Source organism: Micromonospora sp. NBC_00898, from assembly GCF_045207895.1.
GTDB lineage: Bacteria > Actinomycetota > Actinomycetes > Mycobacteriales > Micromonosporaceae > Micromonospora.
Genome location: NZ_CP108775.1, coordinates 6,600,164 through 7,053,649, shown reverse-complemented (window position 1 = coordinate 7,053,649; position 453,486 = coordinate 6,600,164). Strand labels below are relative to the sequence as shown.

At 72.8% G+C, this 453,486-nt stretch carries 424 protein-coding genes, 6 tRNA genes, 17 pseudogenes and 1 riboswitch (2 of these 448 only partly in view); of the genes and pseudogenes, 176 read left to right on the top strand and 271 right to left on the bottom strand.

The window, feature by feature from the left end; genetic code table 11:
• The 3 genes from OG799_RS34330 to OG799_RS34320 all read left to right on the top strand — a co-directional run.
• Positions 1-664, top strand: partial view of a glutamate--cysteine ligase gene (locus tag OG799_RS34330; RefSeq protein WP_406041312.1) — the 3' portion only. It extends 476 nt beyond the left edge of the window; only the last 664 of its 1,140 coding nucleotides appear in the window; the start codon falls outside the window, past its left edge; it ends in the stop codon at positions 662-664.
• Between the two features lie 69 nt (positions 665-733).
• On the top strand, positions 734-2,113 hold the full coding sequence (locus OG799_RS34325; RefSeq protein ID WP_406041310.1) for an FAD-dependent oxidoreductase: 1,380 nt from the start codon (positions 734-736) through the stop codon (positions 2,111-2,113).
• Positions 2,114-2,204: 91 nt separating this feature from the next.
• Positions 2,205-3,077 carry an aminoglycoside phosphotransferase family protein gene (locus tag OG799_RS34320; protein ID WP_406046488.1) on the top strand — a complete coding sequence of 291 codons (873 nt, stop codon included), beginning with the start codon at positions 2,205-2,207 and terminating at the stop codon, positions 3,075-3,077.
• A gap of 25 nt (positions 3,078-3,102) precedes the next feature.
• Here the strand turns inward: OG799_RS34320 and OG799_RS34315 are convergent, their stop codons facing one another.
• Positions 3,103-3,912, bottom strand: a complete 810-nt coding sequence (locus OG799_RS34315; protein ID WP_406041308.1) for an Fpg/Nei family DNA glycosylase — start codon at positions 3,910-3,912, stop codon at positions 3,103-3,105.
• Positions 3,913-4,078: 166 nt separating this feature from the next.
• Between OG799_RS34315 and OG799_RS34310 the strand changes: the two genes are divergently transcribed.
• The 3 genes from OG799_RS34310 (at position 4,079) to rocD (ending at position 7,207) form a co-directional block, all read left to right on the top strand.
• Entirely contained in the window at positions 4,079-4,843 is a 765-nt protein-coding gene (locus OG799_RS34310; protein WP_406041306.1) for a thrombospondin, read from the top strand.
• A 337-nt stretch (positions 4,844-5,180) separates the two neighbouring features.
• Positions 5,181-5,996, top strand: coding sequence for a dimethylargininase (gene ddaH, locus OG799_RS34305; RefSeq protein WP_406041304.1), 816 nt, complete (start codon positions 5,181-5,183; stop codon positions 5,994-5,996).
• The gene (rocD, locus tag OG799_RS34300; RefSeq protein ID WP_406041302.1) at positions 5,993-7,207 is read left to right on the top strand and encodes an ornithine--oxo-acid transaminase; all 1,215 of its coding nucleotides are present in this window, start codon (positions 5,993-5,995) and stop codon (positions 7,205-7,207) included. Before ddaH ends, rocD begins: the two co-directional genes overlap by 4 nt.
• Positions 7,208-7,264: 57 nt before the next feature.
• Here the strand turns inward: rocD and OG799_RS34295 are convergent, their stop codons facing one another.
• The 17 genes from OG799_RS34295 to OG799_RS34215 all read right to left on the bottom strand — a co-directional run bounded on the left by OG799_RS34295 (position 7,265) and on the right by OG799_RS34215 (position 25,345).
• Positions 7,265-8,413, bottom strand: a complete 1,149-nt coding sequence (locus OG799_RS34295) for an FHA domain-containing protein (protein WP_406041300.1) — start codon at positions 8,411-8,413, stop codon at positions 7,265-7,267.
• Complete coding sequence (locus OG799_RS34290) at positions 8,410-8,703, bottom strand: 4a-hydroxytetrahydrobiopterin dehydratase (RefSeq protein ID WP_406041298.1); 294 nt, start codon at positions 8,701-8,703, stop codon at positions 8,410-8,412. The genes OG799_RS34295 and OG799_RS34290 overlap by 4 nt, the downstream gene beginning before the upstream one ends.
• A gap of 73 nt (positions 8,704-8,776) precedes the next feature.
• A complete protein-coding gene (locus OG799_RS34285; RefSeq protein WP_406041296.1) occupies positions 8,777-9,829 on the bottom strand; it encodes a fatty acid desaturase family protein in 1,053 nt (350 codons plus the stop codon).
• Positions 9,830-9,953: 124 nt separating this feature from the next.
• Positions 9,954-12,620: an SCO7613 C-terminal domain-containing membrane protein gene (locus OG799_RS34280; protein WP_406041294.1), complete on the bottom strand. Its 2,667-nt coding sequence runs from the start codon at positions 12,618-12,620 to the stop codon at positions 9,954-9,956.
• Positions 12,621-12,691: 71 nt separating this feature from the next.
• Positions 12,692-13,570, bottom strand: coding sequence for a hypothetical protein (locus OG799_RS34275; protein ID WP_406041292.1), 879 nt, complete (start codon positions 13,568-13,570; stop codon positions 12,692-12,694).
• A gap of 60 nt (positions 13,571-13,630) precedes the next feature.
• On the bottom strand, positions 13,631-13,951 hold the full coding sequence (cutA, locus tag OG799_RS34270; RefSeq protein WP_406041290.1) for a divalent-cation tolerance protein CutA: 321 nt from the start codon (positions 13,949-13,951) through the stop codon (positions 13,631-13,633).
• A 49-nt stretch (positions 13,952-14,000) separates the two neighbouring features.
• Positions 14,001-15,020 carry a 1-acyl-sn-glycerol-3-phosphate acyltransferase gene (locus tag OG799_RS34265; RefSeq protein WP_406041288.1) on the bottom strand — a complete coding sequence of 340 codons (1,020 nt, stop codon included), beginning with the start codon at positions 15,018-15,020 and terminating at the stop codon, positions 14,001-14,003.
• Positions 15,020-15,853, bottom strand: a complete 834-nt coding sequence (locus OG799_RS34260) for a patatin-like phospholipase family protein (protein WP_406041286.1) — start codon at positions 15,851-15,853, stop codon at positions 15,020-15,022. The genes OG799_RS34265 and OG799_RS34260 overlap by 1 nt, the downstream gene beginning before the upstream one ends.
• 203 nt (positions 15,854-16,056) lie before the next feature.
• A complete protein-coding gene (locus tag OG799_RS34255; RefSeq protein WP_406046487.1) occupies positions 16,057-17,118 on the bottom strand; it encodes a glycosyltransferase family 4 protein in 1,062 nt (353 codons plus the stop codon).
• 199 nt (positions 17,119-17,317) lie between these two features.
• Positions 17,318-17,989, bottom strand: a complete 672-nt coding sequence (locus OG799_RS34250) for a BON domain-containing protein (RefSeq protein ID WP_406041284.1) — start codon at positions 17,987-17,989, stop codon at positions 17,318-17,320.
• 163 nt (positions 17,990-18,152) lie between these two features.
• On the bottom strand, positions 18,153-19,721 hold the full coding sequence (locus OG799_RS34245) for a trypsin-like peptidase domain-containing protein (RefSeq protein ID WP_406041282.1): 1,569 nt from the start codon (positions 19,719-19,721) through the stop codon (positions 18,153-18,155).
• A gap of 62 nt (positions 19,722-19,783) precedes the next feature.
• Positions 19,784-21,340 carry an ATP-binding protein gene (locus OG799_RS34240; protein ID WP_406041280.1) on the bottom strand — a complete coding sequence of 519 codons (1,557 nt, stop codon included), beginning with the start codon at positions 21,338-21,340 and terminating at the stop codon, positions 19,784-19,786.
• A complete protein-coding gene (locus OG799_RS34235) occupies positions 21,337-22,038 on the bottom strand; it encodes a response regulator transcription factor (RefSeq protein ID WP_406041278.1) in 702 nt (233 codons plus the stop codon). Before OG799_RS34235 ends, OG799_RS34240 begins: the two co-directional genes overlap by 4 nt.
• Positions 22,039-22,133: 95 nt before the next feature.
• Complete coding sequence (locus OG799_RS34230; RefSeq protein ID WP_406041276.1) at positions 22,134-22,757, bottom strand: PadR family transcriptional regulator; 624 nt, start codon at positions 22,755-22,757, stop codon at positions 22,134-22,136.
• Positions 22,754-23,596 carry a DUF4097 family beta strand repeat-containing protein gene (locus OG799_RS34225; RefSeq protein WP_406041274.1) on the bottom strand — a complete coding sequence of 281 codons (843 nt, stop codon included), beginning with the start codon at positions 23,594-23,596 and terminating at the stop codon, positions 22,754-22,756. The genes OG799_RS34230 and OG799_RS34225 overlap by 4 nt, the downstream gene beginning before the upstream one ends.
• Positions 23,597-23,702: 106 nt before the next feature.
• Positions 23,703-24,569: a lysophospholipid acyltransferase family protein gene (locus OG799_RS34220; protein WP_406041272.1), complete on the bottom strand. Its 867-nt coding sequence runs from the start codon at positions 24,567-24,569 to the stop codon at positions 23,703-23,705.
• Complete coding sequence (locus OG799_RS34215) at positions 24,566-25,345, bottom strand: GNAT family N-acetyltransferase (RefSeq protein WP_406041270.1); 780 nt, start codon at positions 25,343-25,345, stop codon at positions 24,566-24,568. The genes OG799_RS34220 and OG799_RS34215 overlap by 4 nt, the downstream gene beginning before the upstream one ends.
• A gap of 226 nt (positions 25,346-25,571) precedes the next feature.
• On the opposite strand from OG799_RS34215, the gene OG799_RS34210 reads away from it, so the two are divergent.
• From OG799_RS34210 to OG799_RS34185, 6 genes are all read left to right on the top strand, one after another.
• The gene (locus OG799_RS34210) at positions 25,572-26,228 is read left to right on the top strand and encodes a hypothetical protein (RefSeq protein WP_406041268.1); all 657 of its coding nucleotides are present in this window, start codon (positions 25,572-25,574) and stop codon (positions 26,226-26,228) included.
• A 160-nt stretch (positions 26,229-26,388) separates the two neighbouring features.
• Positions 26,389-27,327, top strand: coding sequence for an ABC transporter ATP-binding protein (locus tag OG799_RS34205; RefSeq protein ID WP_406041266.1), 939 nt, complete (start codon positions 26,389-26,391; stop codon positions 27,325-27,327).
• Positions 27,324-28,157, top strand: coding sequence for an ABC transporter permease subunit (locus OG799_RS34200; RefSeq protein ID WP_406041264.1), 834 nt, complete (start codon positions 27,324-27,326; stop codon positions 28,155-28,157). Before OG799_RS34205 ends, OG799_RS34200 begins: the two co-directional genes overlap by 4 nt.
• A gap of 258 nt (positions 28,158-28,415) precedes the next feature.
• A complete protein-coding gene (locus OG799_RS34195) occupies positions 28,416-32,153 on the top strand; it encodes a multifunctional oxoglutarate decarboxylase/oxoglutarate dehydrogenase thiamine pyrophosphate-binding subunit/dihydrolipoyllysine-residue succinyltransferase subunit (RefSeq protein ID WP_406041262.1) in 3,738 nt (1,245 codons plus the stop codon).
• Positions 32,154-32,241: 88 nt separating this feature from the next.
• Positions 32,242-32,421, top strand: coding sequence for a DUF6104 family protein (locus OG799_RS34190; protein ID WP_406041260.1), 180 nt, complete (start codon positions 32,242-32,244; stop codon positions 32,419-32,421).
• Between the two features lie 113 nt (positions 32,422-32,534).
• Positions 32,535-33,236 carry a DUF998 domain-containing protein gene (locus OG799_RS34185; protein ID WP_406041258.1) on the top strand — a complete coding sequence of 234 codons (702 nt, stop codon included), beginning with the start codon at positions 32,535-32,537 and terminating at the stop codon, positions 33,234-33,236.
• Position 33,237: 1 nt separating this feature from the next.
• Here the strand turns inward: OG799_RS34185 and OG799_RS34180 are convergent, their stop codons facing one another.
• Positions 33,238-34,533, bottom strand: coding sequence for an RNA-guided endonuclease InsQ/TnpB family protein (locus OG799_RS34180; RefSeq protein WP_406041256.1), 1,296 nt, complete (start codon positions 34,531-34,533; stop codon positions 33,238-33,240).
• A 23-nt stretch (positions 34,534-34,556) separates the two neighbouring features.
• Between OG799_RS34180 and tnpA the strand changes: the two genes are divergently transcribed.
• The 3 genes from tnpA to OG799_RS34165 all read left to right on the top strand — a co-directional run bounded on the left by tnpA (position 34,557) and on the right by OG799_RS34165 (position 38,245).
• Positions 34,557-34,973 (top strand): IS200/IS605 family transposase, encoded by a 417-nt coding sequence (tnpA, locus tag OG799_RS34175; protein ID WP_406041254.1) that lies wholly within the window; start codon positions 34,557-34,559, stop codon positions 34,971-34,973.
• An 84-nt stretch (positions 34,974-35,057) separates the two neighbouring features.
• Positions 35,058-37,130 carry a phosphate acetyltransferase gene (gene pta, locus OG799_RS34170; RefSeq protein WP_406041252.1) on the top strand — a complete coding sequence of 691 codons (2,073 nt, stop codon included), beginning with the start codon at positions 35,058-35,060 and terminating at the stop codon, positions 37,128-37,130.
• Positions 37,127-38,245, top strand: coding sequence for an acetate/propionate family kinase (locus OG799_RS34165; protein ID WP_406041250.1), 1,119 nt, complete (start codon positions 37,127-37,129; stop codon positions 38,243-38,245). The genes pta and OG799_RS34165 overlap by 4 nt, the downstream gene beginning before the upstream one ends.
• 12 nt (positions 38,246-38,257) lie before the next feature.
• On the opposite strand, the gene OG799_RS34160 is transcribed toward OG799_RS34165, so the two are convergent.
• Positions 38,258-38,428, bottom strand: coding sequence for a hypothetical protein (locus OG799_RS34160; RefSeq protein ID WP_406041248.1), 171 nt, complete (start codon positions 38,426-38,428; stop codon positions 38,258-38,260).
• Positions 38,429-38,585: 157 nt separating this feature from the next.
• Between OG799_RS34160 and OG799_RS34155 the strand changes: the two genes are divergently transcribed.
• A complete protein-coding gene (locus tag OG799_RS34155; RefSeq protein ID WP_406041246.1) occupies positions 38,586-39,494 on the top strand; it encodes an alpha/beta hydrolase family protein in 909 nt (302 codons plus the stop codon).
• Between the two features lie 240 nt (positions 39,495-39,734).
• A complete protein-coding gene (locus OG799_RS34150; protein ID WP_406041244.1) occupies positions 39,735-40,700 on the top strand; it encodes an alpha/beta hydrolase family protein in 966 nt (321 codons plus the stop codon).
• 52 nt (positions 40,701-40,752) lie between these two features.
• On the opposite strand, the gene OG799_RS34145 is transcribed toward OG799_RS34150, so the two are convergent.
• The 3 genes from OG799_RS34145 to OG799_RS34135 all read right to left on the bottom strand — a co-directional run bounded on the left by OG799_RS34145 (position 40,753) and on the right by OG799_RS34135 (position 43,452).
• On the bottom strand, positions 40,753-41,715 hold the full coding sequence (locus OG799_RS34145; RefSeq protein ID WP_406041242.1) for a zinc-binding dehydrogenase: 963 nt from the start codon (positions 41,713-41,715) through the stop codon (positions 40,753-40,755).
• Between the two features lie 70 nt (positions 41,716-41,785).
• Positions 41,786-42,961 (bottom strand): NADP-dependent malic enzyme, encoded by a 1,176-nt coding sequence (locus tag OG799_RS34140; RefSeq protein WP_406041240.1) that lies wholly within the window; start codon positions 42,959-42,961, stop codon positions 41,786-41,788.
• A gap of 140 nt (positions 42,962-43,101) precedes the next feature.
• Positions 43,102-43,452: a S26 family signal peptidase gene (locus OG799_RS34135; RefSeq protein ID WP_406041238.1), complete on the bottom strand. Its 351-nt coding sequence runs from the start codon at positions 43,450-43,452 to the stop codon at positions 43,102-43,104.
• Between the two features lie 84 nt (positions 43,453-43,536).
• Between OG799_RS34135 and sodN the strand changes: the two genes are divergently transcribed.
• The 3 genes from sodN (at position 43,537) to OG799_RS34120 (ending at position 44,899) form a co-directional block, all read left to right on the top strand.
• On the top strand, positions 43,537-43,941 hold the full coding sequence (gene sodN / locus OG799_RS34130) for a superoxide dismutase, Ni (protein ID WP_406041236.1): 405 nt from the start codon (positions 43,537-43,539) through the stop codon (positions 43,939-43,941).
• 65 nt (positions 43,942-44,006) lie between these two features.
• Positions 44,007-44,459: a GNAT family N-acetyltransferase gene (locus tag OG799_RS34125; protein ID WP_406046486.1), complete on the top strand. Its 453-nt coding sequence runs from the start codon at positions 44,007-44,009 to the stop codon at positions 44,457-44,459.
• A 32-nt stretch (positions 44,460-44,491) separates the two neighbouring features.
• Entirely contained in the window at positions 44,492-44,899 is a 408-nt protein-coding gene (locus OG799_RS34120) for an ATP-binding protein (RefSeq protein ID WP_406041234.1), read from the top strand.
• A gap of 32 nt (positions 44,900-44,931) precedes the next feature.
• Here the strand turns inward: OG799_RS34120 and OG799_RS34115 are convergent, their stop codons facing one another.
• Positions 44,932-45,321, bottom strand: a complete 390-nt coding sequence (locus tag OG799_RS34115) for a hypothetical protein (protein WP_406041232.1) — start codon at positions 45,319-45,321, stop codon at positions 44,932-44,934.
• Positions 45,322-45,364: 43 nt separating this feature from the next.
• On the opposite strand from OG799_RS34115, the gene OG799_RS34110 reads away from it, so the two are divergent.
• On the top strand, positions 45,365-46,315 hold the full coding sequence (locus OG799_RS34110) for a diacylglycerol/lipid kinase family protein (RefSeq protein ID WP_406041230.1): 951 nt from the start codon (positions 45,365-45,367) through the stop codon (positions 46,313-46,315).
• Between the two features lie 446 nt (positions 46,316-46,761).
• Positions 46,762-47,019: a WhiB family transcriptional regulator gene (locus OG799_RS34105; protein WP_334490087.1), complete on the top strand. Its 258-nt coding sequence runs from the start codon at positions 46,762-46,764 to the stop codon at positions 47,017-47,019.
• 122 nt (positions 47,020-47,141) lie between these two features.
• Here OG799_RS34105 and OG799_RS34100 read toward each other — a convergent pair whose 3' ends face one another.
• Genes OG799_RS34100 through OG799_RS34085 form a run of 4 tightly spaced genes read right to left on the bottom strand, consistent with a single transcriptional unit; the run spans position 47,142 to position 50,534 of the window.
• On the bottom strand, positions 47,142-47,927 hold the full coding sequence (locus OG799_RS34100) for a sirohydrochlorin chelatase (protein ID WP_406041228.1): 786 nt from the start codon (positions 47,925-47,927) through the stop codon (positions 47,142-47,144).
• The gene (locus OG799_RS34095) at positions 47,909-48,670 is read right to left on the bottom strand and encodes a phosphoadenylyl-sulfate reductase (RefSeq protein ID WP_406041226.1); all 762 of its coding nucleotides are present in this window, start codon (positions 48,668-48,670) and stop codon (positions 47,909-47,911) included. Before OG799_RS34095 ends, OG799_RS34100 begins: the two co-directional genes overlap by 19 nt.
• Complete coding sequence (locus OG799_RS34090; protein ID WP_172875817.1) at positions 48,667-48,825, bottom strand: IS1 family transposase; 159 nt, start codon at positions 48,823-48,825, stop codon at positions 48,667-48,669. Before OG799_RS34090 ends, OG799_RS34095 begins: the two co-directional genes overlap by 4 nt.
• On the bottom strand, positions 48,822-50,534 hold the full coding sequence (locus tag OG799_RS34085) for a nitrite/sulfite reductase (protein ID WP_406041223.1): 1,713 nt from the start codon (positions 50,532-50,534) through the stop codon (positions 48,822-48,824). The genes OG799_RS34090 and OG799_RS34085 overlap by 4 nt, the downstream gene beginning before the upstream one ends.
• A 487-nt stretch (positions 50,535-51,021) precedes the next feature.
• On the opposite strand from OG799_RS34085, the gene OG799_RS34080 reads away from it, so the two are divergent.
• Positions 51,022-52,548, top strand: coding sequence for a glycosyltransferase family 39 protein (locus OG799_RS34080; RefSeq protein ID WP_406041221.1), 1,527 nt, complete (start codon positions 51,022-51,024; stop codon positions 52,546-52,548).
• Positions 52,549-52,600: 52 nt separating this feature from the next.
• Here OG799_RS34080 and OG799_RS34075 read toward each other — a convergent pair whose 3' ends face one another.
• On the bottom strand, positions 52,601-54,148 hold the full coding sequence (locus OG799_RS34075; RefSeq protein ID WP_406041219.1) for a histidine kinase N-terminal domain-containing protein: 1,548 nt from the start codon (positions 54,146-54,148) through the stop codon (positions 52,601-52,603).
• Between the two features lie 25 nt (positions 54,149-54,173).
• The gene (locus tag OG799_RS34070) at positions 54,174-55,205 is read right to left on the bottom strand and encodes an SIS domain-containing protein (protein WP_406046485.1); all 1,032 of its coding nucleotides are present in this window, start codon (positions 55,203-55,205) and stop codon (positions 54,174-54,176) included.
• Between the two features lie 185 nt (positions 55,206-55,390).
• On the opposite strand from OG799_RS34070, the gene OG799_RS34065 reads away from it, so the two are divergent.
• Positions 55,391-57,223, top strand: coding sequence for a tetratricopeptide repeat protein (locus tag OG799_RS34065; RefSeq protein ID WP_406041217.1), 1,833 nt, complete (start codon positions 55,391-55,393; stop codon positions 57,221-57,223).
• Between the two features lie 239 nt (positions 57,224-57,462).
• Here the strand turns inward: OG799_RS34065 and OG799_RS34060 are convergent, their stop codons facing one another.
• Positions 57,463-59,052 (bottom strand): MDR family MFS transporter, encoded by a 1,590-nt coding sequence (locus tag OG799_RS34060; RefSeq protein ID WP_406041215.1) that lies wholly within the window; start codon positions 59,050-59,052, stop codon positions 57,463-57,465.
• Positions 59,053-59,164: 112 nt separating this feature from the next.
• Between OG799_RS34060 and OG799_RS34055 the strand changes: the two genes are divergently transcribed.
• Entirely contained in the window at positions 59,165-59,734 is a 570-nt protein-coding gene (locus tag OG799_RS34055) for a TetR/AcrR family transcriptional regulator (RefSeq protein WP_406041213.1), read from the top strand.
• 57 nt (positions 59,735-59,791) lie between these two features.
• Here OG799_RS34055 and OG799_RS34050 read toward each other — a convergent pair whose 3' ends face one another.
• Both OG799_RS34050 and OG799_RS34045 read right to left on the bottom strand, forming a co-directional pair.
• Entirely contained in the window at positions 59,792-60,304 is a 513-nt protein-coding gene (locus OG799_RS34050; protein ID WP_406041211.1) for a GNAT family N-acetyltransferase, read from the bottom strand.
• Positions 60,301-60,516 carry a biotin/lipoyl-binding carrier protein gene (locus OG799_RS34045; protein WP_130339681.1) on the bottom strand — a complete coding sequence of 72 codons (216 nt, stop codon included), beginning with the start codon at positions 60,514-60,516 and terminating at the stop codon, positions 60,301-60,303. The genes OG799_RS34050 and OG799_RS34045 overlap by 4 nt, the downstream gene beginning before the upstream one ends.
• A 227-nt stretch (positions 60,517-60,743) precedes the next feature.
• Between OG799_RS34045 and OG799_RS34040 the strand changes: the two genes are divergently transcribed.
• Positions 60,744-60,818, top strand: coding sequence for a 50S ribosomal protein bL37 (locus OG799_RS34040; protein ID WP_369700219.1), 75 nt, complete (start codon positions 60,744-60,746; stop codon positions 60,816-60,818).
• A 122-nt stretch (positions 60,819-60,940) separates the two neighbouring features.
• On the opposite strand, the gene rsrA is transcribed toward OG799_RS34040, so the two are convergent.
• The 5 genes from rsrA to OG799_RS34015 form a co-directional block, all read right to left on the bottom strand.
• A complete protein-coding gene (gene rsrA / locus OG799_RS34035) occupies positions 60,941-61,228 on the bottom strand; it encodes a mycothiol system anti-sigma-R factor (protein ID WP_406041208.1) in 288 nt (95 codons plus the stop codon).
• A gap of 2 nt (positions 61,229-61,230) precedes the next feature.
• Complete coding sequence (locus OG799_RS34030) at positions 61,231-62,043, bottom strand: sigma-70 family RNA polymerase sigma factor (RefSeq protein ID WP_406041206.1); 813 nt, start codon at positions 62,041-62,043, stop codon at positions 61,231-61,233.
• 232 nt (positions 62,044-62,275) lie between these two features.
• Positions 62,276-62,890, bottom strand: a complete 615-nt coding sequence (locus OG799_RS34025) for an alpha/beta family hydrolase (RefSeq protein WP_406041204.1) — start codon at positions 62,888-62,890, stop codon at positions 62,276-62,278.
• 205 nt (positions 62,891-63,095) lie between these two features.
• Positions 63,096-63,488 carry a WhiB family transcriptional regulator gene (locus OG799_RS34020; RefSeq protein ID WP_406041202.1) on the bottom strand — a complete coding sequence of 131 codons (393 nt, stop codon included), beginning with the start codon at positions 63,486-63,488 and terminating at the stop codon, positions 63,096-63,098.
• 210 nt (positions 63,489-63,698) lie between these two features.
• Positions 63,699-64,409 (bottom strand): SOS response-associated peptidase, encoded by a 711-nt coding sequence (locus OG799_RS34015; protein WP_406041200.1) that lies wholly within the window; start codon positions 64,407-64,409, stop codon positions 63,699-63,701.
• 102 nt (positions 64,410-64,511) lie between these two features.
• Between OG799_RS34015 and aroA the strand changes: the two genes are divergently transcribed.
• The 4 genes from aroA (at position 64,512) to OG799_RS33995 (ending at position 68,709) form a co-directional block, all read left to right on the top strand.
• Positions 64,512-65,813 carry a 3-phosphoshikimate 1-carboxyvinyltransferase gene (gene aroA / locus OG799_RS34010; RefSeq protein WP_406041198.1) on the top strand — a complete coding sequence of 434 codons (1,302 nt, stop codon included), beginning with the start codon at positions 64,512-64,514 and terminating at the stop codon, positions 65,811-65,813.
• Positions 65,814-65,945: 132 nt separating this feature from the next.
• Complete coding sequence (gene rsgA, locus OG799_RS34005; protein WP_406041196.1) at positions 65,946-66,944, top strand: ribosome small subunit-dependent GTPase A; 999 nt, start codon at positions 65,946-65,948, stop codon at positions 66,942-66,944.
• A 28-nt stretch (positions 66,945-66,972) separates the two neighbouring features.
• Positions 66,973-67,782, top strand: coding sequence for a histidinol-phosphatase (gene hisN / locus OG799_RS34000; protein ID WP_406041194.1), 810 nt, complete (start codon positions 66,973-66,975; stop codon positions 67,780-67,782).
• Positions 67,783-67,809: 27 nt separating this feature from the next.
• Positions 67,810-68,709 carry a hypothetical protein gene (locus tag OG799_RS33995; protein WP_406041192.1) on the top strand — a complete coding sequence of 300 codons (900 nt, stop codon included), beginning with the start codon at positions 67,810-67,812 and terminating at the stop codon, positions 68,707-68,709.
• Positions 68,710-68,728: 19 nt separating this feature from the next.
• Here OG799_RS33995 and OG799_RS33990 read toward each other — a convergent pair whose 3' ends face one another.
• Complete coding sequence (locus tag OG799_RS33990) at positions 68,729-69,967, bottom strand: glycosyltransferase (RefSeq protein ID WP_406041190.1); 1,239 nt, start codon at positions 69,965-69,967, stop codon at positions 68,729-68,731.
• Between the two features lie 248 nt (positions 69,968-70,215).
• On the opposite strand from OG799_RS33990, the gene OG799_RS33985 reads away from it, so the two are divergent.
• The 3 genes from OG799_RS33985 to OG799_RS33975 all read left to right on the top strand — a co-directional run bounded on the left by OG799_RS33985 (position 70,216) and on the right by OG799_RS33975 (position 72,680).
• Positions 70,216-71,214, top strand: coding sequence for an SDR family oxidoreductase (locus OG799_RS33985; RefSeq protein ID WP_406041188.1), 999 nt, complete (start codon positions 70,216-70,218; stop codon positions 71,212-71,214).
• Positions 71,215-71,273: 59 nt separating this feature from the next.
• A complete protein-coding gene (locus OG799_RS33980) occupies positions 71,274-72,005 on the top strand; it encodes an ATP-binding protein (protein ID WP_406041186.1) in 732 nt (243 codons plus the stop codon).
• Positions 72,006-72,107: 102 nt separating this feature from the next.
• Positions 72,108-72,680, top strand: coding sequence for a DUF5709 domain-containing protein (locus OG799_RS33975; protein ID WP_406041184.1), 573 nt, complete (start codon positions 72,108-72,110; stop codon positions 72,678-72,680).
• On the opposite strand, the gene OG799_RS33970 is transcribed toward OG799_RS33975, so the two are convergent.
• Together OG799_RS33970 and macS are read right to left on the bottom strand one after the other, a co-directional pair.
• On the bottom strand, positions 72,677-73,336 hold the full coding sequence (locus OG799_RS33970; protein WP_406041182.1) for a response regulator: 660 nt from the start codon (positions 73,334-73,336) through the stop codon (positions 72,677-72,679). The genes OG799_RS33975 and OG799_RS33970 overlap by 4 nt on opposite strands.
• Positions 73,333-74,457: a MacS family sensor histidine kinase gene (macS, locus tag OG799_RS33965; RefSeq protein WP_406041180.1), complete on the bottom strand. Its 1,125-nt coding sequence runs from the start codon at positions 74,455-74,457 to the stop codon at positions 73,333-73,335. Before macS ends, OG799_RS33970 begins: the two co-directional genes overlap by 4 nt.
• A gap of 121 nt (positions 74,458-74,578) precedes the next feature.
• Here macS and OG799_RS33960 point away from each other — a divergent pair, with 121 nt between their 5' ends.
• Positions 74,579-75,046: an ATP-binding protein gene (locus OG799_RS33960; protein WP_406041178.1), complete on the top strand. Its 468-nt coding sequence runs from the start codon at positions 74,579-74,581 to the stop codon at positions 75,044-75,046.
• A gap of 20 nt (positions 75,047-75,066) precedes the next feature.
• Here OG799_RS33960 and OG799_RS33955 read toward each other — a convergent pair whose 3' ends face one another.
• Positions 75,067-76,005: a ribose-phosphate diphosphokinase gene (locus OG799_RS33955; RefSeq protein WP_406041176.1), complete on the bottom strand. Its 939-nt coding sequence runs from the start codon at positions 76,003-76,005 to the stop codon at positions 75,067-75,069.
• A gap of 64 nt (positions 76,006-76,069) precedes the next feature.
• Between OG799_RS33955 and glpK the strand changes: the two genes are divergently transcribed.
• Positions 76,070-77,554 (top strand): glycerol kinase GlpK, encoded by a 1,485-nt coding sequence (gene glpK, locus OG799_RS33950; RefSeq protein WP_406041174.1) that lies wholly within the window; start codon positions 76,070-76,072, stop codon positions 77,552-77,554.
• Here the strand turns inward: glpK and OG799_RS33945 are convergent, their stop codons facing one another.
• A complete protein-coding gene (locus OG799_RS33945; RefSeq protein ID WP_406041172.1) occupies positions 77,555-78,388 on the bottom strand; it encodes a phosphoribosylaminoimidazolesuccinocarboxamide synthase in 834 nt (277 codons plus the stop codon).
• 183 nt (positions 78,389-78,571) lie between these two features.
• Between OG799_RS33945 and OG799_RS33940 the strand changes: the two genes are divergently transcribed.
• Positions 78,572-79,897, top strand: a complete 1,326-nt coding sequence (locus OG799_RS33940) for an ABC transporter substrate-binding protein (protein ID WP_406041170.1) — start codon at positions 78,572-78,574, stop codon at positions 79,895-79,897.
• Positions 79,898-79,980: 83 nt separating this feature from the next.
• Here the strand turns inward: OG799_RS33940 and OG799_RS33935 are convergent, their stop codons facing one another.
• From OG799_RS33935 to OG799_RS33895, 9 genes are all read right to left on the bottom strand, one after another.
• Positions 79,981-80,229, bottom strand: coding sequence for a hypothetical protein (locus tag OG799_RS33935; protein WP_406041168.1), 249 nt, complete (start codon positions 80,227-80,229; stop codon positions 79,981-79,983).
• Positions 80,230-80,326: 97 nt separating this feature from the next.
• Positions 80,327-81,634: an MFS transporter gene (locus OG799_RS33930; RefSeq protein ID WP_406041166.1), complete on the bottom strand. Its 1,308-nt coding sequence runs from the start codon at positions 81,632-81,634 to the stop codon at positions 80,327-80,329.
• Positions 81,631-82,233, bottom strand: a complete 603-nt coding sequence (locus OG799_RS33925) for an ArsR/SmtB family transcription factor (RefSeq protein ID WP_406041164.1) — start codon at positions 82,231-82,233, stop codon at positions 81,631-81,633. The genes OG799_RS33930 and OG799_RS33925 overlap by 4 nt, the downstream gene beginning before the upstream one ends.
• 148 nt (positions 82,234-82,381) lie before the next feature.
• A tRNA-Met gene (locus OG799_RS33920) sits at positions 82,382-82,455 on the bottom strand.
• Between the two features lie 137 nt (positions 82,456-82,592).
• Positions 82,593-82,666, bottom strand: a tRNA-Met gene (locus OG799_RS33915).
• Positions 82,667-82,721: 55 nt separating this feature from the next.
• Positions 82,722-83,639, bottom strand: a complete 918-nt coding sequence (locus OG799_RS33910) for a hypothetical protein (RefSeq protein ID WP_406041162.1) — start codon at positions 83,637-83,639, stop codon at positions 82,722-82,724.
• Positions 83,629-84,138, bottom strand: coding sequence for a SigE family RNA polymerase sigma factor (locus tag OG799_RS33905; protein ID WP_406041160.1), 510 nt, complete (start codon positions 84,136-84,138; stop codon positions 83,629-83,631). Before OG799_RS33905 ends, OG799_RS33910 begins: the two co-directional genes overlap by 11 nt.
• A gap of 151 nt (positions 84,139-84,289) precedes the next feature.
• The gene (locus OG799_RS33900; RefSeq protein WP_406041158.1) at positions 84,290-87,271 is read right to left on the bottom strand and encodes a UPF0182 family protein; all 2,982 of its coding nucleotides are present in this window, start codon (positions 87,269-87,271) and stop codon (positions 84,290-84,292) included.
• A 124-nt stretch (positions 87,272-87,395) separates the two neighbouring features.
• Entirely contained in the window at positions 87,396-88,409 is a 1,014-nt protein-coding gene (locus OG799_RS33895) for a PDZ domain-containing protein (RefSeq protein ID WP_406041156.1), read from the bottom strand.
• Positions 88,410-88,593: 184 nt separating this feature from the next.
• On the opposite strand from OG799_RS33895, the gene OG799_RS33890 reads away from it, so the two are divergent.
• On the top strand, positions 88,594-89,826 hold the full coding sequence (locus tag OG799_RS33890; RefSeq protein ID WP_406041154.1) for a zinc-dependent metalloprotease: 1,233 nt from the start codon (positions 88,594-88,596) through the stop codon (positions 89,824-89,826).
• A gap of 108 nt (positions 89,827-89,934) precedes the next feature.
• Here OG799_RS33890 and OG799_RS33885 read toward each other — a convergent pair whose 3' ends face one another.
• Both OG799_RS33885 and OG799_RS33880 read right to left on the bottom strand, forming a co-directional pair.
• On the bottom strand, positions 89,935-90,561 hold the full coding sequence (locus OG799_RS33885; RefSeq protein ID WP_406041152.1) for a hypothetical protein: 627 nt from the start codon (positions 90,559-90,561) through the stop codon (positions 89,935-89,937).
• Positions 90,562-90,783: 222 nt separating this feature from the next.
• Positions 90,784-91,314 (bottom strand): M48 family metallopeptidase, encoded by a 531-nt coding sequence (locus OG799_RS33880; RefSeq protein WP_406041150.1) that lies wholly within the window; start codon positions 91,312-91,314, stop codon positions 90,784-90,786.
• A gap of 521 nt (positions 91,315-91,835) precedes the next feature.
• Here OG799_RS33880 and OG799_RS33875 point away from each other — a divergent pair.
• The 3 genes from OG799_RS33875 to OG799_RS33865 all read left to right on the top strand — a co-directional run bounded on the left by OG799_RS33875 (position 91,836) and on the right by OG799_RS33865 (position 94,679).
• Positions 91,836-92,003: a DUF5679 domain-containing protein gene (locus OG799_RS33875; RefSeq protein WP_007464795.1), complete on the top strand. Its 168-nt coding sequence runs from the start codon at positions 91,836-91,838 to the stop codon at positions 92,001-92,003.
• A 205-nt stretch (positions 92,004-92,208) separates the two neighbouring features.
• On the top strand, positions 92,209-93,336 hold the full coding sequence (locus OG799_RS33870) for a TOMM precursor leader peptide-binding protein (RefSeq protein WP_406041148.1): 1,128 nt from the start codon (positions 92,209-92,211) through the stop codon (positions 93,334-93,336).
• The gene (locus OG799_RS33865; protein WP_406041146.1) at positions 93,333-94,679 is read left to right on the top strand and encodes an ABC1 kinase family protein; all 1,347 of its coding nucleotides are present in this window, start codon (positions 93,333-93,335) and stop codon (positions 94,677-94,679) included. The genes OG799_RS33870 and OG799_RS33865 overlap by 4 nt, the downstream gene beginning before the upstream one ends.
• Before the next feature lie 303 nt (positions 94,680-94,982).
• On the opposite strand, the gene OG799_RS33860 is transcribed toward OG799_RS33865, so the two are convergent.
• The 3 genes from OG799_RS33860 to OG799_RS33850 all read right to left on the bottom strand — a co-directional run bounded on the left by OG799_RS33860 (position 94,983) and on the right by OG799_RS33850 (position 98,034).
• The gene (locus OG799_RS33860) at positions 94,983-95,348 is read right to left on the bottom strand and encodes a WhiB family transcriptional regulator (RefSeq protein WP_406041144.1); all 366 of its coding nucleotides are present in this window, start codon (positions 95,346-95,348) and stop codon (positions 94,983-94,985) included.
• A gap of 131 nt (positions 95,349-95,479) precedes the next feature.
• Entirely contained in the window at positions 95,480-95,785 is a 306-nt protein-coding gene (locus tag OG799_RS33855; protein ID WP_406041142.1) for a hypothetical protein, read from the bottom strand.
• An 89-nt stretch (positions 95,786-95,874) separates the two neighbouring features.
• Positions 95,875-98,034 carry an ATP-dependent DNA helicase UvrD2 gene (locus OG799_RS33850; RefSeq protein ID WP_406041140.1) on the bottom strand — a complete coding sequence of 720 codons (2,160 nt, stop codon included), beginning with the start codon at positions 98,032-98,034 and terminating at the stop codon, positions 95,875-95,877.
• A gap of 91 nt (positions 98,035-98,125) precedes the next feature.
• On the opposite strand from OG799_RS33850, the gene OG799_RS33845 reads away from it, so the two are divergent.
• The 4 genes from OG799_RS33845 to OG799_RS33830 all read left to right on the top strand — a co-directional run bounded on the left by OG799_RS33845 (position 98,126) and on the right by OG799_RS33830 (position 100,551).
• A complete protein-coding gene (locus OG799_RS33845; RefSeq protein ID WP_406041138.1) occupies positions 98,126-98,368 on the top strand; it encodes a mycoredoxin in 243 nt (80 codons plus the stop codon).
• A 397-nt stretch (positions 98,369-98,765) separates the two neighbouring features.
• Positions 98,766-99,749: a helix-turn-helix domain-containing protein gene (locus OG799_RS33840; protein ID WP_406041136.1), complete on the top strand. Its 984-nt coding sequence runs from the start codon at positions 98,766-98,768 to the stop codon at positions 99,747-99,749.
• Between the two features lie 75 nt (positions 99,750-99,824).
• Complete coding sequence (locus OG799_RS33835; RefSeq protein ID WP_406041134.1) at positions 99,825-100,064, top strand: DUF397 domain-containing protein; 240 nt, start codon at positions 99,825-99,827, stop codon at positions 100,062-100,064.
• Positions 100,065-100,281: 217 nt separating this feature from the next.
• Positions 100,282-100,551, top strand: a complete 270-nt coding sequence (locus OG799_RS33830) for a hypothetical protein (protein WP_406041132.1) — start codon at positions 100,282-100,284, stop codon at positions 100,549-100,551.
• 141 nt (positions 100,552-100,692) lie between these two features.
• On the opposite strand, the gene nudC is transcribed toward OG799_RS33830, so the two are convergent.
• Genes nudC through OG799_RS33815 form a run of 3 tightly spaced genes read right to left on the bottom strand, consistent with a single transcriptional unit; the run spans position 100,693 to position 104,341 of the window.
• Entirely contained in the window at positions 100,693-101,640 is a 948-nt protein-coding gene (gene nudC / locus OG799_RS33825; protein ID WP_406041130.1) for an NAD(+) diphosphatase, read from the bottom strand.
• Positions 101,637-102,974, bottom strand: a complete 1,338-nt coding sequence (locus tag OG799_RS33820) for a M16 family metallopeptidase (protein WP_406041128.1) — start codon at positions 102,972-102,974, stop codon at positions 101,637-101,639. Before OG799_RS33820 ends, nudC begins: the two co-directional genes overlap by 4 nt.
• A gap of 56 nt (positions 102,975-103,030) precedes the next feature.
• Complete coding sequence (locus tag OG799_RS33815) at positions 103,031-104,341, bottom strand: M16 family metallopeptidase (protein ID WP_406041126.1); 1,311 nt, start codon at positions 104,339-104,341, stop codon at positions 103,031-103,033.
• A 241-nt stretch (positions 104,342-104,582) separates the two neighbouring features.
• On the opposite strand from OG799_RS33815, the gene OG799_RS33810 reads away from it, so the two are divergent.
• The 4 genes from OG799_RS33810 to OG799_RS33795 are packed head-to-tail and all read left to right on the top strand — an operon-like array spanning position 104,583 to position 107,733.
• Positions 104,583-105,638, top strand: a complete 1,056-nt coding sequence (locus OG799_RS33810; protein ID WP_406041124.1) for an ABC transporter substrate-binding protein — start codon at positions 104,583-104,585, stop codon at positions 105,636-105,638.
• Positions 105,635-106,411 (top strand): ABC transporter ATP-binding protein, encoded by a 777-nt coding sequence (locus tag OG799_RS33805; RefSeq protein ID WP_406041122.1) that lies wholly within the window; start codon positions 105,635-105,637, stop codon positions 106,409-106,411. The genes OG799_RS33810 and OG799_RS33805 overlap by 4 nt, the downstream gene beginning before the upstream one ends.
• Complete coding sequence (locus OG799_RS33800) at positions 106,401-107,285, top strand: ABC transporter permease (RefSeq protein ID WP_406041120.1); 885 nt, start codon at positions 106,401-106,403, stop codon at positions 107,283-107,285. Before OG799_RS33805 ends, OG799_RS33800 begins: the two co-directional genes overlap by 11 nt.
• A 4-nt stretch (positions 107,286-107,289) precedes the next feature.
• On the top strand, positions 107,290-107,733 hold the full coding sequence (locus OG799_RS33795; protein WP_406041118.1) for an RrF2 family transcriptional regulator: 444 nt from the start codon (positions 107,290-107,292) through the stop codon (positions 107,731-107,733).
• A 34-nt stretch (positions 107,734-107,767) separates the two neighbouring features.
• Here the strand turns inward: OG799_RS33795 and OG799_RS33790 are convergent, their stop codons facing one another.
• From OG799_RS33790 to OG799_RS33760, 7 genes are all read right to left on the bottom strand, one after another.
• Positions 107,768-107,959, bottom strand: coding sequence for a hypothetical protein (locus tag OG799_RS33790; protein ID WP_406041116.1), 192 nt, complete (start codon positions 107,957-107,959; stop codon positions 107,768-107,770).
• A gap of 187 nt (positions 107,960-108,146) precedes the next feature.
• Complete coding sequence (locus OG799_RS33785; protein ID WP_406041114.1) at positions 108,147-109,562, bottom strand: DEAD/DEAH box helicase; 1,416 nt, start codon at positions 109,560-109,562, stop codon at positions 108,147-108,149.
• A gap of 222 nt (positions 109,563-109,784) precedes the next feature.
• Entirely contained in the window at positions 109,785-109,988 is a 204-nt protein-coding gene (locus OG799_RS33780; RefSeq protein ID WP_007464836.1) for a cold-shock protein, read from the bottom strand.
• A gap of 234 nt (positions 109,989-110,222) precedes the next feature.
• A complete protein-coding gene (locus OG799_RS33775; RefSeq protein WP_406041112.1) occupies positions 110,223-113,660 on the bottom strand; it encodes an ATP-dependent helicase in 3,438 nt (1,145 codons plus the stop codon).
• Positions 113,657-117,388 carry an ATP-dependent helicase gene (locus OG799_RS33770; protein WP_406041110.1) on the bottom strand — a complete coding sequence of 1,244 codons (3,732 nt, stop codon included), beginning with the start codon at positions 117,386-117,388 and terminating at the stop codon, positions 113,657-113,659. Before OG799_RS33770 ends, OG799_RS33775 begins: the two co-directional genes overlap by 4 nt.
• A 151-nt stretch (positions 117,389-117,539) precedes the next feature.
• On the bottom strand, positions 117,540-118,085 hold the full coding sequence (locus tag OG799_RS33765) for a TIGR00730 family Rossman fold protein (RefSeq protein ID WP_406041108.1): 546 nt from the start codon (positions 118,083-118,085) through the stop codon (positions 117,540-117,542).
• A 4-nt stretch (positions 118,086-118,089) separates the two neighbouring features.
• Positions 118,090-118,944: a TIGR00730 family Rossman fold protein gene (locus OG799_RS33760; protein ID WP_406041106.1), complete on the bottom strand. Its 855-nt coding sequence runs from the start codon at positions 118,942-118,944 to the stop codon at positions 118,090-118,092.
• 155 nt (positions 118,945-119,099) lie between these two features.
• Between OG799_RS33760 and OG799_RS33755 the strand changes: the two genes are divergently transcribed.
• Entirely contained in the window at positions 119,100-119,261 is a 162-nt protein-coding gene (locus OG799_RS33755; protein WP_406041104.1) for a hypothetical protein, read from the top strand.
• Between the two features lie 66 nt (positions 119,262-119,327).
• On the opposite strand, the gene dapE is transcribed toward OG799_RS33755, so the two are convergent.
• Positions 119,328-120,401, bottom strand: coding sequence for a succinyl-diaminopimelate desuccinylase (gene dapE / locus OG799_RS33750; protein ID WP_406041102.1), 1,074 nt, complete (start codon positions 120,399-120,401; stop codon positions 119,328-119,330).
• A 24-nt stretch (positions 120,402-120,425) separates the two neighbouring features.
• Here dapE and dapD point away from each other — a divergent pair, with 24 nt between their 5' ends.
• A complete protein-coding gene (gene dapD, locus OG799_RS33745) occupies positions 120,426-121,385 on the top strand; it encodes a 2,3,4,5-tetrahydropyridine-2,6-dicarboxylate N-succinyltransferase (protein ID WP_406041100.1) in 960 nt (319 codons plus the stop codon).
• 76 nt (positions 121,386-121,461) lie between these two features.
• On the top strand, positions 121,462-122,019 hold the full coding sequence (locus tag OG799_RS33740) for a sugar O-acetyltransferase (RefSeq protein ID WP_406041098.1): 558 nt from the start codon (positions 121,462-121,464) through the stop codon (positions 122,017-122,019).
• Between the two features lie 41 nt (positions 122,020-122,060).
• Here the strand turns inward: OG799_RS33740 and OG799_RS33735 are convergent, their stop codons facing one another.
• Genes OG799_RS33735 through fdxA form a run of 5 tightly spaced genes read right to left on the bottom strand, consistent with a single transcriptional unit; the run spans position 122,061 to position 125,894 of the window.
• A complete protein-coding gene (locus OG799_RS33735) occupies positions 122,061-122,708 on the bottom strand; it encodes a nucleoside/nucleotide kinase family protein (protein ID WP_406041096.1) in 648 nt (215 codons plus the stop codon).
• Positions 122,708-123,358 (bottom strand): SIMPL domain-containing protein, encoded by a 651-nt coding sequence (locus OG799_RS33730; protein WP_406041094.1) that lies wholly within the window; start codon positions 123,356-123,358, stop codon positions 122,708-122,710. The genes OG799_RS33735 and OG799_RS33730 overlap by 1 nt, the downstream gene beginning before the upstream one ends.
• A 53-nt stretch (positions 123,359-123,411) precedes the next feature.
• Positions 123,412-124,446 (bottom strand): prephenate dehydrogenase, encoded by a 1,035-nt coding sequence (locus OG799_RS33725; RefSeq protein ID WP_406041092.1) that lies wholly within the window; start codon positions 124,444-124,446, stop codon positions 123,412-123,414.
• Positions 124,447-124,464: 18 nt separating this feature from the next.
• The gene (gene dapC / locus OG799_RS33720; RefSeq protein ID WP_406046484.1) at positions 124,465-125,571 is read right to left on the bottom strand and encodes a succinyldiaminopimelate transaminase; all 1,107 of its coding nucleotides are present in this window, start codon (positions 125,569-125,571) and stop codon (positions 124,465-124,467) included.
• Positions 125,568-125,894: a ferredoxin gene (fdxA, locus tag OG799_RS33715; RefSeq protein WP_091608359.1), complete on the bottom strand. Its 327-nt coding sequence runs from the start codon at positions 125,892-125,894 to the stop codon at positions 125,568-125,570. The genes dapC and fdxA overlap by 4 nt, the downstream gene beginning before the upstream one ends.
• 206 nt (positions 125,895-126,100) lie before the next feature.
• Between fdxA and OG799_RS33710 the strand changes: the two are divergent.
• Positions 126,101-126,700 (top strand): annotated as a pseudogene (locus tag OG799_RS33710) (RNA-guided endonuclease InsQ/TnpB family protein); the annotation flags it as partial.
• Positions 126,701-126,715: 15 nt separating this feature from the next.
• Positions 126,716-127,675 (top strand): GNAT family N-acetyltransferase, encoded by a 960-nt coding sequence (locus OG799_RS33705; protein WP_406041089.1) that lies wholly within the window; start codon positions 126,716-126,718, stop codon positions 127,673-127,675.
• 73 nt (positions 127,676-127,748) lie between these two features.
• Here OG799_RS33705 and OG799_RS33700 read toward each other — a convergent pair whose 3' ends face one another.
• The 3 genes from OG799_RS33700 to mshB all read right to left on the bottom strand — a co-directional run bounded on the left by OG799_RS33700 (position 127,749) and on the right by mshB (position 129,670).
• On the bottom strand, positions 127,749-128,213 hold the full coding sequence (locus OG799_RS33700) for a hypothetical protein (RefSeq protein WP_406041087.1): 465 nt from the start codon (positions 128,211-128,213) through the stop codon (positions 127,749-127,751).
• An 81-nt stretch (positions 128,214-128,294) separates the two neighbouring features.
• On the bottom strand, positions 128,295-128,729 hold the full coding sequence (locus OG799_RS33695; RefSeq protein ID WP_406046483.1) for a hypothetical protein: 435 nt from the start codon (positions 128,727-128,729) through the stop codon (positions 128,295-128,297).
• A 17-nt stretch (positions 128,730-128,746) separates the two neighbouring features.
• Complete coding sequence (mshB, locus tag OG799_RS33690) at positions 128,747-129,670, bottom strand: N-acetyl-1-D-myo-inositol-2-amino-2-deoxy-alpha-D-glucopyranoside deacetylase (protein ID WP_406041085.1); 924 nt, start codon at positions 129,668-129,670, stop codon at positions 128,747-128,749.
• 86 nt (positions 129,671-129,756) lie between these two features.
• Here mshB and OG799_RS33685 point away from each other — a divergent pair, with 86 nt between their 5' ends.
• Positions 129,757-131,901 carry a prolyl oligopeptidase family serine peptidase gene (locus tag OG799_RS33685; protein WP_406041083.1) on the top strand — a complete coding sequence of 715 codons (2,145 nt, stop codon included), beginning with the start codon at positions 129,757-129,759 and terminating at the stop codon, positions 131,899-131,901.
• A gap of 54 nt (positions 131,902-131,955) precedes the next feature.
• Here the strand turns inward: OG799_RS33685 and OG799_RS33680 are convergent, their stop codons facing one another.
• The 5 genes from OG799_RS33680 to OG799_RS33660 form a co-directional block, all read right to left on the bottom strand.
• The gene (locus OG799_RS33680) at positions 131,956-133,692 is read right to left on the bottom strand and encodes an ABC transporter substrate-binding protein (RefSeq protein ID WP_406041081.1); all 1,737 of its coding nucleotides are present in this window, start codon (positions 133,690-133,692) and stop codon (positions 131,956-131,958) included.
• 108 nt (positions 133,693-133,800) lie between these two features.
• Positions 133,801-134,787, bottom strand: a complete 987-nt coding sequence (locus OG799_RS33675) for an ABC transporter permease (RefSeq protein ID WP_406041079.1) — start codon at positions 134,785-134,787, stop codon at positions 133,801-133,803.
• Between the two features lie 9 nt (positions 134,788-134,796).
• Positions 134,797-135,804, bottom strand: a complete 1,008-nt coding sequence (locus OG799_RS33670; protein ID WP_406041076.1) for an ABC transporter permease — start codon at positions 135,802-135,804, stop codon at positions 134,797-134,799.
• The gene (locus tag OG799_RS33665) at positions 135,801-136,856 is read right to left on the bottom strand and encodes an ABC transporter ATP-binding protein (protein ID WP_406041074.1); all 1,056 of its coding nucleotides are present in this window, start codon (positions 136,854-136,856) and stop codon (positions 135,801-135,803) included. The genes OG799_RS33670 and OG799_RS33665 overlap by 4 nt, the downstream gene beginning before the upstream one ends.
• Complete coding sequence (locus OG799_RS33660; protein ID WP_406041072.1) at positions 136,853-137,956, bottom strand: ABC transporter ATP-binding protein; 1,104 nt, start codon at positions 137,954-137,956, stop codon at positions 136,853-136,855. The genes OG799_RS33665 and OG799_RS33660 overlap by 4 nt, the downstream gene beginning before the upstream one ends.
• Before the next feature lie 237 nt (positions 137,957-138,193).
• Here OG799_RS33660 and OG799_RS33655 point away from each other — a divergent pair, with 237 nt between their 5' ends.
• The 6 genes from OG799_RS33655 (at position 138,194) to OG799_RS33630 (ending at position 145,700) form a co-directional block, all read left to right on the top strand.
• Positions 138,194-138,742, top strand: a complete 549-nt coding sequence (locus OG799_RS33655) for a Uma2 family endonuclease (protein ID WP_406041070.1) — start codon at positions 138,194-138,196, stop codon at positions 138,740-138,742.
• 33 nt (positions 138,743-138,775) lie between these two features.
• Positions 138,776-140,212: a TldD/PmbA family protein gene (locus OG799_RS33650; protein WP_406041068.1), complete on the top strand. Its 1,437-nt coding sequence runs from the start codon at positions 138,776-138,778 to the stop codon at positions 140,210-140,212.
• Between the two features lie 32 nt (positions 140,213-140,244).
• Positions 140,245-141,636, top strand: a complete 1,392-nt coding sequence (locus OG799_RS33645; protein ID WP_406041066.1) for a TldD/PmbA family protein — start codon at positions 140,245-140,247, stop codon at positions 141,634-141,636.
• A gap of 262 nt (positions 141,637-141,898) precedes the next feature.
• Complete coding sequence (locus tag OG799_RS33640; protein WP_406041064.1) at positions 141,899-142,705, top strand: hypothetical protein; 807 nt, start codon at positions 141,899-141,901, stop codon at positions 142,703-142,705.
• A gap of 11 nt (positions 142,706-142,716) precedes the next feature.
• Positions 142,717-144,630 (top strand): fumarate reductase/succinate dehydrogenase flavoprotein subunit, encoded by a 1,914-nt coding sequence (locus OG799_RS33635; protein ID WP_406041062.1) that lies wholly within the window; start codon positions 142,717-142,719, stop codon positions 144,628-144,630.
• Positions 144,630-145,700, top strand: a complete 1,071-nt coding sequence (locus OG799_RS33630; protein ID WP_406041060.1) for a succinate dehydrogenase/fumarate reductase iron-sulfur subunit — start codon at positions 144,630-144,632, stop codon at positions 145,698-145,700. The genes OG799_RS33635 and OG799_RS33630 overlap by 1 nt, the downstream gene beginning before the upstream one ends.
• 85 nt (positions 145,701-145,785) lie before the next feature.
• Here OG799_RS33630 and OG799_RS33625 read toward each other — a convergent pair whose 3' ends face one another.
• Positions 145,786-146,226, bottom strand: a complete 441-nt coding sequence (locus OG799_RS33625; protein WP_406041058.1) for a (deoxy)nucleoside triphosphate pyrophosphohydrolase — start codon at positions 146,224-146,226, stop codon at positions 145,786-145,788.
• Between the two features lie 184 nt (positions 146,227-146,410).
• Here OG799_RS33625 and OG799_RS33620 point away from each other — a divergent pair, with 184 nt between their 5' ends.
• From OG799_RS33620 to OG799_RS33610, 3 genes and pseudogenes are all read left to right on the top strand, one after another.
• Entirely contained in the window at positions 146,411-146,719 is a 309-nt protein-coding gene (locus tag OG799_RS33620; protein ID WP_406041056.1) for a 4a-hydroxytetrahydrobiopterin dehydratase, read from the top strand.
• 301 nt (positions 146,720-147,020) lie between these two features.
• On the top strand, positions 147,021-147,746 hold the full coding sequence (locus tag OG799_RS33615) for a class I SAM-dependent methyltransferase (RefSeq protein WP_406046482.1): 726 nt from the start codon (positions 147,021-147,023) through the stop codon (positions 147,744-147,746).
• 97 nt (positions 147,747-147,843) lie between these two features.
• Positions 147,844-148,152, top strand: a pseudogene (locus OG799_RS33610) (DUF6928 family protein); the annotation flags it as partial.
• Between the two features lie 36 nt (positions 148,153-148,188).
• Here the strand turns inward: OG799_RS33610 and OG799_RS33605 are convergent.
• Together OG799_RS33605 and OG799_RS33600 are read right to left on the bottom strand one after the other, a co-directional pair.
• Positions 148,189-148,677: an SRPBCC domain-containing protein gene (locus OG799_RS33605; RefSeq protein ID WP_406041054.1), complete on the bottom strand. Its 489-nt coding sequence runs from the start codon at positions 148,675-148,677 to the stop codon at positions 148,189-148,191.
• Positions 148,677-148,994: an ArsR/SmtB family transcription factor gene (locus OG799_RS33600; protein WP_406041052.1), complete on the bottom strand. Its 318-nt coding sequence runs from the start codon at positions 148,992-148,994 to the stop codon at positions 148,677-148,679. Before OG799_RS33600 ends, OG799_RS33605 begins: the two co-directional genes overlap by 1 nt.
• 105 nt (positions 148,995-149,099) lie before the next feature.
• Between OG799_RS33600 and OG799_RS33595 the strand changes: the two genes are divergently transcribed.
• Positions 149,100-149,816, top strand: a complete 717-nt coding sequence (locus OG799_RS33595) for a vancomycin high temperature exclusion protein (RefSeq protein WP_406041050.1) — start codon at positions 149,100-149,102, stop codon at positions 149,814-149,816.
• 32 nt (positions 149,817-149,848) lie between these two features.
• Here OG799_RS33595 and OG799_RS33590 read toward each other — a convergent pair whose 3' ends face one another.
• Positions 149,849-150,121 carry a hypothetical protein gene (locus tag OG799_RS33590; protein ID WP_406041048.1) on the bottom strand — a complete coding sequence of 91 codons (273 nt, stop codon included), beginning with the start codon at positions 150,119-150,121 and terminating at the stop codon, positions 149,849-149,851.
• Between the two features lie 67 nt (positions 150,122-150,188).
• Between OG799_RS33590 and OG799_RS33585 the strand changes: the two genes are divergently transcribed.
• The 5 genes from OG799_RS33585 to OG799_RS33565 all read left to right on the top strand — a co-directional run bounded on the left by OG799_RS33585 (position 150,189) and on the right by OG799_RS33565 (position 153,225).
• The gene (locus OG799_RS33585; RefSeq protein ID WP_406041046.1) at positions 150,189-150,317 is read left to right on the top strand and encodes a hypothetical protein; all 129 of its coding nucleotides are present in this window, start codon (positions 150,189-150,191) and stop codon (positions 150,315-150,317) included.
• Positions 150,314-150,514 (top strand): hypothetical protein, encoded by a 201-nt coding sequence (locus OG799_RS33580; RefSeq protein WP_406041044.1) that lies wholly within the window; start codon positions 150,314-150,316, stop codon positions 150,512-150,514. The genes OG799_RS33585 and OG799_RS33580 overlap by 4 nt, the downstream gene beginning before the upstream one ends.
• Before the next feature lie 30 nt (positions 150,515-150,544).
• Positions 150,545-151,285, top strand: coding sequence for a DUF6234 family protein (locus tag OG799_RS33575; protein ID WP_406041042.1), 741 nt, complete (start codon positions 150,545-150,547; stop codon positions 151,283-151,285).
• 200 nt (positions 151,286-151,485) lie between these two features.
• Positions 151,486-152,283 carry a hypothetical protein gene (locus OG799_RS33570; protein ID WP_406041040.1) on the top strand — a complete coding sequence of 266 codons (798 nt, stop codon included), beginning with the start codon at positions 151,486-151,488 and terminating at the stop codon, positions 152,281-152,283.
• 498 nt (positions 152,284-152,781) lie between these two features.
• Positions 152,782-153,225 (top strand): barstar family protein, encoded by a 444-nt coding sequence (locus OG799_RS33565; RefSeq protein WP_406041038.1) that lies wholly within the window; start codon positions 152,782-152,784, stop codon positions 153,223-153,225.
• 41 nt (positions 153,226-153,266) lie between these two features.
• Here OG799_RS33565 and OG799_RS33560 read toward each other — a convergent pair whose 3' ends face one another.
• Complete coding sequence (locus tag OG799_RS33560; protein WP_406046481.1) at positions 153,267-153,755, bottom strand: GNAT family N-acetyltransferase; 489 nt, start codon at positions 153,753-153,755, stop codon at positions 153,267-153,269.
• Positions 153,756-153,843: 88 nt separating this feature from the next.
• On the opposite strand from OG799_RS33560, the gene OG799_RS33555 reads away from it, so the two are divergent.
• The 3 genes and pseudogenes from OG799_RS33555 to OG799_RS33545 form a co-directional block, all read left to right on the top strand.
• Positions 153,844-154,584, top strand: a complete 741-nt coding sequence (locus OG799_RS33555) for a class I SAM-dependent DNA methyltransferase (protein WP_406041036.1) — start codon at positions 153,844-153,846, stop codon at positions 154,582-154,584.
• 118 nt (positions 154,585-154,702) lie between these two features.
• Positions 154,703-155,326, top strand: coding sequence for a GNAT family N-acetyltransferase (locus tag OG799_RS33550; protein WP_406041034.1), 624 nt, complete (start codon positions 154,703-154,705; stop codon positions 155,324-155,326).
• Between the two features lie 359 nt (positions 155,327-155,685).
• Positions 155,686-155,826, top strand: a pseudogene (locus OG799_RS33545) (VOC family protein); the annotation flags it as partial.
• A gap of 25 nt (positions 155,827-155,851) precedes the next feature.
• On the opposite strand, the gene OG799_RS33540 reads toward OG799_RS33545, so the two are convergent.
• A complete protein-coding gene (locus OG799_RS33540; protein ID WP_406041032.1) occupies positions 155,852-157,072 on the bottom strand; it encodes an MFS transporter in 1,221 nt (406 codons plus the stop codon).
• A gap of 99 nt (positions 157,073-157,171) precedes the next feature.
• Between OG799_RS33540 and OG799_RS33535 the strand changes: the two genes are divergently transcribed.
• The 3 genes from OG799_RS33535 (at position 157,172) to OG799_RS33525 (ending at position 159,856) form a co-directional block, all read left to right on the top strand.
• Entirely contained in the window at positions 157,172-158,230 is a 1,059-nt protein-coding gene (locus tag OG799_RS33535; protein ID WP_406041029.1) for a DUF5937 family protein, read from the top strand.
• 263 nt (positions 158,231-158,493) lie between these two features.
• On the top strand, positions 158,494-158,904 hold the full coding sequence (locus OG799_RS33530) for a MerR family transcriptional regulator (RefSeq protein WP_406041027.1): 411 nt from the start codon (positions 158,494-158,496) through the stop codon (positions 158,902-158,904).
• Positions 158,882-159,856, top strand: coding sequence for an aldo/keto reductase (locus OG799_RS33525; protein ID WP_406041025.1), 975 nt, complete (start codon positions 158,882-158,884; stop codon positions 159,854-159,856). The genes OG799_RS33530 and OG799_RS33525 overlap by 23 nt, the downstream gene beginning before the upstream one ends.
• A 180-nt stretch (positions 159,857-160,036) precedes the next feature.
• On the opposite strand, the gene tnpC is transcribed toward OG799_RS33525, so the two are convergent.
• Complete coding sequence (tnpC, locus tag OG799_RS33520; protein ID WP_406037485.1) at positions 160,037-161,440, bottom strand: IS66 family transposase; 1,404 nt, start codon at positions 161,438-161,440, stop codon at positions 160,037-160,039.
• Between the two features lie 111 nt (positions 161,441-161,551).
• On the opposite strand from tnpC, the gene OG799_RS33515 reads away from it, so the two are divergent.
• On the top strand, positions 161,552-161,782 hold the full coding sequence (locus OG799_RS33515) for a VOC family protein (protein ID WP_406041023.1): 231 nt from the start codon (positions 161,552-161,554) through the stop codon (positions 161,780-161,782).
• Positions 161,783-162,036: 254 nt separating this feature from the next.
• Positions 162,037-162,465: a hypothetical protein gene (locus OG799_RS33510; RefSeq protein WP_406041021.1), complete on the top strand. Its 429-nt coding sequence runs from the start codon at positions 162,037-162,039 to the stop codon at positions 162,463-162,465.
• Positions 162,466-162,664: 199 nt separating this feature from the next.
• Here OG799_RS33510 and OG799_RS33505 read toward each other — a convergent pair whose 3' ends face one another.
• Entirely contained in the window at positions 162,665-163,651 is a 987-nt protein-coding gene (locus tag OG799_RS33505) for a helix-turn-helix transcriptional regulator (protein WP_406041019.1), read from the bottom strand.
• A 63-nt stretch (positions 163,652-163,714) separates the two neighbouring features.
• Here OG799_RS33505 and OG799_RS33500 point away from each other — a divergent pair, with 63 nt between their 5' ends.
• A complete protein-coding gene (locus tag OG799_RS33500) occupies positions 163,715-164,878 on the top strand; it encodes an epoxide hydrolase family protein (protein WP_406041017.1) in 1,164 nt (387 codons plus the stop codon).
• Between the two features lie 735 nt (positions 164,879-165,613).
• Here the strand turns inward: OG799_RS33500 and ychF are convergent.
• A complete protein-coding gene (gene ychF, locus OG799_RS33495) occupies positions 165,614-166,699 on the bottom strand; it encodes a redox-regulated ATPase YchF (RefSeq protein ID WP_406041015.1) in 1,086 nt (361 codons plus the stop codon).
• A gap of 164 nt (positions 166,700-166,863) precedes the next feature.
• On the opposite strand from ychF, the gene OG799_RS33490 reads away from it, so the two are divergent.
• Positions 166,864-167,226: a hypothetical protein gene (locus tag OG799_RS33490; RefSeq protein ID WP_406041013.1), complete on the top strand. Its 363-nt coding sequence runs from the start codon at positions 166,864-166,866 to the stop codon at positions 167,224-167,226.
• Here OG799_RS33490 and OG799_RS33485 read toward each other — a convergent pair.
• Positions 167,223-167,956: pseudogene (locus OG799_RS33485) on the bottom strand (Type 1 glutamine amidotransferase-like domain-containing protein). The gene OG799_RS33490 and the pseudogene OG799_RS33485 overlap by 4 nt on opposite strands.
• A 99-nt stretch (positions 167,957-168,055) precedes the next feature.
• Positions 168,056-168,556: a MarR family winged helix-turn-helix transcriptional regulator gene (locus OG799_RS33480; RefSeq protein ID WP_406041011.1), complete on the bottom strand. Its 501-nt coding sequence runs from the start codon at positions 168,554-168,556 to the stop codon at positions 168,056-168,058.
• Positions 168,557-168,619: 63 nt separating this feature from the next.
• Between OG799_RS33480 and OG799_RS33475 the strand changes: the two are divergent.
• Positions 168,620-169,420, top strand: a pseudogene (locus OG799_RS33475) (EamA family transporter); the annotation flags it as partial.
• A 77-nt stretch (positions 169,421-169,497) separates the two neighbouring features.
• On the opposite strand, the gene OG799_RS33470 reads toward OG799_RS33475, so the two are convergent.
• Positions 169,498-169,962 carry a hypothetical protein gene (locus tag OG799_RS33470; RefSeq protein WP_406041009.1) on the bottom strand — a complete coding sequence of 155 codons (465 nt, stop codon included), beginning with the start codon at positions 169,960-169,962 and terminating at the stop codon, positions 169,498-169,500.
• Positions 169,963-170,135: 173 nt separating this feature from the next.
• Between OG799_RS33470 and OG799_RS33465 the strand changes: the two genes are divergently transcribed.
• The 7 genes from OG799_RS33465 to valS all read left to right on the top strand — a co-directional run bounded on the left by OG799_RS33465 (position 170,136) and on the right by valS (position 179,708).
• Positions 170,136-170,645 (top strand): SigE family RNA polymerase sigma factor, encoded by a 510-nt coding sequence (locus OG799_RS33465; protein ID WP_406041007.1) that lies wholly within the window; start codon positions 170,136-170,138, stop codon positions 170,643-170,645.
• The gene (locus OG799_RS33460; RefSeq protein WP_406041005.1) at positions 170,642-171,151 is read left to right on the top strand and encodes a hypothetical protein; all 510 of its coding nucleotides are present in this window, start codon (positions 170,642-170,644) and stop codon (positions 171,149-171,151) included. The genes OG799_RS33465 and OG799_RS33460 overlap by 4 nt, the downstream gene beginning before the upstream one ends.
• 136 nt (positions 171,152-171,287) lie before the next feature.
• Positions 171,288-172,808 (top strand): DNA-3-methyladenine glycosylase 2 family protein, encoded by a 1,521-nt coding sequence (locus OG799_RS33455; RefSeq protein WP_406041003.1) that lies wholly within the window; start codon positions 171,288-171,290, stop codon positions 172,806-172,808.
• Positions 172,805-173,317, top strand: a complete 513-nt coding sequence (locus OG799_RS33450; protein ID WP_406041001.1) for a methylated-DNA--[protein]-cysteine S-methyltransferase — start codon at positions 172,805-172,807, stop codon at positions 173,315-173,317. The genes OG799_RS33455 and OG799_RS33450 overlap by 4 nt, the downstream gene beginning before the upstream one ends.
• A gap of 37 nt (positions 173,318-173,354) precedes the next feature.
• A complete protein-coding gene (locus OG799_RS33445; RefSeq protein WP_406040999.1) occupies positions 173,355-175,169 on the top strand; it encodes an ABC transporter ATP-binding protein in 1,815 nt (604 codons plus the stop codon).
• Positions 175,166-177,067: an ABC transporter ATP-binding protein gene (locus tag OG799_RS33440; protein ID WP_406040997.1), complete on the top strand. Its 1,902-nt coding sequence runs from the start codon at positions 175,166-175,168 to the stop codon at positions 177,065-177,067. The genes OG799_RS33445 and OG799_RS33440 overlap by 4 nt, the downstream gene beginning before the upstream one ends.
• A gap of 76 nt (positions 177,068-177,143) precedes the next feature.
• On the top strand, positions 177,144-179,708 hold the full coding sequence (gene valS / locus OG799_RS33435; protein WP_406040995.1) for a valine--tRNA ligase: 2,565 nt from the start codon (positions 177,144-177,146) through the stop codon (positions 179,706-179,708).
• A 45-nt stretch (positions 179,709-179,753) separates the two neighbouring features.
• Here the strand turns inward: valS and OG799_RS33430 are convergent, their stop codons facing one another.
• From OG799_RS33430 to OG799_RS33415, 4 genes are read right to left on the bottom strand one after another with little or no spacing between them, the layout of a single operon-like run.
• Positions 179,754-180,464: an ABC transporter permease gene (locus OG799_RS33430; RefSeq protein WP_109800677.1), complete on the bottom strand. Its 711-nt coding sequence runs from the start codon at positions 180,462-180,464 to the stop codon at positions 179,754-179,756.
• A complete protein-coding gene (locus OG799_RS33425) occupies positions 180,464-181,414 on the bottom strand; it encodes an ABC transporter ATP-binding protein (RefSeq protein WP_406040993.1) in 951 nt (316 codons plus the stop codon). The genes OG799_RS33430 and OG799_RS33425 overlap by 1 nt, the downstream gene beginning before the upstream one ends.
• Positions 181,411-182,295 (bottom strand): ABC transporter permease, encoded by an 885-nt coding sequence (locus OG799_RS33420; RefSeq protein ID WP_406040991.1) that lies wholly within the window; start codon positions 182,293-182,295, stop codon positions 181,411-181,413. The genes OG799_RS33425 and OG799_RS33420 overlap by 4 nt, the downstream gene beginning before the upstream one ends.
• On the bottom strand, positions 182,288-183,202 hold the full coding sequence (locus OG799_RS33415) for an ABC transporter ATP-binding protein (protein WP_406040989.1): 915 nt from the start codon (positions 183,200-183,202) through the stop codon (positions 182,288-182,290). The genes OG799_RS33420 and OG799_RS33415 overlap by 8 nt, the downstream gene beginning before the upstream one ends.
• A 700-nt stretch (positions 183,203-183,902) precedes the next feature.
• Here OG799_RS33415 and OG799_RS33410 point away from each other — a divergent pair.
• From OG799_RS33410 to galT, 5 genes and pseudogenes are all read left to right on the top strand, one after another.
• Positions 183,903-184,541: a hypothetical protein gene (locus OG799_RS33410; RefSeq protein WP_406040987.1), complete on the top strand. Its 639-nt coding sequence runs from the start codon at positions 183,903-183,905 to the stop codon at positions 184,539-184,541.
• Between the two features lie 502 nt (positions 184,542-185,043).
• Positions 185,044-185,276: pseudogene (locus tag OG799_RS33405) on the top strand (DM13 domain-containing protein); the annotation flags it as partial.
• Between the two features lie 119 nt (positions 185,277-185,395).
• Positions 185,396-186,925: an adenylyl-sulfate kinase gene (gene cysC, locus OG799_RS33400; RefSeq protein ID WP_406040985.1), complete on the top strand. Its 1,530-nt coding sequence runs from the start codon at positions 185,396-185,398 to the stop codon at positions 186,923-186,925.
• Between the two features lie 191 nt (positions 186,926-187,116).
• Complete coding sequence (locus OG799_RS33395) at positions 187,117-187,920, top strand: DeoR/GlpR family DNA-binding transcription regulator (protein WP_406040983.1); 804 nt, start codon at positions 187,117-187,119, stop codon at positions 187,918-187,920.
• Positions 187,917-188,990, top strand: coding sequence for a galactose-1-phosphate uridylyltransferase (gene galT / locus OG799_RS33390; protein ID WP_406040981.1), 1,074 nt, complete (start codon positions 187,917-187,919; stop codon positions 188,988-188,990). The genes OG799_RS33395 and galT overlap by 4 nt, the downstream gene beginning before the upstream one ends.
• 307 nt (positions 188,991-189,297) lie before the next feature.
• Here the strand turns inward: galT and OG799_RS33385 are convergent, their stop codons facing one another.
• A complete protein-coding gene (locus OG799_RS33385) occupies positions 189,298-190,515 on the bottom strand; it encodes an NADP-dependent isocitrate dehydrogenase (RefSeq protein ID WP_406040979.1) in 1,218 nt (405 codons plus the stop codon).
• A gap of 135 nt (positions 190,516-190,650) precedes the next feature.
• Between OG799_RS33385 and OG799_RS33380 the strand changes: the two genes are divergently transcribed.
• Entirely contained in the window at positions 190,651-191,460 is an 810-nt protein-coding gene (locus tag OG799_RS33380; RefSeq protein WP_406040977.1) for an MBL fold metallo-hydrolase, read from the top strand.
• An 88-nt stretch (positions 191,461-191,548) separates the two neighbouring features.
• Here the strand turns inward: OG799_RS33380 and mdh are convergent, their stop codons facing one another.
• Together mdh and OG799_RS33370 are read right to left on the bottom strand one after the other, a co-directional pair.
• A complete protein-coding gene (gene mdh / locus OG799_RS33375) occupies positions 191,549-192,499 on the bottom strand; it encodes a malate dehydrogenase (protein ID WP_406040975.1) in 951 nt (316 codons plus the stop codon).
• Between the two features lie 183 nt (positions 192,500-192,682).
• Positions 192,683-193,543 carry a bifunctional methylenetetrahydrofolate dehydrogenase/methenyltetrahydrofolate cyclohydrolase gene (locus tag OG799_RS33370; protein ID WP_406040973.1) on the bottom strand — a complete coding sequence of 287 codons (861 nt, stop codon included), beginning with the start codon at positions 193,541-193,543 and terminating at the stop codon, positions 192,683-192,685.
• Positions 193,544-193,956: 413 nt separating this feature from the next.
• Here OG799_RS33370 and OG799_RS33365 point away from each other — a divergent pair, with 413 nt between their 5' ends.
• From OG799_RS33365 to OG799_RS33340, 6 genes are all read left to right on the top strand, one after another.
• On the top strand, positions 193,957-195,561 hold the full coding sequence (locus OG799_RS33365) for an ABC transporter substrate-binding protein (RefSeq protein ID WP_406040971.1): 1,605 nt from the start codon (positions 193,957-193,959) through the stop codon (positions 195,559-195,561).
• Between the two features lie 197 nt (positions 195,562-195,758).
• Positions 195,759-196,697: an ABC transporter permease gene (locus tag OG799_RS33360; protein ID WP_406040968.1), complete on the top strand. Its 939-nt coding sequence runs from the start codon at positions 195,759-195,761 to the stop codon at positions 196,695-196,697.
• Positions 196,690-197,646 (top strand): ABC transporter permease, encoded by a 957-nt coding sequence (locus OG799_RS33355; RefSeq protein ID WP_406040966.1) that lies wholly within the window; start codon positions 196,690-196,692, stop codon positions 197,644-197,646. Before OG799_RS33360 ends, OG799_RS33355 begins: the two co-directional genes overlap by 8 nt.
• 4 nt (positions 197,647-197,650) lie before the next feature.
• Complete coding sequence (locus tag OG799_RS33350) at positions 197,651-198,688, top strand: ABC transporter ATP-binding protein (protein ID WP_406040964.1); 1,038 nt, start codon at positions 197,651-197,653, stop codon at positions 198,686-198,688.
• Positions 198,672-199,703 carry an ABC transporter ATP-binding protein gene (locus tag OG799_RS33345; protein WP_406040962.1) on the top strand — a complete coding sequence of 344 codons (1,032 nt, stop codon included), beginning with the start codon at positions 198,672-198,674 and terminating at the stop codon, positions 199,701-199,703. The genes OG799_RS33350 and OG799_RS33345 overlap by 17 nt, the downstream gene beginning before the upstream one ends.
• Before the next feature lie 134 nt (positions 199,704-199,837).
• Positions 199,838-200,341: a hypothetical protein gene (locus tag OG799_RS33340; RefSeq protein ID WP_406040960.1), complete on the top strand. Its 504-nt coding sequence runs from the start codon at positions 199,838-199,840 to the stop codon at positions 200,339-200,341.
• A gap of 141 nt (positions 200,342-200,482) precedes the next feature.
• On the opposite strand, the gene OG799_RS33335 is transcribed toward OG799_RS33340, so the two are convergent.
• From OG799_RS33335 to purN, 4 genes are all read right to left on the bottom strand, one after another.
• Positions 200,483-203,116, bottom strand: a complete 2,634-nt coding sequence (locus OG799_RS33335) for a glycosyl hydrolase (RefSeq protein WP_406040958.1) — start codon at positions 203,114-203,116, stop codon at positions 200,483-200,485.
• 195 nt (positions 203,117-203,311) lie between these two features.
• Positions 203,312-203,791: a hypothetical protein gene (locus OG799_RS33330; protein ID WP_406040956.1), complete on the bottom strand. Its 480-nt coding sequence runs from the start codon at positions 203,789-203,791 to the stop codon at positions 203,312-203,314.
• Positions 203,792-204,048: 257 nt separating this feature from the next.
• Positions 204,049-205,620, bottom strand: a complete 1,572-nt coding sequence (gene purH / locus OG799_RS33325; protein WP_406040954.1) for a bifunctional phosphoribosylaminoimidazolecarboxamide formyltransferase/IMP cyclohydrolase — start codon at positions 205,618-205,620, stop codon at positions 204,049-204,051.
• Positions 205,617-206,237: a phosphoribosylglycinamide formyltransferase gene (gene purN / locus OG799_RS33320; RefSeq protein ID WP_406040952.1), complete on the bottom strand. Its 621-nt coding sequence runs from the start codon at positions 206,235-206,237 to the stop codon at positions 205,617-205,619. The genes purH and purN overlap by 4 nt, the downstream gene beginning before the upstream one ends.
• A 181-nt stretch (positions 206,238-206,418) precedes the next feature.
• Between purN and OG799_RS33315 the strand changes: the two genes are divergently transcribed.
• Together OG799_RS33315 and OG799_RS33310 are read left to right on the top strand one after the other, a co-directional pair.
• Positions 206,419-206,712, top strand: coding sequence for a CD225/dispanin family protein (locus OG799_RS33315; RefSeq protein WP_406040950.1), 294 nt, complete (start codon positions 206,419-206,421; stop codon positions 206,710-206,712).
• A 36-nt stretch (positions 206,713-206,748) separates the two neighbouring features.
• Positions 206,749-207,366, top strand: coding sequence for a DUF4190 domain-containing protein (locus OG799_RS33310; protein WP_406040948.1), 618 nt, complete (start codon positions 206,749-206,751; stop codon positions 207,364-207,366).
• A 118-nt stretch (positions 207,367-207,484) separates the two neighbouring features.
• Here OG799_RS33310 and OG799_RS33305 read toward each other — a convergent pair whose 3' ends face one another.
• On the bottom strand, positions 207,485-208,822 hold the full coding sequence (locus OG799_RS33305) for a DUF6350 family protein (RefSeq protein WP_406040946.1): 1,338 nt from the start codon (positions 208,820-208,822) through the stop codon (positions 207,485-207,487).
• Positions 208,823-208,981: 159 nt separating this feature from the next.
• Here OG799_RS33305 and OG799_RS33300 point away from each other — a divergent pair, with 159 nt between their 5' ends.
• Complete coding sequence (locus tag OG799_RS33300) at positions 208,982-209,245, top strand: DUF4190 domain-containing protein (RefSeq protein ID WP_406040944.1); 264 nt, start codon at positions 208,982-208,984, stop codon at positions 209,243-209,245.
• A gap of 46 nt (positions 209,246-209,291) precedes the next feature.
• On the opposite strand, the gene sucD is transcribed toward OG799_RS33300, so the two are convergent.
• From sucD to OG799_RS33280, 4 genes are all read right to left on the bottom strand, one after another.
• Entirely contained in the window at positions 209,292-210,179 is an 888-nt protein-coding gene (sucD, locus tag OG799_RS33295; RefSeq protein ID WP_406040942.1) for a succinate--CoA ligase subunit alpha, read from the bottom strand.
• 2 nt (positions 210,180-210,181) lie between these two features.
• A complete protein-coding gene (gene sucC / locus OG799_RS33290) occupies positions 210,182-211,360 on the bottom strand; it encodes an ADP-forming succinate--CoA ligase subunit beta (RefSeq protein ID WP_406040940.1) in 1,179 nt (392 codons plus the stop codon).
• Between the two features lie 180 nt (positions 211,361-211,540).
• Positions 211,541-212,536 carry a hypothetical protein gene (locus OG799_RS33285; RefSeq protein ID WP_406040938.1) on the bottom strand — a complete coding sequence of 332 codons (996 nt, stop codon included), beginning with the start codon at positions 212,534-212,536 and terminating at the stop codon, positions 211,541-211,543.
• A gap of 433 nt (positions 212,537-212,969) precedes the next feature.
• Positions 212,970-213,374 (bottom strand): cobalamin B12-binding domain-containing protein, encoded by a 405-nt coding sequence (locus OG799_RS33280; RefSeq protein WP_406040936.1) that lies wholly within the window; start codon positions 213,372-213,374, stop codon positions 212,970-212,972.
• A gap of 387 nt (positions 213,375-213,761) precedes the next feature.
• Between OG799_RS33280 and OG799_RS33275 the strand changes: the two genes are divergently transcribed.
• Entirely contained in the window at positions 213,762-214,472 is a 711-nt protein-coding gene (locus OG799_RS33275) for a M23 family metallopeptidase (protein ID WP_406040934.1), read from the top strand.
• Positions 214,473-214,733: 261 nt separating this feature from the next.
• Positions 214,734-215,501, top strand: a complete 768-nt coding sequence (locus tag OG799_RS33270; RefSeq protein WP_406040932.1) for a M23 family metallopeptidase — start codon at positions 214,734-214,736, stop codon at positions 215,499-215,501.
• Positions 215,502-215,625: 124 nt separating this feature from the next.
• Here OG799_RS33270 and OG799_RS33265 read toward each other — a convergent pair whose 3' ends face one another.
• Together OG799_RS33265 and OG799_RS33260 are read right to left on the bottom strand one after the other, a co-directional pair.
• Positions 215,626-216,249 carry a hypothetical protein gene (locus tag OG799_RS33265; protein WP_406040931.1) on the bottom strand — a complete coding sequence of 208 codons (624 nt, stop codon included), beginning with the start codon at positions 216,247-216,249 and terminating at the stop codon, positions 215,626-215,628.
• A 522-nt stretch (positions 216,250-216,771) separates the two neighbouring features.
• On the bottom strand, positions 216,772-217,506 hold the full coding sequence (locus tag OG799_RS33260; RefSeq protein WP_406040929.1) for a FadR/GntR family transcriptional regulator: 735 nt from the start codon (positions 217,504-217,506) through the stop codon (positions 216,772-216,774).
• Between the two features lie 194 nt (positions 217,507-217,700).
• Between OG799_RS33260 and OG799_RS33255 the strand changes: the two genes are divergently transcribed.
• From OG799_RS33255 to OG799_RS33230, 6 genes and pseudogenes are all read left to right on the top strand, one after another.
• The gene (locus OG799_RS33255) at positions 217,701-219,395 is read left to right on the top strand and encodes an L-lactate permease (protein WP_406040927.1); all 1,695 of its coding nucleotides are present in this window, start codon (positions 217,701-217,703) and stop codon (positions 219,393-219,395) included.
• 210 nt (positions 219,396-219,605) lie between these two features.
• Entirely contained in the window at positions 219,606-220,172 is a 567-nt protein-coding gene (locus OG799_RS33250) for a DivIVA domain-containing protein (RefSeq protein WP_406040925.1), read from the top strand.
• A 32-nt stretch (positions 220,173-220,204) separates the two neighbouring features.
• Positions 220,205-220,909 carry a (Fe-S)-binding protein gene (locus OG799_RS33245; protein WP_406040923.1) on the top strand — a complete coding sequence of 235 codons (705 nt, stop codon included), beginning with the start codon at positions 220,205-220,207 and terminating at the stop codon, positions 220,907-220,909.
• Complete coding sequence (locus OG799_RS33240) at positions 220,906-222,348, top strand: LutB/LldF family L-lactate oxidation iron-sulfur protein (protein WP_406040921.1); 1,443 nt, start codon at positions 220,906-220,908, stop codon at positions 222,346-222,348. Before OG799_RS33245 ends, OG799_RS33240 begins: the two co-directional genes overlap by 4 nt.
• Positions 222,348-222,962 carry a lactate utilization protein C gene (locus OG799_RS33235; RefSeq protein ID WP_406040919.1) on the top strand — a complete coding sequence of 205 codons (615 nt, stop codon included), beginning with the start codon at positions 222,348-222,350 and terminating at the stop codon, positions 222,960-222,962. The genes OG799_RS33240 and OG799_RS33235 overlap by 1 nt, the downstream gene beginning before the upstream one ends.
• Positions 222,963-223,304: 342 nt before the next feature.
• A pseudogene (locus OG799_RS33230) lies at positions 223,305-223,547 on the top strand (hypothetical protein); the annotation flags it as partial.
• A gap of 118 nt (positions 223,548-223,665) precedes the next feature.
• On the opposite strand, the pseudogene OG799_RS33225 reads toward OG799_RS33230, so the two are convergent.
• Both OG799_RS33225 and pcrA read right to left on the bottom strand, forming a co-directional pair.
• A pseudogene (locus OG799_RS33225) lies at positions 223,666-224,149 on the bottom strand (transposase); the annotation flags it as partial.
• Between the two features lie 321 nt (positions 224,150-224,470).
• A complete protein-coding gene (gene pcrA, locus OG799_RS33220; RefSeq protein WP_406040917.1) occupies positions 224,471-226,969 on the bottom strand; it encodes a DNA helicase PcrA in 2,499 nt (832 codons plus the stop codon).
• A gap of 310 nt (positions 226,970-227,279) precedes the next feature.
• Between pcrA and OG799_RS33215 the strand changes: the two genes are divergently transcribed.
• On the top strand, positions 227,280-227,633 hold the full coding sequence (locus tag OG799_RS33215; RefSeq protein WP_406040915.1) for a chorismate mutase: 354 nt from the start codon (positions 227,280-227,282) through the stop codon (positions 227,631-227,633).
• A gap of 76 nt (positions 227,634-227,709) precedes the next feature.
• On the opposite strand, the gene OG799_RS33210 is transcribed toward OG799_RS33215, so the two are convergent.
• From OG799_RS33210 to OG799_RS33190, 5 genes are all read right to left on the bottom strand, one after another.
• Positions 227,710-228,723 (bottom strand): ABC transporter ATP-binding protein, encoded by a 1,014-nt coding sequence (locus tag OG799_RS33210; protein ID WP_406040913.1) that lies wholly within the window; start codon positions 228,721-228,723, stop codon positions 227,710-227,712.
• Positions 228,716-229,744 carry an ABC transporter ATP-binding protein gene (locus OG799_RS33205; RefSeq protein WP_406046480.1) on the bottom strand — a complete coding sequence of 343 codons (1,029 nt, stop codon included), beginning with the start codon at positions 229,742-229,744 and terminating at the stop codon, positions 228,716-228,718. The genes OG799_RS33210 and OG799_RS33205 overlap by 8 nt, the downstream gene beginning before the upstream one ends.
• Positions 229,745-229,770: 26 nt before the next feature.
• Positions 229,771-230,757 (bottom strand): ABC transporter permease, encoded by a 987-nt coding sequence (locus OG799_RS33200; protein WP_406040911.1) that lies wholly within the window; start codon positions 230,755-230,757, stop codon positions 229,771-229,773.
• On the bottom strand, positions 230,750-231,676 hold the full coding sequence (locus tag OG799_RS33195; RefSeq protein ID WP_406040909.1) for an ABC transporter permease: 927 nt from the start codon (positions 231,674-231,676) through the stop codon (positions 230,750-230,752). Before OG799_RS33195 ends, OG799_RS33200 begins: the two co-directional genes overlap by 8 nt.
• Before the next feature lie 146 nt (positions 231,677-231,822).
• Positions 231,823-233,466 carry an ABC transporter substrate-binding protein gene (locus tag OG799_RS33190; protein ID WP_406040907.1) on the bottom strand — a complete coding sequence of 548 codons (1,644 nt, stop codon included), beginning with the start codon at positions 233,464-233,466 and terminating at the stop codon, positions 231,823-231,825.
• A 430-nt stretch (positions 233,467-233,896) separates the two neighbouring features.
• On the opposite strand from OG799_RS33190, the gene OG799_RS33185 reads away from it, so the two are divergent.
• Entirely contained in the window at positions 233,897-234,631 is a 735-nt protein-coding gene (locus OG799_RS33185) for a PIG-L deacetylase family protein (protein WP_406040905.1), read from the top strand.
• Positions 234,632-234,668: 37 nt separating this feature from the next.
• On the opposite strand, the gene OG799_RS33180 is transcribed toward OG799_RS33185, so the two are convergent.
• A complete protein-coding gene (locus tag OG799_RS33180; protein ID WP_406040903.1) occupies positions 234,669-235,349 on the bottom strand; it encodes a response regulator in 681 nt (226 codons plus the stop codon).
• Between the two features lie 2 nt (positions 235,350-235,351).
• Entirely contained in the window at positions 235,352-236,590 is a 1,239-nt protein-coding gene (locus tag OG799_RS33175) for a PspC domain-containing protein (RefSeq protein WP_406040901.1), read from the bottom strand.
• 196 nt (positions 236,591-236,786) lie between these two features.
• On the opposite strand from OG799_RS33175, the pseudogene OG799_RS33170 reads away from it, so the two are divergent.
• From OG799_RS33170 to OG799_RS33160, 3 genes and pseudogenes are all read left to right on the top strand, one after another.
• Positions 236,787-238,591, top strand: a pseudogene (locus OG799_RS33170) (PspC domain-containing protein).
• A pseudogene (locus OG799_RS33165) lies at positions 238,588-238,824 on the top strand (hypothetical protein); the annotation flags it as partial. The pseudogenes OG799_RS33170 and OG799_RS33165, both read left to right, overlap by 4 nt.
• A gap of 654 nt (positions 238,825-239,478) precedes the next feature.
• A complete protein-coding gene (locus OG799_RS33160; protein ID WP_406040899.1) occupies positions 239,479-240,726 on the top strand; it encodes a phosphatidylserine decarboxylase in 1,248 nt (415 codons plus the stop codon).
• A 57-nt stretch (positions 240,727-240,783) separates the two neighbouring features.
• Here the strand turns inward: OG799_RS33160 and OG799_RS33155 are convergent, their stop codons facing one another.
• From OG799_RS33155 to OG799_RS33145, 3 genes are all read right to left on the bottom strand, one after another.
• Complete coding sequence (locus OG799_RS33155) at positions 240,784-241,698, bottom strand: CDP-alcohol phosphatidyltransferase family protein (RefSeq protein WP_406040897.1); 915 nt, start codon at positions 241,696-241,698, stop codon at positions 240,784-240,786.
• A 347-nt stretch (positions 241,699-242,045) separates the two neighbouring features.
• Complete coding sequence (locus OG799_RS33150; protein WP_406040895.1) at positions 242,046-242,945, bottom strand: NUDIX hydrolase; 900 nt, start codon at positions 242,943-242,945, stop codon at positions 242,046-242,048.
• A gap of 142 nt (positions 242,946-243,087) precedes the next feature.
• Entirely contained in the window at positions 243,088-244,035 is a 948-nt protein-coding gene (locus OG799_RS33145; protein WP_406040893.1) for an NUDIX hydrolase, read from the bottom strand.
• A 144-nt stretch (positions 244,036-244,179) separates the two neighbouring features.
• On the opposite strand from OG799_RS33145, the pseudogene OG799_RS33140 reads away from it, so the two are divergent.
• A pseudogene (locus tag OG799_RS33140) lies at positions 244,180-244,488 on the top strand (PspC domain-containing protein); the annotation flags it as partial.
• 136 nt (positions 244,489-244,624) lie between these two features.
• Here the strand turns inward: OG799_RS33140 and guaA are convergent.
• On the bottom strand, positions 244,625-246,181 hold the full coding sequence (guaA, locus tag OG799_RS33135) for a glutamine-hydrolyzing GMP synthase (RefSeq protein WP_406040891.1): 1,557 nt from the start codon (positions 246,179-246,181) through the stop codon (positions 244,625-244,627).
• Positions 246,182-246,267: 86 nt separating this feature from the next.
• Positions 246,268-247,965, bottom strand: coding sequence for an FAD-dependent oxidoreductase (locus OG799_RS33130; RefSeq protein ID WP_406040889.1), 1,698 nt, complete (start codon positions 247,963-247,965; stop codon positions 246,268-246,270).
• A gap of 140 nt (positions 247,966-248,105) precedes the next feature.
• On the opposite strand from OG799_RS33130, the gene OG799_RS33125 reads away from it, so the two are divergent.
• Positions 248,106-249,233, top strand: a complete 1,128-nt coding sequence (locus OG799_RS33125) for an LCP family protein (protein WP_406040887.1) — start codon at positions 248,106-248,108, stop codon at positions 249,231-249,233.
• Between the two features lies 1 nt (position 249,234).
• On the opposite strand, the gene OG799_RS33120 is transcribed toward OG799_RS33125, so the two are convergent.
• The 4 genes from OG799_RS33120 to guaB all read right to left on the bottom strand — a co-directional run bounded on the left by OG799_RS33120 (position 249,235) and on the right by guaB (position 254,982).
• Positions 249,235-250,692 carry a M1 family metallopeptidase gene (locus tag OG799_RS33120; protein WP_406040885.1) on the bottom strand — a complete coding sequence of 486 codons (1,458 nt, stop codon included), beginning with the start codon at positions 250,690-250,692 and terminating at the stop codon, positions 249,235-249,237.
• A gap of 88 nt (positions 250,693-250,780) precedes the next feature.
• Positions 250,781-252,172 carry a M1 family metallopeptidase gene (locus OG799_RS33115; RefSeq protein ID WP_406040883.1) on the bottom strand — a complete coding sequence of 464 codons (1,392 nt, stop codon included), beginning with the start codon at positions 252,170-252,172 and terminating at the stop codon, positions 250,781-250,783.
• Positions 252,173-252,245: 73 nt separating this feature from the next.
• A complete protein-coding gene (locus OG799_RS33110; RefSeq protein WP_406040881.1) occupies positions 252,246-253,364 on the bottom strand; it encodes a GuaB3 family IMP dehydrogenase-related protein in 1,119 nt (372 codons plus the stop codon).
• A 28-nt stretch (positions 253,365-253,392) separates the two neighbouring features.
• Complete coding sequence (gene guaB, locus OG799_RS33105) at positions 253,393-254,982, bottom strand: IMP dehydrogenase (protein WP_406040879.1); 1,590 nt, start codon at positions 254,980-254,982, stop codon at positions 253,393-253,395.
• 198 nt (positions 254,983-255,180) lie between these two features.
• On the opposite strand from guaB, the gene OG799_RS33100 reads away from it, so the two are divergent.
• Positions 255,181-255,591, top strand: coding sequence for a DUF5319 domain-containing protein (locus OG799_RS33100; protein WP_406040877.1), 411 nt, complete (start codon positions 255,181-255,183; stop codon positions 255,589-255,591).
• Positions 255,592-255,640: 49 nt separating this feature from the next.
• Here OG799_RS33100 and OG799_RS33095 read toward each other — a convergent pair whose 3' ends face one another.
• The gene (locus tag OG799_RS33095; protein WP_406040875.1) at positions 255,641-256,444 is read right to left on the bottom strand and encodes a response regulator transcription factor; all 804 of its coding nucleotides are present in this window, start codon (positions 256,442-256,444) and stop codon (positions 255,641-255,643) included.
• 254 nt (positions 256,445-256,698) lie between these two features.
• Between OG799_RS33095 and OG799_RS33090 the strand changes: the two genes are divergently transcribed.
• The 3 genes from OG799_RS33090 to OG799_RS33080 all read left to right on the top strand — a co-directional run bounded on the left by OG799_RS33090 (position 256,699) and on the right by OG799_RS33080 (position 259,064).
• Positions 256,699-257,082, top strand: coding sequence for a WhiB family transcriptional regulator (locus OG799_RS33090; RefSeq protein ID WP_089015921.1), 384 nt, complete (start codon positions 256,699-256,701; stop codon positions 257,080-257,082).
• Between the two features lie 181 nt (positions 257,083-257,263).
• Positions 257,264-258,205: a LysR substrate-binding domain-containing protein gene (locus OG799_RS33085; RefSeq protein ID WP_406040872.1), complete on the top strand. Its 942-nt coding sequence runs from the start codon at positions 257,264-257,266 to the stop codon at positions 258,203-258,205.
• 112 nt (positions 258,206-258,317) lie between these two features.
• The gene (locus OG799_RS33080; protein ID WP_406040870.1) at positions 258,318-259,064 is read left to right on the top strand and encodes an SDR family NAD(P)-dependent oxidoreductase; all 747 of its coding nucleotides are present in this window, start codon (positions 258,318-258,320) and stop codon (positions 259,062-259,064) included.
• Positions 259,065-259,189: 125 nt separating this feature from the next.
• On the opposite strand, the gene OG799_RS33075 is transcribed toward OG799_RS33080, so the two are convergent.
• From OG799_RS33075 to groES, 4 genes are all read right to left on the bottom strand, one after another.
• Positions 259,190-260,362: a low temperature requirement protein A gene (locus OG799_RS33075; protein WP_406040868.1), complete on the bottom strand. Its 1,173-nt coding sequence runs from the start codon at positions 260,360-260,362 to the stop codon at positions 259,190-259,192.
• An 87-nt stretch (positions 260,363-260,449) separates the two neighbouring features.
• Entirely contained in the window at positions 260,450-262,084 is a 1,635-nt protein-coding gene (locus tag OG799_RS33070; protein WP_406040866.1) for a molybdopterin-dependent oxidoreductase, read from the bottom strand.
• A 123-nt stretch (positions 262,085-262,207) separates the two neighbouring features.
• The gene (groL, locus tag OG799_RS33065) at positions 262,208-263,848 is read right to left on the bottom strand and encodes a chaperonin GroEL (RefSeq protein ID WP_406040864.1); all 1,641 of its coding nucleotides are present in this window, start codon (positions 263,846-263,848) and stop codon (positions 262,208-262,210) included.
• Positions 263,849-263,918: 70 nt separating this feature from the next.
• Complete coding sequence (gene groES / locus OG799_RS33060) at positions 263,919-264,233, bottom strand: co-chaperone GroES (protein WP_109802944.1); 315 nt, start codon at positions 264,231-264,233, stop codon at positions 263,919-263,921.
• Between the two features lie 331 nt (positions 264,234-264,564).
• On the opposite strand from groES, the gene OG799_RS33055 reads away from it, so the two are divergent.
• Both OG799_RS33055 and ybaK read left to right on the top strand, forming a co-directional pair.
• Positions 264,565-265,752, top strand: a complete 1,188-nt coding sequence (locus tag OG799_RS33055) for a THUMP-like domain-containing protein (protein WP_406040861.1) — start codon at positions 264,565-264,567, stop codon at positions 265,750-265,752.
• A 44-nt stretch (positions 265,753-265,796) separates the two neighbouring features.
• On the top strand, positions 265,797-266,276 hold the full coding sequence (gene ybaK / locus OG799_RS33050; RefSeq protein ID WP_406040859.1) for a Cys-tRNA(Pro) deacylase: 480 nt from the start codon (positions 265,797-265,799) through the stop codon (positions 266,274-266,276).
• Between the two features lie 141 nt (positions 266,277-266,417).
• Here ybaK and OG799_RS33045 read toward each other — a convergent pair whose 3' ends face one another.
• Positions 266,418-266,600, bottom strand: a complete 183-nt coding sequence (locus OG799_RS33045; RefSeq protein ID WP_406040857.1) for a hypothetical protein — start codon at positions 266,598-266,600, stop codon at positions 266,418-266,420.
• Between the two features lie 63 nt (positions 266,601-266,663).
• Here OG799_RS33045 and OG799_RS33040 point away from each other — a divergent pair, with 63 nt between their 5' ends.
• From OG799_RS33040 to OG799_RS33020, 5 genes are all read left to right on the top strand, one after another.
• Complete coding sequence (locus OG799_RS33040) at positions 266,664-267,752, top strand: sugar ABC transporter substrate-binding protein (RefSeq protein WP_406040855.1); 1,089 nt, start codon at positions 266,664-266,666, stop codon at positions 267,750-267,752.
• A gap of 122 nt (positions 267,753-267,874) precedes the next feature.
• The gene (locus OG799_RS33035; protein WP_406040853.1) at positions 267,875-268,681 is read left to right on the top strand and encodes an ATP-binding cassette domain-containing protein; all 807 of its coding nucleotides are present in this window, start codon (positions 267,875-267,877) and stop codon (positions 268,679-268,681) included.
• Positions 268,678-269,940 carry a sugar ABC transporter permease gene (locus OG799_RS33030; protein WP_406040851.1) on the top strand — a complete coding sequence of 421 codons (1,263 nt, stop codon included), beginning with the start codon at positions 268,678-268,680 and terminating at the stop codon, positions 269,938-269,940. Before OG799_RS33035 ends, OG799_RS33030 begins: the two co-directional genes overlap by 4 nt.
• 8 nt (positions 269,941-269,948) lie before the next feature.
• Positions 269,949-271,127, top strand: coding sequence for an ROK family protein (locus OG799_RS33025; protein WP_406040849.1), 1,179 nt, complete (start codon positions 269,949-269,951; stop codon positions 271,125-271,127).
• Between the two features lie 145 nt (positions 271,128-271,272).
• Positions 271,273-272,013, top strand: coding sequence for a DUF4142 domain-containing protein (locus OG799_RS33020; protein WP_406040847.1), 741 nt, complete (start codon positions 271,273-271,275; stop codon positions 272,011-272,013).
• Positions 272,014-272,061: 48 nt separating this feature from the next.
• On the opposite strand, the gene OG799_RS33015 is transcribed toward OG799_RS33020, so the two are convergent.
• Positions 272,062-273,810 (bottom strand): ABC transporter ATP-binding protein, encoded by a 1,749-nt coding sequence (locus OG799_RS33015; RefSeq protein WP_406040845.1) that lies wholly within the window; start codon positions 273,808-273,810, stop codon positions 272,062-272,064.
• On the bottom strand, positions 273,807-275,513 hold the full coding sequence (locus tag OG799_RS33010) for an ABC transporter transmembrane domain-containing protein (protein ID WP_406040843.1): 1,707 nt from the start codon (positions 275,511-275,513) through the stop codon (positions 273,807-273,809). Before OG799_RS33010 ends, OG799_RS33015 begins: the two co-directional genes overlap by 4 nt.
• Positions 275,514-275,707: 194 nt before the next feature.
• On the opposite strand from OG799_RS33010, the gene OG799_RS33005 reads away from it, so the two are divergent.
• From OG799_RS33005 to OG799_RS32985, 5 genes are all read left to right on the top strand, one after another.
• Positions 275,708-277,126 carry an RNA-guided endonuclease InsQ/TnpB family protein gene (locus OG799_RS33005; protein WP_406040841.1) on the top strand — a complete coding sequence of 473 codons (1,419 nt, stop codon included), beginning with the start codon at positions 275,708-275,710 and terminating at the stop codon, positions 277,124-277,126.
• A gap of 78 nt (positions 277,127-277,204) precedes the next feature.
• Complete coding sequence (locus tag OG799_RS33000; RefSeq protein WP_406040839.1) at positions 277,205-277,591, top strand: YbaB/EbfC family nucleoid-associated protein; 387 nt, start codon at positions 277,205-277,207, stop codon at positions 277,589-277,591.
• The gene (locus tag OG799_RS32995; RefSeq protein WP_406040837.1) at positions 277,588-277,914 is read left to right on the top strand and encodes a hypothetical protein; all 327 of its coding nucleotides are present in this window, start codon (positions 277,588-277,590) and stop codon (positions 277,912-277,914) included. The genes OG799_RS33000 and OG799_RS32995 overlap by 4 nt, the downstream gene beginning before the upstream one ends.
• Before the next feature lie 3 nt (positions 277,915-277,917).
• Positions 277,918-278,967 (top strand): toxin glutamine deamidase domain-containing protein, encoded by a 1,050-nt coding sequence (locus tag OG799_RS32990; protein ID WP_406040835.1) that lies wholly within the window; start codon positions 277,918-277,920, stop codon positions 278,965-278,967.
• A gap of 11 nt (positions 278,968-278,978) precedes the next feature.
• A complete protein-coding gene (locus OG799_RS32985; protein ID WP_406040833.1) occupies positions 278,979-279,275 on the top strand; it encodes a hypothetical protein in 297 nt (98 codons plus the stop codon).
• Positions 279,276-279,301: 26 nt separating this feature from the next.
• On the opposite strand, the gene OG799_RS32980 is transcribed toward OG799_RS32985, so the two are convergent.
• Genes OG799_RS32980 through tsaB form a run of 4 tightly spaced genes read right to left on the bottom strand, consistent with a single transcriptional unit; the run spans position 279,302 to position 281,766 of the window.
• The gene (locus OG799_RS32980) at positions 279,302-279,556 is read right to left on the bottom strand and encodes a hypothetical protein (protein WP_406040831.1); all 255 of its coding nucleotides are present in this window, start codon (positions 279,554-279,556) and stop codon (positions 279,302-279,304) included.
• Positions 279,557-279,587: 31 nt separating this feature from the next.
• Positions 279,588-280,634 carry a tRNA (adenosine(37)-N6)-threonylcarbamoyltransferase complex transferase subunit TsaD gene (gene tsaD / locus OG799_RS32975; RefSeq protein ID WP_406040829.1) on the bottom strand — a complete coding sequence of 349 codons (1,047 nt, stop codon included), beginning with the start codon at positions 280,632-280,634 and terminating at the stop codon, positions 279,588-279,590.
• Between the two features lie 2 nt (positions 280,635-280,636).
• Entirely contained in the window at positions 280,637-281,092 is a 456-nt protein-coding gene (gene rimI / locus OG799_RS32970; RefSeq protein WP_406040827.1) for a ribosomal protein S18-alanine N-acetyltransferase, read from the bottom strand.
• On the bottom strand, positions 281,089-281,766 hold the full coding sequence (gene tsaB / locus OG799_RS32965) for a tRNA (adenosine(37)-N6)-threonylcarbamoyltransferase complex dimerization subunit type 1 TsaB (RefSeq protein WP_406040825.1): 678 nt from the start codon (positions 281,764-281,766) through the stop codon (positions 281,089-281,091). The genes rimI and tsaB overlap by 4 nt, the downstream gene beginning before the upstream one ends.
• A gap of 272 nt (positions 281,767-282,038) precedes the next feature.
• On the opposite strand from tsaB, the gene OG799_RS32960 reads away from it, so the two are divergent.
• On the top strand, positions 282,039-282,803 hold the full coding sequence (locus tag OG799_RS32960; RefSeq protein WP_406040823.1) for a helix-turn-helix domain-containing protein: 765 nt from the start codon (positions 282,039-282,041) through the stop codon (positions 282,801-282,803).
• Here the strand turns inward: OG799_RS32960 and ung are convergent.
• The 6 genes from ung to OG799_RS32930 all read right to left on the bottom strand — a co-directional run bounded on the left by ung (position 282,792) and on the right by OG799_RS32930 (position 288,198).
• A complete protein-coding gene (ung, locus tag OG799_RS32955) occupies positions 282,792-283,493 on the bottom strand; it encodes a uracil-DNA glycosylase (RefSeq protein ID WP_406040821.1) in 702 nt (233 codons plus the stop codon). The two genes, OG799_RS32960 and ung, sit on opposite strands and share 12 nt — an antisense overlap.
• Positions 283,494-283,548: 55 nt before the next feature.
• Positions 283,549-284,031, bottom strand: coding sequence for a tRNA (adenosine(37)-N6)-threonylcarbamoyltransferase complex ATPase subunit type 1 TsaE (gene tsaE, locus OG799_RS32950; RefSeq protein WP_406040819.1), 483 nt, complete (start codon positions 284,029-284,031; stop codon positions 283,549-283,551).
• Positions 284,028-285,119, bottom strand: a complete 1,092-nt coding sequence (locus OG799_RS32945; protein WP_406040817.1) for an alpha/beta fold hydrolase — start codon at positions 285,117-285,119, stop codon at positions 284,028-284,030. The genes tsaE and OG799_RS32945 overlap by 4 nt, the downstream gene beginning before the upstream one ends.
• A complete protein-coding gene (alr, locus tag OG799_RS32940; RefSeq protein WP_406040815.1) occupies positions 285,116-286,234 on the bottom strand; it encodes an alanine racemase in 1,119 nt (372 codons plus the stop codon). The genes OG799_RS32945 and alr overlap by 4 nt, the downstream gene beginning before the upstream one ends.
• A gap of 83 nt (positions 286,235-286,317) precedes the next feature.
• The gene (locus OG799_RS32935; RefSeq protein WP_406040813.1) at positions 286,318-287,787 is read right to left on the bottom strand and encodes an NAD(P)H-hydrate dehydratase; all 1,470 of its coding nucleotides are present in this window, start codon (positions 287,785-287,787) and stop codon (positions 286,318-286,320) included.
• Between the two features lie 42 nt (positions 287,788-287,829).
• Positions 287,830-288,198, bottom strand: a complete 369-nt coding sequence (locus OG799_RS32930; protein ID WP_200206348.1) for a holo-ACP synthase — start codon at positions 288,196-288,198, stop codon at positions 287,830-287,832.
• A gap of 237 nt (positions 288,199-288,435) precedes the next feature.
• Here OG799_RS32930 and OG799_RS32925 point away from each other — a divergent pair, with 237 nt between their 5' ends.
• The gene (locus OG799_RS32925; RefSeq protein WP_406040811.1) at positions 288,436-288,732 is read left to right on the top strand and encodes a type VII secretion target; all 297 of its coding nucleotides are present in this window, start codon (positions 288,436-288,438) and stop codon (positions 288,730-288,732) included.
• Between the two features lie 333 nt (positions 288,733-289,065).
• Entirely contained in the window at positions 289,066-290,394 is a 1,329-nt protein-coding gene (locus OG799_RS32920) for an alpha/beta hydrolase (RefSeq protein WP_406040809.1), read from the top strand.
• Positions 290,395-290,564: 170 nt separating this feature from the next.
• Here OG799_RS32920 and glmS read toward each other — a convergent pair whose 3' ends face one another.
• A complete protein-coding gene (gene glmS, locus OG799_RS32915; RefSeq protein ID WP_406040807.1) occupies positions 290,565-292,478 on the bottom strand; it encodes a glutamine--fructose-6-phosphate transaminase (isomerizing) in 1,914 nt (637 codons plus the stop codon).
• Between the two features lie 241 nt (positions 292,479-292,719).
• Between glmS and OG799_RS32910 the strand changes: the two genes are divergently transcribed.
• Genes OG799_RS32910 through OG799_RS32900 form a run of 3 tightly spaced genes read left to right on the top strand, consistent with a single transcriptional unit; the run spans position 292,720 to position 295,827 of the window.
• Positions 292,720-293,481 carry an MmpS family transport accessory protein gene (locus OG799_RS32910; protein ID WP_406040805.1) on the top strand — a complete coding sequence of 254 codons (762 nt, stop codon included), beginning with the start codon at positions 292,720-292,722 and terminating at the stop codon, positions 293,479-293,481.
• Between the two features lie 43 nt (positions 293,482-293,524).
• The gene (locus OG799_RS32905; RefSeq protein ID WP_406040803.1) at positions 293,525-294,721 is read left to right on the top strand and encodes a pyridoxal phosphate-dependent aminotransferase; all 1,197 of its coding nucleotides are present in this window, start codon (positions 293,525-293,527) and stop codon (positions 294,719-294,721) included.
• Complete coding sequence (locus OG799_RS32900) at positions 294,718-295,827, top strand: threonine aldolase family protein (protein WP_406040801.1); 1,110 nt, start codon at positions 294,718-294,720, stop codon at positions 295,825-295,827. Before OG799_RS32905 ends, OG799_RS32900 begins: the two co-directional genes overlap by 4 nt.
• Positions 295,828-295,839: 12 nt before the next feature.
• Here the strand turns inward: OG799_RS32900 and OG799_RS32895 are convergent, their stop codons facing one another.
• Entirely contained in the window at positions 295,840-296,442 is a 603-nt protein-coding gene (locus OG799_RS32895; protein ID WP_406040799.1) for a helix-turn-helix transcriptional regulator, read from the bottom strand.
• 98 nt (positions 296,443-296,540) lie between these two features.
• Here OG799_RS32895 and OG799_RS32890 point away from each other — a divergent pair, with 98 nt between their 5' ends.
• Both OG799_RS32890 and OG799_RS32885 read left to right on the top strand, forming a co-directional pair.
• Entirely contained in the window at positions 296,541-299,375 is a 2,835-nt protein-coding gene (locus OG799_RS32890) for an FtsX-like permease family protein (protein WP_406040797.1), read from the top strand.
• A gap of 2 nt (positions 299,376-299,377) precedes the next feature.
• A complete protein-coding gene (locus tag OG799_RS32885; protein ID WP_406040795.1) occupies positions 299,378-300,124 on the top strand; it encodes an ABC transporter ATP-binding protein in 747 nt (248 codons plus the stop codon).
• 10 nt (positions 300,125-300,134) lie between these two features.
• Here the strand turns inward: OG799_RS32885 and glmM are convergent, their stop codons facing one another.
• From glmM to OG799_RS32845, 8 genes are all read right to left on the bottom strand, one after another.
• Positions 300,135-301,490 (bottom strand): phosphoglucosamine mutase, encoded by a 1,356-nt coding sequence (gene glmM, locus OG799_RS32880; protein WP_406040793.1) that lies wholly within the window; start codon positions 301,488-301,490, stop codon positions 300,135-300,137.
• 112 nt (positions 301,491-301,602) lie between these two features.
• On the bottom strand, positions 301,603-302,070 hold the full coding sequence (rpsI, locus tag OG799_RS32875) for a 30S ribosomal protein S9 (protein ID WP_406040791.1): 468 nt from the start codon (positions 302,068-302,070) through the stop codon (positions 301,603-301,605).
• Positions 302,071-302,090: 20 nt separating this feature from the next.
• Positions 302,091-302,534, bottom strand: a complete 444-nt coding sequence (gene rplM / locus OG799_RS32870; RefSeq protein WP_242794454.1) for a 50S ribosomal protein L13 — start codon at positions 302,532-302,534, stop codon at positions 302,091-302,093.
• A gap of 192 nt (positions 302,535-302,726) precedes the next feature.
• Positions 302,727-304,100, bottom strand: coding sequence for a nitrate/nitrite transporter (locus tag OG799_RS32865; RefSeq protein WP_406040789.1), 1,374 nt, complete (start codon positions 304,098-304,100; stop codon positions 302,727-302,729).
• Positions 304,101-304,224: 124 nt separating this feature from the next.
• Entirely contained in the window at positions 304,225-304,518 is a 294-nt protein-coding gene (locus OG799_RS32860) for a hypothetical protein (protein ID WP_406040787.1), read from the bottom strand.
• Entirely contained in the window at positions 304,508-304,765 is a 258-nt protein-coding gene (locus OG799_RS32855) for a DUF6364 family protein (protein ID WP_406040785.1), read from the bottom strand. Before OG799_RS32855 ends, OG799_RS32860 begins: the two co-directional genes overlap by 11 nt.
• Before the next feature lie 120 nt (positions 304,766-304,885).
• Positions 304,886-305,650: an SDR family NAD(P)-dependent oxidoreductase gene (locus tag OG799_RS32850; RefSeq protein ID WP_406040783.1), complete on the bottom strand. Its 765-nt coding sequence runs from the start codon at positions 305,648-305,650 to the stop codon at positions 304,886-304,888.
• A gap of 168 nt (positions 305,651-305,818) precedes the next feature.
• Positions 305,819-306,514: a class I SAM-dependent methyltransferase gene (locus tag OG799_RS32845; RefSeq protein WP_406040781.1), complete on the bottom strand. Its 696-nt coding sequence runs from the start codon at positions 306,512-306,514 to the stop codon at positions 305,819-305,821.
• Positions 306,515-306,660: 146 nt separating this feature from the next.
• Here OG799_RS32845 and OG799_RS32840 point away from each other — a divergent pair, with 146 nt between their 5' ends.
• The 5 genes from OG799_RS32840 to OG799_RS32820 all read left to right on the top strand — a co-directional run bounded on the left by OG799_RS32840 (position 306,661) and on the right by OG799_RS32820 (position 314,384).
• Positions 306,661-308,775 carry a molybdopterin oxidoreductase family protein gene (locus OG799_RS32840; protein WP_406040779.1) on the top strand — a complete coding sequence of 705 codons (2,115 nt, stop codon included), beginning with the start codon at positions 306,661-306,663 and terminating at the stop codon, positions 308,773-308,775.
• On the top strand, positions 308,772-310,211 hold the full coding sequence (locus OG799_RS32835) for an FAD-dependent oxidoreductase (RefSeq protein WP_406040777.1): 1,440 nt from the start codon (positions 308,772-308,774) through the stop codon (positions 310,209-310,211). The genes OG799_RS32840 and OG799_RS32835 overlap by 4 nt, the downstream gene beginning before the upstream one ends.
• 138 nt (positions 310,212-310,349) lie before the next feature.
• Positions 310,350-312,881 carry a nitrite reductase large subunit NirB gene (nirB, locus tag OG799_RS32830; protein WP_406040775.1) on the top strand — a complete coding sequence of 844 codons (2,532 nt, stop codon included), beginning with the start codon at positions 310,350-310,352 and terminating at the stop codon, positions 312,879-312,881.
• A gap of 67 nt (positions 312,882-312,948) precedes the next feature.
• Positions 312,949-313,296, top strand: a complete 348-nt coding sequence (gene nirD / locus OG799_RS32825; RefSeq protein WP_406040773.1) for a nitrite reductase small subunit NirD — start codon at positions 312,949-312,951, stop codon at positions 313,294-313,296.
• Entirely contained in the window at positions 313,296-314,384 is a 1,089-nt protein-coding gene (locus tag OG799_RS32820) for a uroporphyrinogen-III synthase (protein WP_406040771.1), read from the top strand. The genes nirD and OG799_RS32820 overlap by 1 nt, the downstream gene beginning before the upstream one ends.
• A gap of 113 nt (positions 314,385-314,497) precedes the next feature.
• Here the strand turns inward: OG799_RS32820 and OG799_RS32815 are convergent, their stop codons facing one another.
• From OG799_RS32815 to OG799_RS32800, 4 genes are all read right to left on the bottom strand, one after another.
• Positions 314,498-315,121: a GTP-binding protein gene (locus OG799_RS32815; RefSeq protein WP_406040769.1), complete on the bottom strand. Its 624-nt coding sequence runs from the start codon at positions 315,119-315,121 to the stop codon at positions 314,498-314,500.
• The gene (locus OG799_RS32810) at positions 315,102-315,464 is read right to left on the bottom strand and encodes a DUF742 domain-containing protein (RefSeq protein ID WP_406040767.1); all 363 of its coding nucleotides are present in this window, start codon (positions 315,462-315,464) and stop codon (positions 315,102-315,104) included. Before OG799_RS32810 ends, OG799_RS32815 begins: the two co-directional genes overlap by 20 nt.
• Before the next feature lie 66 nt (positions 315,465-315,530).
• Positions 315,531-315,938 (bottom strand): roadblock/LC7 domain-containing protein, encoded by a 408-nt coding sequence (locus OG799_RS32805; RefSeq protein WP_406040765.1) that lies wholly within the window; start codon positions 315,936-315,938, stop codon positions 315,531-315,533.
• Complete coding sequence (locus OG799_RS32800; protein WP_406040763.1) at positions 315,935-318,997, bottom strand: nitrate- and nitrite sensing domain-containing protein; 3,063 nt, start codon at positions 318,995-318,997, stop codon at positions 315,935-315,937. Before OG799_RS32800 ends, OG799_RS32805 begins: the two co-directional genes overlap by 4 nt.
• A gap of 447 nt (positions 318,998-319,444) precedes the next feature.
• On the opposite strand from OG799_RS32800, the gene OG799_RS32795 reads away from it, so the two are divergent.
• A complete protein-coding gene (locus OG799_RS32795; RefSeq protein WP_406040761.1) occupies positions 319,445-320,626 on the top strand; it encodes an ABC transporter substrate-binding protein in 1,182 nt (393 codons plus the stop codon).
• A gap of 165 nt (positions 320,627-320,791) precedes the next feature.
• Here OG799_RS32795 and OG799_RS32790 read toward each other — a convergent pair whose 3' ends face one another.
• On the bottom strand, positions 320,792-321,604 hold the full coding sequence (locus OG799_RS32790; RefSeq protein WP_406046479.1) for an ABC transporter permease: 813 nt from the start codon (positions 321,602-321,604) through the stop codon (positions 320,792-320,794).
• A 137-nt stretch (positions 321,605-321,741) separates the two neighbouring features.
• Entirely contained in the window at positions 321,742-322,773 is a 1,032-nt protein-coding gene (locus OG799_RS32785; RefSeq protein WP_406040759.1) for an ABC transporter substrate-binding protein, read from the bottom strand.
• A gap of 286 nt (positions 322,774-323,059) precedes the next feature.
• Here OG799_RS32785 and OG799_RS32780 point away from each other — a divergent pair, with 286 nt between their 5' ends.
• From OG799_RS32780 to OG799_RS32765, 4 genes are all read left to right on the top strand, one after another.
• Entirely contained in the window at positions 323,060-323,899 is an 840-nt protein-coding gene (locus OG799_RS32780) for an ABC transporter ATP-binding protein (protein ID WP_406040757.1), read from the top strand.
• Between the two features lie 2 nt (positions 323,900-323,901).
• The gene (locus OG799_RS32775; protein ID WP_406040755.1) at positions 323,902-324,852 is read left to right on the top strand and encodes an LLM class F420-dependent oxidoreductase; all 951 of its coding nucleotides are present in this window, start codon (positions 323,902-323,904) and stop codon (positions 324,850-324,852) included.
• Complete coding sequence (locus tag OG799_RS32770; protein WP_406040753.1) at positions 324,849-325,157, top strand: cupin; 309 nt, start codon at positions 324,849-324,851, stop codon at positions 325,155-325,157. Before OG799_RS32775 ends, OG799_RS32770 begins: the two co-directional genes overlap by 4 nt.
• Before the next feature lie 77 nt (positions 325,158-325,234).
• Complete coding sequence (locus OG799_RS32765) at positions 325,235-328,483, top strand: hypothetical protein (RefSeq protein ID WP_406040751.1); 3,249 nt, start codon at positions 325,235-325,237, stop codon at positions 328,481-328,483.
• 51 nt (positions 328,484-328,534) lie between these two features.
• Here the strand turns inward: OG799_RS32765 and thiC are convergent, their stop codons facing one another.
• From thiC to OG799_RS32715, 10 genes are all read right to left on the bottom strand, one after another.
• On the bottom strand, positions 328,535-330,127 hold the full coding sequence (gene thiC / locus OG799_RS32760; RefSeq protein WP_406040749.1) for a phosphomethylpyrimidine synthase ThiC: 1,593 nt from the start codon (positions 330,125-330,127) through the stop codon (positions 328,535-328,537).
• 17 nt (positions 330,128-330,144) lie between these two features.
• Positions 330,145-330,933, bottom strand: a complete 789-nt coding sequence (gene thiD, locus OG799_RS32755; protein WP_406040747.1) for a bifunctional hydroxymethylpyrimidine kinase/phosphomethylpyrimidine kinase — start codon at positions 330,931-330,933, stop codon at positions 330,145-330,147.
• The gene (locus OG799_RS32750; protein ID WP_406046478.1) at positions 330,930-331,589 is read right to left on the bottom strand and encodes a thiamine phosphate synthase; all 660 of its coding nucleotides are present in this window, start codon (positions 331,587-331,589) and stop codon (positions 330,930-330,932) included. Before OG799_RS32750 ends, thiD begins: the two co-directional genes overlap by 4 nt.
• A gap of 68 nt (positions 331,590-331,657) precedes the next feature.
• Entirely contained in the window at positions 331,658-332,428 is a 771-nt protein-coding gene (locus OG799_RS32745; protein ID WP_406040745.1) for a thiazole synthase, read from the bottom strand.
• A 5-nt stretch (positions 332,429-332,433) separates the two neighbouring features.
• Positions 332,434-332,634 (bottom strand): sulfur carrier protein ThiS, encoded by a 201-nt coding sequence (thiS, locus tag OG799_RS32740; RefSeq protein ID WP_406040743.1) that lies wholly within the window; start codon positions 332,632-332,634, stop codon positions 332,434-332,436.
• Positions 332,625-333,749 carry a glycine oxidase ThiO gene (thiO, locus tag OG799_RS32735; RefSeq protein ID WP_406040741.1) on the bottom strand — a complete coding sequence of 375 codons (1,125 nt, stop codon included), beginning with the start codon at positions 333,747-333,749 and terminating at the stop codon, positions 332,625-332,627. The genes thiS and thiO overlap by 10 nt, the downstream gene beginning before the upstream one ends.
• Positions 333,743-334,369 (bottom strand): thiamine phosphate synthase, encoded by a 627-nt coding sequence (gene thiE, locus OG799_RS32730; RefSeq protein WP_406040739.1) that lies wholly within the window; start codon positions 334,367-334,369, stop codon positions 333,743-333,745. The genes thiO and thiE overlap by 7 nt, the downstream gene beginning before the upstream one ends.
• A riboswitch (TPP riboswitch) is annotated at positions 334,363-334,470 on the bottom strand. (Overlaps the previous gene by 7 nt.)
• A 382-nt stretch (positions 334,471-334,852) precedes the next feature.
• Positions 334,853-335,815 carry an aldo/keto reductase gene (locus tag OG799_RS32725; RefSeq protein ID WP_406040737.1) on the bottom strand — a complete coding sequence of 321 codons (963 nt, stop codon included), beginning with the start codon at positions 335,813-335,815 and terminating at the stop codon, positions 334,853-334,855.
• 37 nt (positions 335,816-335,852) lie between these two features.
• On the bottom strand, positions 335,853-337,532 hold the full coding sequence (locus tag OG799_RS32720; RefSeq protein WP_406040735.1) for an ABC-F family ATP-binding cassette domain-containing protein: 1,680 nt from the start codon (positions 337,530-337,532) through the stop codon (positions 335,853-335,855).
• Between the two features lie 41 nt (positions 337,533-337,573).
• The gene (locus OG799_RS32715) at positions 337,574-338,182 is read right to left on the bottom strand and encodes a class I SAM-dependent methyltransferase (protein WP_406046477.1); all 609 of its coding nucleotides are present in this window, start codon (positions 338,180-338,182) and stop codon (positions 337,574-337,576) included.
• Between the two features lie 126 nt (positions 338,183-338,308).
• On the opposite strand from OG799_RS32715, the gene OG799_RS32710 reads away from it, so the two are divergent.
• The gene (locus OG799_RS32710) at positions 338,309-339,547 is read left to right on the top strand and encodes a hypothetical protein (protein ID WP_406040733.1); all 1,239 of its coding nucleotides are present in this window, start codon (positions 338,309-338,311) and stop codon (positions 339,545-339,547) included.
• Between the two features lie 168 nt (positions 339,548-339,715).
• Here the strand turns inward: OG799_RS32710 and truA are convergent, their stop codons facing one another.
• From truA to OG799_RS32410, 60 genes are all read right to left on the bottom strand, one after another.
• Positions 339,716-340,549: a tRNA pseudouridine(38-40) synthase TruA gene (gene truA / locus OG799_RS32705; RefSeq protein ID WP_406046476.1), complete on the bottom strand. Its 834-nt coding sequence runs from the start codon at positions 340,547-340,549 to the stop codon at positions 339,716-339,718.
• 74 nt (positions 340,550-340,623) lie between these two features.
• Positions 340,624-341,181, bottom strand: a complete 558-nt coding sequence (gene rplQ, locus OG799_RS32700) for a 50S ribosomal protein L17 (protein WP_406040731.1) — start codon at positions 341,179-341,181, stop codon at positions 340,624-340,626.
• Positions 341,182-341,215: 34 nt separating this feature from the next.
• A complete protein-coding gene (locus OG799_RS32695; RefSeq protein ID WP_007073009.1) occupies positions 341,216-342,238 on the bottom strand; it encodes a DNA-directed RNA polymerase subunit alpha in 1,023 nt (340 codons plus the stop codon).
• A 96-nt stretch (positions 342,239-342,334) separates the two neighbouring features.
• Complete coding sequence (gene rpsD, locus OG799_RS32690) at positions 342,335-342,961, bottom strand: 30S ribosomal protein S4 (protein WP_089018952.1); 627 nt, start codon at positions 342,959-342,961, stop codon at positions 342,335-342,337.
• Positions 342,962-342,974: 13 nt separating this feature from the next.
• Entirely contained in the window at positions 342,975-343,382 is a 408-nt protein-coding gene (rpsK, locus tag OG799_RS32685; protein ID WP_007073011.1) for a 30S ribosomal protein S11, read from the bottom strand.
• A gap of 18 nt (positions 343,383-343,400) precedes the next feature.
• The gene (gene rpsM / locus OG799_RS32680; RefSeq protein ID WP_130340099.1) at positions 343,401-343,781 is read right to left on the bottom strand and encodes a 30S ribosomal protein S13; all 381 of its coding nucleotides are present in this window, start codon (positions 343,779-343,781) and stop codon (positions 343,401-343,403) included.
• Positions 343,782-344,041: 260 nt separating this feature from the next.
• Entirely contained in the window at positions 344,042-344,158 is a 117-nt protein-coding gene (gene rpmJ / locus OG799_RS32675) for a 50S ribosomal protein L36 (RefSeq protein WP_109801286.1), read from the bottom strand.
• Positions 344,159-344,251: 93 nt separating this feature from the next.
• On the bottom strand, positions 344,252-344,473 hold the full coding sequence (gene infA / locus OG799_RS32670) for a translation initiation factor IF-1 (RefSeq protein ID WP_007073013.1): 222 nt from the start codon (positions 344,471-344,473) through the stop codon (positions 344,252-344,254).
• A 259-nt stretch (positions 344,474-344,732) separates the two neighbouring features.
• Positions 344,733-345,293 (bottom strand): DUF1707 domain-containing protein, encoded by a 561-nt coding sequence (locus tag OG799_RS32665; RefSeq protein ID WP_406040725.1) that lies wholly within the window; start codon positions 345,291-345,293, stop codon positions 344,733-344,735.
• 279 nt (positions 345,294-345,572) lie between these two features.
• Positions 345,573-346,424: a type I methionyl aminopeptidase gene (gene map / locus OG799_RS32660; protein ID WP_406040723.1), complete on the bottom strand. Its 852-nt coding sequence runs from the start codon at positions 346,422-346,424 to the stop codon at positions 345,573-345,575.
• Positions 346,425-346,515: 91 nt separating this feature from the next.
• Entirely contained in the window at positions 346,516-347,169 is a 654-nt protein-coding gene (locus tag OG799_RS32655; RefSeq protein ID WP_406040721.1) for an adenylate kinase, read from the bottom strand.
• The gene (gene secY / locus OG799_RS32650) at positions 347,170-348,498 is read right to left on the bottom strand and encodes a preprotein translocase subunit SecY (protein ID WP_406040719.1); all 1,329 of its coding nucleotides are present in this window, start codon (positions 348,496-348,498) and stop codon (positions 347,170-347,172) included. It lies immediately after the preceding gene.
• A 235-nt stretch (positions 348,499-348,733) separates the two neighbouring features.
• On the bottom strand, positions 348,734-349,177 hold the full coding sequence (gene rplO / locus OG799_RS32645) for a 50S ribosomal protein L15 (RefSeq protein WP_406040717.1): 444 nt from the start codon (positions 349,175-349,177) through the stop codon (positions 348,734-348,736).
• A complete protein-coding gene (rpmD, locus tag OG799_RS32640; RefSeq protein WP_406040715.1) occupies positions 349,177-349,359 on the bottom strand; it encodes a 50S ribosomal protein L30 in 183 nt (60 codons plus the stop codon). The genes rplO and rpmD overlap by 1 nt, the downstream gene beginning before the upstream one ends.
• Positions 349,359-349,973 carry a 30S ribosomal protein S5 gene (gene rpsE, locus OG799_RS32635; RefSeq protein WP_091290339.1) on the bottom strand — a complete coding sequence of 205 codons (615 nt, stop codon included), beginning with the start codon at positions 349,971-349,973 and terminating at the stop codon, positions 349,359-349,361. Before rpsE ends, rpmD begins: the two co-directional genes overlap by 1 nt.
• Positions 349,974-350,006: 33 nt before the next feature.
• On the bottom strand, positions 350,007-350,396 hold the full coding sequence (gene rplR / locus OG799_RS32630; RefSeq protein ID WP_406040713.1) for a 50S ribosomal protein L18: 390 nt from the start codon (positions 350,394-350,396) through the stop codon (positions 350,007-350,009).
• On the bottom strand, positions 350,393-350,935 hold the full coding sequence (gene rplF, locus OG799_RS32625) for a 50S ribosomal protein L6 (RefSeq protein ID WP_406040711.1): 543 nt from the start codon (positions 350,933-350,935) through the stop codon (positions 350,393-350,395). The genes rplR and rplF overlap by 4 nt, the downstream gene beginning before the upstream one ends.
• A 16-nt stretch (positions 350,936-350,951) precedes the next feature.
• Positions 350,952-351,359 carry a 30S ribosomal protein S8 gene (rpsH, locus tag OG799_RS32620; RefSeq protein WP_067301438.1) on the bottom strand — a complete coding sequence of 136 codons (408 nt, stop codon included), beginning with the start codon at positions 351,357-351,359 and terminating at the stop codon, positions 350,952-350,954.
• 96 nt (positions 351,360-351,455) lie between these two features.
• A complete protein-coding gene (locus OG799_RS32615; RefSeq protein ID WP_007465272.1) occupies positions 351,456-351,641 on the bottom strand; it encodes a type Z 30S ribosomal protein S14 in 186 nt (61 codons plus the stop codon).
• A gap of 1 nt (position 351,642) precedes the next feature.
• Positions 351,643-352,212 (bottom strand): 50S ribosomal protein L5, encoded by a 570-nt coding sequence (gene rplE, locus OG799_RS32610; protein ID WP_200206266.1) that lies wholly within the window; start codon positions 352,210-352,212, stop codon positions 351,643-351,645.
• Entirely contained in the window at positions 352,212-352,532 is a 321-nt protein-coding gene (gene rplX / locus OG799_RS32605; RefSeq protein ID WP_200206264.1) for a 50S ribosomal protein L24, read from the bottom strand. The genes rplE and rplX overlap by 1 nt, the downstream gene beginning before the upstream one ends.
• A complete protein-coding gene (gene rplN, locus OG799_RS32600) occupies positions 352,529-352,897 on the bottom strand; it encodes a 50S ribosomal protein L14 (RefSeq protein WP_007465279.1) in 369 nt (122 codons plus the stop codon). Before rplN ends, rplX begins: the two co-directional genes overlap by 4 nt.
• A 97-nt stretch (positions 352,898-352,994) precedes the next feature.
• Positions 352,995-353,270 carry a 30S ribosomal protein S17 gene (rpsQ, locus tag OG799_RS32595; protein WP_091262798.1) on the bottom strand — a complete coding sequence of 92 codons (276 nt, stop codon included), beginning with the start codon at positions 353,268-353,270 and terminating at the stop codon, positions 352,995-352,997.
• Positions 353,267-353,503, bottom strand: coding sequence for a 50S ribosomal protein L29 (gene rpmC, locus OG799_RS32590; RefSeq protein ID WP_013288628.1), 237 nt, complete (start codon positions 353,501-353,503; stop codon positions 353,267-353,269). The genes rpsQ and rpmC overlap by 4 nt, the downstream gene beginning before the upstream one ends.
• Positions 353,503-353,928, bottom strand: a complete 426-nt coding sequence (rplP, locus tag OG799_RS32585) for a 50S ribosomal protein L16 (protein ID WP_073834927.1) — start codon at positions 353,926-353,928, stop codon at positions 353,503-353,505. Before rplP ends, rpmC begins: the two co-directional genes overlap by 1 nt.
• Positions 353,929-353,931: 3 nt before the next feature.
• Positions 353,932-354,801 (bottom strand): 30S ribosomal protein S3, encoded by an 870-nt coding sequence (gene rpsC / locus OG799_RS32580; RefSeq protein ID WP_406040705.1) that lies wholly within the window; start codon positions 354,799-354,801, stop codon positions 353,932-353,934.
• The gene (gene rplV / locus OG799_RS32575) at positions 354,801-355,259 is read right to left on the bottom strand and encodes a 50S ribosomal protein L22 (RefSeq protein WP_406040703.1); all 459 of its coding nucleotides are present in this window, start codon (positions 355,257-355,259) and stop codon (positions 354,801-354,803) included. Before rplV ends, rpsC begins: the two co-directional genes overlap by 1 nt.
• A gap of 40 nt (positions 355,260-355,299) precedes the next feature.
• Positions 355,300-355,581: a 30S ribosomal protein S19 gene (gene rpsS / locus OG799_RS32570; protein WP_007073032.1), complete on the bottom strand. Its 282-nt coding sequence runs from the start codon at positions 355,579-355,581 to the stop codon at positions 355,300-355,302.
• A gap of 12 nt (positions 355,582-355,593) precedes the next feature.
• On the bottom strand, positions 355,594-356,433 hold the full coding sequence (gene rplB, locus OG799_RS32565) for a 50S ribosomal protein L2 (protein ID WP_046567215.1): 840 nt from the start codon (positions 356,431-356,433) through the stop codon (positions 355,594-355,596).
• A gap of 12 nt (positions 356,434-356,445) precedes the next feature.
• Positions 356,446-356,748: a 50S ribosomal protein L23 gene (rplW, locus tag OG799_RS32560; RefSeq protein ID WP_091317975.1), complete on the bottom strand. Its 303-nt coding sequence runs from the start codon at positions 356,746-356,748 to the stop codon at positions 356,446-356,448.
• Complete coding sequence (gene rplD, locus OG799_RS32555; RefSeq protein ID WP_406040699.1) at positions 356,745-357,395, bottom strand: 50S ribosomal protein L4; 651 nt, start codon at positions 357,393-357,395, stop codon at positions 356,745-356,747. The genes rplW and rplD overlap by 4 nt, the downstream gene beginning before the upstream one ends.
• Positions 357,392-358,057 (bottom strand): 50S ribosomal protein L3, encoded by a 666-nt coding sequence (gene rplC / locus OG799_RS32550; protein ID WP_406040697.1) that lies wholly within the window; start codon positions 358,055-358,057, stop codon positions 357,392-357,394. The genes rplD and rplC overlap by 4 nt, the downstream gene beginning before the upstream one ends.
• Before the next feature lie 11 nt (positions 358,058-358,068).
• Positions 358,069-358,377, bottom strand: a complete 309-nt coding sequence (gene rpsJ / locus OG799_RS32545) for a 30S ribosomal protein S10 (protein WP_007073037.1) — start codon at positions 358,375-358,377, stop codon at positions 358,069-358,071.
• Positions 358,378-358,731: 354 nt separating this feature from the next.
• A complete protein-coding gene (gene tuf, locus OG799_RS32540; protein ID WP_406040695.1) occupies positions 358,732-359,925 on the bottom strand; it encodes an elongation factor Tu in 1,194 nt (397 codons plus the stop codon).
• A gap of 219 nt (positions 359,926-360,144) precedes the next feature.
• Positions 360,145-362,241: an elongation factor G gene (gene fusA, locus OG799_RS32535; protein ID WP_406040693.1), complete on the bottom strand. Its 2,097-nt coding sequence runs from the start codon at positions 362,239-362,241 to the stop codon at positions 360,145-360,147.
• Between the two features lie 75 nt (positions 362,242-362,316).
• Positions 362,317-362,787 (bottom strand): 30S ribosomal protein S7, encoded by a 471-nt coding sequence (rpsG, locus tag OG799_RS32530; RefSeq protein ID WP_088647009.1) that lies wholly within the window; start codon positions 362,785-362,787, stop codon positions 362,317-362,319.
• Position 362,788: 1 nt separating this feature from the next.
• Entirely contained in the window at positions 362,789-363,163 is a 375-nt protein-coding gene (rpsL, locus tag OG799_RS32525; RefSeq protein ID WP_007465318.1) for a 30S ribosomal protein S12, read from the bottom strand.
• 536 nt (positions 363,164-363,699) lie between these two features.
• A complete protein-coding gene (locus OG799_RS32520; RefSeq protein WP_406046475.1) occupies positions 363,700-364,155 on the bottom strand; it encodes a hypothetical protein in 456 nt (151 codons plus the stop codon).
• A gap of 528 nt (positions 364,156-364,683) precedes the next feature.
• On the bottom strand, positions 364,684-365,052 hold the full coding sequence (locus tag OG799_RS32515) for a hypothetical protein (RefSeq protein WP_406040690.1): 369 nt from the start codon (positions 365,050-365,052) through the stop codon (positions 364,684-364,686).
• Positions 364,988-366,331 (bottom strand): MFS transporter, encoded by a 1,344-nt coding sequence (locus tag OG799_RS32510; RefSeq protein WP_406040688.1) that lies wholly within the window; start codon positions 366,329-366,331, stop codon positions 364,988-364,990. Before OG799_RS32510 ends, OG799_RS32515 begins: the two co-directional genes overlap by 65 nt.
• Positions 366,306-366,920, bottom strand: a complete 615-nt coding sequence (locus OG799_RS32505) for a helix-turn-helix domain-containing protein (RefSeq protein ID WP_406040686.1) — start codon at positions 366,918-366,920, stop codon at positions 366,306-366,308. The genes OG799_RS32510 and OG799_RS32505 overlap by 26 nt, the downstream gene beginning before the upstream one ends.
• A gap of 116 nt (positions 366,921-367,036) precedes the next feature.
• A complete protein-coding gene (locus OG799_RS32500) occupies positions 367,037-370,924 on the bottom strand; it encodes a DNA-directed RNA polymerase subunit beta' (RefSeq protein ID WP_406040684.1) in 3,888 nt (1,295 codons plus the stop codon).
• 84 nt (positions 370,925-371,008) lie between these two features.
• Positions 371,009-374,440, bottom strand: coding sequence for a DNA-directed RNA polymerase subunit beta (locus OG799_RS32495; protein ID WP_406040682.1), 3,432 nt, complete (start codon positions 374,438-374,440; stop codon positions 371,009-371,011).
• Between the two features lie 575 nt (positions 374,441-375,015).
• Complete coding sequence (rplL, locus tag OG799_RS32490) at positions 375,016-375,399, bottom strand: 50S ribosomal protein L7/L12 (protein ID WP_406040680.1); 384 nt, start codon at positions 375,397-375,399, stop codon at positions 375,016-375,018.
• Between the two features lie 54 nt (positions 375,400-375,453).
• Entirely contained in the window at positions 375,454-375,999 is a 546-nt protein-coding gene (gene rplJ, locus OG799_RS32485; RefSeq protein ID WP_132270151.1) for a 50S ribosomal protein L10, read from the bottom strand.
• 423 nt (positions 376,000-376,422) lie between these two features.
• The gene (locus tag OG799_RS32480) at positions 376,423-377,124 is read right to left on the bottom strand and encodes a hypothetical protein (RefSeq protein WP_406040677.1); all 702 of its coding nucleotides are present in this window, start codon (positions 377,122-377,124) and stop codon (positions 376,423-376,425) included.
• Positions 377,125-377,273: 149 nt separating this feature from the next.
• A complete protein-coding gene (rplA, locus tag OG799_RS32475) occupies positions 377,274-377,990 on the bottom strand; it encodes a 50S ribosomal protein L1 (RefSeq protein ID WP_406040675.1) in 717 nt (238 codons plus the stop codon).
• 81 nt (positions 377,991-378,071) lie between these two features.
• Positions 378,072-378,503: a 50S ribosomal protein L11 gene (rplK, locus tag OG799_RS32470; protein ID WP_406040673.1), complete on the bottom strand. Its 432-nt coding sequence runs from the start codon at positions 378,501-378,503 to the stop codon at positions 378,072-378,074.
• A 183-nt stretch (positions 378,504-378,686) separates the two neighbouring features.
• Complete coding sequence (gene nusG / locus OG799_RS32465) at positions 378,687-379,409, bottom strand: transcription termination/antitermination protein NusG (RefSeq protein WP_406040671.1); 723 nt, start codon at positions 379,407-379,409, stop codon at positions 378,687-378,689.
• A 38-nt stretch (positions 379,410-379,447) separates the two neighbouring features.
• Positions 379,448-379,840 (bottom strand): preprotein translocase subunit SecE, encoded by a 393-nt coding sequence (gene secE, locus OG799_RS32460; protein WP_406040669.1) that lies wholly within the window; start codon positions 379,838-379,840, stop codon positions 379,448-379,450.
• A gap of 214 nt (positions 379,841-380,054) precedes the next feature.
• Positions 380,055-380,127: transfer RNA gene (locus OG799_RS32455), tRNA-Trp, on the bottom strand.
• Between the two features lie 128 nt (positions 380,128-380,255).
• Positions 380,256-380,648, bottom strand: a complete 393-nt coding sequence (locus OG799_RS32450) for a MaoC family dehydratase (protein WP_406040667.1) — start codon at positions 380,646-380,648, stop codon at positions 380,256-380,258.
• A gap of 1 nt (position 380,649) precedes the next feature.
• On the bottom strand, positions 380,650-381,096 hold the full coding sequence (locus OG799_RS32445; protein WP_089012483.1) for a MaoC family dehydratase N-terminal domain-containing protein: 447 nt from the start codon (positions 381,094-381,096) through the stop codon (positions 380,650-380,652).
• A gap of 122 nt (positions 381,097-381,218) precedes the next feature.
• On the bottom strand, positions 381,219-381,386 hold the full coding sequence (gene rpmG, locus OG799_RS32440) for a 50S ribosomal protein L33 (protein ID WP_067301359.1): 168 nt from the start codon (positions 381,384-381,386) through the stop codon (positions 381,219-381,221).
• A 127-nt stretch (positions 381,387-381,513) separates the two neighbouring features.
• Positions 381,514-381,586 (bottom strand) — tRNA-Met (locus OG799_RS32435).
• Positions 381,587-381,611: 25 nt separating this feature from the next.
• Positions 381,612-381,684, bottom strand: a tRNA-Thr gene (locus OG799_RS32430).
• A 108-nt stretch (positions 381,685-381,792) separates the two neighbouring features.
• Complete coding sequence (locus OG799_RS32425; RefSeq protein ID WP_406040664.1) at positions 381,793-384,336, bottom strand: putative bifunctional diguanylate cyclase/phosphodiesterase; 2,544 nt, start codon at positions 384,334-384,336, stop codon at positions 381,793-381,795.
• Between the two features lie 57 nt (positions 384,337-384,393).
• Entirely contained in the window at positions 384,394-384,552 is a 159-nt protein-coding gene (locus OG799_RS32420) for a hypothetical protein (RefSeq protein ID WP_406040662.1), read from the bottom strand.
• A gap of 607 nt (positions 384,553-385,159) precedes the next feature.
• Positions 385,160-386,383 (bottom strand): FUSC family protein, encoded by a 1,224-nt coding sequence (locus tag OG799_RS32415; RefSeq protein WP_406040660.1) that lies wholly within the window; start codon positions 386,381-386,383, stop codon positions 385,160-385,162.
• Positions 386,384-386,629: 246 nt separating this feature from the next.
• Positions 386,630-386,713 (bottom strand) — tRNA-Tyr (locus tag OG799_RS32410).
• A gap of 147 nt (positions 386,714-386,860) precedes the next feature.
• On the opposite strand from OG799_RS32410, the gene OG799_RS32405 reads away from it, so the two are divergent.
• From OG799_RS32405 to OG799_RS32395, 3 genes are all read left to right on the top strand, one after another.
• The gene (locus OG799_RS32405; RefSeq protein WP_179801899.1) at positions 386,861-387,355 is read left to right on the top strand and encodes a YajQ family cyclic di-GMP-binding protein; all 495 of its coding nucleotides are present in this window, start codon (positions 386,861-386,863) and stop codon (positions 387,353-387,355) included.
• A 290-nt stretch (positions 387,356-387,645) separates the two neighbouring features.
• Positions 387,646-387,825 (top strand): hypothetical protein, encoded by a 180-nt coding sequence (locus OG799_RS32400; RefSeq protein ID WP_406040658.1) that lies wholly within the window; start codon positions 387,646-387,648, stop codon positions 387,823-387,825.
• A gap of 256 nt (positions 387,826-388,081) precedes the next feature.
• Positions 388,082-388,735, top strand: coding sequence for a class I SAM-dependent methyltransferase (locus OG799_RS32395; RefSeq protein WP_406040656.1), 654 nt, complete (start codon positions 388,082-388,084; stop codon positions 388,733-388,735).
• 323 nt (positions 388,736-389,058) lie between these two features.
• Here the strand turns inward: OG799_RS32395 and OG799_RS32390 are convergent, their stop codons facing one another.
• Positions 389,059-390,681 (bottom strand): IS4 family transposase, encoded by a 1,623-nt coding sequence (locus OG799_RS32390; RefSeq protein ID WP_406046474.1) that lies wholly within the window; start codon positions 390,679-390,681, stop codon positions 389,059-389,061.
• A gap of 893 nt (positions 390,682-391,574) precedes the next feature.
• Between OG799_RS32390 and OG799_RS32385 the strand changes: the two genes are divergently transcribed.
• Genes OG799_RS32385 through OG799_RS32375 form a run of 3 tightly spaced genes read left to right on the top strand, consistent with a single transcriptional unit; the run spans position 391,575 to position 393,086 of the window.
• Positions 391,575-391,946 (top strand): YciI family protein, encoded by a 372-nt coding sequence (locus tag OG799_RS32385; protein ID WP_406040654.1) that lies wholly within the window; start codon positions 391,575-391,577, stop codon positions 391,944-391,946.
• Positions 391,947-391,989: 43 nt separating this feature from the next.
• Positions 391,990-392,559 (top strand): sigma factor, encoded by a 570-nt coding sequence (locus tag OG799_RS32380; protein WP_406040652.1) that lies wholly within the window; start codon positions 391,990-391,992, stop codon positions 392,557-392,559.
• A gap of 32 nt (positions 392,560-392,591) precedes the next feature.
• The gene (locus tag OG799_RS32375) at positions 392,592-393,086 is read left to right on the top strand and encodes a transposase (protein ID WP_406046473.1); all 495 of its coding nucleotides are present in this window, start codon (positions 392,592-392,594) and stop codon (positions 393,084-393,086) included.
• A 296-nt stretch (positions 393,087-393,382) separates the two neighbouring features.
• Here the strand turns inward: OG799_RS32375 and OG799_RS32370 are convergent, their stop codons facing one another.
• Positions 393,383-393,949 carry a dihydrofolate reductase family protein gene (locus tag OG799_RS32370; protein ID WP_406040650.1) on the bottom strand — a complete coding sequence of 189 codons (567 nt, stop codon included), beginning with the start codon at positions 393,947-393,949 and terminating at the stop codon, positions 393,383-393,385.
• A 707-nt stretch (positions 393,950-394,656) separates the two neighbouring features.
• The gene (locus tag OG799_RS32365) at positions 394,657-395,901 is read right to left on the bottom strand and encodes an MFS transporter (RefSeq protein ID WP_406040648.1); all 1,245 of its coding nucleotides are present in this window, start codon (positions 395,899-395,901) and stop codon (positions 394,657-394,659) included.
• Positions 395,902-395,997: 96 nt separating this feature from the next.
• On the opposite strand from OG799_RS32365, the gene OG799_RS32360 reads away from it, so the two are divergent.
• Complete coding sequence (locus OG799_RS32360) at positions 395,998-396,816, top strand: LysR family transcriptional regulator (RefSeq protein ID WP_406040646.1); 819 nt, start codon at positions 395,998-396,000, stop codon at positions 396,814-396,816.
• A 539-nt stretch (positions 396,817-397,355) separates the two neighbouring features.
• On the opposite strand, the gene OG799_RS32355 is transcribed toward OG799_RS32360, so the two are convergent.
• The 3 genes and pseudogenes from OG799_RS32355 to map (OG799_RS32345) form a co-directional block, all read right to left on the bottom strand.
• The gene (locus OG799_RS32355; RefSeq protein ID WP_406040644.1) at positions 397,356-398,081 is read right to left on the bottom strand and encodes an ABC transporter permease subunit; all 726 of its coding nucleotides are present in this window, start codon (positions 398,079-398,081) and stop codon (positions 397,356-397,358) included.
• Positions 398,078-399,052, bottom strand: a pseudogene (locus tag OG799_RS32350) (ABC transporter ATP-binding protein). The gene OG799_RS32355 and the pseudogene OG799_RS32350 overlap by 4 nt, the downstream one beginning before the upstream one ends.
• A gap of 1,021 nt (positions 399,053-400,073) precedes the next feature.
• Complete coding sequence (map, locus tag OG799_RS32345) at positions 400,074-400,892, bottom strand: type I methionyl aminopeptidase (RefSeq protein WP_406040642.1); 819 nt, start codon at positions 400,890-400,892, stop codon at positions 400,074-400,076.
• Between the two features lie 74 nt (positions 400,893-400,966).
• Between map (OG799_RS32345) and OG799_RS32340 the strand changes: the two genes are divergently transcribed.
• Positions 400,967-401,260: a helix-turn-helix domain-containing protein gene (locus tag OG799_RS32340; protein ID WP_406040640.1), complete on the top strand. Its 294-nt coding sequence runs from the start codon at positions 400,967-400,969 to the stop codon at positions 401,258-401,260.
• A gap of 10 nt (positions 401,261-401,270) precedes the next feature.
• Here the strand turns inward: OG799_RS32340 and OG799_RS32335 are convergent.
• Positions 401,271-402,503, bottom strand: a pseudogene (locus OG799_RS32335) (IS701 family transposase).
• Positions 402,504-402,793: 290 nt separating this feature from the next.
• On the opposite strand from OG799_RS32335, the gene OG799_RS32330 reads away from it, so the two are divergent.
• Positions 402,794-403,363: a YcxB family protein gene (locus OG799_RS32330; protein WP_406040638.1), complete on the top strand. Its 570-nt coding sequence runs from the start codon at positions 402,794-402,796 to the stop codon at positions 403,361-403,363.
• A 396-nt stretch (positions 403,364-403,759) separates the two neighbouring features.
• Here the strand turns inward: OG799_RS32330 and OG799_RS32325 are convergent, their stop codons facing one another.
• From OG799_RS32325 to OG799_RS32280, 10 genes and pseudogenes are all read right to left on the bottom strand, one after another.
• Positions 403,760-403,921, bottom strand: coding sequence for a hypothetical protein (locus OG799_RS32325; protein ID WP_406040636.1), 162 nt, complete (start codon positions 403,919-403,921; stop codon positions 403,760-403,762).
• Between the two features lie 45 nt (positions 403,922-403,966).
• Complete coding sequence (locus tag OG799_RS32320; protein ID WP_406040634.1) at positions 403,967-405,226, bottom strand: MFS transporter; 1,260 nt, start codon at positions 405,224-405,226, stop codon at positions 403,967-403,969.
• Between the two features lie 138 nt (positions 405,227-405,364).
• Positions 405,365-406,243: a zinc metalloprotease HtpX gene (gene htpX / locus OG799_RS32315; RefSeq protein ID WP_406040632.1), complete on the bottom strand. Its 879-nt coding sequence runs from the start codon at positions 406,241-406,243 to the stop codon at positions 405,365-405,367.
• Positions 406,244-406,386: 143 nt separating this feature from the next.
• The gene (locus tag OG799_RS32310; protein ID WP_406040630.1) at positions 406,387-407,880 is read right to left on the bottom strand and encodes an NADH-quinone oxidoreductase subunit N; all 1,494 of its coding nucleotides are present in this window, start codon (positions 407,878-407,880) and stop codon (positions 406,387-406,389) included.
• A gap of 211 nt (positions 407,881-408,091) precedes the next feature.
• On the bottom strand, positions 408,092-409,594 hold the full coding sequence (locus OG799_RS32305) for a NuoM family protein (RefSeq protein WP_406040628.1): 1,503 nt from the start codon (positions 409,592-409,594) through the stop codon (positions 408,092-408,094).
• Complete coding sequence (locus tag OG799_RS32300; protein WP_406046472.1) at positions 409,591-411,531, bottom strand: NADH-quinone oxidoreductase subunit L; 1,941 nt, start codon at positions 411,529-411,531, stop codon at positions 409,591-409,593. Before OG799_RS32300 ends, OG799_RS32305 begins: the two co-directional genes overlap by 4 nt.
• A gap of 8 nt (positions 411,532-411,539) precedes the next feature.
• Entirely contained in the window at positions 411,540-411,983 is a 444-nt protein-coding gene (nuoK, locus tag OG799_RS32295) for an NADH-quinone oxidoreductase subunit NuoK (protein ID WP_406040626.1), read from the bottom strand.
• Between the two features lie 158 nt (positions 411,984-412,141).
• Positions 412,142-412,717, bottom strand: a pseudogene (locus OG799_RS32290) (NADH-quinone oxidoreductase subunit J); the annotation flags it as partial.
• Positions 412,714-413,292 carry a NuoI/complex I 23 kDa subunit family protein gene (locus OG799_RS32285; RefSeq protein WP_406040624.1) on the bottom strand — a complete coding sequence of 193 codons (579 nt, stop codon included), beginning with the start codon at positions 413,290-413,292 and terminating at the stop codon, positions 412,714-412,716. The gene OG799_RS32285 and the pseudogene OG799_RS32290, both read right to left, overlap by 4 nt.
• 65 nt (positions 413,293-413,357) lie before the next feature.
• Positions 413,358-413,780: an ester cyclase gene (locus OG799_RS32280; protein WP_406040622.1), complete on the bottom strand. Its 423-nt coding sequence runs from the start codon at positions 413,778-413,780 to the stop codon at positions 413,358-413,360.
• A gap of 94 nt (positions 413,781-413,874) precedes the next feature.
• Between OG799_RS32280 and OG799_RS32275 the strand changes: the two genes are divergently transcribed.
• Positions 413,875-414,921 carry a glutathione S-transferase family protein gene (locus tag OG799_RS32275; protein ID WP_406040621.1) on the top strand — a complete coding sequence of 349 codons (1,047 nt, stop codon included), beginning with the start codon at positions 413,875-413,877 and terminating at the stop codon, positions 414,919-414,921.
• 71 nt (positions 414,922-414,992) lie between these two features.
• On the opposite strand, the gene nuoH is transcribed toward OG799_RS32275, so the two are convergent.
• On the bottom strand, positions 414,993-415,955 hold the full coding sequence (gene nuoH / locus OG799_RS32270; protein ID WP_406040619.1) for an NADH-quinone oxidoreductase subunit NuoH: 963 nt from the start codon (positions 415,953-415,955) through the stop codon (positions 414,993-414,995).
• Between the two features lie 167 nt (positions 415,956-416,122).
• A pseudogene (locus OG799_RS32265) lies at positions 416,123-416,719 on the bottom strand (NADH-quinone oxidoreductase subunit C); the annotation flags it as partial.
• Between the two features lie 115 nt (positions 416,720-416,834).
• On the opposite strand from OG799_RS32265, the gene OG799_RS32260 reads away from it, so the two are divergent.
• Positions 416,835-417,881: a glucose 1-dehydrogenase gene (locus OG799_RS32260; protein ID WP_406040617.1), complete on the top strand. Its 1,047-nt coding sequence runs from the start codon at positions 416,835-416,837 to the stop codon at positions 417,879-417,881.
• 18 nt (positions 417,882-417,899) lie between these two features.
• Here the strand turns inward: OG799_RS32260 and OG799_RS32255 are convergent, their stop codons facing one another.
• Positions 417,900-419,216, bottom strand: a complete 1,317-nt coding sequence (locus OG799_RS32255) for a DUF2252 domain-containing protein (RefSeq protein ID WP_406040615.1) — start codon at positions 419,214-419,216, stop codon at positions 417,900-417,902.
• 35 nt (positions 419,217-419,251) lie between these two features.
• Complete coding sequence (locus OG799_RS32250) at positions 419,252-419,827, bottom strand: NADH-quinone oxidoreductase subunit B (RefSeq protein WP_406040613.1); 576 nt, start codon at positions 419,825-419,827, stop codon at positions 419,252-419,254.
• Positions 419,828-419,963: 136 nt separating this feature from the next.
• On the opposite strand from OG799_RS32250, the gene OG799_RS32245 reads away from it, so the two are divergent.
• From OG799_RS32245 to OG799_RS32230, 4 genes are all read left to right on the top strand, one after another.
• Positions 419,964-420,530, top strand: a complete 567-nt coding sequence (locus OG799_RS32245; protein WP_406046471.1) for a SigE family RNA polymerase sigma factor — start codon at positions 419,964-419,966, stop codon at positions 420,528-420,530.
• Complete coding sequence (locus OG799_RS32240) at positions 420,523-421,731, top strand: hypothetical protein (protein ID WP_406040611.1); 1,209 nt, start codon at positions 420,523-420,525, stop codon at positions 421,729-421,731. Before OG799_RS32245 ends, OG799_RS32240 begins: the two co-directional genes overlap by 8 nt.
• A 147-nt stretch (positions 421,732-421,878) precedes the next feature.
• The gene (locus OG799_RS32235; RefSeq protein WP_406040609.1) at positions 421,879-422,817 is read left to right on the top strand and encodes a hypothetical protein; all 939 of its coding nucleotides are present in this window, start codon (positions 421,879-421,881) and stop codon (positions 422,815-422,817) included.
• Positions 422,818-422,952: 135 nt separating this feature from the next.
• Positions 422,953-423,900 carry a hypothetical protein gene (locus OG799_RS32230; protein WP_406040607.1) on the top strand — a complete coding sequence of 316 codons (948 nt, stop codon included), beginning with the start codon at positions 422,953-422,955 and terminating at the stop codon, positions 423,898-423,900.
• Between the two features lie 118 nt (positions 423,901-424,018).
• On the opposite strand, the pseudogene OG799_RS32225 reads toward OG799_RS32230, so the two are convergent.
• The 3 genes and pseudogenes from OG799_RS32225 to OG799_RS32215 all read right to left on the bottom strand — a co-directional run bounded on the left by OG799_RS32225 (position 424,019) and on the right by OG799_RS32215 (position 427,412).
• A pseudogene (locus OG799_RS32225) lies at positions 424,019-425,495 on the bottom strand (pyridoxal phosphate-dependent decarboxylase family protein).
• Between the two features lie 85 nt (positions 425,496-425,580).
• Positions 425,581-427,065, bottom strand: coding sequence for an MFS transporter (locus tag OG799_RS32220; protein WP_406040605.1), 1,485 nt, complete (start codon positions 427,063-427,065; stop codon positions 425,581-425,583).
• A 32-nt stretch (positions 427,066-427,097) separates the two neighbouring features.
• Positions 427,098-427,412 (bottom strand): MGMT family protein, encoded by a 315-nt coding sequence (locus tag OG799_RS32215; protein ID WP_406040603.1) that lies wholly within the window; start codon positions 427,410-427,412, stop codon positions 427,098-427,100.
• A 61-nt stretch (positions 427,413-427,473) separates the two neighbouring features.
• Here OG799_RS32215 and proB point away from each other — a divergent pair, with 61 nt between their 5' ends.
• Together proB and OG799_RS32205 are read left to right on the top strand one after the other, a co-directional pair.
• The gene (gene proB, locus OG799_RS32210) at positions 427,474-428,583 is read left to right on the top strand and encodes a glutamate 5-kinase (RefSeq protein ID WP_406040601.1); all 1,110 of its coding nucleotides are present in this window, start codon (positions 427,474-427,476) and stop codon (positions 428,581-428,583) included.
• A 52-nt stretch (positions 428,584-428,635) separates the two neighbouring features.
• Complete coding sequence (locus OG799_RS32205; RefSeq protein WP_406040599.1) at positions 428,636-429,877, top strand: glutamate-5-semialdehyde dehydrogenase; 1,242 nt, start codon at positions 428,636-428,638, stop codon at positions 429,875-429,877.
• A gap of 137 nt (positions 429,878-430,014) precedes the next feature.
• Here OG799_RS32205 and OG799_RS32200 read toward each other — a convergent pair.
• The 6 genes and pseudogenes from OG799_RS32200 to OG799_RS32175 form a co-directional block, all read right to left on the bottom strand.
• Positions 430,015-430,842 (bottom strand): annotated as a pseudogene (locus tag OG799_RS32200) (hypothetical protein); the annotation flags it as partial.
• Positions 430,843-430,955: 113 nt separating this feature from the next.
• Positions 430,956-432,176 (bottom strand): adenylyltransferase/sulfurtransferase MoeZ, encoded by a 1,221-nt coding sequence (moeZ, locus tag OG799_RS32195; RefSeq protein WP_406040597.1) that lies wholly within the window; start codon positions 432,174-432,176, stop codon positions 430,956-430,958.
• Between the two features lie 70 nt (positions 432,177-432,246).
• Entirely contained in the window at positions 432,247-433,149 is a 903-nt protein-coding gene (locus OG799_RS32190; RefSeq protein WP_406040595.1) for a DUF3152 domain-containing protein, read from the bottom strand.
• Between the two features lie 85 nt (positions 433,150-433,234).
• On the bottom strand, positions 433,235-434,137 hold the full coding sequence (locus OG799_RS32185) for a DUF3152 domain-containing protein (RefSeq protein ID WP_406040593.1): 903 nt from the start codon (positions 434,135-434,137) through the stop codon (positions 433,235-433,237).
• Between the two features lie 6 nt (positions 434,138-434,143).
• Positions 434,144-435,118, bottom strand: a complete 975-nt coding sequence (locus OG799_RS32180) for an alpha/beta fold hydrolase (RefSeq protein WP_406040591.1) — start codon at positions 435,116-435,118, stop codon at positions 434,144-434,146.
• A 47-nt stretch (positions 435,119-435,165) separates the two neighbouring features.
• Entirely contained in the window at positions 435,166-436,977 is a 1,812-nt protein-coding gene (locus OG799_RS32175) for a hypothetical protein (protein ID WP_406040589.1), read from the bottom strand.
• Positions 436,978-437,226: 249 nt separating this feature from the next.
• Here OG799_RS32175 and OG799_RS32170 point away from each other — a divergent pair, with 249 nt between their 5' ends.
• The 3 genes from OG799_RS32170 to OG799_RS32160 all read left to right on the top strand — a co-directional run bounded on the left by OG799_RS32170 (position 437,227) and on the right by OG799_RS32160 (position 439,080).
• The gene (locus OG799_RS32170) at positions 437,227-437,940 is read left to right on the top strand and encodes a hypothetical protein (RefSeq protein WP_406040587.1); all 714 of its coding nucleotides are present in this window, start codon (positions 437,227-437,229) and stop codon (positions 437,938-437,940) included.
• A gap of 208 nt (positions 437,941-438,148) precedes the next feature.
• Positions 438,149-438,787 (top strand): TetR/AcrR family transcriptional regulator, encoded by a 639-nt coding sequence (locus OG799_RS32165; protein ID WP_074472473.1) that lies wholly within the window; start codon positions 438,149-438,151, stop codon positions 438,785-438,787.
• A 65-nt stretch (positions 438,788-438,852) separates the two neighbouring features.
• Positions 438,853-439,080, top strand: coding sequence for a DUF3107 domain-containing protein (locus OG799_RS32160; protein WP_406040584.1), 228 nt, complete (start codon positions 438,853-438,855; stop codon positions 439,078-439,080).
• 62 nt (positions 439,081-439,142) lie between these two features.
• On the opposite strand, the gene OG799_RS32155 is transcribed toward OG799_RS32160, so the two are convergent.
• Complete coding sequence (locus OG799_RS32155; protein WP_406040582.1) at positions 439,143-439,793, bottom strand: ferritin-like fold-containing protein; 651 nt, start codon at positions 439,791-439,793, stop codon at positions 439,143-439,145.
• A gap of 303 nt (positions 439,794-440,096) precedes the next feature.
• On the opposite strand from OG799_RS32155, the gene OG799_RS32150 reads away from it, so the two are divergent.
• The 3 genes from OG799_RS32150 (at position 440,097) to OG799_RS32140 (ending at position 443,880) form a co-directional block, all read left to right on the top strand.
• Positions 440,097-441,770, top strand: coding sequence for a DEAD/DEAH box helicase (locus tag OG799_RS32150; protein WP_406040580.1), 1,674 nt, complete (start codon positions 440,097-440,099; stop codon positions 441,768-441,770).
• 333 nt (positions 441,771-442,103) lie between these two features.
• Positions 442,104-443,285: a class I SAM-dependent methyltransferase gene (locus OG799_RS32145; RefSeq protein WP_406040578.1), complete on the top strand. Its 1,182-nt coding sequence runs from the start codon at positions 442,104-442,106 to the stop codon at positions 443,283-443,285.
• A gap of 178 nt (positions 443,286-443,463) precedes the next feature.
• Positions 443,464-443,880: a helix-turn-helix domain-containing protein gene (locus OG799_RS32140; protein ID WP_406040577.1), complete on the top strand. Its 417-nt coding sequence runs from the start codon at positions 443,464-443,466 to the stop codon at positions 443,878-443,880.
• A gap of 58 nt (positions 443,881-443,938) precedes the next feature.
• Here OG799_RS32140 and OG799_RS32135 read toward each other — a convergent pair whose 3' ends face one another.
• From OG799_RS32135 to OG799_RS32125, 3 genes are all read right to left on the bottom strand, one after another.
• Entirely contained in the window at positions 443,939-444,883 is a 945-nt protein-coding gene (locus OG799_RS32135; RefSeq protein WP_406040575.1) for a hypothetical protein, read from the bottom strand.
• A gap of 135 nt (positions 444,884-445,018) precedes the next feature.
• Positions 445,019-447,142 carry a DEAD/DEAH box helicase gene (locus OG799_RS32130; protein ID WP_406040573.1) on the bottom strand — a complete coding sequence of 708 codons (2,124 nt, stop codon included), beginning with the start codon at positions 447,140-447,142 and terminating at the stop codon, positions 445,019-445,021.
• Positions 447,143-447,179: 37 nt separating this feature from the next.
• Complete coding sequence (locus OG799_RS32125) at positions 447,180-449,072, bottom strand: BTAD domain-containing putative transcriptional regulator (RefSeq protein WP_406040571.1); 1,893 nt, start codon at positions 449,070-449,072, stop codon at positions 447,180-447,182.
• Positions 449,073-449,204: 132 nt separating this feature from the next.
• On the opposite strand from OG799_RS32125, the gene OG799_RS32120 reads away from it, so the two are divergent.
• A complete protein-coding gene (locus tag OG799_RS32120; RefSeq protein WP_406040569.1) occupies positions 449,205-450,026 on the top strand; it encodes a hypothetical protein in 822 nt (273 codons plus the stop codon).
• A gap of 143 nt (positions 450,027-450,169) precedes the next feature.
• Here OG799_RS32120 and OG799_RS32115 read toward each other — a convergent pair whose 3' ends face one another.
• The 4 genes from OG799_RS32115 to OG799_RS32100 form a co-directional block, all read right to left on the bottom strand.
• Positions 450,170-450,916 (bottom strand): SDR family NAD(P)-dependent oxidoreductase, encoded by a 747-nt coding sequence (locus OG799_RS32115; protein WP_406040567.1) that lies wholly within the window; start codon positions 450,914-450,916, stop codon positions 450,170-450,172.
• 121 nt (positions 450,917-451,037) lie between these two features.
• Positions 451,038-452,156 carry a branched-chain amino acid ABC transporter permease gene (locus OG799_RS32110; protein WP_406040565.1) on the bottom strand — a complete coding sequence of 373 codons (1,119 nt, stop codon included), beginning with the start codon at positions 452,154-452,156 and terminating at the stop codon, positions 451,038-451,040.
• Positions 452,153-453,043 carry a branched-chain amino acid ABC transporter permease gene (locus OG799_RS32105; RefSeq protein WP_406040563.1) on the bottom strand — a complete coding sequence of 297 codons (891 nt, stop codon included), beginning with the start codon at positions 453,041-453,043 and terminating at the stop codon, positions 452,153-452,155. Before OG799_RS32105 ends, OG799_RS32110 begins: the two co-directional genes overlap by 4 nt.
• Positions 453,040-453,486 carry the 3' portion of an ABC transporter ATP-binding protein gene (locus OG799_RS32100; RefSeq protein WP_406040561.1) on the bottom strand. 285 nt of this gene lie beyond the right edge of the window, so only the last 447 of its 732 coding nucleotides appear in the window; its start codon lies beyond the right edge, outside the window; the stop codon is at positions 453,040-453,042. The genes OG799_RS32105 and OG799_RS32100 overlap by 4 nt, the downstream gene beginning before the upstream one ends.

The following is a 453,486-nucleotide window of genomic DNA, read 5'->3' as shown; positions in this document are numbered from 1 at the left end:
CGTCCGCCCCTGGCTGCCGATCCTGCACGCGGTGACCGCCAACTCCCCGTTCGCCAAGGGCGAGGACACCGGCTACGCGAGCTGGCGGTCGGTGGAGTGGGAACGCTGGCCGTCGGTGGCGCCCACTCCCTTCCTCGAGTCCCACGAGCACTACCAGCGGCTGATCCGGCAGCTCATCGCCAGCGGGGTGATGCTCGACGAGGGGATGCTCTACTGGTACGCCCGGCTGTCGGCGAAGTATCCGACGGTGGAGATCCGGATCGGCGACGTCTGCCCCTCGGTGGACGACACGGTGCTGGTCGCCGCGCTGGTCCGGGCCCTGGTGGCGACCGCCATGACGGACATCGCCGCCGGCCGCCCGCCGATCCGCACCGACCACCACCTGCTCGTCGCCGCGCACTGGCGGGCCGCCCACGACGGCCTGGAGGGCGAGGGCGTGGACCTGACCGACGGCGAGCTGCGGCCGACCTGGGAGCTGCTGGAGGAGCTGGTCGACCGGGTGCGTCCCGAACTGGACCGGCACGGCGACCTCGACCAGGTGACCGACCTGCTGGGCGGGCTGCGCCGGCACGGCAGCGGAGCCGCCCGGCAGCGCGCTGTCTTCGCCCGTACCGGCCGACTGGTCGACGTGGTCGAGGACGTGGCCCGGCAGACCCGTGGCTGACCGGCGCGGCCCGGGCCAGGGCGTGCGGGGCGGCCCCACGGGCGATCGCCACGTGACAGGATGGTTCTCGTGGCGGAACGGCTGATCGTCGTCGGCGGGGACGCGGCCGGGATGGCCGCCGCATCCCAGGCCCGGCGGCGCCGCGACCGCGACGACCTGTCCATCGTCGCCTTCGAGCAGGGGCACTTCACCTCCTACTCCGCCTGTGGCATCCCCTACTGGATCAGCGGGGTGGTGCCCGACCGGGACCAGCTCATCGCCCGCGACCCGGGCACCTTCCGGGAGTCCTTCGACATCGACGTCCGGCTTTGCCACGAGGTTACCGGCATCGACCTGGACCGGCGCGAGGTGGTCGCCCGGGACCTGGCGGGCGGCGGGGAGGTCCGCGAGGGCTTCGACACCCTGATGTACGCCACCGGCGCGGTCCCGGTGAAGCCCGCGTGGGCGCGCACCGACGCCGCCGGGGTGTTCGGCGTGCAGACCCTCGACGACGGGGCGGCGCTGCTCGACTGGCTGGAACAAGAGCCCCGGCCCCGGCGGGCGGTGGTGATCGGCGGCGGCTACATCGGCGTCGAGATGGCCGAGGCGCTGATCCAGCGGGGGCTCACCGTCGACCTGGTCGAGCAGAGCGACCAGCCGATGTCCACCGTGGACGGCGACATGGGCGAGCTGGTCGCCGACTCGATGCGCGAGGTCGGCATCCACATCCGTACCGGGCTGACGGTGACCGGGCTGGAGGAGCGGGACGGCCGGGTCACCGCCGTGGTCACCGCCGAGGGGCCGATGCCGGCCGACGTCGTGGTGCTCGGCCTGGGCGTACGCCCCAACACCGCGCTCGCGGAGGCCGCCGGCCTGCCGGTCGGGCCGAGCGGCGGGGTCCGCACGGACCGGCGGATGCGGGTGCCGGGGGTGCCCGGCGTCTGGGCCGCCGGGGACTGCGTGGAGACCCTGCACCGGGTCAGCGGGCTGCCGGTGCACATCCCGCTCGGCACCCACGCCAACAAGCAGGGCCGGGTGGCCGGCATCAACATCGGCGGCGGGTACGCCACCTTCCCCGGGGTGATCGGCACGGCGGTGACCAAGGTCTGCGACCTTGAGGTGGGACGCACCGGCCTGCGGGAGCGGGACGCCGTCGCGGCGGGCTTCGAGTTCGTCTCGGTGGTGGCCGAGTCGACGAACCGGGCCGGCTACTACCCGGGCGCCCGGAAGATGACCGTCAAGCTGATCGCCGAGCGGCCCAGCGGCCGGCTCCTCGGGGCGCAGATCGTCGGCTGGTCCGAGGCGGCCAAACGGATCGACACCCTGGCCGTGGCGCTCTGGAACGGCATGACGGTGGACGACATGACGGCGTTGGACCTGGGGTACGCCCCGCCGTACGCACCGGTCTGGGACCCGGTGCTGATCGCGGCCCGCAAGGCCGTCGACGCCCTCGCCGGCGCCGGCCGCTAGAGCGCCGTCTTCCTTCGGGCGCGGCTGTCCCGCTCCGGGTGAAACCGGTTGTGCGCGGCGGCCCGGTGACGTCCAGGATGGTCGAATGGCCGTGGAACTCGAGATCCCCGAGGGGTTGCGCTGGACCGAGCGGGTGCCGGCCGGCCGGGAGTGGCTGGCGACGCTGCCGGACCGGCTGGCCGGGTGCGTCGAGCGCTGGGAGCTGCGGGTCGGGCCGCCCTTCCCGTACGCCTTCGCCTCGCTGGCGATGCCGGCGGAACTGCCGGACGGCACCCCCGCGGTGCTGAAGTTGCAGTACCCGGACGACGACAGCGTGCACGAGGCGACCGCGCTGGCGCACTGGGCCGGTCGGGGCGTGATCCGGCTGCTGGCCCATGACGCGGAGCGTCGGGCGCTGCTGGTCGAGCAGTGCGTGCCCGGCACCCCGCTGCACCAGCTCCCGCCCGACCGGGCGCTCGACGCGGTGGTGGAGCTGCTGCCCCGGCTCCAGGTGCCGGCCGGCCCGCCGTTCACCCCGCTCGCCGAGGAGGCCGCCGGCTGGGCCGAACGGATGCCGGTCAACTGGGAGCGGGCCAACCGGCCGTACGAGCGGCGGCTGCTCGACGCCGCGCTCGGGCTGCTCGCCGACCTGGTGCCGAGCCAGGGCGAGCAGGTGCTGGTCAACCAGGACCTGCACGCCGGCAACGTGCTGCGGGCCAGCCGGGAGCCGTGGCTGGTGATCGACCCGAAGCCGTTGGTCGGCGAGCGGGAGTTCGCGCCGATGCCGATGGTGCGCGGCGCAGAGCTGGGCCGCTCCCCGACTGCGGTGCGCCACCGGCTGGACCGGCTCAGCGCCGAGCTGGGGCTCGACCGGGAGCGGGTCCGCGGCTGGGCAATCGTGCACACCCTGGCCTGGAGCATCGGCGAGGGCGAGGTCTTCCCCAACCAGGTCGAGGTGGTCCGCTGGCTGCTCGGCGACGAGTGAGCGCCGCGGCCGGACCGGGCGTGGGTCAGCGGGCCTGGCAGGTGGCGCACCAGTAGAGGTTGCGGCCGGCCAGCCCGCCCCGGCTGACCTCGGTGCCGCAGACGTGGCAGGGTGCGCCGGGGCGGCGGTAGACGTACACCTCGCCGCCGTGCCGGTCGACGCGGGCGGCACGGCCCATCGCCTCGGGCAGGTGGGCGTCGCGCACGGTGTCGATCCGGCCCCGCTCGACGGCGAGGGTCATCAGCGCGACCAGGTCGGCCCAGAGTTCCCGCCAGCCGGCCGGGGTCAGCTCCCGGCCGGGCAGGGTCGGCGGCAGCCCGGCCCGGAACAGCGCCTCGGTCACGAAGATCAGCCCGGTGCCGGCCACCACCGACTGGTCGAGCAGCAGCGCCGCGAGGGGCGTCGGGCTGCGGGAGATCCGGGCGTACGCCCGGTCCGGGTCGGCGTCGGTGCGCAGCGGGTCCGGGCCGAGCCGGTCGCGCAGCGCCGCCACCTCGGGCGGAGTGAGCAGCTCGCAGGCGGTCGGGCCGCGCAGGTCGAGCCAGTGCCGGTCGCTGGTCAGCCGCAGCCGCACCTGGCCGACCGGGGGCGGCGGCTCGCCGGAGCCGTCGGCGAACTTGCCGTACAGCCCGAGGTGGACGTGCAGGGTCAGCTCCCCGGCGTAGTGGTGCAGCAGGTGCTTGCCGTACGCCTCGGTGCCGTCCAGGACGGTGCCGGTGAGCCGGGTGGCGCCCTCGGCGAAGCGGCCCTGCGGGCTGATGAGATGCACCTTGTCGCTGGCGAAGAGCTCGGCGTGCCGGGCCGCCAGGCGGTGGATGGTGTGTCCCTCTGGCACGACGGCAACGGTAGCCCGGCCCCGGCCCGCCCGCCGAGGGCCGGCCGGCGGGCCCCGCGATCGGTCGATGGGTGTCGGCGGCTCGGCGACTGGGTACCTCCTGTTCGTCACGCGTGGCTGCCACTGCGCTTCCGCGGCCTCCACGCCCTTGACCAGGAGGTGTGAAGTGAAGATCTTGTCGCGCCGGAACGGACCGGCGCAGAGCGGGGACGTGAACGGCGACGGGCGCGTCGACGAGCGGGACCGGACCGCGACGACGGACCCGGTGGACGGCACGGCGGCGCGCCCGGTGGTCACCGACCGGGACGACGACGGGGCGACGTACCGGAGCAGCAGTACCGCCGCCGACGGCGACCGCACGTCCGACGCGGAGCGCCGGGCGGCGGACCGGGCCGGGACCGCGCGCGCCGCCACCGCCGCGCCAGCGGCGCGGGACACCCTGCACGGCACCGACCCGGACCCGACCCTGGAGCGCACGGTCGACCTGGACCGGAACCGCACCGCGGAACGGCCGGTCGACCCGGACCGCACGGTGGTGCGGCCGGTGCCGACCGACCGGGAGCGCGCGGACCTCGACGCCCCTACCGCGCCGGTGGCCGTGGGCCCGAGGCCGCGGGCGAGCCTGCTGGCCACGCTCGGCCTGATCGTCTCCGTGGTGGGCGCGCTCTTCGTGCTGACCGGCACCCTGGCCGGGTACGGCGTCGGGCTCGGCGCGGTCGGCGCGGTCCTCGCGGTGCTGGGCCTGATCGCCACCCGCCGCCGGCACGTCGCCGGCAAGCTGGACGCGCTGATCGGCATCACCGTCGGCCTGGCCGCCGTGGTGCTCGGCGTCGTGGCGCTGACCGGCCGGTTCGACTGGCCGACCACCGACGGCGACTGGGTCGGCCGGTTCCGGGAGTGGCTTGACTCACAGTTTGCCGGCCTGTTCTGACGGGCACCTTCCGGCTCGCCGGCGGCGCGCCGGCACGCCCGACCAGCTCTGGTGGTTCACCAGCCGGGCACATCCTCTTTCGGGGGCGGCGATTCGCCGCCCCCGAAGTGTTTCCCCAATCGGTCAGGCATCCCGGTGCTGGTCCTCGCCTAGGCGGGCTGAGCGCACGGACGCAACGATCCGCCGCCGGGAGTCGCCCAGGCGCAACGTTTCGACGTCCAACGCAACTTCCGGCGGTGGATGTCGTGGGCCCGGGCCGCATACCGTTGACCAACGGCGCCAGCCCGTGGGCCACGGTGGCCGGGCGCGCCCGACCGCTGGGAGCAGGACAATGACGATGGACGCCACCAGGCAGCGTTTTCTGATGTGCCGGCCGACGTACTTCGCCGTCGACTACGCGATCAATCCGTGGATGGACCCGACCGCCCCGGTCGACGCCGACCTGGCGATCCGCCAGTGGGAGCGGCTCCGGCAGACGTACCTGGACCTGGGCCACTCCGTCGAGCTGGTCGATCCGGTCGCCGGCCTGCCGGACATGGTCTTCGCCGCCAACGGCGGCACGGTGATCGACGGCAAGGCGATGGCGGTGCAGTTCCGCGACCCGCAGCGCGCCGACGAGGCACCCGCCTACCGCGCCTGGTTCGAGGCCGCCGGCTTCGAGATGTACGACCCGAAGCACGTCAACGAGGGTGAGGGCGACGTCCTGCTGGTCGGCGACCACCTGCTCGCCGGCACCGGCTTCCGCACCGCGCACGCCTCGCACGCGCAGTTGCAGGAGGTCTTCGGCTACCCGGTGGTCACCATGCAGCTGGTGGACCCGCGCTTCTACCACCTGGACACCGCGCTGACCGTGCTGGACGAGCGGACCGTGGCGTACCTGCCGGAAGCGTTCTCGCCCGGCAGCCAGGCGGTGCTGCGCCGGCTCTTCCCCGACGCGATCCACGCCACCATGGCCGACGCCGAGGTGCTGGGGCTGAATGCGGTCAGCGACGGGAAGCACGTGGTGCTGCCCGCGCAGGCCACCGACCTGGCCGCGAAGCTGCGCGACCGGGGCTACGAGACCATCGGGATCGACCTGTCCGAGCTGCGCAAGGCCGGCGGCGGACCGAAGTGCTGCACGCTGCGACTCCGTCAGGGAAAGGCAAGCAAGTGATCGAGGACATGCTGCGGACGCCGGGGGCGGTCCGCGACGCGGAGCGCTGGACGGCGCACAACTACCACCCGCTGCCGGTCGTGGTCTCCTCCGCCGAGGGGGCCTGGCTGACCGACGTGGACGGCCGGCGTTACCTGGACTGCCTCGCCGGCTACTCCGCGCTGAACTTCGGCCACCGGCACCCGAAGCTGATCGAGGCGGCGCACGCGCAGCTCGACCGGCTCACCCTGACCAGCCGGGCGTTCATCCACGACCAGTTCGCCGACTTCTGCAAGGAGCTGGCCGAGCTGTGCGGCAAGGACCTGGTCCTGCCGATGAACACCGGCGCCGAGGCGGTGGAGACCGGCATCAAGGTCGCCCGCAAGTGGGGCTACCAGGTCAAGGGGGTCACCCCGGGCCAGGCGAACATCGTGGTGGCCGAGGGCAACTTCCACGGCCGGACGACCACCATCGTCAGCTTCTCCACCGACGAGGACGCCCGCGCCGACTTCGGGCCGTACACGCCGGGCTTCACCGTCGTCCCCTACGGCGACCTGGACGCGCTGGCCGCCGCGATCGACGAGAACACCGTCGCCGTGCTGCTCGAGCCGATCCAGGGCGAGCAGGGCGTCGTGGTGCCGCCGGAGGGCTACCTGCCGGGCGTGCGCCAGGTCTGCACCGAGCAGAACGTGCTCTTCATCGCCGACGAGATCCAGTCCGGCCTGGGCCGGACCGGCGCCACCTTCGCCTGCGAGCACGAGGGCGTCGTGCCGGACATGTACCTGCTGGGCAAGGCGCTCGGCGGCGGCATCGTGCCGGTCTCCGCGGTGGCCGCGAACGCCGACGTGCTCGGGGTGCTGAAGCCGGGCCAGCACGGCTCGACCTTCGGCGGCAACCCGCTGGCCTGCGCGGTCGCCACCGAGGTGGTCCGGCTGCTGGCCACCGGCGAGTTCCAGCGGCGCTCGGCCGAGCTGGGCGAGCGGCTGCAGGCCGGCCTGCGGGCGCTGGTCGGCAAGGGCCTGGTCGCCGTCCGGGGCCGCGGCCTCTGGGCCGGCCTGGACATCGATCCGGCGCTGATGACCGGCCGGCAGGCCTGCGAGCGGCTGATGGAGCGGGGCGTCCTGGCCAAGGACACCCATGGCTCGACCATCCGGCTCGCCCCGCCGCTGGTGATCACCGAAGCGGAGATCGACCACGCGGTGGCGCAGCTCGCCGCCGTCCTCGCCGGCTGACCTCGCGTACGCGAAAGGGCGCCGGGACCAGCACGGTCCCGGCGCCCTTCGTCGTCGTCAGGGACGCGGCAGCCGCATCGTCATGGTGGGCGCCTCGGCCATGACCGAGGTGGGGGTGAACGGGGCACCGGTCGGCAGCTCCTCGGCGCGACCGATCTGCACCCCGGGGTAGAGCTCGACGATGTCGCCCTCGCCCAGCACCCGGGACTGCTGCGGGGCGAGCGGCAGCCGGTCCGGCTCGGCCATCGACCCCTTCGGGCGGATGCCCGAACCGTTGGTGCTGGTGTCGGTCACGATCACCTCGCCGACCCGCAACTCGAAGCGGACGTGGTTGCGGCTGATCCAGCGCCGGGACTCGTCGTTGAGCCACTGGCCCAGCGTGATCCCCTCGGACTGGTCCGGCGCCCGCCCGACCAGCACCGGCTGGGTCTCGGTGAGCACGAACCGGCGGCGGACCAGCCCGCCGATCCGGACGGCCAGCACCTCGGTACGCGGCCGCGGCCCGGCGTCGCCGAGTCGGGCACCGTGCCGGGGGCAGGTCGGCACGCCGCCCCGCAGCGTGGGTGGCGGCTGCCCGGCCGGGGCGCGGTCCACCCGGGCCAGGTCGGCGAAGGCGCCGCCGCCCCCGCCACCGCCGAAGAGCGCGCAGCCCGGCTCGGGGCAGCGCCACTGCCGGGTGAGCAGCTTCGCGCCCGCCGGCGACCGGGTGCCGGTGGCCGGGCTCTGCCCGCCGCCGACGTGCGCGATGAAGACCGGCCCGCCCGCGCCGGGCACCGGGGCGAGCACCCGGCCCGGCTGCCCGAGCCAGGGGAACCGGCCGCCCAGCCCGTCGAAGCGGACCCGGCTGAGCACCGGCAGGCCGAGCAGGTCGGCGACCTCCAGCATCCGGTCACCCGGGTTGTCCAGCACCTCCACCAGGCCGTCGTCGGCCCAGCGGCGCACCACCATCCGCTCGTTGGAGGTCAGGTCGGCGTCGGAGAGCAGGGCCCGGTGCACGATGGCGTAGACCGGGACGCTGTCCTCCTCCAGCTGCCGGGCCAGGGCGTCGATGACCAGGCCGAGCCGGAGCAGGCTGGCCGGCCGGCCGCCGTCGAGGTCCTGCCAGCGGATCACCTCGGCCAGGTCCACCACGGCGCGGGCCAGCGACGGGTCGGTGCAGACCCGACCCTCGATGGCGTCCAGCACCTTGCTGATCTCGAATCTCATCGGGCGCTCCGGACGATGTCGTCGATCCGCCGGGCCAACGCGACGTCACGGTGGGTCACCCCGCCGGCCGAGTGCGTGACGCAACGGAAGGTCAGGGTCCGCCATCGGATGTCGATGTCGGGGTGGTGGTCGAGTTCCTCGGCCACCGCGGCGACCCGGTCGACCACCGCGATGGCCGCCGGGAAACTGCCCAGCTCGACGGTGCGGCTGATCCCGGTCGGGTCACCCGACCAGTCCGCCAGCCCGCCCAGCTCGTCTCGTACCGCCTCGGCGGTGAGCAGGTCTGCCATGCGACGACCCTACCGGGAGGGCATTCACCGGGCCCGCTCCGGCACCGCCCACCTCCGAGGTGAGCAGGGGTTCTCAGCGGTCGCGCAGCGGGCGGCCGACCTCGTGCAGGTGGGCCAGCGCCTGCCGGTACGACTCGACCAGCCCGGTCTCCGCGTACCCGATGCCGTGCTCGGCGCAGTACGCCCGGACGATCGGTTGCGCCCGGCGCAGGTTGGCCCGGGGCATGTTCGGGAAGAGGTGGTGCTCGATCTGGTAGTTCAACGCGCCGAGCGCCACGTCGACGAGCCGGCCGCCGCGCACGTTGCGCGAGGTCAGCACCTGCTTGCGCAGGAAGTCCAGGTCGTCGTCGGCGGACGGCATCGGCATGCCCTTGTGGTTGGGGGCGAAGGCGCAGCCCATGTAGAGCCCCCAGAGCCCCTGGTGGACGGCGACGAAGAGCAGCGCCTTCCCCGGCGACATCACGGCGAAGAGCAGCCCGAGGTAGCCGACCGCGTGCGCGCCGAGCAGCAGCGCCTCGACCGTCCGGTGCCGGATCGGGGTGGTCCACCGCCCGTCCGGCTCCCGGCCGGCCAGCGCCCGGACGCTCGCCACGTGCAGCCACAGCCCCTCCAGCAGCAGCATCGGGAAGAAGAACCACGCCTGCCGGGCGGCCAGCCAGCGGCCGAACCCGCGGGTCGCCGCCGCCTGCTCGTACGTCCAGACCAGGGCACCCGCCCCGACGTCCGGGTCCTCGTCCTCGTGGTTGGGGTTGGCGTGGTGCCGGTTGTGCTTGTCCACCCACCAGCCGTAGCTGGTCCCGACGGCGAGGTTGCCGGCGATCAGCCCGGCCGCCTCGCTGTGGCCGCGCCGACGGAACATCTGCCGGTGCCCGGCGTCGTGCCCGAGGAACGCCACCTGGGTGGTGGCCACCGCCATCCCGACCGCGACCAGCAGCTGCGCCCACGAGTCGCCGACCGCGACCAGCACCGCCCAACCGGTCAGAAAGGCACCCAGAGTGAGCGCGATCCGCACCGCGTACCCGCCCGGGCGGCGGGTGAGGAGACCGGCCTCGGCGACCCGGCGGGACAACACCGCGTAGTCACTGCCCCGGCGTACCGGTGGTTCCGTCATCGTCGGAGTGGTCATCTGCGCTCCCGTTCTCGGTCGTCTGCCACGCCCGGCGGCGCGGTCGCCGTACCGAGTCTGGTCGGCGCAATTGCGCTGAGTAATCCCGCAAGCCCCCGAAGTGGGGGTAAGGCAGACCCTACCCTCAGCTCATCCGTCCGACCACTGTCCGTAGCCGGGCCAGGTCCCGCCGGCGCCGCTCGTAGGTCGCGGCGAGCGCGATCAGCGCCAGCCCGCCGAGGCCCAGGTAGATCCACCGGGGCAGCAGGTCCCAGCCGCGGGCGAGCTCGTGCAGCGCGAGCGGGACGAGGGTGGCCGCCCCCAGCAGGACCGGCGCCTGCCAACGGCGGACCGCCCCGGCAAGCACCGCGCCGAGCGCGACGACGCCGAGCGCCAGCCGACGCCACGGCTGCGGATCCGCCGCCACCAGCACCGAGACCAGGCTGGGCAGCAGCGCCGCGGCCAGTCCCGGGCCGAGCGCCAGCCAGCTGTTCAGCCCGGGCCGGGTGCGCAGCGCCACCAGGCCGGCGGCGATGGCCAGCCCGGCCGCCGGCGCCGTGTACGCCTCCAGCAGCGCCACGCCGCCGGCGACCAGCAGCAGCCACCCGCCGAGCAGCTCGCTGCCGCCCGCGATGCCGGCGAGCACCCAGCGCCGGGAGGTCGGCTCGCCCCGCCGCAGCACCCGCAGCGCCACGGCCGCGCCCCAGAGCGCGCTGACCGCCGCCGCGTGCCGCAGCGCGCCGCCGGTCAGCAGCAGCGCCAGCACCGCGACCGCCTGGGCGGCGGCCTCCAGCGCCATCCCCAACGCCGGGCCGCGCCCGGTCGTCGCGTCCGCCGCCCGGCCGGCGCCGGTTGCGGCCTCCGGAGTAGGGCCCGTTGCGGCCTTCCGGGCGGGGCCGGCGGCGGCCTCCCGGGCGGCGAGGGCCGGCGCGGCGAACAGCACCAGCACCGCCACCGCCAGCACCCCGAAGGCGGCGGTACGCAGCGGCAGGCCGCCGGCCAGCGCCGCGGTCACCGCGAAACCGGCCGCCGCCAGCACACCCGACAGCCAGCCGGCCAGCCGGGTGTCGATGTGCCGCCCGGCCGCGCCGACGACGGCCGCGGCCACCACCAGCGCACCCAGGCCGGCGAGCGTCCCGGCCCGGGTGGCGAGCAGTCCGCCCAGCCCCGGGACGGCCAGCGCCAACCCGACCGGCAGCGTGACCGGCAGCAGGAGCGGGCGCGGCGCGGCGAGCGCGGCGGCCAGCAGCGCGGCCAGCCCGACGGCGAACGCCACCACCGGCGCCACCGGCCAGGGCGCGCCGGCCGCCACCAGCAGCACCGGCAGCCCGGCCGCGCCGAACGGCAGCCCGACCAGGGCCGGCACCCACCGCCCGCCGCGCACGATCCGGGCGTACGCCGCCGCGGCGGCCCCGAGCAGCAGCAGGGTCAGGCCGGCGCCGGCGGCACCCGGTACCCGGTCCGCGGCGGGCGCTCCGGACCAGATGGGCACCGGCAGGTCCACGAACACCAGCAGGGTGGCCGGCGCGACGGCGAGCAGCGCCAGCCCGGACAGCCCGGCACCCACCAGACGCGGGGCGAGGCCCGGCCGGGCGCCTCCCCCGACGGCCAGCGTCAACAGCACGCCCAGCGTGGCGTAGTGCGACACCCGCTCGGCCCCCGGTACGGCCAGCGGCGCGGCCCCGACCAGCGCGAGCGCGGCGGCGAACCCGGTCGAGGCGTACCCGTGCAGGTCCGGCCAGTGTCGACGGACGGCGAGGACCGCGACCACCAGCACCCCGACGGCGGCGAACGCCCCGCGCAGCTGCCACCAGGGCGGCGCCCCGGCGGCGATCAGCCCGACGGCCACCCCGGCCGGCACGGCGAGCACCGCCGCGGCCAGCGCCACCCCACCGACGACGGGCTGGCCGCCGGTGCCCCGCCGGCCCCGCGCCGCCACCAGCGCGCCGGCCACGGCCACGACGGCGAGCGCCGCTCCCGCCCCGGCCGGATCGGCGAGCCCGACCAGCAGCCCATGACCGAGCAGGACGGCCCCGCCGAGGGCCGGGACGAGCACGGTGGTGTACCGCCGGCGCGGCCGGAGCACGGCGACCGCCAGCAGCGCGACGGCCGCGAGCAGGTCGGCCGCCACGACCACGGGCCACGGGGTGGCCGCGACCGCCGGGGCGGCCAGCACGACCAGCGCCCCGCCCACCACCGCGACGACCGGCCGGGCGGCCCGGGGCAGCAGCAGCGCCACCGCCACGGCGGTCAGCAGCACGGCGACCGGCAGCTGCCACCCCCAGTGCGGCGCCGGCCCGGCGGCGGCGCCCCGCCACGGCGGCAGCGACCGCAGCACCGCGCCGCCCGCGAGCACGACCGTGACCAGCGTGGCGATCTGCGCCAGCCCGCCGGCCACCACCAGCGCCCCCACCCGGGGCCCGGTACGCAGTTTCGCCGGCAGCGCGCGGACCGCCCCGGCCAGTACGGCCACCACCGCCCCGGCCGCGACCAGCAACAGCCCCGGACGCAGCTCGGCGACCGGCCGGAGCAGCGCGGTGGCGAGCACCGGCACCAGCAGCCCCGCCGTGACCAGCCGGTACGTCCGGCCGCCTGCCGCCAGCGCCCCGGTGAGCAGGACGACCGCCACCAGCAGCAGCGGGCCGCCGGCCAGCAGCGGGGTGCCGGCCGCCCGGCCCCGGGCCAGTGGCACCAGCGCGCAGCCGGCGGCGATGGCGAGCGCGACCGCGTGGCCGAGCCAGCCGAGCACCCGCCCGGCGACCACCGCCGGCGGACCGACCAGGAATCCGGCCCGGGCCGTCCCCGTCGGCACCGCGGCCGGTCCGGCGGACGGTCCCGCCGGGCGCGGTGCGGCGGCCGGCCCCCCGCCGGCCGCCCCGTCCGTCAGCGGTCCGGCGACGGCCGGAACCCGGGGCGCAGCGCGACCACCACCAGGAGGTCGCCCAGCGCCACCCCGGTGCAGACCAGCGCCCACCCGGCGGCGGACGGCCGGGCCGCCGCCGCGGCCAGCGGCAGCACCGGCTGCGCGGCCAGCAGCGCCGCGAACCACGGCACGGTCAGCCGGCTCAGCCGCGCGTACCCGGCCGCGACCGCCGCGCCGATCCCCCCGACCAGCGCGGCGTACCGGGTCCCCGGCCAGCCGGCCACCCCGAACAGGTCCACCGTCCAGGCGGCGTACCCGTCGAGGAGCACCAGCAGCAGCCCCACCGCGGCGAACGTCTCGGCCGTGCCGCGCAGCCCACGCCGGGTCGCGACCAGCGGGCCGGCCAGCGTGAGCACGGTGACCGCGGCCAGGATCAGGGCCCGCCCGGCCACCCCGACGGCCGCCCAGGCGACGGCGGTGAAGACGATCGCCGCGGTGCCGAGCAGGAGTCCACCGAGGACGAAGAGCAGGCCCTGCACCGTCCGGGTCGAGGTCTCCGGCCGGCCGGGCGCGGCCCCGAAGGTCTCCGGGCGGCCGGCCGCGGCCCCGACCGGCGACGCGGGGACGGGCGGCACCGGGCGCGGCCGCGGCGGCGGGATCTCCAGGCGGATCCGGGCGGCCAGCTCCGTCCGGCGCTGCCGGGCCGTCACCAGCCGGGCCAGCAGGTCCTGGTACGTCACCCGGGCCCGCTCCACCTCCGGGGCCAGCGCGGTGATCTCCCGGTCCAGCCGGACCACCTCGGCCGCGGGCGGGTACGGCGGCCGACCGCAGCCGGAGCAGCCGGAGGCGAGGTCGGCGGGCGCGCCGCAGCCGGGGCAGGGGTAGCCGGTGTTCTCCACCCGGCCAGCATCGTCGCCGGGCGGCCGGCCGCACAGAGTAGGAGTACCTAGGTGTACCGCCTAGGGACGGGTGTGGTCGTGCACCCAGGCCGCGTAGTCGGGGTTGCCGCTCTCCACCCGGGCCACCAGAATCTCCGGCACCTCGTACGGGTGGTTGGCGCGGAGCTGGCCGACCAGAGCGGTCACCCGGTCCGGCGTGGTCTTGAACCGCACCGTCCACTCGGCGGTGGTCTGGATCGCCGACTGCCACCAGTAGGTGCTGTCCACCTGCCCGCCGACCTGGGCGCACGCCGCCAACCGTCCGGCGACGGCGGCGGCCGCCAGCACGTCCGCGACGGAGCGCGCGTCCACCACCGTCGTCACCACGCAGATCTGCTCCACGAGCGCACCCTACGTGGGATTCCTGCCAATCGGCTGAAACCGGGTGCGGTCAGGCCCCGACCTCGTCGCGGTTGGCCGCGATCCAACCGTCGATCCGGGCCCACCAGTCGAAGAGCCAGTCGATGCGTTCCTGCCGGCCGGTGGGCACCTCCTCGGGCGGCACCGACCAGAAGCGCATCACGATCCGCTTGTCCATCGGCAGCTCACGCCACACGTCGGTCACCGTGAGCATCCGGTCCAATCCGGTGTGCGCGACGAAGATCACCCCGGCGTCCGGGGCGGCGTCCAGGGCGGCGAGCAGCCCGCCCGGCTGCGGGGCGAGGACGTGCTGCATCCGCTCGGCGCGCAGCGCCATCCGCTCCAGCCCCAGCGCCCGCAGCCGGGCGATGGCCCGCAGCCGCCGGGTCGGGGTGAAGTTGCCGCCCTCCGGGAAGATCACGAACGCGTCGTCGTCGTCCAGGCCGGCGGCGAGGTGGCCGATCTGCGAGACCACCGCCTCCTGACCGTCCGGCCCGGGGGCGATGAACCGGTTCGGCAGCCGGTTGAGCAGGACGTCGATCGCCGGGTCCCACTGCAGGCTCTCCTTGAGCACGATCCGGGGTTCCCGGTGGAACCAGTTCACCAGCGCGTGGATCAGGATGAACGAGTCGCCGGGCCCGGCGTGCCGGCAGAGCACCAGCTCCGGCCGGCCGGGCAGCGCGGTGTCCGGGTCGGTGCCGACCACGTCGATGCTCAGTCGCAGCGTCCAGCGGGCCTGCCAGAACAGCACCCCGAGGAACTGCCCGGCCAGCACGTAGTGCGCCCGCTGGAAGGCCGGCGACCGCTTGCGGGCGCCGAAGCCGGAGGCCAGCCAGAGGGCGAAGAGAGCGAGCAGCGCGGCCGCGTCCCAGACCAGGTAGACCGTGCCGATCCAGAGCAGCCGCAGCGGCCGCAGCCGGCCGGGCACCAGCGGCGAGGCGGCCAGTGCGAGCAGCGCCCAGGCCGGCAGCGTGGTCACCACCGCCACGGCGAGCAGCACCACGCCGGGGGCCAGCAGCAACCGGCGTACCCACCGGGGCGGCAGCGGCATCAGTGGTCCAGCTGGGTCGCCAGGTAGTGCCGGGACGCGGTGTAGGCCCGGCTGATCCGCCGCCCCACCGCCGCCATGTCCCGGTACGCCCACGGGCTGTCGTCGCGCGGTCCCCCACCGCCGGTCGGCAGCACGTGCACCTCCACGTCGTCGGGCAGCGCCGCCATCTCCCTGGCGAACCGGTGCCGCCGGGCGACCTCGAAGGCGACCTGGGCGATCTCCCAGGGCCGCCGCGGCGGGACCAGCTCCCGCTCGATCCGTCCCACCTGGAGGACGAAGATCCGCGTGGCGCCGGCGGCGACCGCCTCCCCGATCGGGATCGAGTTGACGATCCCGCCGTCGATGTAGTGCTGGCCGTCGATCTGGGTGGGCGGCAGCAGCCCGGGCACCGACGCGGAGGCGAGCACCGCGGGCACCAGTGGTCCACTGTGGAACCAGTGCTCGGCGGCCCGCTCGATGTTCGCCGCGCAGCAGCGGAACGGCACCGTCAGGTCCGCGAAGGTGGTGTCCTCGCCCAGCTCGCTCTCCAGCAGCCGACGCAGCGGTCGGGGCGAGTGCAGATGGGTCCGGGCCGCGAAGCGGCGCAGCTGCCGGGCGACCGAGTCGCCGTACACCTCGCTGGCCTCCGGGGAGGCCCAGAGCCGGACCAGCCGGTCGGTGACCGCCTCGGACGGGTCGGCCGCCACCAGGGCGCCGTTGACCGCCCCGATCGAGGTGCCCAGCACCATGTCCGGCCGGATCCGGGCCCGGAACAGGGCCCGGAGCATGCCCACCTCGACCGCGCCGAGCACTCCCCCGCCGCCGAGCACGAACGCCACCGGACCGCCACTCATGACGTTCATCCTGGCACGCGCCCCGAACCGGGCCCGCCGGAGCCGGACCGCCGGCAGCACGCCGTCACCCGCGGCCACACCGACGTCGCGGAGCGCGACCAGAGAACGGACAGTCGTTGACAGCCCGGACACATCCCCGCAACCTGATACCGCTCCCAAGCCCAGGCACGGCGCGGGCCTGACCGCGGCGCGGGCCTGGCCCCTCAGCGGGCTGCGGCCCGGACCGGCTCCCGCGCCCCGGCCGCCACGACGCCGCCCGCCAGGAAGCTGCGGTACACCGCCTCGTAGCCACGGGCCATCCGCTCCACGGAGAAGTTCTCCGCGACGTGCGCCACGCAGTCGGCCGGGTCCAGCCGGGACGACTCGCGCAGCGCCGTCGGTAGCTCGTCGGCCCGGTCGCAGACCAGCCCGGTCCGGCCCGGACGGACGAGCTCCGGCACTGCGCCCCGGCGCAGCGCCACCACCGGCGTACCGGTCGCCATCGCCTCCAGCATCACCATGCCGAACGGCTCCTCCCACTGGATCGGCATGATCAGGCAGCGGGCGTCGAGCAGCAACCGCAGCGTGGCCCGCCGGTCGGCGTTCAGCACCAGGGTCACGTCCTCGTCCAGCAGCGGCTCGACCACCTGCTGGAGGTAGCGGCGCTCGGCCGGCTCATTGCACTTGCCGGCCAGGACGAGCGGCAGACCGGCCGCCCGACAGGCCCGGATCGCCACCTCCGGGCCCTTGTCCGGGCTGAACCGGGCCAGCCAGAGCACCGGCCCCCGACCGGGCGTCCGCTTGCGCGGGAAGTCCCACACCGGCATCGCGTTGTGCACCGTGCCCGCCCAGGGCAGCCCCGGGTTGGCGCGACGCTGGGCGTGCGAGATGGCCACCAGACCGACGCCGCGGTCGGTCTCGCTGAGCACGTCGCCGTACTCCCCCACCGGGTTGCCGTGCACGGTGGCCACGGTAGGCACCGACCGGTGGGCGGCGACCAGCGGTCCGATGGTGGTGTGGTCGTGGATCAGGTCGAAGTCGGCGGCGGAGATCAGGCGGTTGACCCGGGCCAGGTGGGCCAGCTCGGGCAGCGCCTCGCCGAGCCGCTCGTACTGGAGGTCCGGCCCGGTGGAGACGAACTCGGCCGAGGTGCCGTGGTCCGCGCCGGCGCCGAACAGGGTCACCTCGTGACCGTCCTCGACGAGGCCGTCCACCAGCCCGGCCACCACGTGTTCCAGGCCGCCGTAGCCGGGCGGCGGCACCGTCAGCCACGGCGGCGCCACCATCGCGATCCGCAGTGGCCGCGCGCGCGGCCGGTCCGACGGCAGGTGGTTCACGGCCACGAGTCCTCCCCGTTGGTCCCCGGCGAGCCTGATCGGCGGCACTTTCCCGGCGGTGGCGGCGGCAAACGGCGGCCCGGCGGCGGCGAACGGCGGCCCAGCGGCGGCGAACGGCGGCCCGGCGGCGGCGAACGGCGTCCGGCCCTCACCCGGCCACCACGAGCCGGTCGTGCACCTCCCGGACGCCCGGGGTCGACCAGGCGGCCCGTTCCGCCTCGTCCCGCTGCCACCAGGAGCGGACCACCCCGCTGAGCACCACGATGTCCCCGGTGACCTGCACGTCGACCCGTTCCGTGCCGGTCCGCCGGATCAGCACCCGCTGCAGGTCCCGGCGGGTCTGCTCGTCGCTGGGCGGGGTGGTCGGCCGCACCTCCACCAGGTTGGTCAGCCCGCGTACGCCACGCAGCCGGCGCAGCTCCCGTTCCGCGGTACGCCGCTGGAAGCCGTACTCCACCTCGCCGCGGAGCATCACCCATCCGTTGGCTACGGTGACGTCCAGTCGCTCGGCGGGCACGAAACTGTCCCACTCGAGCGCCCGACCGGCCGCGATGGCGATCTCCGCGTCGGTTCGCTCGTCCGTACCGGGCAGGCGTACCTCGATCTCGCTGGCGACCGCCCGGACCCCGCGTACCCGGTGCGCGCAGCGCTCGGCCGCCCAGCGGCGGGCGTAGCTGTCCACCCAGCCGGTGAGCGTGACCACGCCCTCGGAGACCGTCACGCCGATCTCGTTGGGCCGCGTCTGGGCGTCCCACCCGAGCTCGTCGAGCACGTCCCGCTGGAGCTCCGGATCGGTGCGGACGGCGGCTGCGGTGGTCATGGCGTCCCCTTCCCGTACGGTTCCCGTCCGTCGAGGATGCCGCCGTACGGGGTGAGCCGGGCTCACCCGGTGCGGGTGAGCGGGGGACAAAAAGGCGGCGGGTGACGGAGCCAACCCCCTTGGCTCCGTCACCCGCCGCCTGGCGGAGGAAAGTCCGTATCCGTTATGACGTCTCGGCGAGCGTCACGGTTGCCGTCTGCGCCGATCCGTTCCGTTTGAACTGCACCTCGACCCGGTCGCCCACCTTGCCGGACTGGACGGCGCCCACCAGGTCGTTGGAGTCGTTGATCACCTTGTCGCCGAACTTGGTGATCACGTCGCCCCGCTGGAGCCCGGCCTTCTCCGCCGCGCTGCCCGGGCTGACCGCGGCGACCAGCGCCCCGCCGTCCTCGGCGGCGTTGACGCTGACCCCGAGCGAGGGGTGGCTGACCTTCTCGCCGCGCTGGAGCTTCTGGGCGACGTCCTTGGCCTTGTTGCTCGGGATGGCGAAGCCGACGCCGATGTTGCCGTTGCTGCCCTGCCCGGCGGTGGCGATCGCGGTGTTGATGCCGATCACCTCGCCCCGGGTGTTGACCAGCGCGCCGCCGGAGTTGCCCGGGTTGATCGGGGCGTCGGTCTGCAGCAGCCCGGAGATCGAGCTGGCGCCCTGCTGCGAGTTCTGCTGCTGGCCGCCCTCGCCGGCCTGGATGGTGCGGTCCCGGGCGCTGAGGATGCCGGCGGTGACCGAGCCCTGCAGGCCGAGCGGGCTGCCCAGGGCGAGCACCTGGTCGCCGACCTGCATCCCGTCGCTGTCGCCGAACTTGGCCGCCTTGAGGCCGCTCACGCCGCTGGCCTTGACCACCGCCAGGTCGGTCTTCGGGTCGGTGCCGACGATCTTCGCCTGCACGGTCTTGCCGTCGGCGAAGACCACCCGCACCGTGTCACCGGTGGCGGAGGCGACCACGTGGTTGTTGGTCAGCACGAAACCGTCGGCGCTGAGGATCACCCCGGAGCCCTCACCGTTGTCCGTGATGATCGAGACGACGCTGTCCTGCACGGCGGCGGCGATCTTCGGCAGGTCCGCGCTGTTGAGCACCGGGGCGGCCGAGTAGGTGCGGGTGACGCCGCCCGAGTCGCCGTCAAGGGCGAGGGCGAGCGCGCCCCCGGCCACGCCGGAGCCGAACATGAGCGCCAGCACCAGCGCGCCCGCGCCGACGAACTTGCCGGCCCGGCTCGGCCGGGCCACCGGCGCCGGACCCCACGGCGGGACCGGCTGGCCGGGGTGGTGCGGCTGACCCGCGTGGTGCGGCTGGTAGGGCTGCTGCCCCTGGTACGGGGGCATGGGCCCGGCGGCGTGCGGCGGGTAGCCCGGCCCGCCCTGATACGGCGCCCCGGCGGCCCAGCCGGTCTGCTGCTGCCCGCCGTACCAGGGCGCGCCCGGCTGCGGCTGCCCGGAGACCGGGTGCTGCGGCTGCCCGGAGACCGGGTACGGCGGGGCGGAGGGCGTCGCCGTCGGCGGCGCGTACGGGCTGGCGGGGGCCGGCGTCTCGGGCCGGGCGCCCTCGGTGGCGGCGGTGGGCTCCGGGGCGGCGGTGGCTCCGGCGGCCGGGGAGTCGGCCGGAACCGGCGCGGCGGCCGGGGTGGTGGAGTCGGACTGCCCGCGCTCGGCGGGGGGCAGCTCGGCGGTGGGTTGCGACGGCTCGGCGTCGGCGGGGGCCGGCGACCGCTGCGGGTCGGTCTCGTACTCGGTCATGGGACCACCTTCTCCCCTGGCACTGCGATCAGCCTGGAACGTGCCTGAATGTTTTCTGAAAGTCACTCGGCCTGGTCCGGGGTCTCCGGCAGCAGCGGCAGCTTGACCCGGAAGGTCGCCCCGCCGCCGGGCGTCTCGGCCACCTCGACCGTGCCGTGGTGGGCCGCGACCAGCGCCGCGACGATGGCCAGCCCGAGCCCGGTGCTGGTCGCTCCACCGGCCCGCCGGGTCCGTGCCGCGTCGGCCCGGTAGAACCGCTCGAAGACCCGCTCGGCCTGCTCCGGGGTGAGGCCCGGACCGGTGTCGGCGACCTCCACCACGGCGAGGTTGCCCGGTTCGGTACGCAACCGCAGGGTCACCGAGGCGTCCGGCGGCGTGTGGGTCAGCGCGTTGGCCATCAGGTTACCGATCACCTGCCGCAGCCGGGCGTCGTCGCCGTGCACCACCAGCGCGCCGGCGCCCGGCTCGATGTCCAGCTCGATCCGCCGGTCCGGGGCGACCACCCGGGCCGCCTGGACCGCGTCGGAGGCCAGCACCGGCAGTTCCACCGGGGCCAGGGTGATCGGCCGCTCCCGGTCCATCCGGGCCAGCAACAACAGGTCCTCCACGAGCAGCCCCATCCGGGCCGCCTCGTCCTCGATCCGGCGCAGCAGGCCCGCGGTCTGCTCGGGCTGCCGGGCCGCGCCCTGCCGGTAGAGCTCGGCGAAGCCCCGGATGGTGGTCAACGGGGTACGCAGCTCGTGCGAGGCGTCCGCGATGAACTGCCGCATCCGCTCCTCCGAGCGGCGGGCCCGCGCCTCGGAGGCCTGGGCGGCCGCCGCCGCGTCGCGGGCGCTGACCTCGGCGCTGCGGGCCGCCGCCTCGGACGCCGCGCGGGCGGTGAAGGCCGCCTCGATCTGCGCCAGCATCGCGTTCAGCGCCCGGGAGAGCCGGCCCAGCTCCGAGGTCGGGCACTCGCGCCCCTCCTCCGGGTCGGGCACCCGGCGGGTGAGGTCGCCGCCGGCGATGGCCGCCGCGGTCCGCTCGATCTCCACGAGCGGCTTGAGACTGGTACGCACGATCCCCGCGCCCACCGACGCCAGCACGATCAGCACCGCCCCGCCGACGAGCAGGTCGATCCAGGCGAGCTGTTTGACGGCCAGGTCGACGTCGGTGAGGTTCTGCCCGATGGCAACCATCTGCCCGTTGGGGAGCTTGGTGTAGAGCATCCGCCAGCGGACCGAACCGTCCCGCGCCCGGACGGTGAAGGGGTTGTCGTCCATGCGGTCGAACCCCGCCGCGTTGTCCGGCCAGGGCGGCAGGTCCGCAGGGCGGAACCGGGAGGTGTCGTAACGCGAGAAGAGCACCGCCCCGGTGTCCGGATCGGTGGCGACCAGCAGGTAGTCGGTCGGGATGCCGAGCCCGCCCTCGTGCTGCTCGGCGACCGCGCTCTCCAGCGTGCGCTGGGAGGACCGCAGCTCGCCGTCCACCTGGTTGATCAGGTAGTTGCGGAGGAAGTAGGTGGTCAGCGAGCTGATCACGACCAGCGCCACCGCCACCAGGGCAAGCACGGCGGTGACGAGCTTGACCCGCAGCGGGATTCCGCGCAGCCAGCCCTTCGCGTCGTGGACGGCGCTCACGCCGCCGGCTTGCGCAGCACGTAACCCACTCCGCGCAGGGTGTGGATCAGTCGCGGCTGGGTGTTGTCGACCTTGCGCCGCAGGTACGAGATGTAGGACTCGACGATGTTGTCGTCGCCCCGGAAGTCGTAGTTCCAGACGTGGTCGAGGATCTGCGCCTTGGAGAGCACCCGGTTGGCGTTGAGCATGAGGTAGCGCAGCAGCTTGAACTCGGTCGGCGAGAGCTGCACCCGCTGGCCGGCCCGGTGCACCTCGTGGGTCTCCTCGTCCAGCTCCAGGTCGGCGAAGGTGAGCCGGGACGGCGCCTGCTCCCCGGTGGCGGTACGCCGCAGCACGGCCCGGATCCGGGCGGTCAGCTCCTCCAGGCTGAACGGCTTGGTGACGTAGTCGTCGCCGCCCAGGGTCAGCCCACGGATCTTGTCGTCGGTGGCGTCCCGGGCGGTCAGGAAGACCACCGGGGTACGCGTGCCGCCCTCGCGGAGCATCCGGATGACCTCGAAGCCGTCCAGGTCGGGGAGCATCACGTCGAGCACCACCAGGTCGGGCCGGTGGTCCTTGGCGGCGTGCAACGCGCCGCTGCCGCTGGTCGCGGTGGCCACGTCGAAGCCCGCGAAGCGCAGGCTCGCGGAGAGCAGTTCGAGGATGTTGGGATCATCCTCGACGACGAGCAGTCGGGCCTCGGTCTGGGTAGCCACCATGGGCCCATCATCCGCGCTCTCGCTGCGGCCCCGCTGGGCGGTTCCTGGAAACAAGCTGTGAGCCGGTCCCCGGCCGCGGCCGGCCGGGGACCGCGTCAGCGGAGCAGTCGGCGCAGCCCGTCCAGCGCCCCGTCCAGCACCCGAATCGCGGTGCGCAGCTTGCTGTCGCTGAGCCGGCCGGCCCGGACCAGCGCGCCGACCTCCACGGTGAACTCGGCGAGCCGCTGGTCGAACTCGGCGAGCAGCGGCGACTCGGCGGCCGGCGGGGCGCCGTTGGCGGCGGGTCGGGGCGGCGGCCGCTCCCACCGGCCCGGCCGGGCCTGCCGGGTCTGCCGGGTCGCCTCGCGCAACTCGCGCTTGAGGTCGCGCACCGAGCCGCGTACCTCGGTCTGGATCTCGCCGGCCAGGGCGGAGAGGTCCTCGACGGAGGCGCTGATGTCCGATTCCAGGGTGGCCAGCTCACCGGCGCGCTGCCGCAGCTCCGCCCGGCCCGCGTCGGTGATCTCGTAGACCTTGCGGCCGCCGGCGGCGGTGTGGGTGACCAGGCCCTCGACCTCCAGCCGTTGCAGCCGGGGGTAGATGGTGCCGGCGCTCGGCGCGTACAGGCCGAGGAAGCGCTCCTCCAGCAGCCGGATCAGCTCGTAGCCGTGCTTCGGGCCGTCGTCGAGGAGCTTGAGCAGGTAGAGCCGGAGCCGCCCGTGACTGAACACGGCGGTCACGGCAACTCCTCCTCGTCGGCCTCGGCGGCCTCGTCGACCGGGCGGGCCAGCAACGCGATGCTGCCCGACGTCGCGGACGCCCAGAGCTTACCCTCGCCCGCGCCGAGGACGCCGTGGCTGTCCTTGGTCGCGCCGAACCCGCCGTCGCCGCGTACCTGCGGGAAGCCGCTGGTGATCCGGCCGGAGGTGGTGTGCAGGTGGACGGCGAGGTCGCTGTCCTCGCGGACCCGGACCGTGACGCTGCCGGAGATGGTGCTGAGCCGGATCTCGCTGCGCCGGGGGTTGTCCAGGTCACAGGTGATCGCCCCGGAGACGGTGTTCGCCTGCACCCGCCCGGCGGCGCTGTCGGCGAGGATGACCTCGCCGGAGACGGTCTCCAGGGTCAGGTCGCCGGCCACCCCGAGCGCCTCCACCGGCCCGGAGATGATCTTCGCGGCGGTCCGGCCGCGGAGCCCCATCAGGGTGATCTGCCCGGAGGTGACGTCGACCTGGGTCTCCCGGCGCAGGCCGGAGGCGACCAGCGAGCCGTCGACCAGGCGCAGGTCGGCCAGCACGTCGGCCGGTACGGCGATGGAGACCTCGGCCCGGAACCAACGGCCGAGCTGCCCGAGCCACCACAGGATTCCGGGCCAGCGCGGGATCCGCTCGTGGCCGACGTGCAGCCGGCCGTCCCGGTGCTCCACGACGACCGGCCGCCGGCTGACCCGGGTGACGTCGACCCGGGCCGGGCCGTCGGTGCCGACCACGTTGAGCCGGCCGGTGATCAGCCGGACGTCGAGCCGGGTGACCGGCTCGTCCAGGGTGATCCGTTGCGGGCTGTCGACCGTCCAGTTGGCCATGGAGTCCTCCCCTCGGCGACGCGCCGACCGGCGGCACATCGAGTGACCAGGGAAGAGTAACGCGATACATCGCGACGTATCAAGACTGTCGGGAGTCGCGTTTCCGTCAGGCCGCCAGGTCGAGCTCCCCCACGGGCACCGGCGGGGCCGACCGGCGTGCGGCGGGGACCAGGTGCACCGCGGACTCGGCGGCCCGGGCCAGCAGCCGGCGGTCCGCGTCCACCGCCGGGTGCAGCGCCGCGGCCACCGTCACCGACAGGGTCAGATCGCGGGCCGCGAGCACCCGGCGTACCGAGTCCCAGAGGGTCTCGTCACCGAGGAAAGCCGGGGCCGTCGTCGCCGCGCCGGTCGCGGCATAGCCGATCCGCAGCGGCACCACCGGCGCCCCGGCGTCCACCGCCGCCTGGAACATCGCCGGCCGGAACCCCCGGCCCGGCCGGCAGCCGGCCGCCTCGCCGCACCAGGTGGTCCCCTCCGGGAAGACCGCGACCCGCCGACCCGCGCGCAGCGCGGCCGCGACCCGGCCCACCGTGGCCGGCAGTTCGCGGGGGCGGGCCCGGTCCACGAAGACCGTGCCGGCCGCGGCGGCGAGCCGGCCCACCAGCGGCCAGGCCCGGACCTCCCGCTTCGCCAGCAGCCGCGCCGGCGCGACCGCCAGCACCGCCAGCACGTCCAGCCAGGAGACGTGGTTGGCGACCAGCAGGGCCCGCCGGCGCGGCAGCCGGCCCCGGACCACCAGCCGGATGCCGAGGGCCCGCAGCGTCCCTCGGGCCCAGCCGCGCACCGCGGCATCCCGCTCCCGCGCCGGCAGCACCGGGAGCAGCCCGGCCAGACCCACCCCGAGCACCAGCATGCCCAGTACGCCCACCAGTCGGCCCACCCGCCGCCGGGGCGGCACGGTCGGCGCGCCCGCGAGCGGCAGGCAGTCCGGGCCACAGCCGGAGACGGGCCGCCACAGGCCGTCGGCGCTCACCGCTGCTCCCCGCCGAGGAAGTGGCGCAGGTAGCGGGGGTTCATCCGGTCCAGCGAGAAGAGCACGTAGAAGTCGGCGACCCCGAAGTCCGGGTCGTACGCCGGCTCACCGCCGACCCAGGCGCCGAGCCGGAGGTACCCGCGCAGCAGCGGCGGGACCAGCGCGCGACGCTCGGCCGGCGGCAGGGTCGCCGGGTCGACGGCGGCCGGCGCCTCGGCCGACCACGGGCGCAGCGGGCGGACCCGCAGCGGCGGCGGCGCCAGGTGCCGGGCGCTGACCTGGGCCCACACCTCGGCGGCGGCGGTCCCGCCGTCGGCCACCGGCACCGAGGCGCAGCCGCCCAGCCAGCGCGACCCGCGCAGGTGCAGGTACCGGGTGATGCCGGCCCACATCAGGTTGATCACCGCGCCGGAGCGGTGGTCCGGGTGCACGCAGGACCGGCCCGCCTCGACCAGGTCGTCGCGGAGCGGGTCGAGCGCGGACAGGTCGAACTCGCCCTCGGCGTACCGCCGGGCGGTGCGCCCCGGCGGCAGCAGGCGGTAGGTGCCGACCACCTCGCCGGTGCTCTCCCGCAGCACCACCAGGTGGTCGCAGTGGGCGTCGAACTCGTCGGTGTCCAGCCCGGCGGCGCCCGGCTGGAGGGTCGCCCCGAGCTCGGTGGCGAACACCTGGTGGCGCAGACGTTGCGCGGCCGCGACCAGGGTTGGGTCGTCGGCGATCAGCAGGGTGTATCCGCTGGTCGTAAGGGGTGCGCCAGCGGCGTGCAGAACGGCCATGGGTATCTGTGTAGGGCCCTCGGGTTGCCGGCCGCGGGGGTTAGGGGTGTCGATCCGGTGAACGCCAACCGGCGCTCGGGTCGGCCGGTTCACCTGCGGCGGGCCGACGGCGGACGGCCGGACGGGTGGGCGTCGGCCGGTGCGGCGGGGCCGGCGGCGGCGTGCGAGGCTGCCGGGGCGGAGCCCGGCGACGCGGCCGGAGCCCGGACCAGCCCGGAGGACGTACATGATCATCGAGTCCCGCTTCAACGGCCCGCCCGGCTCGGGCAACGGCGGCTGGAGCGCCGGGGTCTTCGCGGCGGCGCTCGACGACCGCGGCCCGGTCGAGGTCACGCTGCGCCGGCCGCCGCCGCTGGAGACCCCGCTGCACGCGGTCGACGGGGAGGTCCGCGACCCGGCCGGCCAGGTCGTCGCGCAGGTACGCCGGGTCGAGCCGTTCACCGCCGAGGTGCCCCCGGTGGACCGGCCGACGGCCGAGGCCGTCGCGAAGGCGTACCCCGGCCTGGTGGACCACCCGTTCCCCGGCTGCTACGTCTGCGGCCCGGCGAACCCGGACGGGCTGCGGATCTTCCCCGGCCGGCTGGCGGACGGGCGGACCGCGGCGCCGTTCCGCGCGCCGGAGCGGGTCGTCCCGGCGACGGTCTGGGCCGCGCTGGACTGCCCCGGCGGCTGGGCGGTGATCGCGCCGGGCCGCCCGTACGTCCTCGGCCGGATCGCCGTGACGGTCGCCGCGCTGCCCGCGCCCGGCGACGAGTGCGTGGTGACCGGGGCGATGGTCCGCGCCGAGGGACGCAAGGCGGAGGTGCACTCCAGCCTCTACGGCCCGGACGGCGACCTGCTCGGGTACGCCCGGGCCACCTGGATCGCGCTCCCGCCGGCCTGACGTCTCCTCCCTGGGGATGATCACCTCCTGCCCAGGAGGGAGACCGGCGTACGGACACCGCCTGATTGACCCGCTTGCGCCGCCTTGCCAGGCTGGGCCCGGCGCCACCGCGACGGCGTCCCACCGGCGCGCCCGCGCCCGGTGGCAGGAGAGGAGAACGATGTCCGACGGGCAAGGGAGCCCCAGCGCCGGGACCGGCCAGATCGTGGTGTCCGGACTGACCAAGCAGTACAAGAACGTCCGGGCGGTGGACGACCTGTCGTTCACCGTCGAACCGGGCCGGGTGACCGGCTTCCTCGGCCCGAACGGCGCCGGCAAGACGACCACCCTGCGCATGCTGCTCAACCTGGTCGCCCCGACGGCCGGCACGGCGACGATCGGCGGCCGGCGGTACGCCGACCTGACCGACCCGCTGCGCTCGGTCGGCGCGGTGCTGGAGGCGTCCAGCGCGCACAAGGGCCGCACCGGCGTCAACCACCTGCGGGTGATCTGCGCGGCGGCCGGACTGCCCCGCGAGCGGGCCGACGAGGCGCTCGCGCTGGTCGGGCTGACCCCGGCGGCGAAGCGCAAGTTCAAGGGCTACTCGCTGGGCATGAAGCAGCGGCTCGGCATCGCGGCCGCGATGCTGGGCGACCCGCAGGTGCTGATCCTCGACGAGCCGGCGAACGGCCTCGACCCGGAGGGCATCCGGTGGATGCGCGGCTTCCTCAAGGGGCTGGCCACGCAGGGGCGCACGGTGCTGGTCTCCAGCCACCTGCTGTCGGAGATGCAGCTGCTCGCCGACGACGTGGTGATCATCGCGGCCGGCAAGCTGGTCCGGCAGGGCCCGGTGGATCAGGTGATCGGCTCGATGGCGCACGGCGTCCGGGTGCGGGTACGCACCCCGCAGGCGGCCGAGCTGACCGCGGCGCTGCGCGAGCAGGCCGCCACGGTGGACACCGACGAGCACGGCGCGCTGCTGGTCGGCGGGATGGACGCCCCCACCGTGGGCCGGATCGCCCTCGCCGGCAAGGTGGAGCTGCACGAGCTGACCACCGAACGCCCCGACCTGGAAGGGGTCTTCCTCGAACTGACGGCCGGAAAGGCGGACATCCGATGAACCTGGTCCGATCCGAGCTGCTCAAGATCCGTACCACCAACACCTGGTGGCTCTTCGGCATCGGCGCGCTGGTCACCCTGGCCGTGGCGTTCCTGGTCAACGCGGTCAACGCGAACTTCAGTCTCAACGGCGGGCAGGACCTGGAGGGGGTGCCGGCGGAGCAGGCCGAGCAGATCCGGGCCACCGCCAGCGAGGTCTACCAGGCGGCCAACCTGTTCACCTCGGGGCAGTACTTCGGGCTGCTCTTCGTGCTGCTGCTCGGCATCATCGTGGTGACCAACGAGTTCTACCACCAGACCGCGACGACGACGTTCCTCACCACCCCCCAGCGGACCATGGTGGTCGCCGCGAAGCTGGTCACGGCGGCGCTGTTCGGCGCGGTGTTCTGGCTGGTCACCACCCTGCTGACCATCCCGGCGACGCTGATCTACTTCGGCGTCCAGGGCTGGGACGCCCACTTCGGGTCGTGGGACGTGACCCGGGCGATCCTGCTCAACCTGCTCGCGTACGTGCTCTGGGGGATCTTCGGGGTGGGCTTCGGCGTGCTGATCCGCAGCCAGATCGGCGCGACCATCACCGCCGTGGTGCTCTACCTGGTCGGCACGACCGCGGCGAACCTGGTCTTCTTCCTGCTCCAGCAGTGGCTCGAGTGGGACTGGATCAGCAAGCTGGCGGTGATCGTCCCGTCCACCGCGTCGACGCTGATGATCAGCGGTACCGAACTGCCGGGCAACCCGCCGCAGTGGGTGGGCGCCGCGGTGCTCATCGGGTACGCGGTGGTGACCGGCGCCATCGGCACCATGATCATGCGGCGGCGGGACATCGCCTGACCCGTACGACGTGACGGCCCCCGGGCGGCGACGAGAGGTCGCCGGGCGGGGGCCGTTCCGCGTCTAGCAGGAGTCGACGGGGCACGCGGCGTTTGCCGAACTTCTGGCATCTTCTGTGAAACGGACCACCAGCCGGAGGCGAGAATGCCGGTGGCATTCGTACGGCGTAGCCTGGGACCCGTTCCCCGTGCGCCCCTAATTGGGCACGGCGGACACCGCGTGACATACGAACCCGCGTGAAAGAGGCGATTACCGGCCGTGTCGACCCAGCAGACTTCGCAGGAGAACCCACTGGCGGGTTTCGGCCCGAACGAATGGATCGTCGAGGAGATGTACCAGCGCTACCTCGCCGATCCCTCGAGCGTCGACTCGGCCTGGCACGACTTCTTCGCCGACTACCGACCCGCGCCCGGCGCCGCCACCCCGCGCCCGGCCGAGGGCCAGGCCAAGCCGGCCGCCGCGCCGGAGCCGGCCGAGCAGCAGGAGGCGGTCGCCACCGTCGCCCAGCAGCCGGCCCCCGAGAAGCCGGCAGCGAAGCCGGCCCCCGCGCCGGCGAAGCCGGCCGAGAAGCCAGCCGCCAAGCCGGCGCCCGCCGCGAAGGCCGCCCCGGCCAAGCCGGCCGCCAAGGCGCCGACGGCCACCGCCGCCGGCACCACCGTGCTGCGGGGTGTAGCCGCCAAGATCGTCCAGAACATGGACGCCTCGCTGGCCGTGCCGACCGCCACCAGCGTGCGCGCGGTCCCGGCCAAGCTGCTGGTCGACAACCGCATCGTGATCAACAACCACCTCGCCCGCGGGCGCGGCGGCAAGGTCAGCTTCACCCACCTGATCGGGTACGCGCTGGTCCGGGCGCTGGTCGAGCACCCGGAGATGAACAACTCCTTCGCCGAGGTCGACGGCAAGCCGGCGATGGTCCGCCCGGAGCACGTCAACCTGGGCATCGCGATCGACCTGACCAAGCCCGACGGCTCCCGCAACCTGGTGGTCCCGTCCATCAAGGGCTGCGAGCAGATGGACTTCCGGCAGTTCTGGCAGGCGTACGAGGACGTGGTCCGGCGCGCCCGCCGCAACGAACTGACCATGGAGGACTACGCCGGCACCACGATCTCGCTGACCAACCCGGGCGGCATCGGCACGGTGCACTCGATCCCGCGGCTGATGCAGGGCCAGAGCGCCATCATCGGCGTCGGCGCGATGGAATATCCGGCGCCATACCAGGGCATGAGCGAGGCCACCCTGGCCGAGCTGGCGGTCAGCAAGATCATCACGCTGACCAGCACGTACGACCACCGGATCATCCAGGGCGCGCAGTCCGGCGAGTTCCTCAAGGTGATGCACGAGCTGCTGCTCGGCGAGCGGGGCTTCTACGACCAGATCTTCACCTCGCTGCGCATCCCCTACGAGCCGGTGCGCTGGGTGCGCGACGTCGCCGTCGACTCCGAGGGCCAGATCAACAAGACCGCGCGGGTGCACGAGCTGATCCACGCGTACCGGGTGCGCGGTCACCTGATGGCCGACACCGACCCGCTCGAGTTCAAGATCCGCAAGCACCCGGACCTGGACGTCCTCCAGCACGGGCTGACCCTGTGGGACCTGGACCGGGTCTTCCCGGTCAACGGCTTCGCCGGCAAGCAGCGGATGAAGCTGCGCGAGATCCTCGGCGTGCTGCGCGACTCGTACTGCCGCCGCGTCGGCATCGAGTACATGCACATCCAGGATCCGGAGGAGCGGCGCTGGATCCAGGAGCGGATCGAGCGCAAGTACGAGAAGCCCGACCGGGACGAGCAGAAGCACGTGCTCAACCGGCTCAACGCCGCCGAGGCGTTCGAGACCTTCCTGCAGACCAAGTACGTCGGGCAGAAGCGGTTCTCGCTGGAGGGCGGCGAGTCGCTGATCCCGCTGCTCGGCGAGATCCTGGAGTCCTCCGCCGAGGGCGGGCTCGACGAGGTCGTCATCGGCATGGCCCACCGCGGCCGGCTCAACGTGCTCGCCAACATCGTCGGCAAGCCGTACGAGAAGATCTTCTCGGAGTTCGAGGGGCACCTGGACCCGCGCTCGACGCAGGGCTCCGGCGACGTGAAGTACCACCTCGGCCAGAACGGCAAGTTCACCACCCCGGGCGGCGACCACTCGGTCAAGGTCTCGCTGGTGGCGAACCCGTCGCACCTGGAGGCCGTGGACCCGGTGCTGGAGGGCATCGTCCGGGCCAAGCAGGACCGGATCGACCTCAAGCTGGAGGGCTACACCGTGCTGCCGCTGGCGGTGCACGGTGACGCCGCCTTCGCCGGTCAGGGCGTGGTCGCCGAGACGCTCAACCTCTCCCAGCTGCGTGGGTACCGCACCGGCGGCACCGTGCACGTGGTGCACAACAACCAGGTCGGCTTCACCACCGCCCCGGAATACAGCCGGTCCAGCCTCTACAGCACCGACGTGGCCCGGATGATCCAGGCACCGATCTTCCACGTCAACGGCGATGACCCCGAGGCCGTGGTCCGGGTCGCCCGGCTGGCCTTCGAGTACCGGCAGGCGTTCAACAAGGACGTCGTGATCGACATGGTCTGCTACCGGCGGCGCGGGCACAACGAGGGCGACGACCCGTCGATGTCCAACCCCCAGATGTACAAGATCATCGACTCGAAGCGCTCGGTGCGCAAGCTCTACACCGAGGAGCTGATCGGGCGGGGTGACATCACCGTGGAGGACGCGGAGGAGCTGCTGCGCGACTACCAGTCGCAACTGGAGCGGGTCTTCAAGGCCACCCGGGACGCCGCCACCACGCCGCGCCAGCTCAGCCGGCCCCGCCGCGAGGAGGAGCCGGAGCCGCAGGTCGACACCGCCACCGACGCCTCCGTGGTCAAGGCGATCGGCGAGGCGCACGTCAACCTGCCGGAGGGCTTCACCCCGCACAAGCGGATCCAGCAGCTGCTCGACCGGCGGGCGAAGATGTCCGTCGAGGGCAACATCGACTGGGGCTACGGCGAGATCATCGCGTTCGGCGCGCTGCTGCACGACGGGGTCACGGTCCGGCTCGCCGGGCAGGACTCCCGCCGCGGCACCTTCGTCCAGCGGCACGCCTCGGTGGTCGACGCCAAGACCGGCGACGACTACCTGCCGCTGAAGTCGCTCACCGGCGACGGCGAGCGGTCCCGGTTCTTCGCGCACGACTCGCTGCTCTCCGAGTACGCCGCGATGGGCTTCGAGTACGGCTACTCGGTGGAGAACGTCAACGCGCTGGTCTGCTGGGAGGCCCAGTTCGGCGACTTCGCCAACGGCGCCCAGTCGGTGATCGACGAGTTCATCTCCTCCGGCGAGGTGAAGTGGGGCCAGCGCTCCGCGGTCACCCTGCTGCTGCCGCACGGCCACGAGGGCCAGGGCCCGGACCACACCTCCGGCCGCCCGGAGCGGTTCCTCCAGCTCTGCGCCGAGGACAACATGCGGGTGGCCATCCCGACCACCCCGGCGAACTACTTCCACCTGCTGCGCCGTCAGGCCCTGTCGTCGAAGCGCAAGCCGCTGGTGGTGTTCACGCCGAAGTCGCTGCTGCGGCACAAGCTCTGTGTCTCCCCGGTGGAGGACTTCACCACCGGCACCTTCCAGCCGGTGCTGGCCGACACCGCGGCCCCGGCGCCGGAGCAGGTGAAGCGGGTGCTGCTCTGCTCGGGCAAGGTCTACTACGACCTGTTCCAGGCCCGGGCCGAGCGGGGCGTCACCGACACCGCGATCATCCGGATGGAGCAGCTCTACCCGCTGCCCGTCGAGGAGATCCGGGCCGCCCTGGCGCAGTACCCGAACGCCGAGGACTTCGCCTGGGTGCAGGAGGAGCCGGCCAACCAGGGCGCCTGGTCGTTCGTCGCGCTCAACCTGCTGGAGCACCTGACCGACGTCCGGCTGCGTCGCATCTCCCGCCCCGCCGCCGCTGCCCCGTCGGTCGGCTCGGCGAAGATGCACGATGTCGAGCAGAAGGCGCTGATCGAGGCGGCCCTCCCCCGCCCGTGACCTGACGCACCGCCAGCACCGGGGCAGCGACCGTACGACGGCCGCTGCCCCGGTGCATGTGGCGGCCCGTTTCCGAGAGGACACACCGATGTACTTCACCGACCGCGGCATCGAGGAACTGGTCGAACGCCGGGGCGACGAGCAGGTCAGCCTGGAGTGGCTGGGCGAGCGGCTGCGCGACTTCGTCGACCTGAACCCGGAGTTCGAGACCCCCGTCGAGCGCTTCGCCACCTGGCTCGCCCGCCTCGACGACATCGACGAGGACTGACCGTCACCGCTTGACGTCCGACCGTTCCGTCACGTCCACTGGAGAGCAAGCGTCCAGGGTGGGTCCGACGGGACGCGCCGGACCACACGCCACCTGACGCCAGGGAGGCGGAAGTGAACCCCGTAGCCCGCAAGCCGCCGCAGGACGCGCTGACCGTCCGCCGCCTGCGCCTCGGCATCGGTGCGGTCGGCATCGCCCTGCCGATCGTGCTGGTGGTCGGCCACCTCATCATGGCCGGCCGACCCTCGCTGCTCGACTCGCTCAGCGGCTACTACCACACGGAGATGCGGGATGTCTTCGTCGGCAGCCTCTGCGCGATCGGGGTGTTCCTCATCAGCTACCGCTACCGCTGGCCGGAGGACCTGCTGAGCACCGTCGCCGGGGTGCTGGCGATCGCGGTCGCCCTCTTTCCCACCGCGACCGAAGCTCCGGTCCGCGCCGCCAGCGCCACCCACCGGTGGATCGCCGTGGTGCACCAGATCTCGGCCGCGGCGCTGTTCGCCCTCCTCGCCGTCTTCTGCCTGTTCCTCTTCACCCGGCCGGACCGGGCCGGCGTGCCGCCCCGAGCGTCGGCCACCCGGTTCTACCGGACCTGCGGCGGGCTGATCCTGCTGGCGATCACGCTCGGCCTGGCCAGCAACGCGCTGCCCCACGACGTCCGGGACACACTCAAGCCGCTGCTCTGGTGCGAGGCGGTCGCCGTGTTCGCCTTCGGCGCCGCGTGGCTCGCCAAGAGCGACGCGCTCTTCCGGGCGTCGGAGATACCCGAGGTAGCGACGCCACCGGACCCGGCTGCCGCGCCCGCCGCGTCCTGACTCACCGGGGCGGACCCGGGCACAACGAACCGGGGCACCGCGATCTTTTGACGTCCTCGCCGCCCTGAAGGTCGGCGATTCCAGTCACGCTGCGCGTGGCCCGCGCGGCGTTCTGGTGGGTTACCGTTTCGCTGCGCGGTGCCGGGATTGCTCCTGGTCTTACCTGCGCTCCACGGTCGATGAAGCCCGCCCGTCCGGCGGCCTTGATGTTGATGGCGGCATTGACGTCCCGGTCGTGGTGACTGCCGCACGGGCAGTCCCATGACCGGACGTTCAACGCCATCTTGTCGTTGACGCGACCGCAATCCGAGCACATGCGAGTGGACGGGAAGAACCGGTCCACTCGGCCGAAAGTCCGCCCGTACCGGGCCGCCTTGTATTGCAGCATGGCGGTGAAGCTGGTCCAGCCCGCGTCGTGCACGGACCTGGCCAACCTTGTCCGGCCAAGACCGACAACAGCAAGGTCCTCGACGTACACCGCTTGGTTGTCGCGGATGATCGCCGTGGACAGCTTGTGCTGCCAGTCTCGCCGGGTGTCGGCCACCTTGGCGTGAGCCTTGGCAACCGCGATGACGGCCTTCTTGCGCCGGTTGGAGCCCTTGGTCTTGCGAGACAAGTCTCGCTGTAATCGCTTGAGCTTGCGGGCGGCGCGGCGCAAGAACTTCGGCGCGGTCACCTTCGTGCCGTCCGAGAAAACCGCGAAGTGGGTCAGACCCAGGTCGATACCGACCTGCGACTCGACCGCCGGCAGGGTCTCATCCTCGGCCGTCCGCACGACGAACGAGGCGAAATACCGTCCGGCCGCGTCCTTGATCACCGTGACCGATGACGGCTCGGACGGCAAATCCCGCGACCAGCGCACCGCGACGTCGCCGATCTTCGGCAGTCGCAGGCGGCCGCTGTCGAGGATCTTGAACCGGGCGTTGCGGGTGAACCGGATCGCCTGGCGGTTGTCCTTGCGGGACCAGAACCTCGGCGGGGCCACTTTCCGCCCGGCCCGTTTGCCCGTGATCGAGTTGAAGAAGTTGCGGTATGCGGTGTTCAGATCAGCCAGGGCCTGCTGCAACACGACCGCCGACACCTCGCCCAGCCAGGCCCGTTGCGGGGTGCCCTTGGCCTGGGTGATGACCATCTTCGACAGGTCGGCGTCGGAGATGTACTTCTCGCCGTTCTCCCGCGCCGTCTGGCGGGCGCGCAATCCGTCATTGAAGACCACGCGGGCGCACCCGAACGCCTGCGCCAGCGCGGTGCGCTGGGCGGCGTCCGGATAGAGCCGGAACCGGTAGCGGAGCTGCACATCGATGACCCTATCGTTGGTCTATGGCTTCGATCCAGAACATTCGCACTGGCAGACACTGCGTCTTTCTCCTGCATGCCCACTTGGTCTTCATCACCAAGTTCCGGCACAAGGTGTTTGCCGACCGGCACCTGACCCGGCTGGAGGAGATCATGCGAGACGTGTGCGCGGACTTCGAGGTCGAGCTAACCGAGTTCAACGGTGAAGGCGAGCACGTGCATATGCTGGTCAACTACCCACCCAAGGTCGCCGTGTCCCGGCTGGTCAACAGCCTCAAGGGCGTGTCCTCGCGCCGGATGCGGCAGGAGTTCCCCGAGCTGGCCCGGCACTACTGGCGAGGCAACAAGCTCTGGTCCGGCTCGTACTTCGCAGGCTCACTCGACGGCGCACCGCTGACCATCCTGCGGCAGTACATCGAGCAGCAGAACCATCCGGGTTAAGGCACGGCTCGGGCCCGGCGGCCCTCCCCGCGCGGGCCTTCACCCCCGCCCTGACCGGCGGAGCGCGGCCCGCATCTTGGTAGCTTGGTTCTCGTGGCCCGCAGTGTCTATGTGACCAGCGTGGGGTCCGGCGGGGGAAAGTCCACCATCGCCCTCGGCCTCGCGGAACTTCTCTCCCGGCAGGTGGAGCGGATCGGCGCGTTCCGACCGCTGGTCGCCGGCGGCGGCCCCGATCCGATCCTCGCCCTGCTCACCGACCGGTACCGGGTGGAACTCCCGGTCGACGAGCTCGCCGGCAGCACCTACGCGGAGGCGTCGGCGCTGGTCGCGGACGGCCGGCGGGAGGAGTTGATCTCCCGCATCGTCGAACGCTACCGAAACGTCGAGCGGCGCTGCCCCGCCCTGGTCGTGGTGGGCAGCGACTTCGCCGACGGGGACGGCGCGGGCCCGCGCGAGCTGGCCTTCAACGCCCGGCTGGCCACCGAGTTCGGCAGCGTCGTGGTGCCCGTGGTCGACGGCTTCGGGCAGGAGCCGGAGGCGATCGCGGCGGCGGCCCGCGGGGCGTACCACGACCTGGAGGACCTGGGCGCGACCGTGCTGGCGGTGATCGCCAACCGGGTGCCCGGGCCGATGACGCTGCCCGAGCTGCCCGTCCCCGCGTACGCCATCCCGGAGGTGCCGACCGTGTCGGCGCCGACGGTGGCCGAGGTGGCGGCGGCCCTCGGCGCCACCCTGCTGGCCGGCGACGACGCCGCGCTCGACCGGGACGTGCTCGACTACGTGGTGGGCGCAGCGCACGTGCCGACCCTGCTCGACCACCTGACCGACGGCGCGCTGGTGATCACCCCGGGCGACCGGGCCGACCTGCTGGTCGCGGCGAGCGCCGCGCACGTGGCCGGTCAGGCCTCGGTGGCCGGGCTGGTGCTCACCCTCGGCGAGCAGCCCGACCCGCGGGCGATGCGGGTGGTCGAGGGGCTGAACACCGGTCTCGCCGTGCTCTCGGTGACCAGCGACAGCTACGACACGGTGGCCGCGTCCAGCCGGATCGAGGGCCGCCCGAGCGTCGACAACCCGCGCAAGGTGGAGGCCGCGCTCGGCGCCTTCGAACGCTGCGTGGACACCGTCGACCTGGCCCGCCGGCTGCGGGTCAGCCGCTCCGAGCGGGTCACCCCGCTGATGTTCGAGAACGACCTGATCGACCGGGCCCGGGCGAACCGCCGCCGGCTGGTGCTGCCGGAGGGCACCGAGGAGCGCATCCTGCGCGCGGCGGAGATCCTGCTGCGCCGGGGCGTCGCCGACCTGACCCTGCTCGGCCGCTCCGACGAGATCGCCCGGCGCACCCGGGAGCTGGGCGTCGACATCGGCGACGCCGAGGTGGTCGACCCCGCTGCCAGCGGCTGGCGGGACGAGTTCGCCGCCGAGTACGCGAAGCTGCGCGCGCACCGGGGCGTCACCGTCGAGCTGGCCCACGACATCGTGGCGCAGCCCAACTACTTCGGCACCATGATGGTGCGGACCGGCCACGCCGACGGCATGGTCTCCGGGGCCACCCACACCACCGCCGCCACCATCCGGCCAGCCTTCGAGATCATCCGCACCGTGCCGGGCGTCTCGGTCGCCTCCAGCGTCTTCTTCATGCTGCTCGCCGACCGGGTGCTGGTCTACGGGGACTGCGCGGTCAACCGCGACCCCGACGCCGCCCAGCTCGCCGACATCGCCACCTCGTCGGCCGACACGGCCGCCCGGTTCGGCATCGAGCCGCGGGTGGCGATGCTGTCGTACTCGACCGGCAGCTCGGGCGCCGGCGCGGACGTGGAGAAGGTCGCCGCGGCCACCAAGCTGGTCCGCGAACGCCGGCCGGAGCTGCTGGTCGAAGGCCCGATCCAGTACGACGCGGCGATCGACCCGCAGGTCGCGGCCACGAAGCTGCCGGACAGCCCGGTGGCCGGGCGGGCCACGGTCTTCATCTTCCCGGACCTGAACACCGGCAACAACACCTACAAGGCGGTCCAGCGCTCGGCCGGCGCGGTGGCGGTCGGCCCGGTGATGCAGGGCCTGCGCCGGCCGGTGAACGACCTGTCCCGGGGCGCGACCGTCCCGGACATCGTCAACACCGTCGCCATCACCGCCATCCAGGCCGCCGTGGAGGCGTCATGAGCAAGGTTCTCGTCCTGAACTGCGGGTCGTCGTCCGTCAAGTACCGGCTGTACGACAACGACGAGGTCCGCGACAAGGGCACCGTCGAGCGGGTGGGCGAGCCGGGCGGCGGGCCGGCGGACCACGAGACCGCGGTACGGGGGATCATCGACCGGCTGGACCTGACCGGGCTGGCGGCGGTCGGGCACCGGGTGGTGCACGGCGGGCGGAAGTTCAGCGAGCCGGTGCTGATCGACGACGGGGTGCTCACCGCGATCGAAGACCTGGTCCCGCTCGCCCCGCTGCACAACCCGGCCAACCTGGCCGGCATCCGGGTGGCCCGCGAGGCGCTGCCGGACGTGCCGCAGGTCGCCGTCTTCGACACCGCGTTCCACCACACCCTGCCGGAGGCCGCCGCCACCTACGCGATCGACCGGGACACCGCCCAGCGGCACGGCGTCCGGCGTTACGGCTTCCACGGGACCTCGCACGCGTACGTCTCCCGGCGCACGGCGGAGCTGCTGAACCGGCCGTACGAGGAGATCAACGTCATCACCCTGCACCTGGGCAACGGGGCCAGCGCATGCGCGATCCGGGGTGGCGAGAGCGTGGCCACCTCGATGGGGATGTCGCCGCTGGAGGGCCTGGTGATGGGGACCCGCAGCGGCGACCTCGACCCGACGGTGATCTTCCACCTGCGCCGGGAGGGCGGGATGACCGTCGACGACATCGACGACCTGCTCAACCACCGCAGCGGCCTGCTCGGCCTGACCGGGGTCAACGACATGCGCGAGGTGCTGGCCCGCCGGGACGCCGGGGACGCCGCCGCCGCACTCGCCTTCGATGTCTACTGCCGCCGGATCACCGGCTACGTCGGCGGGTACTACGCCCTGCTCGGGCGGGTCGACGCGGTCACCTTCACCGCCGGGGTGGGCGAGCACGCCGCGCCGGTCCGCGCCGCCGCGCTGACCGGGCTGGACCGACTCGGCATCGCCGTCGACCCGGCGCGCAACGCCGGCAGCGGCGACCGGGTGATCTCGCCGGACGGGGCCGAGGTGGCGGTCTGCGTCGTCGGCACCGACGAGGAGCGGGAGATCGCCCGGGAGACCCGGGCCGTGGTGGCCGCCCACCACTGACCCGGGCCGGGCTCAGCCCAGCGCGAGCCAGGCGACCACGGCCACCAGCAGCACCACGACCACGCTGCCGATGATCAGCGGGAGGCGGGACGGCGCGGCGGCCGGGGCGGCAGCCTCGGGCGCGTGGACGAAGGCGCGGAACTGCTCGGTGTTGCCGCTCGGGTCGGTGTAGTTCTCAGACATGCCGGTGACCCTAGCGAAGCCCGCCGACGCCGGCCGTCCCGCCGGGCCCGTGGCGCCAGGTCGGGGCCGGCCGGCGGAGCCGTACCGACCGGGTGGTGACCGCGGCCGGTCCGGACGGCGGGGCCGACCGGACCACCGGGCCGCCTACCGTGGAACGGTGGGGGTGCAGCGGCTGGTCGCCGCGCTGGTGACGGCGCTGCTGGCCGGCTGCGGTTCGGCCACCGCCGCGACCGGCGGGCCAGCGCCCGGCGCCCCGTCCTCGCCCGCCCCGGCGCGCAGCTGGCCGATCGGGGTGCGGCAGCTCACCGTCGACCCGGACGGCTCGCGACCACTTCCGGTCACGGTCTGGTACCCGGCCAGCCGGGCCGGCCCCCGCGACCCGGTTGGCCTGGTCGGTGCGGCGACGGCCGGGCCGGTGCCGATGTTCGGCGCGCCCGTCGCGGCGGGACGCTTCCCGGTCGTGGTCTACAGCCACGGCCTGCGTAGCCTTCCCGAACTGCACGCCCCGCTGACCACCCGGTGGGCCGCCGCCGGCTTCGTGGTGGTCGCCCCGACCTATCCCCGCACCAACCTGCACGCCCCGGAGTTCACCCGGGCCGACGTGCGCAACCAGCCCGCCGACGGGTGGCGGCTCATCCGCCACCTGACGCGCCTCGACACCCGCCGGGACGACCCGCTCGCCGGTCACCTGGCCGTCGACCGGATCGCCGCGGCCGGCCACTCGGCGGGCGGCTTCACCACGGCCGGCATGTTCACCTCGGGCCACTCGGCGCGACTGCGCGCCGGCATCGTCATCGCCGGCGGCGGGCTGGCCGGCGGCCTCGCCGGCCGGCCCGCGCCGCTGCTCTTCGTGCACGGCGGCGCCGACCCGATCGTGCCGGAGTCCGTCGGCCGCGCCGCGTACGCCCGGGCGACCGGGCCGGCTGCCTTCCTGAGCCTGCCCGGGCAGGGTCACGGCGAGTACCTGGCCCCGGACCACCCCGGATTTCCCCAGGTCCTCGCCACCACCACCGACCCCCCATGTCTACTTCTCGGCGTGATGACTGTCAGGCATATTTATGCCTGACAGTCATCACGCTCTCCGGAGCCGTCACGCCGGCAACCACCGGCCCGAGCCGCAGGCTTACCTCCTGTCCGGTCGCGGGCCCACCTCGGCAGCCAGCGCCCCGGCCACCATCGGCCCGAGCCACCACGCTGCGGCAGCCGCCGACCCAGCCGCGGCAGCAGAGGGGGCGGATCGCCGATCCGGTCACGCTCCGTGCGATGTCGGGCCGGCACTCCGGCGGCGCGAGGCACAATCGTCTTCATGTCCCGTCGCCGTACCTCCGCCCTGGCCGCCGCCGCCCTGCTCACCGTGGGCCTGGCCGGCTGCTCGGGCGGTGCCGCGCCGACCGTGCGCAGCGTCCCGACCGCGCCGCCGAAGGCGACCACCCCCGCGCCCCGGGTACCCGCCGGGCACGCCCCCACCGAGGCCTTCGCGGTCGGCGTACGGCAGCTGAAGCTGAACCGCGACGGCGACCGGTCCCTCCCGGTGACCATCTGGTACCCGGCCCGCGGCGCGGCCGGCGGCACGCCGGAGCGCTCGGCACCGGCCGCGACCGGCCGGTTCCCGGTGGTGATGTTCAGCCACGGCCTGGGCGCCCGGCCGGAGGACTACCAGCTGTTGCTGAGCCGCTGGGCGGCGGCGGGTTTCGTGGTCGCCGCGCCACGGTTCCCGCACACCGGCACGGGCGGCGACGGCAACGTGCTCGACGTGCTCAACCAGCCGGCCGACGTGTCGTACGCGCTGACCCAGGTGCTCGCCCTCGACGCGAAGGCCGGCGATCCGCTGCGCGGCCGGCTGGATGCCGGGCGGGTGGCCGCGGCGGGGCACAGCGCCGGTGGGGTGACCACCATCGGGCTCTTCACCGCCGGCCGGGACGAGCGGCTGGACGCCGGCATCGTCTTCGCCGGGGCGGCGCTCGGGGTCGGCACCACCTTCGCCGGTGCCGCCGCGCCGCAGCTCTTCGTGCACGGCGAGGCGGATGAGGTGGTGAACTACGCCGCCGGCAAGGCGGCCTACGACGCGGTGCCCTGGCCGAAGGCCATGCTCAGCCTGCCGAAGGGCGACCACGGCCGAGCCCTGCTCACCGACGGCAAGGCGCTGCGGGTGGTCTCCGACACCACCGTCGAGTTCCTCCGCTGGACCCTCTACGGCGACGCGAAGGCCAAGGGCCGCCTCCCCGCCGACGCCACCCGAGGCCACCTGGCCACCCTCGACGACCACCTGTAAGGAGTGGCTCTCTGTTAACGCCTCCGGTAGCGCAGGGGCCCCTTCTTGGCACTCAGGCGGTGTGGTCGACGACGACCTTGCCGAAGACGTCGCCGGAGGCGAGGCGGGCGAAGGCGTCCTCGATCCGGCTGAACGGCACCACGCTGTCCACCACCGGGCGCACCTCGTGCTCGGCGCAGAACGAGAGCAGCTCGGTCAGCTCGTCCGGGGTGCCCATCGAGGTGCCGAGGATCTCCAACTGCATGGCGAAGACCCGCCGCAGGTTGACCTTGGGCTCGTACCCGGCGGTGGCGCCGGAGACGACGATCCGGGCCATCGGCGCGGCCGACTTCAGGGAGTGGTCGAAGGTCGCCCCGCCGACCGTCTCGATCACCACGTCGACCCGCTCGGGCACCCGGGCGCCGGGTTCCAGCGCGGTCGCCCCCAGTTCGGTGATCCGCTCCCGCTTGGCCGCGTCCCGGCTGGTCGCGTACACCCGCTTGCCCAGCGCGACGCCGAGCGCGACGGCCGCGGTGGCCACGCCGCCGCCGGCGCCCTGGACCAGCACCGACTCGCCCTCGTCGACCCGACCCTTGGTGGTGAGCATCCGCCACGCCGTCAGCCAGGCCGTCGGCAGGCACGCCGCGTCGGTCGCCGCCAGCCCGGTGGGCAGCGGCAGCAGGTTCATCCGGGGTACGGCCACCCGCTCGGCGAAGGTGCCGGGGAAGTACTCGGAGAGGATGGAGACCCCGCGGGGGTCACCCGGGGTGGGCACGACCGGGTAGATGACCACCTCGTTGCCGTCCGGGTCGGTCCCGACCGCGTCGCAGCCGAGGATCATCGGCAGCTGGTCCGGGCCGAGCCCCACCCCGCGCAACGACCAGAGGTCGTGGTGGTTGAGCGAGCTGGCCCGCACCTGCACGGTGACCCAGTCGTCCTGGGTGTGGGCGGGCTCGGGGCGGTCGCCCACGCTGAGCGCGGCGAGCGGGTTGTCGGCGTCGAGGCTCGAGGCATAGGCGGCACGCATGATCCGCACCGTAACAAGCTGAGCGCCCGTTAAGAAGGGCGAACGGGCCGGGGACGCCCCCGGCCCGCTCGTGGGTACGTCAGCGGCGGGCGACGCCGTCGCGACGGGCGGCCTCGGCCACCGCCTCGGCGACGGCGGGGGCGACCCGCGGGTCCAACGGGGAGGGCACGATCGCCTCGGCGGTCAGCGACTCGGCGACCACGCCGGCGATCGCGTCGGCGGCGGCCACCTTCATCCCCTCGGTGATCCGGGTGGCCCGGGCGTCCAGCGCGCCCCGGAACACGCCGGGGAAGGCGAGCACGTTGTTGATCTGGTTGGGGTAGTCGCTGCGCCCGGTGGCCACCACCGCCACGTGCCGGGCCGCCACCTCGGGATGCACCTCGGGGGTGGGGTTGGCCAGCGCGAAGACGATGCCGCCGGGTGCCATCCCGACCACCGCCGCCTCCGGGATCTGCCCGCCGGACACGCCGACCAGGACGTCCGCGCCGCGCAGCGCCTCGGTGATGTCACCCTGCCGGCCCTCGGCGTTGGTGGTCTCCGCCAGCTCGGCCTTGGTCCCGGTCAGCTCGCGGTGCCGGCCGATGATCCCCTTGGAGTCGCAGACCACCACCTGGTCCGGGTTCACTCCCCCGGCGACCAGCATCTTCGTCACGGCCACCCCGGCCGCGCCGGCACCGCTGACCGCGACCCGCAGGTCGCCGAGCTTGCGGTTGAGCAGGGTGGCGGCGTTGCGCAGCGCGGCCAGCACCACGATCGCGGTGCCGTGCTGGTCGTCGTGGAAGACCGGGATGGGCAGTTCCTCGTCCAGCCGGCGCTCCACCTCGAAGCAGCGGGGGGCGCTGATGTCCTCCAGGTTGATCCCGCCGAACGAGGGGGCGAGCGCCTTCACCGTCGCCACGATCTCGTCCACGTCCTGGGTGTCCAGGCAGATCGGCACGGCGTCCACGCCGGCGAACTGCTTGAACAGCACCGCCTTGCCCTCCATCACCGGCAGCGCCGCGCGGGGGCCGATGTTGCCCAGGCCGAGTACGGCGGAACCGTCGGTGACCACGGCGACGGCGTGCGACACCCAGGTGTAGTCGTCGGCGAGGGCAGGGTCGGCGGCGATCGCCTCGCACACCCGGGCAACCCCGGGGGTGTACGCGAGGGAGAGGTCTTCCCGGCTGGTGAGCGGGACGGTCGAGGCGACGGCCATCTTGCCGCCGACGTGCAGCCGGAAGACGGGATCAGCGGGGTCCACGGTGGACGAAGGCATTGGTGACTCCAGGATCTGTCGAGCAGACGGACCGGCCGGCTCGGGCGCGAGGTCAGCGGCGAGCGGGGCGGGCGGTGCGGGGGGTCACCCGGGCACTTTTCGAGCATAGTGGCGCACCCGGAGCGACGATGTGAGCGGGGTCATATCCGCCGGTCGCGCACCCGACCCGGCCGGGGCCAGTACCGGACCACCACCCGGCCCCGGACGTCGGCCACGCCGTACGCCCGGGAGTCGTCGGCGACCAGGTCGTTGTCGCCGCGTACCCACCAGCCGCCGTCCTGCGGGCGGACCGCGCGCTTCACGACCAGCAGGTCGGGACGGCTGCGGAAGACCGCCACCACCACGTCGCCGGGGCGGACCGCGCGACCGCCGGTGCGCACCAGCACCGCGTCGCCGTGCCGCAGCGTCGGGGCCATGGACGGCCCGGTGACCAGCACGGGCACCAGCGGCCCGCGCAGCCGGGGCGCGGCGGCGTCGTGGGGGTCGGTCATCGGGTTTCACCTCCCGCCCGACGGGGAGCATGTCCAGGAGTAATGTCGGCTTGGATCATCGCAAACATCCCATGGAGGACCCTGATGCGCCTTCCTCGCATCCTTTCGCCCCGTGTGACCGCCAGCGCGCACTGCGACCTGCCGTGCGGCGTGTACGACCCGGCGCAGGCCCGGATCGAGGCCGAGTCGGTCAAAATGATCTGCGAGAAGTACCAGGCGAACACCGACCCGGAGTTCCGCACCCGGGCCATCATCATCAAGGAGCAGCGCGCCGAGCTGGTCAAGCACCACCTGTGGGTGCTGTGGACCGACTACTTCAAGCCGGCGCACTTCGAGAAGTACCCGAACCTGCACACGCTCTTCAACGAGGCCACGAAGATGGCCGGCGCGGCCGGCGCCAAGGGCGCCACCGACCCCACCAAGGCGGACCAGCTGCTGCAGAAGATCGACGAGATCTCCAAGATCTTCTGGGAGACCAAGAAGGCGTGACCCTGGCCGCCCAGGCACCGACGATCCGGCCGGCGCGTCCCGAGGACGTGCCGGCCGTCGTCGCGATGGTGCACGAACTCGCCGAGTACGAGCGCGCCCCGGAGCAGTGCCACCTGACCGCCGAGCAGTTGGCCGCCGCCCTGTTCGGGCCGGCGCCGGCGCTGTTCGGGCACGTCGCGGTGGACGACCGGGACGTGCCACTCGGCTTCGCGCTGTGGTTCCTGAACTTCTCCACCTGGGAAGGCGTGCACGGCATCTACCTGGAGGACCTGTACGTCCGCCCGGCCGCCCGGGGCAGCGGCGCGGGCCGGCTGCTGCTGGCCACCCTCGCCGCGCTCTGCGTCGAGCGGGGCTACCGGCGGCTCGACTGGTGGATGATCGACTGGAATCCGGCGGCCGGCTTCTACGCCACGATCGGGGCGACGCCGATGGACGAATGGGTGCCGTACCGGCTCACCGGCCCGGCGCTGCACGGCCTCGCCGCGCAGGCGACCGCCGCGCCGCACCCGGACGCCTGACCGGGTAGAGTCCCGGACCGGGGGGATGAGGCGTGACTCAACTGACCGGCCAGCCGACCACCGAAGACGACGTGGTGCACCTCACCGTGCCCGCCGACGGCGGTTACCTCGGCGTGCTCCGCACCGCCACGGCGGGTCTCGCGGCCCGCCTACAGTTCGCCCTCGACGAGATCGAGGACCTGCGCATCGCCGTCGACGAGGCGTGCGCGATGCTGCTCGCCATCGCCACCCGCAACGCCGAGCTGGAGTGCCGCTTCGCGGTCACCGACGACGCGCTGACCGTCGAGGTGACCGTGCCGACCGTCCGGGGCGCCACGCTCCCGTCCGAGTCGTCCTTCGCCTGGAAGGTGCTCACCGCGCTGACCACGTCGGCCTCCGCGAATGCGGCCGACGGCCGGGCCACCATCTCGCTGCTCACCCGCCGCGCCTCCGGCTACTGACCGGCTGCCCCGGCACCCCAGGGTGCCCGGGGTCACTCGAAGCCGAGCGCCCGGTTGGTCGGCGGGCTGACCAGCAGGCCGGTGACGCCCAGGCCGAGGGCCATCAGCGGCACGCCCAGCCAGCCCATCCCGCCCTGGATCATGTACCAGCCGATCGGCAGCAGCATGAGCTGGAGCACGATGGCCGGGGCCCGGGCGCCGCTCTTGCGGCGGGCCAACGCGCCGCCGAGGGCCCACAGCGCCGCCGCACCGGCGACCGCGAACGCCGTGACCAGCAGCGCCGAGGTGAGGACGGTCGTGGTGGCGGTGAGGTCGGACCAGATCAGCCAGACCGCGACCAGGCCGAGCGCGACGGCCTCGGCGCGCAGCAGGCGTACCGCCCAACGGAGAGTGTCGGGGATCGGCGCGGAGTCGATGGTCACGCGCGACACGATACCCGTGGGTAGGCGCGGTACAGTGCCGCCCATGCGGGCCGTCCTGGTGGTCAATCCGAAGGCCACCACCACCAGCGAACGCAGCCGGGACGTCCTGGTCCGGGCGTTGCGCAGCGAAGTCGACCTGTCGGTGCGGTACACCCGCCGGCGGGGCCACGCCATGGACCTGGCCCGGGAGGCCGCCGAGGAGGGCGTCGACCTGGTGGTCACGCTCGGTGGCGACGGCACGGTCAACGAGGTGGTGAACGGCCTGATGGCGGCCGAGCCGCCGACGTTCCGGACCGGCGACCCGCCGGCGGAGCGACTGCCCGCCCTGGCCACCGTCCCCGGCGGGTCGACGAACGTCTTCGCCCGAGCGCTGGGACTGCCCCGGGAGTGGCCGGAGGGGACCAGCATGATCCTGGAGGGGCTGCGCCTGGGCCGTTCCCGGACGATCGGCCTGGGCCGGGCGGACGACCGGTACTTCACCTTCTGCGCGGGCTTCGGCGTCGACGCCGCGGTGATCCACCGGGTCGAGCAGGCCCGCCGCAAGGGTCGGGTCTCCACGCCCGGGCTCTACCTCCGGTCGACGGTTGCGCAGTACTTCCTGGGCTCGGACCGGCGGCATCCGGCGATCAGCCTGGAGCGACCGGGCGAGCAGCCGCAGGGCGAGCTGGCGACGGTCATCATCCAGAACACCGCGCCGTGGACGTACCTGGGCGAGCGGGAGATCAACCCGAACCCGGAGGCGTCGTTCGACCTGGGCCTGGACGTGCTGGCGATGCGTCAGCTCCGGGTTGCCAGTACGGCACGGACGGTGACCCAGTCCTTTTCAAGGGAACCCGGTCCCCGCGGCCGTCAGGTTTTGCGGCTGCACGACGTGTCGGAGTTCACCCTGCTCTCGGCCCGTCCGCAGGCTTTTCAGCTCGACGGGGACTACCTTGGCGAGCGGGAGAAAGTTAGATTCACATCCGTTCCGGCCGCACTGAGAGTAATCTGCTAGGTCTCGGGTACTCCCGTCGGTTGACGCGGTCACCCACCGCAGCTTCGCGGTGGCCCGCCACACCGAGGGGTAGGTGCCGGAAATGTCAGCAACGTCACGCAGACCGTACTATATTGATCCTCGACTGTGGCACGCCGGGTAATCAGAGCGCTCTGAAACCCGGACAAAAGGGTGGTGAGCCTGCTCACTGCTCGGAGTTTTTCCGAGCGTCACCCTTGACATCGCGACAGTTCGTGAAAGTATTCACAAGCGAACTTGTGTTACCGGGACATTGCCTGGATATGCTCGGCAGGTTGAGCTGTTCCAGCAGGTCCAGGTGCCCGCAGCCTGCTCACGCAGTGCCGAATTGATGGACGCTTACCGTCACTGATCGGCATTGCGGATGCATATAGGAATAGCACCAAGCGATAATCTGCCACCCATCCAGAATGAGGAGTGTTGCCGCCATGGACTGGCGCCACGATGCCGTCTGCCGCGACGAGGACCCGGAGCTGTTCTTCCCGATCGGGACGTCCGGCCCGGCCCTCCTGCAGGTAGAGCAGGCGAAGGCCGTCTGCCGGCGCTGCCCCGTGACCGACGCCTGCCTGCAGTGGGCGCTCGAGTCCGGTCAGGACGCCGGCGTCTGGGGCGGGATGAGCGAAGAGGAGCGCCGTGCGGTCAAGCGCCGCGGCGGCCTCCGGGTGCTGCGCGCTCACTCCGCCTGATCTCACCGCACAAGCTGTACGCCCCGGCGGGTCATCCCGCCGGGGCGTTGTGCTGTCCGGGGCCGGCACGGCGTTCCGCCGCCCCGACCCGGCCCGCCGCGCCCGGCGCAACGGCGCATCCCTCACCGCTCCCGGCCCTCCGCGGTGGCGTCGACCCGACGCAGGACCAGGCCGGCGAGTTCCGGAACGTCGGTGAGCGGATCCGCCGCCGCCACCGCGCCCGCCGCCCGGGCCGCCGCCACCACGCCGTCGTGGAACAGGCCCGGCGCCAGGAAATAGGCGGCCACCGCGACCCGTCGGGCACCCGCCGCCCGCAGCCTCGCCACCGCGCCGCCGGTCGCCGGTGGGGCCGCCGACGCGTACGACACCCGGCACGGCACGCCCAGCTCCGCGCCCAGCGCGGCGGCCACCCGACCCACCGAGCCGCGCGCCCGATGATCCCGGGTCCCCGCCGCGGCCAGCACCAGGGCGTCGAACCGACCGGGCTCGGCCTCGGCCAGCCGCCGGCGCAGCCCGGCCAGGAGCGCCGCGTCCACCACCCCGTCCGCCGGTCCCAGCACGTCGGTGATCCGGACGTCCATCGGAGACCCCGACTCCCGCGCGGCGACGACCGCCGCCGGAATATCGACCTTCCGATGGTACGCGGCGGTCAGCAGCAACGGGACCAGCACTGCCCGGGGATGTCCCGCGGCGGCGAGGTCACGCAGCACGCCGGCCGGGCCGGGGTCGGTGTGGTCCAGCCAGCTCGGCAGCACCGTGGTCCCCGGGCGAGCCGCCTCGACCGCCCGGGCCAGCGCGCGGGTCGCCTGGGCGGCGCGGGGATCACGGCTGCCGTGGGCGACCAGGACCACCGGGGCGGCCGCGACGACCGCCCCGGCGGCCGTCGAGGTCACCCGTGCAGGCCGCACTCGGTCTTCTCGAACATGGCCCACCGGCCGGCCCTCGGGTCCTCCCCCGCCCTGGTGCGGCGGGTGCAGGGCCAGCAGCCGATCGAGCCGTACCCCCGGGCGAACAGCTCGTTGACGGGGATGTCGTGACGGGAGATGTAGGCGTCCACGTCGCGCTGGGTCCAGGTGGCGATCGGGTTCACCTTGACCTTGCCGCGCCGGGCGTCGAAGGTCACCACCGGCGTGTTGGCCCGGGTCGGCGACTCGTCCCGGCGCAGCCCCGCCGCCCAGGCGTCGTACCCGGTCAGGGCGCGTTCCAACGGCTCGACCTTGCGCAGCTGGCAGCAGTCGTCCGGGGACCGGTTGAACAGCCGGGGGCCGTACTGGCCGTCCTGCTGCCCGACGGTCATCCGGGGGCGGATCGAGCGGACGTTCACCGGCAGCCGGCGGGCCACCTCGTCGCGGACCCGCAGCGTCTCCGGGAAGTGCAGCCCGGTGTCCAGGAAGACCACGTCGACGCCGGGTGCGACCCGGGAGACCAGGTGCGCGAGCACCCCGTCCGCCATGGAGCTGGTCACGCAGAACTGGTCGCCGAACGTCTCGGCGGCCCAGCGGGCGATCTCCAGCGCCGGGGCGCCCTCCAGCTCCCGGCCGGCCGTCTCGGCCAGCGCGCGCAGTTCCTCGGGGTCGCGGCGCGCCGGGTCGGCCGGCGTCGGTCCGCCGAGACCGACCAGGCCCAGGTTGGTCGCGGAAGCCAGACTCACCGGGCCACCCCCTTGCTGAGCAGACCGGTGAACTTCACGGTGAACACCCGGGCGCAGGCGTGGCACTCCCAGGCGCCGTGGCCGGCCTCGCTCGGCCGCAGGTCCTCCTCACCGCAGTACGGGCAGTACAGCGGCGCGGATCTGGCATCGCTCATCGGAGTTCCTCCTCGTCGACCCTGATCACCCAGTTGGCGAACGTCTCGCCTTCGGTCCGGCCGGCCAGGTAGCGGCGGGCCAGTCGTTCCACGTACTCGGGGAGCTCCTCGGCGGTGGTCTTCAGGCCGCGCAGCTTGCGGCCGAAGCCGGCGGTCTGCCCCTGGGCCATGCCGAGGCCGCCACCGAGATGCACCTGGAAGCCCTCCACCTGGCGGCCGTCCGGACCGACCACCAGCTGACCCTTCAGGCCGATGTCGGCGACCTGGGTCCGGGCGCAGGCGTTCGGGCAACCGTTGAGGTGGATGGAGATGTCCGCGTCGAAGTCGCGCAGCCGCTCCTCCAGCCGGGCCACCAGCTCCTCGCCGCGGGCCTTGGTCTCCACGATGGCCAGCTTGCAGAACTCGATGCCGGTGCAGGCCATGGTGCCGCGCCGCCAGGCCGACGGCCGGGCGTCCAGGCCGATCCGGCGCAGCGCCGCGACCAGGGCGTCCGTCCGCTCCGGCGCCACGTCGAGCACCAGCAGCTTCTGGTACGGGGTGAGCCGCACCCGGCCGCTGCCGTGCGCCTCGACGACGTCGGCCAGCTCGGCGAGCTGGCCACCGGAGACCCGCCCGACCACCGGGGCGGCGCCGACGTAGTTGCGCCCGTCGCGCTGCCGATGCACGCCGATGTGGTCGACCGGCTTGCTCGGCAGCTCCGGCGCCGGACCGTCGAGCAGCGTCCGGCCCAGGTATTCCTTTTCCAGCACCTCGCGGAACTTCGCCACGCCCCAGTCGGAAACCAGGAACTTCAGCCGGGCCCGGTTGCGCAGCCGGCGGTAGCCGTAGTCACGGAAGATGCCGACCACGCCGGCCCAGAGGTCCGGCACCTCGGCCAGCGGCACCCAGACACCGAGCCGCTGGGCCAGCATCGGATTGGTGGAGAGGCCGCCGCCGACCCAGACATCGAAGCCGGGGCCGTGCTCCGGGTGGTCCACGCCCAGGAACGCGACGTCGTTCGCCTCGTACGGGGTGTCCACCAGCCAGGAGATCGAGGTCTTGAACTTGCGGGGCAGGTTGGAGAACTGCTTGTCGCCCACGTACCGGCTGACGATCTCGTCGATCGCCGGGGTCGGGTCGACCAGTTCGGCCTCGGCCACCCCGGCGACCGGGCTGCCGAGCACGATGCGCGGGCAGTCGCCGCACGCCTCGGTGGTCTGCAGGCCGACCGCCTCCAGCCGGCGCCAGATCTCCGGCATGTCCTCCACCCGGATCCAGTGGAACTGGATGTTCTGCCGGTCGGTGATGTCGGCGGTGTCCCGGGCGAACTCCCGGGAGATCTCGGCGACCACCCGGAGCTGGGCCAGAGTGAGCTGGCCTCCGTCGACCCGGACCCGGAGCATGAAGAACTCGTCCTCCAGCTCGTGCGGCTCCAGCACGGCGGTACGCCCGCCGTCGATGCCGGCCTTGCGCTGGGTGTAGAGCCCCCACCAGCGGAACCGGCCGCGCAGGTCCTGCGGGTCGATGGAGGCGAAGCCCCGGTGGGCGTAGATGGTCTCGATCCGGGCCCGGACGTTCAGCGGGTCGTCGTCCTTCTTGATCCGCTCGTTGGCGTTGAGCGGCTCGCGGTGACCGAGCGCCCACTGCCCCTCCCCGCGCGGACGGCGGGGCACCCGGGCGGCGAGGGCCGCCGGGATCTCAGGCCGGGTCGGGGTGCTGCTGACCGCCATCGCGGCGTCCTCCGTTGTCTGCTGTGCCTGGACGCGGACGCGGCGGCCGGCCCCTGGGTAGGGCCGTGGACGGCGATGTCTTCGACGGCCGGCGCGGAACGCGCCCGAGACGGATGGGTCGGGCGTCGTCAGTTGGCCGGACAGATCGCGCTGCGCACGCGGCCGTAATCGACGTGGCGACGAGCCACGAAGCGGCGGACGACAGCGGCGGTCATGGGCCCATGCTTCCACAAGGCAGCGGGGCCGGCCAATGACCGCGGGTGTGATCCCACATCACGGACGGGCTTGATCTTCGGGTCTCCCCCGCTCGGCAGCGACGGACGGTGCGGTGTGGCACGCTCGGCGCGTGGGCAGAATGTCCGGAAGGTGGAGCTTCCCCGGATCGGCCGGTCTGCGGAGCGGGACTGGCCTGCCTGTCCGCGACGAGGCCACGCATCCTGCTGTCGGCGCCGGAACGGGCCACCGATGGGCCGGGCCGGTCTGGGTGATGCCGACGTTGCTCACGCTGGCCGTCGCGCTCGCCGGGATGAGCCGGGCGCAGTTGTGGCGGGACGAGTTGGCCACCTGGAGCGCGACCACCCGGCCGGTCGGCGACCTGGTCCGGCTGGCCGGCACCATCGACGCCGCGACCGGGCCGTACTACCTGCTCATGCACGGCTGGGTCACGGTGTTCGGCACCTCGACCACCGCCCTGCGGCTGCCCTCGGTGCTGGCCATGGCCGGGGCGGCCGGGCTGACCGCCGTGCTCGGGGCGCGACTGGCCGGAGCCCGGGCCGGACTGCTCGCCGGGCTGCTCTTCGCCGTCCTGCCCGGCACCTCCCGGTACGCCCAGGAGGCCCGCCCATACGCGCTGGCCACGTTCCTCGCCGTGCTCGCCACGCTGCTGCTGGTCGAGGCGCTGCGCCGCCCGTCGTGGGCCCGCTGGGCCGGCTACGCCGCCGCCGTCGCCGCGCTGGGCCTGACCCACCTGATCGCGCTCACCCTGCTCGCCGCGCACGCCGTCGCGGTGCTGCTGGTCCAGTGGCGCGACCCGACGGCCGCCGGCCTCGACGCTCCGTGGGAGGGGACCGCCCGGTCCGCGAACGACCGTCCCGGTGGCGACCGGCCGGCCGACGAACGACCGGACGGCGAACGACCCGGCAGCGCGGGACCGGACGGCGGGCGGCGGGCCCGGCGCCGGGTCCTGTGGCGGTGGCTGGTGGCGTTGGTGCCGGCGGTGCTGCTGGTCAGCCCGCTGGTGCTGGTGGCCCGGGGGCAGCGGTCCCGGCAGCTCGACTGGGTCGACCCGGCCCGGCTGACCGACCTGGCGGCGCTGCCCGGCGGGGTGGCGCAGAGCGGGGTGACGGGAGGCCTGCTGCTCGGACTCGCCGCGCTGGGCGCCGGACGGCTCGGCCGGCGGGCGCTGCTGCCGGTGGCCTGCGTGCTGCTGCCGGTGCTGCTGGTCTTCGCCGCCGGGCTGGTGGTGCCGCTGTGGGTGCCGCGCTACCTGGTCTTCACCGTGCCGTTCGGTTGCCTGCTGGCCGGTGCGGCGCTGGCCGGCGTACGGCCGGCGCCGGCGCTCGCCGTGGTCGCGCTGGCCGGGCTGGTCGGCCTGCCCGATCAGGCGGCACTGCGCCGTACCCACGAGTGGCCCCGCAGCGCGACGGTCGACTACCGGGGCGTGGCCCGGGTGATCGCCGACCATGAACAGCCCGGCGACACGATCGTCTTCTCCCCCCGGGACAGTTGGCTCTTCCTCGACCTCGGCACCGCGTACCACCTGGGGGCGCGGCAGCCCCGCGACGTGCTGGTGGTCCGCGACCAGCGGCAACGCGCGGACCTCTGGGCCGGCGAGTGCGACCGACCGGCGGAGTGCCTGGCCGGCGCCCGTCGGGTCTGGCTGGTGGTCGCCGGACGGCGGAGCGACCCGGTGGCGACCGTGCCGGGGGCCAAGGGGGCGGCGCTGCGGGACGGCTTCACCGTTCGCCAGGTCTGGCCGCGCCCCGGCCTGACGGTCGCCCTGCTCACCCGCTGACCCCCCGCCACGGCGCGGACCCGGGCCGGCGGGCGGACCGGGGCGGGCGGGGTCAGGGGGTGAGGCGGTCGGCGGAGCCGCGGGCGAGGGGGACGACCAGCACGGCCTCGGTGCCGCCGGCGGCGCCGTTGCGCAGCTCGATGGTGCCGCGCAGCTCGCCGGTCACCAGGGCCCGGACGATCTGCAGGCCGAGCTTGCCGCCGCGTTCGGCGTCGAACTGTTCGGGCAGGCCGCGCCCGTTGTCGGCGACGGAGACGTGCAGCTGTTTGCGGAACCGGTGTGCGGAGACGACCACCTCGGGCTTCCCGTCCCCCTCGACGACGGCCGCGGCGTCCTCCCCGGCGGGCGGGAATCCGTGCTCGACGGCGTTGAGCAGCAGCTCGTTGAGGACCATCACCAGCGAGGTGGCGATCTCGGCGGGCAGTACGCCGAAGCTGCCCTGGCGGCGCATGCCGACCGTCACCTCGGTCGCGGCGACCTCGGTTGCCGCGCTGGCCACCCGGTCGACGATGCCGTCGAACTCGACGGCCTCGTCGCTGGACATGGAGAGGGTCTCGTGGACCAGGGCGATCGAGGCGACCCGGCGGACCGACTCTTCCAGGGCGACCCGGGCCTCGGGCATGGACACCCGGCGGGCCTGCAGGCGCAGCAGCGCGGCCACGGTCTGGAGGTTGTTCTTCACCCGGTGGTGGATCTCCCGGATGGTGGCGTCCTTGGTGATCAGGGCGCGGTCCCGGCGGCGTACCTCGGTGATGTCGCGGACCAGCACCAGCGCGCCGATGGGTACGCCGGCCGGCATCAGCGGCAGCGCCCGGGTGAGCATGGTGGCGCCGCGGGCGTCGATCTCCCGCCGGGGTGGGGCGTCGCCGCGCAGCGCGGCGAGGATGGCGTTCGCCGCGTCGGTGCCTTCGAGCGGGTCGCCGGCGAGTCGGCTGTGCAGCTTGGCCAGGTCCTCCCCGACGAGGTGGGAGGCGTAGCCCAGCCGGCGGTACGCGGACTGCGCGTTGGGGCTGGCGTAGGTGACCTTGCCGTTGGCGTCGAGCCGGACGAGGCCGTCGCCGACGCGGGGCGCGGAGGTGGTCTCGCCGGGGTGCCGGGGCGGCGGGAAGGTGCCGTCGGCGATCATCTGGGCCAGGTCGTCGGCGGTGGTCAGGTAGTTCAGTTCGAGCTGGCTGGGCGTGCGGGCGGTGGAGAGGTTGGTGTCCCGGCCGACCACCGCGATGACCTCGCCGTTCTCTCCGTCGGCGGTGCGCAGCCGGACGGGGATCGCCTCGTGCCGGGCGGGCACGTCGCCGTACCAGACGGGGTCGCCCTCCCGCCAGATCCGGCCCTGCCGGTGGGCGACCTCCAGGTGGGCCACCTCGGGTCCGCCGACGATCCGCCCCACCTGGTCGTCCAGGTACGCGGTGGGGGCGGTCGTCGGGCGGACCTGGGCGACGCAGAGGAACGTCCCGTCGCCGTCCACCGGCACCCAGAGCAACAGGTCGGCGAAGGAGAGATCGGACAGCAGCTGCCAGTCCCCCGCGATCCGGTGCAGGTGGTCGATGTCGGCCGGGCGGAGCTGGGTGTGCTCCTCGGCGAGGTCGCGCAGCGTGGACACGAGACACAGCGTGCCACGCCGGAGGTCACATCGTGGAGGTGACCTTCTTCAGGCCGCGCGGGGCGTCCGGGTCTTCGCCCCGGGCCAGCGCCAGCGCGAGGGCGAGCCGCTGCAACGGGAGGATGTCCAGCAGCGGGGCGTACCGCTCGTCGACCTCGGGGACGGCCATCCGGGTGGCCCCTTCGACGTCGGCGGAGCCGACCACCACCACGTCGGCGCGGCGCTCGCCGAGCCGGGGCAGCACCTCCCCCATCGACCGTCCGCCGGGGCCGGAGCCGACGACGGCGAGCACCGGGACGTCCGGGTCGGTCATGGCCAGGGGGCCGTGCAGCAGGTCGGCGCCGGAGAAGGCGAGCGCCGGCAGGTACGAGGTCTCCATCAGCTTCAGCGCGGCCTCCCGGGCGGTCGGGTACGCGTAACCCCGGCCGGTGGTGACGAGCTGGGCGGCGAACCGGTAGCGCGGGGCGAGCTGGGCCGGGGTGGCGTCGGCGAGGGTGCGCTCGGCCAGCTCGGGCAGCCGCGCCAGGGCGGCCCGCTCCTCGGCGGGGAGCGCCCCGTCGCCGGCGCGTACCCCCTCGATCAGCATCAGCAGCGCGAGCAGCTCGGCGGTGTAGGTCTTGGTGGCGGCGACGGCCCGCTCGTGCCCGGCGGCGATGTCGACGGCGAGTTCGGCGGTCTCCACCAGCGGGGAGTCGGGCGCGTTGGTGACGGCGAGGGTGAGCGCGCCGGACGCCCGGGCGACCCGGAGCACCTCGGCCAGGTCGGGCGAGCCGCCGCTCTGGCTGACCCCGACGACCAGGGCGTCGGAGAGGTCGGGCCGGGCGCCGTAGACGGTGACCGCGCTCGGTGAGGCGAGGCCGGCGGGGAGGCCGAGGCGGATCTCGGTGAGGTACGCCGCGTAGAGGGCCGCGTGGTCGGAGGTGCCGCGGGCGGTGAAGACCACGTGCCGGGGGCGGCGCTCGGCGATCACCGCCGCCACCCGGGCGATGGGCCCGGCGTGCTCGGCGGAGAGCAGGCGGTCGTAGCCGGCGGGCTGCTCGTCGATGTCGGCGGCCATGCCGGCCCCTGGACGGGTCACGGAGAACTCCCCTCTGCGCGATTGTCGCGCAATCGGTGCTCAGTCTTGCATCTTTACGCCTAAACAAGCAACGTAACGAGCAGCATTGCGCAGTGGATCACCGAATCGACGCACCATCCCCTAGGCTTGCCCGGCCGGCGAACCGACTCAGGCGGAAGGACCACGTGCCCGACGGAACGGACGACTCCGCGCTCTCCGCGGAGGGGGAGCTCGCCCTCGCCCGGCTCGCGCTGGGCGACGGGGACCTCCAGCACGCCGCCGACCACGTCGCCGCCGCCCTCGGCCAGGCCCCCACGCTCCCCGAGGTGCACGAGACCCTGGCCCGGGTCGCCGCGGCCAGCGGCGGCGACCTGGACCTCTTCCCGCTGGGACACCACGCATTCGTCGGCGCGGTGGTGGCCCGCGCGCACCTGCTCGCCGCCGCCGGCCGCCCCGCCGAAGGACTCGACCTGCTGGCCGCGGCCACCGGCTACGCGCCCGCCGCCAACTGGGCGGGCGTGCCCTGGGTGACCGCCCCCGAACTGCCCGCACGCCTCGAACCCGAGCGCGCCGCCCGGATCCTCATGCAGATCTGCGCGGCGGTGCCCGACCCGGTGCCCCGGCGGTTGCGCGACCCGCTGCGGCCGTACCTCACGCTGGCCCGCAACGCGGTCACCGTGCATCCCGGCCACGCCCTGCTGCTGGGCGCGGCGTCCGCGCTGGCCCGGCGGATCGGCGAGGTCGCCCTCGCCGTCACCTGGGCCTCCCGCGGGGTACGCGCGGAGCCCAGCAAACTCGGCGAGGTCTGGCTCGGGTACGCGTACCGCAGCGCCGGCCGGACCCGCGACGCCCTGGCCGCGCTCGGCCGCGCGGTCGACCACGACCCCGACGACCTCGCCGTCTACGCCGACATCGCCGGTACGCTCGCCGACACCGGTCGGCTCGACGAGGCGCTCGGCTGGATCGACCGGGCGCTGGCCCGCGACCCCACCTTCGACTGTGCCGTGCACACCGCGCACCGGCTGCGCTTCCAGCGCGACGGCGACGTGGCGCACCTGGTGGCCCTCGCCGACTTCGTCCGGGACCACCCCGACGACAGCCACGAGCACGGCGACCTGGCCGAGTGCTGCCGCAGCCGCCCCTGGCTGGGCCAGGTCACCCCGGCCGGCGGGCCGATGCTGGACGCGCTGCGGCAGGCCCTCGCCGCCGAGGGCGCCGCCCGGCTCGCCGTACGGCTGGACGCGCTGGAGCCGCCGAGCGCGATGCGTACCGTCGCGGCGGCCGTGCCCGGCCTGAGCGTCGAGGTGGCCGAGGTGGCCGACCCGGACCCGCGCGAGCCTCGTCGCGCCACCACCTGCCAGCTCTGGCGGTACGACGGCACCACCGCCGCGCCCACCCTGCCGGTCCCGTCGCCGCAGGCGGCGGAACGCGTCCGGCAGCTCGCCCACCCGGCATGGCCGCACCCACCGGCCGCCTACGACGCCGCCGTCGGGCTGGCCACCCTGGAGCTGGCCGACCTGCTCAGCCTGCTGGTGCACCCGCCCGAGGCGCCGCCGACCGCGCTGGGCCGGGTGCTCGCCGGCCAGGACCCCTCGCTCTGGGTGCGCTGTGTGCAGGTCTGGGCCTGCCTCGGCCTGCTGCACCACCGCACCGACGAGCCGTGGGCGGAGTCCACCCGGCGGCGGGTCCTGCTGGAGCTGGTCTGGGGAGTCGAGGACTGGATCACCGAGGCGGCACTCTTCGCCCTGGTCACCGCCGCCTGGGTGGACCCCGCGGTACGCCCCGACGTGGCCCGGGTGGTGGCCGAACGCCTCGCCGACGTGGCCGACGTGGCCCGCGAACGCCGGGTGCCGATCGCCACCTCCGTGGCCCACCTGGCCCTCGCCACCCCGGACCTCGACGAGGCGACCACCGCCCTCGCCCACGAGCTGACCGCCGGCGCAGCACCGGGGCCGCGGCGGCGCGGACCGCTGGCGCGGCTCTGGCAGCGCCTGACCGCCCTCCTCCGCCGCTCCTGACCCGGCACCGCGCCCGCCACCCCCGCCCCCGCCCGCCCGGCCTCGCGCCTCGCGCCTCGCGCCTCGTCGAGCAAGATCGGCTCAGCTGCGGCAAGTCGCGGCATCAGCGGCCGTCGGCAGCCCGACGTGCGGCAAGCGGAGTCGATCAAGCGGCTGGGCCGGACGGGGTCAGCGTGACGGGAATGCGGCGCGGCCACGCCGTACCCGGGGACCGGGTCGGCGTGGCCGCGGGGCGTGCGTCAGGCGACCGTGGCCTTGCCCAGGGCGGTCTCGGCCTGCTCCTCCGGGGTGGCGTCCGCCGGCGGGGCGTCGTTGGTCGAGCGGAGCGGGACCTCCTTGATGAACCAGGCGAGCACCGGCACCGCGACGGTGAAGAGCACCGCCCAGAGGAAGACGTGCGAGATGGCGTCGGAGAGCCCGCCGAGCACCAACTCCCGAACCTGCGCCGGCAGCTCCTTGAGCTGCTCCAGGTTCATCCGGCCGCCCTCGCCGCCACCGCCGCTGAACGCGCCGCCGGCGGCCGACTCGGCGAGCCGGTTGGCGAAGATCGCGCCGAAGAGCGAGATGCCGAACGAACCGCCGATGGAGCGGAAGAAGGTGGCTCCGCCGCTCGCCGCGCCGAGGTCCTTCTGCTCGACGCTGTTCTGCGCGATCAGCATCGAGGTCTGCATCAGGAAGCCCATGCCCGCGCCGAGCACGACCATGTAGAGCGAGGACTCGGCCTTGCTGGTGTCCACGTCCAGCCGGCTGAGCAGGAGCATGCCGGCGGTCATCACCACGCCGCCGACGATCGGGAAGATCCGGTACCGGCCGGTCCTGGTGATCGCCCGGCCGACGACCAGGGAAACCACCAGCATGCCGAACATCAGCGGAAGCAGCAGCAGCCCGCTGTTGGTGGCCGAGGCGCCCTGCACGGTCTGCTGGTAGAGCGGCAGGAAGTTCATCGCGCCGAACATCGCGAAGCCGAGCAGGAAGCCGATCACCGAGATGAGGGCGAAGTTCCGGTTGGTGAAGAGGCCGAGCGGCAGGATCGGCTCGGCGGCGCGGCGCTCGACGAGGGCGAAGGCGACCAGCGCGACCGCGGCGAGGACGGCGAGGCCGAGGATCTGCGGGGAGGTCCAGTCGTACTCGTTGCCGCCCCAGGTGGTGACCAGCACGATCGCGGTGATGCCGACCGAGAGCAGCGCGGCGCCCAGCCAGTCGATCTTGTGCTCGGTGCGGTACTTGGGCAGATGCATGGTGGTGGCGAGGACGAGCAGCGCGACGCCGCCGAGCGGCAGGTTCACGTAGAACGCCCACCGCCAGGAGAGGTTGTCGGTGATGAAGCCGCCGACCAGCGGGCCGGCCACCATGGCGATGGCCATGATGCCGGCGATCATGCCCTGGTAGCGGCCGCGCTCGCGGGGCGGCACCAGGTCGCCGATGATCGCCATCACGCCGACCATCAGGCCACCGGCACCGAGACCCTGCACCGCACGGAACGCGATCAGCTCCACCATGCCGTCCCCGGAGCCGCCGAACATGGCGGAGCCGGCCATGCCGCAGAGCGCCGAGCCGATCAGGAAGATGACGACCGACGTGAGGAAGACCGCCTTGCGGCCGTAGAGGTCGCCGAGCTTGCCCCAGATCGGCGTGGAGACGGTGGTGCCGAGGACGTACGCGGTGACCACCCAGGTGAAGTGGTCGACGCCGCCGAACTCGCCGACGATCCGCGGCAGCGCGGTGCTGACGATCATGTTGTCGAGCATCGCGAGCATCATCGCGATCATGAGGCCGAAGAGCACGACCCGCACGTTGGGTCTCGCCGTCGCCTGGGTTTCCTGAGTCATGGGTAAGCTCCCCCGGAGATGTGTCGCACTTACTTGCCGCCCGGCTAGTCACCTTACTAGCCGCACGGTAAGTTGGACAGCAGAAAACCGTCAAGTGAGTTGGGTGGTACGGGTGAGGGAGAGCACAGGCGGCACGCGGCAACGCATCCAGGCCGTCGCCCTGGAGCTCTTCACCGAGCAGGGGTACGAGAAGACCTCGCTTCGGGAGATCGCCGAGCGGCTGGGCGTGACCAAGGCCGCCCTCTACTACCACTTCAAGAGCAAGGACGAGATCGTCAACAGCTTCGTCGAGGACCGGCTGCGCCGGATGGACGAGCTGATCGACTGGGCCAGGTCGCAGCCGCCCACGCTGGCCACCCGCCGCGCGCTGATCACCCAGTACGCCGACGCCATGTTCAGCAGCGAGCTGCCCTCGGTGATGCGCTTCTTCGAGCAGAACCAGACCGTGCTCAAGAGCCTCAGCGCCGGGTTGCAGATGCGGGACCGGATGATGCGCCTGGCCGACGAGCTGTGCCGGGGCGACGACTCGCCGGCCGCCCAGCTGCGCGCCGCGCTGACCCTGTTCGCCGTGCACAGCAGCTGGTTCGCGGTGCGCGCGCCGAACATGACCGACGAGGAGCGGAAAAAGGTCGCCCTCGAGGTCGCCGACGAGCTGCTGGCGAGGATCGACGTGGCCGGCTGACCGGAGCGCGGCGAGCGGCCGGCTGACCGCAACGCGTGCCCCGGCCGCGCCGGCGCGTCAGTTCCGGCCGGTCAGATCCAGGCGCAGACCGAGCAGGTCCACCCCCGGCAGCGGGGACCAGTCCTTCTCCGGCACCCGGACGAAGCCCATCCGCTCGTAGAGCCGGTGCGCCGCGACGGCCATGCCGCTGCGTACGCAGATCACCACCGCCGAGCAGCCCAGCTCGGCCGCCCTGGCCACGCAGGCGCGGACCAGCGCCGCCCCGGCGCCACGACCCTGCGCGGCCGGGTCGACCGCGAGCATCCGGAACTCCGCCTCACCCGGGCCGGAGAGCTCGGCGTACGGGGTGCCGGCCAGCACGAAGGTCACCGCCCCGAGCACCTCGCCGGTGGCCCCGTCGACGGCGACCAGCACCTCGCCGGTCTCCGCCCGGGTGGCCACGTCGGCGAGCACCACGGCGTACCCGTTCTCGCCCTTGAGCTGCCCGTCGGCTTCGTAGGCGGCAACCGTCAGCCGGGCCACCGCCGGGTGGTCGGCCGGGTCGGCCCGACGGACGGTGAGGCCGGTCAACCGATCACCGCGATCAGGTCGCCGTCCTGCACGACGTCGCCCTCGTTGACGGCCATCTGCTGGACGACGCCGTCCGACTCGGCGATCACCGGGATCTCCATCTTCATCGACTCCAGGATCACCAGCGTGTCCCCCTCGGACACGGTGTCCCCGGCCGACGCGACGACCTTCCAGACGTTCGCCACCATCTCGGCGCGGATCTCCTCGGCCATGACGGCCCTCCCTCTCCACCGGTGTTCCTGCGAACGGTATCCAATCATGACCCGGGTCACCGGCGGAGGCGGAGCGGCCGCAACGCCGCTTTCGGCCCCGCCGGAGCACGGGCGACGCCGCCCGCACTAGCATCAGCTCGTCGGACCCCGGACGCCCGGAGGACCGGTACGCGACCTCCGCCGCGCTCGCCCGCGGTCGGACCGTGACCAGCACAAGGAGGCAGAGCATGGCGAAGAAGGCCCGGAAGAAGAAGGCCCGGAAGAAGAGCGGCGCGAACCACGGCAAGCGCCCCAACTCCTGATCGTCGGCGGGCGCCCGCCCGCCTCGAGGATCAGCAGCTCCCCCGGCCGCAGGCCGGGACACACCGGTGGCCCGGGTCGAATTCGACCCGGGCCACCGGTGTTGATCAGCGCAGTGCGGCGCTCAGTCCGCCAGCTCGCGGGACTCGGTGCTCTCGAAGACCACCAGCTCGGTGAGGCGTATCCGCAGCCGCTCCCGCAGCTGCTCGGGCGCGGTCTCGTTGCCGCAGCAACGCGCGACCAGCGCCTTCACCTCCTGCTCGATGCCGTACTCGCGCAGGCAGTGCCCGCACTCGTCGAGGTGGTGCCGGATCAGCATCCGGCGCTCGTCCGCGCACTCCAGGTCCAGGTAGAGGTAGACCTCCGCGAGCACCTCGCGGCAGTCCGTCTCGTGCGGCTCTCCACAGCTCACGGTCACACCTCCCGGCCGGCGGCGGCGGTCGAACCCTTCGACGACGGCGCGGAGGTGAAACCCCGCTCCGCGGCGTACTGCTCGAGCAGCTTGCGCAGATTACGACGGCCGCGGTGCAGCCGCGACATCACGGTGCCGATCGGTGTGCCCATGATGTCGGCGACCTCCTTGTAGGAGAAGCCCTCGACGTCGGTGAGGTACACCGCCAGGCGGAACTCCTCCGGCAGCTGCTGGAGGGCCTCCTTGACGTCGCTGTCCGGCAGCCGGTCCAGCGCCTCGGTCTCCGCCGAGCGCAGCCCGCTGGAGGTGTGCGACTCGGCCTCGGCCAGCTGCCAGTCGGTGATCTCCTCGGTGGGCGCCTGCACAGGCTGGCGCTGCCGCTTCCGGTAGGAGTTGATGTAGGTGTTGGTCAGGATCCGGTAGAGCCAGGCCTTCAGGTTGGTGCCCTGCTCGAACTGGTGGAAGGCCGCGTACGCCTTCAGGTACGTCTCCTGGACCAGGTCCTCGGCATCCGCCGGGTTGCGGGTCATCCGCAGTCCGGCAGCGTAGAGCTGATCGACGAAGGGCATCGCGTCCCGCTCGAAGCGGGCCCTGCGCTCGTCCGTCTTCTCGGTGGTCAACCGCACATCCCCTCGCGTCGGATGCTTTCCCGCCGAGGATACGCGTACCGAGCTGCCCGCAGATTCAGTTCCGGGCGGTGTGCTGGTGCTCACCGCGGCCGACGCCTCGACGGGCCACTCCGGCGCGTCCAGCAGCCGCCTGAGCTGCCGCGCGTCCCGTTCGTCCCGCTCCCGGCTCCGTGTCTCGGTCGGCACCGGTCACCCCCCTCGGCTGGAAATGTCATCCAGGGGTAGTAACCGCGCCGTGGGGCCACACATTCCGTCACCCCCGCCGTTCCTGGTCCCGGCCTCGGCCGCGACCGATGCTGGGACCAGGAAGGGCCTGGGAGGATGGCCCCGGCCGCCCGAACCGGACGCCCGGCACCATCCATAGCAACGACCCGCCCGCACCGGCGGTCACGCCCCGTTGATCCGCGGACCCGCCGGGTCACTGTGCCCAGCCGTGGACACGCAGCCAGCTCAGCACCGCGTCGGCCGTTCCGGCGGGGTCGCGGCGCAGGTCGTGGCGCTCGCCCGGGCGCAGCACCACGTCCACACCGGGGCCCGGGTCGGGCACGCCGAACGGGTCCCGGTCGCCGTTGACCACCAGGGTCGGCAGCCCGGTCGCCAGTTCGGCCGCCCGGGAGCGTTCCGGGCGGCCCGGCGGGTGCAGCGGAAACGCCAGCGCGACGATCCCCGCCGCGCCGACCGCGCCCGCCGTACGGCAGGCGACCCGCGCCCCGCTGGAACGACCGCCGACCACCCACCGGGACACCCCCGGGTGCCGCTCCCGCAGCGCGGCCAGCACGGCCGTCCACGCCTCGTCGAGCTGCCCGGCCGGAGCCGGGGCCCGCCGGCCGGCGACCCGGTACGGCTGGGTCACCCGGACCACGGCCACCCCGGCGGCGGTCACCGCGTCCCGGACGGCGAGCAGGTCCGGAGCGTCCACCCCGCCGCCCGCGCCGTGCCCGAGCACCAGCGCGGTGGTCACCGGACCGGCCGGCAGGTCGGTGTCCACCCGCGCCGGTCCGCGGGGGGTGTCGATCTCGTCGCTGTGCCGCACCGGCCCATTCTCCGCCGGCGCCGCGGACCGGGCCCGGGGACCGCACCGCCGCACGCCGACACCGCCACGTCCGGGGCCGGTACGCCGCCGCATCGCGCGACGGGTGCCGACGCCGCCGGCCCGGGGCGAGCGCGGAGCCCCGGAAACGGCGTCGCCGCCCACCTCCGGAGTTGCGAGATGGGCGGCGACGGCCTACCCGATCGGCTCAGCTGAGCGGCACCAGGGTGAGCAGGCGGTCGCGGACCGGCGGTCCGGCTTCATCGACCGCGTCCGGGTCCGGCTGCACCTCGCTGCGCCAGGCGACGAGCATCGCCCGGCGCTCGCGTGGTGTGGTGCCGCCCCAGACGCCGTGGCAGTCACCCACCTCCAGCGCCCAGGCGAGGCAGGAGCCTTGGACGTCACAACTGCGGCAGAGCGTCACGGCCGCGTCGGCCGGCTCATTGGGTGCCGGAAAGAACGTTTCCGGGTCCACGCTCTGGCAGGTCCCTCTGGTCCGCCACGCCTCGTCCTGTCGCCGTTCGCGCAACGCCCGCAGCAGTCGCGGATCTCGTCGTGCGGCGGCCACCTCGTGCGGGCGGGGCATACGTGCCCGTGTCAAATCCACCCACCTCCCCCGTGGGACCGGCAAGATCACCAAGGATCGATGGGTGTCATCCGCCCCGTGCGAATCGACGCCCACCGCCGGCGCTGTGTTCTATCGCACTTGCGGACACGGGGACAAGACTCTGCGGTAAAGATGGCTAAAAGGCCGGGCGACGTTTCGGGCGTAACCCCAGCAAATCCGCACACGACAATGTGCTGAGAGTGATCAGAACAGCGTCATTTCCGGGTCGGCCTCCTCGCGGGCCAGCGGGACCCGGACGGTCAGGCCGGGGCCGTCGTTGCGGACGTCGCCGACCGCCGGGGAGACCGGGCGGATCTCCAACCCGGCGAGCCAGGCCGCCGGCGGCGGGGCGAGCAGCGCGGCGGGCTCGTCGGTCGGAGCGAGCCAGCTCGCCCAGCGTTCCCGGGGCAGCAGCAGCGGCATCCGGTCGTGCACCTCGGCCAGCTCGCCGACGGCCGCGGTGGTGAGCACGCTGAAGGTGAGCAGCGGGCTGCCCGCCGCCTCCCACACCGACCAGATGCCGGCGAAGGCGAGCACCGAGCCGTCCGTCGGCGTCATGTAGTAGGGCTGCCGCCGGCCGCCGGGCTCCCGGACCCACTCGTACCAGCCGTCGGCGGGGACCAGGCAGCGGCGGCGGGCGAAGGACGGGGCGTACGCCCGGCTGGTGGCGATCGTCTCGGCCCGGGCGTTGATCATGCGGGCCGCGCCGCCGGCGCTGCGGGACCAGTGCGGGACCAGGCCCCAGCGGCCGGCGGAGAGCGCCCGGTGCCCCTCCGGGGCCAGCCGGACCAGCGGCACCGGATCGGTCGGGGCGACGTTGAAGTCCGGGCCGACCGCGCCGCCGGTCTCGTCGTACGACTCGAACAGCGCGCTCAGGTCGCCCGCGCTCCGGGTCGTCGCGTACCTCCCGCACATGGCGCACACGCTAACGCGCCGACGGCCTCCCGGCTGTCCCGCCAACCGGGAGCGTTCCCGGTGGCCGGCTCCATCGGCCGCCCGACTTGGCAGAATGTAACCGTGGGGAATCTGACCGCGACCCGGCCGCCACAGCCGTGGACCGCACCTACCGCCAGCGACCCGGTCGCCACGACGCTGCGCCTGCCCGGTTCCAAGTCGATGACCGCGCGGGCCCTGGTGCTCAGCGCGCTGGCCAGTGGCCCGTCGACGCTGGGCGGGCCGCTGCGCGCCCGGGACACGGAGCTGATGGCGGGCGGACTGCGTGCCCTGGGCGCTCACATGTCGATCTCCGACGACGACCGCTGGCTGGTCCGGCCGCACCCGCTGGTCGGCCCGGCGCACGTCGACGTCGGCCTGGCCGGCACGGTGATGCGCTTCCTCCCGCCGGTGGCCGGCCTGGCCGAGGGGCGGGTCACCTTCGACGGCGACCCGCAGGCCCGGGTCCGCCCGCTGGGCCCGCTGATCGGGGCGTTGCGCTCCCTCGGCGTACGCATCGACACGCCCCCCACCGGCAGCCTGCCGCTGACGGTCCTCGGCTCCGGCCGGGTCGCCGGCGGTGAGGTGGTCATCGACGCCTCCGCCTCCAGCCAGCTCGTCTCCGGGCTGCTGCTGGCCGCCCCGCGATTCGACCGCGGCGTGGTGGTCCGGCACGAGGGCCCGCCGGTCCCCTCCGCGCCGCACCTGCGGATGACCGTGCAGATGCTCCGGGCCGCCGGGGCGGCGGTCGACGACAGCGTGCCCGACGTCTGGACGGTCGAGCCGGGGCCGCTGAGCGGCCGTGGCTGGGAGATCGAGCCGGACCTCTCCGGCGCGGTGCCGTTCTTCGCCGCCGCGCTGGTCACCGGCGGCGAGGTGACCCTCCAGGGCTGGCCGCGCAGCAGCATGCAGCCGGTCGAGCAGCTCCGCGCGCTGCTGCACCGGATGGGCGGCGAGGTGACGCTGACCACCAGCGGGCTCACCGTTCGCGGCACCGGCGTGGTGCACGGGCTGGACGCCGACCTCTCGGACGTCAGCGAGCTGACCCCGGCGCTGACCGCGCTGGCCATGCTCGCCGACTCGCCGTCCCGGCTCACCGGCGTCGGGCACATCCGGGGGCACGAGACCGATCGGATCGCCGCGCTGGCCCGGGAGTTCGCGGCGCTCGGCGCGGACATCACCGAGTCGGCCGACGGGCTGGAGATCCGCCCCCGCCCGCTGCGCGGCGGGACCTTCCGGACGTACGCGGACCACCGGATGGCGCACGCCGCCGCGGTGGCCGGGCTGGCCGTACCGGGCATCGAGGTGGACGACGTGGCGTGCACCTCGAAGACCATGCCCGAGTTCCCGGCACTATGGTCAGCAATGGTGACCGGCAAGAGCTGACGCGACAGGGGGCAGGTCCTGGCGACCAAACGGCGCGAGTACGACGAGGACGACGTCCGGGTCCGACCTGGGAAGTCTTCGCGCCCGCGTACGCGCACCCGCCCCCGGCACGCCGACGCGATCGAGGGCTTCGTGATCGCCGTGGACCGGGGCCGCTACACCTGCGTAGGACCGGACGCCGGGCCGGACGACCCGACCGTGACCGCGATGCGGGCCCGCGAGCTGGGCCGCAAGTCGGTGGTGGTGGGCGACCGGGTCGGGCTGGTCGGCGACACCTCCGGCGCGCCCGGGGCGCTGGCCCGGATCGTCCGGATCGCCGAGCGCCGCTCGGTGCTGCGACGCACCGCCGAGGACGACGCGACCACCGCCGAGGGGCGGCTCGAGCGGGTCGTGGTGGCCAACGCCGACCAGTTGGTGATCGTCAGCGCACTGGCCGACCCGCCGCCGCGCACCGGGTTCATCGACCGCTGCCTGGTGGCCGCGTACGACGCGGACATCGAGCCGCTGCTCTGCCTGACCAAGGCGGACCTGGCCGGCCCGGAGGCGGTGCTCGGCTACTACACCGAGCTGGAGCTGCCGTACGTGCTGATCCGCCCGGATTCGGATCTGGCCGCCCTGCGCGCGCTGCTCGCCGGCCGGATCTCGGTCCTGGTGGGGCACTCCGGGGTGGGCAAGTCGACGCTGGTCAACCGTCTCGTCCCGGAGGCCGGGAGGGCGGTCGGGACGGTGAGCGCGATCGGCCGCGGCCGACACACCTCGACCAGCGCCGTGGCGCTGCGGCTGCCGCCCACGCCCGGCGCGAAGGGCGACCCCGGGTGGATCGTCGACACCCCCGGGGTACGCAGCTTCGGGCTGGCGCACGTCTCCGCGGAGAGCCTGCTGCACGGCTTCCCCGACCTGGTGGAGGCGACGGTCGACTGCCCGGCGAACTGCCAGCACACCGCCGAGGAGGCGGACTGCGCGCTGGACGCCTGGGTGGCCGCCGGCAAGGCCGACCCGCGCCGGCTGGCGTCGTACCGCCGGCTGCTGGCCTCCCGCAGCGGCGAGGGCGACCAGCGCGGGGAGGCCGAGCACCGCGGGCCGGGCGAGGGTGACCAGCGTGGGCCGGACGCGCCGCCCGCCGGATCCTGACCCGGCGGCCGCCGATACCGTTTTCGGCATGACCGGGTACGCCGACGACCTCGCCCTCGCCCACCTGCTCGCCGACGCCGCCGACGCCCTCTCCACGGCCCGGTTCCGGGCCCTCGACCTGCGGGTCGAGTCGAAGCCGGACCTCACCCCGGTCTCCGACGCGGACACCGCGGTCGAGCGGGAGATCCGCGCCCTGCTGGCCGGGCACCGGCCGGGCGACGGCCTGCTCGGCGAGGAGTACGGCGAGCAACCGGCCGCCGGGCCCGATGGGCGACGCTGGGTGATCGACCCGATCGACGGCACCAAGAACTTCGTCCGGGGCGTGCCGGTCTGGGCGACCCTGATCGCCCTGCTGGAGGGGGATCGTCCGGTCCTCGGCCTGGTCTCCGCCCCGGCGCTGGGCCGCCGCTGGTGGGCCGCGACGGGCGCGGGCGCGTACGCCGGGCCGGACGCCGCCACCGGCACGCCGATCCGGGTCTCCGGGGTCAAGGACCTCGCCGACGCCAGCTTCTGCTACTCGTCGCTGACCGGTTGGGAGTCCGCCGGCCGGCTGGACGCGGTCCTGCAGCTCATGCGGGACACCTGGCGCAGCCGGGCGTACGGCGACTTCTACGGCTACATGCTGCTGGCCGAGGGAGCGCTGGACGTGATGGTGGAGCCGGAGCTGTCGCTCTGGGACGTCGCGGCGCTGGTGCCGATCGTGACCGAGGCGGGCGGCACCATCACCGATCTGGTCGGCCGGCCGGCGCCGGCGGGCGGGGAGAACAGCACGATCGCCACCAACGGCCTCCTCCACCCCGACATCCTGGGCCGGCTCGGACAGCCAGCCGCGCACTGACCCGCCGGTTGCCTCTATCCTCGCCAGGTGGTGTCCTCCGGTTGGTGCTTCCTCGCGGCCATGATCGTCGCGTACGGCTTCGCCAACCTGCTCCAGTCCGTCGCCGCGGCACGGACAACCGTGCACCACACCTTCGACCCGGGGCTGCTGCTGCGGTTGGCCAGCCACCGGACGTACCTGGTCGGGCTGCTCTGCCAGGTCACCGGGTTCGTGCTGGCCTTCCTGGCCCGGCGGGACCTGCCGCTGTTCCTGGTGCAGGCCAGCGTGGCGGCCGGGCTCGGGGTGACCGCGGTGCTCGGGGTGCTGGTGCTCAAGTGGCGGCTGCCGGCCGCCGAGGTGGCGCTGCTGGCGCTGCTCTTCGGCGGGATCACCGCGCTGGTACTGGCCGCCCAGCCGGCGCCCTCCCGGCAGCTCGGCACGGCCGGTCTGATCGGCCTGGCCGTCGCGCTCGGGGTGATCGCCGTGGCCGGCTTCTTCGCGGCCCGGCTGCACGGCGCGCCCGGCTCGGTGGCGCTCGGCTCGCTGGCCGGGATGGCGTTCTCCGCCGCCGCGGTGGCCGCCCGCCCGCTGGCCTCGGCGGACTCCGCCGAGGCGTTCGTCCGGAACCCGCTGCTCTACCTGCTCATCGTCCACTCGGTGGTGGGGCAGCTGCTGCTCGGCCTGGCGATGCAGCGGGGCTCGACCACGGCCGCGGTGGCCGCGATGGACGCCGCCGGGGCGGTGCCCGCGGCGGTCGTCGGCCTGCTGCTGCTCAACGACCGGATCTGGCCGGGCCGGGAGTGGCTGGCCGGCCTCGGCTTCCTGATCACGCTGGCCTCGGTGGTCGGCCTCACCCGGTACGCCGAACCGCAGCACCACCACGCGGTCGCCCGCGAGCGGGAGCGCCCGATGATCGGTGCCGGCGCCGCCGCCCGGCCCCGCCGCTGACCCCGGCCCGTCCCGCTGGTCAGGCCGCCTCGACGGGCTTTTCGACGGCCTTCTCGGTGGCCTTCTCGGTGGGCTTGCGCCACCCGATCACCCGCTCGTAGAGCCGCTCCAGGGCACCGGCCGTCCGCTCCCAGGTGTAGCTGCACCGGACCCGGTCGACCGCCGCGTGCCCGTACGCGAACCGCCCGGCGTTGTCGGCGAGCAACCGGCGCAGGGTGACCCCGAGCGCGCGGACGTCCCCCGGCGGCACCAGCTTGCCGGTCACCTCGTCCACCACCGCGTCGGCGATGCCGCCCATCGCGTAGCCGACCACCGGCACGCCACAGGCCATCGCCTCCAGCGACACCCGGCCGGCCGACGAGTAGTGCGGCGTGCAGGCGACCACGTCGGCGGAGCGGTACCAGGTGGCCATCTGGTCGTGCGGCACCGCGCCGACCAGCTTCACCTGGTCGGCCACCCCGGTCCGCTCGGCCAGCTCCCGCAGCCGCCGCGCCTCGGCGTGGTCGGCCAGCTGCTCGGCGGGCGGCCCGCCGGCGATCACCAGCTCGGCGTCGCCGACCAGTCGCATCGCCCGGACGAGGTCCTCCTGGCCGTGGCCGGGCGACAGCCCGCCGACGGAGAGGATCCGGGCCCGCTGGTCCCGGGGCGCCGCCTCGCCGTCGGGGTGGAACTGCCCGGTGTCGACCCCGGTCGGCACCATCGCCACCGAGGTGCGTTGCAGTCCCATCCGGGTCAGTTCGTCGACCTCGTCGTTGCACTGGGCGACCGCGATGTCCACCGCCCGGGTCAGCGCGCGCTCCAGCGGGATCCGCTCCCCCGGCCCGTCGTACTGCCCGCCGAGGTGGCGCAGCTGCTCGACGCCGAGCGAGTGGAAGGTCTGCACGACCGGGATGTCGGTCTCGCGGACCGCGTGGGCGGCGGCGAGCCCACCGATCCAGTAGTGCCCGTGCACCACGTCCGGGATCCAGTCGCCGGACCACCGCGCGGCCAGCCAGCGGCCGAACTCGGCCACGTGCGGCACCAGCGCGGCGGTGGGCAGCGGGATGGGCGGACCGACCGGCACCCGCTCCAGCCGGTAGCCGTCCGTCTCGACACACTCCGGCTGCCCCGGGGAGTCGCGGCGCTCGTAGACCCGTACGTCGTGGCCCCGGTCGGCGAGCTCGGCGGCGACCCGGGCGATGTGCTGATGCGTGCCGACGGTCGGGCCGTCGACCTGCCTGGACGGGCCGGCGTTCGCGCACACAAGGCCGACGCGCATGGTGCACCTCCATGCGATCTAGCGAGCGGTGGGTCCTCCCCGGTCAGAGGGTCCCATTAACCCGACCCCGGTGCGCCGAAACCTGGCAGATCGGGACCGGACCGGCGGAGCGGCGTCGTCGGGACACGTCCCGACGGGACGTGACCTTTCGCCGACGGGGTGACAACTGCCCGGAACCGCCGGGGCGCAACCGTGATCCGGGCGACTCGGCCCGCATGACCCACCCGGACCGGGGGTACCGGCGAAGAATGCCCCTCACCCGCAACCTCGACGACGCCACGGTCGTCATCACCGGCGCCTCCAGCGGCATCGGCGCGGCGACCGCGTACGCGCTGGCCCGGCGGGGTGCCGATGTGGTGCTGGCGGCCCGCAGCGAGGAGGCCCTCCAGCGGGTCGCCGCGCACTGCCGGGAGCTGGGTGGGCGGGCGCTGGTCGTACCCACCGACGTGACCGAACCGGAGGCGGTGGAGCGGCTCGCCGCCCGCGCGGCGGCCGAGTTCGGCCGGATCGACGGCTGGGTCAACAACGCGGCGGTCAGCGCGGTGGGCCTCTTCGACGAGATCCCGGTGGCGGAGTTCCGCCGGGTGGTGACGGTGAACCTGCTCGGCACGGCGTACGGGACGAAGGCGGCGCTGCCGTGGCTGGGCGCGGCCGGCGGCGGGGTCGTGGTCAACAACGCCTCGGTGCTGGCCGAGGTGGCGATGCCCTACCAGTCGGCGTACAACGCGACGAAGCACGGCATCCGCGGGCTGGCCGACACCGTGCGGCAGGAGCTGCGGGTGACCGGCCGGGGCAACATCTCCATCTGCACGGTGCTGCCGGCCACCATCGACACCCCGTTCTTCCGGCACGCCGCGAACCACAGCGGGCACGAGCTGACCCCGCCGCCGCCGGTGTACCCGCCGGAGGTGGTCGCCGAGACGATCGTGCGGCTGCTGCGCCGCCCGCGCCGGGAGGCGTACGCGGGGGGCGCGGCGCGACTGTTCGGCCTGCAGTGGCGGCTGGCGCCGGCGCTGGCCGAGCGGGCGCTCGGCTGGTACACCCATCGGACCCAGTTCGGGCCGGGCGTCCGGTTGGACAGCACCGGCAACGTCTTCCGGCCGGACGCCGAGGCGGAACGCGCCGGCGGCTGGCACGGCCGGCGCCGGCAGCTGGTGCGGATGACCGCCGCTTTCGGGCTGGCGGCGGCCGGCACCGCGGTCGGCACGATGGCGGCGATGACCCGCCGGGCCCGGGCGGACCGCTGATGAACCGCATCGACCGGCCGGATGCGCGCCCCGGAGGCGGCGTGCACAATGGGACGATCATGCCGACGGACGTGCGCTGCCTGGTGGAGACGGACGAAACGTCCGCCATCGTCCGGCTGACCGGCGTGCTCGACCTGGCCGGCGCCGACGCCGTCCGCGACGCCCTGCTGGCCCGGCTCTGGGTCCGGCCCGGCCCGGTGATCGCCGATCTCACCGACCTGCGGGTGGCCGAGCCCGCCGCCCGCGCCGTCCTCGACGAGGTGCGCCGGGTGGTGGCCGACTGGCCCGCCGCCGAACTGCTGATCCTGGATCCGGCGGGCACCCGGGAGGGTGCCGGGTCGCCGGTCCGGGCGACCCTGGACGAGGCGCAGGCCGCGCTGGCCGGGTCGCCGCTGGCCGCGGTGCTGAACGCCGACCTGCCGCCGGCCGTGGGCGCGGCCCGGGAGGCCCGGGCGTTGGTGACCGACGGCTGCGGCCGGTGGGGGGTGCCGGAGCTGGCGGAGCCGGCCTGCATCGCGGTCACCGAGATGGTCAACAACGTGGTCGCCCACGCGCGCACCCCGATGACCGTCCGGGTGGCCCCGCGGGACAGCTTCCTGCACCTGGCCGTCCGGGACCACTCTCCCCGGCCGCCCGCGTACGCCGGGCTGGCGCCGCTCGACTCGGCCGGGGGGCGGGGGCTGCTGCTGATCGACACTATCGCCCGGCGCTGGGGCAGCACCCCGTTGCCGGACGGCAAGGTGGTCTGGTGCGTGCTGCACCCGGAGGACGAGGCCGGCTACCGGAGCTGACCGGGGCGGGGGCCGGTCCGGCCGGGGTGTTTCTTCCCTTTGCTCCCGATCGCCGGCCCACGATCCGGTTAATCCGGGCAGCGCAGTGGGTAGTGCTCAGCCATGCGCGATGACGAGTACCCGACCCCCGTGTCCGACCCCGAGGCGGAGGGGCTGCCCGACACCGCCGACGACGACTCGACCGCCAACGACGACGTACTGACCGGCCGCGAGGCGGACGGCCCGGAGCCGGCGCAACTGCCCGGGGATCGCACGCCGGTGGCGGTGGACCGGTTCGGGACCACCGCCGAGGAGCAGCTCGACGGCGAGTCGCTGGACTACAAGCTCCAGCGGGAGACCTACGAGCGCCCGGCCGACGACCCGCTCGCCGGCTCGGTGGATCCGGACATCGCCGCCGAGGCGGACAGCGAGGAGGCCGCCGCGCAGGCCCAGCTCGACGCCGACGTGATGGACCCGGGTCCCACCTCCGACCCGCACTCCCCGGTCTCGCTCTACGACCACGGCCAGCTCGGCAGCGTCGCCGACGCCCAGGTCGGCCGGCTGGTCGAGCCGGACGAGGGGGCGCACACCGACCAGGAGACCGACAACGTCGCGTACGACGCCGGTTCGGCCGGTGGCGGCGCGACCGCGGAGGAGCTGGCCATCCACGAGACCCGGCCGCCGGAGGCGCACTAGTCGTCCAGGCCCCGTTCGATGGCGTAGCGGGTCAGCTCGACCCGGTTGTGCAGCTGGAGCTTGCCGAGCGTGTTCTGCACGTGGTTCTGCACCGTCCGGTGGGAGAGCCCGAGCCGCTCGGCGATCTGCTTGTACGACAGGCCCTTGGCCACCAGGCGCAGCACCTCGGTCTCCCGTTCGGTGAGCCGGGGTGCGGAGTCGTCGGTGGGTCCGCTCGGCGGCGTCGCCGCCAGCCGGCGGTACTCCCCCAGCACCAGCCCGGCGAGCCCCGGGGTGAACACCGGCTCCCCGGCGGCGGTGCGCCGCACCGCGTCGAGGAACTCCGCCGGCGCGGCCGACTTGACCAGGTAGCCGGTGGCGCCGGCCTTCACCGCGTCCAGCACGCTCTGCGGCTCGCCGCTGGCCGACAGCATCAGCACCCGGACCTCGGGCAGCGCCGCGCGCAGCCCGCGGATCACCTCGACCCCGGAGACGTCCGGCAGTTGCAGGTCGAGCACCACCACGTCGGGCCGGGCGGCGGCGGCCACCCGCACGGCCTGCCGCCCCTCGCCGCTGGTGGCGACGACCAGGTGACCGGCCTCGGTGAGGTCGCGGGCCACCCCCTCCCGCCACATCGGGTGGTCGTCGACCACCATCACCCGTACTCCGCCGCTCATCGCCCGCTCCTCGGCACGACCAGCTCGATCTCCGTGCCCTGGCCGGGGGTGGAGACGATGCGGACCGCGCCGCCCAGGTCGGCGATGCGGCCCCGGATGGACTGGGCGACCCCGAGCCGGCCCTGCGTCACGGCCTCGGCCAGCCGGCCGTCCGGGATGCCCGGGCCCTCGTCGCGTATCGAGACGGTCACCGTCTCCCCCTCGTCCTCGATCAGCACCCAGGCCCGCCCGCCGGCGTGCCGGGCCACGTTGTCCAGGGCCGCCCCGGTGGCGGCGGCCAGTTCCCGGGCGACCCGGGCGGGCAGCGGCACCGGGCCGGCGGGCGCGGAGACCGCGACCGTCGCCGTGGCGTACCGGTCGAGCAGGCCGCGCAGGTCCCGGCTGCCGCCGTCGTCGTCGGGGTCGCCGCCGGAGCGACCGATCAGCGCCCGCAGCGCCGCCTCCTGCTCGCCGGCCAGCCGGGCCAGCTCACCGCCCTCGCCGTCGAGCTGGGCGCCGCGTCGCTGCACCAGCGCCAGCACCTGGAGGACCGAGTCGTGAATGTCCCTGGCCAGCCGCTCCCGCTCCCGGGTCGCCGCCTCCAGCTCGACCGCCCGTTGCAGCCGCTCCTCGGCGGTCACCGCCAGCCGGGCGACGTGCCCGACCACCACCCCGGCGAGCAGCATCAGGATCACCCCGGTCAGCGACGACTGGCTGATCCGCTCGCGGGTGGCCAGGTCGGCGCCGCCGAGCACCAGGGCGGCGACCGCGCCCCGGCGCCGCCCGCCGGAGACCGCCCAGGCCAGCACCGGCCCGGCCAACCAGGCCACGGTCAGGGTGGGCACGCCGGCGGCGAGCGCCGCCCGCCCCACCACCCAGGGGGTGGCCAGCATGATCGCCAGCACCACGCCGAGGTCGGCGAGGAGCAGCGGCCAGCGCCGCCCGGCCGGGCGCGCGTAGCCGGCCGCGGTCGCCCCGGACCAGGCCAGCATCACCAGCAGTACGCCGCCGGCGGCCAGCGGGTGGGCGTACCGGTCGGCGTCGCGGAGGACCAGCACCCCGACGTACGCCAGCGAGGCGAACCGGAACACCGCGATGGAGCGCCAGAGGGGGACCTCGAGACCTCCGGAGGGCGTCGGCATGCGCGACACCATGCCACAGTCCGAAGGGACGCCGGGGACAGCGCCGGGTGTGGTTCGGGAAACCCTGACGTACGGTGGAAATGCCGCGAACAACTACGAGATCCAGCGCCGGGACGGGGCCATGACGAATGCATCACCCCGCGCACCGCGTACGGTTGTGCCCATCGAATCTTCCCTCCTCATCGCCGAAGCCTTCGATCAGGCACAGGTGACCGAGCTGCGCCACTCGGTCAGCTCCTGCGCGCACGCCGCCGGGCTCAGCGGGCAGCGGCTGGACGACTTCGTGCTGGCGGTCAACGAGCTGATCACCAACGCCGTGCGGCATGGCGGCGGCCAGGGCTCGCTGCGGCTGTGGCGGGAGGCCGCCGAGGTGGTCTGCGAGGTCACCGACCACGGCAGCGGGATCAGCCCCCGGCGGCTCGACAACCGCAGCCGCCCGGCCCCGGACACCGCCGGCGGCTGGGGCCTCTGGCTCGCCCGCGAGCTCAGCGACACGATGGAGGTCGTGACCGGCGAGGCCGGCACCGTCGTCCGGATCGGCGCCGTCCTCGCCGCCACCGAGCGCGTCGGCCGCCACCGCGCCGACTAGCCGCCCCCGTCCGCCGGGGGTCAGCCGAAGAGGGCGCTGACCGACTCGCCGTTGTGGATGCGCCGCATCGCCTCGGCCAGCGCCGGGGCCACCGACAGCACCTCCAGCTGCGGCACCCGCTTCGCCGCCGGGATCGGCACCGTGTTGGTGCAGACAATCTCCAGCACGCCCTCCTGGGCGCTCAGCCGCTCCAGCGCGCCGCTGGAGAAGAGGCCGTGGGTGCAGGCCAGCCGGATCGAGCGGACCTTCCGCTCGCGCAGGTGCCCGATCAGCTCGATCACCGTGCTGCCCTTGGCGATCTCGTCGTCCAGCACGATCACGTCCCGGTCCGCCACGTCGCCGATCACCGTACTGATCTTGACCAGGTCGTCGCTGAACCGCTGCTTCGCGCCGGCCGCGACCGGGGTGCCGAGCATCCGCGCGAACGCGGCCGCCTCCTTGGCGTTGCCCAGGTCCGGCGAGACCACCACGGTGTTGCCCAGGTCGTACCCCTTGAAGTGGGCGGCCAGCTCGCGCAGCGCGTGCAGGTGGTCGACCGGGACGCTGAAGAAGCCGTGCACCTGCGGCGAGTGCAGGGTCATCGCGAGGACCCGGTGCGCGCCGGCCGAGGTGAGCAGGTCGGCCACCAGCCGGCCCCCGATGGAGATGCGCGGGGCGTCCTTCTTGTCCGAGCGGGCGTACGCGTAGTGCGGCAGCACCACGGTGATCCGCCCGGCGGACGCGCCTCGGGCCGCGTCGATCATGAGCAGCAGCTCGACCAGGTGCTCCTGCACCGGCGGCACCAGCGGCTGGATCAGGAAGACGTCCCGCTCCCGGCAGTTCGCCTGCAACTGCACCTCCAGGCAGTCGTTGGCGAACCGGGACACCCGCACCGGGTGCAGCGGGACGTCGAGGTGGGCGCAGATCTCGGCGGCGAGGTCGGGGTGGGCGGTTCCGCTGAACACAGCAATGTCACGCACGCTTGTTGATCGTACGGATGGACGGAGGGCGACGACGGACGCTCCCGGCGGGTACGGTGCTGCGGTGACCGGAGAGTTCGTCGCCGCCATCGATCAGGGCACCACCTCGTCGCGGTGCATCATCTTCGACCGGGCCGGGGAGATCGTCTCGGTGGCCCAGCGCGAGCACCGGCAGATCTTCCCGCAACCCGGCTGGGTGGAGCACGACGCCGAGGAGATCTGGGCGAACGTCCAGCGGGTCGTGCGGGAGGCGCTGGACGCCGCGGGGACCGGACCGGCGGGGTTGGCCGCGGTCGGCATCACCAACCAGCGGGAGACCACTGTGGTCTGGGACCGGGCCACCGGCCGACCGGTGGCCAACGCCGTCGTCTGGCAGGACACCCGCACCGGCCCGCTGCTGCGCGAGCTGGCCGAGGCGTACGACGAGGAGCGGCTGCGCGCCCGCACGGGCCTCACCCTGGCCACCTACTTCGCCGGCCCGAAGCTGCGCTGGCTGCTCGACCACGTCGACGGGCTGCGCGAGCGCGCCGAGCGGGGCGAGGTCCTGTTCGGCACGATGGACAGCTGGCTGATCTGGAAGCTGACCGGCCGGCACGTCACCGACGTGACCAACGCCAGCCGGACCATGCTGATGGACCTGGAGACCCTCGACTGGGATCCGGAGTTGCTGGCGGCGATGCGGGTCCCGGCGGCGATGCTCCCGGAGATCCGCTGCTCGGCCGAGGTCTACGGGACCGCCGACGGGGTGCTCGCCGGGGTGCCGGTGGCCAGCGCGCTCGGCGATCAGCAGGCCGCCCTGTTCGGGCAGACCTGCTTCCAGCCCGGCGAGGCGAAGTGCACCTACGGCACCGGCAGCTTCCTGCTGCTCAACACCGGTGCCAGCCCGGTCGCCTCCCGGCACGGCCTGCTCACCACGGTGGCGTACCGGATCGACGGCCACCCGCCCGTCTACGCCCTGGAGGGCGCGATCGCGGTCACCGGCTCGCTGGTGCAGTGGCTGCGCGACAACCTGGGCCTGATCACCACCGCCGCGCAGGTCGAGGAGCTGGCCCGCACCGTCGACGACAACGGCGGCTGCTACATCGTGCCCGCCTTCTCCGGGCTGTTCGCGCCGCACTGGCGCAGCGACGCCCGGGGCGTGATCGCCGGGCTGACCGGCTACATCACCAAGGGGCACCTGGCCCGGGCGGCGCTGGAGGCGTCCGCCTGGCAGACCTGCGAGGTGGTCGACGCGATGAACGCCGACTCCGACGTGGCGCTGCGCCGGCTGCGGGTCGACGGCGGGATGACCGGCAACGCGCTGCTGATGCAGTTCCTCGCCGATGTCCTCGACGTGCCGGTGGTCCGCTCCCGGATCACCGAGACGACCTGCCTCGGCGCCGCGTACGCGGCCGGCCTGGCGGTCGGCTTCTGGCCCGACCTGGCCACCCTGCGCGAGCAGTGGCGCTCCGACGCGCAGTGGGAGCCGGCGATGGACCCGGCGCTGCGCGAGCGGGAGCTGCGTAACTGGCGCAAGGCCGTGCAGCGCACCCTCGACTGGGTGGACTGACTACGCCCAGCTGTTGCCGGTGAGCTTTTCGTAGACCTCGACGTAGCGGGCCCGGGTCGCCTCGACCACCTCGGCCGGCACCTCCGGCGCGGGCGGAGACTTGTCCCAGCCGCTGCCGGTGGCCCAGTCCCGGACGTACTGCTTGTCGTAGGAGAACTGGGCGCGGCCCGGCTGGTACGACTCGGCCGGCCAGAACCGGGACGAGTCGGAGGTGAGCACCTCGTCGGCGAGGACCAGGGTGCCGTCCGCCGCCCAGCCCAGCTCGATCTTGGTGTCGGCGACCAGGATGCCCCGGTCGGCGGCGATCTCCGCGCCGCGCCGGTAGACGTCGATGGTGATCTGCCGCAGCCGCTCGGCCAACTCGGCGCCGACCTTGTCGACGACCTGGCCGTAGGTGATCGGCTCGTCGTGCTCCCCCTTCGGGGCCTTGGTCGACGGGGTGAAGATCGGCTCGGGCAGGATCGAGGCCTCGACCAGGCCCCGCGGGAGCTCGACGCCGGAGACCGCGCCGCTGCGCTGGTACTCGGCGAAGCCGCCGCCGGTCAGGTAGCCGCGGGCCACGCACTCCACCGGGACCATGTCGAGCCGGCGGCAGCGGATCGCCCGGCCGGCGAACTCCGCCGGCACGTCGGTGGCGGAGATGACGTGGTTCGGCACCAGGTCGGCGAGCTGCTCGAACCACCAGAGCGAGAGGGCGGTGAGCAGGCGACCCTTGTCCGGGATGGGGGTGGGCAGCGCCACGTCGTAGATCGAGATCCGGTCCGAGGCGACCAGGATCAGGTCGTCGCCGTCGGCGTAGACGTCCCGGACCTTGCCCGAGTGCAGAAGTTCCACGGCGCCTAGTACACCATGTGGCGGACAGTCGCCCGGCGCGACCACCGCGCGTCCCACCGCCCACCGCCGGACCGCCGGGACAGGGCGACGTACCGGCGCAATCCGTCCCGGCGTTGACACCCTCGATCGCGGCCTGTGTAAATGGTCCGTCCGCAGCAGCTCGCCAGCGCCCCAGGAGTCCCCGTGCGCGCCTCCCCGCCCGTGCCGCCCCGCCCCGGTGTCGACCGGCGGCGGTTCCTCGGCGCGCTGACCGGCCTGCCGCTGCTCGCCGGCGGTGGCCTCGCCGGGTGCGACCGGGAGGCGGAGACGCGGACCGACGACCGGCCGATCGAGTTGTCGGTCTTCTGGTGGGGCGGGGCCGGGCGGGCCGAGGCCACCGAGAAGGCGCTGCGGCTGTACTCCCAGCAGAACCCCCGGGTCCGGTTCCGGGTCACCTGGCAGGGGCTCACCGGCTACTACGACCGGCTGGCCACCCAGGCCACCGGCGGGAACGTGCCGGACCTGTTCCAGATCGACGACACCGTCCTCACCGAGTACGCGCAGCGCGAGATCGTGCTCGACCTCAGCGGGTACGTCGCGGACAAGCGGCTCGACCTGGGTGGCCTGCCGGAGGGCCTGGCCCGCTACGGCCGGGTCGACGAGCGCACGGTCGCCGTCGCCGCCGCCCAGACCGGCGCCGCGCTGGTCTACAACCGTGACCTGCTGCGCCGGCTGCGGGTGCCGGAGCCGCGCATCGGCATGCCCTGGCCCGACTACGTGGAATGGGCTGGCCGGGTCACCCGCGCCGCTGGCGGCCGGGTGGCCGGGACGATGGATCCCTCCGGCGACTACCGGGCGCTGTGGCTCTGGCTCCGGGGCCAGGGCGGCGAGCTGTACCAGGGGCGGCAGCTCGGGTTCGGCAGCGCCGAACTGCTCGACTGGTTCGAGCTGTGGCAGGTGGCCCGCGCCCGGCGGGCTACGCCGAGCGCCGCCCTGGTGGAGCAGGCCGACACCGGCGACCTGGCCCACCAGCTCGTGGTCACCGGGCACACCGCGGCATCCTTCGCCTGGTCGCACCAGTTGGCGGAGCTCCAGCACCACACCGACGACGAGCTGGCGATCGTCAGCCTGCCCGGCACCCCGGCCGCCCAGTGGGCACGGGCGTCCATGTACTGGGCGGCGTTCCGGGGCACCCGGCACCCCGGGGTGGTCGTCGACGTGCTCAACTTCCTCACCACCAACGTGGCGGCCGGCCGGATCCTCGGCGTCGAACGCGGCCTGAACGCCAGCACCGCGGTCCGCGGGTTCGTCGCCGACGGCATCACCGACCGGGCCCAGAAGCGGATCGTCGCGTTCGGCACCGCCCTGGACGACCTGCTCGGGCCCGCCCCCGCGCCACCGCCGAAGGGCCATGCGAAGGTGCGCGCGCTGCTGATCGCCGCCGCCGAGAGCGTCCGCGCCGGAGACTCCGGCGCCCGCGCGGCCACCTCGCGTTTCATCGCCCAGGCGAACGCGGCCCTGGCCGAGTGACCGGCCGCGCCGGCCCGGCCGGCGGCGTCCCACCGGGGCGCGCGGGCCCGGCCGGCGTCGGCCGGGCCCGCGTTCCGGTCGGATCAGCGCGGCGGGCCACCCCGCCGGCCGCGCATCAGCCGCAGCACCAACAGCACGATCACGACGACCACCACCAGGCAGCAGAGCAGGCCGAGGAAGCCCCCGCCGCCCCGCGACCGCCGCCGGGCGGCCTCCACCACCAGCTCGCCGCTCCCCGTGGACGCCCAGGCCGCGACCGGTACGAACACCGAGAGCACGACCGCACCGAGGACCGCGCCGAGCCGGCCCCACCACTTGCTCCAAGCAGACATGCCCTCATCCTCGCCGAGAAGCGCAACCCGGGCACGGGGACTGCCACTCGTCACCGGCCGGCGCAACGCGGACCGGACCGGTGGGGCCTCTGCCTGCTCATCCTCCGACCTCCGAGAGATCCGGTCGGGGCCGGTCCGGACTGTGGACCTGGTCCAGCGAGCGGACCGCCGGGATCGGCGAGGGCAGCAGCCACAGCACGCACAGGGTCCCCCCGACCGCCGCGATCCAGAGCGTGGGACGCAGACCGAGCCAGCTGCCGAGCGCTCCGCCGGTCAGGGCGCCCAGGGGCCGGATCCCGTAGTTGACCGCCGAGTACGCCCCGGCCACCCGGCTGCGCAGGCCGTCCGGGATCACCGCCGCGTTGAGCGCGTTGAGGTTGACGTCGAACAGCATCACGCCGATCCCGGAGAAGAACTCGGCCGCGCCCACCAGCGCCACCCTCGTCCAGAGTGGCCCGTCGGCCACCGCGACCAGCGCGATCGAGGCCGGAAAGACGACGGCGCCGACCACGATGCTGCGGCCCACCCCGATGCGGGCGGACAGCCGGGGCGCGACTACCGCGCCCAGCAGTCCACCGACCGCGCCGGCGCCGAGGGCGAGGCCGAGCAGGCCGGCCGGCAGGTCGAGGGTGCGGCTAGCGAAGACCACGAGCAGGGCGCTGAACACGAAGGTGAAGTAGTTGACGGTTGTCGTGCAGCCAAGGCTCGCGCGGAGCACGGGGTGCCGGAGCGTGAACCGCAGCCCCTCCCGGGCCTGGTGCCACAGCGTGGCGGGCCGGGGATCCTCCCCGTTCGTCGCCGACGCCGCGGGACCCGACCGGATCCGGCCGATGCCGAGGGCGGAGAGCACGAACGAGACCGCGTCGACCAGGATCGCGACCGGCGCCGTCAACGCCTGGACCAGGGCACCGCCGAGGGCCGGGCCGGCGATGAACGAGACCGACCGGCTGGCGCTGAGAGCGCTGTTGGCATCGAGATAGCGGGACCGGTCCACCAGGAGGACGAAGAAGGCCGGGTACGTCGTGTTGAACAGCACGGACGCGGCGCCGGTCAGGAGCGCCACGGCGTACAGCTGGGCCAGTGTGCCGGCGTCGAACGCGAACGCCACCGGCACCGTGACCAGCAGCGCGGCCCGGATCAGGTCCGCCACCACCAACAGCCGCTTCTTGTCGGCCCGCCGGTCCACCCAGGCGCCGAGGAAGAGCGCGGCGAGGTTCGGCAGCCACACCAGCGCGGTCAGCACCGACACCTGGGCGGCGGTGGCGTCGAGGACCAGCACCGCGAGGAGCGGGAAGGCCAGCTCGGAGATCCGGTCGCCGAACTGGGAGACCGTGTGCGCGAGGAAGAACGACCGGAAGCGGGGCTCGCGGAGCAGCGCGCGGCGCGGCTCCGCGGTGCCGCTCACTCCGCCGCCTCGGGCAGCACGTAGCGCACGAACCGCACGTAGCGGGCGCCCGGCGGCTGGTCGGCGGCGTCCCGGGTGACGTACGGCGCCAGCACCCGCTCGATCGCGGCGTTGACGGCGGCCAGTTCCGCCACGGTCAGCCCCACCCCGGTGTTCGACATGCCCGCCTCCCGTCGCCACTCCGGTTCGAGCCCCGGCTCGACGTGGGCCAGCCAGCGCCGCGGGACGTCCTCGTGCTGCGCGAACATCGTCCGGCTCAGCACCTGGCTCGCGGCCCGCCCCTCCTCGTCGTCGGGGAACTGGAAGCGGATGCCCCGGGCGCTCGCCTCCCAGTACCGCTTGCGCGCGTCGCCACCGAGGTCGCTGTCCCGCACCAGCCCGAACCGTGCCAGGTGACGCAGGTGCCAGCTGGTGACCGAGGGCGACGCACCGACATGTTCCGAGAGCTCCGTCGCGGTCGCGGCGCCGTGGCGCTGGAGCCTGGACAGGATGGCGAGCCTGACCGGGTGCGACAGCGCCCGCATCGCGTGCGGGTCGGTCAGTTCGAGGTCGCCGTACGGGTTGCCCCCCGGACCGTGGTCCGGATTTCTGAGAGACATGTTTCGAAGATATTCTCTCAGAACTCGCCCGGCAAGACCCCCGGCTGGATGGACAGGTTTCCGGAGACCGGACCGGGGCCGACGGGCACGCCCTCGGCGGAAAACGGCGAAGGGCCCCGGAGCGAACTCCGGGACCCTTCGCGACGAGTAGCGGGGACAGGATTTGAACCTGCGACCTCTGGGTTATGAGCCCAGCGAGCTACCGAGCTGCTCCACCCCGCGTCGACTCACAAAGCCTATCGCATCCCCGGCGCGGAGATCAGCCGGGTCCCCGATCACGCCCGGGCGGGCCGGGAACGACCGGACCGGGAAAGCGGAACGGCCCCGAGGATCAGATCCTCGAGGCCGTTCCGTCGTCGTAGCGGGGACAGGATTTGAACCTGCGACCTCTGGGTTATGAGCCCAGCGAGCTACCGAGCTGCTCCACCCCGCGTCGGTAAGACAACCGTAGCCTACCGACCCCCCGGCCCGCAAAACGGGACGGCCAGTCAGTTCCACCACCTCCGGATCGCCTCCACCGCGCGCCGACTGTCGGCATCGACCTGCGACCGGGTGCTGGAGGTGCTCTCCCAACCCTGCTCCCACAGCACGGTGACCACGTCGCCGATCCGCATCGCCCGGACCAGGTGGACCTCGTCGCCGCCGGAGGGATCGCCGTTGACGTCCCGGGACGGCTCGCGGATCTCGAACAGCACCGACTCGTCGCCGTACCCGCCGCCGCCCAGCAGGCGCTGCGTGGACCGCACCCCCGGCGCGTTGGCCACCTCCTGCTCCGGGCAGTTCCGGACCGCCTGCCGCAGCTCCCGCAGCGCGTCGTCGGCCCGCCCGGCACGGTAGATGGCAATGCTGTGCCGGTAGCTGCCGTCCGGCACGTACCCCGCGGGGGTCCCGGCCAGCTTGTACGCCAGCACGCGCGCCCGCCGCTGGACGATGCCCGACTCGCCGGGCTCGGCGCCGCAGAGCTCGGGCAGCACCGGCCCCGGCGTGAACTGCGGGGCCCAGCCGGCGTCGTTCGCCGCGGCCAGGGTGAAGAAGGCCCGGTCCGGGATGGCGGTCGGCGTCCGGGAGGTCGGCCGGCCGCCGGAGGGCGACCTGCCAGGCGTACGGGACGGGGTCGCCCGGGGCCCGGTCGGCGACGGCGCCGACGACGGCGCGCCGGGCGTGGGGCGCGCCGACGTGGGAGTGACCGCCGGCGGCCCCGGCGGGGTGTCCGGACCCGCGGTGAGGACGAACTGCGCGCCGGCCACGGTCCCGGCGACCAACGCCGCCACAGCCAGCGCCCCGACGGCGGCCCGGTTCCGCGCCCGGCGGTCGGCCCGTCGACGCAGCTGCTCCGGCGCCACCAGCGCCTGCCCGTCGGTCTCCTCCGCCAGCGTCCGGTACAGGCGGCTCAGTTCACGCGACATCGTTGACCTCCAGCTCCTCGGTGGAGACCCCGGGCAGCAGCTCGGCCAACCGGGACCGGCCACGGGACAGCCAGGACTTCACGGTGCCGGCGGGCACGCGGGCCTCCCGGGCGATGTCCTCCACCGACATGTCGAACAGGTAGTGCAGGGCCAGGGCCTGCCGCTGGTTGACCGGCAGCTGCCGGAGCGCGCCGACGAGCAGCACGCTGTCCTCGCCCGGTGGCCGCACCACGTCCGGTCGCCCGGTACGACTGATCGCCAGCCACCAGCCGCGCGACCGGCGCCACCGGTCGGTGGCGAGCCGGCTGACCACCAGGCGCAGCCACGCCTCCGGGGCCGGGTGGGCGGCGAGCTTCCCCCACTGCCGCCAGGCTCGGGCGTACGCCTCCTGGACGAGGTCCTGGGCCTCACCGGAGTCGCCCACCACGGCGCGCCCGTACCGGAGGGTCCGGGCCGACGTGCTCCGGTAGAAGTCGTCGAAACTCAGCGCGTCCCTCATCTGCCGATCACTCCTCCCCCGCTGTCCCACCTGTACAGATGACGGGGGAACGGGGCGCCGGGTTGCGGGCGCGGCGTCCGGAATGCGACAGAGCCCGTGGCCGGGACCGGTACGGGTCCTCGGGCCACGGGCTCCCTGGTCGAGCCGGGCGTCAGCCGTTCGGCGAGGGTGCCGGGGACGCGGACCCCGGCGGGGACGCGGACGGGCTGCCGCTCGGCGTCGGGGCCGCCGACGGGTTGGCCGCCGCCTGCGCCTCCTGGAACGCCGTCATCGCCTCGTCCAGCGTCTTCAGCGCCCGCCCGTACCGCTCGAAGTCGCCGGACGCCTGCGCGGCCTTGACCTCGGCGATGGCGGTCTGCACCTTGCCGGCGGCGTCGGCCAGCGCGCCGGTGAGCGCGGGCGGGTTGCCGCCGGTGTTCGGCGGGGTCCCGCCGGTCGGCGGCGGGGTGCCCTGGCCGGCTCGCTTGCCCTGCTCGACGAGCTGCTTGATGCCGTCACTGAGGTTGTTCGCCAGCGCCACGTACGACGCGCCGTCGCCGTACGACAGCAGGACCTTCTGCAGCGACGGGAACGCATCCTGGTTGTTGCTCTTCACGTAGACCGGCTCGACGTAGAGCATCCCGTCGGCGAACGGCAGCGACAGCAGGTTGCCGTACTGGACCTGGGCCTGGTTCGACGAGAGCAGGTTGAGCTGCTGCCGGATGTCGCCGTTGTTGGTCATCTGCTGGTGCACCTGCACCGGGCCGGCGGTCCGGGTCTGGTCCGGCAGCTCCAGCACCTCCAGCTTCGGCTGCCCGTCCACGTACGAGCCGGAGATCAGCGCGGCGAGGTTCTGCCGCCCGTTCGGGGTGACCGCGGAGGTGAGCTGGAAGCGCGGCCCGTCCTGCCCGGGGAACTCGGTGAACAGGTAGTACGGCGGCTGCTTCTGCCCGCTGTCCGGCGCGTCCGGCACGTTCGGCACCTGCCAGAAGTCCTGGCCGGAGTAGAAGTCGCCCGGGTCGGTGACGTGGAACTTGGTGAGCAGGTTGCGCTGCACCTTGAACAGGTCGGCCGGGTAGCGGAAGTGCTCGGCCAGCTCGGCCGGGATGGCCGACTTCGGCAGCACCAGGTCGCCGCCGAACGCCTTGTTCCACGCCTTGAGCACCGGGTCGGTGTCGTCGAACTGGTACAGCCGGACGGTGCCGTCGTACGCGTCGACCGTCGCCTTCACCGAGTTGCGGATGTAGTTGACGTTCTCCCGGGCGAGCTGGAAGGTGCCCCGCCCGGTCAGCTCGTCGGTGGTCTCCGCCTGCAGATTGACCCGCTCGGCGTACGGGTAGGTCGCCGCCGTGGTGTAGCCGTCGACGATCCATTGGATGCGCCCGTTCACCACCGCCGGGTACGGGTCACCGTCGAGGGTGAGGAACGGGGCGACCTTCTCCACCCGGTCGCGCGGGTTGCGCACGTAGAGCAGCTTCGAGTTGTCGTTGACCGCCTCGGAGAGCAGGAAGTTCGACTCCTGCTCCTTGATCGCGTAGAGCAGTCGGCGGGTGAACGAGTCGATCTTGACGCCACCGTCACCGGTGTAGGTGTAGTACTGCTCGCCGCCGGTCGAGGTCGGGCGGTCGAACTCGACGTTCCGCTTCTCGTCGGTCTGCCCGACGATCGCGTAGTCGTCGGCCTCCATCCGCTCGCCGTAGTAGATCCGCGGCTGCTGGGCCGGGATCTGCTCGCTCGGCGAGGAGCAACCCGCGGTCTCCTTGCCGGCGTCGCCGAGGAAACCGGAGACGAAGTACGGCTGCCCGTTGCAGACCTGGTTGGCCGGGGCGCCGACCAGGCCGTAGCCGTGGGTGTAGACGGTGTGCCGGTTGATCCAGTTGTTCTGCTGCGTGGTCAACTCGCCGTAGTTGATCTCTCGGACGCCGACCACGTAGTCGGAGGTCTTGCCGGCCACCGCGTACCGGTCGATGTCCAGCTTCGGGCCGAAGTCGTAGAAGCCCCGGACCTGCTGGAGCTGGGTGTACGTCTCGGAGACCAGTTGCGGGTCGAGCAGCCGGATGTTCGACACCACCGAGGTGTCGGTGGCCAGGCTGGCCGGCGGGGTGAAGTTGTTCGCCGCGTACCCGGCGCTCTTCGTCCCGCCCAGCCCGTACGCCGCCCGGGTCGCCTCGATGCTCCGCTGGATGTACGGCGCCTCCTTGTCCCGGGCGCTCGGCTTCACCTCGAACGTCTGCACGGCCCACGGGTAGATGCCGCCGATCGCCACGGCGGAGACGCCGAGCAGGCCCAGGGCGATGCCCGGCCAGACCAGGTTCCGCATCACCGCGTTGGAGAACACGATGATCGCGATGGCCACCACGATGGAGATGTAGGCGAGGATCTCCTTCGCCGGCAACAGCGCGTTCACGTCGGCGTAGCCGGCCCCGTAGAGCTTGGCGCCCTCGTTGTACTCCAGCAGCATGGCCCGCCGGTCCAGCACGTACGCGATGGCCTTGAGCAGGACGAAGACCGCGACCAGCGTGCTCAGGTGGGCCCGGGCGCCGTTGGTCATCCGGTCCCCGACGCCCTGCAACCGGACCCCGCCGAAGATGTAGTGCACGGCCAGCGCGCCGAGCAGGGCCAGCACCACCGCGGTGAAGCCGACGCCGAGCAGGTAACGCCAGAAGGGCAGTTGGAAGACGTAGAACCCGACGTCGACGCCGAACTCCGGGTCCTTCACGCCGAAGTTGCCGCCGTTGCGGAACAGCAGCCACTGGCTCCACCGGCTCTGCGCGGACAGCCCGGCGAAGAGGCCGATGACCGCGGCGGCCAGGGCGATCCAGGTGCCGAGCCGGGGGCTCAGCAGCATCCGGTACCGCTCCAGGGTGGCCTGCTCGACGGAGTGCGGACGCATCCTCGGCCGCAGCCGGTGGGCCAGCCACAGGTTCACCGCGATGACGGCCGCCATCCCGAGCCCGACCAGCAGGAAGAGCAGCAGCCGGGTGGCGAGCACCCCGGTGAAGACCTGCGTGTAGCGGACCTCGTCGAACCAGAGCCAGTCGGTCCAGGCGTTGACCCCCCACCCGAGCAGGGTGAAGAGCACGAACACCCCGATCAGGACCCCGATGGTGACGCGTCCGCGCCGGCTCATCCTCGGCAGGGGGCTGCTACGCATGACCACTGTTGGCTCCGCACGCTCGATGTGATCGGCTCCGACCAGGCACCCAGAGTACGGGGTGTTCCTGAACACGTCGGGTCAAGGTCACGTCACGATCGTCGGGCGTCCGGTGAGCCACGGCTCAGCAGCGGGTCGGCTGCCCCCCGGTGCGCAGCTTCTCCAACGCGGTCAACGCGTCGTCGAGCGAGGCCACCTTGAGCAGCGGCAGGTCGGGCTGCGGGTTGCGGACCGCCTCGGCGCAGTTCTCCGCCGGCACCAGGAAGACCTTGGCGCCGGCCTCCTTGGCGCCGACCAGCTTCTGGGCGATGCCGCCGATCGGGCCGACCCGGCCCTCGTCGTCGATGGTGCCGGTGCCGGCGATGACCTTCCCGCCGGTCAGGTCGTCCGGCTCCAACTTGTCCACGATGCCCAGCGCGAACATCAGCCCGGCGCTCGGCCCGCCGATGTCGCCCAGGTCGATCTTCAGGGTGAACGGATGCGGCTGCTGCTGGTCGATCTCGATCCCGATCCGCGGCCGGCCGTCCTGCTCCCGGCTGGTCAGGGTGGCGGTGGCCGGGGCGCCGTCGCGGGTGTAGCCGATCTTGAGGGCGGTGCCGGCCGGCTTGGACCGGATCAGCTCGGTCAACCTGCTGGCACTGGTCACCTGCTGGCCGTCGACCGAGGTGAGGACATCACCGGGCTTGAGCACGGCGGCCGACGGGCCGCCCGCGGTGACCCCCTTCACCAGCACCTGGATCGGGTAGCCCAGCTCCCGCAGCGCCGCGGTCTCCGCGCTGGTCTGCGAGTTCTGGAAGTCCTCGGCGTTGCGCTTCTCGACCTCCTCGGTCGACTCGCCCGGCGGGTAGACCAGCTCGCGGGGCACCACCGCCTCGTCGGAGGAGAACCAGCCCGCGAGCGCCGAGCGGAGCTTGACGGTGGGCTGCACGCCGACCGTGGTGAGCCGCAGCTGCCCGGCGGAGGTGGACGTCGCCCGCCCGGTGACCTGGATGACCTCCTTGCCGTCCGAGGTGCCGAGCGTGTTGACCGTCGGGCCGGGGCCGAGCACCACGTACGGGATGGGCACGCTCAGCACGCCGACGCTGAGCAGGGCGGTGAGCAGTGCACCGAGGAGTACGGTCACGCCGCGACGTCTCATGCGCCAGAGCGTACCGATCTGTCGGGCGGCGTCCGGCGCGGTGACCGCGGGACTTCGCCCTCAGCGCAACGCCAGCGGCGGCGACCTGGGGCGGGGCACGCGTACCGTAGATGTCGTGCCTGATATTCCGTTCGGATTCGCGCTCCCGGGTGGGCAACCACCAGACCCCAACGATCCCGCGCAGATGCAGCAGTTCATGTCGCAGTTGCAGCACCTGCTCTCCGCGCCGGGCAGCGGGCCGGTCAACTGGGACCTCGCCCGGCAGGTGGCCGCCAGCCAGCTGGCCGCCGCGGGCGACCCGGCGGTCTCGCCGTTCGAGCGCAACGCGGTGGAGGAGGCGCTGCGCATCGCCGACCTCTGGCTGGAGCCGGCGACCTCGTGGCCCACCGGCATCCGGACGTCCGTCGCCTGGAACCGCAACGAGTGGATCTTCAAGACCCTCGACGTGTGGCGCAAGCTCTGCGACCCGGTGGCCAGCCGGATGGTCGGCGCGATGGGCGACCTGGTGCCGCCGGAGGCCCGGGCCCAGCTCGGCCCGATGCAGTCGATGGTCGCCACGCTGGGCGGCGCGCTCTTCGGCGGCCAGCTCGGCCAGGCGCTCGGCTCACTCGCCGCCGAGGTGCTCTCGGCCGGCGACATCGGCCTGCCGCTCGGACCGGCCGGCACGGCCGCACTCGTCCCGGCCAACATCCGGGCCTACGGCGAGGGCCTGGAGCTGCCCGAGGACGAGGTACGCCTCTACGTGGCCCTGCGCGAGGCGGCGCACCAGCGGCTCTTCCAGCACGTGCCGTGGCTGCGCGGGCACGTGCTCACCGCCGTGGAGAACTACGCCGCGGGCATCCGGGTCAACCGGGAGGCGATCGAGGAGGCGATGGGCCGGGTCGACCCCACCGACCCGGAGTCGATGCAGGCGATCGCCCTGGAGGGCATCTTCACCCCGGAGGACACCCCGGCGCAGAAGGCCTCCCTGGCCCGGCTGGAGACGGTGCTCGCCCTCGTCGAGGGCTGGGTCTGCCACGTGGTCGACACCGCCGCCGGCGAGCGGCTGCCCAACGTCGTCCGCCTCGGCGAGGCGTTCCGCCGCCGCCGGGCCGCCGGCGGGCCGGCCGAGCAGACCTTCGCCGCCCTGGTCGGCCTGGAGCTGCGTCCGCGCCGGCTGCGCGAGGCGTCGGTGCTCTGGGCGGCGCTGACCGAGCACCGGGGCATCGCCGGCCGGGACGCGGTCTGGGGCCACCCCGACCTGCTCCCCTCCGACGACGACTTCGCCGACCCGGAGGCCTTCGCCGCCGGCGGGCTGGACCTCGACGACGAGCTGGCCTCCTTCGACTTCACCGCCCCGGGCGGTCCCGAGGAGCAGGCGCCGGGCGGGACCACCCCGCCCCGCCCCGACGAGGGCGACGACACCGACAAGTCCTGACGGGCACGTCCGACAGGCACCGCAAGACCCGCACCGCGTGCGGGAAGGAGTGGTCTCCCACGTACGGAGACCACTCCTTCCCGCAACACGTGTCGATCTTGCCGGTCTTCAGCCGGTGTGGCCGGAGAGCAGGGCGCGGGTCGCCTCCCAGCCTTCGAAGGCCGGATCGAGCGTGCCCAGGTCGGCCGGCCCGCGCAGCCGTCGCCAGCCGGTGGTCACCGCGACGTCGCCCGGGTGCGGGGCGTCGGCCCGCAGGTCCGCCGGCACGGCCGTGTCCAGATCCACCGCCGGCAGCCACTCCGGCACCGGCAGCCGCGACGCGACGCCGAGCAGCCCCGGCCCGGCCCCCTCGACCGGGGCCACGGCGACCGGCCGGCTGGTGAGCGGGCGGAGCAGCTTGCCGAGGGTCAACCCCGGCACGTCGGGCGCGTCGGCGGCCACCACGGCCGCCTGCTCGTACCCCGTCCGCCCGCCGCCGCCAGCGGCGGTCACCGCGGCGAACACCGCGTTGACCGTGGACGTGGCCACGTCGTACACGGTCATGTCGGGCCAGACCACCGCGTCGGCCAGCCACCGGTCGCCGGCCGTGACCGCGACTGCGGTCTCCACCTCGTTGAGCGTGGCGAGCAGGTCCACCACGTCCTCGGCGAGCGCGGTCCGCCACCGGGTCGGGTCGATCCCCGGCGGCGTCCAGGCCACCGGGCCGAGCAGCGCCACCACCACACGTCGAGCCACGCCCCGACCCTAGCCCCCGCGCCCCGCCCGCCCCGACCACCGGGACCGCCGATCATCCCGCCGCCAGATCCCCGACCTGGCGCTGTCCGACAGCCGCCGACACCGCCGGTTCGCCGATCTCGTGTCGATCACCCCGGCGTGCCGTGCCAGGCCCCGGGGCGGGCGGGGTTCCGTGCGCGCCGGCACCGCCCGCGTCGGCGACGTCGGGTCAGGAGGGGTGGGTCAGTCGGAGAGGGGGACGCCGGAGGCGGCCGCGACGCCCTCCAGGTAGCCGCGGGCCCGTTCGGTCTTCGGGTAACGGCCGACCAGGGCCCAGAACCGGGCGTTGTGGCTGGGCACGATCAGGTGCGTCAGCTCGTGCAGGAGCACGTAGTCGATCACCCAGTCCGGCATGTCCTGGATCCGGTGGGAGATGCGGATGGTGCGGTCGGCCGGGGTGCAGGAGCCCCAGCGGCCGTTCTGGTTGGTGACCCAGCGGACGCTGGCCGGGGCGGTCTCGACGCGGTGGTCGGGCAGGTAGAGGTCGACCAGCCGGGCGGCCCGGGCGAGCAGTTCCGCGTCGGAGCGGGCCAGCCGGCCTTCCCGGGCGGCGAGCCGGGCCAGCATCCGGTCGACCCACTCGCTCTCCTCGGCGCGGGAGAACTGGTCGGGGATGAGCACCACGACCCGCTCACCGTCGCGGTACGCGGACACCGTGCGTCGCCGGCGCTGACTGCGCCGTACCTCGACGACGGGCTTCCGCGTCCCGGCCATCACTGGCCCGCGCAGCCTCGGATGACTGTCACGAGGGAAAGCTAATGCGTACTGACCAGGGGTCCGCAAGAGTCAACACGACGACACGCGCCCGGAAAATGGTGGTTGGTCGCCAGGAGTCCTGAAAAAATTCTTTCCGGAGGGTGCGGAGGCACCTCCGGTCACCCTTCGTGGCGGCCCTCCGGCTGGTGGCGCGTCACCCGCCGGCCCACATCCACGTTAGGTGATCATCCGGCGGGGTGCCGCGCGGGGGCCGCCGGAAGGGGGATCTGAGCCCATTCACCCGGCGTGTCCCCGCCAAACTGACTTATCCGACGTAATTCGGCATGCACACTCTCGACGTCGACTTCCTCACAGTGTCGATGCACAGCTGACATGGAACCGCCCATAGCTGGGTAGGGTCCGCCAACCAGCGGTCATGAGCGTGGCCGCGGAGAAAGACCCAGCGCCGGAGCCCCATGGCCCGCCGCCGGGAAACCCGCTGGGACGGCGTGTCCGGCGGACGAGACGAGGAGGCTACCGTGGCCGACCAGGCCCAGACCTACAACGGTTACTGCGTCAAGTGCAAGGAGAAGCGGGACTTCGAGGGGCACGTCGAGGTCTCGAAGACCGGCATGAACATGGCCAAGGGCAAGTGCCCGGTCTGCGGGACAACAGTGAACCGCATTCTCGGCAAGGCCAAGGTCTGACCCGTACGGGTCCCGGGGGAGGGGTGGCCGGTGGCCACCCCTCCCCCGTGTCGCGTCCGGGGCAGGAGCGAACTGTCGACTGGCCGACAGTCCTACGGGCCGGTTGTGGAAAACCCGCCATTTCCTGTGGACAGCGCTGGAGAGAGCGCGGCGCACCTGTGGACAACGAGCGACGGAGGGCACGGACGCGGTCACCATCCGTGTCATGAGCCGTACGACCCCGCTGCCCCGCCCCACCCTGCTGCCGGGGCTGACCCGCCTCTGGCGGGACCGGCACACCCTGCAACTCGGGGTGGAACCGGGCCGCGCCGTCCTGCTGGAGGTGGCCAACCCCCGGGCGGCCCGACTGCTCGACCTGCTCGACGGCACCCGCAGCGAACGCGGCGTCCTGGAGGGCGCGGCGACCGTGGACGTGCCGGCCGACGAGGCCCGGGCCCTGCTCGACGCGCTGCACGCCGCCGGGCTGGTCGTACCCGCCCACACCCTGCTCCCCCGCGACCTCGCCGGCCCGGTGCGGGCCCGGCTCGCCGTCGAGGCCGGGGCCCTGGCGCTGGCCTCGCCCGGGCTGCCCGGCACGCCCGCGCAGGTGCTGCGTCGCCGCCGGGCCGCCCGGGTGCTGGTCATCGGCGCCGGCCGGCTCGGTGGCCCGCTCGTCGTCGCGCTGGCCCAGGCCGGCGTCGGCCACCTGGATCCCGACCTGGCCGGCCCGGTCCACCCGGCCGACCTGGTCGGCACCGGCCTGGTCGCTGCGGAGGTGGGCCGGCCGCTGGCCGCCGCGCTCCGCGACCTGCTCGAACGCGTCGCGCCGGGCACCGGGACGGCGCCGCTTCGGCACCGGCGGGTCGACCTGGTCGTCCAGCTCGGCACGGACCGGCCCGCCGCCCTGCTCGCCGCCCGGTACGCCCAGCGCCGCCAGCCGCACCTGCTGGTCGGCCTGCGCGGTGGCGTACCGGTGGTCGGCCCGCTGGTCCGGCCCCCGGTCGGGCCCTGCCTGAACTGCCTCGACCTGCACCGGGTCGACCGGGATCCGCGCTGGCCCGCGCTCGCCGCCCAGCTCGCGGCCGATGACGCGGGCCAGGCCTGCGCCGCCACCACCGGACTCGCGGCGGTGGCGTACGCGGCGGCGGAGGCGCTGGCCCACCTCGACGGCGGCACCCCCGAGACGCTCGGCAACGCGGTCGACATCGGCGGTGCTGGCCGGTTCCGCCGCCGGGCCTGGTCCCCACATCCGTCCTGTGAATGCTCGGGAGGGCGGCGGATCCGGTTCGAGCCCACCCGCTCCCGGCTTCGTAGCAGCAGCGGGCCCCCCGAGTCGGTAACAATGACCGGGTGACCGACATCCCGCGCCGGGCCGTGTCCCGGACCGCCAAACTCGCCGCTCTGCCGCTCGGCTTCGCCGGCCGGACCGTCCTCGGGATGGGCAAGCGGGTCACCGGGCTCGCGTCCGACGTCATCTCCGCGGAGATCCAACAGCGCACCGCGGAGCAGCTGTTCAGCGTCCTGGGCCAGCTCAAGGGCGGGGCGATGAAGTTCGGCCAGGCGCTGTCCGTCTTCGAGGCGGCCCTGCCGGAGGAGATCGCCGCGCCCTACCGGCAGGCGCTGACCAAGCTCCAGGAGGCCGCACCGCCGCTGCCCGCGGCCACCGTGCACAAGGTGCTCGCCGAGCAGCTCGGCCCGGACTGGCGGGACCGGTTCGTGGAGTTCGACGACACCCCCGCCGCCGCGGCCAGCATCGGCCAGGTGCACCGCGCGGTGTGGCGGGACCCCGGGTACGGCCCGTCGGGCGGCCCGCGGCACCGGGACGTGGCGGTGAAGATCCAGTATCCGGGCGCCGGGGACGCTCTGCTCGCCGACCTGAAGCAGCTCTCCCGGCTCGGCGGGATGTTCCGGGCGATCCAGCCCGGACTGGACGTCAAGCCACTCCTGGTCGAGTTGCGTGAGCGGATCACCGAGGAGCTGGACTACGAGCTGGAGGCCGAGTCGCAGCGCGCCTTCGCGGCGGCGTACGAGGACGACCCGGAGATTTTCATCCCGGAGGTGCTGGACGCCTCCCCGCGGGTGCTGATCACCGAGTGGATCGAGGGGACCCCGCTGTCGACGATCATCCGGGAGGGCAGCCAGGAGCAACGCGACGAGGCGGGCCGGCTGATGGCCATCCTGCACCTGTCTGCGCCGAGGCGGGCCGGGCTGCTGCACGCCGACCCGCACCCGGGCAACTTCCGGCTGCTGCCGGACGGTCGGCTCGGCGTGATCGACTTCGGCGCGGTGGCCCGGATGCCCGAGGGCACTCCCGAGCCGATCGGCCGGATCGCCGCGCTGGCGCTGCGCGGCGACGCGGACGGGGTGGTGGGCGGCCTGCGCAAGGAGGGCTTCGTGAGCCCCACCGAGCCGATCGACGCCGAGGCGGTGCTCGACTTCCTCCGCCCGATGCTGGAGCCGATCGCCGCCGAGGAGTTCCAGTTCACCCGGGCCTGGCTGCGGTCCGAGGCGACCCGGCTGGCCAGCCCCCGGTCGGCCGCCTTCCAGCTGAGCCGGCAGCTCAACCTGCCCCCGTCGTACCTGATGATCCACCGCGTGACGCTCGGCTCGATCGGGGTGCTCTGCCAGCTGGAGGCGAAGGCGCCGTACCGGGCGATCCTGGAGCGCTGGCTCCCCGGCTTCGCCCCGGTGGCCTGACCGGAGAAACACCGCGGGGGCGGTGGCCGGAGTTCCGGCCACCGCCCCCGCGTATCGGTACGGACTAGAGAACGCCCAGGTCGCGAGCCGCCTGGTTACGGCTGCTCATGGCGACGGTGCGGGCGGAACGGGTTGCCTCAGTGCTCGTGGTGGTGCGACCGGCCTGAGGCCGGGGCATTCGGGCCCGGGACAACGCTTCGTGGAGTAGTTGCATCTCGACGGCTCCATAGGGTGCGTACAGCATCTGATTCATCTCTCTGACAACCGGCTCACGGCCGGCCTGGGTACGGATCGGGTGCATTGTCAGGCTGCCAGCCGGACGACGTTCCGCGACTCGGACAGCCCACTGGCCGCCAGTCGCGCCTCGGCCTCGACCCGGAGGGCGGCGTCGCGGGCGAGGTCCTCCTTACGCGGACGGCCACGGGGCCGCTTGCGCGGGACGACCGCGCCACGCTCGAAGATCTCGCCGCCCCAGACGCCCCACGGCTCGGCCCGCTCCACCGCACCGGCGAGGCACTCGACGCGCAGCGGGCAGTCCCCGCAGAGCGACTTGGCCAGCTCGAGCTCGGCAGGCGAGTCGGAGAACCACAGGTCGGGGTCGAACTTCCGGCAGGGCAGGTTCGCCTCCACTTCGACGCTCACGTCGAGCGGGGCCAACGCCAGACTCATGCCCGGTCACCTCTCTCTCACATCGATCTCGTGGATCGCAGTTCCGACGTACTTCGGCAGGGCAAAAAACTGAGGCCGCGGATCCCGGTATGCGGGTTCCGCGGCCTCGAGGTGAGCCGGTGGTCTGGTGATCAGACCGGTCTACCTCGAGGTGGAACGCCGCGGACATCCATGCGCTTCTTGGCGCCATCGATGCCCTTGCCCGTGAAGCCACTGGTCCCCGGGAGCAGGATTCCGGTGGGCGCAACGGTCAGGGTCAGCTCGGCCTGAACCTGGACCTGGTGCACCTGCGGAACCGACGGTCGTGCAGCGGCAGCAGCGGCACGGGCCACCCGGACGGCCGACAGCGGCGCGCAGGAAGCCGGCATCACCGCCGGACGCTCATAGTTGAAAATCTTCACGGGTGCCACCTCCCTCACGTTCCTCGTGCCGACCATGGACTCAACCCCTGTGAACAGCCGGAATGGCGCCGCTCCCAAGGTGTGTCCTGAGGCTATTCCTCGCCCCAGGGCGAGGGCAAACGAATTTACGACCCGATTTCGAAAGTTTTCTCCGGGCAGACGTCGTCGACCGCCGCGCCCCCCACCAGGGCGAGCACCGTCTCGCCGTAAAGGCCCAGTTTGCGGGGCCCGATCCCGGCGATCGCGATCAGCTCCTCGGTGCGGCCCGGCTTCCGCTCGGCCAGCGCGGTCAGCGTGGCGTCGGTGAAGACCACGTACGCCGGGACCTTCTGGGCGCCGGCCACCCGCTGGCGCCAGTCCCGCAGCCGCTCGTACAGCTCCTCGTCGATGTCGGACGGGCAGGTCGGGCAGCGGCCCAGCTTGCGGTCCGCCCCGGCGAGCAGGGTCGCGCCGCAGATCCGGCACGAGACGACCTGGGTGCGCCGCCGCTCGGTCCGCCGGGCCGCGCCGGCGCCGGCCCGCTCGGCGCCACCGGAGCGGTCGAGCTGGGGCAGGAAGCGGGACGGCCGCCGGGCCCGTCCGCCCGGCGAGCGCGCCGTCGCGTACGACAGCCAGAGCCACTCCCGGGCCCGGGTGAGCCCGACGTAGAGCAGCCGCCGCTCCTCCTCGACCTGCTCGGGGGTCTTCGCGTACGTGGTGGGCAGGGTGCCCTCGGCGAGCCCGACCAGGAAGACGGCGTCCCATTCGAGGCCCTTGGCGGAGTGCAGCGAGGCCAGGGTCACCCCGTCGACCGTGGGCACGTGCTGCTGGGCGGCCCGGCGGGCCAGTTCGTCGTTGAAGTCGGCGAGCGTCACCGGCCGCTCGATCGCGGCGGCCTCGCCGATCGGCAGCACCTCGGGGGTCGAGGCGTACTCCTCGGCGAGTTGCACCAGGGCGGCGAGCGCCTCCCAACGCTCCCGCGCAGCGCCGCCGGCCGGGGCGGCGTCGGCGGCCCAGCCGACGGCGGAGAGCCCCTCGACGACGGCGGCCGGCAGCGGGGTCTCCCCCGGGATCGAGCGGGTGGCGGCGCGCAGCGCGACCATCGCCTGGCGCACCTCGGGCCGCTCGAAGAAGCGCTCCGCCCCCTGCACCACGTACGGCACCTCGGCCTCGGTGAGCGCCTTCTCGTACGCCTCAGACTGCGCGTTGACCCGGAACAGCACCGCGATCTCCCGGGCCGGGGTGCCGCCCGCGACCAGCGCCCGGCAGCGGGCGGCGACCGCGTTGGCCTCGGCCGGCTCGTCGGTGAAGATCCGCAGCTCCGGTTCGGGCCCGGCCGGGCGCTGCCCGACCAGCTCCAGCCTGAGCCGGGCCTCGGCGCCGCGGGCCTGCGAGATCACCGCGTTGGCCAGCCCGACCACCTGGGGGGTGGAGCGGTAGTCCCGGACCAGCCGGACCACCGTCGCGGCGCGGTGCCGACGCGGGAAGTCGACCAGGTACGACGAGGTGGCCCCGGTGAACGAGTAGATGGTCTGGCTGGCGTCACCGACCACGGTGAGGTCGTCCCGGCCGCCGAGCCAGGCGTCCAGCAGCCGCTGCTGGAGCGGGTTGACGTCCTGGTACTCGTCGACGACGAAGTGCCGGTACTGGCCGCGTACCTGCTCGGCGACGTCGGGGTGCTCCTCGATGCCCCAGACCGCGGCGCGCAGCATGTCCTCGAAGTCGATCACGCCGTTGCCGCGCTTGAGCTTCTCGTACGCGGCGAAGACCTCGGCCACCTTCGTCGGCTCGTGCGGGGTGTCGCGCAGCGCCTTGGCGGCGGCCACCACGTACTCCCCCGGCTCCACCAGCGACGACTTTGCCCACTCGATCTCGCCGGCGAGGTCCCGGGCGGCCGCCCGGTCGGTCCGCAGGCCCACCTTGGCGGCGGCCAGGGTGACCACCCGGACCTTGCTGTCCAGCAACTCCGGCATGGCCCGCCCCTCCAGCAGCCGGGGGGCGAAGTAGCGCACCTGGCGCAGGGCCGCGGCATGGAACGTGCGTGCCTGCACGCCCGCCACGCCCAGCCCGGTGAGCCGGGCCCGCATCTCGGCGGCGGCCCGGGCGGTGAAGGTGACCGCGAGCACGTGCCGGGCGGAGATCTCCCCGGTGAGGGCGCGGTGGGCGATCCGGGAGGTCACCGCGCGGGTCTTGCCGGTGCCCGCGCCGGCCAGGATGCACACCGGCCCGGCCGGGGCGGTCACCGCGGACCGCTGCTCCGGATCGAGCCCGGCCAGCACCCGTTCCGCCGCTGAGTGAACCACCACAGCCAGGAATCATTCCAGCAGTCGGCGATGTTGCAGCGGTTAGCCTGGCCTGATCTGACCGGGCCCGAGTCACCCCTTGGAGGACCTGACCATGCTGACGATGTATTCGACCTCGTGGTGCGGCTACTGCCACCGGCTGAAGTCGCAGCTCGACCGGGAGGGCATCGGCTACGAGGTGGTCGACATCGAGCGGGACCCGAAGGCCGCGGAGTTCGTGATGAAGGTCAACGGCGGTAACCAGACCGTCCCGACCCTGCGCTTCGCCGACGGCAGCGCCCTCACCAACCCCTCGATCACCCAGGTCAAGCAGCACCTCGCCAGCCTCAACGCCTGACCCACCCCGCACCACCCCCACGAAGAGCGGCCGCCCCTCCGGGGCCGGCCGCTCTTCCCATCTCCCGGCCCACCCCGCCCCTCCCCACCCCGTTGATCATGAAGTTACCGCCGCCATGCTCGCCGCCAGGGCGGCGAAGAGCAGGCGGAAGTCGGGGCGGCGCAGGACGGTGCGCATGGGTTCCCTCCGGCGGGGCGGTGCCCGGGGCGGGCGCGTCGGGGGGTGCCGGCCGGGACGCCGTCGTCGGGCGGGCACCTCTCCACAGTCCTCTTTTTGTCGCGAGACACGCCCTCGCCGGAACCTCCGGCACCGATCGCGCCGTCCATACTGACCGTGGGGGCCGAATTTCATACAGTTACCGTCGCGTCCCGCGGCGGTCGACGGAGAAGAGGACACCGTGCCTCCTGCCGTACCGAGCCCGATCCTGCGCCGGCGCAGGCTCGGCACCGAGCTGCGCCGGTTGCGCGAGGCGGCCGGTCTCACCGGGGACCAGGTCATCGAGCGGATCGGCTGGGCCTCCGCGTCCAAGTTGTCCCGACTGGAGAACGGCCGCAGCCGCCCCGACCCGGACGACGTCCGGGACCTGCTCGTCCTCTACGGGGCCGACGACGAGCTGCACGAGGAGCTGCTGGGGATCACCCAGGAGGCCGGCGACATGCGCGGCTGGCTGCGCAACTTCCCGGTGATGACCCAGCAGCAGCGCGGCTTCGCCGAACTGGAGGCGGGCTGCGCGGAGATCTCGGAGTACAACCCGGTCATCGTGCCCGGCCTGTTGCAGACCCCGGGTTACGCCCGGCACCGGATCATCTCCGCAGCCCAGGTCGCCGAGGCGGCCGGCGACCCGGAGACCGGTGACGACCCGGAGACCGAGGTACGCGCCCGGCAGGCCCGGCAGTCGCTGCTGACCCGCTCCCCTGACGCGCCCCGCTACACGGCGGTCCTGGAGGACGCGGCCCTCGGCCGGCGCGCCGGCCCGCCGGAGGTGCTGCACGAGCAGATCGTGCACCTGTGCGAGCTGGCCATGCTGCCGAACGTCACGCTGCACCTGCTGCTGCGGGACATCCGGATCGCCGACTGGTACCTCCCGCCGACCGCCTTCTCGGTGTACCGGTTCGCCGATCCGCTCGATCCGGAGACGCTCGCGATCGAAGGTGGCTTCACGGATGTCATGTCGACCGAGGCAAACGCCCTAAATCGCTATAAAGTGGCGTTCGAGTGGCTATGCTCGGCGGCGCTCTCCGCATCGGACACCCTCTCCTGGCTCATCGAGGCGACGGGACGGCTGACCGACACGGCTCCCGAGTCCACGGTGGCGTTCGGCCCGGCAACGGCGCCGTTCCAGCGCCGCCGTGACGCGGGGCGCCTGACGACGGACCGGTGACCTCACGAGGGGAGGGTCCGTCCGGCCTGCGGCGTCACTCGCCCCATCGGAGCACTCCAGAGCAGGAGCAGGACCATGAACGAGATCCGCAACAGCCCGGCCGGCCTCGCGCAGCAGCTCGCCGACGCGCCGTGGCGTACCAGCACCCGCAGCCAGACCTCCAACTGCGTGGAGGTCGCCCCGCTGCGGACCGGGCCGGCCGCGGTCGCGCTGCGCGACAGCAAGGACCGGGGCGGCCCGGTGCTGCTGTTCAACCGGGCCGGCTGGCTGGGCTTCATCGCCGGCGCGAAGAACGGGCAGTTCGACCTGAGCTGATCCGGCGATGACCCGGGGGCCGTCGGCGTGACGCCGGCGGCCCTCTCGCGTGTCCACTGCCGACAACCGTGCTGACGAGGCATCCCCCGATCGGTCTACGCCCCCGGGGCTCGTCGGGTTTCACTTGCTGGGACGACTGCCGCGCGTAACATGACGAAAGAGTGACGTGGAAGTTCCAGCGCGTACTCGTCCGTCGCGATCCGTCCGGGGGACACCCATGCGGTTCCTGATCGTTCGCACCGACATCCGCGCCGCCGCCGACATCGACATCGCGGCCGCCTGGGCCGACGGTGGCCGGCTGCGGGACGAGACCACCACGCCCGAACCCCGCCGCCAGGTCGTGCACGCCGAGGACCGCGACGCCGCGCTGCTGCTGGCCCGGGCCCTCGCCACCGTCGGGGCGGTCCGCGCCGGCCGGCAACGGGTCAAGGTGCTGCCCCTCTCCGACCCCGACCCCCGGTATCCGTACCGCTGGGAGCGCACCTGACCCCCACCTGACGTCCGTCGTGGCCGGACCGGCTTCCCCCGCCGTGTTCCTTGCCCCAGCCGACCACGACGGCCGGTGTTCCCGGCCCGTGACCCTCGCGGCAACGACGGTCACGGGTCGGGACCGCGTCCCGCCACCGACTCAGCAGTGGCCGTCGAGCCAGCGGTGGATCAGGAAGAGGGCGATCGACGAGGGCGGCGGGAGAACCAGACGGTTGCCCTCGCCGACGTCGACCCGGCGGTTGGCCAGGGCCGCGTCGATCTCCCGGCGGGTGAACCAGCGGGCGTGGGCGATCTCCGCCGGGTCGACGTGGACCGGCTCGTCGGCGTCGGCGCGGGCCAGGAAGCCGAGCATCAGCGAGCCCGGGAACGGCCAGGACTGGCTGCCCGCGTACGCGATCTCCTCGACCCCGACGCCGACCTCCTCGCGGACCTCGCGCAGCACGGCGGCCTCCGCCGACTCCCCCGGCTCGACGTAGCCGGCGAGGCAGGAGAAGCGGCGCTGGCCGGGGGTGCTCGGCCAGGTGGCGTTGTTGCCCAGCAGGCAGCGCCCCTCCGGTCCGGCCACCCCGTCGTGCACCAGCACGATCATCGCCGGGTCGGTACGCGGCCAGGCCCGCCCGCCGCCCGGGTCGACCCGGGACCAGCCGGCCTCGTCCACCTCGGTCGGATGACCGGTCGTCGACGAGTAGCCGTGCCGGAGGTGCCAATTGAGCAGCGCAAGCGCGGTGGTGAAGATGCCGGCGTCCCGGTCGACGAGGAGGTGACCCACCTCGCGCAGGTTGACCGCGCGGGTGCCGGGCAGCGCCGGCAGCGCCGCGTCCACCGCGAAGACCGGCACTCCGTCCGGCTCGACGCCGAGGAACATCGGTACCGACCGGGGCACCTCGGGCAGCTCGCCGGAGCCGAGCAGCACCAGCTCCGGCGGGGCCGCCTCGCCCCGGACCAGCGCCCGGCCGTCGTCGGTCGAGTCCAGCACCAGCACCCGGGCCCGTTCCCACGCCTCGGCGAGCCAGTCCGGGTCGGTACGCCGGTGCGCCGACCGGTCCAGCGTGGACCGGGCGAGCGGCGGGGCGGCCTCACCGGTCACGCCGGCTCCGTCCGGACCGGGGTCAGGGCGGACAGCGGCCCGGCGACCCGCTCGGCGTCGCCGAGCACCACGGTGACCGCCTTCGCCGGGGACAGGTAACGCGCCCCGGCCTCGGCGACGTCGTCCACGGTCGCCTTCGCCAACCGGGCGGCGTGCTCGGCGAGGAAGTCCAGGCGCAGCCCGTTGCCGGCGTACGCGCTGGTCAGCGAGGCCAGCCCGGCCTGGGTGGACATGCCGAGCTGGAGCGTGCCGAGGGCGTACTGGCGGGCCTGCTCCAGCTCCTCCGGCTTCACCGCCAGAGACGCCAGCCGGCCCAGCTCGTAAGTCGTCTCCAGCAGCGCGGGGGCGGTGACCTCGGTGGCCACCTCGGCGGCGGCGACCAGCACCGACCCGGCCACCGAGTGCTCGACCAGCGAGTGCGGGCCGTAGGTGTAGCCCTTGTCCTCGCGGATGTTCTCCACCCAGCGGGAGGAGAAGTACCCGCCGAAGATCAGGTTGGCCAGTTGCAGGGCGGCGTGGTCGGGGTGAGTGCGCGGGACCGCCGGCAGCGCGATGCGCAGCGACGACTGCACCGACCCCGGCCGGTCGACCAGCAGCAGCGGGCCGGGCTCCAGCGGCGGGGCGGGCGGCAGCTCGGCAAGGTGCCCGTCGCCCTGCCAGCCGCCGAGGGCCTGCTCGGCGGCGTCGAGCGCCCGCTCCGGCTGCACGTCGCCGACCAGCACCAGCACCGCCCCGGCCGGGTGCACCCGCTCGGCGTGCAGCGTGCGCAGGACCGGCGGGCGGACCGCGCGGACCTGGTCGGGCTCCGGGGTCTGGATCGCGTACGGGTGCTTGCCGTAGATCCGCTTGAGCAGCGCGGTGCGGGCCAGGTGCGCGGGCTGGCTCTGCGCCACCTGGATCCGGTCGACCAGCCGGTCCCGCTCGGTCTCGACCCAGTCGGCCGGGTAGGTGGCCCCGGTGAGCACGTCGGCGAGGATCTCCAGCATCCGATCCAACCCGGTGACCAGGCCGGCCCCGGAGAGCATCAGCCGGTCCGGGTCGACCCCGGCGGAGAGCCCGCCGCCGACCCGCTGCAGCTCGGCGGCGATCTGGGTGGCGGTCATCGTCTCGGTGCCGGAGAGGATGGTCTGCGCGAGCATCGCGCCGCGGGCCAGGTGGGTGCGCCCGAACGGCATCCAGAGCCGCAGCTCGACCAGGGGCACCGCCGGCCGGCGTACGGCGATCACGGTGAGCCCGTTGCCGAGCGTTCGCTCGGCCTGCTTGGGCAGCTTGAGCTTGCGGTTCGGGCCGAGCGGCGGCAGCGGCCGCGTCCCGGTCTCCACGGTTGCCGTCACCTGGCCATTCTTCGTTCGCGACTGCGGGGCTCGCAAACCCGGCTCACTCCTCGCGCTCACCGGGCACCTCCGGCGATGACCTCGATGGACGCGCGGCGCTCCGGCCGCAAGGTGGCGGCGGTGGCCCGGACCTGCTCGTCAGTGACCTCGCCGACCAGCCGGGGCAGCTCGTTGAGCAGGCCCGGCTCGCCGCGCTGCTGCTCCAGCACGGCCATCTGCAGCGCCCGGCCGAGCACCGCGTCGGTGTCCCGCAGCAGGTGCGTGGCCATGCGCGCCTGGGTGCGGGCCAGTTCGCCCTCGGTCAGCCCGTCGGTGGCCAGCCGGTCCAGCTCCTCGTCGATGGTGCGCAGCACCTTGTCCACGTCGCCGCCGGGCGGCAGGTGCGCCTGGAGCAGCAGCGCGGTGGGGTCGCGCACGTCGAACGGGTCGCCCATGAAGCCGAGGTACCCACCGAGGCTGGTCACCGTCCGGTCCCGCTGCACCAGCCGCTCGACCAGCCGGGACGCGTCGCCGTCGGTGAGCACCTCGGCCAGCACCACGTACGGCAGGTAGCCGGCGAAGTCGGTCACCGGGTCGGGCACCCGCCAGGCCCCGGCGATCGCCGGCAGCGGAGCCATTTTGTCGGTGTACGACCGACGCCGCTCGGCGGTCAGGTCGGGTTCGGTGAAGTCGGGGCGCCGCGGGGCGGGCCGGGCCGGCACGTCGCCGAAGTGCCGCTCGATCAGCTCGGTCGCCTCGGCCACGTCAATGTCACCGCTGACCGCGAGGACGGCATTGCCGCTGGCGTAGTAGCGCCGGAAGAAGTCGGCCGCGTCGGCGACGGTGGCCGATTCCAGGTCGGTGAAGGAGCCGTAGCCGTCGTGCGCGTTGGGGAAGGTGTCGAACATGACCGGCGGCAGGGTCAGCCAGGGGAACCCGCCGTACGGGCGGTTGAGCACGTTGACCCGGATCTCCTCCTTGACCACGTCGACCTGGTTGCGCAGGTTCTCCTCGGTGAGCCGGGGGCCGCGCATCCGGTCGGCCTCCAGGAAGAGGGCCCGTTCCAGCGCGTTGGCGGGCAGGGTCTCGAAGTAGTCGGTGTAGTCCAGGTGGGTGGAGCCGTTGAAGGTGCCGCCGGCGCCCTGGACGTGCCGGAAGTGGGCCAGCTTCTCCAGGTTCTCCGAGCCCTGGAACATCAGGTGCTCGAAGAGGTGGGCGAAGCCGGTGCGTCCCTCGGGTTCGGAGCGGATGCCGACGTCGTAGACCACCGCCACCCCGATCACCGGGGCGCTGCGGTCGGGGGTGAGCACCACCCGCAGGCCGTTGTCGAGGGTGAACCGCTCGACCGGGTACTTCGTCGCTGGAATCTTCGCTCTCCGCGTCGGCACGAGATCGACAGTAGCGCGTCGGCCCCCCGCGTACCCGGCTCCTCGGCGCAGCGGTGGGCGGCGTTCCCGGCCGATTCCGGCGGCGGCCCGGACGGCGGTCCCACCAGTGGCCCCAACGGCTCCGCTAAGTCCACTCAACAGGTGGGAATTGCCGAGAATTCTGGGACGGGTCTTGACGCCCGGCCGCCGGCTGCCCCACCCTTCCTACCAACTAAGTAGGAATACTGCGGATTGGACAACGATGAGACGGCTCCCCTTCCGTCGGCTGGTCTCCCTCACCACCCTCGCCGTCGTCGGCGCGGCCACCCTGGGCGCCACCGCGGCGTGCGGCGACGACGCCGCGGGCGCGTCCGGCCCGGTGACGCTGCGCCTCGGCTACTTCCCCAACATCACCCACGCCCCCGCCGTGGTCGGCGTGGAGCAGGGCATCTTCGCCGAGAAGCTGGGCAGCGACGTCAAGCTGGAGACGAAGACCTTCAACGCCGGGCCGGCCGCGATCGAGGCGATCTTCTCCGGTGCGCTCGACGCCACGTACATCGGTCCGAACCCGACCGTGAACGCCTTCTCCAAGTCCAAGGGCGAGGCGGTCCGGGTCGTCTCCGGCGCCGCCTCCGGCGGCGTGGCCCTGGTGGTCAAGCCGGAGATCACCTCCGTCGAGCAGCTGCGTGGCAAGAAGATCGCCACCCCCCAGCTCGGCAACACCCAGGACGTCGCGCTGCGCTACTGGCTCAAGGAGAAGGGCCTCAAGACCACCAAGGAGGGCGGCGGCGACGTCAAGGTCGTCCCCCAGGAGAACGCGCAGACGGTGGAGACCTTCACCAGCGGCACGATCGACGGCGCCTGGGTGCCCGAGCCGTACGTCTCCCGGCTGGTCAACGCCGGCGGCAAGGTCCTCGTCGACGAGCGTGACCTCTGGCCGGACCGGAAGTTCGTCATCACCAACCTGATCGTCAGCACCAAGTTCCTCAAGGCCCACCCGGACGTGGTGAAGAAGTTGGTCGAGGGGCAGGTCGCCGCGAACGAGTTCGTCAACACCAAGCCGGACGAGGCGCAGCAGGCCGTCTCCGCCCACATCGGCAAGATCACCGGCAAGCCGCTGGACGTCAAGCTGATCAAGCAGGCGTGGCCCACCCTGGAGTTCACCAACGACCCGATCGCGGCCTCGCTGAAGACCGGCCTGGACCACGCCGTCGCCGTCGAGCTGACCCAGCCGGTGGACCTGAACGGCCTCTACGACCTGACGTTCCTCAACGAGGTGCTCAAGGCGCAGGGCGAGACCGAGGTCAGCCAGCCGTGACGTCGACCACGACGCCCCGCGGCGCGACCGGCTCGGTCGCGCTGCAGGGCGTGACCAAGGTGTACGGCCAGGGCGAGAACGCCGTCCTGGCCCTGGACGGGGTGTCGCTGGACGTCGCCCCCGGCGAGTTCGTCTGCCTGGTCGGCGCCTCCGGCTGCGGCAAGAGCACCCTGCTCAACCTGGTCGCCGGGCTGGACCGGGCCAGCGGCGGGCGGATCGACCTCGGCGACGGGGTCAACCCGGGCCTGATGTTCCAGGAGCCGGCCCTCTTCCCCTGGCTCACCGTCGAGGCCAACGTCGAGACACCGCTGAAGCTGCGCGGGCTGCCCCGGGCCGAACGCCGGGCGAAGGTCGCCGAGCTGCTGCGCAGCGTCCACCTGGCCGACTTCGGGCGCAAGCGCCCGCACCAGCTCTCCGGCGGCATGCGGCAGCGCGTCGCGCTGGCCCGCACCCTCGCCCTGGACACGCCGGTGCTGCTGATGGACGAGCCGTTCGGCGCGCTCGACGCGATGACCCGGGACATCCTCCACGACGAGCTGGAGCGGATCTGGTCCGAGCGGCAGCTCACCGTGCTCTTCGTGACCCACAACGTCCGCGAGGCGGCCCGCCTCGCCGACCGGATCATCCTGCTCTCCAGCCGGCCCGGCCGGATCATCTACTCCACCCGGGTCGACGTGCCCCGGCCCCGACGGATCGACTCCCCGGAGATCGCGACCATCGCCGCCGAGGTCACCGACCGGCTGCGTACGGAGGTGGGCCGTCATGGCCAGTGACACGCTCGCGAGCGCCCCGCGTACCGACGCGGAGATCTCCGGCCTGGACGCGCTGGAGATCGCCGGCCGGGAGCGGGGGCCGTCCCGGCTGCGCCGGTTCTGGTCCGGCACCTGGCCCAAGCTGGCCGCCCTCGCGCTGACCATCGGGCTCTGGCAGGCCGTCGTCTGGACCGGCTGGAAGGACCCGTGGGCGCTCCCCGGGCCGGCCGCGGTCTTCGGGGACCTCGGCCACTACCTGACCAGCGCCGCGCTCTGGGACGGCCTCGCCACCACCGCCCGACGGGCCGCGGTCGGGTTCGCCGCCGCGGTCGCCGTCGGCCTGGTGCTCGGCCTGGGCGTGGCCCGGGTGAAAGTGCTGCGGGCGGCGCTCGGCTCGATGATCACGGCGCTGCAGACGATGCCGTCGATCGCCTGGTTCCCGCTGGCCATCCTGCTGTTCCAGCTCAGCGGGCAGGCGATCTTCTTCGTGGTGGTGCTCGGCGCGGCCCCGTCGGTCGCCAACGGCGTCATCCACGGCGTCGACTACGTGCCGCCGCTGCTGGTCCGGGCCGGCCGCAACATCGGCGCCCGCGGGCTCAACCTCTACCGGTACGTCATCGCGCCGGCCGCGCTGCCGGCCATCGTGGCCGGGCTCAAGCAGGGTTGGGCGTTCGCCTGGCGCAGTCTGATGGCCGGCGAACTGCTGGTGGTCATCGCGACGCGGACCTCGATCGGCGCCCAGCTGACCTACGCCCGGGAGCTCAACGAGGCGCCCCGGCTGATGGCCATCATGATCGTCATCCTGGTGGTGGGCCTGCTGGTGGACTCGGCCTTCGGCGCCGCCGACAAGGCCATCCGGCACCGGTGGGGCGTGCTGGACCAGGCCGGCAACTGAGGCCGTGTACGTCTCCGCGCGCGCCGACTACGCGCTCCGGGCCATGCTCGCCGTCGCCGACGCCGCCGGGTCCACCGGCGACGGGGGGTCCGGCGGCGGCGAGCTGGTCAAGGCGGCGAGCCTGGCCGAGAGCCAGGACATCCCGCTCAGCTTCCTCCAGGGCATCCTGCTCGACCTGCGCCGGGCCGGGCTGCTGCACGGCCACCGCGGCACCGAGGGTGGGTACGCGCTGACCCGCCCCGCCGACCAGGTCAGCGTGGGCGACGTGCTGCGCGCGGTCGGCGGCTCGCTGACCAGCGTGCGGGGCCTGCCGGCGAACCGCGCCGGCTACCACGGGGTGGCCACCGGGCTGCGGGACGTCTGGCTCGCGGTCGACGGCGCGATCGCCCTGGTGGTCGACCGGACCACTCTCGCCGACCTGCTCACCGACCACGCCCCGACCGGCTGACCGACCGGCGCTCGCCGCCGGGTCGAAGGAGGGCTCAGCTCGCGGGGGGGCCGGCGGCCGGCCCGGTCGGGCTGTGCATCTCGACCAGCCCGGCCGGGGCCGCGTGGTGCGAGGTCGGGGACCAGGGGCCGAACGCCGCGACCACGGCGAGCATCAGGCCCGCCCCCGCAACCGCGACGACCAGCAGCAGCTCGCGCGGCGCCCCCGAGCCGGTCTCGCCCGCCATGGTCACCCCTCCCGCGCCCGGCCGCCCGGCCCGACCTCTTCCCCCCGGCTGCCAGCCTCGGCGAAGAGAGCGCCCACGACAGTCACCCATCGGACGCAACCCCCGCTGATCCCCGACTCAAAGCGAAACGGCCCCCGAAGGGGCCGAATCACTTCAAGATCTGGTCAACGCGGGAGCGGGACGAGCGTCAGGCCGTGCGGGGGCGCTGGGGGCGACGGCGGCGACCGGAGGCGCGGTGCGCCGGCCGCGGGCCGGACGCCTCGCCGGAGGCGTCGACCGAGCGACCGCCGTCGGCGGCACGACCGGTCTCGCCGGCGGTGCGACCGCCGGCGCCGACCGCGCGGGAACCGTCGCCGGCCCCTCGACGGCCCCGGGTCGACCCGCCACGCGGGGCAGCCGCCGGCTGGGGCACCGCGATCGTCACCGGTACGCCGGAGGGCTCGCGGGCGCCGGTGACCCGGGACAGCGCCTCGTCGCCGGGGCGGACCTGGGCCGACTGCGGGGTGATCCCCGCCACGCTCATCAGCCGGGAGACCTCCCGGCGCTGCTCCGGCAGGACCAGGGTGACCACGGTGCCGGACTCCCCCGCCCGGGCGGTACGACCGCCCCGGTGCAGGTAGTCCTTCGCCTCGGTCGGCGGATCCACGTTGACCACCATGTCCAGGCCGTCCACGTGGATGCCCCGGGCCGCCACGTCGGTGGCGACCAGGGCGGTCACGTGACCGGTGCGGAACTGCTCCAGGATCCGGGTGCGCTGCGGCTGCGACTTGCCGCCGTGCAGCGCGGCCGCGCGTACCCCCTTGGAGAGCAACTGGCGGGCGAGCCGGTCGGCGCGGTGCTTGGTACCCATGAACAGGATGGTGCGGCCCTCGCGGGCGGCGATCTGGGTGAGCGCGGCGGGCTTGTCCGCCGCGTCGACGTGCAGCACGTGGTGGGTCATTGCGGTCACCGTGGCGGTGCCCGGGTCGACCGAGTGCGACACCGGGTTGCTCAGGAAGCGGCGGACCAGCTTGTCCACGCCGCCGTCGAGGGTGGCGGAGAAGAGCATCCGCTGCCCGTTCGGGGCGACCTGCTCGAGCAGCTTGGTGACCTGCGGCAGGAAGCCCATGTCGGCCATCTGGTCGGCCTCGTCGAGCACGGTGATGGCGACCTCGCCGAGGCGGGCGTCGCCGCGGTTGATCAGGTCGTGCAGCCGGCCGGGGGTGGCCACGACCACCTCGGCGCCGGCGCGCAGCGCGTCCGCCTGTCGCTGCAGCGACAGGCCGCCGACCACGGTGGCGCAGCGCAGCCCGAGGGCCCGGGCGTACGGGGCGAGCGCGGTGGTGACCTGCTGGGCCAGCTCCCGGGTCGGCACCAGCACCAGGGCCAGCGGACGGCCCGGACGGGCTCGACGGCCGGCGGTGCGGGAGAGCAGCGGGAGCCCGAAGGCGAGCGTCTTGCCGGAGCCGGTACGACCCCGGCCGAGCACGTCGCGGCCGGCGAGCGAGTCCGGCAGGGTCGCCGACTGGATCGGGAACGGCTCGGTGATGCCCTGCGCCGCCAGCTCGGTGAGCAGCGCCGGGGCGAGCCCGGTCGCGGCGAAGGTGGGAATGGTCATGGTCATGCGAATGCCTTCCTCGACGCGGCACGTGTCGAGGGAGGGCGCCGAGAAGCGGCGCTGTCGTCGGCGGTGAAGCCCGTCGCGACTCACAAGCACGAACCGAAGGGGGTACGGGCCGGTCCGCCGCAGCGCGCCACGCCCCGCCGGAGCGGGTGGGCGGCGCGGCGGACCGGTCCCGTCACCGCGCCCTGAGGGCGCGATGGATGGTGCTGGGTGATCCGAAGATCAGAGCGGGCGGATGTTCTCCGCCTGCGGGCCCTTCTGGCCCTGGGTCACCTCGAACTCGACCCGCTGGTTCTCGTCCAGGCTCCGGTAGCCGGAGGACTGGATCGCCGAGAAGTGGGCGAAGACGTCGGCGCCGCCGCCGTCCGGGGTGATGAAGCCGAAGCCCTTGTCAGCGTTGAACCACTTGACGGTGCCAATTGCCATGTGTTCTGTCTCCTTGACGGAACGTCGAACCCGCACCTGTTGCGGGCTCGAAGAGGAGCGCTCCGCGCGGGAATGCGCGAATCGCCTGTCGCTGCTGGTCGCCCCGCCCGGAGAACTCCGGACACAACAAAGAGCGCCTGGGGCCACAATCCGCCAGGCGCACACAGAGTCTCTGGAAACCAAAACTGCAACGCGCCTAACGTACCACGGATTACGCAACGCGGGGCCATCCCCCTAAATTTCCGGTACGCCGGCGATCAGCGCGGTCAACCCGTCGGCGTCGAGCAGGTCGGCCGGGCGGACGGTGACGCCGTCCCGCACGTAGTGGAACGCGGCGCCCACCCGCTCGACCGGCACGCCGGCCAGCTCGGCCCAGGCCAGCCGGTAGACGGCGAGCTGCACGGCGGCCACCTCGGCCTCCCGCCCGGCGGGCCGCCGGCCGGTCTTCCAGTCGACCACGTCGAACCGGCCGCCCGGCCGGGCGAAGACCGCATCCATCCGCCCACGTACCACCACACCGGCGATCGCTGTGGCGAACGGCACTTCCACCTCCAGCGGCACCCGGTCGGCCCACTCGCTGGCCAGGAAACGCTCCTGCAGCTCGGCGAGCGCCTCGTCGGGGGCCGCGTCGTCGTCCGCGGCGCCGGGCAGCTCGTCCACGTCCAGCAGCCGGTCGGCACCGAAGCGCTGTTCCAGCCAGGTGTGGAAGGCGGTGCCCCGCCGGGCGTACGGGTTGGGCTCGGTGGGCATCGGGCGGCGCAGGGCGCGCGCGAGGGCCCCCGGGTCGCTGCGCAGCGCCACCAGCTGGGTCACCGAGAGGTGCCCGGGCAGCTCCACCTCCACCGCGTCGGCCCGCCGCAGCAGCTCGGCCCGTTCGGCGAGGAGCAGGTCCGCCTCCCGCCGCCAGCGCGCCACCTCCGGGTCGTCCGCGCCGTCTGCGACGCCCTCCTCCCGGCGGGCCGCCTCCGGGTCGGCGGCGATGTCCTCCTCCCGGCGGGCCGCCTCCGGGTCGGCGGCGATGTCCTCCTTCCGGCGGGCCGCCTCCGGGTCGGCGAGGAAGCGGCGGACCAGGGTGGCGGCCTCGGCCAGCGCCGGCCGGCGGGCGCCGAGCGGGTCGGCGGGCCACTCGGCGCGGAGCACCACCTCGGTGGTCGGGTTGACCGCGTCACCGGCCGGCTCCGGCGCCCACTCGTCGACCAGGTGCCCGGCTGCGCCGTCCAGACACGCGTCGTGCACCTCGCGGAGCAGGACCGAGCGCCCGCGGAACCGCTTCGTCCCCTCCCCCCACCAGTAACCGGAGCAGAGCAGCAGCCGCCGGGGCCGGGTCACCGCCACGTACGCCAGCCGGCGCTCCTCCCGCTCGTCGTGCGCCCGCCAGGCGTCGGTGAAGTCCTCCACCGCCCGGGCCACCCCGCGCTGGTCCTCGGCGGCGGCGAGCCCCAGCTCGGGCAGCCCGTCGGCGTCACCCCGCAGCGGGAACGGCAGCACGCCCAGACCGCCCAGCCAGTGGTCGGAGTTGCGCACCGGACCGGGCCACACCCCCCGGGTCAGCCCGGCGACCGCGACCACGTCCCACTCCAGGCCCTTCGCGGCGTGCGCGGTGAGGATCTGCACCGCGCCCTCCACCACCTCGACCTCGCCGGGGGCCAGCCCACGCTCCTCGTCCTCGGCCGCGGCGAGGAAGGACAGGAAGCCGGCCAGGGTCGCCCCGGGGGTCTCCCCGCTGAACCGGGCGGCCACGTCACCGAGGGCGTCGAGGTGGCCGCGGGCCAGGCCGGCGTCGCCGGTGCCGTCCCGGCCGGCCCGGACCGCCACCTCCACGTCCAGGCCGATGGTCCGCTCGATGTCCGCGATCAGCTCCGGCAGCGTCTGGTCGAGCCGGTACCGCAGCAGGGCCAGTTCCATCCCGTACGCGCGCAGCCGCGCGTACCCCTCCGCCGAGTACGCCTGCGCGGGCCCCAGGTCGGCCAGCGCCTCGACCAGCGTGGCCTCGTCCAGCACGTCCACGGTGATCTCGGGCCCGTCGTCGCCGGTGAGTTGGCGGCGGGACCGGGCGATCGACCGGGCCCGCCGGTGCAGGGCCACCAGGTCACGCGGGCCGATCCGCCAGCGCGCCCCGGTGAGCAGCCGCAGCAGCGCCGCCCCGTCGGTGGGGTCGGCGAGCACCCGCAGCGTGCACACCACGTCGCGGACCTCGGGAGTGTCCAGGAGTCCGCCCAGGCCGACCACCTCGACCGGCAGCCCGCGGGCGCGCAGCGCGGACTCGATGGCCGGGATCTGGCTGCGCAGCCGGACCAGCACGGCGGTGGTGGGGCGCTGCGGCACCGGAATGTGCTCGGGCAGCGCCCCGGGCATCCGGGCCGCCCCGCGCCAGGCGCCCAGGACGCTGTCGGCGATCCAATCGGCCTCGTCGGCGTACGTGTGCAGCAGCGCGCAGTGCACGGTGCCGGCGGCCTGGCCGCGCGGGCTGCGGTGCGGTATCGGTTCGGCGACGCTGAGCGCGGCGCGCAGCTCCGGCACCTGCGCGCCGGCGGCCCGCAGCGGCGTGGCCAGCGCGTTCGCCACGCCCAGGATCTCCGGGCGGTTGCGCCAGCTCGTGGTCAGGCTCAACACGTCGGCGGGGTCGCCGTCGGCGCGGGCGAAGTCGCGGGGGAAGCGGTCCAGGGTGCCGGCGCTCGCGCCCCGCCAGCCGTAGATGGACTGGCAGGGGTCGCCGACGGCGGTGACCGGGTGGCCGCCGCCGAAGAGCGCGTTGAGCAGCACCACCTGGGCGTGGCTGGTGTCCTGGTACTCGTCGAGCAGCACCACCCGGAAGCGGTCCCGCTCGATCACCCCGACGCCGGGGTGGTCCCGGGCCACCCGGGCGGCCCGGGCGAGCTGGTCGGCGAAGTCCATCGCCTCGAAGTCGTCCTTGCGCCGGGCGTACGCCCGGACCAGCGGGAGCAGCCGCAGCCGGGTCTGCTGGACCCCGAGGGCCTTCCGCACGTCGGCGTAGACCCGGCCGGGGCGGGACTGCACGTCGGCGAAGAACCGGCCGGTCCAGGCGGCCAGCTCGTCCGGGTCGACCAGGTGCTCGTCCAGCTCACCGGCGAGGGCCAGCACCGCGTCGGTGATGGTGCTGGGCATCCGGTCCACGTCGGACATGTCGCCGTCGTAGTTGCGCACCAGCAGGTCCACGAGCTGCCAGCGGGACGCCTCGGTGAGCAGCCGGGTGGTGGGCTCGTAGCCGGCGCGCAGCCCGTGCTCGGTGACGATCCGGCCGGCGTACGAGTGGTAGGTGGAGACGGTCGGCTCGCCGGCCAGGGGGTCCTCGTGCGGGTCGCGCCCCTGCCGGCCGAGCCGGCGGATGAGCTGGTCGAGTCGGGTACGCACCCGGTGCGCCAGCTCACCGGCGGCCTTGCGGGTGAAGGTGAGGCCGAGGATCTGCTCCGGCCGGACGTACGAGTTGGCGACCAGCCAGACCACCCGGGCAGCCATCGTCTCGGTCTTGCCGGAGCCGGCGCCCGCGACCACCAGCAGCGGTTCCACCGGGGCGGCGATGATCGCCGCCTGCTCCCGGGTGGGCGCCGGCAACCGGAGCAGCTTGGCCAGCTCGACCGGGGTGTAGCGCGGGCCCGCGTCGGCCGTCCGGGGCGCCGGGGTGGCGGTGCTGAACAGGGCGGGCTGGGTCACGGGTGCTCCGGGCGACGGACGGTCGGCGGCTCGACCACCTGGCGACCCTGGCCGGAGACCGGGCAGCTGGTGCGCACCGGGCAGACCCGGCACTTCGAGTTGGCGACCGCGGCGAAGGTGGCGGCGGCCATCGTATCGGCGGTGCGCCGGACCAGCGCGGTCGCCCAGCCGGCCTCCGGGCCCTCCCCGGCCGCCGCCTGCGCCTGCTCCCTGGCGTCCTTCGCGCCGGTGCCGAGCTGCACCAGCGCCGCCCCGCCGGACTCCTCGCCGAACTCGGCGAACGCCCCCGCCTCCACCGCGGCCTGGTACGCCCCGAGCTGCGGATGCTCGGCGACCTCCCGCTCGGTGACCGCGGTGGACTTGCCGGTCTTCAGGTCGATCACCACGAGCCGGCCGTCGGCGTCGACCTCCAACCGGTCCACCCGGCCGGTCAGCTCGACGGGGCGCTGCGGGTCGTCGAGGCGGACCGCGAACTCGTGTTCGATGGCGAGCAGCCGGCGCGGGTTGCCGGCCAGCCAGCGGAGCAGCTTGTCCACCATCGCCTCGGCGCGGGCCCGTTCCGGGCCGACCATCCAGCGGGCGGCCAGCTCGATCGCGTCGAAGCGGGCGGCCACGTACTCCAGCAGGGCGGTGCGGTCGGCGCTGGCGTCCTCGGCGAGCATCGCGGCGGCGTGCACCAGGTTGCCCACCCCCTGCGCGGCGCTGGCCGGCCCGCTGCCGCCGTGCCGTTCCAGCAGCCAGCGCAGGCTGCACCGCAGGGCGCTCTCCATGGCCGACGGGGTGACCCGGACCGGCTCGCCGTCGTCGACCAGCGGCCGGTCGTCGGAGAGGCCGCGCAGCCCCCACCAGTCGTCGGGGTGCGCGCCGGGGACCCCGGCGGCGGCCAGCCGGGCCAGCTCGGCCGCCGCCACGCGCCGCCGGGCCGGCGGCGCCGCCAGGTCGGTGACCGCGGTACGCAGCTCCGCCACCAGCGCGGACAGGGTGAGCCCGCGCGGCGGCAGGGTGACCGGCAATGCGCCGGGACGATCGGCCTCGCCGTCGTCGTGCGGCTCGACGGTCAGCGCCGCGCCGTCACCCGGGTGGCCGCCGTCGGACCCGGGTACGGCCAGCGCGGCGCCGTCGCCCGGCCGGTCCGGCCCGTCCCGCCGCTCGGCGGCTCGGCCCGCCGGGCTGGCGTCGGTGGCCAGGACGGCGCCGTCACCGGGCGGCTCGGCGGGCCGACCCGGAGCCGGATCGACGTCGACGGCCGGAGCGGGGTCGACGTCCGCAGCGGCCGGAGCGGGGTCGGCATTCGGCCGGGCGCCCCCGGCTCCGGCAGGTGTCGGCCCGGCAGGCTTCGGGTCGGGCGGCGTCGGCCCGCCGCCGATCGCGGGCGGCTCGGTGGCGGCCAGCTCGTGCAGGAAGCGGCTGGGCTGCTCCTCGTGGTCGTCGCCGCCGACCGCCGCCGAGGCGACCGCGGTGACCAGCAACCGGCGCCGGGCCCGGCTGACCGCGACGTGGAAGAGCCGGCGCTCCTCGTCCAGCAGCGCCGAGGTCTGCCCGACCAGGCTGGCCCGGGTGCCGGTGCCGTCGGCCCGGCCGGCCAGCACGTCGACCAGCCGTTCGGAGCCGAGCAGGCTGCCGCGCAGCCGCAGGTCCGGCCAGACGCCCTCCTGCACGCCGGCGACCGCGACCAGATCCCATTCCAGGCCCTTGGCGGCGTGCGCGGTGAGCAGCCGGACCGCGTCGCCCCGGTCGGCGCTGGCGGCCAGGGTGTCGGCCGGCAGGTCCTGCCCGAGCACGTGGTCGAGGAAGACCTCGGTCCGCGCGCCGGGCAGCCGGTCGGTGAACCGGGCCGCTGCGTCGAAGAGCACCAGCACCGCGTCGAGGTCGCGGTCGGCAGCCTCGGCCCGCCAGCGCTGGGCGGTCTCGTGCTCCCCGGTGGCCGCCCGCCCCCGGGTGATCGCCCCGGCCCAGCGTTCGGCCAGGCCGCTGTCCCGCCAGACGGCCCAGAGCACGTCCTCGGCGGTGGCGCCGGGGGCCGCTGCGGCCTGCCGGGCGGTCTCCAGCAGGGCGGCCACCGTCTGGGCGGGCACCGCCCAGCGCCGGTCGATCGCGGCCAGCTCGGCCGGGTCGCGCAGCGCCTCCACGATCAGCTCGCCGGAGGGCCGTCGGTCGCCGCCGGCCAGCGCGAGCGCGCGCAGCCCCTGGCGGAGCCGCCGCTCGGCGAGCGGGTCGGCACCGCCGAGCGGTGAGTGCAGCAGGGCGACCGCGGACTCCTCGTCGAGCCGGTCGGGTTCCAGCCCGCACCGCAGCAGGAGCAGCAGCGGCGCCACCCCGGGTTGCAGGTGCAGCGGCAGGTCCTCGCCGTGCACGACGGTCGGCACGCCGGCGGTGTGCAGGGCGCGGCGCAGCGACGGCAGCTGCCGGCCGGTCGAGCGGACCAGCACCGCCATCCGGGACCAGGGCACCCCGTCGAGCAGGTGGGCCTCGCGCAGGGCGTGCGCCAGCCAGGCCGACTCGCTGGTGGCCGAGCGGAACGTGCGGACCTCGACCGAGCCGGGCGCGGCGTCGGGCAGCGGGCGGAGCTTGCGGTGCGCCGCCGGGCCGCGCAGCCGGCGGGCCAGCCGGGCGGTGGCCGCCAGCAGCCCGGGGCCGGCCCGGTAGGAGGTGGTGAGCAGGACCTGGGCGGCCGGGGCGCCGGAGGCGGTGCGGAACCGGTGCGGGAAGGTGGTCACCCCGGCCGGGTCGGCGCCGCGGAAGGCGTACGTGGAGGAGTCCGGGTCGGCGAACGCGACCAGGGACTTGCCGCCACCGGCGATCACGGCGAGCAGGTCGAGCTGGGCGGGGTCGGTGTCGGCCAGCTCGTCGACGTAGACGTGGGCGAGCCGGCGACGCTCGGCCGCCAGCAGCTCCGGATCGTCCAGCAGCATCCCGGTGGCGGCCCGGACCAGCTCGGCCGGGTCGTACGCCACCGAGCCGCGGTTGCTCACGTCGCGCAGGGCGAGGACGGCGACGTACTCCCGGAGGAAGCGCGCGGCGGCGGGCCAGTCGGCGCGGCCCAGCTTTTCCCCCAGCCGGGCCAGCTCGACCGGGCCGACGCCGCGCTCGGCGGCGCGCATCAGCAGGTCGCGGAGCTGGGCGGCGAACGCCCGGGTGCGCAGGGCGGGGCGCAGGTCCTCCGGCCAGCCGACCGGGTCGTCCTCGGGCTCCTCGCCGACCACGTCCAGCAGCTCGCGGATGATCAGGTCCTGCTCGGGGCCGGTGAGCAGCCGGGGCGACGGCTCGCCCCGCTCGGCGGCGGCCCGGCGGAGCAGGCCGAAGGCGTACGCCGGGAAGGTCCGGACCAGCGGCTCGCGGACCACCCGGTGCCCGTCCCGGGCGATCCGCGCCTCGATCCGGTGGCGCAGGTCGGTGGCGCCCCGCCGGCCGAAGGTGAGCACGAGGACGCGCTCCGGGTCGACGCCCTCGGCGACCCGGGCGGCGACGGCCTCGACCAGGGTGCTGGTCTTGCCGGTGCCGGGGCCGCCGACGACGAGCATCGGCCCGTCGGTGTGCGCCACCACCTCGGCCTGCACCGGGTCGGCCAGCCGGGTCGCCGGCTGCGCGTCATCGCCCGCCGCCCCCTCGGGCCGGCGGGCCGCCGCGGTCGTCCCTCCGGACCGACCGTCCCCCCGCGCCGCCCCGCCGGACCGCCCGTCCCCCGGGGTGGCCTCGGCAGGCCGACGCACCAGCCGGTACGCCTGCATCAGCTCATCCCACCACGCCCGTACGACACCTCCCGCGCCACCACCTCACCCTCGCGCCCCAGCTCACGTTGATCATGAAGTTGTCACCACGACACGCCGACATCCACGACAACAACTTCATGATCATCGGCGCGAGCGGAGGGGGAAAGCGTCAGGTGAGGTGGGATTCGAGGGCGTCCAGAGCGGCGGGGACGGTGGGGACCACCGTGAGGAGGTCGAGGCCGGCGGGCTTGAGGAAGTTCCGGTCGGCCAGGGTGTGCAGCCAGTCGAGCAGCGGGCGGTAGAAGCCGTCCGCGTCGACCAGCACCATCGGCTTGGCGTGCAGGGCGAGCGTGGCGGTGGTCCACACCTCGAACAGCTCGTCGAGGGTGCCGAGCCCGCCCGGCAGGGTGATGAAGGCGTCCGACTTGTCGATCATCAGCGTCTTGCGGCTGGCCATGCCGTCGGTGACCAGCAGCTCGTCGGAGGCCAGGTCGGCGACCTCCAGGTCGACCAGGGCCTGCGGGATGACGCCGAGGGTCGGCCCGCCGGCGGCCCGCGCCCCGTCCGCCAGCGCGCCCATCATCCCGACGCAGCCACCCCCGCTGACCAGGGTGTGGCCGCGCCGGGCCAGCTCCGCCCCGGTCTCGGCCGCGAGGTCCAGCCAGCGCCGGTCGAGGGTCCGGGAGGACGCGCAGAACACACAGATCGCAGCCACCCGGTCAGCCCTTCCCGCCCTCGTCGGCCGCGGCCCGCTGGTCCGCCTCGGCGCGGGCGACCGACTCCTCGCGGATCGCCTCCTGCTCGGCGGAGAGCACCGCCTCGGCCTCCACGATGTGCCGGACCGCCGCGTTGACGTCATCGGTGAGGCAGATCAGCTCCAGGTCGGACGGCCCGATCTTGCCCTCGGCGGCCATGCTGTCGCGCAGCCAGTCGAGCAGCCCGCGCCAGTAGTCGACACCCATCAGCACCACCGGAAACCGGGTGACCTTGCCGGTCTGCACCAGCGTGAGCGCCTCGAACAGCTCGTCCATGGTGCCGAAGCCGCCGGGCAGCACGACGAACGCCTGCGCGTACTTCACGAACATGGTCTTGCGGGCGAAGAAGTAGCGGAAGTCGATGGCCAGGTCGACCCAGTCGTTGAGCCCCTGCTCGAACGGGAGCTCGATGCCGAGCCCGACGGAGAGCCCGCCCGCCTCGCTGGCTCCCCGGTTGGCCGCCTCCATCACGCCGGGGCCGCCGCCGGTGATCACCGCGTACCCGGCCCGGGCCAGGGCGGCGCCCAGTTCCTCGGCCAGCCGGCACTCCGGGCTCTCCGGCATGCTGCGGGCCGAACCGAAGACGCTGACCGCGGGCGGCAGGTCGGCCAGGGTGTCGAAGCCCTCGACGAACTCCGACAGGATGCGCAGCGCGCGCCAGGCGTCCTTGGTCTTCCAGTCGCCACGCCCCCGCGAGTCGAGCAGCCGCTGGTCCGCGGTGCTGCTCGGGATGGCGCCGCGACGCAGCGTGACGGCACCCCGGTGCCGCTCCCGCCCCCGGTCCGGGGCGGGCTGCTGCCGCCGGTTGCTCTGGCTCATGGGAGCCACCGTAGTGGAGCCGGGCCGGCCGGGTGTGCGGGCCGGCGAGCCGGGGAAATAGTTCGCGATCTTGGGCAACTAATTCTGTCGCTCGTACGTCTTACTATTCACATACCGGGTATGCCCCGGCGCGCGCCTTCGGGGGAGGAGCCAGCGTGATCAGCAACAGCGAGATGATCCGGATCCGGCGACAGATGCAGCGGCGGATCCGCGACGTGGTGGCCGAGCGCCGCCGCGCCCGGCAACTGGAAGCCCACGACCTCACCGGTGATGGGTCCCGCCCCTCGGCGGACCAGTCCCTCACCCCGGCCGGCTGACCGACCGGCCCCGCGTCGAGCAAGAGGTCCGCGTCACGCGGACCTCTTGCTCGGGTGAAGGGGCGGTCAGGCGGGGGCCAGCCAGCGGTGCAGGGTCGCCGCGCCGTCGCGGATCTTGGTGAGCTCGACGTGCTCGTCCTTGTGGTGGGCCAGGTTGGGGTCGCCGGGCCCGAAGTTCAGCGCCGGGATCCCCATCGCCGCGAACCGGGCCACGTCCGTCCAGCCCAGCTTGCCGATCGGGGCCGCACCCACCGCCGCCAGGAACTCCTGCGCCGGCGGCGCGTCCAGGCCGGGGGCCGCGCCCGCCGCCGCGTCCGTCACCTCGAGGTCGAAGCCGGCGAAGACCTCCCGCAGGTGCGCCTCAGCGGCCGCCGGGTCGCGGTCCGGGGCGTACCGGTAGTTGATCTCGATCTCGCACCGGTCCGGGATGACGTTGCCGGCCACCCCGCCGGTGATCCGGACCGCGTTCAGGCCCTCCCGGTAGTCGCAGCCGTCGATGGTGACCCGGCGCGCCTCGTACGACCGCAGCCGGTCCAGCACCCCGCCCGCGCCGTGGATGGCGTTCACCCCGTGCCAGGACCGGGCCGCGTGGGCCCGCTCGCCGTGCGTGGTGACGACCGCCCGCATGGTGCCCTGGCAGCCGGCCTCGACGATGCCGTACGTCGGCTCGAGCAGCACCGCGAAGTCGGCCTGGAGCCACTCCGGGTGCGCCTCGGCGACCAGGGTGAGGCCGTTGTACTTCGACTCGATCTCCTCGGCCTCGTAGAAGAAGTACGTCACGTCGTACCGCGGGTCCGGCAGGGTCACCGCGAGGTGCAGCGCGAACGCCACCCCGGACTTCATGTCGGACGTGCCGCAGCCGTACATCAGGTCGCCGCGCATGGTGGACGGGAAGTTGTCGTTGAGCGGGACGGTGTCCAGGTGGCCGGCGAGCACCACCCGAGAGGCCCGGCCCAGGTCGGTACGCGCCATCACCGTGTTGCCGTGCCGGAACGTGGTCAGGTGCGGCACCCCGCGCAGCACCTCCTCGACGCAGTCGGCGATCGCCTTCTCGTTGAGGGAGACGGACTCTATGTCGACCAGGGCACGGGTGAGCGCCACCGGATCAGCCAAGACCTCGGGGGTCAACGGGTTCTCCATGCTGGGCACGGTACCGTCAAAATCGTGACCAACGCACAGTCTGCCTGGGGCATCGGCCTCGCCACGATCACCGCTGACGATCAGGTGCTGGACACCTGGTACCCGACCGGCAAGCTGGGCCTCGGCGAGTTGCCGCTGGTCCCCGGCGAGGACCAGGCCGACGTGCTGGACCTGCCGCCGGGCGCGATCGGCGAGCGGGCGCTGCCCGGTCTGCGTACCGTCGAGGTGACCACGGTGATCGGGTCGCTGGACGACCCGATCAAGGACGCCGCCGACGCGTACCTCCGGTTGCACCTGCTCTCCCACCGTCTGGTGCGACCCAACGAGCTGAACCTCGACGGCATCTTCGGCAAGCTGGCCAACGTGGCCTGGACCTCGGCCGGGCCGTGCCCGCCGGAGCGGGTGGACGAGCTGCGGGTCATCGAGCGGGCCGCCGGCCGCCACCTGGCCGTGTACGGGGTGGACAAGTTCCCCCGGATGACCGACTACGTGGTGCCCGGCGGGGTGCGGATCGCCGACGCGGACCGCGTCCGGCTCGGCGCGCACCTGGCCGCCGGCACCACCGTGATGCACGAGGGTTTCGTCAACTTCAACGCCGGCACGCTGGGCAGTTCGATGGTGGAGGGGCGGATCGTGCAGGGCGTGCTGGTCGGCGACGGCTCCGACATCGGCGGCGGCGCCTCGATCATGGGCACCCTGTCCGGCGGCGGCACCGAGAAGGTACGCATCGGCGAGCGGAGCCTGATCGGCGCGAACGCCGGCGTCGGCATCTCGCTGGGCGACGACTGCGTGGTGGAGGCCGGCTGCTACATCACCGCCGCCTCGAAGCTCACCCTGCCGGACGGCCGGGTGGTCAAGGCCCGCGAGCTCTCCGGCGTGGACGGCCTGCTGTTCTGGCGCAACTCGGTCACCGGGGCGCTGGAGGCGAAGCAGCGCAGCGGCAAGGGCATCGAGCTGAACGCCGCCCTGCACGCCAACGACTGACCCGGGCGCGGGGGCCGGCGGCGCGAAGATGACCGCCCGGCCCCACCCGGACCCGCCGCCCAGGCATGATCACCCGATGAGCTCCATGAGGGAACGCATGCTCGCCGGCGAGGCGTACCTCGCCGACGACCCCGAGATCATCGCCGACCTGGACCGCGCCGCCCGGCTGAGCGAACGCTTCAACACCAGTTCCGCCGAGGACCCCGAGGGCCGGCTCGCGGCGCTGCGGGAGCTGCTCGGCTCGCTCGGCGAGGGCACCTGGGTACGGCCGCCGTTCCACTGCGACTACGGCTGGCAGACCCACCTCGGCCCGCGCAGCGTGGTCAACTTCAACGCGGTCTTCCTCGACGTCGCCCGGATCACCATCGGCGCCGACGTCCAGATCGGACCGAACGTCCAGCTCCTCACCGCCACCCACCCCGTCGAGGCGGAGCCGCGCCGGGCCAAGTGGGAGGCGGCCCAGCCGATAACCATCGGGGACAACGTCTGGCTCGGCGGCGGGGTCATCGTCCTCGCCGGGGTCACCATCGGCGAGAACACGGTGGTCGGTGCGGGGGCCGTCGTGACGAAGGACCTGCCCGCCAACGTGATCGCGGTCGGTAACCCCGCCCGGGTGGTACGCGAACTCGCCTGACCCCATCCCACCTGCGAAAACAGGTCGATCGGGGGGTGCCGTCACCCCGGCGAGGGCTCGGCTAGCCGCACCACCAGGTCGGCGTGGCCGGCGGTGCCGGACACCACGGCGGCGTTGGCCTCGTCGCTGCCGAGCGCCCAGGCCCGGGCCTGCTCCGGCGACTTGCCGTACGCCTCGTGCCGGGCGGTGAGCCGGCGCAGCCGCAGCTCGGCGTCGAGGTCGAGGAACCAGATCTGGTGCAGCAGGGTCCGGACCTCCTCCCACGGATCGTCCCGCAGCAGCAGGTAGTTCCCCTCGGTCACCACCAGCCGGACCTCGGGCGGCACCTCGATCGCCCCGGCGACCGGCTCCTCCAGGTCCCGGCGGAACGCCGGCGCCCAGACCGAGGTCGGCTCCAGCCGCCGCAGGCGGCGCAGCACCGAGACGAAACCGTTGACGTCGAAGGTGTCCGGGGCGCCCTTACGCTCCTGCCGGCCGAGCCGGACCAGTTCGGACTGGGCGAGGTGGAAGCCGTCCATCGGCACCAGCCGGGCGGCCGGCCCGACCGCCGCGACGAGCCGCTCGGCCAGCGTGGACTTGCCCGCCCCGGGCGCGCCGGCGATGCCGAGCAGCTGCCGCGGGCCGGCGTCGGCGAGGGCCCGCGCCCGGGCGGCCAGCTCGTCGAAGGGCAGGACCTGGGCCGGCACCATCAGCCCAGCACCGGCTCGCTGATGGTGAACCGCGCCTCGACCGCGGCCCGCACCGTCTGTGGGCGCGGGTCGAGCTCCAGCTCCGGCGCACCGCCGGCCGCCCCGCCGGCGCCCTTGCCGAACGCGGCGCGGGCCATCATCGGCTGCCCGCCCATCCCGCTGTCGGCCAGCTCCAACAGGGCGGTCACCCGGGCGCCGAGCGCCTCGGCGTACTCCCGGGCGCGGGCCAGCGCGTCCGCGATCGCGGCGTGCCGGGCCTCCCGGTACGCGGGGCTGTCCGGCCGTAGCGACCACCACGGGCCGGCCACCTCGACCTGGTCCTGGTCGGCCAAGCGGAGCATCAGCTCGCCGAGCGCGGTGAAGTCGGTGACGGTGACGGTGGTGCCCACGCTGCCGTGGTACGCCACCACCCGCTCGCCGGAGCGTTTCGTCTCGGGCCACACCCGGAGCTGGCCGGTCTCCCGCCGCTCGACCGCCGGGCCGGCGGAGTCGAGCAGCACCCGGACCGCGGCGGCCCGCTCGGCCAGCCGGGTCAACGTCGTCTCCCGGTCCCGGTCCCGGGCCGTCGCGGTCACCGTGAACTCGGCCAGCTCGGGGGCGACCTCCCGGTACGCCTCGCCGCGTACCGCCACGACCGGTGCGTCCGCCATGCCCTCACCCTAACCGCGCCCCGGCCCGCCCGCGGCGGCGCGGGTGGCGGTCCTCAGCCGGGCGGCACCGGCAGGTGGCCGGTGTAGGCGACGGATCCGGCCTCGACCCGGCACTGCGTCAGGTGGCCCCCGGCCGCGCCCAGCTCCCGCAGGTAAACCAGTTCCCCGGCGTGGTCGACCGCGGCCGGGAACTCCCGCCGGTGGGCGGTGAAGACCCGACCCCGCACGGCGGCGCGGGCGGTCCGGCCCTCGTCGAGCAGGTCGGTCAGGGCGGCCCGGTCACCGGCGCGCATCGCGTCGGCCAGGTCGTCGAGGACCGCGCGGACCGCGTCCAGCCCGGTCAGCGCCGGCCCCCGGTTGGCGAGCAGCATGTTGGCGGTCCGTTCGGGCGGGCCGCCGGCCACCCGGGTGCCGTCGGTGAAGCTGCCGGCGGCGAGGGCGAGCACCGCCTCGCGCAGGGTGGACCGCTGCACCGCCGCGGCCAGCGCGCCGGCCAGCAGGTGCGGCACGTGCGAGGACAGGGCCGCGACCACGTCGTGCTCCGGCGCGGACATGGGCACGACCCGGGCCTGGAAGACGTCGATGAGCAGCGCGGCGAGCCGGCGGAACGCGGCCATCCCCGACCCGGTCGGGCAGAGCACCCAGGCCGCCGCGTCGAGCAGCGCCGGGGTGGCGGAGGCGAGACCGGCACGGTCGGCGCCGGCCATCGGATGGCCGGGGACGAACCGGTGCCCCACCCCCTGGGCGGTGGCGGCGGCGGCCACCTCCGCCTTGGTGCTCCCCACGTCGGTGAGGACGCAGTGCTCGTCGGTGGCGGCGGCGACCCGGGCCAGCGTCCCCGGCAGGCTGGGCAGCGGGCCGCAGAGGAACACCACGTCCCGACCGGCGACCGCCTCCTCCAGGCTGTCCGGGCAGGTGACGCCCTGCTCGTCAGCGTGCCGGCGGGTGCGTGGGTCCGGGTCCCACCCGGTGACGTCGAGCCCGGCCGCGCGCAGCCGCAGCAGCACCGACCCGCCGATCAGTCCGGTGCCGACGACCGCGGCCGTCCGCTCGCCGAGGACCGGCCGGTCGGTCACCCCGTCAGCCATCCCGCAGCCGCCCGGCGGTCAGCCGCGCAGCCGGTCGGCGACCGCCGCGACGTGCTCGTCGGACTCGGTCAGCGCCGCCCGCACGTGCCGGGAGCCGGCCGGGCCGTAGAAGACGCCGGCGGCGACCAGGATGCCCCGGCGGGCCAGCCAGTCGACGGTCTCCCAGCAGTCCTCGTCCCGGGTCATCCAGAGGTAGAGCCCGGCCTCGGAGTATTCGACGGTGAAGCCGGCGGCGGCGAACGCGGCCCACAGCCGCTCGCGGCGGGCCCGGTAGCGCTCCCGCTGCTCGTCGGCGTGCGCCTGGTCGTCGAGCGCGGCCACCATCGCGGCCTGCACCGGGGCGGGCACGATCATGCCGGAGTGCTTACGGATCTTGAGCAGCTCGGCGACCAGCGCCGGGTCACCGGCGACGAAGCCGGCCCGGTACCCGGCCAGGTTGGAGCGCTTGGAGAGCGAGTGCACCGCCAGCACGCCGTCGTACGACCCGCCGCAGACCTCCGGCGAGAGCACGGAGACAGGCTCGGCGTCCCAGCCGAGCGGCAGGTAGCACTCGTCGCTGGCGACCACCGCGCCGCGCTCGCGGGCCCAGTCCACCACCTTGCGCAGGTGGGCGGCGGGCAGCACCCGCCCGGTCGGGTTCCCCGGCGAGTTGACCCAGACCAGGCGCACCCGGGGGGTGGGGCCGACCGCGGTCAGCGAGTCGGTCCGCACGGTGGTGGCGCCGACCAGCCGGGCCCCGTCCTCGTACGTCGGGTAGGCGACGGACGGCACCACGACCACGTCACCCGGGCCGACGCCGAGCAGCGTGGGCAGCCAGGCCACCAGCTCCTTGGAGCCGATCGTGGGCAGCACACCGAGCCCGTCGACGCCTGCTCCGCAGGCCCGGGCGACCCACGCCGCGATGGCCTCCCGCAGCGCGGGGGTGCCCGCGGTCAGCGGGTAGCCGGGGGCGTTCGACGCGTCGGCCAGCGCCTGCCGGATCACCGGGGGCACCGGGTCCACCGGCGTGCCCATGGAGAGGTTGATCAGACCGTCCGGGTGCGCCGCGGCCGTCGCGGCCGCGGCGTCCAGGGTGTCCCAGGTGAAGTCGGGCAGCCGCGACGAGACCGGCGCGGGCCGGTTCAGTGGCTCTCTCCGCGCGGCGGCTGGGCGGCGACGAACGTCGCGTCCTTCTCCACCTTGCCGATCTTGGAGGCGCCGCCCGGCGAGCCGAGGTCCTCGAAGAACTCGTAGTTCGCCCCGGTGTAGTCCTTCCACTGCTCCGGGACGTCGTCCTCGTAGAAGATCGCTTCGACCGGGCAGACCGGCTCACAGGCACCACAGTCGACGCACTCGTCGGGGTGGATGTAGAGCATCCGATTGCCCTCGTAGATGCAGTCGACCGGGCATTCCTCGATGCATGCCTTGTCGAGCACATCCACGCACGGCTCGGCGATGATGTAGGTCACCGGTCTTCTCCTCCGCAAGACTCGTCGCGATCACCCGCGACGGTAAGAGCCTAGTATCTCGGCGGCAGCATTCTGTCGTCCCCCCGGCCTACCATGGCGGCGCCCCGAGCCAACGAGTGAGGTTTGCCGTCCGATGACTGACCCGCCTGTTCTAGAACGAGGGGGCAGGAAGGTAGTCGGACGGTGGCAGATCGCGTTCTACAGGCCAGCGTCCATCGAAGCGGTGGCTGCGGACGAAGAGGGCACTCCTTCGCGCTCATCGCCGGGTAAGCGACCTGCGCCGTGACAACTTGCACAAAATTTCCACCGGCCTGACCCGTGAGTTCGGCACGATCGTGATCGAAGATCTGAACGTGACCGGAATGCTGCGCAACCGCCACTTGGCCAGGCACGTTGGTGACGCCGCGTTCAGTGAGTTGCGCCGCCAACTGCACTACAAGGCCGCCTGGTACGGCAGCTGGCTGATTGTCGCCGATCGGTGGCACCCCTCCTCGAAGACCTGCTCGGCCTGCGGCGCGGTGAAAGCCAAGCTCGCCCTGTCCGAGCGCAACTACATCTGCACATCGTGCGGTCTGATTTTGGATCGGGACCTCAATGCCGCACGGAATCTCGCCGCCCTCGCGGGTGGCGTCAGTGACGCCCGGAGTGGCCGGGAGTCGTCAAACGGACGTGGAGCCGACCGTAAGACCCGCTGCAGCGGACCGGTGGCTGTGAAGTGTCAACCCGGCACCGCCGCGGCGGGTCAGACCGGGACCGTCCCACCGCAAGGCGGGACTCCTGTCGGTGCACCTTTGAGCGAACACTGACGGGAACGGTGAATCGTGCTCCGACAGCAGGACGTGGGACACCGGATCGTGGTTCGCCGGATTGTGGGGATTCGCGAAGGCCGGCCGCTCTTCTCCGACGCCCTCGGGGAACTGGTCGAGCTCAGCGAGACCCACATCACGCTGGCGACCACCCAGGGCCCGCTGCGGGTCCCGGTCGGCGAGGTGCACCGGGCCAAGCGGGTGCCGCCGGCCCGCCGGCCGACCGCCACCGCCGTGACGGGCCTGGAGCTGGCCGCCGACGAGGCGTGGCCCGCCCCGGTCCGCGGTCGGCTCGGCGACTGGCTGCTGCGCAGCGCCGCCGGCTGGACCGGGCGGGCGAACTCGGCGCTCCCGGTCGGCGACCCGGACCGCCCGCTCCCGGCCGCCCTGGACGCCGTGGAGCGCTGGTACGCCGACCACGACCAGCCGGCCATGGTCAACACCCCGCTGCCGCTCGCCGCGCCGGTCGGCGCCGAGCTGGACGCGCGCGGCTGGGGCGCCCGGCCGCCGGTGCTGGTACAGACCGTCGCGCTCGCCGCGCTGCCGGCGGCCGCGCCGACCCGCGCCGGCCTGCCGCCGGTCGAGCTGGCGGCCGCGCCGTCGGACGACTGGCTGGCCGTCGCCGCCGGCCGCAAGGGCGGCCTGCCGGACGCCGCCCGGCACGTGCTCACCGCCGTGGACCGGGTCCGCTTCGCCCAGGTGTACGCCGACGGCCGGCTGGTCGCCGTCGGCCGGGGCACGGTCACCGGGCAGGGGCGCTGGCTCGGCCTGACCCTGATCGAGGTGCTGCCCGAGGCGCGCCGGCAGGGGCTGGCCGGCCGGGTGATCCGGTCCCTGGTCGACTGGGGCACGGCGGAGGGGGCCAGCCACGCCTTCCTCCAGGTCGAGCAGCGCAACACCGCCGCAGTGGCCCTCTACCGGGGACTGGGCTTCACCACCCACCACACCTACCTCACCCGCGTCGCCCCAGCCTGAGCCCCGGGCCCGCCGGCCGGCGCCAGCTCGCCGACCTGGCGAAGCCGACCCGAGGTCCGGGGCGCCGGGTGGGTCAGCGGCGGACGACCCGGCGGGGCTTGGCGGCCTTGAGCTGGGCGTACCGCTTGAGCTGCTGGGAGCGATGGTCGAGGCCGAGCGCGGTGAGGATCAGGTAGCCGACCAGCACGCCCGCCCCCGCGGCGGCCAGGTAGAGCCAGATCTGGGCGAAGAAGAGCCCGGCGCCGTTGCCGAACGGGTTCTCGCTGACCAGCAGCGGGGCGACGAACACGGTCAGCGCCAGCGCCACGCCCACCGCGGCGGCGAGGTCACCGGCCCAGCGGGCCACCGGTCGGTCCCGCCCCCAGCGGAACGCGACCGCGGCGAGGATCAGCCCGATCACCACGAACATCGCCAGCGACACCCGGTCCTTGGCGGTGTCGTCCCCGCCGAAGCCGAACTTGATGACCAGCCTGGCCACCACGTTGACCGCGAACAACGCCACCGCGAGCACGCCGACAGCGCGCCACCGCTCCCTCATGTCACGTCTCCCCGCCGTACCGCCCGCCCCTGCGCGGGACTCCTGGCAGGAATATGTACCACCGCGACCTGTGCGGCGTCATCACCCGTGGTGGCGGACCGGTGGCGCGAGGATCTGCCGGAAGCCCATCACCGCGAACGTCATCGCCCCGGCGACGATCATCGCCAGTCCCACCCAGTTGTCGCCGGAGACCAGCAGGTCCCCCTCGGTGGTCCGGACCGAGGCCACCGCCATCAGCGCGAACCACGGCACGGCGGGCAGCGCCACCGCCCAGCGGGTGCCGACCGCCTCGTGGGCGAACCAGCTCAGCGCGATGCCGGCGCCGATCGCCACCAGCGCCGACACGCCGATCAGCTGACCGCCCACCCGAACGGTGGACAGCAGCAGCTCCAGCACCGCGGAGAGCGCCCCGGCGAGCACGGCGATCAGGCCGCCGGCGACCCGCAGCGCGACGTCGAGCGCCGGCCGCGGGCGCGCGGGCGGCACGGCGGGCTCCTGCTCGGGTACGACCGACATCGGCGCGGTCGGCAGGGTCACCGGAGGCCGGCCGCCGCGACCGGGGACCGGTCGGGCCCGTCCTGCGCCAGCCCGGCGAACAGGTCGTCCTCCCACCCGTACGGGCCGTTGCCCGGGCCCTTCTCGCCGACCGCGAGGGTGAAGTACTCCACGCCCATGAACTCGGCGCCGAAGTTGCCGGCGATCGAGTAGAGCCACGAGGTGGCCGGGATCTGGGTGGCGTGCGCCCGCATCGCCGCCTCCTTGGCGGCGTGCTGGTCGGTGGCGTCCATCCGGGCGGCGATCTCCGGGTCGGGGGTGCCGAAGGGCAGCTCGTCGGCGCTCTCGATGCCGGCGAAGGGATTGTCCGACGAGTCGACGAAGTGGTTCAGGCCGGCCTCCAGCACGCTGCGCGGCATGGCCGTCCAGTAGACCTTCGCCGGGGCGACGCCCTCGGCGGCGGCGAGCGCCACCGCCCGCATCGCCACCCGGTGCGCCTGGATGTGGTCCGGGTGCCCGTAGAAGCCGTTGGGGTCGTACGTGATCATGACCTGGGGGCGTACCTCCCGCATGATCTCCACCAGGTGCCCGGCGGCCTCGTCGAGGTCGGCCTGCCAGAAGGCGCGGGGGTGCTCGTTGGTGGTGAGTCCCATCATCCCCGAGTCGCGGTAGCGGCCGGCGCCGCCGAGGAAGCGGTGGTCGGTGACGCCGAGCGCGGCGCACGCGGCGGCCAGCTCGCCGATCCGGTACCCGCCGAGCTGGTCGGCCTCGGCCGCGGCGAGCTGGGCCAGCGCCGGCACGTGGATCTCGCCCTCCTCGCCCAGCGTGCAGGTCACCAGGGTGACGTGGGCGCCGGTCGCGGCGTAGTGCGCCATCGTGGAACCGGTGCCGATGGACTCGTCGTCGGGGTGCGCGTGGACCAGCAGCAGGCGGCGGTCGGGCAGCGTCGTCACGACCGTCACTCTAACCGGCGGTGCTGTCCGGCCGAGCCGGACGCGTCCACGCAGGTCGGCCACATCACGCCCGACCCGGCTCTACGATCCGAACTGTGGACTTTCCCGAGCTGGCCGCCCGTACCCGCCGGTTCAGCCACGGGGCGCCGCGCGCCGTCTCCGTCGCCGACGACGGCTCCCGGGTGATCTTCCTGCGTTCGTCCGGTCCGGAGGATCCCGCCGACGCGCTCTGGCTGCTGGACGTCGCCTCCGCCGAGGAACGGTTGGTCGCCGATCCGGCGACCCTGCTGGAGGCGGACGCCGACCCGGCCGCGCTGGCGCCGGGCGAGCGGGCGCTGCGGGAACGGCTGCGGCTCAGCGCCGCCGGCATCGGCTCGTACGCGCTGGACGCGGCCGGCCGGGTGGCGGTGTTCCCGCTGGCCGGCCGCCTGTTCCGGGCGGACCTGGTGCACGGCGACGTGGTCGAGGTGACCGCCGTCGGGCCGGTGATCGACCCCCGGCCGGATCCGACCGGAGAGCGGCTGGCCTACGTCACCGACGCCGCCGCGGGGGTGCGCCGGGGCCAGCTCCGGGTGGTCGAGTCCGACGGCACGGACACCATGCTCGCCGGCGAGGACAGCGGCGTCACCTGGGGATTGGCCGAGCACATCGCGGCGGAGGAGTTCGACCGCTTCCGCGGCTACTGGTGGGCCCCGGACGGGCGCTCGGTGCTGGCCGCGCGGGTGGACGAGTCCCGGCTGCCGCACTGGCACCTGCACGACCCGGCCGACCCGGCGAGCCCGCCGACCACCGTCGCGTACCCCCGGGCCGGCGGCCCGAACGCCGAGGTCAGCCTGCACCTGCTGGACCTCGACGGCGGCTGGGTCGACGTGCACTGGGACCGCGAGACCTACCCGTACCTGACCTCGGTGGACTGGGCGGACGGCGGCCCGTTGATCACCGTGCTGCGCCGGTCCCAGCAGCACGGCCTGGTGCTCGCGGTGGACCCGCGGACCGGGGAGACCCAGGTGCACGCCGAGCTGGCCGACCCGCGCTGGGTGGAGCCGGTCCCCGGCACCCCGGCGCACCTGCCGGACGGGCGGGTGCTGGTCGGCGGGGAGCTGGCCCACGACGGGTACGACGCCCGCTGCCTGTTCGCCGACGGCACCCTGCTCACCCCGCCGTCGCTCTACGTACGGCGGGTGGTGGGCCGGCTGCCCGCGGGCCCGAACGGACCGGCGGACCTGCTGGTCGAGGCGAGCGAGGGCGAGCCGAGCCAGCGCCACCTGTTCCGGGTCCGGACGGCCATCGGCGGCGGCGTGGACGCCCGCCGGATGAGCGGCGACCCGGGTTGGCACACCGCCACGATCGGTGGCGCGACGCTGGTGGTCGGCACCGCCTCGCTGGAGCACGCGGGGACCAGGTGGTCGGTCTGGCACGACGACCGGGAGGTGGCGCAGCTCCGCTCGCTGGCCGCCACTCCGCCGTCCGCGCCGCGGCCGACGCTGGTCCGGGTGACGGACCGGCGGCTGCCGTCCGCGGTGCTCTACCCGACGGACCACGTGAAGGGCACCCGGCTGCCGGTGCTGCTGGACGTCTACGGCGGCCCGGGGCACCAGGAGGTGATCGCCGCCCGGGCGGCCTGGCTGGAACGGCAGTGGTGGGCCGATTCCGGCTTCGCGGTGGTGACCATCGACAACCGGGGCACGCCGGGGATCGCGCCGTCGTTCGAGAAGGCGATCCACCGGCGGCTTGCCGACGTGATCCTGGCCGACCAGGTGGACGCGCTCACCGCCCTGGCGGACAAGCACCCGGACCTGGACCTGGAGCGGGTGGCCGTGCGGGGCTGGTCGTTCGGCGGCTGGCTGGCCGGGCTGGCGGTGCTGCGCCACCCGGAGCTGTTCCGGTGCGCGATCGTGGGCGCGCCGGTCACCGACTGGACGCTGTACGACACCGCCTACACGGAGCGCTACCTGGGCCTGCCGGACGACGGGATGGACGTCTACGCCCACCACTCGCTGGTGGAACTGGCCGCCGAGCCGGTCGGCGACCCGGCGCAGGCCCGGCCGATGCTGCTGGTCCACGGCCTGGTGGACGACAACGTGCTGGCCGCGCACACGCTGCGACTGTCGGCGGCGCTGCTGGCCACCGGCCGCCCGCACGCGGTGCTGCCGCTGACCGGGGCGACCCACATGGCCACCGGCGGCACCGCCGAGCGCCTGCTCCGGCTGGAGCTGGACTTCCTGCGCCGGCACCTGTAGCGACGCGAAGAGCCCCGGCCGACGTGGTCGACCGGGGCCCTCGAAACGCGACCGCTACTGCTTGACGTACGCGTTCGTGAATGCCGGGTAGCCGAAGATGCTGGACAGGTAGATCCCGCCCACCTTCGAGCCGTGCAGGTAGTAGCCCTGCTCCACGAAGAGCGGCACGGCCGGGGCCAGCTCGGTCATGACCCGCTTGTCGAGCTTGGCCCACTCCTTGCCCTGCTCGCCGGCGGGCATGGCGAGCACCCGGTCGAACTCCTTGTTGATCTCGTCGCTGTTGACGTACGAGGTGTTGCTGTTGCTCTCGGCCTTGATGGTGCGGCCGTCGAAGAGCACCGGCAGGATCGCCGCGCCGCTGGGCCAGTCGGCGGCCCACTGGTCGGTGTAGAGGTCGTACGGGTTGCTCTTCTTGCCGACCTCGTCGAGCTTGGCGTCGGTCGGGATGGTCTTCACCGTGATCTTGAAGCCGGCCTTCTCCAGGTTGCCCTTGAGCTGGGTGGCGAGCTCCGGCGAGTCGTCGCTGATGCCGAGCACCAGCTCCGGGGTCTTACCGGCGAGCAGTTCCTTGGCCTTCTCGATGTTGCCGCTCGGGCCGGCCGGGTAGGCGTCGTACTGCTCGAAGCCGATCGTCGACGGCGGCATCAGCGTGGTGACGGCCTTGGCGCTCGCCTCACCGCCGTACGCCTTGATGAAGCCGTCCCGGTCGATCGCGTAGTTCAGCGCCTGGCGCACCGACAGGTCGGTGACCCGGCTGGTGTTGATGCTGAGCCGCCAGAGGCTGGGGGTCTGACCCCGCACCGAGCGGTCCTTGAGCGTCGCGTCACCGACGACCTTGGCGACCAGCGCCGACGGAACGCCGTTCCAGGCCAGCGCCGTCTGGTCGTCGCCGTTGTCGGAGATCACCCGGTTGGCGCCCGCCTCGGCGTCCGGGCCGAAGCTCCAGACGATCTTGTCCGGGTACGCGTGCCGCACCGGGTCCGTCTTCGGGTCCCAGTTCTCGTTCCGCTCCATCACCAGCTCGACACCGGCGGTGTTCTTGGTGATCTTGTACGGCCCGGAGGAGAACGGCTGGTTGTCCAGGTTGACCCCGGTGTCCTTCTCGGGCTTCAGCGGCGCGGTGTACGGCAGCGACGCGGCGAACGGCAGGTCGCAGTGCGGCTTCGCGAACTCGAACTTCAGCGTCTTCGCGTCCGGCGTGGTCAGGCCCGGGGGCAGCGAGGCCTTGTTCGCCTTGAAGTCCCACTTGGTGTCGTACTGCGGGCTGTCGGCCAGCCACTCCTGCAGGTAGGTCGGACCGCCGGTCAGGTCGGGGTCGAAGGAGCGGGCGATGCCGTACGCGATCTCCTTCGAGGTGATCGGGCTGCCGTCCTCGAACTTCACCCCGTCCTTGATCTTGAATTCCCAGACCTTGCAGTCCTTGTTCACGTCGGTGCCCGGCGTCTCGGCGAGGTCGCCGACCAGGGTCACCTTGCCCGAGCCGTCGTCCTTGAACGTGGTCAGGAAACGGGCGTACAGCGGCGCGTTCATCAGGCCGGCGAACGAGTAGACCCGCTGCGGGTCGATGTGCGAGATCTTGGTCTCCCGGATCACCCGGAAGGTGCCGCCCTTGGCGGCGCCCGGGACCTCGGCGGCCGGGCCCATCGACTCCTTCGGGTCGGTGGCGATCGAACCGCTCTGCACCCGGTCGGCGTCCTTGCCGCCGTCGGTGCCCTTGTTCTCGCTGCACGCCCCCATCACCACGAGCAGTGCGAGCGCTCCGCCAGCGGCGGCTGCCCTCTTCAGGCGCATGTGCGCCCTCCTCCCCTATCTGGAGCCTCGTCAGACGACGTAGGAAAACTACGGTTTGTGTAACAGAGAGCGGTGGATTTCTCCATGCCCTGACCGGTCGGCGTTGCGCTATCGCAACCTGACCCGCGGGTCGATGAAGGCGTAGAGCAGGTCCACCACGATGTTGGCGACCACGATGAAGACCGCGGAGACCAGGACAGTGGCCATGATGGTCGGCAGGTCGCCCGCCTTGACCGCGTCCACGGCCGTCCGGCCCAGCCCCTGGATGCCAAAGGTGGTCTCGGTGATCACCGTGCCACCGAGCGCGCTGCCCACGTCCAGGCCGGCGATGGTGACCACCGGGGTGATCGCGGCGCGCAGCGCGTGTCGCCCGTACACCTTGGGTTTGGCCAGGCCCTTGGCCCGCGCGGTCCGGACGAAGTCCTCCGACAGCGTCTCCAGCATCTGGGCCCGGGACAGCCGGGCGTAGATCGCGGAAAAGAGGAAGGCCAGGGACAGCCAGGCGAGGACCAGGCCGCTGGCCCACTTCACCGGGTTCTCGAAGATCGAGGTGTAACCCGGCGTCGGGGTGACCCGCAGGTTGTACGTGAAGATCAGCAGCAGCACCGCGCCCACGAAGTAGAGCTGCATCGAGGCGCCGGCCAGCGAGAAGCCGATCGCCAGCCGGTCCAGCACAGTGCCCCGTCTCAGCGCGGAGATCATGCCGAGCCCGACGCCCAGCACCAGCCAGAGCACGGCCGCCGGGATGACGATGCTCAGCGTCACCGGGAGCACCCGGGTCAGCGTGTCGGTGACCGCCTCGCTGTTGACGTACGAGTAGCCGAGGCACGGGGCGTCGCACCGGCCGCCCTGGGAGCTACCCAGGTCCCGTCCGGTCACGATGCCCTTCATGTAGTTGGCGTACTGCTCGGGCAGGGGGTCGCGCAGGCCCAGCTCCTCGCGGACCCGCTCCAACCGTTCCGCGTTGCAGTTCTTCGGGCACATGCCGCTGACCGGGTCACGCGGCAGCCCGAAGAACATCAGGAAGCTGAGCACGCTCACCGCGAAGAGGGTGAGCACGGCGGTGAGCAGCCGCCGTACCAGGAATCGGGTCATGACACACCCCTACCGGGACGACTTCGGGTCGAGCGCGTCACGCAGCGCGTCGCCGAGCAGGTTGAAGGCGAGCACGAGGAGGAAGATCGTGACGCCGGGGAAGAAGACGTACGCCGGGTCGGTCTGCAGGTACGGGATGCTCTGGAAGATCATCCGACCGAAGTCGGCGGTGGGTTCCAGGATGCCGATGCCGAGGAAGGACAGCGCCGCCTCGCCGGTGATGTACTGCGGGACCGCCAGCGAGAAGGCGACCAGGATCGGCGCCCAGAGGTTCGGCAGCAGCTGCCGGAAGAGCATGTGCCCCAGCCCGGCGCCGCTGGCCCGGGCCGCCTCCACGAACTCCCGTTCGCGCAGCGAGATCACCTGACCGCGGACCAGCCGGGCGGTGCTGGTCCAGCCGAACGCGGCGAAGACGACGATCAGCACAACCACCTGGAACGCCGGCGGCACCTCCTCGCGCGGGCCGTAGAAGCGCAGCGACGCGGTCGGCACCACGGCGAGGGCGAAGATGAGGAAGGGCAGGGCCAGCGCCACGTCGGTGATCCAGCTGATCACGGTGTCCACCAACCCGCCGAGGAAGCCGGCGAGGATGCCGGCGACCACGCCGATCGCGGTGGTCACCAGCGCGGCGGCGAACGCGATGAACAGCGATGTCCGCATCCCGTAGATCATCCGGATGAAGATGTCGCGGCCGAGCCGGGGTTCGAGGCCGAACCAGTGGTCGCCGGTGATCCCGCCGACGTAGCCCAGCGGCATGCCGTTGCCGTCGAGCCGGTCGGAGAACTGCTCGTTCGGCCCGACGCCGTAGAGCCTGGCGATCAGCGGCGCGGCCAGCGCGAGCACGATGACGAACAGCAGCACGGCGCCGCTGACCATCGCCGTCCGGTCCCGCCGCAGCCGGGCCCAGGCGAGCTGGCCGGGTGAACGGCCGACGATCGACTTCTCGGCGGCCGTGACGGGGTCGGCGGCCGGCTCGATCTCGGCCCGCGCCGCGCCCTCGACCGGGGACAGGCTCACTGCGACACCTCCACGGACTCGCTCGTCCCGACGCTGATCGGCCCCTGCTCGGGGAAGTGGCAGGCGGTGAGTTGCCGGCCGCCGTCGCGGGTGGTCAGGGCGGGTTCCTCGGTGGCGCAGCGGTCCTGGGCCTTCCAGCAGCGGGTCCGGAACCGGCAGCCCGACGGCGGGTTCAGCGGGGTCGGCACGTCCCCGGTCAACCGGATCCGTCCCGCCGGGCCCAGCGTGGTCACGTCGGGGATCGCCGACAGCAACGCCCGAGTGTACGGGTGCTGCGGGCGCTGGTAGATGTCGTCCCGGTCGCCGATCTCCACGATCTTGCCCAGATACATGACCGCGACGCGGTGGCAGAAGTGCCGCACCACGGCCAGGTCGTGGGCGATGAACACGAACGCCAACCCCAGGTCGCGTTGCAGGTCGCGCAGCAGGTTGATCACCTGCGCCTGGATCGACACATCCAGCGCGGACACCGGCTCGTCGGCCACGATCAGCTTCGGCCGCAACGCCAGCGCCCGGGCGATGCCGATGCGCTGGCGCTGCCCGCCGGAGAACTCGTGCGGGTACCGGTTGTAGTGCTCCGGGTTCAACCCGACCAGTTCGAGGAGCTCCTGGACCCGCTTCTTCACCCCACCGGGCGGGGTGATCCCGTTGACCTGCAACGGCATCGCCACGATCCGACCCACCGTGTGCCGGGGGTTCAACGACGCGTACGGGTCCTGGAAGATGATCTGCAGGTCCTGCCGCAACGGCCGCAACGCACCCCGCCGCGCATGGGTGATGTCCCGCCCCGCGAACTCGATCGTCCCGGCCGTCGGCTCCAACAACCGCACCAACATCCGACCGGTCGTGGTCTTCCCGCAGCCGGACTCCCCCACCAGACCGAGGGTCTCCCCCGGCCGCACGTCGAAGTCCAGGCCGTCGACCGCCCGGACAGAACTGGTGGTACGGAAACCACCCCGCACCGGGAAGTGCTTGGTCAGGCCGCGCACCCGCAACAGCGGCTCGTCCGCCGCGCCCGGCGCCGCCGGCGCGGTCTTGGCCTGCACCGTCATCGGGCCACCCCCACCTGTGCAATGTCCTGCCGGTAGAGCCGGGTGCGCTCCTCAGCCGGCAGGTGGCAGGCCACCAGGTGGCCGTCCTCCCCGGCGGAGCGCAGCTCCGGCACCACGGTGCGGGACCGGTCGCCGTTGCGACCGGCGTACCGGCAGCGCGGGTGGAACGCGCACCCCGACGGCAGATTGATCAACGACGGCGGGTTGCCCGGGATCGGCACCAGGTCCGCGTCCGCGTCACCGTGCAACGACGGCACGCTCGACAACAACCCCCACGTGTACGGATGCTGCGGCCGCCGCAGCACCTGCTCCACACTCCCCCGCTCCACCGCCCGACCGCCGTACATCACCAGCACGTCATCAGCCACCTGAGACACCACACCCAGGTCATGCGTGATCAGAATGATCGCCGAATGGAACTCCGCCTGCAGATCCGACAACAGGTCCAGAATCTGCGCCTGCACCGTGACGTCCAGCGCGGTGGTCGGCTCGTCGGCGATCAGCAGATCCGGATCGTTGACCAGGGCCATCGCGATCATCGCCCGCTGCCGCATCCCACCGGAGAACTCGTGCGGAAACTGGTCGAACCGCCGCGCCGGCTGCGGAATCCCCACCCGGCCCAGCATGTCCACCGCCCGCCCCCGGGCCTCCCGCCGACCCGCCCTCGGGTGATGCACCCGGTACGCCTCGGCGATCTGCCGCCCCACCGTGTAGTACGGATGCAACGCCGACAACGGATCCTGGAAGATCATCGCCATGTCCCGGCCCCGCAGCCGCCGCACCTCCTCCTCGGGGATCCCGACGAGCTGGCGGCCACCGACGGTGATCTCGCCGGTGATGGTGGCGCGCTTGGCGTTGTGCAGGCCGAGGATGGCCAGCGAGGTGACGCTCTTGCCCGAACCGGACTCGCCGACGATGCCGAGCGTGCGACCCCGCTCGACCGCGAACGACACCCCGTCGACCGCGCGGACCGCGCCGTCCTCGGTGTCGAACCGGACCCGCAGGTCGTTCACCCGCAGATAGGGCCCCTCGCCGGAGCGCTGCTCCGGCACCTCGGGGCGGTCCGGTTCCCCGGACGGCGCCGACTCCGACCTGCCCACGACCGCCTCCCTCAGTGATGAAGAGAACCTACAGCAAACTTCTGAGGGCGAAAATAAGCTACAAGGCGGGGTCTGTCAGCGGGGCCCAGCGTAACGAGTCGGCATCGGGCATGAACAGTCCTCACCTGGACATCCACGGCCACAACTCGATGTCGTCCCGCGTCGGTCGCACGCCGGGTGCGACCATGGTCGGGGTAACCACGTGAAGATTCCCGCCGACACGAGGTGGAGGTGACCATGACCGCGGCGGTGTTCGGCCACGACGGACCGTGGACCGAAGAGGAGTACCTCGCCCTCGGCGGGACGTCTCAGCGCGTCGAACTCTTCGACGGGAGCCTCCACGTGACCCCAGCCCCCACCCCACGACACCAGAACATCTCCGGCGAGTTGCGGGCGGCACTGCGCCTCCCCGCGCGCGCGGTCGGGTTGCACGTGCTCGAAGCGGTCAACGTACGGCTCCGGCCCGGCCGCATCCCGATTCCCGATCTCGTCATCACCGGCCCCATCGACTTCGACGAGCTCAACGTCGAGGCCAGGGACGTGCGGCTGGTCTGCGAGATCATCTCGCCCAGCAACGCGGCCACCGACAAGGTGCTCAAGATGCACTACTACGCCGCCGCGGGCATCGAATGGTATCTGTTGATCGAGCAGGAGAACGGCACCCTGCATCTCCACCGTCGGCACCACAGCCACTACAAAGAGCAGTCGGTGACCAAGCCCGGCCAGGTCCTGGAGCTGATCGAGCCGGTGCGGGCGACGATCCGGCCGGAAGATCTCGTCCCCTGACGGATGTCGGTCGGCTCGCCTAGGGTCGGTCGCATGACCGAGTTCGACGCGGCGAGCGCCGCCGTCCAGGCCGCCCTCGACGCGGGTGCCCGGTACGCGGACGCCCGGGTGATGCACCGCCGCTACGAGTCGATGTCGGCCCGCAACGGGGACATCGAGGAGCTGACCCAGGACGAGAGCATCGGGCTGGGCGTCCGGGCGCTGGTCGGGTCGAGCTGGGGCTTCCACGCCGTACCGGAGCTGTCGGACGCCGCGGCCCGCGACGCCGGCCGGCGCGCCGCGCGGATCGCGGCCGCGAGCGCGCGGGTCCCCGGCCCGCCCATCGACCTGGTGCCGGTCGAGGCGACCACCGCGAGCTGGGCCTCGGACTGCGCGGTCGACCCGCTCGGCGTGCCCCTGTCGGACAAGGGCGACCTGCTGGTCCAGGCCACCAGGGCGATGCGGGAGCACGGCGCCGACCTGGCCGAGGGGCTCTACCAGATCTGGGACACCGCCAAGTGGTTCGTCTCCAGCGAGGGGCACCGGATCGACCAGCGCATCCGCGAGTGCGGCGGCGGCATCTCCGCCACCTCCATCGGGGACGGCGAGACGCAGCGCCGCTCCTACCCCAGCTACCGGGGCCAGTACGGCACCACCGGCTGGGAGCTGGTCACCTCGCTGGACCTGGCCGCGCACGCCGCCCGGATCGCCGAGGAGTCCCGGGAGCTGCTCACCGCCCCCGAGTGCCCGGCCGGCGAGACCGACCTGATCCTGGGCGGCGAGCAGCTCGCGCTGCAGATCCACGAGTCGGTCGGGCACGCCATCGAGTTGGACCGGATCCTCGGCTGGGAGGCCGCCTTCGCCGGCACGTCCTGGCTGGACCTGGCCCAGCTCGGCTCGCTGCGCTACGGCTCGGAGCTGATGAACGTCACCATCGACCCGGGCCTGCCCGGCGCGCTGGGCAGCTTCGGCTACGACGACGAGGGTTCCCCGGCGGTCAAGCGGGACGCGGTCCGCGAGGGGCGCTGGGTGGGGGTGCTCGCCGGCCGGGACTCGGCCGCCGTCGCCGGTCTCGACTACGGCGGCAGCGTACGCGCCGACGGCTGGGCCCGGCTGCCGATGGTGCGGATGACCAACGTCGGCCTGGAACCCGGCCCGCACACCCTCGACGAGATCATCGCCGCCACCGACGACGGGGTGCTGATGGACATCAACCGCTCCTGGTCGATCGACGACAAGCGGCTCAACTTCCAGTTCGGCTGCGAGATCGGCTGGGAGGTGAAGAAGGGCCGGCGCGGGCGGATGCTGCGCAACCCGACGTACACCGGGATCGGTCCGCTCTTCTGGCGGTCGATGGACCTGCTCTCCAACGAGATCGTGCCCTGGGGCACACCGAACTGCGGTAAGGGCCAACCCGGCCAGACCGGCCACACCGGCCACCCGGCCGCCCCGGCCCGGTTCCGTGGCGTCCGAGTGGGGGTGCGGGCGTGAGCGGCCACTCCGACCGGCAGAAGGGTGCGGGCATGACTGAGCTGGACCTCGCCGGTCAGGTGGTGGAGCTGGTCCGCCGGCTCGCCGGGCCGCAGGCGCAGGTCGAGGTGGTGGCGACCCGGTTCGAGCTGGCGCTGACCCGGTTCGCCAACTCCTTCATCCACCAGAACGTCGCCGAGTCGGCCATCGGGGTGCGGCTGCGGCTGCACGTCGACGGCCGGACGGCCGCCGGCAGCGGCAGCGTGGTCACCCCCGACGGGCTGCGCGCGCTGGTCGAGCGGACGCTGACCGCGGCGCGGCTCGGCCCACCCGACCCGGCATGGCCGGGGCTGACCCCGCCGTCGGCGGTGCCGCCGGCCGCCGACTGGGACGAGGCCACCGCGCACGCGGACCCGGACGAGCGGGCCGCCCGGGTACGCGCCTTCGTGGACGCCGTCGGCGGGCTGGAGGCGGCCGGCTACTGCCGTACCGCGCACCGGTCCGGGGCGTTCGCCAACTCCGCCGGCCACAGCGCCCAGGGCCGCTCCACCGAGGCGGCGATGGACGGCATCGCCCGGGCCGGCGGGGCGGACGGGGTGGCCCGGCGCTGCGCCGACCGCCTCGCCGACCTCGACGGCGCCGCGCTCGGCGCCCGGGCGGCCGCGAAGGCGCGCGCCGCCGCCGACCCGGTCGAGCTAGCCCCGGGCCGGTACGAGGTGGTGCTCGAACCGGCCGCCGTCGCCGACCTGTTGCAGAACCTCGCCTGGTACGGCTTCAACGGCAAGCGGTACGCGGAGCGGCAGTCCTTCGCCGAGCCGGGCGTAGCCCAGTTCGACCCGGTGGTGACCCTGGTCGACGACCCGCTGCGCGGCTCTGCCCTCCCGTACGACCCGGAGGGGACCGCCCGGCGGGCGCTGACGCTGGTGGACGGCGGCGTCACCCGGGCGGTGGCGCACGACCGGCGCAGCGGTGCCCAGGCGGGAGCCGGTTCCACCGGTCACGGCGGGCCGGGCAGCACCACGTTCGGGCCGATCCCCCACAACCTCCGTCTCGTCGCCGAACCCCCCAGCGGCGGCCCCGACGGCGACCGGCCGGCGGTGGAGGCCGGGGCGGTGGCCGACGGGGACACCGCCGAGCTGGTCGCCGGGATGGAGCGGGGGCTGCTGGTCAGCGACTTCTGGTACACCCGGGTGCTCGACCCGAAGCGCCTGGTCATCACCGGTCTGACCCGCAACGGGCTGTGGCTGGTCGAGGACGGGGTGCCGACCCGGGCGGTGCGCGACTTCCGGTTCACCGAGTCGTACCCGCGGGCGCTCGGCCCCGGCGCGGTGCGCGGCCTCGGCCGGCGGCCGGTCCGGCAACCGGACCGGGTGGACGGCGTCTGGTGGGAGGCGCCACCGCTGCGGCTGGCCGCCTGGAACTTCACCGGCGGGGCCTCCGGCTGACCCGCGCCGGTCGCCCCTTCCTAACGTCCGCACATCGATCATGCTCCGGGGGCTTTCCAACGTGCGGGACACACGGGACACTGCGTTGCGCGGCCGGGCCGCGAAGATCGGCGTAACGTGTGTCACTTGACTGCACCGGTACGCCGGTGTGGCCGCCTGCGTGCGCAAGACGTGGCAGTGGACGCGGTCTCGCCGGTCCGCTGACCGGTACGGAATGTGATCCGCCGCCCGCGAGGGCTGCCCGTCAGGGAGACGAACTCGAATGACATCAACGGCAACGAAGCCGCGGGGGGCGCGGGCACGCGCCGTGATCGCGGCGAAGACGTTGCGGACCGACCGCTGGTGGCTCGCCCCACTGCTCACCGTCATCGGGCTCGGTGCCTGGGTCGCGTACGCGACGGTCCGGGTCTTCATGCACAAGTGGTACTGGGTGGACGCGTACCACTACCTGACCCCGTTCTACTCCCCGTGCGTGACCGAGCGGTGCACCGAAGGTTCCTCGCACTTCGGCAGCTTCCTGCCCGGCTGGTGGATCATTCCGGACGCGGCGCTGACCCTGCCGTTCCTGCTGCTGTTCCGGCTGACCTGCTACTACTACCGCAAGGCGTACTACCGGTCGTTCTGGTTGTCGCCGCCGGCCTGCGCGGTGCCGGACGGGCACCAGGCGTACGGCGGGGAGACGCGGTTCCCGCTGCTCGGCCAGAACCTGCACCGCTACTTCTTCTACGCCGCCGCGATCATCTCGCTGATCAACACGTACGACGCCATCTACGCGTTCCACTCGCCGAAGGGCTTCGGCTTCGGCCTGGGCAACCTGGTCCTGCTGGTCAACGTGGTGATGCTCTGGGCGTACACCATCTCCTGCCACTCCTGCCGGCACATCATCGGTGGCCGGCTCAAGCACTTCTCGAAGCACCCGGTGCGTTACAAGGCCTGGACGTTCATCTCCTGGCTGAACGTCCGGCACATGCAGCTCGCCTGGATCACCCTCGGCACCCTGGCCCTCACCGACTTCTACGTCATGGCGGTGGCGGCCGGCTGGTTCAACGACCTGCGCTTCATCAACTAGAGGCCTTGGACATGACTGAGACGCGAATCGAACGACACCACTACGACGTCGTCGTGATCGGGGCCGGCGGCGCCGGCCTGCGCGCGGCGATCGAGGCCCGACTGGCCGGCAAGAAGACGGCGATCATCTCCAAGTCGCTGTTCGGCAAGGCGCACACGGTGATGGCCGAGGGCGGCGCGGCCGCCGCCATGGGCAACGTGAACAGCCGGGACAGCTGGCAGGTGCACTTCCGCGACACCATGCGCGGCGGCAAGTTCCTCAACAACTTCCGGATGGCCGAGCTGCACGCGAAGGAGTCGCCGCAGCGGATCTGGGAGCTGGAGACGTACGGCGCGCTCTTCGACCGTACGAAGGACGGGAAGATCTCGCAGCGCAACTTCGGTGGCCACGAGTACCCGCGCCTGGCGCACGTCGGCGACCGGACCGGCCTGGAGCTGATCCGCACCCTGCAGCAGAAGATCGTCTCGCTCCAGCAGGAGGACAAGCGCGACCTCGGCGACTACGAGGCCCGGATCAAGGTCTTCGCCGAGACCACCATCACCGAGCTGCTGCTCGACGGGGACCGGGTGGCCGGCGCGTTCGGCTACTACCGGGAGTCCGGCGAGTTCATCCTGTTCGAGGCGCCGGCCGTGGTCCTCGCGACCGGCGGCGTCGGCCGGTCCTACAAGGTCACCTCGAACTCCTGGGAGTACACCGGGGACGGTCACGCGCTGGCGCTGCGCGCCGGAGCCACCCTGATCAACATGGAGTTCCTCCAGTTCCATCCGACCGGCATGGTCTGGCCGCCCTCGGTGAAGGGCATCCTGGTCACCGAGTCGGTACGCGGTGACGGCGGCGTGCTGAAGAACTCCGACGGCAAGCGGTTCATGTTCGACTACGTCCCCGACGTCTTCCGCAAGCAGTACGCGGAAACCGAGGAGGAGGCGGACCGCTGGTACGACGACCCGGACCACAACCGGCGTCCGCCGGAGCTGCTCCCCCGCGACGAGGTCGCCCGCGCGATCAACAGCGAGGTCAAGGCCGGTCGCGGTACGCCGGCCGGCGGCGTCTACCTGGACATCGCCTCCCGCAAGTCCGCCGAGGAGATCCGCCGCCGACTGCCGTCGATGTACCACCAGTTCAAGGAGCTGGCGGACGTCGACATCACCCAGGAGCCGATGGAGGTCGGCCCGACCTGCCACTACGTGATGGGTGGCGTCGAGGTGGACCCGGACTCGGGCGCCGCGTTCGGCACCGTACGCGGGCTGTTCGCCGCGGGTGAGGTCTCCGGCGGCATGCACGGCTCGAACCGGCTCGGCGGCAACTCGCTGTCGGATCTGCTGGTCTTCGGCAAGCGGGCGGGCGGCCACGCCGCGTCGTACGCCGACCAGTTGACCTCGCGCCCCAAGGTGCCGGTCGCGGCGGTGGAGACCGCGGTGGAGACGGCGCTGGCGCCGTTGCAGCGGGACACCGGGGAGAGCCCGTACACCCTCCAGCAGGACCTCCAGGCGGTGATGGGGGATCTGGTCGGGATCATCCGGCGCGAGGGTGAGCTGGTCGACGCGCTGGCCCGGCTGGCGGAGCTGCGTGAGCGGGTGGCGAAGGTGAGCGCGGCCGGCGGCCGGCGCTACAACCCGGGCTGGCACCTGGCGCTGGACCTGCGCAACATGCTGGTGGTCTCGGAGTGCACCGCGAAGGCGGCCCTGGAGCGACAGGAGTCCCGCGGCGGGCACACCCGTGAGGACCACCCGGCGATGGACCCGAAGTGGCGGCGGGTGAACCTGGTCTGCGCGCTGGACGGCGACACCGTCCGGCTGACCCACAAGCCGCTGCCGAAGATGCGCGCCGAGCTGGTCGGCCTCTTCGACCGGGCGGAGCTGGCCAAGTACCTGACCGACGAGGAGCTCGCGGAGTTCGACGCCCTCGCTGAGGAGGCGGGCAAGTAATGGGGACCAAGCGACAGTTCCGCATCTGGCGGGGCGACGAGAACGGCGGCGACCTGCAGGACTACACGGTCGAGGTCAACGAGGGCGAGGTGGTCCTCGATGTCATCCACCGGCTCCAGGCCACCGACGCGCCGGACCTGGCCTGCCGGTGGAACTGCAAGGCCGGCAAGTGCGGCTCCTGCTCGATGGAGATCAACGGTAAGCCGCGGCTGAGCTGCATGACCCGGATGTCGACGTTCGAGGAGGCGGAGACGGTCACCGTCACGCCGCTGCGGACATTCCCGGTGATCCGGGACCTGGTCACCGACGTGTCGTTCAACTACGAGAAGGCTCGGGAGACGCCGGCCTTCGCCCCGCCGGCCGACGTCGCGCCGGGCGACTACCGGATGCAGCAGGTGGACGTCGAGCGCTCGCAGGAGTTCCGCAAGTGCATCGAATGCTTCCTGTGCCAGAACGTGTGCCACGTGATCCGCGACCACGAGGAGAACAAGCAGGCCTTCTCCGGTCCGCGGTTCTTCATTCGGGCCGCCGAGCTGGACATGCACCCGCTCGACGCGAAGACCGACCGCAAGGAGTACGCGCAGCAGGAGCAGGGGCTCGGTTTCTGCAACATCACCAAGTGCTGCACCGAGGTCTGCCCCGAGCACATCAAGATCACGGACAACGGGATCATCCCCATGAAGGAGCGGGTCGTCGACCGCAGGTACGATCCCCTTGTGTGGCTTGGTAGCAAGATCTTCCGGAGGGGTCAGGTGCCTCAGACCAGCGTGACCAGCGGGCATTCCAGCGGTGCGATGCGCGCCGGCGCCGCCCAGGCCGGGGTGCACTCGCACGCCGGCGGCTCGCACGACGCGGCGGCCGAGTCGGAGGCCCAGCAGGGCGTCAACTGGCACCGCGAGGTGCCCCACCCGACCGCTCCGGCGGTGGACGCCAACGGCAAGCTGCCGCTGACGGAGCTGACCTTCGACCGGGCGGCGGCGCCGTCGCCGTTCGGCGACGACGTCACGTTCCCACTGCCGCCCGAGCACCTCAACTTCGCTCACCCGAGCCAGGACGAGCCGAAGCACTGAGCACGACGACAACACCGAGACGGGGGCCGCGGCGAATTGCCGCCGGCCCCCGTCCCGTTTCCGCCCCGCTGTCCGCTTTCCCCGGTCATCCGGTGGCGAGCAGTGGGCGGAGGGCGGCGACGATGGGGGCGTCGGCGGGGAGCCAGGTGACGGAGTCCAGTTCGGCGGCGGTGAGCCAGCGCAGCTCCGAGTGCTCCAGCAACGTCGGCTGGTCGCCGTGCAGCAGGCGGGCCGCGAACACCTTGAGCACCGAGCGGCCGTGCGCCATCCGGACGTCGCGGCCGACCCGGTCGCCGATCTCCACTCGTACGGCGAGTTCCTCGGCGCACTCCCGGATCAGCGCGGCGGTCTCGCTCTCGCCCGGCTCGACCTTGCCGCCAGGGAACTCCCACCGGCCGGCGACCTCGGGCGGCGCGGAGCGCGCGCAGGCCAGGACCCGCCCGTCGGCGATGATCGCCGCTCCGACGACCACCTTCGGCTCGCGCCGGTCGGCCTGTCCGTTTCCGCTAACCCATTCGGTCCGCACGGGCGTCCAGCGTGCCAGATCAATCGGCGGTTTGGGTAGCGCAGCCGACCGTCAGGCCAATAGAACACGGAACTGTGGGCGTGGACACACCCTCTGTGCGACGACAGACTAGAGGTCGTCTACGAGGACACGGGACGGCGACGATTTGGCCACAAGCCGGCAACGACGCCTGGGAGGTGCGGTGATGCGTGTGCTGTTCAGCGGCCGGGCAAAGCACGACTACCTCAGCGACGCGCTCACCCTGCTGTCCGGGTGGACCCGGGAGGGCGAGCAGATCCGCCGCACCATGGTCCTCGACGACACCCAGCACGCGGCCCTGACCGAAAGGGTCAAGGTGGTGGCGGACGCGCTGCGCCTGCGCCCCGAGATCAGCCGCCGGGCCGACCAGACCCACATCCGGGTCGGGCACGGCGACGGCGAGCCGCTGACCGAGGGCGAGGTCCTGCTGGCCGCCCGCATCGAGGACGCCTTCCGCGCGGTCACCGACTCCTGACCGGGCCCGGCCCCGGCCGACGGGCCCGCACCCGAGGCCCTTCCTGCCATGAGCGATATACCTGGCAGGCATATTCATGACTGCCAGGTATACCGCTCACCGGGCACGTGGTCGTCGAGGCCGCGACTGGTGATCCCGAGCTACGCCGGGACGGACCCCCACCACATCTCCTGACCCCTATCCTGATCAGTCATGGCGGATCTCCACGCGCACTTCACCGACCTGGCTGACGTCGAGGCCAAGCGCGCCGAGCTGGAACGGGTGGTCCGGGAGATCATCCGCCCTAACGAGGCGGCCTGACATCGACCGGCGCCTCGCGGCCATCTACGACGCGGAGAACCGGTGGGGCCGCGACGACGACTACTTCCTCGCGGCGGTTGGCGAGACCCCGGCGGCGCGGGTGCTCGACCTCGGTTGCGGCACCGGCCGTCTCACCCTCGCGCTGGCCGCCGTCGGCCACACCGTCACCGGCGTCGACCCGCACCGGGCCGCCCTCGATGCCGCGCGGGCCAAGCCGGGCGCCGACCGGATCGCCTGGATCGAGGGCACCTCCCGGGTCCTGCCGGACGCGGCGTACGACGTCGCGGTGCTGGTCAGCCACGTGGCGCAGGAGATCCAGGCGGAGGACGACTGGACGCGGACCCTGGCCGACCTGCGCCGGGCGCTGGTGCCCGGCGGCCGGCTGGTCTTCGACTCCCGCGACCCGGCGGCCCGCCGCTGGGAACGCTGGAACCCCACGGACTCCCGGCGCCGGCTCGCGCTGCCGGACGGCACCGTGGTGGCGGCCTGGACCGAGCTGACCGAGGTACGCGACGGCCTGGTCAGCTTCGTCCACCACTACGTCCTGCCGGACGGCGACGAGCTGCGCGGCCAGGGGACGTTGCGGTTCCGGACCGAGGCGGAGCTGCGGGCTGCCCTGGCCGGCGCCGGCTTCACGGTCGAACGGATCCACGGCGGCTGGGCCGGCGAGCCGGTGGGCGAGAGCTCGGACGGGGAACTGGTCGTCGTCGCCCGCGCCGGCACCTGACCCGTCCCGCGGTGATCGCCAGGGCCGTCCGCAGCCGTGAAGGGGTCGGCGCCACGGGCGGCGTCGCACCCCGTCGGTACGCTCGCCACCTTGGGCCGGCGACCACCCCGTGACACCGATTCCGGGATGGGACGGCGGCCGGGCCTACCCGCTCGACTTCCACCCGCTGGAGCTGGGTGCGGAAGCGCTGCGCAACCTGTGCGGCTTCGTCCTGGAGGGCCGGCCGGCGCCGGACGACATCGAGCCGTTCGACGTTCACCTGCACGGATTCCACGTCACCGATCCGACGGGCGCGGAGGCGGCGGCCCGGGAGGCGGCCATGCGGGCCGCGCTCCGGGCCGTGAAGCCGCCAGGCAGGTTCCGGTACGCCCCGGACGGCAGCCTGGTCGAGGTGGACGGCCGCTGATCCGGCGGCGTACGCCGTCCGGCACCGCCTCGGCGGTCAGCAGGCCAGCGGTTTGCCGGTCTCCAGCAGCGTCTTGAGGTCGCTGAGCACCTCGCTCCAGCCACCGCCGGCGTTGGGCACCTCCCCGGCGACCAGCGCCGCCACGCTCGGCGCCTCGGTGACGTCGTGGACCACGGTCAGCCGGGTGACGCCGGGTGCGGTCTCGTCGAGCTCGTACGTCAGGCGGGTGGCCGGTTCGGCGGCGGCCTCCGCACCCCACACGGGGTGCCACGTCTGCACCAGGCGGCGCGGCGGGTCGACCTCGACGACCTCGCCCTCGACGGCCACCTCCGGCACGCCGGTCGCCTTCATCTCGGCGCTGGCCAGGCCCTGGTAGCGGCCGCCGGGGCGCAGCTCGTAGTGGGCGGGCGAACGGTAGCCGTACCGCTCGCTCCACTCGGGATTCGTGATCGCCGTCCAGACCGCCTCCGGCGTGGCCTGGATGTAGATCCGGTGCACCTGGACGGTGCGCGTGGTGCTGGTCATCACCGGTCCTCCAACTCGGTCTTCAGGTCGACGAGTGCCGACGCGTGATGCGCGGTGTATTTGTCGATCCACCGGTCGTGGATCTGGCGGATCGGCACGGGGTTGAGGAAGTGCAACTTCTCCCGACCCGATCGGCGGGTCACGACGAGTCCCGCCTCCTCGAGCACCCGCAGGTGCTTCATGACGCCGAACCGGGTCATCTCCAGCTCGGACTCCAGCTCGGTCAGGGTCCGCCCGTCGCGGGCGAAGAGCAGGTCGAGCAGGAAGCGCCGGGTCGGGTCGGCGAGCGCCCTGAACACCAGGTCGTCATCGGGCACGATCTCAACATAGGTGACCGTCTGGTCACATGTCAACGTCGTAGCCGCGCCACGGCATGCCGGGCCGGCCCGGGTTGCGCGACCAGGACGGGGATAATCGTCCGAATGCGGGGGCGATTCGCGATCATCAACCGGTGGCGCGCCACTCACCACCGCGCCGTACGCCGGTTACGCCGCGCGTTCCTCGTGGTCATCGTCGCGGCGGTCCTCCTGGGCGGCGGCACCGTCGCGAGCGTGGCCTGGATCCGCGGCGGCGCCGAGGGCCACATCTTCACCGAGGCCGACGTGCCGGACGAACCGGTCGCCCGGGTCCTGGGCACGAAGGTGGAGGCGGACGGCACGCCGTCGCCGTTTCTCACCGCCCGGCTGGAGATCGCGCAGCGCCTGTTCACCGCCGGCAAGGTCCGCGCGATCCTGGTGTCCGGCGACAACATGCACGCCGGCTACAACGAGCCGGAGGCGATGCGGCGCTGGCTGCTCGACCACGGCCTGCCGGCGGAGAAGGTCGTGATGGACTACGCCGGCTTCGACACGTACGACTCGTGCGCGCGGGCCAAGCGGATCTTCGGGGTGGACCGCGCGACGGTGGTGACCCAGTCCTTCCACCTGCCCCGCGCGGTCGCATTGTGCCGGCACCTCGGCATCGAGGCCAACGGGGTCGGCGACGACACCGCGCGACGGTACGCCCAGCGGTGGCGGGCCAGCTCCACCCGGGAGTACGGCGCCTGTGTGAAGGCGGCGACCGACGTCCTCTCCGGGCGCGACCCCGTCCACCTCGGCCGCCGCGAGACCGGCGTCGACGACGCCCTCCGCGACGACTGACGACCCCACATCCGGGCCCGCGTGGAAGGCTCTCAGCGGGTCAGCCGGCTGGCGCACGGTCCGTCGTGGTCGGCCCGGAGGAGGCAGCGCCGGCCGCCCGGCAGCCGCAGGTCGCAGAAGACCCGTTGGCGTATGCCCTGGTCGTCCTCGGCGGAGACGGTGGTCTCCCCCGGATCGGCCGAGGACAGCAGGCTCGCCCAACGGGCCACCACCCGGGCCAGTCGCACCGCGCCGACCAGGTCACCGGCGGCCACCGGCAGGTGGATGACGAAGCGCTCCCGCTCGGCAAGCCGGCCCTTGGGCACGCGAGTGCGCGAGACGCCGCAACGCAGAAAGCTCGAAGTCCCGCCGGGCGCAACGGTGGTGGCTCGGATGCCCAGCGGAAAGGAACGCCGGTCGATGCAGCTCGACGAGGGCGTGCCGGTCCTGGAGATCCGCGACCCGAAGGGCAATGTCGAGGTCCTGCCGGGCGACGAGGTCGAGCTGACCCGCCCCGCGTGAACCCGCACGAGGGCGGCCGATTCGCCGAGACGAGCGACCTGGACGACGGCTACCTCAGGCTGGCGTACCGGGCGGTGAAGAGCCGAGTCGGGCTCTTCACCGACGTGGCGCGGCCGGCCCGCGAACGCGGCCACGGCGACGTGCTGGACGCCTGGGGCGACGACCTGGCCCTGCTGGACCGGGCGGCACGCCCCTGACCCGTCGGCTCCGGCCGATATGGTCGGAGCGTGGCGAAGCTGGGCGAGGAGACACTGGCGGCGATCGGCCGGATGACCGTCGCGGCGACCGAACTGGAGCACGTGCTGGCCGGGATCGGTGCGAGCGGTGCCGACGCGGAGGCGGACGCGCTCTTCGGCCGCGCGGGCGCCCCGCTCGATGCCGCCCGCGAGGCAGCCCGGCGCATGCCGACGGCGTGCCGCGCGGAGTACGTCAACCTGGTCGAGGGCGCAGACGCCCTGCAGCTGCTGGTCGCGTCCACCGTGGGCGGAGTACGCCGGCTCATGCGGAGCCGTCCCGGTTCGACCAGGCTGGGCCGCATGACGTCTCCGACGACGACCGCGACCGGACGCCGGGGCGGCCCGGTGGTCGGGTTCCTGGTCCTGCTCTGGGTCTGCGCCCTGCTAGCGCTGGCCTGGTGGGTGTTCAGCGTCGGCATGCGGCAGTGGGCCGCCAACTACTCGGACCGGCCCGCCGACCTCGACGGACTCCAGCGACAGGCGAACCTCGCCCTGCTGATCGCGGCGCTGGTGGCGGCGGGCGGGCCTGCCGTGATCGCGCTCGTGGCGTACCGGCTGCGGCTGGTCCGCACCGCGATCGTCTTCCTGGTGCTGGCCGTCGCGCTCGCGATCCCCGGCCTGCTGGTCGCCGCGCACGCCTACCGGGACCTCACCCCGGCCCCTGCGCCGGCCGGGCCACCCGGCCACTGCGTGGAACTGAGCGGCGGCGACACCCGCTGCCCGGGCGGATAGTGACGCGGACGGGCTGGCCGCACCGCCCCCACGCAGGGCCGGAGTCCTGGTACATTCCCGCTTCGCCTTGATCGAAAGAGGAATGCCGCATGTCCAGCACGGGGGCCGGGTCCGAGGCAGCATCAACGCCGGACGGCGTACCGGATCCGGATGGGGCATCGACACCAGCCTACGAGCCGCCGCTGCCGTACGCGCCGCCCGTGGGAGAGCAGCCGCCCGCGACGGTGCCGCCGGTCGGACCGCAACCGCCGATGGGCTGGGCGCCGCCGCCACCCGCCCCCCACAACCGTGGCCTGGTCATCGCCGTCGTGACGCTGAGCGTGCTCCTGCTGGTGGCCTGCGCCGGCCTGGCCGGCGGAGCGTTCCTGCTGCGTTCCGCGGAGAACCTGCCGTCCGGCCGGGCGTCCGAGGCTCCGCTGTCGCGCGCGGACGACCGCCTCCCCTCCGCCGGTGCCACGCCCACCGAGAGCGCGGAACCCGTGCAGCAGGGGCCGTACGCCAGCGAGTACCCGGCGAGCAAGAGCTCCGATCTGGACCGGGTGTGTGACGACAACGTCTACTACCCGCAGTCGCCGAAGCGGGCCGGCAAAGCCCCGCACCCGGTAGTGCTGCTCATGGAGGGCGGCTCGGGCATCCGCTTTCAGAACGGCACCTACTACTACGACGAGGGCCTGTCGAAGCGGGCGGAGCAGACCTGGGCGGCCGAGGACGCCAGCAAGGTGCAGATGGTCGCCTGCCTCGACCGGGTCAGCACCGGCGCGACCATCCGCCGCTGCCGGTTCGACGAGCCGAAGCCGTTGACGTTGACGCTGCTGCGGGCCGGTTGGCGGCTTCGGGTGTACGAGGTGGCGACCGGCCGGAAGCTGCTAGACAAGGCCATGACCGGGGACGACCAGAAATGCCCGTACGTGGTGCTGGCCGGCCCGGACAAGAAGATCTACGCCGAGGTCAGCAACCAGGCGGTGCTCGCCGCGCTCCGCAAGCTCGTCACCAGGTGACGGCACGCCACTTGGCCGGATCCAGGCGCCCCCAGATCCCCGATCCCGACGTGCGGAAACGGGCCGGATTCAGACGTTGAAGCGGAACCAAGAGCCGCTATCCCACGACCAATGGAAACGGTGCTCGACGCCTGCTCATGCGGCGTCTCGGGCCGCCATGGTTCGGCACTGGTTGACGACGTTTCACGGTGTCTTGTGCCTCCAGAGTGCCCCAGCGGAGGTGGTCTGCTCGGCCCGCCCCGGGTCGAAGGCAGGCGGGATGGCCTAGCGCAACCACCCACGGACCGTGACCCGCCGGCGGAGCCCCGGCCATGCTGGAGCCGGAGTGCCCCCCGCGACCGCCGCCAGCTCCGACGCGGCCGGCGTGCGCTCCCCTGCACCGCGCGGGTCCTGGCCGCGCTGATTGGACCGGCGGCAGTTCTGCGCATACCGCTCACGGGTCACTGCCGGGGCAGGAACGCCGTTTCAGGTGCAGGCAAGGGACGTTAGGTTGCGATCGTGGCTGCTTTCGACGCCGACGACAGCCGTTGGCGTGAACTCGACTTCCGTCTGGCGATGAACAGCTTCGTGACGCTGTTCTGGCGGCCAGCCGTCCTGGAGCAGACCGTAGGCTGGCTGCTCCGTCGCGGCTACCAGGTCGTTCGGGTAGACGCATCGGGGTGGACCAGCAACGAGGACACCCGGGAGTTGGGTACGGCTCTCGGCTTCCCGGCCTACAACGGACGAAGCCTCGACGCGCTCAACGACTACGTGGGCGACCTCGCGTCGTACGATAACGCAGTCTCCCGTGAGGCCACCGGCTTGGTTCTGGTGCTCACCGGGTACAGGTTTGCGGCACGCAGCCCCCAGACCGCTTGGGCCGTCCTCGACATCTTCGCCGATCAGGCGCGGTCCGCGAGAACCCCCTGCTCGGTCACCTGCGCAAGCGTCTCAACCAACTGATCAACGCGAACCTGCGGTACACGTTCGGCCAGTAGGCGGCCTCAGGGTTGCAGGCGTTTGCGCATCTTGATCGCGGCGACCTCGTACCCCATCTGCTCGTACAACGCTCGGGCGCCGAGGTTGAACCCGAAGACGCTCAGCCCGACCGAGACCACGCCGAGTTCCCGGCACACCTGCTCGGCGGTCTGCATGATCGCCCGGCCGTATCCCTTCCGGCGCAACTCCTCCCGCACCTCGAAGTCGTAGCCGAAGGCGTGCGGGCCGTCCGACTTCTGCTCCAGGTGCAGCCAGAGCATGCGGACCTCGTCATCGCCGTCGTAGACCGTCCACAGCCGATGGCCCTCGTCGCCGGCCCGTCCGGCAGGAGTCGCTCGTAGTCCTCCCGCGCCTTCTCCCGAGCCTCCGGCAGCGGCAGCGCGCCCGAACCTGCGACGTTCTGCGCGTACTCCCCCTCGGCGCGCTCGCGATACCGCAGGTACTGCTCGTTGGTCATCGGTTCGAGTCTCAGCGTCACCATGTCGGTACGGTATTGCACGCCGCGACCGCCGGCCCGCCGCGGCGGACGTACCGGAAGGAATCCGGATGCGTCGGCGCGCAGGTGCGCGATACGGTCCGGCCGTGCCTGACGCGGATGGATATTTCGGCCGAGAGGTGGCGGCGAGCTACGACGACCCGACGTCGGAGATGTTCGATCCCGACGTGGTCGCGGCGACGGTCGACGTGCTGGCGGACCTTGCCGGCGCGGGCCGTGCGCTCGAACTGGGCATCGGGACGGGACGCGTCGCGCTGCCGCTGGCCGGCCGCGGCGTGCCGGTACACGGCATCGACCTGTCCCGGGCGATGGTGGACCGACTGCGGGCCAAACCCGGTGGCGACGCGATCGGCGTGACGATCGGCGACTTCGCCACCACGAAGGTGGACGGGACGTTCTCGCTGGCGTACCTGGTCTTCAACACCATCATGAACCTGACCACCCAGGAGGCCCAGGTGGCCTGCTTCCGCAACGTCGCCGCCCACCTGGCACCCGGCGGTCGCTTCGTCATCGAGGTCCTGGTTCCGGAGCTGCGCCGGCTCCCACCCGGCCAGAACGTCGTGCCCTTCCGCGTCGGCCCGACGGGGTGGGCGTACGACATCTACGACGTGGCCACCCAGGCCACGAGCTCCAACTACGTGCGGGTCGTCGACGGCCGCGCGGAACACCGCTCGATTCCCTTCCGGTACGTCTGGCCGGCGGAACTCGACCTGATGGCGCAGCTCGCCGGGCTGCGCCTGCTCCACCACTGGGACGGATGGACCAGGGGGCCGTTCACCAGCGAGAGCCGCCAGCACGTCTCGGTCTGGGAAAAGCCCGCCGAGTGACCGACCCGTCGGGACCCGTGGCGGCCCTGTGTTGACGTCCGCCCACCGGGTGGGCAACCTCTTCGTCGTGGCCCGGGCGCGGGGGCTCGGCCGAATCCGGAGGGACGGTGCGGCGCCGATGGCGGACACGACAGGGCAGACCAGGGATGCCGCGATCTCCGTCATGCCCGCCAACAAGGCGAGCTGGGAGGACCTGCAGACCGTCTTCGGCACGCGCGGCAACGCGGCGGAGTGCCAGTGCCAGTGGTTCCAGTCCACCCCCGGGGAGTGGCGGTCGCAGTCGGTCGAGGAACGCACCCGGCGGCAGCGTGCGGAGACCCGGTGCGGCCAGCCACAGGCTCGTACGACGAGCGGCCTGGTCGCCTACCTCGACGGCGAGCCCGCCGGCTGGTGCGCCGTCCAGCCGCGCTCCGTCTACGTGCACCTGCTGGGCAGCCGCGTCGTGTGGGCCGGCCGCGACGAGGACCCGGCCGACGACAGCGTCTGGGCCGTGACCTGCTTCGTCACCCGCGTGGGCTTCCGGCGACGCGGCGTGAGCGGCGCGCTCGCCGCCGCGGCCGTCGACTTCGCGCGGAAGCGCGGCGCCCGAGCCGTCGAGGGATACCCGATGATCACGGTGCCCGGGAAGACGATCACCTGGGGCGAGCTCTACGTCGGCAGCCGCAGCATCTTCGCCGACGCCGGGTTCACCGAGGTCAGCAAGCCCACCCGGCGGCGCGTCGTGATGCGGATCGACTTCTAGTCGCAGCGCGCGGCTTTCAGACGTTGAAGCCGAAACGGAGAGCCGCGATCGGCCCACCAGCGGGAGCGATGCTCGACACCTGTCGACAGCATCGCCCGGATGCGTAACGGATCAGCTGAACGCCATCCGTAACGCATCAGTGGAGCCGGACATCGCCGGCAGTCGATGCCGTACTCCACTGATGCGTTACGTCGTAGCTCCACTTGATGCGTGACACGATGCCCTGGCTGGTTGGCTACCCGTTGAACGCGGGGCGGGCGGAGAGGGCTGGCCGATCCGCTTCTGCCGATGACAGGGTGTCGTAGCTCCCGTACGTTGGTGCCGCGGCGACCTTTTGGACCTCGGGGTGCGATGCAGATGATCCCCAGCGGATCGCTGCTTTCTGGGCGCTGGCCCTCGGCTATGTGAAGGAATCCGGTTTCGACGAGCCCGACAACGCGTCCATCGTCGACCCTGATGGCCGGGGCCCAGCCATTGGTTTCCTGAAGGTGCCCGAGGGGAAACGCGGTGAACCAAGAACCGATTTCACCCGTCTCTCTGGTTCAGTTCCGCAGCTCGACGCTGGTCGATCAGCTTGGGACGGCTGGGCCCCCCTCTCACATGCTTGTCGCACCGATGTCGGCACGGTCGAACGACGGGCCTCCAGCTAACGGCAAGAGCCGCCGCAAGAGTTGCTACTGTGAGGCATCCCCACAGCACGGCCGGGTCAGCCTCGAGCAGCCCCATGAGCGCGGCCGGGGCGCATGCCATACCAAGTCCGGTGGAAAGCTGGAAGCGCACCAAGGCGCGACCTAGTTGCGCCGGTGGCGTGGCCGCGATCACGAGGGCGGTTCCGCTTCCGGTGTAAAGGATTTCGCCCAGCGTATAGACGACGCCGACCACGGCGATGGCCGCCGCCCCCATCGCTTCGCCCACCCAGAAGCCCAGATAGGACAGTCCAAGCACGACCCCTGAAGCGGCGAAGACCGGGCCGCGGGCCCATTTTGACAACCACTTAACGACGGGTACCTGAAACAAGATCACTAGCACCGTGTTGGCCACGAACAGAGCCGCCGACCAGACAGCGCTTGCTTGCATCCGGGTCACGAGCAACGCCGGCAACACTACCTCGAGCACGCTGAAGCACATGGCGAAGGGGAGGTTGGCCACGAGCAGTACGGCCATGCTGGGCGGCGTGCCGAGGCCATGGTCGCGCTTTGGCTCCACGGCGGTCACTCTTGTCGATAGCGCGAGCCCGCCTGCGACAAGGAATGCCAGGGCGGTGATGGCCATGAGGCCGTTCAGGACGTTCCCGCCGCCGGCCACGGCGATCATCGCAAGCAGCGCGCCCGCGCCGAGCCCGGCGTTGCGCACCGATCGCGTTGTCGCGAGCGCGGCATCGCGTTCGCGTCCCTGTCTGAGCGCTGCCACCACCGCCGCGTGCGCTGCGGGGAAGGACTGACCGCCGACCCCCAATAGGACCGACGCGGTAGCGAAGGCGACCGATCCGTGGCCTGCAAGCAGTACAGCTACCCCGGCGAAGCGGGCGAACAGCGTCGTCGCGACCGCTGCCGACCGCGCCCCGCGGTCGATCCACCGTCCCACGAGTGGGAGCGCGGCAAGTCCTATCAGCAAGCCGGTCGACAGCGCGAGGCCCGCCTCGCCCACCCCCAACCCGAGCACGGTCACGGCATAGAGCACCAGGAATGGCCGCAGCATCCCGCCGCCCACCGAATCGACCACCAGGGCGGCCACGTATCTGCGCACGCCGTCGAATCTCCCCGCACGTAGGCTGGGACGCTCGTGGGTTGACGGGGATCGTCAACCCGCGGGCGGTCGGGCCGGGTGGCGGGCACTATTGGGAGCGTGGCCATCTCGATCGACATCACCAGCGTGGCGCAGGAGCGGTTCCTGTTCGCGCCCTCGCCGCTGGCCGAGCTGACCTCGATGCTGCATGCGCTGTCCGAGCCTGGCCATCACCCGGCACTGCACGGCTGGATCGCGGCCGCCTCCGTCTCACTCAAACCGGAACTCACTGAGCGCATGATCGAGGCCGACTTCCTCTGGCGGTCCTCACGTGCCGACTTCTTCGTGCCCAGTCGGCCGCAGGCCACGCTGGCGGAGGAGTTGGACGAGGTCGATCGGCTCGACGACGAGACGTATGTGTTCTCAGCGTTGATAACCACCAGTTGCGGCTCGACGCCGCTGTACCGCCGCTTCTCGCGCGAGAAGGCGCTTGAGCTGGCGTTGGCCCGCGGCCCTCGGCAGGCCGAGTTCGCCGAGCGGCTGCTGGCCGACCCACCACGTGTGCGGACCTGGGTACGGCGCCTGCTCGAAGACTGCGAACAGGCGTTCTTCGCCGAATCATGGGCACGAGTGCAGAACCAGCTCGTCGCGGACTCCCGGCACAAAGCGGATCTGCTGGCGCACCACGGTCTTTCGGCCATGCTCACCGCCGTGTCACCGTCGGTCTCGCTGCAGGACAACCGGATCGTGGTCGACAAACTGCAGGACAACGCGACCACCGCGCACGGCAGCGGCGTCACCTTCATTCCCACTGCCTTCGGACACCCCCACCTGCTGGTGGTGCACGCCCCGGGCTGGCGGCCCGTGATTCAATACCCGGTCGCCGAACCCGGCCTGCCACACCCGATCTCGCTGCACGTCGTGCAGCGGCGCATCGACGCCCTCGCACACCCAGTGCGGCGCAGGCTCGCCCGCACCATCGCCCGCGGATCGCACACCACCGGCGAGCTCGCCGACGCATGGCAGCTGACCGCGCCCGAGGTCTCCCGGCACCTGGCGGTGCTCAAACAGGCCGGTTTGGTGACAGTCAGCCGACGCGGGCGATATGTGCTCTACCAACTCGACCTCATGGCCTGCGCCCGTCTCGGCGCAGACTTCGTCGAGGCGATCCTGCGTTAGCCCCTCGGCTGAGGTTCCGGATCGGTTCTTGGTTCGTCAATTCTGCCCGTATAACAACGACCAAGATGCCCGATTCTTGCTATTTGTCCCCCGAGGGGAAGCCTGGCGAACCAAGAACCGGTTTGGCATTCGCTCGCTAGTGGCGTGACGCATCATTCACGCTGCTCGTACCGCAACTCAATCGATAGATCCCATGCTGCCGCGAGCTGATCGACATATCTGTATTTGCCCTGGAGTCAGCTCCAGGGGGCATGCTTACCGCCATGGAGATCGACGCATCCATGATCGATCAGCCGACCATCGGGCAGGTATCTGACATGGTTGGCCTGTCCCCCGACACGCTGCGCTGGTATGAGCGCATCGGGCTCCTCGAGACGATCCCGCGCGATGCCGCCGGGCAGCGCCGATACCGCGCGCTCGACCTCGACCGGCTGGAACTCCTGATCAAGATGCGTGCGACCGGTATGCCGCTCACCGAGATGCACGACTATGTCGCTCTGATCCATGGGGGCCCGGCCACCCGGCCCGACCGGCTGGCCCTGCTCGAGTCACACCGTCAGCGCACGCTGGACCGCATCGCCGCTCTCCAGCGGGATCTCGTCGTCATCGACCGCAAGATTGACCGTTATCGCAGCTTTCTGGAGGATGACAATGCGCAAAGCCAGGCTGGGTGAATCCGGCCCCGCAGTCTCGGCCATCGGCCTGGGCTGCATGGGAATGAGCGCACTCTACGGACCACGTCCAGAGGAGGCGCAATCCATAAGCGTCCTTCACCGAGCCCTCGACCTCGGTATCGACCTCATCGACACCTCTGCCTCCTACGGCGATGGGCACAATGAACAGCTCCTCGGCAAGGCCATCCACGACCGACGCGACCGGGTCTTCCTGTGCACCAAGTTTGGGATCCGGCGCGACAACGGCCCGATGCGCGTGGACTCCTCACCAGACTGGGCGAGGAAGTCATGCGACGAATCCCTACAACGCCTCCGCGTTGATTACATCGACCTGTTCTACCTGCACCGGCGCAACCCCGATGTCCCCATCGCGGACACGATGGGCGCGATGGCCGAACTGGTGGCCGCGGGTAAAGTCCGCCACCTGGGACTGTCTGAAGTGAACGCCCAGACTCTGCGGCAAGCTCATGCCGTCCATCCGCTGGCCGCGCTGCAGACCGAGTACTCGCTGCTCAGCCGCGAGGTCGAAGCCGAGATACTGCCGACCTGCCGCGAACTCGGCATCGCACTCGTCGCCTACTCGCCCATCAGTCGGGCCCTGCTCACCGGGCAAATCACTACCGACACCGCGTTCAGTGACGACGACCTGCGCAGTGGCAACCCCCGATTCGCAGGGGCCAACCGGGCCGCCAACCTGGCCCTTGTCGACCGTTTACGCGCCCTCGCCAGCGAGATAGGCGTGACACCGGCGCAACTCGCACTGGCCTGGCTGCTCGCACAGGGCACCATCCCGATCCCAGGCACGACCAAGGTCCGCCACCTGGAAGACAACGCTGCCACCACCGTCTCGCTAACGACCGGGCAACTCCAACAAATTGCCGATCTCATACCGGCGAGCGCTGTTCAAGGCGAGCGACTCGCGGCTGCCGCCGCGCGCTGGGTCGGCAAGTGACAAGTGGCAGGACTCAATGTAGGACAGCAGATCATCGGTGTGCGTCTGGTCGATGAGCATGCCACCAGCGTCGGCGCGTAGCGATCAGTGCCGCACTGGTCGCGCTCGCCGCGGCCCCGGTGCCGGTTCTTACTTCGTAACTGGATAGGTCCCTGAATCGAGGCGCGTTGGAGCCGGTGGTCAGGCGGTGGTGGGGATCCAGGGGTTGCCGGCGGCGGCGGTGATGAGGGCGTCGAGCATGCCGAGGCCGTTTCGGGTGGCGGTGGCTGTGTAGCTGCGGATCGCAGCGAAGTGTTCGGCTCCCGTGAGGGTGCGCATGCTGCCGGAGACTTTGATCCTCAGTTTCGGCATGCGGATGGTCCGCTCGGCCGGGTTGTTGTCGAACGGGACGGCGGGGTTGGTGACGAAGCGCAGGTAGTCGTCGCGGCGGTCACGCAGCCGGACGAACAGGGCGTGATGCTTGCGTTCGAGCTTGCTCGCGCGTTCGGCGGTGGCTTGGGCGCCGAGCACGACCGCGCTGCGCAACAGGTGCAGGTGGTAGGCGAGGTCGGCCTGATCAGGTGTGGCGTCGGCGGTGTGCGCGGTGCCGACGAGCTGGTTCAGCTGCCGCAGGGCGCTGATGGCCTGGCCGGCGAGGTCGGCGACCAGGCCGGTGGCGGTGTCGGTGACATAGATCAACTCGCGGAGCGCGTGGGCGTTGCACAGCGCGTGGACCGCGTCGGTGTAGGTGTCGTACGGCGCCCACGCGTCATGCACCGCGACCCCGCGGAACCGCGGGAGGATCCCGATCTCGTCCATCGCGATGGTGCCGCGTTTCGGGTGCACGGCGAGGAGCACGTCGGTGGGTGTGGAGGCGGAGTGCAGCCACGCGAGACGGCCTGCGGTGCGCATCCCGGTCTCGTCGAAATGGGCTACCGGTGCGGCGGCGACGCGTCCGGCGATCACCGGCAGCACGCGGTCGATGATGCCCAGGGCGGTGCGTTTCACCCAGCCGGCCACGGTGCCCGCCGCGACCGGCACCCCGAACAGGTCCTTGATCGCCGCCGCCGTGCGTGACACCGACAGGAACTGCCCGTGCAGCAGGTAGACGCCGATCCCGGCCAGACGCGGCCCGTACACGACCGGCGCGGACGCCTCTGGCGGCGCGGGCGCGGTGGTGTGATGCCCACACGCACAGGCCAAAGTGATCAGCTGATGCTCGGTCACCTGAGGCTTCGGCTCCGGAAGGTCGATCACCTGCCGCCGGGTCACCTCGATCTCGGTAGCCGCCGCCAGGCTCTTCCCGCACCCGGCGCAAACCGCGGGCCGGTGCCGGAGCACCACGTCCGGGTCCGTCACCCGTTCCAAGGTGACACCGTCCTGACCCTTCGGCCGTCCCGGACCCCGACCCGACCGCCCGCGCAACGACTTCGGCGCCGGCTTGGCCAACCCGTCCGACGAGGGAGGCTTCGACGAGTTCGACGACGACAACTTCAACCGGGCTTCCAGATCCGCAACCCGCGCGAGAGCCTGCTCCAACCGGGCGGTCAACTCCACGACGTGCGCAACCAGCTCGTCATACGACGGCAACGACTCGGCAGGCACAACCCGCCAAGCTACCAGCCTCCACAACAGACACCACAACCGCCTGACGACCTATCCAGTCACCTTACTTCGTCGTGCTTGCCCATAGCATCGCCGTCAAGAATATCCGAATTGTTGCCACTTGTCGCCGAGGGCAAGTCTGTCAAGAACCGGATGCATATTGATATCCGGATGGCCGGTCCAGGCCCCTGGGACATGGCCGAGCGCGCCCGACTGATCCGGCAGAAAGTGCCCGAGCTAATTGCCGCCGGCGCGACGGTGGTCCGCGAGGAGTGGTACGGCGACGTCCTCGGGCACGTCGTCTGGCAGGACCCCGAGCGCAACGAGTTCTGCGTCGCTTGAGGCCATGATCAGTGCCGCATTCCGGCATCCGGATCTGCCGCGATCCGCGCGCTACGCGGCGTCACGAAGTGCCGACTCGGCCGGCATACGCACATGCCGAATTGAGGATGCTCAAACGGTCAGCTGATCATGGTGTTGCAGGCGCCGCGGCTGGGAAGATCTTGCCGTGCTGGAGACCGATGAGTCGTACCGTGGCGGCGCCGAGAAGACCTGTGAGTGCTGCGGGCAACCCAGCCCGCCGCACCTGGTGCATAGTGACTCGTGACGGCCTCCCGTACGCGGTGTTCTTCGCCGCGTGTTACAACCACGCCGGCGTAGCCGAAAGCTGGATCGACGTGGTATTCGGTACGTGGGGTCAGGACACCGACTACGCCGACCACCTCACCTTCGGCTGCCGCTTCGGCCCAGGCGCCGGCAGCGATCTGCCTGGGGCCACCGCGGTAGACGCTGCAGCGGTGGCGCCAGATGGCGCTCTCTGCGGTCACAAGCTCACTCGAACCGAGGCTCTAGCCCACCCGAAACTCAGCGGGTTCTGGGAAGTGATCGACTTCGTCGTGACGGCCGACCCGCTGCTACACCAGCGCACCACTACGGGCGTCGGGCGCCTGCGAGCCAGTAACGCCGCCAACGGCAGATGGCCAACTGACGGGTCGGACAGGGTGCTGCGGATCGAGCGCCTGTAGCCGCAAGTCGCCGTCATGCTTGAGTTGAGGATGGTTCCGACGGCGTGATACTCGCGATAGGCAGCTCTGGGTTGCGGCGGCAAGGTACCAGGCGCGGTCGAAGCTCGGACTGGCTATTAACGATCGGCAGTCCGCTGATGGGTGGTGTTGGACCCGGCCCCGTTCGACGACGTTGTTGAAGTCGGTGGAGAGCGGTGTGTCATCGCGGCGTTCTCGGATGGCTCGATCGTTGGGTGTTGTTCACCGCGGTGGTGAGCCGGCCGGCGAGCAGGCACAGCATCTCGATCAGCTCGGGTGGCTCGTCCACTTCGAAGTCGGCGTCGAGCATCAGCAGGTGCAGTGCCAGCTGGTGGGGGGTGTCGGCGCCGGCGTGCACGACGCATGTTCGGTCGTCGAGCGCTTCGACGAGCACGGCCGGCGGCACCCGTTGGCTGATCGTCTGGGCGGGGGCGTGCACGGTCACGCGCGCCCGGTGTCGGAAGAGCGCGGTGTCCAGACTCCGTGCGACGTATGCGGCGGTGTCGCCGCCGGGCGGTTGCCGGGCGGTGAAGCGTGGTCCGGTCGGGGTGCGCGGCGTAATCCGGTCGACCCGGAAGGTGCGCCAGTCCTGCCGGTCCGTGTCCCAGGCCAGTAGGTACCAGCGGCGTCCGGTGTGCACCAGGCGGTGCGGCTCCACCGTGCGGATGCTGGCCGAGCCGTCGTGGGTGCGGTAGTCGAAGCGCAGTCGCTGCCGGTCGCGGGCTGCGGCGGCGATGGTGGTGAGCACGGCGGCGTCGACGGTCGGCCCACCCTGAGACGTGGTGATCGTGTGGGCGTGCAGCGCGTTCACCCGGCCGCGCAGGCGGGTGGGCAGTACCTGCTCCAGCTTGGCGAGGGCGCGCAGCGAGGTCTCCTCGATGCCGGTCACGGTGCCGCCGGCGGCGGTGCGCAATCCGACCGCGACCGCCACCGCCTCCTCGTCGTCGAGCAGGAGCGGGGGAAGGGCGGTACCCGCGCCCAGCCGGTAGCCGCCGGCGACGCCGGGTGTCGCGTGCACGGGATAGCCGAGGCTGCGCAGCTTCTCCACGTCGCTGCGGATGGTGCGCGCGCTGACCTCGAGTCGCTCGGCGAGCGTCTGGCCGGTCCAGTCCGGGCGGGTCTGCAACAGCGACAGCAGGCGCAGCAGCCGCGCCGACGTTTCCAACATTCTCCGCACCTTGCCAGGTATTGCGGAAGCTTGTCTTCCGCAATTGCTGCGAGGGTATCTCCCATGACCGACGAACTGCAGATTCGCCCCTTCCGCATCGACGTGCCGCAGGCCGACCTCGATGACCTGCGGTCCCGGCTGGCTGCCACCCGCTGGCCGAGCCAGCTGCCCGGTGTGGGCTGGAGTAGGGGCGTGCCGGTGGACTACCTCAGGGAGTTGGCCGAGTACTGGCGCACCTCCTACGACTGGCGTAAGCACGAGGCGGCACTCAACGAGCACCCGCAGTACGTCACCACGATCGACGGAGCCAACATCCACTTCCTGCACGTGCGCTCGCCGGAGCCGGACGCGCTGCCGCTGGTCATCACACACGGCGGTCTCGGTTCGGTCGCCGAGTTCCTCGACGTCATCGGCCCGCTCACGGACCCCCGCTCGCACGGCGGAGACCCTGCCGACGCATTCCACCTCGTCATCCCCGCCATGCCCGGTTACGGCTTCTCCGGCCCGACACAGGAAACCGGCTGGACCACCGACCGGATCGCCAAGGCATGGGCGGAGTTGATGCGCCGGCTCGGGTACCAGCGCTACGGCGCCCAGGGCGGCGACTGGGGCTCGTTCGTCACCCCGCAGCTGGGTCGCATCGACCCCGATCGCGTCGTCGGCGTGCACGTCAACGCGGCCAGTGCAGGCTTCATCCCGTTCGGCGACGTGAGCGACGAGGAGCTGGCTACCTTCACCGACGCCGAGAAGGCACGGCTGGCCAGGATCAAAGCCTTCATGACCGACGGCAACGCCTACTTCCAGATCTCCGCCACCCGACCACAGACCGTCGCCTACGGCCACGCCGACTCCCCAATCGCCCAGCTCGCCTGGATCGTCGAAAAGTTCAAGGAGTGGACCCACCCCGCCGAGGCGCTGCCGGACACCGCTGTGGACCGAAACCGGCTGCTCACCAACGTCATGCTCTACTGGCTGACCGGAACGACCGCCTCCTCCGCCCAGCTCTACTACGAGAACATGCACAGCGGTAGCTGGCACCAGGAGCCGGTCACCGTCCCCACCGGCGTCGCCGTCTTCGCCGAAGACATGGCGATCCGCCGATACGCCGAACACGGACACAACATCATGCACTGGAGCGAGTTCGACCGCGGCGGCCACTTCGCCGCCCTCGAAGCCCCAGACCTGTACGTCAACGATGTACGAACGTTCTTCCACGCCCTACGCTGACCAGCCGAACTACCCGCCCGGCACCGCCGGGCGGGTAGTCAGCTACCGCTGACGCATCGTCCACACCTGTCGCCGCACACCGACGAAATGTGCGACCCTGTCGCGGTGCGCGCGGCGCACGGATCTGCCGCTGACCGCGCGCCCCTGACGGACCGTCGAGTCCGCCCGGCTGAGTGTCTGTGTAACAGCGGCAGCCGATCGTGCGGGAACCGTCACGCATCAAGTGGAGCCCGAGGCGCCGGCAGCCCACCGGATCGAACGTGTGTTCGACTAAGGTGCTTTGGGTGGAGGTACGTGGTCGCTACTGGACCGGGGCATGGGGTCGCATGGCACGGCGGGACATCTGGCTGGTCTCCGACGGCCGGCTGTGGCGGGTCCGTGGCCGCCTCGGTGGTGACGGAGGCCAGGAGGTCTCGCACGACTTCCCGGACGAAGCATCCGCCCGGTCGATGGTCGACCGGATGATGAAGACTTCGGCCGGCGCCTGGCGGAACCTGACCGAAGCTGTACGGCGCGAGTCCGACCGGAGGCACGCAAAGTAGCCGCAGCAGACAGCGGCTTGGCGGCAGTAGCAGAGATTGATGCTGGCTGAGACGATCGCGTGGTGAGCCTGCTCGCATACCTCTGGCGTGCGAGGAACGCACCCGCCGCGCCGTCGACGAGGCGTCGGGTTGTGCCCCCCGATGTGCCCCAGAGCGACCGCACAACGGCGTGACCTGCGGGAACGGGCGGGATTCAGACGTTGAAGCGGAACTCCACCACGTCGCCGTCCTGCATGACGTACTCCTTGCCCTCGATCCGGACCTTGCCGGCGGCCTTCGCCGCCGCCATCGATCCGGCCGCGACCAGGTCGTGGTAGGAGACCACCTCGGCCTTGATGAAGCCGCGCTGGAAGTCGGAGTGGATGACCCCCGCGGCCTCCGGCGCGGTCGCGCCGACCGCGACGGTCCAGGCCCGCGCCTCCTTGGGCCCCGCCGTGAGGTACGTCTGGAGCCCGAGCGTACGGAAGCCGACCCGGACGAGCTGGTTGAGGCCGGGCTCGTGCTGGCCGATCGACTCCAGCAGCTCGCGGGCCTCCTCCTCGGGCAGGTCCACCAGCTCGGACTCGATCTTGGCGTCCATGAAGACCGCCTCGGCCGGGGCGACGAGCGCCCGCAGCTCGTCGAGGAACTCGGCGTTGCCCAGCTCGGCCTCGTCCACGTTGAAGACGTAGAGGAACGGCTTGGTGGTGAGCAGGTGCAGCTCACGCAGGTGCTCCAGCTCGATCTTCGCGGCGGCCGCGCCGGCGTACAGGGTGGTGCCGCCGTCGAGGACCTCGACGGCCTTCTTCGCGGCCTCGACCGCGGCGGCCCGGTCCTTGCGGAGCTTGGCCTCCTTCTCCAGCCGCGGCAACGCCTTCTCCAGGGTCTGGAGGTCGGCCAGGATCAGCTCGGTGTTGATCGTCTCGATGTCGTCGGCCGGCGAGACCTTGCCGTCGACGTGCACCACGTTCGGGTCGGAGAAGGCGCGCACCACCTGGCAGATCGCCGAGGCGTCGCGGATGTTCGCCAGGAACGCGTTGCCCCGGCCCTGCCCCTTCGAGGCACCCCGGACGAGGCCGGCGATGTCGACGAACGACACCGGCGCCGGCAGCACCTTCTGCGAGGCGAAGATCTCCGCGAGCTCGCCCAGCCGCTCGTCGGGCAGCCCGACCACGCCGACGTTCGGCTCGATGGTGGCGAACGGGTAGTTCGCCGCGAGCACGTCGTTCTTGGTCAACGCGTTGAACAGGGTGCTCTTGCCGACGTTGGGCAGGCCGACGATCCCGATGGTGAGGCTCACGGGCGGCCAGTCTACGCGGCCCCCGGCCTGGCCCTTCCGGCCGGCGTCCGGAGCGGCGTGCCGACCGCCGGTCCCCGGCCCGCCACCCGCTGTCAACGACGGTCACCGGTGCGTGGCGTGGCGTTGCCACCCTCTTCGATGCCGTACGCCCGCGGGGAGGCGTTATGGATCAGGTGACCGAATTCAACCGGTTGCAGTTCCTGATCATGGTGGACGGCCCGCTGGAGGCGGCGGAGCTGCTGGACCGGATCCGCACCCGGCTGCCCGACGCGGTCCCCTACCGGCGTGACTCGGTGGACGTCCGGGGCAACCTGCTGGAGATCAACCCCAACGAGGGGGCCGACCCGCGGCTGGCCGCGACCGACGAGGACGACTACCTCCACTTCCGGTGGCGGGTCGAGTTGACCCCGACGGACCGGACGGTGGACGAGGACCACCAGGTCGCGTTGGCCCGGGAGTTGCTCCAAGCAATCGAGGGCCCGCAGGTGCGGGCGACCGTCTGCGCGGCCTTCGAGGACCGGGTCTAGTCGAGCAGCCGGGGCTCGATGCGGGTCTCCCGGACGCTGCCGTCCTCGGCCCGGCTCACCTCGTACGCCGCCACGCCCTCGCGGTCGGCGACCGCCTCGACCAGCCGGGTGCCCCGGTAGACCAGCCCCACCCCGTCGTCGGTGCAGTGGCTCACCGGCAGCGTGCCGTCGCCGACCAGCTTGTGCATCAGCGGCCGGCGCTGGTCCTCGCCGTCGTAGTGCACCCCGTTGCCGTACGGCAGCCAGCCCAGCCCGTCGGGAAGCCGCGCAAGGTCGGGCCGAAGCTGTCGGTGGCGCCGCCCAGGTGCCAGCAGATCGACCCGGCGGAGACCCCGCCCAGCACGACGCCGGCCTGCCAGCACTCGTGCAGGATCTCGTCGAGGCCGTGCACCCGCCACACCGCGCACAGGTTGGCCACGCTGCCGCCGCCCACCCAGATGAGGTCCTGGGCGAGCAGGTGGGCCCGCACGTCCTCGACGGTGGGCATCGGGAAGAGGGCCAGGTGGGAGGGGCGGAACCGGGTCCCGGCGAACGCTCCGTAGAAGACGGTGAACGAGGTCGGCTGGTCACCGACGGCCTGGTTGAGATAGCAGATCCGAGGCGAGTCACCGGCCTGCGCCAGCTCGGCCATCAGGTCGAAGACCGGGCCGGGCTGCGCGTCGTACGGGCCACGCCGCCGGCTGGAGAAGCCCATGCTGGTGGCGACGATGGTCGGTTCGCTGGCGGGCACGGTCGTCCTCCCGGTGGGGTGGCTGGTGGTCCCGATCATCCTCCGGTACGCGGGCCGGCCCGCGCAGCCCGGCCCCGCGCTCGGCGTCGGCCGGGCCGCTCAGGCCTCCGCCTCGGCGGCGGCGAGCAGCGTACGCAGCAGGTCGGCCAGGCGCGCCTGGTCCTCGGGCGGCAGCGCGTCGAGGATCCGCCGCTGCACGGCCAGCCCGGCCTCGGCCGACTCCTCGACCACCCGCCGGCCGTCGTCGGTGAGGGTGACCCGCAGCCCGCGCCGGTCCGCCGGGTCGGGCGTACGCCGGACCAGGCCGGCCCGCTCCAACCGGTCCAGCCGGCCGGTCATCCCGCCGGAGGTGAGCATCAGCCCGGCGGCGAGCGCCGTCGGCGCGAGCGTGTACGGCTCGCCGGAGCGGCGCAGCGCGGCGAGCACGTCGAACTCGCCGCGGCTGATGCCCCAGCCGGCGTACACCTTCTCCTGGCGGTCGCCGACCAGCCGGGCCAGCCGGTAGATCCGGCCGAAGACGGCCATCGGCTCGAGCCGCATCCCGGCCCGTTCCCGGCGCCACTGCTCGACGATCACGTCGACCTCGTCCGCTGCTGCCATGCCGGGATTGTGCCGCACCTCGCACTTCCCCTTTCACTCGCCGGTAATTAGCTTAGCTCTAAGATGCTTAGCGACAAGGTAAGGACGGAATCCATGAACCGACGCTGGACCGACGTCGCGCTGACCGCCACCGCCCCGACGGCCTGGGGCACCACCTATTTGGTCACCACCGAACTGCTCCCCGCCGACCGGCCGCTCTGGTCCGGTGCGCTCCGGGCGCTGCCGGCCGGGCTGCTGCTGCTCGCGCTCACCCGCCGCCGACCGCACGGCGTCTGGTGGTGGCGCTCGGCCCTGCTCGGCGCGCTCAACATCGGCGCCTTCTTCCCGCTGCTCTTCCTCGCCGCGTACCGGCTGCCCGGCGGGACCGCCGCCGTGCTCGGCGCGGCCCAACCGCTGCTGGTCGCCGCGCTCGGCGTGGTCGCCCTCGGCACCCGGCCCGGCCGGCCGGCGCTGCTCGCCGCGCTGGCCGCGCCGCTCGGCGTGACCCTGGTGGTGCTGCGACCGGGGGCCGCGCTGGACCCGCTGGGCGTCGCGGCCGGCCTCGCCGGCACCGCCGCCATGGCCGCCGGGCTGGTGCTCACCCGGCGCTGGGGACGGCCCGCCGGGACCGGCACCCTCGCCGCGACGAGCTGGCAGCTCGTCGCGGGTGGCCTGATGATCGTGCCGCTGGCCGCCGTCGTCGAGGGCGCGCCCGCCGCACCGGACCGGGCCGCCCTGCTCGGGTACGCCTGGCTCGGGCTGGTCGGCACCGCCGGGGCGTACGCGCTCTGGTTCCGGGGCGTCGCCCTGCTGCCGGTGACCCGGGTGTCGGTGCTGGGCGCGCTCAGCCCGCTGACCGCCGCCGCGCTCGGCTGGCTCGTGCTCGACCAGGCGCTCGGCCCGGTCCAGCTCGCCGGCTTCGCCGTGGCGGTCACCGCGATGGTGGTCGGCCAACTCCCCGGTCAGCCGGCGAGCAGGCGACGCCAGTCGGAGTTCCGGCCGTCATGGTCGATCCCCTCGGGCAGCGCGCCGGACGACAGCTGCGCCGCCGCCGCACGCGGCAGGACGAACCGGTGCGCGGCAGCCGGGCCGGCCGCGTACGACTCGTCGAGCATCCAACGCACCTCGTCGACGGTCCAGCCCAGCCCCGCCCGGCCCGCGATCTCCCGCACCAGCCGCAGGCCCACCCGGGTGTCGTCGTCGTAGCAGCGGACGAGCCAGTGGTGCGCCCACATGCCCAACGCGCGCAGCCCGGCCGCGTCCAACGAACCGGCGAGCCGGCCGCAGGCGGTCTCCGGAAAGGCCCGCCCCGGGTCGTCGGCCCGGTCCCGCTCGATCGCGCCGTAGGCTGCCGGCGCCACCACCCGCATCCGGTCGTAGAAGCCCTGCACCACCGCGCGGTCCAGCCGGACCCGTCCGGACCGCATCAGCAGGCACCTCGCCCGGCCACGCTCGCCATCCCCCGCACCTTTTCTTGAGTTGGTGGCGGGACGGTACCGGCCACTACCGACACTTTCGGCCCGGAAATCGTTGCCACATCAGGGATAGCTGGCCTGAGCTGGGGCGTCTGTAGCTGTGACAGTGAGAACGGGGAGGGTGGGTGGACGAGGACGAACGGGCCCGGCTGGCCGAGTTCGTGGCGAGCCGTACCCCTGCGCTGATGCGGGTCGCGTACCTGCTCACCGGGGACCGGCACGCCGCCGAGGATCTGGTCCAGTCGGCGCTGGCCAGGACCATCCCGAAGTGGCGGACGCTGCGGCACGCCGATCCGGAGGGTTACCTGCGCGCGGTCATGTACCGGGAGCAGGTGAGCTGGTGGCGGCGGCTGCGGCGACGCCGGGAGACGGCGCTCACCGGCGCCGACGAGGCCGTCCAGGCGGACCTGAGCGGGAACACCGACGTACGGCTGGCGATGCGCGCCGCCCTGCGCCGGTTGCCGCCCGCACAGCGCACGGTGCTGATCCTGCGCTACTACGAGGACCTCACCGAGACCCAGGTGGCCGAACAGCTCGGCTGCTCGATCGGGACGGTACGCAGTCGTACCCACCGGGCGGTCGCCCGGCTGCGCGAGCTCCTGCCGGACGTCGAACTCCTGGAGGTACGGCCGTGACCACGCCGTTCGAGGACCTCATCCGCACCACCCTCTCCGACCTGGCCGAGGAGGCACCGACAGTGCAGGACCAGTTGATCCCGGCGGAACGCCGGGCCAGGAACCGCCGACGCACGACCGTGGCGCTGGGCGCGGTGGGGACGTTCGCGGCCGTGCTGATCGCCGCCCCGCTGGCGATCGCCGCGACCGGCTCGGACACCCCGCGCCCAGCCGCGCCCAGCGTCCCGCCGAGCCCGCCGACGCCGAGCCCGACCGGCACCCTCGCACCGAGCCTGCCGGCACCGAGCCCCACCGGCATCTTCCCGACCCCCCGCCCGTCGACGTCCGGGCTGCCCTGGCCGTCGGCCACCCCCAGCCCCGCCCTACCGGGAGCGCCGGGAGCACCGTCGCCTACCCCGGCCAACCCCCGGCCCCCCGCCGCCTCGCCCAGCCCGGTCGGCACCTGGCCGGTGCCGTCGCCCAGCGCGGCCTGGCCGTCGTCGCGGCCCAGCCCGTCGTCCCGCTGACCGCGCGTCGCCGGCCCGACCACACCGGGCCGGCGACCCGGCGGCGCGAGTACGGCCGGGCCCGGGACGACCCCGCGCACGGCCAGGTCCGAATCCCGCCAGCCAACGCCGCGACCAGCGAGGCAGTATCGGTGGCGTGGAATTGGACTTCGAACGGTGCTACCGGGCCGTGGACAGCCGTGACCAGCGGTTCGACGGCTGGTTCTACACCGGCGTGACCTCGACCGGGATCTACTGCCGGCCGTCCTGCCCGGCGACGACGCCGAAGCGGCAGAACGTCCGGTTCTTCCCGTCCGCCGCCGCCGCGCAGGGCGCCGGGCTACGGGCCTGTCGCCGCTGCCGCCCCGACGCCGCCCCGGGCTCCCCGCAATGGGACGTCCGGGCCGACGTGGTCGGGCGGGCGATGCGGCTGATCGCCGACGGGGTGGTCGACCGGGACGGGGTGCCGGGGCTGGCGGCCCGGCTCGGCTACACCGAGCGGCACCTGCACCGGATGCTCCGCGCCGAGCTGGGTGCCGGGCCACTCGCGTTGGCCCGCGCCCAGCGCGCCCAGACCGCCCGGATCCTCATCGAGACCACCGGCCTGGGCATGGCGGAGATCGCGTTCGCCGCCGGGTTCGGCAGCGTCCGGCAGTTCAACGACACGGTCCGCGAGGTGTACGCGGCCGCCCCGTCCGAGCTGCGGGTCAGCCGGGGCGGGCGGCCCGCGAACGGCGGGGCGGGCACCATCACGCTCCGGCTGGCGTACCGGCCGCCCTTGCACGCGGCAGCGCTGCTCGACTTCCTGGCGCTGCGGGCGTTGCCCGGCGTGGAGGAGGTCCGCGACGGGACGTACCGCCGGGGGTTGCGGCTGCCGCACGGACCCGGCGAGGTCGCCCTGACCCCGGCCGACGGCCACGTGTCCGCCACCCTGCGCCTGGCCGACATGCGCGACCTGGCCCCCGCGGTCGCCCGCTGCCGGCGCCTGCTCGACCTCGACGCCGATCCCATTGCCATCGACGACACCCTCGCCCACGACCCCACCCTGGCCCCGGCGGTGACGGCCGAACCCGGCGTCCGCCTCCCCCACGCCGTCGACGGCTTCGAGATGGCGCTGCGCGCCATCACCACCCAACAGGTCTCCCTCCAGTCGGCCCGCACCACCCTCACCCACCTCCTCCAGGCCGCCACCCCCACCCCGACCGGCCTCGATGATCATGAAGTTGTCGCCAACGGACACGGCGTGTCGGGACAACAACTTCATGATCGACGCGAGCGGGAGCACGGACCGGGGGCGGGGCTGCGGGGGTTTGTCACGGCGGGGGAGGTGCTGGGGTTGGCGGACGGGGCTTTTCGGATGCCGGGGGCGCGGCGGGAGACGATCCGGGCGTTGGCGCGGGCGGTGGCCGAGGGGGAGGTCAGTCTTGATCCGGGTGGGGACCGGGAGGAGACCGTGCGGCGGTTGTGCGCGCTGCCGGGGATCGGGGCGTGGACGGCCGGCTACGTCGCCATGCGGGCGCTCGGCGACCCGGACGTCTTCCTCCCCACCGACCTCGCCGTCCGCCGGGGCGCGGCCGCGCTCGGCCTGCCCACCGAACCGAAGACCCTCGACGCGTACGCCGACCGCTGGCGCCCCTGGCGGTCGTACGCGGTGATCCGACTCTGGAGAGCAGCATGACCACACTGGACAACAGCGTCATCGACACCCCCGCCGGCCCGCTGAGCATCCTGACCGACCCCGACGGGGCGGTCCGGGCGGCCGGTTTCACCGCCAACCCGGTCAGCCTGCTGCCGCTGACCCACCCGAGCCTCCGCGGCGACCTGCGGGACCGGCCGGACCTCGGCCCGGTGACCGTGGCCGTCCGCTCCTACCTGGACGGTGACCTGACCGCGATCGACGCGGTGCCGGTGCGGCAGCACAGCGGGGGCGCGTTCATGACCCACGCCTGGCAGGTGCTCCGCGAGGTGAAGCCGGGCGAGCCGGTGACGTACACCGGTTTCGCCGAGCTGGCCGGCCGCCCGACGGCGGTCCGTGCCGCCGCGGCCGCCTGCGCCCGCAACGCCGCCGCGCTCTTCGTCCCCTGCCACCGGGTGCTGCGCACCGACGGGACGCTCGGCGGCTACCGCTGGGGGTTGGACGTGAAGACGTGGCTTCTCGGGCATGAGCGGCAGCTGACGGCAAGCTGACAGCGGCATCGCTCCCATTTGACGCTACCGTCAGGTAGTGCCTGCGCAGAGCGACGGCGACCCGGCGGCCCGGGACGGCGCCGGCCGGCACCCGCTGCACAACCTCTGGCGGCTGCGCCCCTACCTGCGCCCGTACGCGGTGGAGTTCGCCTGGCTGCTGGTCGCGGCGCTGGCGGCCACCGCAGCCAGCCTGGCCGTACCGCTGGTGGTGCAGCGGGTGCTGGACGGGCCGGTCGCCCGGCACGACGCGGCCGGGCTGTTCCGACTCGGCCTCCTCGCCGTCGGCCTCGGCCTGGCCGAGGCCGTGCTGATCTTCATCCGGCGGTGGACCCAGTCTTCCTCCTCAGTCGGCATGGAGGCGGCCATCCGCGCCGACATCTACGCCCACCTGCAGCGCCTTCCGGCCGGCTTCCACGACCGGTGGCAGTCCGGCCAGCTGCTCTCCCGGATCACCAGCGACCTGTCGGTGATCCGCCGGTTCCTCTCCTTCGGCCTGCTCTTCCTGGTCCTCAACCTGGTCACCTACCTGGCCGTGGTGGTGCTGCTGGTCCGCCTGCACCCGGCGCTGGGGCTGCTGGTGGCGGCCAGCGCGGTGCCGCTGTTCCTGATCAGCCGCCGGTTCGCCCGGCACTACCACGCCGCCTCCCGGCGCATGCAGGACCAGCAGGGCGACGTGGCCACGCTGGTCGAGGAGACCGCGCAGGGGCTGCGCACCATGCGGGCGTACGGCCGGGGACCCGAACTGGCCGCCCGGTTCGCCGGCGGCGCCCGCGCGCTGCACGACACCGGCGTCGGCAAGGCCCGGCTGCTGGCCCGCACCTCGGCGCAGTTCGACCTGGTCCCCAACCTGAACCTCGGGGTGGTGCTGGTCGCCGGCACGGCCGCCGCCGCCCGCGGGGCGCTCAGCATCGGCGAGCTGGTCGCCTTCGTCAGCCTCCAACTGATGCTGACCTGGCCGGTGCAGTCGCTCGGCTGGATCATCGCCAACGGGCAGGAGGCGGCGACCGCGGCCGACCGGATCCAGGAGGTGCTGGACACCCCGCCGACCATCGTGGACGCCCCGCACGCGACCACCCTGGACCGGACGCGGGTGCGCGGCCGGCTGCGCTTCGAGGGAGTCTCGTTCCGCTACCCGGGCTGCGCGGCGCCGGTGCTGCGGGAGGTCGACCTCACCGTCGAGCCGGGCGAGACCCTGGCCCTGGTCGGCGCCACCGGCTGCGGCAAGAGCACGCTGCTCTCCCTGGTCCCCCGGCTGCACGAGGTGACCGGCGGGCGGATCACCCTGGACGGCCGCGACCTGCGGGACCTACGGCTCGCCTCGCTGCGCCGGCTGGTCGGGGTGGCCTTCGAGGAGCCGACGCTCTTCTCCATGTCCGTCTGGGAGAACCTGACCCTCGGCCGGCCGGACGCCGACGACGAGGAGGTCCGGGCGGCGCTCGCCCTGGCCCAGGCCGAGTTCGCGTACGACCTGCCGTGGGGGCTCGCCACCCGGGTCGGCGAGCAGGGGCTGTCCCTCTCCGGCGGGCAGCGGCAGCGGCTGGCGCTGGCCCGGGCGGTCGTCGGCCGTCCGGCGCTGCTCGTGCTGGACGACCCGCTCTCCGCCCTCGACGTGCACACCGAGGCACTGGTCGAGGCGGCGCTGCGCCGGGTCCTGCGGGACACCACCGCGCTGCTGGTGGTGCACCGCCCGTCGACCGTGGCGCTCGCCGACCGGGTCGCCCTGCTCGACGACGGCCGGATCGTCGCCGTCGGCACCCACTCCGAGCTGCTGGCCACCGTGCCGGCGTACCGGGCGGTGCTGTCGGCCGGGCCGGTCCAGCGGCACGACGACGCCGGCCTGGTGCGCTCGTGACGGAAGCGCCGGACGGATCACCACGGGTCCCCCGGCCGAGGCGCGCGCCGGACGACGACCTCGACCTGACCCGGTGGCGTGGGCGGGCCACCGACCCGGACGCCGACCGCAGCCGGGCCGAGGACGCCACGCCGGAGGCCGTCGCCCGGCTCCGGGCCCGCAGCCGGGCCCTGCTCGGGCAGCTCCTGCGCCCGCACCGGCGGCGGCTCGGGCTGGCCGTGGCGCTGCTGCTGGCCCAGAACGCCGCCGCGATGGCCGGCCCGTACCTGGTCATGCTCGGCATCGACCGGGCCATCGGGCCGCTGCGGGCCGGCGACCCGGGACCGCTGGTCGCCGTCGCCGCCGCGTTCGCCACCGCCAGCGTCACCGAGTACGCGGCCCGGCGCGGCTTCCTCACCCTCACCGCCCGGATCGGCCAGGCCGTCCTGCTCGACCTGCGCCAGCGGGTCTACGGCCACTTCCTCCGCCTGGACGTCGGCTTCCACGAGCGGTACACCTCCGGCCGGATGGTCTCCCGGCTGACCAGCGACCTCGACTCGATCGCCGAGCTGGTCGACGGCGGGATCGACAACCTGGTGGTGGCCGCCCTGTCGGTGCTGTCGGTCGCCGGCATCCTGCTCTGGCTGGACCTGCCGCTGGCCGCGGCGACCCTGCTCGCCTTCCCGTTCCTGTTCTGGCTGTCCCGCTGGTTCGCCCGGGCCTCCGCCGGGGCGTACCGGCGGACCCGGGAGGCGGTCGCGCTGGTCATCGTGCACTTCGTCGAGTCGCTGCGGGGCATCCGGGCGGTGCAGGCGTACCGGCGGGAGCGGCGCAACCAGCGGATCTTCGCCGCGGTGAACGACGACTACCGGCAGGCCAGCCTGCGCGCCTTCCGGCTGATCGCGGTCTACTCGCCGGGGATCAAGGTGATCGGCAACCTGACCGTGGCGGTGGTGCTGGGCTACGGCGGCTGGCGGGTGCTGGGCGGCCGGACCGAGGTGGGCGTGCTCGCCGCGTTCCTGCTCTACCTGCGTCGGTTCTTCGAGCCGATGCAGGAGCTGAGCCAGTTCTACAACTCGCTCCAGTCGGCCACCGCCGCACTGGAGAAGCTGGCCGGGGTGCTCGACGAGCGGCCCGCGGTGGCCGAGCCGGAACGGCCGGTGTCGCTGCCCACCGGGCCGGGCCGGGGCACCCTGGTCTTCCGCTCGGTCTCCTTCGGGTACCGGCCGGACACGCCGATCCTGTCCGAGCTGGAGCTGACCGTGCCGGCCGGGCAGACCGTCGCGCTGATCGGCCCGACCGGCGCCGGCAAGTCGACCATCGCCAAGCTGCTGGCCCGGTTCCACGACCCGACCGCCGGCGCGGTCACCCTGGACGGGGTGGACCTGCGGGACCTGGCCGACGCCGAGCTGCGCCGGGCGGTGGTGCTGGTCACCCAGGAGAACCACCTGTTCAGCGGCTCGGTCGGGGAGAACATCCGGTTCGGCCGGCCGGGCGCGGACGACGCGGCGGTGGAGGCCGCCGCCCGGGCCATCGGCGCGCACGACTTCATCGCCGCGCTCCCCGACGGGTACGCCACCGAGGTGCACCGGCGCGGCGGCCGGCTTTCCGCCGGGCAGCGCCAGCTGGTCGCGTTCGCCCGGGCGTTCCTCGCCGACCCGCGGGTGCTGATCCTGGACGAGGCGACCTCGTCGCTGGACGTGCCGACCGAGCGGCTGGTGCAGCGGGCGCTCGGCAGCATCCTGCGGGACCGGACCGCGCTGGTGATCGCGCACCGGCTTTCCACCGTGGAGATCGCCGACCGGGTGCTGGTGCTCGACGGCGGCCGGATCGTGGAGGACGGCCCCCCGGCCGAGCTGGCCGCCGCCGGTGGCCGGTACGCCGCCCTGCACCGCCAGTGGCGGGACTCGCTGATCTGAGCCCGGCGGCGCCCCGGCGACGCCGACTCTCGGTTAAGCCGTGGTCGTCCCGTCACCCGCTGCCTAGGATCGGCTGATGACCGATACGGCGAGGACGGCCCGCGCCGGCGTCCCCGAGCGTCCGACCCTGGACGGCCTCGAGGAGACCTGGGCGCGCCGCTGGCAGGAGGACGGCACGTACGCGTTCGACCGCGCGAAGGAGCGGGCGGACGTGTACGCGATCGACACCCCGCCGCCGACGGTATCCGGCGAGCTGCACATGGGACACGTCTTCTCGTACACGCACACCGACACGGTGGCCCGGTTCCAGCGGATGCGCGGCCGGACGGTCTTCTACCCCATGGGCTGGGACGACAACGGCCTGCCCACCGAACGCCGGGCACAGAACGTGTACGGGGTGCGCCCCGACACCGCCCTGCCGTACGACCCGTCCTGGGTGCCGCCCGCCGCCCCGGTCAGCGAGGCGGCCCGGAAGAACCCGACCTCGATCTCCCGGCGCAACTTCATCGAGCTGTGCGAGCAGCTGACCGCCTCCGACGAGCGGGTCTTCGAGGCGCTGTGGCGGCGGCTCGGGCTGTCGGTGGACTGGTCGCTGACGTACACCACGATCGGGCGGCTGGCCCGGCTCACCAGCCAGCGCGCGTTCCTGCGGAACCTGGCCCGGGGCGAGGCGTACCAGGCGGAGGCGCCGACGCTGTGGGACGTCGGCTTCGCCACCGCGGTCGCGCAGGCGGAGCTGGAGGACCGGGAGCGGCCCGGGGCGTACCACCGGCTGCGGTTCACCGGGCCGGGCGGGCGGGAGGTGCTGATCGACACCACCCGGCCGGAGCTGCTGCCGGCCTGCGTGGCGCTGGTCTGCCACCCCGACGACGAGCGCTACGCCGACCTGGTCGGGCAGTCGGCGCGTACCCCGATCTTCGGGGTCGAGGTGCCGGTGCGCGCGCACCCGCTGGCGGACCCGGCCAAGGGGACCGGCATCGCGATGGTCTGCACGTTCGGTGACCTGACCGACGTGACCTGGTGGCGGGAGCTGGACCTGGCGACCCGGGTGGTGATCGGGCGGGACGGCCGGCTGCTGCCCGAGCCGCCGGCCGGCGTGCCGGCGGACCCGTACGCGGCGCTGGCCGGGCAGACCGTCAACGGCGCCCGCCGGACGCTGGTGGGGATGCTGGCCGACGCGGGCGACCTGGTCGGCGAGGCGCGCGAGATCACCCACCCGGTGAAGTTCTACGAGAAGGGCGACCGCCCACTGGAGATCGTCTCGACCCGGCAGTGGTACCTGCGCAACGGCGGCCGGGAGCCGCGGCTGCGGGAGGAGCTGCTGGCCCGCGGCGCCGAGCTGCGCTGGGTGCCCGAGCACATGAAACACCGGTACGACCACTGGGTGGGCGGGCTGAACGGCGACTGGCTGGTCAGCCGGCAGCGCTTCTTCGGGGTGCCGGTGCCGGTGTGGTACCGGCTCGACGACGCTGGCGAGCCGGACTGGGGCCAGCCTCTCACACCGGACGAGGCGCTGCTGCCGATCGACCCGTCCAGCGACGCCCCGGCCGGTTTCGACGAGTCGCAGCGCGGCGTCCCGGGCGGTTTCGTCGGCGACCCGGACGTGCTGGACACCTGGGCGACCTCGTCGCTGACCCCGCAGATCGTCGGCGGTTGGGAGACCGACCCGGACCTGTTCCGCCGGGTCTTCCCGATGGACCTGCGCCCGCAGGGCCAGGAGATCATCCGGACCTGGCTCTTCGCCACGGTGGTCCGGTCCCATCTGGAGCACGGCGTGCTGCCCTGGCGGGACGCGGTGCTCTCCGGCTGGATCCTCGACCCGGACCGGAAGAAGATGTCCAAGTCCAAGGGGAACGTGACCACCCCGGTGGGGCTGCTGGCGGAGCACGGCTCCGACGCCGTCCGGTACTGGGCGGCCAACGGCAAGCCCGGCATGGACCTGGCCTTCGACGCCGCCCAGATCAAGGTGGGCCGGCGGCTGGCCACCAAGCTGCTCAACGCGTCCCGGTTCGCCTTCGGGCTGGGTGCCGCGGACGCGCTGCGCGCCGCGGCGACCGAGCCGCTGGACACCGCCATGCTCGCCGAGCTCTCCGGCGTGGTCGGGGCGGCGACGGCGGCCTTCGACTCGTACGACCAGACCGCCGCCCTGATGGCGACGGAGGCGTTCTTCTGGCGGTTCTGCGACGACTACATCGAACTGGTGAAGGAGCGCGCCTACGGCACCGGGCCGGGGGCCGACTCGGCCCGGGCGGCGCTCGCCACCGCGCTCTCGGTGCAGTTGCGGCTCTTCGCGCCGGTGCTGCCCTTCGTCACCGAGGAGGTCTGGTCGTGGTGGCGGTACGGCTCGGTGCACCGGTCGACCTGGCCGACGACGTACGAGGTGGGTCGGGCCGTCCAGGCCCCCGGTGACCCGGAGCTGCTGCGGCTGGCCTCCGACGCGCTCAGCCAGGTGCGCCGGGCCAAGTCGGAGCGGAAACTGTCGATGAAGGCGGAGGTGCCGCTGGCCGAGGCGCTCGGCCCGGCCGCCCTGTTGGAACGGCTGGCGCTGGTCGCCGACGACCTCCGCGCGGCCGGTCGGATCGCCAAACTCGACCTGCTCCCCGACCGCGCCCCGGAACTCGTCATCGCCTGCGCCTTCTGAGGCGCGTCGCCCGCGCCCCGTTTCCCGGGGCGCGGGCGACCCGGGTCAGCTCGTCTCGCCGGCCACCGAGAACGAGCGGAGCCGGTCGATCGCCAGGACGGTGAAGCCGACGCTGACCAGGGCGGTGAGCACGCCGGCGACCGGGACGGAGACCGTGGTGGAGAGCAGCTCCGTCGGGGCCATCCGGTCGGCGAGGGCGATCACCCACTGCTGGATCGAGAGCACCTTCGTGCCGCTGACGAAATTGCCGAGCAGCCCCTCCCAGATCAGCACGTAGACCAGCCCGAGCAGGACCGGCCGCCGGGTGACCAGGCTGAGCGCCAGGAACAGCGCCGAGTACGCCAGCGCGCCGAGCGCCGAGGCGGCGGCGAGCGCCAGGCCGAGGCGTACCGAATCGGCCAGCACGCCCGCGACGTAGAGCGGCACGGCGACGGTGGCCGCGCTGACCCCGACGGCCACCGCCAGCTTCGGCAGCACGATCTGCCAGCGGGGCAGCGGCTTGGTGAGGATGTGCACCACCGTCCCGTCGTCGATCTCGGCGCCGAGCACGCCGGTGCCGACGATCAGCGCCACCACCGGCAGCACCACGGCCAGGCCGAGACCGACCAGCACCGGCGGCCCCCACTGGCCCGGGTCCACCCCCAGCGACCGGCAGAGCACCGCCAACGCCACCAGCACGAGCGGCAGGGGCAGCAGCATCAGGAACCGGCGGCGGCCGAAGAGCCCGCGCGCGGTGATCCAGGAAACGGTCGACATCAGGCCTCCACCAGGTAGGAGAAGACGCTCTCCAGGGACTCGTCCTCGGGGGTCAACTGCCGGACCCGGACGCCGTGGGCGAGCGCGATCTTCGGCAGTGCCCGGGTGAAGGCGCCATAGTCACCCGCCCGCACGGTCAGGCCGGCCCGGTCCAGTTCGACGCCGGTGACCGAGACCTCGGCCATCAGCGCCACGGCCAGCGCCCGGTCGTCGGTGGAGCGGACCGCGAACACGTGCGGCCGGTTGGTCATCAGCCGGCGGATGGTGCGGAAGTCGCCGGAGGCGGCGAGCCGGCCGGCCACCATCACCTGGACGGTGCCGGAAACCTGCTCGACCTCCTCCAGGATGTGCGAGCTGAACAGGATGGTCCGGCCGGCGTCGCCCAGGTGGTGCAGCAGCTGCATCATGTGCAGCCGCTGGCGCGGGTCCATCCCGTTGAACGGCTCGTCGAGCAGCAGCACCTGCGGGTCGTGCACCAGCGCCGCGGCGACCCGGGTGCGCTGCCGCATGCCCTTGGAGTACGTGCCGATCCGCCGGTCCTGCGCGTCGGCCATCTCGACCAGGGCGATCGCCCGCCGGGCCGCCGCCTCCGGGTCGGGCAGCCGGTGCAGCTTGGCGCTGGCCAGCACGAACTCGTACGCGGTGAGGAAGGAGTGCACCGCCTCCCGCTCGCTGACCAGACCCAGCCGGCGGTAGACGCCCGGGTTGCGCCAGGTCGGCTCCCCGTCCAGGGTCACCGCGCCCCGCGAGGGGGCGAGGAACCCGGCCATCATGTGCAGCAGGGTGGTCTTGCCGGCCCCGTTCGGGCCGAGCAGGCCGGTCACCCCCGGGCCGAGCCGCATGGTGACATCGTTGACCGCCACCACGTTGCCGTACCAGCGGGACACTCCGGCCAGGTCAAGGGTGCTGGTGGTGACGGCCGGCGGCGCGCCGGCGCTGAGCGTGGTCATCGGGCGGCCACCTTCCGGTATCGCAGCAACAGCAGGGCGACGCAGGCGGCGACCAGCAGGACGGCGGCCACCCCGTAGACGGGGCCGAAGCCACCGATCGGGACGCCGCCGCCCCGGCCCTCGGGCACCAGCAGGTCACCGAGCGCCCAGGTGCCCACCCCGCCGACGAGCGTCGAGGGCGACGCGAGGAAGGCCAGCTCGTTGATCGTCCGGGACGGCAGGATCGACAGCGTCCCGACGATCGGGGTGGTCATCAGGAAGACCGCCACGATCCCGCCGGCGGCGAAGGCGCGCTTGCCGGTGAGCGAGGCGACCAGCAGCCCGATCGAGGCGAAGACCGCCGCCCACAGCCCGGCGTAGAGCAGGCCGGGCAGCAGGTCGAGCAGCTCGTCCCAGACCCCGCGCATGCCCTTGTCGGTGATGAACGCGGCGCCGAGGAACATCACCAGCTGCGGCCCGCCGAGCAGCAGCCAGATCGCGCTGACCAGGGCCAGCAGCTTGGCCAGCGGGTAGTCGTCGCGGGGCAGCGGCCGGGAGAAGTACAGCGGCAGCACGCCGCTGCGCAGATCCCGGGAGACCAGCTCGGGGGCGGCCACCGCGACGAAGAAGATGACCAGCCAGCTCATCGAGTCGGCGAACTGGGCGTACGTCATCACCACCTCGCCGATCTGGCTGCGGACCGCGGTGATCCCGGCGGCGACCAGGGTGACGATGCCGACCACCAGCCAGGGGAAGATCTTCGCCTTGGCGGTACGGCCCAACCCGAAGACGGTCCGCAGGCCGTGCAGGTAGAGCGCGCCGAAGACGTGCCGGCGGCCCAGTCGCGGGCCAATGTAGCGCTGGTAGCCGATGTCGTGGATGACACCGGTCGGCTCAGACATGGCTGGGCTCCCTCGTGGCGAAGAGTTCGGCCACCCGGTGCCGGCGCTGGTCCAGCCGGTGCAGCGGCAGGTCCAGCTCGGCGACCGCGCCGAGGATCAGGTCGTAGGTGGCGTCGTCGGCGAGCGGCACGAGCAGCAGCCGCCCCTCCCGGGCCACCGGGAGGTCGAGTGCGGCGAGCCGGGCCGCGAGGTCGTCGGTGCCCTCGCTGACCTCGACCGCGAGGACGTCGGTGGCCGACGTCATCGCGTCGATCCGGTCGGCGCGCAGCAGCCGGCCGCCGTCGATGGCGACCAGCGTGTCGCAGATCCGCTCCACCTCGCCGAGGAGGTGCGAGCAGACCAGCACGGAGATGCCGAACTCGGTGCCGATCCGGTGGATCAGGGCGAGCATGGCGTCCCGGCCGGCCGGGTCGAGACCGTTGGTCGGCTCGTCGAGGAGCAGCAGGTCCGGGTCGTGCACCAGGGCCTGGGCGAGCTTGACCCGCTGCTTCATGCCGGTGGAGTAGCCGCCGACCGGGCGGTAGCGCTCCTCGTAGAGGCCGACGTGACGCAGCGCCTCGGAGGCGCGTTCCCGGGCCACCGTCCGGGGCAGGCCGCTCATCCGGCCCAGGTGGGTGACCAGCTCGGCGGCGGAGAGGTCCGGCGGCAGGGCGTCGTGCTCGGGCATGTAGCCAACCCGGGCGCGGACCGCCGCCGGGTCGGTGGTCGGGTCCAGGCCGAGCACGGAGACCCGGCCGCTGGTGGGCGGGAGCAGGCCGAGCAGGATCTTGATCAGCGTGGACTTGCCGGCGCCGTTCGCGCCGACCAGACCGATGATCCCCGGCTCGACCGACACCGTGAGGTCGGCCAACGCGGTGACCCGACCTCCGTACGTCTTGGTCAGCGACTCGGTCGCTATCAGTGTCACGCCGCTCAGCCTAGGAACTCGACGCTCGTCGGGGCATCCGGCGCGCCCCTGATCCTGGCGTCCTCCCCCATTAGGGGTAAGCCTTCCGTACGGCGGTGGGGCGGGTTCCAGTCCTGGATGTCGGTTCTCAGCGAACGTTGCGGTACATCAAGATTCTTTTCGCAGAAGTTTCAGCATCCGCCCAGCATTTCAGTCGGTCTGGGCTTTGCCACTGCCTGAACCTCCGGCGCGACCGTTGCACCCAGCAAGCCGTCTACAAGCCGGCTCTCGCCACACTCCGTGCGCGATGACTAGCGAGCCCTGGTCGGCCCGCCCTGAATCGTTGAGCCGACCATGCGCCGGCTGTGAGCGTGGTATGAGCCCGTGGTGAGCGCGGGGTGCCATCTTCAACTGTGCTGTGTGGAAACCGAAAGTAGCCTCGCCAGGCTGATCCGAGAGTGCTGAGCCGGACTCGCGGGGGTGAAGGCGCCCGAAATCCTCGGCGGGAAGGCGGCAGCAGGCTAGCTTCGGTCAAAGACACCTAAACCGGGCGGCGCGGGCGTGAGCCAGGTCCGCCCCCGGTACCTCACGCGCCAGCCGAGGCGCACGACCACAGGGAAACAACCTACGAGCTGCAGGGGGTCAAACCTTGACTACTGCTGTCTTGCGGTCCGCAATAGCGGGGGCAATCCTGACGACGCTGGGGTTAAGCGTGGGTCTTATGACCGGCGTCGCCGAGGCAGGGCCACCCCGCAAACACCAGTGCACCAGCAACGTTTTCAACGGAGGGGACCAGAATTGGCAGGATCTAAACAAGCGCTACGACGTCAGCGAACGGATCATCGGCCCTCCTGCGCCCGGGTTCGACGATATAGCTGACCCCCCCGGTGGGCCTGGCTGCCGCACGGCGCTGGTCGGGGACCAGTGGGTCCGGGCCGTCCCGCCCTGGATCACGGCGACGGGCGGCGCCGAACAGCAAGCTTTCATCGACAACTTTAAGAGCGCCCGCTACGTGATCGACGCCGGGACCGCCCAAGAGCAGACCGTCACGGCGGGCCCAAAAATCTTGCAATCCGGGATGGTTCCCGGTGATGTAACCGTGCCGCCGGTCGGCGGGCTGCCCTACGTCGTACCCGTGTCTCCTGTCTTTCATCCGCTTCGCCCCGGCATTCACACCAGCACCCTCTTCGTGACCATGAACGAAAGGGTCTGCACCGGCCGCGGGCCCGCCCCGGGCCTTGGCACGGACTGTCTGGAGGCAGGCGAATCCGAGTACCCCATCATCAACAACGGGCCTTTCACAGTTTTGCCTGGTCCCCCGCCACCAACCCCCACCACCACAACCATGGGCGCGCGCTGAGCCAGGCGCGCAAGGGGCCGGGTATCCGCAACTCGGCTAGCCCACCCGTGAAGGGTCCCTCAGAACGAGCTGGTCCACGTCGATGTTCGCCGTAGCGGCCCCCTGCCACCCATGCCCGTCACCGATGCGGGCGACGTCAATGTCGCTCGGTGCGGCCTCGCGCCGTACGCGAAAAGGCCGCCGACCCCTCGCGGGGTCGGCGGCCTTCGCCGTCAGACCGGGGGTCAGCGCTGGTCGGCGGGGACGTAGTCCCGCTCGGCGTAGCCGGTGTAGATCTGTCGCGGGCGGCCGATCTTGGTCTCCGGTTCGCTGATCATCTGGCGCTACCCCGCGCCGGAGACCAGCAAGACCAGCGCAACGAGCGGCGGTATGCGTACTGAAGTGTCGAGTGGCGGAAAGGCCAGCAAGCAGCGCCACCAGGAGATGTCACTCCCCAGGTCAGAAGCTCGGCCACTGAAGTGTTCGGCGAGAACCGACACTGGAAGCTGGTCACCGACACCGAGGTCCGGATCTGCAGCTCTGGCTGACCGACCAGCCGGTCCGCACCGCGCCGTCCGGGTGGAAGGAACTCGACGACGGCCACCGGGTCGAACTGGGCCCGCTCAAGGGCAACCGGGGCGACCAGGCGTACGACCTCCCGGCCGGCACCGACCCGACCGGGCTGACCAGCGTGTCGATCTGGTACGAACGTTCGCGGTGTCGTTCGGCGCGGCCCCGCTCACCCCCGCCGGCTGAGCCCGACGGCCGCGGTCGGCCGCCGCCCCAACGGCCGGTGGCCGGCAGGTGGAGTGGCGCTCTCGACCGATCGCCGGTGGGCTGCGAAACTGTGTGCCGGCCGGTGAGTTGGGGGTTAGATGAGCAACGGGTGGGTGCTGCCCGAGGACGTGCTGCGGGATGCTCCGGCGTACGCGCCACGCACCAGTGAACTGGCCGATCTCGAGTTGCTGCTGACCGGGGCGTACACCCCGTTGGCCGGCTTCATGACCCGCGCCGACCTGGCCTCGCTGAGCCGGCGCGGCCGGCTCGCCGACGGGACGCCCTGGCCGGTGTCGGTGACCCTGCAGGTGCCGGCCGCGCTGGCCGACGGCCTGGTGCTGGACGACCCGCTGCGCCGGGCGCTGGTGCTCACCGACGGCGAGGGCGCCCCGGTGGCCGCGATGGACGTGACCGACGTCTGGCCGGTGCGGGACGGCGCGGTGGGCGTGGGCGGCGCGGTGCGCCGGCTCGGCGACGGCGGGCACGGGCCGTTCCAGCGGCTGCGCCGCGGCCCGGACGAGGTCAAGGGGCTGCTGCCCCCGGGCCGGGTGCTCGGGGTCTTCGCGGACCGTCCGCTGCACCGGCCGCAGCTCGCCCAGATCGCGCACGCCGCCCGTACGCTCGGCGCGCACCTGCTGGTGCTGATCCCGGTGGGCGAGGAGGCGACCGGTGGGCTGCCGGCCGAGGCGCTGGTCCGCAGCGTCTTCGCCGCCCGGGACCGGATGCCCCCAGCCACCCTGGTGGCGGTGCCGCTGGTCCGGCGGCGCGACGAGGTCAGCGACGCGCTGTTGCGGGCCCGGGTCGCCGCCGCGTACGGGGTGACCCACCTGCTCTCCACCACCGACATGTTCTCCGGCGCGGGCCTGCGGGTGCTGGTCCCCCGCGAGCTGGCCTACGACAACCGGGACGGGCAGTGGCGCTGGCGGGAGGACATCCCGCCGCGCAACCGGCGGCTGGCGCTGACCCAGGAGGAGATCGACGACCTGCTGGACCGGGGCTTTCCGCTGCCCGAGTGGCACACCCCGCCGGCGGTGGCCAGGGAGCTGGTCCGGGCCCGCCCGCCGCGCCGGCACCGGGGCCTGGTGGTCTTCTTCACCGGGCTGTCCGGCTCCGGCAAGTCGACCATCGCCCGCGGCCTGGCGGACGCGCTGCGCGAGGGCGGCGACCGCACGATCACCCTGCTCGACGGGGACGTGGTGCGCCGGGAGCTCTCCGCCGGGCTGACCTTCAGCAAGGCCGACCGGGACCTCAACGTGCGCCGGATCGGCTGGGTGGCCGCGGAGATCGCCCGGCACCGGGGGGTGGGGATCTGCTGCCCGATCGCCCCGTACGCCGCCGCCCGTGCGACCGCCCGGGAGATGGCGCAGGCGGCCGGGGCGGGGTTCCTGCTGGTGCACGTCGCCACCCCGCTGGAGGTCTGCGAGCAGCGGGACCGCAAGGGCCTGTACGCCCGCGCCCGGGCCGGGCTGCTCACCGGGATGACCGGCATCGACGACCCGTACGAGGAGCCGACCGACGCCGAGCTGGTGGTCGACACCACCGAGATGACGATCGAGGAGGCGGTCCAGCTGGTGATGGACCACCTGACCGAGACTGGTTGGGTGGAGCCCCGCCTCCAGTCCGCCTGACCCCCGCCCCACCTACCGCCGCCCGTCCCCCGCCCCGGCCCGCTCTTCGAGCGGCCGGCGGGAGGCGGGCGGCGGTGTCGTCTCGCCCACCGTTTCCTTCCGTCGTGACCTTCTGCGCGCTAGTGTTCGTCTTTGTTGGAACACGTTCGACCGCGTGGACACGTGGTCACGGGACCCCGGAGGTACGGCGGATGCTGGCGCGGCAGCGGCAGACGGCCATCCTGGAGCGGGTCCGCAGCGCCGGCGGCGTGCGGGTCACCCAGCTGGCCGCCGAGTTCGGCGTCTCCGACATGACCATCCGGCGGGACCTGGAGACGCTCCACGAGCAGGGCCTCCTCGCCAAGGTGCACGGCGGTGCCACGCTGGCCGGACCGGGCTCCACCGACGAGCCCGGCTTCCACGCCAAGTCGGTCCGCCAGTCCGCGGAGAAAGGTGCGATCGCCGCCCGCGCCGCCGAACTGGTCCGCCCCGGCGCCGCGATCGCCCTGTCGGCCGGTACGACCACCGCCGAGCTGGCCCGCCGCCTGGTCGACGTGCCGGGGCTGACCGTGGTGACCAACTCGCTGCCGGTGGCCGAGATCCTGCACCTGGGCGGGCGGCCGGACCAGACGGTGGTGCTCACCGGCGGCGTCCGTACGCCCTCCGACGCGCTGGTCGGCCCGCTGGCCGTGGCCGCGATCGCCTCGCTCCACCTGGACCTGCTCTTCCTCGGCGTGCACGGGATCAGCGAACGGGCCGGCTTCACCACGCCGAACCTGATGGAGGCGGACACCGACCGGGCCCTGGTGACGGCCGCCGACGGGCTGGTCGTCCTCGCCGACCACACCAAGTGGGGCACGGTGGGGATCTCCTCCATCGTCGGCCTGGACGCCGCGGACGTGCTGGTCACCGACGACCGGCTGGCGCCGGAAGCACGACGGGTACTCGACGAGAAGGTGGGTGAGCTGGTGATCGTGCCGGGCACGGGGCGGCCCACGGAGGAGGCGGCGGAGTGAAGCGTACGCAGATCGAGCTCGCCGACGGCCGTGACCTGATCTACTTCGACGAGCGGGACGACGCGGTCCGCGACCAGCCGGACCAGCGCGACCTGCCCCCGCCGCCGCCCGCCTCCCAGCTGCGCTACGACCCGCTCACCGACGAATGGGTGGCCGTCGCGGTGCACCGGCAGACCCGCACCTTCCTGCCGCCGGCCGACCAGTGCCCGCTCTGCCCGTCGACCGCCGACCGGCTCAGCGAGATCCCCGCCCCCGCCTACGACGTGGCGGTCTTCGAGAACCGCTTCCCGTCGCTGAGCCAGCGGGTCGCCGAGGAGCCGGCGGAGATCACCCCGTTCACCCCGGTCCGGCCGGGGCGCGGCCGCTGCGAGGTGGTCTGCTTCACCGACGACCACAACGCCTCCTTCGCCAGCCTGCCGCCCCGCCGGGTGCGGACCGTGCTGGACGCGCTCGCCGACCGGACCACCGCGCTGGCCGAGCTGCCCGGGGTGGAGCAGATCTTCCCGTTCGAGAACCGGGGCGTGGAGATCGGCGTGACCCTGCACCACCCGCACGGCCAGATCTACGCGTACCCGTTCGTCACGCCGCGGACCCGGTCGATGCTGGCCGCCGCGCGGCGGCACGCCGAGCGGACCGGCGGCAACCTCTACGCCGACGTGCTCGCCGCCGAGCGGGCCGCCGGACAGCGGGTGGTGGCGAGCAACGAGCACTGGACGGCGTACGTCCCGGCGGCCGCCCGCTGGCCGTTCGAGGTGCACGTCGCCCCGCACCGGCCGGTGCCCGACATCCCGGCGCTCGACGACGCCGAGCGGGACGCCTTCGGGCCGCTCTACCTGGACGTGCTGCGCCGCTTCGACGGGCTGTTCGACCTGCCCATGCCGTACATCGCGGCCTGGCACCAGGCGCCGGTGCGGGTCGACCGCGAGCTGGGGCACCTGCACCTGCAGCTGTTCAGCATCCGCCGCGCCAAGGACAAGCTGAAGTACCTGGCCGGTTCGGAGTCCGGGATGGGCGTGTTCATCAACGACATCGCCCCCGAGCGCGCCGCCGAACTGCTCCGCGCCGCCTGACCGGCCGCCTGCCCCGGCGTGGGCCGGCGAACGGGTGTGGAACAGGGCGCGGGGGGCCCGGGACAGGGCCCCCCGCAGGGAAGGGACGGGCTGGCTGTGCGCGACAGCCGGGAAGGCTGGCTGATCGGCACTCGGGCCGCGAGGCGACCGCTGTCAACCTTCCTGGACGAGACTGGCATCACGTCCATTCAGGTCAACGACCCACCGACCCGCTGGTGACGCGCGCCCGGTCGGGCGACGCTGGGCCGCGATGCGGGGAAGCCCGCCGGCGGGTGCCGGCGGGCTTCCTCGGTGACGCGGTACGGAATCAGGCGTTGATCTTGCGCGCCAGGTTCTCGTCGAGCGCGTTCATGAACTCGTCGGTGGTCAGCCACGGGGCGTCCCGCGAGATGAGCAGCGCGAGGTCCTTGGTCATCTGGCCGCCCTCGACGGTGTCGACGATGACCTGCTCCAGGGTGTTGGCGAACTCGGTGACCGCCGGGGTGCCGTCCAGCTTGCCCCGGTGGGCCAGGCCCCGGGTCCAGGCGTAGATCGAGGCGATCGGGTTGGTGGAGGTCTTCTCGCCCTTCTGCCACTGCCGGTAGTGCCGGGTGACGGTGCCGTGCGCGGCCTCGGCCTCGACGGTGCGGCCGTCCGGGGAGAGCAGGACCGAGGTCATCAGGCCGAGCGAGCCGAAGCCCTGCGCGACGGTGTCGGACTGCACGTCACCGTCGTAGTTCTTGCAGGCCCAGACGTAGCCACCCTCCCACTTGAGCGCGGCGGCGACCATGTCGTCGATCAGCCGGTGCTCGTAGGTGATGCCGGCGGCGTCGAACTCGGCCTTGAACTCGTTCTCGAAGACCTCGGCGAAGATGTCCTTGAACCGGCCGTCGTACGCCTTGAGGATGGTGTTCTTGGTCGAGAGGTAGACCGGGTAGTTGCGGTCCAGGCCGTACCGGAAGGAGGCCCGGGCGAAGTCCCGGATCGACTCGTCGAAGTTGTACATGCCCATGGCGATGCCGGCGCCGGGGAAGTTGGCGACCTCCATCTCCATCGGGGCGCTGCCGTCGGCCGGGGTGTAGGTGATGGTCACCTTGCCCGGGCCGGGGACGACGAAGTCGGTGGCCTTGTACTGGTCGCCGTGGGCGTGCCGGCCGATGATGATCGGCTTGGTCCAGCCGGGGACCAGCCGCGGCACGTTGGACATGATGATCGGCTCGCGGAAGACGACGCCGCCGAGGATGTTGCGGATCGTGCCGTTCGGCGACCGCCACATCTTCTTCAGGCCGAACTCCTCGACCCGGGCCTCGTCCGGCGTGATGGTCGCGCACTTCACGCCGACGCCGTGCTCCTTGATGGCGTTGGCGGCGTCGACGGTGACCTGGTCGTCGGTCTCGTCGCGGTGCTGGATCGAGAGGTCGTAGTAGTGCAGGTCGACGTCGAGGTAGGGCAGGATCAGCTGCTCACGGATCTGCTTCCAGATGATCCGGGTCATCTCGTCGCCGTCGAGCTCCACGACCGGGTTGTTTACCTTGATCTTCGCCATCGACCGGCGCTCCTCTCGGGGGACACGTGCTCAAGCAGTACGAGCGTACTGGAAACCAGCCGGCACCCCCCAGCCGGCCTCGGCGGGCGGGAAAACCGGGCAGCCGGCGCGGGAGATCACTGGCACCATCGTCCGATGCCATTGAGCCGCACCCTCGGGTCTATCACGGTCACCGCGCTCACCGACGGCGAGGGGCCGTTCTTCCAGCCCCGCGCCGAGGCGTTCCCCGACGCCACGCCTGCGCAGTGGCGGGCGGCCGACCGGCGCGATCCGGCTTCGGTCACCGCGGACGGGCAGTGGTGGCTGCCGTTCCGCAGCTTCGCCCTGCGCGCCGGCGACGGGCCGGTCACCCTGGTCGACGCCGGGATCGGCCCGGCCGACTCCCCCGCCGCGAGCTGGGCGCCGGTGCCCGGCCGGCTGCCGGCCGAGCTGGCCGCCGCCGGCATCGACCCCGCCGACGTACGCACCGTGGTCCTCACCCACCTGCACAGCGACCACATCGGGTGGGCGGTGACCGGCACCCCCGGCCGGCCGCACTTCCCGAATGCGGACTACGTGGTGCAGCGGGCCGAGCTGGACGCGCTGGAGTTGTTCCACCCGGAGCTGCCGGCCCGGCTGGTCGGCCCGTTGCGCGCCGCCGGCCGGCTCCGGCTGCTCGACGGCGACACCCCACTGACCCCGGGGGTACGCGTGTTGAGCACGCCCGGCCATACCCCCGGCCACCAGTCGGTGCTGGTGGAGGCGACCGACGAGCGCCTGCTGCTCACCGGCGACCTGCTGGTGCACGCCGTGCAACTGGTCGACCCCACCCTCGCGTACGCCCACGAGGAGGACCCCGCCACCGCCCGCACCTCCCGCACGGCCCTGCTGCACACCCTCACCGCGACCCCCGGCCCCACCCTCCTCGCCACCCCCCACCTCGGCATCCCCTTCACCCCCCTGTGAGCCACCCCCACTGATCGCGCTCCGGATGACGCAACGGCGAAGGGGCACGCCGGCGGGTGCCGGCGTGCCCCTTCGGGGTTGGATCAGCTCACATGTTGGCGATGTCGGCCTGCTTGGCGCGGACGGCCTCGGCGGCGGCCTTGAGGCTGGCCAGCTCGTCGGCGTCCAGGTCGGTCTCGACGACCTTCTTGACGCCCTCGCGGCCGATCTGGGCCTCGACGCCCAGGTAGACGCCGGAGATGCCGTACTGCCCGTCGACCCAGGCGCAGACCGGCATGACCTCGCCGGAGTCCTCCGCGACGGCCTTGGCCATCCGGGCGGCGGCGGCCGACGGGGCGTAGTACGCCGAGCCGGTCTTCAGCAGCGCGACCACCTCGGCGCCACCGTTGCGGGTCTTGACGACGAGCTCCTCGATCTGCTCGGCCGGCATGACCTCACGCAGCGGCTTGCCGTCGACGGCGCTCTTCGAGGGCACCGGCACCATGGTGTCGCCGTGCGAGCCGAGGGTGAGGGTCTTGACCGACTTCACCGGTACGTTCAGCGCCTCGGCGACGAAGTTGGTGAACCGGGCGGTGTCCAGCATGCCGGCCTGGCCGAGCACGCGGTTCTTCGGGAACTGGGTGGCGAGCTGGGCCAGCGCGGTCATCTCGTCGAGCGGGTTGGAGACGACGATGACGACGGCGTTCGGGGCGTACTTGGCGACGTTCTCGGCGACCTGCCGGACGATCTTGGCGTTGGTCTCCAGCAGGTCCATCCGGCTCATGCCCGGCTTGCGGGGCAGACCGGCGGTGATGACGACGACGTCCGAGCCCTCGATGGCCTCGTAGCCCTCGCCGTTCGGGCCGGTGGTGGCGCCGACGACCTTGGTCTCGAAGCCCTCGACCGCGCGCGACTGGTTGAGGTCCAGCGCGAGACCCGCCGGCTTGCCCTCCACGATGTCGGTGATCACGACGGTGTCGAAGACGTCGTACTCGGCCAGGCGCTGTGCGGTGGTGGAGCCGTAGAAGCCGGCCCCGACGACAGTGACCTTCTTACCCATGGTCGTCCCACTCCCTGATACCAGTCGGTTTTCCGGACCGTATCAGCCATCCTGGCACCGATCGGGCCAGGGGCGGACGGTTATGACGCGCTTGGGCGGAACGACACACCACTCCGGCGCGGACCGGCCGCCGTCGGCGCACGACCGGCGGACGGCTCCCGCGCCAACGGCGGCGCGGTCGGATCAGTCGCGCTCGGCGCGCTCGACGACGTTGGTCAGCAGCATCGCCCGGGTCATCGGGCCGACGCCGCCGGGCATCGGCACCAGTGCGCCGGCGACCTCGGCCACCTCGGGATCCACGTCGCCGGTGTAGCGGCCCTTGCCGTCCGGGCCGATCACCCGGGTGATGCCGACGTCCACCACGGTGGCGCCCGGCGTGATCATGTCCGCGGTGAGCAGCCCCGGCACGCCGGCGGCGACGATGACGATGTCCGCCGCCCGGGTGTGCGCGGCGAGGTCCAGGGTGCCGGTGTGGCAGAGGGTCACCGTGGCGTTCTCGCTGCGCCGGGTGAGCAGCAGACCGAGCGGCCGGCCCACCGTGTTGCCCCGGCCGACCAGCGCGACCTTGGCGCCGCGCAGCGCCACGTCGTGCCGGCGGAGCAGCTCGACGATGCCGCGCGGGGTGCAGGGCAGCGGGCCGTCGTAGCCGAGCACGAGCCGGCCCAGGTTGACCGGGTGCAGGCCGTCGGCGTCCTTGTCCGGGTCGATCATCTCCAGCGCGCGCTGAGTGTCCAGGTGGGCCGGGAGCGGCAGCTGGACGATGTACCCGTGGCAGGCGGGGTCGGCGTTCAGCTCGGCGAGCACCTCGTCGACCTGGGACTGGGTGGCGTCGGCGGGCAGCTCCCGCCGGATCGAGGCGATGCCCACCTCGGCGCAGTCGCGGTGCTTGCCGTTGACGTACGCCTGGGAGCCGGGGTCGGCGCCGACCAGGACGGTGCCCAGCCCGGGGGTGATGCCGCGCTCCGCGAGCGCTTTGACCCGCACCCGCAGCTCGTCCTTGATCTCCGCCGCGGTCGCCTTGCCGTCCAGGATCGTCGCCGTCACGCCCTGATCGTCTCACGCGGGCCGGCCGACGGGCCGACGACGGCAAACGGTGACGATCCGTAACGTGTGTTTAGTCACTCACAGTGACGGCGTGTGGACCGCACCACATGATGGAATGGACAGGCGATCATGAAACACCCCAGAGCAGACGACCGTGACGCAACCTCGCGCCAGTTCCGAGACGGCGCGACAGGCGCGGCCGGACAATCGAAACGACGACTCTGGGCAGGCATTCTGCATCTCCTCCATAGCAGAGACGCGAGACGCCGACAAGGCCGGACCCCCCACTTCGTTACCCCTTCGCAACGCTCTCGTTGTCGAAGCCGCCTTCGACGACCTACCGTTGCCGATTGTTGCGCAGCGTCACCCAGCGTCGGGCCTGACTGCGCAGCGTGAGGAGATGAGGAGACTCAATGCGAGTTCGTAGGCTTGCTGCCTGGACCGCCCTCCCGCTCGCGGTGACCCTGGGCCTCGCGGCCTGCGGCAGCGGCGGAGGCAGCGGATCCGGCAGCAGCGACCCCAACGCGGCCGTCAGTATCCAGATCAGCGAGCCGCAGCACCTGGTTCCGTCGAACACCACCGAGACATCGGGTTCCCAGGTGCTCGCCGGCCTGTTCAGCCCGCTCGTCGACTACGACGCGAAGAACCAGCCGTACGAGGTGGCGGCCCAGTCGGTGACGTCGTCGGACAACAAGGTCTGGACGATCAAGCTGAAGGACGGCTTCACCTTCCACAACGGTGAGAAGGTCACGTCCGAGGACTACATCAACGCGTGGAACTACGGCGCGTACGCTCCCAACGGCCAGGGCGGCAGCTACTTCTTCGAGAAGATCGCCGGCTACCAGGACCTGCAGGGCGAGAAGCCGAAGGCCAAGACGATGTCCGGGCTGAAGAAGGTCGACGACCTCACCTTCACCGTGACGCTGTCCGAGCCGTACATCGACTTCAAGACGATGCTCGGCTACACCGCCTTCTACCCGCTGCCCGAGGCCGCGTTCTCCGCCCCGGGCGTGCTGAAGGACTCGTACGAGCAGGCGCCGATCGGTCAGGGCCCGTTCAAGATGAAGGGCACCTGGCAGCACGACGCCAAGATCGACGTCGAGCGGTACGACGCGTACCCGGGCGAGAAGCCCAAGGTCAAGGGCGTCGAGTTCCGGGTCTACCAGCAGCTCACCGCGGCCTACGCGGACGTGCAGGCGGACAACCTGGACGTCCTCCCGACGATCCCGACCGAGAACCTGAGCACCGCGCCGACCGACCTCGGTGACCGGTACCAGACCAGCCCGATGTCGTCGTTCCAGTTCCTCGCGTTCCCGACGTTCGACAAGGACTACAGCAACCCGGACGTGCGCAAGGCCATCTCGATGGCGATCGACCGGGACGAGATCACCAAGTCGATCTTCAAGGGTTCGCAGCAGCCGGCCCGTTCGTTCGTCTCGCCGGTGCTGCCGGGCTACCGGGACAACACCGCGGGCGCTGCCGGGGAGTTCAACCCGGCCGAGGCCAAGAAGCTGTACCAGGCCGCGGGCGGCCCCTCCAAGATCACGATCTCCTACAACGGCGACGGTGGCCACAAGGACTGGGTCGACGCCACCTGCAACCAGCTCAAGGCCAACCTGGGCGTGGACTGCGTGGGCTCCGCCGAGCCGAAGTTCGCCGACCTGCTGACCAAGGTCGAGAAGAAGCAGCCGGTGGGTCTGTTCCGGATGGGCTGGGTGATGGACTACCCGTCGATGGAGGACTACCTCGGCCCGCTGTACAGCACCAACGGCTCGTCGAACTACTACGGCTACAGCAACCCGGAGTTCGACAAGCTGGTCAAGGAGGGTTCGGCCGCCAAGACGCAGGACGAGGCGATCGCCAAGTACCAGCAGGCGGAGGACATCCTGGCCAAGGACATGCCGGTGATCCCGCTCCGCTTCGGCGAGAACGTGTTCGGCCACTCGTCCAAGGTCAAGAACGTCGAGATGGACCTGTTCCAGCGGGTCAACCTCGTCAAGATCGAAGCGGCCAGCTGAGCTGACCATGGTGCGGGCCACCCGGGCGACGACGCCCGGGTGGCCCGAACCGCGCTACCCGGCCCTGGCGGCACGCCCGGCGTCGGTGGCGGCGCCGGCCTCCCCCGGGCCGGACGGCATGCGCTTCGGACATTTCCGGTACGACCAGAGATGCCGTCCTGCGACCCTTTCGCATTTTTCCGGAGAGACTGCTAAGCATGTTCCGCTACATCTTGCGGCGCCTACTGCAGATGGTCCTCGCGTTCTTCGGGACCACCCTGATCGTCTACGCGCTGATGTTCGCCGGCCAGGGCGACCCCATCCAGGCCCTCGCGGGCGAACGACCGGTGACGGCGGCCCAGCGGGCATACCTGACCGAGAAGTACCACCTGGACGCCACCGGCGTCGGCGGCTTCTTCTACCGCTACTTCGACTACGTCAAGAGCCTGCTCCAGGGTGACCTCGGCCAGTCGCTGACCGGCCGCCAGATCGGCGACATCCTTCAGGCGGCCTGGCCGATCACCGTGCAGCTCGCGCTCATCGCGCTCGCCGTGGCGATCATCTTCGGGGTCACCGCCGGAGTCGTCGCCGGCATCCGCCGGGCCAGCATCTTCGACAACTCGACGCTGGTGCTGACCCTGCTCGTGCTGGGCATCCCGACCATCGTGCTGGCGCCGCTCGCGCAGTACTTCCTGGGCGTCAAGTGGCAGCTCTTCCCGCCCACCGCCGGCGCCGAGCCGACGTTCTACGCGCTGCTGCTGCCGGGCATCGTGCTCGGCTCGCTGTCGCTGGCCACCGCGCTGCGGCTGACCCGTACCTCGGTGGCGGAGAACCTGCGTGCCGACTACGTCCGGACCGCCCGATCCAAGGGCCTGGTCAAGCGGCGCATCGTCAGCGTCCACGTGCTGCGCAACTCGCTCATCCCGGTGGTCACCTTCCTCGGTGTCGAGCTGGGCAACCTGATGAGCGGCGCGATCATCACCGAGGGCGTCTTCAACATCCCCGGTGTGGGCTTCAACCTCTTCCGCGGCATCCGCACCGAGGACGGGCCACTGGTGGTGGGCATCGTCAGCGTGCTCGTCGTGGTCTACCTGGTCTCGAACCTGGTGGTGGACGTCCTGTACGCCGTACTCGACCCGAGGATCCGCTATGAGTGATTTTGAGACGGTGGCGGCGACCGAGAATCAGGCCGCCCGCCGGGGCCCCTCCGGCGAGCCGGGCGCGCCCAACCAGGTCGGCGCGCCGCACAAGCCGCGCAGCCTGGCCGGCGACGCCTGGCGCGACCTGCGGCGCAACCCGATCTTCTGGATCTCGCTGGCACTGGTGGTCATCTTCACCCTGATGGCCGTGATCCCCGGCGTGTTCACCACGAACGACCCGCGCGACTGTCTGCTCTCCCGGCAGCACGCCGGGCCGTCCGGCGGGGCCATCTTCGGGTACGACTTCCAGGGCTGCGACACGTACTCCCGCGCGGTCTACGGCACCCGTGCCTCACTGCTGGTCGGCGCGCTCGCCGCGCTGGGCACCGGGGTGATCGCGCTGGTGGTCGGCATGGTGGCCGGCTACTTCGGCCGCTGGATCGACGCGGTGCTGTCCCGCGTGATCGACGTGGTGCTCGGCATCCCGCTGCTGCTGGCCGCGATCGTGCTGCTCAAGCGGGTCGGCAACGCCAGCCCGACGGTCCGGATCACCGCGGTGATCTTCGTGCTGGCCATCCTCGGCTGGACCACGGCCGCCCGGGTGGTGCGCTCCTCGGTCATCACCGCGAAGGAGCAGGACTACGTCGCGGCGGCCCGGATGCTCGGCGCCGGCCACGGCCGGATCATGTGGCGGCACATCCTGCCGAACTCGCTGGCCCCGGCCATCGTGGTGCTGACCATCGCGCTCGGCTCGTTCATCGCCGCCGAGGCGACGCTCTCCTTCCTGGGCATCGGTCTCAAGGCGCCGACGATCTCGTGGGGCCAGGACATCGACACCGGCCGGATCCACATGCGGGAGTCGGCGACGCCGCTGATCGTCCCGTCGACCTTCCTCGCGCTGACCGTGCTGGCGTTCATCATGCTCGGCGACGCGATCCGTGACGCCTTCGACCCGAAGCTGCGGTGAGTTCATGACTCAATCTGCCGTCCACCCCACGCCGGCCTCCCCGACCCCGCCCGGCGGTCACCTGCTCGAGGTACGCGACCTGCACGTCGAGTTCCGCACCCACGAGGGCGTGGCCCGGGTGATCAACGGGGTCTCGTACCACCTGGACGCCGGCGAGACGCTGGCCGTGCTCGGCGAGTCCGGCTCCGGCAAGTCGGTGACCGCCCAGGCGATCATGGGCATCCTGGACACTCCCCCGGCGCACATCCGCTCCGGCCGGATCCTCTACCAGGGCCGGGACCTGCTGACCCAGCCGGAGGAGCAGCGCCGGCAGGTGCGCGGCAAGGAGATCGCGATGATCTTCCAGGACGCGCTCTCCGCGCTGAACCCGGTCTTCCCGGTCGGCTGGCAGATCGGCGAGACGCTGCGCCACCGCGAGGGGATGTCCCGGGCCGCCGCCCGCCGGCGGGCCGTCGAGCTGATGGACCTGGTGAAGATCCCGGCCGCGGCGCGGCGGATCGGCGACTACCCGCACCAGTTCTCCGGCGGCATGCGGCAGCGCGTCATGATCGCGATGGCGCTGGCGCTGGACCCCAAGGTGCTGATCGCCGACGAGCCGACCACGGCGCTCGACGTCACCGTGCAGGCCCAGATCATGGACCTGCTGGCCGACCTGCGCCGCGACCTCAACATGGCGATGATCCTGATCACCCACGACCTCGGCGTGGTCGCCGGCGTCGCGGACCGGATCGCGGTCATGTACGCCGGCCGGATCGTCGAGCACGCCGACGTCCGCTCGCTGTACCGGTCGCCGGCCCACCCGTACACCAAGGGGCTGCTGGAGTCGATCCCGCGGATGGACGTCCGGGGTCAGGCGCTCTCCACCATCAAGGGGCTGCCGCCGAACCTGATGCGGATCCCCTCCGGCTGCCCGTTCCACCCCCGGTGCCCGTACGCGCAGCAGGTCTGCGTGGACGTGGTGCCGCACGACCTGGTCCTCGGCGACGGCCGGACCAGCGCGTGCCACTTCGCGCAGGAGGTCCGTGATGACAGCGCCCGCTAGCCCGACGAAGGTCCGCGGCGAGACGATCCTCTCCGTCGACAACGTGGTCAAGCACTTCCCGATCAGCCAGGGGGTGCTGTTCAAGAAGCAGACCGGGGCGGTCAAGGCCGTCGACGGGGTGAGCTTCGAGCTGCGCCGGGGCGAGACGCTCGGCATCGTCGGCGAGTCCGGCTGCGGCAAGTCGACCCTCGCCCGGCTGCTGATGCGGCTGGAGACGCCGACCGCCGGCCGGGCCACCCTGGAGGGGAAGGACCTGTTCAAGGCCTCCGGGTCGGAGCTGCGCCGGCTGCGCCGCAACATGCAGATGGTGATGCAGGACCCGTACACCTCGCTGAACCCCCGGATGACGGTCGGCGACATCATCGGCGAGCCGTTCGAGATCCACCCGGACGCCGCGCCGAAGGGCAGCAAGCAGAAGCGGGTCCAGGAGCTGCTGGACGTGGTCGGGCTCAACCCCGAGCACATCAACCGGTACCCGCACCAGTTCTCCGGCGGCCAGCGGCAGCGCATCGGCATCGCCCGGGCGCTGGCGCTGCGGCCCGAGATCATCGTCTGCGACGAGCCGGTCTCGGCCCTGGACGTGTCGATCCAGGCCCAGGTGATCAACCTGCTGGAGCAGCTCCAGGACGAGTTCGGGCTGTCGTACATCTTCATCGCGCACGACCTGTCGGTGGTCCGGCACATCTCCGACCGGGTCGCGGTGATGTACCTCGGCAGGATCGTGGAGATCGGCACCGAGGAAGAGATCTACGAGCGGGCCACCCACCCGTACACCCAGGCGCTGCTCTCGGCGGTGCCGGTGCCCGACCCGGACGCCCGCGACGACCGGACCATCATCCGGCTCACCGGCGACGTGCCGAGCCCCGCCGACCCGCCGAGCGGTTGCCACTTCCGCACCCGCTGCTGGAAGGCCCAGGACATCTGCGCCACCCAGGATCCGCACACGGTCCTCCGCGCCGCCGACCCGCACCCCTCCGCCTGCCACTTCGCCGAGCTCCGCCCCACCACCCCCTGACCCCTTCCCGGGCCCAGGTCCGGACGCCACGCTCACGTTGATCATGAAGTTGTTGTCCCGACACGCCGATCCGGCGGACAACAACTTCATGATCGAGGCAGGTCCGGGGTTGACCCGCGGGGGAGACTCGGGAGGTGAGGATTCGTCGATGGGTCGTCGTGGTGACGGTGGTGGGGTTGCTGGGCGGGTGTGACGGCGCGCCGGCGCCGGGCGGGGCGAGCCGGACCGGGTCGACCGATGCCACCGACACCGGCCCCGCGTCGGGTAGCGCTGCCCCGGCGCCGAGTTGCCCGGCCGACAACCGGTACGGCGAGGTGATGGCCGCGGGCGGCGAGGTCGCCGGGACGCCGGGGGTGTTCTGGGCGCTGCTCTTCCTGCAAGGGGCCCGGCTGCCCGCCGGCGGACCGGTCAAGATCGCGTTGCGGGTGACCGGGTCCGGTGAGCTGACGCTGACCGCCGTCGGGCCCGGCGGCGTCACCGTCGAGCCCGAGTCGTTCGACTCCCACGACGGCAGCACCTGGGTCCGGCCCGGGGACGAGTGGGGCTCCTACTGGGTCTTCCCCACCGCCGGATGCTGGACCCTCCGGGCCGAGCGCACCGACGGCACCCGGGGCGCCCTCACCCTCCGCGCCGGCTGAGCCGGCCGCCCGACCCCGACCGCCACCGCACCGCAGCACACCGACGGTGCAGGCCCCGTCCCCGGAGGAAGGGGACGGGGCCTGCCGTTGTCCGGCCGGCGGTCCAGCCCGGATCGAGAACCGGGCCGGACCGCCGACGGCTCAGAGCTGGGCCAGGTCGAACGCCCAGATGCCGCGGCCGTGGGTGGCCACGTAGAGCGAGTTGTCCACCGCGTTGTACTCGACGTCCATGCCGACGGTCAGCGGCAGGCCGGAGCCGAGCCGCTGCCAGTCGGTCGCGCCGGGCGCGCGGTAGAAGGTGGCCAGGTCGGTGGCCAGCACCAACGCGCCGTTGGACAGCTCCTTGACCGAGCTGGCCGGCACGTCCGGCAGGTTCGCCGAGACGTCCTTCCAGGTCGCACCCGCGTCGGTCGTCTCGTAGACGTGGCCGACGCCGGCGCCGGGGCCCTCGGTGAACCGCCGGGAGAACCCGTTGATCGCGAGGTAGGCGTGCGCCGGGTTGGCCGCGTCCACGCCGGCGCCCTGCACGAACCGGTTCGGGAAGTCCGCCGGCAGGGTCAGCTGGTGCCAGCTCGCCGGGTCGTTCACCTTGCCGACCGCGACGCCCCGGGTGAACCCGGCGTTGTTGCACGGACCGCACCAACCGACGTACGCGGTGCCGCCGGAGACGCCCACCGAGGTGGCGGTGTGGCCGGCACCCAGGTCGAAGACGTTCGTCCAGCCCTTGCCGTTCTGGATCGAGTAGCCCTTGGTGTTGACCCAGACGTGCTGGCCACCGGCCACCCACACGTTCGCGTCCTTGGCGTCCGGGGAGAACGGCGCGATGAACCGGGCCGGCTCGTCGCCCGGCCCCGACGTGTACGGCTGGACGTCCCGCGAGGTGGAGGTTTCCGCCGTGCCCGGGCCAGGGTTGGCGTTGCAGTTCTCGGTCACCCGCATGGCCAGGTTGGTGTACTCCTGGACCTGCCGGCAGCCGTTCGCCGGGTCGGCCAGCGAGTCGCCGCCGTCACCGCCGAAGTTCGAGCCCATCACGGTGTCGCCGGCCCGCAGCACGGAGGCGCCGTTGTCCTGGAGACCACCGGAGACCACGGTGCCGGCCTTCGCCGGGTCCTTGCCCACCGAGACCGAGTAGTACTGAAGGGCGTCGATGGTGCCGTCGTTCAGGCTCTGCCAGTCGGTGGCGTGACCGTCCTTGTCGGTCCGGCCGTTGATCGGCCGGCGGTAGATGCCGCCGTCGTTGCCGACGAAGACGAAGCCGTTGCCCACCGCGACCGAGTGCTGGTCGGAGTGGGTGGTCTTGTTGCACTTGTTCTGCGCGTCGTAGATGTTCCAGCAGGAGAATCCGAAGTTCCAGTACGGCCCGACGGTCTTCCAGTTGGCACCCGCGTCGGTCGACTCGTAGACCTCCTCCAGGCCCGCCCAGACGTGGTTGGGGTTGGCCGGGTCGACCGTGAGGAACTGGTTGTACCAGGCCTGGATGCCCGGGCCGTAGCCCTTGCCGATCACGGTCTGCTTGAGCGCGGAGCCGGAGTTGCCCAGCTTCGACGAGTCCGCGATCTTGTTCCAGGGGCCAGCCGGGGAGCCGGTGTTGGAGACGTAGATGCCGTCCAGGTAGCTGTTGACGTTGCCGGCCGGCTTGTTGAGCAGCTTCGGCGACTGGTTGATCGCGTACAGCTTGCCGCCGTCGGCGGAGAAGGCGAACGTCACGTAGCCGATGTCGTCGGCCGGCATGGCGCCGCCCGGGTTGACCTTGGTCCAGCCGCCGGCCGTGTAGTCGGCGGTCTCGTAGAAGCCGTTGTACGTGTCGCCGGAGCGCCACGCCGAGGCGACCACGACGTGCTTCGGATTGCGCGGGTCGTCGGCGACGTCGTTGACGATGTTCTTGTACGCCGCGTTGGCCGTGCCGGCGTCCGCCCCGCCCGGCAGGTAGCTCGGGTTGGGCGCCCACTCGAACTTCCACGCCCCGGCGGTGCCGCTCATCGAGTGCGACCAGAGGCCCCGGTTGGTGGCGGCCCAGACCTTGCCGTCGAAGAACCGGAGCTTGTTGATGACCGTGCTCTCCAGTTCGGCCCCGCCGACCCGGTCGGTGGTGCTGAACCGGCCGGTCTTCGGGTCGGCCAGCCGGTAGACGCCGGCGCCGACGTACGAGGTCGCGCCGGTGTTCGCCTCGCCGGTGGCGTACCAGAGCGAGCCGTCGGCGGCCAGCACCACGTCGCCGCTGGACAGGGTGGGCAGCTGGTCCGCGATCGGCGTCCAGCTCCCGCCGCCGATCGAGGACCGCCACACGCCGCCGTCGGCGCCGGCCGCGTAGACGTGTCCGCTGTTGTCCGCCGCGAGGCCGGTGATCCGACCGGTCACCAGGCCCGCGCCGCCGGAGGAGTTGGAGGCGTAGTCGCGGTAGCGGGGGTCGTCACCGTCGTACTTGATCTTGGTGACCTCGCGCCAGTTGCCCTTCGTGGCCGCCAGCCCGTTGAGCTGGCTCAGCGCGTTGGAGTACGCGCCCGGCGCGACGATGCCCGGCGCGGACCGGGCCTGGGCGAACTGCTCGGCGATGACCCGGGCCTCGAAGGCCTCCTCGCCGGCCTCTTCCGAGTTCTCCCCGGCCGCCATCTCGGCGAACTCCCGGGGGTGCCAGGGCAGGTTGGCGCCGGGCTCCTGGGCCAGGCCCAGGGCTTCGAGCACCTCGTGGTTGGTGGCCGCGACGCCACCGAGCGCGGCGGTCAGCACCAGCGCACCCGCGATTGTCGCCGGCTTGCGCCAGCGGAATTTCGACATGTGAATCCTCCAGGATTCAGGGAGTTCCGGGCAGGGTGGCCCGGGAGTGGAACCCACGGCGGCGGATGGCGCGGCCATGGTCTTTGACGAGCGGACGAGCATCGTCCGAATTCGACCCTCGTCGCGAGCGGGCGTCCACATCGAGGGGTGCGCCACCCCCGCGCCCGGCCCGGCACGACCGGGGACCGGAGAGGGTCAGGCGGCGGCGGGTGGCGCCCGGGTGGGCAGGGTGCCCCGGGGCGACAGCGGAACCGCCGGCGGCCGGTAGCGGACCGCGGCGAGGACGCCGGGCGTCGTGCCGTCGACCCGCGCGGGCGCGCCGGGGAGGAGATCGTCCGGCCCGTCGGTCTGGCCCAGGCCGGCGCGGTGGTCACCGCAGGGCCCGCCGGCACCCCGCACCCGCGGCGCCGGCGGGGTGCCGGGGTGCGCGGGACGCTCCCCGACGACCCGGGGGTCGCCGGACGGCGCGGCGGGGAGCTGCGACGTGGAGACCGGGGCAGCGACGGGCCGTACGTCCGGAGGATGGACGTGCGGCGCGTCGTGGACGGCCGACCGGTGCGCGGCGGTGACCACCGCGCCGAGCCGACGGGTCTCCGCGCAGGCGGGGGCGCCCAGGCCGGCCAGCATGAACGCCAGCGCGACGACGACGGCGCTCAACCGGTCGCACACGCGCATGGGCCAACCTGCCAGAACGAGGGGCACCGCTCGGGCGGGCGGCCGGAGACCGCGGGCGGGAGACGGGCTGCGAGGAGGGGGAGGGGTCGATCGCTTGCTGCCGGGATCACGCTAGCAACAACAATTGAGGGCCGGCAACGGGTCGTCGGTCGAAATTCTCGCTGCTCAGCGTGCCGTCGGGCGGCGCGCTCCGGAGTGGAGGCTCAACGCGGAGCGGGGCGCGGCCGACCGGCCGCGCCCCGCTTGCTGACGACGGATCAGTGGAAGAAGTGCCGGGTGCCGGTGAGGTACATGGTCACGCCGGCCTCCTTGCAGGCCGCGATGACCTCCTCGTCGCGGATCGAGCCGCCGGGCTGGACGATCGCCCGGACGCCCGCCTCGATCAGGATCTTCGGCCCGTCCGCGAACGGGAAGAACGCGTCCGAGGCGCAGACCGACCCGGAGGCCCGGTCCGCCCCGGCCCGGTTGACCGCGAGCTGCGCCGAGTCGACCCGGTTCACCTGGCCCATGCCCACGCCGACCGTCGCGCCGTCGCGAGCCAGCAGGATGGCGTTGCTCTTCACCGCGCGGACCGCGCGCCAGGCGAAGGCGAGGTCCCGCAGGGTCGCGTCGTCGGCCGCCTCGCCGGTGGCCAGCCGCCAGTTCGCCGGGTCGTCGCCCTCGGCGTCGATCCGGTCCCGCAGCTGCACCAGCACCCCGCCGGTGACCTGCCGCCACTCCGCCGGCAGCGGGTTGAACTCCGGGGCCTGGAGCAGCCGGATGTTCTTCCTGCCCTGGAGGATCTCCACCGCGCCCTCGTCGAACCCGGGCGCCACCAGCACCTCGGTGAAGATCTCGGCGACCTGGCGGGCCAGCTCCACGGTCACCGGGCGGTTCACCGCGATCACGCCGCCGTAGGCCGACACCGGGTCGCAGGCGTGCGCCCTGCGGTGCGCCTCGGCGACGTCGGCGCCGACCGCGATGCCACACGGATTGGCGTGCTTGATGATCGCCACCGCCGGCTGCTCGGCGAAGTCGTTCGCGGCCCGCCAGGCGGCGTCCGCGTCGACGTAGTTGTTGTAGGACATCTCCTTGCCGTGCAGCTGCTCGGCCTGGGCCAGGCCGGCCGGGCTGGCCGGGTCGGTGTAGAGGGCCGCGGCCTGGTGCGGGTTCTCGCCGTACCGCAGGACCGCCTGCCGGCTCAGCGTCAACCCGGCGAACTCCGGCCACCAGTCGCCCGCCGGCGCCAGCTCCTGCGCGCACCACTCGGCGACCGCCACGTCGTACTCGGCGATGACCGCGAAAGCGCGGGCGGCGAGCGCCTTGCGCTGCGCCAGCGTGAAGCCGCCGTCGCCGAGGGCGGCCAGCAGCGCGGGGTACGCGGCCGGGTCGGTCACCACCGCGACCGAGGCGTGGTTCTTGGCGGCGGCCCGGACCATCGCCGGCCCGCCGATGTCGATCTGCTCGACGCACTCGTCCTGCGACGCGCCGGAGGCAACCGTGGCCTGGAACGGGTAGAGGTTCGAGACCAGCAGGTCGATCCCGGCGATGCCGTGCTCGTCGAGCTGGGCCGCGTGCGAGTCCTTGCGCAGGTCGGCGAGGAGGCCGCCGTGGATCTTCGGGTGCAGCGTCTTCACCCGGCCGTCGAGAATCTCCGGGAAGCCGGTCACCTGCTCCACCGGGGTCACCGGCACGCCCGCGCCGGCGATCGTCGACGCGGTGCTGCCGGTCGAGACGAGCTCCACCCCGGCGTCGTGCAGGGCCCGGGCCAACTCGACCAGGCCGGTCTTGTCGTAGACGCTGACCAGCGCCCGCCGGATCGGACGGCGCTCGTCCTGAGTGGAACTCACGGCACGGTGACCTTTCTTCCGGTGATCGTCCAACCTTCACGGACCAGCCGGCCGACCTGCCCGACGAGCTGTCGCCGCTCGGCTTCCTTGATGCGCTCGGTGAGCGTCTCCTCGTCGTCGTCGTCCAGCACCGGCACGGCAACCTGGGCGACGATCGGGCCGGTGTCCATCCCGGCGTCGACGAAGAAGAGGGTGGCCCCGGTGACCTTCACGCCGTAGGCGAGGGCGTCCCGGGGACCGTGGATGCCGGGGAACGCCGGCAGCAGGGTGTTGTGCGTGTTGAGGTAGCGGTCGCCGAACGCGGCCAGGAAGTGCGGGCCGACGAGCTTCAGGAAGCCGGCGCTGATGACCAGGTCGGGCCGGTGCTCCGCGACGTGGGCGGTCAGCGCCTTGTCCCAGTCCTCCCGGGTCGGGTGGTCCTTCACCCGGTCGACGAAGGTCGGCACCCCGGCGGCGGCCGCCCGGTCCAGGCCCGCGATCCCGTCCCGGTCGGCGCCCACGGCGACCACCTGGGCGCCGTACGCGGGGTCGGCGGCGGCGTCCAGCAGCGCTTGGAGGTTGCTGCCGGAGCCGGAGACGAGGACGACGAGGCGGGCGACGGACGCGGGCTCGGTCACGCGGCAACCCTATCGGGCAGGTCGAGGCGTCCAGCGCTCGGGCAGCGCCGCTTCGGGTGATCACCTGACTGGCCCGGACACGATACGCTGCCGGTCGCTCGGTGCCCGGCGTACGCCCGGCCCCGCACCCGTCAGTGAACCGGCACCCGGCCGTGCCGATGGACCGAGGAGTACCCCCGCCATGCAGCCTGGTTACCCGCAGCAGCAGCCGCCGCAGATCGACAACAACATGACGATGTCGATCGTTTCCATCTTCCTGTTCTGGCCCCTGGCCATCCCGGCCATCATCAACGCCTCCAAGGTGAACCCGCTGCTCCAGCAGGGTGACTTCGCGGGCGCCCAGGCCGCGGCCGCCGAGTCCAAGAAGTGGTCGAAGTGGGCCCTCATCGTCGGCCTGGTCTGGATCGGCCTGATCGTCGTGTGCTGCCTGCTGGGTGGTCTTGCCGGGATCATGGGTGGCAGCACCTCGAACTAACCGACCGCCGACCCCCAGCCTGAGGAGCACCCAGTAATGCAGCCCGGTCACCCCGGTCAGGACCCGTACGGCCAGCAGCCGCCGCAGGACCCGACCACCCCGCAGTACCAGGACCCGTACGCCCAGCCGCCGCAGTACGGGCAGCAGCCGCCGCAGCCGCCGCAGTACGGGCAGCAGCCGCCGGCCGGTCAGCCCTACGGCCAGCCGCAGGACCCGTACGCCGCGCCGCAGGCGCCGCAGTACGGCCAGCAGCCGACCTCCGGCCAGCCCTACGGCCAGCCGACCTCGGGCCAGCCCTACGGCCAGCAGCCGTACCAGGACCCGTACGGGCAGCAGCCGCCCTACGGCGCCGCGCCGACGTACCCGAACGCCGGCTTCCCGTCGCCGCAGGGGCAGAACAACACCCTCGGCCTGATCGGCATGATCGTCGGCATCGCGTCCATCGTGCTCGGCCTCTGCTGCGGCGGGCTCGGCATCCCGTTCGGCATCGCCGGCGTGGTGCTGGGCGTGCTGGGCCAGAAGAAGGCCCAGCAGGGCGAGGCGAGCAACGCCGGTCAGGCCAAGGCCGGCCTGATCTGCGGTGGGGTGGGCATCGTGCTCGGCCTCGTCGTCGCGATCGCCGGCTCCATGATCAACTGGGGCAGCTTCACCTGATCCGGCTCGTCGAGGGGCGTCCGGCGCGGCTGGGCGCCCCTCGCCGTGTCCGCCCCACCCTCTCCCCGACCGGCGTCGAGCACGATGGGCGGCACCCTTCCTGGCGAAAACTTCCCGGTCAGCGAGGGCCGGCCGGCGGGCGGGGGGCGCTGACGTCGGTGCGGGCCGGGGTGGCGGGGCGGGCCAGCAGCTTGGTGCCGGCGGCGCCGAGCAGCGCGCCGGCCGCGACGACCAGGGTGGCCACCCCGGCCACCTGCCAGGACACCGGACCGATCTCGGCCAACCGGCCACCACCGAGCGGCCCGCCGGAGGCGGCGGCCGCCGCGCCGAGCACCAGGCCGGCGACCGGTCCGGCGAGCGCCGCCGGGGCGAGCAGCGGTCCCCAGCCGACGACCGCCCGGTCTCCCGCGGCCAGCCGCAGCAGCCGCCGGGCGAGCAGCCAACCGGCGGCCATCCCGGCCAGCACCGGCACCGCGAGCAGTCCCGCGCCGAGCCCGTCGACCGGCCCGCGCGGCAGCCCGGCCAGCAGCGGTACGGCCGGCAGCGCGCCGACGGAGACCTCGCTGGTCCGCACCGCCGTGTCGGTGCCGACGGCGAACCCGGGGCCGAGCAGGTAGGCGGCCGACCAGACGGTGGCGTTCGGCGCGTACGCGAGGCTGACCAGGGTGATGCCCGCCTGACCGGCCACCCCGGTCCGGTACGCCCCGATCATGTCGGCGGCGTCCCCGCCCCCGGTCGCCACCGACAGGCCGGCCGCCCCGGCACCCGCGCCGAGCAGCAGCAGCCCGGCGACCAGCCCGGTCCGCACCCCGTCCCGCAACGGCGGCGGTGAACGCCGGGCCAGCAGCACCGACACGCCCGTGGTGCGCAGCGCGCCGACCAGCGCCGACAGCGCACCGAAGACCGCGAAGGTGACCGCCGCCCGGACCGGGGACACCTGCGGTCCGCCCGCGCCGACGACGATCGCGGCGAGGGCGCCGAGCAGCGCGTACCCGACGCCGACCGCGACCGCGACGGTGAGCGCCTGGCCCGGCGAGCGACCGGCGCGGGTGCCGATGGCCCGGCTGACGTGCACCCCGGCTCGGCTCAGCCGCCAGACCGCCAACGCGGCCAGCGCCAGCGGCGCCAGGCCCAGCGGGCCGGCGGGTGTCTCCAGCGGCACCCCGTGGCCGAGCAGCCAGCCGGCCAGGCCGGTGCGCAGCGCGCCCGGCAGCGAGCCGGCGTCCTCGCTGAGCTGGGCCAGGCCGAGCACCACGGTGACCGGCAGCCAGGACGTGAGCGCCGCCCAGCCGGCCGCCACGGCGGCGGCGACGGGCAGCGGCGCCCGGCCGCGCGGCGACTCTCCCGACCGGGGCGCGGGCACCCGGGACGCCGGCCGGGCGCGGCCGGGCGGCCGGGTCTCGGCGGCGACTCCGGCGGCGGGACGGCGGGGCTGGTCAGGGGTGACGGGTGACATCGGCTCTACTCTGGCATGCCGCACGAGCGGTGGCAGTCCGATACCGCCCCCGGCGGTCGGCGAGTTCCGTGATCCACCGGCTCACCGGCCCCGATCCGGTTTAGCCTCGGCCCAGGACGCGACCTTTCCTGTCGCGGCACCGACCGCTCGGAGGAAGCCGTGAACGCTCCGTATCCGCCGCCGCCACCACCCCCGGCCGCCGGTCGGGACCGCACCACCCTCTGGGGCGTACTGGGCATCGTCCTCGGCCTGATCTGCTGCGGCGTCCTCGGCATCGTCTTCGGCTGGCTGTCGATCCGGGACGCCAAGCGGTTCGGCAAGTCCCCGGTGCTCGGGTACCTGGCCATCGCGTTCGGCGTGATCAACATCATCGGCAGCGCGATCTGGCGGGCCAGCGGCCGGGACCTGTACTGGTACAGGTGAGGGGGCCGACCGTTGCCGGTCGACCCCCTCATCACAGCACGGCGGCTCAGCCGGCGGACATGATCTCCCGCATCAGCTTGGCGGTCTCGGTCGGGGTCTTGCCGACCTTCACGCCGACGGCCTCCAGGGCCTCCTTCTTCGCCTCGGCGGTGCCCGCCGAGCCGGAGATGATCGCGCCGGCGTGACCCATGGTCTTGCCGGGCGGCGCGGTGAAACCGGCGATGTAGCCGACCACCGGCTTGGTGACGTTGGCCTTGATGAACTCGGCGGCCCGCTCCTCGGCGTCGCCACCGATCTCACCGATCATCACGATGGCGTCGGTGTCCGGGTCGGCCTCGAAGGCGGCCAGGGCGTCGATGTGGGTGGTCCCGATGATCGGGTCACCGCCGATGCCGACGCAGGTCGAGAAGCCGATGTCGCGCAGCTCGTACATCATCTGGTAGGTCAGCGTGCCGCTCTTGCTGACCAGGCCGATCCGGCCGGTGCCGGTGATGTCGGCCGGGATGATGCCGGCGTTGGAGGCGCCCGGCGAGGCGATACCCGGGCAGTTCGGCCCGATGATCCGGGTCCGCTCCCCCTTGGCCACGTTGTACGCCCAGAAGGCGGCGGTGTCGTGCACCGGGACGCCCTCGGTGATCACCACGGCCAGGTCGATGCCGGCGTCGATCGCCTCGACGACCGCGCCCTTGGTGAACTGCGGCGGCACGAAGATGACCGTGACGTCGGCCCCGGTCTCCTTCATCGCGTCCGCGACGGACGCGAAGACCGGCAGCTCGGTGCCGTCGAAGTCGACCGTCTGGCCCGCCTTGCGCGGGTTGACGCCGCCGACCACGTTGGTGCCGGCGGCGAGCATCCGCCGGGTGTGCTTGGAACCCTCGGAACCGGTCATCCCCTGCACGATGACCTTGGAGTCCTTGGTCAGCCAGATAGCCATGATCAGACCCCCGCAGCTGCCAGCTCGGCGGCCCGCTCGGCCGCGCCGTCCATGGTGTCCACCCGCTGCACGAGCGGGTTGTTGGCGCCGTCGAGGATCGCCCGACCGGCCTCCGCGTTGTTGCCGTCGAGGCGGACGACGAGCGGCTTGGTGACCTTCTCGCCCCGCTGCTCCAGCAGCCCCAGCGCCTGGATGATGCCGTTGGCGACCTCGTCGCAGGCGGTGATGCCGCCGAAGACGTTCACGAAGACGCTCTTCACCGACGGGTCGGACAGCACGATCTCCAGGCCGTTCGCCATCACCGCGGCGCTCGCGCCACCGCCGATGTCGAGGAAGTTCGCCGGCTTGACGCCGCCGTGCCGCTCACCGGCGTACGCGACCACGTCGAGGGTGGACATGACCAGGCCCGCGCCGTTGCCGATGATGCCGACCTCGCCGTCGAGCTTGACGTAGTTGAGGTCCCTCTCCTTGGCGGCCTGCTCCAGCGGGTCCACCGACGCCTGGTCGACCAGGGCCTCGTGGTCCGGGTGCCGGAACGCGGCGTTCTCGTCCAGGGTGATCTTGGCGTCGAGCAGCAGCAGCTTGCCGTCGGCGTTCTTCGCCAGCGGGTTCACCTCGACCAGCGTGGCGTCCTCGGCGACGAACGCCTGCCACAGCTTGACCGCGATGTCGACGACCTGGTCGGCGACCTCGGCCGGGAAAGCGGCGGCGGTCACGATCTCACGGGCCTTCGCCTCGTCGACGCCGGTGTTGGCGTCGATCGGGGCCTTGACCACCTTGTCCGGGGTCTCGGCGGCGACCTGCTCGATGTCCATGCCGCCGGCGACGCTGGCGATGCAGAGGAAGGTGCGGTTCGCCCGGTCGAGCAGGTACGAGAAGTAGTACTCCTCGGCCACGTCCGCGGTCACGGTGATCATGACCTTGTGGACCGTGTGACCCTTGATGTCCATGCCGAGGATGTCGGTGGCGCGGGCCACCGTCTCCTCCGCGCCCTCGGCCAGCTTCACGCCGCCGGCCTTGCCTCGGCCGCCGACCTTCACCTGCGCCTTGACGACCACCCGACCGCCGAGGCGTTCGGCGATCGCGCGGGCCTCCTCCGGGGTAGTGGCGACGCCGCCGGCGAGCACGGGCAACCCGTGCCGCTCGAACAGGTCCCGCCCCTGGTACTCGTACAGGTCCACGATTGCGCGTCCCGTCCCGTCTCCGCGGCGCGCCGTCGCGCCGCCACCAGCGTTGGAAAATCAGTTTGACGCCTGTCATCAGATGAGACAGGTCATTTGCCGCAGCCTAACGAGATGGGAACCGGGGGCAACCGAGCGGGTGCGGGGTGTGCGGTAATGCACAACCGCCGGCCCGGCCGGTCACGCCACCCGGCAGCGGCCGGCCGACCAACGGACCACCGCGGCCATGATCTCCTGCTCCGACCGGTCGGCGTACGCGACGGTAGCGGTGAAACCGGTGCCGAAGAATGCCTGTTGCATTCCCGCGTCGAGGGCGGTGAAGGCCCCCAGGTCACCGCCGGCCCGCGGGTCGCGCGCCCGCACGCAGAGCATCTTCTCCAGCCCCCAGCGCCGCCGGTAGATCTGGTCGATCGCCTCCCACGGCAGCCAGATCGCCTGCCCCCGGGTCGGCCGGGTCTTGATCCAGAGCCCGTCCGGACCCACCGCCAGCACCGGTCCACCGGACGACACCAGCCAGAGCTGGAGACCGACCACCAGGGCGAAGAAGAACATGATCAGCGGTACGGCGAGCAGGATCCCCGCGCCGCCGTTCGCGCCCGACGCGGCCAGCCCCAGCGGGCAGGCCACCACCAGCCCGATCAGCAGGGTCAGACCGCCCAGGGCCAGTGCCCGCTTGCGCAGGCTCGGCCGCGCGACGAAGGGCTGGTCCTCCGGGATCCGCTTCGCCCGTCGCGCCGCGGGCGGCTGCCAGGGCGGCGGCAACTGCGCCGGCCCGCCCGCCGGCGGCCACCCACCACCGGCGTACGCCTGCGGCGGCCCCGCCCACCCGCCAGCCGGCCCGCCCGGATACCCCTGCCGTGGCGGCCCCGACCAGCCCGGCCCCGCCGGCTGCCCCTGGTGCGGCCCCGACCAGCCCGGCCCGGTCGGCTGCCCGGACTGCGGTCCCGACCAGGCTGGTCCGGCTGCCGGCTGGGGCGGCGGCGGCGCGGGCCACTGCGCGCCCGACCCGCCCGGGTACCCCTGCTGCGGCACCGGCCAGGTCGGACCCGCGGGCGGCGGCGCGGACCAGTTCCCGCCCACCCCGCCCGGCTGCCCCTGCCGGGGCCGGCCATTGGCTGGTGGGGCCGGCGGCCGCCCGTCGGCGGGGTCCGGCTGCGGGTGCGGCGGCTGGGTCACGGCGGGCTCCCGGCGGGATCGTCGACCGCGGAACGCGGTACGCGGAGCCACAGGGTACGACCAGCACCGAGGCGGGCAGGGCCCCGGCGGACGCGGCCCGTGACCCGGGGCCGGCCCGGCCGGCCCATCAGGATGGACGAGCCGTTCAGCCGTCCGGGGGATGTTGCGGAAGATGCGTAACCCCGCTGTGAGGGCATCGTTGAGTCTGATGTCGGAGCGCTGATCAGCGCGACGGCGGGAGACGGCCGATGCCCTGTCGGTCGAGGGGTGGCGGCGGGGCATCGTGCATAGAAGGGCCGGGCGTGTGAGGGGTGCGTCCGGCCCTTCCCCCTGCCCGCACTCCGGTCGGCCACGGTCCGAACCCGGTCCGCCCCCGCACGCGATGCGTCACCGCGGCCGGGTCCGCGTCGGTGCGGCCGCCGTCAGGCCGCGGTCAGGCGACCGGCTGGGCGACGTTCTGCCGGACCCACTCGACGATGGACTGGGTGGTGGCGCCCGGCGTGAAGATCTTGGCCACGCCCAGCCGCGCCAGCTCGGGGATGTCGGCGTCCGGGATGATGCCGCCCCCGAAGACCACGATGTCCCGGGCGTCCCGCTCGGCGAGCAGCTCCAGCACCCGCTTGAAGAGGGTCATGTGCGCCCCGGAGAGGACGGAGAGGCCGACCGCGTCGGCGTCCTCCTGGATGGCGGTCTCCACGATCTGCTCCGGCGTCTGGTGCAGGCCGGTGTAGATGACCTCCATGCCGGCGTCGCGCAGGGCACGCGCGACGACCTTCGCGCCCCGGTCGTGGCCGTCCAGGCCGGGCTTCGCGACGACGACCCGGATACGAGAGCTCATCAGCGCACACCTTTCACCGGCTCTGCGGCTATCACCTGAACGAACGGTAACCCGGCGGCCCGGGGGGCGGGAAGGCGGGCTGCACCCATAGCCTCCCACCCGGACCCCCCGGAAGCCGGACGCCTCCGCCGAACGGTCACTGTCCGCGACGAACGGGCGGGTAACGGGCCACCCGTCCGGCGACGCGAGCTATGACATCAGCGGACGGAAAGGGACAGAACGAAAGGCCAATTCGGCGCTTCGGCTTGTGACTGGAGTGGCAGTTGGCTAACGTGACCACGGTTGTCATCAGGTCCACGGACGGGTGACGACGCGGCAAGCCGACGTTCACCCGAGCTTCACGGGCGCCGGCCGGCCGCATCGGAACCCCGACAACGGAGGGTGTGCGTGCGCCAGCGCCTGTCGTCTGAGCCCGATAGATATCGCGGCCGTCGCCGCGTACCCACCCCCCCACGGAGCCGCTACGCCGCGGTCGTCACCACCGCCTTCGTCGGGGCCGGCCTCGTCGCGCTCGGCGCGAACGCCCTCCCGGACGCCAAGAGCGTCAGCCCGTCGGTCCTCGACGAGCTCAAGCAGGCCTCGATCACCAGCCAGGACGCCGCGGCCCGCGCCGACGCCGCCGACCGCGCCACCCGGGACAGCCGGGTCGCGAAGGACGGGGCCGAGCAGGACGTCTGGCTGCTCCCCCTGCAGGGCTACGACTTCAAGTCGCCCTACGGCATGCGCTGGGGCAAGCTGCACAGCGGCATCGACCTGGTCGCCCCGGAGGGCACCCCGTACGTCGCGATCCACGCCGGCACCGTCACCAAGGCCGGCTGGTTCGGCGGCTACGGCTACGCGGTGATCGTCCAGCACCCGGACGGCAGCGAGGCGATCTACGGCCACTCCTCCGCGGTGAGCGTCCAGGAGGGCCAGCAGGTCAAGGCCGGCGACCAGCTCGGCCTGGTCGGCAACACCGGACACTCCTATGGCTCACACCTGCACCTGGAGATCCATGTCAACGGGCAGCCGCTGGACCCGGTGCCGTGGCTCGAGGCCCGCGGAGTGGACATCAAGCTGCAAGTCGAGGCAATCTACAGCGAGGTAGCCGCGCCCTGACGCTGGGTACCGCCCGTTCACCGCCCGGATCATGCGATCCGGGCGGTTTTCGTTGCGGTGAAGTCTGCCGGGTCACAGTCGCAACTGTGAGCGGGGACACAGTACCGCATGATCATTTTCCAGGGCAAAACGGCTGCCCAGGGCGAAACCGGGCGGGAGTCGTCATCAACCCCGGGCCTCCCTCCGGAGCCACTACCCGGCACCGACCGGGCCGACACCAGTATTTCGAGGTCAAGTGCCCCTCGACTGTGAAGGTCCGCCGTGCAGGAAGACAGCTCCGTCCAGAACGAGAACACCCAGGACATCCCCCGGCACCGGGCGCCCAAGCGTGCGGGTCGACGCACCACATACTTCGTGGTCGGCGCGGTCGCGCTGATCGGCCTCGGCCTCGGCGGCGTCTCCGTCGCCACCACCGACCACGGCACACCGACCCCCGCCGCCGTCGACTTCGACGCCCAGGCCCGCGCTGAGGCCGCCGCCCGCGCCGACCGCTCCGCCCGCGAGTCGACCGCCCCGGTCACCCCGCCCGCGACCCCGGCCAGCCCGACGCCGAGCCCCTCGACGGCCAGCCCGACGCCGACGAGGAAGGCGGTCACCGCCAAGCCGAAGCCGAAGGCCAAGCCGAAGCCCACCTGGGTCATCCCGATGAAGGGCGCCGAGATCACCTCCTGTTACGGGCAGCGGTGGGGCACGCTGCACGCCGGCATCGACTTCGCGATGCCCGCGGGCACCCCGATCCACGCCGCCGCCGCCGGCACCGTGGTCAAGGCCGGCGACGTCGGCGACGGGTACGGCAACTCCGTCTTCATCGACCACGGCAACGGCTACCTGACCCACTACGCCCACCAGAGCCGGATCGCGGTCAGCGTGGGCGAGAAGGTCAGCGCCGGCGAGGTGATCGGCTACGAGGGCGCCACCGGCGACGCCACCGGCCCGCACCTGCACTTCGAGGTGCACAAGGGCGCGATGTGGAACCAGATCGACCCGGCGCCGTTCCTGCGCGCCCGGGGCATCGACGTGGCCTGCTGACCGATTGTAGGGTCTCAGTAGATCTTTCGGTTTCTCATCAATCTGTCGGTGTACTTGTCGGTTCCGACAGATCGATGAGACGCGGCAGGGCGGCTCTGTCTCATGGAATTTGTCGCCGCCGAGGTTATGCGTCGATTTCGCCCTCAAGGTTGAGGTCGAACGGTCGAGCTTGCCCTGGCTCGACGTGGGCGACTGTCGGCATCTGGATCAGGCCGTGGTGGGTCCGGGAAAGGCATGGGCGTTGCGAGCGCACCAGTCGGCGAAGGTCCGCGGCTCGCGTCCCAGGAGGCGTCGTACGGTGTCGCTGCGTACTCCGGTGGTGTCCGCGCGCATAAGCGTGAGCCCTTCGATGAGGGCGTCGGCGAGACGCCTTTGGCGCTCCGTTGGGGTAGCGGAAGCGGACCGCCTCGGCGGGCGTGGCCACCGTCCGGACTTCGATGTCACGACCGATGGCCTTGGCCAGGATCTGGACCTGCTCCGCGACGGTGAACGTCTCGCCGCCGGTCAGCAGGTACTCCCTGCCTTCATGGCCGTCCTCGGTGAGCGTGAGGGCGGCGACGGCGGCGATGTACGCGGGATCGATGGGTGCGGCGCGGCCGGGGCCGATCGGGTCGAGGACGTAGCCGGCCTCGCGGAGAGTGGGCAGCCAGTCGAAGGCGTTGGTCATGAAGCCGCAGGGCCGCAGGAACGTCGCGGGTATGCCGCTGGCGCGGATCAGCTGTTCGCGTTGATGGTGCCAGCGTCCCATCGCGGGGATCGGGTCGCCGATGACGACGTACGAGGACAGGTAGACGAAGTCGATGAATTTCGATGTACCCGTACCACGATCGCTGGATGGTCAGCCGGATGGATGCCTCGCCGGCCACGGGACATTGAGCGGACCGCGGACAACATCACCAAGAACGCGATAGTGCCGCATTAGGTGCGGCGGAACCGGCATATGAGCAGATGCTGCGGGAGGTGAGCCGGCGGGTAACTGGTGTACTACTGCGGTCTGACGAGGCCCAGGGAATAGCAATCCAGGACTGTTCGCCCGGCTCAGCCGGCTGCAGTTGGGTGAAGCGGGACGCCGCGCCCTTCATGACCTGCGGGAACTGCGGCACTGGGCGGCCCGGGGTTTGCGGCTGCTGGACACCGAGGAGGCTCGCCAGTTGCTATGGCGACAGCATCAGACGGGGCCGGGTGGGGGGCTCTGACCGGCGGGGCGCCGCCGGCCAGAGCCCGGCCAGTGCCGTGCCGGAGTGGCGCCGGTCAGGCCGCCGTGGGCCTCTCAGCCCATCTTGTCGGACATCTTGCGGTAGAAGTCCCGGATGTGGTTCTCGACCCGCGCGGCTGCCTTTTCGCCGTCGCCGTCCACGACCGCCTCGTACACCGCGTGGTGATCGCGACGTAGCACGGCCGCCGTCGTGTCCCAGTCGTCGAGCTTGCCGAAGGCGCGCAGCAGGTCGTGCCCCAGCGCGTTGCGCAGCGCGGTAGTCAGATCGGTGATCAGCCGGTTGCCTGCCGCCTCGGCCATCACCACATGGAATTCGGTGTCGAGGTCATTGAACTCCTCCCGCGGCAGGCTCGGGTCGTCCATCCGGTCGAGGAGTTCACGCATCCGTGCGAGATGTTCCGGCGTGGCGTGCGCGGCCGCGAGGCGCGCGCTGCCGCGTTCCATGGTGATCCGGGCCTCGACCACATCCTCGAGGGGAAAGTTCGACAACGCGACGTGTACGCGCAGCAGCCGGGTCAGGCCCGTGCTCGGCATCCCGGCGATGATGTTGCCCGATTCCGGCCCGGTACCGACCTGCGGCCGCCGCAGCACGCCCTGCGCCTCGAGCACCCGCAGCGCCTCCCGGACGGCGGCACGGCTGACGCCGAGCAGCGCGGCGAGCTCTCGCTCCGGTGGTAGCCGGTCTCCGACTGTCAGGCGACCGGCCTGAATCTGCTCCTCAATCTGGTCGAGGACCAGCTCATAGGTGCGCGAGCGGGAAAGCGGCTGCCAATCGGCAGCTGCGGTCATGTTGGCCTCCAACGGCGAAAAACGCGTGCCACTACCTCTAGACAGAGCGGTCACTCGATACTACCGTCCTGGCACATCAGGGTCTTGGTCAGACCAATACTCCAACAGACCGATCCTTGGTCACCGCATAACCGGCCTGGCCAGCCGGCGCGGGGTGACCCGATACACGGATCCGTGCCCCTCAGGGAGAACTCGTGTACGAACCCGATCTCGCGCCACTCGCCGGTAGCCTGCCGCTGTCGGCGCTGGTGGCACTGGTACCGCTGGCAGCAATCTTCTTCATGCTCGGCGTGCTGCGAACCAAGGCACACTGGGCCGCCCTCGCAGCGGTCGCCGTGGCGACCGGGGTCGCAGTCGGCGTCTACCACATGCCCGCGAAGCTGGCGCTGCTGTCGGCGTCTGAGGGCGCCGTCTTCGGCCTGTTCCCGATCATGTGGATCGTCTTCACCGCGATCTGGGTCTACCAACTCACCGTGGTAAGCGGACGCTTCGAGGATCTGCGCCGGGCCTTCCAGCTCATCAGCGACGACCCGCGCATCCAGGCGATCATCATCGCCTTCTGCTTCGGGGGCCTGCTCGAGGCGCTCGCCGGCTTCGGAGCGCCGGTGGCGATCACCGGCGTCATGCTGTTGGCGCTCGGCTTCGGCCCGCTCCGGGCCGCCACGACCGTGCTCGTCGCGAACACCGCCCCGGTCGCGTTCGGTGCCATCGCGATTCCGATCATCACGGCCGGCACTCTCACCAAGATTCCGTACGAGGAGATCGGCGCCTACGTCGGACGACAGAGCCCGGTGCTGGCGCTGATCGTGCCACTGCTGCTGGTGTTCCTCGTCGACGGCCGCCGCGGCGTACGCCAGACCTGGCCCGCGGCCCTCGTCTGCGGCGGCTCGTTCGGGGCGGCCCAGTTCGCCAGCGCCAACTTCATCTCCGTCGAGTTGACCGACATCGTCGCCTCACTGGCCGCCCTCGTCGTGACCGTGGCGTTCCTGCAGATATGGCGGCCACGCGGCGGCGCCGAGGCGCTCGCGACGCTGCGCGGCGAGCGCGGCGAAGATCCGACGGACGGGACCAGCCCGGCCGGTGGCGGCTCGCGCGGCAGCGTAGCCACCGTCGGCCAGCGGACGGCCGCGAGGGTCGAGATCACCACTGGTCGCGTCGTGATGGCGCTGATGCCGTACCTCGTCATCATCGCGGTCTTCTCCGTGGCGAAGCTGTGGGAGCCGGCCAAGACGTTCCTGCTCGGCCAGGACGTAAAGATCGAGTGGCCCGGCCTGCACGGGCAGGTACTCACGGTGGCCGGCAAGGTGTCCAGTACCACGATCTACACCTTCCCGTGGCTGTCTTCTCCGGGCACCATGCTGCTGCTCGCGGGCATCCTCGTCACCATCATCTACCGCATCAGCCCGGTCGTGGCCGCCCGCGAGTTGGTCGCCATGGCGGTCAAGCTGCGCTGGGCGTTCCTCACCGTCGCCTCGGTGCTCGCGCTCGCGTACGTCATGAACCTGTCCGGACAGACCATCACGGTCGGCGCCTGGATCGCCGGTACCGGTGCCGCGTTCGCCTTCCTGTCACCGATCCTCGGCTGGCTGGGCACAGCGGTGACCGGGTCGGACACCTCGGCCAACGCCCTGTTCGCCACCATGCAGCAGACCGCGGCGGCCAAGGCCGGACTCGACCCCACGCTGATGGTCGCCGCCAACACCTCCGGCGGCGTGGTCGGCAAGATGATCAGCCCGCAGAACCTGACGATCGCGGTGACCGCGGTCGGTCAGCTCGGCAAGGAGCACGTGCTGTTCCGGAAGGTGATCCGGTGGAGCCTGCTCATGCTCCTCGGGCTGTGCCTGCTGGTCTTCCTCCAGTCGAACGTCCTGGCCTGGATGCTGCCCTGACCTCGATAGGCCGGTGGGCGCCGGCGACGCCGGCGCCCACCGGAGAGGAGTGAACATGCTCGGCCTGAAACGTCAACCGTGCGCGACCGTCGGCGTCGTACGCTCCCGCCACGTGGGTGCGGACGTCCGGGCGCACTCCCGCGAGACCACTCCCCGCTCGCACACCTGCGAGACCACCCCCGGCTCGCGGCCCAGCCGCGGTGAGCCCCGGTGACCGGCTTCCACGGCACCAACGCCGGTTTCCGGATCGATGCCGAGACCGTGCGCTCGGTCGAGTTCGAACGGATCGGCCGCGGGTACCGCGCCGAGGATGTCGACGCGTTCCTGCACGCGGTGGCGGCCGCCCTCGCCGAAGCCGACACCGAGCGCGCTGCGTTGCGGGCCGAGCTGTATCGGCTGCGCAACTGGTACCGCCACCATGGGGTACGGGTGGATCCGCCGGACCCGCCCGCCGGGGCGATCGAGCCCCCACCGGCACATGCCTGGCAGGCGCGGGCCATGGCCGACCAGGCGGCGTGGGACTACGCTGCGTCGGCCGGCGCCGCGCAATACATCGACCCCGGCGACCCGGTGCGCCTCGCCGAATGGAGCCGGGCATACGGCCGCGCCATCGAGACCCATCTGCGGGCGGTGACGGAGGCCTTCGCCTTCGAGGCCGCGCGGCTCGCCGGGGCCCCGGTCCGTACCGTACGGTCCGACGAGCTACCCCGCCCCGCCCGACCGGCGCACGAGCGGGTGGAGCCGGCACCCGACGCCCAGGGCCCGTGGGTCCCATGACCGTCCACCTCATAGAAAGCCCCGGGAGCACCATGCGTATCGGACTTTTCGTCACCTGCGTCAACGACCTGCTGTTCCCCGAGACTGGCAAGGCGGTGGTGCGGGTACTGGAGCGGCTCGGGCACCGGGTGGAGTTCCCCGCCGCACAGACCTGCTGCGGGCAGATGCACGCCAACTCCGGCTATCGCGACGAGGCGATGCCACTGGTGCACCGGTTCATCGAGACATTCCGCGACTATGACGCGGTGGTCGCGCCGAGCGGCTCATGCGTGGCGATGGTGCGCGACACCTACCCGCGCCTGGTACCGGAGTCGGCCGACGTGGCGCGGCGCACCTACGAGCTGTCCGAGCTGCTGGTCGACGTGCTAGGAGTGGTCGACGTCGGCGCCCGGTTCCCGCACCGGGTGACCTACCACCCGACCTGCCACGGGCTGCGCATGCTGCGCCTCGGCGCCCGCCCCGTCATGCTGCTGGCCGCGGTGCGCGACCTCGAGCTGGTCGCGTTGCCCGGCGTCGAGGAGTGCTGCGGCTTCGGCGGCACGTTCGCGCTGAAGAACACGGCCGTCTCTACGGCGATGCTGGCGGACAAGTGCGCCGCGATCCGCGCCACCGGGGCCGAATACGTGCTGGCCGCCGACAACTCCTGCCTGACGCACATCGGCGGCGGGCTGTCGAGGCAGGGCGCTCCGGTCCGGGCACTGCACTACGCCGAAATCCTCGCTGGAGGTGACGAATGAAGCCGGGCGGAAACCCCCTGGTCGGCGAACGGTCATTCCCGGACGCCGCGGCGCGCGAGCTGCGCAACGAGCAGCTGAGGACAAACCTACGCCGGGCCACGCACACAATCCGCGACAAGCGGGCCCGGGTCGTCAACGAGGTGCCCGACTGGGAGGAACTGCGCGCCGCAGGCAGCGCCATCAAGACCGACGTGCTCGCGCGCCTGCCCGAGCTGCTCGAACGATTCGAGGCGGCCGCGACCGCCGCGGGCGCGCACGTGCACTGGGCCCGGGACGCCACCGAGGCGTGCGAGATCGTCACCCGGCTGGTTCACGAGGCGGGCGGCGAGGAGGTCGTCAAGGTCAAGTCAATGGCGACGCAGGAGATCGGGCTGAACGAAGCCCTCGACCGAGCCGGGATCACCGCCATCGAGACCGACCTGGCCGAACTGATCGTCCAACTGGCCGACGACACCCCGTCGCACATCCTGGTACCCGCCATCCACTACAACCGGCACGAGATCCGCGACCTCTTCCGGAGCCGGATGGCCGGCGCGGACGCCGACCTGACCGACGAGCCCGCCGCCCTGGCAGAAGCGGCCCGCCGGTACCTGCGGGCCAAGTTCCTCGCGGCGAGGGTGGCCGTCTCCGGCGCGAACTTCGCCGTGGCCGAGACAGGCACGCTCGTGGTGGTGGAATCGGAAGGCAACGGGCGGATGTGCCTGACCCTGCCCGAGACACTCATCTCGGTGGTGGGCATCGAGAAGCTGGTACCCACCTTTGCCGACCTCGAGGTGTTCCTGCAACTACTGCCCCGCTCGTCGACGGGGGAACGGATGAACCCCTACACCTCGATGTGGACCGGGATCACGCCGGGAGACGGGCCGCAGACGGTGCACGTGGTCCTGCTGGACAACGGGCGCACGGCAACGCTGGCCGACCGGACCGGCAGACAGGCCCTGCACTGCATCCGCTGCTCGGCCTGCCTCAACGTGTGCCCGGTCTACGAGCGGGCCGGCGGGCACGCGTACGGGTCGGTCTACCCCGGCCCCATCGGAGCGATCCTGTCACCGCAGTTGACCGGCGTGGCCGCCAACCGCAGCCTGCCGTTCGCCTCGACCCTCTGCGGCGCCTGTTACGACGTCTGCCCGGTGCGAATCAACATCCCAGAGGTCCTCGTCCACCTGCGACAGAGTGTGGTGGACGAGCAGCGCGACCGGCTCTCTGCGGAGCGGACGGCGATGCGCGCAGTGGGTTGGGTGATGTCCGACCGGCGCCGCTACGCCCACGCCCTGCGTGCCGCCCGCGCCGGGGCTGCACCACTCGCCGCGGTGCTTCGCCGCCGGCGAGTGCGGCGGTTGCCCTGGCCGATGTCGGCGTGGACAACCGCGCGCGACGCGCCGCTGCCCGCCGGCGAATCGTTCCGTGACTGGTGGGCCCGCAGCAGAGGGGAGTCATGATGGACGCGCGTACTGCGATCCTCGAACGGATCCGCGCCGCGCTGGGCAACGAGGTGGCGACGGTGCATGTACCCCGGGAATATCTGCGCACAGCCCGGTGCGCCGACCCGGTTACGGTCTTCGTTGACCGGCTCGTCGACTACCGGGCCACCGTGCGCCACTGCGACCAGGACGCGCTGGCTGACGCGCTCGGCACCGTCCTCGCTGACAGCCCCACCCTGGTCGTGCCGCCCGACGTGCCCGATGCCTGGCTACAGTCGTATGCGGGCATGGTGTGCCGCGACGGCGACCCGGCGCCACTCAGCCTCGCTGAACTCAACGCCGCGTCGGCCGTGCTCACCGGATGTACGGTCGCGGTCGCCACCACCGGCACGATCGTGCTCGACGCCGGGGCGACACAGGGGCGGCGGGCGCTGACCCTGGTCCCGGACCGCCACGTCTGCGTGGTGCGCGTGGACCAGATCGTCCCCAGCGTGCCCGAGGCGGTCGCCAGGCTCCACCCGGGGTCACCATTGACCTGGATCTCCGGTCCGTCGGCGACCAGTGACATCGAGTTGAATCGGGTCGAAGGCGTGCACGGCCCGCGACGGCTGGAGGTCGTACTGGTGCGGTGACTCCGACGGGACGGGCGGCCGCCGCTGCGCGAAGAGGCCGCGGAGCCGGTTGAATCGGTGAACTCGCGCGGTCCGTCAGCTCCCCCGGCGCCGGCACGGGACGCCCCGCCGCAAGGCCGCGTCGACCGCGGCCGCTCCTGACCTCGCCCAGCGGCAGTTCACCGCCGCCGCACCGAAGCGGTTTGCTGAGTCCTGAAGCAGTGCAACCAGATCCTCGGAGGTCGGACGCGCGGCGTCGACAGTTAGCCCGGGTGTTTCACGAGTGGTGATCCACATGGCGGGTGGGGAAAGCGAAAGTGCCTTCTGATCTGGGATGATGAGGCTTGTCGAAGGTCTCACACCATCGGATCGGAAGGCACTTTCCGCGTGCAGACGACCCGGTCGCGTCCGAAGCTCACGGTCAGCACCGACGGCGCCCGGGTGGTCGCCCACGCCGGTACCCGGCTGCTGGCCGACGTGGCCGACACCACCGGTCTGACCGGCGCGTTCAGTGACGCCCTCGCCGGAGAGGCAAGCAGCCCCGAAGCAGAAGCGACGGCGCGGCGAGCGGCTGCCCGCAGGCGAAGGCCGGGGAGAGACGACGGGGGACCCGGAAAGGGCCGGCTAATCCGGGGCCGCCGGACCTGGTCCGTCTTCGAGCTGGTACTGACCGTGGGTTAGTTCGGTTAAGGCGGTTGATGATGTACTCGACGGCATGGCGTTACTGGTAAAGGCGGGGGTCGAAGGCTGGTGGCCCGCCGCCCTTGGATCCCTTGGCCGGCGGTGGGCCTCCTGGTCAGCCTTGCTCGGGATCGTCGCGGCGATTCCGCGTCGGTGCAGGTAGGCCCGGTTCGCTTCCGACGTGTACGCCTTGTCGGCCAGCACCCGGTCCCGTCGGGTCCTCAGGCGGCCGGTGGTCAAGCGTGGGACGCGGATGGCGGCCAGGACCGGGACGAACTGTGGGCGATCGCCGCGTTGCCCGGCGGTGAGCACGACCGCGAGGGGTTTCTGTCCCTGCTCGCAGCCGAGGTGCAGCTTCGTGGTCAACCCGCTTCGGGAGCGGCTGAGCGCGTGATCGGCCGGCTCGTGCCGGACGCCGCCGGGTGGCTCGGCCTGCAGATTCCCCTTTTCCGCGCCCCGGCCGCGTGCTGGTGGGCGCGGGCGCTGGTCGAGTCCACGGACACGTCCCAGGTGATCCTGCCGGCCGCGCCAGCGGGCCGATAACAGGGCGACCGTCTGACGGTGATCGGCCGCCGTGTGGGGCGCGCTCATCAAGTGGGCCCCGCAGCGCGCTGCGGTAACGCTGCCGCTAACCCCAAACGCCACGATCACGGTCAGGCAGTGCGCCTGCCATCAAGGTCATCAAGAAAACGACAGATCGGTGAGAAAAACCTGCCGACAAACCAGTGAGAACCAGCGCACATCTCCAGGCCAACGCGCTGAGCACCGACATCTCTGCGGGGAACCTACACGGTCGCGCACGAGGAAGGGCCCGGTCCGGCGGTGTCGCCGGACCGGGCCCTCGTCGTTCAGAGCTTGTCGATCGGGGCGTGCCGGAGCACCAGCCACATGGTCTGGTCGCCGAAGTCGATCTGCGCCCGGGCACCCGGGCCGTGCCCCTCCACGGCGAGCACCCGGCCCAGCCCGTAGCGCTGGTGGTTGACCCGGTCGCCGGCCGCCACCTTCGGCCCCTGGGGCAGCTCGCTGGCGGTGGCCAGCCGGCTGCCGTCCACGCCGAGCCGCTTCGCCAGTTGCGCCGCCTTCGGGGTGCCGCCGGTGAAGCCGCCGCGCCCGCCGGGCGCGCGGTCCGCCCGGCCGCCGACGCCGCCGCCCCCGCCGGCCCACGAGGTGTACGACCCCTCGGTGCGCTCCCAGCGGACCAGATCCGGCGGCAGCTCCTCCAGGAACCGCGACGGCGGGTTGTAGGCCGGCTGCCCCCAGGCCGAGCGGGTGACCGACCGGGACAGGTAGAGGCGCTGCCGGGCCCGGGTGATGCCCACGTACGCGAGCCGGCGCTCCTCCTCCAGCTCGCGGGTGTCGCCGAGCGAGCGCAGGTGCGGGAAGACGCCGTCCTCCAGGCCGGTCAGGAAGACCACCGGGAACTCCAGGCCCTTGGCGGTGTGCAGGGTCATGAGGGTGACCACGCCCTGGTGGTCGGGGTCGTCGGAGGGGATCTGATCGGCATCGGCGACGAGCGCGACCTGCTCCAGGAAGCCGGCCAGGGTGGCCCGCTCGCCCTCCTCCCCCAGCGCCTCGATCCGCTCGGTGTACTCCCGGGCGACGCTGACCAGCTCCTGGAGGTTGTCCACCCGGCCGGCGTCCTGCGGGTCGAGGCTCTCCTCCAGCTCGGTCAGGTAGCCCGAGCGGGTCAGCAGGGCCTCCAGCACCTCCTCCGGGGTGCCGGTCTCGGCCAGCTCCCGGGCACCGTCGAGCAGCGCGACGAACTCGGCGATGCCGTTGGCCGCCCGGGTGGAGATGCCCGGCGCGTCCTTGGCCCGGCGCAGCGCCGCCCCGAAGGAGATCCGATCCCGGCTGGACAGCGCCTCCACGCACGCCTCGGCCCGATCGCCGATGCCCCGGCGCGGGGTGTTGAGGATGCGGCGCAGGCTGACCGTGTCGTCGTCGTTGACCACCGCGCGCAGGTAGGCCAGCGCGTCGCGGACCTCCTTGCGCTCGTAGAAGCGCACCCCGCCGACCACCTTGTAGGGCAGGCCGATCCGGATGAACACCTCCTCGAAGACCCGGGACTGGGCGTTGGTGCGGTAGAAGACCGCGACGTCGCCGGGACGGGTCTCGCCGTCGTCGACGAGCCGGTCGATCTCCCGAGCCACCCAGTCCGCCTCGGCGTGCTCGGTGTCGGCGACGTACGCCACGATCTGCTCGCCGGCCCCGGCGTCGCTCCAGAGCCGCTTGGGCTTGCGGGAGGTGTTCCGGTCGATCACCGCGTTGGCGGCGTTGAGGATGGTCTGGGTGGAGCGGTAGTTCTGCTCCAGCAGGATCGTCCGGGCGTCGGTGAAGTCCCGCTCGAACTCCAGGATGTTGCGGATGGTCGCGCCCCGGAACGCGTAGATCGACTGGTCCGCGTCGCCGACCACGCAGAGCTCGGCCGGCTCGATCCCCTCGGTGCCGGAGACCAGCTCCTTGATCAGCACGTACTGGGCGTGGTTGGTGTCCTGGTATTCATCCACCAGGACGTGCCGGAACCGGCGCCGGTAGGTCTCCGCGACGTGCGGGTGCGACTGGAGCAGATGCACCGTCGTCATGATCAGGTCGTCGAAGTCCAGCGCGTGCGCCTCGCGCAGCCGCCGCTGGTAGAGCGTGTACGCCTCGGCGAGCGCCCGCTCGTTGGGCCCCTTGGCCCGGGCGGCGAACGCCTCCGGGTCAACCAGCTCGTTCTTCAGGTTGGAGACCTGGGCGGCGAGCCCGCGCGCCGGGTAGCGCTTCGGGTCGAGGTCGAGCTCCCGGGCCACCATCTGCATCAACCGGCGCGAGTCGTCCGCGTCGTAGATCGAGAAGGTCGACTTCAGCCCGGCGTGCTCGTGCTCGGCGCGCAGGATCCGGACGCAGGCGGAGTGGAACGTCGACACCCACATCAGCCGGGCCCGCGGGCCGACCAGGGCGGCCACCCGCTCCTTCATCTCGCCGGCGGCCTTGTTGGTGAAGGTGATCGCGATGATCTCGCCGGGGTGCACGTCCCGTGCGGCGAGCAGGTACGCGATCCGGTTGGTCAGCACCCGGGTCTTGCCGGAGCCGGCGCCGGCGACGATCAGCAGGGGCGAACCGGCATGGGTGACGGCGTCGCGCTGCGGACCGTTCAGCCCGGCGAGGAGGGCCTGCGGATCCAGCCGGGCAGCCGAGTCGCGGCGCGGCGACAGACCGGCCTTCATTCGGTCCGAAGCGCCGCCTAGCGGCGCGGAGGCCGAATTATGGCCGCCAGCCGCGCTGGAGTCGTCGCGGGACCCGGGCCGGTGCGGCGGGGTCGGCTCCGGCGCGGGCGGGGACGCGGGGATGTCGAAGAGAGGATGCATCGCACGGCGAGTCTATGCCGCCGGACGGACACTTCCCGCCCGCGCACGCCCCGACGAGACGAAGCCGTCACCCGGGTCGGAACCGCACCCCGTCCCACCTGTTGGCCGGAATCCTTGCGCGCCCCGGCCCGAGGTCGGCATACTCGACGGCGTGATCGGTCAGCGCTTCTACTTTTACTACGGCACCGGGAGTCCGGCAGCCGTAGGTCGCGCCTGATCAACAGACCTGCGAAAGCCCCGGGCTCGGAGAGCCCGGGGCTTTTTCGTCCCGGGATCCGGGCACCGGGCCCGACACCCGAGGGGTACGACGATGATGACTGACGTGGCGGAGCAGAGCGGCGGCCTGGCGAGGAACCACGACCGGGCCGACACGGGCCCGACGGCGGCCGCGACCGCCCGGACCGGCACCGGCGACTCGGCGGCCGCCGAGCGGATCGTGGCGATCCGGGAACGGATCGACGAGATCGACCGGACCATCATCGCGCTGTGGCAGGAGCGGGCCGCCCTCTCCCAGGAGGTGGGGGCCACCCGGCTCGCCTCCGGCGGCACCCGCCTGGTGCTCTCCCGGGAGCGGGAGATTCTGGAGCGGTTCCGCCAGGCGCTGGGCGCGGACGGGACGCAGCTCGCGCTGCTGCTGCTCCGCGCCGGCCGCGGCCCGCTGTGAGCAGGGCGCGATCAGGCCCGGATACGACGGACCGCCTGCCGGCGTCTCGCTGACGACGGCAGGCGGTCCGGGCGGATCACGCCTCGTGGGTGGCGACGATCGCCCGCTTCTCCGCGAAGTGGCAGGCGCTCGGGTGGTCCGAGCCCCGCCGGATCTCCAGCAGCGGCACCTGCTCGGCGCAGACGTCCTGCGCCTTCCAGCAGCGGGTGCGGAACCGGCAGCCCGAGGGCGGGCTCACCGGGGAGGGGACGTCACCGGTGAGCCGGATGATCGCCTTGTTGTCCCGCAGCGTCGGGTCCGGCACCGGCACCGCCGAGAGCAGCGCCTGGGTGTACGGGTGGGTCGGCCGCTCGTAGATCTCGTCCTCGGTGCCGACCTCCACCATCTTGCCCAGGTACATCACCGCGACCCGGTCGGAGAGGTGGCGCACGACCGACAGGTCGTGGGCGATGAAGACGTACGACAGGCCGAACTCGTTCTGGAGCTTCTCCAGCAGGTTCATCACCTGCGCCTGGATCGACACGTCCAGCGCCGAGACCGGCTCGTCGCAGACGATCACCTCGGGCCGCAGCGCCAGCGCCCGGGCGATGCCGATGCGCTGCCGCTGACCGCCGGAGAACTGGTGCGGGTACCGGTTGATGTGCTCCGGATTGAGGCCGACCAGGTCGAGCAGTTCCTTGACCTTGCCGCGACGGCTGCCCCTCGGGGCCACCTCGGGGTGGATCTCGAACGGCTCGCCGATCAGGTCACCGACCGTCATCCGGGGGTTGAGCGAGGTGTACGGGTCCTGCATCACCAGCTGGATCTGCCGGCGCAGCCGCCGCAGCGCCCCGCCGGAGAGCTTGGAGATGTCCTGCCCCTTGTAGAGCACGCTGCCGGAGGTCGGCTTCTCCAGGTTCATCAGGACCCGGGCCAGCGTCGACTTGCCGCAGCCGGACTCGCCCACCACGCCCAGCGTCTCGCCGGCCTTCAGCTCGAAGGAGACGCCGTCGACCGCCTTGACCTGACCGATGGTCTTCTTGAACACGACCCCGCGGCTGACGGGGTAGTGCTTGACCAGGTTACGGACCTCGATGATGTTCTCAGTCACGGTTCACGAGCTCCTCGGCGAAGTGGCAGGCGCTGGCCCGACCGCGGCCGATCTGCAGCAGCGGGGGCAGCTTCTCCCGGCACACCGGCTGCGCCATCGGGCAGCGCGGGTTGAACGGGCAGCCCGGCGGGATGTTCATCAGGTTCGGCGGCAGCCCCTTGATGGTGCGGAGCTCCTGCCCCTTCTCGTCCATCCGCGGGATCGAGTCGAGCAGCCCGAGGGTGTACGGGTGCGCCGGCTTGGCGTACAGGTCGTACACGTCGGCTTCCTCGACGATCCGGCCGGCGTACATGACCGCGATCCGGTCCGCGACGTCGGCGACGACGCCGAGGTCGTGGGTGATCAGGATCAGGCCCATCCGCCGCTCCCGCTGGAGCTCGCCGAGCAGGTCCATGATCTGGGCCTGCACGGTCACGTCCAGCGCGGTGGTCGGCTCGTCCGCGATCAGCACCTCCGGGTCGAGCGCCAGTGACATCGCGATCATCGCGCGCTGCCGCATACCGCCGGAGAACTGGTGCGGGTAGTTGCTGTACCGACCCTTGGCGTTCGGGATCTTCACCTGGTCGAGCATCTCGATCGCGCGCTTCTTGGCATCCGAGCGACCCATGCCGCGCCGGATGCGGAACTGCTCGGCGATCTGGAAGCCGACGGTGAAAACCGGGTTGAGGGCGGAGAGCGAGTCCTGGAAGATCATCGCTATGCCCTCGCCACGGATCCGACGCCGCTCCTCGGCGGACATCTTGAGCATGTCCTTGCCGTGGAAGCGGACCTGCCCACCGGTCACGAAGCCGGGCGGGGTGTCGAGGATGCCCATGATGGTCTGCGCGGTGACGCTCTTGCCGGAGCCGGACTCGCCGAGCACGGCGAGGGTCTCCCCCGCGTCGACGTGATACGTGACCCCGTTGATGACCCTGGCGACACCGTCCCGGGTGCGGAACTCGACCCGAAGGTCGTCCACCTCGAGCAGCCGGCCGGAAGGGCGGCCGGATCCGTAGGCGCCGGCAGCGGACTGCTCGGACACGAGAATGTCGGACAACTCAGTCTCCCCTATCGGAGCTTCGGGTCGAGGGCCTCGCGGACCGCCTCGCCGAGCATCACGAAGCTCAGCACGGCGGTGACGAGGAACGCGGCGGGGAAGAAGAGCAGGAAGGGCGAAACCCGGATGTAGTTCTGCGCTTCACTGATCATGATGCCCCAGGACACGACCGGGGTCTTCAGCCCGATGCCCAGGAAGGACAGGGTCGCCTCGGCGCCGATGAAGGAACCGACCATGATCGTGCCGTAGACCAGCAGCGGCGCCAGACAGTTCGGCAGCAGGTGCTTGAGGATGATCCGGCCGGTGCCCGCGCCGAGCGCCCGGGCCGCCACGATGTAGTCGGCCTCCTTGGTGGCGAGCACCGAGGAGCGCATCAGCCGCATCACGACCGGCCAGCTCAGCACGACCAGCGACATGATGACCAGACCCATGATCGTCCACTCGCCGTTGTCCGTGCCCGAGCCGTTGAAGGTGGTCAGGATGACGATCGAGCCGAGCACGAAGGGCAGGCCGAAGAAGATGTCCGCCACCCGGGAGAGGAGGGAATCCACCCAGCCGCCCCGGTAGCCGGCGATGATGCCCATCGTGCCACCGATCAGCATCGTGCCGATCACGGAGAGCAGGGCCACCACGATCGACGCACGGGCGCCGTAGATCACCCGGGCGTAGACGTCCCGGCCCTGCACGTCGTAGCCGAACCAGGCGTCCGCGGAGGGCTCGACCCGGCTGCGCTCCAGCGAGCCGTTCACCGCGTCGCTGGAGGTGAACAGCGACGGGAACGCGGCCATCACGATGAAGAGCACGATGAAGGCCGCCGAGATCCAGAACAGCGGCTTACGGCGCAGGTCGCGCCAGGCGTCGCCCATCAGGCCGCGGGGCTTCTGGTGCTTCCGGGCGCTCTCCGGCAGGCCGGCGTCGACGGGTGCACCGGAGCCGGCCTGGGTCGGCACGGTCGCCGACGGCGTGGAAACGATCGACGCGGTACTCGGGTCACTCATAGCGGATCCTCGGGTCCAGGGTGGCGTAGAGCAGGTCCACCAGCAGGTTCATCAGGAGGTAGACCAGCACCAGCACCACCACGATGCCGACAACGGTAGCGCTCTCCTTGGTCACGATGGAGCGCAGCACCTGGCGGCCGATGCCGTTGATGCCGAAGATGCCCTCGGTGACGATGGCGCCACCCATCAGGGCGCCCAGGTCGGTGCCGAGCAGGGTGACGACGGGGATCAGCGAGTTGCGCAGCAGGTGCACGCCCACCACCCGGCGCATGGGCAGGCCCTTCGCGATGGCGGTGCGCACGTAGTCGGCGCGCCGGTTCTCCGCGATGCTGGTGCGCGCCACCCGGGCGATGTACGCCATCGAGGCGCTACCGAGCACGAAGCCCGGCATGAGCAGCTCGGAGAAGCGCATCTCGTTGGAGACCGTGGGGTTGACGATGCCCCACTTGACGCCGACGAGCCACTGGAGCACGAAGCCGATGACGAAGACCGGCAGCGCGATCAGGAACAGGGTGGAGATCAGGACCAGGTTGTCCATGAAGCCATTGCGCCGAAGACCGGTCAGGATGCCCGCGCCGAGACCGATGACGGCCTCGATCGCGAGCGCGACCACCGCCAGCTTCAGGGTGTTCGGGTACGACGTCGCGATGATGTCGCTGATCTGGCGACCGCTGAACGTCACACCGAAGTCACCCTGGAAAAGGTTCTTCATGTAGCTGGCGTACTGCACCCAGATCGACTGGTCGAGATGGTACTTCTCGGTCATCATCGCCCGGAAGTTGTCCGGGCAACCACGGTCGCCGCATTTGCCGGCGAAGGGGTCGCCGGGCACCGACCAGACGAGCCAGTAGATCAGGAAGGTCGTTCCGATGAAGACCGGAACGAGTTGCAGCAGCCGTCTCAAGAGATAACGGCCCATGAGGTGGTCCTCCAGACAGGGGGCGCGTCGGGGCAGCCGACACGGTGGTGACAACGTGCGAGGGGTTTGTTGTACACCCCCTCGCGGAACGGCCCCGGGTCGGGCTCACCGGTAGGCGAGCCCGACCCGGGGTCAGACCGTTCGGCTCAGAGCTCGACCGAGGTGATGTCGAGTTCGCCGACGTTGGTCAGCTCCATCTTCTTGATCTTCTCCGAGCGGCCGGACTGCTCACCGCTGAAGTAGATCGGCATCGTCGGGACGTCCTGGTCGATGATCTTGACGGCCTCACCGAACTTCTTGTGCGCCTCGTCCAGGCTGGGGGCCGCAGAGGCCTCCTTGGCGAGGGCGTCAACCTGAGGGTTGCTGTACTTGCCGTCGTTCGAGGAGCCACCGGTCACGTAGAGCGGGTTGATCCAGTTCTCCACGTCCGGGTAGTCCTGCTGCCAACCGGCCCGGTAGGCGCCGGTCATCTTGTAGGCGTTGATGTTCGCCCGGAAGACCGCGAAGGTCGGGACGCCGACGGCGACGGCGTCGATGCCCAGGTTGGTCTTGATCTGCTGGGCGACGGCCTCCATCCACTCCTTGTGGCTGGCGTCCGCGTTGTACGACAGGGTCAGCTTGCCCTTGAAGCCACCGGCCTGGGTCAGGAGCTTCTTGGCCTCGTCCACGTTGAACTGGCAGGCGGTGCAGTTGCCCGGCTCGGCACCCGGGGTCAGCGGGTTGGCCCAGCTGTCGGCCGGCTTGCGGTTACCGAAGAAGATCTTGTCGGTGATCGCCTTCCGGTCGATGGACATCGAGATCGCCCGACGCAGGTCCTTGTTCTGGAACCGCGGGTCGTAGAGCGGGAAGGCGATGATGCCGGTCGACGGGATCGTCGTCTGGATCGCCCGGTCGCCCAGGTCGGTCTTCCACTTGTCACCGGCCAGCGAGGAGACCGGGACCTGCTGCTGGAAGTCCAGGTTGCCGGCGAGCAGGTCGTTGTAGGCCGCCGTGTCGTCCTGGTAGAGCTTGACGGTGACGTCCTTGATCTTCATCTTGTCGCGCAGGTTGTAGTCGTCGAAGCGGGTCAGCTTGATCTCGACGTCGTCCTGCCACGACACGAACTTGACCGGGCCGTTGCCGACCGGCTTCTTGCCGAACTCTTCCGGCTTCTGCGTGAAGAAGACGTCCGGCAGCGGCATGAAGGCGCTGTAGCCGAGCTTGGTCGGGAACACGGAGGTCGGCGCGTTCAGCGTGACCTCGAAGTTCCAGTCGTCGACGACCTTGAGGCCGGACATCTCCTTGGCCTTCGGCTCCGGGGCCTTCTTCGGGCCGTCCGGGCCGTCCGGGTCCTCGGTGTAGACGTCGCTGAAGCCCTGGATGTCGGAGAAGAAGCTGGCGTTCTGCGCGCCGCTCGGGCCGTACGCAGCCCAGTTCCAGGCCTTGACGAAGTTCTCAGCCTTGACGGTGGTGCCGTCGTGGAACTTGGTGTTCTGCTTGATCTTGATCTTGAAGACCTTGGAGTCGGTCGTGTCGATCGACTCGGCCAGCGCGTTCTGCGGCGCGCCACCGTTGTTCGGGTACTCGACCAGGCCGGTCCACAGCCAGTCGACGACCTTGCCGCCCTGGGTCTCGGTGGTGTTCGCCGGAACCAGGGGGTTCTCCGGCTGGCCGCCGTCGATGACGATCGCGCCGTCCTTGCTCGCGCCGGCGTCACCGCCGTTGCTGTCGCCGCTGGAGCAGCCGGACGCGACGAGCGCGAACGCCGCGCCCACCGCGAGGGCGCCGCTCGCCCGCTTCGAGACTCTCATACCGAGGGGCCTCCTCTTTCTAACCTGGTTCCGTCGTGGGTTTCACGCACGTATGGGGGGTGACGCCGCCGCCGACCCGAACCGCAGGTCGACGGTTAACCGCAGAGGAAATCGGGACACCCCAGGGGTACCGATCCGCCGGGCACCGCACCCTCGCCGGGTGACACCGAGCAGGGTCGCCGGCCACGTTCCGCGACAAGTTGCGGCGTCACGTGGTCGGCGGGCCCGACGAGGTGCCCCCACACCGGGGGTGAGGTGCTGCCACTGTGACACCCACCGGCCCATTCCGTGAAGGTGCCGTTATCAAGCCGTTAGTTGGCCGCCACGTTGCCGATACTTGAGAAAAGATCATGAAACACGTGAGTCGTACCACTCTGAACAGGAAAGACGTGTTCACAACGGGCGAGGACGACCCGTACGCTCGGTTCCTGTGAGCTTCCCTGCCTCCGCTCCGGCCCTGCCCGACGTCCGCCGGGCGCTGGCCGTATTTGCCCATCCGGATGATGTCGACTTCGGCTGTGCGGGCACCATCGCAGGCTGGGTGGAGGAGGGCATCGAGGTCGCGTACGTCATCGTCACCCGGGGTGACTCCGGCGGCTTCGACGACACGCCCCGCGAGGAGATGCCCCGGCTGCGCGAACGCGAGCAGCGGGCGGCCGCCGCCGCGGTCGGCGTACACCGGGTCGACTTCCTCGACGGCCACGCCGACGGGACGCTCACCCCCAGCCTCGACCTGCGCAGGCAGGTCGCCGCGGCGATCCGCCGGTTCCAGCCGGACCGGGTGCTCACCAGCTCCCCGCTGCGCCGCTGGGAGCACCTCGCCGGCCCCAGCCACCCGGACCACCTGGCGGTCGGCGAGGCCACCACCTGCGCGGTCTACCCGGACGCGCGCAACCCCTTCGCCTTCCCCGAGCTGCTGGCCGAAGGGCTGGAGCCGTGGGTGGTCCGGGAGATCTGGTACGCCGGCGGCCCGAGTCCGGACCACGCCGTGGACGTCACCGCGTACGTCGACCGGAAGGTCGCTTCCATGCGGGCCCACCGCTCGCAGACCGCGCACCTCGACGTGGCGACCTGGGTACGCGACCGGCTCACCACGGTGGCCGACAACGCCGGCCTGCCCGCCGGCCGGCTGGCCGAGGCGTTCACCGTGCTCCGCACCGAGTGACCGGAATCGGTCACCGGTCAGGTGCGGGTCCGCACGGTCACACCAGGCGGCGGTCCGCCGCCCACCGGGACAACTCGTACCGGTTGGACATCTGGAGCTTGCGGAGCACGTTCGACACGTGCGTCTCGACCGTCTTGATCGAGATGAACAGCTCCTTGGCGATCTCCTTGTACGCGTACCCCCGGGCCAGCAGGCGGAGCACCTCGCGCTCCCGGTTGGTGAGCTGATCCAGCTCCGGATCGGCCACCGGCGCGTCCGGCCGGGCCGCGAACGCGTCCAGCACGAACCCGGCCAGCCGCGGGCTGAACACCGCGTCGCCGTCGGCCACCCGCCGGATGGCGTCGGTCAGCTCATCCGGCGAGATGGTCTTCGTGACGTACCCCCGGGCGCCGGCCCGGATCAGGCCGATCACGTCCTCCGCCGCGTCGGACACGCTCAGCGCGAGGAACTTCACCTGCGGATGGGTACGCCGCATCGCGTCCAGCACCGCCCGGCCACCGCCGTCCGGCATGTGCACGTCGAGCAGCACCACGTCGGGCAGGGTGGCGGCGATCCGGGTGACCGCCTCGGTCACCGTGCTCGCCTCGCCCACCACCTCGACGTGGCCGCCCAGCTCGGCGCGTACGCCGGCCCGGAACATGGCGTGGTCGTCGACGAGGAACACCCGCAGCCGCCCGTCCCGGGGCTGCGCCCCCTCGACCGGTCCGTGCTCGGCCATGGTCATCTGTCCCTTTCCGTCGCGGAGCCGGCGCCGGTGATCGGCAGGATCAGCCGGACCTCGGTCCCCTCCCCCGGCTCGGACCGGATCTCCGCCCGGCCACCGTGCCGCTTCATCCGTCCGATGATCGACCCTCGGACGCCGTGCCGGTGATCCTCCACCGTATCCGGGTCGAAGCCCTTGCCCCGGTCCCGCACGAAGACGCTCACCTGGTCCGGCTCCACCTCCGCGTAGAGCGAGACGGTCTGGACCCCGGCGTGCCGGGCGGCGTTCACCAGCGCCTCCCGACCCGCGGCGACCAGCGCGCCGACCCGCTCGTCGGTCTCCCGGTCGCCGACCACCACCGCCTCCACGGTGATGGCGAAGGTGTCCTCCACCTCGGCGGCGGCCTGCTCCAGGGCGGCGGCGAAGCGCTCGGTCGGTGAGCCGGTCGGCTTGTAGAGCCAGTTCCGCAGCGACCGCTCCTGGCCCCGGGCCAGTCGCTGGACCGTCTTGACGTCGCTGGCGTTGCGCTGGATCAGGGCCAGTGTGTGCAGCACCTGGTCGTGCACCATCGCCGCCAGTTCGGCGCGCTCCTGCTCGCGGATGCGGCCCTCCCGCTCCGAGCGGAGCTGGTTCCAGGTGCGCCAGAGCACGGGCGCGGCCACCACGCCGACCCCGGCCAGCCCGACCAGCGCGAAGATCACGCCATTGAGCACGGCGTCGAAGTTCTGCGCCGGTGAGTAGACCGCCGCCACGCCGATGATGCCGACCGCGACCAGCACGCCGCCGCCGATGAAGCGGAGCACGAAGGCCCGGCGGTCGCTCTCCTCCACCACCGCGCCGAGCCACGGCACCGGCATCGACTCGCCCCACTGCCGGCGGCGCTCCGGCGCGGACTGGTGCCAGATCACCCCGGCGCCGACGGCGATGATCGCCACCAGCCAGCCGGCGGTGCCGGCCGCGCCCACCGAGTCGAAGACCATCACCTGCGTCAGCAGCACGCCCAGCCCGATCGCGACGAACGGCAGGAGCTGGGCGAGGTCCCGGCGGGGCGGTACGGCGTCGCCGGGACGCAGCGGGACCACCGCCCAGAACGCCGCGTAGAGCAGCAGGCCCAGCCCGCTCAGCCCGAGCAGCACCATGAAGGCCACCCGGACCCGGACCACGGAGATGCCGAGGTGGTCCGCGATGCCGGCGGCCACCCCCGCGGCCAACCGGTGCTCGGGAGCCCGGTACAGGCGCGGCGGGTGTGGGGTCACGGTGCTGCTGATCGGAAGCTCCCGAGTCGTGGGACGGGGTGGGGGCGGGCCGGTTCCGGCGCCGCTCCGATCGTCACACGGCCGGGCCGCCCCGGACCACGGGGACGCCCCCGACATTCGCCCGCCGCGGATCTCAGGGTGGCGTCAGGGTCGGGTCCTGAGGACGGTCGGGCGTCCGGAGCAGCAGGATCGGAGCATGACCGAGGACGCTGCCCGTCCGCCCCTCCCCGGGGCGGCACCGCCGGACGGGCCCCCGCCACCCCCGGCGCCGGCACCGGCGCCCACCACCCAGGCCGGTCCCGACCCGGCCGCCCCGCCGGCCGGACACGCCGGCGGCGACCCGTCGTGGTCGGCCACCGGACCCGCCGCCCCACCACCGGGCGCGTCGGCCGCCGGCCCCACGCCGCTCGGCGACCCGCCGCCCGGGTACGCGCCGCCGCCCGGCGCCGCCGGCTTCACCTCCCGGTACGGGCTGGTCCGCCCCCGTGAGGGGCGCTACCTGGCCGGCGTCTGCGCGGCGATCGGCCGGGCCACGAACACCGACCCGGTGCTCTGGCGGGTGCTGCTCGCCGTGCTGGGCTTCTTCGGCGGCGTCGGCATCCTGATCTACGTCGCCGCCTGGCTGATCATCCCCGGCGAGGGCGACACCGCCTCCCCGGTGGAGTCGATGCTCGGCCGGGGCAGGTCCAGCATGTCCCCGGTCACCGTCATCGTGCTCAGCATCCTGGTCGCGGTCAGCTTCGCCTACATCGTCACCGACGCGTTCCGCGCCGTGCTGCTCGGCGCGGCCATCCTGATCGGCGGCGCGCTGCTGCTCAACCGGGAGCACCGGGCGCCAACGGGACCGGGCGTCGCGGCCGGCCCGCCCGCGACGCCGCCGGGGCCCGTGCCGCCGGTCAGCTGGCCGGCCCCCGGCCAGTTCACCCCGCCGGCCGGCACGCCCGCCGCCGGGATGCCCGCCGGGTCGGCGACCCCCACCGGCTGGCCGGCCACCACGGCGGCGGCCCAGCCGGCCCCGGCCGTGGAGCCGGTGTCGCCGGAGTCCCCGGCCGCCTGGTCGGAGGCGGACCGGCCAGCCGGCCAGCCGGCCGGCTGGCCGGCGACCGGGGCGCCGCAGACGCCGGCCGGGGCGGCCACCGGCGGCCTTCCGGCCTGGTCGGCGGCCCCCCGACGACCGAGGGATCCACCTGGCGGGAGCCGGCGACCGCGGCCTGGCCGCCCGCCCCGACGAGCGGCGGCCTCCCCGGCGGCCCGTCCGTCGCCGTACCGCCGGTCAGCACGCCGCTGCCGCCCACGGGGTACCGGGCGCCGTTCGCGCCCCGTGGGCCGTACGCCGGGCCGTACCCACCGCCGTCGCCGGCCCGCGCGCCCAAGCCGCCCAAGCGGCCGAAGGAACGCTCCCCGCTGGGCGCGGTGACGTTCTCGCTGATCTTCCTGGCGCTGGGCGTGGTCGCCGTGCTCGACCTGATGGACGTCTTCCCGGTGGGCGCCGCCGGGTACTTCGCCGCGGCGCTGGCCACGATCGGGCTCGGGCTGCTGGTCGGCACCTGGTTCGGCCGGGCCCGCTGGATGATCGCGCTCGGCCTGGTGACCGCGGCGGCGCTCGGCGTCGCCACCGTCGCCGAGTCCTACGACCGGGTACGCGGCATCGACGGCAACGTGACCTGGGCCCCGACGGACTACCGGGACCTGGCGACCCGGTACGAGAACAACTTCGGCGACGCCGTCCTCGACCTGCGCGGGGTCGACTTCGACAAGAAGGAGACGCAGATCATCGTGGCGATCAACTTCGGCCAGGCGACCGTGGTGGTGCCGCCGAACGTCGACGTCACCACGCTGGCCGACGTGAACGCCGGGGACGCCACGGTTTTCGGCCAGCGCTCCGGCGGGCTGGACGGCAACCTGCGGGAGACCACCGACTTCGGCCCGGACGGCCCCGGCGGCGGCAAGCTGCGACTGCTCATCCACGTCAACGCCGGCAATCTGGAGGTGACCCGGTGAAGGCGCACCGCACCGACCTCGTCTCGTTCTCGTTCGGGCTGGTATTCCTGGCCCTGTCCGTCTGGTGGCTGCTGGCCCGGATCCTCGGGCTGGCGATCCCGCCGGTGGGCTGGTTCCTGGCCGGCGCGCTCATCGTGGTCGGGGTGCTCGGTCTGGTCGGCGCGCTGCGCTCCGGCCGGCACGCCGCCGCGGCGCCGGAGGCCGAGGCGACCGTGTCGGCCCCCTACGAGGGCGGCCCGGAGTGGACCCCACCGGCGGCGGCGCCGGAGGCCGACGAGTGGCGCACCGACGCCGTCGCCGACGACCAGGTCGGGGCGGTGGCGGACCGGCCGGTCAGCGGCGGAGCGGACGAGCCACGCTGGTCGCCGGCCGCCCCACCGACGGACCCCGGCCCGCCCACCACCGGCCCCGACGCCTGGGAGCAGCCCGAGGGCGCACCGCCGACCCGCGAGCAGCCCACGGTCGACGTGGCACCGCCGACCCGCGAACAGCCCCCCGTCGACGTGGCACCGCCGACGCGGGAGCAGACCACCGTCGATCTCGGACCGACGGGCGCCGGGCGGTCCGGCGTCGGCGACGCGGCGGCCACCCGGGAGCAGCGGGCCGCCGGGGACGGCCCGGCAGCAGGGCCGGACGACGAGAAGCGCTCACCGGCCTGAGCGCGGCGGTGCGGGGCTGCTCCGGTGGCGCATATGCTGGCTGGCGGAGATCTCGCCTCCGCCGGCCGGCCCACGCCGTGGGGCCTCGGCCGCGGCCGGGCTGCCACGTCGCCGGGTTCCGCCCGGGCGCGGCCCCGGTCGCCGAGCCGCGACCCCGGCCCAGCCGGCCAGGTCGCCGTGGCGGTCCCGCCGCTTTCCCGTCTCTACCCCGTCAGGAGCCCGTCCGACATGACCCAGTCCCCCGCGGTGCGCACCTCCGGCGCGTCCGGTCCGGTCCGCATCGGCGAGCGCGCCGCCCGTACCCTCGTCGCCGAGCTCGCCCGGCGCAACGACCCGAAGGCCGCCCTGCTGGTCGGGGCGGCCCCGGAGTCCCCGGTCCTGGCCGCGGCGATCGAGGCGCTGCTCCCCGGCGACCGGCTCACCGTCGTGCCGGCGGAGGGCTCCTCCGCCGCCGCGCTCCGCGAGCACATGTCGGCACAGGGCCGGTGGGTCGCCGACCGGGTACGCGTGGTCGACAGCCCGGCCGAGGCGGACGCCGCCGAGGTGGTCATCGCCGCCGAGCCGTTCACCGGCACCGCCGACGAGGCCCGGGGGGCGGTCGACGGCCTGTCGAAGTACCTGTCCGACGGCGCGGTGCTGAGCGTGGCCGCGCCGCTCTTCCGGACCGAGGGCGCCGGCACCGAGCTGGATCGGCAGGGCGTGCTGCACGGCGTCCGCACCGACCTGGTGCTGCGCAACTCCCCGCCGGTCCGGGTGCACCACCTGCGCTTCACGCCGGCCAGCGCCGCCGTGGCCGCCCGGCTGGCCCCGGCCTACCGGCCGTCCAGCGTGCCGCTGACCCGCAGCATGCACATCGACTCGAACGGCGTGGCCGCGGCCGGCATCAGCCTCGGGCTGGCGGCGCTGGCCCGGGTGGCCCGGCCGAAGTCGAAGCTCTGGCTGCTGCCGGCGCTGGCCGCCGCCCCGGTGGCCGCCTTCTTCCGGGACCCGGAGCGGGACGTGCCGGAGGACCCGTCGGCCGTGGTCGCCGCCGCGGACGGTCAGGTCCTCTCGGTGCAGCGGCTGCACGACGAGCGCTTCGGCGAGGGCGAGTGGCTGCGGGTCGCCGTCTTCCTCTCCGTGCTGGACGTGCACGTCAACCGGTCCCCGGTGGCCGGGAAGGTGGTCGACTACTTCGTCGCCGACGGCGGCTTCGTCAACGCGATGAAGCCGGACGCCGAGCACAACGTGGCGGCGTACACGGTGCTGGACACCGAGCACGGCCCGGTGGTGGTCGCGCAGCGTACCGGCCTGATCGCCCGCCGGATCGTGCAGCGGGCGCCGGTCGGTGCCCTGCTGGCCAGGGGTGAGCGCTTCGGGCTGATCCGGTTCGGCTCGCGGACCGACGTCTACCTGCCGGCGGACGCCGCCGAGCCGCTGGTCGGCCCCGGCGACAAGGTGGTCGGCGGCTCGACCGTGATCGCCCGCTGGGTCTGACCCCGGGGATGCGAAAAGGGGCGCCGCGAGTGCGGCGCCCCTTTTCGACGCCTCGGATCAGGCGGCCCGGCGCTGGTGCAGCCAGAGCAGCGGGCCGCTGACCAGGTAACCCACCACCACCAGGGCGAAGGTCAGCCGGATGTCGACCAGGGCCCCGACCACCGGTGCCAGCCACAGCCACGGCGGCAGCTTCACCAGCCGGGCCAGCTTGGCGTACGGGAAGCTGGAGACCATCGCGAAGGCGAGCAGGGCGACCCCGCCGATCAACACCAGCCCGGGGACCGGCAGCCCGATCGCCACGGTGAGGGCCAGCACGGCCGCCGCCATGGTGGTCGGTACGCCGCAGAAGAACCGGCCGTCCTTCGGCGAGACGTTGAACCGGGCGAGCCGGATCGCGGCGCAGGCCGCGACGAGGGCGCACGCCACCGCGGCGGCGGCGGGCGGCACCGAGCCGGCCAGCGAGGCGTAGACCACCACCGGGGCGGCGAGGCCGAACGAGCACATGTCGGCCAGCGAGTCCATCTGGGCGCCGAACGGGCTGGCCACGCCGAGCTTGCGGGCCAGCGCGCCGTCGAGACCGTCGAATCCGACGCAGGCGATCAGGCAGAGCGCCGCGACCCGGACGTCGCCCTGCATGGCCAGGAAAATGGCCAGCATGCCGAGCATCAGACTGCTCAGGGTGCAGCCGTTGACCAGGGCGAACTTCATCCGGCGGGCAGTCGTGCGCTCACCCGGCAGGAGCGGGATCGACATCGCCGTCGCATCGTCGTCGACCGCCGACGTGGGGGCGAGCGCCGGGCTGACCGGCATGATCGCCTCGACCTCGGTGCGGTCGAACCGGCCGTAGCGGCGACGCTGGCGGTCGGCGTAGCGGTGGTCGGGGACGACCAGGTCGGCGCCGGCGACGGCGTCGTCGCGGCGGCCCACCCGGACCAGCAGCACCTGACGGGCGAACGTGCTGCTGCGGCGCAACCGGCCCGCCCAGCGACGCCCTGCGGGGCGCGGACTGTCAGTAGTACGACGCCGGCGCCATGGGGCTCTCGGCACGTTTCCTCCATCACCGGATCGGCTGGCCGCCCACCTGGGCGGCTGTCCGGCTGTCTCGTGCCGGACCTTGCTGGTCCGGCAGCCCGTTTTGCGGAGTACACCATTGCACAAGGGAAAGGGGCTTGGCGATAGCTGCCGGCGGTACTTATATCTCCCTTAAACCGCGCGAACCGCTCTCTTGTGCCCACCTCGGGCTTCATCGCCCGTTTCTTCCACCAACCCCAGTTAACGACTGTACCGGAGGAGGCCAGCGGTGGCTCGGCGAGCGGGTGCTACCTGCCCGGACGTCCGGTTGCCAGGGCCACCACGTCGGTCAGCCGCAGCTCGCTGACCTGATCCGGAGCGAACCATGCGGCGCGGGCGGTGGACCCGCCGGCGAGCTCCGTCACCACCGCGTCGGTCGGGGCGTCCACCCGCACGCGGTAGATCACCCGGACGCCGTGCCAGTCCAACGGCCGCCCCTCGGGGCCGAGCGCGGCGGGATTGTGCAGGCTGTCCACGGCCAGCAGGTCGACGATGCGGCCGAGCTGGCCGGCCTCCTCGACCAGTTCGCGGAGCAGTCCGGCGGCGGGCTGCTCCCCGTGATCGGTGCCACCGCCGGGCAGGTGCCACTTTCCGGCGCCCGGATAGCCGTCGGCGATCATGGTGAGCAGCACCCGCCCCGCCGGATCGGTGACCAGCCCGTACGCGGCGAAGCGCTGCCGCCGGTCGGTGGGCGCCGGCCCGAACGGCGCCCGGCTGGCCCGCGCGGGCAGCGGCTCGGCCGGCAGGCCGAGCAGCTCGGCGGTGAACGGCAGCAGCGGCAGTCCGGCCGCCTCGGCGGGGGTGCACCACGCCGCCAGATCGGTGGTCTGGTCGACCTCGTCCCGGAGCGTCCCGCCGGCGGGCGTGACGTCGAAGATGATCCGGTCGGTGTGCAGGGCGACCCCGAGGTCCGGGTACCGGGTCACGTCCGCGACGGCCGCCCGGAGAGCACTCACCTTCACGGTCAGCCCGGTCTCCTCGGCGAACTCCCGCACCACCGCGGCCTCGGGATGCTCGGCGTGGTCGAGCCCACCCCCCGGCAGCTGCCACACCCCGGGAAAGTCGGCGGTTGCCGACCCCCGCACGAGCAGCACCCGCTCCCCGTCCCGGCACACCCCGTACGCCCCGACCCGCCGCCGCTCTTCCATCAGTCCCCGCTCCCCGTAACCCGACCGGCCATCCCGTCGATCATGAACCTATTGCCCGCGGGCACGGCGTGCCGCGGCAACAACTCCATGATCACCGGAATCGCCGGTGGGGGCGCCCCGGGGGTGGGGTGGGGTGGGGGTGTCAGAGGAGGTGGGCGGCCTGGACGGCTTCGGCGGTCACCTCGGTGAGGCGGTCGGTGGGGAGGGCGGTCAGCTCCTCGCGGCGGAACCAGCGGGCCTCGCAGGTGGAGCCGCCGACGTCGGCCACGGTGGGCGGGGCGGGCTGGTCGACGACCACCCGGTAGAAGGCGCGCACCCCGTGCCAGTCGATCGGGTAGCCCTCCGGGCCGAGCGAGGCGGCGTCCCGGTGACTGGCCACGCCGAGCAGCTCGACCAGGCGACCGGTCTGCCCGGTCTCCTCGACCAGTTCCCGGATCAGCGCCGCGCCCGGCTGCTCGCCGTAGTCCGTGCCGCCACCCGGCAGGTGCCAGCAGCCGGCGCCCGGGTACCCGTCGGAGACCCGGGTGAGCAGCACCCGCTCCTCCGGATCGGTGACCACGGCGTACGCGGCGAAGCGCTGCGCCCGGTGCAGCCCGTCCGGGCCGGGCACCGCGTAGAAGGAGGGGAACTCGGGGACCTCCTCGGGCACCACGTCGGCCGAGGAGGCGGGGAGGCCCAGGGCCCGCGCGGTGAACGACCGCAGCGGCAGCTCCCGGGCCTCGTCCGGGGTCACCCAGCGGGCCAGGTCGGTCGGCCGGTCCACCCGGTCGGCCAGCGTCCCGCCCCGCAGCGAGACCGTGTAGAGCAGGCGGTCGGTGTGCAGGGTGATGCCGCGCTCGGGCAGGGCACGCATGTCGGCGAGCACGTCCGCCAGCCCGGCGACGGCGACCGAGAGCCCGGTCTCCGCCGCGGTCTCGCGGACGACGGTGTGCTTGGGGTCCTCACCGTGGTCGACCGCCCCTCCGGGCAGCGACCAGGTGCCGGGGGTGCCGGAGCGCTCCGATGCGCGGACCAGCAAGACTCGGCCGTCTTGATCAGCACAAACTGCGTATGCCGCGATCCTGCGGAGCGGCTCCAGCGAGGTGGTCACGGGAGGAAATTCTCCCCTCGCCGGGTTACCTCCATCGAAAATAGTCAGATTCCTGACTCTTGGCTGGCGCCTCAGGGATCGATCAGGGTAGGAGTCCGGGCGGTCACCGAGGTCGCCCGTCGCTCCGCGAGCGACCGTTGGGGCATGACCTCCACGAGCACCCCTCAGGCCCCGTACAAGCAGCTCCGCCGACCCACCACGGACCGCATGCTGGCCGGCGTCGCCAGCGGCCTCGGCCGCTACCTCGCCGTCGACCCCACCCTCGTCCGGGTGGTCTTCGCCGTCGCCACCCTGCTCACCGGCGGCATCGCCGCGCTGGCGTACCCGATCATGTGGTTCCTGATGCCGGAGGAGCCGGCCGGCGCCCCCGCCTGGCCGCACCCCGCGGGCGCCGCGCCCAAGGCCGGCCCGACCGGCTGGCCGAACCCGGCCCCGCAGCCGGCGCCGCCGGCCACCTGGCTCACCGCGACCGGGCCGCAGCCCAGCACGGCACCGGACCCGACCGTGCCGCTGCGGCCGGTCACCACCGCGCAGCCCGAGCCGGAGACCCGGCCGCAGCCTCAGCCGCCGACCGCCGGGTGAGCCGGCGTCACTCCCACTCGATGGTGCCCGGCGGCTTGCTGGTGACGTCCAGGACCACCCGGTTCACCTCGGCGACCTCGTTGGTGATCCGGGTGGAGATCCGGGCGACCACGTCGTAGGGCAGCCGGGACCAGTCGGCGGTCATCGCGTCCTCGCTGGAGACCGGGCGCAGCACCACGGGATGCCCGTAGCTGCGCCCGTCACCCTGCACGCCGACGCTGCGCACGTCGGCCAGGAGCACCACCGGGAACTGCCAGACGCCCCGGTCCAGGCCGGCGGCGGTCAGCTCCTCCCGGGCGATCAGGTCGGCCTTGCGGAGCAGGTCCAGCCGCTCCCGGTCGACCGCGCCGATGATCCGGATGGCCAGGCCCGGGCCGGGGAACGGGTGCCGCCACACCATCGCCTCGGGCAGGCCCAACTCCAGGCCCAGCGCCCGGACCTCGTCCTTGAAGAGCGTGCGCAGCGGCTCGACCAGGGCGAACTTCAGGTCCTCCGGCAGGCCGCCGACGTTGTGGTGGCTCTTGATGTTGGCGGTACCGGTGCCGCCGCCGGACTCCACCACGTCCGGGTAGAGGGTGCCCTGCACCAGGAACTCGACGTCGCCGTGCGAGGCGATCTCCCGGGCGGCGGCCTCGAAGACCCGGATGAACTCCCGGCCGATGATCTTGCGCTTCTCCTCCGGGTCGGTCACCCCCGCCAGCGCCCCGAGGAACCGGTCCTGCGCGTCGACCACCTTGAGCTTGATGCCGGTGGCGGCGACGTAGTCCTTCTCCACCTGCTCGGCCTCACCGGCCCGCAGCAGGCCGTGGTCGACGAAGACGCAGGTGAGCTGGTCGCCGACGGCCTTGTGCACCAGCGCGGCGGCGACCGCCGAGTCCACCCCGCCGCTGAGGCCGCAGATGACCTCCTTGTCGCCCACCTGCTCGCGGATCCGGGCCACCTGCTCGTCGATGATGTTCGACGGGGTCCAGGTCGGCTCGATGCCGGCGATGTCGTACAGGAAGCGCTTGAGCATCTCCTGCCCGTGCGCGGTGTGCCCGACCTCGGGGTGGAACTGCACGCCGGCGCGGCGGCCCGCCACGTCCTCGAACGCGGCGACCGGCGCGCCCGCCGACTCGGCGGTCACCGTGAAGCCCTCGGGGGCCTCGGTCACGCAGTCGCCGTGGCTCATCCACACCGGCAGGTCCGCCGGCAGGTCGCGGAGCAGCACGCCGGGCTCGAGGAGCCGGGGGCGCAGCGGGGTGCCGCCGTACTCGCGGTTGCCGGTCTTCGCGACCGTGCCGCCGAGCGCCTGGGCCATCGCCTGGAAGCCGTAGCAGATGCCGAAGACCGGGACGTCGGCGTCGAACATGCCGGCGTCGATCTGCGGGGCGTCCGGGGCGTAGACGCTGGACGGGCCGCCGGACAGGATGATCGCGGCCGGGTCCTTCGCCAGCATCTCGGCGACCGGCATCGAATGCGGGACGATCTCCGAGTAGACCTTCGCCTCGCGCACCCGGCGCGCGATGAGCTGGGCGTACTGGGCTCCGAAGTCCACCACGAGGACTGGGCGAGGCGTGCTCATGTGCAGAAAGCCTACCGACCGTCACCGTCGCGCCGGGCGCGGGCCGGCCGCTCCGCGTGGCGCGGCCCGCCCGGATGTCGCGCGGGTCACCCGCGCAGCGCGGCGGGGGCGTGCGCCGGGACCGCCGGGTGGTGCGGGGCGACCGGTTCCAGCCGGCGGTACGGCTCGCCGAGCGGCGGTCGCGGGTCCTCCTCGCCCTTGTTGGGCCAGCACGCCATCGCCCGTTCCGCCTGGGCGGTGATGGTCAGCGACGGGTTCACCCCGAGGTTCGCCGAGACCGCCGCGCCGTCCACCACGTGCAGCCCCGGGTGCCCGTGCACCCGGTGGTACGGGTCGATCACCCCATCGGCCGGGGAGACGCCGATCACCGCCCCGCCCAGGATGTGCGCGGTCATCGGGATGTTGAACGGCTCGGTGACGGCGCCGCCGGGCGTGCCGTCGATCTCCTCGGCGAGCAGCCGCACCGCGTCGTTGCCGGCCGGGATCCAGGTCGGGTTGGGCGCGCCGTGCCCCGGGCCGGAAACCAGCCGGCGGCCGAAGAGCCCGCGCCGGAACCGGGTGGTGAGCGAGTTGTCCACCGACTGCATCACCAGGGCGATCACCGTCCGCTCCGACCAGCCGCGCACCGACAGCATCCGGGCGGCCAGCCCGGGCTGCCGGACGATGCTGCCCAGCCAGCGCCGCACCCGGTGCGGGCCGCCGTCGACCAGCAGCGACTGGAGCAGTCCCATCGCGTTCGAGCCCCGGCCGTAACGGACCGGCTCGATGTGGGTCTGCGGGTCGGGGTGGAACGAGCTGGTGATCGCCACCCCCTCGGTGAAGTCCAGCCCGCGCTGCCGGGCCCGCTGCCGGGGCACCGACGCGCCGAGGATGGCCTCCGAGTTGGTCCGGGTCAGCTCGCCGAGGCGGGGCGACAGCCCGGGCAGCGCCCCGGTCGCCTTCATCTCGTGCAGCAGCCGCTGGGTGCCCAGCGCACCGGCGGCGAACACCACCTGGTCGGCGTGGATCACCTGGCGCCGCCTGCGCAGCCACGCGCCGGTGCGCGCGGTGTGCACCTCGTAGCCGCCGCCGGCCGCCGGGCGGACCGCGGTGACCGTGGTCAGCGGGTGGACCTGGGCGCCGAGCCGTTCGGCCAGCCAGAGGTAGTTCTTGACCAGGGTGTTCTTCGCGCCGTGCCGGCAGCCGGTCATGCACGCGCCGCAGTGCGTGCAGCCCGTCCGCTCCGGCCCGGCCCCGCCGAAGTACGGGTCCGGCACCCGCTCGCCGGGCCGGCCGATGTGCACCCCGACCGGGGTGGCGTGGAAGGTGTGCCCCACCCCCATCCGCTGCGCCACCGTCCGCATCGCCCGGTCCGCGCCGGTGACGATCGGGTACGTGGTCACCCCGAGCATCCGCTTGGCCTGGTCGTAGTGCCGGGCCAGCTCGTCCCGCCAGTCGGTGATGTCCCGCCACTGCGGGTCGGCGTAGAACGCGTCGAGGGGCTCGTAGAGGGTGTTCGCGTAGACCAGCGAGCCGCCGCCCACCCCGGCCCCGGAGAGCACCATCACTCCCCCGCCGGACTTCCGGTCCGCGGAGCGCAGCAGGGTGATCCGTTGCAGGCCGTAGCAGCCGAGCTTCGGCGCCCAGAGGAAACGCCGGGCCCGCCAGGAGGTCTGCGGGAACTCGCCGTCGGCGAAGCGCCGCCCGGCCTCCAGCACGCCGACGGTGTAGCCCTTCTCGGTCAGTCGGAGCGCGGTGACGCTGCCGCCGAAGCCGGACCCGATGACGACCACGTCGTACCGCATGCACGCATCATTACCGACGGGTAGCCATCGCGCCAGGGCGAGATTTTCGGGATCATGCAGAACGCTCGACCGACCCGGGGCCCACCGGCGACAACCCTGGGTCCCCGTCCGAGCGTCGTTCACCATGGGGGAGGAACACGATGACCGAGAGCACCGCACGACCGGGACGGCGCTGGCTGCTGGGGGTGGCCGCCGTGGTGGCGGTGCTGCTGGTCGCCGCGGGCGCGGTGGTCGCCACCCGCCTGGCCTCCCGGTCCACTCCCGCGCCCGGCCCGGTGGCCGGTCCGGCCACGCCCACACCGTCGGCGAGCGCCCCCGCCCCGGTGACCACGAGCCCCACCCCGCCGCCCGGCGCCGACCTGACCGGTCCGCTGAACCTGCTGATCGTCGGGGTGGACACCCGGGTCACCGTGCCGGGCTGGGAGCCGCACGCCGACGCGGTGCTGGTCATGCACGTGGAGGCGGGGCTGAAGCGGGCATACCTCTTCTCTCTTCCCCGCGACCTGGTGGTGGACATCCCGGCCTACCCGAAGTCCGGCTATCCGGGCGGCCGGACCAAGCTCACCCACGCGATGAGCTACGGCAGCCGGGTGCCCGGCGACAAGAAGCACCCGAGCACCGCCCAGGGGTACGAGCTGCTGAGCACCACGGTCAGCCGGTACACCGGGCTGCGCATCGACGCGGGGGCGGTGCTCACCTTCTTCGGTTTCGATCGGCTGGTCGACGCCCTGGGCGGGGTGGACCTCTACGTCGACCAGCGGGTCGCCTCGATCCACCGGCGCCCGGACGGGCAGTACCGCCCGCACACCGCCGGCGGGTACGTCGGGCCGCAGATGGTCTACGAGAAGGGCACCCGGCACCTCAACGGTTGGCAGGCGCGGGACTACGCCCGCCAGCGCTACATCGCCGGCGGCGACTACGCCCGACAGCGCCACCAGCAGCAGCTGATCCGGGCGCTGGTCGGCAAGATCCTCGACCAGGGGCTGGCCCGGGACCCCGGGCGGGTGGAGCAGGTGGTCGCCGCCCTCGGCAACACCCTGGTCTACGCCGGCGGCGGGCGGCGGCTGGTCGATTTCGCGTACGCCCTCGGCGGCCTGCCCGCCGACGGCCTCGTCCTGGTCGGCCTGCCCGGCGACTCGGTCACGGCGGGCGGCTCCTACCGCGGCGAGCAGCTCCTGCCCGTGGCGCGCCAGTTCTTCGCCGCCGTCCGCGGCGACCGGACCGAACCCTTCCTCAAGACCCACCCGACCCTGCGCGTGCGCACCTGAGTCAGAGCGGCCTGGGTTCGGCGGGGCGTTCCGTGCCGTAGAGCCAGGCGTCGAAGAGCTTGTCCAGCTTCTTGCCGGAGACGCGCTCGGCCAGCGCCGTGAAGTCCGCGGTGGTGGCGTTGCCGTTCTTCCGCTCCTCCGTCCAGGTGCGCAGGATGGTGAAGAAGGCGGCGTCGCCGACCGCCACCCGCAGCGCGTGCACGGTCATCCCGCCCCGCTGGTAGACCGACTCGCCGAACAGGTTCGCCACCCCCGGCTTCCCCGGCGGGGTACGCCAGACCTGCCCGGACGCCGTCGCGTACCGCAGGTCGAAGGCGCGCTGGACGGTGGACTCGCCGGTGTGCTCCGCCCAGAGCCACTCGGCGTATGTGGCCAGCCCCTCGTTGAGCCAGATGTCCTGCCACCGCTGCAGCGCCACGCTGTTGCCGAACCACTGGTGGGCCAGCTCGTGCGCCACCACCCCGGTGTTGTCGCCCTGCCGGAAGAACCCCGCCGAGTAGACCGGCCGGGTCTGCGTCTCCAAGGCGTACCGGATCCGGCTGTCGGCGATCACCACCCCGCCGTACGCGTCGAACGGGTACGGCCCGAGGACACTCTCCAGGTAGTCGGCCACCTCGACGGTCCGGTCCACCGACCGGTCCGGGGCGCCCTTCGCCACCTTGGTGGTGACCGCGCTGAACACCGGCCGTCCCTTGTGCTCCCCCGTGGTGACCCGGAACCTCCCGATCACCACCGTGCTGAGGTAGCTGGCCATCGGCGCCCCCTCGGACCACAGCCAGGTGGTCCAGCCGCCCGTCGTGCTCCGCCCCTTCGGCACCCCGTTGCTGACCGCCGTCAGCCCCTTCGGCACGGTGATCTCGAAGTCGTAGGTGGCCTTGTCCGACGGGTGGTCGTTGACCGGAAACCAGGTGCTCGCCGACTGCGGCTGGCCGAGCGCGACCGCGCCGTCCGAGGTGTGCAGCCAGCCGCCCCCGCCGAGCACGTCGTGGTCCAACGCGGCCGGCACGCCGTCGTACCGGATCTCCGCGACGAAGCCGTTGCCGGAGCTGAGGCCGGTCGCCGGGGTGACGATCAGCTCGTCGTCGGCGCGGGCGTGGGCGGCCTCGAGGCCGTCCACCGTCACCGAACGCACGGTCAGCCCCGCCAGGTCCAGATGGAACGCCGAGAGGTCCGCGGTGGCGGTGGCCCGCACCGTGGTCGTGCCGGTCAGCTGATCCTTCGCCGGGTCGTAGCGAACCCGCACGGTGTAGTGGGTGACGTCGTAGCCGCCGTTGCCGTAGCTGGGGAAGTAGGGGTCGCCGGCGCCGGCCGCGCCGGGCGCGAACGTCCGGGACGCCGTCGGCGAGGGCTGCGGCGGCGCGGTCCGCTCCGGGCCGGCCGAGCCGCAGCCGGCCAGCGCCAGCGTCCCCACCACCAGCAACCCGAGGCCCCGTCGCACGCCCCGCCGCGTCCGCGTCATCGTCTCGAACCTCCCCGGGAGCGACCGCCGGCGGCCCGGCCCGGCCGCTCCGCCCGCGGCAGCCTACCGAGCGGCGCGCGGGCCCGCCTCACGGCAGGGCCGGCGCGGTGCCACCGACGAGCCAGGCGTCGAGGAGCGCGCGCAACGGCCGGCCGGCGACCCGTTCGGCGTACGCGACGAAGTCCGCGGTGGTGGCCGTGCCGTCCCGACGCTCGGCCGTCCAGCCGCGCAGGACGCGGAAGAAGACGTCGTCGCCGACCGCCCGGCGCAGCGCGTGCACGGCCAGCGCGCCGCGCTGGTAGACGGCGTCACCGAACATCGCCGACCGGCCCGGGTCGACCGACGGGCGGGTCCAGTCGGTGGCCGCGTACCCGGTGGCGAAGGCCCGCGCGACGGTGCGGCCGCCGGTGTGCTCGGTCCAGAGCCATTCCGCGTACGTGGCGAAGCCCTCGTTGAGCCAGATGTCGCCCCACCGGGCCACCGACACGCTGTCGCCGAACCACTGGTGGGCCAGCTCGTGCGCGACCACCTCGGTGTCGGGCCGGCCGCCCCGGAAGAAGCCCGGCCCGTAGACCGGCCGGGACTGGGTCTCCAGGGCGTACCGGATCCGGTCGTCGGCGACCGCGATCCCGCCGTACGCGTCGAACGGGTACGGGCCGAAGCGACCGGCCAGGAAGTCGACGATCTCGCCGGTGCGGGCCAGCGACGCGGCGGCCGGCCCGTCCGCCGGCAGCCCGGCGGCCACCGCGGTGACCATCGGCTTCCCGGCGTGGGTACCGGTCGACACCCGGTAGTTCCCGATCACCAGGGTGGTCAGGTAGCTGGCCATCGGCGAAGCCTCGGACCAGGTCCAGGTGGTCCAGCCGGCCCGGCTGGCGGTACCGCGCAGCACCCCGTTGCTGAGCGCGGCGAGCCCGTCCGGGACGGTCACCTCGACGTCGTAGGTGGCCTTGTCGGAGGGGTGGTCGTCGACCGGGAACCAGGTGCTCGCCGACTCCGGCTGGCCGACCGCGATCGCCCCGTCCCCGGTGGCCTGGAAGCCGCCGCTGCCCAGCTCGCCCATGGGGAGCGGCTGCGGCACCCCGGCGTACGCCACCTCGGTGGTGAAGGACTTCCCGGACGGCAGGCCGTGGGCGGGGGTGACGACGAGTTCGTTGCCGTCGCGGCGGTGCCGCGCGGGCGCGCCGTCGACGCGGACCCGGTCGACGGTGAGGCCGGCGAGGTCGAGGTTGAACCGGGACAGCCCGGCGCTCGCGGTGGCGGTGATCGTCGCCTCGCCGGTGAGCCGGTCGGTGGCCGGGTCGTAGCGGACCTTCAGCCGGTAGTGGCCGACGTCGTACCCGCCGTTGCCGGCCCCCGGCACGTACGGGTCACCCGCGTCGGCCGCCCCGGGCCGGAACCGCCCGTCGGCACCGGTGCAGCCGGCGGCCAGCAGCACGACGGCCAGCGCCGCCGCGTACCGCCGCCGCCCGCGGGTCATTCGCCGAGCGTAGACACGCGACGGCGCGGGTGGGACCGAATCCGCACCCGCGCCGTCGGTCGGTCGCGTCGGCTCAGCGGTCCAGGACCAAGCCGACCTTCTGGAACTCCTTGAGGTCGCGGTAGCCGCACTTGGCCATCGCCCGGCGGAGGCCGCCGAAGAGGTTGAGCTGGCCGTCCGGCTCGTCGGCCGGGCCGAAGAGGAGCTGCTCCAGCGAGCCGATCGGCTCGCCGGCCACCTCGAACGCGCCGCGGGGCAGCGACGGGTGGCTGGCCGCGGAGTGCCACCAGGCACCGCCCGCCGGGGCCTCCTCGCACAGCGACAGCGCCTCGCCGAGCATCACCGCGTCCGCGCCGCAGCCGAGCGCCTTGGCGATGTCGCCGGAGGTCTGGATGTCGCCGTCGGCGATCAGGTGCACGTACCGGCCGCCGGTCTCGTCCAGATAGTCGCGGCGGGCCGCGGCGGCGTCGGCGATCGCGGTGGCCATCGGCACCCGGATGCCGAGCACCGACTCGGTGGTCGACCAGTCGTCGCCGCCGATGCCGACGATCACGCCGGCGGCCCCGGTACGCATCAGGTGCAGCGCGGTCTTGTAGTCGGTGCAGCCGCCGACGATGACCGGCAGGTCCAGGTCGGCGATGAACTCCTTGAGGTTCAGCGGCTCGTCGGTGGTGGAGACGTGCTCGGCGGAGACGATGGTGCCCTGGATGACCAGGATGTCCACGCCGGCGTCGAGGATCACCGGGGCGAGCGCCAGGGTGTGCTGCGGGGAGACCCGGACGGCCACGGTGCCGCCGCCGGCCCGCAGCTCGCGGACCCGCTCGGCGATCAGGTCGGGGCGGATCGGCTCGGCGTACACCTCCTGGAGCCGCTTGGTGGCGCGGGCGTCCTCGCCGAGGCCGGCCAGCTCCTCCAGCACCTTCGCCGGGTTCTCGTACCGGGTCCAGAGGCCCTCGACGTTGAGCACGCCGAGCCCGCCGAGCTGGCCGAGCCGGACCGCGGACGAGGGGCTCATCGTCGCGTCGGAAGGGTGCCCGACGCAGGGGATGCCGAACTGGTACGCGTCGAGCTGCCACGCGGTGGAGACGTCGTCGACGTCCCGGGTGCGGCGGCTCGGCACGATGGCGATGTCATCCAGGTGGTAGCCGCGCTGCGCGGTCTTGCCCAGCCCGATCTCGACCACGTCACGCATGGGGACTCCAGGTGTTTGGGGGTGATGGTCAGCGGGAGTGGTAGTTCGGCGCCTCGACCGTCATCTGGATGTCGTGCGGGTGGCTCTCCTTGAGCCCGGCCGCGGTGATCCGGATGAGTTGGCCACGCCGGTGCAGCTCGGGGATGCTCTCCGCGCCGACGTAGCCCATCGCGGCGCGCAGCCCGCCGATGAGCTGGTGGGCGACCGCGGAGAGGGGGCCCCGGTAGGGCACCTGGCCCTCGACGCCCTCGGGGACGAGCTTGTCCTCGGCGAGCACGTCCTGTTGGAAGTAGCGATCCTTGGAGTAGGACTTGGCCTGGCCGCGGGACTGCATCGCGCCGAGCGAGCCCATCCCCCGGTACGCCTTGTACTGCTTGCCGTTGATGAAGATCAGCTCACCGGGGCTCTCCTCGCAGCCGGCCAGCAGGCTGCCGAGCATCACCGTGTCGGCGCCGGCCACCAAGGCCTTGGCGATGTCGCCCGAATACTGGATGCCGCCGTCGCCGATGACCGGCACGCCGGCCGGCCGGGCGGCCCGCGCGGCCTCCATGATGGCGGTGATCTGCGGTACGCCGACGCCGGCCACGATCCGGGTGGTGCAGATCGCGCCCGGACCGACACCCACCTTGATGCCGTCGGCGCCGGCGTCGACCAGCGCCTTCGCGCCGGCGTACGTGGCCACGTTGCCGCCGACGATGTCGATCGAGACGTCCTTCTTGAGCTGGCGGACCATGTCCAGCACGGCCCGCTGGTGCCCGTGCGCGGTGTCCACGATCAGCACGTCCACGCCCGCGTCGACCAGCGTGCGGGCCCGCTTGTACGCGTCCTCGCCGACACCGACCGCGGCGGCGACCCGGAGCCGGCCCGCGTCGTCCTTGGTGGCGTTCGGGTACTGCTCGCTCTTGGTGAAGTCCTTGACGGTGATCAGCCCGCGCAGCCGGCCCGAGCCGTCGATGATCGGCAGCTTCTCGACCTTGTGCCGGCGCAGCAGGTCGAGGGCGTCGTCCTTGCTGACCCCGACCGGGGCGGTGATCAGCGGGGGGTGGGTCATGATGTCCCGGACCCGGGTGGCCGGGTCGGAGACGAAGCGCATGTCGCGGTTGGTGACGATGCCGACCAGCTGGCCGTCGGCGTCGACCACCGGCACACCGGAGATGCGGTACCGGCCGCAGAGCTCGTCGACCTCGCGGAGGGTGTCGTCGGGGCTGGCGGTCACCGGGTTGGTGATCATGCCGGACTCGGAGCGCTTCACCAGGTCGACCTGGAGCGCCTGGTCCTCCAGGGAGAGGTTGCGGTGCAGCACGCCGATGCCGCCCTGCCGGGCCATGGCGATCGCCATCCGCGCCTCGGTGACGGTGTCCATCGCGCTGGACAGCAGCGGCACCGTCAGCTCGACGTTACGGGTGAGCCGAGTGCGGGTGTTGACCCGGCTGGGCACCACGTCCGACTCGCCCGGCTGGAGCAGCACGTCGTCGAAGGTCAGCCCGAGCGGGACCACCCGGGCCGAGCCGGCGGGCAGCTCCGGCAGGTGGCCGCCCAGCTCGCCGCTGTCGGCGCCGGTGGGAAGATCCGCGCCCCGGGCGCCTACAGGAAGATCGGTGCTGGGCGAATTTTCCACGATTTGCTCTCCTGAGCTGGTCGGACGGGCTTCAGCGAGGCGGCGCGCGCGGGCACCGACGCATGCCGAAGTGACGGCGCGTCGCTTCATCGTACCCATTGAGCTGGGCCGGCCCCGGCAGCGGCGGGCGCGGATGAGCGGCGCCACCGTGAGCGCCGGGGGCGGACTTCCCCCGCCGGTTGGGACTACGGTGAGGGGGTGCACGACGAGCCCATCGACCCGTTCAACGGCGACCCGGCCGATCCGACCGCCGGCCTGCAGGATCCGCGTGAGGACGACCCGCTGGACCCGCTGACCGAGGTCGAGCGCCAGGACGTCCTGGAGGATCTGGCCGACCTGGAGATCTACCAGGCCCTGCTGGCGCCGATCGGGGTGCGCGGGCTGGTCATCGAGTGCGAGGACTGCCGCGAACCGCACTACTTCGACTGGGACCTGCTCCGGAGCAACCTGCGCCACCTGCTCAGCTCCGGCCGGCCGCGGGTGCACGAGCCGGCCTACGACCCGGACCCGGACCACTACGTCACCTGGGACTACGCCCGCGGCTACGCCGACGGGGTGCACGACACGCTGACCGAGGGCACCGAGGAGGACGACCCCTCGGAGGCCTGACCCGCGCCGGCCCGGCCCGCGGCCGGCACGTCGCCGGCGGTGGGGCGGTTCAGGCGACCAGTCCGGCGCGGAAGCCGGCCGCCACGGCGTGCGCCCGGTCCCGGGCGCCGAGTTTGCGGAACAGCCGCCGGGCGTGGGTCTTGACGGTGTCCTCGGAGACGAACAGCTCTCGGCCGATCTCCGCGTTGCTCTTCCCCTCGGCCATGCCGAGCAGCACCTGGAGCTCCCGCTCGGTCAGCCCGGCGGGGGTCCGGCCGGTGCGCGAGCCGGCCCCGGCGCGCTGCTGGCCGCTCGGCGGCGCGGGTTCCGGCTCGGCTTCGTCGTCGCCGCGCTGCACCGGCACCACCGTCGGCACGCCGCCCGTACCCTCCCCCGGGACCGTCGCCCAGCCGGTCGCCGGTCGCCCCGGCGGGGCGGACCGGGCCGGCCCGCCGACGGACGCGGCGTCCCGGGCCGGGTCGGTGGCCCGGCGCCGGGCCGGCCGTCCGGGCGCGGCGAGCAGCAGCAACGCCTTCGCCACCGCGCTGGTCAGGTCGTGGTCGGCGCCCTGGATCAGCCCCCGCGCCCCGGCGCTGATGGTGGCCGCGGCCGCCTCCGACTCTTCGGTGCCGAGCAGCAGCACCGCGGCCTGGGGCGCCCGGGCGAGCACCCGGCGCACGAAGCCGGCGCTGTCCGGCCGGGTGAGCGCGGTGTCGGCGAGCACGACGTCCACCGGACGCTCGGCGAGCCGCAGCATCACTTCGGGATCGGAGACGGCGGTCCGGACGATCGCGGACAGTCCGAGTCGGGCCGCCGCGGAGGTCAGCTGCTGGGCCGCGGTCGGTGTCCGAACGCACACGAGAACGGTACGCACAGTGGTCTCCTCTCCGCCTCAGAGCAGACCACGGCCGGGTCGCGCCGCGAGGAGGTTCCGGGCAATCATCCGAACTTTTCCGACAGATGGGGCATATGGCGCGAGTTGTCCGAGGTTTTCGATCACAGATGTGTGAGCGCGGGAAAGCCCGGGTACCGAGACGCCAGGCCGGAAACGGTGCGCCTGCGCGGACCGCCGCCCGGTACCTGGCCATGAAGGATTCTCCGCGGTGCCGCGCGGGAGGAGGGGTGCTGATGTCGAACGTACGTAGACTGCCCGGACCCATCGTCGATCTCTGGGACTGGCAGCGGCTCGGTGCCTGCCGGGGCCGGGACAGCGCCCAGTTCTTCCACCCGGACGGCGAGCGCGGCTCGTCGCGGCTACGCCGTGAGTCCGGCGCCAAGGCCGTCTGCCGGGCCTGCCCGGTGCGCGCCGAGTGCGCCGCGCACGCTCTCGCGGTCCGCGAGCCGTACGGCGTGTGGGGCGGGTTCAGCGAGTCCGAGCGGCTCCGGCTGCTCGCCCTCGGCTGGGAGGACCTGGCCGACCGGCGGCAGAGCCGGGTCGACGTCGCCCGGCTGGAGGCCCGCCTCGGCCGGCCGCACAAGTCGACCGTGCCGGACCAGCGCAAGATCGCCTGACCCGATCCGTCTCGACGACACCGACATCCGACGCCGCGCCCCGCACCGGGGCGCGGCGTCGAGGTTCTCCCGGGTCCGCGGGAAGTCTCGTGGGTGCCTGCCGAGAAGACCGGTCGGGGCCACCCGCCGTACGGCCGGCTTCCCACGCGGTGGCCATGGGTACGCGTGGTGTGATGGACGGGTGGAACTGCGGGAAATGCGGGCGTTCGTCACGGTCGTCGAGGAAGGGAGCCTCTCCGGGGCCGCGCGGCGGTTGCACGTGAGTCAGCCCGCGCTGTCCCAGACCATGAACGCGCTGGAGCGACAGCTCGGTGTGCAGTTGCTGGTCCGCCGCCGTACCGGCGTGCAGGCCACCGAGGCGGGCATGACTTTGCTCGCCGAGGCCCGTGCGGTGCTCTCACGGCACGACCAGGCAGTGGCCGCCGTCGCCCGACACACCGGCGCGGGCGACAGCATGCTCAGGCTCGGGATCCCGCTGGAGCTCCCCACCGACCTGCTGTCCCGGCCGCTCGCCGACCTCGCCGCGGCCTACCCGGGTACCCGGGTCCAGGCCCGCCACATGTCCACCGCGGCCCAGTTCGCCGCGCTGCGCGCCGGCGAAATCGACGTCGGGCTGGTGCGGGAACACCCGCTGGGCCCGGACCTGGACGCCGTGCTGGTCGTCGAGGAAGCGCTGGGTGTGCTGCTGGCCGCCGAACAGGCCGCCGCCATCGCCGGCTCCGACGGGATCCGGTTGGACGCGCTCGCTGGGCTGGACTGGGTCGGTTTCCCGCGCTCCGGGAGCCCCGCCTGGTACGACGAACTCACCGCGATCCTGCGCAGCCACGGCCTGGATCTCGGACCCGACGCGCCGGAAGGGCAGGAGCTGATCCCCGAGGTCAAGCTCGCGGCCGTCAGCGCCGGTGGGGCCTTCGCGTTGGCGCCGCCCAGCTGGTCGCAACCAATCCCGGATTCGGTCACCTGGTCGCCGCTGGTCGGCCATCCCCTCGTCCGGCGCACCTGGGCGGTGTGGCCGGCCAGTTCCCACCGGCGCGACCTTGGTCGCCTCATCGCCGCTCTGGAGGTCCGGGGGCTGGAGCAGGTCCGGCCGGCAGCCGACGCCGGTCGCTTATGGCGGCCATAAGTTGCTCGATCAGCGCGGCGGGAAAGCTCCAGCCGCTGCGCGACTTGCACCCACTGGTCGGGGCACGCCCGACCGAAGCCGCTCATTGGCGGAACAGAATGTGGGTGGAGAAATGATGACAGCACTACAGGGCAGGTCAGCGCTGGTGACCGGCGGTAACAGCGGCATCGGCCGGGCGACCGCCGTCGCGCTCGCCAACCTCGGTGCGCACGTGGTGATCTCCGGTCGCGACGAGGTCCGGGGAAACCAGGTGGTCCGGGACATCCGCGCGGGCGGTGGCCGGGCGGACTTCGTGGCCACCGAGCTGCGTGACGAGGCGTCCGCCCGGGAGCTCGCCGCTCGGGCCAGGGAGCTGGTCGGTCAGGTGGACATCCTGGTCAACAACGCCGGGATCTACCCGTTCGGCCCCACTGACCGGACGAGCGAGCAGACCTTCGACTCGGTGTTCGCGCTGAACGTGAAGGCGCCGTACTTTCTGGTCGCCGAACTGGCGCCGGAGATGGCGAAGCGCGGCCAGGGCGCGATCATCAACGTGAGCACGATGGTCGCCGAGTTCGGCCTGGCAGGGATGGCCCTGTACGGGGCGAGCAAGGCCGCGCTGGTGTTGCTCACCAAGTCCTGGGCGGCCGAGTACGGGCCGCACGGGGTCCGGGTGAACGCCGTCAGCCCCGGCCCCACCCGGACGGAGGGCACCGCCGGGATGGGCGAGGGCCTCGACGAGTTGGCGGCCGCGATCCCGGCCGGGCGTCCCGGGACGGCCGAGGAGATCGCCGAGGCGATCACCTTCCTGGCCACCGACCGGTCAAGCTTCGTGCACGGCGCGATCCTGCCGGTCGACGGTGGGCGCATCGCCGTCTGAGTCCGCTGCACACCGCCGCGCGGCCCGCTCCACGGTGCGCCACCGTGGAGCGGGCCGCGGCCCGGCCGGACGGGCCTGACCCGTGTGGGCGTCCGGCAGTCGCGCGCCACCCTGCAGTACAACAGTCAGCGATGCCGACCCGACGCGGAACGCTGCTCGACGACCGCCAGCACCACCCAGGCGATCGCGCTGAGCCACACCGCCACCAGCGGCGGCAGTCCCGCCAACGCGACCACCAGCGCGACGAGTGCCAACCCCGACTGGGTCAGCGCAACCGGGCGGCTGACCGACAGGCTGATCCCGCGGTAGATGATGACGCAACCGGCCATCATCGCGAGCTGGCTGCCCCCCCCCAGCAGCCGCCCGGCCACGTCGTGCCCGGGCCCCTGATGCGCCGCCTCCTTCGCCGCCAACTCGACGGCGACACCCGCGGTCACGATCGCCGCGTAGACCAGCAGGTGGCCGTAGGCGTAGAAGTAGCTCCGGACCACCGCCTCCCGCCCGGCGCGGAGCACCCGGTTGCCCGCCTCGCTGTCGTACGTGGCGAGGAAATACACCCACCAGACTCCGCTGGCAATGACGAACCCGCCGACCCCGATCGCCACCGCCGCCGGTCTCCAGCCCGTGGCGCCGATTCCGTTCGCGACCGCCAGGACCGCGTCCCCGAGCACGACGATGGCGAACAGACCGAACCGCTCGGGCATGTGGGACTTCTGCGTTGGCGCCCGGCGCACCACGGCGTAGGCCAGTGGTCCGGCGATCGCGGCGTTGACGACGAGCGCGATGCCCCAGACCCAGTACCGGGCCGGTACGGACACCAGGAGCGAGCCGAACCAGAGCACGGCGCCCAGCAGGAAGCCGGCGGCGTTCCACCAGCAGAATTCCCGTGCCTCGACGTCGATCCGTCCGACGATCCCGTACATCGCGGTGAGCAACGCCAGCAGCAGCCCGTACACCACCGCGAAGCGGTCCGCGTCGCCGTCCGACCCGTGGGGAAGGGAGGCTGACAGTGCCAGCACTCCCAGCATCGCGGTCAGCTGCACGATCCGGCTCGGTGGGCGATCGTCGTCGAAGAGATCGGCGAAATAGGAGAAGCTGAACCACAACCACCAGACCGTGCTCAGCAAACCGGCGAACACCAGCACGCCGCGCGCCGACGGATCGTCCAGCAGCAGCTGGCCGAGCCGGAACACCGCGACGACGAACACCAGGTCGAAGAAGAGCTCCAGCCAGCTGGCCCGCCGCGCCGCACCGTAGCCATGGATCAGTGAGCGCCTGCGGCCCCGCCGTGCCACCACGGCATCAGGTTAGCGGCGGCCGGCCCCCCAAATGCGATTGATCGGCATGACCGCCGCCGGCGGTCACCAGGCCCTCCGCCGTTCCGATCAGCGGACGGTGACCTTGACGGTGTGCCAGCCGGTGGCGCCGTCCGGCTCGACCGGCCGCCGCTGCGCCGTCTGGGTGACGCCGTCGGCGTCCGTGGCCCGCACCTGGAGGGTGTGCTCGCCCGGGGTGGCGTCCCAGCGCCAGGACCACTGCACCCAGGTGTCCACCGAGACCGTCGGGGCGAGCGTCGCCTCCCGCCACGGGCCGCCGTCGACGCGTACCTCGACCTTGCGGATGCCCCGGTGCTGGGCCCAGGCCACCCCGGCCACCATGACGGGACCGGTGGTGAGCCGGTTGCGCGGCCGGGGCGTGTCGATCCGCGACTCCGTCTTGATCGGCCCCTGCGCCGACCACCCGCGCGGCACCCAGTACGCGTCGAAGTCGGCGAAGCTGGTCAGCTCCAGCTCGGTCACCCACTTGCAGGCCGAGACGTACCCGTAGAGGCCCGGCACCACCATCCGGACCGGGAAGCCGTGCTCGACCGGCAGCGGCTCCCCGTTCATGCCGACCGCGAGCAGCGCGTCCCGCCCGTCCCGCAGCACGGCCGTCGGGGTGCCGCAGGTCCAGCCGTCGACGGAGCGGCCGACCACCTGGTCGGCGCCCTCCTCCGTCTCGGCCTCGTCGAGCAGCTCCTTGATCGGTACGCCCAGCCAGCGCGCGTTGCCGATCAGCTCCCCGCCCACGTCGTTGGAGACGCAGGCCAGGGTGACGTAGCGCTCCACCATCGGCCGGGCGAGCAGGTCGGCGAAGCTCAGCTCGATCGGGTTGCGGACCCGGCCGTGGATGCGCAGCCGCCAGGTCGCCGGGTCGACCTGCGGCACGACGAGGGCGGTGTCGATCCGGTAGAAGCCGGAGTTCGGGGTCACGTACGGGGCGAGCTGGGCCAGCGAGAGGTCGGCGCCGGCCGGCACCGCCGGGGCGGCGGCCGACGGGGTCGGCAACGCGACGCCCTGCCGGGCCGCCGACACGCCCCGCCTTCCGGCCAGCCAGTGCCCGCCGATCCCGGCCACGGCGGCCACCCCCATCATCGCGCCGACGCCGGTCAGGAAGCGTCGCCGCCCCTCCGGATCGACCTCTGCCCCGGCGACGGGTCGCACCTGCGGGTGTCCATCCGGCACGCGCGGCCCGGCGGCCGGCGTCACCGGCCCGGCCTCGGTGGACGCCGGCTCAGCCTTTGGCGGCGACCACGACCAGAGCTCCGGTTGCAGCGGTCCGGCCAGGAGCAGCCAGAGGGCCAGCGCGCCGAGCGCAGCGCCGACCAGCGAGGGAAGCGCGTCGAAGCCGTTCGCGCCGGGCCGGGTCAGCGCGGCGGCCACCCCGAGGGCGGCGAAGGCGGCGATGCCGGCCAGGCCGATCCAGAGCCGGCGGGCGGCCAGCACACCGAGCAGCGCGGCGAACGCCGCGAGCAGCAGGGCCGTCCCGACCAGCAGGGCGATCTTGTCGTGCGTGCCGAAGAGCGAGATGGCGAACTGTTTCAGGGTCTCGGGCACCACGTCGACGATCAACCCGCCGACCGCGATCAGCGGTGCGGAACGGGCGCCGGTGAGGACGGCCACCGGCTCGGCGGCGCCGATCGCCACGGCGGCGGCGGTGATCCCGGCCAGCGCGGCGTACCCGCGGGACGTGGTGGTCATCGGACCAGTCTTGTCGATCACCGGGCCGGACCGGTAGCGACGTCAGCGATCCGTAACCAGATGCGGGTCAGGGCACACCGTCGGCGTGACGGTGTGCCCTGACGTCGTTCGTACTGCGTCGGGTCAGAAGCCCGGGCCGTGCTGGTGGCCGTGACCGTGGCCGTGCCCACCGGCGGCGGCCGGCTCGGCCTTCTCCGGCTTCTCCACCACCAGGCTCTCGGTGGTGAGCAGCAGGCCGGCGATCGAGGCGGCGTTGGTGACCGCGTTGCGGGTCACCTTCACCGGGTCGATGATGCCGGACTTGACCAGGTCGACGTACTGGCCGGCGGCGGCGTCGAGGCCGTTGCCCCACTCCTTGCCGGCGACCTTCTGCACCACCACGTAGCCGTCGTGACCGGCGTTCTGGGCGATCCAGCGCAGCGGCTCGACCAGCGCCTTACGCACGATCGAGACGCCGGTCTTCTCGTCCCCGGTGAAGCCGAGGTCGTCGTCGAGCACCGGCAGGATCTGGGCCAGGGCGGCGCCGCCACCCGGGACCGTACCCTCCTCGACCGCGGCCTTGGTCGCGGCGATGGCGTCCTCGATGCGGTGCTTGCGCTCCTTCATCTCGACCTCGGTCGCCGCGCCCACCTTGATGACCGCGATACCGCCGGAGAGCTTCGCCAGCCGCTCGGCCAGCTTCTCCCGGTCCCACTCGGAGTCCGAAGCCTCGATCTCCTTGCGGATCTGCGCGACCCGGTCGGCAACCTCGGAGGACTGCCCGCCACCGTCGACGACGGTGGTGTTCTCCTTGTCGACCACGACGCGCCGGGCGGTGCCGAGCACCTCCAGGCCGACCTGGTCGAGCTTGTAGCCCAGCTCCGGGGCGACCAGCTCGGCGCCGGTCAGGATCGCCATGTCCTGGAGCATCGCCTTGCGGCGGTCGCCGAAGCCGGGGGCCTTCACCGCGCAGACCTTGAGGGTCTTGCGGATCGCGTTGACCACCAGCGTGGACAGGGCCTGGCCCTCGACGTCCTCGGCGATGATCAGCAGCGGCCGGTTGTTCTGGAGGACCTTCTCCAGCAGCGGCAGCAGCTCCTCGATCGCCGAGATCTTCTGCGTGGTGATCAGGATGTACGGGTCCTCCAGGACCGACTCCTGCCCCTCCACGTCGGTGACGAAGTTCGGGGAGATGAAGCCCTTGTCGAACTGGAGCCCCTCGGTCACCTCCAGCTCGGTGATGAGCGCGGAGCCCTCCTCAACGGTGATGACACCGTCGCGGCCGACCCGCTCCATCGCCTCGGCGATCAGCTCGCCGATGGTGGCGTCCTGCGCGGAGATCGTCGCGACGTGCGCGATGGACTCCTTGTCGGCCACCTCGACGGCCCGGCCGAGCAGCGCCTCGGAGACCTTGGCGGCCGCCGCGTCGATGCCCCGCTTGAGGCCGGCCGGGTTGGCGCCGGCGGTCACGTTGCGCAGGCCCTCGCGGACCATCGCCTGGGCCAGCACGGTCGCGGTGGTGGTCCCGTCGCCGGCGACGTCGTTGGTCTTGGTCGCCACCTCCTTGACCAGCTGCGCGCCGAGGTTCTCGTACGGGTTGGTGAGCTCGATCTCCTTGGCGATGGTCACGCCATCGTTGGTGATCGTCGGCGCACCGAATTTCTTGTCCAGGACGACGTTGCGCCCGCGCGGGCCGAGGGTGACCTTGACCGTGTCCGCGAGGGCGTTGACACCGTGCTCGAGCAGGTGCCGGGCGTCGTCCGAGAAGCTCAGGATCTTCGCCATGAATGTCCCTTCGAAGCGACGTTGCCCCGGCCCGGCGAGCCGGACCGGGGCAACGACACTGATCGGTTGCTTACTTCTCGATGACCGCGAGGACGTCGCGGGCGGAGAGCACCAGGTACTCCTCGCCGGCGTACTTGACCTCGGTGCCGCCGTACTTCGAGTAGATGACGGTGTCGCCGACCTTCACGTCAACCGGGATCCGGTTGCCCTTGTCGTCGATGCGGCCCGGGCCGACAGCGAGGACGGTGCCCTCCTGCGGCTTCTCCTTGGCGGTGTCGGGGATCACGATGCCCGACGCCGTGGTGGTCTCAGCCTCGTTCGCCTGGACCAGGATCCGGTCCTCGAGCGGCTTGATCGCAACCTTGGTCGCGGTAGTCACGGGCATACCCTCCTGGGGTACTTGGTTTCGTTGCCGAACGGCTGGCCGAACGGCGTCAATCTGCCACATGCCACCGGGCGGGGCCGTCGTCGCGGGTGCCGGTCCGCCTGGCGTTCAGCGCCCGGGCCGAGGCCCGGAAGCTGGCACCCTCGATGGGAGAGTGCTAATCGCAGGTTATTCCTCGGCTAGCACTCCGTCAAGGAGAGTGCCAATCCGCCGCCCGGCGCGTCGCCCCGACGAGCATGATCGACTCCGCCTGCGGCACCTCGCGGCCTCCGGGCGGCCGGACACCCCGGCCTGCCGCACCCCACCCGGATGCACCCGGGAGAATGGCCGGGTGGATCTCGACCAGCTGGCCGCGCTGCGTACCGCCGAGGGGTCGGCCGCGCTCGCCGCGGCCACCGAGGTGGCCGGCGGCGACCCGCTGGCCGCGGCCGCCGCGCTCCGCTCGGCCGGGGTGCCGGCCGGGTTGGCCGCCGCCGCGCTCACCCAGGCCGAGCTGCGCCGCCGCGCCGCCGCCAAGTTCGGGCCGGCCGCCGCGGGGATGTTCCTCACCCGGGCCGGGCTGGAGCAGGCCACCCGCCGGGTGGTCGCCGACCGACGGGCCGGGCGGCTGCGCGCCGCCGGGGTGCACACCCTGGCCGACCTGGGCTGCGGCCTCGGCGCGGACGCGCTCGCCGCCGCCCGCGCCGGGATCCGGGTGTACGGCGTGGAGGCCGACCCGCTGACCGCCGCGATGGCCGCCGCCAACGCCGAGGCGGCGGGGCTGGCCGGGTCGTTCACGGTGGAGTGCGGCGACGCGACCGCCTTCGACGTCGACCGGGTGGACGGGGTCTTCTGCGACCCGGCCCGGCGCAAGGCCGGCACCGGACGGCGGATCTTCGACCCGAACTCCTACTCGCCACCGTGGGACTTCGTCACCGCGCTCGCCGAGCGGGTGCCGCACACCGTGGTCAAGGTGGCCCCGGGGCTCGACCACGCGCTGATCCCGGCCGGCGCCGAGGCGGAATGGGTCAGCGTGGACGGCGACCTGGTGGAGGCCGCGCTCTGGTGCGGCCGGCTCGCCGAGGTCCCCCGCCGGGCCACCGTGCTGCGCGGCGACACCCCGCACGTGCTGACCGGCTCCGGGGCGATGGAGGCCCCGGTCGGGCCGGCCCGCCGGTTCCTGTACGACCCGGACCCGGCGGTGGTCCGCGCGCACCTGGTCGCCGAGCTGGCCGAAGAGCTGGACGCGACCCTGGCCGACCCGAGCATCGCCTACCTGTACGCCGACACCCCGGCCCGCACCCCGTACGCGCGCTGCCTGGAGCTGACCGACGTGCTGCCGTTCTCGCTCAAGCGGCTGCGGGCCCTGCTCCGGGACCGCCGGGTCGGCCGGGTCGAGATCCTCAAGCGCGGCTCGGCGCTGGAGCCGGAGAAGCTGCGCCGGGATCTGCGGCTCTCCGGCGACGCGGCGGCGAGTCTGGTGCTGACCCGGGTGGCCGGCGCGCCCACCGTGCTCGTCGGGCAGCCGGTGGCCGCCTGAATTTCGGCTCGCCCGCCGGTCCGGGTCCGGGTTAGCTTGTCGGCATGGCGGGACAGGGCACTCCGGCGACCGCGCTGCTCGCGAAGCGGAAGGTCAGCCACAGCACCCACCCGTACGACGTCTCCCCCGACGCGTCGAACTACGGCGCCCTGGTGGCGGCGGCGCTCGGGGTGCCCCCGGAACGGGTGTTCAAGTCCCTGGTCACCGAGGTGGACGGCGGGCTCACCGTGGCGGTGGTGCCGGTCACCGGGGAGCTGGACCTCAAGGCCCTGGCCGCCGCGGTCGGCGGCAAGCGGGCGGCGATGGCGGACCGCGCGGTGGCGGAGCGGGCCACCGGATACGTCCGCGGCGGCATCAGTCCGCTCGGCCAGCGCAAGCGCCTCCCGACCGTGGTCGACGCCTCGGCGCTGGACCACCCGACCGTGTACGTCTCCGCGGGGCGCCGCGGGCTCCAGCTCCAATTGAGCCCCACCGACCTGATCGCCCTGACCGCCGCGGTGACCGCCCCGCTCGCCGTCCGCTGACCGCGGGAGCGACCGCCTCCCGGGAGGTTTTCTCGGGCGTCGAGCTTGCCGACGCCGGCGCAGGCGTAAGCCGCGGCGGTGGCACAGATGGTCCCGAACTGATCCTCAGCCGTCGATGTCCCTACCGGCGCCATTCGCGTCTCACGCCAATTCCACGATCACCGCGGCACCCACCGAGATCGGCGGGCGCACCGGATGTCGATCGCGTTGCCGAATTGTTACTGGCGACAACAAACCGCTGACCTTTACGGTCTTGTGCGCCCCGAGCAGCGAACAATAGGTTGCCCGGAACAACAAATAGCTGGCAGGCGCACCGCGGCTCACCGGCGCACCCCCACCACCCACGTTCCCCTCGAGTTCCGTCCCCCTTGAAAGGAACCGTGCAGAATGCGCAGAGGGATCCTCACCGTCGCCGCGGTCGGCCTGCTGACCGCAGGCAGCCTCACCGCCTGCGGCAACGACTCCAGCGGCGCCGCGGGCCGCCCCAAGCCGAAGATCGGCGTCATCCTGCCCGACAGCGCCTCGTCGAACCGCTGGGAGACCGCGGACCGCAGATACCTGGAGGCCGCGTTCAAGGCGGCCGGGGTGGACTACGACATCCAGAACGCCCAGAACGACAAGGCGCGGTTCGTGACCATCGCGGAACAGATGATCACGAATGGGGTGACCGCGCTGATGATCACCAATCTCGACTCGGGAACCGGGAAGGCGGTCCTGGACAAGGCGACCCAGAAGGGCGTCGCCACCATCGACTACGACCGGCCCACCCTGGGCGGCTCTGCGCAGTACTACGTCAGCTTCGACAACGTGGCCGTCGGCCGGCTCCAGGGCGAGGGCCTGGTCAAGTGCCTCACCGACAAGGGCATCAAGACTCCGGTGATCGCCGAGCTGAACGGCTCGCCGACCGACAACAACGCGGTCCAGTTCAAGGAGGGCTACGACTCGGTCCTCCAACCGAGGTACGACTCGAAGCAGTACCGCAAGGGCCCCGACCAGTCCGTGCCCGAGTGGAACAACACCACCGGCGGCACGATCTTCGAGCAGATGCTGACCCAGACGAACGGCCGGATCGACGCCGTCGTCGCCGCCAACGACGGGCTCGCCAACGCCGTCATCTCCGTGCTGGCGAAGAACAAGCTCAACGGCAAGGTCCCCGTCACCGGTCAGGACGCCGATGCCCAGGCCCTGCAGCACATCCTCTCCGGCGACCAGTGCATGACCGTGTACAAGCCGGTCAGGACGGAGGCCGAGGCGGCGGCCGACCTGGCGATCGCGCTGGCCCGGGGCGAACGGAAGAAGACCGAGCAGAGCTTCCGCGACCCCAAGGGAAACCGGAACGTGCCCGCCGTGCTGCTGGGCGCCCAGGCCATCACCAAGGAGACCGTGCAGGACGTCATCGCGGACGGCTACGTCGACAAGGCCGACGTGTGCACCGCGAAGTACGCCGCACTGTGCGCCCAGGCCGGCATCGACTGAGCCGAGCGGACCGGGCGGACGGCCACCGCAACCGCCGCCCCGGGCCGTACGGCAGGATCCCCTATCGCACGGCCCGGCCGGCGGGCACCCGCCATTCGGACACCCACCCGAAGGAGACACCCGTGTCCGGGACACCCCTGTTGGAACTGCGCGGCGTCGACAAGAGCTTCGGCCCCGTGCAGGTGCTCCACGATGTCGACTTCTCGGTGCATCCCGGGCAGGTGACCGCGCTCGTCGGCGACAACGGAGCCGGCAAGTCGACGCTGGTCAAATGCATCAGCGGCATCTACGGCACCGACGCCGGCGAGTTCTTCTTCGAGGGACGGCCGGTGACCGTCAACGGCCCCCGGGACGCCGCCGGTCTCGGCATCGACGTGGTCTACCAGGACCTCGCGCTCTGCGACAACCTCGACATCGTGCAGAACATGTTCCTCGGCCGGGAACGGCGCTCCGGCCTCGTCCTCGACGAGCCGGCCATGGAGGAACTGGCGGCGAAGACGCTCGCCGGGCTCTCCATCCGGACGATCAGTTCGCTGCGCCAGCACGTCTCCAGCCTCTCCGGGGGGCAACGCCAGACGGTGGCGATCGCCAAGGCGGTGCTCTGGAACAGCCGGCTGGTCATCCTCGACGAGCCGATGGCGGCCCTCGGCCTGGCCCAGACCGCCCAGGTCCTCGAACTGGTCCGGCGACTCGCCGACAACGGGCTGGCCGTCGTCCTCATCTCGCACAACATGAACGACGTCTTCGCCGTGTCCGACCGGATCGCGACGCTCTACCTCGGGCAGATGGTCGCTCAGGTCCGGACCACCGACGTCACGCACGCCCAGGTGGTCGAGCTGATCACGTCGGGGCGCAGCGGCTCGCTCGGGAAGGCCGGCACGAACGACAGCGGTTACCGGAGCACCGGGACAAGGGGAGCCGAGAAATGATCACGCAAGCTGACGTGGCCCACCGCGAGCCGGGAACGCTCGTCCCCCGGACCACCCTCGGCGGCCACGTACGCGGCTACCTCGCCCACCTGCGGGGCGGCGAGATGGGCGCCCTGCCGGCGATCCTCGGTCTGGTCGTGCTCTGCGCGTTCTTCTCGGTCCTGCGGCCCAACTTCCTCACCGCCGGCAACTTCGCGAACCTGTTCACCCAGGGAGCGGCCGTCGTGCTGATCGCGATGGGGCTGGTGTTCGTCCTGCTGGTCGGAGAGATCGACCTGTCCGCCGGCTTCGCCAGCGGGGTCTGCGCGGCTGTGCTGGCCAACCTGCTGACCCTCCAGGGCTACCCCTGGTACGTGGCCACCCTCGCCGCCCTCGCCACCGGCGCGGCGATCGGGCTGGTGCTCGGCTTCCTGGTGGCCAAGGTCGGCATACCGTCCTTCGTGGTCACGCTCGCCGCGTTCCTCGCCTTCCAGGGCATCATGCTGATGCTGATCAAGGGCGGCACCAACGTCTCCGTCCAGGCCGCGCCCATCGTCGCCATCGAGAACAGGAACCTGCCGCCGCTGGTGGGCTGGCTGCTGGCCGCCGTCGCCGTCGGCGGGTACGCCACCACCCAGTTGCTCCGCTACCGCAACCGCCGGGCCCGCGACCTGACGACCGACCCGATGTCGATGGTGCTGATCCGGATCGGCAGCCTCGCTCTCGTCGTCGGCGTCGGGGTGTACGTGCTCAACATGGAACGCAGCCTGAACAGCCTGATCAGCTCCAACCGCGGCATGCCGGTCGTCGTGCCGCTGGTCGGGGTGCTGCTCGTCGCGCTCACCTTCCTGTTGTCCCGCACCGCGTACGGGCGGCACATCTACGCGGTGGGTGGGAACCGGGAGGCCGCCCACCGGGCCGGCATCAGCGTCGACCGGATCCGGATCTCGGTCTTCGTGGTCTGCTCCTCGATGGCGGCGGTCGGCGGCATCGTGGCGGCCAGCCGGTTCAGCTCGGTGGACGCCCGGACCGGCGGCAGCGACGTGCTGCTCTACGCGGTCGGCGCGGCGGTGATCGGCGGCACCAGCCTCTTCGGCGGCAAGGGCCGGGTGATCGACGCGGTGCTCGGCGGGGCGGTGGTCGCGGTCATCGACAACGGGATGGGCCTGATGGACGCCAGCTCCGGGGTGAAGTACCTGTTCACCGGGCTGGTGCTGCTGCTGGCCGCCGGGGTCGACGCGCTGTCCCGGCGCCGGGCCCTCGCGACCGGGAACCGCTGAACCCGGCCATGCGCGCGGGTCCGAGCCAGGAGGAGATTCGCCGGCAGAATCTCGGCGCGTTGCTGCGCCACGTCCACGTCCACGGAGCGATGTCCCGGGCCGAACTCACCTCCGCCCTCGGGCTCAATCGCAGCACCATCGGCGCGCTGACCGCCGATCTGGCCAACGCCGGCCTGGTCAGCGAGGCGACCCCGAAGCAGCGAGGACGCGCCGGGCGTCCGTCGCTGGTCGTCCGGCCCGAGTCCGCCCGGGTCCACGCGTGGGCGTTCAGCATCGAGGTGGACCGGTTGCAGGCCGCCCGGGTCGGGCTCGGCGGCGTCGTACTCGACCGGCGTGAGCTGGGCCGACCCCGTGGTCTGGTCGCGGCGGAGACGGCGCCGCTGCTGGCCGGGGCGCTCAAGGAGATGCAACCGGCGGTGCCACCGGGGACGATCTGCGTGGGGGCCGGCATCGCGGTCTGCGGCATGGTGCGCCGCGCCGACGGCCTCGTGCGGCTCAGCCCGCACACCGGCTGGGTCAACGAGCCGATCGGCGCGACCCTGGCCGCCGAACTCGGCGCGGAGACGCCCGTCGTGGTCGCCAACGTGGCCGACGTCTGCGCCTTCGCCGAACACGCCCGCGGCGCCGCCGCGGGGCGCGACAACGTCATCTACCTCTACGGGGACGTCGGCGTGGGCGCCGGCATCATCGCCGGCGGCCGCCGGTTGACCGGGCACGGCGGCTACGGCGGCGAGGTCGGCCACATGGTGGTCAACCGGAACGGCTCCCCCTGCGAGTGCGGGTCGCGCGGTTGCTGGGAGACCGAGGTCGGCGAGTACGCGCTGCTGTACGCCGCCGGTCGCCCGACGGCCACCGGCCGGGAGGCGGTGATCGCGGTCATCGACGCCGCCGACCGGGGGGACGCGCGGGCCCAGGCCGCGGTGCGGCAGGTCGGCGACTGGCTGGGCTTCGGCGTGGGGAACCTGGTCAACATCTTCAACCCGGAGATGGTGATCTTCGGGGGGACGATGCGGGACCTCTACCTCGCCGCGGCGGCGCAGGTGCGCAGCCGGCTCAACTCGGTGGGACTGTCCGCGTGCCTGGAGCACGTCCGGCTGCGTACCCCACAGCTGGGGCAGGACGCCGCCCTGGTCGGCGCGGCCGAGCTGGCCTTCGAGCGGCTGCTCGCCGATCCGTTGGAGGCCTGACGGTACCGACCGCGGACCGACCGTGCGCCGGAACCCGGTGAACTGATCGGGCCGGTGATCCGTACCAGTGTCCGGACGGACGGCCGGCGGGGTGCGGCCGTCCGCGAGACCCGCGTTCGGCCCGGACCGAGGAGGCACCGCAACAATGGCACCGCTGGAATCCGCACGCCGCCGGCCAGCGCACCGGACCTACCGGGTGGCGCTGCTGCTCATCACGCTCGTCGCGGGGCTCGGCGTCCTCCCCGGCGTGGCCGTGGCCGCGCCGGGCGCGCAGCTGAACGCCGCCGACATGACCCTGCTCAACGGCGTACGGCTGGCCGGGCTCTGGGAGATGCCGGCCGGACAGATGGCCGCCGAGAAGGGCCAGTCGCCGCGGGTACGCCAGATCGGGGCGGAGATCTCCCGGCAGCACGGCGTCCTCGACCAGCTCGTGGTGGACGCCGCCAACAAGCTGGGCGCCGTCCTGCCGACCGACCCGACCACCGAGCAGAAGGGGTGGCTGGCCGAGATGCAGAACGCGACCGGCGCCCGCTTCGACCAGATCTTCGTCACCCGGCTCCGGGTCGCCCACGGCAAGATCTTTCCGGTGATCGGGGCGGTCCGGGCCAGCACCCGGGACGCCACCGTCCGCAAGCTCGCCGACGAGGCCAACAAGTTCGTCTCCGACCACATGCAGATGCTGGAGAGCACCGGGCTGGTCCGCTGGCAGCAGCTGCCGCCGGCCGCACTGCCCCCGGCGCAGAGCGACTCACTGGTCGCCGCGGCCGCCGCGAACGTCGGCAGCGGCGGTGGGCGGGAGGTCAGCACCACCGTCGTCTGGGTGGTCTTCCTGCTCGCCCTCGGCACCGGTGGCATCGCCACGTTCCGCATCCTGCGCCGCAACTGACGCCCGCCGGTCAGCCCCCGCGCCTGGGCGCGGGGGCTTCCGCGTCCGTCAGCCGTGCCACGAACGCCACAGCGCGGCGTACGAGCCGCCCGCCGCGACCAGCTCGTCGTGCGAGCCCAGCTCGGTGATCCGGCCGTCCTCGACCACCGCCACCCGGTCCGCGTCGTGCGCCGAGAAGAGCCGGTGCGCGATCGCGATCACCGTCCGCCCCTGCAGCACTGCGGCCAGGGAGCGTTCCAGCTCCCGGGCGGCGTGCGGGTCGATCAGCGAGGTCGCCTCGTCCAGCACCAGGGTGTGCGGGTCGGCGAGGACCAGCCGGGCCAGCGCCAACTGCTGCGCCTGCGCCGGGGAGAGCGGATGCCCGCCCGAGCCGACCTGGGTGGCCAGCCCCGCCGGCAGGGCCTCCGCCCAGCCCAGCGCGTCCACGGCCGCCAGCGCGGCCCGGACCTCGGCGTCGCCCGCCGCCGGCCGGACCATCGCCACGTTCTCCGCCAGGGTGCCGATGAAGACGTGGTGCTCCTGGCTGACCAGGGCGACATGGCTGCGCAGCTCGGCCAGGGGCAGCCCGGCCAGGGGCCGGCCGTCGACCGTCACCGCGCCGGAGCGGGGCGCGTGCACCCCGGCCAGCAGCCGGCCCAGGGTGGACTTTCCCGCCCCCGACGGCCCGACCATGGCCAGCTTCTCCCCCGGCCGCGGCACCAGGGTCACCCCGTGCAGCACGTCGTGGCCCTCCCGGTAGGCGTACCGGACGTCGTGGGCGGCGAGCCGCCCCGCCCCGCCCGCCGTGCGGGGCGCGGCGGGCGTCGCCGGGGCCGACGGGTCGTCGGCGGCCACCCCGAGCAGGCGGGCCATCGAGGCGCCACCCACCTGGAGCTCGTCCAGCCAGGACAGCAGCCGGTCGATCGGGTCGACGAGCTGCTGCACGTACAGGGTGGCCGCGGTGACCTGGCCCAGGCTGACCCAGCCCTTCAGGTGGAACCAGCCGCCGACCACCAGGGTGGCGACCACCGGCACCACGTACCCGATCTCGGCCACCGGGAAGAAGACCGTCCGCAGGTTGAGGGTGTAGCGCTCGGCGGCGTACGACCGGCGGATGTCGGTGTCGCTGCGGGCCCGGCGGCGGGCCTGCTGGCGCAGCGCCTCGGTGGTCCGCGCCCCCTCGACGGTCTCGCTGATCCCGTCGGTGATGTCCGAGTAGGCGGCGTTCTCCCGCAGGTAACCCGCCGGCGCCCGGCGCAGGTACCAGCGGGTGCCGGCCCAGAGCACCGGGACCGCGAGCAGGCAGGGCAGCGCCAGCAGCGGGCCGGTCAGCAGCAGCGCGCCGAGGATCAGCGCGACCGTCACCACCGCGATCAGCGTCTCCGGCACCGCGAACCGGACCGTCCGGGACAGCGCGGAGACGTCCCGCGAGGTCCGGGTCAGCAGATCACCGGTGCCGGCCCGCTCCACCGTCGACAGCGGCAGGGCGAGCACCCGGTCGACGAAGTGCTCCCGCAGCTCGGCCAGGACCCGCTCGCCGAGCCGGGCCGAGGCGAGGTGCGCGAACCGCACCAGCACCGACTGGACCACCACGAAACCCGCGATGGCCAGCGCGACCCGGTCGACGGCGACCGCCGACACCCCGCGCGAGATCCCCTCCACCAGGTCGCCGAGCAGCCGGGGCGCCACCAGGCCGGCCGCCGCGGCGAACGCGTGCAGCCCCAGCGCCACGGCCAGTCCGCGCGGATGCCGACGGACCAGCGTGCGCGCGTACCGGCGCACCTGGTCGGCGTCGGCGACGGGCAGCGCGTTGCTCATCGCTCCTCCTCCCGGCTGACCGTGGCCGCGTACCGCGGCTCGGCGGTGAGCAGCTCGTCGTGCCGGCCCTCGGCCACCACCTTGCCGTCCTCCACGAAGACCACGTGCTCGGCCCGGCCCAGCACCAGCGGACTGGTGGTGCAGACCAGGGTGGTCCGGCCCTGCCGGGCCGCACCCAGCCGGTCGGCGATCCGCGCCTCGGTGTGCGCGTCCACCGCGCTGGTCGGCTCCACCAGCACCAGCGTCTCCGGGTCGGCGACCAGCGCCCGGGCCAGCCGCAGCCGCTGCCGCTGCCCGCCGGAGAACTCCCGGCCCCGCTCGGCCACCCGGCCGTCCAGCCCGTCGGGCAGGGCCTCGACGATGTCCGTCGCGCTCGCCGCGACCAGCGCCGCCTCGACGGCGGCCCGGTCGGCCGCGTCGTGCGGGTCCAGCTCCGACCGCAGCGGGCCGGTGAAGAGATGCGCGTCGTTGTCGGCCACCAGGATCCGCTCACGCACCGTCGCCACCGCCAGGTCCCGCAGCGGCACGCCGTGCAGCGTGACGTCTCCGTCGACGTACCGGCCGAGGCGGTCGGCGATCGCCGCCGCGTCCTCTGGGGCGCTGGCGGCCAGCGCGGTGAACCGGCCCGGGCGCAGCACCAGCCCGGACCGCTCGTCGACCAGCTCGCCGGGGCCGGCGGGCAGCGTCGCCGGGCGGGCCGGGTCGACCAGCTCCGGGGCGAGCCTGAGCAGCCGGACCACCCGCCGGGCGGCGACGTGCCCCCGGGTCAGCTTGTCGGCCGCCTCGGTCAGGTTGCGCAGCGGGCTGACCAGGAAGGCGGTGTAGCCGTAGAAGGCGACGAGCTGGCCGGCGCTGATCTCGCCATGCAGCGCGAACCGCGCCCCGAGCCAGGTCACCAGCACCACGAACGCGCCGGGAAGCAGCACCTGCGCCGCCTCCAGCAGCGACTCGACCCGGGCCACCCGCAGGCCGTCGGCGCGCAGTGCCTGGGACTGGGCCCGGTAGCGCGCGGAGAGCACCGGCTCGCCGCCCACGCCGCGCAGCACCCGCAGCCCGGAGACGATGTCGCCGGCCCGTGCGGTCAGCCGTCCCGCCGAGTCCCGGTACGCCTGCTGCTGCCGGTGCAGCGGCCGGATCAGCAGCCCGACCAGGCCCATCAGCACCGGCACGCCGAGCACCACCACCAGCCCGAGCGGCACCGAGGCGTCCAGCAGGATCACCGCCACGGTGGCGATGGCGACGACCGCGCCGGTGCCCCGCGCGGTGATGTCGATGGCGCTGCCGATGTGCTCGATGTCGGCCGTACCGATGCTGACCACCTCGCCGGCGGCGGCCCGGCGGGGCAGCGCGGCGCCCAGCCGGTTCGTGGCGTCGACGGTGACCTGCACGGTCCGGTACGCGGCGGCCAGCCAGTTGTGCACCGCGCAGCGGTGCCGCAGGATCCCGGCGACCGCTTGGAGCACGCCCAGACCGAGCAGCACGGCGCCCCAGGTCAGCAGGGCGTCCGGGTCGCGGTGGGCGAGACCGGCGTCGACCGCCCGGCCCACGGCGGCCGGCATCAGCGCCTGGGCGACCATCCAGACGACGCCGAGCGCGATGCCGGTGCCGAAGAGGAACGGATGCCGACCGGCCAGCCACACCAGGTAGCGGGTGGCGGACCGGTCGTCGGGGAGGCCGGGATCGCCGGCCGGTGAGAAGCGCATGACGACCCCGACGCTAGGTGGCCGCGACGTCCCCCCGCATCCGAATTCCCGCCGGTCAGCGCCGATTGCGACGCAGGTCGCACCGACGACGAGAGCAGCGGGACAACCCGGCTCGCCGCCGGTCGCTAGTGCGGTGTGCATAAGCGTTGGCCGGGTTGGGAAAAGTGTCGTACGGGTCGTGTTGGCTTCGGTGCATGCCTCGCCGTCGGGATCCTGACGCGCCGCGGGTCGCCCATCGCACCGCGCGTGTCGCTCTCCGAGTGACAGCCGGCCAGCGGCGGCGGTGCTTCGGTCTGCTGCGCTCGGCCGGTGACGTGTGGGCGTGTGTGTTGGAAGTCAACGCGTGGCGGCGCCGCCGCCACGACGCGCCGCTGGTCGGTTATCAGCAGTTGTGCCGGGAGTTAACGGCATCAGGGCCGGGCACGTTCGCGGAGCTCGACACCACGGGTGCCCGGTCGGTGTTGCGCCGGTTTTCCGATGCGTGGTTCAGTGCGGCAAAACGTCGCGCAGCGGGTGACGTGTCGGCGCGGTTCCCGCGTCGTCGGCGGGGGTTGGTGCCCGTGCGCTGGTACCACGGCACGTTCACCATCGGCAGTCGCAGTGCACGCATCCCCACAACTAGAGGGACCGCGCCGTTATGGGTTCGTTTGGCTCGGGATCTGCCGTATCCGATGGAGCAGGTCCGCTCGATCACGCTGCTGTGTGAGGGTGGCCGGTTGTTCCTCGACGTGACCGCCGAGGTTCCGGTTGCGGTCTACCAGCCCGGTGAACAACCGGACCCCGGCCGGGTGGGCGGGGTGGACCTGGGGGTCATCCACCCGTACGCGGTGGCCGGCCCCGACGGGGAGGGGCTGCTGGTGTCGGGGCGGGCGATCCGCGCCGAGCACCGGATGCACCTGGCCGACACGAAGGCCCGCAAGCGTGCAGTCTCGCGGCGGGCCCCGAAGGCGGGTGAGCGGGGGTCTCGGCGGTGGCGGCAGTACCGGCGTCGGGCCCGCCTGGTGGAGGGCCGGCACCGGCGGCGGGTCCGTCAGGCCCAACACGAGGCCGCCCGCACAGTCGTTTCGTGGGCGGTGCGGCAGCGGGTCGGGGTGCTGCACGTCGGTGACCCCCGCGGGGTGCTCCACATTCCTGCCGGGCGGCGGCACAACCTGCGGCTACGGCAGTGGCAGATCGGCCGGCTCCTCCAAGTCCTCACCGACAAGGCCGCGCTCGCCGGCATCACCGTCCGGCTGGTCGATGAGCGGGGCACGTCCTCCACCTGTCCCGCCTGCCACCAGCGAGTACCGAAACCTCGTGGGCGAACCCTGTCCTGCCCGCACTGCGCATTCTCCGGCCACCGCGACCTCGTTGCGGCCGCCAGCATCGCCACCCGCACCCCGGGCGGCGGACCCACCGCCCCGACAGCCGTCGTGCTGCCGGAGGTGGTCACGCACCGTCGAGCCGGCCGGCACCTCCCCGGTGCCGGCAGGTCCCGACGTGACCCCCGCCGCCCACCCGGGCCGGTGCGAGGATCAGTTGGCCCGCGGAGGCCCGCCCCACCACCCAGCGGGGAGTCGCTCGCCCTCAAGGCGAGGATCCACAACGATCACGGGGCACCCTGTGAACGTTAGTGGACACCGCACTAGGCTTCCGGCGGGACGCGGCGGGTCCGGGTCCCTCCACAGTCGATCGGGGAACGAGGTGGCCGCGTGACGGACCAGTACGACCGACCGGACGGCCCGCTGGGCCGGTTGACCGCCGCCCGGGGGTCCGGTGCCGCGGCGGGTGGCCTGGTGCACGTCGAGCTGGACGGCACCGGGGACCTGATCGCCCTCGACCTCGACCCGCGGGTGATGCGGCTGCCGTCGGAGGACCTGGCGACGGCCATCCGCGAGGCGTTCGGCACCGCCCGCGCCGCGCTGCAGGCCGCCCTGCAGGAGCAGCTCGCCGCGCAGCCGGTGACGCTGCCGCAGGGCCTCGGCCCGCTCCTCAACGACCTCGGCTTCGGCGCCCAGCGCCGGCTGGACGACCTGACCGCGACAGCGCAGCAGATCGCGGACCGGCTGGACCGGCTGGGCGGGACGGTGCCGCGATGATGAAGCCGATGCACACCGAGCCGGAGGTGCTGGCCGGGGCGGCCCAGCAGATCGCCGGGGTGGCGGTGGAGCTGGAGACCGGCCTCGGCGCCCTGGAGGCCACGGTGACCACGCAGAACCCGTGGGGCGCCGACGAGCCGGGGACGGTCTTCGGGGCGGCGTACACCGCGGTGCTGTCGCACGCGCTGGAGACGTACGGCTCGCACGTGCAGTTGCTGATCACCGCCGCCGAGGGGCTGGCCGACTGGGCGCAGCAGGTGGTCGAGGCCGACCAGCAGTCCGACGCGCTCTTCGCCTCGCTGCACGGCCGGCTGGGAGCCTGACCCGTGGGTCTCGAACTCCCGGCCGAGCTGACCGAGCCGCTGAGCTGGATCGGTATGGAGTGGCCGCAGGCCGACGAGGAACTGCTCTTCGCCGCCGGGCAGCACTGGCTGTCGTTCGGCATGACGTTGCAGGCCGCCGCGGAGCGCGCCAACGGGGCCGCCGAGGCGGTCGGCCGGTACAACACCGGGGACACCGTCGACGCGTTCGAGGCGTGGTGGCAGCGGGAGGACGGCCCGCAGCCGCGGCTGCTTGAGGACGCGATCGCCGCGCAGCTCATCGGCGCGGTGCTGATGATCTTCGCGGCGATGACGCTGGCCATGAAGATCGCCTTCATCGTCCAGCTGATCATCCTGCTGGTGCAGGTGACCATTGCGCTCGCCGCCGCGATCGCCACCGTCGGCGCCTCCACCACCACCGTGCCCGGCTTCATCGCCGCCACCCGCATGATCTGCCAACGCCTGATCAAGATGATCGTGCAGCAGGTCCGGACGGTGCTCAAGCAGATCCTGGAGCAGGCCAAGCGGCTGCTCAAGCTGGCCCGCAAGGTGGGCGCCAAGCGGGCCGCCCGCAAGGTCGAGCGGCAGATCGCGCACGACCTCAAGCGGGTCAACCCGAAGTTCAGCCCGCCCCACCCGGACTACTCGGCGAACTGCACCCACTGCGTGCAGACGTACGAGCTGCGCCGGCGGGGCATCGACGTCGAGGCGACCGCGCTGCCGAAGGCGTACCACCCGTGGGGCGGGCGTCCGCTCGCCGACATCGAGAACACCTGGGGGCGCCGGTTCACCTCAGGCGGCCAGGCCGACATCGAGAAGGCGTTCGACAACTTCGGCCCGGGCTCGCGCGGCGTGGTCGCCATCCAGTGGAAGAACGGCGGCGGCCACGTCTTCAACGTGGAGAACGTCGGCGGCAAGGTCCGCTTCATCGACGGCCAGAACGCCGGCCGGGACGTTGCCGACTACTTCGCCCAGGGGCACAGCACCTCGTTCGTCCGGCTGGACGACATCCCCATGCCCGGCGGCCTCACCCAGTTCGTCCGACCCCCCGGATAGGATCACGCGTCATGGCTGTCACCTACGAGCAGGCCCGCGACATCGTCCGTCGGGCGACCGAGCCGGACTGGCCGGCCGGCACCTACTGCCTGGACGACCGGAAGATCGTCGAGAACGACGCGTTCTACGTCTTCGAGGTCGGCGCCCGGGAGTTCCTGGTGGACGGCGACATGTCGTACATGATGGCCGGCTCGGTCCCGGTGGTGCACAAGGCGGACGGTCGGCTGGAGTTCGTGCCGTCGTTCCAGATCGGCACCGACCCCTCGATCCGCAACCGGCCCAACCCGGCGCCCACCATCCAGGTCTGACCCGCGGTCGACCGCCGGCCGTCGGGTCAGCGGTCGACCTGGGTGAAGTCCCAGGCGTGCGGGGGCCGGGCCACCAGCCGCATCGGCGGCTCCGGCAGGTCCCGGGGGCTGCTCCGCCATTTGGAGATCACCACCAGCCGGTGGTCGGTGGAGGAGAAGACCTCGCTGGACAGGTGCAGCGGGTCGTGCTCGAACTCGGGCAGGGCGGTGTCGCAGACCCAGGTGATCAGGTCGGCGAAACCGTACGGCTCGGCGCGCGCCTCCCACATCCGTACGATCACGTCGTCCCTCTCGTCAGCGGCGGGCGGCACGTCAGACACTGACCACGGTCAGCGGCATGGCGGAATCGGCGGGCAGGTCGAGGCGGCTCGGCGCGACGCCCGACGCCACCAGGTGCGAGCCGAGCGCGGCGACCATCGCGCCGTTGTCGGTGCAGAGCTTCGGCCGGGGCACCCGGACCCGGATGCCGTGCTTCGCCGCCCGGTGCTCGGCCATCGCCCGCAGCCGGGAGTTGGCGGCCACGCCCCCACCGATCACCAGCGTCCCGACGCCGCTGGTCCGGCAGGCGTCCAGCGCCTTGCCGACCAGCACGTCGCAGACCGCCTCCTGGAAGGACGCGGCCACGTCCGCCACCGGCACGGGCTCGCCGGCCCGCTGCCGCGCCTCCACCCAGCGGGCCACCGCGGTCTTCAGCCCGGAGAAGGAGAAGTCGTAGCGGTGGGCGGCGAGGTCCTTGGCGGCGGTGAGGCCGCGGGGGAAGCCGATGGATCGGGCGTCGCCGGCCCGGGCCTCCCGGTCGATCCACGGGCCGCCCGGGAACGGCAGCCCGAGCAGCCGGGCCACCTTGTCGAACGCCTCACCCGCGGCGTCGTCGATGGTCGAGCCGAGCGGGGTCACCCCGCGGGCCAGGTCGTCGATGCGCAGCAGTGAGGAGTGCCCGCCGGAGACCAGCAGGGCGATCGCCGGCTCGGGCAGCGGGCCGTGTTCCAGGGTGTCCACGGCGACGTGCGCGGCGAGGTGGTTCACCCCGTACACCGGCTTCTCGGCGGCGACGGCGTAGCCCTTGGCCGCGGCCACGCCGACCAGCAGCGCGCCGGCCAGGCCCGGGCCGGAGGTGACCGCGATCGCGTCGATGTCGGCGATGGTCACCCCGGCCTCGGCGAGGGCGCGGTCCATGGTCGGCACGATCGCCTCCAGGTGGGCCCGGCTGGCCACCTCGGGCACCACGCCACCGAACCGGGCGTGCTCCTCGACGCTGGAGGCCAGCGCGTCGGCGAGCAGGGTGTGCCCGCGCACGATGCCCACCCCGGTCTCGTCGCAGGAGGTCTCGATGCCGAGGATCAGCGGTTCGTCAGCCATGCTCATCCGTCCTCGTCGCGCCGCATGACCAGCGCGTCGGTGTTGCTCGGTTGGTAGTAGCCGCGGCGCACCCCGATCGGCTCGAAGCCGTACATGGCGTAGAGCCGCTGGGCCGGGGCGTTGTCCGCCGCGACCTCCAGCAGGGTGCTGCGGGCGCCGCACCGGTCCGCCTCGGCGAGCAGTGCCTCCAGCAGGAGCCGGCCGATGCCCCGGCGCTGGGCGTCCCGCCGGACCGCGATGTTCTGGACCCAGGCCTCGTCGGGCGGCGCCACGGTGAGCCCGGCGTAGCCGAGCACGGCACCGTCGGCGTCGGTGGCGACCAGGTAGTGGTGGCCGTTGGCCAGTTCGTTCCAGAACATCGCCGGGGACCATTGCTCGGCGCCGAACAGGTCCGCCTCGATCGGCAGCACCTGGTCGATGTGCCACCAACGGAAGCGGCTCAGCCGTACCGCGCTCACGGTAGGACCGGCTTGTGGCCGGTCGCCGCCACCGCGTCCGGGCGGCGCAGGTAGAGCGGGGTGAGCGGTTCGCCGGGGGCACCGGCGCGGATCCGCTCGGCGGCCTGCCCGGCGAGCGCGGTCGCGTCCGGGTAGCGCGGCTCGGCCCGCAGCGGCAGGCCGAGAACGTCCGCGTACCGGTGCGCGCCGTCGCCGACGGCGACGGTGACAGCCAGGTCGCGGGCGCGCTCGGCGGCGACCGCGGGAGCATCCACGTTCGGACCGGCGATCCGCTGGCCGGCGCCGTCGTAGACGGCCCAGTAGACCTCCCGGCGGCGGGCGTCCGTGGCGGCCAGGACCGGCTCGCCGGCCGCCACCGGGTAGCCGATGCCGTCCAGCGAGCAGACGCCGTACGTGGGGATGCGGAGCACCTGGCCCATGGTGGCGGCGGTGACCAGGCCGACCCGCAGCCCGGTGAACGGCCCGGGGCCGAGCCCCGCGACGATCGCGGCCAGGTCGGCGGGGCGGGCGTCGGCGTCGGCCAGCACCGCGTCGACCTGCGGGGCGAGCAGCTCACCGTGCGCCCGGGCGTCGACCGTGCACCGCTGCGCGCGGGCCGCGACGCCGTCCGCCGAGACCTCGACCAGCGCCGCAGTCACCGCGGGCGTCGAGGAGTCCACCACCAGTACGAGCACAATGTGCCAGCCTAGTCGGCGCCCCGGTCAGGCCCGGTCACACCCCGTCCCCGGAAGCAGCAAGACCACCGGTACCCGGACGGCCTGCCCGGCATGCTCCGGACGCCGCCTCCCCCGCCAGCCGGCTCGGCCTGGCTGACCGGTTTCTCCCGCGGACGGCGGCACCGTCGGTGTCGTGCACAGGGACAAGGTCCTCCCGTGAGGGACATACCTGTCAGGCATAAATATGACTCACAGGTATGTCGCTCTCCACAATGAGCCATCATCCGTGAATGCCCGAGAGTCGCCTCGCCAGCCAGATCGCCGCCGCCCTCCGCCGGGAGCGGGGCAGCCGTCTCCTGACCCAGCAGGCGGTGGCCGAGCTGGCCGGAACGAGCCAGGCCGCGGTCGCCCGCGTCGAACGAGGCGACCGGATCCCCAGTATCCCGCTCGTGGAGCGCCTCTTCGCCGCGCTCGGCCTCCAGCTCGCCGTCGGCGTCGAGCCGCTGGACAGCCACCTCGACGCGAGGATGGCGGAGCTGGCCGCCCGCCCGGTGGCCGACCGGATCGACGACCTGCGACTGGACCGCTTCCTCGACCGACTCGGCGACGTGCCCCACCTGCTGGCCGGAAGCACCGCCGCGCTGCTCCAGGGCGCGCCGGTGCCCGTGGAGGCGGTGGAGATCGCGCTGCGGTGGCGCGACTCGGCGCGGTTCACCGCCTGGTTGGAGGCCGCCTACGGACAGCGCTGGAACGCCCGGTGGGAGGAGTTCGGCGGCCTCCGTCTGGAGCCGGAGGAGCCGGGCGAGCACCGCTGGCGGACCCGGTACGGGGAGATCCGGGCGCGGCTCTGCGACGAGCTGCCCGAGTCCATCGAGGTCCGGCACGGCGACCGTTCCTATCGGGTCGTGCCGCTGCTCCAGGTGGAGCTGACCGATCCGCGCGCCGCCGACCTGCTGCGCCGCCACCGGCAGCGGCAGGCCGACGGCGCTGCGGGCGACCAGCCCCGCGACGGGCAGGCCACCCGCCGGGCGGAGGGCGCCGGGTCAGTCCGCTGAGCGCTCCCACTCGATGGTGGGCAGGCCGGCGTCGGCGAGCGCCTTGTTGGCCGCGCTGAAGGGGCGGCTGCCGAGGAAGCCGCGCGGGTTCATCGGGCTGGGGTGGCCGGCCTCCAGCACCACGTGCTGCGGGTTGGTGACCAGGGCCGCCTTCTTGCGGGCGTACCCGCCCCAGAGCAGGAAGACCACCCGCTGGTCGAGGGCGTCGAGGGCGCGGATGGTGGCGTCGGTGAACTCCTCCCACCCGGAGTTGGCGTGCGAGCCAGGGGTGGCCTGCCGGACCGTGAGCACTGAGTTGAGCAGCAGCACGCCCTGCGCCGCCCAGCCGTTCAGGTTGCCGCTGCGCGGCTTCGGCACGCCCAGGTCCTCGCCCAACTCCTTGAAGACGTTGCGCAGCGACGGTGGCACCGACACCCCCTCCCGCACGCTGAAGCTCAGCCCGTGCGCCTGCCCCGCCTTGTGGTACGGGTCCTGCCCGAGGATCAGCACCCGGCATGCCGCCGGCCCACACAGCCGGTAGGCGGAGAAGAGGTCCCCGACCGGGGGGAAAACGGTCTGGGCGGCGTACTCCCGGGCGACGAACTCGGCCAGCGCCGCGGTGCGGACCGGGTCGAGGTGCGGGGTGAGCGCGGCACGCCAGGCCTCCGGCAGCAGTGCCAGCAGGTCGAGGGTGGGGGCGTCGTCGGGCATCGGCAACCTTTCGCAGTCGGTCCCCCGCACTGTAGGCAGCGGGTACGACAGCCCGTCAGTCGAGGGTGGCGAGCCGCTGCGCCCAGTCGCCGCCGACCGGCTCCAGCGTGACCACCCGGGTGTCGTCCTCGCGCCGGTCGATGCGGACCCGCAGGTGGGCGTCGACCAGTTGCTCGACCATCCCCTCACCCCACTCGACCACGGTCACCGCCTCGTCCACCGAGGCGTCCAGGTCCAGGTCGTCGATCTCGGCACGCGGGTCCACCGACTCCCCCAGCCGGTACGCGTCGGCGTGCACCAGCGTCACCCGTCCGCCCCGCGCCGGGTCCGGCCGGTGCACCCGGGCGATCACGAAGGTCGGCGAGGTGATGTCGCCGCGCACCCCCAGACCAACGCCGATGCCCTGGGTGAGCGCGGTCTTGCCCGCGCCGAGCGGGCCGCTGAGCAGCAGCAGGTCACCGGCGCGCAGCGCCCCGGCCAACTTGCGGCCGAACTCGCGGGTGTCGTCGACCGTCTTCAGCTCGACGACGACGGTCACAACTCCTCCAGGAAGCGTTCGAGCGCCGCGTTGACCTCGTCGGCGTGCTCCAGCATCACCACGTGCCCGCTGTCGTGGATCTTGACGAACTCGGCGTGCGGCAGCCGCCGGACGATCTCCTCGGAGTGGGTCACCGGGGTGATCATGTCCTTGTCCCCGACGATCACCAGCACCGGCGTGCCGGCCAACGCGGCCAGCGCCGGGAACCGGGAGTGGGTGGCCAGGGTGCGCAGGTAACGGGACACCGTGTCGGCGGAGGTTCGCGAGTTCATCGTCTCCACGTACGAGACCAGGGCGGGGCTGGGCTTCGGGGTGCCGAAGCCGTACTTGCGGGTCAGCAGCCACGCCACGTTGGTGGTGGACTTCCGCGCCTTGTCGATCACCGTGCCGCCGTACCGGGTGGCGTTGCTCATCATGTAGAGCACCGGGGCGCCGACCCGGCCGAGCAGTGCCGGCGCGACCAGCTTCGTCTCCGCGAGCAGGCCGCCGGAGGTGGCCATCAGCACCGTGCCGACCACCCGGTCGCCGAACATCTCCGGGTAGAGCTCGGCCAGCGCCATGATGGTCATCCCGCCCATCGAGTGGCCCACCAGCACCAGCGGCCCCTCCGGCGCGGTCTCGTCGATCACCCGACGCAGCGTCCGGCCCAGCGCGGCCAGGTCGTAGTCCCCGCTCTCCAGCCGGCCCGACCGGCCGTGCCCCGGCTGGTCGTACGCGACGATCCGGTAGTCGCCGCGCGCGGCGAGCATCCTGCGCTGGAAGTGGAAGGTCCCCATGTCCAGGCAGAAGCCGTGCACCAGGATCACGGTCGGGTGCCCGTCGACCGGCCGGGTCGGCTCGACCACCTCGACGTGGATGTCGGTGCCGTCCGGCATCTCGAACCGGTACGACTCGTCGTACCGCTGCTCGCCGAAGACCTCGTGCGCGTACGGATCGGCGGGGTCGGTTTTGAGCCGGCGGACCAGGACCCGTTCGCTCACCACGCCCGCCGCGAGCCCGGCGGCGGCCACGCCGACCGCCGCGCCGACCAGCCCGGCGACCTTGCCGGCCGCCGTCCGGGGCCGCGGAATGCGGAACCGCTGGCTCATGGCCGCTCGCCGTCGTAGACGCGCGGCACCCGCACCCCGCCGAACCGGGTCACGATCTCGTAGTTGATGGTGCCGGCCGCCTCGGCCCAGTCGTCGGCCGTCGGCTCTCCGTCGGCGCCGCTGCCGAAGAGCGTCGCCACGTCACCCGCGGCCACCTCGTCCTCGCCGCAGTCCAGCACGAACTGGTCCATGCAGACCCGGCCGGAGATCGTCCGCCGCTTGCCACCGAGCTGCACCGGACCGGTGTTCGAGGCGTGCCTCGGCACCCCGTCGGCGTAGCCGAGCGGCACCACCGCCAGGTTGGCCTCCCGCTCGGTGAGGTAGGTGTGGCCGTACGAGACGCCGGTGCCCGCCGGGACCCGCTTCGTCAGCATCACCCGGGCCCGGGCGGTCATCGCCGGACGCAGCCCGTACCGCTCGCCGGCCACCGGGGAGAGGCCGTAGATCGCCAGCCCCGGGCGGACCAGGTCGAAGTGGGTGTCCGGGCGGGTCAGCGTGGCGGCCGAGTTCGCCAGGTGCCGGTAGCGCGGACGCAGCCCGGCCCGCTCGACCATGGCCAGCCCCTCGTGGAAGACGGCGAGCTGCCGGTCCGTGGTGGGGTGGCCGGGCGAGTCCGCGTACACGAAGTGGCTCCACACCCCGACCACCTCGACCAGGCCGTCGGCCTGCGCCTTCGCGGCGGCCTCCAGCAGGGTGGGCCAGTCGGCGACGGTGGCCCCGCCGCGGGACAACCCGGTGTCGATCTTGAGGTGCAGCCGGGCCGGGCGGTCCGCCCGCCGGCCCGCCTCGATCATCTCGCCCAGCTGCGGCAGGCTGGCGCAGCCCAGGTCCACCCCGACGGCGACCCCGTCGTGCAGCGGCAGCCCCGGGTCGAGCAGCCAGGCCAGCACCGGGGCGGTGATGCCCTCCCGGCGCAGGGTGAGCGCCTCGTCGAGGGTGCACACGCCGAGCCAGTCGGCGCCCGCGTCGAGCGCCGCCTGGGCGGCCGGGACCATGCCGTGGCCGTACCCGTCGGCCTTCACCACCGCCATCAGCTCGGCGCTGGTGCCCGATTTCAGCCGGGTCACGTTCTCCCGGATCGCGTCCAGGTCGACGCGCACCTCCGACTGCCACATGCCCCCAGCCTACTTCCGGTGGTGATCACGCCGGGCCGCAGCCGCGCGGTCCGACCGCCACAGGCGCGGCCCGGCCGGCCCGGTCAGGGCAGCCGGGCCAGCACCGGGCGCAGGGCGGCGGCCACGTCGGGCGCGGTCACCGGGCCGCTCCGGGCCGCCTCCCGGCCGGCCAGCCCGTGCAGGTACGCCGCCGCGGCGGCCGCCCGGTCCGCCGGCAGTCCGGCCGCGAGCAGCGAACCGAGCAGCCCGGCCAGCACGTCCCCGGTGCCCCCGGTGGCCAGCACCGGGGTGCCGGTCGGGTTGACGTACGCCCGGCCGTCCGGTGTGCCGATGATCGTGTGGTCCCCCTTCAGCAGCACCACCGCGTTCATCCAGGCCGCCAGCCGCAGCGCGGCCGACACCCGGTCCGCGCCCGGGGTCTCGCCGCAGAGCCGGGCGTACTCCCGGTCGTGCGGGGTCACCACGATCGGGGCGTCCCGGTCGCGCAGCCGGTCGGCGAGCTTGCCGTCCACCAGCAGGGTGAGGGCGTCCGCGTCCAGTACCACCGGCACCGGGGTCGACAGCACCGCCCGCAGCTCGGCGGCGGACTCGTCGCCGGTGCCCAGCCCGGAGCCGCAGACCCAGGCCTGCACCCGGCCGGCGTCCGCGACCCGCCCGGTGGCGATCACCGACGGATGCTGGTGCAGCACCTCCGCGCGCGCCCCGCCGGCGTAGCGGACCATGCCGGTCGGCCCGGCCAGCGCGCCGCCGACCGAGAGCACGGCCGCGCCCGGGTACGTCGCCGACCCGGTCGCCACCCCCACCACACCCCGGCTGTACTTCTCCGCCGACGCGCCGAGCCGCGGCCACCGGTCGGCGACGTCCGACCACTCGGTCACCCGCAGCGCCGGCGACCCGCGCAGCCACGGCCCCAGCCCGATGTCGACCAGCTCGACGTGCCCGGCCAGCTCGGCGGCCGGCCCGACCAACAGCGCCGGCTTCAACGCGCCGAAGGCGACCGTCACGTCGGCCCGCACCGCGCTCGGCCGGCCGGAGGCGGTCAGCGGCACGTGCCCGGTGTCCACGGCGACGCCGCTCGGCACGTCCACGGCCACCACGGTCGCCCGGTCGCCGTCCCGGCCGCAGTGCCGGACCAGGCTCGCCGCCAACTGGTCGGCGGTCTCCCGCAGCCCGCCGGTGCCGCCGATCCCGACGATGCCGTCGAGCACCAGGTCGACCACGGCCGGCGGCCGGTCGACCAGCCGCCCACCGGCGGCCCGGAACGCGGCCAGCCCTTCGGCGTGCGCCCGGCCGGGGCTGAGCAGCAGGGCCGACACGGCCGCCCCGCGCCGGGCCAGGCGCTCGCCCGCGTACAGGGTGTCGCCGCCGTTGTCGCCGGAGCCGATCAGCAGCAGCACCCGGGCGCCGTAGACGCCGCCCCGGTCGGAGAGGAGCAGCGCGCAGCGGCGGGCCAGCCCGGCGGCGGCCCGCTGCATCAGCGTCCCCGGCGGGAGGGTGGCCATCAGGCCCGCCTCCGCCGCGCGTACGTCCGCGACCCGCCACACCGGTTTCATGCCACCCCGTCCTCTGGCGGGCCGGCCGGCCCGCCGGTCAGCTCAACGTTCCGCCACCACCATGGCCGACGCGATCCCGCCGTCGTGCGACAACGACAGATGCCAGCGGTTGATCCCCCGCTCCGCCGCGGCGGCGGCGACCGTGCCGGAGACGGTCAGCCAGGGCCGGCCGTCCGGGTCCGGGACGATCTCGCAGTCGTGCCAGCTCAGCCCGGCGGGGGCGCCGAGCGCCTTGGCCACCGCCTCCTTGGCCGCGAAGCGGGCGGCCATCGACTCCGGCGAGCGCGGGTTGCCGGAGCGGGTGTAGCGCTCGGCCTCGGTGAAGAGCCGGTCGGCGAGCAGCGGCGTCCGGGCGAGGGCCCGGGCGAACCGGTCCACCAGCACGACGTCGATGCCGACAGCCACGATCACGGCACTCACCCTACCGGCGGGCGGGGGAGCAGATTAGCCACCGGGTCCGCGGTGGGCAACGCCTGTGGACAACCTGTGGGTACGCGCACCGCCCGTCGTCCACAGGGCCGACGCCCGGGTACGGGCGCCACCTAACGTCCTTCCCGTTGCCCGCCCGGCCCCGGCTCGCCGCCGGGGTGGGCGTCGTTCCGCCGCCCGGCGTCCCCGTCGGAGGCGGCCGAGCCGGGGAGCCCGCCGATGACCGAGGCGCCGTTGACCGTCGAGCCCGAGCTGCTGCGAGAGGTTGCCCGGTCGCTCGGGGCGGACGCGTACCGGCTGGCCCGCGGGCTGGCCGCCGAGCCCGGGCTGGTGGTGCCGGCCGAGGGCTGGCGGGCCGGGGTGGCGCTGGCCGAGCTGGAGTCGGCGGTCCAGGGCTGGTGCGGGGCGCTGGCGGCCCGGGTGGCGGACGGCGCCGACGCGGTCCGCCTCGCCGCGGAGGGCTACGAGGCCGTCGACGAGCGCGCCGCCCGCCGCCTGGCCGGAGTGCCCCGGTGAGCCGCCGCCCGGGGCACCCGGCGGCCCGGCGCGTCCCGCCTCCGGCGGGCGGAGCCGGCGCGGCACCGGCGGGCGCGGTGGGTTACGCCCAGCTCTGGTCCGCCGACCCGGGGGCCTGGGCCACCGCCGGGGTGGCCTGGCGCGGGCTGACCGGCCCGGTGCGGCGGCGAGCCGACGCCCTGGACGCCCGGGCCACCGCTCTCCGCCCCGCCTGGTCCGGCGCGGCCGGCGACGCGGCGCGGGAACGGCTCACCGCGCTGCGCACCGAGCTGACCGACGTGCTGCCCGCGCTGATCGAGGTCGACCAGGTGCTCGCCGAGCCTCGCCGCCCGGGTGCGCGGGGCGAAGGCCCGGCTGGCCGCCGCCGTCGCCCTCGCCGACCAGGGTCGGCTGCTGGTCGACCGGTCGGGCCGGGTCCGGGCGGACCCGGCCGTGCCGCGTCCCGCCGAGCGGGTCGGCCCTGCGGTGGCCCAGGTCGCCGCAGCGGTCCGCGCGGCGGTGGAGCTGGCCGGGGCGGCGGACCGGGAGGCGACCGCCCGGTTGGCCGAACTGTCGGCGGCGGCCGGCATCGGCTGGGTCAGCGTCCCGCCCGGCCGGCGCCCGGCGGCCGGCGCCGGTCCGGCCGAGGTGGGGCGCTGGTGGGCGGGCCTGACGCCGGCCGAACGCCGGTGGCTGGTGGCGCGCGAGCCGGCCCTGGTAGGTCGCCTGGACGGGGTGCCGGTGACCGCCCGGGACCAGGCGAACCGACTGCTGCTGGCCGCGCGGCGGGCGGCGCCGCTGGCCCGGGAGCGCGAGCTGCTGAGTCGCGCGCCCCGCGGCCCGGTGGAGGTGGCCCGGCTGGCCCGGGTCGCCGCGGCGCTGCGCGGGCTGGACGGGCTCGCCGACCGGTTGGCCACGCCGGGCCCACCCCGGGCGTACCTGCTCGGGCTCGACCCGGCCGGCGACGGGCGGGCGATCGTGGCGCTGGGCAACCCGGACCGGGCCGGCGCGGTGCTGACGTACGTGCCGGGGATGACCGCGGACCTGGCCGACGCCCCGGGTGAGCTGGGCCGGGCGGCCCAGGTGCTGGACCGCTGCGCGGCGCTCGCCCCGGCCGAGGAGACGGCGGCGGTGCTCTGGCTGGACTACGACGCCCCGGACTTCCTCGACGAGGCGGCGCGGGGCGGGCAGGCCCGGGACGCGGGGCCGGCGCTGCACCGGTTCTCCGAGGGGCTGCGGGCCTCCCACGAGGGGCCGCCGGCCCGGCACACCGTGCTGGGGCACAGCTACGGGTCGGTGGTGGTGGGCACGGCCGCCCGCGACCACGGGTTGAGCGCCGACGCGCTGGTCTTCGTGGGCTCGCCGGGGGTGGGCGTGGCGCACGCCGCCGAGTTGCGGATGCCGGCCGGTCAGGTGTGGGCGAGCACCGCGCCGGACGACGTGATCCGGCTGGCCCGGCCGCCCGACGAGCTGGCCCGCCGGGCGGTGCTCGGCGCGACCCCGCTCGGCCCGGCGGCGGCGCTGCTCCACCCGACCGGGCACGAGCTGTGGTTCGGGGTCGACCCGAGCGATCCGGCCTTCGGCGGCCGGCGCTTTCCCAGCGGCCGGTACGGCCACACCGGCTACTGGGACCCGGGCAACCCCGCCCTGGACGGGATGGCCCGGATCGTGCTGGGCCGGTGATCAGGCTCGCCCACCCGGGAGGGCTCTTGCCACGTCCCGGAGGTGGTGGTCTTCCGGGCTGCCGGACCCCGCCAGCTCGCGGACCTGGAATGGATCATGCCTGGGGGACGGCGGGGCCCCCTGGCCGTGGGCGGCGCAGGGGGCCCCGGATGCCGGGTTCGGTCGGTCGGCTACTCGACGGTGACCGACTTGGCGAGGTTGCGCGGCTGGTCGACGTCGTGCCCGCGGGCGGCGGCGATCTCGGCGGCGAGCACCTGGAGCGGGACCGTGGTGACCAGCGGGGCCAGCAGGGTCGGCGTCCGCGGCACGTAGATCAGGTGGTCGGCGTAGCGGACGACCGCCTCGTCGCCCTCCTCCGCGATCACGATGGTCCGGGCGCCACGGGCGCGGACCTCCTGGATGTTGGAGACGACCTTGTCGTGCAGCATGCCCCGGCCGACCGGCGACGGGACCACGCAGACCACCGGGGTGCCCTTGTCGATCAACGCGATCGGGCCGTGCTTCAGCTCGCCGGCGGCAAAGCCCTCGGCGTGCATGTACGCCAGCTCCTTGAGCTTGAGCGCGCCCTCCAGGGCGACCGGGTAGCCGACGTGCCGGCCGATGAAGAGCACCGTCGGCTCGGACTTCAGCTCGCGGGCCAGCTCCCGGACCGGCTCGATCCGGTCGAGCAGCTCGCGCAGCTTGCCCGGCATCTCCTGGAGCTGGGCCACGACCGCGCCCACCTCGTCGGCGAACTTGATGCCGCGCACCTGGGCCAGGTGCAGGCCGATCAGGTAGCAGGCGACGAGCTGGGTGAGGAACGCCTTGGTGGAGGCGACCGCGATCTCCGGGCCGCCGTGGGTGTAGAGGACGGCGTCGGACTCGCGCGGGATCGTGGAGCCGTTGGTGTTGCAGATGGCCAGCACCCGGGCCTTCTGCTCCTTGGCGTGGCGCAGCGCCATCAGGGTGTCCATGGTCTCGCCGGACTGCGAGATCACCACGACCAGGGTGGACCGGTCGAGGACCGGGTCGCGGTAGCGGAACTCGCTGGCCAGCTCGACCTCGCAGGGGATCCGGGTCCAGTGCTCGATGGCGTACTTGGCGACCAGGCCCGCGTGGTACGAGGTGCCGCAGGAGACGATGAAGATCTTGTCGACGTCGCGCAGGTCCTGCTCGCTGAGGCGGACCTCGTCGAGGGCGATCTCGCCGGTCTCGGTGAGCCGGCCGAGCAGCGTGTCGGCGATCGCCTGCGGCTGCTCCTCGATCTCCTTGAGCATGAACCAGTCGTAGCCGCCCTTTTCGGCGGCGGAGGCGTCCCAGTCGATGTGGAAGTCCTTGCCGATGGCGGGCTGCCCGGCGAAGTCGGTGATCTCGATGCTGTCCGTGGTGATCAGGACGATCTGGTCCTGGCCCAGCTCGACCGCGTCGCGGGTGTGTTCGATGAACGCGGCCACGTCGCTGGCCAGGTAGTTCTCCCCGTCGCCGCGGCCGACCACCAGCGGCGAGTTGCGCCGGGCGCCGACCACCGCGCCGGGGATGCCGGCGTCGACGGCGAGCAGGGTGAACGCGCCCTCCAGCCGCTGGCACACCACCCGCATGGCGGAGGCGAGCAGCTGCGGGCTGTCCACCTCGCCGGCCGAGCGCAGGTCGGCCAGGGCGGCGGAGAGCAGGTGGGCGGCGCACTCGGTGTCGGTGTCGCTGGTGAACTCGACGCCCTCGGACTCCAGCTCGGCGCGGAGTTTGGCGAAGTTCTCGATGATGCCGTTGTGGATCACCGCGACCCGGCCGTCGGGGGCGACGTGCGGGTGGGCGTTGCGGTCGGTGGGGCCGCCGTGGGTGGCCCAGCGGGTGTGGCCGATGCCGGTGGTGCCGTCGCCGATGCCGATCGGGCTGGCGGCGCAGGACTCCGGGTCGACGGCGGCCCGCTCGGCGAGCACCTTCTCCAGGTTGGCCAGCTTGCCGGCCTTCTTCTCGGTCAACAGCTGGTCGTCGCAGACGATGGCGACGCCGGCCGAGTCGTAGCCGCGGTACTCCAGCCGCCGCAGACCGTCGAGCACGATGCCGAGCGCCGGGCGCGCGCCGGCGTAACCCACGATTCCACACATGGCCCCGAGCCTAACCCAGTTTCGCTCATCGCGCGTGCTCGGAAGCCCGTTAAACGATCACTGAATCTGAGCGATCAGGCGAACACAGGCGGAGGATCGGACATACCACCCGGCCCGTCCAGGTCACCGGCGGATGCGGCGGGCCGCGTAGATTGAGGCTTCCTCGCCGGAGCGACGACCGACCCCCGGCACGCCACCGGCCGCGGACGCCTCCGCGGCCCGTCCCCTGCGAGCGGAGCTGATGTCCGAGGCGACGCCACCCCCCGACCGACAGTCGTCGACGGGCGCGGTCCCGCCCGACCCGGCGGCCACCCCCGAGCCGTGGGTGCCGCCGGACCGGCCGGCCCCGGCGCCGGCCGGGCCGGGGCCCGATCCCTGGCTGCCGCCGACCGGGATGACCCAGCCCGCGCCCGGATCTCCCGCCCCCCTCGCGGAACCCGCCGAACCCGCCGGGCGCCGACGCGGCCGGGACGGCAGGACGACCACCGTCGTCCTCTCGGTGTTCGCCGCCGTGATGCTGGCGGTCTGCGGGTTCCTCGGCGTCGCCGGGCTCCTCGTCAACCTGCCGGCCCACCCGTTCGGCGAGCCGAGGGCCGCCGAGCCGCGGCAGGAGGAGCCGACCACCGCGGACGAGTCCGAGGACCAGGACGCGGAGGCGGACCAGGGCGGGCCGCCGGCAGCGGACCCGACGCCCGCCCGGAAGCCCGCCGCCACGCCGTCCAGCGGGCCGGGCCGGTTCGCCGTCGCGTACGAGGTGACCGGTCAGGGGCCGGCCAACATCCTGTACTACGACGCGGACGGCTATCCCGTAGAGCTCCACGACGTACGGCTGCCCTGGCGTACGAAGATCAGCACCGACGACCCCGGTCGGGCGTCCGTGTGGGCGAACAAGGGCGACGACAAGGGCGGGCGCACCATCGCCTGCGCGATGACGGTGAACGGTGGCCGGCCCGTCACCGAGTCGGCCGACGACCACGCCTGGCGGGTCAGTTGCGGCGGCTGACGGCGGACTTGAGGTGTCCCGCCCGAGCCGTAGGCTGACGCAGGTGACGACACTCCCCGATGTCGACCCGCTGGTGGCCCGGATGCGGCCGTTCGGGACCACCATCTTCGCCGAGATGTCGGCGCTCGCCGTGCGTACCGGCGCGGTCAACCTCGGCCAGGGGTTCCCCGACACCGACGGGCCGCCGGAGATGCTGGCCGCGGCTGCCGAGGCGCTGCGCTCCGGCCACAACCAGTACCCGCCGGGCCCGGGGATCCCGGCGCTGCGCGCGGCCGTCGCCGCCCACCAGCGCCGGTTCTGGGGGCTGTCGTACGACCCGGACGGCGAGATCGTGGTGACGGCGGGCGCCACCGAGGCGATCGCCGCGAGCATCCTCGCGCTCTGCGAGCCGGGTGACGAGGTGGTCTGCTTCGAGCCGTACTACGACTCGTACGCCGCCTCGATCGCGCTGGCCGGCGCGGTCCGCCGCCCGGTCACGCTGCGCCCCGGGGCGGACGGCCGGTACGGCTTCGACCCGGCGGAGCTGCGCGCCGCGTTCGGCCCGCGTACCCGGCTGGTGCTGCTGAACTCGCCGCACAACCCGACGGGCAAGGTCTTCACCCCCGACGAGCTGGCCCTGGTGGCCGAGCTCTGCCGGCAGCACGACGCGTACGCGGTCACCGACGAGGTGTACGAGCACCTCGTCTTTCCCGACGCCACCGCGCCGCACGTGCCGCTGGCCACGCTCCCCGGGATGCGGGAGCGGACGCTGCGGATCTCCTCGGCCGGCAAGACCTTCTCCTGCACCGGCTGGAAGGTCGGCTGGGTGAGCGGGCCGGCCCCGCTGGTCTCCGCGGTGCTCCGGGTGAAGCAGTTCCTGACCTTCGTCAACGCCGGTCCGCTGCAACCGGCCGTCGCGGTGGCTCTCGGGCTGCCGGACGCGTACTTCGCCGAGTTCGCCGCGGGCATGCAGCGGCGCCGGGACCTGCTCGTCGACGGTCTGGCCGACGCCGGGTTCGGGGTGCTCGCCCCGGAGGGCACGTACTTCGTCACCGCCGACGTCGGTAGGCTCGGCGGCCGGGACGGGGTGGAGTTCTGCCGGTCGCTGCCGGAGCGCTGCGGCGTGGTGGCGGTGCCGACCCAGGTCTTCTACGACGACACCGAGGCGGGACGACGCCTGGTCCGGTTCGCCTTCTGCAAGCGGCCCGAGGTGCTGACCGAGGCGGTGACCCGGCTGCGCCGGTTGAAGGAGGACGCATGACCGACGAGCGCACGAAGCTGGTACGCCGGTTCACGGCCCAGCACGGCTGCGACACCATGCTCTCCGGCATCCGGCCGGCGTCCGTTCGGGAGCAGCTCGCGGCGATCGGGCAGGCCGTCACCGACGACCCGGTGCCCGACTTCTACGGCGAGGGCGGGCCGGTCGAGGAGCTGGAGGGCCGGGTCGCCGAGCTGCTCGGCACCGAGGCCGTCGCCTTCTTCCCCACCGGCACCATGGCCCAGCAGATCGCCCTGCGGTACGGCGCCGAGGTGACCGGCCGGGACGGGGTCGGCCTGCACCCGCTCAGCCACCCCATGGTGCACGAGCGGGACGCGCACGTGCTGCTCGGTGGTCTCCGCACGGTGCGGACCACGGACGCGCCACGCAACCCGACCGCCGAGGAGGTGGCCGCGCTCGACGAGCCGATCGGCACGCTGATGCTGGAGCTGCCGCTGCGGGACGCCGGGTTCGTGCTGCCCAGCTGGGGCGAGCTGACCGCGGTGGTGGCGGCGGCCCGGGCCCGGGGCGCCCGGGTGCACCTGGACGGGGCCCGGCTCTGGGAGTCGACCGTCCACCTGGGGCACCCGCTCGCCGACGTTGCGGCCCTGGCCGACAGCACGTACGTCTCGTTCTACAAGTCCCTCAAGGGCCACTCGGGTGCGGCGCTGGCCGGTGACACGGAGCTGGTCCGCTACGCCCGCGCGTGGCGGCACCGGCACGGCGGGAACCTCTTCCAGCAGTGGCCGGCCGCCCTCGCCGCGCTCGCCGGCCTGGCCCACGAGCTGCCCCGGCTGCCCGGCTACGTGGCGCACGCGAAGGTGGTGGCCGCCGCGCTGGCCACCCTGCCCGGCGCCCGGGTCCACCCGGGGCCGCCGCACACCCACCAGTTCCGGCTCTGGCTGCCGCACCCGGCCGAGGCGCTGAACGAGGCCGCCCTCGCCCTCGCCGACGAGGAGAAGGCATGGTTCGTCGGCGGCTGGCAGGACACCGAGGTGCCCGGGATCGCGCTGGCCGAGGTGACGGTGGCCGCCCCGGCGCTGGAGCTGGACGCCGACCGGGTGGTGGACCTGGCCGATCGCTTCCTCCGTCGCCTGCCGCACTGCTGACCGGTGGTCGGTTCAGCCGGCGGCCCGGGCCGGCCCGGCGTCCGTCTCAGGTGTGGCGGCCGGCGGGCGGCCGGCGGCGAGTCCGGCGAGCACCGTCTCGTCGGTGAGCAGCGCCGACTCGGCGTCGTCGACGAAGGCCAGGTCCGCCTCGACGTGCCGGCTCGCGGCCGAGAGCAGCAGCCGGACCACCGGATCGTAGGCCCGGCGCCGCAGCCCGTCGAGGTTGCGCAACTCCCGTAGCAGGTGGCCGCGCTGGTTGCCGAGCACGGTCCGGACGGTCGCCGGCTCACCCGACCGGGCCGCCGCGGTGACCTTGAGGAAGAAGTCGTCCCGGAAGCCGCCGCTGCGCGGGCTGGTTTCGGTGAGCCAGCGGTCCAGCTCCGTCCGGCCGGCCGCGGTGATCTCGTAGACCACCCGGTCGGGCTTGACCGGTTGGGCCTGCCGTTCGGCGACCACCAGCCCGTCGCGGGAGAGCCGGTCGAGGATCTGGTAGAGGTGGCCGATGTTGAGCGGCCCCCACTGCGGGCCGACCGCCGCCTCGAAGGCCCCCTTCAGCTCGTAGCCGTAGCTGGGGCCGCGGGCGAGCAGGGCCAGGACCGCGTGCTGGATCGCCACCGTCTCCTCCGATCCGATTTCGGACAGGCCTCCCGGGAGGCCTTGCATTGTGACAATGTATCGCGCACAGTGTAGGTCAGCACACGGGGAGGCGCGACATGTTCCATTTCGTCTGGGGGCAACTTCGCGGCCGTGCCGGACGGTCGGTGGCGCTGCTGGTCGGCGTGCTGGTGGCGACCACCGGCTTCGTCGTGCTGACCGGCGCCACCACCACGTCCCGACTGGCCGTCACCGGCACCGTCGAGCGGAACACCCGCGCGGCGTACGACATCCTGGTCCGTCCGAAGGGGACGCGCACGCCGCTGGAGGCCGCGCGCGGGCTGGTCCGGCCCAACTACCTCTCCGACACGTACGGCGGCATCACCATCGCCCAGTACGAGCGGGTGAAGGCGGTCGCCGGCGTGGACGTGGCGGCGCCCATCGCCATGATCGGATATTCGACCTCGGCGGTGCCGCTGCGGTTCGACCTCACCGCCGCGGTCGACCGGTCACTCGACCGGCAGGTGATCCGGCTCGACCCCAGGTACGTCGCCGAGCGCGGCCTGTCCACCGCGCCGGGCAAACCGCGGTACGTGTACGTGACCACCCACCCCCTGATCTATCCGCTCTTCGAGCCGGAGACCTCGGACACCTTCCCCTACAGCGACGGCCGGCGCTACCAGGTGGACGACGTCTGCGGACCGGTCGCTCGCGAGGTGCAGCCGGACGGCACCAGCCGGCCGATCTGCGACCCGCAGCGCGGCGCCCTGCTCGGCAACCGCGCCAAGCTTTCGGAGCGGGACAACTGGTGGGTCACCCCGGTCCGGCTGCGGCCGGACGGCCGCTTCGAGGCGGAGAACGGCGTCCTGGCGCAGAACGGCGACGCGGCCACGGCGACCTTCGACCGGCTGACGCTGACCGAGCCGCTCACCGTGCCGTTCCTGCTCGCCGCCGTCGACCCGGACGCGGAGCAGCGCCTCGTCGGCCTGGCGGGCAGCGTCGTGGACGGCCGCCCCCTACGGGCCGGCGACGCGGTGAGCGAGAAGGTGCTCGGCACCGCCCGCAACCGATCGGTTCCGGTGCTGGCCACCAGCCGCCCCTATCTGGACGGCGGGCTGCGGGCCACGCTCACCCGGCTGCCCGCCGCCCGGCCGGCCGGAACGCCGGCCATCGAACTGGAGGAGACGCTCCGGCGGGCAGCCGGCACGCCGGCCGGGGTGGCCCGGACGGAGCTGGCGGACGCCTACCGGACCCAGCTCGCGGCAGGGATCTCCGATCAGGGTGAATGTTGTTTCGGGCAGCTGCAGATCATCACCCAGCCCGGCGCGGTGACGTACGACGAGCGACCCGGCGGCGAGCTGCGCGCCGCCGCGGTGTCGCCGGCCGCGCCGGAGGTCTTCGGAAACGAACGCGACTTCAGCTGGCTGCCCCGTCCCTGGCTCACCGAGGACGTTGGGGCGCGTACCCTCCGCCGGATTCCGCTGCCCAGCGGCGGGAGCATCACCCCGTTCCGGCAGTGGCGGGCAGTCGGCGTGTTCGACCCGGAGAAGTTGACCGGCTTCAGCGACCTGGGCGAGGTGCCGCTGGAGACGTACGAGCCGCCGGTGGCCGAGGGCGCCGACGAGCGCAGCCGGACCGCGTTGGGCGGCCGGCCGCTGGAGCCGAGCGGCAACCCCGCCGGCTACCTCTCCGCGCCGCCGTTGCTGCTGACGAACCTCGCCAGCGCGACCATGCTGCTGGAGGGGGGCAGCACCCCGCAGCGCACCGCGCCGATCAGCGCGATCCGGGTCCGGGTCGCCGACGTGCACGGCTACAACGAACGCTCCGCCGAGCGGGTCCGGCTGATCGCGGAGGCGATCGCCCGGGCGACCGGCCTCGACGTCGACATCACGCTCGGCTCCTCCCCCGCGCCGCAGACCGTGGAGCTGCCGGCCGGCGCGTTCGGCCGCCCGGCGCTGCGGTTGACCGAGAACTGGTCGGCGCTGGGCGTCGCCTCCACCATCACGAAGGCCGTCGACCGCAAGAGCGCCGCTCTTTTCGTGCTGGTGCTGGTGGTCTGCGTGCTCTTCCTCGGCAACGCGGTCTCCGCCGCGGTCCGGGACCGCCGCCCCGAGCTGGCGGTGCTCGCCTGCCTCGGCTGGCCGGCCCGCCGGATCGGCGCGCTGATCCTCGGCGAGGTCGGCGCGCTGGGCCTGGCCGCCGGGCTGCTCTCCGCCGGCCTGGCGTTCCCGCTCGGCGCGGCGCTCGACATTGACGTCGACTGGCGGCGGGCGTTGCTCGCCGTACCCGTGGCGCTGCTGCTGGCGCTGGTCGCGGGCCTGGAGCCGGCGCTGCGGGCCGCGCGCGCCCACCCGGCCGCCGCGCTGCGCCCGCCGGTGGCGACCGCGCGATGGGTACGCCGACCGCGCACCCTGCCCGGCCTGGCCCTGGTGAACCTGGTGCGGACGCCCGGCCGCACCCTGCTCGGCGCGGGCGCCCTGGCCATCGGCGTGGCCGCGCTGACCGTGGTGGCCGCCGCCGCGTACGCCTTCCGCGGCGCCATCGTGGGTACCCTGCTCGGCGACACCGTCTCGCTTGGCGTGCGCGGCGCGGACGCCCTCGCCGCCGGGGCCACCGTACTGCTCGGGGCCGCCGCGGTCGCCGACGTGCTCTACCTCAACATCCGGGACCGCGCCGCCGAGCTGGCCACGCTGCGCGCCACCGGCTGGACCGACGCGGCGCTGGGCCGCCTGGTCGGCTACGAGGGCTTCCTGCTCAGCGTGCTCGGCGCGGTCACCGGCGCGGGCCTCGGGCTCGGCGGAGCGGCCTGGCTGGTCGGCGAGCTGCCGGCGGCGCTGGTCTCGGTGGCGGCCACCGTGGCGTCGGCCGGGGTGCTGGCCACCTGCCTGGCGGCGCTCGTCCCGACCGCGCTGCTGCGCCGCCTGCCCACCGCACGACTACTGGCAGAGGAGTGACCATGGACGCCACCGGCAGCACGGTCCGCACCGATGGACTGGTCCGGCAGTTCCACACCGGCGCGGAGCGGCTCACCGCGATCGACGACGTCTCCCTGGAGATCGCCGCCGGGTCGGTGGTGGCGCTGACCGGGCCGAGCGGCTCAGGCAAGTCCACGCTGCTGCACCTGATCGGCGCCATCGACCGGGCCGACCAGGGCACGGTGACCGTCGACGAGGTGGTGGTCACCGACCTGCGCCGGGCGGCCCTGGCCCGCTACCGCCAGCGGGTCGGGTTCGTCTTCCAGCGCTACCACCTGCTGCCGGCGCTGACCGTGCTGGACAACGTGATCGCACCCGTGCTGCCGCAGCGGCGGGGGCGCGCCGACCGCGCGGCGCGGGCCCGGGAGCTGCTGGCGGCGGTGGGGCTGGCAGATCGCGAGCGAGCACTGCCCGCCCAGCTCTCCGGCGGCCAGCAGCAGCGGGTGGCGATCGCCCGGGCGCTGATGGGCGCACCTCGGCTGCTGCTGGCCGACGAGCCGACCGGCAACCTCGACTCGACCACCGGCGCGCAGATCCTCGACCTGCTGCTCGACCTGCGCGACCGGCACGGCATGACGATCATGCTGGCCACCCACGAACAGGCCATCGCCGCCCGCTGCGACCGCCTGATCCGCCTCAACGACGGCCGGCTCGTCGAGGACGTCGACCTCACCGAGGGTGAGGATCCCGCCGACACGTACGCCCGGGTCAGCCGGCTGCGGCTGTAGGGGCGCCGGGTCAGCCCGCGGGGCTGGCGGTGCGGACCTGCTCCGCGATGCGCTCCGCGACGGAGCGGGCAACCGGCTCGGTGGCCGCCTCGACCATGACCCGGACCAGCGGCTCGGTGCCCGACGGGCGCAGCAGCACCCGGCCGGTCTCGCCCAGCTCGGCCTCGGCCCGCTCCACCTCGGCGCGGACGGCCGGCGCGGCGGCGCCCACGGTACGGTCGCCGACCGGCACGTTGATCAGCACCTGGGGCAGCTTGGTGACCACCGAACCCAGCTCGGCGAGGGACTTGCCGGTGGCGGCCATCCGGGACATCAGGTGCAGTCCGGTGAGAACGCCGTCGCCGGTGGTGGCGTACGCCGGCATGACGATGTGGCCGCTCTGCTCGCCGCCGAGCGCGAGGCCGGAGGCGCGCAGCTCCTCCAGGACGTACCGGTCGCCGACCTTGGTCTCGACCAGCCGGATGCCCTGCGCGGACATGGCCAGCCGCAGGCCGAGGTTGCTCATCACCGTGGCGACCAGGGTGTCCTGGGTCAGCTCGCCGGCCTCCCGCATCGCCAGCGCCAGGATGGCCATCAGCTGGTCGCCGTCGACCTCGTCGCCGTCGGCGGTCACCGCGACGCACCGGTCGGCGTCGCCGTCGTGGGCGATGCCCAGGTGCGCGCCGTGCTCGACCACGGCGGCGCGCAGCGCGTCGGTGTGGTTGGAGCCGCAGTCGTCGTTGATGTTGAGCCCGTCCGGCTTGGCGTGGATGGCGATCACCTCGGCGCCCGCCTCCCGGTACGCCACCGGGGCGACGTCGGCTGCGGCACCGTTCGCGCAGTCCACCACGACCTTGATCCCGTCGAGGCGGTGCGGCACGGTGCCGACGAGGTGCTGGACGTAGTGGTCCGCGCCGTCGAGCAGGTCGTGCACCCGCCCGACGCCGGCCCCGATCGGCCGGTCCCAGGCGGTGGTGGCGTTCGCCTCGACGGCCGCCTCGATCCGCATCTCGATCTCGTCCGGCAGCTTGTGCCCGCCGGCGGCGAAGAGCTTGATCCCGTTGTCCGGCATCGGGTTGTGCGAGGCGGAGAGCATCACGCCCAGGTCGGCCTTGGCCTCCGCGGTGAGGAACGCCACCGCGGGGGTGGGCAGCACGCCGACCCGCACCACGTTGGCACCCGCGCTGGTCAGGCCGGCGACCACGGCCGCCTCCAGCATCTCGCCGCTGGCCCGGGTGTCCCGGCCGACCACGGCGAGCGGCGGATGACTCTTGTCCGTCTCGGCGAGCGTGTGGGCGGCGGCCACCGCCACCGCGAGCGCCAACTCCGGGGTGAGATCCGCGTTCGCCCGCCCGCGTACCCCGTCCGTGCCGAACAACCGGCCCATACCCGCCAACCTCCGATGAAACGGTCCCAGGGAAAGGCGAACGGCCGGGCCACCTCCCGTTCGAGGGAGGCGGACCCGGCCGTCCGTCAGAAGTACAACGCGCTGTTGAAGATCAGCGCTTCGAGTACTGAGGAGCCTTACGGGCCTTCTTGAGGCCGTACTTCTTGCTCTCCTTGACCCGGGCGTCACGGGTCAGGAAGCCGGCCTTCTTCAGGGCCGGGCGGTCGTCGGGCTCGTTGACGATCAGCGCCCGGGCGATGGCCAGCCGCAGCGCACCGGCCTGGCCGGTGGTGCCGCCGCCACGCAGGTTGGCGATGACGTCGAACGCCTCGGGCTTCTCGGCGGTGACCAGCGGGTCCTTGATGAGCTGCTGGTGCACCTTGCTCGGGAAGTAGGCCTCGAGGTCCCGGCCGTTGCAGGTGATCTTGCCGGTGCCGGGGACGATGCGCACCCGGACGATGGCCTCCTTGCGCCGACCCACGGTCTGGATCGGGCGGTCACCGCGAGGCGCGCGGGCGACGGGCGCCGGCGCCTCGGCGGCCTCGGGGGCGGCGACCTCGGTCTCGGTGATGTCGGTCATGCTGCTTCCTTCGCCCGCGCTCACTGCGCGATCTGCTTGATCTCGAACGGCACCGGCTGCTGCGCGCCGTGCGGGTGCTCGGCACCGGCGTAGACCTTCAGCTTCTTGATCAGCTGACGGCCGAGCTTGTTGTGCGGGAGCATGCCCTTCACGGCCAGCTCGATGGCCCGCTCGGGACGCTTGGTCAGCAGCTCGTCGTAACCGACCTGCTTCAGACCACCCGGGTAACCCGAGTGGCGGTAGGCGATCTTGGTGTGCCGCTTGTTGCCGGTCAACGCCACCTTGCCCGCGTTCACGATGACGACGAAGTCGCCCGTGTCGACGTGCGGCGCGAAAGTCGGCTTGTGCTTGCCGCGCAGCAGCGTGGCGGCGTGGGTGGCCAGGCGGCCCAGCACGACATCAGAGGCGTCGATAACGTGCCACTGACGCTCGATCTCACCCGGCTTCGGGCTGTACGTACGCACAGGTCTACCTTGTCTCGTCGTCGGTCTGGGGTCGCGCGCCGAGGTGACCAGGCGCGCACGAACGACCAAGCGTACCTGATGCGGCACGCCTCTGGATGTCGTACAACAGCAGGCAACGATACCCGCCGCCCGGTCGGCAGGTCAAAACGGGGGGTCACCCCAGCGCGGCTCGCGACATGGCGATGGTACAGGTCACACGCCGGTCAGCCGCCGCGGCCCCGGCCGCAGGTAGACCGCCCAGGTCACCAGGAAGCAGAGCGCGTACCAGCCGATGAAGGCCAGGTAGGCGGCGTCCGCGTTCCCGGAGGTCAGGAAGGACTGCCGGAAGGCGACGTTGACCAGCACGCCGCCGGAGGCGCCGACCGCGCCGGCGATGCCGATCAGCGCGCCGGAGAGCCGCCGGCCCCGGCGTTCGGCCGCCGCCGGGTCGACCCCGCGGTCGACGTCGGCCGCCGCCCGGGCCCGGAAGATCGCCGGGATCATCTTGTACGTCGAGCCGTTGCCGATCCCGGAGAAGACGAACAGGGACAGGAACCCGGTCAGGTAGAGCGGCAGGGACCGCTCCCGGGCCGCGTACAGCACCAGTCCCGCGCCGGCCGCCATGGCGACGAAGTTCCAGAACGTCACCCGGGCCCCGCCGAGCCGGTCGGCGAGCTGTCCGCCGAGCGGCCGGATCAGCGAGCCGACCAGGGGCCCGAGGAAGGTCAGCCAGGCCGCGTCGACCGGGGTCGGGAAGCGGTCGTGGAACTGGAGCTGGAGCACCTGCCCGAAGGCGAAGCCGAACCCGATGAACGAGCCGAAGGTGCCGACGTAGAGCAGGGACATCACCCAGGTGTGCGGGTCCCGGGCGGCCTCGCGCAGCGCGCCGGGCTCGTTGCGCGCCCCGGGGAGGTTGTCCAGCCAGCGCGCCGCCGCCAGCGCCGCGAGGACGATCAGCGGCAGGTAGACCGCGGGCACCAGCCGGGGGTACGCGGCCCCGGCGGTGGCCAGCACCGCCAGCCCGACCAGCTGCACCGCCGGCACGCCGAGGTTGCCGCCGCCGGCGTTCAGGCCGAGCGCCCGGCCCTTGAGCCGGTCCGGATAGAAGAGGTTGATGTTCGCCATCGAGGAGGCGAAGTTGCCCCCGCCCACGCCGGTCAGACAGGCCAGCACCATCAGCGTGGCGTAGGACACCCCGGGCTCGAGCAGCAGCGTCATCGGCACCGCCGGCACCAGCAGCAGCAGCGCGCTGACGATGGTCCAGTTCCGGCCGCCGAAGCGGGCCACCGCCAGGGTGTACGGCAGCCGCAGCACCGCGCCCAGCGCGGCCGGTACGGCGGTGAGCAGGAACTTCCCGGCCGGGTCGATGCCGTACGCCGGGCCGAGGAAGAGCACGGTGACCGACCAGAGGCTCCACACCGAGAAGCCGACGTGCTCGGCGAAGATCGAGACGTACAGGTTGCGCCTGGCGACCGGGGCGCCGGTCGTACGCCAGAATTCCGGGTCCTCGGGGCGCCAGTCGGTGATCGGCCGCCGGCGATCGGCGGCGGCCGGGGTTCGGGTGGCGGTGGGGGCCAGTGTGCTCACGGCGACTCCTCCTCGTCGATGTGACGAGGAGGACGCTAGGAACGGGCGGTTTCCCGGCGGTGCCCGTCGGGGGTCGTTCCGGAAACGGGGATCGCACGTCCGCCCCGGACCGGCGGTGAGGTGGTCAGATCTGCTGGAGGATGCGCAGCGCCCGGCCGACCCGCTGCATGGTCTCCGTGTCGGCCACGTCGACGCACTCGGTGAACCACTTCTTCATCGGTGCGGAGAGCCGGTCGGGCATCACCACCCACCGGCCCATCGTCACCGCGAGGGGCGAGTCCCGCAGCAGGGACTCGTCGACCACTTCGGCCACGATCACGATGGGCACGTCGGTGGAGTTGTAGACGTCGGAGCTGATCACCAGTCCGAGGCGTTCCCGGGCGCCGTCGATGCGCCAGATCTCTCCCCTACGCAGCACGCGGGCGTCCGCCGAAGAGCACGTCGTCGACCATGGCGACCTCGTGGGCGTCGGCGATGGCGGCGGACTCCAGGTCGAGGCCGGCGCGACCGACGGCGGCGGCGTGCGCGTTGAAGACCTCGCGCAGCGCCTTCTCCCGGGCGGCCCGGTCCATCCAGGCGGAGAGCGACAGCCCTTCGCGCTTGGCGAACCGGCGGGCCTCCTCGATCGTCTCGTCCGAGAACGAGAGCGTCACCTTGGCAGTCATGCCGCCGAGATTACCGTTGGGTATGACCGGCGGTCATCCCGGTCATCCCCGCCCGCCCCGGGGCGCGAGAACGCCCACCGCCGACATTCCCGGCGAACCGCCGGCCGCGACCGGCCGGCGTCACCAGGTCTGCTCGGCGGCCCGGACGAGCATCTCGTTGACCGCCACCCGCCGGTCCCGGGTGACGATGTAGGTGACCGCGTCGGCGATGTCCGCCGGCCGCAGCAACTCCATTCCCTCGACCTGCCGGACGATCGCCTCCCGGATCCCGTCCCGTACGTGCGAGGAGAGCTCCGTGTCCACGGTGCCCGGCTCGACCACGCTCACCCGCAGCCGCTTCGGCCCCACCTCCTGTCGGAGGGCCTCGGAGAACGCGTTGAGCCCGAACTTGGTGAGGTTGTAGACGGCCGTGCCGGGCCGGGCGACCCGGCCGGCGGTGGAGCTGATGTTGACCAGGTCCGCCACCCGGCGCGGGGAATCCTCGACGGCACGCAGCAGGTGCGGCAGCGCGGCCCGGGTTACGTACAGCATGCCCTGGACGTTGACCGCGAGCATCCGCTCCCACTCCTCGGTCGGGGCGTCGGCCACCGGCCCGACGAGCATGATTCCGGCGTTGTTGACCACGGTGTCCAGCCGCCCGAGCTCGGTCACCACCTGCTCGACGGCGGCTGCCGCGGCCGGCTGGTCGGTGATGTCGGCCTCGACCACGAGCACCGTCCCGCCTGCCGCCCGGATCGTGTCCGCCAGTTCGTCGAGCCGGCCACGACGCCGGGCCAGCACCGCGACCGCCGCGCCCTCCGCCGCGAGGCCGCGCGCGGTCGCCGCGCCGATGCCACTGCTGGCGCCGGTCACGAGCGCCACCGTCCCCGGGAGCCGTCCCGTCATGTCTTCCTCCTCCTCTCGCAGCCGACCTGGCCCGCGTTGCTCGCGGCCCGAGCCACCTCAGGATTCGGCCTCCGCCGACCCGGCTGGCCACACACCCACAACCGGAGGCTACTCCGCTTAGTCAGCGCATCCGGAGCCGGCTCCGGATGACCACAGACCCCCACGCGGTCAGGCCGCCCGGCCGCCGAAGACCGCGAAGCGCCACTCCTTGAAGAAGCAGTCCACGTCGACCAGCCCCGCCTCGACCAGCCAGCCGCACTGGTCGGCCACCGTTGCCGGCCGGTCGTGCCGCATCCGCTCCCGGGCCGCGGCGATCTCCCCGGAGTCCGAACCCAGCTCGGTGATCCGTGCGGTCCAGACCTCGCCGTACCGCCGGTCGAGGGCGGGCGTCGGACCGGCCACCTGCTCGGCGTTGACGAACACCCCGCCGGGGACGAGCGCCGCCGCGACCCGGCGGTAGAGGGCCCGCTTGCCGGCGTCGGGCAGGTGGTGGATGGCGAGCGCGGAGACCACCGCGTCGTACCGGCCGGGCGGCAGCGGGTCGGCCAGGTCCGCCCGGACCACCTCGTGCGACACGCCCCGGGCGCGAAGCTGGTCGGTGGCGACGGCGAGCATCGCGGGCGCGGCGTCGACCAGGGTCAGCCGGACCCCCGGCACGGCGGCGGAGAGGAGCAGGGAGAGCAGGCCGGTGCCCGCGCCCAGGTCCAGCACCTCCGGGGTACGCCCCGCCGCCAGCGCCGCCCGCAGTGGTGGTGCGGCGACCTCGACCGCGGTGCCGTAGAAGGCGTCGAAGCAGGGCACCAACCGGCGCCGGGCCTCGTCGTACGTCCCCGCCACGGCGTCGAACGCGTCCGCCACGGTCATCCCGCCTCCCAAAATGTAAGATTGTTGTCTCACATTCTAAACCGTGCGGCCCGGCCCGGTGACCCCGTGCGGTGTGAGGCGCTCTTGACAGGACCGAAACAGAAGGGACCCGGACCGGAAACCGCCCGGCGGCACGCTTTCCCGACATGACAGACGGTGCACGGGTGGCGACGCGACCGGGGGTGGCATCCCGGGAGGCGGCGACCCACTGCCCGTACTGCGCCCTGCAGTGCGGCATGACGCTGCGCGAGACCGGCGGGCGGGTCGAGGTGCTTCCCCGGCAGTTCCCCACCAACCGCGGCGGCCTCTGCCAGAAGGGCTGGACCGCCGCCGAACTCCTGGACCACCCCGAACGGCTGACCACGCCCCTGGTCCGCGACCCGGCCACCGACGAACAGCGCCCGGCGAGCTGGGCCGAGGCGCTGGACCGGATCGCCGCCGGGATCCGCACCGTCCAGACCGGACACGGCCGGGACGCCGTGGCCGTCTTCGGCGGGGGCGGGCTGACCAACGAGAAGGCGTACGCGCTCGGGAAGTTCGCCCGGGTGGCGCTGCGCACCCGGCACATCGACTACAACGGCCGCTGGTGCATGTCCTCGGCGGCGGCCGCCGGCATCCGGGCGTTCGGCGTCGACCGGGGCCTGCCCTTCCCCCTCGCGGATCTCGGCCGGGCGGAGACGCTGCTGCTGGTCGGCGCCAACCCGGCGGAGACCATGCCGCCGCTGCTGCGCCACCTCGCCGACCAGCGGGAACGCGGCGGGCGGCTGATCGTGATCGACCCCCGGGTCACCGCGACCGCCCGCCAGGCCGACCTGCACCTGCAACCGCTGCCCGGCACCGACCTGGCGGTGGCCAACGCGCTGCTGCACATCGCGCTCACCGAGGGCTGGCTCGACCGCGACTACGTGGCCGACCGCACCACCGGCTTCGACGCCGTCCGCCGCACCGTGGCCGGCTACTGGCCGGCCGAGGTCGAACGGCTCTCCGGAGTGCCGATGGCCGACCTGGAGGCCACCGCCCGGGCGCTCGGCACCGCCGGCAGCGCGATCATCCTCACCGCCCGCGGCGCCGAGCAGCACGCCAAGGGCGTCGACACGGTCACCGCCTTCGTCAACCTGGCGCTCGCCCTCGGCCTGCCCGGCCGCCCCGGTTCCGGGTACGGCTGCCTCACCGGGCAGGGCAACGGCCAGGGCGGCCGGGAGCACGGGCAGAAGGCCGACCAGCTCCCCGGCTACCGGAAGATCGACGACCCGGCGGCCCGCGAGCACGTCGCGGGGGTCTGGGGCGTACCGGCCGACGACCTGCCCGGGCCGGGGGTGCCCGCGTACCGGCTGCTGGACTCGCTCGGCACGCCGGACGGCCCGCGGGCGCTGCTGGTCTTCGGCTCCAACCCGGTGGTGTCGGCGCCCCGGGCGGCCCGGATCGAGTCCCGGCTGCGCGACCTGGACCTGCTGGTCGTCGCCGACTTCCTGCGCTCCGAGACGGCCGCCCTGGCCGACGTGGTGCTGCCGGTCGCCCAGTGGGCCGAGGAGGACGGCACGATGACCAACCTGGAGGGTCGGGTGCTGCGCCGGCGGGCGCTGCGCGAGCCGCCCCCCGGCGTCCGCACCGACCTGGCGGTCCTCGCCGACCTCGCCGCCCGGCTGGACGCGCCGGTGGACTTCCCGTCCGAGCCGCGGACGGTCTTCACCGAGCTGCGGCGGGCCTCCGCCGGCGGGCCTGCCGACTACGCCGGCGTGACCTGGGAGCGGATCGACGCCGAGACCGGCGTCTTCTGGCCCTGCCCCGACCCGGACGGCCCGGACACCCCCCGGCTCTTCGCCGACCGCTTCCCCACCCCGGACGGGCGGGCCCGGTTCCACCCGGTGACCCACCGGCCGGCCGCCGAGGAGGTCTGCGCCGAGTATCCGCTGCACTTCACCACCGGGCGGGTGCTGGCCCAGTACCAGTCCGGCACCCAGACCCGGCGGGTCAGCGCGCTGCGCCGGGCCGCGCCCGACGCCTTCGTCGAACTGCACCCGGACCTGGCCGCCCGGCTCGGCATCGACGATGGCGAGCCGGTGCGGGTGGTCTCCCGCCGGGGCGAGCTGCGCGCCCCGGCCCGGGTCAGCACCACGATCCGGCCGGACACCGTCTTCGCGCCGTTCCACTGGGCCGGCGCCGCCCGCGCCAACTCGGTCACCAACGACGCCGTCGACCCGGTCTCCGGGATGCCCGAATTCAAGATCTGCGCCGTCCGCGTCGAAAGGGCCGAGCCGTGAGCGAACGGGTGATCATCATCGGGTACGGGATGGCCGGCTCCCGGCTCGCCGCCGAGCTGCACGCCCGGGGCGGGGACCACAAGGTCACCGTGCTCGGGGCGGAGCCGCACCGGGCGTACAACCGGATCATGCTCTCCACCCTGCTGGCCGGGAAGATCGCCGAGCCGGACGTGGAGCTGGCCGAGGTCGCCGGGCAGGGCGTGGACGTGCGTACCGGGGTGGCGGTCACCGCGATCGACCGGGCCACCCGCGAGGTGCACACCGACGACGGCGACCAGCACGGCTACGACCACCTGGTCCTCGCCACCGGCAGCCGGGCCGTGGTGCCGCCGCTGCCCGGTCTCGATCCGCTGCCGGAGCGGGTGGTGCCGTTCCGCACGCTGGACGACTGCCGGCGCATCCTCGCCGCCGCCCACGGCGCCCGCACCGCGCTGGTGCTCGGCGGCGGGCTGCTCGGCCTGGAGGCGGCGCGCGGGCTGGCCGCCCGGGGGCTGGACGTGACCGTGGTCCACGCCACCGGCTGGTTGATGGAGCGGCAGCTCGACCCGGCGGCCGGGGCGGTGCTCGCCGGCACTCTCGAAGGGCTCGGCGTGCGGACCGTGCTGGCGGTCCCGGCGACCGGAGTGGCCGCCGACGCGGACGGGGTCCGCCTCGACCTGGCCGACGGCCGCTCCCTCACCGCCGACCTGCTGGTCCTCTCCTGCGGGGTACGCCCCGACACCGCCCTCGCCGCCTCGGCCGGACTGACCGTCGAGCGCGGCGTGGTGGTGGACGACCGGATGCGGACCAGCGACCGGCGGATCTCCGCGATCGGCGACTGCGCCCAGCACGACGGCGTGCTGACCGGGCTGGTCGCCCCGGCCTGGGCCCAGGCCCGGGTGGTGGCGCAGGTGCTGGCCGGCGACGACCCGCTGGCCCGGTACCGGCCCCGGCCGGTGGTGACCCGGCTCAAGGCGGCCGGCATCGACCTGGCCGCGATGGGCGACGCCGTCGACGCCCCGGCCGGGTACCCGGTCGAGGAGCTGACCTTCGCCGATCCGGCCCGCGGCACGTACGCCCGGCTACGGATCCGCGACGAGCGGCTGACCGGGGCGATCCTGCTCGGCGACAACCCGGCGGTCGGCACGGTGGTGCAGCTCTTCGACCGGGGCGCCCCGGTACCGGCGGACCGGCGGTCGCTGCTGCTCGGCCGGGCCTTCGGCGCGGTGCCGGCGGCGCCGGCCGCCTCCCCGGCACTGATGCCGGACGCGGCCACGGTCTGCCAGTGCAACGACGTCAGCAAGGGCGCGCTGGTGGCCTGCTGGCGGGCCGGCGCCCGGACGGTCGACGGGCTGTCCGGGGCGACCCGGGCCGGCACCGGCTGCGGCGGCTGCCGCGACGCCCTCGCCGGCATCGTCGACTGGCTCGGCGAGGCCGAACCGGTGGCGACGCGATGACCGGGTTACCCGCCCGGGGCTCGACCACCGGGCGACCTGACGAAGCGACGACCCGGCGGCCCGGCGGGCACGTGACCGCCGGGCGGACCGGTGGAGGTGACTGACGGGATGGACGGGCGACGCGGTGGAGGTGACGGGATGAGCGGCGGCGAGCTGGTCGTCATCGGCAACGGCATGGTGGGGCAGCGCTTCGTCGAGGCGCTGCGCGCCCGCGACCACGACCGGCGCTGGCGGGTCACGGTGCTCGGCGAGGAGCCGCGGCCCGCGTACGACCGGGTGCGCCTCTCGGCCTTCTTCGACGGGGTGGGCGCCGAGGAGCTGAACCTGCACACCCCGGACGAAGGGGTGCGACTGCGGCTCGGCGAGCCGGCCCACGGCATCGACCGGGCTCGCAGGATGGTGCGCACGGCGGCCGGCGAATACCCGTACGACGCGCTGGTGCTCGCCACCGGGTCGTACGCGCATCTGCCGCCGGTGGCCGGCACGGACCTGCCCGGGGTCTTCGTCTACCGGACGCTGGACGACCTGGCGGCGATCCGGGAGCACGCCGCGGGCCGCCGCACCGGCGCGGTGATCGGCGGCGGCCTGCTCGGCCTGGAGGCGGCGAACGCGCTGCGGCTGCTCGGGCTGGAGACCAGCGTCGTCGAGTTCGCGCCCCGGCTGATGCCGGTGCAGGTGGACGAGGCGGGCGGCGCGATGCTCCGGCGCTACGTCGAGGAGCTGGGCGTGAGCATGCACCTCGGGGTGGCCACCACCGCGCTGCGCCCCGGCCCGGACGGCACGGTCGCCGCGCTGGAACTCTCCGACGGCGGCACGGTCGACGCCGGCCTGGTCGTCGTCGCCGCCGGCGTCCGGCCCCGCGACGAGCTGGCCCGGGCGGCCGGGCTGGAGCTCGGGCCGCGCGGCGGCGTGCTGGTGGACGCGACGTGCCGGACGGCGGACGAGCGGATCTGGGCGGTCGGCGAGTGCGCGGCCGTGGACGGCACCTGCCACGGCCTGGTCGCCCCCGGGTACGCGACGGCCGAGGTGGTCGCCGACCGGCTGCTCGGCGGCGCGGCCACCTTCCCCGGCGCGGACACCGCCACCAAGCTCAAGCTGCTCGGGGTGGACGTGGCGTCGTTCGGCGACGCGCACGGCGCCACCCCGGGCTGCCTCGACGTCACCTTCACCGACCCGGCCACCCGGTCGTACGCGAAGCTGGTCCTCTCCGACGACGCGCGGACGCTGCTCGGCGGCGTGCTGGTCGGGGACGCCAGCGCCTACCCGACGCTGCGGGCCAGCGTCGGCGGGCCGCTGCCCGCGCCCCCGCTGGCGCTGCTGGCGCCGGCCGGCGAGTCCGGCGGCGGGGTGGCCGCGCTGCCCGGCGCGGCGCAGGTCTGCTCCTGCAACGCGGTCACCAGGGATCAGATCGACGCGGCGATCGCCGACGGCTGCGCGGACGTGCCGGCGCTGAAGGCGTGCACCCGGGCCGGCACGAGCTGCGGCTCCTGCGTGCCGATGCTGAAGCAGCTCCTCGACGCGGCCGGGGTGCAGCAGTCCACGGCGCTCTGCGAGCACTTCGACGCCAGCCGGCAGGAACTGTTCGAGATCGTCCAGGTGCGCGGCATCCGCACCTTCTCGCAGCTCATCGCCGAGCACGGGCGCGGGCGGGGCTGCGACATCTGCAAGCCGGTGGTGGCCTCGATCCTCGCCTCCCTCGGCACCGGGCACGTGCTCGACGGCGAGCAGGCGTCCTTGCAGGACACCAACGACCACTTCCTGGCCAACCTGCAACGCGACGGCAGCTACTCGGTGGTGCCCCGGATCCCCGGCGGGGAGATCACCCCGGAGAAGCTGATCGTGATCGGCGAGGTGGCGCGGGACTTCCGGCTCTACACCAAGATCACCGGTGGGCAGCGGATCGACCTGTTCGGGGCCCGGGTCGAGCAGCTCCCCCAGATCTGGCGCCGGCTGGTCGACGCCGGCTTCGAGTCCGGCCACGCGTACGGCAAGGCGCTGCGCACGGTGAAGTCCTGCGTCGGCGAGACCTGGTGCCGGTACGGGGTGCAGGACTCCGTCGGGCTGGCCATCGCGCTGGAGCTGCGCTACCGGGGCCTGCGCGCCCCGCACAAGATCAAGTCGGCGGTCTCCGGCTGCGCCCGGGAGTGCGCGGAGGCGCGCAGCAAGGACTTCGGCATCATCGCCACCGAGACCGGCTGGAACCTCTACCTCGGCGGCAACGGCGGCTTCCGGCCCCGGCACGCCGACCTCTTCGCCACCGACCTGAGCAGCGCCGAGCTGGTCACGCTGATCGACCGGTTCCTGATGTTCTATATCCGCACCGCCGACCGGCTGCAACGCACCGCCGCCTGGATCGAGGCGCTGGAGGGCGGCCTCGACCACCTGCGGGCGGTCATCGTCGACGACTCCCTCGGGCTCTGCGCCGACCTCGACGCGGCGGTGGCCCGGCACGTCGAGTCGTACTCCGACGAGTGGCGGGACGTCCTCGACGACCCGGACCGGCTGCGCCGGTTCACCTCCTTCGTCAACGCCCCGGACGTGCCGGACCCGTCGATCACCTTCGCCCTGGAACGCGGCCAACCGGTGCCGGTGCGCGGGACGCCGCCGGCGGCCGGCGTGGACCGCCGCCGCCAGCCGGTCGCGCTCGGCCTCCCGGAGGTACGCCGATGAACGAGCGGAACAGCCAGCCCTGCGCCGTGGCGGGTCGTCGCGGCGCCGCACGGAATGAGGTGACCCGATGAGCCCGACGAGCACGCTGGACTGGACGGCGGTCTGCCCGCTGGACCGGCTGGACCCCGACCGGGGCGTCGCCGCGCTGGTCGACAGGGTGCAGGTGGCGCTCTTCGTCACCGGCGGCGACCTGTACGCGGTCGACAACCTCGACCCGGTCGGCGGCGCGCAGGTGATGTCCCGGGGCATCGTCGGCAGCCGGGGCGGCGTGCCGACGCTCGCCTCCCCGCTGCACAAGCAGGTCTACGACCTGCGGACCGGGCGCTGCCTGGACCTGCCGGACGTGACGCTGCGGCGGCACGAGGCGCGCTGCCGGGACGGGGTGGTCGAGGTGCGGCTGCGACAGGAGGAGTGATGGCCGACGAACTGGCCGGCTTCACGATCGGGGTCACCGCGGACCGGCGGCGGGACGAGCTGGCCGCACTGCTCCAGCGGCGCGGCGCCCGGGTGGTGCTCGCCCCGGCGCTGCGGATCGTGCCGCTGGCCGACGACACCGACCTGCGCGAGGCCACCCGGGCCTGCCTGGACCGGCCGCCGGACATCCTGATGGCGAACACCGGCATCGGGATGCGCGGCTGGCTGGAGGCGGCCGAGGGCTGGGGGCTGGCCGAACCGCTGCGCTCGGTGCTCGCCCAGTCGTACGTGGTGGCCCGCGGACCCAAGGCGCGCGGCGCGATCCGGGCCGCCGGGCTGCACGACCAGTGGTCGCCGGCCTCGGAGAGCTGCGAGGAGGTGGTGGAGCACCTGCGCCGCCGCGGCGTGGCCGGGCAGGTCATCGCCATGCAGCTGCACGGCGACCGGCAGCCGGAGTGCACCGCCGCGCTGGAGGACGCCGGGGCCACGGTGATCGAGGTGCCGGTCTACCGCTGGGCCGCGCCGACCGACCCGGCGCCGCTGCACCGGCTGATCGACCTGGTCGCCGGCCGGCTGGTGGACGCGGTCACGTTCACCTCCGCCCCGGCGGCGGAGGCCCTGCTGCGGGCGGCCGGGGACCGGACCGAGACGGTGCTGGAGGCGCTCCGCGGTGACGTGCTGGCCGGCTGCGTCGGCGCGGTCACCGCGGAACCGCTGGTCCGGCGGGGGGTACCGGTCAGCGCGCCGAGCCGGGCCCGGCTCGGCGCGCTGGTCCGCACGATCGTCGACGAGCTGCCCCGCCGGACGGTCAGCGTGAAGGCCGCCGGCCACCTGCTCACCCTGCGCGGGCACGCGGCCGTGGTCGACGGGGAGCTGCGTCCGCTCGCCCCCGCCCCGATGGCGGTGCTGCGGGCGCTGGCCCGCACCCCGGGGCGGGTGCTCTCGCGGACCGCCCTGCTCCGCACGCTCCCCCGGGGCGCCGACGAACACGCGGTGGAGATGGCCGTGGCCCGGCTGCGGGCCGGCCTGCGCGCCCCCCGCGTGGTGCAGACCGTCGTCAAGCGCGGCTACCGGCTCCGGGTGGAATAGACCGGAGGGGCCCCGCGGCACCGTCTCCGGTGGTGGAGGCGGCGCCATGTCGACACGTACCCGGACCGCCTCGCACCGCTGCAGACCGCCTCAGCCCACCGGGGCAGACCGCCTCAGCCCACCGGGGCCGGGTAGCCGCGCCCGTGCTCGGCCTGAAGGCGGATCATGGCGTGCTCGACCACCGTCACCAGCACCTGCTTGACCGACTCCCGGTGCCGCGCGTCGCACGACACCAGCGGCACGTCCGGCGAGATGGCCAGTGCCTCGCGAACCTCCTCCAGCTCGTACTGCGGCGCGCCGTCGAACCGGTTCAGCGCCACCACGTACGGCAGGTTGCGGTTCTCGAAGTAGTCGAGCGGGGCGAAGGCGTCGGTGATCCGCCGGGTGTCGACCAGCACCGCGGCGCCCACCGCGCCCCGGATGATCTCGTCCCACATGAACCAGAAGCGGGTCTGGCCCGGCGTGCCGAAGAGGTACAGGATCAGGTCCTGGGCCATGGTGATCCGGCCGAAGTCCATGGCGACCGTGGTGGTCTCCTTGCCGGGCACCTTCGACGGGTCGTCGATGCCCACGCCGGCGGCCGTCATCAGCGCCTCGGTGGTCAGCGGAGTGATCTCGGAGATCGCTCCGACCAGGGTTGTCTTGCCCACGCCGAAGCCACCCGCGACCACGATCTTCGCGGAGATGATCTCCCGGCTGCGGCGCGCCCCGGCGGGGTCATAGTTCGCGAAGTCCACTTAGCACCCTTCCAAGCAGGTTCATCCGCTCCTCGAATCCCTTGGCGGGAGCGGCAGTGTGTAGCGTCAGCAGGCCCTCGGCCACCATGTCGGCGACCAGCACCCGGGTGACGCCCAGCGGCATCCTGGTGTACGCGGCGATCTCCGCGAGTGACTGTGCCCGGCCCTCGCAGACCGTGGCGATGCGGTACTTGTCGTGCCCGGCGAACCGCGCCTCGGCCACCTGGGTGGGTGTGCACGACAGCACCGCCTCCAGGGCGATGTTCTGCAGCGGCTCGGTGCGGCCACGGGTGACCGCGTACGGTCGCACCAGCGCGCCGCGCGGGTCCCGCCGTGGTTCCATCTCGCGATCACCTCCCTCCGTACGGAGCCGGGCCGGCTCCGGATCACCAAGTCACGCGGGTTCCGGTCAGGACCGCACGGCGTCCCGGGGCAGCGGCACCAGGGCCGCACCGACCCGCTCCACCAGCAGCGCCATCTCGTAGCCCACCTGGCCGACGTCGCAGCTGCGCGCGGCGAGCACCGCCATCGACGAGCCGTCGCTGATCGACATCAGGAACAGGTATCCGCTGTCCATCTCGATCACGGTCTGGAGCACGGCGCCCGCGCTGAACATCCGCGCCGTGCCCTCGGTCAGGCTCACCACGCCGGAGGTGATCGCGGCGAGCTGGTCCGCCCGGTCCCTGGGCAGGTCCCGGGAGGAGGCGAGCAACAGCCCGTCCGCGGACACCGCCACCACGTGGGCGATGCCCGCCACGCTGTCGGCGAAGTTGGCGAGCAGCCAACCCATGTCCTGCATGGCCGCTGGCCTGTTCATCGGTTCGTCTCCTTGATCGAGGTGCTGTTCAGGTCCGCACCGGCCGTCCGACCCCGCTGCACACCGCGGTGGTAGGCCGACAGCAGGCCGCGTACTTCGTCGGGCGTGCGCCGGCTGTGGGGCCGGCCCCCCTTCGGCTCGATGCCGCCGGGGACGAGCTGGGCCTGCGGCACCCGCTTCGGCAGGCCGGAGCGGGTGGTGCCGCCGGTGGTCGGCTCGGCCGCGCGGGTGGCCCGCGACCAACCCTCGTCGGCCGCCGTCCGCCAGGCGTCCGGGTCCACCCCGGGCGCCGCGGCCGGTGGCACGGACGGGGGTACGGCCGCGGCGGGCGGCACCGACGCCGCCGGCGGAGTGTACGGCGGTGGGGACGTCACGGCCGACGCCTGGGCACCCGGGGTACGGGTCGGCAGCGGCGGCCGGGACGGCGCGGCGGGCGGCGGCGCGGCCGGGGTCGAGTGCCGCGCGGCCGGGGCCCGCTCGTCGTCGAACCGGGGCCGGGTGAAGATCGTCGTCTCGTCGTCGCCGTGGGAGCGGAACCAGACCGCCTCCATCTCCCGGAAGATCGGCGCCTCGGCCGGCTGCTCCGGCCGGGCGACCACCGCGGGCGGAGCCACCGGCGTGGGCGGAGCCACCGGCGACACCGGGGCCGGAGCGGTCACGGCGGCGCCGCCCAGCCCGGCGATCGGACCCACCGGCAGGCCCCCGGTGCCCGGGCCGGCGGTCTCCCCGCCCGGGGTCCGCTTCGGCAGCGGGTCGAGGGTGGGGTGGGCGACGGTAGGCGTACCCACCGACAGGCCGCCACTGGAGACGGCGGCCGGCGGCGGGGACGCGGCCGGCGTGGCCGGCAGGCTCGGCAGCGCGCCGGTGGAGCCGCCCACCTGCACCGCGGGGCCGGTGTCCCGGACCTCGGCCGGCCCGGGCCAGCGGGCCGGCGCGGGCGTCCGCCACTGGTCGGTCAGGGTGGGCGCGGCGGTACGCCCGACGCCGGCCAGCGGGTCGGCGTGGCCGACCGAGGACAGCGGGGCCTGCTCGACGGCCAGCGGCTGGCGCGGGCGGGCCAGCGGCGCCGGGTCCTGGCCCCGGTTGGCCGGCAGCACCACCGTGGAGTTCGGCAGGGTCACCTGGGCGACCGTCCCGCCGTCCACGTTGCGCCGCAGCTCGACGCGGATGCCGTAGCGGGTGGCGAGCCGGCTCACCACGGCGAGGCCCATCAGCCGGAACGCGGCCACGTCCACGGTCGGCGGGGCGGCCAGCCGCCGGTTCAGCGAGTCGAGCTGCTCGTCGGTGAGGCCCAGACCCCGGTCCTCCACCTGGATCAGCACGTAGTCCCGGATCCGCCGGCCGTCGGCCACCACCGTGGTGTTCGGCGGGGAGAACCGGGTGGCGTTGTCCAGCAGCTCGGCCACCAGGCGGACCACGTCGTTGACCGCGTGCGCGGCGACCGAGACGTCGGTGTCGACCGTGCCGAACTCGATCCGGTTGTAGAGCTCCACCTCGGACTGGGCGGCCCGCAGCACGTCCACCAGCAGCGCGTCGTCGCGGCGCGGCACGGCCGAGTCGGCGCCGGCCAGCACCAGCAGGTTCTCGTCGTTGCGGCGCATCCGGGTGGCCAGGTGGTCGAGCTCGAACAGCTGCGCGAGGCGCTTCGGGTCCTCCTCGCCACGCTCGATCGCGTCCAGCTCACCGATCATCCGATCGACCAGGGTCTGACTGCGCCGGGCCAGGTTGAGGAACATCGCCGAGACGCTGGTCCGCAGGGCGGCCTGCTCGGCCGCCACCCGGACGGCTTCCCGGTGGACCACGTTGAAGGCCACCGCCACCTGGCCGACCTCGTCGCGGTTGCGGAGCTTGATCGGGTCCCGGACCTGCCGGACGATCTCGTCCACCCCGCCGTCGCCGATGGTGCCGATGTTCTGCAGGCGGCTGACCGCCTCCGGCAGGTCGTGGTTGGCCACCGCCAGGGCGCCCTCGCGCAGCCGGCGCAGCGAGTGGTTGAGCGAGCGGGCGAGGACGACGGCGAGCGTCACCGCGATGATCAGGGTCAGCAGCACGAGCGCGGTCTCGACGACCGCCTGCCGGATGACCTCCGTGCGCGCCGCGTCCGCGTCGGCGTACAGCCGGTCCTGGAGCTGGATCTCGGCCCACCGCATCAGGTCGTCGACCGCGCCGATGGCGGCGGAGGCGTCGTCCCGGGTGACCAGCGGGCGCTGACCGACCGACCGGGACAGGTCGGCCGCGACCCGGTCGGAGAGCTGCACCGCGTCACCGGAGACCGTGCTGTCGACGAGGCTCCGCTGCTCCGGCTCGGCGGCGCGGGAGAAGGAGAGCAGCGCCTCCTGCTGGCTGGTCAGGGTCGCCACGAAGGAGGAGAACTGCTCCTCGTCGAGCCGCCCGGAGGCCAGCGCGGTGAAGGCCACCGCCTGTTCCTCGGCGACCGCCGCCTTGGCGTGGGCGAAGGCCGCCACCGCCCGCCGAGCGTCGGCCAGGCCCTCCCCGCCGGGCTGCTGGGCGAGGGTGTCGCCGTACGAGACGAGGTCGGTGAGGATGATGCCGTAGCGCAGGCTCGCCTCGGCCACCGGCATCTGCTGCCGGTCCAGCACCTCCTGCCGGGTGCCGTTCAGCGTCGCCAGGTGGTCGTCGATGACCTTGAGCCGCCCCCGGACCGAGGCCGGCAGGTCGCCGAGCTCGCCCCGCTCCTGGCGGTACGCCGCGATCCGCTCGTCGGTGCGGCGGACCCGCAGGTTGTAGTCGTCCGGCTTCTGGTCGGGCGCGGCCAGGTAGCCGGCGGCGGCCATCCGTTCCTTGTGCAGGTCCTGGTTGAGCGCCGAGATGTCGATCGACAGCGCGGTGAGGGAGCGGATCCGGGTGGCGTCGTAGGCGCCCTCACCGACCGCGACGAGTCGGATGGTCGCCAGTGCGATGACGGCGGCGACCGGGACGACCAGGATGAGGGCGAGCTTGGAACGGATCCGCGCGTCCCGCAGCCGGGGCAGCCGCCGGCGCCGGTTCCGCGCGTCGGCGCCGGGGCTCTCGGGCAGGGTCGTAGGTCCGGTGCTCACGACATCGCCTCCGTCGTTTCTTCCACGCCTGACCCGCCGACCCGTGCCTGGTGCAGCGGCCAGCGCCACGCGCGGCACGGCCGCGATTTCATCAGAGAAGATCCTGTTTGGGAAGCCGCAGTGAGGCAGGAAACGGTCGGCGGGCCCGCAAGCCGGTCTCCGGTCAACTATTACCTTCTTTTCCCCAGCCCCCTGAACAGGGCGTGTACATCCAGAGTGGTCGGTCGATTCTGCAAGGTGAGCCAACGGTAAACATTCAATGTCCCCACGATGTGGGATGAGCGTCCCGAAACAGCTCCCCGGCTTCCGCGCTTGACCAAGGGGCCCGGCGTTGGCAAGGTTTTGCAGGCCTCGCGCACACCGTACGGCAGACCAATCCCGTTCTCTACTGAGGACGGACAAGCGGCGGTGATCGGGCCATGCCCGCGCCGCACCTGGAGGACTGAGTTGAGCCCCATCCGCTCCGCGAGCATCGCGGCGCTCGCATCGGCCGTGCTGGCCACCACGCTCACCGGCTGCCAGTTCGGCGAGGAGCAGCAGGACACCAGCCGGATCGTGATCGCCGCGGACCTCGAACTCTCCGGCGCGTCGGCGCCGATCGGCAAGGCTTACCAGCGCGCACTGGAACTGAAGGTCGAGCAGTTGAACTCCTCCGGCGCACTGGGCGGCCGGAAGATCGAGCTCAAGGTGAAGGACAACCGCTCCGACGCCGCCGAATCCTTGCGCAACATCAACGATTTCAGCAACGACTCCAACGTCAACGCCATCATCATGGGCGGCTGCAACGAATGCGCGGTGGGGGCCGTCCGCACGATCGACGAGAAGCGCATTCCGACGATCGCCCTCGCCGCCTCCGGCGCCGTCACCGAGCCGGTCGCGCAGCGCCGGTACGTCTTCAAGCTGGCCCCCAACGCGGTCGACACCGCCGGCGCGCTCACCACCGAGCTGACCCGCCGCAACATCCGCAAGGTGGCCGTGCTGCACACCGCCGACAGCTACGGGCAGGAAGGGCTGGCCGCGCTGCGCGGCGAGTTCACCAAGGCCAACATCCGGCTGCTCCGCGCCGAGGCGGTACGCCCCACCGACACCGACCTCACCAGCCAGGTCTCGAGGCTGGTGGCGCGGGAGCCCCAGGCGCTGATCGTCTGGACGCCGCCGGAGCAGGCGTCGATCGCGGTCGCCAGCGCCCGGCAGGAGAAGTTCGCCGGGTCGGTCTTCCTCGACGCGTCGGCCGCCGGCGACCTCTTCCTCGGCGGCTCGGCGCGGACCGCGGAGCAGACCACCCTGATCTTCACCCAGACCATGGTGATCGACGACGTCATCGCCACCACCCCGGCCAAGGCGGCCCGCCGCCAGTGGTTCCAGGACTACACCGCCCGGTTCGGCGGATACAACGGCTCCTCGTCGTTCGCCGCGGACGCGGTCCAGCTCGTCGCGGACGCCGAGCTGCGCGCCGGCGGGGAGCCCGGCCGGGTGGATCGGGCCGCCCTTCGCGACGTCCTGGAGACGTCACAGCTGGACGGCCTCTCCGGCCCGATCCGGATGACCCCGGACAACCACTCCGGCCTGATGCCCCAGGCACTGACGACCCTGGTCGCGAGGGGTGGCCGCTGGCGGCTGGCTGGCTAGCTGGTCGCTCTGGTGGGTGTGGCCCCACCACAACCGGCTCCGGGCGGTCAGGCTTGATCCCTCCGCCGGTTGCGGTGGGGCCACACCTTCGGTGTCGTTGGCCGTCCGTCGGCTTTGCTGACCTCAGATGTCCACGGTCGACGTCGGTTCGCGGTCGAAGTGGAGTCATCGGGATGAGGTGGTGGCGCGTACCCAGGGCAGGGCGAGCCGCTCGACGAGGCTGAGGGCGGAGTAGAGCAGGATGCTCATCAGCGCGATCAGCACGATCGCCGCCCAGGCCGTCGCGGTGTCGCCGATCCCGTTGTACTGGAGGATCTGGTAGCCCAGCCCCGGCTTGTCCGAGTAGAACTCCCCGATCACCGCGCCGATCGCGGCGAGCGGCATCGCCACCTTCAGCCCGACGAAGATCTGCGGCAGGGCGGCCGGGAAGCGCACCTTGCGGAACGACTGCCACCAGGAGGCGTTCAGCGACCGGGCCAGCTCGGCCAGGTCGGCCGGGGTGGTGGTCAGCCCGGTCGCGGTGGAGAGCACGATCGGGAAGAAGCAGAGCAGGAACACCATGGTCAGGATCGGCTTCTGGCCCCAGCCCACCGACACCACCAGCAGCGGGCCGAGCGCGATCTTCGGCACCGCGTTGACCGCCACCAGCAGCGGCGCGAACATCCGCTCGACCCGCCGGGAGGCGGCCAGCGCCATCCCGATCAGCACGCCGGCCACCGAGGAGAGCAGGAAGCCGAGGACGGTCATCGCGGTGGTGATCCCCAGCGCCGGCAGCAGCACGTCGCTCGTCCCGGTCAGCGCGCTCCACACCACCTGCGGCGGCGGCAGGGACGCCGGATGCACCAGGTGCAGGCCCGACGTGACCGTCCACCAGGCCGTGACCGCGACCAGCAGCCCGAGCGCCGGCAGCCCCACCGCCGAGGGGCGTAGGCCGGTCCGGCGCGACCCGGCCGGCTCCGCCGTCGGCTGGCCCGGCACGGGGGTACCGGCCCGGGTCCCGGTCAACTCCGTCAAGGTGTCCTCCTCTGCTCGGCCGGCCCCAGGGCCGGCACGGGACGGGGGTGCGCCCCACCGGAACCCCGGCGGGCCGCACCCCCGATGTCCGGGTCGGCCGGTCAGGCCTTCGGCGCGAGGTTGAAGTCGATGATCTGGTCGGGGGTCAGGTTCTGCTTCAGCGCGCCCGCGCCCTGCAGCAGCGCGATGCTCTTGGCGACCCGGCCGCTGTCCAGGGTGCCCAGCGCGGTGCCGGAGTTGCTGGACCGGACGTACGCGGCCATCAGCTGCAGCTCGGCGGCGGCCGCGGCCGGGTTGGTGGCGTCCACGTTCTTCTTCAGGATGGTTGCCGCCTCCTGCGGGTTGGCCAGGGCGTACTCCAGGCCCTTGAGCAGCGCCGCGGTGAACTTCTTCACCATCTCCGGCTTCTCCTTGGCGATCTTCGTGGAGGTGATCAGCGCGTTGCCGTAGAGGTCCTGCATGACGTTGCTGTACGGCAGCACGACCGGCTTCTTCTTGGTCACCGCCTCGACGGTGGGCTGACCGACGACGAACTGGCCGATGCCGTCGACCGCGCCGGAGGCCAGCGTGCCCATCAGCGTCTGCGGCTCGCCGTTGACCCAGGTCACCTTGCTGGCGTCGATGCCGGCCAGCTTCGCGTACGTGGGGAAGAGGTTGCGCACGACGGAGCTGGGGGTGTCGGCGAGCTTCTTGCCCTCCAGGTCCTTCGGGGTGGCGATGTTCTTGCCCTCGACCGAGACGATGGCGGCCATGGTGCGCTGCTGGATCGCCGCGACCGCGACGAAGTCCTTGGCCTGGCCGTTGCCGAGCTGGAGCAGACCACCGGTGAGGTCGATCGGGCCGAAGTCGGCCTGGCCGCCGACGACGGTCTGGATGACGGCGCCGGTGCCCTGACCGGGCTTGATGTCCACATCGAAGCCGGCCTCCTTGAAGAAGCCCTTCTCCTTCGCCACCCAGGCGTAGGAGTCCCGGCCGAAGTTGCCGAACGAGGTGAGATAGGTCACCTTCTCCAGCCCGGCGGCACCCGCGCTCTTCGCGTCGTCGGACTTGTCCGAGCCGCTGCTGCACCCGGCCACCAGGGCGAGGGCGGTGGCCAGCGCGGCGGCGGCGACCGTACGGGTCAGCCTTCTCATCAGTGCACCATGTCCTTTCCGACCAGGTCGTCTATCACCCGGACGGGTCGTGGGTCCGACGGTGCCGGCAGGAGGGTGAAGCCGACAGGACCGTCGTGAGGGGACTATTCGCGGGCACAGCGTACGAGAAGGCCAGCAGCCACCGGCCGGGCGTATCGGTTGCGGAACGGAAACGAAGTTGCATGACGGAAACTGACAGTCGTCCACCCCGGACGGTGCTATAGGGACGGCCGACGGTTACCCTTGCCGGGCTCGTGATCGCCGAACGGAAGGGAGCCGGCAGGAAATGATCAAGCTGTCCGCGGTGTCCCGTACCTTCGACGGCCGCTCGGGCCGCGTCGAGGCGCTGCGCGGCATCGACCTCGACGTCGCGGAGGGCGAGTTCGTCGCCGTCCTCGGCCGCTCCGGCTGCGGCAAGTCCACCCTGCTCCGCATGATCGCCGGGCTGCTGCCGGTCACCGAGGGCGAGATCACCGTGGCCGGCACGCCGATCACCAAGCCCCGCCGCGACATCGCCATGCTGTTCCAGCGGCCCGCCCTGCTGCCCTGGCGCTCGGTGCTGGACAACGTCCTGCTCCCGGTCGAGATCTTCGGCTGGAGCCGGGCGAGGCACCGCGAGCGGGCCCGGGAGCTGCTGGACCTGGCCGGCCTCGGCGGCTTCGAGAAGCGCCTGCCGCACGAGCTCTCCGGCGGCATGCAGCAGCGGGTGTCGCTGTGCCGGTCGCTGATCGGCGAGCCGCGGGTGATGCTGATGGACGAGCCCTTCTCGGCGCTCGACGCGCTCACCCGGGAAGAGCTCTCCGGCGAACTCCAGCGGGTGCACATGGAGACGAAGGCGACCATCGTCTTCGTCACCCACTCGATCGACGAGGCGGTGCTGCTCGCCGACCGGGTCGTCGTGCTCAGCCCGCGCCCCGGCCGGATCCGCAAGATCCTCGACGTGGACATCCCCCGGCCCCGCACCCTCGGTCGCAACGCCCACCTGGCCGAGGTGGCCCGGATCAGCGCCGACCTGCACGAGCTGTTGATGGAACGGGACGCACCGGTCGTCCCGGCGCAGGCCGGGGACGCGCCGGCGGCCGGCCCGGCGGAGACGCCGGCCGGGTCCGGCACGGGAGGACGCTGACCATGCGGGTGTCGATCTTCACCGAACCGCACCGGGGCGCCAGCTACGACGACCAGCTCCGGTTCGCCCGGCTGGTCGAGGGGGCCGGTTTCGAGGGCTTCCTCCGCGCCGACCACTACCAGTCGATGGGCGACGACCCCGGGCTGCCCGGCCCCACGGACGCCTGGCTGACCCTGGCCGGGCTGGCCCGGGAGACCTCCCGGATCCGCCTCGGCACGCTGGTCAGCTCGGCCACCTTCCGACTCCCCGGGCCGCTCGCGGTGATGGTGGCCCAGGTCGACCAGATGAGCGGCGGCCGGGTCGAGCTCGGCATCGGCGCCGGCTGGTACGAACGGGAACACCTCTCGTACGGCATCCCGTTCCCCCCGGTGGCCGAGCGGTTCGACCGGCTCGCCGAACAGCTCGAGATCATCACCGGGCTGTGGCGCACCCCGCCCGGCGAGACGTACCACTTCACCGGCGAGCACTACCGGCTGGTTGACGCGCCCGCGCTGCCCAAGCCGGTGCAGCGGCCCGGGCCGCCGGTGATCGTCGGCGGCCGCGGTCCCAAGCGCACCCCCGAACTGGCCGCCCGGTACGCCGACGAGTTCAACATGCCGTTCAAGAGCGTCGCCGAGACGGCCGCCGCGTACGAGCGGGTGAGCGAGGCGTGCCAGCGCACCGGCCGTACGGAGTCCGGGCGGGCACCGCTGGTGTTCTCCGCCGGGATCGTGGTCGCGATCGGCCGGACCGACGCGGAGGCGCAGCGGCGGGCCGCGCCCCTGCACGTCAAGAGCGCCCTGCCGCCCGAGGACCCGGTGGTCGGCTCCCCCGCCCAGCTGGTCGACCGGCTCGGCGAGTTCGCCGCGATCGGCGCCACCCGGGTGCACCTGCGGCTGATCGACTTCGCCGACCTCGACCACCTGGAGCTCATCGGCGCCGAGGTGCTCCCCCAGCTGGACGGAACCCGATGACCGAACTGTCCCAGGACGTCGAACTCGGCCCGGTGGGCCAGGAGATCGTCTACGAGAACGACCGGGTGCGGGTCTGGCACATCCGGCTGGAGCCGGGCGAGCGGCAGCCGCTGCACCGGCACGACCACCCGTACCTGGTGGTGGCGGTCCAGGGCGCCAAGAACGTGGTGCAGACGATCGACGGCACCCGGATCGACGCCGACGAGCCGGCCGGCGGCGTGGTCTACCGCGACCCCGGCGCCGTGCACATGCTCACCAATGTCGGGGACACGACCTACCTGGCGCGCCTGGTCGAGCTGAAGTAGCCACGCCGGAGAGCACGCGCCGCGCCAGCGCTGCGTCAAGGTGGCGATCGGGCGCACCGGGCCGTAACGTGCCCGACATGGCCTTTCGGACGTGGGGCAGGCTGCCGCTCACGGCGCTCGGGGTGAGCGTGCTGGCCGGGGCCGGCCAGCTCGGCATCGCGTATGGGTTCGGCATCGTGCGCCTGGGCGGCGCGTTCACCGACGGCTCGGTCAACCGGTGGCCGGCCCAGCTCGTCTGGGTGGCCTGGTTCGCGGCGGTCGCCGCGGTGGTCGGCGCCGTACTCACCGAGCGTCTCGCCCGCCCGGACGGGCCGTCGGGCGGCACCACTGAACAATTCTCGGTCGCCGGGGCCGCCGCGCTGGGCGCCACCGTCGTCGCGCCACTGTGCATGCAGCCCGCCCGGGCGGTCGAGCTGGGCGGCACCGTCGACCCGGTGTGGGCGGTCGGCATCTGCGCCGTCCTCGGCGCGGTGGTCGGCGCCGGGGCGGCGCTCGCCGTCCTGCTGAACCCGCCGCTCGGCTGGAACATCGCGCTGACCGGCGGCGCGCTCTGGCTGCTCGCGCTGGTCTCGGTGGCGCCGGCGCTGGCCTCGACCGGGCCGCTGCCCACCGTACGCCTCGGGGTCCTGGAACCGTCGTGGTTGGACGCGGCGACGGCACAGCGCCTGGCCATGCTGATCCTGCCGACGGTGGCCCTGCTCGCGGGCGCGGCGGCCGGCGCGCTGGCCCGCCGCCGCGGCCACCCGGCGCTGGTCGGCGGTGCCGCGGGCGCGGCCGGCCCGGTCCTGGTGGCGTTCGCCTACCTGACCGCCGGCCCGGGCAACGCGGCCGACCGCTACCAGCTGGCGCCCTACTACGGGGCGCTGATCGCGGTCGCCGCCGGAGCGCTCGGCTCGACCGCCGCCACCGTGCTGCGTCGGCCGTCGGAGACGGCGGCGACCGACGCCATCGAGCCGACCGACATCCTCCAGCCCCTCCCGGCCGGGCCCGCTCCGGCGGGTTCTCGGGTGGGGCGGACGGCCGACGGTCCGGCCACGGCCGACCCGAGCCCCGCCGGAGCGCCGCCCGCGGCCGTCGCCGGCAGCACCGCCGACCTCGGCCTCCCGTCGGCTGCCTGGGACACCCGGCCCGACGCCGGCCGGCCCACCCCCGCACACTGGGACTGGCCAGTGGCGTCGAGCGGCACCCCGACGCCGGCACCGGCCGGCGGCACCCGCCCGACCACCGGCCAGAACGCCCGCCCCGGCGACGACCGGCGCCCGGCCGCCGCCGGCCCGGCCCCCGCCGACGACCGCGACCCCACCACCCCGTCCGCGGTCCCCGCCGACGACCGCGATCGCGTGCACTGGTCCGCGGCATCCGCCGACGACCGCGATCTCGCGACCCCGGCTCCCGTCGCCGCCGATGACCCGGGTCGGCTCGCCGGCGCCCCGGCCTCCGGCGCCGTGGCCCGCGACCGCACCATCGGCCCGCCGGCCAGAACCGGGGCGACCGGGGCCGGTCGGGTGATCGAACGGGACGCCGACGACCCGACCCAGAGCCTGCCGGCGCCCACCCCGCTGTCGTCGGCGAGGCGGATCTCGGCGGTCGACGTGGTCGCCGCCGGCCGAACGCCGGAGGCGGCGCGGCCCGGTACGACACCGGCCGGGACCGCCCTGCCCACGCCTGCGACACCCACGCCGACGCCCGACCGCCGGGCCCAGGCGACGGCGCCCACGCCCGCTTCCGGCACGGCGCCGACTGCGCCCTCGGCCCAGGCGGCGGCACCCACGCCCGCGACGGCGACCAACGGCTCTTCCGCCGGGGCAGCGACGACCGCATCCTGGTCCGAGACGGCGACGGCCGCATCCTCGGCCAGGACGGCGACGACCGCGCCTTCGGCCGGGACGGCGACGGCCACGGCCGGGGCCGGCGTTTCCGGCCCGGGCGTCCCGGCACCGGCCGCCACCCCCAGGGGCGGAGCGGCCAGGCCCGACGTCGAGGTGTCAGTCCGCACGCCGGAGGCTGACGCGCCCGGACCGGAGGCCGAGGCGTCCGACGCTGCCGCCCTGATCGGCCCGGCGGCCGACGCCTCGCTGCCCCGGTCCGGCCCGCCCGCCCGGTCCCGCTCGGCGGCCTCGGCCTCGGCGTCGGCGTCGTCGACGGGCCCGGCGTCGTCGACGGCCTCGGCGTCGTCGACGGCCTCGGCGTCGTCGACGGGCCGGCCGAAGCGGGCCCGCAAGTCACGGTCGGCCGCCGGTGGGTCGGCCGAGCCGACGGCGCCCACCCCGACGCCGGTCCCGGCCGATGCCGCACCGGTGACCGGGCATCGCACCGCGAAGAACGCCCCTGCCACCACCGCCCCCGCACCGGTGGCTGGCCCGTCCCGGCCGGCCGAATCGACCGCCGTCCCCACCTCGGACCTGCCGGCGACCGGCTCGCCCGCGACGCCGACCACCAGCTCGGCCACCGACCTTCCCCCGACGACCACCGCCGGCCGGTCCCGCACCGCCGGCCGGTCCACTTCGGCCGACCGGTCGACCGCCGCAGACCAGGCCAGCGGCGCAGACCAGGCCACCGCCGCGAACCAGGCTGGAACCCTCGGGCCCTCCGGTGCCACCTCCCCGGGCGGCGGCGGGCCGGAATCCGCGACGCGCACCGGCCGACCCGACGGGCGGATGCCGACCGGCCCGGCGCACCTTGCGGCAACGGCGCCGGACGACGCCACGGCGGATGCGGGACGCGCCTTCTCGCCGCGCCCGCGCGTCCCGATCTTCTCGGACGACGCGGATCGGCGCGACGACGTGCGGCCGGCCTGGCCGATGGCGTCCGCGCCGAGCTGGCCGACCACTCCCGGCCAGGCCACCGCCCCGACGGGGCCCACGACGGACGCCACCGACAACGGCGCCCCGGTCGAGCCGGCGCCGCGCCCCCGGCACCGCGCACTGCCCGACCTGGGCCGGGCCACCAGTTGGGAGGCCCTGGCGAACGCGCGGCACGCCACCGGGCCGAACGCGATCGACCCGGCGCCGGCGGTTTCCGCCGGCCCCGACAGCGAACGGGCACACCAGGCCGACGACGCGGGGCGGGAGACGGACGACCGGTCCCCGGCTGCGGCCGGCTCGGGCGAGGAGGCCGACGCCGGGAAGTCCCGGCCCCGCCGGGGCCTGTTCCGCCGGAACCGGGCGAAGGGCGACGAGGAGGGCACGGTGGACCGGAACAGCCGCGAGGCGGAGCCGGTGCCGGCGCACGACGAGGAGTACGTCGACTGGGTCGCCGGGCTGGGCCGGCCGGCCGCGGACAGCGACGCCGGTTCGCTGCGTACCGGCCGGCATCACCGGGACTGACCGGCACGGCGGTCGGGCCGACCTCCGCGGGACGGCCCGACCGGCGGGGACTCAGGCGAGCGGCAGGTAGACCCGACCGCCGGAGGAGAGGAACTCCGCCGACTTGTCCTTCATGCCTCGGGCGGCGTACTCGTTCAGCTCCTGGGTGATCTTCATGGAGCAGAACTTCGGCCCGCACATCGAGCAGAAGTGCGCGGTCTTCGCCGGCTCGGCGGGCAGCGTCGCGTCGTGGTACGACCGCGCGGTCTCCGGGTCGAGCGAGAGGTTGAACTGGTCCTCCCAGCGGAATTCGAACCGGGCCTTCGACAGCGCGTCGTCCCAGGCCTGGGCGCCAGGGTGGCCCTTGGCCAGGTCCGCCGCGTGCGCCGCGATCTTGTACGCGATCACGCCCGCCTTCACGTCGTCCCGGTCCGGCAGGCCCAGGTGCTCCTTCGGGGTGACGTAACAGAGCATCGCGGTGCCGAACATGCCGATCATCGCGGCGCCGATCGCCGAGGTGATGTGGTCGTACGCGGGCGCGATGTCCGTGGTCAGCGGGCCGAGGGTGTAGAACGGCGCCTCGTGGCACCACTCCTGCTGGAGGTCCACGTTCTCCTTGATCTTGTGCATGGGCACGTGGCCCGGGCCCTCGATCATCACCTGCACGTCGTACTCCCAGGCGACCTTCGTCAGCTCGCCGAGGGTACGCAGCTCGGCGAACTGCGCCTCGTCGTTGGCGTCCGCGATCGAACCGGGCCGCAGCCCGTCACCGAGGGAGAAGGTCACGTCGTAGCGGGCCAGGATCGCGCACAGCTCCCGGAAGTTGGTGTAGAGGAAGTTCTCCTCGTGGTGAGCCAGGCACCAGGCCGCCATGATCGAGCCGCCCCGGGAGACGATCCCGGTGACCCGGTCCACGGCGAGCGGCACGTACGGCAGCAGCACCCCGGCGTGCACCGTCATGTAGTCGACGCCCTGCTCGGCCTGCTCGATGACGGTCTCCCGGAACACCTCCCAGCTCAGCTTCACCGGGTCGCCGCCGACCTTTTCGAGGGCCTGGTAGATCGGCACCGTCCCGATCGGCACCGGCGAGTTCCGCACGATCGCCTCGCGGGTCTCGTGGATCCGCTTGCCGGTCGACAGGTCCATCACGGTGTCCGCGCCCCACCGGGTCGCCCAGGTCAGTTTCTCCACCTCCTCGGCCACCGAAGAACTGACCGCCGAGGTGCCGATGTTCGCGTTCACCTTGACCAGGAACGCCTTGCCGATGATCGCCGGCTCGCACTCGGGGTGGTTGACGTTGAGCGGCAGCACCGCCCGGCCGGCGGCGAGCTCGTCCCGGACGAACTCCGGCGCGACGCCCTCCCGGATCGCCACGAACTCCATCTCCGGCGTGACGACCCCGGCCCGCGCGTACGCGAGCTGCGTCGGCCGCTTCCCGTCCGCCCCGGCCAGCGGCGTGCCGGCGCCCCGGACGGGGGCGACGTCACCCCGCGCCGCGATCCACGGTCCGCGCAGTGGCGGCAGCCCCAGCTCCGGGTCCGAGCCCGGCCCCGAGGTGTCGTAGCGGCGCAGCGGCGGGTTGTCCCCGGTCAGCTCCACCTCGGCGAACGGCACCCGGACGTCCGGCCGTGACCCCTCGACGTAGACCTTGCGACGTGCCTGCATGACAGCCTCCCTGATGGTCAACGGGACCAGCCGAAGTGGTCCAGCGGGCCGCGTCCCGCGCCCAGCTCCCAGTCCCGCGCGCCGGTCAGCGCGCGGGTGACGTACTCCTTGGCGGTGCCGACCGCGACCGGCACCGGGTCGCCCGCCGCCAGCCGGACGGCGATCGCCGCCGAGAATGAACAGCCGGTGCCGTGGTTGTTCCGGGTCGCCACCCGTGGTCCGCGCAGCAGGGTCGTCGTCCCGCCGCCGGCCAGCACGTCGACGGACTCGCCGGCCGCGTCCAGGTCGCCGCCGGTGACCACCACGTGCGCCGGGCCGTCGGCCGCGAGCGCCTCGGCGGCGGCGACCATCTCCTCGACCGTGGTCACCGGGCGCCCGGTGAGGGCCGCGGCCTCCGCGCAGTTCGGCGTCGCGACCTCCGCGTACGGCAGCAGCCGCTCGACCGCCTCCACCACGCCGAGCCGGTGCCCACTGGTGGCGACCAGCACCGGGTCGACGACCAGGCGCGGCAGGCGCCCGGCCTTCGCCGCGTCGGCCACCACGTCGGCGACGGCCCGGGTGCCCAGCATTCCGGTCTTCACCGCCCGTACCCGGAAGTCCGCGAGCACGCTGTCGAGCTGCTCGGTGACCGTGCGGGGTGGCAGCGGCAGGACGGCGTCCACGCCCCGGGTGTTCTGCGCGGTGACGGCGGTGATGACGGAGGTGCCGTACGCGCCGAGGGCGGCGAAGACCTTGAGGTCGGCCTGGATCCCGGCGCCCGCGCCGGAGTCCGATCCGGCAATGGTGAGGACCGTTCTCGGTGTCACTGTCTCCCCCTGGTTGCTTTTGGGGGCCTCGGAGACGTCCGCCGGGGCGTGCCAGCTTCGCGCACTGGGGTGACCGCCTCTTGGAAGGCTTCGGTCAACGTGGTGGCTGCCTCGGTTGCGTCTTCGGCGCGCATGATCGCGCCGAGCACCGCCACTCCCGCTGCTCCCGCCTTGACGCATGCGTGCGTCTGGTCCGGGGTCTCGACTCCCCCGAGTGCCAGGACCGGCACGGGGCTGACCTTGATCAGCTCGGCGAGTCCTTCGGGGTGCAGGGATGGGCCGTAGCCGGGTTTGGTCCTGGTGGGGAAGACGGGTGAGAGGGTGGCGTAATCCTCGGTGGTGAGTCGGCGCAGCTCCGCCACGTCGTGGCAGGAGCGGCCGATGAGCCCGAGCCGGGGCGGTGGGTACGGTCCCGCCGAGGGCAGGTGGACGGCGTCGCCGTCGAGGGGGTCGGGGCCGGCGACGATGAGGGTGCCGCCGACGTCGGCGAGGATGGCGCGCAGGTCGGCGGCGAGGGCGGTCCGCTCGGCGCGGGGCAGGTCCTTCTCCCGCAGCACCACCCAGCGCGCTCCCCCGGCCACCGCCGCCGCGACCACCTGGGCCAGCGGTCGCCGCGCCTGCCACCGGTCGGTGAGCACGACGAGCCCCGACGGCACCCGCCCGGCATCGCCGCACCCGTCGTTCCAGCCGGCCCGAGCGGTGACCGCACCCGCGAGGAAGGCGGTCACAGGTCGGGCCTTCCCTCGTCGGGGGTGGAGGGGAGGGCGTGGAAGCGGCGCGGGATCCGGCCGGCCTCGTGGGCGAGGCGGCCGGCCTCGACGGCGTACCGCATGGCGGTGGCCATCGCCACCGGGTCGGCGGCCCGGGTGACCGCGCTGGCCAGCAGCACCGCGTCGCAGCCCAACTCCATCGCGAGCGCCGCGTCGGAGGCGGTGCCGATGCCGGCGTCGAGGATGACCGGCACGTCGACGCCCTGCCGGATCAGCCGGATGTGGTGCGGGTTGGTCACGCCCAACCCGGAACCGATCGGCGCGCCGGCCGGCATCACCGCCGCGCAGCCCGCGTCGGCCAACCGCCGGGCCAGGATCGGGTCGTCGGACGTGTACGGCAGCACGGTGAACCCGTCGGCGACCAGCTCCTCGGCGGCGCGCAGCAGCTCCACCCCGTCGGGCAGCAGCGTGCGCTCGTCGCCGATCACCTCCAGCTTCACCCAGTCGGTGTCGAACGCCTCCCGGGCCAGGTGGGCCACCTTCACCGCCTCGGCGGCGGTGTGGCAGCCGGCGGTGTTCGGCAGCAGCTTCACCCCGCACCGGTCCAGCAGGTCGAGCAACCCGCCGCCGGTGCCGGGGGCGGTGTCGACCCGGCGCAGCGCGAGGGTGACCAGTTCCGTGCCGGAGGCGCGGATCGCCTCCTCCAGCACGTGCAGGTTGGCCGCGCCGCCGGTTCCGAGGATCAGCCGGGACCCGAACGTCTCACCGGCGATCGTGCAGCTCACCGAGCTCACCCGCCCTGGGCGGCGCTGAGCACCTCGACCCGGTCGCCGTCCCGCAGCACCGTCGCCGGCCAGCCGCCCCGCGGCACCACCTCGCCGTTGACCGCGACGGCGAGCCCGCGCCGCTGGTCGGTGACCTCCCGCACCACGTCGGCCACGGTCGACCCGCCGGGCAGCTCACGCCCGGCGCCGTTGACGATCAGTTCCACGTTCGCTCCTCCTCGGCGGTGAACCGGTCGGGGGTGAAGGGGGCGAGCAGTGGATCCGCCTCCCCGGTGACGATCAGCTCGGTGACCAGGTCGGCGGTGACCGGGGTGAGCACGATGCCGTGCCGGTGGTGCCCGGTGGCGGCGAGCACGCCGGGCCGGCCGGGCAGCGGCCCGATGATCGGCGCGTTGTCCGGCGTACCGGGGCGCAGTCCGGCGGACGCCTCCACCAGGTCGTACTCGGCCAGCTCGGGCACCAGGTCGACGGCGGCCCGCAGCAGCCGCAGCACCGCGCCGGCGGTCACCTCGGTGTCGGCGCGCTCCTCGACGGTCGCCCCGACCACCACCTCGCCGCTGTTCCGGGGCACCAGGTAGACCGCCTCGCCGTCCGCGTACCCCCGGATCACGTGGCGGAAGCCCGGCGCGCCGCGATCGGGCGCGCGGAGCCGGAGCACCTGGCCCTTCACCGGCCGGACCGGCAGCCCGGTCAGCGCCGCCGCCCCGCAGCCGGCCGCCACCACGGTGACGCCCGCGTCCACGTCGGACAGCTCGGCGACCCGGCCCGGCCGCAGCGTCGCCCCGGCCCGCTCGGCCGCCGCCCGCAGCGCGGCGACCAGCCGCCGCGGGTCGACCTGGTGGTCGCCGGGGGCGGCCGCGCCGCCGCGCACCCGCGTCGCGAGCGCCGGCTCGCGGTCCCGCAGCTCCGAGGGGCGCAGCGGCGTGATCGGCAGCCCCAGCCCCTGCTGGTACGACCACAGCCGCCGCGCCTCCGCCAGGTCGTCGCCGGTGAGCCCGACCACCAGGGTGCCCTCGGTGCGGTACCCGAATCCGGCGCCGGCGGCCCCGGCCAACTCGGTGGCGAAGCCCGGCCAGCGGGCGGCGGACTCGGCGAGCAGCCCGGTCAGCTCGTGCTCCCCGAAGTACGCCTCAGCGACCGGCGCGAGCATCCCGGCCGCGACGTGCGACGCCCCGGAACCCGGCGCCGGATCGTGCACGACCACCCGCAGCCCGCGCGACGCGCAGCGCCAGGCGATCGCCAGCCCGACCGGTCCCGCCCCCACCACGGCGACGTCCGGCCGGCCGGCGCCCGTCGTGCCGGGCCGCCTCCCGCTCAGCACGTCAGCGCCCCGAGCAGCTTCGCCGTCGCCCGAGCGGGGTCGGCCGCCCCGGAGACCGCGCCGACCACCGCCACCCCGTAGGCCCCGGCGGCCCGCAGCGCGGGCACCGACGCGGCGGTCACCCCGCCGATCGCTATCACCGGCACCGCCACAGACTCGGCGACCGCGCGCACCCCCTGGGCGCCGATCGGGTCGGGCAGGCCGCTCTTGGTGCTGGTCGCGTGGCAGGGGCCCACGCCCAGGTAGCTGGCCCCCGCCGCGACCGCCTCGACGGCGCTGCCCGGCGCGCGGGCGGTCGCCCCAAGCACGGCGGCGGAGCCGAGCACCCGACGGGCCGCCCGCACCGGCAGGTCCTCCGCGCCGACGTGCCCACCGGCGGCGCCCACCGCGAGCGCCACGTGCAGCCGGTCGTTGACCAGGCACGTCGCCCCGTACGGCCGGCAGAGCGCGACCACCCGGCGGGCCAACTCGTACGCCTGGCGGTCGGTGGCGTCGTCCTCGACGCGGACCTGGACGACCAGCTCGGCGCGGGCGACCGGCAGGGCGGCGCGCAGCACGCCGAGCGGGTCCCGCCCGGGCCGGGTGTCGGTGATCAGATGCAGGCGTCCCAGGGACGGCACGGCAAACTCCTCCCTGCGCCGGCATTACCCGGATCAGGTTCGACGGTCGGGGGCTTCAGCCCCCCTCTCAGCCCGGTGCACCGGACTCCCGTGGGTCACTTGAGGCCTACCGTACGACGTTCCCTCGGATCCGCCAAGGGCGGGTGGCGGCTTTTCCCACGAACCGTCCGAACCCGACGGTGGGGGCAGCGCGTCACCGCCCGGTCACGCCATGCTGTCTGGATGCCCTCGACCGCACGTACGCCCCGGCGGTTGTCGTTCCTGCCGTTCCGGGGCGGCGCCGCCTACCTGTGGGGCGGCCGACCTCCTCGCCCGCGACGCACCGGTCACCGTGCACGCCGCACGGCCGCCCACGCCGCGCGCCACATGCGCACGCGCGGCGGGGTGGGGCGGGGCGGGGTGGGGTGGGGTGGGGTGGGGACAGCATGGTGCCCCGGCACCGTCGGGCGGTGCCGGGGCAGTTGAGGGGCGGCGAGGGCGGGCTCAGAGGATGGCGTCGAGGCCGTCCAGGTCCTCGTCGGTGGGCTGCCAGGTGCCCGCCTCGGCGTTGGCGCGTACCTGCTCGGGCGTGGTGGCGCCGGCGATCACCGAGGTCACCGCCGGTCGGGCGGCCAGCCCGCCGATGGCCACCTGGAGCATGCTGATCCCGCGCTCCGCGGCGTACGCCTCGATCGCCTCGATGGTGTCCCAGTCCGCTGCGGCCAGGCGCTGCGCGTACCGGCCGCCGCCGGAGAGCCGGCTGCCGGCGGGCGGTGCCTCGTTGCGCTTGTACTTGCCGGTGAGCAGCCCGTTGGCGAGCGGGAAGAACGGCAGCATGCCGAGGCCGAACCGCTCGCACGCCGGAATGACCTCGGTCTCGACGGACCGCTCCAGCAGGCTGTAGTGGTTCTGTGCGGAAATGAACCGGGCCCGCCCCTGGGAGGAGGCGGTCCAGTCGGCGTCGGCGATCTGCCAGCCGGCGAAGTTGGAGTTGCCGAGGTAGCGGACCTTGCCGGCGCGGACCAGGTCGTCCAGAGCGGCGAGGGTTTCGTCGATCGGGGTGCCCAGGTCGGGCTCGTGCATCTGGTACAGGTCGATGTGGTCGGTGCCGAGCCGGCGCAGCGACGCCTCGACCGCGCGGGCGATGTACCGCCGGGAACCGCGGGCGCCGAAGTCCGGCCCGTTCATGCCGTGCATGTCCATGCCGAACTTGGTGGCGACCACCACGTCGTCCCGGCGACCCTTGAGCGCCTGGCCGAGCAGTTCCTCGGAGCCGCCCTGCGGCTCGCCGTAGATGTCGGCGGTGTCGAAGAAGTTGATTCCGGCGTCGAGGGCGGCGTCGACGACCGCCCGGGTGCCGTCGAGGTCGAGCTTGCGGCCGAAGTTGTTGCAGCCGATGCCGACCACGGACACCACGAGTCCGGAGTCGCCCAGCCGGCGGTAGGTCATCTCAGTCACGAGATCCACCCTATGCCCGCCCGTCCGGCGACCGGCCCGGGAGTGGTCACCGCACGTCCCAGACCGGCTCCGCCGTTTCCACCACCTCGCCGTCGCCGCCGAACAGCACGAAACGGTCGAAGGAGCGGGTGAACCAGCGGTCGTGGGTCACCGCGATCACGGTCCCCTCGAACGCGGTCAGCCCCGCTTCCAGGGCCTCGGCGGAGGCCAGGTCGAGGTTGTCCGTCGGCTCGTCGAGCAGCAGCAGGGTCGCCCCGGACAGCTCCAGCAGCAGCACCAGGAACCGCGCCTGCTGCCCGCCGGAGAGGGTGCCGAAGCGCTGGTCGCCCTGGCCCGCCAGCTCGTACCGGCTGAGCGCGGCCATGGCCGCGTGCCGGTCCATCCCGGCGCGGTGCTCGTCGCCCCGCCACAGGATGTCGACCAGCGTCTTCGCCATCAGCTCGGGCCGGTCGTGGGTCTGCGAGAAGTGCCCGGGCCGGACCCGGGCGCCGAGCCGCACCACACCGTCGTGGGCGACGGGCGCGAGCGCGCCCGCCCCGTCGACCGGGGTGTTGGCCGGGTCGGGGTCGCTGCCACCGCGGGCGAGCAGCCGGAGGAAATGGGACTTCCCGGTGCCGTTGGCGCCGAGCACCGCGACCCGGTCGCCGTACCAGATCTCCAGGTCGAAGGGGTAGGTCAGGCCGTCGAGCTCAAGCTGCTCGGCGATCACCGCGCGCTTTCCGGTCCGTCCGCCGGTGAGATGCATCCGGATGTCCTGGTCCTTCGGCGGTACGGGCGGCGGCCCGGCCTCCTCGAACTTGCGCAGCCGGGTCTGCGCCGACTGGTACCGGGAGGCCATGTCGGAGTTGTACGCGGCCTTCTGCTTGTACATCAGCATCAGCTCCCGCAGCTTCTGGTGTTCCTCGTCCCAGCGCTTGCGCAGCTCGTCGAGGCGGGCGTGCCGGGCCACCCGGGCTTCGTGCCAGCTCGCGAAGCCGCCCGGGTGCACCCAGGCGCTGCCGCCCTCGACGGCGACCACCCGGTCGGCGGTCTGGGCGAGCAGTTCCCGGTCGTGCGAGACGTAGAGCACCGACTTGCCGGACTCACGCAGCCGGGCCTCCAGCCAGCGCTTGCCGGGCACGTCGAGGAAGTTGTCCGGCTCGTCGAGAAGCAGCACCTCGTCTGCGCCGCGGAGCAGCAGTTCGAGGGCGAAGCGTTTCTGCTGGCCGCCGGAGAGGGTCCGCACCGGTCGGTCGCGGGCGGCGTCCCAGGGCCGGTCGAGCACGATGGTGGCGACGGTGTCGAAGAGCACCTCGGCGTCGTACCCGCCGACCTCGCCCCAGGCGGCGAGCGCGTCGGCGTACGCGAGCTGAGCCTTGCCGGCGGCGGTGCTGTACTTGCCGCGGACCTCGGCCTCGCGCATGGCCGCCTCGGTGGCGACGAGCCGGCGGCCGGCGTCGCGCAGCGCGGGCGGGGCGAGCGAGAGGGCCAGGTCGGCGAGCGTGCTGTCGTCGCCGATCATGCCGATGAACTGCCGCATCACGCCGAGTCCGCCGGCGCGGGCGACGGCGCCGGTCTTCACCGGCAGGTCGCCGGCGACCATCCGTAGCAGGGTGGTCTTGCCGGCGCCGTTGGGCCCGACCAGGGCAACCTTGGCGCCCTCACCGACCCGGAACGACACGTCGGAGAAGAGTTCCCGGCCGTCCGGGAGGATGTGCCCGACCGCTGCCACGTCCACGTATCCCACGCCGGCATACTGCCGGAGCGGACGGTCCGGGCGACACTCGATTACCGGGTGACCCGCAACACCCGGTAACCCTTCTGGCTGGCGTGCCGTTCGACCTGCCAGCCCTGCTCCTCGACGAGCCAGCGGTGCAGCGAGTCGCCGCCGAGATGCCGGGCGACGACCAGCCAGGCGACGCCGTCCGGGGCGAGCCGGGGCAGCCAGCGGCGCAGCAGCTCGTGCAGTTCGGCCTTGCCGATCCGGATCGGCGGGTTGGACCAGAGCTGGGTGAAGGCCAGGTCCGCCGGTACGTCGTCCGGGGCCGCCACCCGCACCCGGTCGGCCGCGCCGACCCGGGCGGCGTTGGCGGCGGTGAGGGCGCGGGCCCGCTCGTTGACGTCGACCGCCCAGACGGTGGCGCCGGGTGCGCTGCTGGCGAGGACGCAGGTGATCGGGCCGAAGCCGCTGCCCAGGTCGAGCATCGGGCCGGCAGCGTCGGCGGCCGGCAGCTCCGCCTTGCGCAGCAGGACCGCGGTGCCGGGGTCGAGGCGGGCGGCGGAGAACACCCCGCCGGCCGAGGTGAGGGTGTAGTCGCGCCCGGCGACGGAGAACTCGACCTCGCGCGGCTGGGCGGCGGTCGTGGGTTCAGCGGTGAAGTAGTGGTCGCCGGTCACGTCGGGCATTGTCGCACCGGCCCGATCCGGGTCCGTGGACGGCGTGGCGAACAGCAAGCCACGCCACCTCCGCTGGAATTTCCCGATATTACCCCCTAAAGGGACAATCGGCCCTACTGTGGCCACATGGTGTATCGGTACGAGTCCGATGAGGACGCCTTCCTGGAGTACCCGGAGCCCGGGTCCGACCTGTCGGTGCTCGGCGTCGGTTCGCCTCCGCCCGCCGGGCCCTCGCCGTCCCGCTTCCCGACCCCGTCCCTGCCGCCACCGGCCCGGCCGACCCGGCCGCCGGAGGCCGAGGTGGATCCGGGCCCGGTCCGACCCGCGGTGGCCCCGGCCACGACCCGGGCCGCCGTCCCGGCGCCGCAGGCCGTGCCCACCGGCGGGCCGCGGCCCCCGACGACGCCCGTCACTCCCCCGGCAACGCCGCCGGGCCTTCCCCCGACGACGACGCCCGGCGTCCCCACGGCGACATCGCACGGCATTCCCACGGCGACGACCCAGGTCTACGAGGCCGGCGAGCCGCTGGACCCACCCCGGCCCCATCGCGCCGACCGCAACCGGGGTGGCGGCCGGACCTGGCAGGTGCTGATCGGCGGGGCGGCGGTTCTGGTGCTGCTCGCCCTCTGCGGGCTGGCCGTCGCCGCCCTGCTCCAGGACCGGACCACCACGCCACAGGGCGCCACGTCGACCGACCAGCCGGTGGTGGAGCAGTCGGCCGCGCCGGACGGCGCGTCCGACCTCAACTCCCGGGACACCGACCAACTGGCGCTGACCGCCAAGGAGGTCTTCCCCGGCACGGCGCTGGTGGCCACCGACGGCCAGCCGGCCTACCAGGTGCTCAAGACGCAGTCCAGCGGCAGCTGCGCGGTCGCGGCGACCGGCGAGGTCGCCGACCTGCTGGTCCGGCTCGGCTGCAACCAGGTGGTGCGGGCCACCCTCCGCTCCCCGGACGGCGACCACCTGCTCACCGCCGGGTTGTTCAACCTGACCGACGTGGCCAGCGCCCAGCGGGCCCGGGACCGGATCCGGCAGCTGCTCGACGAGCGGCAGGGCCGCCTCCGGGGAATGTCCACCGGGAAGGACACCGAGGCGGTGGCGAACGCCGCCGCCCGGGTCGGCTGGCAGGTGCGCGGACACTACATCGCGTACTGCGTGGTGACCCGGGCCGACGGGGAGCGGATCAGCGCCAACGACGCCAAGGTCCGCGAGATCCTGTACGACATGATCGAGGTGTACCTGAACCGCGGCGTGTTGGAGCGGCGGGCGAACGCCGGTGTGGCCAGCCAGCCCGCCGACGCGCCGACGGACGGCACCGCCGGCCAGGACGGCACCCCCGACGGCGACAAGCCGAACGGCAACTGACGAGCGGCACGGCGGCCCGCCGTCCCCGTCGGCGACGCCCGGCGCCCGGCGCCGGCGGGCCTTTCGCCGCCCGGCTCCGGGTCCCTGTTGCCTCCCCCGGGCATCGACGCGCCGGAGTCGGGCACCGCCATCCGCGGCCCTGCCCCGGCCACCGCCGTGGCGGCGGGGTCAGCCCTCGACCACCGGCACCCGGAGCCGGCGGGTCAGGTCGGCGCGGCGGGCGTACTCGGCCGGATCGTCGGGATAACCGACCGCGACCAGGGTCAGTCCGTGCGCGGCGGCCACGGTCACCTCGCTGGCGCGTTCCCGGCGGGTGAGCAGGCTCCCCGGCCACTCGACCGGCCGGCGGCCGTCCCCGGCCACCAGCATCGCGCCGACCAGGCTGCGCACCATCGCCTGACAGAACGCGTCGGCCTGGACGGTGGCGACCAGGATGCCGTCGGGGTCGCGCCGCCAGTCCAGCCGGGTCACCTCGCGCAGCGTGGTGGCGTTCTCCTTCCGCCGGCAGTAAGCGGCGAAGTCGTGCTCCCCGACCAGGCCGGCTGCGGCGGCGTTCAGCGCGCCCAGCTCCAGCGGCTTCGGCCAGGCCATGGTGTCCCGCCGGCGCAGCGGCTCGGCGCCCCACGGAGCGTCGGTGACCCGGTACTCGTAGCGGCGGTAGGTCGCCGAGAAACGGGCGTCGAAGTCGGTCTGCACCTCGGTCATCGCCCGGATCCGCACGTCACCGGGGAGCAGCCGGGCCAGCCGGCGCAGCAGCCGGCCCTCGTGCTCGCGCCATACGGCGGTGGGCAGGTCGAGGTGGCAGACCTGGCCGGTGGCGTGCACGCCGGCGTCGGTCCGGCCGGCCACGGTCAGCCCGGTCGCGGTGCCCGCGCCGAGCACCAGGTCCAGCGTCTCCACGAGCACCCCGGCGACCGTCCGCCGGGCCGGCTGGGCGGCCCAGCCGGAGAAGTCGGTGCCGTCGTACGAGACGTCCAGCCGCAGCCGGGTCCGCTCGTCCACCTCGTACCTCCCGTTCACGGCGTCGGGCCCGGCACCCCAGGAAGGGATGCCGGGCCCGACGGTGCTGCCTGTGCTCAGGCCTTGTTCTCGGTGGCCTCGTCGCTGTCCTCGCGGGCAGCGTCGGTGTCACCGGAGGCGTGCACCGGCGCCTCGGAGTCCTGGTCGACCGGGGTCGACTCCGGGGTCTCCTCGGCCGGGGCGAGCGCCTCGACCTTGTCCTGCTGCGCGGCCTTGCGGGCGGTGGTCTTCTTGTTCGCCTTCGGCTCGGCGACCTGAAGCTCCTCGACCAGTTCGATGATCGCCATCGGAGCGGCGTCACCCTTGCGCGGACCGGTCTTCACGATCCGGGTGTAGCCACCGTTGCGGTTGGCGTACCGGGGCGCGATCTGGTCGAACAGGGCGTAGACCACGTCCTTGTCCTTGACGACGCCCAGCACCCGACGCCGCGAGGCGAGGTCGCCGCGCTTGGCCTTGGTGATGAGCTGCTCGGCCAGCGGACGCAGCCGCCGGGCCTTCGTCTCGGTGGTCTGGATCTTGCCGTGCTGGAACAGCGCGGTGGCCAGGTTGGCCAGCATCAGCCGCTCGTGAGCGGGGCTGCCGCCGAGGCGGGGGCCCTTGGTGGGCGTGGGCATGCTTGGTGCTCCTCAGGTGTGGCGGCAGCGCGGACTAGAGCTGCTCGGTCTCGCGGTAGTCGTCGGTGTCGTAGTCGGCCTCGCCGAAGGCGTCCACGACGTGCGCCGGGTCGAAGTTCGGGGCCGAGTCCTTCAGCCCGAGACCCATCCCGGCGAGCTTCATCTTGACCTCGTCGATCGACTTCTGACCGAAATTCCGGATGTCGAGGAGGTCGGCCTCGGTACGCCCGATGAGCTCACCAACGGAGTTGATGCCCTCGCGCTTGAGGCAGTTGTAGGAGCGGACGGTGAGGTCCAGCTCCTCGATCGGCAGGGCCAGGTCCGCCGCCAGCTGGGCGTCCTGCGGGGACGGCCCGATGTCGATGCCCTCGGCGGTCTCGTCCAGCTCCCGGGCCAGCCCGAAGAGCTCCACCAGCGTCGAACCGGCGGAGGCCAGCGCGGTACGCGGGCCCATCGACGGCTTGGTCTCGACGTCGATGATCAGCCGGTCGAAGTCGGTCCGCTGCTCGACGCGGGTCGCCTCGACGCGGTACGTCACCTTGAGCACCGGCGAGTAGATCGAGTCGACCGGGATCCGGCCGATCTCGGCGCCGGCCTGCTTGTTCTGCGCGGCCGTGACGTAGCCCCGACCCCGCTCGACGGTCAGCTCCATGTCGAGCCGGCCCTTGCCGTTCAGGGTGGCGAGCTTCAGGTCCGGGTTGTGCACCGAGACACCGGCCGGGGGCTGGATGTCACCGGCGGTCACGTCGCCCGGGCCCTGCTTGCGCAGGTACATGCTGACCGGCTCGTCGTGCTCGGAGCTGACGCACAGCTCCTTGATGTTCATGACGAGCTCGACCACGTCCTCCTTGACACCGGGGATGGTGGTGAACTCGTGCAGGACACCGTCGATCTTGATCGAGGTGACCGCCGCACCCGGGATGGACGACAGCAGCGTACGCCGCAGCGAGTTGCCCAGGGTGTAGCCGAAGCCCGGCTCCAGCGGCTCGATGGTGAACCGGGAGCGGGTCTCGTTGATCGACTCTTCGGAGAGAGACGGTCGCTGGCTGATGAGCATTTCTTCTCTTCTCTTCCGGGACGCCCGCTATTTGACGCCCACGACACAAACTGTTCCGGTGGCCCGCCCCGGAGGGCGGGCCACCGCAACGAGCCCTTACTTGGAGTAGAGCTCGACGATCAGCTGCTCCTGGACCTGGGTGTCGATCACCTGGCGGGCCGGGAGCGAGTGCACGAGGATCTTCATCTGACTCGGGATGGCCTCGAGCCACGCCGGCACCGCCCGCGAACCCGCCTGGGCCTGCGCGACGATGAACGGGGTCAGCTCCTTGCTCTTCCCCCGAACCTCGATGATGTCGTGCTCCTTGACGCGGTACGACGGGATGTCGACCTTCTTGCCGTTCACCGTGAAGTGGCCGTGCTTGACCAGCTGGCGGGCCATGTCGCGGGAGTGCGCGTAGCCAGCCCGGTAAACGACGTTGTCCAGCCGCGACTCGAGGATCTGCAGGAGGACCTCACCGGTCTTGGCCTGCTTGCCCACGGCCTCCTCGTAGTAACCGCGGAACTGCTTCTCCAGCACGCCGTACACACGACGGGCCTTCTGCTTCTCACGGAGCTGGAGCAGGTACTCCGTCTCCTTGGTGCGACCGCGGCCGTGCTGTCCGGGCGGGAACGGCCGGGACTCGAACGGGCACTTCGGACCATCGCACTTGCTGCCCTTGAGGAACAGCTTCATCTTCTCCCGCCGGCAACGGCGGCAGTCAGCACCGGTGTAACGAGCCATCTCTCTCTACCTCTCAGACCCGACGACGCTTCGGCGGACGGCATCCGTTGTGCGGCTGCGGGGTGACGTCGGAGATCTGCCCGACCTCGAGGCCCACGGCCTGCAGCGAACGGATGGCGGTCTCCCGGCCGGAGCCGGGGCCCTTGACGAACACGTCGACCTTGCGCATGCCGTGCTCCATCGCCCGACGCGCGGCGGCCTCGGCGGCCAGCTGCGCGGCGAACGGGGTCGACTTGCGCGAGCCCTTGAAGCCAACCTGGCCGGCGGAGGCCCAGGAGATGACCGCACCGGTCGGGTCCGTGATGGACACGATGGTGTTGTTGAAGGTGCTCTTGATGTGCGCCTGCCCGTGGGCGACGTTCTTGCGTTCCTTGCGCCGGACCTTCTTGACAGCGGCTCCGGCACGAGCCTTCGGTGGCATAAGTCTGTGCGCTCCTAGTTACTTCTTGCCGGGCTTCTTCTTGCCGGCGACGGTCCGCTTCGGGCCCTTCCGGGTCCGCGCGTTGGTCTTGGTCCGCTGGCCACGCACGGGCAGGCCCCGGCGGTGCCGGATGCCGGCGTAGCAGCCGATCTCGACCTTGCGGCGGATGTCAGCGGCGACCTCGCGGCGCAGGTCGCCTTCTACCTTGTAGTTGCCCTCGATGTGGTTGCGGAGCTGGACCAGCTCCTCATCCGTGAGGTCCCGAGCGCGCTTGTCCGGCGAGATGCCGGTAGCAGCGAGCGTCTCCAGGGCGCGGGTACGACCGACCCCGAAGATGTAGGTGAGCGCGATCTCCATCCGCTTCTCGCGGGGGAGATCCACGCCGACTAGACGTGCCATGTGCGGGCGTACTCCTCGTGATATGTGGCGGAGGTGTGGACCCGTCCCATCCCGCTACCGACCGTCCCTGTCCTTCCGGCGCGGTGCGCGCCGGCGACCGGGATCGGTCGCTGCCCGAGCGGGCCCCGGCCTCCGACCGGGGGTCAACCACGATTCAGTACGCGCTGCGTACCGCTCGCGGCTGGAACGAGCTGGTGATGTGCTGTCTGGATCTGCGGTCCGGACCGATCCGACCGGCCGTCACGACCGGTGGGGCTGGTTCAGCCCTGGCGCTGCTTGTGGCGCGGGTCAGAAGAGCAGATGACCATGACCCGGCCGTGCCGCCGGATGATCCGGCAGTTGTTGCAGATCCTCTTGACGCTCGGCTTGACCTTCACGGTTGCCTTACTTCCCATCTGGCCCGGAGGCGCGACGACGCGCGACGCCGGACGTCGAAGACGGACACGGGGACGTCCCGGCCGCCGTCAGGCTTACTTGTAGCGGTAGACGATGCGCCCGCGGGTCAGGTCGTACGGCGAAAGTTCGACGACGACCCGGTCTTCCGGCAGGATGCGGATGTAGTGCTGCCGCATCTTGCCGCTGATGTGAGCCAGCACCTTGTGACCGTTCGCGAGCTCCACCCGGAACATGGCGTTCGGCAGGGGCTCGATGACCCGACCCTCGATCTCGATGGCTCCGTCTTTTTTCGGCATGTCCTCCGCTGTCCTGACGTCGGTTACTCCGGACGGCCCACAACGTCTTACACGGGCTCCGACGAGAATCGTCGGGCCCGAGCCAGCCGCGGCTCCGACTCCCACCGAAGCGCAGGGTGGGCATGCCGGAGTGGACGCTGTGCGCCGATCTGAAAGTCTACGCCCGCCTGCGGGCCGTCGCCAAACCGGCCGCCCGGCACGTCACCCGCTCGGGGAAACGGACACCCGGGGCCGATCCGCGCCACGACGAGTGGCCGGCCTACCGCTCCCCCGCCCGCCGGGCCCGCCGGCGGGCCCGGCGGTGCTGCCGCCGGACGTCCCAGTGACGAGGCTCACCGGTTGCCAGGCCGCCCGCCGTCCGCATCAGCAGCACCGCGCCCCACGGCCCGAGCACCCAGAGCGGCCAGTAGAAGACCATCCCCCGGCCGCCGATGACGGCCAGCACCCAGATCGCGGTGAGGATCATCGCGACCCGCAGCCACGGCGTCCACACCTCGGCCAGCCACCCGCCCCGGCCGACGGACGGCACCGGAGCGGGTGCCGCCGCCGCGGGCGCCGGTGGCGGCACCGCTTCGGGCCCGGCGACGTCGGCCGGGCCCGGCTGGCGCGGGGCCAACGCCGAGCGCTCCGCCGGCGCCGGTCCGGGAATGTCCGCCAGGACCTGGCCCAGTTCCCCGTACGTCTTCGCGCCGTAGGCACGTTGCAGTCGCTCGTCGTACTCGTACAGGTCGATCCGGCCCTCTTCGAGCGCGACCCGGAGCCGTTCCGCCGTCTCCTGCCGGTCCGCGTCGGCCGCCCGCATCCCGTCCCGCCCCTCCATGCCGGCAAGCATGCCACCGCCCCGCCACCGGTGCCGCCCCAGCCGGCACCTTCGGCTTCCCGACGGTGCACACCTTCGCTGTGGCGCCTCCGAACCTGATGGCGCAGACGAATCAGCTCGCCGACCGGCTACGTCCCGGCGGGATCAGATCCCCCGGCACGGCCGGAACCGGACAGGAAGGCTGATGCCGACTGAATCATCCACCACATCAGCTTCGTATCGCCGCCAGCGGGACCGATCCCGGGCGGGGCGCGCGCTGGCGTCGCCCGCTGCGGTCCGTCAGACGGCCGGTGAGTCGGCCGGCTGGCGAGCGGTCACCAGGTCGCCGAGGCGAGCACGGCCGCCGTCCTCGGCGGTCAGCACCCAGACGCCGTCGTTCAGCAGTGCCATCGAGTGCTCGACGTGCGCCGCCATCGACCTGTCCCGGGTCACCACGGTCCAGCCGTCGGCGAGCTCCACGGTCCGCGGCGAGCCCATGGTGATCATCGGCTCGATCGCCAGCGCCAGCCCCGGCACCAGGCGGGGGCCCTTGCCCGGCCGTCCGTGGTTGAGCACGTGCGGGTCCTGGTGCATCTCGGTGCCGATGCCGTGCCCGCCGTACCCGTCGACGATGCCGTACCGGCCGCCCTTGCGGACCGCGTTCTCCACCGCGTGGGAGATGTCGGTGAGCCGCCCCTTGCCACTCGCCGCGCCCCGGGCGGCGGCGGCGATCCCGGCCCACATCGCATCCTCGGCGACCGCGGCCATCTTCAGCAGAGCCGGGTCGACCTCGCCGACGCCCACGGTGATGGCAGCGTCGCCGTGCCAGCCGTTCAGCACGGCGCCGCAGTCGATGGAGATCAGGTCGCCCTCGCGGAGCACCTGCTGCGACGCGGGGATCGCGTGCACGACCTGCTCGTTCACCGAGGAGCAGATGGACGCCGGAAAGCCGTGGTAGCCCTTGAACGACGGGATCGCACCCGCGTCACGGATGGTCGACTCGGCGATCGCATCGAGGTCGGCGGTGCTGACCCCGGGAGCGACGGCCTCCCGCATCAGACGCAGCGCACGGGCGACCACCAGACCGGCGGCCCGCATCTTCTCGATCTGTTCGGGGGTCTTCAGCTGGATGTCCAGCTGGGGACGACGCATCGGAGCCGTTACCTTTCGTCGCGCGGAACAGCGGGGCACGCCGGACGTACCCCGCTGTTCGCACTCTATCCGCCGGAGACCCGGCGGGACGTCAGCCGCCGTACGAGCGCAGGGCGTCGATAGCGCGGACGGTGACGTCCTCCACCGGCCCGGTCGCGTCGATGCCGACGAGCTTGCCCTGGGCGCCGTAGTAGTCGACCAGCGGCGCGGTCTTCTCCGCGTACTCGCGGAGGCGGGCGGCGATGGTCTCCGGCTTGTCGTCGTCGCGCTGGAACAGCTCGGCACCGCAGCGGTCGCAGATGCCCTCGCGGGTGGTCGCGTCGAACTCGACGTGCCAGATCTTGCCGCAGCCCCGGCAGGTACGCCGACCGGAGAGCCGCCGGATCACCTCGTCGTCGTCGACGACCAGCTCCAGCACCAGATCCAGCGCGGTGCCGAGGTCGGCGAGGAGCTTGTCCAGCGCGGCGGCCTGCGGCGTCGTACGCGGGAAGCCGTCGAGCAGGAAGCCCTCGCCGGCGTCCGGCTCGGCGAGCCGGTCCCGCACCATGTTGATGGTGACCTCGTCCGGGACCAGCTTGCCGGCGTCCATGTACCGCTTGGCCTCGACCCCGAGCGGCGTGCCCTGGGACACGTTTGCCCGGAAGATGTCACCGGTCGAGATCTTCGGCACCGAGAGGTGGGCGGCGATGAACTCCGCCTGCGTGCCCTTGCCCGCCCCCGGCGGGCCAACCAGAACGAGTCGCATCTACCGCAGGAACCCTTCGTAGTTCCGCTGCATGAGTTGGCTCTCGATCTGCTTCACGGTCTCCAGACCGACGCCGACCATGATGAGCACAGCGGTGCCGCCGAACGGGAAGTTCTGGAACTGCTGGTTGTCCAGCCAGATGAAGAAGAAGTTCGGCAGGATCGCGATGATGCCCAGGTAGAGCGCGCCCGGCAGGGTGATCCGGCTGAGGATGAAGTCGAGGTACTCGGCGGTCGGCTTGCCCGGGCGGATGCCCGGCACGAAGCCGCCGTACTTCTTCATGTTGTCCGCGACCTCGGTCGGGTTGAACGTGATGGACACGTAGAAGTACGTGAAGAAGATGATCAGCAGGAAGTAGATCGCGATGTGCTCCGGCGAGCTCGCCTTCACGATGTGGTTCTGGATCCAGGCCTGGGTCTTGCCCGGGTTCGTCTGGTCGAAGAACTGGAGCGCGAGCGTCGGCAGGTAGAGCAGCGACGAGGCGAAGATGACCGGGATGACGCCGGCCTGGTTCACCTTGAGCGGGATGTAGGTGGAGGTGCCGCCGTACATCCGCCGGCCGATCATCCGCTTGGCGTACTGCACCGGGATCCGGCGCTGCGCCTGCTCGATGAAGGTGACCGCGGTGATGACCAGCAGGACCAGCACGATCACCAGGGCGAACATCCCCCAGCCCTTGGTGGTCTTGATCTTCCAGCCCTCGCTGGGCAGCCGGGCCGCGATCGAGGTGAAGATCAGGACGGACATGCCGTTGCCGACGCCCCGGTCGGTGATCAGCTCACCGAGCCACATCACCACGCCGGTGCCGGCGGTCATCGTCATCACCAGGATGGTCAGGGTCAGCCAGTCCGGGATCCCGGTGCCCTTGGGAACGATCGGGAACTGGTCGCAGCGGTTCTGGAACAGCTGCCCGGAGCGGGCCAGCGCCACGAACGCCGAGGACTGGAGGATGCCCAGGCCCAGGGTCAGGTAGCGGGTGTACTGGGTGATCTTCGCCTGGCCGGCCTGGCCCTCCTTGCGGAGCTGCTCCAGCCGCGGGATGACCACCGTCAGCAGCTGCAGGATGATCGACGCGGTGATGTACGGCATGATGCCGAGCGCGAAGACCGACAGCTGCAGCAGCGCGCCGCCGGAGAAGAGGTCCAGCAGGTTCAGCACGCCGGTGCCACTGCCCTGGATGGTGTCGAGACACTTCTGCACGTTGCCGTACGACACGCCCGGGCTGGGCAGCGTGGCGCCCATCCGGTAGACCGCAATGATGCCTACTGTGAACAGCAGCTTCTTGCGCAGGTCAGGCGTACGGAACGCACTGAGAAAGGCGGACAGCAACTTCTTCCTCCTGCGCGAGGCGGGCCGCCGGTGATCCCTGGCGGGGCGGGGTGGGTGCCGGGCGAGCGCCCGATATCCATAGCTGGGATGGGACTCTAACAGTCCACTCCCGGTCCGGGCAGACGTGCCCGGCTACATAAACCGAATCCGATGTTACCCGGCGCACACGGGCCGGGTAGACCATGGCGCCCGCCCAGTCGGAGACAACTGAGCGGGCGCCACGGGTACCTCTGCCTTACAGCTCGGTGACCGAGCCACCGGCGGCGGTGATCTTCTCCTTGGCCGACGCGCTGAACGCGTGCGCCGACACCTGGAGGGCCACGCCGCCGAGGTCGCCGGTGCCGAGGACCTTGACCGGCTGGCCCTTGCGGACCGCGCCGGCCTCGACCAGCTCGACCAGGCCGACCTGGCCGCCATTCGGGAAGAGCTCGGCGAGCCGGTCCAGGTTGACCACCTGGAAGACGACCTTGAACTTGTTCTTGAAGCCCTTCATCTTCGGCAGGCGCATGTGGATGGGCATCTGCCCACCCTCGAACGCCGCCGAGATGTTCTTCCGGGCCTTGGAACCCTTGGTACCGCGACCGGCGGTCTTGCCCTTGGAGCCCTCACCGCGACCTACGCGGGTCTTCGCGGTCTTGGCACCGGGCGCCGGGCGCAGGTGGTGAACCTTGATCGTCATTACTCGACCTCCTCGACCTTCACGAGGTGGTTGACCGTGAAGATCATGCCCCGAATCTCGGGACGGTCCTCCTTGACCACCACGTCGTTGATCCGCTTCAGGCCGAGCGAACGCAGCGAGTGACGCTGGTTCTGCTTGGTCCCGATCTCGGACCGGATCTGGGTGACCTTCAGGCGAGCCATCAGGACGCCACCCCCGCCCGCGACGCCAGCATGGCGGCCGGCGCGACGTCCTCGACCGGCAGACCACGACGGGCCGCGACCTGCTCCGGGGACTCGAGTCCCTTCAGCGCCGCCACCGTGGCGTGCACGATGTTGATCGGGTTGGACGAGCCGAGGCTCTTGGAGAGCACGTCGTGGATGCCCGCGCACTCCAGCACGGCACGCACCGGACCACCGGCGATGACGCCCGTACCGGCCGAGGCCGGCTTGAGCAGCACCACACCGGCCGCGTCCTCGCCCTGCACCGGGTGCGGGATCGACTGGCCGATCCGCGGCACCTTGAAGAAGTGCTTCTTGGCCTCCTCGACGCCCTTGGCGATCGCCGCGGGCACCTCCTTGGCCTTTCCGTAGCCCACACCGACGGTGCCGTCGCCGTCGCCCACGATCACCAGGGCGGTGAAGCTGAAGCGACGACCACCCTTCACGACCTTGGCGACGCGGTTGATCGCGACGACCCGCTCGAGGTGCGGGGTCTTCTCGACGGGCGCGTTTCCGCGGCCGCCCTCACGGCGGTTGTCGCGGCGACCACCCTCGTTGCCACCGGACCCGCCGCCACGGCGCTGTTGACCTGGCATCAGCAGCCTTCCTTCTCTCTCGTGACGGGGTTTCTAGAACTCGAGCCCGGCTTCGCGGGCGGCGTCGGCAAGCGCGGCGACCCGCCCCGCGTACCGGTTGCCACCGCGGTCGAAGACGACCTTCGAGACGCCGGCGGCCTTGGCCCGCTCGGCGAGCAGGGCGCCGACCTTGCCGGCCAGGGCGCTCTTGTCGCCCTCGGCGCCGCGCAGCGAGGCGTCCAGGGTCGAGGCCGACGCCAGGGTGTGACCCTTGGTGTCGTCCACGATCTGGGCGACGATGTGCCGCAGGGAGCGGGTGACGACCAGGCGGGGACGCTCGGTGGTGCCGCTGACGTTCTTGCGGACCCGGAAGTGTCGGCGCGCACGCCCGACGGCGCGCTTGGCGGCGACGCCGCGGCGGCGCTTGAGCAGCGTGGCGCTCACTTCTTACCTGCCTTTCCAGCCTTGCGGCGGACGACCTCGCCCTGGTACTTGACGCCCTTGCCCTTGTAGGGCTCCGGCGGGCGGATCTTCCGGATGTTGGCGGCGACCTCGCCGACCTGCTGCTTGTCGATGCCGGCCACGTGGAACAGGGTCGGCCGCTCCACCGTGAAGGTGATGCCGTCCGGAGCCGGCACCAGCACCGGGTGCGAGAACCCGAGCGCGAACTCCAGGTCCTTGCCCTTGGCGGTGACGCGGTAACCGGTGCCGGCGATCTCGAGGCTCTTGCGGTAGCCCTCGGTCACTCCGACGATCATGTTGGCGACCAGCGTCCGGCTCAGGCCGTGGAGCTCCTTGGCCTTGCGCTCGTCGTTGGGCCGGTTGACGTGCAGCTCGCCGTCCTCGCCCCGCTCCGCCTTGATCGGCTCGGCGAGGACGTGGCTCAGCTCGCCCTTGGGGCCCTTGACCTTCACGGTCTGGCCGTCGATCGTGACCTCGACGCCGGCTGGCACCGGGATCGACTTACGTCCAATACGCGACATTTCTACCTGTCTCCCGTTACCAGACGAAGGCGAGGACTTCCCCGCCAACGCTCCGCTTGCGGGCCTGCCGGTCGGTGAGCAGCCCCTGGGACGTCGAAATGATCGCCACGCCCAGCCCGCCGAGCACCCGCGGGAGCCCGTCCGACTTGGCGTACACCCGGAGACCGGGCTTGGACACGCGCTTGATGCCGGCCAGGCTCCGCTCCCGGTTCTGGCCGTACTTCAGCTCGACGACCAGTCGCTTGCCGACGGCGCCCTCCTCGGGCTCCTCGACCAACCAGGTGGCGATGTAACCCTCGGCCTTGAGGACCTCGGCGATGTTCGCCTTGATCTTCGAGTAGGGCATCGTCACCCGGTCGTGGTACGCCTGGTTGGCGTTACGCAGACGCGTGAGCATGTCTGCGATCGGGTCGGTCATCGTCATGAAATTCGTCAACCTTTCTCGCCGGGGTTCCCCAGGCACGCCCGGGGCCTACGGCGAAGAGACAGTTCAGCTGACGCGCCGGAGCGCGCCGGGCTATTACCAGGAAGCCTTGGACACGCCGGGCAGCTCACCGCGGTGGGCCATCTCCCGGATGCACACCCGGCAGAGACCGAACTTGCGGTAGACCGCCTTCGGACGCCCGCACCGCTGGCAGCGGGTGTACGCGCGAACCGAGAACTTCGGCTTCGCGGCCGCCTTGATGATCAGCGCCTTCTTGGCCATCTCAGTTCTCCTTGAACGGGAAGCCCAGGAGCTTGAGCAGCGCCCGGCCCTCGTCGTCGGTCGTGGCGGTCGTGACCACCGTGATGTCCATGCCCCGCTGGCGATCGATCTTGTCCTGGTCGATCTCGTGGAACACCGACTGCTCGGTCAGACCGAACGTGTAGTTGCCGTGCCCGTCGAGCTTGCGCCCGTCCAGGCCGCGGAAGTCGCGGATACGCGGCAGCGCGATGGACAGCAGCCGGTCCAGGAACTCCCACATCCGGTCGCCGCGCAGGGTGACCTTCGCGCCGATCGGCATGCCCTCACGCAGCTTGAACTGCGCGATGGACTTGGTCGCCTTCCGCACCTGCGGCTTCTGCCCGGTGATCGTGGCCAGGTCGCGGACCGCGCCGTCGATCAGCTTGGCGTCGCGAGCGGCCTCGCCCACACCCATGTTGACGACGATCTTGACCAGCCGCGGCACCTGCATGGGGTTGCCGTAGTTGTGCTGCTTCTGCAGCTCGGCCACGATCTCGTTGCGGTACCGCTCCTTGAGGCGCGGCATGGTCTTCGTTTCGGTAGCCGTGGTCATCACAGGTCCTTACCGGTGCTACGCGCGATGCGGACCTTCTGGCCGTTGTCGTCGATCCGGTAACCGACCCGGGTCGGCTTCCCGTCGGAGTCCACGACCTGCACGTTCGAGACGTGGATCGGGGCCTCCTGGGTGACGATGCCACCGGTCTTGGCGCCACGCTGGGTGGTGCTGATACGGGTGTGCTTCTTGACCCGGTTCACGCCCTCGACCAGGACCTTGTCCTGCCGCGGGTAGGCCGCGATGACCTTGCCCTTGGCACCCTTGTCCTTGCCGGCGATGACGACGACCGTGTCGCCCTTCTTGACCTTCACGGTCACAACACCTCCGGCGCGAGAGAGATGATCTTCATGAACCGCTTGTCCCGCAGCTCGCGACCCACCGGGCCGAAGATACGGGTACCGCGCGGGTCCCCGCCGTCCTTGATGATGACGGCGGCGTTCTCGTCGAAGCGGATGTACGACCCGTCCGGCCGCCGCCTCTCCTTGGCGGTGCGAACGACGACAGCCTTGACGACGTCGCCCTTCTTCACACCGGCACCGGGGATCGCGTCCTTGACGGTGGCCACGATGACGTCGCCGATGCTCGCGTAGCGCCGACCGGAGCCACCGAGAACCCGGATGCACAGGATCTCCCGGGCACCCGTGTTGTCGGCGACGCGCAGTCGCGACTCCTGCTGAATCACGTCTATCTCCTATGTCTGCCGGTTCTCCGGCCGCCCGGAGGCGGCCGGAGCCTGGCGGAACCTGCGCCCGACCTTGTCGGCCGAGCTCGAGCCTTCGCTACTTGGCCTTCTCGAGGATCTCCACGAGTCGCCACCGCTTGGTGGCGGAGAGCGGCCGGGTCTCCATGATCAGGACCCGGTCGCCGATCCCGGCGGAGTTCTGCTCGTCGTGCACCTTCAGCTTGCTGGTCCGGCGCATGATCTTGCCGTACAGCGCGTGCTTGACCCGGTCCTCGACCTCGACCACGACGGTCTTTTCCATCTTGTCGCTGACCACGAGGCCCTCACGCACCTTGCGGCGGGCCCGCGCGGCGGCGGTGGTGTTCTCGCTCATGATGCAGTCACCTCAGTCGGCGCGGCAGAGAGTCCCAGCTCGCGCTCACGCATGATCGTGTAGATCCGGGCGATCTCCCGACGGATGACCTGCAGCCGCCGGTTGTTGTCCAGCTGCCCGGTTGCGGCCTGCACGCGGAGGTTGAACAGCTCCGCCTTGGCCTCGCGCAGCTTCGTGACCAGCTCCTCTTCGGAGAGCTCACGCAGCTCGGAAGGCTTGACGCCAGCTGCCATCAGGATTCACCCACTTCGCGCGTAACAATGCGGCACTTCATCGGGAGCTTGTGGATCGCGCGACGCATCGCCTCTCGCGCGATCTGCTCGTTGGGGAAGGACATCTCGAAGAGAACCCGCCCCGGCTTGACGTTGGCGACCCACCACTCGGGCGAACCCTTACCGGAACCCATCCGGGTCTCGGCCGGCTTCTTGGTCAGCGCCTGGTCCGGGAAGATCGTGATCCAGACCTTGCCGCCACGCTTGATGTGACGGGTCATCGCGATACGCGCCGACTCGATCTGCCGGTTGGTCACGTACGCCGGCTCGAGAGCCTGGATCCCGAACTCGCCGAACACCACCCGGTTACCACCCTTGGACGCGCCGTGGCGGTCCGGGTGGTGCGGCTTGCGGAAGCCCTTCGGGGGCTTGCGCGGCATCAGCATCTGTCAGCCCTCCTGCTGCGTTTCTGCCGGCTGAGTGGCGGCCGCGGCGACAGCACCGGCGTCAACCGGCTCGCCGCTCGGCGTCTCGGCCTGCTGCGCGATGGTCGTCGCGGCAGCCCGGCCGGCCTCGGTGCCGCCGGCGGTCGTGCCGGACGAACCCGACCGGCCACGACGCGGCCGCTCGGGCCGGTCGCCGCGGTCACGGCGCGGACGGGACGGACCGGCCTCGGCCGGAGCCTCCCGGCCCGGGACGGCGTCGCCCTTGTAGATCCAGACCTTCACGCCGATCCGGCCGAAGGTGGTACGGGCCTCGAAGAAGCCGTACTCGATGTTGGCCCGCAGCGTGTGCAGCGGAACCCGACCCTCGCGGTAGAACTCGGTCCGGCTCATCTCGGCGCCGCCGAGACGACCCGAGACCTGCACCCGGATGCCCTTGCAGACCGGGTTCTTCATGGCCGACTGCATCGCCTTGCGCATCGCCCGACGGAAGCTGACCCGGCTGGACAGCTGCTCGGCCACGCCCTGGGCAACCAGCTGCGCGTCCGACTCGGGGTTCTTCACCTCGATGATGTTCAGCTGCACCTGCTTGCCGGTGAGCTTCTCGAGCTCGCCACGGATCCGGTCGGCCTCCGCACCCTTACGGCCGATGACGATGCCCGGCCGGGCGGTGTGGATGTCGACGCGGACCCGGTCCCGGGTGCGCTCGATGTCGACCTTCGAAATGCCGGCGCGCTCGAGGCCCTTGGACATCATCCGGCGGATCTTGACATCCTCGCCGATGTAGTCCTTGTAGAGCTTGTCCGCGAACCAGCGGGACTTCCAGTCGGTCGAGATGCCGAGCCGGAACCCAGTGGGGTGAACCTTCTGACCCATTACTCGGCACCCTCCGTCTTGCTCTCCGTCTCAGCGGCCTCGGCCTGCTTCGCCGGGGCGGCCTTCTTCGCCGTGGACTTCTTCGGCGCGGCCGCCGCGACCGCCTCGACCGCCACGGTGATGTGGCAGGTGCGCTTGCGGATCCGGTACGCCCGGCCCTGCGCCCGCGGCCGGAACCGCTTCATCGTCGGGCCCTCGTCGACGAACGCCTCGCTGACGAGCAGCGCATCGGGGTCCAGCCGCTCGTTGTTCTCCGCGTTGGCGATCGCGCTCGCGAGCACCTTGTACACCTGCTCGCTCGCAGCCTGCGGCGCGAACTGCAGCACCGTGAGCGCCTCCTTCGCGGGCAGGCCGCGGACGAGGTTGACCACCCGGCGCGCCTTCATCGGCGAGATGCGCACGTGCCGCGCAACCGCCCGCGCGCCCGGAAGCACCGGAGCGTCGCCCTTTCCTGGCATCGCTGTAACCCCTTGTTCCTCTATCCGTATGCCCGCGGCGTCAGCGCCGACGGCTCTTCCGGTCGTCCTTCTCGTGACCCTTGAACGTGCGGGTCAGCGCGAACTCGCCGAGCTTGTGCCCGACCATCGCCTCGGTCACGAACACCGGGACGTGCTTGCGTCCGTCGTGCACGGCGATCGTGTGACCCAGCATCTCCGGGATGATCGTCGAGCGCCGCGACCAGGTCTTGATGACGTTCTTCGAGCCCTTGTCGTTCTGCGTCTCCACCTTCTTGAGCAGGTGGTCGTCGACGAACGGGCCCTTCTTCAGGCTGCGAGGCATGTCTTATCTCCCTCAGCCGCGCTTACGCGTGGCGTAGCGGCGGCGGACGATCAGCCGGTCACTCGGCTGGCCCTTACGACGGGTGCGGCCCTCGGGCTTACCCTGCGGGTTGACCGGGTGGCGACCACCGGAGGTCTTACCCTCACCACCACCGTGCGGGTGGTCGACCGGGTTCATCGCGACACCACGGACGGTCGGGCGCTTGCCCTTCCACCGCATCCGGCCGGCCTTGCCCCAGTTGATGTTCGACTGGTCGGCGTTGCCGATCTCGCCGATGCTGGCGCGGCAGCGCACGTCGACCCGCCGGATCTCACCGGACGGCATGCGGAGGGTCGCGTACGCGCCCTCACGGCCGAGCAGCTGGATGCCGACGCCGGCCGAGCGGGCCAGCTTGGCGCCGCCGCCCGGACGCAGCTCCACGTTGTGGATGGTGGTACCGACCGGGATGTTGCGCAGCGGCAGGTTGTTGCCCGGCTTGATGTCGGCGCCCGGACCGGACTCGACGGCGTCGCCCTGCTTCAGGTCCTTCGGCGCGATGATGTACCGCTTCTCGCCGTCGGCGTAGTGCAGCAGCGCGATGCGCGCGGTGCGGTTCGGGTCGTACTCGATGTGGGCGACCTTCGCCGGCACGCCGTCCTTGTCGACCCGCTTGAAGTCGATCAGACGGTACTGACGCTTGTGACCGCCACCGTGGTGCCGCGTGGTGATCCGGCCGTGGGCGTTACGCCCGCCCTTCTTCGGCAGCGGAGCCAGCAGCGACTTCTCGGGCGTCGACCGGGTGATCTCGGCGAAGTCGGCGACGCTCGAGCCACGCCGGCCCGGCGTCGTCGGCTTGTATTTACGGATAGCCATTGTCTACACCCCTCAGCTGACCGGGCCGCCGAAGGCCTCGATACGGTCACCGTCAGCCAGCTTCACGATCGCCCGCTTGGTCGACTTGCGCTGACCGAAGCCGGTCTTGGTGCGCTTGCGCTTGCCCTCGCGGTTGAGCGTGTTGACCGTCAGGACGCGGACGTTGAAGATCTGCTGGATAGCGATCTTGATCTCGGTCTTGTTCGCGTCCGGGTGCACCAGGAAGGTGTACCAGTTCCGGTTCAGCTCGCTGTAGCTCTTCTCCGAGACGACCGGCGCGACGATGATGTCGCGCGGATCGGCGATCGTGCTCACTTGCCACCCTCCTCGGTGGTCTCGGCGGGAACACCCAGGAACTCGTCCAGGGCGTCCTTGGTGAAGACCACGTCGTCGGCCACCAGCACGTCGTACGTGTTGAGCTGGCCGGCCTCGATCAGGTGCACCCGCGGCTCGTTGCGCAGCGACACCCAGTTCAGCTCGTCGGTGCTGCTCAGCACGACCAGGACCCGACGGGCCTCGGTGAGCTTGGTCAGCGTGGCCAGTGCGGCCTTGGTCGACGGCTTCTCGCCCGAGACGAACGCCTCGACGACGTGCACCTGCCCGGCGCGGGCCCGGTCGGAGAGGGCGCCACGCAGAGCGGCGGCCTTCATCTTCTTCGGGGTCCGCTGGCTGTAGTCGCGCGGCACCGGGCCGTGGACCACGCCACCGCCGGCGAACTGCGGCGCGCGGATCGAGCCCTGGCGGGCACGACCGGTGCCCTTCTGCTTGTACGGCTTCTTGCCGCCGCCGGAGACCTCGCCCCGGGTCTTAGCCTTGTGCGTGCCCTGGCGGGCCGCCGCGAGCTGGGCCACCACGACCTGGTGCATCAGCGCGAGGTTGGCCTGCACGTCGAAGATGTCGGCCGGCAGCTCGACGGAGCCGCTCTTGGCGCCCTCGACGTTGCGGACGTCAACGGTGGTCACTTGGCCGCACCGCCCTTCTTCACCTTGGTCTTGGCCGCGGTACGGACCAGGACCAGCGCGCCCTTGGGGCCGGGGATGGCGCCACGGACGAGCAGGAGGTTGTTCTCGGTGTCGACCGCCTGGACGGTCAGGTTCTGGACGGTGTAGCGCACGCCACCCATCCGGCCCGCCATCCGGGTGCCCTTGAAGACGCGACCCGGGGTGGCGCAGGCGCCGATGGAGCCCGGCGAGCGGTGCTTGCGCTCCACACCGTGGCTGGCGCGCAGACCGTGGAAGCCGTGCCGCTTCATCGGGCCGGCGTAACCCTTGCCCTTGGTCTTGCCGGTGACGTCGATGGTGACGCCGGCCGGGAACTCCTCGACCGTGACCTCCTGGCCCAGCGAGTAGTCCGCGGCGTCCGCGGTGCGCAGCTCGACGATGTGCCGGCGCGGCGCCACGTCCGCCTTCGCGTAGTGCCCGCTGATCGGCTTCTTGACCTTGCGCGGGTCGATCGTGCCGTACGCCAGCTGGACCGCGGAGTAACCGTCCTTCTCGGCGCTACGAACCTGGCTGATGACGCAGGGGCCGGCCTGAACCACGGTCACGGGGACAATCTTGTTGTTGTCCCAGACCTGGGTCATGCCGAGCTTTGCGCCCAGGATCCCCTTGACTTGCCTGTCCATTTGTCCGGTCCCTACAGCTTGATCTCGATGTCGACGCCAGCCGGCAGGTCGAGGCGCATGAGCGAGTCGACCGTCTTCGGGGTCGGGTCGATGATGTCGATCAGACGCTTGTGCGTGCGCATCTCGAAGTGCTCGCGCGAGTCCTTGTACTTGTGCGGCGAGCGGATGACGCAGAAACGGTTGATCTCCGTGGGCAGCGGCACCGGGCCAGCGACCTGCGCCCCGGTACGCGTCACCGTCTCGACGATCTTCCGAGCCGAGGAGTCGACGACCTCGTGGTCATAGGCCTTGAGCCGGATGCGGATCTTCTGTCCCGCCATGGTGGCTTCTGTTCCTTCTCTCGATGCCGCTGTGTTGCGGGCACCTGTGCCGGCTGGCACAGGCCCACTTCCGCCGACCCCCGCGGTCGGGCGTGTCGCGCCCTCGGACCAGGCTCCGCCCCGGGACTCCGGAGCGAATCTCTGACCACGCGGTGGGTCATGGCGCCGATCGCGAATCCGCGACCTGGACGCCGTGCGAGGGTGGTTGACCGCCTGGGGCGATCAACCACCCTACGCGCGACTGTTCGTCTCCCGGAGGTCCAGCATTCACCGGACGCAGGTGACTAACCGTCGTTACGCAACCTGACTAGTATGCCGTACGACCGACGGCGACGCTAATCGGGGTTACCCAGCTCACTTGATGATGTTGGTGACGCGACCCGCGCCGACCGTACGGCCACCCTCCCGGATCGCGAACTTGAGGTTTTCCTCCATCGCGATGGGCTGGATCAGCTTCACGGTCATCGTGGTGTTGTCGCCCGGCATGACCATCTCGGTGCCCTCGGGCAGCGTGACGACGCCGGTGACGTCCGTGGTCCGGAAGTAGAACTGCGGACGGTAGTTCTGGAAGAACGGGGTGTGCCGGCCGCCCTCCTCCTTGGAGAGGATGTAGACCGTCGCCTCGAACTCGGTGTGCGGGGTGCTGGTGCCCGGCTTGACGACCACCATGCCGCGCTCGACGTCCTCGCGCTTGATGCCACGCAGCAGCAGACCGACGTTCTCACCCGCGCGGGCCTCGTCGAGCAGCTTGCGGAACATCTCGATGCCGGTGCAGGTGGTCTTCATCGACTTCTCGCGGATGCCGACGATCTCCACCTCCTCGTTCGGCTTGAGGATGCCACGCTCGGCGCGACCGGTGACGACGGTGCCACGACCGGTGATCGTGAAGACGTCCTCGATCGGCATGAGGAACGGCTTCTCGGTCTCGCGCTCCGGCTGCGGGATCGCGGTGTCGACGGCGTTCATCAGGTCCATGAGCTTGTCGGTCCACTCGGGGTCACCCTCGAGGGCCTTCAGCGCCGAGACCCGGACGACCGGCAGGTCGTCACCCGGGTACTCCTGCGCCGACAGCAGCTCGCGGACCTCGAGCTCGACGAGCTCCAGGAGTTCCTCGTCGTCGACCATGTCGCTCTTGTTGAGCGCCACGACGATGTAGGGCACACCGACCTGGCGGGCCAGCAGCACGTGCTCGCGGGTCTGCGGCATCGGGCCGTCGGTCGCCGCGACCACCAGGATCGCGCCGTCCATCTGCGCGGCACCGGTGATCATGTTCTTGATGTAGTCGGCGTGACCGGGGCAGTCGACGTGCGCGTAGTGCCGCGCCTCGGTCTGGTACTCGACGTGTGCGATCGAGATCGTGATACCGCGGGCCTTCTCCTCCGGCGCCTTGTCGATCTCGTCGAAAGGCGTGTAGGGGTTGACATCCGGGTACCTGTCGTGCAGGACCTTGGTGATGGCCGCCGTCAGCGTCGTCTTACCGTGGTCGATGTGACCAATGGTGCCGATGTTGACGTGCGGCTTAGTCCGCTCGAACTTCGCCTTCGCCACTGGTGTCCTCCTGTGGACTTCTTGGTTCGTACGCCCGGCGCGCCGGTCGGCGCTTAGGACTCTGTCGACAGCCTTTCCGGCCTGACGGCCGGAGAGCTTTTGTGGGTTCTGCGGCGATGAAGCCTACAGGCCCGGTCTCACGCAATCCGATCGTGGTGGCCGCGGGCGGGGAAACCCTCCCGCGACCAGCCACCGATCATCGGATCAACTCAGGTGAGGTCACTCACCCGTCGCCTTGGCGATGATCTCCTTCGCCACGCTCTGCGGAACCTCGGCGTAGGAGTCGAACTGCATGCTGTAGCTAGCCCGGCCCTGGGTCTTCGACCGCAGGTCGCCGACGTAGCCGAACATCTCCGACAACGGCACCAGGGCCCGGACGATGCGGGCGCCGCTGCGCTCCTCCATCGCCTGGATGATGCCGCGGCGGGAGTTGAGGTCGCCGATGACGTCACCCATGTTCTCCTCAGGAGTGGTGACTTCAACGGCCATCATCGGCTCGAGCAGTGCGGGGTCGGCCTTGCGGGCCGCCTCCTTCATCACCATCGAGCCGGCGATCTTGAATGCCATTTCCGACGAGTCGACCTCGTGGTACTGGCCGTCCAGCAGCGTCAGCTTGACACCCACCAGCGGGAAGCCGGCGAGAATGCCGTACTGCATCGCGTCCTGGGCACCCGCGTCCACCGAAGGGATGAACTCCCGGGGGATGCGGCCACCGGTGACGGCGTTCGCGAACTCGTAGGTCGGCGAGTCGTTGTCCAGCGGCAGCGGCTCGATGCTCACGATCACGCGGGCGTACTGGCCGGAACCACCGGTCTGCTTCTTGTGGGTGTACTCGACCTTCTCCACCTTGCGGCGGATCGTCTCGCGGTACGCCACCTGCGGCTTACCGATGTTCGCCTCGACGTTGAACTCGCGGCGCATCCGGTCGACCAGGATGTCCAAGTGCAGCTCGCCCATGCCGGAGATGACCGTCTGACCGGTCTCCTCGTCCAGCTTGACGCGGAAGGTCGGGTCCTCCTCGGCCAGCCGCTGGATGGCCGTGCCCAGCTTCTCCTGGTCGGCCTTGGTCTTCGGCTCGATCGCCACCGAGATGACCGGCTCGGGGAAGGTCATCGACTCCAGGATCACCGGGTTCGCCGGGTCGCAGAGCGTGTCACCGGTGGTGGTCTGCTTGAGACCCTGCACCGCGATGATGTCGCCAGCCTGGGCCGAGCCGCGCTCTTCCCGCTTGTTGGCGTGCATCTGGTAGATCTTGCCGATCCGCTCCTTCCGGTCCTTGGTGGAGTTGACCACCTGAGATCCGGAGTCGAGCGTGCCGGAGTAGACCCGCACGTAGGTGAGCTTGCCGAGGTGCTTGTCGGTCTGGATCTTGAAGGCGAGGCCGGAGAACGGCTCGTTCTTCGACGGCTTCCGCTGCAGCGGAGTCTCGCCGTCGGTGGCCGTACCCTCGATCGCCGGGACGTCCAGCGGCGACGGCAGGAAGTCGACGACGGCGTCGAGCATGGGCTGGACGCCCTTGTTCTTGAACGCCGAGCCGCAGAGCACCGGGTTGGCCTTGCTGGCGATGGTGGCGCGCCGGATGGCGGCCTTGATCTCCGCGACGGAGACCTCCTCGCCCTCCAGGTACTTCTCCATCACCGCGTCGTCGACGTCGGCCAGGGTCTCCACCAGCTTCTCGCGCCACTCGGCCGCGGAGTCGGCCAGCTCGGCCGGGATCTCCTCGATGGCGTAGTCCTCACCCTTCTGGGTCTCCCCGCGCCAGGTGAGCGCCTTCATTTCGATCAGGTCCACGACACCGATGTGGTCGCCCTCGAGCCCGATCGGGATCTGGAGCACCAGCGGGGTGGCGTTGAGCCGGTCGATCATCATCTGCACGCAGCGGAAGAAGTCGGCACCGGTCCGGTCGAGCTTGTTGACGAAGCACATCCGGGGAACGTGGTACTTGTCGGCCTGACGCCAGACGTTCTCCGTCTGCGGCTCCACGCCGGCGACACCGTCGTAGACAGCAACCGCACCATCCAGCACCCGCAGCGACCGCTCGACCTCGACCGTGAAGTCGACGTGACCGGGCGTGTCGATGATCTGGATCGTGTGGCCCTTCCACTCACACTTGGTAGCAGCGGAGGTGATGGTGATACCACGCTCCTGCTCCTGCTCCATCCAGTCCATGACGGCAGCACCCTCGTGGACCTCACCGATCTTGTACGTGATACCGGTGTAGAACAGGATCCGCTCGGTGGTCGTGGTCTTACCGGCATCGATGTGCGCCATGATGCCGATGTTGCGTACGTTGGCGAGCGCGTCTGCGGCGGCCACTTCAATCCCTACTTATCGTCGTCTCGACACAACTGGTGGCGGTTCCGGCGCCTCGTGGGCGCCGGAACCAGGGTGTTACCAGCGGTAGTGCGCGAAGGCCTTGTTGGACTCGGCCATCTTGTGCGTGTCCTCGCGCCGCTTGACGGCGGCACCCAGACCGTTGCTCGCGTCCAGCAGCTCGTTCATCAGCCGCTCGACCATGGTCTTCTCGCGCCGGGCCTTGGAGTAGGTCACCAGCCAGCGCAGCCCGAGGGTGGTGGCCCGGGCCGGACGGACCTCGACCGGCACCTGGTAGGTCGCGCCACCGACACGGCGGCTGCGGACCTCGAGGGTCGGCTTGACGTTGTCCATCGCCCGCTTCAGGGTGACGACCGGGTCGGTGCCGCTCTTCTCGCGGCAGCCCTCCAGGGCGGCGTACACGATGCGCTCGGCGAGCTGACGCTTGCCGCGCATCAGGATCTTGTTCACCAGCTGGGTGACCAGAGGCGAGTTGTACACCGGGTCAGCGACGAGCGGCTTCCGCGGAGCGGGTCCCTTACGCGGCATGTCAGCTCTTCTCCTTCTTCGCGCCGTACCGGCTGCGCGCCTGCTTGCGGTTGCGGACACCCTGGGTGTCCAGCGAACCGCGGACGATCTTGTACCGCACGCCGGGGAGGTCCTTCACCCGGCCGCCGCGGACGAGCACGATCGAGTGCTCCTGCAGGTTGTGACCGACGCCCGGGATGTAGGCGGTCACTTCGATCTGGCTGCTGAGCTTGACACGAGCGACCTTGCGGAGCGCCGAGTTCGGCTTCTTCGGGGTGGTGGTGTACACACGGGTGCACACACCGCGCCGCTGGGGCGAACCCTTCAGCGCCGGGGTCTTCGTCTTGGTCGTCTTGGCCTGGCGGCCCTTTCGGACCAGCTGCTGGATGGTGGGCACCGGGTTTCTCCGCTCCCTTCGGCCGCTGCGAGGCGACCGCGCCGTCTGCTCGTAGCCGGCCTGATGGACGGCTCTCGTACCTTCCAACCGGGACCACCTGGTGGTGGTCCCAGCACCCGCGGTCGGGCGTGTCGCCCGGATCACGGTCCCGATGCCGCCGCTCGCGCGTCGTACCGGGTGTGTCCCCGGCACACGGATCACCGAACGCCGGATCTTTGGCTTTGATCGTGCTCCGCGCGATCACCGGGTGGACCGGTTCCAGCGCACGCACGCATTGCCCGGGCTGGCCCGGGCACAAGGGGAAAGAGTACCTACCACAGCCGCGCAGGTCAAAACGGAGCGGTCCGGGAGAACTGCGTCGCAGCCCGCCGGTCGGACCCGTCATGCCTGCCCACCCGCAATGGGCACCTACGGTTACAAGTGTACCGGCTTCCCCACCGGGCGGCCCGGCGGCCCCGGTACCGCCCGGGGGCCGAACCCGCAGGTCCGCCCGGCCGTCGAGGTCACGGACGCGCCCGACCGAAAGGTGACTCCGGTCACATCAACTGGAAGGCCAGCGCCAGGCCGAGCCCGAGCAGGCTGAGCAGCAACCCCGCCCCGCCGCAGCTCAGGCCAGCGACGGCGAGCCCGTTGCCGGTGAAGTGGACCGCGGGCGGCGGCGCCGGCCGGCGGATCTGCCGGCGGGCCAGCAGACCGGCGACGATCGCGGCCGTCCCGGCCAGCGCGCCGAGCACGGTGAACGCCCCGGCGGCCCAGGCGCCGCCGTAGTCCGGGCCGGCGAGCCCGAAGCAGAACACCAGGAGCGAGACTCCGATGGCGGCGATGCCGGTCACCAGCGACCCGACTGCCAATCCCGAGGTCACCGGCGGCACGTCCAGGTGGACCACGCCGAAGGGCGTGCCGGGGACCGGGTCGACCCGCTTCGGCGGGCGGGCCGGCTCGCGCGGGGGCGGCGGCACCGGCCCGGGCCGGGGACCGACCGCCGGCGGCATCGGCCCCCAACCGACACCGGGCGGCGGCGCGGCACCGGGGAAGCCGGGCGCGTGGGGGTACCCCGGCGCCCCCGGCCAACCTGCCGGCGGCTGCTGGTGCCCCGGGACGGGCCCGTACGACGTACCGGCCGGTGGCGCCGACCAGGGCTGCTGACCCGGCGTGGAGCCGGGCGACCAGCCTCCGGGGTACGCCTCCTGCTGGCCGGCGGACGGCGCGGACGGCCGGGCCGGCGGCGGCGCGTACCCGACGGTGGCGACCTCCGGCGGCGCGCTCGGCCCCTCGTCGATCTCGGCGCCCGGCGCGGCCCACGGGCTGGTCGGGCCCGCCTCCGGAGCGGACTCGACCGGCGCGGACCCGGGACGGTCCGGACCGGACCGGATCGGCTCGCCGCCCGACGGTGCGGCCGGTTCCGTCACGAGGTCCTCCTGTCGACGCGCCTCGCCCACCGCGGCGCGGCGGACACCGGCCAGGCTACCGTCGCCGCCCCCGCCGGCGGGCCCGGGCGCGGGCGCCTCCCCCTGCGGCGGTCAGTCGACGTTCGGGGCGTAGTCGTGCCCGAAGGGGGCGTCGGCGAGCCGGACCACCCCGATCACCACCGCCGCCACCACCGCCACGGCCGCCAGCACCAGGCCGGTCCAGGCCAGCCGCTCCCCACGCCGCAGCCGGTCCCCGCCGGTCAGGAAGCCACCCGAGGCGAACGCCTCCCGACGGGCCTGCCTGGCGAGCTGGAGGGCGATCGTCGACGGCACCACCCCACCGACGAAGAGCCCAGTCAGCGCCCCGATCAGGCCCAGGGCGAAGACCGCGCGGGCCTTCGTCGACCGGGTCGGCTCAGGATCGAGCGGATGGCGCGGCCCGTGCTGGGCGACGGGTGCCGGCCCGGGTGCGGTCGTCATGTCCCCCATCATGCCCCGCCGGCCCGGCCGGCGACCCGGACCCGTCCGTCCGCTCCACCGCCGGACCCGCGCCGTCAGCCGGCGTGAACCGCTCTGCCCGCAGCAACAGCAGCGCCGCCAGCACCACCACCGCGGCCTCGGTGAGGAGGAGTGCGCGGTAGTCGAGCACCCCGATGAGGTACGCCCCGAGCCCGATCGACGCGGTCTGGGGAACGGTGGTGGCCACCTCGAAGCCGGCGTACACCCGGCCCTGGAGCTGTGCGGGCGCGCTGCGTTGGAGGAGGGTGAGCAGGGCGATCGCCATGACGGTCAGACCGGCCCCGGAGCAGACCCGACCGGCCAGCACCACGCCGAGCACCGGAGGGGCGGCCAGCGCCGCGCCGACCGCCCAGCAGAGGAAGGCCACCGCAGCGACCCGGATCTCGCCGAACCGGCGGACCGCCGCCGCACTGCCCAGCCCCCCGAGGACCGCACCGAGGCCCTGCGCCGCCTGGAGCACGCCGAGGAACTCCGGAGGCCGTCCGAGTCCGCGATCCACTACGGCGTACGCGGTCGACTCGGCGAAGCCGAGCACCAGAGCGAGCAGCACGGTCGCGAGCACCACCCGGCGGAGCACCGGGTGGCCGGTCAGGTGCCGAAGGCCGGCCGCCGCCTCGCCCGACCAGTGCCGCAGGAAGCCACCCGCGCGGACCGCCCGATCGGGTGCCGGGTCCGGCACCCGCAGAAAGAGCAGCAGCGCCGCCGCGGCGACGAAGGTCACCATGTCCAGCACCGCCACCGCCACCCCGCCGAGCAGCGCGTACAGGCCGGCACCGGCGAGCGGGGCGAGCAGGCGCAGGCTCTCCTGGATGGTGCGCAGCAACGCGTTCGCGTCGGCCAGCAGCTCCTCCGGAAGCAGGTTCACCAGCAGGGCGGACTGGGCTGGCGCGATGACCAGATTGAGGCAGCCGTAGAGGAACATCACCGCGTAGATCAGGCCGACCTGGTCCGGGCCGCGGACGGCCAGCAGCGGCAGCAGGATCGCCGCGCCGGCCAGATTGGCGGCGACCAGCAGGCGGCGGCGCGGCAGCCGGTCGGCGAGCAGCCCGGCCAGGGGCGCCAGCAGCGCGGGCGCGGTGAAGAAGAGGAACGTCAGGCCGGCCGCGCCGTTGCTGCCGGTCAGCTCCTTCACCCAGATCCCGCAGGCCAGCCACATCGAGCTGTCCCCGACCAGGGAAAGGGTCTGCCCGGTGAGGTAGCGCCGGGCCTGCCGGTCAGCCAGCAGTCGACGGGTCGACATCCGACGCCTCCGGGGGCTCGACGGGATACCCGAAGAAGAGCAGCTCGACCGGGCGCGATCCGGCCGGACGGGCATCGGCGTCGGTGCGGCGCCCGTCGAAGCGGGCGGTGAAACCGGCGACCAGCTCCCGGTAGGCCCCGACGAACTCGGCCAGCTCGTCGGCGGTGAGATGGAAGAGATGCTGCTGCCCGGTGGCGGCCCGGTACCACTCGCGGGGGTAGGTGGGGGCGTCGTCGACGAAGCGGCGCAGTCGTTGGAAGTACCGGTCGAGCAGCACCCGGTCGAGCGCCTGGGAGGCGCGGGTCCAGTCGGGGTCTTCGGGGCGGGCCGGCGCGGACCAGCCGCGCCGGGTCAGCCGCCAGGGCCGCGCCCGCCCCCGGCCGCCGCCTGCCTCCTCGACGAAGCCGTAGCGGGCCAACTGCCGGAGGTGGAACGAGCAGGTGGTCGAGCTCTCCCCGATCAGCTCGCCCGCCTGGGTGGCGGTCAGCGGACCGGCACCGAGGGCCTCGATCAGGGCCAGTCGTACGGGATGGCTGAGCGCCCGCAACTCCCGGGCGTCAGTGAGGGTGCGTTGTTCCTCGCTCTCCATGACGTCGAGACTACTCTCTCGAGAGAGTTCTTTCGAGAGCCTTCTCTTCACATGGTGCGACCGGAGACGCGACGAGGCCCCCGGCAACCGCCGGGGGCCTCGTCGTCTTCTACTGCTTAGCGGTACGACCCGAAGTCGAAGTCGTCCAGCGGAACCGCCTGGCCGCTGGCCGGCCCGAAGCCGTAGTCGGTCTCCGGGTAGCCGGTCATCGAGTAGACCTTGGCCTTCGCCTCCTCGGTCGGCTCGACCCGGACGTTGCGGTACTTGCTGATGCCCGTACCGGCCGGGATGAGCTTACCGATGATCACGTTCTCCTTGAGGCCGACGAGCGAGTCGCTGCGCGAGTTGATCGCCGCGTCGGTCAGCACCCGGGTGGTCTCCTGGAAGGAGGCCGCCGAGAGCCAGGAGTCGGTGGCCAGCGAGGCCTTGGTGATACCCATCAGCACCGGGCGACCGGCGGCAGGCTCGCCACCCTCGCCGACGAGCCGGCGGTTCTCCGACTCGAAGAGCGCCCGGTCGACCAGCACACCCGGCAGGAACTCGGTCGAGCCGGAGTCGATGACCGTCACCCGCTTGAGCATCTGGCGGATGATGATCTCGATGTGCTTGTCGTGGATGAGCACCCCCTGCGAGCGGTAGACCTCCTGGACCTCCTGGGTCAGGTGGACCTGGACCGCCCGCGGGCCGAGGATGCGGAGCAGCTCGTGCGGGTCGATGGTGCCCTCGGTGAGCTTCTCGCCGACCTCGACGTGACCGCCGTCGTGGGTCCGCAGCTTGACCCGCTTGGAGATCTTGTCGTAGACGATCTCGTCGCTGCCGTCGTCCGGCACCACGATGATCTTCCGGGACCGCTCGCCGTCCTCGATCCGGATCCGGCCGGGGGTGTCGGCGATGGGCGCCTTACCCTTCGGGACCCGGGCCTCGAAGATCTCCTGGACACGCGGCAGACCCTGGGTGATGTCCTCACCCGCGACACCACCGGTGTGGAAGGTACGCATCGTCAGCTGCGTGCCCGGCTCACCGATGGACTGGGCGGCGATGATGCCGACCGCCTCGCCGATGTCGACCGACTTGCCGGTCGGCAGCGAACGGCCGTAGCAGGCCGCGCAGACGCCCAGCTTCGACTCACAGGTGAGCACGCTGCGCACCCGCACCGTCTCGGTCCCGGCGGCGACGATCTTGTCGACCAGGATCGAGTTGAGGTCCTGGCCCCGCTCGGCGACGACGGTCCCGTCCGGCCCCTTGATGTCGTCGGCCAGGGTCCGGGCGTGCACGCTGGTCTCCGCGTGGGTGTGGACCACCAGCTTGCCGTCGAGCCGCTCGCCGATCTGCATCGGGATGGCCCGGTCGGTGCCGCAGTCCTCCTCGCGGATGATGACGTCCTGCGAGACGTCCACCAGACGACGGGTCAGGTAACCCGAGTCGGCGGTACGCAGGGCGGTGTCCGCGAGACCCTTACGGGCACCGTGCGTGGAGATGAAGTACTCCAGCACGGACAGACCCTCCCGGTACGAGGCCTTGATGGGCCGCGGGATGATCTCACCCTTCGGGTTGGCCACCAGACCACGGATCGCCGCGATCTGCCGGAGCTGGAGCAGGTTACCGCGGGCACCCGAGTTGATCATCTTCCACAGCGGGTTCTCCTGCGGCAGCGCGGTGTCCATCTCCTTGGCGACCTCGTTGGTCGCCTTGGTCCAGATCTCGATGAGCTCGCCGCGGCGCTCCTCGGCGGTCATCAGGCCACGCTGGTACTGCTTGTCGATCCGGTCGGCTTCCTTCTCGTACTTCTCCAGGATCTCCCGCTTGCGCGGCGGAGCGATGACGTCCTCCATACCGATCGTCACGCCGGACCAGGTGGCCCAGTGGAAACCGGCCTCCTTGAGCCCGTCGAGGGTGGCCGCCAGGGCCACCTTCGGGAAGCGCTCGGCGAGGTCGTTGACGATCGCGGACAGCTGACCCTTGCGGATCTCGTAGTTCACGAAGCGGTAGCCCTGCGGCAGCGTCTCGTTGAACAGCACCCGACCGAGGGTGGTGTCCACCGTCAGCGGCTCGCCCTCGACCCAGCCCTCCGGCGCGGTCCACGGCTCGGCGCCGGCGCCGTTGTCGACACCGATGACGCCGCGCAGCCGGATCTTGACCGGAGCCTGCAGGTGCAGCTCGCCGTTGTCGAACGCCATCCGCGCCTCGGCGTCCGAGCTGAACGCCCGGCCCTCGCCCTGCTCACCGGGGGTGAGGTGGGTGAGGTGGTACAGGCCGATGACCATGTCCTGGGTGGGCATGGTGACCGGCTTGCCGTCCGCCGGCTTGAGGATGTTGTTCGACGACAGCATCAGGATCCGCGCCTCGGCCTGGGCCTCGGCGGACAGCGGCACGTGCACCGCCATCTGGTCACCGTCGAAGTCGGCGTTGAACGCGGTGCAGACCAGCGGGTGGATCTGGATGGCCTTGCCCTCGACCAGCTGCGGCTCGAAGGCCTGGATGCCCAGCCGGTGCAGGGTCGGCGCGCGGTTCAGCAGCACCGGGTGCTCGCCGATGACCTCTTCCAGCACGTCCCACACGACCGGCCGCTGCCGCTCGACCATCCGCTTGGCGGACTTGATGTTCTGCGCGTGGTTGAGGTCGACCAGCCGCTTCATCACGAACGGCTTGAACAGCTCCAGCGCCATCTGCTTGGGCAGGCCGCACTGGTGCAGCTTGAGCTTCGGGCCGACCACGATGACCGAACGGCCGGAGTAGTCGACGCGCTTGCCCAGCAGGTTCTGGCGGAACCGGCCCTGCTTGCCCTTGAGCATGTCGGAGAGCGACTTCAGCGGGCGGTTACCCGGACCGGTGACCGGGCGGCCGCGGCGACCGTTGTCGAACAGCGCGTCGACGGCCTCCTGGAGCATCCGCTTCTCGTTGTTGACGATGATCTCGGGCGCGCCGAGGTCGATCAGCCGCTTGAGGCGGTTGTTCCGGTTGATCACCCGGCGGTACAGGTCGTTCAGGTCGGAGGTCGCGAAGCGGCCACCGTCCAGCTGCACCATCGGACGCAGGTCCGGCGGGATGACCGGGACGCAGTCCAGCACCATGCCGAGCGGCGAGTTGCGGGTGTTCTGGAACGCCGCGACGACCTTCAGCCGCTTGAGCGCCCGGATCTTCCGCTGGCCCTTGCCGGAGCGGATGGTCTCGCGCAGGCTCTCGGCCTCGGCCCCCAGGTCCATGTTCTGGACCAGGGCCTTGATGGCCTCGGCGCCCATGCCGCCGGTGAAGTACTCGCCGAAGCGGTCGCGCAGCTCGCGGTAGAGCAGCTCGTCGGTGACCAGCTGCTTCGGCTCCAGCTTGCGGAAGGTGTCGAGGACCTCGTCGAGGCGGTCGATCTCGCGCTGGGCCCGGTCGCGGATCTGGCGCATCTCGCGCTCTCCGCCCTCCTTGACCTTACGCCGGACGTCCGCCTTGGCACCCTCGGCCTCCAGCTCGGCCAGGTCGGCCTCGAGCTTGGCGGCCCGCTTCTCGATCTCCGAGTCGCGGCTGTTCTCGGCCTGCCGCTTCTCGGCCAGGATCTCGTTCTCGATGGTCGAGAGGTCACGGTGACGCGACTCGGCGTCCACGCTCGTCACGACGTACGAGGCGAAGTAGATGATCTTCTCGAGGTCCTTGGGGGCGAGGTCCAGCAGGTAGCCCAGCCGGCTCGGCACGCCCTTGAAGTACCAGATGTGGGTCACCGGAGCGGCCAGCTCGATGTGCCCCATCCGCTCACGACGGACCTTGGAACGGGTCACCTCGACGCCGCAGCGCTCGCAGATGATGCCCTTGAAGCGGACCCGCTTGTACTTACCGCAGTAGCACTCCCAGTCCCGCTGCGGACCGAAGATCTTCTCGCAGAAGAGCCCGTCCTTTTCCGGCTTGAGCGTGCGGTAGTTGATCGTCTCGGGCTTCTTGACCTCACCGTGCGACCACTGACGGATGTCGTCGGCGGTGGCGAGGCCGATGCGCAGCTCGTCGAAGAAGTTGACGTCGAGCACTATGTCCCCTATGTCGTCGTCTGTACTGCCTAGCTAGTGGGTGGGGTCGGGAGCCGGCGGCGAGCCGGCTCCCGACCGCTCACCTCAGACCTCTTCGACCGAGCTCGGCTCGCGCCGGGACAGGTCGATGCCCAGCTCCTCCGCCGCCCGGAACACCTCGTCGTCGGTCTCGCGCATCTCCAGGGCCACACCGTCGCTGGAGAGCACCTCGACGTTGAGGCACAGCGACTGCAGCTCCTTGAGCAGCACCTTGAACGACTCCGGGATGCCCGGCTCGGGGATGTTCTCGCCCTTGACGATCGCCTCGTAGACCTTGACCCGGCCGAGGACGTCGTCGGACTTGATCGTCAGCAGCTCCTGCAGGGCGTAGGCGGCGCCGTACGCCTGCATCGCCCAGCACTCCATCTCACCGAAGCGCTGGCCACCGAACTGCGCCTTACCACCCAGCGGCTGCTGCGTGATCATCGAGTACGGGCCGGTCGACCGGGCGTGGATCTTGTCGTCGACCAGGTGGTTGAGCTTCAGGATGTAGATGTAGCCGACCGCGATCGGGTCCGGCAGCGGCTCACCGGAACGACCGTCGAACAGCTGCGCCTTACCCGAGGAGCCGATCAGCTGCTTGCCGTCCCGGTTGGGCAGGGTCGACGCGAGCAGACCGGAGATCTCCTCCTCCCGGGCGCCGTCGAAGACCGGGGTGGCCACGTTGGTGTCCGGCTCCGACACGTGGGCGTCGATCGAGCGCAGCTGCTTCTTCCACGCCGCGTCGTCGCCTTCCACGTTCCAGCCGGTCTTGGCGACCCACCCGAGGTGGGTCTCCAGGACCTGGCCGATGTTCATCCGGGAGGGCACACCCAGCGGGTTGAGCACGATGTCGACCGGGGTGCCGTCCTCGAGGAACGGCATGTCCTCGACCGGCAGGATCTTGGAGATGACGCCCTTGTTGCCGTGCCGGCCGGCGAGCTTGTCACCGTCCTGGATCTTGCGCTTCTGGGCGACGTACACCCGGACCAGCTCGTTGACGCCCGGGGGCAGCTCGTCGCCGTCCTCGCGGGAGAAGGTACGCACACCGATGACCGTGCCGGTCTCGCCGTGCGGCACCTTCAGCGAGGTGTCCCGGACCTCGCGCGCCTTCTCGCCGAAGATCGCGCGGAGCAGCCGCTCCTCCGGGGTCAGCTCGGTCTCGCCCTTCGGCGTGACCTTGCCGACCAGGATGTCGCCGGGGACGACCTCGGCGCCGATCCGGATGATGCCGCGCTCGTCGAGGTCGGCGAGCATTTCCTCGCTGACGTTCGGGATGTCGCGGGTGATCTCCTCCGGGCCGAGCTTGGTGTCCCGGGCGTCGACCTCGTGCTCCTCGATGTGGATCGAGGTGAGCACGTCCTGCTGCACGAGGCGCTGCGACAGGATGATCGCGTCCTCGTAGTTGTGGCCCTCCCAGCACATGAACGCCACGAGCAGGTTGCGCCCGAGCGCCATCTCGCCCTCGTCGGTGCACGGACCGTCGGCGATGACCTGACCGGCCTCGACGCGGTCGCCCTCAAAGACGACCGGCTTCTGGTTCACGCAGGAGCCGGCGTTGGAACGGCGGAACTTGTGCAGCAGGTACGTCCGACGGTGGCCGTCGTCCTGGTGGATCGTCACGTAGTCGGCGCAGAGGTCCTCGATCACACCGCCGACCTCGGCGACGACCACGTCGCCGGCGTCGACGGCCGCCCGGTACTCCATGCCCGTACCGACCAGCGGCGACTCGGCCTTGACCAGCGGCACCGCCTGGCGCTGCATGTTCGCGCCCATCAGCGCCCGGTTGGCGTCGTCGTGCTCGAGGAACGGGATCATCGCGGTCGCGACCGAGACCATCTGCCGCGGCGAGACGTCCATGTAGTCGACGGCGCCGGGAACCACGTCCTCGGTCTCGCCGCCCTTACGGCGGCACAGGACCCGGTCCTCGGCGAACGTGCCGTCGGCCTTGAGTGGCGCGTTGGCCTGGGCCTTGACGTACCGGTCCTCCTCGTCCGCGGTCAGGTAGTCGATCTGGTCGGTGACCCGACCCTCGACGACCTTCCGGTACGGCGTCTCGATGAAGCCGAACGGGTTGACCCGGGCGAAGGTGGACAGGGCGCCGATCAGACCGATGTTCGGGCCTTCCGGCGTCTCGATCGGGCACATCCGGCCGTAGTGGGACGGGTGCACGTCACGGACCTCGAAGCCGGCCCGCTCCCGGGACAGACCACCCGGGCCGAGCGCGCTCAGTCGGCGCCGGTGGGTCAGACCCGCCAGCGGGTTGGTCTGGTCCATGAACTGGGACAGCTGCGACGTGCCGAAGAACTCCTTGATCGCCGCCACCACCGGGCGGATGTTGATCAGGGTCTGCGGCGTGATCGCCTCGACGTCCTGGGTGGTCATCCGCTCGCGGACGACCCGCTCCATCCGGGAAAGACCGACCCGGACCTGGTTCTGGATCAGCTCGCCCACGGTACGCAGGCGCCGGTTGCCGAAGTGATCGATGTCGTCGGCCTCGTAGCCGTCCTCACCGGCGTGCAGCCGGCAGAGGTACTCCACGGTGGCGACGATGTCGTCCTCGGTCAGCGTGCCGGTGGTGATCGGCACGTCGACTTCGAGCTTCTTGTTGAACTTGTAACGACCGACCTTGGCGACGTCGTACCGCTTCGGGTTGAAGAAGAGGTTGTCGAGCAGGGTCTGGGCGTTCTCACGGGTCGGCGGCTCGCCAGGGCGGAGCTTCCGGTAGATGTCGAGCAGCGCCTCGTCCTGGCCGGCGATGTGGTCCTTCTCGAGCGTCGTCATCATCAGCTCGGACCAGCCGAACTTCTCGCGGATCTGCTCCGCGGACCACCCGATGGCCTTGAGCAGGACGGTGACGGCCTGCCGGCGCTTGCGGTCGATGCGGACGCCGACCGTGTCGCGCTTGTCGATGTCGAACTCCAGCCAGGCACCCCGGCTCGGGATGACCTTGACGCTGGAGAGGTCGCGGTCGGAGGTCTTGTCCGGCTGCTTGTCGAAGTAGACGCCCGGGGACCGGACGAGCTGACTGACCACGACGCGCTCGGTGCCGTTGATGACGAAGGTGCCCTTCGGCGTCATCATCGGGAAGTCGCCCATGAACACCGTCTGGCTCTTGATCTCGCCAGTGGTGTTGTTGGTGAACTCCGCGGTCACGAACAGCGGAGCGCAGTAGGTCAGGTCCTTCTCCTTGCACTCCTCGATCGAGGCCTTGACCTCGTCGAAGCGCGGCGCCGAGAAGGAGAGCGACATGGTGCCGGAGAAGTCCTCAATGGGACTGATCTCTTCGAGGATCTCCGCGAGACCCGAGCGTGCGTGCGGGTCGTCCGCCGATCGGCCCTGCCAAGCCTCGTTGCCGACGAGCCAGTCGAAGGACTCGTTCTGGATGGCGAGGAGGTTGGGGACCTCGAGGTGTTCGGTGATCCTGCCGAAAGAAACTCGGCGGGGAGCGAAAGCGCTCGACGTACGACTGGTCTTCGCAGGGCGGGAAGCTGCCAAGATGCGTCCTTCCGAGGACCGGTGCTGCAGAACGGCTGGTACGCGTGCACTCCAATGACCCCACCAGAATTATCCGTAAACGGACATTTCCGAGCAGGGGTCAAGACGGAAGGCAGCGCAAACTAGCAGTGTAGCCGAGAGGCTAACCGCTGTCCAGCCCACCCCGCAGGTCATCGCGGAACTCGCCTCGGGACCTCGGAAAACCGGGTCTACCGGGCCGCTCGGAACGCGATGTCCCTGCCGGTCCGCTCGGGTGCGGCGGGCGGTGGTGCTGCCGCTGCCATTACCCAAGAGGTGGCCGTTGCAAGCGCGGAAGGTCTTGCTGGTGTCAGCGTGCCTGTCAGCCTGGTGTCGCGTCAAGGGCCGGTTACCGGTCGGGGTGTACTTCCCACCGACGGACTACCGACAGGCCTCGCTGTACAGCCGCTGCGCGGGACCTGGACGCCCTGCTCACACCGCTGCCACCGGAACCCACCAACCACAGCGGGCGGCGATCCGTTCCCGGATCACCGCCCGCCGCGACGCGGTGTGCCCCGGCTCACGTGAGCCGGACGCGCGTCAGGTCGAACGCAAGGTCACTTGAGGGTGACCTTGGCGCCCTCGCCCTCGAGCTTGGCCTTGGCCTTGTCGGCGGTCTCCTTGTTGACCTTCTCCAGGACCGCCTTCGGCGCGGCCTCGACCAGGTCCTTGGCCTCCTTGAGGCCCAGGCCGGTCAGCTCACGCACGACCTTGATGACCTGGATCTTCTTGCCACCGTCGGCGTCGAGGATGACGTCGAACTCGTCCTTCTCCGGCTCGGCCTCGGCCGGAGCGGCAGCGCCACCGGCGGCGGCGACCGCGACCGGAGCGGCGGCGGTGACCTCGAAGGTCTCCTCGAACTGCTTCACGAACTCAGAGAGCTCGATCAGCGTCATCTCCTTGAACGCGTCGAGCAGCTCGTCGGTGCTGAGCTTCGCCATGTCTGGCGTCCTTTCTCAAAATGGAAACTAAGAACGTGGGTGCGCCGGGAGGCCTCAGGCCGCCTCGGCGCCCTCCTTCTCGCGCTTGTCCTGCAGGGCGGCCGCCAGACGGGCGGTCTTGGAGAGCGGAGCCTGGAACAGGGCCGCGGCCTTGCTCAGGTTGCCCTTCATCGCGCCGGCCAGCTTGGCCAGCAGCACCTCGCGGGACTCCAGGTCGGCGAGCTTCGTGACCTCGGCCGCGGAAATGGCCTTGCCCTCGAAGACACCGCCCTTGATGACGAGCTTCGGGTTGGCCTTCGCGAAGTCGCGAAGCCCCTTCGCCGCCTCGACGACGTCGCCCGAAACGAAAGTCAGCGCGGTAGGACCGGTGAACAGCTCGTCGAGGCCGGAGATGCCCGCATCGGTCGCCGCACGCTTGGCCAGCGTGTTCTTCGCGACCGTGTAGGTGGTCTCCTTGCCGAGCGAGCGCCGCAGCTGGGTGAGCTGGGAAACCGTCAGACCACGGTACTCGGTGAGCACCGCAGCGCCCGCGTTGCGGAAGCTCTCGGTCAGCTCAGCGACGGCCGTGGCCTTGTCGGCCCGGATCGGCTTGTCCGCCATGTCCCTCCTCTCTCGTTGCTCGAGGCTGGTCGCCGTCGACGAGCGGAAGCTCTGCGACGGCGCCGGAGGCATCACGACAACGAAAAAGCCCCGGCGCAGGGCGCACGGGGCGAGGGCCGGCCGATCACCATGGTCGGCGGACCACGGGAAGAACCGAGTTACGCTTGCCGCCCTGCGCGGGTCGCCCGTCATCGCGGGACCTTCGACCGTGCCGGAGCACGGTGACCAGCGGTCTCTGGGTGGAACTACCCGCCCAGGTTACGCGACGTGTCCGCGTACCGCCAAATCGCCCACGGAGTGCGCCCCGTCACCCCCTGACCGGAGCATGATCGACACCGGGTGCGGCACATCGCGCTGCCGCCGGACCCGGACGGACCGATTCGCGGTACGCCGAGCCGATCAGTGTCGACCACCGCGCGGCCGTCAGGCGCGGGCACGGCGGCGCCAGGCGTACCCGGCCAGCGCCACCGCCGCCCAGGCCAACGCCCAGGCCAACGCCCAGGCGGTCAGCACCAGACCGGTGGTGACCGTCAGCGGGCCGGTCAACGCCCGGGCGGTCGACATCACCGGCGGTGCCAACCAGGGCGCGACCGAGCTGCTCAGGCCGAGGACCAGGGCGCCGACCGCGCCGACGGCGAGCGCCGCCACGCCGTACCCGGCGCTGCCGGTGACCGCCCGACTGGCCAGCGCGCCCAGCGCCACCGCCGCCGGCAGCGCCAGCAGATGCGCCCAGAGGCCGAGGGCGACCCCGGCGACGAGCGGGCGGTCTCCCGGCCCGACCGGGCCGGTCACCCCGCCGACCAGCCACGGGAAGACCAGCGCGACGGCCACCGTGCCGAGGGCGGCCAGGACCGCGGCGAGCAGGCCGGCCGCCCGCTCCCGGGCCGCCCCGGCCAGCACCCCGGCCAGCCGGCGCTGCACGTCCGGCTCCACGTCCAGCAGGATCTTGGTCTGCCAGGCCAGCACGGGGAAGAGCACCACCGCCGAGACGCCGTAGGCCTCCGCCGGCTGGGCCCGGCCGCCGCCGTAGAGGACGCCGAGGGCGAGCAGGCCGGCCAGCACCGGCGCCAGCGCCCGCCCGGTACGCAGGAAGCCGGCCAGCCGCAGCCGGACCAGCGCGGCCACCGGGCGCCCTCCCGGGCCGGACCGGCCACGCCCGGTCCACCCGGCGTAGCGCCGTGATCGGCGAGCCGCATGCCGCGAGCCTGCCACAGCGGGCAGACGAACGGGGCCCCGCCACGAGTCGTGGCGGGGCCCCGTTACATCAGGCGTGCTCAGGCCTCGGTCGAGGCCTCCTGCAGGTTCTTCACCAGCTTCGGGTCGATCGGGACGCCCGGGCCCATGGTGGTGGTGAGGGTGACCTTCTTGAGGTACGTGCCCTTGGCCGCGGACGGCTTCGCGCGGAGCACCTCGTCGAGGACGGCGGCGTAGTTGTCGATCAGCTGGGTCTCGGAGAACGAGGCCTTGCCGATGATCAGGTGGAGGTTGGAGTGCTTGTCCACCCGGAAGGTGATCTTACCGCCCTTGATGTCCTGGACGGCCTTGGTGACGTCCATGGTCACCGTGCCCGTCTTCGGGTTCGGCATCAGGCCGCGCGGGCCCAGGATCCGCGCGATCCGGCCGATCTTGGCCATCTGGTCCGGGGTGGCGATCGCCGCGTCGAAGTCCAGCCAGCCGCCCTGGATCCGGGCGACGAGCTCGTCGGTGCCCACCTCGTCCGCACCGGCGGCGGCGGCCTCCTCGGCCTTCGCGCCGGCGGCGAAGACGATCACGCGGGCGGTCTTACCGGTGCCGTGCGGCAGGTTGACCGTGCCGCGGACCATCTGGTCCGCCTTGCGGGGGTCGACGCCGAGGCGCATCGCGACCTCGACCGTGGCGTCGAACTTGACGTTGGTGGTGTCCTTGGCCAGCTTGACGGCCTCGGCGGGGGTGTAGAGCTTCGACCGGTCGATGACCTCGGCGGCCTTGCGGTAGCTCTTGCTGCGCTGCATTTCTGGTTACTCCTGTGGTCTCTGGCGGGCCGCGGTGTCCGCGCGCCCTCCCACGAACTGATCGGAAAGTGCTGACCGACGTCAGTCGCTGACGATGATGCCCATCGACCGGGCGGTGCCGGCGATGATCTTCGCAGCCTGGTCGATGTCGTTGGCGTTGAGGTCGACCATCTTCTTCTCGGCGATCTCACGCACCTGGGCCTGGCTCACGGAGCCGACCTTCTGGCTCTGCGGCACGCCGGAACCCTTCTCGACACCGGCGGCCTTGAGCAGCAGCCGGGCGGCGGGCGGGGTCTTCAGCACGAAGGTGAAGGATCGGTCCTCGTACACGCTGATCTCGGCGGGGACGATGTCGCCCCGCTGAGCCTCGGTCTGCGCGTTGTAGGACTTGCAGAACTCCATGATGTTGACGCCGTGCTGGCCGAGCGCGGGGCCGACCGGCGGCGCCGGCGTGGCCTGGCCGGCCTTCAACTGAAGCGTGAACGTCTTGACGAGCTTCTTCTTCGGAGGCATGTCTCTTCCTGGGGCTTGGAACTGGGAAAGCGCCGGTCGCGGGCGCGCACGGTCAGCGCGATGCGAGCGGCGACGTTCTAGGGTAGCGCAGACTTCCGCCGGCCCCTCCGCCGAGGTCCGGCGGGTGGGCGAGACGACGCACCGGCCGCGGGCCGGAAAGCCCACCGCCGGTGCGACCGTACGTCAGATCTTGGCGACCTGGTTGAAGTTCAGCTCGACCGGCGTTTCCCGGCCGAAGATCGACACCAGGACCTTGAGCTTCTGCTGGTCCGCGTTGATCTCGCTGATCGTCGCCGGCAGCGAGGCGAAGGCGCCGTCGGTGACGGTGACCGAGTCGCCGACCTCGAAGTCGAGGACCCTGACCTCCGGCTTGGCCCTCTTCTCCACGGCCTCGACCGCCGGGGCCAGCCACTTCATCACCTCGTCGAGGCTCAGCGGCGCCGGCCGGTCGGCCCGGTCGGTCGCTCCGACGAAGCCGGTGACCCCCGGCGTGTTCCGGACGCAGGAGTAGGACTCGGCGGTCAGCTCCATCCGGACCAGGATGTAGCCCGGGAAGACCTTCGCCTGGACCTGGGACCGCTTGCCGTTCTTGACCTCGACCTCTTCCCGGGTCGGCACCTCGACCTGGTAGATGAAGTCCTCCATGTCGAGGGAGGTGATCCGGGTCTCGAGGTTGGTCTTGACCTTGTTCTCGTAGCCGGCGTAGGAGTGCACCACGTACCAGTCGCCGGGCGCGTAGCGCAGCTTCTGGCGCAGCTCGGCGACCGGGTCGTACTCCTCGTCCGGCGCGGGCTCGGTGGTCGGGAATTCCGGCTCGCTGGCGGCCTCGACCGACTCATCGTTGGCCGCCGTCGCCACCGTGGACTGCTCGTCCGTGGTTTCGGCGGTCTCGTCGTACTCAGGCACGCTCGCTCACTTCCGTCACTATCGGCACAGTCAGCCGGTCAGCTGGGGTTGCCGAAGACCCACAGCACGCCCTTCGCGAACGCGAAGTCGAGAAGGCCCACGATCGTCAGCATCACCGCGACGAAGGTGACCACCACGGCGGTGTAGGTCAGCAGCTCCTTGCGCGTCGGCCAGATGACCTTACGCAGCTCGGCCACGACCTCGCGGAAGAACCGCGCGATGCGGGCGAAGAGGCCCACCCGGTCGGTGTCCTTGCGGGTCTTCCGACCGTCGGCCGACTCGGCGCGGGCCCGCGCGCGGGTCGCGGTGCCGCCCCGGGAGACCGGCTCTTCCGCGTCGGTGGCGTCGTCGTCGGCCACGTCGTCGACGACCGCGTCTTCGCGCAGACGCTCGTCGCCGGCGTCCTCGCCGCGCCGCTTGCTCTCGGCCACTTCGCCCTCCGTGCGGGGTATCGGGTCGCACGCCGATGGGCGTGCGCGGCGTGTGGTCACGCCGGCCGGACCAAACCGTCCCGCGACGGGCCGCGGCCGGCGGACCAACCGGAGGGTCCCGATTTGCCTCGGAACCACCCCGCCGGTGCCACCACCACGGGCCGGACGCCGCCGTTCGGCGGCGCGACCCACGGGAACGGTCAGGCCTGAGGCGCAGGGGTGACAGGACTTGAACCTGCAGCCTGCGGTTTTGGAGACCGCTGCTCTGCCAATTGAGCTACACCCCTGTGCGGCAACTCTCGCCCCACCCGGCCACGCACGGCCGGGCAGGCGTCACTTGCCCCACGGCGGACCAGTGTACGGGTAGTCGTACGACTTTCCCAACCGGTCTGCCCCTAGCGCGTCGGAACTCCCCTCAGCGGGGCGTGCGGATGGTCGCCCGGGCCTGCGAGAGCACCTTCTCCCCCAGGCAGGTCGCCGTCACGTCGAGCCTGGTCAGACCGTCTTCGGTGACCTCCTTGACCACCGCGGCGACCTCGATCTCGGTGCCCTGGTCGTCGTCGGGGACGACCACCGGGCGGGTGAACCGGACGCCGAAGTCGACCACAGCGTTCGGCGCGCCGGCCCACGTGGTGACCGCCCGGCCGACCAGCGCCATGGTGAACATGCCGTGGGCGATCACGCCCGGCAGGCCGACCTTGGTGGCGAACCGGTCGCTCCAGTGGATCGGGTTGAAGTCGCCGGAGGCGCCCGCGTAGCGGACCAGGTCCGCCCGGGTCACCCGGAACGTCTGGGTGGGCAGTTCCATCTCAGGCCTCCCCGCGTACGACGATCTTGGACCAGACGGCGACCACCGGCTCGCCGGCGGCGGTGCTCACGTCGGTGCGGGTGGTCAGGAATCCGTGCCCGCCCCGGCTGGTGATCTCCTCGATGGTGTTCACGCAGACCAGCTCGTCACCGGCCACCACCGGCCGGGTGTACGCGAACCGCTGGTCGCCGTGCACCACCCGGCTGTAGTCCACGCCGAGGGCCGGATCCTCGATGATCTGCCGGCTGGCGGCCATGGTGACCACCACGGGAAACGTCGGCGGCGCGACCACATCGGGGTGCCCGAGCGCGCGGGCCGCCTCCGGGTCGTGGTGGGCCGGGTCGGTGGCGCCGATGGCCGTCGCGAACTCACGGATCTTTTCTCGGCCCACCTGGTAGGGGGCGGTCGGCGGATACGTCCGGCCGACGAAGGACGGGTCCAGAGACATGCCGCGAACCTACACGGAAAACACGAACGCCGATCCGTACGGGGCGGCGGCGTGCGGCCGTCGTCCGTGCGGATCGGCGTTCGGGGATGCTGCGGGACCGGGCCGGCGGAGCCGGCCGCGGGTCAGCGGGTCTCGCGGTGGATGGTGTGCTTGCCATCCCGGGGGCAGAACTTCTTCAGCTCGATGCGGTCCGGGTCGTTACGGCGGTTCTTGCGCGTGATGTAGTTGCGCTCCTTGCACTCCACACACGCCAAAGTGATCTTCGGCCGGACATCGGTCGCCTTCGCCACGGCGGAGTGCCTTCCTCGCTAACGGAACAACTACGACGCGCCAGCCTACGCGCTGGCGGCGTGGACATGCAAAGTGGGCGCCTGTGGCGCCCATTCCATCGACCGCCGGAAGCCCGACGGACGAGAGTAGCGGTGGCCGGACTTGAACCGGCGACACAGCGATTATGAGCCGCTTGCTCTGCCATCTGAGCTACACCGCCGTGGCGGGTCCAGCCGGACCCTGTGAGCCCCCTTACGGAATCGAACCGTAGACCTTCTCCTTACCATGGAGACGCTCTGCCGACTGAGCTAAGGGGGCCTACCCGATCACCCCGGAGGGCGCCGCGCAGGAGAAACAGTACACGACCCGAGCCGCCGAGGTGAAATCGGATCCCCCCATACCGGGGGTGATCCCCGTCGTCCCAGCTCAGAGCAGGGTCACCGAGCGGTCCGGGACGACCCGCAGCCGGGGCGCTTCGGCGGCGGCGTCCGGCTCCACCTGCGCGCCGAACCACGCCTCCAGCCGCTCGTACGGCAGTGGCCGGCTGAACAGGAAGCCCTGGCCGATCTCGCAGCCGATGTCCTGGAGCAGTTCGAGGGTCAGCTCGCTCTCCACCCCCTCGGCGACCACGGCGAGGCCGAACTGCTGGGACAGGGTCACCACCGCGTTGACGATCGCCAGGTCGCCCGGATCCGTCGCCATGCCCTGCACGAACGAGCGGTCCACCTTCACCTCGTGCACCGGCAGCCGGCGCAGGTACGCCAGGGACGACGAGCCCGTCCCGAAGTCGTCCACCGAGAGCCGTACGCCGAGGTCACGCAGCCGGCGCAGGGTCGGTATCGGCCGGTCGGTGCCGTCCAGCACCCCGGCCTCGCGGATCTCGAAGGTGAGCCGCTGCGGGGGCACGCCGTACTCGTCGAGCAGCTCGCGCACCTGGTCCGGGAAGTGCGGGTCGGTGAGCGTACGCGCGGAGAGGTTGACCGCGACGGCGAGCGGCTGCTCGGCGTGGGTCCAGTCCCGACTGCGCCGCAGCCCCTCCCGGAGCACCACCTCGGTGAGCCGGCCGAGCTGGCCGGTGTGCTCGGCCACCGCGACGAAGTCCTCCGGGGCGACCGTGCCGTGCGTCGGGTGCTCCCAGCGGGCCAGGCACTCGACCCCGAGCAGCCGCCGGTCCCGCAACGTCACCTTGGGCTGGAAGTAGACCTCCAGCTCACCCTCGTCCAGGGCGCGCCGCAGGTCGCCGGCGAGGCCGAGGCGGCGCAGCGACCGGGACTCCAGCGCCGGGTTGAACAGCTGCACGCTGCCGGGCACCGACTTGGCCGCCGTCGCGGCCAGGTCGACCCGTTGCAGCAGGGTCACGGCATCGCTGCCGTGATCCGGGTGTACGGCCACCCCGACGGCGGTGTCCACGTCGAGGGTCAGCGAGTCGAAGACCATCTCGTCGCGGATCTGCTCGCGCAGCTCGGCGGCGAGCTCCAGGGCCGCCTCGGCGTTCTCCAGCCGCAGGGTCACCAGGAACTCGTCACCGCCGGCCCGGCCCACCAGGGCCGAGGAGGGGGCAGAGGCGCGCAGCCGGTCGGCCACCTCGGCCAGGACCTTGTCCCCCGCGGCGTGCCCGAGCGACTCGTTGACCTGGCGCAGCCCGTTCACGTCGAAGAGCAGCACCGCGACCACCTCGCCGGGAGCCCGGATCTTCACCGCCTCGTCCAGCGCGCCGGTGATCCGCCGCCGGTTGGGCAGCTTGGTCAGCGCGTCGTGGTACGCGTCGTGGCGCAGCCGGTCGACCAGGCGGGAATTCTCCAGGGCGACCGCGGCGTGCGCGGCGACCGTCTCGAAGACCGGAATGTCGCCGGTCGTGAAATGACCGACGTCGCTCAGCCGGTTGGCCACCTCCAGCGTGCCGATCACCGCTTGGCCGGACCGGAGCGGCACCACGATGACGTCCTTGATCCCGGTGTGACGTAGCGCGGCCCGCAGGTCGTCCTCGCCACCCAGTCGCACGCCCAGCGCCACCGTCCCGCCCCGTCGACGGGCCTCCTCGCGGAGCGCCGTGGGGGTGGGCGCGACGTCCAGCAGACCGTTGTCGTCGACCCGGGCGGTAAGCATCACCTCCGGGTGACGCCCCTGCGCCGGCAACCAGAGCGTCGCGTACTCCGCCTGCATCATGCTGCGGATCCGCGCGAGCAGGACGTCGGCAAGGTTGCCGTCCTGCCCGCTTGCGGTTATCGCCCGGGTCAGCTCGTACATGTCGCCGAGGGTGCGGTGCTGGCGGAAGAACTGCGAGTAGGAGCGGTAGATCAGGACCACCGCGACGGCCAGGACCGCGATGAGCAGGAGGGACCACCAGGTGGTCTCCAAGGCGATCAGGACGACCAGCCCGATGATGACGTTGATCGCGGAGGTGGCCAGGGGCTGCGGTGCGCTGCTGACCACCTCCCATCCCGCCTGCCATCCCTGCAGCACACCGATGACGCCGCTGACGGCAGCAAGGGTCACCAGAGTGTTCGTGCTGACGGTCAGGAAGAGGGTCAGCCAGGTCCGCGGGCCGACGCCCTGTGGATCCGGCAACGCCAGCAGCACGAGGCAGGCGAGTGAGGCCGCTGCAGCTGCCTTCGCCACGTTGAACCAGATCTTGGTGGGGGTCAACCGGCGGCGCAGCTGCCCGATCAGCGCCGCTACGGAGGCGATCGCGACCACCATCAGCGGCGGCAGGTAGAAGAAGGCCAGGACGAGTGGAATCTCGGTGATGGTGAAGGCCAGCGCCTGACGCCGAATGACGAACTGGAGCACCTGGGTGCCCGCCGCCACCATGGCGAGAAGCAGCACCCCGACGATGGCAAGGTTGCCCGGCGGGGGCGGACCGAGCAGGGCCAACCCGGTGCAGCAGACGGCGGCAAGGAGGGCCAGCGGCCCGGTGACCAGCCAGGCTCGCTCATTCGAACTGCGTCGCGACGGTCGGGGGCTTGCCATCCCGCTCCTCCGGCTCGGGCTGGACGATCATCCGGCCTTGCCGGCTGACGCTCGGACTCAGGGCAACGAAACCGTGGCGACCGCCCCCACCGGCGCGCCCCAGTCGAAGTCCATCTGATGTACGCCGGAGTCCAGCCCGGCGATGCCGCCGGCGAGCATCACGAGAGCCAACAGCGCCGTCACGGCGGCGAGCCGGCCAGACCTACGACCAGACATCACTGTGCTCCTGTCGGCGAGGGTTGTCGAAGGGAATGGGATTCCATGATGGTGCCACAGCTCCGCCGGGCTGGAAAGTTGCAGGGAAACGGTCGGACCGGGAGCCGGGACGACATGGCACGTCCGGCTCGGCGGGTCCGACGTGTGGGCAGAAACTTTGCCGGTCCACCGGTGGTCGATTCTCCGAACAAGCGACCTAGCGTCAGAATTGCGCACGTAGATCCCCTACTACTCGTAGTGGACACGCAACCCTTCGCGCTTGGTCGTCCGCCAGCGTGCCCGGATCACCGACTTCCACAACCGGCGCCGCAGGCACTCCGTCTGCGACTGGCGATCACCCATCGACTAGGAACGATCAACGACCGGCGCCCTGGAGGCCCAGGCCGCATAACGGAGCCCTCCACGATTCCAGGGGATTGACAGGTCCAGCTTCACCCGTCGCCCGGGGGTCAGTTTTCACGCGTCGCCGACAGCACGAGCTGTCAACGCGCCAACCTGCGCCGCAAGGCGATTCCGGCATCTCGGCCGGTCGAGCGCGCTGTTTCAACCTGACGGTGCGGGTTTGATTCCCGTCGCCCGCTCCAACGCCCTCCAGCATCACCGTTCACTACTGGGACCCGGGTCCCCGCCCGTCCGTGACCTCGACTTCCGCCTCCCGCGACGCGACCCGGTGAACCAGCCTGTTCGCCTCGTCCTTGTCGATCCCGGTGGCCCGCAGCAGGTCGCTGGTGACGGTCCTGACCTGGGCCACGACCACCGTCCCGGAAAGGCCCACCCCTCTTCTGTACGCCGTCCCGGCCTCGCTCACCCCGAGCAGCGCGCAGTGCCGCGCCTCCCGCGGGACCCGGCGGCCGACGAACTCACGCCGATACCGGCGGACCGCCTCGGCCAACCGGCCGATCGACGAGGGCAGCTCGGCCGGCACCGGCTCCCCGTCCTCGATGACGGTCACCGACCGGCGGATCAGCGCCTTGCTGTTGAGCGCGGCGCGGTCCATGTGCTCCACCGCGTTGGCGTACGCCGCCACGACCTGCCGCCGGTGCCAGCGGGCCGGCGCGAGGGAGACCACCTCCTGCGCTCCGCTCAGCGCCTCGCGCATCTGGTCGAAGTCCTGGTTGATGCTCCGCAACCGGGTCAGGGCCTGCTCCGCCGCGGCGGCGTCGCGCTCGGTCAGCGCACGGGCCGCGGCGTCCAGCTGATCGGCGAGCACCTCCCCCGGCCGCTTGGCGGCCCGCTCGACGGCCCGCAGTGGGTTGAGCGGCAGCAGCAGCACCACCACGATCATGCCGATCGAACCGCCGACGGCCGCGTCGACAAACCGCGGATACTCCAGCTTTCCGACGGACGGAGACAGGGTCGCGATCAGCACGGCGGTACCACCGGCCTGGGCGACCAGCGTGCCCCGGCCACCCACCACCAAAGCGACGGTGATGGCCAGCGCAACGACCACGCCGAGCTGCCACGCCCCTGTCCCCAGCAGCACGATCAGGAAATCACCGATCGCGACGCCTACCGCGACCCCAATGATCAGCTCGACGGAACGCCGGAGTCGCCGGCCGATGGAGGAGACGATCGTGCCCACCGCCGCGGTCGGGGCGAAGACGGGTTGCGGGTTGTGAAGCAACCGGTGGGCCACGAACCAAGCCAGCGCCGCCGCGAGCCCCGCCTGCACCGCCAGGATCAGCCCGAGCCGCAACTGGCGCAGCCGGTCCCGGCCGGTCGACTCGGTACGGCGGCGCAGCCCTTCGAGAGCCTCCTCAACACGCTGCTTGTCGAGGCCGACCGGCAGGGGTTCCCGATGCCCGGCGGGCCTGCGGAGGCGGGAGAACATCTCCTCGCCTACCCGCCGAGGCAGAGCACAATCACCGGGGCGACGGCCCGAGAACCCCCGGCTGGGCCGAGCCTGCCTGCCCGAGCGGCTCTCGCCAGCCAGGAGTGAAGGGCAAACCCCAAGATCCAACGTGCCCGTTGCGTGCCCGACCGGCCAGTCACTGGGGGTTGACCGCGGCCAATAGCAGCCGGAGACAGCGAAGGCCTCTGATCAGCGCTTCCGCAGGTCAGAGGCCTTGCTATTCCCTGGTGGCGGGTAGAGGATTCGAACCTCTGTAGCTTTCGCGACGGATTTACAGTCCGCTCCCATTGGCCGCTCGGGCAACCCGCCAGGGCGTCGCCACCACGCGTGCGCAGCAGCGGAAGCAAGGATAGCGGTTGCCCCCGGGGCCGCCGCAAGCGGGTACCGTCAGGGGGTCGTGCCGCTGGTCAGTGGGCGACGGAAGACCTCAGACCGCCGGACAGCAGGAGCATGAGCATGGCAGCCAACCCGTCGTTCGACATCGTGAGCAAGGTCGACCGCCAGGAGGTCGACAACGCCCTCCGGCAGGCGGAGAAGGAGCTCGCGCAGCGGTTCGACTTCCGCGGTACCGGCGCCGAGATCTCCTGGTCGGGCGAGGAGGCGATCAGTCTCCAGGCGGAGACCGAGGAGCGGGTCCGCGCGGCGCTGGACGTCTTCAAGGAGAAGCTGGTCAAGCGGAACATCTCGCTCAAGTCGCTGGATGCCGGCGACCCTCGCGCCTCGGGCAAGGTCTTCAAGATCGACGCCAAGGTGATCCAGGGCATCGACACGGACAAGGCCAAGGCGATCAGCAAGAAGATCCGCGACGAGGGCCCGAAGGGCGTGCAGGCGCAGATCCAGGGCGACCAGCTCCGGGTCACCGGCAAGAAGAAGGACGACCTCCAGGCCGTCATCGCGCTGCTCAAGGGCGAGGACTTCGGCGTCGCCCTGCAGTTCACCAACTACAGGTAGGGCCGATTCACCCCGGCTGGCTAGACCACCTGCCGCGCACGGTGAGCTGGGCAAACTTCGTCGCCGCCGGTCGTTGTTGGTCACCTTTCGGCGTCCTCTGACGGCCTGGCGACGGCCTGACTGGTCCACCGCCTGGTCGGGGCATCCGCTACGGCGTCAGCGTCCGCGCTGGCTGGGGAGGCAGTCGAGACCCACCCACCCCCTCTCAGACGCCTTGCGCCGGTCGCGATGATGAGTGAGTGGCAGCGGTAGAAGCATGGTTCGAGGACGGACCTATCGACGGACGGATCATGACGGTCGAGACCACGGGCGAGAAACTGCTGCCTGACGTCGTCAAGTTGCCGCAAACAGGGATCTACGTCGGCGCAAGCGACGTCCCGGTACCCGCAGTAGAGCACCTCTACGTCCGAGTCGACGGGCCGGTCGATGAGGTGATCTACGGATACAGGGGCAGCCGGAGCGGCCTGTAAATCCGTCGCGAAAGCTACAGAGGTTCGAATCCTCTACCCGCCACCAGGGATCGGCAAGGCCCTTGACCTGCGGAAACGCCGGTTGGCGGCCTTCGTCGTCTCCTACTCGTGATGACCGCCGTTGCCCTTGGTCATCCGTCTGATCGGGCACGTATCGGGCAGGCACGGAGGCTAGGGTGGGCGACCAACACGGTGAGGCCCTTCACGCCGACTCGAAGCCACGGGTCCAGGGCTTCCCGGAGGCGAGGAGGCGTCCGTGCACGACAACGATCTGACCCACCGGTTGTCTTCCCCGGCCACCGCCGAGGGCGATCCGGCCGGCTGGTTCGAGCGGCCCTACGCCGACGCCGAGCGGGGCGAGGCGGTCGTCCCGTGGGACCTCGACCGGGCGCATTCCCTGCTCAGCGAGTGGACCGACCGGACCCGGCCGGACGGATCCGGTCGGCGCGCCGTGGTCGTCGGGTGCGGCTTCGGCCGCGACGCCGAACATCTGGCCCGCCTCGGCTTCGCCACCGTCGCCTTCGACATCTCTCCCACGGCGGTACGGGCGGCCCGCCGCCGCCACCCGGACTCCCCGGTCCGGTACGAGACCGCCGACCTGCTCGACCCGCCGCACGACTGGCTGGGCGGGTTCGATTTCGTGCTCGAGAGCATGAACGTGCAGGCACTGCCGGACGAGCTGCGGCAGCGGGCGATCCCGACGGTCGGCCGGCTGGTCGCGCCGGACGGGACGCTGCTGGTGATCGCGGCCGGCCGGCGGGACGACGAGGTCGTCGAGGGCCCGCCCTGGCCGCTGGCCCGGGCCGAGGTCGACGCCTTCGCGGCCGGCCCGCTGACCCCGGCCCGGGTCGAGGAGATCGTCGCCCCCGACGGTGGGATCCGCTGGCGCGCGGAGTTCCGCCGCGCCTGAGGTTGGCAACGCCGGGCCTGAGGTTGGCAAACGGGGCGGGCATCCGGGCCGGGCGGCGCGAGGGTCGAGCCGGCGGCCGTTTCCGGCACCTACCGCGACCGCGGCGGCCCACCGACACGCAGCAGGAGCGGGCCGGCGGGGCCGTCGACCAGGTCGCGGTTCCTAGAGGACTAGGCGCTCGATTCTCCGGTGGATCGCCAGTCTGCCCCCATCCCCCGATAGGTGCCGAGTACTGCGGCGCCCGGCCGGGGTCAAGGGTGGCCGTAGGCCATCGGCGTGCCAATGCCGCGTAGTCAAGAAATTGTGTGGGTGGTCCAGAGCTTCTATGACGGTATGGCGGGTGCGTAGGTGCCGGCGCCGGTGCGGGTGAGGAAGCCGAGGCGGGTCCATTCGGCGAGTTGGGTGAGCATGTTTCGGGGCTTGACCTGGAGTCGCTGGGCGAGTTCCTTGCCCGTCCAGCCGCGGCTGGGATCGGCGTTCATGATGGCCATGACGCGGTGTCGGCGGGTCGGGAGCTGCGGCGGGTTGGGGGTGTTGGGGTCGCGGCGGGGTCTGTGACGACGCCGGTCGATGGCTGGGGTGTGCAAGACGATGTCGATAGCAGTGATGGCGGTATCGGTGTCGGGTCGACCGTCGTCGCGGTTGAGGTAGCGGGACGTGGCGCATTTGACCTTGCGGGCGCTGTAGCGTGCCCGACGGGCGGGCAGCAGCGTGGTCAGGACGGCCCGGCCGATGGCACCGAGAAGGTCTGCGGGTCCGTCGGGGCAGATTCCGCGGGCCGCGGTCAGTTCGTCACGTGCGACTTCCAGGGCGGTGGTGAAGCTGGCCCGGTCGGGATCGGTGCCCGGGCGTGTTTCCACGGCGGTGACCATCGCTATGCGCAGCAGTTGGTAGAGCAGGAGCAGTGCCCAGAGTTCCTGCTCCAGGCCCGGTCGGTCACCGGAGCGCAGGACGCGGCCGGTCAGGAGGGTGTGCCGCAGGGCCAGGTAGGCCGACTCGATCTCCCACCGCTCGTGATACAGCGCGACCAGATCGGCAGCCGGGAAGCGGCGGTGATCTAGCAGCGTGGTGATCAGCCGGTACCGGTCGCGCACGCGGCTGCCATCGGCACCGGTCACGGTCACGTCGGCCTCGATGATCCGCACGCTCAGGCCATCCAGGCACGACAGGTAGGAGCCGTCGGGCAGGTGCTGCAGCACCGGCGGGTTGCGGGTTGACTTGCTACGGGCCAGCAGCATCGCCCCGGTCGCGGTGATCTCGGCGAGGAAGGCGTTGGCGTCGAAGGCCCGGTCCAGCAGGACCAGCATGCCTGGTGCCAGCAGCGGCAGCAGGCGTCGGGCCAGGGTGGCTTCGTCCCGGTCGCCCGCGCAGCCGAGCGTGGCGCCGATCAGGCCACGGGTGCCGGTCTCCACCAAGGTCATCAGTCGCAGCGTGGGGTATCCGGCGAAGCCCATTCGGTACCTGATCCTGCCCAACCAGAACCGGTTGCGGTCGGTGTCGGGGACTTTCCGCGAGTTGCAGCCGTCGAAGGCGACCGTGCGCAGCCCGCGGAAGCGCACGCCGGGAGTATGCGGCTGTGCCAGCGGTCCGGCCATCACCTCGAACAGGGCCTTCATCGGTGCTGGTCCCAGCCGGCGGCGCAAGTCGCGCAGAGCCTTCTCCGATGGGCACGCCACCCGCACGCCCGCCAGCCCGGCGGTCAGCTTCGTCCAGACCCGGGCATATCCCAGGTGAGGGAACAGCCCCAGCGCGAGCACGAAATACACGCCGATCCGAGACGGCAGGTCACGCAGCCGACGCTGCAACGTCCTGGTCTGCTCCAAGACGTCATCGACCACCTCGAACGGCAGGTACTGAGTCAATTCGCCCAGATGGCCTGGGGCATACGCCCCCGCAGCGACCGTGACGGTGCGGTTGATCGTGCCAGTGGCAGACTGAGTGGACAACGGGACCTCTGGTGGCGGGAAGATCGTGAAGGGTTGACCCGATCTACCAGAGGTCTCGCTGCCATTCACCCCACCACGCCGGGGCACCACGACCCGCTTGCCCCGAGCCCAGAACGCTTAACTACGCGGCATTGATCGGCGTGCCGACGCGCAGCGCCCTTGACGCCGGGCGGGTGGCGTAGAGGATCGGGCATCCGGGGGATGGGTCACGCCTTGGTCCTCGTCGTCATCGAACCGCAGGCGGTGTCCGCGAAAGCCCGGGGGCAAGCAGCTCTGCTGCGCGGCAGCCGATCGCCCTGATCTCGTTGGTGAGCAACCCCGACGGCGATCGTCCCGCCTCAGCCTCTTACGCCCTTGGTGCTCCGCCAGCGTGGCCGGCCGATGCCGGCCGGAGGTCGCCAGCAGGCCGGGGCCGGGCCGGCGCGGCCCGCTTTGCGGGCCGCCTTGATCTGATAGAGCGGAATTCGGCAACGTCACGCCGCAACGCGTGTCCTCCGTCGACTGATGCGCGACACGCGTCCGCCAACTGATCTGCGACACCTCAGCGCGCTGACCGCGGTATGAGAGTGCGCCGCGGGCGAAACGCCGCTAAAGATTCCCGTCGCCCTCTCTTCAGCCCGGTAGCGGAGAAATCACTGAGCGCGTCCCGAATGCTTTTCCCAGACCTGTGTGAGCGTCGCCGCCTTCCAAAGATGCGACGATAAGCTTTCTGATCAGCAGGGCGTCCGCATCAACCATCGCTCAGGGGCCGGTCTGACGGGCGAAACGCGGGTCGGAGGGATCGGCTGCGTCGCGGCGAGAGATTTCTCCGGGGCCGTGTCGATCCGCGGGCCGCTCGTTCGACGTGTGGGTGCGAGGGTCGAGAGGCGGCCCCGCCGGATGAGGAGAACGCGATGCCGAAGTACCTGCTGATCATGCGGGGCACCGACGAGTCGAACGCGGCCATGATGGCCAACATCGACGAGATGATGGCCACGACCCGCCAGTTCATCGAGGAGATGGTCAAGGCCGGTGTTCTCCTCGCGGCGGAAGGGCTGGACGATCCGGGCCGGGGCGTCGTGGTCGACTTCAGCGGCGAGGCCCCGGTGGTCACGGACGGGCCATACGGCGAGACCAAGGAACTGTTCGGGGGCTTCTTCCTGCTCGATGTCGCCTCGAGACAGGAGGCGGTCGAGTGGGCCAAGCGGGTCCCGGCGGCCCCCGGGTCCAAGATCGAGGTCCGGCGGGTGCCCGGGAGCCACGAGGTCCCGCAGGTCGCCGAGTGATCGTCAAGGACTGGGCCGGGCGCGAGAGCAACGGCCAGATCTGATGGGTACGGCCGATGTCGAGGCCGTCTGGCGGATCGAGTCGGCGCGGATCGTCGCCGCGCTGACCCGGTTCACCGGCGATTTCGGGCTGGCCGAGGACGCGGCCCAGGAGGCGGTGGCCGAGGCGCTGGTGTCGTGGCCGCTCGCCTCTCCGGCGAATCCGGCCGGCTGGCTGATGGCCACGGCCCGGCGGCGGGCGATCGACGCGATCCGCCGCCGGACCGCCCTCCAGGACCGATACGCCCTGCTGGCGGCCGACTTGGCGGTCGACTCGGCGGTTGACGAAGAAATCGATCCTGACAAGATCGATGACGACGTGCTGGCATCGCCGACCGTCGCGACGAGCTCGGCCGTGCCCGCACCCAGACCATCAACCGGCTGCACCGGCTGCTGCTGGAACTGTTGCCCGGCGGGGCGAAGAAGTTCCTGTCCGCGCCGCAGGCCCGCGTGCTGGTCGCGACCGTCAAGCCCAGAGACATCGTCGGCAAGACCAGACGTCGACTCGCCGTCGAACTCATCAGTGAACTCGAAGGCATCGACAGGAAAATCAAGTCTGCGGACAAGGACCTGAAGGCCCTGGTCCTCGCCCGCGGCTCGACGCTGATGGGCCTGCACGGCATCGGTCCCTCGGGCGCCGCCCGGCTGCTGGCCGACGTCGGCGACATCCGCCGCTTCGCCGACCGCGACCGGTTTGCCTCCTGGAACGGCACCGCCCCGCTGGACGCCTCCTCCGGCGCCCAGCAACGCCACCGGCTCTTTCGCGCCGGCAACCGCCGCATCAACCGGACCCTGCACATCATGGCCGTCGTCCAACTCCGCAACCGCACCGAGGGCCGCGCCTACTTCGACGCGAAGAAAGCCGCCGGGAAGACCTCCATGGAAGCCATGCGCGCCCTCAAACGCCGACTGTCCAACGTCGTCTACGCCCGCATGGTCGAAGACCAGAAACGACGGAAGGTGGCAGGCCCGGGAGGGCACTCGGGGACGACTCTGCAATCCAGCGTGACCGACCTGACCCCGGACATCGGCCCTTCGGACAAGCCACTTCCCGGACCCGCCACCAACCACCCTAAACCCCTGGTTCCAGCGGCGCCTTGACATAAAGGGATGCCATGACAGGACGTTTCGTCGCCAGCCAACCTGCCGCCCCTAGGTGCTGGATCCGTCGCACTCAGTTGGCGGAGATGTGTGGCGGATCTGTTATCGGATCACACACGCCGCAACGCGCGCTAGCTAAGGGCGACGGGGCCTGCCAGACCATAGCGTGATGGCGGCGACCCTCTGGCGAGGCACTTCGTCACGGCGTCGGCACCTCGAACTGCCGACGCCGTGACGGAATGCCGACCTGGCGGATTCACCGCCGACGACACGGACCCACCTGGCGCGGGGCGGCTTCAGTCGTCGCGTCCGGCACCGCGATCGGGTGCGCTCATGTCCCCCGTCTCGGGCGTGCCATCGGCGAGCCCGTAGCGCAGGTACACGGTGCCCCTCGGACCGGCTACCGGCGGTTCGAGGAGTGTGACGTTCGTGGGCACCGCGCCACCGTCGAACACTTTCTTCCCGACGCCGAGCACGATCGGGTGCACCCAGAGGTCGAGACGGTCGAAGAGCTTCTCGCGCAGGAGGGTCTGCACCAGGTTCAGGCTGCCGACGACCTTCACGTGCTCGTGCCGGTCACGGATCTCGCGCACCGCGCCGGCCAGATCCGGGCTGAGCTGCGTGGACCCGGCCCACGAGAGGTCGGGCCTGCCGCGGGAGGCCACGTACTTCGGGACGCTGTTGAAGAGCGTGGCGATCTCGTTGTCCTCGCCGCCCTCCTGGTACGGCCAGTAGGCAGCGAAGATGTCATACGTCCGCCGGCCGAGCAGGAGGGCGTCCGTGCCCTCGTACGCGGCACCGACCTGCGCCCCGGCGACCTCGTCCAGCAGGGGCGCCTGCCAGCCGCCGAACGGGAACCCCACCGGGTCCTCGTCGGGGCCGGCCGGGCGACTGCCCGACGAGGTCGAGGGTTGCGAACAGCTCGATGTGGATGAGGCCCATGCCTTACTCCCGATGGGTTGGTTGTCTCGGTCGGGAGGTAGACCTGTGGGCGCCGGCAGACTCATCGCTGCGACGGCACCCAGCTTCGTACTTGTCCACCGCCTCGCCCGGTGCATCGGTCACCACCCCGTCCCGCGGTCAGCGTCCTTGCGACGACCGGCAGCAGGGCTCGGCAGGTATGCCGTGCGCCTTGATCCAGGCCCGCACGTCCGATTCCTCGAACAGCACATGCCGACCGATCTTGAAGCGCGCAGCACGGTGCCCTGCTTACGCCACCAGGCCGGGACGCCGCACCGGCACTCCCCACTCACGATAGATCACAGGCCGCGTCCAAACTGGGTGGCTGCCCTGCGTCCAGCGTCACCGCAGGTCACCGGCGCGATCGGACGTTAGGGCGGCAAGCGGCGAGACGATGCCAAAGGCGGACCAGGGATAGCCTGATGCCTGGTCCTCGTCGGGGCGGATCGGCCGTCACCCTTGACGTGCAAGCCTCGCGCCAAACATGAACGCCTCCATACGTTGACTAGCATGGCGCGCCCAGTGACGAACAGGACAGATTGTCACGAACCTGCGCGGCCGTACGTGGCTCGTCACCGGAGCGGCGCGGCCGTAGGCACGGGCCCGTACCTCATGCGCCAGGCCGGGCACCGGCCCCGCACGGCTCAAGGTCCGGTGTCCCGGCGCGGCCGAGATCGCTGAGCGGAGACCGCGTTCGGGCGGGCGAGCGGCGGGACAGCAGGCATCCAGTCAGCGCGGCGGCGAGGCCGGCCAGCCCGGCCGCCGCGAAGCCGCCCGCTGGCACGGAGACGCTGATCGCCACCCCGACGATCGGGGATCCGAGCGCGAAACCCGCGCTCTGCGCCGAGGATTGCAGACCTGTCGCCTCACCCCGCACGCTGGCCGGCGCCAGCCGGCTCACCGCGTCGGCCACCGCGGAAAGAGTCGGCGCGGCGAGCAGCCCTGCACCGACGCCGGCCACGCACAACCAGGGCCAATCGTGGGCCAGCCCGGCGGGAATGGTCGCCAGTCCGAGCAGACCGAGCAGCAGCCACGTGGGCAGCGGCCGGGGGAGCACGCCGTACACCAGCCCGCCGACGATGGAGGCCACGCCGTACACTGCCACGACCACGGCGGCCCAGGACACCTGGCCGGCTTCTTCGAGGGTGGCGACGATGGCCAGGTCAGTACCGCTGAGCACCATCGTGGCGCCGAACGCCATCACCAGCACGGCGATCATGCCCGGGCCCAGCCACTCCCGGCGACGGGGGCGGCCGACCGTGTCGGCATCCGCCTCGTCCTCGGCACGCAGCGGCGGGTTGAGCAGGGCGATCCCCGCTCCACCCGCCACGATCGCGGCGCCGACGCCCCATGCCACCACGCCAGGGGAAACCTTCGCCGCGAAGAGGATCACGATCGGCGGGCCCACCACGTACGACAGCTCGCCCTGCACCGATTCCAGCGCGAACGCCGCCCGACGCTGTCCCGCCGTCGTCATCGCGGCGATTGCCTGCCTGGTCACGAGCTGGGCCGGCACCATCAGCAGACCCGCCGCGAAGGCGGCGCCCAGCAGGATCCCGTACGGCAGGATCGGCACGCTCAGCCAGAACACGACCTGCAGTACGACAGTGACCAGCAGCACGGTACGCGGGCCCCGCCAGTCGATCATACGGCCAAGCAGCGGCCCGCCGAGCGCCATCCCCGCGGTCATAGCCGCCGCGACGCCACCCGCTGCCGCATAGCTCATGTCCAGACCCAGCACGACATACATCGTCAACGCCATCACGTCAGCCGTGATCGCGGCACGGGCGAGCAGCGAAACGCCCAGCAGCGATGCCATCCCTGGCACGGCGAGTACCTGTCGGTATCCGGTCACCAGCGTGACGTTAAATCATCCGTCACATCATAAGAAGTGGTTAATTTGTTGGAGCTGGCATAATGGATGCTTATGGCCAGAGATCTTGAGACCGCGTTGCTGCGGTCGTTCGTCACCGCCGTGCGGGCGGGCAGCATCAGCCGCGCCGCGACCGCGCTCGGACATACCCAGCCCGCGCTCAGCCAGCAGTTGCGCAAGCTCGAGAGCGTTGTCGGCCGTCCGCTGCTTTACCGGTCGCCATCTGGCGTCTCGCCGACCCGGGCGGGTGAGGAGCTCCTGCCGTACGCCGAACGCATTCTCTCGCTCTCCGCACAGGCACTCACCGAAACCGGACGCGCGCTTGCCGGCCACTGCGTCGTCGGGTTGCTCGAAGACCTCGCCGCGTCCCACCTTCCGCAGGCCCTCGCCGACCTCGCCCGGCTGCACCCCGGCGCGACGCTGGAGGTGCTCAGCATTTCCAGCGCCGCGATGCGGGAGGCCTACGACGCGGGCCGCGTCCAACTCGTGCTCGACGCGGTGCCGGACGTTCCCGGGCCGCCGCGCTGGACGGTACGCCGCCCGCTGGTCTGGGCGATCGGCCAGGGTGTGGACGTGGCTGCCGATCCGCTGCCGGTGGTGCTGTTCTCGAACCCGTGCTCCTGGCGTACGTCAGTGCTGGAAACGCTGGAACGTGCCGATCGGCGCTGGCGGGCGGCGTTCGAAAGCAACAGCCTGGTCGGTGTGCTCGCCGCGGTACGGGCCGGGCTCGGCGTCGCGGCGCTCATGCCCGCGAACCTCGAACCGGTCATGGCCTGCCACGACGCGGACGCCCTGCCCACCCTGCCGGACGTCGAGCTCGGTCTCGCACGGCACCCACGGACCGAAGGTGATCCGCTGATCGATGCCGTGGAGACCGCGCTACGACGCATGATCTGAGTTTCGCGGCTGGTCAGCGCGCCGGTTTCCGTCCAACCCCAGGCGCAGGATGAAGCGGCCCGCCAGGACACCGATGAGGTCGACGCCAGTCAGCTCGGTCCATTCCTGGCCGCCTTCCGGTAAGAACTCACAGTGAGGCGGTTGGACGCCTCCTCACACGCCGTTGGCCAACTGCCATCCGGTCTGCCTTCGACCCGCCCTTGAGGGAGCGGGCTGCCGCCCGGCGCGCCACGTCAAGTGAACCTTGACAGTCGGGCGGCGGCTGGTGCGTCGGGCGGTGGCCTGCTCGGCTTGCCCGGGTCGATGGCGGGCGGGGTGGCTCAGCAATCACCCACGGACCGCTACCCGCGTACGGATCGGCAACTCTCTTCAGGAGTCCATAGGCAACCGCCGATGCTCCTTAGTCTCGCCGGCGAGATCACCCCGACACGCCGACCGTACGGGATATTGATCGAATGCACCGCGCAACTTGGCGAATCATCCGCAACGATGAGCGGATGTCCTGAGGTTGGCGGTGGTGCGTTGACGGCGCCGGTACGTCATCCCTTCGTACCGATGATGAGCCGTTCGCGGTCGAACATCGCCGACACGAGCCGCCAAGCGATCCGGTTCAAGAGCAGCAGGACTATGGCGGCGGCCAGACCGGCAGCGAGCGACACCTTGATGACGTTCAACGCGACGAGCGTCGTCACGGCGATGGACGGCAGGCTTGCCAGCGCCGCGAACTGCTGTGCGACGCGGATGTCGTTCGACCGGGTGGAGATCAGGATGGCGACCCAGATCGACCACCCGGCGAGCAGGGGCGTGAAGACGAGCTGGGCGAGCAGGTCCGGGGGACGGATGAGCGCGGATGCCACGGCCGGAGCAGCGAACAGCTCGACGCAGGCCAGGTAGAGGCCGTAGATCAGGTAGGCGACGAGGAGCGATGGCAGCAGGGCGGCCAGGGCCTTGCCCAGCAGCAGCTCCTCGCGGCGGATCGGGGTCGTGAGCACCGGCTCGAGCGTGCCCTGCTGGCGCTCACCGACCACGGAGTATGCGGCGACAAAGGACGGCACGAGGGCCGGGATGCCGAGCATGTACAGCAGGACATGCTCATGCCGCAGCGCGGTCGACGCCGCCGGGTCCAGCGTGAAGACGGCGACGAGTGGCTGGACGCAGAACAGCACCGGGACTATCGCCATGCCGACGGTGAGGTTGCGGTTGCGGCGGAAGTCGCGCAGCTCCTTGCGGACGATGGCCCGGACTCGTCTGCTGTTGATGCTCATCCTCCACGCACCGTTTCATTCTCGTCGATCAGTTCGAGGTAGACGTCCTCGAGCGAGTGGTGTGACTCGCCGATCGACAGCACGTCGGCGCCGGCCTTGACCAGAGCCCGGGTGACGGCGGGTGCGGCGAGCGCTGCATCGGAGATGACAAGGACGTAGGTGACCGGGCCGTCCTGGTGCCAGCCGTCGACGGCCGGCAGGCCACCGAAGACCCGACCCGGGTCGTCGAGGGGGACGAGGGTCCTGACCGTGAGCGTCCTGGCGAACAACTGGTCGCGCAGCTCGGCGGGCCTGCCGATTGTGCGCAACGTCGTGTTCAAGATCGCCACCCGGTCACAGAGGCGCTCGGCCTCCTCTAGGCGATGGGTCGTGAGGAAGATGGTCACCCCGCTGCGGCTGAGCGCGGCGATCAACTCGTGGACGTCCCGGGCGGCGGCCGGGTCCAGGCCCGCCGCAGGCTCGTCGAGGAACAGGATCTCCGGGTCGCTGAGCAGCGCCCTGGCCAGAGCAACTCGCTGGCGCAGCCCTTTGGACAGGGCGCCGCAGGCATCGCCGGCCCGGTCGACCAGGTTCACCGCCCGCAGCGCGCGGTCGATGCGATCGGTCGGGTCGGGCGTGTCGTACAGCTCGGCGAATCACTCGAGGTTCTCGAGCACGCTCAGCCGCAGGTACAGCCCCGGCGACTCGGGCATGACCGAGATCCGGCGACGGATGTCCACCCCGTTCTCGGGCGTCAGCGGTATCCCGGCGACCGTGGCCGAGCCGGATGTCGGTGCGATGAGCGTGCCGAGCGTCCGTACGGTCGTGGTCTTGCCCGCACCGTTCGGCCCGAGGAAACCGAAAACCTCGCCGTAGCCGATGTTGAAGGAGACGTCGCGGAATGCGATCCGGTCACCGAAACGCTTGCTCAGCCCAGACGCGGATAGTGCCGGGGCACCTGGGCTGCCGTCTGCGGCAACCAGACTGTCCACGAGGCGGTCAGCTGGCACGGGCAACGAGGCCGCACCCGGTCCTCCTGCCGAGCCCTCGTGATCCAGCCCGTTAGCGTCAGACTCGACCGGCCGCCGGGACCGGTCACCACGGCCTAACAAACCCACGTCGCTCACGATACGGGCCGAACCGCTGCCGAGACCCGACCGAGGGACGCCGCAGCCGTCCTCGCATCCGCCATTGCCGCTGATCGGGCATCTCTCCTCCGCACGACCACGCCCTCAGTAGGGGCGCCGGATGGAGACCGGTCACAACCGCCCAGCTCAACCTGCTCGGAGTGACGCTCGCACATCCGTTCCAACAGAATGCGAAAGTCGAGTGGAGGTACGCGGGCGCTGGTGGAACGGATCGTGGGGCCGCATGGCCCGGCGCGACATCTGGCTGCTGTCGGACGGTCGGCTCTGGCGGGTCCGTGGCCGCCTCGGTGGTGACGGAGGGCAGGAGGTGTCGTACGACTTCCCGATGAAGCATCTGCCCGCGCGATGGTCGACCGGATGATGAAGACCTCGGCCGGCACCTGGCGGGATCTCACGGAGGCGGTTCGCCAGGAATCCAACCGTCGCCAGACCCACTAGCACTCCAGTAGGAGATCCGTTTTGACCTGCTGTGGCGGTGTAGCCACCGCCGAGTCTCGAAGGTTGTGTGGACCCGAGATGCGGCGGTGGCTGCCACCTACAGAGTGGACGCTCAGTGATGGTCTGAGCTGTTCGGCGAGTTGATGGACACGATCGAGGCACGGTTCTCGCTAGATGCGAAAGATCGAATGGTCAGAGGCTGGCGGAAAGGGTGGGCCTGCTCGAAGTGGGCGGCCGAGATGCCGGCCGAGAGGGAAGCAAACGGCCGCGCGACGACCTGCCTCAACAGCTGGCCGCTGAAGGGGCCAGCCGGACGGCACGCATGCCTGAGCGGTGGGCTGAGGCGTGCGGCTGGGACTTGCTCAGGAAGCTGCGGCAGGCCCCATCCCCGGAACGCCCTGAGTCACGCCCCAAGGCGGGCAGTGGGTCAGGAGGCTGTGGCGGGCTTTTTGGTGGGATCGGCCGAGGTGGCGCCGTGAGTGGGGCGGCGGGTCAGGACCTGGGGGCCGGAAGCCGTGATGGCGACTGTGTGTTCGGAGTGGGCGGTGCGGGAGCCGTCGGCGGAGCGGATCGTCCAGCCGTCGTTGTCGAACTTGATTTTGTCGGTGGAGCGGCAGAACCAGGGCTCGATGGCGATGGTGAGGCCGGGGTCGAGTTTCATGCCGCGGCGGGCGCGGCCGTTGTTGGAGACGTGCGGTGCCTCGTGCATGATGCGGCCGATGCCGTGGCCGCCGAACTCGGCGTTGACGCCGTAGCCGTAGGAGTGGGCGACCTCGCCTATCGCGGCGGAGATGTCGCCGAGGCGACCGCCGGGCTGGGCGGCGGTGATGCCGGCCTCCAGTGCGACCTCGGTGGCCTCGATCAGCTTCAGGTCGGCCGGGTCGGGGGTGCCGACGATGACGGAGAGGGCGGAGTCGGCGACCCAGCCGTCGATGCCGGCCGCCATGTCGATGCTGAGCAGGTCACCGTCCCGCAAAACATAGTCGTGCGGCAGGCCGTGCAGCACCGCGTCGTTGACCGACAGGCACAGCACGTTGCGGAACGGGCCGCGGCCGAACGAAGGGGCGTAGTCCCAGTAGCAGGATTCGGCGCCGCGTTCCTTGATCCGGCGGCGGGCGTGGTGTTCGAGGTCTATCAGGTTGACGCCGACTGCGGCGACACCGCTCAGCTCGGCGAGCAGCTCGCCGACGAACTGGCCGGTCACCGCCATCCGGCCGATCTCCTCGGCGGACTTGAGCTCGATCACGACAGCCTCCTTCTCCATGCGGTATTTTTATACCACGCCAGGTCGGGGATGCTCCGGAGGGATATCCTGCTGGCATGGTTCGCCAACCACTCACCGCCGAACAGATCGCAGCGGGCCAGCGCCTCGGAGCCGCCCTCCGGGCCGCGCGGGCCGGCCGCAGCCTCGTCGAGGTGGCCCTGGCAGCCGGCATCTCCCCCGAGACGCTGCGCAAGATCGAGGCGGGCCGCCTTCCCGCACCGGCGTTCGGCACTGTGGTCTGCCTCAGCCAGGCCCTCGACGTCCCCCTCAGCGACCTGGCCGACGTCTGGCTGGCCGACATGCCCATCCACCAGGCGTCCCAGAGACCAGCCGCCCAAGTACTCCAGTAGGAGATCCGTTTCAGGGTTCCGTGAGGGCTTGCCGGGTGTAATGGCTGGTCTTGGCGGCAGCTTGATGCCTGCGTCGGAAGAGGGACCAGGCGATGATGTCGGCGGCCCGCCGTGCCGGGTCGATGATCAGGGCGTGGAAGAGCCGGCGTAGTTCGTTGACAGTGATCGCGATCAGGCCGTCCGGGCTGCTGGTGGCGACGGCTGTCGCGGCGGCGGGGAACGCGTGGGCGGCGATGACCAGGGTGGTCCAGCGGTGCCAGGCTTTCCAGCGGGGGTGCTGGTGCTGGTCGAGACCGAGGCCGGTCTTCGTGGCTTGGAACGACTCTTCGATGCTCCAACGACGCCCGGCGACGGCGACCAGGTGGTGCAACGGGACGGGTTCGGCTGACCAGCAGCGGCCAGTTCACCGGTGGTGCGGTTGCGGCGGATCAGCAGCCAGTGATGACCTGCGTGCTCGTCGGTGGCCTGCGGCAGGGTGATGAACGCCCAGTCGTAGTAGCGGTAGCCTTTCGCCCCGTTGCCGGCAGAGACTCGCTGCCATGCCTGTTTCGGCAGGCCGGCGGCGATCTGGTCGGTCCGCTGGATGCCGAGACCGGTCGGCACGCGGTGCGAGCAGGCGACCGCGAGGACGTAGCCGAGCCGGTTCCCGCGCAACGCGGCGGCCGGGTGTGGGTCACCGCCGTAGGCTTCGTCGCCGGCGACCCACCTGCAGGGCAAGCCGTCGGCGAGGGCGGTTTCGATCAGCCGTCGCGCCAACCGCGGTTTCGTGGCGAACCCGACGGTGTCGGGCACCCCGGCCTCAGCGCGGCGTGCGGGATCCTCGGTCCAGGATTTCGGCAGGTAGAGGGCGACGTCGACCAGCGTGTGCCCGAGTGGTGAGGCGTAGGACAGGTGGACCGCGAGCTGACAGTTCTCGATCTTTCCGGCGGTGCCGGAGTACTGCCGTTGCACACCGACGGCATGAATGCCCTTCTTCAGATCACCGGTCTCGTCGACCAGCAGGACACCGTCGGGATGCCCGACACGGGCCGCGACGAAATCACGCACGTCGGCACGGACCGCGGCTTCGTCCCAGATCGCCGGGCCGATCAGGGCCTTGCATGCCACCCGGGCCGTCGTCACCGGCGTGTTCCGCGATGGTCCAGCAGTTCTTCACCGGTAACGGTGCGAGGAGCCCGGCCACAAAGTCACGAACCCGGCGCCGCGGTTCCGGCCGCGAGAAGCGTGCCTCGATCGTGTCCATCAACTCGCCGAACAGCTCAGACCATCGCTGAGCGTCCACTCTGCAGACGGCAGCCACCGCCGCATCTCGGGTCCACACAACCTTCGAGACTCGACGGTGGCTCCTTGCTGTCCACGGACAAAACCACACCGCCACAGCAGGTCAGAACGGATCTCCTGCTGGAGTACTAGCCAGGTCGATCGGGCGCACCATCGACGTCTCTTTAACTGAGTACGCGAGGGCACAGTTCTCGGCCGACCAGGCATGCCCATCCGCCAGTCGGACGGACGCCGGGAATACACTGCTCTCTCATGTCATCCGAGCAGGTCACCGTCGGCCCGGTCGAACTCAGCTATACCCTCACCGAGGACGACTGGCTCGACGGCTTCGTCGCCCACCGGCGCCGCGTCCGGCGTCCCTGGCTGGTCCCGGTACTGATCGTCGCCGCGCTCGTCGGGCTCCTCCCCGGGCTCGTCTCTTCTGACGGCTCCCGGGCCATGTCGGCGGCTGACGTCGCAGCCCTCGCCATGGTGGCGCTCGTCGCCATCGGGCTCGGTTTGCTGCTGTTCCGGCTCCTTGTCGCCGCCCGCTGGATCTATCGCTGGCGGGTGCGCCTGATCATGCGCGGGAATCCCTGGCTGTCCGAGCCTATCCGAGCCACCGTGGATGACACCGGGTTACGTCTCAACAGCGCAAGCCGGAGCGAAACAGCCGCGTGGTCCCAATACCTGCGGTATGTCGAGACGGAACGGTCGTTCGTTCTGTGCGCGTCTGAGCGGCTTGGTGCGGCGGTACTGGTGCTGCCCAAGCGCGGGCTGGTGACGGGCGATCCCGCGCGGCTGCGAGCGTTGCTCGAAACCCACTGCCACGGGCGCGCTTGATTAACGGCCCAGCGTCGTTCAGGAACGCCCCGCGCACCGGCGCGGCTCCACCCGAGCGAACCGGCCCGCGAAGCCACCCGAGCACCCACCACCAATGGCATCTCAAACGGCGGCTGCCGTAATACCTGGGCCGGTCGCTGACGGGTAGCGCTCAACCGCAGACGTCTGCCCGGACGTGCACACCGCACCAGGTCGGCAAATCAAGGACTTCCAGCGGCCAGATGGCCGGGACAGTCACACCTTGCGTCGCCGCAGGGACCTTCGCCTTGAGGCAATTGCGGGTGCGCCGCCCTGGCCAGCAGGCCGGGGGTCTGAGGAAGGCGGTGGTGACGGGCGGTGTTCGGGCTGCCAGTGGGCGCTGTCTCCGCGGTTCACCAACCACCGCTGATGACCCGGTCACCGCGAGAAGATCAACAGCAGGATCACCGTCAGGATCGCGCTGATCAGGATCGAGCCGAGGCAGCCGATCCGGTTCGAGAAGAACAGGAACATCTGCGTGCTGTACCCGCCCGGGTCGCGTTGAGTCCCGCCGGCCGAGCCGCCGCGTCGAGCGGTCACCCCGATCGGGTGACCGGTCGACGCGTATCCGGGGCGCGTTCGCGGTCAGGCGGCGACCGGGTGCTCGGCGCGTACCGCCGAGGCCTCCGCGCGGGCGATGGGCCCGGCGGGCAGCGCGGCGACCGCGGCGCCCACGGCGACCGCCGTCCCGGCGAAGAGGAAGGCCCAGGGCACGCCGCCGGCGTGGTCGACGATCAGGCCGGCCACCGCGCCGCCGGCGGCGCTCGCCGCCACCGACATGGTGACCACCCAGGTGTACGCCTCGTTCAGCATGCCGGCCGGGGCGATCCGCCCGACCAGGGTGTTCTCCAGGGTCAGCGCGGGTGCGATGGTGGCGCCACCGAGCACCAGGGCGACGCCCAGCGCCGCCGGGCCCGGCATCACCGCGAACACGACGAAGCTGGCGGCCACCGCGCCGAGCAGCCAGGCGAACTGGCGGGTCATGTTGGCCGCCGGCCGGCGTACGCCGAACCAGAAGCCGCCCGCCGCGCTGCCGATGCCCCAGACGGCCAGCAGCACGCCGGCGAGGCTCTCCGGGTCGTCGGCGGTGGCGTCGCCGGCGAACGCCGGCACGATCACGCCGGCAGCGCCGAACGCGATGCCGAGGCTGGCGACGCAGAGCAGCAGCGCGGAGAAGCCGCCGACCCGCAGCGGGCCGAGACCCTTGGCGTGGTGTTCGCTCGGGTGCCGCTGCCAGCCGCGCATCACCCGGCCGAGCGCGACCGCGCCGGTGCCGACCAGGGTGACCACGGCCGCGCCGACGAGCGCGGCGGCGGCGTCGGCGGCCAGCACGAACCCGGCGACCAACAGCGGGCCGAGCACGAAAACGATCTCGAAGAGCGACGTCTCCGCGGCGAGCGCGGTGTTGCGCAGGTGGTACCGGCCGGAGGTGGGGCCGGTGAGGTCGTTCCAGGCGCCGCGGATCGCGGCGGTCAGCGGCGGGTAGGTGGCGCCGGCGACCCCGGCGGCCAGGTAGATCAGGCCCAGCTTGCCGGCCTCGGACCGGCTGGCCCCGAGCAGCCCGAGGAGCGCGAGGGGGTGGGCGACGGCGGTGGCCAGCAGCACGGGGGTGGGGCCGACCCGGTCGGCGATCCGGCCGGCGACCGGGCTGAGCGCCGCGCCGGAGAGCGCGTAGATGCCGCCGGCGACGGCGGCCAGGGAGTACCGGCCGGTCACCTGCTCGACGACGAGCAGCAGCGCCAGCGGGGTCATGCCGATCCCGAGCCGGCCGATGATGCCGAAAATCAGCAGCATCGGCGCGCCGGGGATCCGCCAGACGCCCAGGTACTGGCGCAGTGCGGCCACGGTCGACCTCCGAGAGATGTAACGGGTGGGAGACGTTTCGACCCTAACGCCGGGCGTACCGCGAGGGAAACGGTTAGTGCCCGGACACACGACTCCGCCCGCGTCCGGAGCGGACGCGGGCGGAGGTGTCGTCGTGGGTCAGCGCTGGAACTGCACCGGGCCGCTGTTGCGGGCCAACTGCTCCAGCCGGGCGACCCGCTCCTCCATCCGGGGGTGGGTGGAGAACAGTGCGGCGATGCCGCCGCCCCGCTTGAACGGGTTGTCGATCATGAGGTGGGCGGTGCTGGTCAGCTGCCCCTGGGCCGGCAGCGGACGGGCCTGGGTCCCCGCGTGGATCTTGCGGAGGGCGCTGGCCAGGGCCAGCGGGTCCCGGCTCAGCTCGGCGCCGGACTGGTCGGCCTGGAACTCCCGGCTCCGGCTGATCGCCAGCTGGATGATGGTCGCCGCGATCGGGCCGAGGATCAGGGTGAGCAGCAGCACCGCCGGGTTCGGGCCGTCCTCGTCGTCCGACGAGCCCAGCGGGATGAACCAGGCGATGTTCGCCAGGAAGGTGATGATGCCGGCCAGCCCGGCCGCCACACTGGAGATCAGGATGTCCCGGTTGTAGACGTGCGACAGCTCGTGCCCGATCACCCCGCGCAGCTCGCGGTAGTCGAGGATCTCGGTGATGCCCTGGGTCACGCAGACCGCCGCGTGCTGCGGGTTGCGCCCCGTGGCGAACGCGTTGGGCTGCGACGTCGGGCTGACGTACAGGCGGGGCATCGGCTGCCGCGCCTCGGTGGCCAGCTCACGCACCATCCGGTACAGCTCGGGGAATTCCGCCTCGCTGACCGGTTGCGCCCGCATCGAGCGCAACGCGAGCTTGTCGGAGTAGAAGTAGGTCATGCCGTTCATCAGCAACGAGGCGACGACAGCGATGACCAGGCCGCCGCTCCCGCCGAACCAGTAGCCGACCGCGAGGATCAGCGAGGTCAACAGGCCGAGCAGCGCTGCGGTCTTCAGGCGGTTGTGATGCACGATCGCTCCTTCGGTGCGCGGATCCACGCGGGAAACCGCTGACCGGTTCAACAACCCGGTACCCGTCAACCATCCTGCTCATGGCTGAAAGTTGGCTGGGGAATTCTGTGCGGCAGCTGTGCGCAAGCTGGCGGACAGCAAGCTCAGCGGGCGAGGTCCAGCACGAGCTGGGGCGCGAAACCGACCACCACGGCCACGGCGGTCGCCGCGGCCAGGACCAGCGACACCAGCCAGGCCGGGCGGGAGCCGACCACGGCGGCTCGGGCCTCGACCGGGGTGGCAGTCGGCGCCGGGGCCGCGTACAGGGTGGCGGCCAGGCGCAGGTAGTAGGCGAGGCCGACCACCGCGTTCAGCGCCACCACCACGGCGAGCCAGCCGGCGCCGCCGTCCAGCAGCGACCGGACCACCGTCACCTTGGCGAACAGCCCGGCCAGCCCGGGCGGCAGCCCGGCCAGCCCGATCAGGGCGAGCGCGAACGTGCCACCGACCCACGGGTGCCGACGGGCCGCCCCGCGCAGGTCGTCCAGGGTGCCTCCGTCGGCGTCCGCCGGGCGCAGGGCCACCACCGCCGCGAAGGCGGCCAGCTCCAACACCACGAAGAAGATCACGTACGCGACCGCCGCCGCGTACGCCCCGGCGCGGGCGTCGGCGGTGCGGCCGGCGGCCAGCGCCAGCGCGCCGAGCGGGGCGAGGATGTAGCCGGCCTGGGCCACCGAGGACCAGGCGAGCAGCCGGACGGTACGCCGCTGCCGCAGCGCCACCAGGTTGCCGACGGTCATGGTGAGCACGGCGAGCAGGGCCAGCACCGGACCGGTGACGCCGGCCGGCAGCGCCCGCTGCACCACAGCGAGCAGCGCCACCACCCCGCCCAGCTTCGACGCGGTCGACAGGTACGCGGCCACCGGCAGTGGCGCGCCGTCGTACGTGGCGGGCGCCCAGGCGTGGAACGGCACCGCCGCCACCTTGAACGCCAGCCCGAGCACCACCAGCGCCACCGCGACCGTGGTGAGCGGCACGTCCAGCAGCTCCGGTCGCTCGGTGAGGGTGACCCCGAGCCGGCCCAGGTGCAACCCGCCCGTCACCGCGTAGAGCAACGCCGCGCCCAACAGGGTCAGCGTGGTCGCCACCACGCTGACCACGAAGAAGGTCACCGCCGCCTCGGCGCTGGCCAGGCTGCCCCGGCGCAGGCCGACCAGCACGTAGAGCGGCAGGGTGAGCGTCTCCAACGCCACGATCAGGGTGATCAGGTCGCCGGCCGCGCCGAGCACCACGCCGCCGGTCATCGCACAGGCGAGCAGGAAGCAGTACTCCCCCTGCGGTGCCCGACCGGCCCGCAGCAGCGGCCCCGACAACCCCAGCACCCCGAGGGTGAGCAGCGCGAAGACCGCCGCGACCAGGGCCGCCCGGCCGTCGAGAACCCAGGAGCAGTCGGCGCCCACGCAGAAGGTGTGCCGCTCGCCGCCCGCCCCGACCACCGCCGCGCCGAGTGCGGTGAACGCCGACCCGACCGCCGCCACGGCCACCGTCGCGGCAGTCCGGGCCACCAGCAGGTCGGCCAGGAGCACGAGTACGGCGGTGCCGGCGGCCAGGTACGCCGGCAGCAGCGCCACGTTGTCCACGCTCTGCACCAGGCTCACGCCGCCACCCCGCTCCGGTCGATGCCCCGGCGCCCGCCCGTCGTCACCCGCACGCCAGCCCACCAGCCGCCGGCCTCAGGCCGAAGGCCGGCAGCGTCCCACCGGCTTGCGTCGGGCCGGCGGTCGGCGTCACAGATGGCACGCCACGGGTGTGTCCGGGGCGCGGAGACACCCATCGTGTTCCACCCGCCGCGCGGTGCCCGTGTGATGGTCACCGGAGCACCCCCACCAGGGCTTCGACCGGGCCGGACGCGTAGCCGAGCACCAGCGCGGGGGCTAGACCGACGGCCAGCGCCAGCAGGACCAGCGGCGCCCACGCGGTCAGCTCGGCTCCGGCCAGGCCGGGCGCGAGCCGCCCCACCGCCGGGCTGGGCCGTCCATGGGTGACCTGCCGCAGCAGCCGCAGGAAGTACGCGGCGGTGAGCGCCCCGCCGATCGCGGCCAGCACCGCCAGGGTCGTCCACAGCCCGCCGCCCCGCCGGACGGCGGCCACCACGGCGAACGCCTCGCCCCAGAAGCCGGCCAGGCCGGGCAGCCCCAGCGAGGCGATCGCCGCGAAGCCGAGCAGCCCGGCCAGCCGGGGCGCGGTCTCCCGCAGCCCGGACAGCTCGGCGAGCGCACCGGTGTGGGTACGGTCCTTGACCGCCCCGGCCAGGAAGAAGAGCAGGCCGGTGATCACCCCGTGGGCGATGTTGCCGATCAGCGCCGCCTGGATGCCGGTGGCGGTCAGCGTGGCCACCCCGAGCAGCACGAACCCCATGTGCCCGACGCTTGAGTACGCGATCAGCCGCTTCAGCTCGTCCTGCGCGAGGCAGACCAGCGAGCCGATCAGGATCGCGGCGACGGCCAGCACCCCGAGCACCGGGGCGGCCCATCGGGCACCCTCGGGGGCCACCCCGACCGCCACCCGGATCAGGCCGTACGTGCCCATCTTGAGCAGTACCCCGGCGAGGATGACGCTGCCGACGGTGGGCGCCTGGGTGTGCGCGTCGGGCAGCCAGGAGTGCAGCGGCCAGAGCGGGCTCTTCACCGCGAAGGCCAGCGCCAGCAGGGTGAACGCGGCGAGCTGGGTGCCCCGGGACAGGCCGGCCCCGCCGGTCAGCGCCATCAGGTCGGCGGTGCCGGCGGCGGCGACCACCACGTAGACGCCGACCAGCAGCAGCACCGAGCCGAAGAGCGTGTACAGGGCGAACTTGCGGGCCGCCCGCCGCCGGTCGTCGCCGCCCCAGCCGGCGATGATCGCGTACATCGGGAGCAGGACGACCTCGAAGAACACGAAGAAGAGCACCAGGTCGAGGGCGAGGAAGGTGCCGAGGATGCCCACCTCGACGACCAGCAGCAGCGCGACCAGCGCCCGGCCGCTGCCGCCGGCGGGCACCCGCCACAGCGTGTACCCGCAGCAGAGCAGGGTGAGCAGGGCGGTGAGCACCACCAGCGGCCAGGAGATGCCGTCCACCCCGAGGTGGAAGCGCAGGTCGAGGCCGGGCACCCAGGGCCGGTCGAGCCGGTGCCAGGGCTGCACGGCCGGACTGGGGCCGTAGCCGAACCAGCCGTGGTCGCCGCCGACCAGCGGCAGGGTGGCGAGCAGGGTCAGCGCGGCGGCGACCGTGCCGACCAGCCGGGCGGCCCGGTCGTGCGGCGTGGCGGCCACCGCGACCGCGCCGAGCGCCGGCACGGCGAGGACCGCCACCAGCAGGAACTGTCCGAGGCTCATGCCGCTCCCCCGATCAGGGCGACCGCGAGGCCGATCAGCAGCGCGCCGGCGAGCACGCCGGCCGCCGCGCGGGGCAGGGCCGCGCGGTGCAGCGCGGCCAACTCGCCGCCAAGCCCCACCGCGGCGCGGCCGCTGCCCTCGACCGCCCCGTCGACCACCAGTTCGTCCCCGGTACGCGTGGCTCGGGCGAGGGCGTTCGTCGGGCGTACCACGAGGGCGTGCTGGACGTCGTCGAGCCGGAACGCCCGGGCGAAGACCGGCCGCAGCGGACCCAGGAAGCGGGCCGGGTCGGCGGCCGGGTCCCGTCGCCAGCCGGCCCAGGCGACGCCCGCCCCGACCAGCACCAGGGCCAACGGCAGCAGCGCCGGCGGGCCGAGGTGCGTCAGCGAGTAGCCGAAGTCGGTCAGCTCCGTCTCGGTGGCCGGCGCGAACATCCGGTCGAGGAACGGCCCCCAGAACCCGGCCAGGCCGAGCAGCGCGGCCGGGACCGCGAGCAGCAGCACCGGCCAGCGCATCAACGCCGGCGGGTCGTGCGGGTGCGCCAGCGGGATCCGGGTGGCGCCGAAGAAGGTGCGCAGCAGCAGGCGGGTGGCGTACCAGGCGGTGACGGCGACGCCGAGCAGCCCGGCCAGCCAGACCAGCCAGCCGACCCACTGCGGCGTCGGGCCGGCACCGTCCAGCGCGGCGGCCTCGGCGGCGGCGAGCACGCCGTCCTTGCTCCAGAAGCCCGACAGCGGTGGCACCCCGGCGAGCGCGCCCAGACCGACCACCGTGCACCAGAAGGTCACCGGCATGGCGGTACGCAGCCCGCCCATCCGGGACATCAGCGTGGTGCCCACGGCGTGGATCACCGCGCCCGCGGCGAGGAACAGCAGCGCCTTGAACGCGGCGTGGCTGAGCAGGTGGAACAGCGCCGCCGTGGGCGCGCCGACGGCGAGGGCACCGGTCATGTAGCCGATCTGGGAGACCGTCGACCAGGCCAGCACCCGCTTGATGTCGTCCTGCGCGGTGGCCGCGAACGCGCCCAGCAGCAGGGTGATCGCGGCCATCACCCCGAGCACGGCGAGCGCGACCGGGGCCCGCTCGAAGAGCGGGAAGAGCCGGGCCACCGCGTACACGCCGGCGGCGACCATGGTGGCGGCGTGGATCAGCGCGGAGATCGGGGTGGGGCCGGCCATCGCGTCGGGCAGCCAGGTGTGCAGGGGGAACTGGGCGCTCTTGCCGGCCACCCCGGCGAGCAGCAGCAGGCAGGCGGCGGTGAGCGTACCCGTGGAGTAGGGGTGGGCGAGCACGTCGGCGATCTTGAAGCTGCCGGCGGAGACGCCGAGCAGCGCGATGCCGAGCAGGAAGCCGACGTCGCCGACCCGGGTCACCAGGAACGCCTTCACCGCCGCGGCGGGCGCCTCGGGCAGCCGGCGGTCGTGGGCGATGAGCAGGTACGAGCAGATGCCCATCACCTCCCACCCGACCAGCAGCATGATCAGGTCGCCGCTGATCACCACCACCAGCATGGCCGCGGTGAAGAGGCTGATCTGCGCCGCGTACGGCGGGTAGCGGTGATCGACCTCGATGTCGTCGTGCGGGCCGCGCTTCAGGTAGCCGATCGAGTAGACCTGCACGGCCAGGGCCACCGCGGCCACCGCCGTGGCGACCAGCACGGCCACCCCGTCCAGCCGGTAGCCGAGAGTCACCCGCAGCCCGCCCAGGTCGACCCAGGTGGTCGAACCCTCGGCCAGGTGGTGGACCCGGATCAGCAGCGCGAGCGCCATCAGCAGCGCGCCGGCCGCGCCCGCCACGCCGAGCCCGATCGCCACCTTCCGGGCCCGGTCCTCGCCGGTCGCCGCGCCCTTCGGCGAGGGCGGCAGCAGCAGTCCGACCAGGCCGGCGACCAGGGGCAGGCCGGGCAGCAGCGGTACGGCCGGCAGCAGCCGCCCGATCTCGTCGGTCACCGCTCCACCTCCGGCCGGTCCGTGCCCCCGGCGGCACTCCCGCCCGACCTCGACTCCCCGGCGGCGTTCCCGCCCGACGTCGACTCCCCGGCGGCCCGCGCTGCCAGCGGCGCACCGACCGGCACGAGCGCCGAGGGCTCGGTCAGCGGCACCTCGTCGACGGCGACGCTCGCCCGCAGCCGGTAGAGCTGGAGCACGATGGCCAGGCCCACGCCGATCTCGGCGGCGGCGAGCACGATCACGAAGAGCGCGAAGACCTGCCCGGCGTGCGGCAGCTGCGCCCGGACCGTGGTGTCCGCGGTGACCAGGATCAGGTTGACCGCGTTGAGCATCAGCTCGACGGCCATCAGCACCAGCACGGCGTTGCGGCGGCGCAGCACGCCGAACACGCCCAGGCCGAACAGCAGCGCGGCGGTGACGTACGGGACGACCGGCCTCACGCGCGACCTCCCTCGTCGGCGGTGGACCCGGCGGTCGTCGACCCGACGACCGGTCGGATCCCGCCCGCGTGGGCGTCAGCGATCCGAACCTCGCCAGGCCGGTCCGCACCGGCGCGAACCTCGCCGGGCCGGGGCCCGCCGCCGCGTCCGGTCGAAGCGGGCCGGGAAGCACCACCCGCCGCCGGACCGGCGACCGGACGCCCGCGCCGCAGCGGGTTCGCCGCCGCACCCGGGCCGGACCGGCCGATGTCCGGGCGGGAGAGCACGATCGCGCCGACCAGGGCGGCCAGCAGCAGCACCGACAGCACCTCGAACGGCAGCACCCAGGAGCGGAAGACCTGCTCGCCGAGGCGGTCGGCGGTGCCCGCGGCGGGCAGTTCCACCCGCGACCAGCGGAACGCGTCAACCAGCAGCACGGCCAGGCCCAGCCCGCTGCCGCCGCCGATCAGCGCGGCCGGCCAGCCCGGCCGGTCCAGGTCGTCGGAAGCGCCGATCGGGGCCCGGGTCAGCATCACCGCGAAGAGCAGCAGCACCACCACCGCGCCGACGTAGATCAGCACCTGCACCCAGGCCACCAGCTCGGCGGTGAGCACCAGATAGTCACCGGCCAGCGCGCCCAGGCAGACCACCAGGTAGAGGCCGGCCCGGACCAGGTGTTTCGTGCTCACCACGAGCACGCCTGCGCCGACCGCGACCGCGCCGAGGGCGAGCAGCAGCAGGTCCGCACCCGTCATGGGGTCGTGCCTCCGGTGGCGGGGCCGGGCTCGGGGCGTACGGCGGAAGGGCGGGCCGGAGCCGCGGCCTTGCGCGCGGCGGTGGTCTCCTCCTTGGACGGGTCGCCGTGCGGGTCGTGCGCGGGCGGCGGCGGGACGGTGGCCATCCACTCGCCGAGGTGGTCCTTGTCGTGCAGCAGGTCCTTGATGTCGTACTCGGCGTACTCGAACTCCGGGGTCCAGTAGAGCGCGTCGAAGGGGCACACCTCGACGCAGATGCCGCAGTACATGCAGAGCGAGAAGTCGATGTCGAACTTGTCGAGCACGTTGCGCTGCCGGGGGCGGGCGGCGCCGGGCACCGCCACCTCCTCCTTGTGCGAGTCGATGTAGATGCACCAGTCCGGGCACTCCCGGGCGCAGAGCATGCAGACCGTGCAGTTCTCCTCCAGCAGGGCGATCACGCCCCGGGACCGGGGTGGCAGCTCGGGGGCCACGTCCGGGTACTGCTGGGTGGTCGAGCGGCGGGTCATCGTCTTCAACGTGACCGCCAGCCCCTTCACCAGCCCTTCACCGGGCACACCGCTGCGGTCGCTCATGCCGCCCATCCTGCCCTGTGCCCCCGGCGCGCGCGACCACCACCCGGCGGATCGGGCCGGGTGGATCAGACTCCGCTGTGCGGCAGCGGCGGCAGCATCTCGACGCCGAGCTGCTGGAGGAGCTGGAACAGCTCGTTGACGCTCCACACGTCGACGATCCGGCCGGTCTCGTCGAAGCGCAGGAACGTCGCCCCCGAGTAGCTGACCACCTGGCCGGTCGGCGGGACCGGGCCGAACTGGCCGGCCTGGGTGCCGGCGGCCCGCCAGTGCACGGCCACCCGGTCCCCGGCCGCCACCAACTCGACGATCTTGTAGCGCAGATCCGGGAAGGACGCCCGGCGGTCCCGGTGCCAGGCCAGCGTCGCCGCCGGCCCCGTCCCGCCCAGCCCCGGGCAGTCCTCGGCGACCAGCTCGTACGCCGTCTCCTCGCGGCCGGCGTTCCACACGTCGGCGATGAAGCGTCGGGCCGCCGCCTCCAGATCGGTCACCGCGGCAGCCTAGCCCCCCGCTCATCGCGCCAGGGCTGCCCCGGCCGACCGGAGCGACCATGATGGGACCGGGACGACATCCTCAGGAGGCGGCGTGGGCACGGACAGCGACAAGGTCCTGGAACGGACCGGCGGGAAGTACGTCGAGCCGGGCGGCGAGTTCACCCGGGACCAGCGCTACATCGCCACCCGGATCACCGCCGACGGGCGGGCCGGCTGGCCGGTGGAGCCCGGCCGGTACCGGCTGGCGGTCAGCCGGGCCTGCCCGTGGGCGAGCCGGCTGATCATCGTCCGCCGGCTGCTCGGGCTGGAGGACGCCATCTCGATGGCGGTCGCCGGGCCGACGCACGACAAGCGGAGCTGGACCTTCGACCTGGACCCGGGCGGACGGGACCCGGTGCTCGGCATCGAACGGCTGGCCGAGGCGTACTTCACGCGGTTCCCGGGGTACGAGCGGGGCATCACCGTGCCGGCGATGGTGGACGTGCCGACCGGGCAGGTGGTCACCAACGACTACGCGCGGATGAGCCTGGACCTGTCGACCGAGTGGACCGGGTACCACCGCGAGGGGGCGCCGGAGCTCTACCCGGACCGGCTGCGCGGCGAGATCGACGAGGTCAACGCCGTGGTCTTCGCCGACGTGAACAACGGCGTCTACCGGTGCGGCTTCGCCGGCAGCCAGGAGGCGTACGAGAAGGCGTACCACCGGCTCTTCGACCGGCTGGACCGGCTGACCGAGCGGCTGGCCGGGCAGCGGTACCTGGTCGGGGACACCATCACCGAGGCGGACGTGCGGCTCTTCACCACGCTGGTCCGCTTCGACCCGGTCTACCACGGCCACTTCAAGTGCAACCGGCAGAAGCTGACCGAGATGCCGGTGCTGTGGGCGTACGCCCGGGACCTGTTCCAGACCCCCGGCTTCGGCGACACCGTCGACTTCGACCACATCAAGCGGCACTACTACGAGGTCCACCGCGACATCAACCCGACCGGCGTCGTCCCGCTCGGCCCCGACCTGTCCAACTGGCTCACCCCGCACGGCCGGGAGCAGCTCGGCGGGCGTCCCTTCGGCGACGGCACCCCGCCCCCGCCGCCCCCGCCGGCCGAACGCGTCGACCCCGCCCACACCCCGCTGCGCTGAGCGCGCTCACGGCCAGCAGGTGTCAAGAAGGGGCCTTGCTCTACCGGAGGCGTTAACCGGGGGGCCCTTCCTTACACCGCCAGGCGGACGGCGGCCGTCAGGACGAGCTGGGCGAGGGAGAGCGGCACGAGGACCAGCCAGCAGAGGCGTTGGAGCTGGTCCTCGCGGAGGCGGGGGTACGACACCCGGAGCCAGATGATCACGAAGGCGACGGCGAAGACCTTCAGCAGGGTCCACAGCCAGCCGAGCTGGGCGTCGGCGAACGGGCCCTGCCAGCCGCCGAGGAAGAGCACGGTGGTCAGCGCGGCGATCACCACGATGCCGACGTACTCGGCGAGCAGGAAGAAGGCGAAACGCAGGCCGGTGTACTCGGTCATGTAGCCGAAGACCAGCTCCGAGTCGGCGATGGGCATGTCGAACGGGGGCCGCCGGATCTCCGCCAGCCCGGCCACGAAGAAGACCACCATCGCGGGCGCCTGCCACAGCAGCCACCACGGCCGCCACGCCTCGACGATGCCGGAGAGGCTGAGCGTGCCCGCCGCCATCGCCACCGACGCCGCGGCCAGCACCAGCGGCAGCTCGTAGCCGAGCAGCTGCGCCGCGCCGCGCAGCCCGCCGAGCAGGCTGTACTTGTTGGCCGAGGCCCAGGCCGACATCAGCACCGCCACCACGCCGATGCCGACCACCGCGAGGACGAAGAAGAGGCCGATGTCCAGCGGCTGCCCGACCAGGTCACCCGGGCCGAGCGGGATCACCAGCAGGGCGAGCAGGTACGGCACCAGCGCCACCGCCGGGGCCAGCCGGAAGACCGCCCGGTCCGCGTCGCGCGGCGTGACGTCCTCCTTCTGCACGAACTTGATCCCGTCGGCGATCAGCTGCGCCCAGCCGTGGAAGCCGCCCGCGTACATCGGGCCGAGCCGGCCCTGCATGTGCGCCATCACCTTGTGCTCGACCTGCCCGACGACCAGCGGCAGGGTGAGGAACGCGACCAGCACGCCCGCCACCCGGAGGACCAGCTCCAACCAGGTGGGCATCAGGGCTTCCCTTCCTCGGGCCCGACGCCGCTCCCGGGCTCCGGTGCCGGCGGCCCGGCCGGGCGCTCCCCGGGCCGGGCGGGCTCGGGACGGTCGCCGGGGGCGGGTCGCGCGGGACGTTCCCGGGCCGGGCGGGCGGGCGTACCCCCGCGCGGGCCCTCGCCGACGCCGGCCGCGCCGGCGGGGGTCGGCGTGGTGCCCCACTCCCCCGGCGCCGGTACGCCCGGCGGGCGGATCGGCCGCCGGCCGCCGCCGGCCGCCGACTCGCCCGGCTCCTTCGCGCCCGGCCACGGCTTGGCCACCCGGGAGGCGAGGACGAACTCCTTGCGCAGCGGGTGCCCCTCGAACTCCGGCGGCAGCAGCAGCGGCTTCAGCTCGCCGTGCCCGTCGAACGAGATGCCGAACATCTCGAACGTCTCCCGCTCGTGCCAGCGCGCGCCCGGATACAGGTCGACCACCGACGCCACGGACGACGCCGCCCGGGGCACCCGGGTGCGCAGCAGCAGCCCGTGCCGCGCGCCGGTCGACCAGAGGTGGATCACCACGTCGAAGCCGTCGGCCAGCTCGTCGACCGCCGACAGCCAGTCGAAGAAGTCGCAGGCCAACTCGGCGTCGTCGCGCGCCGCGCGGACCGCGTCCCGCCAGCTCGCCGGGGGTACGTCGACGGTGGCGCGGGAGTGGGACTGACCGCCGGAGACCGACGCGGTGGCCTCGACGGGCGCGAGCAGCGCGACCAGCCGCTGGCCGACCTCTTCCGGAGTCATGCCGCTGATCCTATGGCCGGCGGCCCGCACCCGTGTCGGGCCGCCCGCGCTGCCGGGCCGGCCAACTGGCCGCTTTCGCCGCCGGGCAGCCACCCGGCGGGGAAAGATGAACACCGTGCGCGCTGTGACTGTGACTCCCGGTGTCCCCAATTCCCTGCGGCTGACCGAGGAGTGGCCCGAGCCGGCCCCCGAGGAGGGCGCGATCCTGGTCGAGGCGCTGGCGGTCGGCATCTGCGGAACCGACCACGAGATCATCGCGGGTAGCTTCGGCGAGGCGCCACCCGGCCAGGAACGGCTCGTGCTCGGCCACGAGTCGCTGGGCCGGGTGATCGAGGACCCCACCGGCACCCTCCAGCCCGGCGACCTGGTGGCCGGCGTCGTCCGGCACCCCGACCCCGTGCCCTGCCTGAACTGCGCGGTCGACGAGTGGGACATGTGCCGCAACGGGCAGTACACCGAGCACGGCATCAAGGCGCTACCCGGCTTCGCCCGGGACCGGTGGCGGATCCAGCCGAAGTTCGCCGTCGGGCTGGACCCGGCGCTGGCGCGGGTAGGCATGCTGCTGGAGCCGACCAGCGTGGTGGCGAAGGCGTGGGAGCACATCGAGCGGATCGGACAACGGGCCGAGTGGAAGCCGCAGAGCGTCCTGGTCACCGGGGCCGGCCCGGTCGGGCTGCTGGCCGCGCTGCTGGCCAGCCAGCGCGGGCTCAGCGTGCACGTGCTGGACCGGGCCACCAGCGGACCGAAACCGGAACTGGTCGCCGCCCTCGGCGCGACCTACCACGCGGTGCCGGTGAGCCAGCTCGACTTCGAGCCGGACATCGTGATCGAGGCCACCGGCGCGCCCGCCGTCGTCCTGGACGCGATGTGCAAGGCCGCGCCGACCGGCATCGTCTGCCTGACCGGCGTGTCCAGCGGCGGCCGGACCATCGACTTCGACGCCGGCGCGCTCAACCGGGCCCTGGTGCTGGAGAACAACGTGGTCTTCGGCTCGGTCAACGCCAACCGGCGGCACTGGGACCTGGCCGCGGAGGCGCTCGCCCGGGCCGACCAGAGCTGGCTGAATTCGTTGATCACCCGCCGGGTGCCGGTCGGGGGGTACGCCGAGGCGTACACCCCCGGACCGGACGACATCAAGGTGGTGCTGGACTTAACCGCCTGAGCCCCGGCGGGTCGCGGGTCAGATGCCGGGCAGCCGGCCGTTGCGGAACAGGTCCACGAAGAGCTGGTGGTCGTGGCGGGCCTGGACGCCGTACGCATGCGCGAAGTCGACCAGGTGCCGGGCGAAACCCGCCGCGTCGGCGTCGACGGCGGCGACGATCGCCTTCTCCGTGGAGTAGTCGACCAGGTCGTGGCTGGACTCGTCGTCGGCGACCGAGTGCATCCGGGCCACCGCCCGCCCCAGGTCGGTGAGCACCCCGGTCAGCTCCTCCGGCTCGTTGACGTCCGCCCAGTCCAGGTCCGCCGCGTACGGGGAGACCTCGGCGACGAGCTGGCCGGCCCCGTCCAGCTCGGTGAAGCCCACCCACGGGTCGGCGTACGCCTGGAGCGCCCGCTGCGACTCGGCGGTCCGGTGGCCCTGGTGCCGGAAGTAGCCGCGGACCCGCTCGTCGTCGATGTACCGCGCCACCGCCGGCACCTGGGCCTGCTTCATGTAGATGACCACGTCGTTCTCCAGCGCCTGGGTGTGCCCCTCCAGCAGCAGGTTGTACGACGGCAGCCCGGCCGACCCGATCCCCACGCCCTTGCGCAGCACCACGTCCTTGATGCTCGCCGCGACCGGACGCAGCCGGATCGCGGATTCCGGCCGGGTGTCCAGGTAGTCGTGGAAGGCGGCGCAGACCTTCTCCCTGGTCTCCCCGTCGACCTCGAACACGCCGTCGCCGAGGGAGAACCGGCGGTCGTAGTTGTCGATGGTGGTCTGCGTGGCGAGCAGGTCGACCCGGGTGTTGAGTCGGGCCTCCTGGAGCACCCGGTGCAGCACGCCGTCGGCGTTGTCCAGGGTGATCGAGCCGATCGCGTCGTCCCCGCCGGCCGCGATGGCCCGCAGTTCGGTGAGGTAGGACCGGGCGAAGCCGGTGACCAGCTCGCCGATCACCTGGTCGGAGAGGGCCTTCGCGTAGCCGAGCAGCGCCACGCTGGCCGCGAACCGCCTCAGGTCCCAGGAGAACGGCCCGACGTACGCCTCGTCGAAGTCGTTGACGTTGAACACCAGCTGCCCGGAGGCGTTCATGTACGTGCCGAAGTTCTCGGCGTGCAGGTCGCCGTGGATCCAGACCCGACTGGTCCGCTCGTCGAGGAACCGGTCGTCGGCGAAGTCGCCGCGCTGGTCGGCGTAGAACAGGGAGGCGCTGCCCCGGTAGAAGGCGAACGGGGACGCCGCCATCTTGCGGAACTTGCGGCGGAAGGCCGCCGGGTCGAGCGCCATCGACGCGCCGAACTCCTCGGTCAGCACGTCGACGATGAAGGCGGAGCGCTTCTCCGCGGACTGGGTCATGGCCGCAGGCTAATCCCCGCCGGCCACCGCCGGCCTCAGCCGGCCGGGGGACGTACCGGTGGCGCGGTGAGGGATGCCACCGGGCGCGGCGCGGGCTCCGCGGGGTTGGCGTCGACCGGCGGGGCGAGCCGGTCCGGGCGGCTGACGCCACCGATGCCGGACTGCTCGGCGGCGATCTTCTCCTGGAGGCGGAGGATGCCGTGCAGCAGCGCCTCCGGCCGGGGCGGGCAGCCGGGCACGTAGACGTCGACGGGGATGAGCTGGTCGACGCCCTTGGTCACCGAGTAGGAGTCCCAGTACGGGCCGCCGCAGTTGGAGCAGGCGCCGAACGAGATGACGTACTTCGGCTCCGGCATCTGATCGTAGAGGCGCTTGATCGCCGGGGCCATCTTGTCGGTGACCGTGCCGGAGACCACCATCAGGTCGGCCTGCCGGGGCCCGTGCGCGAACGGGATCACCCCGAGCCGGATGAAGTCGTGCCGGCCCATGCTGGTGGCGATGAACTCGATCGCGCAGCAGGCCAGCCCGAAGTTGAACACCCAGAGCGAGTAGCGCCGCCCCCAGTTCAGCACGAACCGGATCGGCTCGCCGAGCACCGCCGGTAGCTGCACCTCGGGCCTCCCTCGCGTGTCCCCGATCTGACAGTCAACCACAGCGCTTCGGCGACAACCGGCGCAACCGTCGGCAGCATCGACACGTGTGACGAGCGTCGACCGCGCCGGCGGCGACGGCACGGGGAGGACCCAGATGATGGTGACGGGGGAACCGAGGCTCGACGAGCCTCCACCCGAAGGGGCCGCGGGGCGGCGCGACCGCCGGGAGCGGACCGACGGGGTCGACTTCGACGAGCTGTACCACGCGCACTTCCGGTCGCTGACGCTCCAGCTCGCCGCCTACTGCGGCGACCTGTCGCAGGCGCAGGACCTGGTCCAGGAGGCGTTCTGCCGGGCGTTCGCCCGCTGGTCGCGGGTGTCCCGGTACGACGACCCGGTGGCCTGGGTACGCCGGGTCGCCTGGAACCTGGCGACCAGCCGGTGGCGCCGGCTGCGCACCGCCCAGACGTGGCTGTCACGGCAGCGCGAGGAGCACGTGCCGGGCCCCGGCCCCGACCGGGTGGCGCTGTCCGCCGCCCTGGCGCTGCTGCCGGCCCCGCAACGGCGGGCCGTGGTGCTGCACTACCTGGCGGATCTCTCCGTCAACCAGATCGCGCAGCAGGAGGACGTGCCGGAGGGCACGGTCAAGTCCTGGCTGCACCGGGGCCGCGCGGCGCTGGCGGCCCAGCTGGCCACGAACGAGGTGAACGACCATGACTGACTTCGACGAGATGCTGGTCAGCGGGGAGTTCGCGGCGTACCGCGAGGCCCTCGCCCCGGCCGTGCACCCGGCCGGTCCGGGGGCGGTCCGGCAGACGGTCCGGCGGCGGCGCCGGCGCACCGCGGTGGTCACCGCGGCGGCCGTGCTGCTCGCCGTGGCGATCCCGGTCGGCGCGAACGCGGCCCTGGACCGACGGTCCGGTCCGCGGCCCGGGCCGGCCCAGACCGGCGAGCCCACCCCGTCGCCGGCGACCCCGGCACCGAGCCCGTCCACCGCGTCGCCCACGCCGAGCACCGCCAGCCCCACCCCGGCGGCGCCGGACGGCCGGATCAGCCGGGCCCAGCTCCTCGCCACCGGCGTCGACCTGGCCGTCTGGCCCGGGGAGATGCCGCCCAGGACATGCACCAGCAAGGACGTCCGGCTCCGGACCGGCCCGCTCAGCGAGTCGCTGCCGGCGGTGCTGGGCGACCTCGCCTACGGCGACCTGGACGACGACGGCGCGACCGAGACGGTCGCCCTGGTGGGCTGCCGCTACGGCGAGGCCTCGGCGAAACAACTGGTGGCGTTCGACCGGGACGGAGCCGGGCGGATCGTCACGATGGGCCGAGTGGCCGGCACCCGCGAGGGGATGGAGGACATCACCGCGTTCTCCGTCGAGTCCGACGGGCAGATCCGGGTGCACGTGGCCGACATCCAACCCTGCTGCAGCACGCCGTCATGGGCACCGCAGCGGCAGTGGCGGACGTACGCCTGGATCGGTGACCGGTTCGACCAGACCGCAGGGCCGACGAAGTTCGGGGTCGACCCCCGGCTGACCGACCTCACCCTGACGGCCGGTGACCTGGCCGTCGGGCCGCCGGACGCGACGGGCAAGCGGACCGGCTCGGTGACCGTCACCGTGGTGAACAAGGGACCCGTGGACGTGCCCCTGCTCGGCTTCTCCGACTTCTACAGCGTCGGCGAGCCCGCCGGCGGGGACCTGGCCCGGTGCCGGGCGGTGCGGTCGGAGGGGTCGGACGCCTGCGTCCTGGACGGCCTGCCGGCCGGGAAACGGAAGACGTACACCTTCACCTTCCGGTACGACCCGCCGGACATCGGCGGTCCGCCGACCCTGCGGGTCATCCACTACGACTCCCAGGAGCGGTACTGGAGCGACCTGAAGTGGAAGGACAACCAGGTCGAGCTGAAGACGGTCGGCTAGGCGCGCGGCGACCCGGCGCCCCCGGGTCGCCGCGTCACATTGGCGACAGGCCATGCCCGCAACCGACCGTCCGAGAGGGACGTGTCACCACCATCGGGCGGACGGAAGCGCCGCCGCCCACCAACGGGGATCCACGGGAGGACCAGCATGACCACACGTACGGCACGGATCGCCACCTCGCTGCTCGGCGGGGCCGTCGCCCTGCTCACCCTGACCGCGCCGGCCGCCGCCGCGCCGACCGGAACGACCGGCGGCACCGACATCACCGCCCAGCGGCTCGTCCTCGAGCCGACCGATCGGGGGTACGTCGGGACGCTCACCGCCACGGTGACCAACCGGAGGTCGACCGCGACGTCGGTCAACCTGGTCATCACCGAGCCGGCCGCGGCCTCGTTCAGCACGATCGAACCCGGAGGTGCCTGCCTCTACGACCGGCTCGTGGAGAACCGGCTGGTCATCGGCTGCATGGGCGACCGGATCGAGGCCGGGCAGAGCGTCACCTTCCGGCTCGGCTTCCACGTCTGGACCACCGCCCGCGACTACCCGATGGTCGCCGACGGCGGGCGGATCGAGGTGGTCCCGGACGGCGCCACCCGGGCCGCCGACAGCACCGGCTTCACCACGCTGTTCCGCTCCACCACCGGGAGCCTGAAGAAGCCCCGGCCGTACGTGCAGGCCACCGAGACCGACCTGAGCATCCGGGGCGGCGCGGTGGTGCTGACCCGACAGGCGGACGACAGCCTGCTCGGCCGGATGCCGGTTTCCGTGCGCTACGGCAACGACGCCCCGACCTTCCTGCTCAACGTCGACGCCGCCCTGCCGGCGGGGGTGGAGGTCCACCACATCGAGCCGCAGGACATGCCGAGTTTCCCCAACTGGTTCAGCGTGCCGGGCGGCCGGTTCATGCCCGGCGAGGAGCGGACCTTCGACGTCTTCCTCAGCGCGCCCGCCGGCACGCCGGCCGGTGAGCTGGGCAGCGGCACGTTCACCGTGGCCGGCAGCTACTTCTGGGGGGCCGACCCGCAGGACGTGGACCCGGCGGACAACAGCACCTCGTTCGCGGTGACCGCGGTCGACGCGAGCTGACCGGCGGCGACGGACCCGGCGCACCCGCGCCGGGTCCGTTTCGTCCCACGGGGCCGCCAACTGTCGGCGGCCGTCGATATCGTGCGGACCGATGCCCGCCGGTGACGGCGGGCCGTCATACGGGGAGGAACGACCATGTCCATCACTCTGTCCACCGGCCGGCGGGTCGCCGCCGGCCTGCTCGGCACCGCGCTGGCGCTGCTCGGCACCGGAGCGCCGGCCACCGCCGCGCCCGCCGAGGCCACCGGTCCGCTGTCCATCACCGCGCAGCGGTTGGTGCTCGACCCCACCGACCAGGGGTACGTCGGCACCCTCACCGCCGTCGTCACCAACGATGGAACGGTGGCCGACTACCCGACCCTGACCTTCACCGAGCCGGCCGGGGCCTCGCACACGACGATCACGCCGGGCGGTCCCTGCTTCTTCCTTGGCCTGGCGGCGAACCGGATGCGTATCCAGTGTCTGGGCGAGCAGATCCAGCCCGGCGACAGCCAGACGTACTCGCTGGGGTTCCACGTCTGGACCACCCCGCGCGACTACGCCATGACGGTCGCCGGCACCGAGATCGCGGTAGAGCCGAACGGGAAGCCGGAGTTGGCCGAGACCGCCGCCTTCACCACCCTGTTCCGGTCCACGAAGGGCAGCCTGAAGAAGCCTCGGCCCTACGTCCAGGCCGTCGACAGCGACCTCCGGATGACCGCCGGAAACGTCACCCTCGACCGGCTGCCCGACGGCAGCCTCAGCGGCCGGATGCCGGTCACCGTCCGGTACGGCAACGACGCCCCGTCGTTCGACCTCCCGGTGACCGCCAGCCTGCCGGCCGGGGTGGCCGTTGACCACATCGAGCCGCAGGACATGCCCAGCTGGAGCGATGGATTCAGCGTGCCCGGGGGCCGGTTCATGCCGGGCGAGGAGCGGACCTTCGACGTCATCCTCACCGCACCCGCCGGCACGCCGGCCGGTGACCTGGGCGTGGGTTCGTACACGGTCTCGTCGAGCTACTTCTACGGCGCCGAGGTGCAGGACGTGGACCCGAGCGACAACACCGCCTCGTTCACCGTGACGGCGGCCGACGCGAGCTGAACGACGCGTCACCCGGCCGGGGTACCCTCCCCGACCATTCGTCATATTGCGTCGTGGTTCACAAACGATCGAGGGCCCGGAACCAGGTCGGTTCCGGGCCCTCACCGTCGGCGAAAGGTCACCAGGTCGGGCGTTGCAGCAGTCCGACGAACGCCACCAGCAGCCGTTCCCGCAGCCGCACCGGGGCCGCGTCGAGCAGGGTGTTGACCATCGCCATCCGGTCCGGCAGGGGCCCGCCGCCGAGGCCGAGGCCGGCGGCCCAGCCCGGCGATCAGCTCCGGGGTGAGCGCGTCCGGGGTCAGGCTGACGGCCAGCGCAAGCAGCTCCGCCGGAAGCTGCACCGGGCCGGCCGCCCGGGCCGCGGCGACCGCGTCGGCCAGGTCGGGGCCGAACTCGGCCACCCGGGGCGCCACCGCCGCGGTCACGGTGAGGTGCACGCTGGCCGGCAGGCCGGCGTACGACAGCTGGGGCTGGGTGTGCCAGCCCCGGGCGGTCAGCTCGTCGACCAGCCCGAACAGGTCGAGCCCCGGGTCGGTGCTGGTGAAGCAGACGACGCTCGACTCCGGCTCGGCCATCAGCCGCAGCCCGTCGACGCCGCGCACCGCGTCGGCCAGCCCGGCCACCGCGTCCCGGGTGAGCGCCGCGAGCCGCAGGTAGCCGTCCTCGCCGAGGTGCCGCAGGGTGGCGTACGCGGCGGCGATCGGGCCGCCGGAGCGGGTGGAGGCGATCACCGGGTTGACCATCGTGTACCCGGGCCAGTCGGCGTACGCGAAGTACTGCGGGGCGCGCAGCGCCGGATCGCGGTGCAGCAGCACCGACACCCCCTTCGGGGCGTACGCGTACTTGTGCAGGTCGACGGAGATCGAGGTGACCCCGTCGACGGTGAAGTCGAACGGTGGCACCGGCGCGCCGAGGCGCCGCAGCCAGGGCAGCGTCCAGCCGCCGAAGCAGGCGTCCACGTGGCAGCGCACCCCGGCCGAGGCGGCGACCGCCGCGATCTCCGCCACCGGGTCGACCACGCCGTGCGCGTACGAGGGGGCGGAGCAGGCCACCAGCACGGTCTCCGGGCGGATCGCGGCGGCCACGTCGACGGCGCGGGGGCGGAGGGTGACCGGGTCGACAGCCACGTGGTCGAGGGCGACCCGCAGGTAGTGGGCGGCCTTGGCGAAGGCGGCGTGCGCGCTGACCGGCACCACGATCCGCGGCTCGGTGACCTCCGGCCGGGCGTCCCGGGCCGCCTTCACGGCCAGGATCAGCGACTCGGTGCCGCCGCCGGTGACGCTGCCGACGACGTCCGGGGCGCCGGTGCCCGGTCCGCCGCCGAGCAGCCGCGCCGCCGCCCCCACCAGGGCGTTCTCCATCGCCAGCAGGGACGGGAAGGCGGTCGGGTCGAGCCCGTTGACGTGCGCGCTCGCCGCGTACGCGGCGTGGGCCAGCTCGTCCAGCCCGGCCACCCCCGGGTCGTACACGTACGCGAACAGCCGCCCCCCGTGGGTGGGCCGGTCCAGGGCGCGCAGTCCCCGGATCTCGTCGAGCACCTGCTGGGCGGGCACCCCCTCGACGGGCAGCGCGCCCGCCCTCTCCTCGTCGATCATGGACTCGTGACGCCCTTCTCGTGACGGCCGATCTCCGCCCCGCCGACAGCCCGCGCCTTCCCGGAACGCGGGCGTGGTCGCCGGCTCATGCCCCCTCTTTCCGGGAAACCGCGCCCCCGGTGGGCGTGGCGGCGGCGAGGCGGTCGGGGGTGAGGTCGTAGGTGCGCAGGAGCACCACGGGGGCGGCGACCAGGAGGGCGGGGAGGACCGTGAAGCCGACGAGGACGCCGAGGCGGGCGGTGGCCGACTGGGCCGCCGCGACGCCCGTCGACGACGAGGCGTAGCCGCTGAGCTGGAGGACCAGGCCGTAGAGGCCGGGACCGAGGGCGAGGCCGAAGGTCTCCCCGGCGGTCCACAGGCCGGTGAAGACGCCGGCCTGGCGGCGGCCGGTGCGCGCGGTGTCGTAGGCGATGCAGTCCGGCAGCATGGACAGCGCGAAGACCTGCTGGCCGGCGTAGCCGACGCCGATCAGCGCGACCAGCAGGTAGACCCCGGCGGCGGGGAGCACCGGCGCGGCGACGAGGGCCAGTGCGCCGGCCGCGAAGATCAGCGACGCGGCGACCAGGGCGACGAGTTTCCCCACCCGGGCGCCGACCCGGGTCCAGAGCGGCATGACCAGCAGCGCCGGCCCGACGAAGCAGGCGAAGAGCAGGGTGGGGCCGGTCTCCGGGTCGCGCAGCACCTGGTCGGCGAAGTAGCTGACCCCGGCCAGCACGGTCGCCACCCCGGCGGACTGCACCACGAAGCAGGCCAGCAGGGCCCGGAACGGCCGGTTGCGGCCGGCGACCGCGAGTTGGGCCCGCAGGCTCGGCTCGCTCTCCCCCACCGTGCCGGCCGGCGCGGCGCGGGTGCCGAGGAACGCGCCGACCGCGCCGACGACGATCAGGGCGGCCACGAAGAGGCCCATCCAGCGGTGCCCCGGCACGCCGTCGCCGCCCGCGGTCACCACCGCCGGGGCCACCGCCCCGGAGACCAGGATGGCCAGCGCCAGCACCGCGATCCGCCAGCTCATCAGCCGGGTACGCTCCGCGTGGTCGCCGGTCAGCTCGGCCGGCATCGCCACGTACGGCACCTGGAAGAAGGCGAACGCGGTCGCGGTGGCCAGGAACGCCACCGCCACGTACGCCCCGGCGGCCGGCCCGGAACCGAACGGCGCGGCGAAGATCCCGGCGAAGAGCACGGCCAGCGCGAGCCCGCCCAGCAGCAGGTACGGCCGGCGGGCGCCCCACCGTGACCGGGTCCGGTCGGAGATCCGCCCGGCGACCGGGTTGACCAGCACGTCCCACGCCTTCGGCAGGAGCACCAGCAGGGCGGCCACGCCCGCGGCGACGCCCAGCGTGTCGGTCAGGTAAGGCAGGAGCAGCAGTCCGGGCACGGTGCCGAAGGCCCCGGTGACCAGCGAGCCCAGCGCGTACCCGGCGTGCACCTTGCGGGGCAGTCCCGCCGGCGGCGGGGTTTCGGTGCCGACCGGATCGGCGGCAGCCCGCGGCGCGGGCACCACCGGCATGTTGGAGGGGGGCGGACCGGGCCGCCGGTCCGACGAGCCGGAGCTCCCGGGCGGCCTGTCCATGAGGCCGAATGTTACTCACGTTATGGCCCGGGTCACATCCCCTCCTCCGGCGACCAGGCCGCCGCCGCCATGTCCACCCCGGACCCGCGCAGCGGGCAGCCCTCGGCCCGCAGCCGGGCCCGCGCCTCCACCTCGTGCCCCGGCGGCAACCGCCCGGCCGAGTTCACCACCCGGTGCCAGGGCACCCCGCCCCCGTGCCGGGCCATGATCGAACCGACCAGCCGGGCCGACGCCCGACCCGACCGCTCGGCGAGGGCGTCGGCGACCGCCCCGTACGACATCACCCGGCCCGGCGGGATCCGCTCGACGAGGTCGAGCACCGCCTCGACGTACTCCTCTGGCGTCACGACCGGCCAGAGTATGGGAACGGCGGCGGCCGTGGTGGGACCGACCGCGCAGAATGGTCCGGTGCGTGAAGCAGTCACCGCGGCCCGGCGGGTCGTCGTCAAGATCGGCTCGTCCTCGCTGACCACCGCGGCGGGCGGCCTGGACGACGCCCGGGTCGACGCGCTGGTCGACACGCTCGGCGCGCTGGCCGCCGACGGCCGCGAGGTGGTGCTGGTCTCCTCCGGCGCGATCGCCGCCGGCCTCGCCCCGCTCGGGCTGGCCCGGCGCCCCCGCGACCTGGCCACCCAGCAGGCCGCCGCCAGCGTCGGCCAGGGCCTGCTGATCGGCCGGTACGCGGCCAGCTTCGCCCGGCACCGGCTCACCGTCGGGCAGGTGCTGCTCACCGTCGACGACGTGACCCGACGGGTGCACTACCGCAACGCCTACCGGACCCTGCGCAAGCTGCTCGACCTGCGGGCGGTGCCGATCGTCAACGAGAACGACACGGTGGCCACCGAGGAGATCCGGTTCGGCGACAACGACCGGCTGGCCGCGCTGGTGGCCGCCCTGGTCCACGCCGAACTGCTGGTCCTCCTGTCGGACGTGGACGCGCTCTGGACCGGCGACCCCGGCCGGCCGGAGAGCACCCGGATCACCGAGATCCGCGACGAGCGGGACCTGGCCGGCGTGGACATCGGCGGCGCCGGCCGCGCCGGAGTGGGCACCGGCGGCATGGTCACCAAGGTCGAGGCGGCCCGAATCGCCACCGGCTTCGGCATCCCCGTGGTGCTCACCGCCGCCCCGCTGGCCGCCGCGGCGCTGGCCGGCGAGCCGGTCGGCACGCTCTTCCACCCCGAGCGGCGGCGCCCGGCCGCCCGGCTGTTCTGGCTCGCCCACGCCACCACCCCACGCGGCCGGCTGCACCTCGACCCGGGGGCCGTGCAGGCCGTGGTGGGCCGACGCAAGTCGCTGCTGCCGGCCGGGATCACCGCCGTCGACGGCGCGTTCACCGCCGGAGACCCGGTCGACCTGGTCGACGCCGAGGGCTCACCGGTCGCCCGCGGGCTGGTCAACTACGACGCGGTGGAGCTGCCCGGGCTGCTCGGCCGCTCCACCGGAGAGCTGGCCGCCGCGCTCGGCCCGGCGTACGAACGTGAGGTCGTCCACCGCGACGACCTGGTGCTGCTGTGAACCGGGACCCCGTGCCCCACGGGTCCCCCGACCGACACCCGAGGAGTGCAGGATGAGCGTCGTCGAGCAGGCCCGGCGGGCCCGGGACGCGGCGGAGGCCCTCGCCGTCGCCACCCGTACCGTCAAGGACGCCGCGCTGGTCGCGATGGCCGACGCGCTGGTGGCGCGTACCCCGGAGCTCCTCGCCGCGAACGCGACGGACCTGGCGGCCGGGCGGGAGGCCGGGCTGACCGCGGCCGTGCTGGACCGGCTGGCCCTCGACGCGGGTCGGGTGGCCGACATCGCCGACGCGCTGCGCCAGATGGCCGCGCTGCCCGACCCGGTCGGCGAGGTGGTCCGCGGCTCGACCCTGCCCAACGGCCTGGAGCTGCGGCAGGTCCGGGTGCCGTTCGGGGTGGTCGGGATCATCTACGAGGCCCGCCCCAACGTCACCGTGGACGCGGCCGGGATCTGCCTGAAGTCCGGCAACGCGGCGCTGCTGCGGGGCTCCTCCTCGGCCGCCCACTCCAACGCCGCCCTGGTCGCGGTGCTCCGCGACGCGGTCGCCGGGGCCGGCCTGCCGGCCGACGCGTTGCAGTTGCTCGACGCCGGCTCCCGCGACTCGGTCAAGGAGCTGATGCGCGCCCGCGGCCTGGTCGACGTGCTGATCCCGCGCGGCGGCGCGTCGCTGATCCGGACCGTCGTGGAGGAGTCCACGGTGCCGGTGATCGAGACCGGGGTGGGCAACTGCCACGTCTACGTGGACGCCGCCGCCGACCTGGCCAAGGCCGTCGCGATCACCCTCAACGCCAAGACCCAGCGGCTGTCCACCTGCAACACCGCCGAGTCGCTGCTGGTGCACGCCGACATCGCCGACGCGTTCCTGCCCGCGATGCTGGCCGCGTTCGCCGAGGCCGGGGTGACCGTGCACGGCGACGCCCGGGTGGCCGCCCACTGCGCCGGCGTCGTGCCGGCCACCGAGGAGGACTTCGCCACCGAATACCTCTCGGCCGACATCTCGGTCGCCGTGGTCGACTCGCTGGACGCGGCGGTCGCGCACATCCGCCGCTACGGCACCGGCCACACCGAGGCGATCGTCACCGACTCGCAGCCGGCCGCCCGGAAGTTCGTGGCCCGGGTCGACGCGGCGGCGGTGATGGTGAACGCCTCCACCCGGTTCACCGACGGCGGCGAGTTCGGCTTCGGCGCGGAGATCGGCATCTCCACCCAGAAGCTGCACGCCCGCGGCCCGATGGGGCTGCCCGAGCTGACCAGCACCAAGTACGTGGTCACCGGGGACGGCCACCTGCGCTGACCCGGGCCACCGCCTCAGCCGGACGGCGCGGCGGCCTCCGGTGGCGGCCCGGGCGGCTGCGGCGGGACGGTCGCCTGCACCGACCGCTGCTGCGGGACGAGCGACACGGTGGGCAGGGCGGACCCGGGAGCCTCCGGGCGGCAGGCCCGGATCGCCCGCAGGGTGGTGTGCACGTCGAACTGGTGGCCGTCGTCGCTGTCCCAACCGCCGTCGCTGCGCTGGGTGTCGGCGAGCCGCTTGCGCGCCGACACCAACAGCCACTGCTCCTCGCCCACCTCGACCCGGCGCAGCGTCGCCGCCAGCCACGCCACGTCGGCCGGGGACAGCTCCGGGATCCGCTCGGCCAGCACCGCCTGGATCCGCGCCGACTCGTAGTACATCTGCTGCCGGTGCAGCACCGCCGCGCTCAACCAGCCGGCCGGCAGGAACGACGGCCAGCTCCCGTCCGGGGCGAGCTGGCCGGCGAGCGCCTGCGCCGCCGCCTGCACCACCCCGGCGTACGCCCCACCGACGCGGTGATCGAGCGGGCCCGCGGCGCGGGCGTCCAGCCCGGCGACGGTCAGCCAGAACCCGGCGTTGGCGGTCAGGTAGAGCCGGGCCTCCGGATCGCCGGGACGGGCCCACTCGGGGGCGAACCCGGCCAGCGCCGGGTCCTCGTCCCAGCCGCCGTCGGAGAGCTGCCGGGCGGCCAGCCAGTCCAGGGCGTGCCGGGCCGCCGGACGACCCAGCGCGCCGAGGTCGTCCAACTCGCCGAGGCGGAAGCAGGTCGCGTCGATCGAGGCGGTGTCGCTGCCCACGGTGGCCGGCCAGCCCCCGCCCGGTGTCTGCCCGGCCTCGGCCGCGTCGAGCAGTTCGGCCGGCACCGGCGCACCGGTGCGCAGCCGGGAGAGGCGGGCGCGGTCCACCGCGTCACCGTGCGCCACGACGAAGCCGATCGCGGCATCCAAGTCGACCACGACAGACACGCTACCGGCGCAAACACCGGTTACGCCTCGGTAGCTCGGCCGACGTGGCCCGGCCCACCGGCGGTACGCGAAGGGGCCCGTCCGGCAGCGGACGGGCCCCTTCGACTGACTACTCAGTACGCGGGCAGCGACGGGTCGATCTGCTTGATCCAGGAGAGCACTCCGCCCTGGACGTGCACGGCGTCGCGGAAGCCGGCCGCCTTCAGCGCGGCGAGCGCCTCGGCGGAGCGGACGCCGGACTTGCAGTGCAGCACGATCTGCTTGTCCTGCGGAAGCTTGGCCAGCGCCTCGCCGGAGATGATCTCGCCCTTGGGGATCAGGGTCGAGCCGGGAATCCGGACGATCTCGTACTCGGCGGGCTCGCGGACGTCGACGAGGAAGACGTCCTTGCCGGCGTCCTGCCAGTCCTTCAGCTCCAGCGCGGTGATGGTCGAGTCGACCACCGCCTCCTGCGCCTCCTCGGAGACCGCGCCGCAGAAGTCCTCGTAGTCCTCCAGCAGGTCGGTGACCGTCGGGTTCTCGCCGCAGAGGACGCAGTTCGGGTCCTTCCGGACCTTGATCTTGCGGTACTCCATCTCCAGGGCGTCGTAGACCATCAACCGGCCCACCAGCGGCTCACCGATGCCGGCGAGCAACTTGATCGCCTCGTTGACCTGGATCGAGCCGATCGAGGCGCAGAGCACGCCGAGGACGCCGCCCTCGGCGCAGGACGGCACCATGCCGGGCGGCGGGGGCTCCGGGTAGAGGCAGCGGTAGCAGGGGCCGTGCTCGGCCCAGAACACCGAGGCCTGACCGTCGAAGCGGTAGATCGAACCCCAGACGTACGGCTTGCCGAGCAGCACCGCGGCGTCGTTGACCATGTAACGGGTGGCGAAGTTGTCGGTGCCGTCGACGATCAGGTCGTACTGGGAGAAGATCTCCCGGACGTTCTCCCGGTCCAGCGCGGTGTTGTGGATCTCCACGTTGACCAGCGGGTTGATCTCCCGGATCGACGCGGCGGCGGACTCGGCCTTGGACCGGCCGACGTCCGAGACGCCGTGGATGATCTGGCGCTGGAGGTTGGACTCGTCGACGGTGTCGAAGTCGATGATGCCGAGGGTGCCGACGCCGGCGGCGGCGAGATACATCAGGGCCGGCGAGCCGAGGCCGCCGGCGCCGACGCAGAGCACCCGGGCGTTCTTCAGCCGCTTCTGCCCCTCGACCCCGACGTCCGGGATGATCAGGTGGCGCGAGTAGCGACGGATCTCGTCAACGGTCAGCTCGGCGGCGGGCTCGACGAGCGGGGGCAACGACACGGTGGACTCCCCGGGATCGGCGGTGGTGAACCGCGCCATTGTCGCTCGCCCCGACGCCGATCGGCCATGAGGAGGGACACGTCGCCCGGCATGCGGGAGCGGGAATAACTCAGATGCCGTCCACCGGCGCGCCGGAGTAGCGGGAACCGTCGACGTACGGCCAGGCGTTGGCGACGCATCCGTCCAGCCCGTACGTCTGCTGCTGCATGACCGGGGCCGGCGCCCCCGGCCCCGGGCAGGCCTGGTGCTCCTCGCCCAGTTCGTGCCCGACCTCGTGGTTGATCACGTACCTGCGGTAGACGTCCAGCGGCGCGCCGTAGTCGGGGACCGACTCCATCCAGCGAGCCAGGTTGATGATCACCCGGCCGGGGAGCCGGCAGGAGGTGTACCGCTCGGTGGCCAGCCCGCCCTCGGCGCACATCCGCTCCGAGGTGGCCGGGGTGGCCAGGTAGATGGTGAAGTCGGCGGCGGCCTCCTCGGCCACCCGCTGGACCCGCAGCTCGTCGGACCCGATCCAGCTACGCCGGTCGCCGAGCACCTCGTCCACGGTGGCGGCGAACGCGTCCACGTCCTGCCCGGCACCCTGCTCGACGGCGACCCGGTAGCGGCGCAGCGGGCCGTCGTACCCGCGTACCGGGGAGCGGCCGTCGGCCGCGGCGAAGCTGCCGGAGGCCCCGGTGGGGTACGCGTGGGGCTCGACCCGGGCGCCCGCGCCGATCCCGTTGACCGGCCGTGGCTCACCGGGCGCCGCGGACCGCCGGTCGGTCGGCCAGTGGGTCAGCCCGGCCAGGCCGGCCGCCGCGCCGGCCACGGCCAGCAGGGCGACCAGCAGCAGGACGGCGCGTCGACGCCGCCGCCGCATCCGCCGCAGGGTCGGCCGGGTCGGCCGGGTCGGCGCAGGGTGGCCGGTCGCCGCCGGGGGCCGGTCGAAGTCGAGCAGGGGCGGGTGAGCGGGCTGGGCCGGCCCGTGGTCGGGCTCGGCAGGCGGGTCGTAAGGGGACGACGACGTCATGTCACGAGCCTCCCATGCAATTCGGGCATTCAGCCGCGTTTACTGCTCTTGCCGCTAAATGCTCCTACCGCCATATTCGGGACGATCATACCGGCGGTCCGGTGTACCGCCGCCCCTCCACGTATGGCCACGGATTCGGCGTGCAGCCGTTCAGGAAGAGCGTCTGCTGCTGCATCACCGGCGCGGGCCGACCCGCGCCCGGGCAACCCTCGTGGTGGTGCCCCAACTGGTGGCCCACCTCATGGTTGATCACGTAGAGCCGGTAGCGCTCCAACGGCAGCTTCGCCTTCACCAGGTGCGGCACCGACAACCGCCAGCGATCCAGATTGATGATCACCTTGCTCGGAGTCCGGCACGAGGTGTACGGACGCCCACCCACCCGGATGTCGGTGCCCCCGGCCAGACACATCTGACCCGCGGTACGCGCCGTCGCCAGGTAGATCGTGAAGTCGTAACCGGAACCCGCCGGCACCCGCTGCAACCGCAGCTGGCCGCTGTCCACCCAGCTCCCCGGCCCGGCCAACGCCTTCTGCACCGCGTCGCCGAACGCGTGCACGTCCTCCCCGGAACCGTTCTCCACCGCCACCCGGAAACGCCGCAACCCACCCGAGCGGCCCAGCACCGCGCCCTGACGGTCGTCGTACCCGAAACTGCCGCTCCCCGCCGAGGGCACCGGGCCGGGCAGGCTCAGCACCGGCTCGGCGGCCGTCGCCGGGCTCGGCGCGGGCCGGCCGGACGGCGACCCGGGCGGCGATGACGCCGGGCCGGCCGCGAGGGCGGCCGGTTCAGCGGCCAACCCGTCATCCACCAGCACCTCGGCACTGGCCGGCGGTCGCTGCACGGCCGCCCCGACGCCGACCCCGGCGGCGATCAGGAATGCGGCGACCACCACCATCGGCCGCCAGCGGCGCGCGGCGGGTCGAGCGGTCGGGCGGACGGCGGAGGCGGATCGCGCGGAGCCATGGCGCGCCCGGGGGGAACTGGGCATCGCGGCTCAGCCTGCCATGTCGTGGCTCCGCTCGCCTTCCTCCGTTTCGGCGAGCAGCCCCACCACCGCCCGCGCCACCGTGCGCGGCACCTCCAACTGCGCCACATGTCCGACCCCGTCGAGCATCAGCAGCCGGCTGTCCTGGATGACCCGGGCGGCCTGCGGCGCCACCCGGACGTCGACCAGCCGGTCCTGCCGACCGCCGACGACCAGCGTGGGCGCCCGCACCGTCGCGGCCAGCCGCCACAGCGAACCCGACCCCGGCAGATACGACCGCAGGAAGCTGGAGACCAGGCCACGGAACGTCCGGACGTACGCGGCGACGTAGTGCGTGGCCTCGTACCGCACCCGGATCTCCTCCACGGCCTCCTGCCGGCGCTGCTCGCTGATCCGGGTCAGGTCGGCGATGCACGCCTCCATCACCTGCTCGGCCATCACCTCCGGGGCCAACTGGGCCAGCCGCCAGGCGGCCAGCCGCTCGCCCCGGGGGATCGCCAGCAGCGGCAGCATCCGCCCCTGCAGGGACCGCCGGAAGTCCAGGAACGGCAGCGCCGGGGAGATCAGGGTCAGCGTCCGCACCAGGTCCGGCCGCAGCGCCGCCACCCGCACCGAGATCGCCCCGCCCAGCGAGTTGCCGAACAGGTGCACCGGCCCCCGGTCGCTGTGCTCGATCCAGCGCACCACCCGCTCGGCGAAGGAGGGGATCGTGTAGCGCCGGCCCGGCTCGCTGCGCCCGAAGCCGGGCAGGTCGATGGCCTGACCGTCCAGCCGGTCGGCGAGCAGGCCGGCCAGGTCCGTCCAGTTCTGCGACGAACCGCCGAGGCCGTGCACGTAGAGCGCCGGCTCCGCACCGGGCGCGGTGGCCGGGGTCTCCCGTACGTAGGTGACCGTGCCGTCGAGGCGTACCTCCCGGCCGGGCCAGGGCGGCGGTACGTGGTGCGCCGGCAGGAGATGGTCCGGCCCGAGGGTGGCGCGCTTCATGCTCCCAGTGTTTCCCACGGCGCCGCCGACCGACACCGGTCGCCGGATCACGCCAGCAGTGCCTCGAGCCGGCGGTTCACCGCGGCCAGGGTCGCCCGGACCACCGCCTGCCGGGGGTCACCGGCGACCAGCGCGGAACCGGCCAGCTGCTCCACCCACCCGTCGCAGACCAGCAGCACCACCACCGTGGCGACCTCGCAGTTGCCGAACGGCACCACGGCGGTGTGCTCCACGAAACAGCGCCCCCGGTCCGCCGGCTGGGCGGCGCCGCGCAGCAGCTCGTCCACGGCTGACGCGGCGGCCACCGCGCAGAGGCGCAGCACGTAGCCGTCGACGGCCGGGCCGGTGGCATGGCCCTCGGCGGTCGCGTCCCCGGCGATCAGGCGTACCTCGACGGTGGCGTCGAGGCCGAAGGTGCTCACCTGGACGTGGTCGATCACCACCCGCGGCCCCGGCGCGCCGCCGGTGTCCAGCGGTCGGGAGGGCGCGGTCTCCGTCGTGGTCATCTGACCGCCGGAGTACGACGTGCCGAGCATCGCCGGACTGCCGGTGGGCGTACCGGCCGGCGCGGCGGCGAGCGACGTCTCGTCCACCGGGGCCCGGCCCCGGTGCGGCGCGACCTGGCGGCGCCGGCGCGGCGCCTCCGGCTCGGCGCGCGGCTCGTTCCGGCCCTCCGGGGCGCCGGCGGACGCGTCGGCGGGCCGACCGACCCGCCCCTCGGGCTCCTCACCGGGGCGGCTCTCCGCCGCCGGCGCGGCCCGGGCCGGCCCGGGCCGCGCCGCAGCGGCACGCTCCTCGGCGCCGCTGCGCTCGGCGCGCCCCTCCGCGGAGCGACGGCGCACCGGCGGCGGCGACGACGCCGGCATCCCCGGCAGGTTCTGCGGGGCGGCGGCCAACCCCATCCGGTCCTGGAGCAGCCGCGCCACCTGGCGGCTCACCTCGGCCGGGTCGGCGCCGTCGGCCAGGTCGAGCCGGAGGCTGTGCGCACCGGCCGGGGTCCGGCGCAGGGCGGCGTCCCGGACGCCCGCGACCTCCCGGACGGCGTCGAGAATGGCGTTGACGTCGAACCCCTCGGGCCGCTCCCGCAGCGGCGCGGGCTCGTCGTCACGGCGCAGGTGGGTGGCGATCCGGGCGAGTTCCGGAGTTTCGGCGGATGGCTCCACGGCTGGCGGCTCCGGCACTACGGGCACGTCCGGTTCGGCGGGGACGCGCTGCGGCAGCATCGCCGAGGCCGCGTCGTCCGGCCGGCTGTCGGCGACCGGCTCGGCGGTCGGCACCGGTTCGGGGGCGGAGCGGCGGGCCGCGTAGGGAGGTGCGATCGTCGGGGCGGGCGCGGGGGCGCGGTCGAAGCGGGCCACCCCGCTCGTGGCGGTGGCGGGACCCGGGCCGGCGGGGGGCGGTGGGTGGCCACCCGTCCCGGCCGGAGGCGTCGCGGGGGTCTCCTCGGCCTCCGGGCGAAGTCGGAACGGGCGGACGGTGCGCTCCTCGGCGGACCGGACGGCCGCGGGTTCGGTCCCGGCGGGCGGCGGGTCGTACCCGGCGGGCGGCACGCTGGCCGGCCCGGCGTACACCGGGGCGGCCCCAGGCGCCTCCCGGGGGGCCGGCGCGACGGTGGTGGGCGCCGCGTCCGGCGGGGCGCTGGCCGGCGCCTCCCGGGGCACCGGCGGGGCGCTGGTCGGGGCGGTGTGCGGCGGGTCGCTGAACGGCGTGGCGGCGGGGGCACCACCGGCCCACGACGGCCGGTCGGCGTGCTCCCGCTCGTACGGCGGGCGGGGCTCGAACTCGATCCGGGCGACCTCGTACGGCCGGGCGGGCTCGGCCCGGGGCGGCTCGTACGTCGGGGCCGGCTCGGCGCGCACCGGCTCGTACGGCCGGGTCTGCTCGGGCGCCCACCCGGCGGCCCGGTCGTCGCGCGCGCGCCGGCCGGCCGGCGCGTCGTCGCGGGGCCACGGCGGCGCCCAGCCGCTGCCCCAGCTCGGCTGGTTCCAGCTCGGACCCGCCGACTCCGGCTCGTCCGGGGCACGGCGCTCGGCGACCGGTTCGGCGCGCCGTCCCGGCTCCTCGCCGGACCCCGTGCGGCGCTCGGCCGGCTCGGCGCGCCAGCCCGGTTGGTCGCCCGACGGGGCACGGCGCTCGGTCGGCTCGGCGTTCCAGCGCGGCTGGTCGGCGGGCCCGGCGCGGTGGTCGGCCGGTTCGCCGGCGGGCGGCTCCGGGGGCGGCGGTCGGCCCAGCCGCGGGACAGCGACGGGGCCGGTTCGGGGGCGCCGCGCTCGACGACCGGGGCGTGGAAGCCGGGCGGCACCTCGAACCCGGCGGGGGCGGTGCCGACCGGCGGTACCTGCACGGCCGGCGGCGCGGAGGACGGGACCGTCCCCTCCGCCCAGCGCGGGCCGTGGCCGGCGGCCGGGTCGTCGGAGGCGTGCCGGGCCGGGCCGGTCTCGGCGTCGGCGGCCGGCTGCTCCACCGGGGGCGCCGGCCGCTGGGCCGGCACGACCAGCCGGTCGGCGTCGAAGTCCCGCCGCGGCTCGTCGACGGGTGGGGCACTCACCGGCGCCTGGCGGGTCACGGGCGGCTCCTCCTCGGCGCGTCGCACACCGTTGACGTGGGGACGGCCGTTGACCCGGGCCGGCGGCTCCGGGGCGGACAGCCCGGCCAGCGGGGCCGGCAGGTCGCCGTGGCGGGTGGACGAGGCGGCCCAGCCGGCGGTGGGGTCGAGCTGCCGGCGGACGGGCGCCGCCTCGCGGCCGGCTTCCCCGGCGCGGGACCAGCCGGCTGCCGGGGGCGCCCACCCGCTGACGGAACGGGCCAGGTCGTCGTGCTGACCCGTCCCGTCGCCGTGCTCTCCCGGGGTGGCGGCTCCGGGTTGCCCTGATTCACTCACCGCGCGCTCCTTGGTCGCCCCCGCTGAGGCTACCGTGTGGTGACAGTGGCGATAAGTTACAGCGGCGGGCCAATTCCGGGCCGGGTTCACGGACCCGGACCGGTTCGGGTGATAAGTGCCGGCTCGTACGAAGAAACTCGGAGGCTCCCATGACCGCCGTGGGGAACGGTGCACAGACCGCCGGCCGGCCCACCCGCCTGCCCCGCTCGGCGCGGCGCAAGCAGCTGCTCGCCGCCGCCCAGGAGGTGTTCGTCGCCCAGGGCTACCACGCCGCCGCGATGGACGACATCGCCGAGCGGGCCGGGGTCTCCAAGCCGGTGCTCTACCAGCACTTCCCGGGCAAGATGGAGCTCTACCTTGCGCTGCTGGACACGCACTGCGACGCCATAGTGGCGAAGGTGCACGACGCGATGCGCGGCACCAACGACAACAAGGAGCGGGTCGGCGCGTCGGTGCGCGCGTACTTCGACTTCGTCGACCACGAGAGCGAGGCGTTCCGCCTGGTCTTCGAGTCGGACCTGCGCAACGACCCGGCCGTGCGGCAGCGGGTGGAGCGGGTCGAGCAGGGCTGCATCGCGGCGATAACCGACACCATCATCTCGGACACCGGCGTCAGCCGGGCGCACGCCGAGCTGCTCGCCTCCGGGCTGGTCGGGGCGGCGGAGACGGCGGCGCAGTTCTGGCTGGCCGGTGGCCGGCAGGTGCCGAAGGCGGAGGCGGAGGCGCTGGTCGCCGCGCTGTCCTGGCGGGGCATCGCCAGCTTCCCGTTGCAAGGTGAGTCAGCCTGAACATCGGGCCGCCAGATCGGATAGCCTTCCCACGGCGGCTTTTTCGCCCCAGTTGAGGAGGCACCGTGGAGGTCAAGATCGGCGTGCAGTACGCGCCGCGCGAGCTGGTCCTGGAGAGCGCGCAGACGCCGGCCGAGATCGAGCAGATCGTGACCGACGCCTTCGCCAAGGACGAGGGGACCCTCTCCCTGACCGACGAGAAGGGCCGACGGGTCATCGTGCCGGTCAACAAGGTCGCCTACGTCGAGATCGCGGAGGCCTCGCCCCGCGCGGTCGGTTTCACCGTCCGCTGATCCCGTTCCGGGTCGCCGTGGCGGGGTGACCGACCGTCCCCCGCCGCGGTGACACCGGGCAGCTAGTTGTTCAGGCCGACGGCGGCCATCCGCGCGGTGTGCGCGGCGGTCAGCCGCCGGAACAACGCCGGCACGTCGACCCCCTCCCGGGTGATCAGCGCGGTGAGCGCGCCCCGGTCCGCGGCGGCGACCCGCCCGGCCTGGGAGAGCGCCTCCCCGACGAGCCGCCGGGCCCACATCGAGAGCCGGTTGGCCACCCGCGGGTCGGCCGCGATCGCCGTCCGCATCTCGGCGGCGGCGAACTCGGCGTACCGGGAGTCGTGCAGGACGTCGAGGACGAGCTGCCGCTCCGGCTCGTTCAGGCCGTCGGCGATCTTCCGGAGGAAGTCGTCGGTGATGGCGTCCCCGACGTACGCCTTGGTCACCGCCTCCAGCCAGTCCTTCGGCTCGGTCGAGTCGTGGTACGCCTGGAGCGCCGCCACGTACGGCGCCATCGCGTCGTCCGGCGGCGTCCCGAGCGCGGCGAGCCGGTCGGCGATGCGCCGGTAGTTGCCGATCTCGGCCGCGGCCATCTCGCTGAGCGCGGCCCGGCGGCGCAGGTCCGGGGCGAGCCGGGCGTCGGCGGCCAACCGGTCGAAGGCGAGCAGCTCCCCGTACGCCACCAGGCCGAGCAGGTCGACGAGGGCGGAGTCGGGCCCGGTGGGGGCGGACACGAGCGGCAGGGTACCGTCCGGCCGCGAGACCCGGCGGCCCCGCGCGCTTGTGGCGCAGGTCACACCGGTTACCCCTGGACGCCGTCCCGTCACCGGAATCAGGGCAGCCAGCAGGCGGTTCAGGTAGTATGGAACAGTTGCCGTGGGCGTCGATCCGATCAGTGAACTGATCGCACCCGACCCGCGGCGCGCGTGCGGCCCGGTCCGGCTCGGCATTCCGCCCGACCGTGTGGCCCGCGCCATACCGATTCGCGCCCTGAGGACATGACGGGGCGCACCACGAGAGGGCACCCCCAAATCCATATGAGCGAGCAGATTCAGGACAACGTGGGCCAGGAACTGGCCCCCACCGCTCCGGTCCGTCCGGAGGCTCCCACCTTCGCCGAGCTCGGCGCCCGCCAGGAGACCGTCGAGGCGCTGGCCGCCGCCGGCATCATCCGCGCGTTCGCCATCCAGGAGTACGCGCTGCCGATCGCGCTGCGCGGCGTCGACCTGATCGGCCAGGCGCCGACCGGCACCGGCAAGACCCTCGGCTTCGGCGTACCGCTGCTGGAGCGGGTCTTCGCGCCGGGCGAGGGCAGCGACGGCGTGCCGCAGGCGCTGGTCGTCGTCCCCACCCGCGAGCTGGGCATCCAGGTCGCCAAGGACCTCGCCGCCGCGGGCAAGACCCGGGGCGTGCGGGTGCTGCCGATCTACGGCGGCGTGGCGTACGAGCCGCAGATCGACGCGCTCCGCAAGGGCGTGGAGATCCTGGTCGGCACGCCGGGCCGGCTGATGGACCTGCAGAAGCAGAAGCACCTGCGGCTCGACCGGGTGCGCGCGCTGGTCCTCGACGAGGCCGACCGGATGCTCGACCTGGGCTTCCTCGACGACGTCGAGAAGATCCTCGCGATGCTGCCGGAGGACCGGCAGACCATGCTCTTCTCGGCCACCATGCCGGACCCGATCGTCGCCCTGTCCCGGCGCTTCCTGCGCCGGCCGGTGACCATCCACGCCGGGCACACCGCCGAGACCGGCCCGTCGCCGCAGACCCAGCAGCTGGTCTACCGCACCCACTCGATGAACAAGGTCGAGATCGTGGCGCGCATCCTCCAGGCGGAGGGGCGCGGCCTGACCATGATCTTCACCCGGACCAAGCGGGCCGCCGACCGGGTCGCCGAGGACCTCGACTTCCGCGGCTTCGCGGTCGCCGCCGTCCACGGGGACCTGGGCCAGGGCGCCCGGGAGCGGGCCCTGCGGGCGTTCCGCGCCGGCAAGATCGACATCCTGGTCGCCACCGACGTGGCGGCACGCGGGCTCGACGTCACCGGCGTCACCCACGTCATCAACTACGACTGCCCTGAGGACCAGGACACCTACACCCACCGGATCGGCCGGACCGGCCGGGCCGGGGCGACCGGTGTCGCGGTGACCTTCGTCGACTGGGACGACATGCCCCGCTGGCGGATCATCGACAAGACCCTCGGGCTGGAGATGCCGGAGCCGCAGGAGACGTACCACACCTCTCCGCACCTCTACACCGACCTGGACATCTCCCGCGACGTCACCGGCACCCTGCCGACCGCCGAGCGGACCCGGGCCGGGCTGTCGGCGGAGGTCGAGGAGGACCTCGGCGGCCGGCCGCGGCGCGGTGAGAGCCGCGGCTCCCGGCGCGGCGAGACCCGCGGCCGGGGCGAGCGCGACGACCGTGAGCGCGGCCGGGGCCGGGGCGGCGACGCCGCGGCCACGCCGGAGGGCGGGACGCCCACCGACGCCGCCGCCGAGGAAGGCGCCCGCGCCCCGCGCCGGCGGCGTCGCCGCCGGGCCGGCGAGACGGTCGCCGGCGAGGCGACCGCGGTGATCTCCGCCGAGGGCGGCGCCGAGCCGGCCGCGACGGCCTCCGCCGAGGGCGAGGCGGCGTCGAAGCCGCGCCGCCGCCGGCGCCGCCGTGGTGGCGGTTCGGGCGCCGGTACGCCGGCCGAGGCGACCGCCGACTGACGCTGCGACACCCTGACATCCCCCGTGCCGGTCGCCCGGTACGGGGGATGTCGTCTGTCCCGCCCGGTCGGTCTGGCCTGAACCGCCTCCTGAGGTCGGGACAACTGCTCGCGCCCTTTGCTCTGCTGCAGCCCAGGCAACACGAACCCGGTGTTGCCTCCGCTGCAGCAGAGCAGAGGGCGTCCCACAACACCTCGCCGGCGCCGGGGCCTACCTCAGCCGACGTGGTCGGCCTCGGTGCCCGGCTGCCGCCCACCGCGGGGGCCAGTGCCGCACACGACACTCGCGACCGGCCCACGGCGGGAGCCGGAAGCCGGGAAGGATGATGGAGCGATGCCGGAACCGCTGGACGCCGCCCTGATCGAGGTGCGGACGCTGCTGCTCGACCCCGCCCTGACCCGGGCGGTCGCCGCCGGGCGACGCCGGGGGCAGCGACCCTCGGTGGTCCGCGCCGAGCTGCGGCCGGTCACCCTCAAGGCCGGCCCGCGCCTGCAGATCTCCACCTCCGACGGGGCGCGGCCGTACACCCGGAACGTGGCGCCCGGCGCGGAGGCCGGCGCGGCGGTCGACGCGCTGCTGGCCGAGCCGTTCGGCAACTGGCACGTGGAGACGGCCGACGCGACCCTGCAACTGCGGGTGACCAAGTCGGGCGAGGCGCAGGTGCACCGGGCGGCGGCGAGCCGGCCGGCGGCGGAGCCGGGCGGCCACGACCGGGAGAAGGACTACCTGCTCGACCCGGGCGATCCGATCTTCGCCGAGATCGGCGGCTCGGCGGCGAAGCGCCGCCAGGTGGACGCGTTCCTCCGCGCGCTGGCCGCGACGCTGCCGGACGACCTGGCCGGCCCGCTGCGGGTGGTCGACCTGGGCTGCGGCAACGCGTACCTGACCTTCGCGGCCCACCGGTACCTCACCGCCCGGGGGCTCGACGTGGAGCTGGTCGGCGTGGACGTGCGCGAGGACCAGCGCCGCCGCAACACCGAGCTGGCCGAGCGGCTCGGCTGGGGGGAGCAGGTCCGCTTCGTCGCCGGCACCATCGCCGACGCGGTGGTCGAGCCGGCCCCGGACCTGGTGCTGGCGCTGCACGCCTGCGACACCGCCACGGACGAGGCGCTGGCCCGCGCCGTCCGGTGGGATGCCCGCTGGGTGCTCGCCGCGCCCTGCTGCCACCACGACATCGCCGCCCAGCTGCGGTCCCGGCCGGCGCCCGGGCCGTACGACCTGCTCACCCGGCAGGGCATCCTGCGGGAGCGGTTCGCGGACGTGCTGACCGACGCGCTCCGGGCCGGGCTGCTCCGGCTGCACGGCTACCGGGCGGAAGTGGTCGAGTTCGTCGACTCCCGGCACACCCCTCGCAACCTGCTGATCCGGGCCCGCCGGACCGGGACGGCACCGACGGACGCCCAGCGGGCGGAGTACCGGGAGCTGGTCGACCAATGGCGCGTCACGCCGCGACTGGAGGCCCTGCTGACCGGGCCGGCCAACGATGGGCCGGCGAACGAAGGCGCGCCGGCCTAGGCCAGCACGTGCGCCCCGGTCGCAAGTTGACGGCCGACAATCATCACCCGGAGCCGCCCCGCCAGTCCCGCCCACGAGACGTTCGGGCCGATCGGTCGGTTGCCTCCGCCTCCCGCCGTACTACCCTCTTAAGGCGCACCGTCCGGTGCTCCGGCCGGAAAGGGAAGACCCCGCAGGGATGGGTTCCACAGAGGTATCGCCGCAGATGGCCTTCGCGCGCTTCGTGCGCCGCGCCATCGACGACGCCCGTGAAGAACGGGGCTGGACGGTGACCGACCTGGCCACGCACACCGGCGTGGGCCGCTCCACCGTGTTCCGCTGGCTCGCCGGCGACTGGCAGGACTACCCCGAGCTGGCCAAGGTGCGCGGCTTCTGCGCCGCCCTCGACATGCCGGTGGCGGCCGCCTTCCGGGCCCTCGGGCTGCCGGACGCCGGCACCGCGCCGCGCCGCCGCGCCGAGGACGCCCCGGTGGAGGCGGACGTCCGGGTGATCCTGGAGCGGCTGGCCGACCCCAGCGTGCCCGCCGAGGAGAAGCACCACATCCGCGACCTGCTCCGCTACCTGGCCCGCCGCCCGGTCCGCCGGGCCGGCTGAGCCGTCCGGGCACCGTCCCGGTGCTGAGCCGTCCGGGCACCGTCCCGGTGCTGAACGGTCAGGGCACCGTCACGGTGAAGCCGGCGGTGTGCACCTCGCCGGACACCTGGAAGTCCAGGAACATCCGATAGCGGCCGGGACCGGGCACGGTCAGCTGGAACGTCACCGCGTCGCCGTCCCGCCCGCTCTGCGGGTGCACGTGCAGGTAGCCCAGGTCGCCCTCGCGGAGCGCGACCAGGTGGCCGTACGCGCCGAGGTAGCGCTCCAGCGGCGCGGCGGCGGAACCGGCCTGGACGGAGAACCGCAACGGCGTCGACTCCCCCGCCTTCGGGGTCCCCTGGTAGGCGACGGTGAACCCGTCGACCGTGCCGGTGGTGGCCGGCGCCGGCAGCGGACGGGGTGCGTACCCACCGGGGGCGGTCAGGTCGGTGCCGAGCGTGACGGCCGTCTGCCCGCCGTCGTCGGCAACCGCGGTGAAGTCCGCGTACGCCCGCCAGACGCCCGGCTCGGTCAGGGTCAGCGGCACCGACCACGTGCCGTCCGCCGCCATGGTCGGGTGCAGGTGCTGGTAGCCGGTCAGGTCACGGCGGACCACGATCAGGTGCATCGGCTTGTCGTGCACGACGGCGAACCGGGTGACCGCCCGCCGCCGCTCGTCCCGGATCTGGAACCGCAGCTCACCGGCCCGGCCGACCGGGAACTGGACGGCCGACGGGGTGAGGGTGTAGCCGGCCGCGCTGACCGACAGGCCGGCCGCGCCGATGCCGGTGCCCTGGTCGACGGCCGCCCCGCCGTGCGAGTGCGCGCCGGTGCCGGGCGGGTGGGTGTGCCCGCCGGCCGCCGGGGCCGCGCCGGACACCGGAGTGGGCGGCGGGTTCAGCCGGCCGAGGCCGAAACCGAGCAGTACGGCGAGCACCAGCCCGCCGACCACCAGCGCCAGCCGCAGGGTGCTCCGGTCCGGCCCGAGCGGCATCTCCCCCGTGGCGGGTCGCTGCTCGGTCATGCGCCCACGGTACCGCCGGACGTGGTGCCGGCCCGCGCACGGTCGGTGACGGTGGTGACGCTCGCATTCCGGCCCGACCGGGAACTTTTCCCCGGTCACGGACGACCGCCCGGCGGCGCGGGCGGCGCCGACGGGTCAGCCGGCGACGGCGAGGGCGAGGGGCAGGACGTCGGGGGCGCCGGCCCGGCGCAGCAGCCGGGCCACCATGGTCGTCGTCCAGCCCGAGTCGACCAGGTCGTCGACGAGCAGCACCGGCCCGTCCAGCCCGGCGAGGGCGTCGGCCAGCTCGTCGGGGACGGTGAAGGCGTCGTGCAGGGCGCGTACCCGCTGGGCGCTGTTGCCGCGCGGCCCGGCGGGCCCGCCCGGACCGGTCGGGACCACCCGGCCGAGCAGCGGCAGCCGGCCCACCGTGGCGATCCGCTGCGCGAGCGAGTCGACCAGCGCCGGGTGCGAGCGGGAGCCCACCGCGACCACGCCGACCGGGCGGCGCGGCCACGGGTCGTCGCCGTGCGCCCAGGCCTTCAGCACCTCGACCACCGCCGCGGCCACGTCGTCCGGGACCGGGCCGTCCGCCGCCTCCGGCCCGACCAGGCCGCGCAGCCGCCCACCCCAGCCCAGGTCGGACAGCCGTCCCACGGCCCGCCCGGACAGCGCCTGCTCCGTGGGCGGGATCCGGCCCTTCAGGGGTACGCCCACCGCCTCCAGACCGGTCGGCCACAGCTTCTTGGGCGCGATTTCCACCCCGGGGCGGCCGAGGAAGGTCTGTGCGGCGGTCAGCGCGGCGTCGGAGACCTCGGTGGTGAAGAGCGGGTCGGCGCAGCGGTCGCACCGGCCGCAGTCGCCCGCCCCGGCGTCGTCCAGGCACTCCCGCAGGTACCGCATCCGGCAGCCGGGCGTGGTCGCGTACTCCCGCATCGCCTGCTGCTCGGCGGTGCGCGCCTGGGCGACGCGGCGCAACCGGGCCTCGTCGTAGACCCAGGGCTCGCCGGTGGCGAGCCAGCCGCCGCGGACCCGGCGGACCGCGCCGTCCACGTCGAGCACCTTGAGCATCAGCTCGAGCCGGGCCCGGCGCAGGTCCACGACCGGTTCGAGGGCCTGGGTGGACATCGGCCGGTCGGTGGGCAGCGCGGCGAGCACCGCCCGGACCTGCTCCTCCGGTGGGAAGGCCAGCGAGGCGAAGTAGCGCCAGATGGCGGCGTCCTCGACGCCCGGCAGGAGCAGCACCTCGGCGTGCTTGACGGCCCGGCCGGCGCGGCCGACCTGCTGGTAGTAGGCGATCGGCGAGGGCGGCGCGCCGAGGTGCACCACGAAGCCGAGGTCCGGCTTGTCGAAGCCCATGCCCAGCGCGCTGGTGGCGACCAGTGCCTTGATCTTGTTGTCGAGCAGGTCCTGCTCGGCGGCCCGGCGGTCGGCGTCCTCGGCCTGCCCGGTGTAGGAGGCCACCGACCACCCTCGGGCCCGCAGGAACTCGGCGGTCTCCGTCGCCGCCGCGACGGTCAGCGTGTAGATGATCCCCGAGCCGGGCAGCCGGTCCAGGTGGTCGGCGAGCCAGGCCAGCCGGTGCGCCGGGCTCGGCAGGTCGAGTACGCCCAGCCGCAGCGACTCCCGGTCCAGCGTGCCGCGCAGCACCAGGGCGTCACCCAGCTGCTCGGCGACGTCGGCGGTGACCCGCTCGTTCGCGGTGGCGGTGGTGGCGAGCACCGGCGTCCGCTCGGGCAGGTTGCCGAGGAAGGTACGCAGCCGCCGGTAGTCCGGCCGGAAGTCGTGCCCCCAGTCGGAGACGCAGTGCGCCTCGTCCACCACCAGCAGGCCGGTGGTGGCGGCCAGCTTCGGCAGCACGGTGTCCCGGAAGTCCGGGTTGTTGAGCCGTTCCGGGCTGATCAGCAGCACGTCCACCGCGCCGGCGTGGATCTCGCCGGTGATCTCGTCCCACTCGTCGAGGTTCGCGGAGTTGATGGTGCGGGCCCGAATACCCGCGCGCGCCGCCGACTCCACCTGGTTGCGCATCAGCGCCAGCAACGGCGACACGATCACGGTCGGGCCGGCGGCGTCCGGGCGCTCCCGCAGCAGAGCGGTGGCGACGAAATACACCGCCGACTTGCCCCACCCGGTGCGCTGCACGCAGAGCACCCGGCGCCGGTCCACCACCAGCGCCTCGATCGCCCGCCACTGGTCCTCGCGCAGCCGGGCGTGCTCGCCGGCCAGCCGGCGCAGCACCGCCTCGGCCCGTTCCCGTACCGCCGCCCGATCCTGACTCATCCGGCATTTCTACCAGGCACCCGGCCGGTGCCCGGGATCATGCGGCCGGGGGCGGTGCGGGCGGCAGGAAGAGCAGCAGATCCCGGAGCGGTTCGGTCGCTGCGGGCGGTAGCTGGCACCGCCCGGCCAGTTCCTCCAGCGACCCGTACGGGCCGCGCCGCCAGCGGTCGACGGCGATCTGGTGGCGCTGCTCGCCGGTCAGCCCGGGCAGCGCGACGAGCACCTGGTCCGGGACGGTGTTCACGTCGACCAGACCGCCGTCGTCGAAGGTCCGGGGCAGGTCGGGACGGCCGATGCGCAGCTCGTGCCGGGCCGCCGGGTAGTGATGGAGCAGGTAGCGGGCCTGCTCCCGGCGTACCCGCTGCTGCTCCGCGACGCGCTGCCTGTCCGTCCAGAACAGCCGGGTCACCCCCGAGGACAGGGCCGGGTTGAGGAGCAGCACGTGCCCGGCCCCCACGAGCCAGCAGAACGCCATCGTGCCGATGAGGTACAGGAACTCGGAGTCGGGAAGTTCCTCGTTGTCCGGCACCTCTTGGAGCGCGATCGCCAACATGCTCACGACGAGCAGGAAGTAGCCAACTCCGGCAAGCGCGAGCCGCCGGCTGCGCCGCCACAACGCGTACCCGAGGACCACCGCCCAGGTCAGCATGCCGAACGACAGCAGCGCGACTGTGGTGCCGGCGACGGTGGCGACGACCCGGACCCACCCGGGCGACCGTTGTTCCGTCCATTCGCCGGTCGGCTGATGCAGCCCGACGAGGAGGCCCGGCGGCCTCGTGGCGGGCAGCCAGCCGCCCTGGGCCGGGGGCCAGGGTGACGCCGGTGCGGCGGGAGGCGGCGCTTCCCACGGTCGCGCCGCCGCGGGGGAGACCGGGCCGACCGCCACTGCGGGACCGTCGACGCAAGCAACCAGGCCGGCGGCGACCGACCCGGGCGGCGCGGGCAGCGAACGGCCTGCGGGCGGCTCGGCCCGCGGCCCCGGCGCGACCGTCGGGCGCTCCGGTCCGGCGGTCGTACGCTCCGGCGAAGGCGCCGGGTGCTCCGGTCCGGCGGTCGTACGCTCCGGCGAGGGTGCCGGTTGTTCCGCTGGGAGCGGGCCTTCGGTGGTCGTGGCCGGGTCGGTCCGGGAAGCGGGCGGGTCGGACCTGGACGCGTCCGGGATCAGCGTCGGGTCGGAGCGGAGGATGCGCCGGTGCAGCTCGCGGAGCGCCTCGCCCGGCTCGATGCCGTACTCCTCGCGGAGCAGGTCGGCGAACTCCCGGTACGCGGCGAGCGCCTCCGCCTGCCGGCCGCTGCAGTAGAGCGCCAGCATGAGCTGGTGCCGCAGCCCCTCCCGGACCGGGAACTCGGCGACCAGTTCCACCAGCTCGCCGACCAGTTCCCGGTGCCGGCCGAGGTCCAGCGCCAACTCGGCTCGGGTCTCCAGCGCGATGGCCCGCAGCTCCACCAGCCGGTGCCGCGCGGCCTCGAAGACCAGGCCGGCGAACCCGGTGAACGGCTCGCCCTGCCACAGCTCCAGGGCCGCCGTCACCTCGGCCAGCGCATCCGCCGTACGCCCGGCCGCGTGCCCCTGCCGGGCCCGGTGGACGCCGCGCTCGAAGCGGACCGCGTCCACCGAGTCCGGGGCGACCCGGAGCAGGTAGCCGGCGTCGGTGAGGCTCAGCACCTGTCCGGGCGTACGCGGAGAGCGGTCCGGTTCGAGCACCCGGCGCAGCCCGGCGACGTACTTCTGTACCACGTTCGTGCCGTTGGCCGGCGGCTCGTCGGGCCAGACCGCCTCGACGATCTGCCCGGTCGGTACGGGGCGGCCGGCGGAGAGCAGCAGCACGGCCAGCACGGCGCGCTGCTTGCCGGCGCCGAGATCGAGCTCCCGGTCGGCGTACCAGGCCCGCTGAGGCCCGAGGATCTCGAAACGCAGCGTTCCTGACATGCGAGTTCCCGCTCCTGACACCCCCGCCGCCATCGGACGGCAGCCGGACGGCAGCATATCGGCAGCCGATCGGCCGCGCCGGATCACAGCATGGTCATCGGCAAAGGCCAGGCAACGAGAAAGAGAAATGCGATGACACAGGCAACGGGCAGCGCCGGCACCATCCGACGGACGGTCGGCACGGTCGCCGCCATGCTGGCCGCGACCGCCCTGCTCGGGGGTTGCGGGCCGAAGAGCGAACCGGCCGCGGCGCCCGGAACCGACCCGGCGGCCAGCCCGACCAGCAGCCCGAAGGAGGTGCTCCTCGACGCCGTCCCGGACGGTACGGAAGGCGTCTTCCGCTTCACCGGCAAGGACGCGTCCAGCAACCTCACCGGGCGGATCGACCCGGAGTCGAAGGCCTTCGAGATCAACACCGTGATGCCCCCGGACTCCGACGGCATCACGACGAAGATCTCCTTCCTGGTCATCGGGGACAAGATCTGGATGAAGGCCAAGTTCAGCGGTCACCCGGGCCTGCCGAAGTTCCCGAACAAGTGGATGGCGCTGGACAGGTCCAAACTGGCCGACAGCGGCAGCGCGCCGTCCTTCGACGGCGCCGACCAGGGCAACGCCGGCCCGCTGATCGAGGCGGCGACCGCCGTCGAGGAGCAGGGCTCCGGGACGTACGTCGGTTTCATCGACGTGACCGGCGGTGAGGCGGCCAAGGCGCTGGAGGACGGCGAGGCGGCGGCGCTCGGCGAGACCGCCAAGCAGGTGCCCTTCACCGCGGTGGTCGGTCCGGAACAGCACCTGACCTCGCTGACGCTGAGGATCCCGGCCGCCGGCAAGCGGAAGGCGTACGACTACGTGGTCACGTACGCCGACTACGGCAGCACGCCGAAGATCACCGTGCCGACCGGCAGTCAGGTGACGAAGGCACCGGCGATGGCGTACGAGATGTTGAACGGCTGACCCACGACGCAGGGGCGGCGGCCGCACGGGGGGCCGCCGCCCTTTCGTCGTCGGCGGGTCCAGCAGGTTCGGCGGCCTCGCCGGCCAGCGGGCTCGACGGCCTCGGCGGGCCAGCGGGCTCGACGGCCTCGGCGGCCGAGGGATCAGCGGCCGAGGACGGAGCCGCCGTTGACGCCGAGCACCTGGCCGGTGACGTAGCCCGCGGCCGGGCTGACCAGGTAGCGGACCGCCGCCGCGATGTCGTCCGGTTGTCCGGCCCGACCGACCAGGGTGGCCGCCACCCGGGCGGCGTGCCCCTCCGGGGTCATCCGGTCGCCGAAGAACTCGGTCTCCGCGACGTAGCCGGGGCTGACCACGTTGACCGTGATCTGCTCCTTGCCGAGCTGCGTGGCGAGGTCGTACGCCCAGCCGTGCAGCGCCGCCTTCGCCGCCGAGTACGCCCCGCCGCCGCCACGCTGCGCGGCGATCGAGCTGAGCAGCACCACCCGGCCGCCTGGGCGGCGGAGAACGGGCCGCAGCGCCTCGGTGAGCAGCACCGCGGTGAGCACGTTGGCGTCCAGGTTGGCCCGCCAGTGCGCCGCGGTCCCCGCGAGGCTGCCGGTGTCCCCGCCGAGGTATCCCCCGGCGTTGTTGACCACCGCGTCCACCCCCCGCCCACCGACCGCCTCGACAACCCCGGCGACCTGCCCAGGATCGGTCAGATCCGCGGTCACCGCGGTCACCGCGCCCGGCCGCCCGCACTCAACCCCGATCGCCTCGGCGGCGGACCGCAGCACATCCCCCCGCCGCCCCACGACCAACACGTCGTACCCGTCATCCACGAGCCCCCGCGCCACGGCGGCCCCGATCCCGGTCCCACCCCCACTGACAACCGCGAACCGCTCTCCCACGTCCCCTCCCCTGTCGTCAGACCCCGTCGATCATGAAGTTATCGCCAGCGAGCACGGCGTGTCGCGACAATAACTTCATGATCAACGGGGTCAAACCGGGGGCGACGGGGGCCCCGGGGGGTTAGGGGCGGCGGCGGAGGGTCTGCAGGAGGGGGTGGAGGCGGGATTTGAGGCTGGTCAGGCCGCCGGGGAAGAAGTAGACGGCGAGGATGAAGACGGCGCCGAGGACGAAGAGGGGCTGGCTCAGGGGGTGGCTGAGGAACGCGGGGAGGTTGTTGACCGCGTCGCTGGTGCCGAAGGCGGTGAGGCGGTGATCCAGGTACATGTAGAGGATGCCGCCGAGCACCGGGCCCCAGCGGGTGCCGGGACCGCCGAGCACCACCATGACCAGCAGCGACAGGGTCAGCTCCGACGAGGTGACGTGCGGGGACGCGCCGCCGACGATCAGGCAGTAGACCGCCCCACCGGCGGTCGCCAGGCCGCCGGCCAGGGTGAAGGCGACCAGCTTGAACCGGTACGGGTCGAGGCCGAGCACCCCGATCCGCCGCTCGTCGTCGCGCAGCCCGGCCAGCACCCGACCGGTCGGTGACCCGCTCACCCGGTGCACCACGAAGACCACCAGCGTCAGGTACGCCAGCGCCAGCCAGTAGAGGTTGACCGTGTTGGCCACCCCGACCAGCGCGGACGGCAACCCGGAGACGTCCAGCGGCAGCCCCTCCTCGCCGCCGGTGAGCCCGCCGAAGTCACGGGCCACCAGGATCGCCCCCACCTGGGCGAAGGCGAGCGTCACCATGGCGAAGGCGATCCCCACCGTACGCAGGGCGACCGCCCCGAGCAGCGCGGCGAGGATCGTCCCGCCGGTGATCGCGAGCAGCGCCGCCTGCCACAGCGGCAGCCCGGCCCGGGTGACCAGGATGTCGGTGCCGTACACCCCGGCGGCGAAGTAGAGGGCGTGCCCGAAGGAGAGCATCCCGGTCCGCCCGAAGAGCAGGTCGTAGCCGGCCGCCAAGCCGCCGAAGACCAGGCAGATGGCGAGCAGTTGCAGGGTGCCCGGCGAGTTCAGCGGCCCCTCGAAGATCCCCGGCAGGTTCACCGTCGAGTACGGCACGATCGCCGCCACCACCAACGCGACCAGCGGCAGGAACGGCCGCAGGCCGTGCCAACGGGCGTGGCCGGGGGTCAGCTCGTCGGGCACCGCCGCGGGCGGCGCCGGTACCTCGGGACTCTTGACCTCGGTCATGCCGTTGCCACCTTTCCGGCCAGGCCCTGCGGACGCAGCAGCAGCACCACGGCGAGCAGCCCGACCACGCAGAGGTCGCCCAGGCCGGACGTGCCGTAGTAGTTGACGAACTGTTGCAGCAGCCCCACCGCGACCGCCGCGTACGCGCACCCGACCACCGAGCCCATCCCGCCGATCACCACCACGATGAACGCGAAGATCAGCAGTGAGCCGCCCTGCCCGGGCGAGACGTTGCCGAAGTAGACGGCGCCGAGGGCGCCGGCCAGCGCGGCGGCCGCGCCGCCGATCGCGAAGACCAGGGTGAACGCCTTGCGGACGTCGATGCCGAGCGCGGTCACCATCTCCCGGTTCTCCACGCCGGCCCGGATGATCAGGCCGTACCGGGTCCAGCGGAGGAAGGCCAGCAGCGCGCCGAGCACCACCGCCGCGGCGACGATCAGCAGCAGTCCGGCGTTCGGCACGTTCGCGCCGAGGATCGAGGTGACGTCCCGGGTCCACGCCGGACGCGGGAACGGCCGCGCGTCGGCGCCCCAGGTGGCCTGGAGCAGCGCCACCCCGGCCAGCGAGAGGCCGACGGTGACCAGCACCTGCTCGATGGTGCGGGAGTAGAGCGGCCGGATCAGCACCAGCTCCACCAGCACCGCGACCAGCACCCCGGCCAGCACGCCGAAGGCGACCGCCAGCACGAACCCGAACCCGTCGGGGCCGGCGCCGGGCAGGTTGCCCGCGGCCCACCAGGTCGCGTACGCGCCGACGCCGAGGAAGAGGCCGTGCGCGAAGTTGAGCACGTCGGCCAGGCCGAAGACCAGGGAGAGCCCGGACGCGACGAGAAAGTAGAGCGCCGCCAGGCCGAGCCCGGTCAGCGTCAGCAGGATGACGGTGTTCACGCGTGTACCTCTCCCGAGCCGACGCCGAGCAGCGACTTGGTCAGCGCGGTCTCCAGCAGCAGCTCCTGGGCGTTGCCGGTCCAGGCGACCTTGCCGGCGGAGAGCACCACCGCGTCCTTGGCGAGCCGGCGCACCACGGCCAGGTTCTGCTCGACCAGCAGCACCGGCACCGACTCCGCGACCCGTTCCAGCACCTCGGCCACCTCGGTCACCACCTTCGGCGCCAACCCCTTGGTCGGCTCGTCCACCAGCAGCAGCCGGTTGTCGTTGAGTAGCACCCGGCCGATCGCGAGCATCTGCTGCTGCCCGCCGGAGAGCGAGCCGGCCCGTTGCCGTCCACGCCGGTCCAGCTCGGGGAAGAGCGCGAAGACCTTGTCGTACGCCGGGGTGGTGCCCCGCCGCTCGGCGAGCCGCAGGTTCTCCGCGACGGTGAGCGCGGAGAA

What these genes read in the sequence shown, in the direction of transcription:
- ddaH (WP_406041304.1), top strand. Translation starts at nt 5,181, where the DNA reads ATGGACGCCACCAGGCAGCGTTTTCTGATGTGCCGGCCGACGTACTTC.
- OG799_RS34295 (WP_406041300.1), bottom strand. Translation starts at nt 8,413, where the DNA reads ATGAGATTCGAGATCAGCAAGGTGCTGGACGCCATCGAGGGTCGGGTC.
- OG799_RS34290 (WP_406041298.1), bottom strand. Translation starts at nt 8,703, where the DNA reads ATGGCAGACCTGCTCACCGCCGAGGCGGTACGAGACGAGCTGGGCGGG.
- OG799_RS34285 (WP_406041296.1), bottom strand. Translation starts at nt 9,829, where the DNA reads ATGACCACTCCGACGATGACGGAACCACCGGTACGCCGGGGCAGTGAC.
- OG799_RS34265 (WP_406041288.1), bottom strand. Translation starts at nt 15,020, where the DNA reads ATGCCGCTGCCGCCCCGGTGGGTACGCCGGTTGCTGCTGGCCCCCGGC.
- OG799_RS34260 (WP_406041286.1), bottom strand. Translation starts at nt 15,853, where the DNA reads ATGAGTGGCGGTCCGGTGGCGTTCGTGCTCGGCGGCGGGGGAGTGCTC.
- OG799_RS34255 (WP_406046487.1), bottom strand. Translation starts at nt 17,118, where the DNA reads ATGGTGGCGCCGCCGTGGCTGACGGTGCCGCCGCCCGGCTACGGCGGC.
- OG799_RS34250 (WP_406041284.1), bottom strand. Translation starts at nt 17,989, where the DNA reads ATGACCACCGCAGCCGCCGTCCGCACCGATCCGGAGCTCCAGCGGGAC.
- OG799_RS34245 (WP_406041282.1), bottom strand. Translation starts at nt 19,721, where the DNA reads ATGACCGAGTACGAGACCGACCCGCAGCGGTCGCCGGCCCCCGCCGAC.
- OG799_RS34235 (WP_406041278.1), bottom strand. Translation starts at nt 22,038, where the DNA reads ATGGTGGCTACCCAGACCGAGGCCCGACTGCTCGTCGTCGAGGATGAT.
- OG799_RS34225 (WP_406041274.1), bottom strand. Translation starts at nt 23,596, where the DNA reads ATGGCCAACTGGACGGTCGACAGCCCGCAACGGATCACCCTGGACGAG.
- OG799_RS34215 (WP_406041270.1), bottom strand. Translation starts at nt 25,345, where the DNA reads ATGGCCGTTCTGCACGCCGCTGGCGCACCCCTTACGACCAGCGGATAC.
- OG799_RS34210 (WP_406041268.1), top strand. Translation starts at nt 25,572, where the DNA reads ATGATCATCGAGTCCCGCTTCAACGGCCCGCCCGGCTCGGGCAACGGC.
- OG799_RS34205 (WP_406041266.1), top strand. Translation starts at nt 26,389, where the DNA reads ATGTCCGACGGGCAAGGGAGCCCCAGCGCCGGGACCGGCCAGATCGTG.
- OG799_RS34200 (WP_406041264.1), top strand. Translation starts at nt 27,324, where the DNA reads ATGAACCTGGTCCGATCCGAGCTGCTCAAGATCCGTACCACCAACACC.
- OG799_RS34190 (WP_406041260.1), top strand. Translation starts at nt 32,242, where the DNA reads ATGTACTTCACCGACCGCGGCATCGAGGAACTGGTCGAACGCCGGGGC.
- tnpA (WP_406041254.1), top strand. Translation starts at nt 34,557, where the DNA reads ATGGCTTCGATCCAGAACATTCGCACTGGCAGACACTGCGTCTTTCTC.
- OG799_RS34165 (WP_406041250.1), top strand. Translation starts at nt 37,127, where the DNA reads ATGAGCAAGGTTCTCGTCCTGAACTGCGGGTCGTCGTCCGTCAAGTAC.
- OG799_RS34160 (WP_406041248.1), bottom strand. Translation starts at nt 38,428, where the DNA reads ATGTCTGAGAACTACACCGACCCGAGCGGCAACACCGAGCAGTTCCGC.
- OG799_RS34150 (WP_406041244.1), top strand. Translation starts at nt 39,735, where the DNA reads ATGTCCCGTCGCCGTACCTCCGCCCTGGCCGCCGCCGCCCTGCTCACC.
- OG799_RS34140 (WP_406041240.1), bottom strand. Translation starts at nt 42,961, where the DNA reads ATGCCTTCGTCCACCGTGGACCCCGCTGATCCCGTCTTCCGGCTGCAC.
- OG799_RS34135 (WP_406041238.1), bottom strand. Translation starts at nt 43,452, where the DNA reads ATGACCGACCCCCACGACGCCGCCGCGCCCCGGCTGCGCGGGCCGCTG.
- sodN (WP_406041236.1), top strand. Translation starts at nt 43,537, where the DNA reads ATGCGCCTTCCTCGCATCCTTTCGCCCCGTGTGACCGCCAGCGCGCAC.
- OG799_RS34125 (WP_406046486.1), top strand. Translation starts at nt 44,007, where the DNA reads ATGGTGCACGAACTCGCCGAGTACGAGCGCGCCCCGGAGCAGTGCCAC.
- OG799_RS34110 (WP_406041230.1), top strand. Translation starts at nt 45,365, where the DNA reads ATGCGGGCCGTCCTGGTGGTCAATCCGAAGGCCACCACCACCAGCGAA.
- OG799_RS34105 (WP_334490087.1), top strand. Translation starts at nt 46,762, where the DNA reads ATGGACTGGCGCCACGATGCCGTCTGCCGCGACGAGGACCCGGAGCTG.
- OG799_RS34090 (WP_172875817.1), bottom strand. Translation starts at nt 48,825, where the DNA reads ATGAGCGATGCCAGATCCGCGCCGCTGTACTGCCCGTACTGCGGTGAG.
- OG799_RS34085 (WP_406041223.1), bottom strand. Translation starts at nt 50,534, where the DNA reads ATGGCGGTCAGCAGCACCCCGACCCGGCCTGAGATCCCGGCGGCCCTC.
- OG799_RS34080 (WP_406041221.1), top strand. Translation starts at nt 51,022, where the DNA reads ATGCCGACGTTGCTCACGCTGGCCGTCGCGCTCGCCGGGATGAGCCGG.
- OG799_RS34070 (WP_406046485.1), bottom strand. Translation starts at nt 55,205, where the DNA reads ATGGCCGCCGACATCGACGAGCAGCCCGCCGGCTACGACCGCCTGCTC.
- OG799_RS34060 (WP_406041215.1), bottom strand. Translation starts at nt 59,052, where the DNA reads ATGACTCAGGAAACCCAGGCGACGGCGAGACCCAACGTGCGGGTCGTG.
- OG799_RS34045 (WP_130339681.1), bottom strand. Translation starts at nt 60,516, where the DNA reads ATGGCCGAGGAGATCCGCGCCGAGATGGTGGCGAACGTCTGGAAGGTC.
- OG799_RS34015 (WP_406041200.1), bottom strand. Translation starts at nt 64,409, where the DNA reads ATGTGCGGGAGGTACGCGACGACCCGGAGCGCGGGCGACCTGAGCGCG.
- hisN (WP_406041194.1), top strand. Translation starts at nt 66,973, where the DNA reads ATGACCGGGTACGCCGACGACCTCGCCCTCGCCCACCTGCTCGCCGAC.
- OG799_RS33990 (WP_406041190.1), bottom strand. Translation starts at nt 69,967, where the DNA reads ATGCGCGTCGGCCTTGTGTGCGCGAACGCCGGCCCGTCCAGGCAGGTC.
- OG799_RS33985 (WP_406041188.1), top strand. Translation starts at nt 70,216, where the DNA reads ATGCCCCTCACCCGCAACCTCGACGACGCCACGGTCGTCATCACCGGC.
- OG799_RS33980 (WP_406041186.1), top strand. Translation starts at nt 71,274, where the DNA reads ATGCCGACGGACGTGCGCTGCCTGGTGGAGACGGACGAAACGTCCGCC.
- OG799_RS33975 (WP_406041184.1), top strand. Translation starts at nt 72,108, where the DNA reads ATGCGCGATGACGAGTACCCGACCCCCGTGTCCGACCCCGAGGCGGAG.
- OG799_RS33970 (WP_406041182.1), bottom strand. Translation starts at nt 73,336, where the DNA reads ATGAGCGGCGGAGTACGGGTGATGGTGGTCGACGACCACCCGATGTGG.
- macS (WP_406041180.1), bottom strand. Translation starts at nt 74,457, where the DNA reads ATGCCGACGCCCTCCGGAGGTCTCGAGGTCCCCCTCTGGCGCTCCATC.
- OG799_RS33960 (WP_406041178.1), top strand. Translation starts at nt 74,579, where the DNA reads ATGACGAATGCATCACCCCGCGCACCGCGTACGGTTGTGCCCATCGAA.
- OG799_RS33935 (WP_406041168.1), bottom strand. Translation starts at nt 80,229, where the DNA reads ATGTCTGCTTGGAGCAAGTGGTGGGGCCGGCTCGGCGCGGTCCTCGGT.
- OG799_RS33925 (WP_406041164.1), bottom strand. Translation starts at nt 82,233, where the DNA reads ATGTCTCTCAGAAATCCGGACCACGGTCCGGGGGGCAACCCGTACGGC.
- OG799_RS33910 (WP_406041162.1), bottom strand. Translation starts at nt 83,639, where the DNA reads ATGTCGCGTGAACTGAGCCGCCTGTACCGGACGCTGGCGGAGGAGACC.
- OG799_RS33905 (WP_406041160.1), bottom strand. Translation starts at nt 84,138, where the DNA reads ATGAGGGACGCGCTGAGTTTCGACGACTTCTACCGGAGCACGTCGGCC.
- OG799_RS33900 (WP_406041158.1), bottom strand. Translation starts at nt 87,271, where the DNA reads ATGCGTAGCAGCCCCCTGCCGAGGATGAGCCGGCGCGGACGCGTCACC.
- OG799_RS33895 (WP_406041156.1), bottom strand. Translation starts at nt 88,409, where the DNA reads ATGAGACGTCGCGGCGTGACCGTACTCCTCGGTGCACTGCTCACCGCC.
- OG799_RS33890 (WP_406041154.1), top strand. Translation starts at nt 88,594, where the DNA reads ATGCAGCAGTTCATGTCGCAGTTGCAGCACCTGCTCTCCGCGCCGGGC.
- OG799_RS33880 (WP_406041150.1), bottom strand. Translation starts at nt 91,314, where the DNA reads ATGGCCGGGACGCGGAAGCCCGTCGTCGAGGTACGGCGCAGTCAGCGC.
- OG799_RS33870 (WP_406041148.1), top strand. Translation starts at nt 92,209, where the DNA reads ATGAGCCGTACGACCCCGCTGCCCCGCCCCACCCTGCTGCCGGGGCTG.
- OG799_RS33860 (WP_406041144.1), bottom strand. Translation starts at nt 95,348, where the DNA reads ATGAGTCTGGCGTTGGCCCCGCTCGACGTGAGCGTCGAAGTGGAGGCG.
- OG799_RS33855 (WP_406041142.1), bottom strand. Translation starts at nt 95,785, where the DNA reads ATGGTCGGCACGAGGAACGTGAGGGAGGTGGCACCCGTGAAGATTTTC.
- OG799_RS33845 (WP_406041138.1), top strand. Translation starts at nt 98,126, where the DNA reads ATGCTGACGATGTATTCGACCTCGTGGTGCGGCTACTGCCACCGGCTG.
- OG799_RS33835 (WP_406041134.1), top strand. Translation starts at nt 99,825, where the DNA reads ATGAACGAGATCCGCAACAGCCCGGCCGGCCTCGCGCAGCAGCTCGCC.
- OG799_RS33830 (WP_406041132.1), top strand. Translation starts at nt 100,282, where the DNA reads ATGCGGTTCCTGATCGTTCGCACCGACATCCGCGCCGCCGCCGACATC.
- OG799_RS33810 (WP_406041124.1), top strand. Translation starts at nt 104,583, where the DNA reads ATGAGACGGCTCCCCTTCCGTCGGCTGGTCTCCCTCACCACCCTCGCC.
- OG799_RS33800 (WP_406041120.1), top strand. Translation starts at nt 106,401, where the DNA reads ATGGCCAGTGACACGCTCGCGAGCGCCCCGCGTACCGACGCGGAGATC.
- OG799_RS33790 (WP_406041116.1), bottom strand. Translation starts at nt 107,959, where the DNA reads ATGGCGGGCGAGACCGGCTCGGGGGCGCCGCGCGAGCTGCTGCTGGTC.
- OG799_RS33785 (WP_406041114.1), bottom strand. Translation starts at nt 109,562, where the DNA reads ATGACCATGACCATTCCCACCTTCGCCGCGACCGGGCTCGCCCCGGCG.
- OG799_RS33780 (WP_007464836.1), bottom strand. Translation starts at nt 109,988, where the DNA reads ATGGCAATTGGCACCGTCAAGTGGTTCAACGCTGACAAGGGCTTCGGC.
- OG799_RS33770 (WP_406041110.1), bottom strand. Translation starts at nt 117,388, where the DNA reads ATGCAGGCGTACCGGCTGGTGCGTCGGCCTGCCGAGGCCACCCCGGGG.
- OG799_RS33760 (WP_406041106.1), bottom strand. Translation starts at nt 118,944, where the DNA reads ATGAGCCAGAGCAACCGGCGGCAGCAGCCCGCCCCGGACCGGGGGCGG.
- dapE (WP_406041102.1), bottom strand. Translation starts at nt 120,401, where the DNA reads ATGGAGAACCCGTTGACCCCCGAGGTCTTGGCTGATCCGGTGGCGCTC.
- OG799_RS33740 (WP_406041098.1), top strand. Translation starts at nt 121,462, where the DNA reads ATGAGCTCCATGAGGGAACGCATGCTCGCCGGCGAGGCGTACCTCGCC.
- OG799_RS33735 (WP_406041096.1), bottom strand. Translation starts at nt 122,708, where the DNA reads ATGGTGCCGGCCCAGGTCCTGCCCTTCGACGAGCTGGCCGCCCGGGCG.
- OG799_RS33730 (WP_406041094.1), bottom strand. Translation starts at nt 123,358, where the DNA reads ATGGCGGACGCACCGGTCGTGGCGGTACGCGGCGAGGCGTACCGGGAG.
- OG799_RS33725 (WP_406041092.1), bottom strand. Translation starts at nt 124,446, where the DNA reads ATGGCTGACGGGGTGACCGACCGGCCGGTCCTCGGCGAGCGGACGGCC.
- OG799_RS33700 (WP_406041087.1), bottom strand. Translation starts at nt 128,213, where the DNA reads ATGAGGGAGCGGTGGCGCGCTGTCGGCGTGCTCGCGGTGGCGTTGTTC.
- OG799_RS33695 (WP_406046483.1), bottom strand. Translation starts at nt 128,729, where the DNA reads ATGTCGGTCGTACCCGAGCAGGAGCCCGCCGTGCCGCCCGCGCGCCCG.
- OG799_RS33680 (WP_406041081.1), bottom strand. Translation starts at nt 133,692, where the DNA reads ATGCGCCTGAAGAGGGCAGCCGCCGCTGGCGGAGCGCTCGCACTGCTC.
- OG799_RS33675 (WP_406041079.1), bottom strand. Translation starts at nt 134,787, where the DNA reads ATGACCCGATTCCTGGTACGGCGGCTGCTCACCGCCGTGCTCACCCTC.
- OG799_RS33665 (WP_406041074.1), bottom strand. Translation starts at nt 136,856, where the DNA reads ATGACGGTGCAGGCCAAGACCGCGCCGGCGGCGCCGGGCGCGGCGGAC.
- OG799_RS33655 (WP_406041070.1), top strand. Translation starts at nt 138,194, where the DNA reads ATGACCGCGGCGGTGTTCGGCCACGACGGACCGTGGACCGAAGAGGAG.
- OG799_RS33650 (WP_406041068.1), top strand. Translation starts at nt 138,776, where the DNA reads ATGACCGAGTTCGACGCGGCGAGCGCCGCCGTCCAGGCCGCCCTCGAC.
- OG799_RS33645 (WP_406041066.1), top strand. Translation starts at nt 140,245, where the DNA reads ATGACTGAGCTGGACCTCGCCGGTCAGGTGGTGGAGCTGGTCCGCCGG.
- OG799_RS33640 (WP_406041064.1), top strand. Translation starts at nt 141,899, where the DNA reads ATGACATCAACGGCAACGAAGCCGCGGGGGGCGCGGGCACGCGCCGTG.
- OG799_RS33635 (WP_406041062.1), top strand. Translation starts at nt 142,717, where the DNA reads ATGACTGAGACGCGAATCGAACGACACCACTACGACGTCGTCGTGATC.
- OG799_RS33630 (WP_406041060.1), top strand. Translation starts at nt 144,630, where the DNA reads ATGGGGACCAAGCGACAGTTCCGCATCTGGCGGGGCGACGAGAACGGC.
- OG799_RS33620 (WP_406041056.1), top strand. Translation starts at nt 146,411, where the DNA reads ATGCGTGTGCTGTTCAGCGGCCGGGCAAAGCACGACTACCTCAGCGAC.
- OG799_RS33605 (WP_406041054.1), bottom strand. Translation starts at nt 148,677, where the DNA reads ATGACCAGCACCACGCGCACCGTCCAGGTGCACCGGATCTACATCCAG.
- OG799_RS33595 (WP_406041050.1), top strand. Translation starts at nt 149,100, where the DNA reads ATGCGGGGGCGATTCGCGATCATCAACCGGTGGCGCGCCACTCACCAC.
- OG799_RS33585 (WP_406041046.1), top strand. Translation starts at nt 150,189, where the DNA reads ATGCCCAGCGGAAAGGAACGCCGGTCGATGCAGCTCGACGAGGGCGTG.
- OG799_RS33550 (WP_406041034.1), top strand. Translation starts at nt 154,703, where the DNA reads ATGGCGGACACGACAGGGCAGACCAGGGATGCCGCGATCTCCGTCATG.
- OG799_RS33530 (WP_406041027.1), top strand. Translation starts at nt 158,494, where the DNA reads ATGGAGATCGACGCATCCATGATCGATCAGCCGACCATCGGGCAGGTA.
- OG799_RS33525 (WP_406041025.1), top strand. Translation starts at nt 158,882, where the DNA reads ATGCGCAAAGCCAGGCTGGGTGAATCCGGCCCCGCAGTCTCGGCCATC.
- OG799_RS33505 (WP_406041019.1), bottom strand. Translation starts at nt 163,651, where the DNA reads ATGTTGGAAACGTCGGCGCGGCTGCTGCGCCTGCTGTCGCTGTTGCAG.
- OG799_RS33500 (WP_406041017.1), top strand. Translation starts at nt 163,715, where the DNA reads ATGACCGACGAACTGCAGATTCGCCCCTTCCGCATCGACGTGCCGCAG.
- OG799_RS33490 (WP_406041013.1), top strand. Translation starts at nt 166,864, where the DNA reads ATGGATCAGGTGACCGAATTCAACCGGTTGCAGTTCCTGATCATGGTG.
- OG799_RS33480 (WP_406041011.1), bottom strand. Translation starts at nt 168,556, where the DNA reads ATGGCAGCAGCGGACGAGGTCGACGTGATCGTCGAGCAGTGGCGCCGG.
- OG799_RS33470 (WP_406041009.1), bottom strand. Translation starts at nt 169,962, where the DNA reads ATGCGGTCCGGACGGGTCCGGCTGGACCGCGCGGTGGTGCAGGGCTTC.
- OG799_RS33450 (WP_406041001.1), top strand. Translation starts at nt 172,805, where the DNA reads ATGACCACACTGGACAACAGCGTCATCGACACCCCCGCCGGCCCGCTG.
- valS (WP_406040995.1), top strand. Translation starts at nt 177,144, where the DNA reads ATGACCGATACGGCGAGGACGGCCCGCGCCGGCGTCCCCGAGCGTCCG.
- OG799_RS33430 (WP_109800677.1), bottom strand. Translation starts at nt 180,464, where the DNA reads ATGTCGACCGTTTCCTGGATCACCGCGCGCGGGCTCTTCGGCCGCCGC.
- OG799_RS33425 (WP_406040993.1), bottom strand. Translation starts at nt 181,414, where the DNA reads ATGACCACGCTCAGCGCCGGCGCGCCGCCGGCCGTCACCACCAGCACC.
- OG799_RS33420 (WP_406040991.1), bottom strand. Translation starts at nt 182,295, where the DNA reads ATGTCTGAGCCGACCGGTGTCATCCACGACATCGGCTACCAGCGCTAC.
- OG799_RS33410 (WP_406040987.1), top strand. Translation starts at nt 183,903, where the DNA reads ATGACCGGCGTCGCCGAGGCAGGGCCACCCCGCAAACACCAGTGCACC.
- cysC (WP_406040985.1), top strand. Translation starts at nt 185,396, where the DNA reads ATGAGCAACGGGTGGGTGCTGCCCGAGGACGTGCTGCGGGATGCTCCG.
- OG799_RS33395 (WP_406040983.1), top strand. Translation starts at nt 187,117, where the DNA reads ATGCTGGCGCGGCAGCGGCAGACGGCCATCCTGGAGCGGGTCCGCAGC.
- OG799_RS33385 (WP_406040979.1), bottom strand. Translation starts at nt 190,515, where the DNA reads ATGGCGAAGATCAAGGTAAACAACCCGGTCGTGGAGCTCGACGGCGAC.
- OG799_RS33380 (WP_406040977.1), top strand. Translation starts at nt 190,651, where the DNA reads ATGCCATTGAGCCGCACCCTCGGGTCTATCACGGTCACCGCGCTCACC.
- mdh (WP_406040975.1), bottom strand. Translation starts at nt 192,499, where the DNA reads ATGGGTAAGAAGGTCACTGTCGTCGGGGCCGGCTTCTACGGCTCCACC.
- OG799_RS33365 (WP_406040971.1), top strand. Translation starts at nt 193,957, where the DNA reads ATGCGAGTTCGTAGGCTTGCTGCCTGGACCGCCCTCCCGCTCGCGGTG.
- OG799_RS33360 (WP_406040968.1), top strand. Translation starts at nt 195,759, where the DNA reads ATGTTCCGCTACATCTTGCGGCGCCTACTGCAGATGGTCCTCGCGTTC.
- OG799_RS33355 (WP_406040966.1), top strand. Translation starts at nt 196,690, where the DNA reads ATGAGTGATTTTGAGACGGTGGCGGCGACCGAGAATCAGGCCGCCCGC.
- OG799_RS33350 (WP_406040964.1), top strand. Translation starts at nt 197,651, where the DNA reads ATGACTCAATCTGCCGTCCACCCCACGCCGGCCTCCCCGACCCCGCCC.
- OG799_RS33345 (WP_406040962.1), top strand. Translation starts at nt 198,672, where the DNA reads ATGACAGCGCCCGCTAGCCCGACGAAGGTCCGCGGCGAGACGATCCTC.
- OG799_RS33335 (WP_406040958.1), bottom strand. Translation starts at nt 203,116, where the DNA reads ATGTCGAAATTCCGCTGGCGCAAGCCGGCGACAATCGCGGGTGCGCTG.
- OG799_RS33330 (WP_406040956.1), bottom strand. Translation starts at nt 203,791, where the DNA reads ATGCGCGTGTGCGACCGGTTGAGCGCCGTCGTCGTCGCGCTGGCGTTC.
- OG799_RS33315 (WP_406040950.1), top strand. Translation starts at nt 206,419, where the DNA reads ATGCAGCCTGGTTACCCGCAGCAGCAGCCGCCGCAGATCGACAACAAC.
- OG799_RS33310 (WP_406040948.1), top strand. Translation starts at nt 206,749, where the DNA reads ATGCAGCCCGGTCACCCCGGTCAGGACCCGTACGGCCAGCAGCCGCCG.
- OG799_RS33305 (WP_406040946.1), bottom strand. Translation starts at nt 208,822, where the DNA reads ATGTCACCCGTCACCCCTGACCAGCCCCGCCGTCCCGCCGCCGGAGTC.
- sucD (WP_406040942.1), bottom strand. Translation starts at nt 210,179, where the DNA reads ATGGCTATCTGGCTGACCAAGGACTCCAAGGTCATCGTGCAGGGGATG.
- OG799_RS33280 (WP_406040936.1), bottom strand. Translation starts at nt 213,374, where the DNA reads ATGAGCTCTCGTATCCGGGTCGTCGTCGCGAAGCCCGGCCTGGACGGC.
- OG799_RS33265 (WP_406040931.1), bottom strand. Translation starts at nt 216,249, where the DNA reads ATGGGACGCTGGCACCATCAACGCGAACAGCTGATCCGCGCCAGCGGC.
- OG799_RS33260 (WP_406040929.1), bottom strand. Translation starts at nt 217,506, where the DNA reads ATGACCGCAGCTGCCGATTGGCAGCCGCTTTCCCGCTCGCGCACCTAT.
- OG799_RS33245 (WP_406040923.1), top strand. Translation starts at nt 220,205, where the DNA reads ATGCGTATCGGACTTTTCGTCACCTGCGTCAACGACCTGCTGTTCCCC.
- OG799_RS33240 (WP_406040921.1), top strand. Translation starts at nt 220,906, where the DNA reads ATGAAGCCGGGCGGAAACCCCCTGGTCGGCGAACGGTCATTCCCGGAC.
- OG799_RS33235 (WP_406040919.1), top strand. Translation starts at nt 222,348, where the DNA reads ATGGACGCGCGTACTGCGATCCTCGAACGGATCCGCGCCGCGCTGGGC.
- pcrA (WP_406040917.1), bottom strand. Translation starts at nt 226,969, where the DNA reads ATGCATCCTCTCTTCGACATCCCCGCGTCCCCGCCCGCGCCGGAGCCG.
- OG799_RS33215 (WP_406040915.1), top strand. Translation starts at nt 227,280, where the DNA reads ATGATGACTGACGTGGCGGAGCAGAGCGGCGGCCTGGCGAGGAACCAC.
- OG799_RS33200 (WP_406040911.1), bottom strand. Translation starts at nt 230,757, where the DNA reads ATGAGTGACCCGAGTACCGCGTCGATCGTTTCCACGCCGTCGGCGACC.
- OG799_RS33195 (WP_406040909.1), bottom strand. Translation starts at nt 231,676, where the DNA reads ATGGGCCGTTATCTCTTGAGACGGCTGCTGCAACTCGTTCCGGTCTTC.
- OG799_RS33190 (WP_406040907.1), bottom strand. Translation starts at nt 233,466, where the DNA reads ATGAGAGTCTCGAAGCGGGCGAGCGGCGCCCTCGCGGTGGGCGCGGCG.
- OG799_RS33180 (WP_406040903.1), bottom strand. Translation starts at nt 235,349, where the DNA reads ATGGCCGAGCACGGACCGGTCGAGGGGGCGCAGCCCCGGGACGGGCGG.
- OG799_RS33160 (WP_406040899.1), top strand. Translation starts at nt 239,479, where the DNA reads ATGACCCAGTCCCCCGCGGTGCGCACCTCCGGCGCGTCCGGTCCGGTC.
- OG799_RS33150 (WP_406040895.1), bottom strand. Translation starts at nt 242,945, where the DNA reads ATGGAAGAGCGGCGGCGGGTCGGGGCGTACGGGGTGTGCCGGGACGGG.
- guaA (WP_406040891.1), bottom strand. Translation starts at nt 246,181, where the DNA reads ATGAGCACGCCTCGCCCAGTCCTCGTGGTGGACTTCGGAGCCCAGTAC.
- OG799_RS33130 (WP_406040889.1), bottom strand. Translation starts at nt 247,965, where the DNA reads ATGCGGTACGACGTGGTCGTCATCGGGTCCGGCTTCGGCGGCAGCGTC.
- OG799_RS33125 (WP_406040887.1), top strand. Translation starts at nt 248,106, where the DNA reads ATGACCGAGAGCACCGCACGACCGGGACGGCGCTGGCTGCTGGGGGTG.
- OG799_RS33120 (WP_406040885.1), bottom strand. Translation starts at nt 250,692, where the DNA reads ATGACGCGGACGCGGCGGGGCGTGCGACGGGGCCTCGGGTTGCTGGTG.
- OG799_RS33115 (WP_406040883.1), bottom strand. Translation starts at nt 252,172, where the DNA reads ATGACCCGCGGGCGGCGGCGGTACGCGGCGGCGCTGGCCGTCGTGCTG.
- OG799_RS33110 (WP_406040881.1), bottom strand. Translation starts at nt 253,364, where the DNA reads ATGCGTGACGTGGTCGAGATCGGGCTGGGCAAGACCGCGCAGCGCGGC.
- OG799_RS33090 (WP_089015921.1), top strand. Translation starts at nt 256,699, where the DNA reads ATGTCGAACGTACGTAGACTGCCCGGACCCATCGTCGATCTCTGGGAC.
- OG799_RS33080 (WP_406040870.1), top strand. Translation starts at nt 258,318, where the DNA reads ATGATGACAGCACTACAGGGCAGGTCAGCGCTGGTGACCGGCGGTAAC.
- OG799_RS33070 (WP_406040866.1), bottom strand. Translation starts at nt 262,084, where the DNA reads ATGACCACCACGTCCCGCGGGTACGCCGCGCTGGCCGGGATCACCGCC.
- groL (WP_406040864.1), bottom strand. Translation starts at nt 263,848, where the DNA reads ATGGCGAAGATCCTGAGCTTCTCGGACGACGCCCGGCACCTGCTCGAG.
- groES (WP_109802944.1), bottom strand. Translation starts at nt 264,233, where the DNA reads ATGCCCGTGACTACCGCGACCAAGGTTGCGATCAAGCCGCTCGAGGAC.
- ybaK (WP_406040859.1), top strand. Translation starts at nt 265,797, where the DNA reads ATGGCGGGACAGGGCACTCCGGCGACCGCGCTGCTCGCGAAGCGGAAG.
- OG799_RS33040 (WP_406040855.1), top strand. Translation starts at nt 266,664, where the DNA reads ATGCGCAGAGGGATCCTCACCGTCGCCGCGGTCGGCCTGCTGACCGCA.
- OG799_RS33030 (WP_406040851.1), top strand. Translation starts at nt 268,678, where the DNA reads ATGATCACGCAAGCTGACGTGGCCCACCGCGAGCCGGGAACGCTCGTC.
- OG799_RS33025 (WP_406040849.1), top strand. Translation starts at nt 269,949, where the DNA reads ATGCGCGCGGGTCCGAGCCAGGAGGAGATTCGCCGGCAGAATCTCGGC.
- OG799_RS33020 (WP_406040847.1), top strand. Translation starts at nt 271,273, where the DNA reads ATGGCACCGCTGGAATCCGCACGCCGCCGGCCAGCGCACCGGACCTAC.
- OG799_RS33015 (WP_406040845.1), bottom strand. Translation starts at nt 273,810, where the DNA reads ATGAGCAACGCGCTGCCCGTCGCCGACGCCGACCAGGTGCGCCGGTAC.
- OG799_RS33010 (WP_406040843.1), bottom strand. Translation starts at nt 275,513, where the DNA reads ATGCGCTTCTCACCGGCCGGCGATCCCGGCCTCCCCGACGACCGGTCC.
- OG799_RS33005 (WP_406040841.1), top strand. Translation starts at nt 275,708, where the DNA reads ATGCCTCGCCGTCGGGATCCTGACGCGCCGCGGGTCGCCCATCGCACC.
- OG799_RS32995 (WP_406040837.1), top strand. Translation starts at nt 277,588, where the DNA reads ATGATGAAGCCGATGCACACCGAGCCGGAGGTGCTGGCCGGGGCGGCC.
- OG799_RS32985 (WP_406040833.1), top strand. Translation starts at nt 278,979, where the DNA reads ATGGCTGTCACCTACGAGCAGGCCCGCGACATCGTCCGTCGGGCGACC.
- tsaD (WP_406040829.1), bottom strand. Translation starts at nt 280,634, where the DNA reads ATGGCTGACGAACCGCTGATCCTCGGCATCGAGACCTCCTGCGACGAG.
- OG799_RS32960 (WP_406040823.1), top strand. Translation starts at nt 282,039, where the DNA reads ATGCCCGAGAGTCGCCTCGCCAGCCAGATCGCCGCCGCCCTCCGCCGG.
- ung (WP_406040821.1), bottom strand. Translation starts at nt 283,493, where the DNA reads ATGCCCGACGACGCCCCCACCCTCGACCTGCTGGCACTGCTGCCGGAG.
- OG799_RS32945 (WP_406040817.1), bottom strand. Translation starts at nt 285,119, where the DNA reads ATGAGCCAGCGGTTCCGCATTCCGCGGCCCCGGACGGCGGCCGGCAAG.
- alr (WP_406040815.1), bottom strand. Translation starts at nt 286,234, where the DNA reads ATGTGGCAGTCGGAGGTGCGCGTCGACCTGGACGCGATCCGGGAGAAC.
- OG799_RS32935 (WP_406040813.1), bottom strand. Translation starts at nt 287,787, where the DNA reads ATGAAACCGGTGTGGCGGGTCGCGGACGTACGCGCGGCGGAGGCGGGC.
- OG799_RS32925 (WP_406040811.1), top strand. Translation starts at nt 288,436, where the DNA reads ATGACCGAGGCGCCGTTGACCGTCGAGCCCGAGCTGCTGCGAGAGGTT.
- glmS (WP_406040807.1), bottom strand. Translation starts at nt 292,478, where the DNA reads ATGTGTGGAATCGTGGGTTACGCCGGCGCGCGCCCGGCGCTCGGCATC.
- OG799_RS32910 (WP_406040805.1), top strand. Translation starts at nt 292,720, where the DNA reads ATGTCCGAGGCGACGCCACCCCCCGACCGACAGTCGTCGACGGGCGCG.
- OG799_RS32900 (WP_406040801.1), top strand. Translation starts at nt 294,718, where the DNA reads ATGACCGACGAGCGCACGAAGCTGGTACGCCGGTTCACGGCCCAGCAC.
- OG799_RS32890 (WP_406040797.1), top strand. Translation starts at nt 296,541, where the DNA reads ATGTTCCATTTCGTCTGGGGGCAACTTCGCGGCCGTGCCGGACGGTCG.
- OG799_RS32885 (WP_406040795.1), top strand. Translation starts at nt 299,378, where the DNA reads ATGGACGCCACCGGCAGCACGGTCCGCACCGATGGACTGGTCCGGCAG.
- glmM (WP_406040793.1), bottom strand. Translation starts at nt 301,490, where the DNA reads ATGGGCCGGTTGTTCGGCACGGACGGGGTACGCGGGCGGGCGAACGCG.
- rpsI (WP_406040791.1), bottom strand. Translation starts at nt 302,070, where the DNA reads ATGACCGACATCACCGAGACCGAGGTCGCCGCCCCCGAGGCCGCCGAG.
- OG799_RS32855 (WP_406040785.1), bottom strand. Translation starts at nt 304,765, where the DNA reads ATGACTGCCAAGGTGACGCTCTCGTTCTCGGACGAGACGATCGAGGAG.
- OG799_RS32850 (WP_406040783.1), bottom strand. Translation starts at nt 305,650, where the DNA reads ATGACGGGACGGCTCCCGGGGACGGTGGCGCTCGTGACCGGCGCCAGC.
- OG799_RS32845 (WP_406040781.1), bottom strand. Translation starts at nt 306,514, where the DNA reads ATGACCGTGGCGGACGCGTTCGACGCCGTGGCGGGGACGTACGACGAG.
- OG799_RS32840 (WP_406040779.1), top strand. Translation starts at nt 306,661, where the DNA reads ATGACAGACGGTGCACGGGTGGCGACGCGACCGGGGGTGGCATCCCGG.
- nirB (WP_406040775.1), top strand. Translation starts at nt 310,350, where the DNA reads ATGAGCGGCGGCGAGCTGGTCGTCATCGGCAACGGCATGGTGGGGCAG.
- nirD (WP_406040773.1), top strand. Translation starts at nt 312,949, where the DNA reads ATGAGCCCGACGAGCACGCTGGACTGGACGGCGGTCTGCCCGCTGGAC.
- OG799_RS32820 (WP_406040771.1), top strand. Translation starts at nt 313,296, where the DNA reads ATGGCCGACGAACTGGCCGGCTTCACGATCGGGGTCACCGCGGACCGG.
- OG799_RS32810 (WP_406040767.1), bottom strand. Translation starts at nt 315,464, where the DNA reads ATGGAACCACGGCGGGACCCGCGCGGCGCGCTGGTGCGACCGTACGCG.
- OG799_RS32805 (WP_406040765.1), bottom strand. Translation starts at nt 315,938, where the DNA reads ATGAACAGGCCAGCGGCCATGCAGGACATGGGTTGGCTGCTCGCCAAC.
- OG799_RS32785 (WP_406040759.1), bottom strand. Translation starts at nt 322,773, where the DNA reads ATGAGAAGGCTGACCCGTACGGTCGCCGCCGCCGCGCTGGCCACCGCC.
- OG799_RS32780 (WP_406040757.1), top strand. Translation starts at nt 323,060, where the DNA reads ATGATCAAGCTGTCCGCGGTGTCCCGTACCTTCGACGGCCGCTCGGGC.
- OG799_RS32775 (WP_406040755.1), top strand. Translation starts at nt 323,902, where the DNA reads ATGCGGGTGTCGATCTTCACCGAACCGCACCGGGGCGCCAGCTACGAC.
- OG799_RS32770 (WP_406040753.1), top strand. Translation starts at nt 324,849, where the DNA reads ATGACCGAACTGTCCCAGGACGTCGAACTCGGCCCGGTGGGCCAGGAG.
- OG799_RS32765 (WP_406040751.1), top strand. Translation starts at nt 325,235, where the DNA reads ATGGCCTTTCGGACGTGGGGCAGGCTGCCGCTCACGGCGCTCGGGGTG.
- thiC (WP_406040749.1), bottom strand. Translation starts at nt 330,127, where the DNA reads ATGCAGGCACGTCGCAAGGTCTACGTCGAGGGGTCACGGCCGGACGTC.
- OG799_RS32710 (WP_406040733.1), top strand. Translation starts at nt 338,309, where the DNA reads ATGGTGTATCGGTACGAGTCCGATGAGGACGCCTTCCTGGAGTACCCG.
- rplQ (WP_406040731.1), bottom strand. Translation starts at nt 341,181, where the DNA reads ATGCCCACGCCCACCAAGGGCCCCCGCCTCGGCGGCAGCCCCGCTCAC.
- OG799_RS32695 (WP_007073009.1), bottom strand. Translation starts at nt 342,238, where the DNA reads ATGCTCATCAGCCAGCGACCGTCTCTCTCCGAAGAGTCGATCAACGAG.
- rpsD (WP_089018952.1), bottom strand. Translation starts at nt 342,961, where the DNA reads ATGGCTCGTTACACCGGTGCTGACTGCCGCCGTTGCCGGCGGGAGAAG.
- rpsK (WP_007073011.1), bottom strand. Translation starts at nt 343,382, where the DNA reads ATGCCACCGAAGGCTCGTGCCGGAGCCGCTGTCAAGAAGGTCCGGCGC.
- rpsM (WP_130340099.1), bottom strand. Translation starts at nt 343,781, where the DNA reads ATGGCACGTCTAGTCGGCGTGGATCTCCCCCGCGAGAAGCGGATGGAG.
- infA (WP_007073013.1), bottom strand. Translation starts at nt 344,473, where the DNA reads ATGCCGAAAAAAGACGGAGCCATCGAGATCGAGGGTCGGGTCATCGAG.
- OG799_RS32665 (WP_406040725.1), bottom strand. Translation starts at nt 345,293, where the DNA reads ATGGAGGGGCGGGACGGGATGCGGGCGGCCGACGCGGACCGGCAGGAG.
- map (WP_406040723.1), bottom strand. Translation starts at nt 346,424, where the DNA reads ATGCGTCGTCCCCAGCTGGACATCCAGCTGAAGACCCCCGAACAGATC.
- OG799_RS32655 (WP_406040721.1), bottom strand. Translation starts at nt 347,169, where the DNA reads ATGCGACTCGTTCTGGTTGGCCCGCCGGGGGCGGGCAAGGGCACGCAG.
- rplO (WP_406040717.1), bottom strand. Translation starts at nt 349,177, where the DNA reads ATGACGATCAAGGTTCACCACCTGCGCCCGGCGCCCGGTGCCAAGACC.
- rpmD (WP_406040715.1), bottom strand. Translation starts at nt 349,359, where the DNA reads ATGGCTCGCCTGAAGGTCACCCAGATCCGGTCCGAGATCGGGACCAAG.
- rpsE (WP_091290339.1), bottom strand. Translation starts at nt 349,973, where the DNA reads ATGCCAGGTCAACAGCGCCGTGGCGGCGGGTCCGGTGGCAACGAGGGT.
- rplF (WP_406040711.1), bottom strand. Translation starts at nt 350,935, where the DNA reads ATGTCGCGTATTGGACGTAAGTCGATCCCGGTGCCAGCCGGCGTCGAG.
- rpsH (WP_067301438.1), bottom strand. Translation starts at nt 351,359, where the DNA reads ATGACGATGACCGACCCGATCGCAGACATGCTCACGCGTCTGCGTAAC.
- OG799_RS32615 (WP_007465272.1), bottom strand. Translation starts at nt 351,641, where the DNA reads ATGGCCAAGAAGGCGCTGATCATCAAGGCGGCCGCGAAGCCGAAGTTC.
- rplE (WP_200206266.1), bottom strand. Translation starts at nt 352,212, where the DNA reads ATGACCACGGCTACCGAAACGAAGACCATGCCGCGCCTCAAGGAGCGG.
- rpsQ (WP_091262798.1), bottom strand. Translation starts at nt 353,270, where the DNA reads ATGAGCGAGAACACCACCGCCGCCGCGCGGGCCCGCCGCAAGGTGCGT.
- rpmC (WP_013288628.1), bottom strand. Translation starts at nt 353,503, where the DNA reads ATGGCAGCTGGCGTCAAGCCTTCCGAGCTGCGTGAGCTCTCCGAAGAG.
- rplP (WP_073834927.1), bottom strand. Translation starts at nt 353,928, where the DNA reads ATGCTGATGCCGCGCAAGCCCCCGAAGGGCTTCCGCAAGCCGCACCAC.
- rpsC (WP_406040705.1), bottom strand. Translation starts at nt 354,801, where the DNA reads ATGGGTCAGAAGGTTCACCCCACTGGGTTCCGGCTCGGCATCTCGACC.
- rplV (WP_406040703.1), bottom strand. Translation starts at nt 355,259, where the DNA reads ATGCCAGGAAAGGGCGACGCTCCGGTGCTTCCGGGCGCGCGGGCGGTT.
- rpsS (WP_007073032.1), bottom strand. Translation starts at nt 355,581, where the DNA reads ATGCCTCGCAGCCTGAAGAAGGGCCCGTTCGTCGACGACCACCTGCTC.
- rplB (WP_046567215.1), bottom strand. Translation starts at nt 356,433, where the DNA reads ATGGCTATCCGTAAATACAAGCCGACGACGCCGGGCCGGCGTGGCTCG.
- rplC (WP_406040697.1), bottom strand. Translation starts at nt 358,057, where the DNA reads ATGGACAGGCAAGTCAAGGGGATCCTGGGCGCAAAGCTCGGCATGACC.
- rpsJ (WP_007073037.1), bottom strand. Translation starts at nt 358,377, where the DNA reads ATGGCGGGACAGAAGATCCGCATCCGGCTCAAGGCCTATGACCACGAG.
- rpsG (WP_088647009.1), bottom strand. Translation starts at nt 362,787, where the DNA reads ATGCCGCGTAAGGGACCCGCTCCGCGGAAGCCGCTCGTCGCTGACCCG.
- OG799_RS32520 (WP_406046475.1), bottom strand. Translation starts at nt 364,155, where the DNA reads ATGCCGCCGGCGGTCGGTCCCCGGCCCGGGCCGGTGCCGCCGCCCCCG.
- OG799_RS32515 (WP_406040690.1), bottom strand. Translation starts at nt 365,052, where the DNA reads ATGACGACCGCACCCGGGCCGGCACCCGTCGCCCAGCACGGGCCGCGC.
- OG799_RS32510 (WP_406040688.1), bottom strand. Translation starts at nt 366,331, where the DNA reads ATGTCGACCCGTCGACTGCTGGCTGACCGGCAGGCCCGGCGCTACCTC.
- OG799_RS32505 (WP_406040686.1), bottom strand. Translation starts at nt 366,920, where the DNA reads ATGGAGAGCGAGGAACAACGCACCCTCACTGACGCCCGGGAGTTGCGG.
- rplL (WP_406040680.1), bottom strand. Translation starts at nt 375,399, where the DNA reads ATGGCGAAGCTCAGCACCGACGAGCTGCTCGACGCGTTCAAGGAGATG.
- rplJ (WP_132270151.1), bottom strand. Translation starts at nt 375,999, where the DNA reads ATGGCGGACAAGCCGATCCGGGCCGACAAGGCCACGGCCGTCGCTGAG.
- rplA (WP_406040675.1), bottom strand. Translation starts at nt 377,990, where the DNA reads ATGCAGCGCAGCAAGAGCTACCGCAAGGCCGCCGAGGTCATCGACCGG.
- rplK (WP_406040673.1), bottom strand. Translation starts at nt 378,503, where the DNA reads ATGCCTCCGAAGAAGAAGCTCGTCAAGACGTTCACGCTTCAGTTGAAG.
- OG799_RS32450 (WP_406040667.1), bottom strand. Translation starts at nt 380,648, where the DNA reads ATGGAACTGCCCACCCAGACGTTCCGGGTGACCCGGGCGGACCTGGTC.
- OG799_RS32445 (WP_089012483.1), bottom strand. Translation starts at nt 381,096, where the DNA reads ATGTCTCTGGACCCGTCCTTCGTCGGCCGGACGTATCCGCCGACCGCC.
- OG799_RS32425 (WP_406040664.1), bottom strand. Translation starts at nt 384,336, where the DNA reads ATGGCAAGCCCCCGACCGTCGCGACGCAGTTCGAATGAGCGAGCCTGG.
- OG799_RS32420 (WP_406040662.1), bottom strand. Translation starts at nt 384,552, where the DNA reads ATGTCTGGTCGTAGGTCTGGCCGGCTCGCCGCCGTGACGGCGCTGTTG.
- OG799_RS32415 (WP_406040660.1), bottom strand. Translation starts at nt 386,383, where the DNA reads ATGTTCTCCCGCCTCCGCAGGCCCGCCGGGCATCGGGAACCCCTGCCG.
- OG799_RS32405 (WP_179801899.1), top strand. Translation starts at nt 386,861, where the DNA reads ATGGCAGCCAACCCGTCGTTCGACATCGTGAGCAAGGTCGACCGCCAG.
- OG799_RS32400 (WP_406040658.1), top strand. Translation starts at nt 387,646, where the DNA reads ATGACGGTCGAGACCACGGGCGAGAAACTGCTGCCTGACGTCGTCAAG.
- OG799_RS32385 (WP_406040654.1), top strand. Translation starts at nt 391,575, where the DNA reads ATGCCGAAGTACCTGCTGATCATGCGGGGCACCGACGAGTCGAACGCG.
- OG799_RS32380 (WP_406040652.1), top strand. Translation starts at nt 391,990, where the DNA reads ATGGGTACGGCCGATGTCGAGGCCGTCTGGCGGATCGAGTCGGCGCGG.
- OG799_RS32375 (WP_406046473.1), top strand. Translation starts at nt 392,592, where the DNA reads ATGGGCCTGCACGGCATCGGTCCCTCGGGCGCCGCCCGGCTGCTGGCC.
- OG799_RS32355 (WP_406040644.1), bottom strand. Translation starts at nt 398,081, where the DNA reads ATGAGCATCAACAGCAGACGAGTCCGGGCCATCGTCCGCAAGGAGCTG.
- OG799_RS32340 (WP_406040640.1), top strand. Translation starts at nt 400,967, where the DNA reads ATGGTTCGCCAACCACTCACCGCCGAACAGATCGCAGCGGGCCAGCGC.
- OG799_RS32330 (WP_406040638.1), top strand. Translation starts at nt 402,794, where the DNA reads ATGTCATCCGAGCAGGTCACCGTCGGCCCGGTCGAACTCAGCTATACC.
- OG799_RS32305 (WP_406040628.1), bottom strand. Translation starts at nt 409,594, where the DNA reads ATGAGCCTCGGACAGTTCCTGCTGGTGGCGGTCCTCGCCGTGCCGGCG.
- OG799_RS32285 (WP_406040624.1), bottom strand. Translation starts at nt 413,292, where the DNA reads ATGAGCGACCGCAGCGGTGTGCCCGGTGAAGGGCTGGTGAAGGGGCTG.
- nuoH (WP_406040619.1), bottom strand. Translation starts at nt 415,955, where the DNA reads ATGCCCACCTGGTTGGAGCTGGTCCTCCGGGTGGCGGGCGTGCTGGTC.
- OG799_RS32255 (WP_406040615.1), bottom strand. Translation starts at nt 419,216, where the DNA reads ATGACCCAGTCCGCGGAGAAGCGCTCCGCCTTCATCGTCGACGTGCTG.
- OG799_RS32245 (WP_406046471.1), top strand. Translation starts at nt 419,964, where the DNA reads ATGATGGTGACGGGGGAACCGAGGCTCGACGAGCCTCCACCCGAAGGG.
- OG799_RS32240 (WP_406040611.1), top strand. Translation starts at nt 420,523, where the DNA reads ATGACTGACTTCGACGAGATGCTGGTCAGCGGGGAGTTCGCGGCGTAC.
- OG799_RS32235 (WP_406040609.1), top strand. Translation starts at nt 421,879, where the DNA reads ATGACCACACGTACGGCACGGATCGCCACCTCGCTGCTCGGCGGGGCC.
- OG799_RS32230 (WP_406040607.1), top strand. Translation starts at nt 422,953, where the DNA reads ATGTCCATCACTCTGTCCACCGGCCGGCGGGTCGCCGCCGGCCTGCTC.
- OG799_RS32220 (WP_406040605.1), bottom strand. Translation starts at nt 427,065, where the DNA reads ATGGACAGGCCGCCCGGGAGCTCCGGCTCGTCGGACCGGCGGCCCGGT.
- OG799_RS32205 (WP_406040599.1), top strand. Translation starts at nt 428,636, where the DNA reads ATGAGCGTCGTCGAGCAGGCCCGGCGGGCCCGGGACGCGGCGGAGGCC.
- moeZ (WP_406040597.1), bottom strand. Translation starts at nt 432,176, where the DNA reads ATGGCGCGGTTCACCACCGCCGATCCCGGGGAGTCCACCGTGTCGTTG.
- OG799_RS32190 (WP_406040595.1), bottom strand. Translation starts at nt 433,149, where the DNA reads ATGACGTCGTCGTCCCCTTACGACCCGCCTGCCGAGCCCGACCACGGG.
- OG799_RS32185 (WP_406040593.1), bottom strand. Translation starts at nt 434,137, where the DNA reads ATGCCCAGTTCCCCCCGGGCGCGCCATGGCTCCGCGCGATCCGCCTCC.
- OG799_RS32180 (WP_406040591.1), bottom strand. Translation starts at nt 435,118, where the DNA reads ATGAAGCGCGCCACCCTCGGGCCGGACCATCTCCTGCCGGCGCACCAC.
- OG799_RS32165 (WP_074472473.1), top strand. Translation starts at nt 438,149, where the DNA reads ATGACCGCCGTGGGGAACGGTGCACAGACCGCCGGCCGGCCCACCCGC.
- OG799_RS32150 (WP_406040580.1), top strand. Translation starts at nt 440,097, where the DNA reads ATGAGCGAGCAGATTCAGGACAACGTGGGCCAGGAACTGGCCCCCACC.
- OG799_RS32145 (WP_406040578.1), top strand. Translation starts at nt 442,104, where the DNA reads ATGCCGGAACCGCTGGACGCCGCCCTGATCGAGGTGCGGACGCTGCTG.
- OG799_RS32140 (WP_406040577.1), top strand. Translation starts at nt 443,464, where the DNA reads ATGGGTTCCACAGAGGTATCGCCGCAGATGGCCTTCGCGCGCTTCGTG.
- OG799_RS32135 (WP_406040575.1), bottom strand. Translation starts at nt 444,883, where the DNA reads ATGACCGAGCAGCGACCCGCCACGGGGGAGATGCCGCTCGGGCCGGAC.
- OG799_RS32130 (WP_406040573.1), bottom strand. Translation starts at nt 447,142, where the DNA reads ATGAGTCAGGATCGGGCGGCGGTACGGGAACGGGCCGAGGCGGTGCTG.
- OG799_RS32125 (WP_406040571.1), bottom strand. Translation starts at nt 449,072, where the DNA reads ATGTCAGGAACGCTGCGTTTCGAGATCCTCGGGCCTCAGCGGGCCTGG.
- OG799_RS32120 (WP_406040569.1), top strand. Translation starts at nt 449,205, where the DNA reads ATGACACAGGCAACGGGCAGCGCCGGCACCATCCGACGGACGGTCGGC.
- OG799_RS32110 (WP_406040565.1), bottom strand. Translation starts at nt 452,156, where the DNA reads ATGACCGAGGTCAAGAGTCCCGAGGTACCGGCGCCGCCCGCGGCGGTG.